General features: G+C 64.5%; 428 protein-coding genes, 6 tRNA genes, 1 other RNA gene and 6 pseudogenes (2 of these 441 running past the window's edge). 220 read left to right on the top strand and 221 right to left on the bottom strand.

All coding sequences use genetic code 11. The features are described from left to right. A protein-coding gene (gene tsaD / locus RX329_RS01330) for a tRNA (adenosine(37)-N6)-threonylcarbamoyltransferase complex transferase subunit TsaD (protein WP_085359615.1) crosses the window boundary here: on the bottom strand, positions 1-194 show its beginning. It extends 880 nt beyond the left edge of the window; only the first 194 of its 1,074 coding nucleotides appear in the window; it begins with the start codon at positions 192-194; its stop codon lies off the left edge, out of view. Positions 195-356: 162 nt separating this feature from the next. On the opposite strand from tsaD, the gene RX329_RS01335 reads away from it, so the two are divergent. The 6 genes from RX329_RS01335 to RX329_RS01360 all read left to right on the top strand — a co-directional run bounded on the left by RX329_RS01335 (position 357) and on the right by RX329_RS01360 (position 7,555). Beyond that, the gene (locus tag RX329_RS01335; RefSeq protein ID WP_085359617.1) at positions 357-1,103 is read left to right on the top strand and encodes a uroporphyrinogen-III synthase; all 747 of its coding nucleotides are present in this window, start codon (positions 357-359) and stop codon (positions 1,101-1,103) included. A 69-nt stretch (positions 1,104-1,172) separates the two neighbouring features. Beyond that, on the top strand, positions 1,173-2,435 hold the full coding sequence (locus RX329_RS01340) for a COG4223 family protein (protein WP_085359619.1): 1,263 nt from the start codon (positions 1,173-1,175) through the stop codon (positions 2,433-2,435). Positions 2,436-2,471: 36 nt separating this feature from the next. Continuing rightward, a complete protein-coding gene (locus RX329_RS01345; RefSeq protein WP_085359621.1) occupies positions 2,472-4,271 on the top strand; it encodes a heme biosynthesis HemY N-terminal domain-containing protein in 1,800 nt (599 codons plus the stop codon). A 100-nt stretch (positions 4,272-4,371) separates the two neighbouring features. Beyond that, positions 4,372-4,447 (top strand) — tRNA-Thr (locus RX329_RS01350). Between the two features lie 511 nt (positions 4,448-4,958). Then, entirely contained in the window at positions 4,959-7,067 is a 2,109-nt protein-coding gene (locus tag RX329_RS01355) for a hypothetical protein (protein WP_317245492.1), read from the top strand. 104 nt (positions 7,068-7,171) lie between these two features. Further along, the gene (locus RX329_RS01360) at positions 7,172-7,555 is read left to right on the top strand and encodes a hypothetical protein (protein ID WP_085348532.1); all 384 of its coding nucleotides are present in this window, start codon (positions 7,172-7,174) and stop codon (positions 7,553-7,555) included. Positions 7,556-7,630: 75 nt separating this feature from the next. Here RX329_RS01360 and RX329_RS01365 read toward each other — a convergent pair whose 3' ends face one another. After that, entirely contained in the window at positions 7,631-8,677 is a 1,047-nt protein-coding gene (locus RX329_RS01365; RefSeq protein ID WP_085359671.1) for a polysaccharide deacetylase family protein, read from the bottom strand. Between the two features lie 255 nt (positions 8,678-8,932). Here RX329_RS01365 and RX329_RS01370 point away from each other — a divergent pair, with 255 nt between their 5' ends. After that, positions 8,933-9,244 (top strand): hypothetical protein, encoded by a 312-nt coding sequence (locus tag RX329_RS01370; RefSeq protein WP_085359625.1) that lies wholly within the window; start codon positions 8,933-8,935, stop codon positions 9,242-9,244. Between the two features lie 180 nt (positions 9,245-9,424). Continuing rightward, complete coding sequence (locus RX329_RS01375; RefSeq protein ID WP_085348531.1) at positions 9,425-9,637, top strand: hypothetical protein; 213 nt, start codon at positions 9,425-9,427, stop codon at positions 9,635-9,637. A 24-nt stretch (positions 9,638-9,661) separates the two neighbouring features. On the opposite strand, the gene RX329_RS01380 is transcribed toward RX329_RS01375, so the two are convergent. Next, positions 9,662-11,350 (bottom strand): MFS transporter, encoded by a 1,689-nt coding sequence (locus tag RX329_RS01380; protein WP_018459736.1) that lies wholly within the window; start codon positions 11,348-11,350, stop codon positions 9,662-9,664. A gap of 150 nt (positions 11,351-11,500) precedes the next feature. Here RX329_RS01380 and RX329_RS01385 point away from each other — a divergent pair, with 150 nt between their 5' ends. From RX329_RS01385 to RX329_RS01415, 7 genes are all read left to right on the top strand, one after another. Further along, entirely contained in the window at positions 11,501-12,868 is a 1,368-nt protein-coding gene (locus tag RX329_RS01385) for a twin-arginine translocation pathway signal (protein WP_018459737.1), read from the top strand. A 34-nt stretch (positions 12,869-12,902) separates the two neighbouring features. Beyond that, entirely contained in the window at positions 12,903-14,270 is a 1,368-nt protein-coding gene (locus RX329_RS01390) for a cytochrome P450 (protein WP_317245493.1), read from the top strand. 50 nt (positions 14,271-14,320) lie between these two features. Then, complete coding sequence (locus tag RX329_RS01395; protein ID WP_085359629.1) at positions 14,321-15,730, top strand: adenylate/guanylate cyclase domain-containing protein; 1,410 nt, start codon at positions 14,321-14,323, stop codon at positions 15,728-15,730. 287 nt (positions 15,731-16,017) lie between these two features. Further along, a complete protein-coding gene (locus RX329_RS01400; protein WP_085359631.1) occupies positions 16,018-16,506 on the top strand; it encodes a TerB family tellurite resistance protein in 489 nt (162 codons plus the stop codon). Positions 16,507-16,736: 230 nt separating this feature from the next. Further along, the gene (locus RX329_RS01405; RefSeq protein WP_026233870.1) at positions 16,737-17,516 is read left to right on the top strand and encodes an SDR family NAD(P)-dependent oxidoreductase; all 780 of its coding nucleotides are present in this window, start codon (positions 16,737-16,739) and stop codon (positions 17,514-17,516) included. 127 nt (positions 17,517-17,643) lie between these two features. Beyond that, positions 17,644-18,438, top strand: a complete 795-nt coding sequence (locus RX329_RS01410) for a glutamine amidotransferase (protein ID WP_026233871.1) — start codon at positions 17,644-17,646, stop codon at positions 18,436-18,438. Between the two features lie 108 nt (positions 18,439-18,546). Beyond that, positions 18,547-19,359: an enoyl-CoA hydratase gene (locus RX329_RS01415; RefSeq protein ID WP_085359633.1), complete on the top strand. Its 813-nt coding sequence runs from the start codon at positions 18,547-18,549 to the stop codon at positions 19,357-19,359. A 108-nt stretch (positions 19,360-19,467) separates the two neighbouring features. Here the strand turns inward: RX329_RS01415 and RX329_RS01420 are convergent. Next, positions 19,468-19,543 (bottom strand) — tRNA-Ala (locus RX329_RS01420). 204 nt (positions 19,544-19,747) lie between these two features. Here RX329_RS01420 and RX329_RS01425 point away from each other — a divergent pair. From RX329_RS01425 to folD, 3 genes are read left to right on the top strand one after another with little or no spacing between them, the layout of a single operon-like run. Continuing rightward, on the top strand, positions 19,748-20,038 hold the full coding sequence (locus RX329_RS01425; protein ID WP_007598721.1) for a YggT family protein: 291 nt from the start codon (positions 19,748-19,750) through the stop codon (positions 20,036-20,038). Positions 20,039-20,058: 20 nt separating this feature from the next. Next, entirely contained in the window at positions 20,059-20,403 is a 345-nt protein-coding gene (locus tag RX329_RS01430) for a DUF167 domain-containing protein (RefSeq protein WP_085384730.1), read from the top strand. A gap of 10 nt (positions 20,404-20,413) precedes the next feature. Further along, positions 20,414-21,298, top strand: coding sequence for a bifunctional methylenetetrahydrofolate dehydrogenase/methenyltetrahydrofolate cyclohydrolase FolD (gene folD, locus RX329_RS01435; protein ID WP_018459745.1), 885 nt, complete (start codon positions 20,414-20,416; stop codon positions 21,296-21,298). Positions 21,299-21,335: 37 nt separating this feature from the next. Here folD and ppa read toward each other — a convergent pair whose 3' ends face one another. Further along, a complete protein-coding gene (ppa, locus tag RX329_RS01440) occupies positions 21,336-21,872 on the bottom strand; it encodes an inorganic diphosphatase (RefSeq protein ID WP_007604168.1) in 537 nt (178 codons plus the stop codon). Positions 21,873-22,047: 175 nt separating this feature from the next. After that, the gene (locus tag RX329_RS01445) at positions 22,048-22,557 is read right to left on the bottom strand and encodes a GNAT family N-acetyltransferase (RefSeq protein ID WP_007598725.1); all 510 of its coding nucleotides are present in this window, start codon (positions 22,555-22,557) and stop codon (positions 22,048-22,050) included. Between the two features lie 262 nt (positions 22,558-22,819). Here RX329_RS01445 and RX329_RS01450 point away from each other — a divergent pair, with 262 nt between their 5' ends. From RX329_RS01450 to RX329_RS01465, 4 genes are read left to right on the top strand one after another with little or no spacing between them, the layout of a single operon-like run. Beyond that, positions 22,820-23,719, top strand: a complete 900-nt coding sequence (locus RX329_RS01450; protein WP_085359635.1) for a dienelactone hydrolase family protein — start codon at positions 22,820-22,822, stop codon at positions 23,717-23,719. Then, a complete protein-coding gene (locus RX329_RS01455; RefSeq protein WP_085359637.1) occupies positions 23,716-24,183 on the top strand; it encodes a DUF2269 family protein in 468 nt (155 codons plus the stop codon). Before RX329_RS01450 ends, RX329_RS01455 begins: the two co-directional genes overlap by 4 nt. Before the next feature lie 8 nt (positions 24,184-24,191). Further along, positions 24,192-25,511 carry an SDR family oxidoreductase gene (locus RX329_RS01460; protein WP_085359639.1) on the top strand — a complete coding sequence of 440 codons (1,320 nt, stop codon included), beginning with the start codon at positions 24,192-24,194 and terminating at the stop codon, positions 25,509-25,511. Then, positions 25,511-25,918, top strand: coding sequence for a thiol-disulfide oxidoreductase DCC family protein (locus tag RX329_RS01465; protein WP_085348521.1), 408 nt, complete (start codon positions 25,511-25,513; stop codon positions 25,916-25,918). The genes RX329_RS01460 and RX329_RS01465 overlap by 1 nt, the downstream gene beginning before the upstream one ends. An 88-nt stretch (positions 25,919-26,006) precedes the next feature. Here the strand turns inward: RX329_RS01465 and RX329_RS01470 are convergent, their stop codons facing one another. From RX329_RS01470 to RX329_RS01495, 6 genes are all read right to left on the bottom strand, one after another. After that, a complete protein-coding gene (locus RX329_RS01470; RefSeq protein ID WP_085384729.1) occupies positions 26,007-27,251 on the bottom strand; it encodes a flavin monoamine oxidase family protein in 1,245 nt (414 codons plus the stop codon). 125 nt (positions 27,252-27,376) lie between these two features. After that, on the bottom strand, positions 27,377-29,203 hold the full coding sequence (gene typA / locus RX329_RS01475; RefSeq protein ID WP_085348520.1) for a translational GTPase TypA: 1,827 nt from the start codon (positions 29,201-29,203) through the stop codon (positions 27,377-27,379). 256 nt (positions 29,204-29,459) lie between these two features. Continuing rightward, positions 29,460-29,729: a hypothetical protein gene (locus RX329_RS01480; RefSeq protein WP_018459752.1), complete on the bottom strand. Its 270-nt coding sequence runs from the start codon at positions 29,727-29,729 to the stop codon at positions 29,460-29,462. After that, on the bottom strand, positions 29,726-31,156 hold the full coding sequence (locus RX329_RS01485; RefSeq protein ID WP_085359641.1) for a radical SAM protein: 1,431 nt from the start codon (positions 31,154-31,156) through the stop codon (positions 29,726-29,728). Before RX329_RS01485 ends, RX329_RS01480 begins: the two co-directional genes overlap by 4 nt. Continuing rightward, positions 31,137-31,853 carry a prolipoprotein diacylglyceryl transferase gene (locus tag RX329_RS01490; RefSeq protein ID WP_085348518.1) on the bottom strand — a complete coding sequence of 239 codons (717 nt, stop codon included), beginning with the start codon at positions 31,851-31,853 and terminating at the stop codon, positions 31,137-31,139. Before RX329_RS01490 ends, RX329_RS01485 begins: the two co-directional genes overlap by 20 nt. Before the next feature lie 79 nt (positions 31,854-31,932). Further along, positions 31,933-32,697: a Crp/Fnr family transcriptional regulator gene (locus tag RX329_RS01495; RefSeq protein WP_085348517.1), complete on the bottom strand. Its 765-nt coding sequence runs from the start codon at positions 32,695-32,697 to the stop codon at positions 31,933-31,935. Positions 32,698-32,852: 155 nt separating this feature from the next. Between RX329_RS01495 and RX329_RS01500 the strand changes: the two genes are divergently transcribed. Beyond that, complete coding sequence (locus RX329_RS01500) at positions 32,853-33,254, top strand: response regulator (protein WP_085359643.1); 402 nt, start codon at positions 32,853-32,855, stop codon at positions 33,252-33,254. Between the two features lie 10 nt (positions 33,255-33,264). On the opposite strand, the gene RX329_RS01505 is transcribed toward RX329_RS01500, so the two are convergent. Continuing rightward, positions 33,265-34,806, bottom strand: a complete 1,542-nt coding sequence (locus RX329_RS01505; RefSeq protein WP_085359677.1) for an alkaline phosphatase D family protein — start codon at positions 34,804-34,806, stop codon at positions 33,265-33,267. Between the two features lie 102 nt (positions 34,807-34,908). Further along, positions 34,909-36,354, bottom strand: a complete 1,446-nt coding sequence (locus RX329_RS01510) for a TAXI family TRAP transporter solute-binding subunit (protein ID WP_085359645.1) — start codon at positions 36,352-36,354, stop codon at positions 34,909-34,911. 154 nt (positions 36,355-36,508) lie between these two features. On the opposite strand from RX329_RS01510, the gene RX329_RS01515 reads away from it, so the two are divergent. Both RX329_RS01515 and RX329_RS01520 read left to right on the top strand, forming a co-directional pair. Continuing rightward, on the top strand, positions 36,509-36,811 hold the full coding sequence (locus RX329_RS01515; RefSeq protein ID WP_018459759.1) for a 4a-hydroxytetrahydrobiopterin dehydratase: 303 nt from the start codon (positions 36,509-36,511) through the stop codon (positions 36,809-36,811). Positions 36,812-36,902: 91 nt separating this feature from the next. After that, a complete protein-coding gene (locus RX329_RS01520; protein WP_018459760.1) occupies positions 36,903-37,292 on the top strand; it encodes a YkvA family protein in 390 nt (129 codons plus the stop codon). A gap of 144 nt (positions 37,293-37,436) precedes the next feature. Here the strand turns inward: RX329_RS01520 and RX329_RS01525 are convergent, their stop codons facing one another. The 3 genes from RX329_RS01525 to RX329_RS01535 all read right to left on the bottom strand — a co-directional run bounded on the left by RX329_RS01525 (position 37,437) and on the right by RX329_RS01535 (position 40,864). Further along, positions 37,437-38,621 (bottom strand): TAXI family TRAP transporter solute-binding subunit, encoded by a 1,185-nt coding sequence (locus RX329_RS01525; RefSeq protein WP_317245495.1) that lies wholly within the window; start codon positions 38,619-38,621, stop codon positions 37,437-37,439. 18 nt (positions 38,622-38,639) lie between these two features. After that, positions 38,640-39,482: a hypothetical protein gene (locus tag RX329_RS01530; RefSeq protein ID WP_085359649.1), complete on the bottom strand. Its 843-nt coding sequence runs from the start codon at positions 39,480-39,482 to the stop codon at positions 38,640-38,642. A gap of 407 nt (positions 39,483-39,889) precedes the next feature. After that, positions 39,890-40,864, bottom strand: coding sequence for an NADPH:quinone oxidoreductase family protein (locus RX329_RS01535; protein WP_018459762.1), 975 nt, complete (start codon positions 40,862-40,864; stop codon positions 39,890-39,892). Between the two features lie 214 nt (positions 40,865-41,078). Between RX329_RS01535 and RX329_RS01540 the strand changes: the two genes are divergently transcribed. From RX329_RS01540 to argG, 6 genes are all read left to right on the top strand, one after another. Beyond that, positions 41,079-41,918 (top strand): SDR family oxidoreductase, encoded by an 840-nt coding sequence (locus tag RX329_RS01540; protein WP_085359651.1) that lies wholly within the window; start codon positions 41,079-41,081, stop codon positions 41,916-41,918. A 117-nt stretch (positions 41,919-42,035) separates the two neighbouring features. Beyond that, positions 42,036-42,698 (top strand): invasion associated locus B family protein, encoded by a 663-nt coding sequence (locus tag RX329_RS01545; protein WP_018459765.1) that lies wholly within the window; start codon positions 42,036-42,038, stop codon positions 42,696-42,698. A 169-nt stretch (positions 42,699-42,867) separates the two neighbouring features. Beyond that, a complete protein-coding gene (gene rlmN, locus RX329_RS01550) occupies positions 42,868-44,070 on the top strand; it encodes a 23S rRNA (adenine(2503)-C(2))-methyltransferase RlmN (RefSeq protein WP_018459766.1) in 1,203 nt (400 codons plus the stop codon). A gap of 157 nt (positions 44,071-44,227) precedes the next feature. Further along, complete coding sequence (locus tag RX329_RS01555; protein ID WP_018459767.1) at positions 44,228-44,722, top strand: hypothetical protein; 495 nt, start codon at positions 44,228-44,230, stop codon at positions 44,720-44,722. Positions 44,723-44,778: 56 nt separating this feature from the next. Next, positions 44,779-45,555, top strand: coding sequence for a phosphatase PAP2 family protein (locus RX329_RS01560; RefSeq protein ID WP_018459768.1), 777 nt, complete (start codon positions 44,779-44,781; stop codon positions 45,553-45,555). 93 nt (positions 45,556-45,648) lie between these two features. Beyond that, positions 45,649-46,986 (top strand): argininosuccinate synthase, encoded by a 1,338-nt coding sequence (gene argG, locus RX329_RS01565; RefSeq protein WP_085359652.1) that lies wholly within the window; start codon positions 45,649-45,651, stop codon positions 46,984-46,986. Between the two features lie 77 nt (positions 46,987-47,063). Here the strand turns inward: argG and RX329_RS01570 are convergent, their stop codons facing one another. The 11 genes from RX329_RS01570 to sdhC all read right to left on the bottom strand — a co-directional run bounded on the left by RX329_RS01570 (position 47,064) and on the right by sdhC (position 59,439). Beyond that, positions 47,064-49,247 (bottom strand): OmpA family protein, encoded by a 2,184-nt coding sequence (locus RX329_RS01570; RefSeq protein ID WP_317245496.1) that lies wholly within the window; start codon positions 49,245-49,247, stop codon positions 47,064-47,066. 185 nt (positions 49,248-49,432) lie between these two features. Next, positions 49,433-49,675, bottom strand: a complete 243-nt coding sequence (locus RX329_RS01575) for a hypothetical protein (protein ID WP_018459772.1) — start codon at positions 49,673-49,675, stop codon at positions 49,433-49,435. Further along, complete coding sequence (locus RX329_RS01580) at positions 49,675-50,160, bottom strand: pyridoxamine 5'-phosphate oxidase family protein (protein WP_085357606.1); 486 nt, start codon at positions 50,158-50,160, stop codon at positions 49,675-49,677. Before RX329_RS01580 ends, RX329_RS01575 begins: the two co-directional genes overlap by 1 nt. Before the next feature lie 72 nt (positions 50,161-50,232). After that, entirely contained in the window at positions 50,233-50,619 is a 387-nt protein-coding gene (locus RX329_RS01585) for a VOC family protein (RefSeq protein WP_007598770.1), read from the bottom strand. Positions 50,620-50,641: 22 nt separating this feature from the next. Beyond that, entirely contained in the window at positions 50,642-51,466 is an 825-nt protein-coding gene (locus tag RX329_RS01590; RefSeq protein ID WP_085357604.1) for an FkbM family methyltransferase, read from the bottom strand. A gap of 127 nt (positions 51,467-51,593) precedes the next feature. Then, positions 51,594-53,549 carry an ABC transporter ATP-binding protein/permease gene (locus RX329_RS01595; protein WP_026233875.1) on the bottom strand — a complete coding sequence of 652 codons (1,956 nt, stop codon included), beginning with the start codon at positions 53,547-53,549 and terminating at the stop codon, positions 51,594-51,596. 53 nt (positions 53,550-53,602) lie between these two features. Then, on the bottom strand, positions 53,603-55,774 hold the full coding sequence (locus RX329_RS01600) for a hybrid sensor histidine kinase/response regulator (protein WP_085357602.1): 2,172 nt from the start codon (positions 55,772-55,774) through the stop codon (positions 53,603-53,605). A gap of 188 nt (positions 55,775-55,962) precedes the next feature. Continuing rightward, positions 55,963-56,745 carry a succinate dehydrogenase iron-sulfur subunit gene (locus tag RX329_RS01605; RefSeq protein WP_018459776.1) on the bottom strand — a complete coding sequence of 261 codons (783 nt, stop codon included), beginning with the start codon at positions 56,743-56,745 and terminating at the stop codon, positions 55,963-55,965. A 42-nt stretch (positions 56,746-56,787) separates the two neighbouring features. Next, positions 56,788-58,623, bottom strand: a complete 1,836-nt coding sequence (gene sdhA, locus RX329_RS01610) for a succinate dehydrogenase flavoprotein subunit (protein ID WP_085348452.1) — start codon at positions 58,621-58,623, stop codon at positions 56,788-56,790. A gap of 4 nt (positions 58,624-58,627) precedes the next feature. Further along, entirely contained in the window at positions 58,628-59,044 is a 417-nt protein-coding gene (sdhD, locus tag RX329_RS01615) for a succinate dehydrogenase, hydrophobic membrane anchor protein (RefSeq protein ID WP_007598776.1), read from the bottom strand. Next, positions 59,041-59,439 (bottom strand): succinate dehydrogenase, cytochrome b556 subunit, encoded by a 399-nt coding sequence (gene sdhC / locus RX329_RS01620; protein ID WP_018459778.1) that lies wholly within the window; start codon positions 59,437-59,439, stop codon positions 59,041-59,043. Before sdhC ends, sdhD begins: the two co-directional genes overlap by 4 nt. A gap of 515 nt (positions 59,440-59,954) precedes the next feature. On the opposite strand from sdhC, the gene RX329_RS01625 reads away from it, so the two are divergent. After that, positions 59,955-60,815 carry a sulfite exporter TauE/SafE family protein gene (locus tag RX329_RS01625; RefSeq protein WP_085348459.1) on the top strand — a complete coding sequence of 287 codons (861 nt, stop codon included), beginning with the start codon at positions 59,955-59,957 and terminating at the stop codon, positions 60,813-60,815. A 126-nt stretch (positions 60,816-60,941) separates the two neighbouring features. Here the strand turns inward: RX329_RS01625 and RX329_RS01630 are convergent, their stop codons facing one another. Further along, positions 60,942-62,471 carry a malonate--CoA ligase gene (locus RX329_RS01630; protein WP_085357600.1) on the bottom strand — a complete coding sequence of 510 codons (1,530 nt, stop codon included), beginning with the start codon at positions 62,469-62,471 and terminating at the stop codon, positions 60,942-60,944. Between the two features lie 110 nt (positions 62,472-62,581). On the opposite strand from RX329_RS01630, the gene RX329_RS01635 reads away from it, so the two are divergent. From RX329_RS01635 to RX329_RS01650, 4 genes are all read left to right on the top strand, one after another. Further along, complete coding sequence (locus RX329_RS01635) at positions 62,582-63,343, top strand: SDR family oxidoreductase (protein WP_085357598.1); 762 nt, start codon at positions 62,582-62,584, stop codon at positions 63,341-63,343. Positions 63,344-63,642: 299 nt separating this feature from the next. Then, entirely contained in the window at positions 63,643-64,197 is a 555-nt protein-coding gene (locus tag RX329_RS01640; protein ID WP_085357596.1) for a fasciclin domain-containing protein, read from the top strand. Between the two features lie 183 nt (positions 64,198-64,380). Further along, entirely contained in the window at positions 64,381-65,010 is a 630-nt protein-coding gene (locus tag RX329_RS01645) for a cytochrome b/b6 domain-containing protein (RefSeq protein ID WP_018459784.1), read from the top strand. 14 nt (positions 65,011-65,024) lie between these two features. Then, positions 65,025-65,807: a molybdopterin-dependent oxidoreductase gene (locus RX329_RS01650; protein ID WP_085348447.1), complete on the top strand. Its 783-nt coding sequence runs from the start codon at positions 65,025-65,027 to the stop codon at positions 65,805-65,807. Positions 65,808-65,964: 157 nt separating this feature from the next. On the opposite strand, the gene RX329_RS01655 is transcribed toward RX329_RS01650, so the two are convergent. Then, a complete protein-coding gene (locus tag RX329_RS01655) occupies positions 65,965-67,149 on the bottom strand; it encodes a YbfB/YjiJ family MFS transporter (protein ID WP_085357594.1) in 1,185 nt (394 codons plus the stop codon). Between the two features lie 132 nt (positions 67,150-67,281). On the opposite strand from RX329_RS01655, the gene leuB reads away from it, so the two are divergent. Continuing rightward, complete coding sequence (gene leuB / locus RX329_RS01660) at positions 67,282-68,394, top strand: 3-isopropylmalate dehydrogenase (RefSeq protein WP_085348446.1); 1,113 nt, start codon at positions 67,282-67,284, stop codon at positions 68,392-68,394. 148 nt (positions 68,395-68,542) lie between these two features. Here leuB and RX329_RS01665 read toward each other — a convergent pair whose 3' ends face one another. Next, entirely contained in the window at positions 68,543-68,929 is a 387-nt protein-coding gene (locus tag RX329_RS01665; RefSeq protein WP_027566362.1) for a hypothetical protein, read from the bottom strand. A 156-nt stretch (positions 68,930-69,085) separates the two neighbouring features. Continuing rightward, complete coding sequence (locus tag RX329_RS01670) at positions 69,086-69,874, bottom strand: hypothetical protein (RefSeq protein ID WP_085357592.1); 789 nt, start codon at positions 69,872-69,874, stop codon at positions 69,086-69,088. Between the two features lie 116 nt (positions 69,875-69,990). Here RX329_RS01670 and RX329_RS01675 point away from each other — a divergent pair, with 116 nt between their 5' ends. Then, positions 69,991-71,025: an aspartate-semialdehyde dehydrogenase gene (locus RX329_RS01675; RefSeq protein ID WP_018459790.1), complete on the top strand. Its 1,035-nt coding sequence runs from the start codon at positions 69,991-69,993 to the stop codon at positions 71,023-71,025. Between the two features lie 113 nt (positions 71,026-71,138). On the opposite strand, the gene RX329_RS01680 is transcribed toward RX329_RS01675, so the two are convergent. Continuing rightward, positions 71,139-71,783, bottom strand: coding sequence for a carbonic anhydrase (locus tag RX329_RS01680; protein WP_018459791.1), 645 nt, complete (start codon positions 71,781-71,783; stop codon positions 71,139-71,141). Positions 71,784-71,893: 110 nt separating this feature from the next. Here RX329_RS01680 and RX329_RS01685 point away from each other — a divergent pair, with 110 nt between their 5' ends. Together RX329_RS01685 and RX329_RS01690 are read left to right on the top strand one after the other, a co-directional pair. After that, a complete protein-coding gene (locus RX329_RS01685; RefSeq protein WP_085357590.1) occupies positions 71,894-72,775 on the top strand; it encodes an HpcH/HpaI aldolase/citrate lyase family protein in 882 nt (293 codons plus the stop codon). A gap of 28 nt (positions 72,776-72,803) precedes the next feature. Continuing rightward, positions 72,804-73,182: pseudogene (locus RX329_RS01690) on the top strand (VOC family protein). Positions 73,183-73,196: 14 nt separating this feature from the next. Here the strand turns inward: RX329_RS01690 and RX329_RS01695 are convergent. The 4 genes from RX329_RS01695 to RX329_RS01710 all read right to left on the bottom strand — a co-directional run bounded on the left by RX329_RS01695 (position 73,197) and on the right by RX329_RS01710 (position 75,750). After that, positions 73,197-73,616, bottom strand: a complete 420-nt coding sequence (locus RX329_RS01695) for a hypothetical protein (protein WP_085357612.1) — start codon at positions 73,614-73,616, stop codon at positions 73,197-73,199. Positions 73,617-73,769: 153 nt separating this feature from the next. Further along, positions 73,770-74,555, bottom strand: a complete 786-nt coding sequence (locus tag RX329_RS01700) for a hypothetical protein (RefSeq protein ID WP_085357588.1) — start codon at positions 74,553-74,555, stop codon at positions 73,770-73,772. An 80-nt stretch (positions 74,556-74,635) separates the two neighbouring features. Next, positions 74,636-75,241 (bottom strand): 3-isopropylmalate dehydratase small subunit, encoded by a 606-nt coding sequence (leuD, locus tag RX329_RS01705; RefSeq protein WP_018459795.1) that lies wholly within the window; start codon positions 75,239-75,241, stop codon positions 74,636-74,638. Positions 75,242-75,348: 107 nt separating this feature from the next. After that, complete coding sequence (locus tag RX329_RS01710; protein ID WP_085357586.1) at positions 75,349-75,750, bottom strand: metallopeptidase family protein; 402 nt, start codon at positions 75,748-75,750, stop codon at positions 75,349-75,351. Positions 75,751-75,904: 154 nt separating this feature from the next. Here RX329_RS01710 and RX329_RS01715 point away from each other — a divergent pair, with 154 nt between their 5' ends. The 3 genes from RX329_RS01715 (at position 75,905) to RX329_RS01725 (ending at position 77,198) form a co-directional block, all read left to right on the top strand. Then, positions 75,905-76,186: a hypothetical protein gene (locus RX329_RS01715; protein ID WP_035973483.1), complete on the top strand. Its 282-nt coding sequence runs from the start codon at positions 75,905-75,907 to the stop codon at positions 76,184-76,186. A 41-nt stretch (positions 76,187-76,227) separates the two neighbouring features. Then, on the top strand, positions 76,228-76,485 hold the full coding sequence (locus tag RX329_RS01720; protein WP_085357584.1) for a hypothetical protein: 258 nt from the start codon (positions 76,228-76,230) through the stop codon (positions 76,483-76,485). Between the two features lie 152 nt (positions 76,486-76,637). After that, positions 76,638-77,198 (top strand): hypothetical protein, encoded by a 561-nt coding sequence (locus tag RX329_RS01725; protein WP_085357582.1) that lies wholly within the window; start codon positions 76,638-76,640, stop codon positions 77,196-77,198. A gap of 53 nt (positions 77,199-77,251) precedes the next feature. On the opposite strand, the gene RX329_RS01730 is transcribed toward RX329_RS01725, so the two are convergent. The 7 genes from RX329_RS01730 to ffh all read right to left on the bottom strand — a co-directional run bounded on the left by RX329_RS01730 (position 77,252) and on the right by ffh (position 83,176). Further along, positions 77,252-77,464: a hypothetical protein gene (locus RX329_RS01730; protein WP_085357580.1), complete on the bottom strand. Its 213-nt coding sequence runs from the start codon at positions 77,462-77,464 to the stop codon at positions 77,252-77,254. 95 nt (positions 77,465-77,559) lie between these two features. Next, positions 77,560-78,966, bottom strand: coding sequence for a 3-isopropylmalate dehydratase large subunit (leuC, locus tag RX329_RS01735; RefSeq protein ID WP_085357610.1), 1,407 nt, complete (start codon positions 78,964-78,966; stop codon positions 77,560-77,562). Between the two features lie 322 nt (positions 78,967-79,288). Beyond that, on the bottom strand, positions 79,289-79,672 hold the full coding sequence (gene rplS, locus RX329_RS01740) for a 50S ribosomal protein L19 (RefSeq protein WP_018459803.1): 384 nt from the start codon (positions 79,670-79,672) through the stop codon (positions 79,289-79,291). A 110-nt stretch (positions 79,673-79,782) separates the two neighbouring features. Next, complete coding sequence (gene trmD, locus RX329_RS01745) at positions 79,783-80,538, bottom strand: tRNA (guanosine(37)-N1)-methyltransferase TrmD (protein WP_018459804.1); 756 nt, start codon at positions 80,536-80,538, stop codon at positions 79,783-79,785. 116 nt (positions 80,539-80,654) lie between these two features. Then, a complete protein-coding gene (gene rimM / locus RX329_RS01750; protein ID WP_085357578.1) occupies positions 80,655-81,200 on the bottom strand; it encodes a ribosome maturation factor RimM in 546 nt (181 codons plus the stop codon). Positions 81,201-81,209: 9 nt separating this feature from the next. Further along, entirely contained in the window at positions 81,210-81,542 is a 333-nt protein-coding gene (rpsP, locus tag RX329_RS01755; RefSeq protein WP_007598827.1) for a 30S ribosomal protein S16, read from the bottom strand. Positions 81,543-81,628: 86 nt separating this feature from the next. Then, positions 81,629-83,176: a signal recognition particle protein gene (gene ffh / locus RX329_RS01760; protein ID WP_018459806.1), complete on the bottom strand. Its 1,548-nt coding sequence runs from the start codon at positions 83,174-83,176 to the stop codon at positions 81,629-81,631. A gap of 329 nt (positions 83,177-83,505) precedes the next feature. Here ffh and RX329_RS01765 point away from each other — a divergent pair, with 329 nt between their 5' ends. Next, the gene (locus RX329_RS01765) at positions 83,506-84,570 is read left to right on the top strand and encodes an MBL fold metallo-hydrolase (RefSeq protein WP_085383555.1); all 1,065 of its coding nucleotides are present in this window, start codon (positions 83,506-83,508) and stop codon (positions 84,568-84,570) included. An 88-nt stretch (positions 84,571-84,658) separates the two neighbouring features. Here RX329_RS01765 and RX329_RS01770 read toward each other — a convergent pair whose 3' ends face one another. Continuing rightward, complete coding sequence (locus tag RX329_RS01770) at positions 84,659-85,378, bottom strand: SIMPL domain-containing protein (RefSeq protein WP_085383554.1); 720 nt, start codon at positions 85,376-85,378, stop codon at positions 84,659-84,661. A 5-nt stretch (positions 85,379-85,383) separates the two neighbouring features. Next, entirely contained in the window at positions 85,384-86,157 is a 774-nt protein-coding gene (locus RX329_RS01775; protein WP_085394261.1) for a GyrI-like domain-containing protein, read from the bottom strand. A gap of 220 nt (positions 86,158-86,377) precedes the next feature. Between RX329_RS01775 and dapF the strand changes: the two genes are divergently transcribed. Both dapF and mtaB read left to right on the top strand, forming a co-directional pair. Continuing rightward, complete coding sequence (gene dapF / locus RX329_RS01780; protein ID WP_085348226.1) at positions 86,378-87,253, top strand: diaminopimelate epimerase; 876 nt, start codon at positions 86,378-86,380, stop codon at positions 87,251-87,253. Then, complete coding sequence (mtaB, locus tag RX329_RS01785) at positions 87,253-88,506, top strand: tRNA (N(6)-L-threonylcarbamoyladenosine(37)-C(2))-methylthiotransferase MtaB (RefSeq protein ID WP_085348227.1); 1,254 nt, start codon at positions 87,253-87,255, stop codon at positions 88,504-88,506. The genes dapF and mtaB overlap by 1 nt, the downstream gene beginning before the upstream one ends. A gap of 162 nt (positions 88,507-88,668) precedes the next feature. Here mtaB and RX329_RS01790 read toward each other — a convergent pair whose 3' ends face one another. After that, the gene (locus tag RX329_RS01790; protein ID WP_085357208.1) at positions 88,669-89,778 is read right to left on the bottom strand and encodes a DUF2336 domain-containing protein; all 1,110 of its coding nucleotides are present in this window, start codon (positions 89,776-89,778) and stop codon (positions 88,669-88,671) included. Positions 89,779-89,909: 131 nt separating this feature from the next. Further along, positions 89,910-90,611 carry an RluA family pseudouridine synthase gene (locus RX329_RS01795; protein WP_085383157.1) on the bottom strand — a complete coding sequence of 234 codons (702 nt, stop codon included), beginning with the start codon at positions 90,609-90,611 and terminating at the stop codon, positions 89,910-89,912. A 60-nt stretch (positions 90,612-90,671) separates the two neighbouring features. Between RX329_RS01795 and ftsY the strand changes: the two genes are divergently transcribed. Together ftsY and RX329_RS01805 are read left to right on the top strand one after the other, a co-directional pair. Continuing rightward, positions 90,672-91,619, top strand: coding sequence for a signal recognition particle-docking protein FtsY (gene ftsY / locus RX329_RS01800; RefSeq protein ID WP_085357209.1), 948 nt, complete (start codon positions 90,672-90,674; stop codon positions 91,617-91,619). A 3-nt stretch (positions 91,620-91,622) separates the two neighbouring features. Next, entirely contained in the window at positions 91,623-92,225 is a 603-nt protein-coding gene (locus tag RX329_RS01805) for a septation protein A (protein WP_007598838.1), read from the top strand. Between the two features lie 193 nt (positions 92,226-92,418). Here the strand turns inward: RX329_RS01805 and RX329_RS01810 are convergent, their stop codons facing one another. From RX329_RS01810 to ccmA, 5 genes are all read right to left on the bottom strand, one after another. Further along, positions 92,419-93,015: a DsbE family thiol:disulfide interchange protein gene (locus tag RX329_RS01810; protein WP_085348230.1), complete on the bottom strand. Its 597-nt coding sequence runs from the start codon at positions 93,013-93,015 to the stop codon at positions 92,419-92,421. Positions 93,016-93,039: 24 nt separating this feature from the next. Beyond that, positions 93,040-93,225 carry a heme exporter protein CcmD gene (gene ccmD / locus RX329_RS01815; RefSeq protein WP_085383156.1) on the bottom strand — a complete coding sequence of 62 codons (186 nt, stop codon included), beginning with the start codon at positions 93,223-93,225 and terminating at the stop codon, positions 93,040-93,042. Further along, positions 93,222-94,010, bottom strand: a complete 789-nt coding sequence (locus RX329_RS01820) for a heme ABC transporter permease (RefSeq protein ID WP_085348231.1) — start codon at positions 94,008-94,010, stop codon at positions 93,222-93,224. Before RX329_RS01820 ends, ccmD begins: the two co-directional genes overlap by 4 nt. Before the next feature lie 91 nt (positions 94,011-94,101). Then, positions 94,102-94,770 (bottom strand): heme exporter protein CcmB, encoded by a 669-nt coding sequence (gene ccmB / locus RX329_RS01825; RefSeq protein ID WP_085348232.1) that lies wholly within the window; start codon positions 94,768-94,770, stop codon positions 94,102-94,104. Between the two features lie 274 nt (positions 94,771-95,044). Next, positions 95,045-95,647 carry a heme ABC exporter ATP-binding protein CcmA gene (ccmA, locus tag RX329_RS01830; RefSeq protein WP_085348699.1) on the bottom strand — a complete coding sequence of 201 codons (603 nt, stop codon included), beginning with the start codon at positions 95,645-95,647 and terminating at the stop codon, positions 95,045-95,047. Positions 95,648-95,889: 242 nt separating this feature from the next. On the opposite strand from ccmA, the gene acnA reads away from it, so the two are divergent. The 3 genes from acnA (at position 95,890) to RX329_RS01845 (ending at position 100,582) form a co-directional block, all read left to right on the top strand. Next, positions 95,890-98,610 carry an aconitate hydratase AcnA gene (gene acnA, locus RX329_RS01835; protein WP_018459820.1) on the top strand — a complete coding sequence of 907 codons (2,721 nt, stop codon included), beginning with the start codon at positions 95,890-95,892 and terminating at the stop codon, positions 98,608-98,610. Positions 98,611-98,844: 234 nt separating this feature from the next. Further along, complete coding sequence (locus RX329_RS01840; RefSeq protein WP_085348698.1) at positions 98,845-99,621, top strand: DUF1223 domain-containing protein; 777 nt, start codon at positions 98,845-98,847, stop codon at positions 99,619-99,621. A 592-nt stretch (positions 99,622-100,213) separates the two neighbouring features. After that, entirely contained in the window at positions 100,214-100,582 is a 369-nt protein-coding gene (locus RX329_RS01845; RefSeq protein ID WP_018459822.1) for a DUF2794 domain-containing protein, read from the top strand. A gap of 92 nt (positions 100,583-100,674) precedes the next feature. On the opposite strand, the gene RX329_RS01850 is transcribed toward RX329_RS01845, so the two are convergent. The 4 genes from RX329_RS01850 to RX329_RS01865 form a co-directional block, all read right to left on the bottom strand. Next, positions 100,675-101,205 carry a GNAT family N-acetyltransferase gene (locus RX329_RS01850; protein WP_085348697.1) on the bottom strand — a complete coding sequence of 177 codons (531 nt, stop codon included), beginning with the start codon at positions 101,203-101,205 and terminating at the stop codon, positions 100,675-100,677. Between the two features lie 228 nt (positions 101,206-101,433). Then, positions 101,434-102,225 carry a Bax inhibitor-1/YccA family protein gene (locus tag RX329_RS01855; RefSeq protein ID WP_007598855.1) on the bottom strand — a complete coding sequence of 264 codons (792 nt, stop codon included), beginning with the start codon at positions 102,223-102,225 and terminating at the stop codon, positions 101,434-101,436. 270 nt (positions 102,226-102,495) lie between these two features. After that, a complete protein-coding gene (locus RX329_RS01860; protein WP_085348696.1) occupies positions 102,496-105,066 on the bottom strand; it encodes an ABC transporter permease in 2,571 nt (856 codons plus the stop codon). After that, positions 105,063-105,785, bottom strand: coding sequence for an ABC transporter ATP-binding protein (locus tag RX329_RS01865; protein ID WP_018459825.1), 723 nt, complete (start codon positions 105,783-105,785; stop codon positions 105,063-105,065). Before RX329_RS01865 ends, RX329_RS01860 begins: the two co-directional genes overlap by 4 nt. Positions 105,786-105,840: 55 nt before the next feature. On the opposite strand from RX329_RS01865, the gene RX329_RS01870 reads away from it, so the two are divergent. The 12 genes from RX329_RS01870 to RX329_RS01925 all read left to right on the top strand — a co-directional run bounded on the left by RX329_RS01870 (position 105,841) and on the right by RX329_RS01925 (position 119,918). Further along, entirely contained in the window at positions 105,841-106,476 is a 636-nt protein-coding gene (locus tag RX329_RS01870; RefSeq protein WP_026233885.1) for an arylesterase, read from the top strand. A gap of 174 nt (positions 106,477-106,650) precedes the next feature. After that, a complete protein-coding gene (gene thpR / locus RX329_RS01875) occupies positions 106,651-107,187 on the top strand; it encodes an RNA 2',3'-cyclic phosphodiesterase (RefSeq protein ID WP_007598862.1) in 537 nt (178 codons plus the stop codon). Positions 107,188-107,404: 217 nt separating this feature from the next. Then, the gene (gene zapE, locus RX329_RS01880) at positions 107,405-108,589 is read left to right on the top strand and encodes a cell division protein ZapE (protein ID WP_085358295.1); all 1,185 of its coding nucleotides are present in this window, start codon (positions 107,405-107,407) and stop codon (positions 108,587-108,589) included. A gap of 183 nt (positions 108,590-108,772) precedes the next feature. Further along, complete coding sequence (mdh, locus tag RX329_RS01885) at positions 108,773-109,741, top strand: malate dehydrogenase (RefSeq protein ID WP_007598869.1); 969 nt, start codon at positions 108,773-108,775, stop codon at positions 109,739-109,741. A gap of 220 nt (positions 109,742-109,961) precedes the next feature. Then, the gene (gene sucC, locus RX329_RS01890; protein ID WP_027566399.1) at positions 109,962-111,158 is read left to right on the top strand and encodes an ADP-forming succinate--CoA ligase subunit beta; all 1,197 of its coding nucleotides are present in this window, start codon (positions 109,962-109,964) and stop codon (positions 111,156-111,158) included. Positions 111,159-111,162: 4 nt separating this feature from the next. Beyond that, positions 111,163-111,642: a DUF1579 family protein gene (locus RX329_RS01895; protein WP_007604324.1), complete on the top strand. Its 480-nt coding sequence runs from the start codon at positions 111,163-111,165 to the stop codon at positions 111,640-111,642. 34 nt (positions 111,643-111,676) lie between these two features. After that, positions 111,677-112,561: a succinate--CoA ligase subunit alpha gene (gene sucD / locus RX329_RS01900; RefSeq protein ID WP_007604325.1), complete on the top strand. Its 885-nt coding sequence runs from the start codon at positions 111,677-111,679 to the stop codon at positions 112,559-112,561. 137 nt (positions 112,562-112,698) lie between these two features. Next, complete coding sequence (locus RX329_RS01905; protein ID WP_085348693.1) at positions 112,699-115,668, top strand: 2-oxoglutarate dehydrogenase E1 component; 2,970 nt, start codon at positions 112,699-112,701, stop codon at positions 115,666-115,668. 179 nt (positions 115,669-115,847) lie between these two features. Beyond that, a complete protein-coding gene (odhB, locus tag RX329_RS01910) occupies positions 115,848-117,083 on the top strand; it encodes a 2-oxoglutarate dehydrogenase complex dihydrolipoyllysine-residue succinyltransferase (protein WP_026233886.1) in 1,236 nt (411 codons plus the stop codon). Positions 117,084-117,135: 52 nt separating this feature from the next. After that, positions 117,136-117,897 (top strand): SDR family oxidoreductase, encoded by a 762-nt coding sequence (locus tag RX329_RS01915; RefSeq protein WP_018459834.1) that lies wholly within the window; start codon positions 117,136-117,138, stop codon positions 117,895-117,897. Between the two features lie 56 nt (positions 117,898-117,953). Next, entirely contained in the window at positions 117,954-119,354 is a 1,401-nt protein-coding gene (gene lpdA, locus RX329_RS01920; protein ID WP_085358293.1) for a dihydrolipoyl dehydrogenase, read from the top strand. A gap of 33 nt (positions 119,355-119,387) precedes the next feature. Then, positions 119,388-119,918 (top strand): hypothetical protein, encoded by a 531-nt coding sequence (locus RX329_RS01925; RefSeq protein ID WP_085348691.1) that lies wholly within the window; start codon positions 119,388-119,390, stop codon positions 119,916-119,918. Between the two features lie 144 nt (positions 119,919-120,062). On the opposite strand, the gene RX329_RS01930 is transcribed toward RX329_RS01925, so the two are convergent. Then, positions 120,063-120,653, bottom strand: coding sequence for a DUF4337 domain-containing protein (locus tag RX329_RS01930; protein WP_026233888.1), 591 nt, complete (start codon positions 120,651-120,653; stop codon positions 120,063-120,065). Between the two features lie 117 nt (positions 120,654-120,770). Between RX329_RS01930 and RX329_RS01935 the strand changes: the two genes are divergently transcribed. After that, entirely contained in the window at positions 120,771-121,343 is a 573-nt protein-coding gene (locus RX329_RS01935; RefSeq protein WP_085358291.1) for a hypothetical protein, read from the top strand. A 4-nt stretch (positions 121,344-121,347) separates the two neighbouring features. On the opposite strand, the gene RX329_RS01940 is transcribed toward RX329_RS01935, so the two are convergent. Continuing rightward, complete coding sequence (locus RX329_RS01940) at positions 121,348-122,313, bottom strand: tyrosine recombinase XerC (RefSeq protein WP_085383877.1); 966 nt, start codon at positions 122,311-122,313, stop codon at positions 121,348-121,350. Positions 122,314-122,424: 111 nt separating this feature from the next. Here RX329_RS01940 and RX329_RS01945 point away from each other — a divergent pair, with 111 nt between their 5' ends. Next, positions 122,425-124,635 (top strand): primosomal protein N', encoded by a 2,211-nt coding sequence (locus RX329_RS01945; RefSeq protein WP_085358289.1) that lies wholly within the window; start codon positions 122,425-122,427, stop codon positions 124,633-124,635. A 108-nt stretch (positions 124,636-124,743) separates the two neighbouring features. On the opposite strand, the gene RX329_RS01950 is transcribed toward RX329_RS01945, so the two are convergent. Next, entirely contained in the window at positions 124,744-125,253 is a 510-nt protein-coding gene (locus RX329_RS01950; RefSeq protein WP_085348687.1) for a septal ring lytic transglycosylase RlpA family protein, read from the bottom strand. Positions 125,254-125,897: 644 nt separating this feature from the next. Between RX329_RS01950 and RX329_RS01955 the strand changes: the two genes are divergently transcribed. The 6 genes from RX329_RS01955 to RX329_RS01980 all read left to right on the top strand — a co-directional run bounded on the left by RX329_RS01955 (position 125,898) and on the right by RX329_RS01980 (position 132,788). Continuing rightward, positions 125,898-126,458: a F0F1 ATP synthase subunit delta gene (locus RX329_RS01955; protein ID WP_027566412.1), complete on the top strand. Its 561-nt coding sequence runs from the start codon at positions 125,898-125,900 to the stop codon at positions 126,456-126,458. Continuing rightward, a complete protein-coding gene (gene atpA, locus RX329_RS01960) occupies positions 126,458-127,987 on the top strand; it encodes a F0F1 ATP synthase subunit alpha (protein WP_018459843.1) in 1,530 nt (509 codons plus the stop codon). Before RX329_RS01955 ends, atpA begins: the two co-directional genes overlap by 1 nt. Positions 127,988-128,140: 153 nt before the next feature. Beyond that, positions 128,141-129,016 (top strand): F0F1 ATP synthase subunit gamma, encoded by an 876-nt coding sequence (locus RX329_RS01965; RefSeq protein ID WP_026233891.1) that lies wholly within the window; start codon positions 128,141-128,143, stop codon positions 129,014-129,016. Between the two features lie 52 nt (positions 129,017-129,068). Then, positions 129,069-130,511 carry a F0F1 ATP synthase subunit beta gene (gene atpD / locus RX329_RS01970; RefSeq protein WP_007598896.1) on the top strand — a complete coding sequence of 481 codons (1,443 nt, stop codon included), beginning with the start codon at positions 129,069-129,071 and terminating at the stop codon, positions 130,509-130,511. Positions 130,512-130,597: 86 nt separating this feature from the next. Further along, the gene (locus RX329_RS01975; protein ID WP_018459845.1) at positions 130,598-131,005 is read left to right on the top strand and encodes a F0F1 ATP synthase subunit epsilon; all 408 of its coding nucleotides are present in this window, start codon (positions 130,598-130,600) and stop codon (positions 131,003-131,005) included. 151 nt (positions 131,006-131,156) lie between these two features. After that, positions 131,157-132,788: an adenylate/guanylate cyclase domain-containing protein gene (locus RX329_RS01980; protein ID WP_085358287.1), complete on the top strand. Its 1,632-nt coding sequence runs from the start codon at positions 131,157-131,159 to the stop codon at positions 132,786-132,788. Positions 132,789-132,865: 77 nt separating this feature from the next. Here the strand turns inward: RX329_RS01980 and RX329_RS01985 are convergent, their stop codons facing one another. From RX329_RS01985 to proB, 10 genes are all read right to left on the bottom strand, one after another. After that, entirely contained in the window at positions 132,866-133,366 is a 501-nt protein-coding gene (locus tag RX329_RS01985) for an RNA pyrophosphohydrolase (RefSeq protein ID WP_018459847.1), read from the bottom strand. Between the two features lie 167 nt (positions 133,367-133,533). Continuing rightward, positions 133,534-134,037, bottom strand: a complete 504-nt coding sequence (locus RX329_RS01990; protein ID WP_018459848.1) for an RNA pyrophosphohydrolase — start codon at positions 134,035-134,037, stop codon at positions 133,534-133,536. Positions 134,038-134,112: 75 nt separating this feature from the next. Then, complete coding sequence (locus RX329_RS01995; protein ID WP_085358285.1) at positions 134,113-135,345, bottom strand: divergent polysaccharide deacetylase family protein; 1,233 nt, start codon at positions 135,343-135,345, stop codon at positions 134,113-134,115. Between the two features lie 144 nt (positions 135,346-135,489). After that, complete coding sequence (locus tag RX329_RS02000; protein WP_018459850.1) at positions 135,490-136,845, bottom strand: S41 family peptidase; 1,356 nt, start codon at positions 136,843-136,845, stop codon at positions 135,490-135,492. Next, entirely contained in the window at positions 136,842-138,173 is a 1,332-nt protein-coding gene (locus tag RX329_RS02005) for a murein hydrolase activator EnvC family protein (protein ID WP_085358283.1), read from the bottom strand. Before RX329_RS02005 ends, RX329_RS02000 begins: the two co-directional genes overlap by 4 nt. A gap of 45 nt (positions 138,174-138,218) precedes the next feature. Beyond that, a complete protein-coding gene (rlmH, locus tag RX329_RS02010; RefSeq protein WP_085348681.1) occupies positions 138,219-138,701 on the bottom strand; it encodes a 23S rRNA (pseudouridine(1915)-N(3))-methyltransferase RlmH in 483 nt (160 codons plus the stop codon). Between the two features lie 96 nt (positions 138,702-138,797). Continuing rightward, on the bottom strand, positions 138,798-139,154 hold the full coding sequence (gene rsfS / locus RX329_RS02015; RefSeq protein ID WP_007598906.1) for a ribosome silencing factor: 357 nt from the start codon (positions 139,152-139,154) through the stop codon (positions 138,798-138,800). 238 nt (positions 139,155-139,392) lie between these two features. After that, positions 139,393-140,037, bottom strand: coding sequence for a nicotinate-nucleotide adenylyltransferase (locus RX329_RS02020; RefSeq protein WP_085348680.1), 645 nt, complete (start codon positions 140,035-140,037; stop codon positions 139,393-139,395). Between the two features lie 20 nt (positions 140,038-140,057). Further along, the gene (locus RX329_RS02025) at positions 140,058-141,353 is read right to left on the bottom strand and encodes a glutamate-5-semialdehyde dehydrogenase (RefSeq protein ID WP_085358281.1); all 1,296 of its coding nucleotides are present in this window, start codon (positions 141,351-141,353) and stop codon (positions 140,058-140,060) included. A 227-nt stretch (positions 141,354-141,580) separates the two neighbouring features. Beyond that, entirely contained in the window at positions 141,581-142,702 is a 1,122-nt protein-coding gene (gene proB, locus RX329_RS02030; protein WP_085358279.1) for a glutamate 5-kinase, read from the bottom strand. Between the two features lie 198 nt (positions 142,703-142,900). Between proB and RX329_RS02035 the strand changes: the two genes are divergently transcribed. Beyond that, positions 142,901-143,866 carry a Bug family tripartite tricarboxylate transporter substrate binding protein gene (locus RX329_RS02035; RefSeq protein WP_018459857.1) on the top strand — a complete coding sequence of 322 codons (966 nt, stop codon included), beginning with the start codon at positions 142,901-142,903 and terminating at the stop codon, positions 143,864-143,866. Between the two features lie 136 nt (positions 143,867-144,002). Here RX329_RS02035 and RX329_RS02040 read toward each other — a convergent pair whose 3' ends face one another. The 3 genes from RX329_RS02040 to RX329_RS02050 form a co-directional block, all read right to left on the bottom strand. Continuing rightward, positions 144,003-145,637, bottom strand: coding sequence for an alkaline phosphatase family protein (locus tag RX329_RS02040; protein ID WP_085348677.1), 1,635 nt, complete (start codon positions 145,635-145,637; stop codon positions 144,003-144,005). A gap of 131 nt (positions 145,638-145,768) precedes the next feature. After that, on the bottom strand, positions 145,769-146,809 hold the full coding sequence (obgE, locus tag RX329_RS02045; RefSeq protein WP_085348676.1) for a GTPase ObgE: 1,041 nt from the start codon (positions 146,807-146,809) through the stop codon (positions 145,769-145,771). 84 nt (positions 146,810-146,893) lie between these two features. Continuing rightward, complete coding sequence (locus tag RX329_RS02050) at positions 146,894-147,376, bottom strand: MaoC family dehydratase (RefSeq protein WP_085383878.1); 483 nt, start codon at positions 147,374-147,376, stop codon at positions 146,894-146,896. A gap of 127 nt (positions 147,377-147,503) precedes the next feature. Here RX329_RS02050 and RX329_RS02055 point away from each other — a divergent pair, with 127 nt between their 5' ends. Next, on the top strand, positions 147,504-148,418 hold the full coding sequence (locus tag RX329_RS02055; protein ID WP_085358277.1) for a DMT family transporter: 915 nt from the start codon (positions 147,504-147,506) through the stop codon (positions 148,416-148,418). Between the two features lie 61 nt (positions 148,419-148,479). On the opposite strand, the gene RX329_RS02060 is transcribed toward RX329_RS02055, so the two are convergent. From RX329_RS02060 to rplU, 3 genes are all read right to left on the bottom strand, one after another. After that, positions 148,480-149,073 carry a GNAT family N-acetyltransferase gene (locus RX329_RS02060; RefSeq protein ID WP_085383879.1) on the bottom strand — a complete coding sequence of 198 codons (594 nt, stop codon included), beginning with the start codon at positions 149,071-149,073 and terminating at the stop codon, positions 148,480-148,482. A gap of 155 nt (positions 149,074-149,228) precedes the next feature. Next, positions 149,229-149,498, bottom strand: a complete 270-nt coding sequence (rpmA, locus tag RX329_RS02065; protein ID WP_018459863.1) for a 50S ribosomal protein L27 — start codon at positions 149,496-149,498, stop codon at positions 149,229-149,231. Between the two features lie 97 nt (positions 149,499-149,595). After that, positions 149,596-149,988: a 50S ribosomal protein L21 gene (gene rplU, locus RX329_RS02070; protein ID WP_007604396.1), complete on the bottom strand. Its 393-nt coding sequence runs from the start codon at positions 149,986-149,988 to the stop codon at positions 149,596-149,598. A gap of 333 nt (positions 149,989-150,321) precedes the next feature. On the opposite strand from rplU, the gene RX329_RS02075 reads away from it, so the two are divergent. Together RX329_RS02075 and RX329_RS02080 are read left to right on the top strand one after the other, a co-directional pair. Next, positions 150,322-151,467 (top strand): ROK family protein, encoded by a 1,146-nt coding sequence (locus tag RX329_RS02075; protein ID WP_085348673.1) that lies wholly within the window; start codon positions 150,322-150,324, stop codon positions 151,465-151,467. Between the two features lie 419 nt (positions 151,468-151,886). After that, positions 151,887-151,976, top strand: a tRNA-Ser gene (locus tag RX329_RS02080). 45 nt (positions 151,977-152,021) lie between these two features. Here RX329_RS02080 and RX329_RS02085 read toward each other — a convergent pair. After that, positions 152,022-152,932 (bottom strand): annotated as a pseudogene (locus RX329_RS02085) (LysR family transcriptional regulator). Positions 152,933-153,045: 113 nt separating this feature from the next. On the opposite strand from RX329_RS02085, the gene RX329_RS02090 reads away from it, so the two are divergent. The 3 genes from RX329_RS02090 to RX329_RS02100 all read left to right on the top strand — a co-directional run bounded on the left by RX329_RS02090 (position 153,046) and on the right by RX329_RS02100 (position 156,877). After that, the gene (locus tag RX329_RS02090; protein ID WP_240543174.1) at positions 153,046-154,686 is read left to right on the top strand and encodes an FAD-dependent oxidoreductase; all 1,641 of its coding nucleotides are present in this window, start codon (positions 153,046-153,048) and stop codon (positions 154,684-154,686) included. A gap of 100 nt (positions 154,687-154,786) precedes the next feature. Then, positions 154,787-155,767 carry a Bug family tripartite tricarboxylate transporter substrate binding protein gene (locus RX329_RS02095; RefSeq protein ID WP_085383880.1) on the top strand — a complete coding sequence of 327 codons (981 nt, stop codon included), beginning with the start codon at positions 154,787-154,789 and terminating at the stop codon, positions 155,765-155,767. Positions 155,768-156,016: 249 nt separating this feature from the next. Continuing rightward, a complete protein-coding gene (locus tag RX329_RS02100) occupies positions 156,017-156,877 on the top strand; it encodes a DMT family transporter (protein ID WP_026233895.1) in 861 nt (286 codons plus the stop codon). Positions 156,878-156,895: 18 nt separating this feature from the next. Here RX329_RS02100 and RX329_RS02105 read toward each other — a convergent pair whose 3' ends face one another. Continuing rightward, on the bottom strand, positions 156,896-157,831 hold the full coding sequence (locus RX329_RS02105; RefSeq protein ID WP_085358271.1) for a LysR family transcriptional regulator: 936 nt from the start codon (positions 157,829-157,831) through the stop codon (positions 156,896-156,898). A 92-nt stretch (positions 157,832-157,923) separates the two neighbouring features. Between RX329_RS02105 and RX329_RS02110 the strand changes: the two genes are divergently transcribed. After that, positions 157,924-158,778 (top strand): NAD(P)H-dependent oxidoreductase, encoded by an 855-nt coding sequence (locus RX329_RS02110; RefSeq protein ID WP_085358297.1) that lies wholly within the window; start codon positions 157,924-157,926, stop codon positions 158,776-158,778. Positions 158,779-158,798: 20 nt separating this feature from the next. Here the strand turns inward: RX329_RS02110 and RX329_RS02115 are convergent, their stop codons facing one another. Together RX329_RS02115 and RX329_RS02120 are read right to left on the bottom strand one after the other, a co-directional pair. Beyond that, the gene (locus RX329_RS02115) at positions 158,799-160,007 is read right to left on the bottom strand and encodes an EAL domain-containing response regulator (RefSeq protein WP_085358269.1); all 1,209 of its coding nucleotides are present in this window, start codon (positions 160,005-160,007) and stop codon (positions 158,799-158,801) included. A 545-nt stretch (positions 160,008-160,552) separates the two neighbouring features. Further along, positions 160,553-161,716 (bottom strand): hypothetical protein, encoded by a 1,164-nt coding sequence (locus RX329_RS02120; RefSeq protein WP_085358267.1) that lies wholly within the window; start codon positions 161,714-161,716, stop codon positions 160,553-160,555. A 340-nt stretch (positions 161,717-162,056) separates the two neighbouring features. Here RX329_RS02120 and RX329_RS02125 point away from each other — a divergent pair, with 340 nt between their 5' ends. Continuing rightward, positions 162,057-162,680 carry a helix-turn-helix domain-containing protein gene (locus tag RX329_RS02125; protein ID WP_085358265.1) on the top strand — a complete coding sequence of 208 codons (624 nt, stop codon included), beginning with the start codon at positions 162,057-162,059 and terminating at the stop codon, positions 162,678-162,680. An 84-nt stretch (positions 162,681-162,764) separates the two neighbouring features. Here the strand turns inward: RX329_RS02125 and RX329_RS02130 are convergent, their stop codons facing one another. The 3 genes from RX329_RS02130 to RX329_RS02140 form a co-directional block, all read right to left on the bottom strand. Further along, positions 162,765-163,013, bottom strand: coding sequence for a hypothetical protein (locus tag RX329_RS02130; protein ID WP_018459875.1), 249 nt, complete (start codon positions 163,011-163,013; stop codon positions 162,765-162,767). Between the two features lie 122 nt (positions 163,014-163,135). Continuing rightward, entirely contained in the window at positions 163,136-163,513 is a 378-nt protein-coding gene (locus RX329_RS02135; protein ID WP_018459876.1) for an Hpt domain-containing protein, read from the bottom strand. A 153-nt stretch (positions 163,514-163,666) separates the two neighbouring features. After that, positions 163,667-164,365, bottom strand: coding sequence for a Crp/Fnr family transcriptional regulator (locus tag RX329_RS02140; protein ID WP_198957604.1), 699 nt, complete (start codon positions 164,363-164,365; stop codon positions 163,667-163,669). 451 nt (positions 164,366-164,816) lie between these two features. Between RX329_RS02140 and RX329_RS02145 the strand changes: the two are divergent. From RX329_RS02145 to RX329_RS02175, 7 genes and pseudogenes are all read left to right on the top strand, one after another. Further along, positions 164,817-165,238 (top strand): annotated as a pseudogene (locus RX329_RS02145) (response regulator). Positions 165,239-165,662: 424 nt separating this feature from the next. Further along, the gene (locus tag RX329_RS02150) at positions 165,663-168,455 is read left to right on the top strand and encodes a hybrid sensor histidine kinase/response regulator (protein ID WP_317245497.1); all 2,793 of its coding nucleotides are present in this window, start codon (positions 165,663-165,665) and stop codon (positions 168,453-168,455) included. Positions 168,456-168,486: 31 nt separating this feature from the next. After that, entirely contained in the window at positions 168,487-168,960 is a 474-nt protein-coding gene (locus tag RX329_RS02155) for a chemotaxis protein CheW (RefSeq protein WP_007598954.1), read from the top strand. Positions 168,961-168,991: 31 nt separating this feature from the next. Beyond that, positions 168,992-169,378, top strand: coding sequence for a PleD family two-component system response regulator (locus RX329_RS02160; RefSeq protein WP_018456638.1), 387 nt, complete (start codon positions 168,992-168,994; stop codon positions 169,376-169,378). Positions 169,379-169,437: 59 nt separating this feature from the next. Beyond that, positions 169,438-170,319, top strand: a complete 882-nt coding sequence (locus tag RX329_RS02165; RefSeq protein WP_085358468.1) for a CheR family methyltransferase — start codon at positions 169,438-169,440, stop codon at positions 170,317-170,319. Between the two features lie 2 nt (positions 170,320-170,321). Further along, positions 170,322-170,636 (top strand): hypothetical protein, encoded by a 315-nt coding sequence (locus tag RX329_RS02170; RefSeq protein WP_018456636.1) that lies wholly within the window; start codon positions 170,322-170,324, stop codon positions 170,634-170,636. Between the two features lie 141 nt (positions 170,637-170,777). Further along, on the top strand, positions 170,778-171,281 hold the full coding sequence (locus RX329_RS02175) for a response regulator (protein WP_085358470.1): 504 nt from the start codon (positions 170,778-170,780) through the stop codon (positions 171,279-171,281). 56 nt (positions 171,282-171,337) lie between these two features. On the opposite strand, the gene RX329_RS02180 is transcribed toward RX329_RS02175, so the two are convergent. Continuing rightward, on the bottom strand, positions 171,338-171,628 hold the full coding sequence (locus RX329_RS02180) for a hypothetical protein (protein ID WP_085358471.1): 291 nt from the start codon (positions 171,626-171,628) through the stop codon (positions 171,338-171,340). Positions 171,629-171,778: 150 nt separating this feature from the next. Between RX329_RS02180 and RX329_RS02185 the strand changes: the two genes are divergently transcribed. Next, positions 171,779-172,414: a response regulator transcription factor gene (locus RX329_RS02185; RefSeq protein WP_007604420.1), complete on the top strand. Its 636-nt coding sequence runs from the start codon at positions 171,779-171,781 to the stop codon at positions 172,412-172,414. A 117-nt stretch (positions 172,415-172,531) separates the two neighbouring features. Here RX329_RS02185 and RX329_RS02190 read toward each other — a convergent pair whose 3' ends face one another. From RX329_RS02190 to RX329_RS02200, 3 genes are all read right to left on the bottom strand, one after another. Beyond that, complete coding sequence (locus RX329_RS02190) at positions 172,532-176,128, bottom strand: PAS domain S-box protein (protein ID WP_085358473.1); 3,597 nt, start codon at positions 176,126-176,128, stop codon at positions 172,532-172,534. Next, on the bottom strand, positions 176,106-176,534 hold the full coding sequence (locus tag RX329_RS02195; protein WP_085358475.1) for a response regulator: 429 nt from the start codon (positions 176,532-176,534) through the stop codon (positions 176,106-176,108). The genes RX329_RS02190 and RX329_RS02195 overlap by 23 nt, the downstream gene beginning before the upstream one ends. 201 nt (positions 176,535-176,735) lie before the next feature. Next, positions 176,736-177,452: a GntR family transcriptional regulator gene (locus RX329_RS02200; protein ID WP_018456630.1), complete on the bottom strand. Its 717-nt coding sequence runs from the start codon at positions 177,450-177,452 to the stop codon at positions 176,736-176,738. Between the two features lie 94 nt (positions 177,453-177,546). On the opposite strand from RX329_RS02200, the gene RX329_RS02205 reads away from it, so the two are divergent. The 6 genes from RX329_RS02205 to RX329_RS02230 all read left to right on the top strand — a co-directional run bounded on the left by RX329_RS02205 (position 177,547) and on the right by RX329_RS02230 (position 183,836). After that, complete coding sequence (locus RX329_RS02205; RefSeq protein ID WP_018456629.1) at positions 177,547-178,566, top strand: ABC transporter substrate-binding protein; 1,020 nt, start codon at positions 177,547-177,549, stop codon at positions 178,564-178,566. Then, positions 178,566-179,327, top strand: a complete 762-nt coding sequence (locus RX329_RS02210) for an ABC transporter ATP-binding protein (protein WP_018456628.1) — start codon at positions 178,566-178,568, stop codon at positions 179,325-179,327. Before RX329_RS02205 ends, RX329_RS02210 begins: the two co-directional genes overlap by 1 nt. A gap of 11 nt (positions 179,328-179,338) precedes the next feature. Continuing rightward, a complete protein-coding gene (locus tag RX329_RS02215; protein ID WP_085358477.1) occupies positions 179,339-180,196 on the top strand; it encodes an ABC transporter permease in 858 nt (285 codons plus the stop codon). Further along, positions 180,193-181,932, top strand: coding sequence for an L-arabinonate dehydratase (gene araD / locus RX329_RS02220; protein WP_085358479.1), 1,740 nt, complete (start codon positions 180,193-180,195; stop codon positions 181,930-181,932). Before RX329_RS02215 ends, araD begins: the two co-directional genes overlap by 4 nt. Positions 181,933-181,942: 10 nt before the next feature. Beyond that, positions 181,943-182,662: a ribonuclease activity regulator RraA gene (locus tag RX329_RS02225; protein ID WP_085348862.1), complete on the top strand. Its 720-nt coding sequence runs from the start codon at positions 181,943-181,945 to the stop codon at positions 182,660-182,662. Positions 182,663-182,744: 82 nt separating this feature from the next. Then, positions 182,745-183,836, top strand: a complete 1,092-nt coding sequence (locus RX329_RS02230; RefSeq protein ID WP_085358481.1) for an SMP-30/gluconolactonase/LRE family protein — start codon at positions 182,745-182,747, stop codon at positions 183,834-183,836. A gap of 110 nt (positions 183,837-183,946) precedes the next feature. Here RX329_RS02230 and RX329_RS02235 read toward each other — a convergent pair whose 3' ends face one another. Beyond that, positions 183,947-186,046: a S9 family peptidase gene (locus RX329_RS02235; protein WP_085348864.1), complete on the bottom strand. Its 2,100-nt coding sequence runs from the start codon at positions 186,044-186,046 to the stop codon at positions 183,947-183,949. Positions 186,047-186,194: 148 nt separating this feature from the next. On the opposite strand from RX329_RS02235, the gene RX329_RS02240 reads away from it, so the two are divergent. Continuing rightward, entirely contained in the window at positions 186,195-187,631 is a 1,437-nt protein-coding gene (locus tag RX329_RS02240) for an MBOAT family O-acyltransferase (protein WP_085348865.1), read from the top strand. After that, entirely contained in the window at positions 187,631-188,743 is a 1,113-nt protein-coding gene (locus tag RX329_RS02245) for a hypothetical protein (protein ID WP_085348866.1), read from the top strand. Before RX329_RS02240 ends, RX329_RS02245 begins: the two co-directional genes overlap by 1 nt. A gap of 104 nt (positions 188,744-188,847) precedes the next feature. Here the strand turns inward: RX329_RS02245 and RX329_RS02250 are convergent, their stop codons facing one another. The 3 genes from RX329_RS02250 to RX329_RS02260 all read right to left on the bottom strand — a co-directional run bounded on the left by RX329_RS02250 (position 188,848) and on the right by RX329_RS02260 (position 192,824). Continuing rightward, entirely contained in the window at positions 188,848-190,035 is a 1,188-nt protein-coding gene (locus RX329_RS02250) for a pyridoxal-phosphate-dependent aminotransferase family protein (protein ID WP_085348867.1), read from the bottom strand. 107 nt (positions 190,036-190,142) lie between these two features. After that, the gene (locus tag RX329_RS02255) at positions 190,143-190,883 is read right to left on the bottom strand and encodes a thermonuclease family protein (protein ID WP_026233211.1); all 741 of its coding nucleotides are present in this window, start codon (positions 190,881-190,883) and stop codon (positions 190,143-190,145) included. 213 nt (positions 190,884-191,096) lie between these two features. Then, positions 191,097-192,824: a hypothetical protein gene (locus RX329_RS02260; protein WP_085358483.1), complete on the bottom strand. Its 1,728-nt coding sequence runs from the start codon at positions 192,822-192,824 to the stop codon at positions 191,097-191,099. 424 nt (positions 192,825-193,248) lie between these two features. Between RX329_RS02260 and RX329_RS02265 the strand changes: the two genes are divergently transcribed. Then, positions 193,249-194,097, top strand: a complete 849-nt coding sequence (locus RX329_RS02265; protein WP_018456617.1) for a caspase domain-containing protein — start codon at positions 193,249-193,251, stop codon at positions 194,095-194,097. Between the two features lie 165 nt (positions 194,098-194,262). Here RX329_RS02265 and RX329_RS02270 read toward each other — a convergent pair whose 3' ends face one another. From RX329_RS02270 to RX329_RS02280, 3 genes are all read right to left on the bottom strand, one after another. Then, entirely contained in the window at positions 194,263-195,150 is an 888-nt protein-coding gene (locus RX329_RS02270; RefSeq protein WP_026233210.1) for an efflux RND transporter periplasmic adaptor subunit, read from the bottom strand. A gap of 282 nt (positions 195,151-195,432) precedes the next feature. Beyond that, positions 195,433-196,557: a lactonase family protein gene (locus RX329_RS02275; RefSeq protein WP_026233209.1), complete on the bottom strand. Its 1,125-nt coding sequence runs from the start codon at positions 196,555-196,557 to the stop codon at positions 195,433-195,435. 120 nt (positions 196,558-196,677) lie between these two features. Continuing rightward, complete coding sequence (locus RX329_RS02280; RefSeq protein WP_256465316.1) at positions 196,678-196,809, bottom strand: hypothetical protein; 132 nt, start codon at positions 196,807-196,809, stop codon at positions 196,678-196,680. Positions 196,810-196,947: 138 nt separating this feature from the next. On the opposite strand from RX329_RS02280, the gene RX329_RS02285 reads away from it, so the two are divergent. Together RX329_RS02285 and RX329_RS02290 are read left to right on the top strand one after the other, a co-directional pair. Beyond that, complete coding sequence (locus RX329_RS02285) at positions 196,948-197,124, top strand: hypothetical protein (RefSeq protein WP_157642977.1); 177 nt, start codon at positions 196,948-196,950, stop codon at positions 197,122-197,124. A gap of 95 nt (positions 197,125-197,219) precedes the next feature. Continuing rightward, the gene (locus tag RX329_RS02290) at positions 197,220-197,342 is read left to right on the top strand and encodes a hypothetical protein (protein ID WP_018456612.1); all 123 of its coding nucleotides are present in this window, start codon (positions 197,220-197,222) and stop codon (positions 197,340-197,342) included. A gap of 67 nt (positions 197,343-197,409) precedes the next feature. On the opposite strand, the gene RX329_RS02295 is transcribed toward RX329_RS02290, so the two are convergent. From RX329_RS02295 to RX329_RS02340, 10 genes are all read right to left on the bottom strand, one after another. Continuing rightward, entirely contained in the window at positions 197,410-197,769 is a 360-nt protein-coding gene (locus RX329_RS02295; protein ID WP_018456611.1) for a hypothetical protein, read from the bottom strand. Positions 197,770-197,971: 202 nt separating this feature from the next. Continuing rightward, positions 197,972-198,889, bottom strand: a complete 918-nt coding sequence (locus RX329_RS02300) for an MBL fold metallo-hydrolase (RefSeq protein ID WP_018456610.1) — start codon at positions 198,887-198,889, stop codon at positions 197,972-197,974. Between the two features lie 128 nt (positions 198,890-199,017). After that, a complete protein-coding gene (locus tag RX329_RS02305) occupies positions 199,018-199,800 on the bottom strand; it encodes a 3-hydroxybutyrate dehydrogenase (RefSeq protein ID WP_085358485.1) in 783 nt (260 codons plus the stop codon). Positions 199,801-199,834: 34 nt separating this feature from the next. Next, complete coding sequence (locus RX329_RS02310; protein ID WP_085358487.1) at positions 199,835-201,007, bottom strand: patatin-like phospholipase family protein; 1,173 nt, start codon at positions 201,005-201,007, stop codon at positions 199,835-199,837. Positions 201,008-201,039: 32 nt separating this feature from the next. Next, the gene (locus tag RX329_RS02315; protein ID WP_018456607.1) at positions 201,040-201,837 is read right to left on the bottom strand and encodes an acetoacetate decarboxylase; all 798 of its coding nucleotides are present in this window, start codon (positions 201,835-201,837) and stop codon (positions 201,040-201,042) included. 77 nt (positions 201,838-201,914) lie between these two features. Continuing rightward, entirely contained in the window at positions 201,915-203,120 is a 1,206-nt protein-coding gene (locus RX329_RS02320; protein ID WP_018456606.1) for an NAD(P)/FAD-dependent oxidoreductase, read from the bottom strand. Positions 203,121-203,223: 103 nt separating this feature from the next. Beyond that, the gene (locus RX329_RS02325; protein WP_085358489.1) at positions 203,224-203,511 is read right to left on the bottom strand and encodes a hypothetical protein; all 288 of its coding nucleotides are present in this window, start codon (positions 203,509-203,511) and stop codon (positions 203,224-203,226) included. Between the two features lie 98 nt (positions 203,512-203,609). Further along, entirely contained in the window at positions 203,610-204,569 is a 960-nt protein-coding gene (locus RX329_RS02330; protein ID WP_162496292.1) for a helix-turn-helix domain-containing protein, read from the bottom strand. Positions 204,570-204,781: 212 nt separating this feature from the next. Next, complete coding sequence (locus RX329_RS02335; RefSeq protein WP_085384019.1) at positions 204,782-207,445, bottom strand: EAL domain-containing protein; 2,664 nt, start codon at positions 207,443-207,445, stop codon at positions 204,782-204,784. Between the two features lie 137 nt (positions 207,446-207,582). Continuing rightward, positions 207,583-208,269 (bottom strand): hypothetical protein, encoded by a 687-nt coding sequence (locus RX329_RS02340; RefSeq protein WP_026233205.1) that lies wholly within the window; start codon positions 208,267-208,269, stop codon positions 207,583-207,585. Positions 208,270-208,455: 186 nt separating this feature from the next. Here RX329_RS02340 and RX329_RS02345 point away from each other — a divergent pair, with 186 nt between their 5' ends. Together RX329_RS02345 and RX329_RS02350 are read left to right on the top strand one after the other, a co-directional pair. After that, positions 208,456-209,472 carry a LysM peptidoglycan-binding domain-containing protein gene (locus RX329_RS02345; RefSeq protein ID WP_085358495.1) on the top strand — a complete coding sequence of 339 codons (1,017 nt, stop codon included), beginning with the start codon at positions 208,456-208,458 and terminating at the stop codon, positions 209,470-209,472. Between the two features lie 138 nt (positions 209,473-209,610). After that, a complete protein-coding gene (locus RX329_RS02350) occupies positions 209,611-210,906 on the top strand; it encodes a Spy/CpxP family protein refolding chaperone (RefSeq protein ID WP_085384020.1) in 1,296 nt (431 codons plus the stop codon). A 102-nt stretch (positions 210,907-211,008) separates the two neighbouring features. Here the strand turns inward: RX329_RS02350 and RX329_RS02355 are convergent, their stop codons facing one another. Together RX329_RS02355 and RX329_RS02360 are read right to left on the bottom strand one after the other, a co-directional pair. Beyond that, complete coding sequence (locus RX329_RS02355) at positions 211,009-213,456, bottom strand: adenylate/guanylate cyclase domain-containing protein (RefSeq protein ID WP_085358499.1); 2,448 nt, start codon at positions 213,454-213,456, stop codon at positions 211,009-211,011. Positions 213,457-213,740: 284 nt separating this feature from the next. Then, entirely contained in the window at positions 213,741-215,810 is a 2,070-nt protein-coding gene (locus tag RX329_RS02360; protein WP_085358531.1) for an AsmA family protein, read from the bottom strand. A gap of 235 nt (positions 215,811-216,045) precedes the next feature. Here RX329_RS02360 and RX329_RS02365 point away from each other — a divergent pair, with 235 nt between their 5' ends. Further along, the gene (locus tag RX329_RS02365; RefSeq protein WP_018456597.1) at positions 216,046-216,720 is read left to right on the top strand and encodes a Crp/Fnr family transcriptional regulator; all 675 of its coding nucleotides are present in this window, start codon (positions 216,046-216,048) and stop codon (positions 216,718-216,720) included. 205 nt (positions 216,721-216,925) lie between these two features. Here the strand turns inward: RX329_RS02365 and RX329_RS02370 are convergent, their stop codons facing one another. The 4 genes from RX329_RS02370 to RX329_RS02385 all read right to left on the bottom strand — a co-directional run bounded on the left by RX329_RS02370 (position 216,926) and on the right by RX329_RS02385 (position 223,490). Beyond that, positions 216,926-220,075 carry an efflux RND transporter permease subunit gene (locus RX329_RS02370; RefSeq protein WP_085348880.1) on the bottom strand — a complete coding sequence of 1,050 codons (3,150 nt, stop codon included), beginning with the start codon at positions 220,073-220,075 and terminating at the stop codon, positions 216,926-216,928. Beyond that, entirely contained in the window at positions 220,075-221,004 is a 930-nt protein-coding gene (locus RX329_RS02375) for an efflux RND transporter periplasmic adaptor subunit (protein ID WP_018456595.1), read from the bottom strand. Before RX329_RS02375 ends, RX329_RS02370 begins: the two co-directional genes overlap by 1 nt. 158 nt (positions 221,005-221,162) lie before the next feature. Next, complete coding sequence (locus RX329_RS02380; protein ID WP_026233202.1) at positions 221,163-221,834, bottom strand: OmpA family protein; 672 nt, start codon at positions 221,832-221,834, stop codon at positions 221,163-221,165. Between the two features lie 144 nt (positions 221,835-221,978). Next, positions 221,979-223,490, bottom strand: coding sequence for a caspase family protein (locus RX329_RS02385; protein WP_018456593.1), 1,512 nt, complete (start codon positions 223,488-223,490; stop codon positions 221,979-221,981). A 383-nt stretch (positions 223,491-223,873) separates the two neighbouring features. On the opposite strand from RX329_RS02385, the gene RX329_RS02390 reads away from it, so the two are divergent. Continuing rightward, a complete protein-coding gene (locus tag RX329_RS02390; RefSeq protein ID WP_085358505.1) occupies positions 223,874-224,680 on the top strand; it encodes an N-acyl homoserine lactonase family protein in 807 nt (268 codons plus the stop codon). Here RX329_RS02390 and RX329_RS02395 read toward each other — a convergent pair whose 3' ends face one another. Next, entirely contained in the window at positions 224,681-225,223 is a 543-nt protein-coding gene (locus tag RX329_RS02395) for a MarR family winged helix-turn-helix transcriptional regulator (RefSeq protein ID WP_018456591.1), read from the bottom strand. It abuts the gene before it with no gap. Positions 225,224-225,332: 109 nt separating this feature from the next. Here RX329_RS02395 and RX329_RS02400 point away from each other — a divergent pair, with 109 nt between their 5' ends. The 5 genes from RX329_RS02400 (at position 225,333) to fahA (ending at position 230,990) form a co-directional block, all read left to right on the top strand. Further along, a complete protein-coding gene (locus tag RX329_RS02400; protein ID WP_085358507.1) occupies positions 225,333-226,973 on the top strand; it encodes an FAD-dependent oxidoreductase in 1,641 nt (546 codons plus the stop codon). A gap of 13 nt (positions 226,974-226,986) precedes the next feature. Next, entirely contained in the window at positions 226,987-227,211 is a 225-nt protein-coding gene (locus RX329_RS02405) for a DUF2783 domain-containing protein (protein ID WP_085358509.1), read from the top strand. 27 nt (positions 227,212-227,238) lie between these two features. Beyond that, complete coding sequence (locus tag RX329_RS02410) at positions 227,239-228,201, top strand: MBL fold metallo-hydrolase (protein ID WP_085358535.1); 963 nt, start codon at positions 227,239-227,241, stop codon at positions 228,199-228,201. Further along, a complete protein-coding gene (gene hmgA / locus RX329_RS02415; protein WP_018456587.1) occupies positions 228,198-229,544 on the top strand; it encodes a homogentisate 1,2-dioxygenase in 1,347 nt (448 codons plus the stop codon). Before RX329_RS02410 ends, hmgA begins: the two co-directional genes overlap by 4 nt. A gap of 174 nt (positions 229,545-229,718) precedes the next feature. After that, positions 229,719-230,990 (top strand): fumarylacetoacetase, encoded by a 1,272-nt coding sequence (fahA, locus tag RX329_RS02420; protein ID WP_085358511.1) that lies wholly within the window; start codon positions 229,719-229,721, stop codon positions 230,988-230,990. 133 nt (positions 230,991-231,123) lie between these two features. On the opposite strand, the gene RX329_RS02425 is transcribed toward fahA, so the two are convergent. Continuing rightward, the gene (locus RX329_RS02425; protein ID WP_085358513.1) at positions 231,124-231,435 is read right to left on the bottom strand and encodes a DUF1272 domain-containing protein; all 312 of its coding nucleotides are present in this window, start codon (positions 231,433-231,435) and stop codon (positions 231,124-231,126) included. Positions 231,436-231,509: 74 nt separating this feature from the next. Next, positions 231,510-231,989 carry an Lrp/AsnC family transcriptional regulator gene (locus tag RX329_RS02430; RefSeq protein WP_018456584.1) on the bottom strand — a complete coding sequence of 160 codons (480 nt, stop codon included), beginning with the start codon at positions 231,987-231,989 and terminating at the stop codon, positions 231,510-231,512. A 121-nt stretch (positions 231,990-232,110) separates the two neighbouring features. Between RX329_RS02430 and hppD the strand changes: the two genes are divergently transcribed. After that, positions 232,111-233,226 (top strand): 4-hydroxyphenylpyruvate dioxygenase, encoded by a 1,116-nt coding sequence (gene hppD, locus RX329_RS02435; RefSeq protein WP_085358517.1) that lies wholly within the window; start codon positions 232,111-232,113, stop codon positions 233,224-233,226. A 205-nt stretch (positions 233,227-233,431) separates the two neighbouring features. Here hppD and RX329_RS02440 read toward each other — a convergent pair whose 3' ends face one another. The 4 genes from RX329_RS02440 to RX329_RS02455 form a co-directional block, all read right to left on the bottom strand. After that, positions 233,432-234,544, bottom strand: a complete 1,113-nt coding sequence (locus RX329_RS02440) for a CaiB/BaiF CoA transferase family protein (protein ID WP_085358537.1) — start codon at positions 234,542-234,544, stop codon at positions 233,432-233,434. Between the two features lie 209 nt (positions 234,545-234,753). After that, a complete protein-coding gene (locus tag RX329_RS02445; protein ID WP_085348890.1) occupies positions 234,754-235,554 on the bottom strand; it encodes an FAD binding domain-containing protein in 801 nt (266 codons plus the stop codon). A 13-nt stretch (positions 235,555-235,567) separates the two neighbouring features. Beyond that, a complete protein-coding gene (locus RX329_RS02450; protein WP_085358519.1) occupies positions 235,568-237,910 on the bottom strand; it encodes a xanthine dehydrogenase family protein molybdopterin-binding subunit in 2,343 nt (780 codons plus the stop codon). An 84-nt stretch (positions 237,911-237,994) separates the two neighbouring features. Further along, complete coding sequence (locus RX329_RS02455; RefSeq protein ID WP_026233199.1) at positions 237,995-238,480, bottom strand: (2Fe-2S)-binding protein; 486 nt, start codon at positions 238,478-238,480, stop codon at positions 237,995-237,997. Between the two features lie 343 nt (positions 238,481-238,823). On the opposite strand from RX329_RS02455, the gene RX329_RS02460 reads away from it, so the two are divergent. Then, the gene (locus RX329_RS02460) at positions 238,824-240,863 is read left to right on the top strand and encodes a methyl-accepting chemotaxis protein (RefSeq protein ID WP_317245499.1); all 2,040 of its coding nucleotides are present in this window, start codon (positions 238,824-238,826) and stop codon (positions 240,861-240,863) included. Between the two features lie 197 nt (positions 240,864-241,060). Continuing rightward, complete coding sequence (locus RX329_RS02465) at positions 241,061-243,094, top strand: methyl-accepting chemotaxis protein (protein WP_085354319.1); 2,034 nt, start codon at positions 241,061-241,063, stop codon at positions 243,092-243,094. 167 nt (positions 243,095-243,261) lie between these two features. On the opposite strand, the gene RX329_RS02470 is transcribed toward RX329_RS02465, so the two are convergent. Beyond that, the gene (locus tag RX329_RS02470) at positions 243,262-243,600 is read right to left on the bottom strand and encodes a DUF3175 domain-containing protein (protein ID WP_085358523.1); all 339 of its coding nucleotides are present in this window, start codon (positions 243,598-243,600) and stop codon (positions 243,262-243,264) included. Positions 243,601-243,780: 180 nt separating this feature from the next. On the opposite strand from RX329_RS02470, the gene RX329_RS02475 reads away from it, so the two are divergent. From RX329_RS02475 to RX329_RS02485, 3 genes are all read left to right on the top strand, one after another. Continuing rightward, complete coding sequence (locus RX329_RS02475) at positions 243,781-245,268, top strand: MFS transporter (protein WP_085384023.1); 1,488 nt, start codon at positions 243,781-243,783, stop codon at positions 245,266-245,268. A 3-nt stretch (positions 245,269-245,271) separates the two neighbouring features. Then, positions 245,272-246,093 (top strand): trehalose-phosphatase, encoded by an 822-nt coding sequence (otsB, locus tag RX329_RS02480; RefSeq protein ID WP_085358525.1) that lies wholly within the window; start codon positions 245,272-245,274, stop codon positions 246,091-246,093. 238 nt (positions 246,094-246,331) lie between these two features. Next, positions 246,332-247,795: a trehalose-6-phosphate synthase gene (locus RX329_RS02485; protein ID WP_085358527.1), complete on the top strand. Its 1,464-nt coding sequence runs from the start codon at positions 246,332-246,334 to the stop codon at positions 247,793-247,795. A 51-nt stretch (positions 247,796-247,846) separates the two neighbouring features. Here the strand turns inward: RX329_RS02485 and RX329_RS02490 are convergent, their stop codons facing one another. Next, positions 247,847-248,188 (bottom strand): hypothetical protein, encoded by a 342-nt coding sequence (locus RX329_RS02490; RefSeq protein WP_085348222.1) that lies wholly within the window; start codon positions 248,186-248,188, stop codon positions 247,847-247,849. A 196-nt stretch (positions 248,189-248,384) separates the two neighbouring features. Here RX329_RS02490 and RX329_RS02495 point away from each other — a divergent pair. Next, positions 248,385-248,474: transfer RNA gene (locus tag RX329_RS02495), tRNA-Ser, on the top strand. A gap of 44 nt (positions 248,475-248,518) precedes the next feature. Here RX329_RS02495 and RX329_RS02500 read toward each other — a convergent pair. Continuing rightward, positions 248,519-249,702: pseudogene (locus RX329_RS02500) on the bottom strand (integrase core domain-containing protein). Between RX329_RS02500 and RX329_RS02505 the strand changes: the two are divergent. From RX329_RS02505 to recQ, 6 genes are all read left to right on the top strand, one after another. After that, positions 249,677-249,913 carry a hypothetical protein gene (locus RX329_RS02505; protein ID WP_143274127.1) on the top strand — a complete coding sequence of 79 codons (237 nt, stop codon included), beginning with the start codon at positions 249,677-249,679 and terminating at the stop codon, positions 249,911-249,913. The pseudogene RX329_RS02500 and the gene RX329_RS02505 overlap by 26 nt on opposite strands. Positions 249,914-250,033: 120 nt before the next feature. Continuing rightward, complete coding sequence (locus RX329_RS02510) at positions 250,034-251,608, top strand: amidase family protein (protein ID WP_085357849.1); 1,575 nt, start codon at positions 250,034-250,036, stop codon at positions 251,606-251,608. A gap of 379 nt (positions 251,609-251,987) precedes the next feature. Then, positions 251,988-253,289, top strand: coding sequence for an O-acetylhomoserine aminocarboxypropyltransferase/cysteine synthase family protein (locus RX329_RS02515; RefSeq protein ID WP_085348411.1), 1,302 nt, complete (start codon positions 251,988-251,990; stop codon positions 253,287-253,289). Positions 253,290-253,301: 12 nt separating this feature from the next. Next, on the top strand, positions 253,302-254,303 hold the full coding sequence (locus RX329_RS02520; protein WP_018452864.1) for a homoserine O-succinyltransferase MetA: 1,002 nt from the start codon (positions 253,302-253,304) through the stop codon (positions 254,301-254,303). 103 nt (positions 254,304-254,406) lie between these two features. Then, positions 254,407-255,150, top strand: coding sequence for a polysaccharide deacetylase family protein (locus tag RX329_RS02525; protein WP_026232410.1), 744 nt, complete (start codon positions 254,407-254,409; stop codon positions 255,148-255,150). Between the two features lie 121 nt (positions 255,151-255,271). Then, positions 255,272-257,137 (top strand): DNA helicase RecQ, encoded by a 1,866-nt coding sequence (gene recQ / locus RX329_RS02530; RefSeq protein WP_018452866.1) that lies wholly within the window; start codon positions 255,272-255,274, stop codon positions 257,135-257,137. 202 nt (positions 257,138-257,339) lie between these two features. Here recQ and RX329_RS02535 read toward each other — a convergent pair whose 3' ends face one another. Next, positions 257,340-258,353 (bottom strand): 1-aminocyclopropane-1-carboxylate deaminase, encoded by a 1,014-nt coding sequence (locus RX329_RS02535; protein WP_085348408.1) that lies wholly within the window; start codon positions 258,351-258,353, stop codon positions 257,340-257,342. A gap of 163 nt (positions 258,354-258,516) precedes the next feature. On the opposite strand from RX329_RS02535, the gene RX329_RS02540 reads away from it, so the two are divergent. The 4 genes from RX329_RS02540 to RX329_RS02555 all read left to right on the top strand — a co-directional run bounded on the left by RX329_RS02540 (position 258,517) and on the right by RX329_RS02555 (position 261,215). Further along, positions 258,517-258,981, top strand: a complete 465-nt coding sequence (locus tag RX329_RS02540) for an Lrp/AsnC family transcriptional regulator (protein ID WP_026232411.1) — start codon at positions 258,517-258,519, stop codon at positions 258,979-258,981. A gap of 45 nt (positions 258,982-259,026) precedes the next feature. Further along, on the top strand, positions 259,027-260,187 hold the full coding sequence (locus tag RX329_RS02545) for a PLP-dependent cysteine synthase family protein (RefSeq protein ID WP_085348413.1): 1,161 nt from the start codon (positions 259,027-259,029) through the stop codon (positions 260,185-260,187). 110 nt (positions 260,188-260,297) lie between these two features. Further along, the gene (locus RX329_RS02550) at positions 260,298-260,858 is read left to right on the top strand and encodes a carboxymuconolactone decarboxylase family protein (protein ID WP_317245500.1); all 561 of its coding nucleotides are present in this window, start codon (positions 260,298-260,300) and stop codon (positions 260,856-260,858) included. Positions 260,859-260,969: 111 nt separating this feature from the next. After that, the gene (locus RX329_RS02555; protein ID WP_018452876.1) at positions 260,970-261,215 is read left to right on the top strand and encodes a hypothetical protein; all 246 of its coding nucleotides are present in this window, start codon (positions 260,970-260,972) and stop codon (positions 261,213-261,215) included. A 48-nt stretch (positions 261,216-261,263) separates the two neighbouring features. Here RX329_RS02555 and RX329_RS02560 read toward each other — a convergent pair whose 3' ends face one another. Next, on the bottom strand, positions 261,264-262,199 hold the full coding sequence (locus RX329_RS02560) for an alpha/beta hydrolase (RefSeq protein ID WP_085357847.1): 936 nt from the start codon (positions 262,197-262,199) through the stop codon (positions 261,264-261,266). Between the two features lie 117 nt (positions 262,200-262,316). Between RX329_RS02560 and RX329_RS02565 the strand changes: the two genes are divergently transcribed. Continuing rightward, positions 262,317-263,204, top strand: coding sequence for a branched-chain amino acid aminotransferase (locus RX329_RS02565; RefSeq protein ID WP_085357845.1), 888 nt, complete (start codon positions 262,317-262,319; stop codon positions 263,202-263,204). Between the two features lie 161 nt (positions 263,205-263,365). Here RX329_RS02565 and phaR read toward each other — a convergent pair whose 3' ends face one another. Then, the gene (gene phaR / locus RX329_RS02570) at positions 263,366-263,962 is read right to left on the bottom strand and encodes a polyhydroxyalkanoate synthesis repressor PhaR (RefSeq protein ID WP_085357843.1); all 597 of its coding nucleotides are present in this window, start codon (positions 263,960-263,962) and stop codon (positions 263,366-263,368) included. Between the two features lie 303 nt (positions 263,963-264,265). On the opposite strand from phaR, the gene RX329_RS02575 reads away from it, so the two are divergent. From RX329_RS02575 to RX329_RS02585, 3 genes are all read left to right on the top strand, one after another. Continuing rightward, positions 264,266-265,444: an acetyl-CoA C-acetyltransferase gene (locus tag RX329_RS02575; protein WP_018452880.1), complete on the top strand. Its 1,179-nt coding sequence runs from the start codon at positions 264,266-264,268 to the stop codon at positions 265,442-265,444. 240 nt (positions 265,445-265,684) lie between these two features. Next, complete coding sequence (gene phbB, locus RX329_RS02580; RefSeq protein WP_085357841.1) at positions 265,685-266,410, top strand: acetoacetyl-CoA reductase; 726 nt, start codon at positions 265,685-265,687, stop codon at positions 266,408-266,410. A 127-nt stretch (positions 266,411-266,537) separates the two neighbouring features. Next, the gene (locus tag RX329_RS02585; protein ID WP_018452882.1) at positions 266,538-267,407 is read left to right on the top strand and encodes a DMT family transporter; all 870 of its coding nucleotides are present in this window, start codon (positions 266,538-266,540) and stop codon (positions 267,405-267,407) included. 34 nt (positions 267,408-267,441) lie between these two features. Here the strand turns inward: RX329_RS02585 and RX329_RS02590 are convergent, their stop codons facing one another. After that, positions 267,442-267,864 carry a cupin domain-containing protein gene (locus RX329_RS02590; RefSeq protein ID WP_018452883.1) on the bottom strand — a complete coding sequence of 141 codons (423 nt, stop codon included), beginning with the start codon at positions 267,862-267,864 and terminating at the stop codon, positions 267,442-267,444. A gap of 23 nt (positions 267,865-267,887) precedes the next feature. Further along, positions 267,888-268,655, bottom strand: a complete 768-nt coding sequence (gene gloB / locus RX329_RS02595; RefSeq protein WP_085348403.1) for a hydroxyacylglutathione hydrolase — start codon at positions 268,653-268,655, stop codon at positions 267,888-267,890. 109 nt (positions 268,656-268,764) lie between these two features. Between gloB and RX329_RS02600 the strand changes: the two genes are divergently transcribed. Continuing rightward, the gene (locus RX329_RS02600; protein ID WP_007599158.1) at positions 268,765-269,511 is read left to right on the top strand and encodes a class I SAM-dependent methyltransferase; all 747 of its coding nucleotides are present in this window, start codon (positions 268,765-268,767) and stop codon (positions 269,509-269,511) included. 69 nt (positions 269,512-269,580) lie between these two features. Here RX329_RS02600 and RX329_RS02605 read toward each other — a convergent pair whose 3' ends face one another. Together RX329_RS02605 and prmC are read right to left on the bottom strand one after the other, a co-directional pair. Then, positions 269,581-270,375, bottom strand: coding sequence for a DUF4167 domain-containing protein (locus tag RX329_RS02605; RefSeq protein WP_018452885.1), 795 nt, complete (start codon positions 270,373-270,375; stop codon positions 269,581-269,583). A 462-nt stretch (positions 270,376-270,837) separates the two neighbouring features. Next, positions 270,838-271,734, bottom strand: coding sequence for a peptide chain release factor N(5)-glutamine methyltransferase (prmC, locus tag RX329_RS02610; protein ID WP_085348402.1), 897 nt, complete (start codon positions 271,732-271,734; stop codon positions 270,838-270,840). Between the two features lie 89 nt (positions 271,735-271,823). On the opposite strand from prmC, the gene RX329_RS02615 reads away from it, so the two are divergent. Further along, positions 271,824-272,243 carry an HIT family protein gene (locus RX329_RS02615; RefSeq protein ID WP_018452887.1) on the top strand — a complete coding sequence of 140 codons (420 nt, stop codon included), beginning with the start codon at positions 271,824-271,826 and terminating at the stop codon, positions 272,241-272,243. Here RX329_RS02615 and RX329_RS02620 read toward each other — a convergent pair. The 4 genes from RX329_RS02620 to RX329_RS02635 all read right to left on the bottom strand — a co-directional run bounded on the left by RX329_RS02620 (position 272,240) and on the right by RX329_RS02635 (position 277,103). Further along, complete coding sequence (locus RX329_RS02620; protein ID WP_018452888.1) at positions 272,240-272,938, bottom strand: ABC transporter ATP-binding protein; 699 nt, start codon at positions 272,936-272,938, stop codon at positions 272,240-272,242. The two genes, RX329_RS02615 and RX329_RS02620, sit on opposite strands and share 4 nt — an antisense overlap. Beyond that, positions 272,935-274,782: an ABC transporter permease subunit gene (locus RX329_RS02625; protein ID WP_085357839.1), complete on the bottom strand. Its 1,848-nt coding sequence runs from the start codon at positions 274,780-274,782 to the stop codon at positions 272,935-272,937. Before RX329_RS02625 ends, RX329_RS02620 begins: the two co-directional genes overlap by 4 nt. Before the next feature lie 11 nt (positions 274,783-274,793). Then, entirely contained in the window at positions 274,794-275,669 is an 876-nt protein-coding gene (locus tag RX329_RS02630; protein ID WP_085348400.1) for a branched-chain amino acid ABC transporter permease, read from the bottom strand. 99 nt (positions 275,670-275,768) lie between these two features. Continuing rightward, the gene (locus tag RX329_RS02635) at positions 275,769-277,103 is read right to left on the bottom strand and encodes a substrate-binding protein (RefSeq protein WP_018452891.1); all 1,335 of its coding nucleotides are present in this window, start codon (positions 277,101-277,103) and stop codon (positions 275,769-275,771) included. Positions 277,104-277,354: 251 nt separating this feature from the next. Between RX329_RS02635 and RX329_RS02640 the strand changes: the two genes are divergently transcribed. Both RX329_RS02640 and RX329_RS02645 read left to right on the top strand, forming a co-directional pair. Then, a complete protein-coding gene (locus RX329_RS02640; RefSeq protein WP_198957586.1) occupies positions 277,355-277,969 on the top strand; it encodes a hypothetical protein in 615 nt (204 codons plus the stop codon). Between the two features lie 112 nt (positions 277,970-278,081). Then, on the top strand, positions 278,082-278,552 hold the full coding sequence (locus RX329_RS02645) for a MarR family winged helix-turn-helix transcriptional regulator (RefSeq protein WP_085357835.1): 471 nt from the start codon (positions 278,082-278,084) through the stop codon (positions 278,550-278,552). Between the two features lie 33 nt (positions 278,553-278,585). Here RX329_RS02645 and prfA read toward each other — a convergent pair whose 3' ends face one another. The 3 genes from prfA to RX329_RS02660 form a co-directional block, all read right to left on the bottom strand. After that, complete coding sequence (gene prfA, locus RX329_RS02650) at positions 278,586-279,671, bottom strand: peptide chain release factor 1 (RefSeq protein ID WP_085357833.1); 1,086 nt, start codon at positions 279,669-279,671, stop codon at positions 278,586-278,588. 56 nt (positions 279,672-279,727) lie between these two features. Next, positions 279,728-281,995, bottom strand: a complete 2,268-nt coding sequence (gene ptsP, locus RX329_RS02655) for a phosphoenolpyruvate--protein phosphotransferase (RefSeq protein ID WP_085357831.1) — start codon at positions 281,993-281,995, stop codon at positions 279,728-279,730. 269 nt (positions 281,996-282,264) lie between these two features. Beyond that, positions 282,265-283,521, bottom strand: a complete 1,257-nt coding sequence (locus RX329_RS02660) for an aspartate kinase (RefSeq protein ID WP_085357829.1) — start codon at positions 283,519-283,521, stop codon at positions 282,265-282,267. A 150-nt stretch (positions 283,522-283,671) separates the two neighbouring features. Between RX329_RS02660 and RX329_RS02665 the strand changes: the two genes are divergently transcribed. The 3 genes from RX329_RS02665 (at position 283,672) to RX329_RS02675 (ending at position 286,081) form a co-directional block, all read left to right on the top strand. Then, complete coding sequence (locus tag RX329_RS02665; RefSeq protein WP_018452897.1) at positions 283,672-284,139, top strand: PH domain-containing protein; 468 nt, start codon at positions 283,672-283,674, stop codon at positions 284,137-284,139. A 14-nt stretch (positions 284,140-284,153) separates the two neighbouring features. Next, positions 284,154-284,927 (top strand): bifunctional 2-polyprenyl-6-hydroxyphenol methylase/3-demethylubiquinol 3-O-methyltransferase UbiG, encoded by a 774-nt coding sequence (gene ubiG / locus RX329_RS02670; RefSeq protein WP_162496295.1) that lies wholly within the window; start codon positions 284,154-284,156, stop codon positions 284,925-284,927. Between the two features lie 254 nt (positions 284,928-285,181). Then, positions 285,182-286,081, top strand: a complete 900-nt coding sequence (locus RX329_RS02675) for an EamA family transporter (protein ID WP_085357827.1) — start codon at positions 285,182-285,184, stop codon at positions 286,079-286,081. Here the strand turns inward: RX329_RS02675 and RX329_RS02680 are convergent. The 5 genes from RX329_RS02680 to RX329_RS02700 all read right to left on the bottom strand — a co-directional run bounded on the left by RX329_RS02680 (position 286,078) and on the right by RX329_RS02700 (position 288,935). Next, positions 286,078-286,563: a DUF1178 family protein gene (locus RX329_RS02680; protein ID WP_085357825.1), complete on the bottom strand. Its 486-nt coding sequence runs from the start codon at positions 286,561-286,563 to the stop codon at positions 286,078-286,080. The genes RX329_RS02675 and RX329_RS02680 overlap by 4 nt on opposite strands. Continuing rightward, positions 286,560-287,438 carry a carbon-nitrogen hydrolase family protein gene (locus RX329_RS02685; RefSeq protein WP_085357823.1) on the bottom strand — a complete coding sequence of 293 codons (879 nt, stop codon included), beginning with the start codon at positions 287,436-287,438 and terminating at the stop codon, positions 286,560-286,562. The genes RX329_RS02680 and RX329_RS02685 overlap by 4 nt, the downstream gene beginning before the upstream one ends. Further along, positions 287,435-287,710, bottom strand: a complete 276-nt coding sequence (grxC, locus tag RX329_RS02690) for a glutaredoxin 3 (protein WP_085357821.1) — start codon at positions 287,708-287,710, stop codon at positions 287,435-287,437. The genes RX329_RS02685 and grxC overlap by 4 nt, the downstream gene beginning before the upstream one ends. 47 nt (positions 287,711-287,757) lie before the next feature. Continuing rightward, positions 287,758-288,555, bottom strand: a complete 798-nt coding sequence (locus RX329_RS02695) for a ComF family protein (RefSeq protein WP_085357819.1) — start codon at positions 288,553-288,555, stop codon at positions 287,758-287,760. 65 nt (positions 288,556-288,620) lie between these two features. Beyond that, positions 288,621-288,935, bottom strand: coding sequence for an NIPSNAP family protein (locus RX329_RS02700; RefSeq protein WP_085348368.1), 315 nt, complete (start codon positions 288,933-288,935; stop codon positions 288,621-288,623). Positions 288,936-289,051: 116 nt separating this feature from the next. Here RX329_RS02700 and RX329_RS02705 point away from each other — a divergent pair, with 116 nt between their 5' ends. After that, positions 289,052-289,921 (top strand): methyltransferase domain-containing protein, encoded by an 870-nt coding sequence (locus RX329_RS02705; RefSeq protein WP_085357817.1) that lies wholly within the window; start codon positions 289,052-289,054, stop codon positions 289,919-289,921. Positions 289,922-290,079: 158 nt separating this feature from the next. Here the strand turns inward: RX329_RS02705 and RX329_RS02710 are convergent, their stop codons facing one another. Next, positions 290,080-290,490 (bottom strand): (deoxy)nucleoside triphosphate pyrophosphohydrolase, encoded by a 411-nt coding sequence (locus RX329_RS02710; protein ID WP_085348366.1) that lies wholly within the window; start codon positions 290,488-290,490, stop codon positions 290,080-290,082. A gap of 140 nt (positions 290,491-290,630) precedes the next feature. On the opposite strand from RX329_RS02710, the gene RX329_RS02715 reads away from it, so the two are divergent. After that, the gene (locus RX329_RS02715; RefSeq protein WP_085357815.1) at positions 290,631-291,986 is read left to right on the top strand and encodes a TadE/TadG family type IV pilus assembly protein; all 1,356 of its coding nucleotides are present in this window, start codon (positions 290,631-290,633) and stop codon (positions 291,984-291,986) included. Positions 291,987-292,037: 51 nt separating this feature from the next. Here the strand turns inward: RX329_RS02715 and argJ are convergent, their stop codons facing one another. Both argJ and RX329_RS02725 read right to left on the bottom strand, forming a co-directional pair. Then, a complete protein-coding gene (gene argJ, locus RX329_RS02720) occupies positions 292,038-293,279 on the bottom strand; it encodes a bifunctional glutamate N-acetyltransferase/amino-acid acetyltransferase ArgJ (RefSeq protein WP_085357813.1) in 1,242 nt (413 codons plus the stop codon). 102 nt (positions 293,280-293,381) lie between these two features. Next, the gene (locus tag RX329_RS02725) at positions 293,382-294,314 is read right to left on the bottom strand and encodes a peptidylprolyl isomerase (RefSeq protein ID WP_018452911.1); all 933 of its coding nucleotides are present in this window, start codon (positions 294,312-294,314) and stop codon (positions 293,382-293,384) included. 361 nt (positions 294,315-294,675) lie between these two features. Between RX329_RS02725 and secA the strand changes: the two genes are divergently transcribed. Further along, positions 294,676-297,516, top strand: coding sequence for a preprotein translocase subunit SecA (secA, locus tag RX329_RS02730; protein ID WP_317245501.1), 2,841 nt, complete (start codon positions 294,676-294,678; stop codon positions 297,514-297,516). Positions 297,517-297,736: 220 nt separating this feature from the next. On the opposite strand, the gene RX329_RS02735 is transcribed toward secA, so the two are convergent. Beyond that, a complete protein-coding gene (locus tag RX329_RS02735; RefSeq protein ID WP_007599198.1) occupies positions 297,737-298,171 on the bottom strand; it encodes a MarR family winged helix-turn-helix transcriptional regulator in 435 nt (144 codons plus the stop codon). Between the two features lie 178 nt (positions 298,172-298,349). On the opposite strand from RX329_RS02735, the gene RX329_RS02740 reads away from it, so the two are divergent. The 7 genes from RX329_RS02740 to RX329_RS02770 all read left to right on the top strand — a co-directional run bounded on the left by RX329_RS02740 (position 298,350) and on the right by RX329_RS02770 (position 305,936). Beyond that, positions 298,350-299,537 carry a substrate-binding domain-containing protein gene (locus tag RX329_RS02740; protein WP_085384113.1) on the top strand — a complete coding sequence of 396 codons (1,188 nt, stop codon included), beginning with the start codon at positions 298,350-298,352 and terminating at the stop codon, positions 299,535-299,537. A 174-nt stretch (positions 299,538-299,711) separates the two neighbouring features. Next, on the top strand, positions 299,712-301,226 hold the full coding sequence (locus RX329_RS02745) for an amidase (RefSeq protein ID WP_085351652.1): 1,515 nt from the start codon (positions 299,712-299,714) through the stop codon (positions 301,224-301,226). A gap of 108 nt (positions 301,227-301,334) precedes the next feature. Beyond that, positions 301,335-302,192: a branched-chain amino acid ABC transporter permease gene (locus RX329_RS02750; RefSeq protein WP_085351651.1), complete on the top strand. Its 858-nt coding sequence runs from the start codon at positions 301,335-301,337 to the stop codon at positions 302,190-302,192. A 4-nt stretch (positions 302,193-302,196) separates the two neighbouring features. Next, positions 302,197-303,414 carry a substrate-binding protein gene (locus tag RX329_RS02755; protein ID WP_085358862.1) on the top strand — a complete coding sequence of 406 codons (1,218 nt, stop codon included), beginning with the start codon at positions 302,197-302,199 and terminating at the stop codon, positions 303,412-303,414. Positions 303,415-303,420: 6 nt separating this feature from the next. After that, positions 303,421-304,527: a branched-chain amino acid ABC transporter permease gene (locus RX329_RS02760; protein ID WP_085358860.1), complete on the top strand. Its 1,107-nt coding sequence runs from the start codon at positions 303,421-303,423 to the stop codon at positions 304,525-304,527. Beyond that, positions 304,514-305,248, top strand: a complete 735-nt coding sequence (locus RX329_RS02765) for an ABC transporter ATP-binding protein (protein WP_085358858.1) — start codon at positions 304,514-304,516, stop codon at positions 305,246-305,248. The genes RX329_RS02760 and RX329_RS02765 overlap by 14 nt, the downstream gene beginning before the upstream one ends. Then, positions 305,241-305,936, top strand: a complete 696-nt coding sequence (locus RX329_RS02770) for an ABC transporter ATP-binding protein (RefSeq protein ID WP_085358856.1) — start codon at positions 305,241-305,243, stop codon at positions 305,934-305,936. The genes RX329_RS02765 and RX329_RS02770 overlap by 8 nt, the downstream gene beginning before the upstream one ends. Before the next feature lie 186 nt (positions 305,937-306,122). Here the strand turns inward: RX329_RS02770 and RX329_RS02775 are convergent, their stop codons facing one another. From RX329_RS02775 to RX329_RS02790, 4 genes are all read right to left on the bottom strand, one after another. Continuing rightward, positions 306,123-307,667, bottom strand: a complete 1,545-nt coding sequence (locus RX329_RS02775; RefSeq protein ID WP_240543212.1) for a murein L,D-transpeptidase family protein — start codon at positions 307,665-307,667, stop codon at positions 306,123-306,125. Between the two features lie 412 nt (positions 307,668-308,079). Further along, positions 308,080-309,042, bottom strand: a complete 963-nt coding sequence (locus RX329_RS02780) for an acetyl-CoA carboxylase carboxyltransferase subunit alpha (RefSeq protein ID WP_007599220.1) — start codon at positions 309,040-309,042, stop codon at positions 308,080-308,082. A 281-nt stretch (positions 309,043-309,323) separates the two neighbouring features. Next, entirely contained in the window at positions 309,324-310,307 is a 984-nt protein-coding gene (gene xerD, locus RX329_RS02785; protein WP_085351648.1) for a site-specific tyrosine recombinase XerD, read from the bottom strand. 16 nt (positions 310,308-310,323) lie between these two features. Beyond that, positions 310,324-310,470, bottom strand: a complete 147-nt coding sequence (locus tag RX329_RS02790) for a hypothetical protein (RefSeq protein WP_035669499.1) — start codon at positions 310,468-310,470, stop codon at positions 310,324-310,326. A 184-nt stretch (positions 310,471-310,654) separates the two neighbouring features. On the opposite strand from RX329_RS02790, the gene RX329_RS02795 reads away from it, so the two are divergent. The 3 genes from RX329_RS02795 (at position 310,655) to RX329_RS02805 (ending at position 313,818) form a co-directional block, all read left to right on the top strand. Beyond that, the gene (locus tag RX329_RS02795; protein WP_085384097.1) at positions 310,655-311,278 is read left to right on the top strand and encodes a shikimate kinase; all 624 of its coding nucleotides are present in this window, start codon (positions 310,655-310,657) and stop codon (positions 311,276-311,278) included. Continuing rightward, entirely contained in the window at positions 311,275-312,423 is a 1,149-nt protein-coding gene (aroB, locus tag RX329_RS02800) for a 3-dehydroquinate synthase (protein ID WP_085358854.1), read from the top strand. Before RX329_RS02795 ends, aroB begins: the two co-directional genes overlap by 4 nt. A gap of 90 nt (positions 312,424-312,513) precedes the next feature. Then, entirely contained in the window at positions 312,514-313,818 is a 1,305-nt protein-coding gene (locus RX329_RS02805) for an HlyC/CorC family transporter (RefSeq protein WP_018452925.1), read from the top strand. A gap of 142 nt (positions 313,819-313,960) precedes the next feature. Here RX329_RS02805 and RX329_RS02810 read toward each other — a convergent pair whose 3' ends face one another. Beyond that, positions 313,961-314,236: a BolA family protein gene (locus RX329_RS02810; RefSeq protein ID WP_317246496.1), complete on the bottom strand. Its 276-nt coding sequence runs from the start codon at positions 314,234-314,236 to the stop codon at positions 313,961-313,963. A 152-nt stretch (positions 314,237-314,388) separates the two neighbouring features. Between RX329_RS02810 and RX329_RS02815 the strand changes: the two genes are divergently transcribed. Then, positions 314,389-315,024, top strand: a complete 636-nt coding sequence (locus tag RX329_RS02815; protein WP_027515160.1) for a J domain-containing protein — start codon at positions 314,389-314,391, stop codon at positions 315,022-315,024. 196 nt (positions 315,025-315,220) lie between these two features. Here RX329_RS02815 and RX329_RS02820 read toward each other — a convergent pair whose 3' ends face one another. Next, positions 315,221-316,315: a citrate synthase/methylcitrate synthase gene (locus tag RX329_RS02820; protein ID WP_085358853.1), complete on the bottom strand. Its 1,095-nt coding sequence runs from the start codon at positions 316,313-316,315 to the stop codon at positions 315,221-315,223. Positions 316,316-316,390: 75 nt separating this feature from the next. Here RX329_RS02820 and RX329_RS02825 point away from each other — a divergent pair, with 75 nt between their 5' ends. Then, the gene (locus RX329_RS02825) at positions 316,391-317,611 is read left to right on the top strand and encodes a citrate/2-methylcitrate synthase (RefSeq protein WP_085358851.1); all 1,221 of its coding nucleotides are present in this window, start codon (positions 316,391-316,393) and stop codon (positions 317,609-317,611) included. A 48-nt stretch (positions 317,612-317,659) separates the two neighbouring features. On the opposite strand, the gene RX329_RS02830 is transcribed toward RX329_RS02825, so the two are convergent. The 3 genes from RX329_RS02830 to RX329_RS02840 all read right to left on the bottom strand — a co-directional run bounded on the left by RX329_RS02830 (position 317,660) and on the right by RX329_RS02840 (position 318,953). Next, positions 317,660-317,989: a type II toxin-antitoxin system PemK/MazF family toxin gene (locus RX329_RS02830; protein WP_026232424.1), complete on the bottom strand. Its 330-nt coding sequence runs from the start codon at positions 317,987-317,989 to the stop codon at positions 317,660-317,662. Further along, positions 317,976-318,188 (bottom strand): antitoxin MazE-like protein, encoded by a 213-nt coding sequence (locus RX329_RS02835; RefSeq protein ID WP_143273843.1) that lies wholly within the window; start codon positions 318,186-318,188, stop codon positions 317,976-317,978. The genes RX329_RS02830 and RX329_RS02835 overlap by 14 nt, the downstream gene beginning before the upstream one ends. 105 nt (positions 318,189-318,293) lie before the next feature. Further along, positions 318,294-318,953, bottom strand: coding sequence for a DedA family protein (locus RX329_RS02840; protein WP_085358849.1), 660 nt, complete (start codon positions 318,951-318,953; stop codon positions 318,294-318,296). 310 nt (positions 318,954-319,263) lie between these two features. On the opposite strand from RX329_RS02840, the gene cobS reads away from it, so the two are divergent. The 5 genes from cobS (at position 319,264) to RX329_RS02865 (ending at position 325,284) form a co-directional block, all read left to right on the top strand. After that, entirely contained in the window at positions 319,264-320,262 is a 999-nt protein-coding gene (cobS, locus tag RX329_RS02845) for a cobaltochelatase subunit CobS (protein ID WP_018452933.1), read from the top strand. A 147-nt stretch (positions 320,263-320,409) separates the two neighbouring features. Next, positions 320,410-322,314, top strand: coding sequence for a cobaltochelatase subunit CobT (cobT, locus tag RX329_RS02850; protein ID WP_018452934.1), 1,905 nt, complete (start codon positions 320,410-320,412; stop codon positions 322,312-322,314). Beyond that, complete coding sequence (locus tag RX329_RS02855) at positions 322,311-323,372, top strand: esterase-like activity of phytase family protein (RefSeq protein WP_085358847.1); 1,062 nt, start codon at positions 322,311-322,313, stop codon at positions 323,370-323,372. Before cobT ends, RX329_RS02855 begins: the two co-directional genes overlap by 4 nt. A gap of 123 nt (positions 323,373-323,495) precedes the next feature. Next, positions 323,496-324,608: an NADH:flavin oxidoreductase/NADH oxidase gene (locus tag RX329_RS02860; RefSeq protein ID WP_085351643.1), complete on the top strand. Its 1,113-nt coding sequence runs from the start codon at positions 323,496-323,498 to the stop codon at positions 324,606-324,608. A 265-nt stretch (positions 324,609-324,873) separates the two neighbouring features. After that, on the top strand, positions 324,874-325,284 hold the full coding sequence (locus RX329_RS02865) for a hypothetical protein (protein WP_026232425.1): 411 nt from the start codon (positions 324,874-324,876) through the stop codon (positions 325,282-325,284). Positions 325,285-325,527: 243 nt separating this feature from the next. Here the strand turns inward: RX329_RS02865 and RX329_RS02870 are convergent, their stop codons facing one another. The 3 genes from RX329_RS02870 to RX329_RS02880 all read right to left on the bottom strand — a co-directional run bounded on the left by RX329_RS02870 (position 325,528) and on the right by RX329_RS02880 (position 327,890). Continuing rightward, a complete protein-coding gene (locus tag RX329_RS02870; RefSeq protein WP_027515169.1) occupies positions 325,528-325,773 on the bottom strand; it encodes a PilZ domain-containing protein in 246 nt (81 codons plus the stop codon). Positions 325,774-326,125: 352 nt separating this feature from the next. Further along, positions 326,126-327,463, bottom strand: coding sequence for a DUF2235 domain-containing protein (locus tag RX329_RS02875; protein ID WP_085351641.1), 1,338 nt, complete (start codon positions 327,461-327,463; stop codon positions 326,126-326,128). Positions 327,464-327,758: 295 nt separating this feature from the next. After that, on the bottom strand, positions 327,759-327,890 hold the full coding sequence (locus tag RX329_RS02880) for a hypothetical protein (RefSeq protein WP_007599247.1): 132 nt from the start codon (positions 327,888-327,890) through the stop codon (positions 327,759-327,761). A 360-nt stretch (positions 327,891-328,250) separates the two neighbouring features. Here RX329_RS02880 and RX329_RS02885 point away from each other — a divergent pair, with 360 nt between their 5' ends. The 5 genes from RX329_RS02885 (at position 328,251) to RX329_RS02905 (ending at position 332,126) form a co-directional block, all read left to right on the top strand. Beyond that, entirely contained in the window at positions 328,251-328,517 is a 267-nt protein-coding gene (locus tag RX329_RS02885; RefSeq protein ID WP_085351640.1) for a hypothetical protein, read from the top strand. Then, entirely contained in the window at positions 328,510-328,806 is a 297-nt protein-coding gene (locus tag RX329_RS02890) for a hypothetical protein (RefSeq protein ID WP_085351639.1), read from the top strand. The genes RX329_RS02885 and RX329_RS02890 overlap by 8 nt, the downstream gene beginning before the upstream one ends. Positions 328,807-329,024: 218 nt before the next feature. Beyond that, entirely contained in the window at positions 329,025-329,303 is a 279-nt protein-coding gene (locus tag RX329_RS02895; RefSeq protein WP_085351675.1) for a DUF1488 family protein, read from the top strand. A gap of 248 nt (positions 329,304-329,551) precedes the next feature. Beyond that, on the top strand, positions 329,552-331,702 hold the full coding sequence (locus tag RX329_RS02900) for a GNAT family N-acetyltransferase (RefSeq protein WP_085351638.1): 2,151 nt from the start codon (positions 329,552-329,554) through the stop codon (positions 331,700-331,702). Continuing rightward, the gene (locus RX329_RS02905; protein ID WP_158091563.1) at positions 331,695-332,126 is read left to right on the top strand and encodes an ASCH domain-containing protein; all 432 of its coding nucleotides are present in this window, start codon (positions 331,695-331,697) and stop codon (positions 332,124-332,126) included. The genes RX329_RS02900 and RX329_RS02905 overlap by 8 nt, the downstream gene beginning before the upstream one ends. A 92-nt stretch (positions 332,127-332,218) precedes the next feature. Here the strand turns inward: RX329_RS02905 and RX329_RS02910 are convergent, their stop codons facing one another. Both RX329_RS02910 and rpmB read right to left on the bottom strand, forming a co-directional pair. After that, positions 332,219-333,001 (bottom strand): HNH endonuclease, encoded by a 783-nt coding sequence (locus RX329_RS02910; protein ID WP_085358845.1) that lies wholly within the window; start codon positions 332,999-333,001, stop codon positions 332,219-332,221. Between the two features lie 213 nt (positions 333,002-333,214). Next, the gene (gene rpmB, locus RX329_RS02915; protein WP_026232426.1) at positions 333,215-333,526 is read right to left on the bottom strand and encodes a 50S ribosomal protein L28; all 312 of its coding nucleotides are present in this window, start codon (positions 333,524-333,526) and stop codon (positions 333,215-333,217) included. A gap of 612 nt (positions 333,527-334,138) precedes the next feature. Here rpmB and RX329_RS02920 point away from each other — a divergent pair. From RX329_RS02920 to RX329_RS02940, 5 genes are all read left to right on the top strand, one after another. Next, a complete protein-coding gene (locus tag RX329_RS02920) occupies positions 334,139-334,948 on the top strand; it encodes a DUF3108 domain-containing protein (protein ID WP_085384094.1) in 810 nt (269 codons plus the stop codon). 589 nt (positions 334,949-335,537) lie between these two features. Next, a complete protein-coding gene (locus tag RX329_RS02925) occupies positions 335,538-338,954 on the top strand; it encodes a helicase-related protein (RefSeq protein WP_085358843.1) in 3,417 nt (1,138 codons plus the stop codon). A gap of 49 nt (positions 338,955-339,003) precedes the next feature. Continuing rightward, positions 339,004-339,246, top strand: a complete 243-nt coding sequence (locus RX329_RS02930) for a S4 domain-containing protein (RefSeq protein ID WP_018452947.1) — start codon at positions 339,004-339,006, stop codon at positions 339,244-339,246. 132 nt (positions 339,247-339,378) lie between these two features. Next, entirely contained in the window at positions 339,379-339,717 is a 339-nt protein-coding gene (gene fdxA, locus RX329_RS02935) for a ferredoxin FdxA (RefSeq protein ID WP_018452948.1), read from the top strand. A gap of 344 nt (positions 339,718-340,061) precedes the next feature. After that, positions 340,062-340,886 (top strand): CarD family transcriptional regulator, encoded by an 825-nt coding sequence (locus RX329_RS02940; RefSeq protein ID WP_085384092.1) that lies wholly within the window; start codon positions 340,062-340,064, stop codon positions 340,884-340,886. Between the two features lie 135 nt (positions 340,887-341,021). Here the strand turns inward: RX329_RS02940 and RX329_RS02945 are convergent, their stop codons facing one another. Next, complete coding sequence (locus RX329_RS02945; protein WP_018452950.1) at positions 341,022-341,393, bottom strand: winged helix-turn-helix transcriptional regulator; 372 nt, start codon at positions 341,391-341,393, stop codon at positions 341,022-341,024. A gap of 109 nt (positions 341,394-341,502) precedes the next feature. Between RX329_RS02945 and RX329_RS02950 the strand changes: the two genes are divergently transcribed. Next, positions 341,503-342,213, top strand: a complete 711-nt coding sequence (locus tag RX329_RS02950) for a glutathione S-transferase family protein (protein WP_026232428.1) — start codon at positions 341,503-341,505, stop codon at positions 342,211-342,213. Between the two features lie 37 nt (positions 342,214-342,250). On the opposite strand, the gene RX329_RS02955 is transcribed toward RX329_RS02950, so the two are convergent. Genes RX329_RS02955 through cyoA form a run of 7 tightly spaced genes read right to left on the bottom strand, consistent with a single transcriptional unit; the run spans position 342,251 to position 349,164 of the window. Then, a complete protein-coding gene (locus RX329_RS02955; RefSeq protein ID WP_018452952.1) occupies positions 342,251-342,784 on the bottom strand; it encodes a response regulator transcription factor in 534 nt (177 codons plus the stop codon). Further along, a complete protein-coding gene (locus tag RX329_RS02960) occupies positions 342,774-344,153 on the bottom strand; it encodes an ATP-binding protein (protein WP_018452953.1) in 1,380 nt (459 codons plus the stop codon). Before RX329_RS02960 ends, RX329_RS02955 begins: the two co-directional genes overlap by 11 nt. Then, entirely contained in the window at positions 344,125-344,985 is an 861-nt protein-coding gene (locus RX329_RS02965) for an SURF1 family protein (protein WP_018452954.1), read from the bottom strand. The genes RX329_RS02960 and RX329_RS02965 overlap by 29 nt, the downstream gene beginning before the upstream one ends. Next, positions 344,982-345,368, bottom strand: a complete 387-nt coding sequence (gene cyoD / locus RX329_RS02970; RefSeq protein ID WP_018452955.1) for a cytochrome o ubiquinol oxidase subunit IV — start codon at positions 345,366-345,368, stop codon at positions 344,982-344,984. The genes RX329_RS02965 and cyoD overlap by 4 nt, the downstream gene beginning before the upstream one ends. Further along, positions 345,365-345,994 (bottom strand): cytochrome o ubiquinol oxidase subunit III, encoded by a 630-nt coding sequence (cyoC, locus tag RX329_RS02975; protein ID WP_085358837.1) that lies wholly within the window; start codon positions 345,992-345,994, stop codon positions 345,365-345,367. Before cyoC ends, cyoD begins: the two co-directional genes overlap by 4 nt. Next, positions 345,995-347,992, bottom strand: a complete 1,998-nt coding sequence (cyoB, locus tag RX329_RS02980; protein WP_018452957.1) for a cytochrome o ubiquinol oxidase subunit I — start codon at positions 347,990-347,992, stop codon at positions 345,995-345,997. Between the two features lie 11 nt (positions 347,993-348,003). Then, positions 348,004-349,164 carry a ubiquinol oxidase subunit II gene (gene cyoA, locus RX329_RS02985; RefSeq protein ID WP_026232429.1) on the bottom strand — a complete coding sequence of 387 codons (1,161 nt, stop codon included), beginning with the start codon at positions 349,162-349,164 and terminating at the stop codon, positions 348,004-348,006. 181 nt (positions 349,165-349,345) lie between these two features. On the opposite strand from cyoA, the gene RX329_RS02990 reads away from it, so the two are divergent. Next, complete coding sequence (locus RX329_RS02990; RefSeq protein WP_007604615.1) at positions 349,346-350,671, top strand: MFS transporter; 1,326 nt, start codon at positions 349,346-349,348, stop codon at positions 350,669-350,671. Positions 350,672-350,869: 198 nt separating this feature from the next. On the opposite strand, the gene RX329_RS02995 is transcribed toward RX329_RS02990, so the two are convergent. Both RX329_RS02995 and RX329_RS03000 read right to left on the bottom strand, forming a co-directional pair. After that, positions 350,870-352,261 carry a M48 family metalloprotease gene (locus RX329_RS02995; RefSeq protein ID WP_018452960.1) on the bottom strand — a complete coding sequence of 464 codons (1,392 nt, stop codon included), beginning with the start codon at positions 352,259-352,261 and terminating at the stop codon, positions 350,870-350,872. A 134-nt stretch (positions 352,262-352,395) separates the two neighbouring features. Next, the gene (locus RX329_RS03000; protein WP_018452961.1) at positions 352,396-353,235 is read right to left on the bottom strand and encodes a thermonuclease family protein; all 840 of its coding nucleotides are present in this window, start codon (positions 353,233-353,235) and stop codon (positions 352,396-352,398) included. Between the two features lie 254 nt (positions 353,236-353,489). Here RX329_RS03000 and RX329_RS03005 point away from each other — a divergent pair, with 254 nt between their 5' ends. The 4 genes from RX329_RS03005 to RX329_RS03020 all read left to right on the top strand — a co-directional run bounded on the left by RX329_RS03005 (position 353,490) and on the right by RX329_RS03020 (position 358,624). Next, positions 353,490-354,695 (top strand): ABC transporter substrate-binding protein, encoded by a 1,206-nt coding sequence (locus RX329_RS03005; RefSeq protein WP_018452962.1) that lies wholly within the window; start codon positions 353,490-353,492, stop codon positions 354,693-354,695. A 134-nt stretch (positions 354,696-354,829) separates the two neighbouring features. Beyond that, positions 354,830-355,621 (top strand): enoyl-CoA hydratase, encoded by a 792-nt coding sequence (locus tag RX329_RS03010; protein WP_085351625.1) that lies wholly within the window; start codon positions 354,830-354,832, stop codon positions 355,619-355,621. A 2-nt stretch (positions 355,622-355,623) separates the two neighbouring features. After that, positions 355,624-356,376, top strand: coding sequence for a hypothetical protein (locus RX329_RS03015; RefSeq protein WP_026232430.1), 753 nt, complete (start codon positions 355,624-355,626; stop codon positions 356,374-356,376). A gap of 79 nt (positions 356,377-356,455) precedes the next feature. Beyond that, positions 356,456-358,624 carry an acetate--CoA ligase family protein gene (locus tag RX329_RS03020; RefSeq protein ID WP_085358833.1) on the top strand — a complete coding sequence of 723 codons (2,169 nt, stop codon included), beginning with the start codon at positions 356,456-356,458 and terminating at the stop codon, positions 358,622-358,624. 101 nt (positions 358,625-358,725) lie between these two features. Here the strand turns inward: RX329_RS03020 and RX329_RS03025 are convergent, their stop codons facing one another. Genes RX329_RS03025 through RX329_RS03035 form a run of 3 tightly spaced genes read right to left on the bottom strand, consistent with a single transcriptional unit; the run spans position 358,726 to position 361,808 of the window. Beyond that, positions 358,726-359,544 carry an enoyl-CoA hydratase/isomerase family protein gene (locus RX329_RS03025; protein WP_018452966.1) on the bottom strand — a complete coding sequence of 273 codons (819 nt, stop codon included), beginning with the start codon at positions 359,542-359,544 and terminating at the stop codon, positions 358,726-358,728. A 15-nt stretch (positions 359,545-359,559) separates the two neighbouring features. Beyond that, positions 359,560-360,720: an acyl-CoA dehydrogenase family protein gene (locus RX329_RS03030; protein WP_085351673.1), complete on the bottom strand. Its 1,161-nt coding sequence runs from the start codon at positions 360,718-360,720 to the stop codon at positions 359,560-359,562. A 17-nt stretch (positions 360,721-360,737) separates the two neighbouring features. After that, the gene (locus RX329_RS03035; protein WP_085358868.1) at positions 360,738-361,808 is read right to left on the bottom strand and encodes an acyl-CoA dehydrogenase family protein; all 1,071 of its coding nucleotides are present in this window, start codon (positions 361,806-361,808) and stop codon (positions 360,738-360,740) included. A 238-nt stretch (positions 361,809-362,046) separates the two neighbouring features. On the opposite strand from RX329_RS03035, the gene RX329_RS03040 reads away from it, so the two are divergent. Then, on the top strand, positions 362,047-362,832 hold the full coding sequence (locus tag RX329_RS03040) for an SDR family NAD(P)-dependent oxidoreductase (RefSeq protein ID WP_085358831.1): 786 nt from the start codon (positions 362,047-362,049) through the stop codon (positions 362,830-362,832). A gap of 183 nt (positions 362,833-363,015) precedes the next feature. Here the strand turns inward: RX329_RS03040 and RX329_RS03045 are convergent, their stop codons facing one another. Both RX329_RS03045 and RX329_RS03050 read right to left on the bottom strand, forming a co-directional pair. Then, positions 363,016-363,288, bottom strand: coding sequence for a GlsB/YeaQ/YmgE family stress response membrane protein (locus RX329_RS03045; protein ID WP_085384090.1), 273 nt, complete (start codon positions 363,286-363,288; stop codon positions 363,016-363,018). A 30-nt stretch (positions 363,289-363,318) separates the two neighbouring features. After that, positions 363,319-363,900, bottom strand: coding sequence for a YidB family protein (locus RX329_RS03050; protein ID WP_085384089.1), 582 nt, complete (start codon positions 363,898-363,900; stop codon positions 363,319-363,321). A 158-nt stretch (positions 363,901-364,058) separates the two neighbouring features. Between RX329_RS03050 and RX329_RS03055 the strand changes: the two genes are divergently transcribed. Together RX329_RS03055 and RX329_RS03060 are read left to right on the top strand one after the other, a co-directional pair. Beyond that, the gene (locus RX329_RS03055; RefSeq protein ID WP_085351619.1) at positions 364,059-365,066 is read left to right on the top strand and encodes a 2-dehydropantoate 2-reductase; all 1,008 of its coding nucleotides are present in this window, start codon (positions 364,059-364,061) and stop codon (positions 365,064-365,066) included. Positions 365,067-365,094: 28 nt separating this feature from the next. Next, positions 365,095-365,310, top strand: coding sequence for a hypothetical protein (locus RX329_RS03060; protein WP_085358825.1), 216 nt, complete (start codon positions 365,095-365,097; stop codon positions 365,308-365,310). 117 nt (positions 365,311-365,427) lie between these two features. Here RX329_RS03060 and RX329_RS03065 read toward each other — a convergent pair whose 3' ends face one another. Next, positions 365,428-366,060 (bottom strand): hypothetical protein, encoded by a 633-nt coding sequence (locus RX329_RS03065; RefSeq protein ID WP_085384088.1) that lies wholly within the window; start codon positions 366,058-366,060, stop codon positions 365,428-365,430. A 208-nt stretch (positions 366,061-366,268) separates the two neighbouring features. On the opposite strand from RX329_RS03065, the gene RX329_RS03070 reads away from it, so the two are divergent. The 6 genes from RX329_RS03070 to RX329_RS03095 all read left to right on the top strand — a co-directional run bounded on the left by RX329_RS03070 (position 366,269) and on the right by RX329_RS03095 (position 371,292). Further along, positions 366,269-367,786 (top strand): AMP-binding protein, encoded by a 1,518-nt coding sequence (locus RX329_RS03070; RefSeq protein WP_085358823.1) that lies wholly within the window; start codon positions 366,269-366,271, stop codon positions 367,784-367,786. Positions 367,787-367,812: 26 nt separating this feature from the next. Beyond that, positions 367,813-368,451, top strand: a complete 639-nt coding sequence (locus RX329_RS03075; protein WP_085384087.1) for an RraA family protein — start codon at positions 367,813-367,815, stop codon at positions 368,449-368,451. Positions 368,452-368,477: 26 nt separating this feature from the next. Then, the gene (locus RX329_RS03080) at positions 368,478-368,849 is read left to right on the top strand and encodes a cupin domain-containing protein (protein ID WP_018452976.1); all 372 of its coding nucleotides are present in this window, start codon (positions 368,478-368,480) and stop codon (positions 368,847-368,849) included. Between the two features lie 48 nt (positions 368,850-368,897). Beyond that, positions 368,898-369,854 carry a tripartite tricarboxylate transporter substrate-binding protein gene (locus RX329_RS03085; protein WP_085358819.1) on the top strand — a complete coding sequence of 319 codons (957 nt, stop codon included), beginning with the start codon at positions 368,898-368,900 and terminating at the stop codon, positions 369,852-369,854. A 97-nt stretch (positions 369,855-369,951) separates the two neighbouring features. Then, positions 369,952-370,028 (top strand) — tRNA-Arg (locus RX329_RS03090). Between the two features lie 124 nt (positions 370,029-370,152). Continuing rightward, positions 370,153-371,292 carry an amidohydrolase/deacetylase family metallohydrolase gene (locus tag RX329_RS03095; RefSeq protein WP_085358817.1) on the top strand — a complete coding sequence of 380 codons (1,140 nt, stop codon included), beginning with the start codon at positions 370,153-370,155 and terminating at the stop codon, positions 371,290-371,292. Positions 371,293-371,318: 26 nt separating this feature from the next. Here RX329_RS03095 and RX329_RS03100 read toward each other — a convergent pair whose 3' ends face one another. After that, the gene (locus RX329_RS03100; RefSeq protein ID WP_085394763.1) at positions 371,319-372,464 is read right to left on the bottom strand and encodes an acyl-CoA dehydrogenase family protein; all 1,146 of its coding nucleotides are present in this window, start codon (positions 372,462-372,464) and stop codon (positions 371,319-371,321) included. Positions 372,465-372,585: 121 nt separating this feature from the next. Between RX329_RS03100 and RX329_RS03105 the strand changes: the two genes are divergently transcribed. Beyond that, positions 372,586-373,284: an alpha/beta family hydrolase gene (locus RX329_RS03105; RefSeq protein WP_240543211.1), complete on the top strand. Its 699-nt coding sequence runs from the start codon at positions 372,586-372,588 to the stop codon at positions 373,282-373,284. A 4-nt stretch (positions 373,285-373,288) separates the two neighbouring features. Here RX329_RS03105 and RX329_RS03110 read toward each other — a convergent pair whose 3' ends face one another. Further along, positions 373,289-374,263, bottom strand: a complete 975-nt coding sequence (locus RX329_RS03110; RefSeq protein ID WP_085358815.1) for a ketopantoate reductase family protein — start codon at positions 374,261-374,263, stop codon at positions 373,289-373,291. Between the two features lie 154 nt (positions 374,264-374,417). Between RX329_RS03110 and RX329_RS03115 the strand changes: the two genes are divergently transcribed. After that, complete coding sequence (locus RX329_RS03115; protein ID WP_085358813.1) at positions 374,418-375,221, top strand: enoyl-CoA hydratase-related protein; 804 nt, start codon at positions 374,418-374,420, stop codon at positions 375,219-375,221. A 47-nt stretch (positions 375,222-375,268) separates the two neighbouring features. Here RX329_RS03115 and RX329_RS03120 read toward each other — a convergent pair whose 3' ends face one another. After that, positions 375,269-376,153 (bottom strand): LysR family transcriptional regulator, encoded by an 885-nt coding sequence (locus tag RX329_RS03120; RefSeq protein WP_018452983.1) that lies wholly within the window; start codon positions 376,151-376,153, stop codon positions 375,269-375,271. Positions 376,154-376,266: 113 nt separating this feature from the next. On the opposite strand from RX329_RS03120, the gene RX329_RS03125 reads away from it, so the two are divergent. Genes RX329_RS03125 through RX329_RS03140 form a run of 4 tightly spaced genes read left to right on the top strand, consistent with a single transcriptional unit; the run spans position 376,267 to position 380,277 of the window. After that, positions 376,267-377,631 carry an FAD-dependent oxidoreductase gene (locus RX329_RS03125; protein ID WP_085358809.1) on the top strand — a complete coding sequence of 455 codons (1,365 nt, stop codon included), beginning with the start codon at positions 376,267-376,269 and terminating at the stop codon, positions 377,629-377,631. A 34-nt stretch (positions 377,632-377,665) separates the two neighbouring features. Further along, a complete protein-coding gene (locus RX329_RS03130; RefSeq protein WP_085358807.1) occupies positions 377,666-378,670 on the top strand; it encodes an ABC transporter substrate-binding protein in 1,005 nt (334 codons plus the stop codon). Positions 378,671-378,686: 16 nt separating this feature from the next. Next, positions 378,687-379,460 carry an ABC transporter ATP-binding protein gene (locus tag RX329_RS03135; RefSeq protein WP_085351608.1) on the top strand — a complete coding sequence of 258 codons (774 nt, stop codon included), beginning with the start codon at positions 378,687-378,689 and terminating at the stop codon, positions 379,458-379,460. Continuing rightward, complete coding sequence (locus RX329_RS03140; protein ID WP_085384086.1) at positions 379,453-380,277, top strand: ABC transporter permease; 825 nt, start codon at positions 379,453-379,455, stop codon at positions 380,275-380,277. The genes RX329_RS03135 and RX329_RS03140 overlap by 8 nt, the downstream gene beginning before the upstream one ends. A gap of 118 nt (positions 380,278-380,395) precedes the next feature. Here the strand turns inward: RX329_RS03140 and gtdA are convergent, their stop codons facing one another. Continuing rightward, a complete protein-coding gene (gene gtdA / locus RX329_RS03145; protein WP_085358803.1) occupies positions 380,396-381,436 on the bottom strand; it encodes a gentisate 1,2-dioxygenase in 1,041 nt (346 codons plus the stop codon). A 90-nt stretch (positions 381,437-381,526) separates the two neighbouring features. Between gtdA and maiA the strand changes: the two genes are divergently transcribed. Together maiA and RX329_RS03155 are read left to right on the top strand one after the other, a co-directional pair. Then, the gene (gene maiA / locus RX329_RS03150) at positions 381,527-382,159 is read left to right on the top strand and encodes a maleylacetoacetate isomerase (protein ID WP_085351605.1); all 633 of its coding nucleotides are present in this window, start codon (positions 381,527-381,529) and stop codon (positions 382,157-382,159) included. Next, positions 382,149-382,661 carry a MarR family winged helix-turn-helix transcriptional regulator gene (locus RX329_RS03155; RefSeq protein ID WP_085351604.1) on the top strand — a complete coding sequence of 171 codons (513 nt, stop codon included), beginning with the start codon at positions 382,149-382,151 and terminating at the stop codon, positions 382,659-382,661. The genes maiA and RX329_RS03155 overlap by 11 nt, the downstream gene beginning before the upstream one ends. Before the next feature lie 20 nt (positions 382,662-382,681). Here the strand turns inward: RX329_RS03155 and RX329_RS03160 are convergent, their stop codons facing one another. The 3 genes from RX329_RS03160 to RX329_RS03170 form a co-directional block, all read right to left on the bottom strand. Then, positions 382,682-384,295: a benzoate-CoA ligase family protein gene (locus tag RX329_RS03160; protein WP_085351603.1), complete on the bottom strand. Its 1,614-nt coding sequence runs from the start codon at positions 384,293-384,295 to the stop codon at positions 382,682-382,684. Continuing rightward, entirely contained in the window at positions 384,292-385,431 is a 1,140-nt protein-coding gene (locus RX329_RS03165) for an FAD-dependent monooxygenase (RefSeq protein WP_085383582.1), read from the bottom strand. Before RX329_RS03165 ends, RX329_RS03160 begins: the two co-directional genes overlap by 4 nt. 267 nt (positions 385,432-385,698) lie before the next feature. Continuing rightward, entirely contained in the window at positions 385,699-386,403 is a 705-nt protein-coding gene (locus tag RX329_RS03170) for a cysteine rich repeat-containing protein (RefSeq protein ID WP_240543210.1), read from the bottom strand. Here RX329_RS03170 and RX329_RS03175 point away from each other — a divergent pair. Next, on the top strand, positions 386,402-386,662 hold the full coding sequence (locus tag RX329_RS03175; protein WP_231189770.1) for a hypothetical protein: 261 nt from the start codon (positions 386,402-386,404) through the stop codon (positions 386,660-386,662). The two genes, RX329_RS03170 and RX329_RS03175, sit on opposite strands and share 2 nt — an antisense overlap. Positions 386,663-386,696: 34 nt before the next feature. Here the strand turns inward: RX329_RS03175 and RX329_RS03180 are convergent, their stop codons facing one another. Continuing rightward, the gene (locus RX329_RS03180) at positions 386,697-387,698 is read right to left on the bottom strand and encodes an NADP-dependent oxidoreductase (RefSeq protein ID WP_085351601.1); all 1,002 of its coding nucleotides are present in this window, start codon (positions 387,696-387,698) and stop codon (positions 386,697-386,699) included. 207 nt (positions 387,699-387,905) lie between these two features. Here RX329_RS03180 and RX329_RS03185 point away from each other — a divergent pair, with 207 nt between their 5' ends. Together RX329_RS03185 and RX329_RS03190 are read left to right on the top strand one after the other, a co-directional pair. Then, a complete protein-coding gene (locus RX329_RS03185) occupies positions 387,906-389,201 on the top strand; it encodes a dicarboxylate/amino acid:cation symporter (protein ID WP_027569994.1) in 1,296 nt (431 codons plus the stop codon). Positions 389,202-389,213: 12 nt separating this feature from the next. Then, positions 389,214-390,134, top strand: coding sequence for an amino acid ABC transporter substrate-binding protein (locus RX329_RS03190; protein WP_317245502.1), 921 nt, complete (start codon positions 389,214-389,216; stop codon positions 390,132-390,134). Positions 390,135-390,206: 72 nt separating this feature from the next. Here the strand turns inward: RX329_RS03190 and RX329_RS03195 are convergent, their stop codons facing one another. The 4 genes from RX329_RS03195 to RX329_RS03210 form a co-directional block, all read right to left on the bottom strand. Beyond that, a complete protein-coding gene (locus tag RX329_RS03195; protein WP_018452997.1) occupies positions 390,207-390,572 on the bottom strand; it encodes a nuclear transport factor 2 family protein in 366 nt (121 codons plus the stop codon). A 166-nt stretch (positions 390,573-390,738) separates the two neighbouring features. Then, a complete protein-coding gene (locus RX329_RS03200; protein ID WP_007599359.1) occupies positions 390,739-391,089 on the bottom strand; it encodes a RidA family protein in 351 nt (116 codons plus the stop codon). A 133-nt stretch (positions 391,090-391,222) separates the two neighbouring features. Further along, a complete protein-coding gene (locus tag RX329_RS03205; RefSeq protein ID WP_085383583.1) occupies positions 391,223-392,143 on the bottom strand; it encodes an alpha/beta hydrolase family esterase in 921 nt (306 codons plus the stop codon). Next, a complete protein-coding gene (locus tag RX329_RS03210; protein WP_026232436.1) occupies positions 392,144-393,802 on the bottom strand; it encodes an FAD-binding dehydrogenase in 1,659 nt (552 codons plus the stop codon). Between the two features lie 293 nt (positions 393,803-394,095). On the opposite strand from RX329_RS03210, the gene RX329_RS03215 reads away from it, so the two are divergent. From RX329_RS03215 to RX329_RS03240, 6 genes are all read left to right on the top strand, one after another. After that, the gene (locus RX329_RS03215) at positions 394,096-394,566 is read left to right on the top strand and encodes a hypothetical protein (protein WP_018453000.1); all 471 of its coding nucleotides are present in this window, start codon (positions 394,096-394,098) and stop codon (positions 394,564-394,566) included. Positions 394,567-394,840: 274 nt separating this feature from the next. After that, positions 394,841-395,035 (top strand): hypothetical protein, encoded by a 195-nt coding sequence (locus tag RX329_RS03220; protein WP_085351669.1) that lies wholly within the window; start codon positions 394,841-394,843, stop codon positions 395,033-395,035. Between the two features lie 24 nt (positions 395,036-395,059). Continuing rightward, positions 395,060-395,650 (top strand): SCO family protein, encoded by a 591-nt coding sequence (locus RX329_RS03225; RefSeq protein ID WP_085351598.1) that lies wholly within the window; start codon positions 395,060-395,062, stop codon positions 395,648-395,650. A 91-nt stretch (positions 395,651-395,741) separates the two neighbouring features. Further along, on the top strand, positions 395,742-396,677 hold the full coding sequence (locus tag RX329_RS03230) for a transporter substrate-binding domain-containing protein (protein ID WP_085351597.1): 936 nt from the start codon (positions 395,742-395,744) through the stop codon (positions 396,675-396,677). 260 nt (positions 396,678-396,937) lie between these two features. After that, entirely contained in the window at positions 396,938-397,447 is a 510-nt protein-coding gene (locus RX329_RS03235) for a TIGR02281 family clan AA aspartic protease (protein WP_026232438.1), read from the top strand. A 190-nt stretch (positions 397,448-397,637) separates the two neighbouring features. Further along, positions 397,638-399,137, top strand: coding sequence for a phosphomannomutase/phosphoglucomutase (locus RX329_RS03240; protein ID WP_317245503.1), 1,500 nt, complete (start codon positions 397,638-397,640; stop codon positions 399,135-399,137). A 145-nt stretch (positions 399,138-399,282) separates the two neighbouring features. On the opposite strand, the gene RX329_RS03245 is transcribed toward RX329_RS03240, so the two are convergent. The 9 genes from RX329_RS03245 to RX329_RS03285 all read right to left on the bottom strand — a co-directional run bounded on the left by RX329_RS03245 (position 399,283) and on the right by RX329_RS03285 (position 406,771). Beyond that, entirely contained in the window at positions 399,283-399,792 is a 510-nt protein-coding gene (locus RX329_RS03245; protein WP_018453007.1) for an Lrp/AsnC family transcriptional regulator, read from the bottom strand. 67 nt (positions 399,793-399,859) lie between these two features. Beyond that, positions 399,860-400,813 carry a sugar kinase gene (locus RX329_RS03250; protein WP_085358797.1) on the bottom strand — a complete coding sequence of 318 codons (954 nt, stop codon included), beginning with the start codon at positions 400,811-400,813 and terminating at the stop codon, positions 399,860-399,862. Between the two features lie 7 nt (positions 400,814-400,820). Next, positions 400,821-401,759, bottom strand: coding sequence for an NAD(+) diphosphatase (gene nudC, locus RX329_RS03255; protein ID WP_018453009.1), 939 nt, complete (start codon positions 401,757-401,759; stop codon positions 400,821-400,823). A gap of 11 nt (positions 401,760-401,770) precedes the next feature. Next, positions 401,771-402,190: an HIT domain-containing protein gene (locus tag RX329_RS03260; protein WP_018453010.1), complete on the bottom strand. Its 420-nt coding sequence runs from the start codon at positions 402,188-402,190 to the stop codon at positions 401,771-401,773. A gap of 275 nt (positions 402,191-402,465) precedes the next feature. Beyond that, positions 402,466-403,593: a muconate cycloisomerase family protein gene (locus tag RX329_RS03265; RefSeq protein WP_085358795.1), complete on the bottom strand. Its 1,128-nt coding sequence runs from the start codon at positions 403,591-403,593 to the stop codon at positions 402,466-402,468. Continuing rightward, positions 403,590-404,345, bottom strand: a complete 756-nt coding sequence (locus RX329_RS03270; protein WP_085358793.1) for an SDR family NAD(P)-dependent oxidoreductase — start codon at positions 404,343-404,345, stop codon at positions 403,590-403,592. The genes RX329_RS03265 and RX329_RS03270 overlap by 4 nt, the downstream gene beginning before the upstream one ends. Next, positions 404,345-405,142: an amino acid ABC transporter ATP-binding protein gene (locus RX329_RS03275; protein WP_317245504.1), complete on the bottom strand. Its 798-nt coding sequence runs from the start codon at positions 405,140-405,142 to the stop codon at positions 404,345-404,347. The genes RX329_RS03270 and RX329_RS03275 overlap by 1 nt, the downstream gene beginning before the upstream one ends. Continuing rightward, positions 405,139-405,801, bottom strand: coding sequence for an amino acid ABC transporter permease (locus RX329_RS03280; protein WP_018453014.1), 663 nt, complete (start codon positions 405,799-405,801; stop codon positions 405,139-405,141). Before RX329_RS03280 ends, RX329_RS03275 begins: the two co-directional genes overlap by 4 nt. Before the next feature lie 124 nt (positions 405,802-405,925). Then, positions 405,926-406,771 carry a transporter substrate-binding domain-containing protein gene (locus RX329_RS03285; protein WP_085351589.1) on the bottom strand — a complete coding sequence of 282 codons (846 nt, stop codon included), beginning with the start codon at positions 406,769-406,771 and terminating at the stop codon, positions 405,926-405,928. A gap of 193 nt (positions 406,772-406,964) precedes the next feature. Here RX329_RS03285 and ffs point away from each other — a divergent pair. The 5 genes from ffs (at position 406,965) to RX329_RS03310 (ending at position 410,400) form a co-directional block, all read left to right on the top strand. Beyond that, an RNA gene (gene ffs / locus RX329_RS03290) (signal recognition particle sRNA small type) lies at positions 406,965-407,061 on the top strand. Between the two features lie 95 nt (positions 407,062-407,156). Continuing rightward, positions 407,157-408,977, top strand: a complete 1,821-nt coding sequence (locus RX329_RS03295) for a DNA polymerase III subunit gamma/tau (RefSeq protein WP_085358790.1) — start codon at positions 407,157-407,159, stop codon at positions 408,975-408,977. A gap of 25 nt (positions 408,978-409,002) precedes the next feature. Further along, positions 409,003-409,332: a YbaB/EbfC family nucleoid-associated protein gene (locus RX329_RS03300; RefSeq protein WP_007597704.1), complete on the top strand. Its 330-nt coding sequence runs from the start codon at positions 409,003-409,005 to the stop codon at positions 409,330-409,332. A 1-nt stretch (position 409,333) separates the two neighbouring features. Next, positions 409,334-409,936, top strand: a complete 603-nt coding sequence (gene recR / locus RX329_RS03305; RefSeq protein WP_018453017.1) for a recombination mediator RecR — start codon at positions 409,334-409,336, stop codon at positions 409,934-409,936. Positions 409,937-409,962: 26 nt separating this feature from the next. Further along, positions 409,963-410,400, top strand: coding sequence for a hypothetical protein (locus RX329_RS03310; RefSeq protein WP_007597700.1), 438 nt, complete (start codon positions 409,963-409,965; stop codon positions 410,398-410,400). Between the two features lie 139 nt (positions 410,401-410,539). Here the strand turns inward: RX329_RS03310 and RX329_RS03315 are convergent, their stop codons facing one another. The 3 genes and pseudogenes from RX329_RS03315 to RX329_RS03325 form a co-directional block, all read right to left on the bottom strand. Then, positions 410,540-411,904, bottom strand: a complete 1,365-nt coding sequence (locus RX329_RS03315) for an AmpG family muropeptide MFS transporter (protein WP_018453019.1) — start codon at positions 411,902-411,904, stop codon at positions 410,540-410,542. Positions 411,905-412,026: 122 nt separating this feature from the next. Beyond that, positions 412,027-412,293 (bottom strand): annotated as a pseudogene (locus RX329_RS03320) (GIY-YIG nuclease family protein). A 61-nt stretch (positions 412,294-412,354) separates the two neighbouring features. Continuing rightward, entirely contained in the window at positions 412,355-413,554 is a 1,200-nt protein-coding gene (locus RX329_RS03325; protein ID WP_085383584.1) for a DNA recombination protein RmuC, read from the bottom strand. Between the two features lie 171 nt (positions 413,555-413,725). Between RX329_RS03325 and def the strand changes: the two genes are divergently transcribed. The 3 genes from def (at position 413,726) to truA (ending at position 416,044) form a co-directional block, all read left to right on the top strand. Further along, complete coding sequence (gene def / locus RX329_RS03330) at positions 413,726-414,250, top strand: peptide deformylase (RefSeq protein WP_007597693.1); 525 nt, start codon at positions 413,726-413,728, stop codon at positions 414,248-414,250. A gap of 12 nt (positions 414,251-414,262) precedes the next feature. Beyond that, the gene (gene fmt, locus RX329_RS03335) at positions 414,263-415,186 is read left to right on the top strand and encodes a methionyl-tRNA formyltransferase (protein WP_018453023.1); all 924 of its coding nucleotides are present in this window, start codon (positions 414,263-414,265) and stop codon (positions 415,184-415,186) included. A gap of 120 nt (positions 415,187-415,306) precedes the next feature. Continuing rightward, complete coding sequence (truA, locus tag RX329_RS03340; RefSeq protein ID WP_026232440.1) at positions 415,307-416,044, top strand: tRNA pseudouridine(38-40) synthase TruA; 738 nt, start codon at positions 415,307-415,309, stop codon at positions 416,042-416,044. A 164-nt stretch (positions 416,045-416,208) separates the two neighbouring features. Here the strand turns inward: truA and dapE are convergent, their stop codons facing one another. From dapE to rpmH, 16 genes and pseudogenes are all read right to left on the bottom strand, one after another. Next, positions 416,209-417,375 (bottom strand): succinyl-diaminopimelate desuccinylase, encoded by a 1,167-nt coding sequence (gene dapE, locus RX329_RS03345; protein ID WP_085351586.1) that lies wholly within the window; start codon positions 417,373-417,375, stop codon positions 416,209-416,211. Next, positions 417,372-418,022 carry a DUF805 domain-containing protein gene (locus RX329_RS03350; protein WP_018453026.1) on the bottom strand — a complete coding sequence of 217 codons (651 nt, stop codon included), beginning with the start codon at positions 418,020-418,022 and terminating at the stop codon, positions 417,372-417,374. Before RX329_RS03350 ends, dapE begins: the two co-directional genes overlap by 4 nt. A 103-nt stretch (positions 418,023-418,125) precedes the next feature. After that, a complete protein-coding gene (gene dapD, locus RX329_RS03355; protein WP_085351667.1) occupies positions 418,126-418,971 on the bottom strand; it encodes a 2,3,4,5-tetrahydropyridine-2,6-dicarboxylate N-succinyltransferase in 846 nt (281 codons plus the stop codon). Positions 418,972-419,097: 126 nt separating this feature from the next. Next, the gene (locus RX329_RS03360) at positions 419,098-419,532 is read right to left on the bottom strand and encodes a DUF302 domain-containing protein (protein ID WP_317245505.1); all 435 of its coding nucleotides are present in this window, start codon (positions 419,530-419,532) and stop codon (positions 419,098-419,100) included. Between the two features lie 25 nt (positions 419,533-419,557). Further along, positions 419,558-419,917, bottom strand: coding sequence for a carboxymuconolactone decarboxylase family protein (locus RX329_RS03365; RefSeq protein ID WP_094183287.1), 360 nt, complete (start codon positions 419,915-419,917; stop codon positions 419,558-419,560). A 109-nt stretch (positions 419,918-420,026) separates the two neighbouring features. Next, positions 420,027-420,332: a LysR substrate-binding domain-containing protein gene (locus RX329_RS03370; RefSeq protein WP_317245506.1), complete on the bottom strand. Its 306-nt coding sequence runs from the start codon at positions 420,330-420,332 to the stop codon at positions 420,027-420,029. Then, positions 420,244-420,912 (bottom strand): LysR family transcriptional regulator, encoded by a 669-nt coding sequence (locus RX329_RS03375; RefSeq protein ID WP_317245507.1) that lies wholly within the window; start codon positions 420,910-420,912, stop codon positions 420,244-420,246. Before RX329_RS03375 ends, RX329_RS03370 begins: the two co-directional genes overlap by 89 nt. 46 nt (positions 420,913-420,958) lie before the next feature. After that, on the bottom strand, positions 420,959-421,651 hold the full coding sequence (locus RX329_RS03380; protein WP_085351583.1) for a pyrimidine 5'-nucleotidase: 693 nt from the start codon (positions 421,649-421,651) through the stop codon (positions 420,959-420,961). 196 nt (positions 421,652-421,847) lie between these two features. Beyond that, positions 421,848-422,708 (bottom strand): annotated as a pseudogene (locus RX329_RS03385) (IS30 family transposase); the annotation flags it as partial. Between the two features lie 185 nt (positions 422,709-422,893). After that, positions 422,894-423,880, bottom strand: coding sequence for a DUF1036 domain-containing protein (locus RX329_RS03390; protein WP_018453032.1), 987 nt, complete (start codon positions 423,878-423,880; stop codon positions 422,894-422,896). A 68-nt stretch (positions 423,881-423,948) separates the two neighbouring features. After that, positions 423,949-424,836: an acetylglutamate kinase gene (argB, locus tag RX329_RS03395; protein ID WP_007597683.1), complete on the bottom strand. Its 888-nt coding sequence runs from the start codon at positions 424,834-424,836 to the stop codon at positions 423,949-423,951. Between the two features lie 231 nt (positions 424,837-425,067). Continuing rightward, a complete protein-coding gene (locus tag RX329_RS03400) occupies positions 425,068-425,433 on the bottom strand; it encodes a DUF423 domain-containing protein (protein ID WP_085361179.1) in 366 nt (121 codons plus the stop codon). Next, positions 425,433-426,086: a ribosome biogenesis GTP-binding protein YihA/YsxC gene (gene yihA / locus RX329_RS03405; protein ID WP_085351580.1), complete on the bottom strand. Its 654-nt coding sequence runs from the start codon at positions 426,084-426,086 to the stop codon at positions 425,433-425,435. The genes RX329_RS03400 and yihA overlap by 1 nt, the downstream gene beginning before the upstream one ends. 110 nt (positions 426,087-426,196) lie before the next feature. Then, entirely contained in the window at positions 426,197-428,056 is a 1,860-nt protein-coding gene (yidC, locus tag RX329_RS03410) for a membrane protein insertase YidC (protein WP_085384274.1), read from the bottom strand. A 13-nt stretch (positions 428,057-428,069) separates the two neighbouring features. Continuing rightward, the gene (rnpA, locus tag RX329_RS03415; RefSeq protein WP_018453036.1) at positions 428,070-428,483 is read right to left on the bottom strand and encodes a ribonuclease P protein component; all 414 of its coding nucleotides are present in this window, start codon (positions 428,481-428,483) and stop codon (positions 428,070-428,072) included. Between the two features lie 27 nt (positions 428,484-428,510). Beyond that, entirely contained in the window at positions 428,511-428,645 is a 135-nt protein-coding gene (gene rpmH / locus RX329_RS03420) for a 50S ribosomal protein L34 (protein ID WP_008542748.1), read from the bottom strand. Positions 428,646-429,027: 382 nt separating this feature from the next. Here rpmH and RX329_RS03425 point away from each other — a divergent pair, with 382 nt between their 5' ends. Continuing rightward, positions 429,028-430,527: an ATP-binding protein gene (locus RX329_RS03425; protein ID WP_026232446.1), complete on the top strand. Its 1,500-nt coding sequence runs from the start codon at positions 429,028-429,030 to the stop codon at positions 430,525-430,527. 163 nt (positions 430,528-430,690) lie between these two features. Beyond that, positions 430,691-430,767: transfer RNA gene (locus tag RX329_RS03430), tRNA-Arg, on the top strand. A gap of 129 nt (positions 430,768-430,896) precedes the next feature. Here RX329_RS03430 and RX329_RS03435 read toward each other — a convergent pair. Beyond that, positions 430,897-431,121: a hypothetical protein gene (locus RX329_RS03435; protein ID WP_240543316.1), complete on the bottom strand. Its 225-nt coding sequence runs from the start codon at positions 431,119-431,121 to the stop codon at positions 430,897-430,899. Between the two features lie 237 nt (positions 431,122-431,358). On the opposite strand from RX329_RS03435, the gene RX329_RS03440 reads away from it, so the two are divergent. The 5 genes from RX329_RS03440 to RX329_RS03460 all read left to right on the top strand — a co-directional run bounded on the left by RX329_RS03440 (position 431,359) and on the right by RX329_RS03460 (position 437,820). Next, the gene (locus RX329_RS03440; RefSeq protein WP_244561233.1) at positions 431,359-431,835 is read left to right on the top strand and encodes a hypothetical protein; all 477 of its coding nucleotides are present in this window, start codon (positions 431,359-431,361) and stop codon (positions 431,833-431,835) included. Between the two features lie 696 nt (positions 431,836-432,531). Continuing rightward, positions 432,532-432,690: a hypothetical protein gene (locus tag RX329_RS03445; RefSeq protein WP_018453041.1), complete on the top strand. Its 159-nt coding sequence runs from the start codon at positions 432,532-432,534 to the stop codon at positions 432,688-432,690. Positions 432,691-432,841: 151 nt separating this feature from the next. Beyond that, on the top strand, positions 432,842-434,995 hold the full coding sequence (locus RX329_RS03450) for a GumC family protein (protein WP_085361154.1): 2,154 nt from the start codon (positions 432,842-432,844) through the stop codon (positions 434,993-434,995). 2 nt (positions 434,996-434,997) lie between these two features. Continuing rightward, positions 434,998-436,161, top strand: a complete 1,164-nt coding sequence (locus tag RX329_RS03455) for a glycoside hydrolase family 5 protein (protein ID WP_085361153.1) — start codon at positions 434,998-435,000, stop codon at positions 436,159-436,161. A gap of 78 nt (positions 436,162-436,239) precedes the next feature. Then, positions 436,240-437,820 (top strand): hypothetical protein, encoded by a 1,581-nt coding sequence (locus RX329_RS03460; RefSeq protein WP_018453044.1) that lies wholly within the window; start codon positions 436,240-436,242, stop codon positions 437,818-437,820. 45 nt (positions 437,821-437,865) lie between these two features. Here the strand turns inward: RX329_RS03460 and RX329_RS03465 are convergent, their stop codons facing one another. From RX329_RS03465 to RX329_RS03485, 5 genes are all read right to left on the bottom strand, one after another. Next, positions 437,866-438,888 (bottom strand): LLM class flavin-dependent oxidoreductase, encoded by a 1,023-nt coding sequence (locus tag RX329_RS03465; protein ID WP_085351575.1) that lies wholly within the window; start codon positions 438,886-438,888, stop codon positions 437,866-437,868. Positions 438,889-439,047: 159 nt separating this feature from the next. After that, positions 439,048-439,506: a hypothetical protein gene (locus RX329_RS03470; protein ID WP_085351574.1), complete on the bottom strand. Its 459-nt coding sequence runs from the start codon at positions 439,504-439,506 to the stop codon at positions 439,048-439,050. Between the two features lie 48 nt (positions 439,507-439,554). Then, positions 439,555-439,872 (bottom strand): hypothetical protein, encoded by a 318-nt coding sequence (locus tag RX329_RS03475; protein WP_085351573.1) that lies wholly within the window; start codon positions 439,870-439,872, stop codon positions 439,555-439,557. A gap of 61 nt (positions 439,873-439,933) precedes the next feature. After that, positions 439,934-440,872 carry a tetratricopeptide repeat protein gene (locus RX329_RS03480; RefSeq protein WP_085355343.1) on the bottom strand — a complete coding sequence of 313 codons (939 nt, stop codon included), beginning with the start codon at positions 440,870-440,872 and terminating at the stop codon, positions 439,934-439,936. Between the two features lie 373 nt (positions 440,873-441,245). Then, positions 441,246-443,267 carry a YgiQ family radical SAM protein gene (locus tag RX329_RS03485; protein ID WP_085361149.1) on the bottom strand — a complete coding sequence of 674 codons (2,022 nt, stop codon included), beginning with the start codon at positions 443,265-443,267 and terminating at the stop codon, positions 441,246-441,248. A gap of 266 nt (positions 443,268-443,533) precedes the next feature. Here RX329_RS03485 and RX329_RS03490 point away from each other — a divergent pair, with 266 nt between their 5' ends. Then, positions 443,534-443,698 carry a hypothetical protein gene (locus RX329_RS03490; protein WP_162847272.1) on the top strand — a complete coding sequence of 55 codons (165 nt, stop codon included), beginning with the start codon at positions 443,534-443,536 and terminating at the stop codon, positions 443,696-443,698. A 6-nt stretch (positions 443,699-443,704) separates the two neighbouring features. Here the strand turns inward: RX329_RS03490 and RX329_RS03495 are convergent, their stop codons facing one another. Further along, positions 443,705-444,370 (bottom strand): GntR family transcriptional regulator, encoded by a 666-nt coding sequence (locus RX329_RS03495; protein ID WP_085361148.1) that lies wholly within the window; start codon positions 444,368-444,370, stop codon positions 443,705-443,707. Positions 444,371-444,378: 8 nt separating this feature from the next. Beyond that, complete coding sequence (locus RX329_RS03500; RefSeq protein WP_085361147.1) at positions 444,379-445,791, bottom strand: FAD-binding oxidoreductase; 1,413 nt, start codon at positions 445,789-445,791, stop codon at positions 444,379-444,381. Between the two features lie 178 nt (positions 445,792-445,969). Between RX329_RS03500 and RX329_RS03505 the strand changes: the two genes are divergently transcribed. The 6 genes from RX329_RS03505 to RX329_RS03530 all read left to right on the top strand — a co-directional run. Then, positions 445,970-446,854: a dihydrodipicolinate synthase family protein gene (locus RX329_RS03505; protein WP_085361146.1), complete on the top strand. Its 885-nt coding sequence runs from the start codon at positions 445,970-445,972 to the stop codon at positions 446,852-446,854. Positions 446,855-447,060: 206 nt separating this feature from the next. Further along, positions 447,061-449,385, top strand: a complete 2,325-nt coding sequence (locus RX329_RS03510) for a TonB-dependent siderophore receptor (protein ID WP_085361145.1) — start codon at positions 447,061-447,063, stop codon at positions 449,383-449,385. Between the two features lie 62 nt (positions 449,386-449,447). Beyond that, positions 449,448-450,641 carry a PepSY-associated TM helix domain-containing protein gene (locus tag RX329_RS03515; protein ID WP_018453059.1) on the top strand — a complete coding sequence of 398 codons (1,194 nt, stop codon included), beginning with the start codon at positions 449,448-449,450 and terminating at the stop codon, positions 450,639-450,641. A gap of 78 nt (positions 450,642-450,719) precedes the next feature. Further along, positions 450,720-451,952 (top strand): rhodanese-like domain-containing protein, encoded by a 1,233-nt coding sequence (locus RX329_RS03520; RefSeq protein ID WP_085361144.1) that lies wholly within the window; start codon positions 450,720-450,722, stop codon positions 451,950-451,952. A 99-nt stretch (positions 451,953-452,051) separates the two neighbouring features. Next, a complete protein-coding gene (serA, locus tag RX329_RS03525; protein ID WP_085351563.1) occupies positions 452,052-453,296 on the top strand; it encodes a phosphoglycerate dehydrogenase in 1,245 nt (414 codons plus the stop codon). Positions 453,297-453,373: 77 nt separating this feature from the next. Then, on the top strand, positions 453,374-453,935 hold the beginning of the coding sequence (locus RX329_RS03530; protein ID WP_085361143.1) for a tannase/feruloyl esterase family alpha/beta hydrolase. The gene runs 1,097 nt beyond the window's last position; the window shows 562 of its 1,659 coding nt (coding positions 1-562); the start codon lies at positions 453,374-453,376; the stop codon falls past the right edge of the window.

Below are 453,935 nucleotides of genomic sequence, written 5' to 3' on the forward strand. Positions count from 1 at the left end.
CGGTCGATGATGCCGTCGAGCAGGTCGACATGGGCGCGGGCCGCGATCTCCGGGACCACGCCGCCGAAACGGGCATGCTCCTCGACCTGCGACCACACGATATTGGACAGGATCTTGCCGCTGCCGTCAGGCGCACGCGCGATCACCGCCGCGGCGGTTTCGTCGCAGGTGGTTTCGATGCCCAGTACCAGCATTGGCGAATTGTTATCCAATTTGCGCCCTTCCCGCCCCTTGCGCTCATCCGCAAAGCAGAGTTCTGGTACGTCCGGTAGCATTCCGGGGTCGGCCAACGCAATCGTCACGCGCTGCCGTTCCTCGTGAAAGCGCCACCGCCACGTGGTTCGGGAACACAAGCGATGTCCATTCTTGTCACACGGCCGCATCCCGACAATGAGGCGACGTCGGAAAATCTGCGGGCACGGGGTCATGTGGTGCTGCTCGCGCCGGTGCTCAAGTTCGAGCCGGTCGCCTTCCATGGCGAGAGTGAAACGAGCTACAGCGCCGTCATTGTCACATCGGCCAATGCGATTCGTGGCGTCGCATCGCAATTACCGGACCTTGGTCTCCTGGAGCTGCCGCTGTTTGCCGTCGGCGAGCACACCGCCGCCGCCGGGCGCGATGCCGGTTTTGCCGAGGTGATCGTCGCCGGTGGCGATGCCGCTGCCCTGCGCGACAAGGTGATGCAGAGCGCGCGCGACAAGCGGCTGAAGAAAAAGAGCACGTTGCTCTATCTCGCGGGCGCGGATCTGTCGCGCGACCTCGGCGGGGAGCTGGGCGCCGAAGGCTTCAACGTCATCACGCAGACGACCTATCGAATGGCGCCGGTCAAGCTGTTGCCGCGCGATGTCTGTGAGGGCTTTGCCGCCCATGGGATCGAGGCGGTGCTGCACTACTCCCGGCGCAGCGCGCGGGCTTTCCTGGAGGCCGCGCGGGCGGAAGGTGTCGAAATCTCGGCTCTGGCGATCCCGCAATGCTGCCTTTCCGAGACGGTCGCAGGCGTACTGCGCGAGGCCGGTGCCTCGCAGGTTCTGGTGGCGGCGACGCCGGACGAAAATGCCTTATTTGACACCTTGGAGCGTGCTTTGCGTACCCGTTTGGCGTAAGAGGTCGGGCCGAATCCGACGCAATCGGGTCCGTTCGTTCAGGGCAGGTAAGTGTGAGGAACCGTCACGATGGCCGACGACAAGCCTGAAGACGCAGGATTGGCTCCCGAGTCCGGCCGCGCCAAGCGCATCCCGCCCACCATCGACCTCGAGGCGACGGAAGTCTCGACTCAGCCGCAGCAGGTGACGGGCGAGCCTGAGGCTGGGGCAGCGACCGAACAGGCCGCGCATGAGCAAGCCAAATCTGAAGAGGGCAAGTCTCAAGAGGAAAAGTCTCAAGAGGTAAGGTCCGAAGAAGCTATTGCCGCGCCGCAGCCCGAACCTGCCGAAGAAGAGTCTTCCGTTGCGTCCGCGTCGGTATCGCCGTCGATTTCACCCTGGGTTATCGCTCCGTTCTCCGGCGCCGTCGCAGCCGCAATCGTGATCGCGGTCGGCTGGATGCTGGGCTGGCCTGCCGTGCAGGCGCCGCCGGCTGCTCCGCAAGTGACGGGCGCAACCGTCGAGGCGCTGAGCGGGCGCGTGGCCGCGGTCGAAGCCAAGACGGGCAAGCCGGCCGCCGATCCGGCCATGGTGGCGCGGATCGATGCGCTGGAGAAATCCGCAACGAGCCTGCGCAGCGAGATCGCCAATCTGCGCGCACAATCCGACAAGACTGCCAGCGCCCTAAACGACGCGACATCGGCGCCGCGCGCTGCCGCGCCCGATCTTGCCGCTCTCAACGACCGCCTCGCTCAGCTCGAACGTGCCAGCAAGACCGAACGTGCGGAACTCGCACAGCAAAGCGAGAAGATCGCCGACGCGAAAACGATGGACGACAAGCCGCTGCGCCATGTGGTGGCGGCGGCCCTGCTCGACGTCGCCGTTCGCCATGGCGATGCCTACGAGTCGCAGCTCGCCGCCGCGCGGTCGCTGGCAGCAAAGCCGGAGATGCTGAAGCCGCTCGACACCTTTGCGTCGTCAGGCATTCCGACGCCGGTCGCCTTGAGTCGCGAGCTCCTCAACATCGTGCCAAAATTGTCGCCGCCGGCGGAAGCTCCGGCCAGCGGCACCGGAATCGTCGAGCGCCTTCAGGCGGGGGCGTCGAAACTCGTCCGCATCGAGCGTACCGACGGGGTCGGCAACGATCGCGGCGCGATCGTCGCGCGGGTGACGGCGGCTGCGTTGCGCAACGATTTCGTCGAGGCGCGGCGCGAGTTGAAAACGCTGCCCGAGGCCGATCGTGCACCGGCGCAAGCTTGGCTCGACAAGACCGATGCCCGTGACGCCGCGCTCGCCGCGTCACGCAAATTCGCCGACGCCGCCATGGCGGATCTCGTCAAGCCTGGTCAATAAAGGTTCGCGCAACAATCAGCGCGTATAGGGATCGTCATGCTTCGCATCGTCCTCTTCCTCGTTCTGATCGCACTGGCGGCGGCCGGCGCGGCCTGGGTTGCCGATCAGCCCGGCGACCTCGTCCTGACTGCGGGCGCTTTCCGCGCCACAACGACGCTTCCCCGCTTCGTGTTCTTGCTTGGTCTCTTTGCCGCGGCAGTCGTGCTGGTCTGGAGCCTGCTGACGATGGCCTGGCGCGCTCCGGGGCGTCTGCGCCGCCGTCGTCACGAAAAGCGCCATGCTCGCGGCCGCCACGCCATCACCCACGGCCTGCTTGCGATCGGCCATGGCGACACCGCGCTTGCCCGTCGCCACGCCGATACCGCGCGGCGGCTGGCTGCAAACGATCCGCTCGCGCTTCTCTTGCATGCGCAATCGGCGCAGCTCGAGGGCAATCGCGACGAGGCCCAGCGCGTCTTCCGTGCCATGGCCGAGCGCGAGGACACGCGCCTGCTCGGCCTGCGCGGCCTGTTCATCGAGGCGCAGCGCGCCGACGATGCGGTCGGCGCCGTGATGATCGCCGAGGAAGCGATCAAGCTGTCGCCGTCCTCGACCTGGGCCTCGCATGCGGTGCTCGGCTTCCGCTGCGCGCGCGGCGACTGGAGCGGCGCGCTCGCGATCCTCGATTCGAATCTGTCCGCGGGCCTGATCGACAAGCAGGCCTATCGCCGCCAGCGCGGCGTGCTGCTCGCCGCCCGCGCGCTGGAATTGGAAACAATGGACCGCGACGTCGCGCGCGAGAGCGTGATGCAGGCGGTCAAGCTCGCGCCGACCCTGGTTCCGGCCGCAGTGCTCGCTGCAAAATTCGAGAGCGAGGCGCATCAGGTGCGCCGCGCCATGAAGCTGGTGGAAACCGCCTGGCTCGCCAATCCGCATCCTGATCTTGCGGATGCCTATGCGCATGTGAAGCTCGGCGATTCCGCGCGGCAGCGCCTGCAGCGGGTCGAGACGCTTGCGGCCAAGATTTCTGCCGACAAGGCTGGCTATATCGAGGGCCAGCTGGCGATCGCGCGCGCCGCGATCGATGCGTCCGAGTTTGCCCGTGCGCGCGCGGTGCTGGCGCCTTACGTCAACGATCCCACCCAGCGCGTGGCGTTGCTGATGGCCGAGATCGAGCGGACCGAGCATGGTGACGGCGGCCGGGCCCGCGCCTGGACCTTGCGCGCGGTGCGCGCCCGCCATGATCCGGCCTGGACTGCGGACGGTTATGTCAGCGACCGCTGGCGTCCGGTTTCCCCGGTCACCGGCCGTCTTGACGCCTTCCAGTGGCAAACGCCAGTCGCGAGTCTTCCTTCCGACAAAGGCGCCATGATCGAATCCTCGGCCTTCGAGGAAGCGATGCTGGCGGCTCCGCCGCCGAAGCGGGTGACGGCGGCCCCGAGCGAGAGCCCGGTGGAACCGGCTGTCATGGCGCCGGATCCGGTGCCCGCTCCGCAGGACAATTCGCCGCCCCTTGAAGCCCAGGAAATCTTAAAGGAAGCCGTCGAGGAGACCGCCAAAGAAACCGTCAAGGAAGAGCCGGTCGTCACGCCCGCCGAGCCGCTCAAACCGGCCCCTGAGATCGCCGAATCATCGTCCGCGGCGGCAACGCCGGTGTTCCGGACCCGCGCCGACCTCGGCAAACCTGCACAAGCACCTATTCCCGCCGTCATCCCGATCGTCCGCGCCCCGGATGATCCCGGTATCGACGACGAGGGCCCGAGCGATGAATTTACGGAACAAATCGGCACGCCCAAGGACCACGCAAAGGCCCAGGCCGGCGGCTGGCGCGGATTCTGGTCTCGCTGGGGCGGGTGAGCGGCATATGGGAGCCGGCTCCACCTTGCCAATTCGGGCCATGCCCGATATCAGGAGCGCGCGTAACGGGACCGGCCTCGCGCGGGCCCCGGCACGGTTCGCCGCAATAGCTCAGTTGGTAGAGCACGTCATTCGTAATGACGGGGTCGGGGGTTCGAATCCCTCTTGCGGCACCAGCGCCTTGATTGTCCGGCCCGAAGACATGGGTAACGGAACGTACCTAAGACATGGGTGACAGCCTCGTTGTCGAGACGTTGCAGGGTTTTCTGCTCCAGGTCGAAATATCCCAGATCATAGTGCATGAAGCTGACGAGCCAAATGCTTCGCGGCCCGCGTGTCGCGCGCTTTGGTCATTTGCCTTGGATTGACAGCGCGTCCGGACGGCCGAAACTACAGGCAACGGGGCGGCGCGAGGCAGCATGCACGATATCCTGGTGGTTGGGCTCGTCGCGCTGACGTCCGGCGCCATTGGTCTTCCGTTCTCCCTGCTTCTGCCGTCGGACCAGTTTGCTGGGCGCTCGCGCCGCCGCTTGGTTTCGGCCTTCTCGCCGCAGGTACCGCGGTCCTGTATCTCTCCGGCGTCGCTCCGTGGGTGACGTTGCCTGCGATGGCAATCGCCGGTCTTGTCATTGCCGCTGCAATACGCTTCCCGGCGCTGCGTCGGCGGCCTGAGCCATCGCCCGGACGATGGCTCGCGATGGCGATAGCGATCGCGGCTATCGCGATGGTGTGTCTTGCTCCCGGCTGGACGGAGGCGCGCGCTTCCGCGTTTTCCAGGCCAACGTCTACGATCATATGTTGTACGTGGGATCGTCGGTCTCGTATCGCGTGCTCGACTACGCAACCCTGGCCATCCAGGGCGCGGACGAGCCGAACTCCAATCCAATTTCAGTGATGGCACTGAAGTTCGTCGACTATCGCGGCGCCGTGTCGATGATCCATGCGGCAATCGCCGCTATCAGTCGCGGCGATGTCGTCGATTGCGCCTATCGGTATATGGTCGGCATGCAGCTCAACATGCTGTTTGCCGCGCTGTTCGTCTTTGTCAACGCGCTCTCGATGCGGCGCTGGCTGGCGTTTGCGTGCGCCGTCGCGCTCACGATCGGCTTCTTCGAACAGTACGTCTTCGATATCAACGCCTGGTCTCAACTTGCGACGCAGCCGATCTTCCTGCTTCTGCTCGCATTCGTGGCGTTCGCCTTCGATCGCAATCGCTTTGGGCAAATGCCCAGCTCGATCATGCGGTTGGGAGCGGTCTTTGCGGCGTTGATGACAGGCGCGTTCTTTCTCTATCCGGAATCGCTGACGATCTACGGTCTCGCCGCAGCGGTTGCGGCCGCGATGGGCTGCTGGCATCGCGCCTCGCGCAAGGCCTTGCCCGTGGCTGCGTCAGGCCTGGGGGCAGGTGTGGGAATATCGCTGCTCGCGTGCATCCCGCTCTGGTCCGGCACGGTTGCCTATGTCGTCCGCCAGCTGAGTCATGCAGCGATCAACCCGCCCGACTGGTGGAAATACTATCAGCGCTACCTGTTCGGCAGTGACGCGAACTTTCTCGATGTCATCGGCAGCCCCGACAGTCGTATCGGAGAACTGGCGAACGCCTGGTTCTCATTGCCCGTCGAATCCGCGCTTGCGGGTCTCGGCCTCTATGCGGTGCTGCCGTCGGCGGGTTGGCCCGCCGCGGTGGCGGTTGCGTGGAAATTGCTGCTCTATGGCTTTCTGTTCGTGCTGTTGAGGGGCATCGCAAGAACCGCGTGGACGATCTGGCGCGCCGAGCCGGACGGAAGCGTCGCGCGGCTCCTGGCAGGCAGCCTTGCCGGACGCCTCATGCCGATTGCCATTCTCGCGGCCGGTCATGGTTGGGCCGCGGGCAAGGGCCTGGCCATGGCGACGCCGATGCTCTTCACGCTTGTCATTGCTCCCTTGGCGCGCTTGGTTCCCTTGGCTGCGAATCGGTGGAATCCGGGCGCCGTCGCCGCCGTTGTCGTCGTCGTGGCTGTTCACCTCGGCCTTGGCATGTTGCGGCCGCTGCTGGTGATGCAAGCGGTGGGCGCAAGTCTTCCGGGGCTTCCGACCGCCGCCGCGCAGGTCAACGCGCAAAAGGCGACGTCTCTCGACTGGGACTACAATCGCTTGTCGGCGGACATCAAGAGCTGCAACGCACTCGTCATCGATGTTGCGAATCCGATGATGCACAATTTGTTGCGCCGGCTCGCAGCGGAGCTTCGGGTGCCCTGGGCGGCGCCGCGAATCATGTCCTGGCCCGACACGGCGGGGCGGCCGTATTTTCCCGAAGGTTTTGAAAAGTTCGACTGTCTGGTGGCGTCCGGGCGGCTCACTGCCAATCCGGGGCAGCGGCTGATATCCGTGGCCACAGACCGGTCTTCGCGCGAATTCATGGATGGGCAGCGCAATGAGCTTGAGGTCGGCACGGAAGCCCCGCCGGGGATCGCAACGCGCGGTCTTTTCGGCAAGGAAATCACCCCAGGGGGTGCGCTGCAATGGGCATCACCGAGCGGGCGTCTCGAGATTCCGAACAAGCCTGTGATGCCGGCGCGCACGTTGAAGCTCGAATTGTGGCCCATGCCGATCTGCGGAAACGAGTTCCTGGTCAAGATCAATGGGCGTGAGATCTACAAAGGCGTCGTGCCCGCAGGCCCGTTGTCATTTCCCCTCGATCAGTTTGCAGGCGACGAAACGCTCGTGGTCGAGCTGGACACCAATGCCGTCACGCATTTTCCGGGCGATCCCCGCGACCTCGGTTTTGCGATCCGGGAGCTGAGCGTTCGCCGCTAGCCAATGAACAGATGCGAGGGATGCCGCCGGCGTGATTCGCATCACATTACCTCGATCGCGGCTCCCCTAGTGTCCAGCTCACGCCAAACACGGGGAGATTTCATATGCGCAAGATCATTCTGGTGACCGCCATGGTGCTGGTCTCTGCCTCTGCCCAGGCCGGAGGCCCGCGCAGCCTGTCGCTGTCCGCGGTGAGCGAGCCGGCTTCGGTTCAGCAAACGGCGCCGGCGCTTGCCGCCGCGCCGACGCAGGTGAGCGAAGCAGCGCCTGCCGCCGAAGCTCCGAAATATCTCGATCGCCCGCCGGCGGTGTCGCTCAATGCGCCCGCGGCGGTTGCCACACCCACGACCACGACGGCCTCAGCGCCCGCGACGACGACGCAACCCGCCGCGAAGACAACGGCCAAGGCAGACAAGCCGAAGCACAAGCGCAGCTGGACCGAAGGCCGCATCATCAGCGAGCTGCATCGCCATGGCATCTACTGGTAAGATGCCCGCTCTCAAAAGGATATGGCCGGGACAAGCCCGGCCATCACGCGAGAGTTTTGAATCTGATCGGGCGCGTTACTGCGAAACCGTCTGCACCACGCTCCCGATCGGACGCGCGCTCGAGGTCGGCACCTTTAGGTCCTTCAGCAGCGCCTCGTCATATTCCGGCAGCGACTGGAGGGTCGTCTTGGCCTTCATCTGCACGATCTTGTAGCCGCCGGCCTTCAGCCGCGCGAGCAGCGCGGGCATGGCTTCGCCGGTGTGCTTCTGGAAGTCGTGCATCAGGATGATGCCCTTGCCGAGCTTGTCGAGCCTGGTCATCACGGTCTCGATGATCTTCTCCGGCGTGGCGCCCTTCCTGAAATCGAAGGAGTCGATATCCGTCGAGAACATCGCGACGTTTCGGGTGCCGAAATAGCTCACGATCGCCGGATTGTGCTGGAGCTGCGGGAAGCGGAAGAACGGCGCCGGGTTGGTGCCGAGCGCGTATTTCACCGCGCTAATGCCCTTTTCGACCTCGTCCTTGGCCATCTGCTCGGTCATCTTCTTGCCGTTCAGATTGACGTGCGACCAGGTGTGCGTGCCGACCGTATGGCCCTGGGCCAGCACCTGGCGCAGGATCTCCGGGTGGTAGGTCGCATGCTTGCCGACCGAGAAGAACAGGCCCTTGGCGCATTCGTCCGCGAGCGCCTTCAGTACGGCGGGCGTGTTGACCGGCCAGGGGCCGTCGTCGAACGTCAGCACGACCTCCTTGTCGGTGAGGAAGTCGAACTGCTTGAAATGATCGAAGCCGAAGCCCGGACCGCCGGTGGTGTCGATCTCGACCACGCGGGAGACGCCGAGCGCGTTGGGATTGGCGCAGGTCGATTTCTGCTGAACCGGCATCGGCGCGGGTGCGGGCGCCGGGGCTGCTGCCGCCGGCTTGGCCGCGATCGCGGCCGTGGTCGCGACGTCGTCCTTGGCGGCGAGCTTCGCCTGTGCCGGCAATGGATCGGCGGCACGGGCGGCAATCGTCTTGGGAGCGGCCTGGTCGGCGCGCGAGGAATAATAAAACCAACCGCCGGCGGCAATCACGACCGCCGCAACTACACTGGCCAGCATCAGGCCCAACGCATTACGCATCGCCATTCTTTCCAATTACGCAACCAAACCGGCGGAATTTCCCGCTCGACGAGCCATTAATGCGAAGGAACAGTTAACGTGACACCAACACGACAGCGGATACGAAGGAATTTCAGCGAGGTGCGCCAGCGTGACCGAGGTCACAGAGGGTGAGCCTCCCGTGACCGTCATCACAGTCGGAACTGTTTTGCTGGAGCATGGTCAATCCCATCAACAACGGCGGGCCCGCTTCCGCGGTGCCAATGGGAGCTTCAAATGACCAACTCGCTGAACATCAAGTCCTTAAGTAGCAAGATCCGCGACGTCAGCCTGGCTCTGGGCTTTGCCGCCATCCTCTCGATCGCCTCGACCGGCTCGAGCTTCGCCTTCTCGTCCGAAGCGCAGCAGCAGTGCACCGGCGACGCTTTCCGCCTGTGCTCGTCGGAAATCCCGAACATCCCGAAGATCACGGCGTGCATGATGAAGCATCGTTCGGATCTGAGCGCCGGTTGCCGTGCGGTGATGGACAAGGATCTCGCCAAGGGCGGCGCGTCACGCAAGGTCGCTGACGCCCGGGACAGTCAATAAGAGTCGGTCAGTAACAGCAACGATAGCGTCGTTGCGTCGGTTAGCTCCCCTCGCGATGTGCCCCGGCGTGATGCCGGAGCGCCGCGGCGGCGCAAGCCCGTCTGCCAATAAAGCCGTTGCGGCTTCGGGATCGTCGCTCTAGCTTCGCCCGCACATCTTCCGGGTAAGAGGCATTACGCGATGACCAGATTTCTTTGCATCATTCCATTGATCCTGTTTGCATCGGCTGCGTCAGCGCAGCAGCCCGGTCACGACGCCTGCGCGCGCGACGTCACGCGCTTCTGCCGTCCGGTGATGAACAATGGCGATGGCGCCGTGCTCGCCTGCCTCAAGCAGAACCGTACGCGGCTCACCAAGGGCTGCGACAAGGTGCTGACGGATCACGGGCAGTAAGACGTCGCTACGGACTCGCAAAACCTAAGTGCTGCTTCCCGCCGCAGTGGCGACCACGGGCAGCACCTCACTTGCTGCCTGGTCCGGCGTCTCCTCTTTCCAGCGCACTGAGCCGAACGGACGCTCGAGCATGCGGCGGATCCGCACCGGATCCGGGCCGATGTGGAAATCGATCGCCTCCTGATGCAGCGCGCGTTCGGACTGGGTCGAGCGGTTGCGCTGGCGCAGATAGTCGAGCCAAGTCGGGCAATGATAGCGCTCGGTCCACAATTCGGGATCGGCGATGTCGCGCGCGATCGACCAGCCATAGGCGCCGTTGCGCTGGCGAGAGAGCTGCACGTCCTGCATCACGTTGTGAAAGGCGCGGGCGTTCTCTTGGGCGACGCGGTATTCGATCTCGACCACCAGCGGCCCGCTGCGCGCCGTGAGCGACAGTTTGACTTCCGGATCGGCCAGCAGATCGGCGTCTTCGTTGCGGGCGCCGACGCGCGGCATCGTGAGCCAGATCCCGAGCACCGGCGAGATCAGCATCAGGCCGGCGGCCGTCAGCAGCGCTACCTCGACGCCGGCATAGTCGGTGAGATGGCCCCAACCCCAGGCGCCGATCGCGATGCCGCCGGAAATCGAAGCCTGAAACGCCGCGAGCGAGCGGCCGGCGACCCAGCGCGGCGCCGAGAGCTGCACGCCGATATTGAACAGCGCGATGGCGGCCATCCAGACCGCGCCGGCGAGCACCAGCGCAGCCGCGGTCAGCACCGGCTCGGTGCTCACGGCGAGAGCGGCCATCGCAAACGCCATCGAGATGGTGCAGGCGCGGATCGCGGCTTCGCCGCTCATGCGCTTGCGCAATTCGTGGATGTTGAGCGCGCCGATCACAGCGCCCATTCCGAAGGCGCCGAGCATGATGCCGTAGGTTTGCGCGCCGCCATGCAGCAGATCACGTGCGACCAGCGGCATCAACGCCATGATGGCACCGCCAATCAGGCCCATCACCAGCGTGCGCAACAGCACGATCTTGATCGGCGGCGAATTGGTGATGTAGCGGAAGCCCGATACCATGGCGCGGTTGAGCTTCTCCCGCGGCAGGCGCGAGGGTTCGGTGTTGCGCCGCCAGAGCAGCAGCACCACCAACAGCGGCAAATAGAGGATCGCGTTACACGCGAACGCCGCGACAGCACCGAGTGCGGCGACGATGACACCGCCGACCGCAGGGCCGAAGCTGCGGGCGATGTTGTAGCTGATGCCGTTCAGCGCGACGGCTGACGGCAGTGCATCGGGCGGCACCTGCTCGCTGACCGAGGACTGCCAGGCCGGACCGAACAGTGCGTTGCCGCTGCCGACGACGAAGCAGAAGGCGAGCAGCGTTTCCGGGGAAATGAAGTTGAGCCAGGCCAGGACCGTGAGTGCGGTCGCGCCAGTCAGCGCGATCATGAGCGCGATCAGGGTGACGATACGGCGGTCATACATGTCGGCGATGGCGCCCGCCGGCATCGAGATCAGCATGATCGGCAGCATCAGGGCGGTCTGTACCAGCGCCACCTTGTCCGCCGAGGCCGCCATCTGCGTCATCGCCCAGGCGGCGCCCACGCCCTGGATCAGCAGGCCGAGATTGGAGAGCAGGCTGGCGAGCCAGATGCGCCGGAACACGGTGTACCGTAGCGGCGCCATGATGCCGTCGGCGTCAATTTTCTGACGGTTCGTCTGCTCGGTCATATCCCCTTCCAAATGGGCTGGCAGAAGTGGCGTCGGCGTGGTCTTTGGGCGATTTCGGCAAGTTCAGTGATGCCCGCGAAAGTCCTTCGCTGTCCAGTGGTTAGGCCGGTATAAGCGGTGCACAGAGATGCTTTTGCCGGGGAGGAACAGATGAAGCTGTCACGACGGATGATCTTGCAAGGTGCCGGCAGCTTGCCCTTCGCAATTGCGAGCTTGCGCACGGGCGCATTGGCTCAATCCGCACCCACTGCGCCGAGCGAGGTGCCGCCAATCCTGTTCGTCCACGGCAATGGCGACTACGACGCGCTCTGGATGACGACCTTGTGGCGGATGGAATCCAACGGCATTGCGCGCGATCGCATGCATGCGATCAATTTCAACGATCCCAATGCGCGAAGTGACGACAAGGTCGAGCAGGCGGGCCGCTCCTCGACCGAGGACCAGCGCCGCGAGCTCGCCGCCGCCATAGCCGAATTGAAGCGCAGCACCGGCGCCGCCCGCGTGGCGCTGGTCGGCAGCTCGCGCGGCGGCTATGCCATCCGCAACGTCATCAAGAACGGCGGCGCCGGCGATGTCAGCCACGCCGTGCTGTGCGGCACGCCCAATCACGGCGTGTTCGCGACTGACGACCAGCCCAACAGCGAGTTCAACGGCCGCGGCGCGTTCCTGCTCGGCCTGAACGAGGGCGAGAGTGAGGTGACGCCGGGTGTTGCCTTCCTGACCTTGCGCAGCGACGGCATGGACAAATACGCGCAGGCCGATGGCCGCTTCATCGGCAAGCCCGGCACGCCGACCGGCGTCAGCGTCGAAGGTCCGGAGTTGAAGGGGGCCACCAACCTCGTGCTGGGCGCACTCGATCATCGCGAGGTGGCGTTTCACCCCCGAGCCTTCCGCGAGATCTATAAGTTCATTGCCGGCCGCGAGCCCGCGCGAATCTCGATTGTGCCGGAGCAGAGCGTCAGGCTGAGCGGCCTCGTGACGGGCACACCGGGCGGTGCGCCGACCAATCGGCCGGTGGCCGGTGCAACCGTCGATATCTTTCGGGTTGATCCTGAAACCGGTGAGCGCAAGGGCAGCGCCGTGCACAGCGCGAAGACCGGCGCCGACGGCCGCTGGGGACCGGCGCAGGTCGAACCTTCCTGGTCGCTCGAATTCGCCCTCGCAGCGCCGGATGCGCCGACGACGCACATCTACCGCTCGCCCTTCCCGCGCTCGTCCGACGTCGTTCACCTGCGCGCCGCGCGCCCGCTCGGTCCCGCGGACAAGGACGCCGGGGCCGTCGTGATCATGTCGCGTCCGCGCGGCTATTTCGGCCTGCCGCGGGACGTGGTGCTGCTCGACGGCAAGGAGCCGGCGGACGTCAAATCGGGTGTGCCCACGGATTCGACAGCAACACTGCGCCTTCCGGCCGGCGAGGTCGGGCGTAACATCGTGGCCGAATTCAACGAAGAACGAATTGTGGCACGCGCCTGGCCTGCCTCCGAGAACAGGATTGCGATTGCCGAGCTGACTTACTAGCTAACTGCCTGCGCCACCCCTCCGGGAGAGAGCCATGAACATCGCCAGCGTGCGTCGGCCCATCGTCCCTCCGACGCCGCCGCGAGCGCCCGACGACATGTCGTTCCTCGGCCGGCTTGCCGTGATCAAGCGGAATATGATCGCGACCTGGGGGCAGCGCGCCTATGAGGAAGACGTCATTGAGGGCCGCTTCTTCTTCCGCAACAGCTTCATCCTGAACCGGCCGGATGCGATCCGGCATGTCCTGCTCAGCAATTACGAGAATTATTCGCGTACTCCGGCGGGCATCCGCATGCTTCGTCCCGTGCTCGGCGACGGTCTTCTGATTGCGGAGGGCCATTCGTGGACGTTTCAGCGCCGCACCCTCGCGCCGGCGTTCACGCCGCGTGCGACAGCAAATCTCGTTCCGCACATGACGGCGGTGCTCGACGAGACCATCGCAAAGCTCGACGGGCGAACGAGCGAGCCGGTCGATCTGCGCGAGATCATGCAGCGCATGACGCTGGAGATCGCCGGCCGCACCATGTTCTCGTTCGGCATGGACCGGCATGGTCCGACCTTGCGCAACTTCGTCATGGAGTATGGAGCCCGACTCGGACGGCCGTACTTGCTCGACATGGTGCTGCCGCTGTCCTGGCCGAGTCCGATGGATTTTGCCCGCGCCCGTTTCCGCAAGCGCTGGACCGAATTCGTCGCGATGCTGATCGCCGAGCGGCGTGAGAGGGGCAAGAAAGACGGCGCGCCGCCGCGCGATCTTTTCGATCTCATGGACGAGGCGCGTGACCCTGAAACCGGCAAGGGCTTTTCGGACGAACAACTGGTCGACGAAGTCGCGACTATGATCCTCGCGGGTCACGAGACCACGGCGACCGCGCTGTTCTGGGCGCTCTATCTGCTCGCGCTCGATCCCGATACGCAGGAGGAGATCGCCTCCGAGACCCGCGGCGAGCACCTCGACAGCATGGCCGACATCGATCGGCAGAAGTTCACCCGCGCCGTGATCGAGGAGACCATGCGGCTTTATCCGCCGGCCTTCCTGATCGCCCGGGCCGCGCGCGAGAAGGACAACGCGGCCGGCGTCGCCATCGGCAAGGGCGACATCATCATGATCGCACCGTGGCTGCTGCACCGGCACGAGAAGCTGTGGGATCAGCCGAACGCGTTCATTCCAAGACGCTTCATGTCCACGGAAGCGCCCGATCGATTCGCGTATCTGCCCTTTGGCGCTGGTCCGCGCGTCTGCGTCGGCGCCCCCTTCGCGCAAGCCGAATCCGTGCTGGCGCTGGCCCGGCTGATCGGTGCGTTCCGTGTCGAGCTTGCCGATACCGGCCCTGTCATTCCGCTCGGTGTCGTCACGACCCAGCCGGACCGTTCGCCGCTGTTCCGCATCACGCGTCGGTGACAGGCGTTCGCCTGGCCGACGGCGTGATCCACTCCAGATAGAGTTGCGCCATGAGCGATATCCAGGCCCAGTTTTCCGTTCTGAAGCAGACCGCCGATTCGAAAGTGGTCGATGCGATCGCGCGCCTCATCGAGGACGGCGAAGATCACGAGCTCAACCGCGTCAATGTCCTCGATTTCGCGAAGCAGCACGGTCTCGATGAAGAGCACGCGATCTCGGCATTCCTGCATTCGGCGCGGCTCGGCCTGTTCGATCTGGGCTGGAATGTGCTGTGCCCGGGCTGCGGCGGCGTGTTGGGTGCGCACTCGACCCTGAAGGCGCTCAAGCCAGACGATTATCATTGTGCGCTGTGCGCCTGCGGCTACAAGGCCTCCGTCGATGATCAGGTCGAAGTCTCCTTCACCGTCAATTCACGTGTCCGGCGCATTGCGGCGCATGATCCCGATACGCTTCCGGTGTGGGAGTACTTCAAGCAGGTGTTCTGGAGTTCCGGCGTCGACTTCAACAAGGAATCGTTTGCGACGCTCGCCAACGAGGTGACGCTGGACACGATGGAGCTCCCGGCCGGCGAGAAGGCGACCATGTCGCTGCAACTGCCGGACGATTTCATCATCATCTTCGAACCGGTGACGCACGCGGCGCATTTCATCGACGTGCAGGGCGAGCCCACCAAGGACCGTCAGCAGCTCGCCATCATGTACAACAGGGTGCAGGCGCCGACGGGAACCACGACCATGCGGCCGGGCCCGCTGCGGCTGTCGCTGGAGAACCAGGCCGGCGTACGCGTGCTGCCGTCGGTGTTCATCGCGGCCGAGGCGCTCCATCACCTCATCGGCAAGCGCAAGCCGTTCCTGACCGCCAAGCGGATGCTGTCGAACCAGACGTTTCGTGATGTGTTCAAGGCGGACAATCTCAGTCTCGACCAGCGGCTCCAGATCACCTCGCTGACCTTCCTGTTCACCGATCTGAAGGGATCGACCGCGCTCTATGAGCGCGTCGGCGATCTTGCCGCCTTCGACCTCGTGCGCGCGCATTTCCATGCGCTGCTCGAGATCATCTCCTCCGAGAAAGGCGCGGTGGTGAAGACCATCGGCGACGCCGTGATGGCGACCTTCGTCCGTCCCGAGCATGCGATCGCAGCGGGTTTGCGGATGCGCGCGGCGATGGACGAGCTCAACAAAAAGCGCGGTACTGCCGATCTCATCGTCAAGATCGGCATCCACGAAGGTCCGTGCCTCGCGGTGATGCTGAACGAGCGGCAGGATTATTTCGGCCAGACCGTCAACATCGCCGCCCGCGTGCAGAGCCTCTCGACCGCGCAGGAGATTCACATCACCGGCCCGGTGCTGGATGCGCCGGCGGTTGCCGAAGTCCTCAAGCAGCGCGAAATCAGGCCGATCCAGAAGCAGGCCGCACTGCGCGGCATCGCCGACAAGATGGTGGTGTACGAGATACCGTGACTGGTGTCGTCCCGGCGAAGGCCGGGACCATACCGCGTGATTTCCGAAACAGGCTGGATGGTCGTTACCAAAGCCTTCGCCAAACCGCAGCCTGTGGTTATGGGTCCCGGCCTTCGCCGGGACCACATGTGCGCACTTGCCTTGCCCTACTCCAAAATCACAGACTCAGATTGCCGAAACGTAATGCGACGCGCGGAACTGACGCACGTTGCGCCGGTTGAATTTCCTACTCATATAATGCTGGTAGCGGTCGCGCTCCGCGGCTTCATCGATTTCGGTAGGACCTTATGCTCGACGGCCTGCGCCAATTCATCGCCGACATTGTTGCTCCCCATGCCCAGGACCGCGCTTTCGGTGACGGTGATTACCGGCTGGCGGCGACCGCGCTGCTGGTTCATGTGATCTCGCTGGACGGCCAGCCGACGGCTGCCGAGCAGCGCAAATTGCACAGCCTGATCGAAAGCCACTTTGGGCTCGATCGCGGCACCGCGGATCGTCTGATCGCGGATGCGACGGAGGTCGAGGGCGAGGCGGTCGACCTCTATCACTTCACCAGCATCATGATGCGCTCGCTCGACGAAGAGGGCCGCAAGCGGGTCGTCCAGATGATGTGGGAGCTGGTCTATGCCGATGGCCAGGTTACCGAGTTCGAGGATAATGTGGTCTGGCGTGCCTCCGACCTGCTCGGGATTTCGCAACGCGACCGGATCGACCTGAAGCACGCGGTCGCAGATCGTGCCGGTGGTCAGGTCAAGGACAGCGCGGTCGGCGGGTGATCACTGCCAATACCGCCAATTGGCGGTTGTGCGGACCACATGACGAAACTTTAATGTAGCCTCGGGGCTGCCCTGGTTCCGGTTTTCCCCTGTAAAAACGGGGTTTTCCTGCTTCCCCGTTTCCCGCTCAGGTGGCTATGCGGTGGACGCCGCTTGCCTGTCGCGCACGGCCTATGCTCTCGTTCCAGCATTGCGGCGCCAAAAAAACTTCAATTCAAGAGATCTCGATCGTGACTGAGCGGGTAACGTTGATCACCGGTGCCTCGGCGGGCATCGGCACGGAGCTAGCGCGTGTGTTCGCCGCGAACGGACACCGTCTTGCGCTGACGGCGCGACGCGCGGACCGGCTCGAGGCGCTCGCAAACGAGCTCGCTGCCAAGGGTGGCAAAAAGCCGATCGTGATCGCCTGCGATCTTGAGGATGCGGATGCCGGCGAGAAGATCGCCGCCGCACTCGCTGCCGAAGGCGTCGAGCTCGATCATCTCGTCAACAATGCCGGCTTCGGCGTGTTCGGCGACGCAATTGAGCGCGACCGCGTCGAGCAGGTCGGCATAGTGGATGTCAATGTCCGGGCTCTGACGGATCTGTCGCTGCGCTTTGCCGATCAGCTGATCAGGAACAAGGGTGGCCTTCTCAACGTCGGATCGGTCGCCGGCTATCTGCCCGGCCCCGGCATGGCGGTCTATTACGCGTCCAAGGCCTATGTCATTTCCTTCACCGAGGCCTTGCGGGCGGAGCTTGCACCGCACGGCGTTCGCGTCACCGTACTTTGCCCGGGCCCGGTGCCCACCGAATTCCAGGCGCGCGCCGGCGTTGGGTCCGGACATGATACGGCCCTTCTCAATGTTCCTGCCGCTGAGGTCGCACGACAGGCCTATCGCGGCCTGATGGCCAACAAGCGGGCCGTGCTCCCCGGTCTGGGCATCAAGATTGTGCCATTCGCGCTGCGCTTCTTCCCGCGCGGCTTCATCCTGTCCGCCACCAGCCGGTTTCAGAGACAAAGACGCTAGAGGGAGCTCTCGGTCGGTCGTGGCCCGGAGCTTGCTTTCTATCGGGAGTGTGTGTGCGCAAACTCACACGAAATTAACGATCGCTTAGTTATGCTGGCGGTCAGAACCGATAGCAGTCGCAAAGACCATGTCGTTCCGGACGGACAGATTTGGTGGCGCAGATGTGGTGCCCTTCCCCAGAAGGACGCCTGATGTCGCCGCCTTCGAAACCCGGTTGCCGGTTCTGATCATCCTGCATCAGGAATCCTCGACGCCCGGCCGCGTCGGCAATGCGCTGCGCGCCCTTGGCCACCGCCTCGACATCCGCCGTCCCCGCCTCGGCGATCCGCTGCCTGAGACCCTCGACCAGCATGCCGGCGCTGTGGTCTTCGGCGGTCCCATGAGCGCCAATGATCCCGACGACTACATCCGCCGCGAGATCGACTGGATCGAAATTCCGCTCCGCGAACAGCGGCCGTTCCTCGGCATCTGCCTCGGCGCGCAGATGCTCGCGAAGCAGTTAGGAGCCCGCGTCGCGCCGCATGCCGATGCGCTGACCCAGATCGGCTACTACCCGATCCGCCCGACACCCGCGGGACACGGGCTCTGCCCGAATTGGCCGGCACGGGTCTATCACTGGCATCGCGAAGGCTTCGAGCTACCGGTTGGCGCTGAACTGCTTGCCGAAGGCGATGATTTTCCGGTGCAGGCGTTCCGCACCGGCAACGCTTTCGGCGTGCAGTTTCATCCTGACGTGACCTACGCCATGATGCATTGCTGGACCACGCGCGGCTATGACGGTCTCAGCGCGCCCGGCGCGCGGCAGCGGCATCATCACTTCGCGGACCGTGCCGTCTACGATGCCGCGGAACGGGCCTGGCTTGATCAATTCATCGACGGCTGGCTGGCGCGTCGGCCGTTGCTGGCGCAAGCCGCCGAGTGATCGCGCCTCCCAGGCCGTTGGCACAAGCCCTTGTCTCATCCCTTGATATGCTAGGCTCATGTCAACGAGCGCGCGCGAAACTGCGCCGGCAAACAAAGGGAGAGCACCATGGCTTACGAACACATTCTCTATGAGGTCAGCGACAAGGTCGCGACCATCACGCTCAACCGTCCCGATCGCATGAATGCGTGGACGCCGATCATGGAGCGCGACGTGCGCCATGCGATGGAAGCATCGAGCGCCGATGACAATGTCCGCGTCATCGTGATCACCGGCGCAGGCCGCGCCTTCTGCGCCGGTGCCGACATGGACGCATTGAAGGGGCTCGACCCCGATGATGTCAGGCGTGCGTCGAACCTGCCGCCCTTCGACATGAACCGGCGGCCGGACTGGCAGACGCGCTATGGCTTCTACCCGTCGATCGGAAAGCCTGTCATCGCCATGCTCAATGGAGCGACCGCCGGCATCGGCCTCGTCCACGCGCTCTATTGCGACCTGCGCTTTGCCGCCGACAACACCGTGTTCACCACCGCCTTCGCCCGGCGTGGTCTGATCGCCGAGCACGGCATCAGCTGGATGCTGCCGCGAATCGTCGGCCACGCCAACGCGATGGATCTGTTGCTCTCGGCGCGCCGCGTTTCGAGTGACGAGGCGCTGCGGATGGGGCTGGTGAATCGGCTCTGCTCGCCCGAGAAGCTGCGCGAGGAGACCTATGCCTATGCGCGCGACCTCGCCGATTTCGTCTCGCCGAGCGCGATGGCCGTGATCAAGCGGCAGCTCTACGAGGTGCCGTTCCAGACGCTGGCGGAGGCGACGATCGAAGCCAATCGGGACATGATGGTGGCGCTGAACGGCAGCGATTTCCGGGAGGGAGTCGCGAGCTTCATGGAGAAGCGGCCGCCAAGGTTTACGGGGAAGTAGGGAAGCTTAAGGGGCAGTCCGTCTTCGCCCTGCGGGCTACGCCGGACACCACGCTTCGCCCCTCGAGCTCCGCGCGGCTGCGCCACGCGTAGCCCGAAGGGCGAAGCGTGGTGGAGCCAGGCGGGATCGAACCGCCGACCTCGTCATTGCGAACGACGCGCTCTCCCAGCTGAGCTATGGCCCCTTTTGTAGGCCGCTCTGGTCAATGCGGCCGACAACCGGGCGCCATTTAAGTCCCCGCCAAGGTCAAGTCAAGGACGGGTGTAACCCGGTTTTAGCCATCCCGGCACCGACTTCCCTTGTTTGGACCGGGGGGAACCGATATCTAGCAGCAGGCGTCAATCCCGACCGCAGCCAGAATTTTCAAAAGTCAGAGTCTTTAAAAGCCATGCGTGCCGTTCTCGACATCGTCATCATCGTGCTCGACCTCTACGTCTGGCTGCTGATCGCGTCCGCGATCCTGTCCTGGCTGATCGCCTTCAACGTCGTGAACACCCGCAACCAGTTCGTTTCGGCGGTGGCGGAGTTCCTGTACCGAATCACCGAGCCGGTCCTGGCTCCGATTCGCAATTTCCTGCCCAGCCTCGGCGGCCTCGACATCTCGCCGATCATCCTGATCCTGCTCATCATGTTCATCGAGCGGGTGATCCTGTATTACATCTACCCGAACGTGATCTAAGCAAGCTGGAGCGCCCTGGGTTGCCAAAGAACCTTGTCATCAAGGAACCTTGGCGTTACGGGGCCGCAGGTATCAGCATCGCGCTGCGGGTGACGCCGCGCGGCGTCCGCGACGACATCGACGGGATCGAGCAGCTCTCCGATGGCCGCAGCGTGCTCAAGGTGCGGGTGCGCGCTATCGCAGATGGCGGCGAGGCCAACAAGGCCGTTCTGGTGCTGCTGGCGAAATCGTTGGGCGTGCCCAAGGCCAGCGTCAAACTCCTGTCGGGAGCGACCTCGCGGCTGAAGCAGATCGCGGTCGACGGCGATCCGGCGCGGCTCGGCGAAGCCCAGCGCCAGCTCGCATCAGCCAAATCGACAGACTGAGGGAACTGACATGACCGCCAAGATCATCGACGGAAAAGTCATCGCCGCAGAACTTCGCGCCCGCGTCGCCGACGAGGTCGCACGCGTCAAGCGCGAGCACAATCTGGTTCCGGGCCTTGCGGTGGTCCTGGTCGGAAGCGACCCGGCGAGCGAGGTCTATGTCCGGTCGAAACACACCCAGACCCAGGCCGCTGGCATGGCCTCGTTCGAGCACAAGCTGCCGGCCGACGTCTCGCAAGCAGATCTCCTGGCGCTGGTCGCAAAACTCAACCGCGATCCCGCCGTGCACGGTATTCTGGTGCAACTACCGCTGCCCAAGGGCCTCAATACCGAGGCGGTCGTCAATGCCATCGACCCCGCCAAGGATGTCGACGGGCTGCATCCGAACAATGCCGGCCGCCTCGCCGGCGGTTTCGAGGCGCTGTCGCCCTGCACGCCGCTCGGCTGCATCATTTTGACCAAGAGCGTGCATGCTTCGCTTGAAGGCATGAACGCCATCGTCATCGGCCGCTCCAACCTCGTCGGCCGACCGCTGGTGCAGCTGTTGCTGAACGAGAACGCCACGGTGACCATCGCGCATTCGCGCTCGCGTGACCTGCCCGGGCTCGTGAGGCGCGCAGACCTCGTTTATGCCGCCGTCGGAAAGTGCGAGATGGTGCGCGGCGACTGGCTGAAGCCGGGGGCGACCGTGATCGACGTCGGCATCAACCGGATTCCGAGGGACGACGGCAAGACGCGTCTCGTCGGCGATGTTGCCTATCAGGAAGCGCTCGCCGTGGCTGGCGCCATCACGCCGGTACCGGGCGGCGTCGGTCAGATGACAGTCGCCTGCCTGCTCGTGAACACGTTGCGCGCGGCCTGCGCGATTGCAGGGCTGCCGAAGCCGGCGGTGTAGTTCACCTCGCCCCGCAAGCGGGGCGAGGGAGCAGAGCTCAGGCCTTCTTCTTTTTCTCGCGATCGATGCCTTCGAGGATCAGCTTGTGCGCATCTTCGGGGCCGCCCCAGCGCAGGATCTTCACCCACTTGCCGGGTTCGAGATCCTTGTAGTGCTCGAAGAAGTGCTGGATCTGCTGGAGCGTGATGTCCGGCAGGTCGGAATACGACTTCACCTTGTCATAGCGCTGCGTCAGCTTCGACGACGGCACCGCAAGAATCTTCTCGTCGCCGCCGGCTTCGTCTTCCATGAACAGCACGCCGACCGGGCGCACGCTCATGACCGCGCCGGGAATGATGGCGCGGGTGTTGATGATGAGGACGTCGCAGGGATCGCCGTCGTCGGACAGCGTGTGCGGAATGAAGCCGTAGTTCCCGGGGTAACGCATCGGCGTGTAGAGGAAGCGGTCAACCACCAGCGTGCCGGCTTCCTTGTCCATCTCGTACTTGATCGGTTCGCCGCCCACGGGGACTTCGATGATGACGTTGACGTCGTGAGGGACGTTTTTCCCGATCGAGACCGCATCGATACGCATTCAAGGCTCCGTTGTTGCCGAGGTTAAATCGCACCCGGCAGCGATTTTGGCGCTGTCATACGCGGGCTTGGCCCGCTGATCCATCGCGTTTTTGTGAAATAATGAATCCGGCGATCACCGGCTCAAGGCAGCGGTATCGACGGAAGGAAAACGCTGCCGGCGGGACTTCAGCAGCTCAATTGGTCCAAGCGAAGGCAACCTTGTCGAGCGACTTCGGCCCGAAACGCTCCGAGGATCGCGCCACCATGCGGCCGCCCAAGGCGCGGTAGAACTCGGTGGCCGGATCGTTGTCCGAGAGCGCCCACACCACCATGCTCTTCAGGCCGCTCTGCATCAGGTCGCGGCGGGCCGCGGTGAACAGGCGGCGACCAAAGCCCAGGCCCTGGAATTCAGGACGCAGATAAAGCTCGTAGACCTCGCCGTCGAAATGCAGGCTGCGGGCGCGGTTGCGGCCGTAATTGGCGTAGCCTGCGATCTTGTCGCCGAACACCAGCACGCTGACGCGGCTGCCCTTGCGGATCGCGCTGTCCCACCATTGCGGACCGCGGCGGTTGATCAGCTTCTCCAGTTCGGCGCCGGGAATGATGCCCTGATAGGCGGAGCGCCAGGCTTCGTCATGGGTGGACGCCACCGCAGTTGCATCTGCGGCTTTGGCCGGCCGGACCTCGATCAGGGTTGTGCTCATGGACGTGATCAAACCAAGTCGCCGCGCCGGCGGCAAGACCTATCGTTAATTATCGGTTAACGTGTGGACTTTCTGCATCAGTATTTGAACCATGTTGTACCGAAAAAAGACAAGACGCCGATTCGAATGGCACCGGGGTGCTCTGCGACGGTGCAAAACTGCTTTGCGGCAACGAATGAACGGCAATGGCAACGCAGAAAGCCTGCCGATATTGATTCGTTCCTACTAGTCTAACTGTCGCTGTTCTCGCCTCCGGCAATTCATGCGGATCCCCAACATTCTCGTGCTCCTGGCTCTGTTGGCCTTGCTGACCGCGCCGCCCGTGTGCGCTCAGGTCACGTTTGGTTCGTCCGGAGCGGAGGGCGATCCGTTTCGCCGTCAGCAATGGCGCGTGCCGTCGCCGGATACCGACATCTCCGCTCATGCCCAGCTGTTTCGCCCGCCGGGTGCCGGCCCGTTCCGGCTTGCGGTGATCGCGCATGCTTCGACGCAAAATGGCTTGCGGCGCGCGCAAACGCCACAGCCGGAATATCGCGCACTCACGGCATTCCTCATCGCGCGCGGCTTCGCCGTGCTGGTGCCCGAACGGCTCGGCCATGGTGCGACCGGTGGCCGCTATGTCGAGGACCAGGGTGGCTGCGACGAGGCGGACTACGTGCGCTCGGGCCGCGCAACGGCCGACGAAATCGCGCTCGCGCTGGACTATGTGCGAAAGCAGGATTTTATCCGCAAGGACGCCGCGATCGTGATCGGCCATTCCGCCGGCGGTTGGGGCGCGCTGGCGCTCGCGAATGCCGATCCGAAGGCGATCTCCGCCATCATCGCCATTGCGCCGGGCCGCGGCGGCCATGCCAATGACGAGCCGAACCGGATCTGCGCGCCGCATACGCTTCTCGCCGCGGCGGCTGAATTCGGCAAGGCCGCGCGCATCCCCATCACATGGCTCGTTGCCGCCAATGACAGCTACTTTGCACCGGCATTTTCGCTTGCGTTGGTCGATGCGTTTCGCGGCGGCGGTGGCAAGGTCGACTTCCGCACGACGCCGGCCGTCGGTAGCGAGGGCCACTGGATGATCGAAACCGAGGCAGGCGTCAAAGCCGCGAGTGCCGAGCTTGCGCGTGGGTTGAGCCTGCCCAAGCCCGTGGTGACCAAGAAGCCATGACGCTGTATTTCCTCATCAAATATCTGCACGTGCTCGGAGCTATCGTCATCCTCGGCACCGGAACCGGCATTGCCTTCTTCATGCTGATGGCACATCGCACGAACGACGTGGCGTTCATCGCGCGCACCGCTTCGGCAGTCGTGATCGCCGACGCGATCTTCACGTTGTCCGCCGTGATCCTCCAGCCGGTCACGGGCGGCCTGCTGATGATGCTCTCGGCAACGTCGGTCGCCGAGCGCTGGCTGCTCGCCTCCCTTGCGCTCTATGCAATTGCTGGCTTGTTCTGGATCCCCGTGATCTTCATGCAGATCGAGATGCGCGATCTCGCGCGGAAGGCCGCCGAGCAGCGTGGCGCGCTTCCGGAGCGCTATTTCGTCCTGTTTCGCCGCTGGTTCGCGTTCGGTTTCCCCGGCTTCGGGGCCACGATGCTGATCCTCTGGCTGATGATCGCAAAACCGTTTTGAGGAAGGTCATGAGCCAGCGAACCATTCTCGTGCTCGGCGCCTCCGGCCTGATCGGCCGCTACGTCACCGACGATCTTCGCGCGCATGGATTTCGCGTGATCGGGGTGGCGCGCAGCCTGTCGGTGGCGCAGAAGATGAGCGCGCTGGACATCGAGCTGCCGATCCTCTCCCTCGATGCGGCGGCTCTGACGCGCCTCCTTGGTGAGCACGCGGTCGATGTCGTCGTGAACTGCCTCGGCGTGCTCCAGGACGGCCCCGGCAGCGATACCAACGCGGTGCATCGCGATCTCGTCATACGATTGCTTCAGGCGATTGGCGGCAGCGGCCGTGCGATCCGGTTTGTGCACATCTCGATTCCCGGGACCGCCGGCGAGGATCGAACCGCGTTCGCAACGACGAAGCGTGAGGCCGAACGTTTGATCGTGGCTTCCGGCACTCCCCACGCCATCCTGCGGCCCGGTTTCGTGGTCGCGCCGTCGGCCTATGGCGGCAGCGCGATGCTCCGCACGCTTGCGGCCTCCCCGCTCGACCTGCCGGAGAAGGAGATGGCGACGCCGTTCCAGCCCGTTGCTGTCGAGGATATTTCCGCCACCATTGCCTGGCTTGCCGCGCGCGATATCGACGACGCATCGGTGAAGGCCGTGAACTGGGACCTGATGCAGGTCGAACCGATTACAATGGCTGGCGTCATCAAGCAGTTCCGTATCGCGTTCGGTACGGCCGGCTGGTCGCGCGTCGCGATGCCGTCCTTCGTGCTCGATCTCGACGCGAAAGGCGGCGATGTCGCCAACTATCTCGGCTGGATACCGCCGATGCGCTCCACGGCCATCGCCGAGCTGCGCCGCGGCGTCACCGGCGATCCCTCGGCGTGGATCGCCGCCACGGGCATCGTGCCGAAATCACTGGCTCAGACGGTCGGGCGCCACCCCGCCACGATCCAGGACAAATGGTTCGCGCGGCTGTTTTTGGTGAAGACGCTGATCTTCGCGAGCCTTGTCGCGTTCTGGTGCGTCTCCGGTTTCATCGCGCTGTTCGTGTCCTATCGCGCCGCTGCTGGCATCCTGAGTGCGCACAACTTTCCCTCGGCGCTCGTCGATCCCATCACCATCGCCACCAGCCTGATGGATATGAGCATCGGCGTGTTGATCGCGTTCCGTCGCACCGCTGCGCTCGGGCTCGTTGCAGGCATCCTGGCTTCGCTGGGCTATATGTTGGGTGCCGCGATCCTGACGCCGGACCTTTGGATCGAGCCGCTCGGCGCACTGGTGAAGACGGGGCCGGCGATCGTGCTGATGCTTGTTGCGCTTTTGATGTTGGACAATCGCTGATGCCAAAATGGCCTGACGACGACGTGATCCTCTTCGACGGCGTCTGCATTTTTTGCTCGCGCTGGGTCCGCTTCGTCGCCGCGCGCGACACGGGGAAGAGGTTTCGCTTCACGCCGATCCAGTCCGACTATGGCGCCCGGCTCGCGCGCACGTTCGGCATCGATCCCGCTGATCCCGACACCAATGCCGTCATTCACGGCGGCGAGGTGTTCATGAAGTCGGACGCTGCGCTGACGGTGCTGTCGCAGCTTCCCGGCTGGGGCTGGGTGCGTGCGTTGTTTGCCGTCCCGAAAGCGTTGCGCGACCCGGTGTATAGCCTCATTGCGCGCAACCGTTACCGCATATTTGGCAAGTACGATGCGTGCTTCGTGCCTGACGCCGATTTGCGAGCACGGGTGATCGAGTAATTCGTCATTGCGAGCGCAGCGAAGCGATCCGTGTCGCTGCGGAAAGATTCTGGATTGCTTCGCTGCGCTCGCAATGACGAGCGTGCGGTTACGGTTTGCCCAGAACGCCCAGCACTTCCCTCGCCGCCCGCTCCCCTGAGTCCCGCGCCCCATGCGCCGTCGAGAAAAAGTTCGGCGACGTCGCTTCTCCCGCAAAGAACAGCCGCCCATCGGTCGGTGCCGCCAGCACGGCGCGGTCACCGGCGTGGCCGGGCAGGGCGTGCGAGTAGGAGCCTCTCGCGAAGGGGTCGTGGGCCCAGCGCGACTCGTAGAGCGGCTTCAGCTTTCGCCTGATGTCGTTGCCGAGGAAGCCTGCGATCTCCTCGATGCTTTGGGCGGCAATGGCGCCGTCGCCCGCGTCTTCCAGTTCGCGTGCAAAGCTGCCGCCGAAAAAGCCTTCGATGCAGGGCTGGCCGAACGGGCGGATATGATAGGTGCCCATGTCAGTGCGCATCGTGGCGCCGCGCAAATTACCTTCCTTCGGGAAGGCTTCGGCATCGTCGAGCGCCAGCGTCACCTTGTCATCGACACCGAGCGGCAGGCCGGCCGCGGCGTCGACCTTGGCGGGGAGAGGTGGCGAAAAGCGGATCGCCTCATTGGCGATCAGATTGGTCGGCACGGTGACGATCACCTTGTCCGCGGTCAGCGTGCCCTGCGATGTCTCGATGCGGATGCGCTGGCCGGAATGATCGATCAGCGTGACGTTGCAGTTCAGCGCCACCAGGCAGGGCGCGCCATAGGCCGCGATCAGCGCGCCGTAGCCGCGGCGGACGCGCCAGTTGAGGTCGCTGTCCTCGTAGGCGTCCCAGTCCAGCGTCGACATGTCCTTCAGTTCGCAGCCGTTAATGTAGGTCGAGATCGCGTCGATCATGGGATTCCAGCGATTGCCGGGCTCCAGGCTGAAGCTCGCGGGGACATCCTGGCCCTTCTGGGCGGTCTCCCACAGCCGCTGATAGAAGGCGTCCATGGCGTGCATGAAATCATCGCGCTCGGCTTTCGGAAACGCGTCGCCATAGGCGCGCTCGCGCCAGGGCGGGAGGTCCTTGTTGACCTCGAAATCGAGCTGCTTTGCAATCGCGACGAAGGAGTTGTTGTCCGCCGAATGCAGCCAACCGCAGCCGACGTCGAAGGTGACTTCGGGCGAGGCCTGCACCGTCCAGGCCCGGCCACCGAGCCGGTTACGCGCCTCGAGCACGATCACGGAGAGGCCGGGGCCTGCCAGCGCATGCGCCGCGCCGAGGCCGGCGGCGCCCGCACCGATGATCGCGACGTCGACGGAGGAGGGGAGGGACATAGCGGTCAATTTCATCGTCATGCCCGGGCTTGTCCCGGGCATCCACGTCATTGACACCAGTATCGAAGACGTGGATGGCCGGGACAAGCCCGGCCATGACGCATTCGTCGTGTGTCCGAGTGGCCTTAAGCCACCGCTTCCTTGGATTTTTCCGCGCGCTTGCGCTCGTTCGGGTCGAGGTGCCGCTTGCGCAGGCGGATCGACTTCGGCGTGATCTCCACCAGCTCGTCGTCCTCGATATAGGCCAGCGCCTTTTCCAGCGTCATGCGGATCGGCGGGGTCAGGCGCACCGCTTCGTCCTTCGACGTGGTTCGGATGTTGGTGAGCTGCTTGCCCTTGAGCACGTTGATCTCGAGGTCGTTGTCGCGGGTATGCTCGCCGACGATCATGCCCTTGTAGACCTTCCAGCCCGGCTCGATCATCATCGGGCCGCGATCTTCCAGCTTGAACATGGCGTAAGCCACCGCTTCGCCCTGGTCGTTGGAGATCAGCACGCCGTTGCGGCGGCCCTGGATCTCGCCCTTGTACGGCGCGTAGCCGTGGAACAGACGGTTCATGATCGCGGTGCCGCGGGTATCGGTGAGCAGCTCGCCCTGGTAGCCGATCAGGCCGCGGGTCGGCGCGTAGAACACCAGCCGCAGACGGTTGCCGCCGGACGGCTTCATCTCGATCAGCTCGGACTTGCGCTCGCTCATCTTCTGCACGACGACACCGGAATGCTCCTCGTCGACGTCGATGACGACTTCCTCGATCGGCTCGAGGGTGGCGCCGGTGGCCTCGTCCTTCTGAAATACGACACGCGGACGCGACACCGAAAGCTCGAAGCCCTCGCGGCGCATGGTCTCGATCAGGATCGCGAGCTGCAATTCGCCACGGCCTGAAACTTCCATTGCGTCCTTGTCGGAGGCTTCGACGACCCGCAGCGCAACGTTGCCCTCGGACTCGCGCAGCAGGCGGTCGCGGATCATGCGGCTGGTGACCTTGTCGCCTTCGGTGCCGGCGAGCGGCGAGTTGTTGACGATGAAGGACATCGACACGGTCGGGGGGTCGATCGGCTGCGCCACCAGCGGGGTGTCGACCGACGGATCGCAGAAGGTGTCGGCGACGGTGCCCTTGGTCAGGCCGGCGATGGCGACGATGTCGCCTGCCTCGGCTTCGTCGAGAGGAGTGCGCTCGATGCCGCGGAAGGCGAGGATCTTGGTGATGCGGCCCTGCTCGATCATCTTGCCGTCGGCGCCCAGCACCTTCACGGCCTGGTTCGGCTTGATCGAGCCTGAGGAAATACGGCCGGTGATGATGCGGCCGAGATAGGGGTTGGCTTCCAGAATGGTGCCGATCATGCGGAACGGGCCTTCCTCGACGGTCGGCGGCGCGACATGGCGCACGATCAGGTCGAACAGCGGCTGCATGCCGGCTTCCTGCGACCCGTCCGGGCTCTCGGCCATCCAGCCTTGCTTGGCCGACCCGTAGAGGATCGGGAAGTCGAGCTGCTCCTCGCTGGCGTCGAGCGCCGCGAACAGGTCGAACACCTCGTTGATGACTTCGGTTGCCCGCGCGTCGGGACGGTCAACCTTGTTGATCACGACGATCGGCTTCAAACCGACCTTGAGCGCCTTGGAGACCACGAATTTGGTCTGCGGCAGCGGCCCCTCGGCGGCGTCGACCAGCACCAGCGCGCCGTCCACCATGTTGAGGATGCGCTCGACCTCGCCGCCGAAATCGGCGTGGCCTGGGGTATCGACGATGTTGATGCGGGTGTCCTTCCACTGCACCGAGGCCGCCTTGGCCAGAATGGTGATGCCGCGCTCGCGCTCCAGATCGTTGGAGTCCATGGCGCGCTCAGTCACCTTCTGGTTCTCGCGATAGGTGCCGGATTGCTGGAGGAGGCGGTCGACCAGGGTCGTCTTGCCGTGGTCGACGTGGGCGATGATGGCGATGTTGCGAAGATTCATGAGTGGGCTTCTTTGCGGTCGGACAATGGGTTAAGCGCGATCTCGCCGGTCAGACCGGGACCTCTTCTCGAAACAACGCTTGAAGACTGGAAACGGGGCGCTTTCCGCCCAAAAGGGAAAGCCCGGCATATCGACCGGGCACCCTACGCGTTGCGGCGCAATATAGGCAAAAACCGCCAAAAAACAATGTGTTCTTTGGCCGTTGGTTGATTGAATTTTGTCCGGGAATTCCCGGGGGTTAGGCGAAAAGCCGGGCTCAGCCGCGCCGGCCCTTGATCGCGGCCCAGATCAGGGCGACCCCGCCCAGCCCCACGACCAGGCCTACGAACACCAGCGGTGCCACGTCGGAACCCATCCGGCCGCCCTCGATCACCGACATTCCGCCGAACAGCAATGCGCAGGCACCGGGTAGCAGCATGAGGATCCCGAAGATCGCCATGATCGCGGTCAGGCAGCCGCCGCGCTTGTTCGGCGGGGCAGGAGGCGGTCCCGGAGGGGCTGGCGGCGGCGTGTCGCTGATGCTCATGCCTGCAGGACTCCTGCGGTTGACTGCGCCGCCAGTTCGGCGCGGATGCCGTCGATCTTTCCGTTTCGGTAGAACAGATTGTAGGTGTCGAACGGGATGATCGCGCCGTTCTCGGTGACGAAATGGATGCAGCTGCGCTTGACGTTGCCGACGCAGAAATTGAAGCGATCGAGAAACTGCACGATGGTGACGCGGAATACGTTCTCGTACGTGATTCCCTGCGGCACCTCGAAGCTCGGCAGGCAGCACAGCAATTCGCAGACGCGCTCGCTCGTGTTCAGCGGTCCCGAGGACAGCGAGAACAGATCGATGAATTTCTCCCTCAGCGCCGGATGCTTCTCCGGGCTTATCGTATTGGGCAACAATGCGACGAGTTGCTCCTGCGGGATCAGCGAGGTCAGCGGCAGCACTTTCTTGCCGTTGCGCAGGCCGTAACCGATCGAGATGCTTTCGGGATTGCAGGGCAGCGGGATCATGTCCTTGTCGCCGAACACGCCGGTTTCGACCACGCGCTTGCGGATCTCCGACAGCATGATGCGATCGGTGTTCTTGTCGAAATTTTCGTTGCGGCCGGCGTCCTGCACCGGCTGCAGCGTGACGCCGCGAACGCACTTCCAGGTCAGCGCGTGGCGGACGATGTCGCCGATCTCGGCATCGTTGACACCGCGCTTGATGGTCGCCACCAGCGTGGTCGATACGCCGTAATGCTCGAGATTCTCCAGCGCCTGCTGACGGATCTTGCGCAAATCCGCGCCGCGCAGATTGATCAAAGCGTCGCGTTCGAGCGAGTCGAACTGGAGATAGACCTCGAGCCCGCGCTTGTTCTCGGCGAGCCGCGCCACGAAATCCTTTTCGCGGGCGATACGCAGGCCGTTGGTGTTGATCATGACATGGCGGATCGGGCGGGCGCGCACCGCATCGAGGATCGCGAAGAAGTCGGGATGCAGCGTCGGCTCGCCGCCGGAGATCTGCACCAAATCAGGCTCGCCCTCGCTCGCGACCAGCGCGTCCAGCATTCGCTCGACCTTGGCCAGCGGCGTGAAGCTGGTCCGCGCCGGCGAGGAATCGGCAAAGCACACCGGGCAGGTCAGATTGCAATGCTCGGTGATCTCGATCAGCGCGAGGCAGGAATGCTGCTCGTGGTCGGGGCACAGGCCGCAATCATAGGGGCAGCCGAATTCGGTATGCCGTTGAAAGGCCAGCGGCCGGTCGCCCGGCTTGATGAAATCCTTGCACAGGCGCCAATAGGCGGCGTCCGTCGACACAAGCGTGGACTGGACGCCATGCTCCTTGCAGCGCTTCTGGTACCAAACCTCGTTGTCGAGGATCTGGATCTTGGCCGGCACCAGCTTCAGGCAGGTCTCGCAGAGAGATTGGGTCTGGCCCCAGAAGATATAGGGGCGCGACTTACGCAACGGCGCGTTCATGCATGGGTCTCGCTTTGGGCGCCCTCGCCAGCATGACGACGGCGTAGAGCAGAATGGACAGGGACAGCAGGTGAAACAGCGTGAAGGGGCCGAGCAGCGTGCCGTAGGGCTTGAGGAATTCCCACAGGAAGCGCTGTGCGCCATAATAGACGAGGACGAGGTAGAAACCATTGGTGATCACAAACGCGCTCCGGTTCAAGACGGCCACCACGTAGAGCAGCGCGAACGCCCCCATCGCGGCGCTTTCGTAGAGCTGCACGGGATGGCGCGGGATGCCGTCGCCGAAATCATGACCCCAGGGCCATGCCGTCGGCGTGCCGTAGGTGAAATCGTCGAGGCCTGCGAAATAGCAGCCGAGCCGGCCGATCGCGATGCCGAGCGCCAGCGGCAGCGCAAAACGGGCGCCGGTTCGGACCGTGATCCCTGCGGACCTTTTGTAGAGCTCGATCGCCGCGATGCCGCCGACCAGCGCTCCTTCCACGGAGCGCGCGATGCCGCTCTGGCCGGACAGCCACAGATTCGCGGAGCCGAACAGATAGGCGCCAAGGCCCGCACCGAACACCAAAGCGGCGAGGTAGGACCGCTCGAAGGATTGCGCCGGAAACCGCAAGCCCTGTCGCGACAGCCAGTAGAGCGCCACGGCCGCAGCCAGCCACGCCGCGATGTCGAAGAGAGTGTGAAGGAAAGCCCCGCTCATGCGGGGACATTAGCCCAGGTTCCCCCGCGGCGGGATAGTGCGGCCGCTTCTTATCCCCCAAGAGGAGCGAGTCAGGCGGCTAGCCGGCCTGCCTCTCCTCGGTCGGATAGACGCCGCGCAGCACCTCCTCGAAGTGCATCTTCACGGCCTCGTTGCACAGGCAGGAGCGCAGGCGCAGGCCCTCGCGGTTGCGGACCAGGATCGATCCGCGTCGCGTGTCGAGCACGCCCTCCGCCTTGAACGACTGGAGCACGCGGCTGGCATAGCTGCGGCCGACGCCGAGCAGTGTCGCGAGCTGCTCGTGCGTCAGAGGCACGCTGCTCTCGTCGCCGGTCCGCTCCATCGCCGCCAGCATCCATTTGGCGGTGCGCTGCTCGATCGAGTGAATGGCGTTGCAGGCGGTGGACTGGAAGATCTGAGCCAGCATGCAGTCGGCGTAGCGAGCGAAGACATGGCGCAACGAGGGCGAGCGCTGCTTGGCAGCCTCCAGCTTGCTGACATGAATTCGCGCAAACGGCCCGCCGAATTTCACGCAGATCCGGGTATAGGCCGGCAGATAACCCTCGCTGACGATGCCGCCCACCGCGCCTTCGCGGCCGACCAGGATGGTCTCGACGTCACGGCCGTCCTCATTGGGAACGAGGAAAGTCGCGAGCGACGGTCCGCAGGGGAAATGGACGACCTGGACGTCGTCGCCGGGATTGTAGAGCAGCTCGCTCGCCCCGGCCGTGTCGACGGTAATGTGCGGTGCGAGCAGCGCGAAGTCGGCCGGGCTCAAGCGCCGCAGCAGATTGTTGGTCGGCCGGCTATCGATCTCGGTGGCGTTGCTGGTCCGCGCGTCCATCCTAAACTCCCATCCGCCTCCACATTAGCGAGTTCCGACGAGGTCCTGTGTGCACAAGTAGACAGACCTAACAACTGTGATGTGGTGGTTTCGTTCCGGGAACCTCCGCGCCGGGTACAGGCGTCGTGACGCGGTATCCCAGTCAGAGAAACCTCATGCTCCAAGTTACGATGATGGCACCCGCCGTTTCCGATGATTCGAACTGTCCCGCCGATGTCCTCATCGTCGAGGACGATCCGATCATCGCGATCGACTTCGAGGATCGCCTGCTCGGATTTGGCGTGAAGAGCGTGCGCACGGTAGGTTCAGTCGCGCAGGCGCTGGCCGCAATCGCGGCGCACGCCCCCGAATTCGCCTTGCTCGACGTCGGTTTGAGTCGCGAGAACAGCTTTGCCGTCGCCGAACGGCTCGCGGCGCTGAAAATTCCCTTTGTGTTCGTCACCGGCTACGGCGCTGACGCGCGCATCCCGCCCGAATTCGCCGGCCAGCCGCGATTGCAGAAGCCGTGTTCGAGCGACGCGCTGGAGGCGGCGCTCCAGGTCCGCGCGGCGAACTAGCGATACGGCGTCAGGCCGGCTTCGGATCGAGCGTGGTCAACCACAGCGCGACGTCGGCGCGGTCGCGCAAGGTCACCGTCATCTGGCCGGAGGCGCCGTCGATCTTGACGTGACCGAAGAACTGCATGCCGGCGGACGGCGGCAGGTTCTGGTTGTCTTTCCCGGGCGCCTTGACGAAACGCACCTCCGGCCCAAACGTATTGTCGAGCGCGTTCGGACCGAATGTGCCCGCGTGAAGCGGCCCCGACACGAACTCCCAGAACGGCTCGAAATCCTGGAATTGCGCCTTGTTCGGATCGTAATAATGCGCGGCGGCGTAATGCACGTCCGCGGTCAGCCATACGGTGTTGCTGATCGGCGCCATCTTGATGAAACGCAGAATGTCGGCGATCTCGAACTCGCGGCCGCGCACCGGGCCGTCGCCCTGCGCAATGGCTTCCGATCCGCCCTTTGCCGTATCTGACACGACGAGGCTGAGCGGCATGTCGGAGGCGATCACCTTCCAGGTCGCGCGAGAATTCAACAGGCCGCGCTTGAGCCAGGCGATCTGGTCCGGGCCGAGGAAATAGCTGGCCGGGCCGTAAACGGTTTCGAGGTTGGGGCCGTTCGGGCCGCGATAGCTGCGCTCGTCGAGCACGAACACGTCGAGATGGGGACCATAGGAGATCTGGCGATAGACGCGGCCGGGCTCGACGATGCTCTCGCGCATCGGATACATCTCGTGGAAGGCACGGCTTGCGCGGGCCGCAAGCAGTGCGATGTCGCGCTCCTTGTAGGTCGCCGGCAGCTCCTTCGACAGCGACCAGTTGTTGGTCACCTCATGGTCGTCCCACTGCACGAAGATCGGCACTTCGGCATTGAAGGCGCGAAGATTGTCGTCGGTGAAATTGTATTTGTGCGCGGCGCGGTACTCGTCCAGCGTCTCGGCGACCTTGGCCTTCTCGGGAATCGTGACGTTCTTCCAGATCTTGCCGTCCACGAGCTTCACCTCGGACTGGATAGGGCCGTCGGCATAGATGGTGTCACCGGAGTGCAGGAAGAAATCCGGACGGTGCTTGCGCATCGCCGAGAAGGTGAACATGCCGCCGTCATCAGGGTTGATGCCCCAGCCTTGTCCTGCGACGTCGCCGCCCCAGACGAAGCTGACGTCGCGACGGTCGGCGGGTGCGGTGCGAAAGCGGCCGGTCACCGGCTCGCCCTCCACCGCGGTGTGCGAAAGATCGCGGAAGCGGACGCGATAAAAAATGTCCTGTCCGCCCGGCAGGTTTTCGATCAGCATCTTCGCGGTGAAGTCGCTCTCGGGCAGCGCCGCGATCGGCGGCAGCGCGCGGGCATCCCTGAACGACTCCGTCGTCGCCACCTCGACCAGCATCTGTGCGGGCCGGTCGGTGCGCGCCCAGACCACGCCGCTGTCGACGGTGACGTCGCCCGACTGCACGCCATGGGTCACCGCCGGCCGGTCGGCCGCGCGGGAGAGATGGGGCATTGCGACCGCGCCGAGCGCGCCGGCACTGGTCGTCAGGAAACGGCGGCGGGAGAATTTGATGTTCATGAAGACGGTCTCGATGTCGCGTGAGGCGATCGCCAGGGCGGTCGCCATGGTGAAGCAGACGCTATATTGAGACAATGTGACGCGGCGATAACGCGCGAGCGCTTACGCGTTGCCAGCGGCCCGGAATTGGGCACCGGCGCGCTGCAGGTTCTGCGGCAGGCTGAACAGCACCGCCTTGCGGTCGGCAACCGCCGCATGGAACTGGTCGAGCGCGATGTTGAAGGCGGTGAGCGCACCTTCCTCGATCGCGCCGTGGTCGTAGCAGCGCAGCGTGTCGCGCAGGATCTCGTCGGCCTCGGTCTGCATCTGATCGAGATCTTCGGTCGTTTCGCTCTTTCGAGCGGCGGTGATCATGTCGAGCAGCCGCTCGCGCAGATGGCTGTTGTTGTCGCGCTCGTCCTTCTTCAAATAGCCCGCAAACCAGGCGCCGATCGAGCCCATGGCCGAGAGCGCCATCAGGGTCCACCAGATGTAATCGCTGTATCTGTCGAGGAAGGTCTTTTCTTCGCCGTCGACGAAAGCGGCGGCGCCGGGATGCACGGGAATCACCGCATCCTTGTCGGTGTCGGGCGTTTCGATCTTCGCCGCCAGCGGGAATTCCGTCACCAATTGCTGGCGTACGGAGAAAAGCTGGCGCGTGAACGCCGCGATGGTGGTTTCGGACACTGCTTTGCGCGCCACGATGTGGTGCGAGAAGCTGATGGTCTTGACCTCGTCATCGGGACGATCGGGCGAGCCGCCGTAAGTGCCCGCGGGAATCTCGGCCGCTTCATAGACCGGATGGTTCTGGGCGATCGCATCCGCGGAATCGATCGCGAGAAAGGTCGGCGTGCCGAAATCCTTGGTGGAAGCGGCGATCGCCTCCGCCGTGATCTTGCTGTTGACGGGACCGGCCGCGAGATAGGCATCAGCCCTCTGCGCCTTGATCGCTTCGACGGCTTCGGTTGCCGGGTATTGCACGATCTCGACCTTGGCGGGATCGACGCCGTATTGCTGCAGGATCACCTTGAGCAAATTGACGTTGGCCTGGGTGCGGCCGACCACGCCGACCCGATGTCCGGCGAGCTGCGCGATCTTGGTGATCTTCGCGCCCTTCTTCTTGCCCTTGCCGGACACGGACCATAGCGCCACGACGTTCTTGCGCAGGGTCGCAACCGCTTGCGCGTTCTTCGGTACGTCGACGTCGCCGCGCACAATGGCAAGATCGGCCTTGCCTTCCGCGAGCAGATTGGCGCTGGCGGTGGCGCCGTCGGTCTGGATCGGGCGCAACCGCACAGAACTCTTATGCTGCGCGAAGGCCTGGGTCAGTGCCTGCACGACCTTGACGTCGTCGCTGTTGGCGGGGCCGACCGCGATCTTTAGCGTCACCGGCCGCATGGCGAAATAGTAGCCGCCGGCGAGCGCGCCGACGATCGCGAGCACCAGCGCGAGAGTCACGAGCGCCGTCTTCCGCGCCGATGATCGCGGCGAGGACGGGGTGGGCGCTTCGGCCAGGTCCAATCCCCCGGTCATCGATCTCCCGAACATTCGCTTGAGGCTCAGTTTCATCTTGGCCGGCGGTTTACGCCTGCAAGTGTAGCAAATTTCTTGTCCGGCAGGGTTACATCTCCGTCATGGTTAGCGGATGGGGTCCAATCCCGTATGAACCCGGGGCGTCAGTGCGGTGTTAGGGTAAAGTTCCCCTGAAAGGACGGAGGCGAGGATGACAGAACGGCTCTCGGCGGAGGCACGCAGGCAGGCGCTGGGCGAACTACCTGGCTGGACCGAGGCTCAAGGACGCGAGGCGATCGGGAAAACCTTTGTCTTCAAGGATTTCAACGAGGCGTTCGGCTTCATGACCCGCGCGGCACTGGTCGCCGAGAAGATGGACCACCACCCCGAATGGCGCAATGTCTACAAGACGGTGGAGGTGGTGCTGTCGACCCATGACGCCGGCGGCGTCACCGCGCTCGACATCGAGCTCGCCAAGGCGATGAACGCCATCGCCAAGCTGACACCAGGCTGACGTCTTGCAGGGGAAGGCCGCGTCCCCATCTTGTGATCAGCACGGGATGCGGCGATCTGCCACCCAGGCTGGAACGGGGAGTTTGTCGAACATGGCTGCCGAACACAGCGTCGGTTTCGAGCCCGCCGACCGGCTCGCGGAAGATCGTGAGAGCGTGCGCCGCCGCTTCTGGCGCAAGCTGAAGCGTGTCGCCGCGCATCTGCCGTTCGCGGAGGATCTGCTCGCCGCCTATTACTGCGCCTTCGACCGACAGACGCCGCGCCATGTCCAGGCCTCGCTGCTCGGGGCGATCGCCTATTTCATCCTGCCGTTTGATTTCGTTCCCGACGTGATGCCGATCCTCGGCTTCACCGATGACGCCGCCGTACTCGCCACCGCGATCCGCATGGTTGCCAGCCACATCACGAACGAGCATCGCGAAGCCGCCCGCGCCGCGCTGAAGCGCGGGGTGGATGAGGTGGAGCCGGAAGCCGCGCAATAGCTGTCGCCGCATACTCCGCTGTCATTCCTCGCGAAGGTGCGGAATCCAGCACGCCGCGGCCTTCCGATTGAACCATAACCGTCTCGGAATGCTGGATCGCCGCCTTCGCGGGCGATGACAGCTGTATGTGTGGATGACTGCTCGCTACTTCTTCTCCGCCTGCGCCTGCGCCTGCGCCTGCGCCTTGGCCTGGGCCTTTTCGGCGTCCCACGCCTGGAATTGCTTGAACAGCGTTTCCTTGTCCGCGTCGGACACTTTTGCGGCCGAGGGGCTCTGTCGCAGGAACGCCTCGAAGCGTTGCCGCGTCACTGGTTCGACGCCGTGGCGGTCGAGCCATTGCTGCGCCACCGGCAATCTGTTCCAGCCCGCCAGGGGCGCCGCGAGCGAGACCTCCCTCCACTTGGGATGGAAGGGCGGGTTCTGCAGCGTCGGGAATTTCGTGAAGAACGCGTCCACGTACAGTGCAAGCTTGCGGTAGCGCTCGGTGTTGGGCGCCCAGTTGTAGGCCGCGAGCACGGCCGGCACCGCGATGGTGTCCACGCTCTCGCCCTCCTTGACCAGGTTCGGATAGTCCTTGGCGGTCAGCGTCGCCGGCAGATAGTCGCTCTGGAGGGGCTTTGCATAATCCACGGTCGCAAGGTGGAAGCGGCCGTCATTGCCGAAGGTCGAAACGGACTTGTACGGTTTGCCGCCGACCACGATGACGGCGTCGATCTCGCCGGCCTTCAGTTTCTCCATCGCGATGCGCTGCTCGACATAAACGAATTTCGCCTTGATCCCGAGCCGCTCGAACACGGTGAGCGCGGTGACGAAGGTGCCGCCGTTGGGCAGATCGACGCTTACAGTTTTGCCTTCCAGATCCTTGAGTGTCGCGACCGATTTTGGCGCGATCACCTGCATCTCTTCGTTGTAGAGCTTCGTCACATAGGTGAATTGCTTCTTGATGTCCTTGGCAAAACCTTTGCGCTCGAGATAGTCGAGCGTATCCGCGCGGACGATTCCGAGATCGACGCCTTGCAGGAACAGGATGTCGGCAACGCTCTGCACCGAACCTCGGCCGACGATTGGCAACACACGAATCCTGTTGCCGTCGTCGAGCACGGAGGCGAGGTCGGCGCCGAATTGCACATAGGTGCCGCCGATCGTGCCGGTGATCAACGTCACGGTGTTGGCGTTCAGCGACTGCTTGGTCGAGGTCGAACCGAACTGGAAGATGGCTTTCAGGCTGTCAGAGACCTTGGCCGGATCATATTCGGTCTGCTCCGCGCGTGCCGCGAAAGCATAGATCATCATGATGGCGGCAAGCGCCATTCTCAAAGCGTTACGCATGATATCCCCTAAAGAGTTCTAGTTCTGAAGCTGGGCGAGGCGTTGCCGCGCCTCCGCCGATCCAAGGCCTGCGGCCTTTTGGTACCAGTCGCGCGCGGCGGTCGCGTCGGCAGCAACGCGCCGCGCGTCGCTCGTGCCCAGCACCGCCGGGTCATAGGTTTGCGCGAGCAGAAATGCAGCCGTTGCATCCTGTGCATTGGCGGCCCGTTCGAGCAGCAGGCGCGCCGCGGCAATGTCGCCGACCGCCAACAGACCGTTCGCGCGCGCCATCAGCCCAGCCAGTGTGTCGGCATCGAGCGTCTTAGCGGGCGGTGGGGGCGCAGGCGGCGCCGCGACTGGCCCGGGCGCCTGGGCTTGCAGCGCGGTTTGATAGGCAGTCGCAATCGCTTCGCGGCTCGGAGCTGAGGCTGCGGGGAGATCCTGCGCGTCAGCGCTCGCCAGCCTTGTGTTGCTCAAGCGCGCCGGGTCCTTGTACGCGGTCTGAGGCCTGTCCGGCACGTTGGCCGACGCCATGGCCTGGTCCAGCTCGGCACCCGTCGGGCCGGCAGCGTCGGCGGCGAAGAGATTGCGGAGACTGGGCTGATACAGCGCGGCCGCAACGGCCAGCGTGGATGCGATGAGAACCGCCGCGAGAACACGCGGGACAATTCTGAGCCGGGGACCCAACGCCCGCGCCGTATATTCGCCTGACTCCGGCACACCGAGCGGATCGGACAGGAACAGTGGAATTGGATCTTCCGGTGACAGATCGAGCCGCGCGGCGCGCGCACGGATATAGGACGCGACGGCCGGATGTGATGCAGCTTGATCGGAATCGAACGATCTCGATTCCCTGGACCGGCGGTACGCCGTCGTCTCCATGGTGATGCTCCCCACTACTAACGCAACGCTGGGGCATCCCGGCTTCAGTCTTTTTGTTGTTGTCCAGAAATGCCCCGCAAACTGGAGCCGGTAAATCGCCGTCTGAATCAGCCCAAAAAACGTCGGCGGCTTGCGCGAATCGGGAGATATTTGGGTTTGATTGAGGCGAGGCGGAGGAATGCCCCGCAATTTTGTCGACAATGGTTGACGGGGATTGACCCGGCGGCGGCGCGGACACTGCCTGTCCCGCGCTCGCGGTCATTCCCCGCGAAGGCGGGAAACCAGTACGCCGCGGCTTCTCGATTCAATGACTGACGTCTCGGAGTACTGGTCGCCCGGTCAAGCCGGGCGATGACAGTTGAGCTCGTGGCGAGCGGCCGTACCGACACACGTCGCGCCGCATAGCCTCACGGATGCAGGATCACTTTGCCCATCGCCTGGCGTCCGGCGAGCACCTTGAGCGCATCCGCCGTCTGCGCCAGCGGGAAGACGCGATCGACATGCGAGGAGATCTTTCCTTCCGCTGTCCACTTCACGAGCTTCTCGAGATTGGCGCGGTTCTTTTCCGGGTTGAGTCGGGTCCATGCGCCCCAGAACACGCCGCGGATGTCGCAGCCTTTCAGCAGCGCGAGGTTCAGCGGCATCTTCGGAATGTCGCCGGCGGCGAAGCCGATCACGAGGAAGCGGCCTTCCCAGGCAATCGAGCGCAGGGCCTGCTCGGCATAGGTGCCACCAACCGGATCGAAGATGATGTCGACGCCCTTGCCGCCCGTAAGCTTTCGCAGGCCTTCCTTCAAATCTTCCTTGCCGTAATTGAGCGCGAGTTCTGCGCCGTGCGCCTTCGCGAATTCGAGCTTCTCGTCCGACGAGGCGCAGGCGATCACCTTCAGGCCCATCAGCTTGCCGAGCTCGCACGCGGCAAGTCCGGTGCCGCCGGCGGCGCCGAGCACCGCGAGCGTCTCGCCCGGCTTCGGGCTCGCGCGATCTTCCAGCGCATGCAGCGCGGTGCCGTAGATGATGATGATGCCGGCCGCGCGGTCATAATCGAGATTGTCGGGGATCTTCACGATCGATGCCGCCGGCAGCGCGATCTTTTCGCGCGCGCCGTTGTGGCCGCAGGAGGCGACGACGCGATCGCCGATCTTCAGATCAGTCACGCCGGGACCGATGCTCTCGATCACCCCAGCCACTTCGGCGGCCGGCGAGAACGGGAATGGCGGCTTGATCTGGTACTTGCCTTGAATCATCAGGATGTCGAAGAAGTTCAGCGCCGCAGCCTTGATCGCGATCACGGCTTCGCCGGGACCGGCCACCGGATCCGGCACGTCGGCCAGAACGAGATCGTCGGGCTGGCAATATTGCGAGCAGAGGATGGCTTTCATGGCGGCACCTTCTTGAGAAGTGAAGTACTGGGCGTTTCGAGTGGATTTATAGTTTGCCCGTTTCTGCCGGATTTAGGTGCGGGCGACAATCCGGTTTCTTTGTCAGTTGGAACGCAGGAGCCTATCCTCCCGTCATTGGGAGCGTAGCGAAGCCTATTTCCGCGGTACGGTTTCCCGCTGCGCGCGCAACGACGAAACAAGAAGGATTCAAACCATGTTTGAAACAGGCCTGCTCAAGGACAAGCGCATCCTCGTCACCGGCGGCGGTTCGGGCCTCGGTGCTGCAATGGCGCACCGTTTCCTCGCGCTCGGCGCCGAGCTCGTGATCTGCGGCCGCAAGCTCGATCGGCTCGAGGCGGCGGCGAGCAAGATGCGCGAAGAGACCGGCGGCAAGGTCACCACGATCGCCTGCGATATCCGAGACGGCACCGCCGTCGAGAGCATGATGGACGCGATCTGGCGCGGGGCGCCGCTCGATATTCTCGTCAACAATGCGGCTGCGACTTTCATCGCGCAGAGTGAGCATCTCTCATTCCGCGCCGCGGATGCGATTCTCGCGCCGACCCTGCATGGTGCGATGTATTGCACGCTTGCCGCCGGCAAGCGCTGGATCGACGGCAAGCATGGCGGCGTCGTGCTCTCGATCCTCTCGACCTCGACCATCACCGGTCGCGCCTTCACCGTGCCGTCGGCGATGGCGAAGTCGGCCGTGTTGGCGATGACCAAAAGTCTCGCCGTGGAATGGGGCCCGAAGGGAATCCGCACCGTCGCGATCGCGCCGGGACCGTTCCCGACCGCCGGCGCCTCGGGCCAGCTCCGCCCCGAGGGTCGCGACGAAGGGTGGGCCGCGCGCAACCCGATGGGACGAGCCGGCGAGCACCCCGAGCTTGCCGACCTCGCCAGCTTCCTGGTCTCCGACCGTGCCGGCTACATCAACGGCGATATGGTGGTGATCGACGGTGGCGCGCATTTGCGCAGCTCCGGCGTCGAGGATTTGTTGCGCTGGACCGATGCGCAATGGGCGGAGCAACGCGCGGCGCGATCCAGGGCCTAGTCGCCGCGACCTTCGCTAACTGCCTTCCCAAATTGGACTTTCCCGGCTATCCCTGCCCCGGGGACAATGCGCGACCGGGCCATCTTCCAGTCACAATATTGAGGGAACCACTCCAGCATGTGGCGGGTGCTGATTTTAGCTTTGATGACGGGCGTGGCGGCCTGTGGAATCATCGATTCCGCGCGGGCGCAGACGGCGCAGCCTGCGCCCAAGACTGCACCGAAAGAGGCCGCGCCGAAACCGGCCGCGCCGGCGGCCAATACGACCGGAAAGACGGCTGCAAAGCCCGAGAGCAAGCCGGCGGCCCCGCACGCGGCGGTTGCCGGCGGCGCGGAGCCAACCCTGATCGGTCAGTTCGGCACCTGGGGCGCCTATTCGGCCGCGCCCAACGGCAAAAAGGTCTGCTTCGCGCTGGCCAAGCCGTCGTCGTCGAAGACCAACCCGCCGAATCGGCCGCGCGATCCTGCCTATGCCTTCGTCTCCACCCGCCCGGCGGAGAAGGTCAACAACGAAGTCTCGGTCATGATCGGCTATGCGCTGAAGCCGGGCTCTGAATCCTCGGTCGAGGTGGGCGGCGCCGCTTTCGCCATGTACTCGCAGGGCGACGGTCTCTGGATCAAGAACGCGGCCGAGGAAGAGCGGATGGTCGAGGCCATGCGCAAATCCGCCGATCTCGTGGTCAAGGGCATGTCGTCCAAGGGGACCGAGACCACCGACACCTTTTCGCTGAAGGGCCTTGCCCAGGCGCTCGACAAGATCGCGCAGGATTGCAGGCGTTAAGCCTGCGGTCGATAAGGTCGCAATCGGCCGTTCCGGTTGCTATATAGGGCGCGTTCCAGATTTTCTCCCGTCATTCCGGGGCGATGCGTAGCATCGAACTCGGAATCTCGAGGTTCCGGGTTTAGTCCTTTGGACCATCCCAGAACGACCACCTAAATCAGGCCATTCCATGCAACCGACGACCGAGCCGCACAACGCAACACTGGTGGAGAAGACTCCGCTCGAGACCTATGTGCCGCCGGCGAGGCCCTCGCTGATCGGCCTGTCGCGCACCGAGCTTGCCGATCGCCTCGGCGAGATCGGCGTTGCACCGGCGCAGCGCAAGATGCGCGTGCAGCAGCTGTGGCACTGGATGTATTTCCGTGGCGCCCAGAATTTCGAAGAGATGACGTCGGTCTCGAAGGGCATTCGTGCCGAGCTCGCGCAACATTTCACCGTCGACCGGCCCGAAGTCGTGGCCGAGCAGATCTCCAACGACGGCACCCGCAAATGGCTGCTGCGGCTGCCGAGCGGCGACAATGTCGAGCGGGCGCATGAAGTCGAGTGCGTCTACATCCCCGAAACCGATCGCGGCACGTTGTGTGTGTCCTCCCAGGTCGGCTGCACGCTGAACTGCTCGTTCTGCCACACCGGCACGCAGCGCCTGGTGCGCAATCTCACCGCCGGGGAGATCGTCGGACAGGTGATGGTGGCGCGCGATCGTCTGAATGATTGGGCCGATCGCGAAGACGGTACGCGCCGCGTCACCAACATCGTGATGATGGGCATGGGCGAGCCGCTCTACAATTTCGACGCGGTGCGCGACGCGCTGCTGATCGTCGGCGACAACGAAGGCATCGGCATCTCCCGCCGCCGCATCACGCTGTCGACCTCGGGTGTGGTCCCGAATATCGTGCGCGCGGGCGAGGAGATTGGAGTGATGCTCGCGATCTCGCTGCATGCGGTGCGCGACGAGCTGCGTAACGAGCTGGTGCCGCTCAACCGCAAATATCCGATCAAGGAATTGCTGCAGGCCTGCCGCGACTATCCCGGCGCCTCGAACGCGCGCCGCATCACCTTCGAATATGTGATGCTCAAGGGCGTCAACGATTCGCTCGACGATGCCAAGCTGCTGGTGAAGATGCTCAAGGGCATTCACGCCAAGATCAATCTGATCCCGTTCAACCCCTGGCCCGGCACCGCCTATGAGTGCTCGGACTGGGACCAGATCGAAAAATTCTCCGAATACGTCTTCAACGCCGGCTATTCCTCGCCGGTGCGCACTCCGCGCGGCCGCGACATCCTCGCCGCCTGCGGCCAGCTCAAGTCGGAGACGGAAAAGCTCTCGGCCCGTGAACGCCAGACGCTGCGGGCCATGGCGATGACGGATTGATATTGATGATGGCGACGCTCTCAACGCCCGTCATGGCCGGGCTTGACCCGGCCATCCACGTCGAGCCACGAGAGAGCAAGTCGTGGATGCCCGGGTCAAGCCCGGGCATGACGATTGTGGATGTGGCGACGCCGTCAGTCACCAATTCGTTCCCATCATGTCCCTGATCGGCCGCCTCGTCGTCATCTTCATCGGCTTCCTCGCCGCCTGTTTCGTCGGCGGCATGATCGTTGTCGTCGCGCTGTTGTTTCCGGAGTTCGCCGATCTCGGCGCCGGTCCCGTCGATCAGGGCACGATCGATATCCTGCTCGGGTTCGGCTTCATCTTCGTCTCGGGCTTTGCGCTGGTGCCGGCGGCGGTGATCGTGGCGATCACCGAGGCGCTCTACATCCGCAGCGCGCTCGCCTATGCCGTGGGCGGAGGCGTCGTGGGGCTCGCCTGCTATCTCGGCCTGGTCCCGTTTCATTCCGACACGCTGCAATTCGAAGGCATTGTGCGGCGGCATCTGGAGATCATGACCGGCGCGGGCATCGTCGCCGGCGTCGTCTACTGGCTGATCGCCGGCCGCAATGCCGGCGCTTGGCGCAATCCGCCGCCTGCGCGCCAGCCGCCTCCGCCGCTGCCGTCGAATTCGCGGCCGGATGCGCGGTGACTTTCTGACTTGTCACGGGGTTTTCATCCCTTTCCCACTGGGCTAAACCGCGCGCCATGAACCGGACTGGACTCTTCATCGCCCTGGCGCTGTGGCTCGTGATCGGCGTCGTTTTCGGCCTCTATCCCGAGCTTGATCTCAAGCTCGCCGCGCTGTTCTTCGACCCTGAGACGAAAACGTTTCCGCTCAAGCTGAACGGTTGGGCCGGCTTCGCGCGCGACGCCGCGATGTGGGTCGCCTGGGCGTTCGTGCTGCCTGCGCTGATCGCGCTCGTGGTCAAGATGGTCCGGCCCGACCGCCCGCTGATGGTATCCGGTCGCGCGATCGTCTTCCTGCTGGTCACGATCATCATGTCGGCCGGCATCCTCACCAATCTCGCCTTCAAGTCCTATTGGGGCCGGCCGCGCCCGGTGGTGGTGACGCAGTTCGCCGGCGACCAGCAATTCGTGCCGTGGTGGGATCCGCGCGGGGGCTGCGCGCGCAACTGCTCGTTCTTCTCGGGCGAGGGCGCGACCGCGTTCTGGACGCTGGCGCCGGCCGCACTGGCACCGCCGGCGTGGCGACCGCTCGCTTATGCCGGAGCCGTGGTGTTCGGCCTCGTGACCAGCGGGCTGCGGATGGCCTTTGGCGGCCATTTCTTCACCGACGTGTCGATCGCCGGCCTCGTCACCTTCGTCGTGATCTGGTTTGCCTACGCGCTGATTTACCGCTGGCCGCGGACCCGGTTTTCCGACGAGGCGGTCGATGCCGCCCTGACTCGGCTGAACATGCCCGCTTACCGGCTCCGCCAGCGCCTGTTCGGACGCAAGACGGGTGCCGAGCCGTCAGTTTGAGCCATTAAAGGGGTGCCGAGCCCCGCGAAATTTGATATTCGCGCGGTCAACCCGTGAAACGACATCAGCCCTTCGAGACCGATTGGAAGCCCCATGACCACGATCCTGAAAAGCCTGCCCAAGGGGGAGAAAGTCGGCATCGCTTTTTCGGGCGGCCTCGATACCAGCGCGGCGCTGCTCTGGATGAAGCAGAAGGGCGCGCGCTGCTACGCCTATACCGCCAATCTCGGCCAGCCGGATGAGGCCGATTACAACGAGATCCCGCGCAAGGCGATGGAGTTCGGCGCGGAGAAAGCGCTGCTGGTCGATTGCCGCACGCAGCTCGTCCACGAAGGCATCGCCGCGATCCAGTCCGGCGCCTTTCATATCTCGACCGGCGGCATCACCTATTTCAACACCACGCCGCTCGGGCGCGCCGTCACCGGCACGATGCTGGTCGCGGCGATGAAGGAGGACGGCGTCAACATCTGGGGCGACGGCTCGACCTTCAAGGGCAACGACATCGAGCGCTTCTATCGCTACGGCCTCCTGACCAATCCGGGCCTGCGCATCTACAAGCCCTGGCTCGACCAGCAGTTCATTGACGAGCTCGGCGGCCGCGCCGAGATGTCGGCGTTCATGACGGCGCAGGGCTTTGCCTACAAGATGAGCGCCGAGAAGGCGTATTCGACCGACAGCAATCTGCTCGGCGCGACGCACGAGGCCAAGGATCTTGAAAGTCTCGACAGCGGCATCAAGATCGTCAACCCGATCATGGGCGTGCCGTTCTGGCGTGACGACTGCAACGTCAAGGCCGAGAAGGTTGTGGTGCGTTTCGAGGAAGGCCAGCCGGTCGCGCTGAACGGCCAGACCTTCAGCGATGCCGTCGCGCTGTTCCTCGAAGCCAACGCGATCGGCGGCCGCCACGGCCTCGGCATGAGCGACCAGATCGAGAACCGCATCATCGAGGCCAAGAGCCGCGGCATCTATGAAGCGCCCGGTATGGCGCTGCTGCACATCGCCTATGAGCGCCTCGTCACCGGCATCCACAACGAAGACACCATCGAGCAGTACCGCATCAGCGGCATGCGCCTCGGACGCCTGCTCTACCAGGGCCGCTGGTTCGATTCGCAGGCCCTGATGTTGCGCGAGACCGCGCAGCGCTGGGTCGCGCGCGCCGTCACCGGCGAGGTCTCGCTCGAGCTGCGCCGTGGCAACGACTACTCGATGCTCAACACCGAAAGCCCGAACCTCACCTATGCGCCGGAGCGGCTCAGCATGGAGAAGGTCGAGGACGCGGCGTTCACGCCGGCCGATCGCATCGGTCAGCTCACCATGCGCAACCTCGACATCAACGATACCCGCGCCAAGCTGAAGCTCTACAGCGACACGGGCCTGCTCTCGGGCAGCGAAGGCTCGCAGATCTTCCGGCTGGAGAGCGACAAGAGCTGACACGCTCCATCCGGGCTACGAAACAAAACAAAAAATGGCCGGGATTGCTCCCGGCCATTTTGCATTTGTGTGTCGCCTCAGCGCGGCGGCGCGGTGCCGGGCGGGGGCGGCGGCAGCGAGGCCTGGCCGCCGTTGAGCAACGGCGTGATGTTGCGGACGGTGACGCGCCGGTTGATCGCGCTCGGTCCTTGCGTCTGCTCCTTCAGGTACTGTTCGCCATAGCCTTGCGACGTCAGGTTTTCAGACGGCACACCGAATTGCTGGGTCAGCAATTCGGCCGCGGACTGCGCACGACGGTCCGACAATGACAAATTGTCGACGTCGTTGCCGACGGCGTCGGTGTGACCTTCGATCAGGAACACCACGCGCGGGTTGGCCTGGATCGCACGGTTGAGACCGTCGGCGATCGACTGCAGCTTCGCCGCCTGGTCCGGTGGGATGGTCCACGATCCGGTCTCGAAGTTGATCGTGTTGAGGTCGATGCTCGGCATTTGCATGCGAACATTCGGGCTGTAGCGGATCTCGTCGAGCGTGTAGCGACGGTTGATCCGCTGCACCGGCGGCGCCACCATCGTCTCGTAGATCACGTCCGGCGAGGCCTCCTGGGCGTCGACGATATAGCGATCGTAGGGCATGTTGACGACGGGCGGCGGCGCGTCGACATAGAAACCGCCGACCGACTGCGGATCGCGGTAGCTGTTGTCGATGATGACGAGCTCGCGCCCGGCCGGGTCCCTGCGGATTCGCCGCAGCAGCCGACCGTCCTGACCTACAACGGTAATGATCTCGCTGCCGTCGGGACGGATCACCACGGTGCGGGTATCGGCGCCGACAGTTTCGGTGCGGATGTCGCGGGCGCCATAGCGGAAGCGATAGAGATCGTTGCCGCGGACGTAGGTCTGCCCACCCGGATCGCGGATGATGATGCGGTCCGGCTCGGTGTAGACGGTGCGGCCGCCTTCGACCGACTCGCGGCGCTGGTTGCGGTAGTCGGCGATGGTCGCGCCGATCACGGCACCGGCGACGACACCTGCACCGATCGCGAGCGGCGTCAGGTCACGCTGCGGCGGACGCGGCGGTGGCGGCAGGGGCGTGGTCGTCGTGGGCGCGGCGCGGAACGCCGGCGCAACCGTGGGCGCCGCGTATTGCGCCCTGTTGGGCGGCGGGGTCGCAGCCGCCGAGCCCGGCACGGTGCTCGGTGCGGCGGCGCCGGCGGGGGGAGCCGGCGGCCGGGGCGGGGCGCCTGCCTGCGGCTGGGTCGGCGGAGCTCCGGCAGCGGGTGCACCAGCAGGAGGCGCACCACCCTGGCGTCCAGGGGGCGGTGTCACGGCGCCACCGGGGGCCGGCGTCGTTGTCGGAGCCGGAGTTGCACCAGGCGCAGGAGGCGAACCTGGACGGCCGGGCGGCGGCGTCGGAGTGCCACCGGGGGTCGGCGTGGCCGTCGGCGCGGGCGTGGCGCCTGGAGCAGGTGACCCTGCAGCCGGGGGCGCACCAGGACGTCCGCCGGGAGGCGGCGTACCGGGGCGGCCAGTCGGCGGCGTGCCCGGCGTGCTGCCTGGAGCCGGCGTCGCGGTCGGCGCAGGAGTCGCCGTCGGTGACGGTGTGGCTGCAGGTGCAGCCGGAGCACCCGGTCGCGCGGTCGGAGCGGCCGGCGCAGGCGACGGTGTTGCCGTGGGCGCCGGCGCTGGGCGTCCGTGCGGAGTTGCTGCCGCAGGCGGCGGCGGCGTCGGTGCGTGCTGCGGAGCCGCGGCGGACGGCGGTGCTGGCGGCGGGGGAGCCGGGCGCGCGGAAGGCGGTGCCGGAGGCGGCGGTGTCGGCGCGTGCTGTTGCGGAGCCGCAGCCGGGGGCGGCGCAGGTTGCTTCGGGGCGGAGGGCGGCGGTGGGGGCGGCGGCGGTGCCGGACGGGCCACAGGTGGCGGCGGCGGCGGCGGCGGCGGCGGTGCCGGACGGGCCGCAGGTGGTGGCGGGGGCGGTGGCGGCGCTGCTGGGCGCGGCGGTGCCGCAGCCGGCGGAGGCGCTGCCGGCGGATGGGGAGGTGCAGCTGCGGGCGGCGGTGCGGCCGGGCGCGCGGGCGCCGCAGGCGGCGCGGCCGCTGGTGGTCCCTTCGGCGGCTGCTTCGGTTTTCCGTCAGGGCCGGTCTCTTGTGGCTGCGCCTGCGCGACGACAAGCGGCGGCGCGCCTTGTGCATGCGATGCGGAGCTTGCGAATTGCATCGCGGTCAGAGCCGTGGTGGCAAGCAGCACGAAACGAAGGTTGGTCATGTGGTGAACTTCCCCGGAAGGTTCTTTGACGAAGTGTTCGGATGAACAGCTACGCGTTAGGCCGGATTGTGGCGGACGAAGCGGACGCGGCCCGATTTATTTCTGCACGCAAATCACCTCACTATGGTGACGTTCATTGCGCATTCAGACGCAGGTTGCAATTGCCTCGGATGTGATGCGTCGCCTCATGCGCGATCCCGCGGCGGACTTGCATCCGTCGCGGGATTCGGCGTGAGCGGTCCGTTCGGTCCGCGTGATGGAATCTCTTCAGGCATGCGGCCCGGCAATTCGTCGGGCGGCGCTGGCGAGCCGGGCTCGCGCACCGGCGGTGCGATTTCAGGCTGCGGATTGCTCGGCGGAATCCCCGGCGGCGGTTCGGTGGGCGTACCGGGCGTCGACGGCGGTATCTCGGGCGGCTCGATCGGCATTACATAGAGACCTTGCGGTTGTCGCCGAGATCGGGGCGCGTGTTCGTCACCGCCGCGGCCGCCATCTTCACATAGGAAATCACGGTGCCGGGCGAGTCCCAGAACTCGGCATCGTCAGGCGTGACCTTGAGCACGCGGATGTTCGGATCTTCCGCAGAGTCCCACCACGCCTTGGCCGGCGTCGAGAACAGCTCCTTGATCTTGGCACGGTCATTGGAGATCATTGCGGTGCCCGTCAGCGACACGTATTTCTGGCAGCCGGCATCTGCGAACGACAGGTTGATGGACGGATTGCGCGCGATCTCCTCGTCCTTGTGACGCCGCGCGTCGGTGAGGAAATAAATCGTGTTCGCGTTGCGGTCGAGATAGGCGCTCATCGGCCGCGCGCGGAGCTTGTCGCCATCGCGCGTCACCAGCATCGCGAATCCGATCGTCTTCATCAGATCCCATACGCGGTCGACGTCGCGGGCATTGTCGTTGGCCATGTCGTGCTCCTTCTTGCAAGGGACGACAACGGCGCGCGCGGAACGAGGTTCCGGCCGAAGGATGGAACTTATCTATTCCGGCGCGTGGCAAACCGCCTCGATGTTGTGTCCATCAGGGTCGAGCACGAAGGCGCCGTAATAGGTCGGATGGTAATGCGCCCGGATGCCCGGCGGCCCGTTGTCGCGCCCGCCCGCTGCAATCGCCGCCTTGTAGAACGCGTCTACCGTGGCGCGGTCCTTCGCCAGAATCGCGACATGCACCGGCTTGTTCAGCGCGCCCTCGCCGCCGATCCAGAAATCCGGCTTGCCGTCGGCGCCGAAGCCGGCGGCTGGATCGTGTCCGGTCTGCTCCTGCGTGACCTCCATGATCAGGCTGTAGCCGAGCGGCGCCAATGCCTTGGCGTAGAACGCCTTGGCGCGCTCATAGTCGGAGACCGGGAAGCCCATATGGTCGATCATTCGTAACCTCCGTTGTTCGTCGTCAGCGCGACAGGAACGTATTGCTCCGCGTCTTGCGCGCAACCACGAAACCGCGCGCGACCATGTCGGCGATACAATCGTCCCGCCATTCCTTTTGCGACAAATGCTCGATTACCACCGCGCGCGGCCATAGCAATTGCGGCGCGTCGCGGAAGAAGCCGATCAAAACGCGATCCTCGAAGCCCTCGACGTCGATCTTCAGCGCGTCCACCTTGGTGACGCCGGCGTCGCCGAGAATGCGCGTCAACCGCAGCGAGGGCACCTTGATGGCCTCCGCGCTGGCCGTGCCAGTGACGACATGCGTGGCACCGAGATTGCCGCCGCCGCTCTCGATCATCAGCTCGCCGTCGCTGTCGCCGGCGGCCGCCTGCACCAGGCGCACCTGCGTCGCTTTCGACGCGGCCTGGTTGAACGACAGCCGTCCAAACGTCATCGGATGCGGCTCGATGGCGATCACTTTGCCTGATGGCCCGACCTGTCGCGCCATCACCAGCGCGAAGGTGCCGACATTGGCGCCGACGTCGACGAACACGCCGCCCTCCGGGGTGTGCTGGCGCAGGAAGTCGAGCTCGTCGAGATTGTAATCGGGATTGAACAGCGCGCCGCGCTCGGTGGCGCTGCCCTGGTGATAGAAGCGGAACGATGCGCCCTGGTAATGCATGTCGATGGGGCCACCGCGCAGCAGGTTCACCAATCGCGACAGCCAGGGCCGGAACGCGCCGCGCTTCAGCCCCGATTGTGTCGCGAGGCGAATGATCGCGGCCTGCGCCGCGTTCGGCGCAAACGCGCCGAACGGCGCGGACGAAGGGGCATTATCGGTCGCCAAGTCAAAGTCCTCATTGCAAGCGGCGCATGCATAGCCGGTTTTGCCGGGGACTCCAACGCTCGATCCGGGCAACAATCTCTGGGTCGTCCCGGCCTTCGCCGGGACGACGAAGAAAAGAGACCGCCCCTCACGCCGCCTTTTTCGGCGCCTTGCGCTGGCGCAGGAAGCGGCCGAGCAGCTTGCGCTTGCCCTTGCGCGGGATCAGGTCGATATCGCTGACGAGTTTTGCGCCGCCCTTGCGGCGCTCCAGCACGATCTTGCGGCTGTGGAAGGCTTCCAGCTCGACACGATGCGCGACGCTGACGATGGTGGCCTTCGGCAGTTCGTCGGTGATCATCTTCATCATCTTGTCCTGGCTCTTCTCGTCGAGCGCCGAGGTCGCCTCGTCGAGCACGACGATATCCGGGTTGTGCAGCAACAACCGCGCGAAGGCGAGGCGCTGCTTCTCGCCGCCGGACAGCGTCTGGTCCCAGGGTGCTTCTTCCTCGATCTTCTCCTTGAGATGGTCGAGGCCGACCTTGTGCAGGGCCTCGCCGATCTCCTCGACCGTCCAGTCGTCTTCCGCGCCGGGATAGGCGACGGCACGACGCAAGGAGCCCGACGGCACGTAGGGTCGCTGTGGCAGCATGAACAGCCGCCGGTCGGGATGGAAATTGACGCTGCCGCCACCCCATGGCCAGAGCCCGGCGATGGCGCGCACCAGCGTGCTCTTGCCGGTGCCGGATTCGCCGGCCACCAGCAGCCGCTCGCCACGCTCGATCACCACCTCGGTCTCGCCGACCACGGCGGTGCCGTCATCGAGCGTGACGGAGAGATCCTTCAGCTCCAGCATGGCGTCATTGCTGGTCTCGCCGCGCTTGATGCGGCCGAAGCCGTCGCCCAGCTCGGCGCGCTCGAGGCCGTCGAGCGACATCATCAGCGAGGCGATGCGGCGAGCGCAGGCATTCCAGTCGGCGAGCCGCGGATAATTGTCGACCAACCAGCCGAACGCGCTCTGCACGATGGTGAAGGCGGAAGCCGCCTGCATCACCTGACCCAGCGTCATGCTGCCGTCGAGGAATTTCGGCGCGCACAGCAGAAGCGGCACGACCGGCGCAACGAGGCTCGATCCCTGCGACACCAGCGTGGTGCGCATGTGCTGACCCGCGAGCCGCGCCCATTGCCGCAGCACGTTGGTGAAATTGCGGTCGATGCCGTCGCGCTCCTCCTCCTCGCCGCCGAGCAGCGCGATGCTCTCGCCGTTCTCGCGCACGCGCGTCAGCGTGTAGCGGAAATCGGCCTCAGCCTGGTTCTTGTCCTCGGAGACCTGCACGAATTGGCGGCCGATCACCAGGATCGAGCCCGATGCAATTCCCGCATAGAGCATCGCGGCGATCACCAGGAAGCCGGGAATGGTCACCGACGATCCCGCAAGGGTGACGGTGAGCGCGCCGCCGATGGTCCAGAGCACGACGATGAAGGTCACGGCCGACAGCAGCGCGGACGTCACGCCGGCGAGAAAATCCACCGGCGAATCGGTCGCGACGCGCAGATCCTCCGCGATCCGGTATTCCGGATTCTTGTGGTCGCCGCTGACGAGATTGAGCTGGTAATAGCGGCCGTTGCCAAGCCAGCGCGTCAGCACGCTTGCCGTCAGCCACGCCCGCCAGCGCCGCTGGATGCCCATGCGCGCGAACACTTGTGCCACGCCGAGCACGATGCTGCCGATCGCGAGCGGGAAGAATACCGCGGTGAGATGGAAGACGGTGGACGCCTCGCGCTTCTCGATCGCGTCGAAGATCGCCCGATTCCAGACATTGATGCCGTATTGGAAGCCGACGGTGAGGACGATCAGCAGGCCGAGGCCGACGGAGTAGAGCCACGCAAGCCGGTCGCCGTTGCCGCCCCAGAAGCCGCGCGCGCTGATCCAGAAGCGGGTGAGGAGATAGTCCTTGCGGGCCTGCTCGGCCTCTTCAGGCGACAGCTCCGGGTCGGGCTCGACCAGCTCGGGCGGCGGCGGAGCCACTTCCCCGCCGGTCTCGCCGATGATTTCGACGATGGGCGGCTTCTTGCCCGATTCGCGTTTTCTGACCGGCTTTTGCATGGCCGGATAACGCAAGCTAAATCAAAAGGTTCCCGCAGGTTCCGGGCGTCAGCTCACTCGGCGGCGCCGTCGCGCACCCGGCGCCGCGCGACCCGGTGCAGCACGCGCGATAGCTGATCGATCGCGTAGGGCTTCTGCACGAGCTCCAAATCGACCTTGCCGTCCTGGGACAGCGCCTCGCTGTAGCCGGTGGTCAGCACGACCGGCACGCCGATGCCGCGGTCGCGGACCGCCTGCGCGAGATCGAGCCCGGTCATGCCGGGCATCACGATGTCCGAGAAAACGACATCGAAGCGATCGGCATCCATGACCAGCTCGGCGAGTGCATCGGTTGCGTTGTCGATCAGCGTGACGCTGTAGCCGAGCTCGGTGAGGCCGTCGGCCGCGAAATTGGCGAGTTCGATATTGTCCTCGACCAGCAGCACCGACATGCCGCTGCCGGCCACGGCCGGGGCCGTATTCGGTGCCTGCCGCTGCGGCAGCAAATCCGGCGCCACGCGCGGCAGGTAGAGCGAGAAGGTGCTGCCGTGGCCGACCTCGCTGGTGACTGTCACCTCGCCGCCGGACTGCCGGGCGAAGCCGAACACCTGCGATAGGCCGAGACCGGTGCCGTGGCCGATCTGCTTGGTGGTGAAGAACGGTTCGAAGATGCGCTCGAGCCGCGTAGCCGGAATGCCGATGCCGGTGTCGCTGACGGCAATGCCGACGAAACCGTGTTTGCCAGCAAGGTCACGGCCGCCTGAAAGATCAGGGTTGCCCGAGACGGGAGCCCGCGTGTCCGCAATGGTCGCCGCGGCCTCGACGTTGAAGACGATCCTGCCCTTGCCGTGCATGGCATCGCGCGCATTGGTCGCCATGTTGATCAACGCCGTCTCGAACTGGCTTGCATCGGCATTGACGAGGCAGGGCTCGGCCGGCAGCCGCATCGCGATTTCGATCGCGGGTCCGAGCAGCGTCGCGAGCATGTCGTGCAGCGACTGCAACCGCGCGCCGACGTCGAACACCTCCGGCTTCAAGGTCTGGCGGCGCGCGAAGGCGAGCAGCTGCGATGTCAGCTTGGCTGCGCGCCCGACCGCGTCTGCGATGGCGGTGATGTAGCGCTGGCGCCGCTCCTCGCTCAGCTGCGGCCGGTTCAGCAGGTCGACCGAGGCGCGAATCACGGTCAGGAGGTTGTTGAAGTCGTGAGCGACGCCGCCGGTGAGCTGGCCGAGCGCCTCAAGGCGCTGGCTGTGCTTGAGCGCCTCCTCGGCTTCGCGCCGCGCGGCGGCCTCGGCCTGGAGATGCTGGGTGCGCCGGAACGCGAACGCCAGCAGCAGAAACAGCAGCGCGGTGGCGGGAATGCCGAACACCAGATGCTGGCCCATGGTGGCGAACCAGCGCGCGCGGATCGCCGAGGTCTCCAACCCCGCGCTGACATAGATCGGGTATTCGGCGATGCGTCGGTAGCCGATGCGGCGCTCGACCTCGTCCGATGGCCAGGCAATGGTGATGAGGCCATGCTCGGGGTGAGCTGCGATGCTGCGGCCGACCGGCCCGTTAGGATCGAGCCTGAGGTCGCGATCCAGCCGCGGAAGATGCGCCAGCACCACGCCGTCGGTGCGTCCCATGGCGAGGAAGCTGCCGGGGTCGGAGCCGATCCGGGCATAAAAGCTCTCGAAATATTCCGGCAGGACGGAGGCCTGGATCACGCCGATGAAGCTGCCGTCGTCGGAGCCGCGGCGGCGGCTGACCCCGAAGAAGCGCGCGCCCTGATAGGGCTGGCGCGGCGTCAGGGGAACGCCGATGTAGCTGCCGATGGTCTGGTCGACATGGGCGGCAAAGTAATCACGGTCCGCAAAGCTCTGCGCCGGCGGCGGCGATGCCAGGCTGTTGACCAGCGACTTTCCGTCCGCATCGAAGATCCAGGCCGATTTGAGCTGCGGCAGCGAATCGGACAGTTGCTTCAGGCGGCGGTGCAGGCCCGGTTCGCGCGAGCGGATGATGTCGTCGGGCATGCCGCGCACCACCTCGTTGATCTCGGCGAGGCTGCGGTCGATGGTCTCGAACACCTTGAGCGCATGCTCATGCGCGACATCGAGGGTGCGCTCGATCTCGCGGTCGGCGATATCTTTCGTCGAGGTGTAGGAGATCGAGGCGGCGATCGCGAACAGCGCAATCGGCAGCGCCAGGGACGCAGCCATCATCCACTGCAGCAATCTCAGCGAATTGCGTTGTGCGCCCTGCACGGTCGCTCCGGTCCCACGCCGGTGAGCTTACTTGAATTTCGCGCCGGGAAGAAAGCGGCTTGTGGCGGGAATCAGAGGTTGCAACCCGCCGGCTTGCCCGCGTAGGGCTGAGGTAAAATCTACTGGAAGATGCGCCCGCCGTAGAATGCCCCGGCCGTGCCGGCCGGGGATCGCAGCATGAATGACGCCTAGATCTGGCGCTCGACCATCTTGAGCTTGAGCTCGGCGATGGCTTCCGCCGGGTTGAGGCCCTTCGGGCAGGCCTTGGCGCAGTTCATGATGGTGTGGCAGCGATAGAGGCGGAACGGGTCCTCGAGATTGTCGAGCCGCTCGCCGGTCGCCTCATCCCGCGAATCCGATACCCAGCGGTTGGCCTGGAGCAGCGCGGCGGGACCGAGGTAGCGCTCGCTGTTCCACCAATAGCTCGGGCAAGAGGTCGAGCAGCAGGCGCAGAGGATGCATTCATAGAGGCCGTCGAGCTTCTCGCGGTCTTCGTGGCTCTGCTTCCATTCCTTCTGCGGCGTCGGCGAGGTCGTCTTCAGCCACGGCTCGACCGAAGCGTATTGTGCATAGAAATTGGTGAGGTCGGGGATGAGGTCCTTCACGACAGGCTGGTGCGGCAGCGGATTGATCTTCACCGCGCCGTCCTTCACGTCGTGCATCGAGCGGGTGCAGGCCAGGGTGTTCTGGCCGTCGATGTTCATCGCGCAGGAGCCGCAGACGCCTTCGCGGCAGGAGCGGCGGAAGGTCAGCGACGGGTCGATGTTGTTCTTGATCCAGATCAGGCCGTCCAGCACCATCGGCCCGCAATCATGAGTGTCGACGTAATAGGTGTCGACGCTCGGAGTCTTGCCGTCGTCCGGATTCCAGCGATAGACGCGGAATTCACGGACCTCAGTCGCGCCCGCGGGCTTCGGCCAGGTCTTGCCGCCTGATATCTTGGAGTTCTTCGGAAGTGCGAATTCAACCATTTCGATAAAGCTTTCGCTGTTCGCTCAGTACACGCGCGCCGTTTAGTAAACGCGAGCTTTGGGCGGGATGTACTGGACGTCGTTGGTCATGGTGTAGTCGTGAACGGGGCGGTACTCGATCTTGACCTTGCCGGAATCTTCCAGCCAGGCCAGCGTGTGCTTCATCCAGTTCTTGTCGTCGCGCTCGGAGAAGTCCTCGCGGGCATGCGCGCCACGGCTCTCGGTGCGGTTGGCGGCCGAGTTCATCGTCACCACCGCCTGCGAGATCAGATTGTCGAATTCGAGCGTCTCGATCAGGTCGGAATTCCACACCAGCGAGCGGTCGGATACGGCGATGTCGATGATGCCGCTATGGACCTTCTCGATCAGGTTCTGGCCTTCGCTCAGGATGTCGCCGGTGCGGAACACCGCGCAATTGTTCTGCATGACGTGCTGCATGCCTTCGCGCAGCTTCGCGGTCGGCGTGCCGCCGGAGGCGTAGCGGTAGTGGTCGAGCCGGCCGAGCGCCAGGTCGGACGAATTCGTCGGCAATTCCGGCTGGCTGGCGTTCGGCGTGAGCTTCTCGGCGAGGCGCAGCGCCGCGGCGCGTCCGAACACGACGAGGTCGATCAGCGAGTTGGAGCCGAGGCGGTTGGCGCCGTGCACGGAGACGCAGGCGGCCTCGCCGATCGCCATCAGGCCGGGGATGATGGCGTTGTCGTCGCCGTCCTTCTTGGTCAGGACTTCGCCGTGATAGTTCGTCGGGATGCCGCCCATGTTGTAATGCACGGTCGGCACAATTGGGATCGGCTCGCGCGTCACGTCGACATTGGCGAAGATCTTTGCGGATTCCGAGATGCCCGGCAGGCGTTCGGCCAGCACCGCGGGATCGAGATGGTCGAGATGAAGGAAGATGTGGTCCTTCTTCTTGCCGACACCGCGACCTTCGCGAATCTCGATGGTCATCGCGCGCGAGACGACGTCACGCGAGGCCAGATCCTTGGCGGAGGGCGCATAGCGCTCCATGAAGCGCTCGCCCTCGGAGTTGACGAGATAGCCGCCTTCGCCGCGCGCGCCTTCGGTGACGAGACAGCCCGAACCGTAGATGCCGGTCGGGTGGAACTGCACGAACTCCATGTCCTGCATCGGCAGACCAGCGCGCAGCACCATGCCGCCGCCGTCGCCGGTGCAGGTGTGCGCCGAGGTGCAGGATGCATAGGCGCGGCCATAGCCGCCGGTGGCGAGGATCACGGTCTGGGCGCGGAAGCGGTGCAGCGTGCCGTCATCGAGCTTGAGCGCGATAACGCCGCGGCAGGTGCCCTGGTCGTCCATGATCAGGTCGATGGCAAAGAACTCGATGAAGAACTCGGCCGCGTGACGCAGCGACTGGCCGTACATCGTGTGCAGCATGGCGTGGCCGGTGCGGTCGGCGGCGGCGCAGGTGCGCTGCGCCTGGCCCTTGCCGTAGTCCATGGTCATGCCGCCGAACGGGCGCTGGTAGATCTTGCCGTCTTCGGTGCGCGAGAACGGCACGCCCCAATGCTCGAGCTCGTAGACCGCCTCGGGCGCGTTGCGCACCATGTATTCGATCGCGTCCTGGTCGCCCAGCCAGTCCGACCCCTTCACGGTGTCGTACATGTGCCAGCGCCAGTCGTCCTTGTGCATGTTGCCGAGCGACGCCGAGATGCCGCCCTGCGCCGCGACGGTGTGCGAGCGGGTCGGAAACACTTTGGTGATGCAGGCGGTACGAAGACCGGCTTCGCTGCAGCCGACCACGGCGCGCAGGCCCGCGCCGCCGGCGCCGACCACGACGACATCATAGGTGTGATCTTCGATCGGATAGGCTTTGCCGTTGGTGGCGGGAGCGCCGTTGCCCTTGCCATTGGTCTCTGTGGCCATGGGTTTAGACTCCGGAGGAAAGTTTCAGGATCGCGTAGGTCGAGGCGAGCGCCACGGCGAACGAGAAGAAGTTGTTGAGCATGATCGAGATGAGCTTCAGCTTCTCGTTATGGATGTAGTCCTCGATCACGACCTGCATGCCGATCTTCATGTGCCAGGCGCTGGCGAAGATGAAGAGCAGCAGGATCACCGCGATCGGCAGCGAGCCGAGAATCTGTGCGGCGCCGGCCTGGTTGCGGCCGAGCAGCATCATCACGATCACGATCACGGGGATCATCAGCAGCGTCATGGCGACGCCGGTGATGCGCTGGCGCCAGAAATCGGAGGTGCCCGAATGCGCCGCGCCGAGATTGCGCACGCGGCCGAGCGGGGTGCGCATGGAGGAGCCCTTCGGGGCGCCGTGGGATTCGTCGAAACTCATCGTCCGCCTCCGATCGCGTAGGCGATGATCCAAATGAGGACCGTGAGCACGATGCCGCCGATCAGGGCGCCCCAGGTCAAGGCCTCGCGCTCATTGGCCTTGAAGCCGTAGCCGAGGTCCCAGACGAAATGCCGGATGCCGCTGAGCATGTGGTGCATCAGCGCCCAAGTGTAGCCGAACACGATCAGGCGGCCGATGATGCTGCCGGTGAAGGCCTGGACGTGGCTATAGGCGGCGGGGCCGGAGGCCGCCGCAATCAGCCACCAGGCCAGCAGCAGCGTTCCGGCGTAGAGGGCAATTCCGGTGGCGCGATGGACGATGGAAAGCGCCATCGTCAGGGTCCAGCGGTAGGTCTGAATGTGCGGCGAAAGCGGTCGTTCGATCCGTGCGGTCATGGGCTTCAATTGCTTTGTTGCGGCCCAGCATGGGGCGCGCGGGGATCGCGAAAGGTCGGCTCTATTTACGGAGTCGATTTCACCTGCGCAATCACCAAATCGCCATAAACCGAACTTGAGTTCAGCTCTAGGCCCTTGATGTAACAAGGCCAATCGTCCGCTTGGTATACCAGGGCGATGGCGCACCGTCTAAAGACAGAACACAAATTCATCTCTTGCGGGAGAGCTGCGGCACATTGAAATTACTATTGGAACGGCTCCAAGCTGCCGCGGGCCGCCCAGGGTTCGAACCAGTCAATTCATGTCACGAACCGGCAGCGATGGTCGGCGAGCAATCGCCATTTTCCGCCAAGCGCACCGATTTTTCGCGAGACGGGCGGATATGCGCAACCTGCATCCCACCCCAGACCGGCGATGCGGCGGTCGACCCGACAAATCAGATCGCCTACAGCTTTCCGGGCAGCCAGTCCGGACGCTTGTCTCGGAGCCGCTGCGATCGCCGGGGCAGATCAGGGGTGATTGCAGGACTTGATATCAAGGAGATCGCCGAGCTCGCGCTGCTGCTGATCGCAACCGGCGCGCTCTCCGGATTCTTGGCCGGCGTGTTCGGCATCGGGGGCGGCGCGATTCTGGTGCCGGTGTTCTACGAGTGCTTCCGCATCGCCGGTGTGCCGCTCGATGTGCGCATGCCGCTCTGCATCGGCACTTCGCTCGCCGTCATCATTCCGACCTCGATCCGTTCGTTCCAGGCGCATTACAAGCGCGGCGCCGTCGATCTTGCGATCCTCCGGGTCTGGTGGCTGCCGATCCTGATCGGCGTCGTCGCCGGCAGCGTGGTCGCGCGTTACGCGCCGGAGCGACTGTTCAAGATCGTGTTCGTCGCCGTCGCTTGGTCGGCCGCGGTACGGCTGATCTTCGCGCGCGAGAGCTGGAAGCTCGGCGATGATCTGCCGAAGGGCCCCTTAATGCGAATCTACGGCTTCTGCGTCGGCATTTTGTCGACGTTGATGGGCATCGGCGGTGGCCTGTTCTCGAACCTGCTGATGACGTTCTACGGCCGCCCGATCCACCAGGCAGTGGCGACATCGTCGGCGCTCGCGGTCTTGATCTCGATCCCCGGCGCGCTCGGCTACATCTATGCCGGTTGGCCTGCGGCGGTGAGCTACCCGGCCGTTGCAGCCCTGCAGGTCCCGTTCGCGCTCGGTTACGTCTCGCTGATCGGCGCGGTCCTGGTGATGCCAATGAGCCTTGTGACGGCACCGCTCGGTGTGAAGGCTGCGCATGCAATGTCGAAGCGGACGCTGGAAGTCGCGTTCGGGTGCTATCTGTTCATCGTCGGCAGCCGTTTCGTGCTGAGCTTGCTGGGCGGACAGTAGGCGCCGCAAATTCCGTCATTGCGAGCGAAGCGAAGCAATCCAGGAGTTCTTCCGCGGCGGCAGTCTGGATTGCTTCGTCGCAAGAGCTCCTCGCAATGACGACGAGAGTTCTGCGAACAACAGCCCCTATTTCTTCGCGTAAAGATCCTTGTACGTATCCCGCAGCACGTTTTTCTGCACCTTGCCCATGGTGTTGCGCGGCAGCTCGTCGACCACGAATACCCGCTTGGGCATCTTGAACTTGGCCAGCCGGCCGTCGAGCGCTTTCAGCACCGCGGCCTCTGTCACATCCGCGTCCTTGTTGCAAACCAGCACCGCCGTGACGCCCTCGCCGAAATCGGCGTGGGGCACGCCGATCACGGCGGATTCGATCACGCCGGGCATGGCGTCGATCTCGCTCTCGATTTCCTTCGGGTAGACATTGAACCCGCCGGAGATGACGAGATCCTTGCCGCGGCCGAGAATGTGGACGTAACCCTTGGCGTCAATCTTGCCGAGGTCGCCGGTGATGAAGAAGCCGTCGTCGCGGAATTCCGCCTTGGTCTTCTCCGGCATGCGCCAATAGCCCTTGAATACGTTCGGGCCCTTGACCTCGATCATGCCGATCTCGTCGCGCGGCAGCTCCTTGCCGGTTTCAGGATCGGTGACGCGCACGGACACGCCGGGGAGCGGAAAGCCGACCGCGCCGGGCACGCGCTCGCCGTCATAGGGATTCGACGTGTTCATGTTGGTCTCGGTCATGCCGTAGCGCTCGAGCACCGCGTGCCCCGTGCGCGCCGACCATTCGCGATGGGTTTCGGCCAGCAGCGGCGCCGAGCCCGAGATGAACAGCCGCATGTGCTGTGTGGTTTCGCGCGACAGCGCAGCGTTCTGGAGCAGACGGGTATAGAACGTCGGCACCCCCATCAGCACCGTGGCACGCGCCATCAGCTTGATGATCAGATCCGGGTCGAGCTTCGGCAGGAAGATCATCGATGCCCGCGCGAACAGCGTCACGTTGGTCGCCACGAACAGGCCGTGGGTGTGGTAGATCGGCAGTGCGTGGATCAGCACGTCCTTGTCGGTGAAGCGCCAGAAGCCGACGAGCGAGAGCGAGTTGGACGTCAGATTGTCGTGGGTCAACATCGCGCCCTTGGAGCGGCCGGTGGTGCCGGACGTGTAGAGGATCGCGGCGAGATCGTCGTTTGCGCGCGGCACCGTGGTGAATTCGCTGCTCGCCTTGTCGGCGGCGTCCGTCAGCGAGCCCTTGCCGTCCGGCCCGAGCGTCTCGACTTTTGCTTTCACCTTGGCGGCGATGGGGGCGAGGCCCTCCGCCTTGGAGGGATCGCAGACCACCAGCGAGGGCTCGGCATCGCCGATGAAGTAGTCGAGCTCGTTGAGCGTATAGGCGGTGTTGAGCGGCAGATAGACTGCGCCGGCCCGCACCGTGGCCAAATACAGCACGACGTTGGCCACGGACTTCTCGACCTGCACCGCAACGCGGTCGCCGGGCTTCACGCCGCGCGCGACCAGTACATTGGCCATCTGTCCGGCACGGGCGATCAGATCACCATAGCTGATGCGGACCCCGTCATGCGTCTCGATCGCGAGGCGCTTCGGATCGTCGAGGCCGTCGAACAGGCGGGAAAACAAATTGGCGTTGGCAGCTTGGTTCATGCAAGATTTCCTCGACCGCAAGGCTTGACCGCAACGATCGTCAGAGGCCGGTCAAAACCGAGGGCTGGATTAGCAAAAACCGCCCCGATGAAGCAACGGAGACAGTTTGCATGACCAAAAACGGGAAACGCGTGGCCTGGGTGACAGGCGGGGGCAGCGGGATCGGGGAGGCCGGCGCCGAGGCGCTAGCGGCCGACGGCTGGACGGTGGTGGTCTCGGGCCGGCGCAAGGACGCCCTGGATACCGTAGTCGAGAAGATCACCGGGGCGGGCGGGGCCGCCGAGGCCGTCGCGCTGGACGTGTCGGTCGCCGCCGCGGCCCAGAAGGCGGCCGATCAAATCGTCGCGAAGCATGGCCGGATCGACCTGCTGGTGAACAATGCCGGCATCAATGTCCCCAAGCGGAGCTGGAAGGACATGGAACTGGAGGGCTGGGACCAGCTGGTCCAGGTCAATCTCAACGGCGTGCTCTATTGCATGCGCGCGGTGCTGCCGACGATGCGCAAGCAGCAGGACGGCTCCATCATCAACGTCTCGTCCTGGGCCGGCCGCCACGTCTCGAAAATGCCGGGCCCGGCCTACACCACGACCAAGCATGCGGTGCTGGCGCTGACGCATTCCTTCAACATGGACGAATGCGTCAACGGCTTGCGCGCCTGCTGCCTGATGCCGGGCGAGGTGGCGACCCCGATCCTGAAGCTGCGCCCGGTGGTACCGAGCGAGGAGGAGCAGGCCAGGATGCTGCAATCCGAAGATCTCGGCCGCACCATCGCGTTCATCGCGAGCATGCCGGCGCGGGTTTGCATCAATGAACTGCTGATCAGCCCGACGCATAATCGCGGGTTTATCCAGACGCCGCACAACAGGGATTGAGCGGCAGGTAGATCGTCGAGGCTCGTCATTGCGAGCGAAGCGAAGCAATCCAGCGGTGCATCCGCGGTGGCAGCCTGGATCGCTTCGTCGCTTCGCTCCTCGCAATGACGCCCCCCACGGAGAACCACGCACTTAGTTTCACCCATCACAAAGAAGTTTTGTTCGAAACCGCTTCGCAAACGCTCCCGTAGTTCGAGCCAACGACGGCGCTGCTGCTTCACGCTCACAGGTCGCAGCCACCGTTGTTGCCCACTCGAACGCCGGCAGTCGCCGGTCACCATCCAATCGGGAGACTCTCCATGTCGAAGCGTATTGCCTATCTCGCTGCTGCCGCGTTCAGTACCCTGGCCATCACCGCGACCGTCGTCGCGCCCGTCCGCGCCGAGGAAAAGACCGTCATGGTCGGCGGCGCCGCGATGTTCCCGTCCAAGAACATCGTCCAGAACGCGGTCAACTCGAAGGACCACACCACGCTGGTGGCGGCGGTGAAGGCGGCCGGCCTGGTGCCGACGCTGGAAGGCAAGGGTCCGTTCACGGTGTTCGCGCCGACCAACGCCGCCTTCGGCAAGCTGCCGGCCGGCACCGTCGACACTCTGGTGAAGCCCGAGAACAAGGCGACGCTGACCAAGATCCTCACCTACCATGTCGTGCCCGGCAAGCTCGAGGCGTCCGACCTCACCGACGGCAAGAAGATGAAGACCGCCGAAGGCGAGGAGCTGACGGTGAAGAAGCAGGACGGCAAGGTCTGGATCGTCGACGCCAAGGGCGGTACCTCGATGGTGACGATCTCCAATGTCAACCAGTCGAACGGTGTAATCCATGTGGTCGACACCGTGCTGATGCCGGCGACGTAAACACCGCGCCGTCCGGCTTCATCCCCGAACCGGATGCGACGAAATGGCGAGCCGGGGGTACCCGGCTCGCTTTATTGTGACCACGATAGCCAGCCGACATGGATTCGATGCCGAACAGGGCGTAACGAAAGCGGAAGCATCGGCGTATAATTGCTGTCAGACGATGTTCAGGACGGAACCGCCATGTCGAGCCTTACTGTGACCGACGAGCAGGTCAGCGCCACCCCGGCCAAAGTGATCCAGCCGGCCTGGGTCCGGGTCATGCACTGGATCAACGCTTTCGCCATGATCCTGATGATCCTGTCGGGTTGGCAGATCTACAACGCCTCGCCGCTGTTCGGTTTCAGCTTTCCGCGCGAGTACACGCTCGGCGGCTGGCTCGGTGGCGGCCTGCTCTGGCACTTTGCGGCGATGTGGCTGTTGATGATCAACGGCCTTGCCTATCTCGTCACCGGCCTTGCCACCGGCCGCTTCCGGAAAAAATTGCTGCCGATCACCCCATCCGGCGTGCTCCACGACGTCAGGGCTGCGCTGACCTTCAAGCTCGGCCATGCCGATCTCTCCGTCTACAATTACGTCCAGCGCGTGCTCTATGCCGGCATCATATTGATCGGCGTGATCATCGTGCTGTCGGGGCTGGGAATGTGGAAACCGGTGCAACTGCACTGGCTCGTGTCCCTGTTCGGCGACTATCCGACCGCGCGCTACATCCATTTCTTCTGCATGGCCGCGATCTGCGCCTTCCTGGTCATTCATGTTTTACTCGCGCTGCTGGTGCCGAAGAGCCTGCGCGCGATGATCATCGGCCGTTGAGTGGAGAGAGAGTCATGGCGAAGCGCTCATTCCTGATCCCGGGCGTCGACAAGCGGCTGCTGATCAAGGATTCCATCAAGACGATGCCAGAGGTCAGCCGCCGCCGCTTCATCGCGGGCGGCGCAAGCCTCGGGGCGCTGACGCTGCTCACCGGCTGCGACGTGATCGACTCGTCCTCCGCCGAGGAGATGCTGAAGTCGGTTTCGAAATTCAACGATGCCGTGCAGGATTTCATCTTCAATCCCGACGCGCTGGCGCCGACGTTTCCCGAGAGCGCGATCACAAAACCGTTTCCGTTCAACGCCTATTACGATCTCGACGACGCGCCCGATGTCGACGGTGCCGACTGGAAGCTCGAAGTCCGCGGTCTCGTCGAGAACAAGAAGTCGTGGACGCTTCCCGAGCTGTACAAGCTGCCGCAGGTCACGCAGATCACGCGTCACATCTGCGTCGAGGGCTGGAGCGCGATCGGCAGCTGGACCGGAACGCCCATGCGCGACTTCCTCAAGCTGATCGGCGCCGACACGCGCGCGAAGTACGTCTGGTTCCAGTGCGCCGACAAGGACGGCTACAATTCTCCGCTGGACATGCGCACCGCGCTGCATCCGCAGACCCAGATGACGTTCAAATACGCCGGCGAAATCCTGCCGCGCGCCTACGGCTTCCCGATGAAGATCCGCGTGCCGACCAAGCTCGGCTTCAAGAACCCGAAATACGTGGTGTCGATGGAAGTCACCAACGACTACAAGGGCGGCTATTGGGAAGACCAGGGGTACAATTCGTTCAGCGGGAGCTAACTCCGCGGACCTGCACTTGCCGTCGTCCTGGACAAGCGAAGCGCAGATCCAGGACCCATTACCCCAGGGTTCAGTTTGACGAAGACCAGCAACCACGAATCTTCGCCAAATTCCTCTGTGGGGTAATGGGTCCTGGCTTTCGCCAGGACGACACCGGTTAAGGCTCCACTTTCCGCTGGCACAGCGCGGCAACCGCGCCCAGCGCCAGCAGCGCCGCCGACACATTCAGCGCGTAACTCAAGCTCCCCAGCGCGTCCGTGATCGCGCCGACCACGATCGGGCCCAGCGTCTGGCCGACGCCGAACGAGATCGTCATCGCCGCGATCGCGGTCGGCCACACCTCGGGCGGATAGTTGAAGCGCACGAAGGCGGTGGTCGAGCCGACTACGGCGAAGAAGGCGACGCCGAACACGATCGCCGAGACCGCGAGCCATGCCGGCGAATGCCCGAGCATCGGCAGGGCGGCGCCGAGCGCGTTGGTGCCGAGGATGATGGCGGTGGCAAGACCACCGCGATCGAGCGCGAGCACGCGGCGCCAGGCCCACGGCGTGACGAAGGCGCTCAAGCCAATCAGGCTCCAGAACGCGGCCTGCGCTGCGGCCCCGCCGCCGCCGTCGCGCACATAGGCGATCATGAAGGTCATGTAGGCGATGTAGCCCGCGCCAAAGAGGAAGTAGCCGGCGAGATAGATCAGCACCGGAAAAATGGCGAAGGCGCCGTGGCCGCCTTGCGAGAAACGCACGCCGCTCTCGATGCGGACCAGGAACAGCGGCACGGTCATGACAACGGACAGCAGCGTCATCGCCCACCACACGATCCACCACGAGCCCGGCCCGAAATATTGCAGCGTGAACGGGGCGATCAGTCCTGATGAGAGAATGCCAATGCCGGGCCCGGCATAGAACAGGCTGAGCAGGAAATTGGCCCGCTCCGGGCGTGACTGCGCAATGGAAGCGGCCAGCGCGCCTCCGGCGACGAAACCGGCCGCGGCGCCAACGCCCAGCACGAGACGGGCCAGGCTCAGCGCAACGAAATTCCCGGTCAGCGCGCAAGTCGCGAGCGCCGCGACGCAGGCCAGGGTTCCGCCGCGGATCGCGGCCGACCAGCCGACCCGCTGGATCAGCCGGGACGCCACTAGCGCGCCCGCGAGGTAGCCGACGGCGTTGATGGTGTTCATGAAACCGGCCGCCGAGTAGGACCAGCCGAGGTCCTCCCGCATGTCGGGCAGCACCAGCGAATAGGCGAAGCGGCCGATACCCAGCCCGACCGTCGCAGCCAGCGACAGGGTCAGGATCAGCCGCGCGGGATGGGCGTCGGGCGGGGGACGTTCAGGGGCGTGCAAATGGGTACTCCGGCATGCGCAGTGTGGCAGGCCCTGCCCGCCTTGCACAGAACCGAAGCGGCAATGGTGTCTTGCCAAGTACGCAACGCCGCTCTAGCACTCCGGCCGAAATCGACCTCAGAGGAAACGACCATGGCGACCCACAAACTGCTGCTGCTTCCCGGCGACGGTATCGGCCCCGAGGTGATGGGCGAGGTGAAGCGGCTGATCGACTGGCTCAATTCGGCGGGCATCGCCAAGTTCGAGACCGACACCGGCCTCGTCGGCGGTTCGGCCTATGACGCGCACAAGGTGTCGATCTCGGAAGGCGACATGGCCAAGGCCAAGGACGCCGACGCCATCATCTTCGGTGCGGTCGGCGGTCCCAAATGGGACGCGGTGCCCTACGAGGTGCGCCCCGAAGCCGGCCTGCTGCGCCTGCGCAAGGATCTCGGTCTGTTCGCCAACCTCCGTCCCGCGGTCTGCTACCCGGCGCTGGCGGAGGCCTCCAGCCTGAAGCGCGAGGCGGTCGAGGGCCTCGACATCATGATCGTGCGCGAACTCACCGGCGGCGTCTATTTCGGCGAGCCCAAGACCATCACCGATCTCGGCAACGGCCAGAAGCGCGCCATCGATACGCAAGTCTACGACACCTATGAGATCGAGCGCATCGGCCGCGTCGCCTTCGAGCTTGCCAAGAAGCGCAAGAACAAGGTGACGTCGATGGAGAAGCGCAACGTCATGAAGTCGGGCGTGCTCTGGAATGAGGTCATGACCCAGGTCCACAAGCGCGAATATCCCGACGTCACGCTCGAGCATCAGCTCGCCGATTCCGGCGGCATGATGCTGGTGAAATGGCCGAAGCAGTTCGACGTCATCGTCACCGACAATCTGTTCGGCGACATGCTGTCCGACATTGCTGCGATGTTGACGGGATCGCTCGGCATGCTGCCCTCGGCCTCGCTCGGCGAGGTCGACGTCAAGAGCAAGAAGCGCAAGGCGCTGTACGAGCCCGTGCACGGCTCGGCGCCTGATATCGCAGGCCAGGGCCTCGCCAATCCGATCGCGATGATCTCGTCCTTCGGCATGGCGCTGCGCTACTCCTTCGACATGGGCGCGCTCGCCGACAAGGTCGACGCCGCGATCGCCGCGGTGCTGGCCAGCGGCCTGCGCACCGCCGACATCAAGTCGGAAGGCACCACTGCCGCCTCGACCACGCAGATGGGCGAAGCGATCTTGAAGGAATTGCAGAAGCTGCACGCTTAGAGCCGTAGCCCGGATGGAGCGAAGCGAAATCCGGCGTTCTTCCCGCGTGTCGAAAATCCCGGATTGCGCTTCGCTCCATCCGGGCTACACGACAAACAAAAATGGCCGGGCGCGAGCCCGGCCATTTGATTCGGTCGATATGTCCGCCTCAGTACAGCGGGAAATTCTGCGGATAGCCGCCAACATCCTGCGGCGTGCTCAGCGGCTGGCGATCGATCGGGCGGTTGAGATTTTCGCGCGCGAAGGTCGGATAGCCCACTGCCGGCGGGAAGGCGTAATCGGAGAACTTGCGGTCGCCCGGATTGACCTCGGTGCCGCCGTCGAGCCAGGAGCGCTTGCTCACATAGATGCGGGTGCGGCCCTGCTGATAGCTCGCATTGGGGCCGCTCGGGCCGTAATAGTGACGGCCGCTGTCATAGCGCTGCTTCTTGGTGTCGGCCGAGGCGGGTGTCGCGAAGGCTGAGGACATGGCAATCACGGCGCCGGCCGCAAGCCACATCGCCAGTTTGTTCGCGGCAGAGAAATTCGAGCTCATCACGTCCCCTTCAGGCGGCAAGCCGCCAATCAATTTCACGCTCATACTAACCCGGCCGGGGCGGCTGCAACTAGGTCTATTGGGTCACACCAGCGCTGAATAATCGTGCGCGCCGGCAAAAGTTGCATGGATACAGCCACTTGAGCTTGATGCCGATCAGAGCGCGCCGCGCAACTGCGCATTGGCGGCGCCGAGCAGCCAGTCCGACGCGCCCGGGGGCGCGCAGGGGCGGCGCTTCAGCTCCGCATGGGCGAACAATTCGGCCAGCTTCGGCTCGTTGCCCGAGGTCAGCAGCGTTAGCCGGTTCAGCGTGCAGGCGATCCCGGCGCGCCGCGCAGGCAGGCTGTCGCCCTGGCAGGAGAATCCGGAGATCTGGAGCGCCGGCTCCTCGCTGCGCTTGAGGTAGCCGAGGCAGGCCCGCGCGCCCTCCGCCGTACCGGTCGGCTGGAATAGGGCGACGGGGCCGAATTTCGTGTCGATCAGGCCGGCTTGCTCCAGCGGGGTCGCGGTGCCCAGTCCCATCCGGACGGCCAGATCCATTGTTGCCGGACGCGTCACGTCGAATTCGCCGCCTTCCCGGTAAATCTCGAGCTCGGCCACGGTCCTGTCTGCCTCGCTGGCCCAGCGCATCACGTCCCTGCGGCCGCCTTCGGGATGCCTGAAGATCGCGTAAGAAGCTGTTTTTTCTGACGAATCCAGCCGGCTGAGGGCGAAGGCCGGAGGCGACCGGTCGGCCACGCTCCAATCGGGCTTCAGCGCCGGATCATCGTCGCGCAACTTGGGCAGCTGGCCGAGTGCGGCAAGGCCGAGGATGGCAAACAGTACCAAAATCCCCACATAGGCGAACAGGCGCGCCAGCGTGCCGACGACCTCGTCGGCGAAGGCTGCAAGCGCCAGATGGATCTGGGTGGGGTTTGCGGCCGTGCTGGCCTCGGGCGACTGCATCCACGTCCCTAAGGCATGGTCCAACGTTGTCTTGAGGCCGGTTCTCGCATAGAAGCGCTGCTCTTCCTGTTTAAGCCTCAGCTTCAGGAAAGAGCTTTTTCGTCGGAGAGTGAACGATGGGTTACAAAGTCGCAGTCGTCGGCGCGACCGGCAATGTCGGACGGGAAATGCTCAACATCCTCGACGAGCGCAAATTCCCTGCGGACGAGGTGGTGGCCCTGGCGTCACGCCGCAGCATGGGCGTCGAGGTCTCCTACGGCGACCGCACGCTGAAGGTCAAAGCGCTGGAGCATTACGACTTCTCCGACGTCGACATCTGCCTGATGTCGGCCGGCGGCGAGGTGTCGAAGGAATGGTCGCCGAAGATCGGCGCCGCCGGCACGGTCGTGATCGACAATTCCTCGGCCTGGCGCATGGATCCGGACGTGCCGTTGATCGTGCCGGAAGTGAATGCGGACGCGACTGCGGGCTTCAAGAAGAAGAACATCATCGCCAACCCGAACTGCTCGACCGCGCAGCTCGTGGTCGCGCTCAAGCCCCTGCACGACAAGGCGACGATCAAGCGCGTCGTGGTCTCGACCTATCAATCGGTGTCGGGCGCCGGCAAGGACGCGATGGACGAACTGTTCTCGCAGACCAAGGCCGTCTACACCAACCAGGAGCTGATCAATAACAAGTTTCCGGCGCGCATCGCCTTCAACGTCATCCCCCAGATCGACGTCTTCATGGAGGACGGCTACACCAAGGAAGAGTGGAAGATGATGGCGGAGACCAAGAAGATTCTTGATCCCAAGATCAAGCTCTCCGCGACCTGCGTGCGCGTGCCAGTTTTCGTCGGCCATTCCGAGGCCGTCAACATCGAGTTCGAGAACCCGATCAGCGCGGACGAAGCACGCGACATCCTGCGCAAGGCGCCGGGTTGTCTCGTCATCGACAAGCATGAGCCCGGCGGCTACGCCACGCCGTATGAAGCCGCCGGCGAGGACGCCACCTATATCAGCCGTATCCGCGAGGACGCGACGGTGGAGAACGGTCTCGTGCTGTGGTGCGTCTCGGATAATCTACGCAAGGGCGCCGCGCTCAACGCGATCCAGATCGCGGAAGTCCTGATCAACCGCAAGCTGATCAGCGCGAAGAAGAAGGCGGCGTAAGCCGTGCTGCCGTAGGGTGGGCAAAGACGCGAAGCGCCGTGCCCACCATCTCTCCACAATTGCTAGAAAAGTGGTGGGCACGCTTCGCTTTGCCCACCACAAGAGCTGCGGACCTACGCCATCTCGCGCGCGTTCCTGAATTCCTTCGCCGCCTTGTCCAGCACGAACAGTGATCCCTCCGCGACGCCGAAATAGGCGCCGTGGGTCTGCATCTGGCCGCTCTCGACCGCCTTCTGCACGAACGGGAAGGTCATCAGGTTTTCCAGGCTGCGGAACACCGCGGCCTTCTCGATGCGCTCGACGAATTGCGCCATGGTCTCGTGGTCGCGCTGCTCCACCACTTCGCCCGGCTTGATGAACATCTGCATCCATTTGCCGATGAAGTCGCCCGGCGTGAGCGGCTCGATCTTGTCGACGAAGGCGCGGATGCCGCCGCACTGGGCGTGCCCGAGCACCACGATGTGCTTCACCTTCAGCACCGTCACGGCATATTCCAGCGCCGCCGAGACGCCATGCGCGTTGCCGTCGGGCTGATACACCGGCACCAGATTGGCGATGTTGCGGACGACGAAGAGTTCGCCCGGCCCGACGTCGAAGATCACTTCGGGCGAAACGCGGCTATCACAGCAGCCGATCACCATCACTTCAGGGAACTGCCCCTTCACCGACAGCTCGCGGTAGCGGGTCTGCTCGGTCGGCAGCCGCTGGGTGGCGAAGGCCTTGTAGCCTTCCAGCAAATGCTCTGGGAATGTGGTCATGGCCTATGCCTAATCATATACCGCTGGGACGAACAAGCCTTTCGAATAGGCAGGCCAGATGCTATCGGCTTCGGTCGGAATGAGATGAGGAAACCGGAAGGAACGCTTGCATGACCCGCCCGCGCCGCAGCCATCTGTTCATGCCCGGCTCCAACTCCCGCGCGCTGGAAAAGGCGCGCAATCTCGCCGCCGACGGCCTGATCCTCGACCTGGAAGACTCCGTCGCGCCCGATGCCAAGGCAGTGGCACGCGATGGCATCGCGGCCGCGATCGCGGCCAAAGGGTTCGGCAAGCGCGAGATCCTGATCCGGACCAACGGCCTCGACACGCCCTGGTGGGCCGACGACGTCGCGATGGCGGCGAATGCCTCGCCCGACGGCATCCTGGTTCCAAAGGTTTCACGCGTGGAGGAGCTCGACACGATCGGCCGCCGTCTCGCCGAACTCGGCGCGGCGCCGACCGTAAAGGTCTGGGCCATGATCGAGACCGCGCGCGCGGTACTGCATGCCGAAGAACTCGCTGCCGCCGGGCGCGATCCAGCGCGGCGCCTGTCAGGCTTCGTGTTCGGGCCCAACGACATCTCGCGCGAGACGCGCATCAAGATGCTGCCGGGCCGCGCGGCGATGATCCCGATGATCTCCCATTGCATCCTGGCGACGCGCGCCCATGGCCTCGAAATCCTCGACGGCCCCTATAGCGACATCGCCAACTCCGATGGTTTCGCCACCGAATGCGCGCAAGGCCGCGATCTCGGTTTCGACGGCAAGACGCTGATTCACCCCTCGCAGATCGAAGCCTGCAACGCGATCTTCACCCCGCCGGAGGAGGAAGTCGCGCGCGCGCGAAAGATCATCGCCGCGTTCGAGCTGCCGGAGAACGTCTCGCGCGGCGCGATCCGTCTCGACGGCGCCATGGTGGAGCGGCTGCACGCCGACATGGCGCGGCGCACGATCGAGATCGCGGACGCGATTGCGGCGATGGGGAAGGGCTAGTTGCAGTCGAAAAGCGGGTGGCCGCCTCATGGAAGTGAAGCGCATCGTCACGAACATTGCCGCGGCCGATGTATCGCTGGCGCGCCGTTTCTATCAGGACGTCCTCGGGCTGGAGGTCGTCATGGACCAGGGGTGGATCACGACATTCGCTGCTTCATCGCAAATGCTGCCTCAACTGAGCATCGCAAGCGAAGGCGGTTCAGGCACTCCCGTGCCGGATCTTTCGATCGAGGTCGATGACCTGGATGAAGCGCTACGCAGAATGGAGCGAGCCGGCATCGCATTGGAGTACGGACCAGCGACGGAGCCGTGGCGTGCGCAGGTTTTACGTGCGCGACCCCTTCGGACGGCAGGTCAACATTCTGGCTCGCGGGTCACTTCGTAGAGAGCGGTCGCCAGTCGCTTAGCAACGAATGCTAGCTCAACGCGACGCGTGATCCGCACGATCGAGCGATTCCAGCGTCGAGGCATTCGCACAGAAGCCGTGATAGTTCTCCGCGGCGGTGCCGTCGGCCAGCTCGCGATCGCACTGGCCCTTGTGGCTGCAAAGCGCGCACACCCGCTCCATGTCGCGCAGCAGCAGCGGATGCGCGCGGCCGAGCCCTTCGGCACTGATGCCGAGCTGCTCCAGCATCTTCGGCAGCTCGTCGGCGGCGTGCTTGCCGTGACGGACCAGATCTTCCAGATCGTCAGGCGCGATCCGCAGGTCTTGCGCGATCCGGTCGAAATCGGCGCGGTCGAGCTGCCGGATCTCGTTCAGCTCGCGGCGATGCTTCAGCCAGCTTGCAAAGGACTCGATGAGGTCCTGGACAATGGGATAAGGCCTGGTTGCGGTGCTCATGCGAAGCTCCATTCGAACGGCGGAATGGGAGCGAGATTAGGCACAATGGTGCAGATGCGCGTTGAGCTGGATCAAATAGCGCGATGACGGGACCGCGGCCGCCGGTGCACCTCTCCCGCTTGCGGGAGAGGGAGCGCACCTCTTTCGCGGCAGTTAGCCGAACCGCTCCGCCGCCCACGCATACAGGCTGCCCGGGATCGGCTTCTCACCGCCGCGGCCCTTGGGCGAGATATGCAGGCCGATGATGTCGCGGTCGGTGACGAGGCCGAGATAGCTCGAGGGATCGAAGAACAGTTTTGGCTCGGCATGCACGGCGTAGAACGATTGCTTCGGCAAGGCGCAGTGCAGCTCGCCGGTGCGGCGCGCGAGCGCGGTGAGTGCCGCCGGCCCGAAGATCGCGACGCGGATGTCGGAGAGGCGGTTCGAGCCGCCGCGCAGGCGGCGCATCGCAAACGTGACGCGATGGCGCAGCGACAGCCAGTTCGGCGTCAGCTCCTCCTGCTCCATCAGCTGTTCGAAAGCGGCAACGATGCCGTGTTCAGGTGGAAGGTAAATCACGGAGTTGCCGAGCTGGCGCGGCCGCTCCCACGCGAAATAGGGCTTTGCCGGATCGATCTCGACGGGCCTGAGCAGCAGCACGTCGGCGTCGAGCCAGAGGCCGAGGTCCTTCGCCATCAGCTTCATGCGGAAGAAGTCGCTGAACTGTAGCGTGGTCCAGTCGCGCCAGCTTCCATCTGGCTGCGGCGGCCGCAATCGTTCGGAGAACGCATGCGGCAGGATCGCCTCGGCATCCGCGTTGCCGACACCGGCGGGCAGGCCGGGAATGGTGTCGAAACTGTAGACCGTGACCTTGTGGCCGGCCGCCAGCTGCGAGCGCAGACAGGTCTGGCGCAGGGCGTCCATCGGGCCATGCCAGAAGGTGACGATGTCGGGCAGCATGGGCGAAGCTATAAGCGATAATCAGAACAAAGAAAAAGCCCCGGCGCTTGTAGCACCGGGGCTTGAACAAAAACTTGAGATCAGGCCCAGGCGCGTTCGCGCTTGAGCTTGTCCTCATAGGTGTCGATCGAGGCCTTCTTCTCCATCGTCAGGCCGATGTCGTCGAGGCCGTTGATCAGGCAGTGCTTGCGGAACGGGTCGATCTCGAACTTGACCTTGCCGCCGTCGGGACCGCGGATCTCCTGGTTCGGCAGGTCGATCGTCAGCGTCGCGTTGGCGCCGCGCTCGGCGTCGTCGAACAGCTTGTCGAGGTCTTCCTGGGCCACGCGGATCGGCAGAATGCCGTTCTTGAAGCAGTTGTTGTAGAAGATGTCGCCGAACGAGGTCGAGATCACGCAGCGGATGCCGAAGTCGAGCAGCGCCCAGGGCGCGTGCTCGCGGCTCGAGCCGCAGCCGAAATTGTCGCCGGCAACCAGCACCTTCGCATTGCGATAGGCGGGCTGGTTGAGGACGAAATCCGGATTCTCGCTGCCGTCGTCCTTGTAGCGCTGCTCGGAGAAGAGCCCCTTGCCAAGGCCGGTGCGCTTGATGGTCTTGAGGTACTGCTTCGGAATGATCATGTCGGTGTCGACATTGATGATCTTTAGCGGCGCCGCGACGCCTTCCAGCGTGGTGAACTTGTCCATGGTTGCGCTTTCCCGGGGTGGTCTAGGGAACCGGTATTTATCGCGATCGAGGCCGAAATCCTAGGCCGAATTCGGCAGATCTCGTCTGCCTAACCGGGCCTCTCTGCTCACCCTGGCTCTTGAGCCTCGATCGCGGCCATATCGTCGTCCGACAGGCCGAAATGATGGCCGATCTCGTGGATCAGGACGTGGCGGACGATATGGCCGAGGCTTTCGTCGTGCTCGGCCCAATAGTCCAGGATTGGCCGGCGGTAGAGCCAGACCATGTTGGGCAGCCGCGCCACGTCAGCAAAACTCTGCTGCGGCAGGCCGACGCCCTGGAACAGGCCGAGCAGGTCGAACTCGCTCTCGCATGCCATCTCGTCCAGGACTTCCTCGGTGGGGAAGTCGTCGACGCGGATGATCACGCCCTCGCACAGCCTACGAAACTCCGCCGGCAGGCGTTCGAACACTTCATGCGCCATCGCTTCCATCTCGGCCAGCGAGGGCGCTTTCAATTCCGTCCACATGGGCTTCTCATAGCGTGGGTTTCGCGGCGATGCATCCGGCTTTATAAGCGCGGCGAGGTTGACGAGCGCCGTCAAAACGGGGAGCGTAGGCCTCGAAGTGGACGTTCAGGTGGGCAGAAAAATGCGAGCGAAAACAGCGCTGACGCTACTGTGCATGGGGTTGTTTTCGCAGTTTTGCGTTGGCGCGGAGGCCCAGACCGCGGCTCCCGGGATCAGGCTCGCCCAAGCGGCCTCACGAGACGATCTGCCGCCGCCGCGCAAGCGGCCCCCGGCGCGCCTGCGCGTCACGCCCTATTACAGTCCGGATGGCGTCTATCCCCGTTACAATCCCGGTCCCGATGCGGTCCGCGAGTGCAACGCCACCTATGTGCAGGAATATCGCCCCAGCGGCACGGTGATCGTGCCGCATATGAGCTGCTACTGGCGCCGGGGTTGATACGAGCGCGATGCCGTCGCGCGCCTGAGGCGGAGGTCTTCATGACGAGGTGGTTCGCAGTGGCGGTTGCCGTCGGGCTTGCCGCAGGCCTGCCTCACGCGTCCGCTGCGCACAGGGTGACGAAGCTGCCCGACGCGTCGGCCGGGCGCGCGGTGTTCGACGGGCGCCGACATGTGCGGTCCGTCGTGCGATACGCCCCCCGTCCCGATCCGCATTACTACGCGCGGCCTGTCTACTACCGCCCTTTTCCCTACGGCGTGCCCGCACCCTTCGTGCTCGGCTTCGGCCCGTGGTGGTGACCTCGCGGCGCGATGCCGGGCCCGTCGTTCATTCATGAGGCATTCACGTCGCTGTCCCTAATTTAATCTTGGGAGCGACTGCCAATGAACAGGGATGACGCGCGCCGGGAGCGAGCGTCGCAACTCCGCTGTCCAGATTCAGGGAGAAGTCCATGCTGAGAATATTGGGTCTCAGGGCAAGCCCGATGCGCTTGTTCGGGATTGCGGCTGCCGCGACGCTGATGCTGTCGGCCGGGACCACGCGTCCTGCCGAGGCGATGTCTCCAATCAATCCGACGGCGGTGCCGGCGGCGAAGGCCGCAAGTGACGACATGATCCAGGTTCGCCACGGCGGCGGCGGTGGTGGTGGACATGGCGGCGGCTTTCATGGCGGCGGCGGTTTCCACGGTGGAGGCGGCTTCCACGGTGGCGGAGGACATATCGGTGGCTTCCGCGGCGGTGGTTTCCACGCGGGTGGCTTCCGCGCCGCGCCCGCCTTTCATGGCGGCGGCTATCGCTACGGCGGAGTTCGCCACTATGGCGGAGGCGGATTCCATCGCTACGGCATCTATCGCCCCGCCTATTACGGCCATCGCCATTTCCACCGGCGCTACTATGGCGGCTACTATCCCTATTACAGCCATCCGCGCCGCTGCCGGGTCATCTGGACCTATTACGGCCCGCGCCGCGTCTGCCGCTGGCATCGCTGGCACCATCCGTATCGCTATTGGTAAGCACGACCGAAATGAAAAGGGCGCCTCGACGGCGCCCTTGTTCATCCGGTGGCCTAAAGCCAATCCTTCAGTTTCCACGTCGCCGACGTCCAGCGCGTGAGGTTCTCCAGCTTCCATTGCTTGAACATCGCCGGCGGCCAGCGGCTGAGCTTGTTCGAGGCCTCCTCGACCTCGGGCTTGGCGACCATGCGCAGCGGTGCCGCGCGCCGCCGGTGCTGGGGCGTCGCCGCGCTGATCAGATCGACATATTCAGGCTTGCTGGCCATGAGCTGGTGTCCTCGCGAAACGCTCGCGAGGACACAGTGTCGGCGCTGCCGATTAACGGCGGTTTGCCGCAATCACTCAAATTGCAGGGAGCAGCTTACCGCCACTCCCTGATGTCGACGAAGTGACCCGCGATCGCAGCGGCTGCGGCCATCGCCGGCGACACCAGATGGGTGCGGCCCTTGAAGCCCTGGCGGCCCTCGAAGTTGCGGTTCGAGGTCGAGGCGCAGCGCTCTTCCGGAGCCAGCTTGTCGGGGTTCATCGCGAGGCACATCGAGCAACCGGGCTCGCGCCATTCGAAGCCGGCCTTGATGAAGATCTTGTCCAGACCTTCAGCCTCGGCCTGCTCCTTCACGAGGCCGGAGCCCGGCACGACCATGGCGTTGACGCCGCCTGCGACCTGCTTGCCTTCCGCGATCTTGGCGGCGGCGCGCAGATCCTCGATCCGGCCGTTGGTGCAGGAGCCGATGAAGATGCGGTCGAGCTTGATGTCGGTGATCTTCGTCCCCGCGGTCAGGCCCATGTATTTCAGCGCGCGGTGCTTCGACAGGCGCTTGGCCTCGTCCGCGATCTTGTCGGGATCGGGCACGCTGCCGGTGACCGAGATCACGTCTTCAGGGCTCGTGCCCCAGGTCACGATCGGCGGCAGCTTCGCGGCATCGAGCCGCAGCTCGTGGTCGAAATGCGCGCCCTCGTCCGAGCGCAGCTTCTCCCAGTAGCGCATCGCCGCGTCCCAGTCGGCGCCCTTCGGCGCCTTCGGACGACCGCGCAGGAAGTCGAACGCCTTCTGGTCCGGCGCGACCAGTCCGGCGCGCGCACCGCCTTCGATCGACATGTTGCAGACCGTCATGCGGCCTTCCATGCTGAGCGCACGGATCGCGTCGCCGGCGTATTCGAGCACGTAGCCGGTGCCGCCCGCGGTGCCGATCTCGCCGATGATGGCGAGGATGATGTCCTTGCCCGTCACGCCATCCGGCAATTTGCCGTCGACAGTGACGCGCATGTTCTTCGCCTTCTTCTGGATCAGCGTCTGCGTCGCCAGCACATGTTCGACTTCGGACGTGCCGATGCCGTGCGCGAGCGCGCCGAACGCACCATGCGTCGAGGTGTGGCTGTCACCGCAGACGATGGTGGTGCCGGGCAGCGTAAAGCCCTGCTCGGGGCCGATGACATGGACGACGCCCTGACGCTTGTCGAACTCGTCGTAATATTCGATGCCGAATTCCCGGGCGTTGTCGGCCAGTGCCTTGATCTGCTCGATGCTTTCAGGGTCGGGGTTCGGCTTGGTGCGGTCGGTGGTCGGCACGTTGTGGTCGACGACGGCCAGCGTCTTCTCCGGCGCGCGCACCTTGCGTCCGGTGGCGCGCAAGCCTTCGAACGCCTGCGGTGAAGTGACCTCGTGCACCAGATGGCGATCGATATAGAGCAGGCAGGTGCCGTCCTCGGCTTCGTGCACCAGATGGTCGTTCCAGATCTTGTCGTACAATGTGATCGGCTTGGACATGAGCGTCAGCTCCAGGAATGTTGTGTAGAGCGGGTTGCGCGGATAGCGCGCGGGCAACAAAATCGTCAGCGCAGCTTTTAGGCTGCGCGCGTAAGCTCTGACGTTGCCGAGGTCGCGAAGCGTCCGAAGAACCGGCCAGGCAGCCGCGAGCGATCGTCGATGACGACGCGCTTGACAGGCGAGAGGCTGGTCAAATCTGGAAACATTCCAAGAATATATAGCAGGCCGACCGGAATCGCGAGGGCTTTGACGCGCACGGCTGACGCAACAAAAAAGCGCGGGGTTGGCCCCGCGCTTTTGGAAACTCGCCTGTAAGCGGAGCTTACTCGTTGACGGCAGCCGGACGGTCCTGCTTCTTCTCGACGATGCGGGCCGACTTGCCGCGAAGGTTGCGGAGATAATAGAGCTTGGCGCGACGCACCTTGCCGCGGCGCACCACCTTGATCGAGTCGATCATCGGCGACATCACCGGGAACACGCGCTCCACGCCTTCGCCGTACGAAATCTTGCGCACCGTGAAGCTCTCGTTGAGACCGCCGCCGGAACGGCCGATGCAAACGCCTTCATAGGCCTGCACGCGGGTGCGGTCGCCTTCGACGACCTTCACGTTGACGATCACGGTATCGCCGGGGCCGAATTCCGGAATCTCCTTGTTGGCGGAGAGCTTGTCGAATTGCTCTTTTTCGAGCTGTTGGATCAGGTTCATGGGTAAATCTCCATCGGCGCGCCCAGCCTTGGAAAACGGGGGCTGCGCGAAATTCGTTTATCCAGCCATTGCGGATGTGGCCGCTGCTATAAGGCAAGCCGGAGCGTTTGTCACCCGTCTGTCTTGTTTTTTGGCGTTTTTTGGCGTCCGCCCCGATTCGGGACTTTGCTCGGGATCCGGGCCCACAAATCCGGTCGCCGGGCCGCGGTCAGGGCCTCGGATTCCTCCCGCCGCCAGCTGGCGACCTTGGCATGGTCACCGGAGGTCAGGATCTCCGGAATCGGGGTTCCCTCGAACCGCTGCGGCCGGGTGTATTGGGGGTATTCGAGCAGGCCGTCCGAGAAGCTTTCCTCGGTTCCCGAGGCCTCCTTGCCCATCACGCCCGGAAGCAACCGAACACAGGCGTCGATCAGGGCCAAGGCCGCGATTTCGCCGCCGGAGAGGACGTAATCCCCAATCGAGACCTCCTCCAGGCCCCGCCCGTCGATCACGCGCTGGTCCACCCCCTCGAACCGCCCGCAGACGATCAGAGGACCCGGGCCCTTGGCGAGTTCGAGAACCCGGGCCTGGGTCAATGGCCGACCCCTCGGGCTCATCAGCAGTTTCGGCCGGTCCGGCCCGATCCCGGCGGCATCGATCGCGGCCGCCAGAACATCGGCCCGAAGCACCATGCCCGGTCCGCCGCCGGCCGGGGTGTCATCGACACTGCGGTGGCGGTCGGTGGCCGAGGCCCGGATGTCCCGCGCCTCCAGCTCCCAGAGCCCGCCAGCCAGCGCCCGGCCGGCCAGGCTCACGCCCAGCGGCCCCGGAAACATCTCCGGAAACAGCGTCAGCACCGTCGCGCGCCAGGGTGAGGGGTTGGTCATCGGATCTCAGTTATTGTCGTCCCGGACAAGCGGAGCGCAGATCCGGGACCCAGAACCACCGCACTTCGTTTTGCGACGGCTGGAGCGATCAGCTTAGCTAAAAATTCTGGCGGCGGTTATGGGTCCCGGCCTTCGCCGGGACGACCCGGGGAGGGATCCTCGCCCGCGATCTCCTCCGGCAGCGCGATCACGACGCGGCCGCCGGCGATGTCGACCTCCGGCACCACCGCGTCCGTGAACGGCAGCAGCAGTGTGGCTCCTGTGGGCGGCGCAATCTCGATGATGTTACCGGCGCCGAAATTGTGGATCGCGAGCACGCGGCCGAGCGCATCGCCGGCCATGGTGACGGCGGCGAGCCCGATCAGATCGGTGTGGTAATATTCGCCCTCGTCCGTCGCGGGCAGCTTTTCGCGCGCGACGTAGAGCTCGATGCCGTTGAGGCGCTCGGCCTCATCGCGAGTCGTGACGCCCTTGAACGTTGCAACCAGATGATCCTTGGCCGCGCGCGCCGTTGCGACCTCGAACTGGCGCTTGCCGTCCTTGGACGAAAGCAGACCGTAGCTCCGCACGGCAAACGGATCTTCCGTGAAGGTCCACAGTTTGACCGCGCCGCGCACACCATGCGCGGCGCCGATCCGCGCGACGCAGACCAGCGCCGGCATGATCTGGCCTTAACCTTTCGCGGCGGCTTCGGCCTGCGCCTTGCGCTCCTTGCGCGGCACGGCCTTCTCGGGGTTGTTGCGCACTTCGCGCTTCTTGACGCCGGCGGCGTCGAGGAAGCGCGATACACGGTCCGACGGCTGCGCGCCCTTGGCGAGCCAGGCCTTCACCTTGTCCATGTCGAGCTTCAGCCGGGTCTCGTTGTCCTTCGGCAGCAGCGGGTTGAAATAGCCGAGACGCTCGATGAAGCGGCCATCGCGCGGAAAGCGCGAATCGGCGACGACGACGTGATAGACGGGACGCTTCTTGGTGCCAGCGCGGGCGAGACGGATAACGACGGACATCTAAGTTCTCCTTCAAAGTACGTTTTGTTCGGTTGATTGGTATTCCGCGTTGCGCGAGACCGCTGCGATCTCCCGCGACGAATTCCTCATTTCTTCTTGCCAGGGAAACCGCCGAGACCCGGCAGCATCGGCTTGCCGCTCAGCCCGGTCAGGCCCGGAACGTTCGGCAGACCCTGGCGCAGCCCGGCAGGTAGATCCTTCGGCAGGCTGGGCAGACCCTGTCCGCCGCCACCCTGCATCTTCTCCTGCAGCGCCTTCATCTCTTCCGGCGAAGGCGGCTTCATGCCGCCGCCAAAGCCCATCGCCTGCGCTATGCCCGCGAGCGGACCGCGCTTGCCGGAGCCCATGGCCTTCATCATATCGGCCATGTTCCGGTGCATCTTGAGCAGCTTGTTGACCTGCTCGACGCTCTGGCCGGAACCTGCGGCGATGCGCTTCTTGCGGCTGGCCTTGAGCAAATCGGGATGACGGCGCTCGTCGCGCGTCATCGAATCAATCACCGCGACCTGGCGCTTCAAAATCTTGTCGTCGATGCCGGCGGCCGCGATCTGGTTCTTCATCTTGGCGATGCCGGGCATCATGCCCATCAGGCCGCTGATGCCGCCCATATTGGCCATCTGCAACAGCTGCTCGCGCATGTCGTTGAGGTCGAACTGACCCTTGCGCATGCGCTCGGCGGTGCGCGCGGCCTTTTCGGCATCGATGTTGGCGGCAGCGCGTTCGACCAGCGAGACCACGTCGCCCATGCCGAGGATGCGGCCGGCGATACGATCAGGATGGAAATCCTCCAGCGCATCGGTCTTTTCGCCGGTGCCGAGCAGCTTGATCGGCTTGCCGGTGACCGCGCGCATCGACAGCGCGGCGCCGCCGCGGCCGTCGCCGTCCACGCGCGTCAGCACGATACCGGTGAGGCCGACGCGCTCGTCGAAGGCGCGAGCGAGATTGACGGCGTCCTGGCCGGTGAGGCTGTCCGCCACCAGCAGCACTTCATGCGGATTGGCGGCGGCTTTGATCGCTGCCGCTTCCGCCATCATCTCTTCGTCGAGCGTGGTACGGCCGGCAGTGTCGAGCAGCACGACGTCGTAGCCGCCGAGCTTGCCGGCCTCGAGCGCGCGCTTCGCGATCTGCGCCGGCTGCTGGCCGGCGACGATCGGCAGCGTCGGAATGTCGAGATCGCGGCCCAGGACGGCCAGCTGCTCCATCGCCGCGGGACGGTAGATGTCGAGCGAGGCCATCAGCACCTTGCGCTTGTCGCGCTGGACCATGCGACGGGCGAGCTTCGCGGTGGTGGTGGTCTTGCCGGAGCCTTGCAGGCCGACCATCATGATCGGCACCGGCGGCACGGAATTGATGTCGATGGTCTGGCTTTCGGCGCCGAGCGTATTGATCAGCTCGTCATGGACGATCTTGACCACCATCTGGCCTGGCGTCACCGACTTGACGACGGTGGCGCCGATCGCCTGCTCGCGGACCCGCTCGGTGAAGCTGCGCACCACCTCTAACGCGACGTCGGCTTCCAGCAGTGCGCGGCGCACTTCGCGCATCGCGGCGTCGACGTCCTTTTCGGTCAGCGCACCGCGCCCCGTCAGACGATCGAGAATGCCGCCAAGCCGTTCCGACAGATTGTCGAACAATGCCGTTGTCCTTTTTCACCTCTCCCCGCAAGCGCGGGGCGAGGGAGCAGAAATCCAAACACCTTCACGCCCGAGGGCGCATCGCGCTGTCGGGCGTTGGCCTCTGGCCTCTGGGACCAGTCGGCGGGTCGAAAAGAAAGCCTTTCCGAGAAGTGCCGGGGTTAAACGCCGCTGACGCCCGAAAGTCAAGGAAAGTTAGTATGGCCGGGGCTGCTTTGGAAGGCAAAGCCTTGAAAAGATGAACTTTCCGGCGGCGGGTTCCTTTTCCGCAGACCCCGCCCATATAGCGGTGATGTCCTCCCCCTCCGACCATCTTTGAAGCCAGTTCCGTGCCGATCACCCGCCGCCGCCTTTTCGGACTGCTCGCCGGTGCCGGCGCATTGGTCGGCGTGCCCTCCCTTTGGATGTCCCGCATGAAAACCTATGACGGCCCAGTCTCAGACCATTTCGACGGCCTGAACTTCTTCGATCCGGACGGCGTGCCGCCGAAATCGCTTCGTGAGGTCCTGCGCTGGCAATTCGGCGGCAAGCGGCAGCGCGCGACCTGGCCGGATTGGGCGCCGAGCCCCCATGCCGACGCCCCGCCGGACCGCGTCGACGGCGACAAGGTGCGGCTCTCTTTCGTCGGCCACGCCAGCTGGCTGATCCAGACCGGCGGCCTCAATATTCTCGTCGATCCCGTCTGGTCGACGCGGGTCTCGCCCGTCAGCTTCGCCGGGCCGAAACGGCACAACGATCCCGGCATTGCGTTCGACAAGCTGCCGAAGATCGATGTCGTGCTGGTCTCGCACGGCCATTACGATCATCTCGACATGGCGACGCTGTCGCGGCTCGCCAAGAATTTTGCGCCGCGTGTGGTGACCCCGCTCGGCAATGACGTCACGATGCGCAGCACCGATGCGACGATCAAGGTGGAAGCGTTCGACTGGCACGATCGCGTCGAGCTCGGCGGCGGTATCGCCGTGACCCTGGTGCCGACCCGGCACTGGTCGGCGCGCGGCATGTTCGATCGCAACAAGGCGCTGTGGGCGAGTTTCGTGCTGGAGACGCCTGCGGGGAAAATCTACGTCGTCTGCGATTCCGGCTACGGCGATGGCGGGCATTTCCGCCGCGTCGCCGAGAGGCACGGGCCGCTCCGCCTGGCGATCCTCCCGATCGGCGCCTATGAGCCGCGCTGGTTCATGCGCGACCAGCACATGAACCCGGAAGACGCGGTGAAGGCGCTGGCGGATTGCGGCGCGCAGCAAGCGCTCGGGCATCACCACGGTACGTTTCAGCTGACCGATGAAGCAATAGATGCACCAGCGAAGGCACTGGTCGAGGCGCTCGACGCGGCAAAGGTTTCGCAGGAAAGATTTGTGGCGATGAAGCCGGGGCAGGTGGTGGAGATCTAGCTTCGCCGTCGCTTCGAACCCGCTGTCGTCCCGGCCTAGTGCGCAATTGCGGCCGGGACGACAATGGAGTCTGTAGCGGCAGCTGCCTCTACTGCTCTTTCGCCTTGATCGCCCAGCTCACATTCACCGTCACCGCTAGCGTTTCCTCGCCCGGCGCGACCGCGGCCTGCGGTGCGGCCATGGGAGCTGCGGCCATGCGTCCCTTGAACAGCGGCATCGGGGCGCCGCCTTCGGAGACGCTGAGCGGCGCTCCGAGCGTGACGCCGGTGGCCCTGGCGTAGATCTCCGCTTTGCGGCGGGCGTCTGCGACGGCCTTCTCGCGGGCATCGTCGAGCAGTTTCGAGGCCTGCGTAACCTCGAAGGAGATGTTGCCGATATCGTTGGCGCCGGCGCCGACCAGCGTGTCGATGATGGCGGCGACCTTGGTCACGTCGCGGATCTTCACGGTGACGCGGTTTGAGGCGCGGAAGCCGACAACGGGCGAGGCGCCGGTGGATTTGTTCTGGCCGTATTGCGGCTGCAGCGACAGCCGCGAGGTCTGGTAGTCCTTCTCGTCAATGCCTGCGCCCTTCAGCGCCAGCAGCACCTTGCCCATCGCGGCGTTGTTGGCGTCGGAGGCTTCCTTCGCAGACTTGGCGTCGTTGGCGACGCCGGCGTCGATCTGCGCCAGATCAGGCGCGGCGGAGATCGTGGCTTCGCCGCTCACCGAAATCGCGGACGGAAAATCGTCGGCGAGCGCAGGCGTTGCCAGCATCGTGGCGGCAAAGGACGCAACAAGGGAGGTCAAAAGGATGGCAGGCTTTTTCATCGGTCTCACTTCAGCGGCACGAAAACATTGATCACGAGCTTGTCCTCCGCCGTCTTCAGGGGATCGGTGAGGTATTCCTCGATGAAGGTGTCCTTGGCTTCCAGCTTCTTGTCGTCGAGGTGATTGGTGATCGCCTCATAGGTGTTGTCCATGTTGTCGTAGGAGCCGCGATGAACGAATTTCAGCGCCTTGCCCTCCGGCGATTTGCCGACGCTCATGTCCTTGGGCAGGTTCTTCGGGTCCTGATCGACCGGGATCTCGGCAAGGAAGGTGAAGCCGGTATCGTCCGTCGAGGTGTAGACGATCATCGAATTGCCGGCGTGCTTGATGCCCTGCTTGTCCAACAGCGTGTTCAGCGCCTTGAAGGCGTCAATCAGCGTGTCGAAGGCCGAGTCCCAATTGGCAGTGCCCTTGACCATCACGACCTTCTTGGGCTCGAGCGTGGTCTCCTGGCCGAAGGGATCGGCCGTCTGCACGGGAGCCGGCGTCGCGGCCGCAGCGGGCGGCGGGGCGGCGGGGCTGGGTGAGGCACTTGCGGCGGGCGAGGGCGAGGTTGCAGGGGAAGTGGCAGGGTTTGGCGAGGCGCTGGCCGCCGGCGAGGGCGTGGCCACGGGGGCAGCGCTCGCGGCCGGGGCGGGCGAAGCCGACGGGGCCGGCGAGGGGCTCGCTGATGCGGCCGGTGCCGGGCTCGGCGTTTGGGCCAGCGTGGCGGACAGACTAAACGACAAGGCCGCTGCCGGGATCAGCGCGGCCAAAACGAGACGACGAAACCTGAACATTTTTATTCTCCCCAATAGCTTATCCGCCAAGGCCTTACGTCCCCGAAGCCTTAGCCCGGCCGCATGTCCCGGATCGCGCGAATTGCGCCGTTCTAACACGCGAGCGCCGAATTCGTCCCATGACAGATGCGTCATGGCAGCGTCCTGGCTCTTGTCGGCAAATCACTGGCCAAGAGGGCCAAGGATCGCCATATAAGGCAGGCGAAATTCGGGAATTTTCATGAGCGCGCTGGCCAACCACGCATTTGCCAAGATGAACGGCATCGGCAACGAGATCGTCGTTGTCGACATGCGCGATTCCACCTCAAAGGTCACCCCGGACGATGCCCGCGCGGTGGCATCGCCGCGAGGCGGCGTGCCCTACGACCAACTCATGGTGCTGCAGAAGCCGCGCTTCGACGGCACCGAAGCGTTCATCAGCATCTACAACAGTGACGGCTCCGAGGCCGGCGCCTGCGGCAACGGCATGCGCTGCGTCGTGCGGCGCATCTTCGAAAAGACTGGCCAGAGCACGGCAACGTTCGAGACGGCCGCGGGCCTGCTCAATGCCTGGCAGGGTCCGGCGCCGGATCTTTATACGGTGGACATGGGCGCGCCGAAGTTCGGCTGGCAGGACATTCCGCTCGACCAGGAATTTCGTGACACCCGCTACATCGAATTGCAGATCGGCCCGATCGACAATCCGATCCTGCATTCGCCCTCGGTGGTCAGCATGGGCAATCCGCATGCGATCTTCTGGGTCGATGACGTCAACGCCTACGACCTCGAGCGTTTCGGTCCGCTGCTGGAGAACCATCCGATCTTCCCGGAGCGCGCCAACATCACGCTAGCCCATATCGTCGATCCCCAGCACATCACGATCCGCACCTGGGAGCGCGGCGCCGGCCTGACCAGGGCCTGCGGCTCGGCCGCATGTGCCACGGCGGTCGCGGCGGCGCGGCTGAAGCGCGCCGAGCGCAATGTCGAGATCACGCTGCCCGGCGGCAAGCTCGGGATCGAATGGCGCGAGCGCGACGATCACGTGCTGATGACGGGCACGGCGACCTTCGAATATGAAGGCCGTTTCGATCCGGCGCTGTTCGCGCCGGTCGGGTGATGAGCGTCGACATCGTCACCTTCGGATGCCGCCTCAATGCTTTCGAGGCCGAGGTGATCCGCCGCGAGGCCGAGGGCGCGGGTCTTTCAGATGCCATCGTCATCAACAGCTGCGCCGTCACCAACGAAGCGGTGGCGCAGGCGAGGCAGTCGATCCGCAAATTGAAGCGCGAGCGGCCGGGAGCGCGCATCGTCGTCACCGGTTGCGCGGCGCAGACGCAAAGCGGCATGTTCGCCGAGATGGCCGAGGTCGATCGCGTCGTCGGCAATGACGACAAGATGCGGTCGTCTGCGTGGCGCGAGGCGCGTACGGCGTTCGATCTCGGTACGAGCGAAAAAATCGCCGTCAGCGACATCATGGCGGTGAAGGAGATGGCGCCGCATCTCATCGACGGCTTTGCGAGCGGGCTGCCCCGCGTGTTCGTGCAGGTGCAAAACGGCTGCGACCATCGCTGCACCTTTTGCATCATTCCGTTCGGGCGCGGCAATTCGCGCTCGGTGCCGATGGGCGCCGTGGTCGATCAGGTCCGGGCATTGGCCGAGCGCGGCCATGCCGAGATCGTGCTGACGGGCGTCGACCTCACCAGCTACGGCACTGACCTGCCGGGCACGCCAAAACTCGGCATGCTGACGAAGCAGATCTTGCGGCATGTGCCGGAGCTGAGGCGCCTGCGCATCTCCTCTATCGATTCGATCGAGGCGGACAGCGATCTGTTGGATGCAATTGCTGAGGATTCGCGGCTGATGCCGCATCTGCACCTGTCGCTGCAGTCCGGCGACGACATGATCTTGAAGCGCATGAAGCGGCGGCATACGCGCGGCGACGCCATCGCGTTCTGCGACCAGGTCCGCCGGCTGCGCCCGGATATCGCGCTGGGGGCCGACATCATCGCGGGCTTTCCGACCGAGACCGAGGAGATGTTCTCGCGCTCGCTCGATCTGGTCGAGCAATGCGGCCTGACGTTCCTCCACGTCTTCCCCTATTCGCCGCGTCCCGGCACGCCGGCCGCGCGGATGCCACAGGTGGCGGGCGGTGCAATCAAGGAGCGTGCGAAGCGGCTGCGCTCGGCCGGTGAGACCGCGCTCCTGCAGCGGCTGCAAGCCGAGATAGGCGCCACGCGTGAGGTGCTGATCGAGAGCGACGGTCAGGGACGGACGGAGCATTATCTGCCGGTGGCGATTGCGGGCGAGCGTGTGGGCCGCATCGCGCCGCTGCGGATCGCCGGTCGTGATGGCGCGCGGCTGACGGTGTGACGGTTCCTTCCCTTCTCCCCTTGTGGGAGAAGGTGGCGCGAAGCGCCGGATGAGGGGTTGCTCCCGCGTACTCAACTCAATGTGGACTCGCGGAGAGAGACCCCTCACCCGTCTCGCCGCTGCGCGGCGAGCCACCCTCTCCCACAAGGGGAGAGGGAAAAACTACAACGCCCGCACCTGCCAGAAGCGCAGCGTCCGCCGCGCATTCTCCGGGATCATGCGCGCGTAATGGCTTTGAGCCCTTGCGATATCGGCCGGCTTCATCGCGCCGCTCGCAAAGCGGCTTTCGAGCACGGCGGCGGTGGTTTCCCAGCTGAGCTGCGCCGCCTTGCACGGCACCAGCAGGCCGTCCTCGCGCAGGCTTTGCATCAGCGGGCGGATGACTTCGACGGTCGATCCCGACAATGCGGCCAATGCGGCCACCGCTTCTTCATAACGCCGCTGCGTTGCGAAGCCGAGCAGCGTCGCTTCGCTGAGCTGGCCGGTCGCCCTAAGACCTGCGACGGCGCGCTTGGCGCCTTCGAAATCGCGGACACCCGACATCTCGCGCTCGACACCAACGGTGACTGCGGCGATCGCGCTCTGGATCTCCTCGAACAGATGCGGCGGCGCGCGCGACAACAGGCGGGTCCGCACGGCCTCGCTCGCCGAGCGCAGCAATTGACGGCGCAGGTCTGACGGCAAATCGACGCGGATGCCGACGCTGACAGCGAGCTCGGGATCAGCCTCCGCCTGTCCGACGATGACGGCAAATCCGTTGCCGGACACGCGCGCGCCGGGATTGGCGGCGAGCCGCCGGCTGACGCTGGGATAGCGCCGCGCCAGCAATGCATCGGTGACGATCTCCTTCAGCCACCAGCGTCCGGCGACCGCGAGCAGATGCGGCTCGCCCTTGGATGATGCGATCTGCACCAGCGTGCCGTCGTCGAGGCGCGCGGATTCCTGCAGCACGGGACCAGCGATGCGGATTTCGTCATTGTTGGCGAGGCGGCGAATGACCGATGGCGGCGCCTGCGCGATCGGCGCGAGCTGCGCGCTGATCTCGGCGAGCGCTACGCGCGCGCCCATGTCGGCGATGGCGCGGAGCTCGATGGTGCCGATCAGGCGATCGAGCACGTCGTCAAACAGTGCGATCTGCTCGTCGTCGAAACTGCCGGCGGAGGACAGGAACAGGTCGGTGACGCGGCGGGCTGTTGCCAGGCCCTTTTCCGCCGAGCCAGTCCGAAGCGCGGACTCGACCTCGTCGATGATCGATAACTCGGCCGTGGACATGACGCGCAGCTCGTCCTGAGCAGATTGACGGAAGCTTGTTCTAAGCAACCGCTATCATTAGAGACGAGCACTGAACGTTTCGTAAACTATAGGGAGCGCTTCGCGCTCCTCACCATGGGGGGCTGACAGCACTACTCCCCGTTCCACCCGCAGGCGCGGAGGCGCTCGTGCATGTGGGGTGGGGCCGGCGCCACCACGCGGACCGGCTCCTTGTTGCGGGAGATCGGTACCACGATCTTGCGGGAATGCAGGTGCAGCTTCGGCTCGCCGAAGCGCGGACCGTTGCCGTAAATGTTATCGCCGAAGATCGGCCAGCCGGTCGCGGACGAATGCACCCGCAATTGATGGGTCCGCCCGGTCACCGGTTCCATGGCGAGCCAGGTCAGGCCGTCGCCCCGCCCCATCACCTTCCAGTTGGTGATGGCCTTCTGGCCCTCGGGATCGGGCTTCTGCCACCAGCCGCGTTCGGCGTTCAGCCGCCCGAGCGGCATGTCGATGGTGCCTTCGTCCTCAGCGGGGCCGCCCTCGACGATGGTCCAGTAGGTCTTGCCGATCTTGCCATGCTTGAACAGCAGGCCGAGCGAGGCCGTCGCCTTGCGATGGCGGCCGAGCACCAGGCAACCGGAGGTGTCCTTGTCCAGCCGGTGGGCCAGCACGGGCGGCCGCGGCAGGCCGAAACGAAGCGCCTCAAAGGAGGTTTCCAGATTGGCACCGCCCTTGGGTCCGCGATGCACCGGCAGGCCGGCCGGCTTGTCGATGACCAGCATCAATCCGTCGCGATGGAGCACGCGCGCCAGGATTTCGTCGGCCGTCAATTCGGGAACATCGAGCAATTGCAGGACTTTCGGTCAAGACTTTCGTTTGCGAGCCGGAACGGCTAACACACCGCCACCATGAACGATACCACCCCCGAGACCCCCAAGCTGAGCTGGTGGCGCCGCCTGTCCGACGGGCTGAAGCGCACCTCGTCCTCGCTCGGGACCGCGGTCGCCGACCTCGTCACCAAGCGCAAGCTCGACCGCGCCATGCTCGACGACATCGAGGACGTGCTGCTCCGCGCCGACCTCGGCACCTCCGTCGCGGTGCGGATCGCGGATGCGGTCGGCACCGGGCGCTACGACAAGGCGATCTCGGCGGACGAGGTCAAGGACGTCGTCGCGACCGAAGTCGAGAAGGTGCTGGCGGCGGTGGCAAAACCGCTCGAGATCGACGCCGGCAAGAAGCCGTTCGTCATCCTCGTGGTCGGCGTCAACGGCTCCGGCAAGACCACCACCATCGGGAAACTCTCGCAAAAATTCGCAACCGAAGGCCGCAAGGTGATGCTGGCGGCCGGCGACACCTTTCGCGCAGCGGCGATCGAACAGCTCAAGGTCTGGGGCGAGCGCACCAGGACGCCCGTCATATCAGGCGCGCAAGGCTCGGATTCGGCGAGCCTCGCCTTCAACGCGCTGACGGCGGCGAAGGAGCAGGCCGTCGACCTGCTCCTGATCGACACCGCCGGGCGGCTTCAGAACAAGGCCGAGCTGATGAACGAGCTCGAAAAGGTCGTGCGCGTCATCCGCAAGGTGGACGCGACTGCACCGCATGCGGTGCTGCTTGTGCTGGACGCCACTGTCGGCCAGAACGCGCTGTCGCAGGTCGAGGCCTTCCATCGCACCGCAGGGGTCACCGGTCTCGTGATGACGAAGCTCGACGGCACCGCCCGCGGCGGCATTCTGGTGGCGCTCGCGGAGAAATTCAAACTGCCGGTGCATTTCATCGGCGTCGGCGAAGGCGTCGACGATCTCGCGCCGTTCACCGCGCGTGATTTCGCCCGCGCCATTGCCGGAATCGAAAGCTGAAGAATGGACAAGACCCAGCCGCATCCGCTGTTCAAGCTTGCGACCGAGCTCGGCCCGCTGCTCGTGTTCTTCTTCGTCAATGCGAAGTTCAATCTGTTCGCAGCGACCGGCGCCTTCATGGTCGCGATCGTCGCGGCGATGATCGCCTCCTATGTGGTGACGCGCCACATTCCGATCATGGCGATCGTGACGGGCGTCATCGTGCTGGTGTTCGGCACGCTGACCTTGGTGCTCCACGACGAGACCTTCATCAAGCTCAAGCCGACCATCATCTACGCTTTGTTCGCCGCGATCCTCGGCGGCGGCCTGTTGTTCGGCCGCTCCTTCATCGCCGTCATGTTCGACCAGATGTTCAATTTGACGCCGCAGGGCTGGCGCATCCTGACGCTGCGCTGGGCGCTGTTCTTCGCCGGCATGGCGGTGTTGAACGAGATCGTCTGGCGCACCCAGAGCACCGACTTCTGGGTGAACTTCAAGGTGTTCGGCGTCACGCCGATCACCATGATCTTCGCCATCGCCCAGATGCCGCTGACCAAGCGCTATCACCTCGAGCCGGCGTCGCTGGAAGCGAGCGAGGCCGAGGCGGGCGATGTGAGGAAGGGGTGACGATCTCTCAAATCGTCATTGCGAGCGAAGCGCAGCTACATACTCGACTGTCATCGCCCGGCTTGACCGGGCGATCCAGTATTCCAGAGACAGTCGTGAGGTACGGAGGAGCTGCGGCGTACTGGATGCCCCGGTCAAGCCGGGGCATGACAGCGGTGTTTGGGGTCGGGTCCTTCTCACACTGACGACAGAGCTAGCTCCCCGCCGCCTTCAACGCCTTCTCCATCTGCGGCAACAGCACCGTCCGCAAATTCTCCGGCGTGATCGGTCCCACCAGCTTGTAGACGATGGTGCCTTCGCGACCGACGACAAAGGTCTCCGGCACGCCATAGACGCCCCATTCGATCGAGGCGCGGCCGTTGGCATCGACGCCGACGTGGCCGAACGGGTTGCCGTAGCGCCCCAGGAAGCGCCGCGCATTGTCGGCGGCATCCTTGTAGTTGATGCCGACGAGCTGGAAGCGTTTGTCTTTTGCCAATTCGGTCAGGAGCGGCGCCTCGTCGTGGCACGGCACGCACCAGGACGCCCAGACATTGACGAGGCTGACCTTGCCCTTGAACGCAGCGGGATCAAGGCCGGGGATCTGCACATTGTCAGCCTGCAATCCCTCGAGCGGCGGCAGCGTGGTCTGCGGCGCGGGGCGTCCGATCAGCGCAGACGGAATTCGCGAGGGATCGCCGCTGCCGAGCCGGAACCAGAACAGCAGCGCCAAGCCGATGAAGGCGATCAGCGGCAGCACCATCAGGAAGGTGCGGCGCTGCGGCGGAGCGGACGTCGATTGCTCGCTCATGATTGATCTCTCATGCTCGATCTCTCATGGCCGATCCGTCGCGCTACGGCCGGAGCGGCGGGTCACGCCGCTGCGCTCGAGCTCGCGCAGGCGCTGTGTCTGGCTACGATGATCGAGCACGATCCAGCAGATCAGGATCACGACCACAAGGGCGGCCGCGGCATAGGATGTCACGATGAAAGACGCATAGGGACCGAGCGACATGATCATGCAGCCCCAGCTTCTTTTGACGTGCTGGCTTCACGCGAGCCGGTGCCGACTTCTGCAAACGCCACACGGCTCGCCTGCATCATCTGCAGGGACCGCACGCGCCGACGCAAAATCTCGTTGCGCATCGCCGCGATATGCAGCGTGACGAACAGCAGGGTGAACGCGACCGCCATCACCAGCAGCGGAATCAAAAAGGATTTGTCGAGCGACGAGCCGCCCATCCGCATCACCGAGGCCGGCTGGTGCAGCGTGTTCCACCAATCGACCGAGAACTTGATGATCGGCAGGTTGAGCGCGCCGACCAGCGTCAGCACGGCGGCGGCGCGCGCCGCGCGGGAGGGCTCGTCGACCGCGCGCCACAGCGCCATCACGCCGAGATACATCAGGAACAGGATCAGCACCGAGGTCAGCCGCGCGTCCCATTCCCAATAGGTGCCCCACATCGGCCGGCCCCACAGCGAGCCCGTGAGCAGCGCAAGGAAGGTGAAGCTGGCGCCGATCGGGGCGGCCGCTTTGGCGGCGACGTCGGCAAGCGGATGCCGCCACACCAGCGTGCCGAGCGAGGCAATGCTCATCACGCCCCATACGAACATCGACAGCCAGGCATTAGGCACGTGGATGAACATGATCTTTACCGTCGCGCCCTGCTGATAGTCGTCGGGTGCGGTGGCAGACTGATAGAGCCCGATCGCGAGCAGGATGATGGTCGCGGCCGCAAGCCATGGCAGCAGCCGCGCCGTCAGCGCGAGGAACCGTGTGGGGTTGGCGAGGTCGATCAGCGTCATGGTATCCTGATAATCACCGGTAAGCGCTCACGCAATCAGCACGAAAGTCCGCAGCGAAAGTTGATCGGGGTCAAGGTCAGTTCAGCCCATCTCAATCCAGCCCATGCTTCAGGCTCGCCGCAGCCGCGAAGGGGCCGATCACGAGACTGACCAGCGACAGCGCGCACAGGATCGAGAACGGCGCGCCGAACGTCATGGGTCCGACGATCGCCGCCTGCGAGGCTGCGACGCCGAAGATCAGCACCGGTATCGACAGCGGCAGCACCAGGACAGCCATCAGCAAGCCGCCACGATGCAGCGTCACCGCCAGCGCCGCACCGACCATCCCGGTAAATGTCAGCGCCGGGGTGCCGGCGAGCAGTGTCAGCGCCACAGCACCGGTTGCGACCATGTCGAGGTTGAGCAGCAGGCCGAGCACGGGTGTTGCGACGATCAGCGGCAGGCCGGCGGCCAGCCAATGCGCCAGCGCTTTCGACGCGCAGGCGAGTTCCAGCGGGGTCCGGCTCATCGTGATCAGGTCGAGCGAGCCGTCCTCGTGGTCGGCCATGAACAGCCGGTCCAGGGTCAGCAGGCTCGCCAGCAGCGCCCCCAGCCACAGGATGGCGGGTCCGAGCCGCGACAGCAGTGCCAGGTCCGGCCCCACAGCAAACGGCATCAGCACCACCACGGTCAGAAAGAACAGCACGCCAATCAACGCCCCGCCCCCGACGCGGAGCGCGATCCGGATATCCCGGCGGATGAGGGCAGACAGGGCGGTCATGCCACTGCTCCCAGAGGTGAGGAGGCAGCGTCGGCCGGTTGCCCCGGGCGAGCTGCGCTCCCTCCCCCCTTGTGGGGGAGGGCGGGGGAGGGGGGTAGCCCCGAGGAAGATGGTTCTTGGGTGCGGGCTGCTAGCAACGGAGCGCCCGCCTGCCGAACGCGAGAACCGAGAGAGTGCGCCGTGTGGCACCCCCCTCCCTGACCCTCCCCCACAAGGGGGGAGGGAACGGAGAGGGCGGAGTTCGGCCGCTTGGAAACCTGAGGGTCGACCCGAATCACGCCGCACCCCCGATCCGCAGCTCCCGCGAATCGATCCCGAGCGGGGCATGGGTGGCGGCGACGATCAGGCCGCCGCGCGCCAAGTGCCCGCGCATCAATCCGGAAAACATGTCCTGTCCCGCGACATCGAGCGCCGTGGTCGGCTCGTCCAACAGCCAGACGGGGCGGCGGACGGTGAGCAGGCGGGCCAGCGACAGCCGGCGGCGCTGGCCGGCGGACAGGAAGGCGGCGGGCAGATCGGCGGCATGGTCGAGCCCGACGGTGGCGAGTCCCTTGCCGGTGTCGAAACGCTCGCCGCCGAGAAAATCGGCCCAGAACGTCAGATTCTCCGCCACGCTCAGGGCTGGCTTCAGGGCGTCGCGATGACCCAGATAGTGGCATTGCTCCGGCAACGTCAGCTCGGCGTCACCCCCGTCCAGCGCGATCGTGCCGCTCGCCGGAATGAGCAGGCCCGCGATCAGCCTCAGCAGCGAGGTCTTGCCCGATCCGTTGCGGCCGACGACCGCCACGGCTTCGCCGGAGCCGGCCTCGAAATCGAGCCCGGAAAACACCTCGCGCCCGCCCCGCACGCAACTGACGCCGCGTCCGGAAAGCTGCATCTTGCCTCGTATCGATCCGCTCAAAGCCAGGCCTCAGGAAAACTTGGGGTAGCGTATGGGAATTTTTGGCTCGCGGATTGCCGCGGCACGATTGTGGCTGTGGCGGCGCGGTTAGAAAGCTTCTATAAGCCCGGAACTACTTGATGCAGCAACTCAACCTGCCCCTGCAAGTGACTCAGCCTGCCTACGCTGACGGTGTTAAAATACCCTGCCGGGTATAACTGACAATTGGGATTTCCTACATGACCTCGCTCGACAGCTTCAAATGCAAAAAGACCCTCAAGGTCGGCGCCAAGACCTATGTCTATTACAGCCTGCCCACGGCCGAGAAGAATGGTCTGAAGGGAATTTCGAAACTCCCCTACTCGATGAAGGTTTTGCTCGAGAACCTGCTCCGCAACGAGGACGGCCGCTCGGTCAAGAAGGAAGACATCGTTGCGGTGTCGAAGTGGCTGCGCAAGAAGTCGCTGGAGCATGAGATCGCCTTCCGCCCGGCGCGCGTGCTGATGCAGGACTTCACCGGCGTGCCCGCCGTGGTCGATCTCGCCGCGATGCGCAACGCGATGCAGAAGCTCGGGGGGGACGCCGAGAAGATCAATCCGCTGGTGCCGGTCGATCTCGTCATCGACCACTCCGTGATCGTGAACTTCTTCGGGGACAACAAGGCCTTCGGCAAGAACGTCACCGAGGAATACAAGCAGAACCAGGAGCGATACGAGTTCCTGAAATGGGGCCAGAAGGCGTTCTCGAACTTCTCCGTCGTGCCGCCCGGCACCGGCATCTGCCACCAGGTCAATCTCGAATATCTCTCCCAGACGGTGTGGACCAAGAAGGAGAAGATGACGGTCGGCAAGAAGACCGGCACCTTCGAGGTCGCGTATCCCGACTCGCTGGTTGGCACCGATTCCCACACCACCATGGTCAACGGCCTTGCCGTGCTCGGCTGGGGTGTCGGCGGCATCGAGGCGGAAGCCTGCATGCTCGGCCAGCCGCTATCGATGCTGCTGCCCAACGTCGTCGGCTTCAAGCTGAAGGGCGCGATGAAGGAAGGCGTCACCGCGACCGACCTCGTGCTGACGGTGACGCAGATGCTGCGCAAGCTCGGCGTCGTCGGCAAGTTCGTGGAGTTCTTCGGCCCCGGCCTCGACCATCTCTCGGTCGCAGACAAGGCAACCATCGCCAACATGGCGCCCGAATATGGCGCGACCTGCGGCTTCTTCCCGGTCGATGCCGCCGCACTGGATTATCTCAAGACCTCCGGCCGCGCCTCGGCGCGCGTCGCGCTGGTGCAGGCCTATGCGAAGGCGCAAGGGCTGTTCCGTACCGCCAAGTCGCCCGATCCGGTGTTCACGGAAACGCTGACGCTCGACCTCGGTGATGTCGTGCCCTCGATGGCCGGCCCGAAGCGCCCCGAAGGCCGCATTGCGCTGCCGTCCGTGGCCGAGGGCTTTTCGCTCGCGCTCGCCAGCGAATACAAGAAGGCCGAGGAGCCGGGGAAGCGCTTCGCCGTCGACGGCAAGAACTTCGACATCGGCCATGGCGACGTCGTGATCGCCGCGATCACCTCCTGCACCAACACCTCGAACCCGAGCGTGCTGATCGGCGCCGGTCTTCTGGCGCGCAACGCCGCCGCGAAGGGCCTCAAGGCAAAGCCGTGGGTGAAGACCTCGCTCGCCCCGGGCAGCCAGGTGGTGGCGGCCTATCTCGCCGATTCCGGTCTCCAGGCCGATCTCGACAAGGTCGGCTTCAACCTGGTCGGTTTCGGCTGCACCACCTGCATCGGTAATTCCGGTCCGCTGCCCGAGGAGATCTCGAAGTCGATCAACGACAACGGCATCGTCGCGGCTGCGGTGCTCTCCGGCAATCGCAACTTCGAAGGCCGCGTCTCGCCGGACGTGCAGGCGAACTATCTGGCTTCGCCGCCGCTCGTGGTCGCCCACGCGCTCGCGGGCACCGTCACCAAGAACCTCGCCGTCGAGCCGCTCGGTGAAGGCAAGGACGGCAAGCCGGTCTACCTCAAGGACATCTGGCCGACGACCAAGGAGATCAACGCCTTCATGAAGAAGTTCGTGACCGCGTCGATCTTCAAGAAGAAGTATGCCGACGTGTTCAAGGGCGACACCAACTGGCGCAAGATCAAGACGGTCGAGAGCGAAACCTATCGCTGGAACATGAGTTCGACCTATGTGCAGAACCCGCCCTATTTCGAAGGCATGAAGAAGGAGCCGGAGCCGGTCACCGACATCGTCGAGGCCCGCATCCTCGCCATGTTCGGCGACAAGATCACCACCGACCACATCTCGCCGGCCGGTTCGATCAAGCTCACCTCGCCCGCCGGCAAATATCTCAGCGAGCACCAGGTGCGTCCGGCCGACTTCAACCAGTACGGCACGCGGCGCGGCAACCACGAAGTCATGATGCGCGGCACCTTCGCCAATATCCGCATCAAGAACTTCATGCTGAAGGGCGCCGACGGCAATATTCCGGAAGGCGGTCTCACCAAGCACTGGCCCGACGGCGAGCAGATGTCGATCTACGACGCCGCGATGAAATACCAGCAGGAGCAGGTGCCGCTGGTGGTGTTCGCCGGCGCCGAATACGGCAACGGCTCCTCGCGCGACTGGGCCGCGAAGGGCACCCGTCTGCTCGGCGTGCGCGCCGTGATCTGCCAGAGCTTCGAGCGCATCCACCGCTCCAATTTGGTCGGTATGGGCGTGCTGCCGCTGACCTTCGAGGACGGCACCTCCTGGTCGTCGCTCGGTCTGAAGGGCGACGAGAAGGTCACGCTGCGCGGCCTCGTTGGCGACCTCAAGCCGCGCCAGAAGCTGACCGCGGAGATTGTCTCCGGCGACGGTTCGCTGCAGCGCGTTTCGCTGCTCTGCCGCATCGATACGCTGGACGAACTCGAATACTACCGCAACGGGGGCATCCTGCACTACGTACTACGCAAGCTCGCGGCGTAAGCGCGGATTTGTGAACGGTGGCTCACTGCGAAGTGAGTAGTAGGTTACACGAAGGCGGCCTATCACAAGGCCGCCTTCACGCGTTTGCGGCAGGCTTCAGATGGGCCCGCCCGGCACAGAACCTCCCCTTGTACGGTTCTTGGACGGACAACAAATGTGTGAGGCCCGTAAGATTACGGTGACCATCCGGCGGTAAGATTTCCCTCTCACGAGCAATGGTGTGCGGCGTTCGACATGACAACAATGACGGCTTCTCATCTGGTTTCACGCTGGTCCGGTGCCCTCTGGTCGGGAGCTCTTGGTCTCTGTGCAATCGTCGCCGTCATCCGCCCTGCCGAGGCTGATCCCCGCGCCGTTGTCGAGTTGTTTACCTCGCAGGGCTGCTCCTCCTGCCCGCCGGCCGACAAGATCATCGGCGACCTCGCCCGCGATCCCTCGATCATCGCGCTGAGCATGCCGATCGACTATTGGGACTATCTCGGCTGGAAGGACACATTGGCCGATTCGCGCTTCTCTGCACGGCAGCGTGCGTATTCGCGCATGCGCGGCGACCGCGAAGTCTACACGCCGCAGGTCGTGGTCAACGGCTCCACGCATGTCGTCGGCAGCGACCGCACCGGCATCGAAAGCGCCATCGGCAAAACCGAGACGGGCACTGGTGTGATGAGCGTGCCGGTGACGATGTCGCTCGCGGGCAAGCAGATCAACGTCTCGGTGGCCGCGAGCAAGGAGCCGACGGCGTCCCACGGCGAGGTCTGGATCTGCTCGATTGCGAAGTCGGTGCCGATCGCGATCAGTCGCGGCGAAAATCGCGGACAGCAGGTCATCTATCACAACGTGGTGCGCAATCTGCTGAAGGTAGGCGACTGGACCGGCCGCCCGGAAAGCTGGACGGTGCCGATCGAGAACCTCACGCGTGACGGCGTCGACGGTGCCGTGGTCTATGTCCAGGACGGCAGCCGGGAGAGACCGGGCCCGATGCTGGGCGCGGCGTATACGTCGCTGCACTGACGCGCACTTCGAATCTTCCGACTCAAGCACACTCTCAATCCTCATGGTGAGGAGGCGCGTCAGCGCCGTCTCGAACCATGCAGGCCCTGCTGAGGCAGCTCGGCCTCGATCCTTCGAGACGCCGCTTCGCGGCTCCTCAGGATGAGGGGAAAGAGTTTTTGCTGAGATGGTGAGATATCCGTCGAGGCAGAAACATCCCGACCCAAACAAATCGACTCAAACAAAAAAGGACCAACTCGCGTTGGCCCTCCTTGTCGTGCGAACAGACCCGATCCTGACGGCCCCGGGGGGCTGGGGGCTGAGGAATCCGGAACCGAAAGGACCGGGTCAACGCACATAGGTCTTTTCGCAACGCAGGGCGGCAGTCGCTTGGCGGAAAAGCGGCGACACTATGATTCCTGCTAACGATCCCGTGACGGTTTGCCGCGACAGAGTTCCACCGCTGCGTGTGGGCGGATTGGCTCCGATTCCAAGGTCCTTCCAAGGGCCCTTGCGGTGGGGAACAGTTGGCGCGATCATGCAACCGTCATGATCCGCGGTCGAGGGACGGTCTTCCCGGACGCGGTCATGCTGATGCGACAGGAGGCGGCCTATGAGTCTGTCGGAGGATACCGATCCGAGCGAACAGCGTGCGGCGGCGCGCCCCGCCGCTTCGAATGCGCAACTGAGCCGCGTGACGTTCAACCGGCTCGAGCTGCACCGTATTCTCAATCTCTACGGCCGGATGGTTGCCGAAGGCGAGTGGCGCGACTATGCCATCGACTTCCTCAGGGATCGCGCTGTGTTCTCGGTCTTTCGCCGCGCCTCGGAAGTGCCGATCTATCGTATCGAGAAGGATCCGCGCCTCGCGCGCAAGCAGGGCATGTACAGCGTGATCTCGGCGACGGGCTTGATCCTGCGCCGCGGCCACGAACTGGAGCGCGTGCTCCTGGTGATCGATCGCAAATTGGCGGTGGTGTAGCAGGGATCCAGTAGCCCGGATGAGCGTAGCGACATCCGGGTCTTTGCTTGCAGCGTTCCCGGGTATCGCTTCGCTCACCCGGGCTACGGGCCTTACTTCCCCGGCACGCTCTTGGCGCCCTCGCCGAGGCTCCGCTGCATCATTACCGTGTCCAGCCAGCGGCCGAATTTCAGCCCGACGCTGGGATGCGTGCCGATCATTTTGAAGCCGGCCCTGGTGTGCACGCCGATCGAGCCGGCATTGGTGGAATCCCCGATTACCGCGATCATCTGACGGAAGCCGCGTGCCTCGCATTCGACGATCAGCCGCTCCAGCAGGAGCGCCCCGATGCCGCGGCGGTGGAAGGATGGATCGAGATAGATCGAGTTCTCGACCGTGAAGCGGTAGGCCGGGCGGGGCCGGTAGGCACCGGCATAGGCGTAGCCGGCGACGCGCCCGTCGAGGATGCCGACGAAATAGGGGTAGCCGCCATCGATCAGCGTGCGGTAGCGGCGCGTCATCTCGGCAAGGTCGGGCGGCTCCAGCTCGAACGTCGCGGTGCCCTCGCGGACAGCCTGCCGATAGATGGCCGTGATGGCGGGGAGGTCGGCCTCGGTGGTGGGCCTGATATCGGGTGCGGACATGCCGCAAGATTAGAGCCTTCCCGGGGCGGCTGGAAGAGGCAACCGTGCTTCCTCATACTCCGTCCTTGCGAGAAGCCCTTGCGACGAAGCAATCCAGAAATGCACCAGCGGAGGGACTCTGGATTGCTTCGCTGCGCTCGCAATGACGGTGGGTGTTGAGAGGCTCGCCCCAAACAAAAACCCCGGCCTCTCGGCCGGGGGTTGCTGTCGTCCACTCTGGGCTGGCGCTTAGTCGCGCTGGCCGAGGAGCTGCAGGAGCAGCGTGAACAAGTTGATGAAGTTCAGGTACAGCGACAGCGCGCCGGTGATGGCCGCACGCTCTGCGATGTCACCGCCGGCCGAAGCGTAACCGTAGATGTAGTCGTTCTTCAGCCGCTGGGTATCCCAGGCGGTGAGGCCCGCGAACACCAGCACGCCGACCACCGACACGACGAACTGCAGCACCGAGCTCGCCAGGAACAGGTTCACCAGGCTCGCGATGACGATGCCGATCAGGCCCATGAACAGGAACGAACCCATTCCGCTCATGTCACGCTTGGTGGTGTAACCGTAGAGGCTGAGCGCGCCGAAGGTCGCCGCGGTGATGAAGAACACCCGGACGATCGAGGTGTGCGTGAACACCAGGAAGATCGAGGACAGCGAGACGCCCATCAGTGCCGCGAACACCCAGAACAGGATCTGGGCGGTCGAAGGAGCGAGCCGGTTGATGCCTGCCGAGATCACGAACACCATGGCGAGCGGCGCGAGCATGAACAGCCACTTCAGGGGGCTGACGAACATCGCGTAGCCGAACGGCGTCAGGAACAGCTTGCCGACCCGCACGGCTTCCGGGGTCGGAACGTCCGTCACGGCGGCCATGTAGACGCCGAGGGCGGCAAGGCCGGTGATGGCCAGGCCGATGCTCATGTAGTTGTAGATGCGCAGCATGTAGGCGCGCAGGCCGGCATCGACCGTCGCGGCGTCAACACGCCCGGCGGCCCTGCCGAAAGGAGAAGCGTAATTGCGGTCTAGGTCCGACATGGTCGAATTCCCGTTGGTTGGTCCGGTCCGGCATGAGGGTCGCCATGCCGCCGGTTCGTCAAATTCTATCTCGGATACCGATGTCTGCCGACTAAATTTTGGCTAACAATCGGGGCTCCGAACCCATTCGATATGTGGGAAACTAACACATTCGCTGCAACCGTCCACGCGCGGCTGAATGTCGCCCTTACCTGCAATCCAGACGAGCGGACGTGGTTAATCGCTGGAATCGTGCGATTTCGCTCCCGTGCCGCCGCCCGCTACCATTTGTCACAAATTCCGCAACACCGTGGCGGGCTTTTTGTTCAACGCCAGCAGGGTGCCGGCGAGCCCGAGGCCGACCGTGACGACCAAGGCAGCCGCGACCACGCCGGCTGCGCTGCCGCCCTGCCAGACGAAAGTGAGGGTCATCAGCCGGGTCACGATCATCCAGGCCGCGACGCTGCCGGCGAAAACGCCGAAGACCGCGGTGGCAAGCCCGATCAGGAGGTATTCGAGCGCATAGGCGCCGAGCAGCCGCAGCCGGGTCGCGCCCAGGGTCTTGAGGATCACCGCATCGTAGACCCGGTGGCGATGGCCGGCGGCGAGCGCGCCGCCGAGCACCAGGATCGCCGAGATCAGGGTCACCGCGCTGGCGCCGCGGATCGCGAGCGCCAGGTTGGTCACGACCGAGCCGACCGTCTCCATCACCTCGCGCACGCGCACGCTCGTCACCATCGGATAGGCGTCAGCGACCTCCTTGATGATCTTGCCGTCGCCGGCCGCATCGCCGCCGGCTTCCGTCAGCGTCGCGATGTGGGTGTGCGGCGCGCCCTTGAATGCGTTCGGCGAGAACACGAGGACGAAATTGATGCCGAGGCCCTGCCAGTCGATGCTGCGCAGATTGCTGATCTTCGCGGGGATGTCGCGGCCGAGGATATTGACCACGACCTCGTCGCCGACCTTGAGGCCGAGTCCGTCCGCGATCTTCTTCTCCATCGAAACCAGCGGCGGGCCGGAATAATCGGCGCTCCACCACTCGCCCTCGACCACTTTGGAGCCCTTCGGCAGCTCGGCGGTATAGGTCAGGCCGCGGTCGCTCTGCAGCACCCACTCGGAATCGGTGCTGGGCTTGAGCTCCTCGGCGCGGACACCACGGGCTCCGACGATCCGTCCGCGCAGCATCGGCACGTCGTCGACTTTCGCGCCAGGGGCGATCTGGCGCAGGTATGTGTTGAACTGCTCGGCCTGCGTGCTCGGAATGTCGATGAAGAAGAACGATGGCGCGTGCTCGGGCAGCGCCGCCAGGAACTGCCGGCGCAGATTGCCGTCGATCTGGGTGATGGTGACGAGCACGGCGAGCCCGAGCCCGAGCGACAGCACGACCGAGGGCGTCAGCGCGCCCGGCCGGTGGATGTTGGCAATCGCAAGTCGCAGCATCGGCCATCGCGTGCGCGGCAGCCGCCGCGCGATAGTCATCAGCAGGGCGGCAATGCCGCGGAGCAGCGCGAACACGACCACGGAGGAGGCCACGAACACCGCGGCGATGCGCTTGTCGAAGGACAGCCCGATCACGACCGCGATGAGCAGCGCGATCACGACGGCCATGAAGACGAGATAGCTCCAGCGTGGCCGATGCCATTCGGAGCTGATGGTGTCGCGGAACAGCGCCGCCACCGGCACGTCGTGCACTCGCCCGAGCGGCCACAGGCCGAAGGCAAGCGCCGTGAGCAGCCCGTAGACGAACGACAGCGCGAGCTCGTCGGCATGCACCGCCGGCACCACCGGCAGGGGCAGCAGCTTGCCGAATAGGCCGACGATCGCGAACGGCATGGCGGCGCCTAGTGCGAGGCCGATCACTGAGCCGATCGCGGCGAGCAGGAGAACCTGGGCGAGATAGATGCCGAACACGTCGCGCCCGGTGGCGCCGACGGCCTTGAAGGCCGCGATCACCTCGAGCTTGTGGTCGATATGGGCCTTGACGGCATTGGCAACGCCGACGCCGCCGACCAGCAGCGCGGCGAGGCCGACCAGCGTCAGGAACTGCGTGAAGCGGTTGATGTTGCGCTCGAGCTGCGGCGAGGCATTGGAGCGGCTGCGGACCTCCCAGCCGGCCTGCGGCGCGGCGTTGCGGGCGTCCGCGATGAAGGCGTCGGTGGCGCGCTCGTCGTTGGCGATCTCCGGCAGCTTCACACGATAGACCCAGCGCACCAGGCTGCCGGGTTGGACGAGCCCTGTCGCGCGCAGGCCCGCTTCGCTGATCAGGAAGCGCGGGCCGAAGCCGATGCCGCCTGCGAGCTTGTCGGGCTCGGCTTCGACGGCGCTGCGGATCTGGAACGTCGCAGCCCCGACGGTGACGCGATCGCCGGTCTTGAGCGACAGCCGCGCCAGCAGTGTCGGATCGGCGGCCGCGCCGAACGCGCCGTCGCGCTCCGCGAGCAACTCGGACATCGGCAGCGGCGGCGCCAGCGTCAGCTGGCCCAGCATCGGATAGGAGTCGTCGACCGCCTTCATCTCGACCAGGGCCAGCTTGCCCTCGGCCGAGCGCGCCATGCCGCGCAGTGTGGCGGCGCTCGAGACGGTGCCGCGCGAACGCAGGAAGGCGACTTCCTCCGGCTTCGCCTCGCGCTGAAACAGGACGAACGACACGTCGCCGCCGAGCAGCGTACGGCCTTCGCGGGCGAGGCCGTCGCTCAGGCTCGCCGAGACCGAGCCGACGCCAGCGATGGCCATCACGCCGAGCGCGATGCAGGCAATGAAGACGTAGAAGCCGCGCAGGCCGCCGCGCAATTCGCGCAGCGCGTAACGCAGCGACAGCGCGACGCCGTTGGGCTTCGCAAACGGTGCGGCAGCAGCACTCATGCCGGCGCCGACTGCGTGTCGATGCGCCCCGAACGGAGGCGGATCACGCGATCGCAGCGCTGCGCGAGCGAAGAATCGTGCGTGACCAGCACCAGCGTCATGCCGCGCTCGGCATGCTTGCTGAACAGGAGGTCGACGATCTGTTGTCCCGTGGCTTCGTCGAGATTGCCGGTCGGCTCGTCGGCGACGAGGATCGCTGGATCGGGTGCCAGTGCGCGGGCCAGCGCCACGCGCTGCTGCTCGCCGCCGGAGAGTTGGGTCGGATAATGATGCAGACGGTCGCCGAGCCCGACCGATTGCAGCTCCTGCGCCGCGCGCTTTGCGGCGTCGGGATTGCCCGCAAGCTCGAGCGGCACCGCGACATTCTCCAGCGCGGTCATGGTCGGGATCAAATGGAAGGACTGGAAGACGATGCCGACCTGGCGGCCGCGGAAGCGGGCCAGTGCGTCCTCGTCGAGGGCATTGAAAGGCGTGCCGTTGACCACCACCTCTCCGCTATCAGGACGCTCCAGCCCCGCCATCACCATCAGCAGCGTGGATTTGCCCGAACCTGACGGGCCGATCAGGCCGATCGTCTCGCTCCGGCCCACGCGCAAGCTGATATCCTTGAGGATGTGAACGCGTGCCGCGCCCGTACCCAATGACAGATTGACGTTGGAGATGGCGATGGTGTCGGCCGAACTGTCGGCGAGCGAAGAGGAAGAGATGCGAGTGTCCATGGTCCGGTCATATGGCAACTCCGCCCGCGCGGTCGAGAGGCGTTACGGATTGTTCATGCACATAGCCGTGTTGATGTTCGCTTTGATGACCGTCGCAAATCCGGCATGGGCTGAGGCGGCGAAACCGATCAAGCTGGTGGTTCTCGGCGATTCCCTGAGCGCGGGTCTTGGCCTCCCGGCCCAGGAAGCGTTCCCCACAAAGCTTCAAAAAGCTTTACAAGACAAAGGCATAGAGGTCGGCATGACCAATGCCGGGGTATCCGGCGACACCTCCTCGGGGGGCCGTGACCGGCTCGACTGGTCGGTCCCTGACGGAACCGACGGTGTGATCATCGAGCTCGGCGCCAATGATGCGTTGCGCGGCATCGATCCCGATTTGACCCGCACCGCGCTGACCGAGATCGTCCAGCGCCTCAAGGCGCGCAAGATCGCGGTGATGCTGTGCGGCATGCTGGCGCCGCCGAATTACGGCGCGGATTATGCTGCGCGCTTCAATTCGATTTATCCGGATCTGGCGAAAAAATTCGGCGTGCCGCTCTATCCGTTTTTTCTCGATGGTGTCGCGGCCGATGCCAAGCTCAACCAGGCCGACGGCATTCATCCGACCGCGGCCGGCGTCGATATCATCGTCAAGAATATCTTGCCTACGGTTGAGGCATTCCTTGGCACCATCGCTGAGCAACGGCGTTGAAAACCAGGCAACGCTAACCGTAATTCCCAGGGTTTTACCGGAGTAAGGCGCGCGATGCTTCGCAGGGTCACACAACTGCGATAGGAATTAGGGTACCGGTGATTCGTCGCCGGCTCTAAAATTTGGATATGATCTTGCCCTGGGATCATGCCCAAGCATCGGGAGTGCGAAACGATGCCGCGTTTGTTCACTGGTCTGGAAATTCCGGCCGAGATTGGCCAATCGCTTTCCAATTTGCGGGGCGGCCTTCCCGGCGCCCGCTGGATCGATCCCGAAAATTACCATGTCACCCTGCGCTTCATCGGCAATATCGATGGCATGTCCGCCAACGAAATCGCCTCGATGCTGTTTCGCGTCGACCGTAAGCCGTTCGAGGTCAAGGTGCAGGGTTTGCAGAGTTTCGGCGGACGCAAGCCGCGCGCGGTGGTCGCCACCATCGTGCCGAGCAAGCCGCTGATGGAATTGCAGGCCGAGCTCGAGCGCCTGATGCAGCGGATCGGCCTCGACCCGGAAGGCCGCAAGTTCATACCGCATGTCACGCTGGCCCGGCTGCACGACGCCACCGACCGTGACGTCGCCGATTATCTCTCGCTGCGTGGCTATTTTCCCAGCAAGGCATTCACGGCCGAACGGTTTGTTTTGTTCTCGTCCCGCGCCTCAACCGGCGGCGGCCCGTATGTGGTCGAGGACGCCTACGAGCTGTGTGAGTAGCGAAGCTCTCGTGCCCCGGACGCTGCGCAGCGCGAAGCGGTGCGCTGCAGAGCCGGGGCCCATTACGCGGCGATAGACGAACGGTCCTGTACGAAACAGTCGGTCCCGGCTCTGCGCAGCGTCACTGCGTGCCGCAGCGCGTCCGGGACACGGAATGCATAGCGCCCCGCCCCAATTCACGGCTTGCAATTTCCGCTCATCTCTGGCGGTAAAGAGCATGCTCTCGACCCCCAGTTCCTCATTCCGCGAGGCCTATCAGGCCCAGATCGCGTCCGGCGCGATCGAGCCCGACGCTGCGCAGGCCGAAATCGCCGACGCCTATGCCGCGCTCGACCAGCGGCTCGCCGATTACAAGCCGCCGCGCAAGCAGGGCCTGCTCAGCCGCCTGTTCAGCAGCGACAAGGACGAGGCGCCGCACGGGCTCTACGTCCATGGCGAGGTCGGCCGCGGCAAGACCATGCTGATGGATCTGTTCTTCCAGCACTCGACAGTCGAGCACAAGAGGCGCGCGCATTTCCACGAATTCATGGCCGAGGTGCACGAGCGCATCTACGATTATCGCCAGGGCATCGCGCGCGGCGAGATTGGCGACGGCGACGTCATCGTGCTGACCGCGCATGCGATCTTCGAGGAGAGCTGGCTGCTCTGTTTCGACGAATTCCACGTCACCGACATCGCGGACGCGATGATCCTGGGCCGCCTGTTCGCAAAGCTGCTGGAGCTCGGCACCGTGGTGGTCGCGACCTCCAACGTCGCGCCTGACGACCTCTACAAGGGCGGCCTGAACCGTTCGCTGTTTCTGCCCTTCATCAGGCAGATCACCGACCACATGGACGTGCTGCGGCTCGACGCGCGCACCGACTTCCGGCTGGAAAAACTTCAGGGCGTCCCGATGTGGCTGACGCCGGCAGACACCGAGGCGGACGCCGCGCTCGACCGCGCCTGGTCGAAGATGTCAGGCGGCGCCAAATGCAAGTCGCGCGATATTTCGATCAAGGGCCGCATCCTGCACGTGCCGTGCTCGGCCCACGGCGTGGCGCGCTTCACGTTCGCCGATCTCTGCGACAAGCCGCTCGGGGCATCCGACTATCTGAGGCTGGCGCACGACTATCACACCATCCTGGTCGACCATATTCCAGTGATGGATTTCTCCCAGCGCAACGCCGCCAAGCGTTTCATCACGTTGATCGACACGCTGTATGACAATGCCGTGAAGCTGATGGCCTCCGCCGATGCCAACCCGATCTCGCTCTATCTTGCCAATGAGGGCAACGAGGCCAACGAGTTCAAGCGCACCGCGTCGCGCCTGATCGAAATGAGCTCGGAATCCTATCTGGCGCTGCCTCACGGCCGCAAGGATTCCACCGCCAGCGGCTCGACCAAGGGCTTGGTCGAGACTTAAGTCCTATTTGCCAGCGCTGTCATTCCGGGCTCGGCGCTTCCCCAAGCCCCGGAATGACAAGGTTGCGCTTGAATACGCGGCAAGCCCGACAATTGGGCAACCCGTGACTTGAACGGGGGAGGCGAAAGGGATAACCACCCGTCTCAGTTTTCCCCTCCTTACGTGTCTAAAGGACAGGCTCACATGGCGCGCGACAAGATTGCTTTGATTGGCTCCGGTCAGATCGGCGGAACGCTGGCTCATCTCATCGGCCTGAAAGAGCTGGGCGACGTGGTGATGTTCGACATCGCCGAGGGCGTGCCGCAGGGCAAGGCGCTCGACATCGCGCAGTCCTCGCCGGTCGACGGCTTTGACGCGCACTACACCGGCGCGAACTCCTACGAGGCGCTCGACAACGCCAAGGTCTGCATCGTCACCGCCGGCGTGCCGCGCAAGCCCGGCATGAGCCGCGACGACCTCCTCTCCATCAACCTCAAGGTCATGGAACAGGTCGGCGCCGGCATCAAGAAGTACGCTCCCGACGCCTTCGTCATCTGCATCACCAACCCGCTCGACGCGATGGTCTGGGCCCTGCAGAAGGCCAGCGGCCTGCCGCACAAGAAGGTCGTCGGCATGGCCGGCGTGCTGGATTCGTCGCGCTTCCGCTACTTCCTGGCCGACGAGTTCAACGTTTCGGTCGAAGACGTCACCGCCTTCGTGCTGGGCGGCCATGGCGACACCATGGTGCCGCTGGTAAAATACTCCACCGTCGCCGGCATCCCGTTGCCCGATCTCGTCAAGATGGGCTGGACCTCGCAGGCGCGCCTCGACGAGATCGTCGACCGCACCCGCAACGGCGGCGCCGAGATCGTCAATCTGCTCAAGACCGGCTCGGCCTTCTATGCTCCGGCGGCTTCCGCGATTGCGATGGCCGAGAGCTATCTGCGTGACAAGAAGCGCGTGCTGGCCTCGGCCGCCTACCTGAACGGCGAATACGGCGTGAAGGACATGTATGTCGGCGTGCCCGTCGTGATCGGCTCCAAGGGCGTCGAGCGCGTCGTCGAGATCGAGCTCGTCGGCAAGGACCGCGAAGCCTTCGACAAGTCGGTCGGCGCAGTGCAGGGTCTGGTTGACGCCTGCAAGAAGATCGCGCCCGATCTTCTGGGCCGCTAAACCCAACATTCCCCGCCGAAGATCGAAAAACCGGTCTTCGGCGGTTTCACTTCCGGGCCCGCGCTGCAACTCTTGTAGAGGACGGGGCGGGCTCCGGATTGGCAGTCCAGAGATCGATGTCAGAGAATCCGGGTTGCAGTTCCTGTGGTATATGGTATGCCAGCCACAAGACTGAGGTGGGCCTACGAGGTCACCGCCCGCGGGTTCAGGGAGCGACCATATGAATATCCATGAATATCAGGCCAAAGCGCTGCTGAACGAGTTCGGTGTCGCGATCTCCAAGGGCGTTCCGGTCCTGAAGGCCGCTGATGCGGACGCGGCGGCAAAGGCACTCCCGGGCCCGGTCTGGGTCGTGAAGAGCCAGATCCACGCCGGCGGCCGCGGCAAGGGCAAGTTCAAGGAAGCCTCGGCCGGCGACAAGGGCGGCGTCCGCATCGCCAAGTCGGCCGCGGAAGTTTCCGAATTCGCCAAGCAGATGCTCGGCGCCACGCTCGTCACCATCCAGACCGGCCCCGCCGGCAAGCAGGTCAACCGCCTCTACATCGAGGACGGCTCCGACATCGACAAGGAATTCTACCTCTCGATCCTGGTCGACCGCGAGACCTCTCGCGTCTCCTTCGTGGTGTCGACCGAGGGCGGCGTCAACATCGAGGACGTCGCGCACAACACGCCTGAGAAGATCGTGACCTTCTCGATCGATCCCGCGACCGGCATCATGGGCCATCACGGCCGCACCGTCGCGAACGCGCTGAAACTCTCCGGCGATCTCGCCAAGCAGGCCGAGAAGCTCACCGCGCAGCTCTACGCGGCCTTCGTCGCGAAGGACATGTCGATGCTGGAGATCAACCCGCTCGTCGTGACCAAGCAGGGCCAGCTCCGCGTGCTCGACGCCAAGGTGTCGTTCGACGACAACGCCCTGTTTCGTCACCCCGAGGTGCTCGCGCTGCGCGACGAGACCGAGGAAGACGCCAAGGAAATCGAGGCGTCCAAATACGACCTCAACTACGTCACCCTCGACGGCAATATCGGCTGCATGGTCAACGGCGCCGGTCTCGCGATGGCGACGATGGACATCATCAAGCTCTACGGCATGGCGCCGGCGAACTTCCTCGACGTCGGCGGCAGCGCCAGCAAGGAAAAGGTCGCGGCCGCCTTCAAGATCATCACCGCGGATCCCAACGTGAAGGGCATCCTGGTCAACATCTTCGGTGGCATCATGAAGTGCGACGTGATCGCCGAGGGCGTCACGGCCGCCGTTCGTGAAGTCGGCCTCAGCGTGCCGCTGGTGGTTCGCCTCGAAGGCACCAATGTCGAGCTGGGCAAGAAGATCATCCGTGAATCCGGCCTGAACGTGGTGCCGGCTGACAATCTCGACGACGCCGCGCAGAAGATCGTGAAGGCCGTCAAGGGAGGCTGAGGCCATGACCCAGGACCATCTCGCTGCATCATCCCCGCTGCCGGAGCACGCGCGTCTTGCCGCGTTCGCCGGTGAATGGAATGGCGAAGAGGTGGTCTTTCCGTCGCGGTGGACGGAGGGTGGAACGGCGACTTCTCGCGTCGTGGCCCACATGGATCTCAATGGCTTCTATCTGATCCAGGACTCGGTCCAGACCCGCGACGGCAAGCAGAGCTTCGCCACCCACGGCATCTTCACCTTCGACCGCGAAGACCGGACCTACAAATTGTTCTGGTACGATTCGCTCGGCTACACGCCGCCCTCGCCCGCCTCCGGCGGGTGGGTCGGCAAGACCCTGACGCTGGTGCGCGGCTCGCTCCGCGGCAATGCGCGCCACGTCTATGAAATCATCGACGACGATTCCTATTCGTTGAAGATCCAGTTCTCGCCGGACGCGGAAGGCTGGGCCGACGTGCTCACCGGCGTCTACCGCCGCATCCACTGACCTCTCACTCGTTAGTTTCGCGAAAGCAGACCTCATGTCCATCCTGATCGACAAGAACACCAAGGTCATCTGCCAGGGCTTTACCGGCAAGAACGGCACCTTCCATTCGGAGGCCGCGATTGCCTATGGCACCAAGATGGTCGGCGGCACCTCGCCCGGCAAAGGCGGCGCGACGCATCTGGGGCTGCCGGTGTTCGACACCGTGCGCGAGGCGCGTGAGAAGACCGGTGCCGATGCATCGGTGATCTATGTGCCGCCGCCGGGCGCGGCCGATGCGATCTGCGAAGCCATCGACGCCGAGATCCCGCTGATCGTCTGCATCACGGAAGGTATCCCGGTCATCGACATGGTCAGGGTGAAGCGTTCGCTGGCCGGCTCCAAGTCGCGCCTGATCGGGCCGAACTGCCCGGGCGTCATGACCGCCGGCGAGTGCAAGATCGGCATCATGCCAGCCAACATCTTCAAGACCGGCAGCGTCGGCATCGTCTCCCGCTCCGGCACGCTGACCTACGAAGCCGTGTTCCAGACCACCCAGGAAGGCCTCGGCCAGACCACCGCGGTCGGCATCGGCGGCGACCCGGTCAAGGGAACCGAGTTTATCGACGTGCTGGAAATGCTGCTCGGCGACCCCAAGACCGAGTCGATCATCATGATCGGCGAGATCGGCGGTTCCGCCGAGGAGGACGCCGCCCAGTTCCTCAAGGACGAGGCCAAGCGCGGCCGCAAGAAGCCGATGGTCGGTTTCATCGCCGGTGTCACGGCCCCTCCCGGCCGTCGCATGGGCCACGCCGGTGCGATCATTTCGGGCGGCAAGGGCGACGCCGGTTCCAAGACCGACGCGATGAAATCGGCTGGAATTACAGTGTCGCCATCTCCCGCGCGCCTCGGCCACACGCTTGCCGAAAAATTGAAAGCTTGATTCACACCTTCGCAATTTTCCGGGCGAAGTTTCGCAGCAAATAGGGTAAATGGTGCCTGTCGCGCTGGTCCTCTGCCGGGGAGCCCAGCGCCAGCGCCGTTTGTTATGCGCGAACCGAAATCGCCAGGAACTCAAGTATGTCTCGCCAAGACGCGAACGCAGCCTTTGCCCTCTCCTCCTTTTTGCAGGGCACCAACGCCACCTACATCGACGAAATCTACGCCCGCTACGAGAAGGACCCGTCCTCGGTGGATGCCGAGTGGCAGGACTTCTTCAAGAGCCTCAACGACCAGCCGGGTGACATCAGCAAGAACGCCCAAGGCCCGTCCTGGGAGCGCGCCAACTGGCCGCTGACCCCGCAGGATGATCTGACCTCCGCGCTCGACGGCAATTGGGCGGAAGTCGAGAAGACGGTCGGAGCCAAGATCGCGGCCAAGGCGCAGGCCAAGGCCGGCGATAAGAGCGGCGGCCTCTCCTCCGCCGACCTTCTCCAGGCCACCCGCGACTCGGTCCGGGCCCTGATGCTGATCCGGTCCTACCGCATGCGCGGTCACTTCCACGCCAAGCTCGATCCGCTCGGCATCGAAGCCCAGCGCAATCGCGAAGAGCTCGACCCGCGGACCTACGGCTTCAGCGAAGCCGATTTCGAACGCAAGATCTTCCTCGACCATGTGCTCGGTCTCGAATACGCCAGCTTGCGCGAAATCACCGCGATCTGCGAGCGCACCTACTGCCAGACGCTCGGCGTCGAGTTCATGCACATCACCAACGCGGCGCAGAAGGCGTGGATCCAGGAGCGGATCGAGGGGCCGGACAAGGAAATCTCGTTCACCCGCGAAGGTCGCCGTGCCATCCTGATGAAGTTGGTCGAAGCCGAAGGTTTCGAGAAATTCTGCGACACCAAGTTCACCGGCACCAAGCGCTTCGGCCTGGACGGTGCTGAATCGCTGATCCCCGCGCTCGAGCAGATCATCAAGCGCGGCGGCAATCTCGGCGTGAAGGAGGTCGTGCTGGGCATGCCGCATCGCGGCCGCCTCAACGTGCTGACCCAGGTGATGGGCAAGCCGCATCGCGCGCTGTTCCACGAGTTCAAGGGCGGTTCGGCCAATCCTGATGCGGTCGAAGGCTCGGGCGACGTCAAATATCACCTCGGCGCGTCCTCGGACCGCGAGTTCGACGGCAACCGCATCCATCTGTCGCTGACCGCCAACCCCTCGCATCTGGAGATCGTCGATCCCGTCGTGCTTGGAAAAGTCCGCGCCAAGCAGGACCAGCACGGCGATCCGCCGGATATGCGCATCTCGGTGATGCCGCTCCTGATGCACGGCGACGCCGCGTTCGCCGGCCAGGGCGTGGTCGCGGAATGTTTCGGCCTGTCGGACCTGAAGGGCTACCGCACCGGCGGCTCCGTGCACTTCATCGTCAACAACCAGATCGGCTTCACCACCTATCCGCGTTATTCCCGTTCGTCGCCTTACCCGTCCGACGTGGCGAAGATGATCGACGCGCCGATCTTCCACGTCAACGGCGACGATCCGGAAGCCGTCGTGTTCGCGGCCAAGGTCGCGACCGAGTTCCGCCAGAAATTCCACAAGCCCGTCGTCATCGACATGTTCTGCTACCGCAGGCATGGCCATAACGAGGGCGACGAGCCGGCTTTCACGCAGCCGGTGATGTACAAGAAGATCGCGGCCCATCCGTCGACGCTCGAGCTCTACGCCCGCCGCCTCATCAGCGAAGGCGTGCTGACCGAGGGCGAGGTCGAGAAGGCCAAGGCCGACTGGCGCGCGCGGCTCGATGCCGAGCTCGAAGCCGGCTCCGGCTACAAGCCCAACAAGGCCGACTGGCTCGACGGCAAATGGGCCGGCTTCAAGATCGCCGATCAGGAAGAAGATGCGCGGCGTGGCGTCACCGGCGTCGACATCGCCGCCCTGAAGGACATCGGTCGCAAGATCACCAAGGTGCCGGACGGTTTCCGCGTCCACCGCACGATCCAGCGCTTCCTAGAAAACCGCGCCAAGGCGATCGACGGCGGCACGGGCATCGACTGGGCGACCGGCGAAGCGCTGGCGTTCTGCACGCTGCTCAACGAGAACCACCATGTCCGCCTGTCCGGACAGGATTCGGAGCGCGGCACTTTCTCGCAGCGCCACTCGGTCCTGATCGATCAAGAAGACGAGAGCCGCTACACGCCGTTCAACCATCTCGGTCACGAGCAGGGCCATTACGAGGTCATCAACTCGCTGCTGTCGGAAGAAGCCGTGCTCGGCTTCGAATACGGCTATTCGCTCGCCGAGCCGAACACGCTCACCCTGTGGGAAGCGCAGTTCGGCGACTTCGCCAACGGCGCGCAGGTCGTGTTCGACCAGTTCATCTCCTCGGGTGAGCGCAAATGGCTGCGCATGTCCGGCCTCGTCTGCCTCCTGCCGCACGGCTATGAAGGCCAGGGACCGGAGCACTCCTCGGCGCGTCTGGAGCGCTATCTGCAGATGTGCGCGGAAGACAACATGCAGGTGGTCTATCCGACCACGCCGGCGAACTACTTCCACGTGCTGCGCCGGCAGCTTCATCGCGAGATCCGCAAGCCGCTGATCGTGATGACGCCGAAGTCCCTGCTGCGTCACAAGCGGGCGGTGTCGCGTCTCGAGGAGCTCGCGAAGGGAACGACCTTCCACCGCATCCTCTATGACGACGCCCAGATGCTGCCGAGCGAAGCGATCAAGCTCGTTCCCGACGAGAAGATCCGCCGCATCGTGCTCTGCTCGGGCAAGGTCTATTACGACCTCTACGAGGAGCGCGAGAAGCGCGGCATGGACGACATCTACCTGATGCGCGTCGAGCAACTGTATCCGGTGCCGCTCAAGGCGCTGGTGGCCGAACTGTCGCGCTTCAAGAAGGCCGAAGTGGTGTGGTGCCAGGAAGAGCCGCGCAACATGGGTGCCTGGCACTTCATCGAGCCCTATCTGGAATGGGTGCTGAACCAGGTGAACGGTGCGAGCCGGCGTCCGCGTTATGTCGGCCGCGCCGCCTCCGCCGCGACCGCCACGGGTCTGATGTCGAAGCATCAGGCGCAGCTGAAGGCGTTCCTGGACGAAGCATTGAGCTGAGAAGTTTTTACACCTCGTCATGCCCCGCCTTGTGCGCAATTGCGCACTGGGGCGGGGGATCCAGTATTCCGCGCCGCCCGTCTCTATCACGACTGTCACGGCGTACTGGATCGCCCGCATCCGCGGGCGCTGACATCTGCACCTATGTCCGCATTGGCGATCTCCTTAAGGAAAAGACCATGACTGAAATTCGTGTGCCGACCCTCGGCGAATCCGTCACCGAGGCCACCATCGGCCGCTGGTTCAAGAAGGCCGGCGATCCCGTTGCCGTCGACGAGCCCTTGGTGGAGCTCGAGACCGACAAGGTCACCATCGAAGTCCCGGCGCCCTCCGCCGGCACGCTGAGCGAGATCATCGCCGCCGATGGTGCCACCGTCGCCGTCGGCGCGCTGCTCGGCCAGATTACCGAAGGCGCCGCCGGCGCTGCCAAGCCGGCAGCTGCGCCCGCGAAGCCCGCGGCTGCCGCTCCTGCGGCCGCTGCTGCTCCCGCCGCGGCGAAGGCGCCACCGGCCGATGCGCCGCTCGCTCCCTCCGTGCGGAAGCTCTCGGCCGAGACCGGCGTCGACGCCTCGACCGTTCCCGGCTCCGGCAAGGACGGGCGCGTCACCAAGGGCGACATGCTCGCCGCGATCGAGCGTGCGGCCTCGGCGCCGACCCCCGTCAACCAGCCGGCCGCAGCGGTTCAGGTCCGCGCACCGTCGCCGGCCGATGACGCCGCCCGCGAAGAGCGCGTCAAGATGACCCGGCTGCGCCAGACCATCGCGCGCCGCCTCAAGGACGTGCAGAACACCGCCGCGATGCTCACGACCTTCAACGAGGTCGACATGACCAACGTCATGGCGCTGCGTGCTCACTACAAGGATGCGTTCGAGAAGAAGCATGGCTCGAAGCTCGGCTTCATGGGCTTCTTCACCAAGGCCGTCGTCCAGGGGTTGAAGGACATCCCGGCCGTCAACGCCGAGATCGACGGCACCGATCTGATCTACAAGAACTACTATCACATCGGCGTCGCCGTCGGCACCGACAAGGGCCTCGTCGTGCCCGTGGTGCGCGACTGCGACAACAAGTCGATCGCCGACATCGAGAAGGGCATCGCCGATTTCGGCCGCCGCGCCCGCGACGGCCAGCTCAAGATCGACGAGATGCAGGGCGGCACCTTCACCATCACCAATGGCGGCATCTACGGCTCGCTGATGTCGACCCCGATCCTGAATGCGCCGCAGTCCGGCATCCTCGGCATGCACAAGATCCAGGAGCGGCCGATGGTCGTCGGCGGCAAGATCGAGGTCCGCCCGATGATGTATCTGGCGCTGTCCTACGATCACCGCGTCATCGACGGCAAGGAAGCCGTGACCTTCCTGGTTCGCGTCAAGGAGAGCCTGGAAGATCCGGCGCGCCTGGTGCTCGATCTCTGATCGCTGATGCTCTGCGAGCGCCGTCGCCTTTCGCGACGGCGCCTGTCGAACTATGGAGGCGCGCGTGACGGATAAAGTCGTTGTCATCACCGGCGGCAGCCGCGGCATCGGCCGTGCGACCGCAATTGCCGCCGCGGCACGCGGCTTCCGGATCGTTGTCGGCTATGCCAGCAACAAGACGGCCGCCGATGAGGTGGTCGCCGAGATCGCGGCCAGCAACGGCAAGGCCATCGCGGTGAAATGCGACGTCGCCGAGGAAAGCGACATCCTGGCGCTGTTCAAGGCCGCGGACGCGTTCGGCACGCTCGGCGCGCTCGTCAACAATGGCGGTATTGTCGGGACCAGCGGCGTGCGCGTCGACGAGATGTCGGCCGAGCGCATCCAGCGTGTGATGGCGGTCAACGTCACCGGCTCCATCCTCTGCGCGCGCGAAGCCGTGAAGCGGATGTCGACCAGGCACGGCGGCCAGGGCGGCGTCATCGTCAATCTGTCGTCGGTTGCGGCCAAGCTCGGCGCGCCGAACACCTATGTCGACTATGCCGCGTCCAAGGGCGCGATCGATTCCTTCACCATCGGCCTCGGCTATGAGGTTGCCGGCGAGGGCATTCGCGTCGCGGGCATCCGCCCCGGCCTGATCGACACCGAAATCCACGCTGCCGGCGGTGAGCCCGACCGCGCCCATCGCCTGGCCCATATGGTGCCGATGAAGCGCGTCGGTACGGCCGATGAAGTCGCCAATGCCATCGTCTGGCTGATGTCGGACGATGCCTCCTACGTTACCTCAGCCATTCTCGATGTGTCCGGCGGACGCTGACGCGCCGCGCGGACGCTGACACATCCTTCAACGCTAAACTTACGGGACTTTCTCTCATGGCTACCTACGATCTCGTCGTCATCGGCACCGGACCGGGCGGTTATGTCTGCGCGGTGCGTGCAGCGCAGCTCGGCATGAAAGTCGCCGTGGTGGAAAAGAACGCGACGCTCGGCGGCACCTGCCTCAATGTCGGCTGCATGCCGTCGAAGGCGCTGCTGCATGCCTCCGAAATGTTCGAGGAGGCCGGGCATTCCTTCGCCAAGATGGGCGTCAGCGTCTCCGCGCCGAAGCTCGATTTACCTGCGATGATGAACTTCAAGCAGCAGGGCATCGACGGCAACGTCAAGGGCGTCGAGTTCCTGATGAAGAAGAACAAGATCGACGTGCTCAAGGGCGCCGGCAAGATTCTCGGCACGGGCAAGGTCGAAGTCTCCGCCGACGGCAAGTCGCAGGTCATCGAAACCAAGAGCATCGTGATCGCCACCGGCTCGGACATCGCGCGTCTCAAGGGCATCGAGATCGACGAGACGCGCATCGTGTCGTCGACCGGCGCGCTGTCGCTGGACAAGGTCCCCGGCAAGCTCTTGATCGTCGGCGCCGGCGTGATCGGGCTCGAGCTCGGCTCGGTCTGGCACCGTCTCGGCGCCGAAGTCGTCGTGGTCGAATTCCTTGACCGCATTCTGCCCGGAATGGACGGCGAGATCGCCAAGCAATTCCAGCGCATCCTGGAGAAGCAGGGCTTTGCCTTCAAGCTCAGTGCCAAGGTCACGGGCGTGGACACCTCCGGCAAGACGCTGAAGGCGACGATCGAGCCCGCCGCGGGGGGCGCTGCCGAGACGCTGGAGGCCGACGTCGTTCTCGTCTGTATCGGCCGTGTGCCGTACACGGAGGGGCTCGGCCTGAAGGAAGCCGGTGTTGCACTCGACAATCGCGGCCGCGTGCAGATCGACCCGCATTTCGCCACCAGCGTGAAGGGCGTCTATGCCATCGGCGACGTCGTCGCGGGCCCGATGCTCGCGCACAAGGCCGAGGATGAAGGCGTCGCGGTTGCCGAGATCATCGCCGGGCAGGCCGGCCACGTGAACTACGATGTTATCCCAGGCGTCGTGTATACCACGCCGGAAGTATCCTCCGTCGGCAAGACCGAGGAGGAGCTGAAGCAGGCGGGCGTGGCTTATACGGTCGGAAAGTTTCCCTTTACCGCCAACGGGCGCTCCAAGGTCAACCAGACCACCGACGGCTTTGTGAAGATTCTCGCAGATGCGAAGACCGATCGCGTGCTCGGCGTGCACATTATCGGCCGCGAAGCCGGCGAAATGATCCATGAGGCAGCCGTTCTCATGGAGTTTGGCGGCAGCGCGGAGGATCTCGCGCGCACGTGCCACGCGCACCCGACCCGCTCGGAGGCCATCAAGGAAGCCGCGCTTGCAGTCGGCAAGCGGGCCATCCATATGTAGGTCGCGCCCAGCGCCGAATCGGGCGGGAAACACATGCTACGCCGCCTGCTTCAACCGGTCTGGGTCCTGCTTGCGATCATCTTCCTGATCGAAGCCTGGCTGTGGGACCATCTCGAACCGATCGTCGCGCGGGTTGTCGCAATCGTCCCGCTTGCGCGGTTCAAGCAATGGCTGTCGGACCGCGTCGATGCGCTGTCGCCGGCGATGACGCTGATCGTGTTCGCTGTACCGATCGTCCCGCTGTTTCCGCTCAAGCTGGTTGGCCTGTGGCTGCTCACGCACGAATACTGGACCAGCGCGGTCTTCACCATCGTGTTCGCAAAGCTGCTCGGGGTCGGCGTCACCGCCTTCGTGTTCGACGTGACGCGCGACAAGCTGATGGAGATGGCGTGGTTCGAGCGGCTCTATGATCTGGTGCTGAAGCTGCGTGCCAAGGCCGCCGAGCTGGTCGATCCGATCAAGCGACGCATCAAGGAGCTGATCGCCGGCAACGGCGAAGGCTGGTCCTCCCGCACGCTCCGCCTGATCCAGCGCTTTCGCAAGAGCGTGCACGAAGCGCGTTGAGCGTCGCCACTTGTTCAGTGTCATTGCCCGCGAAGGCGGGCGATCCAGTATTCCAGAGACAGTGAGGCTAGAATCGAGAGGCCGCGGCGTACTGGATGCCCCGCCTTCGCGGAGCATGACAGCGGAGTATGTAGCGTCAACGCCTCAATGCAGATGCAGCAGATGCGGCGACCATGCGCCGAGCATGGTCATCCCAAGTCCGGCAAGCGACAGCAGGCCCGCGATCCAGGCGAGCGGCAGCATGCCGGTGATGATGGTGGCTGAGGCCAGCACGATGCCGATCTGGAAGGCGGCGGACGCCAGCTCGAAGTGATGATATTTCGCAGTCGCCTCGTCGCGCTCATGCTCGGCGTGCTTGGCCTTTTCGGCCAGCTGCTCGGTGCCTTCGCCGGTCTCCGGCTCGGAGCGGTAGCGCTGCGCGGTCTTCTGCCAGTCCTCGATCTGCTTCTGCACGGCCACCTTGTTGGCCTCGTCGCTCGCCGCGCCGAGGATGAGCTTGCCCTGGTCGGCCATGGTCTGCACCACGGTGCGGCGGATGCTCTTGGCCTGGAAGAACGCCCAGAGGTTGGAGGCCTCGACGTTCTTGCTGATCGATTCGGTCTGGGCGCCCTTGCCGAGCGTCTCGGAGATCGCCAGGAACAGCGCCAGAACCGCGATCAGGAGCGCGATCTTCTTGTTCGAGCCGGACGCGTGTTCGGCGTGCTCGGCATGCTCCATGCTTTCATGTGCGCTCATAAATCCCTCCTGCCTGTTTACCAACGATTGACCGAACTGCGCGACGGGCGCAAGTGGCAAGCCGCGATGGCCGTTGCAATTAAGGGTTTCGCGTCGGGGCTGATCTAGTCCTGTCCCATGACCACAGCGGAATTCATCGCAGCCTGCGTCTGGCCTTCCATCCTCGTCTCCGCGTTTGCGCTGCTGAAGGCCCGCAACACCGCGGCCTTTCCGTTCGTCGGCAAGATTGTCCTCGCGCTTGGCCTGACCTACATCGGCCTGTTGCGGTTTTATGACAAGAGCTCGATCATCGCAGTCAACGACGTCCATGTCGGCCTCGTTGTTCTGGGCCTGATTATCGTCGGCTCGCAGCTGCGACAACCTCCGCTGTACGGCTCATGGCGTGACCAGGCGAAGGCGTTCGCCTCGATGATCCTGATCGTGCTGCTCGGCAGCGGTCTTGCATGGTATGCCGGACGAATGCTGTTTCTCGATCACCTGACGTCCCGCCTTGTGATCGAAGGCCGTGTCGATCGTGCGTGGAGGTCAGGTAGCCGCCGCAAAGCGGACTATCTCGTTCGCATCGCGGGCCAACCGGTGAAGGTCACGGCGCCGCTGTACGAGCGGCTGGAGACGTTCAGGCCGATGGTCCGCGTCGAGGTCGGGCGCGGCTCGAACTACGTCTACGATATCGAGTATCTCGCCAACTGAGCCGCTATCGGCGCGGATGCGCGCTGGCATAGACTTCCAGCAGCCGCTCGGCATCGATGCCGGTATAGATCTGCGTGGTCGAGAGCGAGGCATGGCCGAGCAATTCCTGGATCGCGCGCAAATCGCCGCCGCGTGACAACAGGTGCGTGGCGAAGGAATGCCGGAGGGCGTGCGGCGTGGCGCTGTCGGGCAGGCCGAGCGCGCCGCGCAGCCGCTCCATCGCGAGCTGGATGATGCGCGGGCTCAAGGGCCCGCCGCGTGCGCCGACGAAGATCGGCCCCTCCGCCGGCAGCGGATACGGGCACATGGAAGCGTATTCTTGCACCAGTGCGAGCACGTTCTGGAGCACCGGCACCATGCGGGTCTTGTTGCCTTTGCCCGTCACGATCAGCACGTCGCCTTCACCGGGACGCGGGACCTCGCGGCGCGTCAGCCCCAGCGCTTCGGAGATGCGCAGGCCCGAGCCGTAGAGGAGAGCCATCACGGCGGCGTCGCGCGCAAGAATCCAGGTCTCGCGGTCCTCGCCGGCGCGCTCGTCGGCGTCCGCAAGACGTTTGGCCGACGCCATCGGCAGCGGCTTGGGCAGGCTCTTTGCGACTTTCGGCGCGCGGATCGCCGAGAGCGCCCCGACCTTGCCCTTGCCTTCGCGCTCGAGGAAGCGGCCGAACGAGCGCAGGCCCGCGAGCGCGCGCATCAGCGAGCGGCCGGCAATATCGTCGGCGCGGCGCATCGCCATGAAGGCTCTGATATCGGTGGCCTCCAGCGCGCCGAAACGCTTTAGCGTCACTCGCTCGCCCCAATGGCCGCAGAGGAAATTCAGGCATTGCCGCAAATCGCGGGCATAGGCTTCCAGCGTCTTCGGCGACAGCCGCCGCTCCGCGCCGAGATGCGACAGCCAGCGCGTCATCTCCTGCGCGATATCAGGATCGGCGCTGGCGAGGTCGATTTGTGGGGCGGCCGCTTTGCTCATGCGCTCTGGACGTGGTGATTCCACTCAGTATATCGCATCACACTCGTTTATCGTTCGCTAAGGCCGCCTCAGGGCGCTAGCCTTGAAGCCCTCGGGTTCCGATTCCCCTCCATGGATCACACGTCGCGCAGCAACGCCGTCTCCGCCAACGCGACCCGCATGGTCGACGTGCTGGTGCCGGTCGCGCTCGACCAGACCTATTCCTACAAGGTGCCGCGCGGGATGGAGCTGAAGGCGGGCGACATTATTGGCGTGCCGCTCGGCCCGCGCGAGGTGCTCGCGGTGGTCTGGGCCGAAAACGCCAATCCTGATCCGCGCCTGCACAACCGCCTTAAGGAGGTCAGCGAAAAGCTCGACATCCCGCCGCTGAAGCCCGAGCTGCGTGCGGTCGTGGACTGGATCGCCAATTACACGTTGAGCCCGCGCGGCATGGTGCTGCGCATGTGCCTGCGGATGGGCGACAACCTCGGCCCCGAGCGGGTGCGCGCCGGCGTGCGCCTGGTCGGCGATCCGCCAAAACGTCTGACGCCGGCGCGGCAGCGCCTGATCGAGGTGCTGTCGGACCGGCTGCTGCACGGCAAGTCCGAGGCGGCCAGAGAGGCCGGGGTTTCGGCCGGCGTGATCGACGGCCTCGTCGACGAAGGAACGCTCTCGGTCGAGCCGATGCCCCCGCCGCCGCCGCCGCCGGCCCCAGATCCGGATTTCAGCCGGCCGGATTTTTCGCCGCTTCAGCGCGCCGGGGTCGATGCCATGCGCGCACTCGCCGCCAACGGCAGCTTTCACGTCGCGCTGCTCGACGGTGTCACCGGCTCGGGCAAGACCGAGGTTTACTTCGAAGCCGTCGCCGAGGCGATCCGCCGCGGAAAACAGTCGCTCATCCTGATGCCGGAGATCGCGCTCACCGGCCAGTTCCTCGATCGCTTCGCGCAGCGCTTTGGCGTGCGCCCTCTGGAATGGCATTCCGAACTGACGCCGCGCACCCGCGCGCGCAATTGGGCGGCGATCTCCGAGGGCAGCGCGCCGGTTGTGGTCGGCGCGCGCTCAGCGCTCTTTCTGCCCTACGCCAATCTCGGCCTCATCGTGGTCGATGAAGAGCACGACCAAGCCTACAAGCAGGACGAGGGCGTGCATTATCACGCCCGTGACATGGCGGTGGTGCGCGCGCATATCGCAAAGGTTCCGATCGTGCTGGCGTCGGCGACGCCGTCGGTCGAATCCGAGGTCAATGCGCGCAAGAACCGCTATCAGCGCATCGCTCTGCCGTCGCGCTTCGGCGGCCAGCACATGCCACATATCGAGGCCATTGACATGCGCCGCGAGCCGCCGGCGCGCGGCCGCTTCATCTCGCCGCGGCTGGCGTCCGAGATCAGGACCGCGATCGAGCGGCGCGAGCAGGCGCTACTGTTCCTCAATCGCCGCGGTTATGCACCGTTGACGCTGTGCCGCGCCTGCGGCCATCGCTTCGCCTGCACCATCTGCGATGCCTGGCTGGTCGATCACCGCTTCCGCCAGCGCCTCGTCTGTCACCATTGCGGCTTCTCGATGCCGCGCCCGCAAACCTGTCCGCATTGCGCGGCGGAGGAATCGCTGGTCGCGGTCGGGCCCGGCGTCGAGCGCTTGCAGGAGGAGGCGGCGGCGCTCTTCCCGGAGGCGCGCACCATGGTGCTGTCGAGCGATCTCATCACCTCGATCGAGACGATGCGCTCCGAGCTGAATGACATCGCGGAGGGCCGCGTCGACGTCATCATCGGCACCCAGCTCGTCGCCAAGGGCCACAATTTCCCGCGGCTCAATCTGGTCGGCGTGGTCGATGCGGATCTCGGCCTGTCCAATGGCGATCCGCGCGCCTCGGAACGCACCTGGCAATTGCTCAACCAGGTGATCGGCCGCGCCGGCCGCGAGCAGGGCCGCGGCGTCGGCTATCTCCAGACCCATCAGCCCGATCATCCGGTGATGAAGGCGCTGATCGCCTGCGACCGCGAAGCATTCTACGACAGCGAGATCGATTTGCGCGAACGCACGCTCTATCCGCCGTTCGGGCGGCTCGCGAGCCTGATCATTTCCGCCGGCGACCGGCCGAGCGCCGAAGGCTTTGGCCGCCACCTCGTCGCGCTCGCGCCGCGCGACGAGCGCGTGGTGGTGCTGGGCCCGGCGGAAGCCCCGCTCGCGGTCATCAAGGGCCGTTACCGCTTCCGCATTCTGGTGAAATCCGCGCGCGGCTTCGACCTGTCGGATTATTTGCGCAACTGGCTTGCCGTATGCCCGAAGCCGAAGGGCAATCAAAAGCTCGAAGTCGACGTCGATCCGCAGAGCTTTTTGTAGGCCCCCCGCTCTCTCCCCGTCATTGCGCTCCTCGCAATGACGGCGGAGGAACAAACAAAAAGCCCGCCGTCCCCCAAGACGGCGGGCTTGTTTCACGCGTCGCGCGTCTTAGGAGACGACTTCCGCGGTGACGCGGCCGACGCCGGCGCCGGTGAGGCCGATGGCACGGGCAGCGCCCGTGGAGAGGTCGAGGACACGGCCGCGGATAAACGGGCCACGGTCGTTGATGGTGACGATGACGCTCGAGCCGCCATGGGTGACACGCAGCTTGGTGCCGAACGGCAGTGAACGGTGCGCCGCGGTCATGGCGTTCTGGTTGAAGCGCTGGCCCGAGGCGGTCCTGCTGCCGGACTCGTTCCCGTAAAAGGAAGCCATGCCGGAGAAGGAACGTCCGGTGCCCTGCGACGGCGTCATCGATGCATTGGCGTTACGCCAATCGGAGGTCGTGTTGGCATCGGTCTGGGCGTGGTGGCGGTGATGATGGTGGGAATAGCGATGGTGATGGCGGGATTTGGCGGAAGCTTCGGTGGCAGTTCCCCCGATGAGAAGAGTTGCGGCAACGAAGGCGATCGCCGTACGCGGCCGGGTCACTGAGCCCAGCGTCTTCAAACAAAGCATATATTGGTCCCTAACTAGTATTGCCACATATGTGGCAAGTGGAGCCCCCGTAAGTTTGCGAGCGGGATCGCGTTTCGATTCCTAATGAGGCATGAATTGGGCAGTAAATCCGTTCTGTGTCGCCCTGTAATATCTTGTTACCGGCAGGGATATTCGGCCGACATTCCGTAATATTGGAATTTAACGATTGTTAACCTCTATATTACTTACGAATACTGTAAAACGAAGTCATCGATTTCCGCATTTAGAATTCAGAAAGTATTCGGCGAGTGGAGCCGGGAGGGCCGGAATCACGCCTCAGCGATCCGTGTTCATGGCCGCTATGCGCTGAGGGCAGGAACCAATCGCCGGCCTCGGCTCAGGGGTGGGCTTAAGCGCTGTGGCAATTCCGCGGCATGCAAGGTCGTCGTCGCGTCGTCGTGGAGTGCGACGAACTGGCGACAGAACGTCATGCCTTTAATTTGGCGTCATGTTGCACGTGCGCGCCTGCTATGTTAGCAAAGCCGCGATTTTAACGAGCCCGGCACTTCCGTGCGGGGTCGAAAATCGAAGTCCCGCTTGAATTCCAAGGGCTTGGATCGCTAGGCGCCGCTTCGTGGCGACGGTTTTTCCCTTGCGAGTTTGACAGCAAAAAGAGCACGTCTGTGGCTGCAGAAGATACGTCCGTTTCCGGTGTGTCGGGCCGTTATGCAACGGCCTTGTTTGAACTGGCCCGCGACCAGAAAGTGGTCGACGAGGTCAAGGCCGATCTCGAGAAATTCGAGGGCATGCTGAACGAGAGCGCCGATTTGAAGCGCCTCGTCCGGAGCCCCGTGTTCGCGGCCGATGCCCAGTCCAGAGCCCTCTCGGCCGTGCTGGACAAGGCCGGCATCGCCGGCATCTCCGCCAATTTCCTGAAAGTGCTGACCGCCAACCGCCGCCTGTTCGCGGTGGCTGACGTCATCCGCGCCTATCGCGCCCTGGTCGCCAAGTTCAAGGGCGAGGCCACGGCCGACGTCACCGTGGCGGAGGCGCTCTCGGACAAGAATCTCGACGCCCTCAAGGTTGCCCTGAAGTCGGTGACCGGCAAGGACGTCGCGCTCAACGTGAAGGTCGATCCCTCGATCATCGGTGGCCTCGTGGTCAAGCTTGGCAGCCGAATGATCGATAGCTCGCTTCGCACCAAACTCAATTCGATCAAGCACGCGATGAAAGAGGCAGGCTGATGGACATCCGCGCCGCGGAAATTTCCGCGATCCTCAAGGACCAGATCAAGAATTTCGGCCAGGAAGCTGAAGTCTCCGAAGTCGGACAGGTGCTGTCCGTCGGCGACGGTATCGCCCGCGTTTTCGGTCTGGATAACGTCCAGGCCGGTGAAATGGTCGAATTCGAGAACGGCACCCGCGGCATGGCGCTGAACCTCGAAACCGACAACGTCGGTATCGTCATTTTCGGCGCTGACCGCGAGATCAAGGAAGGTCAGACCGTCAAGCGCACCCGCGCCATCGTGGACGCGCCGGTCGGCAAGGGCCTGCTCGGCCGCGTCGTCGACGCGCTCGGCAACCCCATCGACGGCAAGGGCCCGATCCAGGCCGACAAGCGCATGCGCGTCGACGTCAAGGCGCCCGGCATCATTCCGCGCAAGTCGGTGAACGAGCCGATGGCGACGGGCCTCAAGGCGATCGACGCCCTGATCCCGATCGGCCGCGGCCAGCGCGAGCTGATCATCGGCGACCGTCAGACCGGCAAGACCGCGATCGCGCTCGACACCATCCTCAACCAGAAGCCGCTCAACGCGCAGCCGGACGAGAACATCAAGCTGTATTGTGTCTACGTCGCGATCGGCCAGAAGCGCTCGACGGTTGCCCAGTTCGTGAAGGTGCTGGAAGAGCAGGGCGCGCTCGAATATTCGATCATCGTCGCCGCCACCGCGTCGGATCCGGCACCGATGCAGTACATCGCGCCGTTCACCGGCTGCACCATGGGCGAGTACTTCCGCGACAACGGCATGCACGCCGTCATCATCTATGACGATTTGTCCAAGCAGGCCGTCGCCTACCGCCAGATGTCGCTCCTGCTGCGCCGCCCGCCGGGCCGCGAAGCCTATCCGGGCGACGTGTTCTATCTGCATTCCCGCCTGCTCGAGCGCGCGGCGAAGCTGAACAAGGACCAGGGTTCGGGCTCGCTGACGGCGCTGCCGGTCATCGAAACCCAGGCCAACGACGTGTCGGCCTACATTCCGACCAACGTCATCTCGATCACCGACGGCCAGATCTTCCTGGAAACCGACCTGTTCTTCCAGGGCATTCGCCCCGCGGTGAACGTCGGTCTGTCGGTGTCGCGCGTCGGCTCCTCGGCACAGACGAAGGCCACCAAGAAGGTCGCCGGCAAGATCAAGGGCGAGCTCGCGCAGTACCGCGAAATGGCGGCGTTCGCGCAGTTCGGCTCCGACCTCGACGCCTCGACCCAGCGCCTGCTCAATCGCGGCTCGCGTCTGACCGAGCTCCTGAAGCAGCCGCAGTTCGCGCCGCTGAAGATGGAAGAGCAGGTCTGCGTGATCTGGGCCGGCACCAACGGCTATCTCGACCCGCTGCCGGTCAACAAGGTGCGCGCGTTCGAGGACGGTCTGTTGTCGCTGCTGCGCGGCAAGAACGTCGAGATCCTCAACGCGATCCGCGACAGCCGCGATCTCTCCGACGACACCGCCGCCAAGCTGAAGTCGGTGGTCGAAGGTTTCGCCAAGAGCTTCGCATAAGAGAACGGTCGCAAGGCCGGGCTTCTTGTCCCGGCCTTCCGTGCCTCACTGCATGGAAACGAAGACGTGGATGCCCGGGACACGCCCGGGCATGACGACTGGGATAGGCTAGCGGCTTGATCCAAGGGGTCGAACCGCCGGGGTGAACGAAGAATGGCGTCACTTAAAGACATGCGCGTCCGCATCGCCTCCACCAAGGCGACGCAGAAGATCACCAAGGCCATGCAAATGGTCGCGGCGTCCCGGTTGCGCCGCGCCCAGCAAGCGGCCGAGGCGGCGCGGCCCTATGCCGACAAGATGAGCGCGGTGATCTCCAACATCGCCAGCGCTGCCGCCGGTTCGCCCGGCGCCCCGGTGCTGCTGGCCGGCACCGGCAAGGATCAGGTTCACCTACTGCTGGTCTGCACCGGCGAGCGCGGCCTGTCCGGCGCGTTCAACTCCTCGATCGTGCGCCTCGCGCGCGAGCGCGCCCAGGCGCTGTTGGCGCAGGGCAAGGAAGTCAAATTCTTCTGCGTCGGCCGCAAGGGCTACGAGCAGCTCCGCCGCCTGTACGACAAGCAGATCGTCGAGCATCTCGACCTGCGCGGCGTTCGTCAGCTCGGCTTCGTCAACGCGGACGACATTGCCAAGAAGGTTCTGGCCCGCTTCGACAACGGCGAATTCGACGTCTGCACGCTGTTCTACGCGCAGTTCAAGTCGGTGATTGCCCAGGTCCCGACCGCGCAGCAGATCATTCCGCTGACCGTGGAAGAAAAAGCGGCGACCGCGCCGTCGACGTCCTATGACTATGAGCCGGAGGAAGACGAACTCCTCTCCGGCCTGTTGCCGCGGAATATCGCGGTGCAGATTTTCCGCGCGCTGCTGGAAAACAACGCCTCGTTCTATGGCGCGCAGATGAGCTCCATGGACAACGCCACCCGCAACGCCGGCGAAATGATCCGCAAGCAAACCCAGATCTACAACCGAACCCGTCAAGCCCAGATCACCAAGGAGCTGATCGAGATCATCTCCGGCGCCGAGGCGGTCTGACGCACGAACCAAACGACGGTCGTTCAAGTAAAGAATTTCGAAGGAGAGCTTCATGGCTACAGCAGCTACCCAGGTCGGTCGTGTCACCCAGGTCATGGGCGCCGTCGTCGACGTTCAGTTCGAAGGCCATCTGCCGGCCATTCTGAATTCGTTGGAAACCAGGAACGGCAACATCCGCCTCGTGCTGGAAGTTGCGCAGCATCTCGGTGAGTCCACCGTGCGCACGATCGCGATGGACGTGACCGAAGGTCTGGTCCGCGGCCAGGAAGTGACCGACACCGGTCAGCCGATCTCGGTTCCGGTGGGTGCGGGCACGCTCGGGCGCATCATGAACGTGATCGGCGAGCCGATCGACGAAGCCGGTCCGATCCAGTCCGAAGGCATGCGCGCCATCCACCAGGAAGCGCCGAGCTACACCGACCAGTCGACCGAAGCTGAAATTCTCGTCACCGGCATCAAGGTCGTCGACTTGCTCGCGCCCTACGCCAAGGGCGGCAAGATCGGCCTGTTCGGCGGCGCCGGCGTCGGCAAGACCGTGCTGATTCAGGAGCTGATCAACAACGTCGCGAAGGCGCACGGTGGTTACTCCGTCTTCGCCGGCGTCGGCGAGCGTACCCGCGAGGGCAACGACCTCTATCACGAGTTCATCGAGTCCAAGGTCAACGCCGATCCGCATAATCCGGATCCGAGCGTCAAGTCGAAGTGCGCGCTGGTGTTCGGCCAGATGAACGAGCCGCCCGGCGCTCGCGCCCGCGTCGGCCTCACCGGTCTGACCGTCGCCGAGCACTTCCGTGATCAGGGCCAGGACGTGCTGTTCTTCGTCGACAACATCTTCCGCTTCACCCAGGCCGGTTCTGAAGTGTCGGCGCTGCTCGGTCGTATCCCGAGCGCCGTGGGTTACCAGCCGACGCTCGCCACCGACATGGGTGCGCTGCAGGAGCGCATCACCACCACGCAGAAGGGTTCGATCACCTCGGTGCAGGCCATTTACGTTCCGGCCGACGACTTGACCGACCCGGCGCCCGCGACCTCGTTCGCGCATTTGGACGCCACCACCGTGTTGAACCGCGCGATCTCGGAAAAGGGCATCTATCCGGCGGTGGACCCGCTCGACTCGACCTCGCGCATGCTCTCGCCGCTCGTCGTCGGCCAGGAGCACTACGACACCGCGCGTCAGGTCCAGCAGGTGCTGCAGCGCTACAAGTCGCTGCAGGACATCATCGCCATTCTCGGCATGGACGAGCTTTCGGAAGAGGACAAGCTGACGGTGGCCCGCGCCCGCAAGATTGAGCGCTTCCTGTCGCAGCCGTTCCACGTCGCCGAAATCTTCACCGGCTCGCCCGGCAAGTTCGTCGACCTCGCGGACACCATCAAGGGCTTCCGCGGCCTCTGCGAAGGCAAGTACGACCACCTGCCGGAAGCTGCCTTCTACATGGTCGGCACCATCGAAGAGGCGATCGAGAAGGGCAAGAAGCTGGCGGCCGAGGCGGCCTAAGCTGCGAAGGGCGAGCAGGGAGTAGCGAATAGTCGCGCCGCTCCCGCTCCATTCGCAATTCGCTACTCACCATTCGCAGGTTTCCAATGGCCACCTTCCACTTCGATCTCGTCTCGCCGGAAAAGCTCGCCTTCTCGGGCGAGGTCGACCAGGTCGATATCCCCGGCGTCGAAGGTGACTTCGGCGTGCTGGCGGGACACGCGCCGGTCGTGGCCGCGATCCGGCCCGGCATTCTCACCGTGACCACCGGCGGCAAGCACGAGAAGATCATCGTGCTCGGCGGTATCGCCGAAGTCTCCGAGAAGGGCCTGACCGTACTCGCCGACGTCGCGACCTCGCTGGCCGAGCTCGACCGGGCCCAGTTCGCCGCGACCATCTCGGAGATGGAAGAGGGCTTGAAGGAGCACGAAGGCAACGAGCTCGATCAAGCCATCGCCCGGCTCGACCACTTCAAGAGCATCCAGCAGCAGCTCAGCAGCACGGCGATGCACTAAGCCCCGGTGCACTGCGCCGGGGCCCGAGCTGAAAATTCCTGAATAAGTTCAGCGCTCGTCACGGAAGTGGCGGGCGCTGAAACTTTGTTGCACGGCGCCGCCGATAGCGCCATTCTGCGCCCGCGAACTTTGTTCCGGGGGCCGGCCGCAGATGAAACGCAAGATCGCAGCGATTTTCGCGGCCGATATTGCCGGTTACTCGCGACTGGTTGCGGAAGACGAAGAGGAGACGCTGCGGCGTCTCGCCGCCTATCGCGAGGTCGTCGATGATTTCATTGCCAGGGCGGGCGGACGCATCTTCAACACCGCGGGCGATGCCGTGCTTGCGGAATTTCCAAGCGCGGTCGATGCGGTGCGCTGCGCGATCGACATTCAGGAATCCCTGCGAACCCGCAACATGGCCTATCCGCCGAGCCGGCAGATGTCGTTCCGCATCGGCATCACCATCGGCGACGTGGTCGAGCGCGACGGCGATCTGCTCGGTGACGGCGTCAATATCGCCGCCCGGCTCGAGGGCCTCGCCGAGGTCGGGGGCATCTGCGTCTCCCGCGCCGTGCACGAGCAGGTCGCCAACAAGCTGTCGGTGCAGTTCGCCGATATCGGCGCGCAGGAGGTCAAGAACATCCCGACGCCGGTGCACGCCTATATGGTGGCGATGCGGCGCGGGGACGGTAGCTACGCGACGCCGCAGATCAAGAAGGTGACTAAGGCTGAGGCCGCGCCGAACTGGATGTGGCCGCTGGTGGTCGGTGTCGTCTCCGTCGTCGCCATCGGCGTCGGCGGCTTCCTCTATTTCACCAAGCTCGAGACGACCAGGGCGCCGGCGGTTGCAGTGACCGCGCCAAGCCCAGCATCAAGTCCGATGCCCAACGCGGCTGCGGCAGCAGCGCCAAGCCCGTCATCCACCATGGCGGCGAAAGCGCCGATGCCCATGCCGGCACCATCGGCTTCACCGATGGCCGGCAAGTTTCCTGCCGACAGCGTCCCCTTCATCAACGAGCGCATCCGCAACTACCTGGCCGGCGACTATTCCGCTGCCGGCGACTACAAGGCGTTCGCACTCAATGTCGGCGGGTTCACCGGCGCGTCGTTGAATCAGCCGAACGAGGAAGCCGCGCGCAACGCCGCACTCGATCAGTGCCAGAAGCGCGCCGATGCCGCGCAGTCGCCGCGGCGTTGCGAGCTCTATGCAGTCGGCAACAATGTGGTCTACACGCACGGCAAACCGCCGATGCCGCCGCAACCGTTCGTCCGGCATGATGCCATGACCGAGCGCGCCTTCGCCTCGAAAGACTTCCCGATGGTGCGCGATCCCGCCAAGGTCCGGCTCGAGAACATGTTCGTGCCCTCGGCAAAATCCCGCGCGGTCGCGCTCGGCCCCGGCGGCCAATATTTCATGGTGATGGGCGCATCGTCCGCCGACGATGCCGCGCGGCGTTCACTGGAATCGTGCGGCGCGATCGCCGGCGTCGCCTGCCTGGTCGTTGCCGTCGACGAGAATTTCGTCGTGCCGATCCCAACCCTGCTGAGGATCACCGGATTCTTCCATGCGGCGTCGAACGCCTCGATCGTCGCAGATGCGCGCGACGAGGTCGTGCGCAAGCTCGCCGACGGCATGGGCTGGAACGCCGTCGCGGTCGGCACCGCGGGCCGGCCGGGCCTCGGCCTCAAGGCCGCGGACGAGCAGACCGCCGTCAATTCCGCGCTCGCCGACTGCGCCAAGCGCGACAGCGACTGCCACCTAATCGCAATCGGCCCGTTCACGGTGGGACCGATCAACTAGGCTCACGCAAATTTCCGGGCAAAGTTCTCTAATGATTTCAACCCCGTTCTACTGTGCATGGGGTTGTTTTCGCGATTTTAGTTGGCGAAGGGCGCAAACTGCTGCGCCACTGCGCTGTAGACGTGCCGGCGGAACGGCACCACGACATCGGGGACGCGGTCGAGCCGCTCCCAGCGCCAGGCGTCGAACTCGGCGGGCTGCCCGTTGCGCGGCGTCAGCGGATCGATCTCGTCATCCTTGCCGGTGAAGCGTAACGCGAACCATTTCTGGCGCTGGCCGCGGAATTTTGCCAGTCGATGTGTCTGCGGCCCGTCATAAGGCGGGAATTCGTAAGTCAACCAGTCGGTCTCGCCGAGATAGGATGCGCTCTTGACGCTGGTCTCTTCCCAGAGCTCGCGCAGCGCGGCATCGCGCAAATCCTCGCCCTCGTCGACGCCGCCCTGCGGCATCTGCCAGTCCAGACCCGGCAGGATGATCTCGGGTCCGTCGCCCTTGAAGCGGTGCCCGATCAGCACGCGGCCATCGGCGTTGAACAGCGCGATTCCGACATTGGGACGGTAGGGTTTTTCAGTGCTCACGCGTGGATCTCTCGTCGTCATTTCAGGCTGTGCATTAGAGCGTTTTCGAGCGAAGTGGATACCGCGGTTCGCGTCAAGAAAACGCGTCAAAATAAAAAACTAGAGCCCCGTCCCGATTCTATCGGAACGGAACTGGCTCTAGCATCAACCTGGAATGGCGACTTGAACTAATCCTGCGCCAGCGCGGAAAATTCCTTCACCACGCGCTCGTAGACCGGGCGCTTGAACGGGACGATCAGCCCGGTCAGGTTCTTCATCGGCTCCCAGCGCCAGCTCACGAACTCGGCCTTGTGACCGCCGCCGGGCTTTTCGACGTTGATCTCGCTGTCCTTGCCGGTGAAGCGGACCGCGAACCATTTCTGGCGCTGGCCGCGGTAGCGGCCCTTCCAGGTGCGCCCGGCGACCGTGCGCGGAATGTCGTAAGTGAGCCAGTCCGGAACTTCGCCGAGCCGCTCAACCGAACGCACGCTGGTCTCCTCATAGAGCTCGCGCTTGGCGGCCTCCCAATTGTCCTCGCCGGGATCGACGCCGCCCTGCGGCATCTGCCAGACATGGGTGTCGTCGACATGCTCGATGCCGCCGGCGCGGCGGCCGATGAACACCAGTCCGTCCTTGTTGAGCAACATCACGCCGACGCAGGTCCGGTAGGGCAGATCCTCGTAACGCGCCATTCCGCCAGACCTCTCGCATGCTGTCGGTAAGGCTTAAGCAGGCCCCGCGGGCCTGTACCATACCAATCCGTTGATTTAGCTGGATTTTGATTTCAGCATCGCGGTTGTCAATGGCACCAAAAGGATACCTCGGTCGCCCAATGTCTTGGTCCAGGCGCCGATGCGCTCGATCGAGACCGGGAGGGCGGAGGCGGTGCCCACGGCCACGCCGCGCTCGCGCGCCGCCGCTTCGAGCTTGGTCAGGGCGCGGTCGATCTCGGCCGGGGTCGGCACCGCGTCAATCGCGATATCGCCCTTGCCGAACGGCATCGCCTGGCTGCCGGCCGCTTGCGGCGCGATGCTGCGGGGCGAGGAGCCGTCGTCGAAGAAGCCGAGGCCGCGCTTGGCCGCCTCGCGGATGATCGGCTGCATCGCCGGCTCCGTTGCGATGAAGCGGGCGCCCATGAAATTGGTCAGGCCGGCATAGCCCTGCATCCGGCTCAGATGCCAGTACAGGCGGTCCATGTTCTGGTCGGCACTCAGCGAGGTCAGCAGCGTCTGCGGTCCCGGATCGTTGTCGGGGAAGTCATAGGGCTCCATCGGGATCTGGAGGAAGATCTCGTGGCGCTGGGCGCGGGCGCGCTCGGCGAGTTTTCCTGGATCGGACCCATAGGGCGTGAAGGCCAGCGTCACCGCCGCTGGCAACCGCATGATGGCATCGGTGGTCTTGGCGGCGCCGACGCCGAGGCCGCCGATCAGGATCGCGACCACCGGCATCTTGGCGGCCTTGGCGCGGTCGGCATCCGCCGCATAGACGTTGAACGGCTTCAGATCCCCGGAAACCGCGGGGATCATGCCATAGCGCGATTTCTCAAGAAGTTTTGGGTCGATCCCGGCCATGACGGGCGGCGGTGCGGAGGCCGCCGCCGTCTCGCTTTTGCCGGCGGCATCGCCGCCGATCACCACGTCGTGGCGCATGCCGGTGGAACCGTCGATCATGGTGACGGTCTTCTGCTCGCCCGCCTGCTTCGGTGCGTCCTTGGTCTCTTGCTTGCTTTCCTGCTTGCTGTCCTGGCCATGGCCGGCCGCGGCCGGCTTGTCGTCGCCAGCCTTGTCTGCGGCATTGGGTTCGCGGATCGCGAGCCGCGTCATTGGCTCGCCGCCGAGCGGATCCTTGTTGAAGATGGCGAAGCCGGCAAAGCTGACCAGGAACAGTCCGAGCAGGACCGCGAGCAGCTGCATGGCCGTGAACGGCAGCCGCAGCCGGCGTTTCCGGCGCGGCTTGTCCCGTCCGAGCGGGGCGCTCAGATCATCGGCCGTTTCAGTCATGCGCGATCCCGAATCACTCAGCAATGACGATACCACGCCGGGGTCAAGCGGCGGCAGGCTGGGATAGGCCGGGGATATCAGGAGTTTCAAGCAAAAAGGGCGGCTCCGGGAGCCGCCCTTTTCGTCAGATCGCGATGCGCCGACCTAGTTCGCCGCTTTGGGCTTGTCGGTCGTGGCCTTGTCGCCGCCCGGCGTGGGCGCCGCGGACGCGCTGTTCTTGATGCCGTGGAGCAGATCGTCGGCGAGCTTGAGCGCCTTGTCGTCCTTGGCGTCCGGCGGAACGTAGGACTGCGAGCCGGTCTTCTCGTCGCCGTCGTTCTTGAGATGGCCGCGCAGCGAAGCTTCGCCCTTGGTGTCGGTGCGCGACTTCAGCTCGTCCGGCACGTCCTGCAGCACTTCGATGTCGGGCACGATGCCCTTGGCCTGGATCGACTTACCCGACGGCGTGTAGTAGCGCGCAGTGGTCAGACGCAGCGCGCCGTTGCCGGAGCCGAGCGGAATGATGGTCTGCACCGAGCCCTTGCCGAACGAGCGCGTGCCGACGATGGTCGCGCGCTTGTGGTCCTGCAGCGCACCGGCGACGATCTCCGACGCCGAAGCCGAGCCGCCGTTGACCAGCACGATGACCGGCTTGCCCTTGGTGAGGTCGCCGGTATGCGCGGTCCGGCGCTGGGTCTCCTCGGCATTGCGGCCACGGGTCGAGACGATCTCGCCCTTCTCCAGGAAGGAGTCGGAGACGGTGACCGCTTCCTCGAGCAGGCCGCCCGGGTTGTTGCGGAGGTCGATGACGTAGCCCTTCAGCTTGTCGCCGATCTGATTCGAGAGGTTGGCGACCTCGCGCTTCAGGCCTTCGGTGGTCTGCTCGTTGAAGGTGGTGATGCGGATATAGGCGATGTCGTCGGCCTCGACGCGGGCGCGCACCGAGCGGACGCGGATGTTGTCGCGCACCAGCGTGACGTCGATCGGATTGTCCTGGCCCTTGCGGATGATCTTCAGCTTGATCTTGGTGTTGACCGGGCCGCGCATCTTCTCGACCGCCTGGTTCAGGGTCAGGCCCTGCACCGCCTCGTCGTCGAGATTGGTGATGATGTCGTTGGCCATGACACCGGCGCGCGAGGCCGGGGTGTCGTCGATCGGCGAGACCACCTTGATCAGGCCGTCTTCCATCGTGACTTCGATGCCGAGGCCGCCGAACTCACCGCGGGTCTGCACCTGCATGTCGCGGAAGCTCTTGGCGTCCATGTAGCTCGAATGCGGATCGAGACCGGTGAGCATGCCGCTGATCGCGGATTCGATCAGCTTGGTGTCGTCGGGCTTCTCGACATAGTCCGAGCGCACGCGCTCGAACACGTCGCCGAACAAATTGAGCTGGCGATAGGTGTCCGCAGTGGCGGCTCGCGCGCTGGAGCCCATGAAGACCGCGCGCGGTTGCGTCACGAACAGCGTCAGCGCCGCACCGGTGGCCGCGCTGAGGAGGATAACTGAAGTCTTGCGCATCATCCGCGAACCTTCTCGCCTTCATTTGCGGCCCACCATGGGCCTGGATCGATTGGAGTGCCGTCTTTGCGGAACTCGACATAGAGCACAGGTTGACTCGCGTTCGTGGCGAGAATGGAGGCGACTTGAGAGGTCGACCCCATGGTCGCGACAGGCTCCCCCGTGAGCACGAATTGTCCGATGTTGACCGAAATGCGCTCCATCCCGGCGATCAGCACATGATACCCGCCCCCGGCATTGAGGATCAAGAGTTGTCCATAGCTGCGGAACGGGCCGGCATAGACCACCCAGCCATCACACGGCGTCGTGACCTGGGAGCCGGGCCGCGTCGCCAGCGAAATGCCCTTCTGGACCCCGCCGAGCCCGTCCGAACCGCCGAAATCCCTGATCTTGTTACCGTTAACCGGAAGAGGCAGGAGGCCCTTGGCCGCGGCGAAGGCCATCGCAGGGGTGGTGCGGGAACGATCCTTGAATGCGCCGGGGCCGGTCTTGGCGCTGGCGGCCGCGTTTGCAGCCGCCTTGGCCTCGGCCTGCTTGGCGGCCTCAGCTGCCTTCTCGGCCGCCTTGGCGGCGCTTTGCAGATCCTGCTCCATCTTGGCGATCAGCCCCTGGAGATCGCCGACTTGCCTTGAGAGCGCGACGGCGCGCGCGTTCTCGGCGTCGAGGTCCTTTTCGCGCGACGCCTGCTGACGCTGCCGTTCGTCGACCAGAGCCGCGAGCCGGGTCTGGTCGTTGCGCACCTTGTCGCGGTCGGAGGCAAGCTGGTCGCGCTCGGTCGCGATGGTCTTGCGCAAGGCCACGAGCTCGCCGAGCTCGCCCGCGATCTTCTCGGCACGGCCGCGCAACTCCGGCACCACGGCACCGAGCAGCATCGCCGTGCGCAGCGATTGCAGGGCATCCTCGGGCCGTACCAGAAGTGCTGGCGGCGTCCGCCTTCCGGCGCGCTGCAAGGCCGCCAGCACCTCGACGATGTCGGCGCGGCGTGAATCGAGCGAGCTGCGCATCGCCTGTTCGCGGCCGTTCAGCGATCGCAGCCGCGCTTCGGCCTCGTCGATCTTGGTCTCGACGGTGCGCACATTGGCGGCGGTGTCGATCAACTGTTGATTGAGCTGGGTGCGGTCCTGGCCGAGCGAGGTGATCTCGGCCTTGAGCTTGGCCTGCGCTTCCTCAGCGCTCTTCTTGCTGGCGCGCGCGGCTTCGAGCTCCTGCTCGCGCTGCTTGATCGCATCGGGCGCTACGGCCGCAGTCTGCGGTGCAGGCGTCTGAGCTTGCGCGAGGCTTGCGCCGGCAACGCCGGCGATCAGCAGCAGGTTGAAAATCGGCGCTCGCATCGCTTCTCGCATCGCTTTAAGCAAAGGTGCTCGTTGTGGCGCGGATCACGCGCGGTGATAGGGGTGGCCCGCCAGAATGGTGGCGGCCCGATAAAGCTGTTCCAGAAGCATGACGCGGACCATTTGATGCGGCCAGGTCGCAGAGCCGAACGCGATCGCGAGCTTGGCCTTACGGCGCAATTCGGGCGAAAGTCCGTCCGCCCCTCCGATCATGAAGATAGTATGACCGGCACCCTCGTCGCGCCAGCGCCCGAGATGCCGTGCGAATACGGTCGAATCCAGATTCTGGCCGCGCTCGTCCAGCGCCACCAGGACCGACTTTTCGGGAATATGGGCGGAGATCGCCGCGGCCTCTTCGGCCATCCGCGTCGCCGTATCGCGCGCGCGGCTTTCGGGCAATTCGTGGATGGCGAGCTCGCGGAATCCGAGCTTGCGGCCGGCCTCGTCGAACCGCTCGAAATAGCGCTCGGCAAGCTCCCGTTCGGGGCCCTGCTTCAGCCGGCCCACCGCAATGACGGCTATGCGCATGATATGTTCAGGGTCGCGTTTTCTGGACCGCGCGCGATCTGCGCGCGCACGACGCTAGCATGCGCGTCAGCCGATTCGAAATCGGCCAGCAGCCTCTCAGATCGCCTTCGCCGCCCCTGGGCCCTGCGTGTACAATCTCTCGAGACTGTAGAACTCGCGGACCTCGGGTCTGAACACGTGCACGATCACATCGCCGGAATCGATTAGCACCCAGTCGCAATTGGGCAAGCCCTCGACGTGGATGTTCTTGATGCCGTTTTCCTTGAGGCCTTTGGCGACGTTCTCCGCGATCGCGCCGACATGCCGGTTCACCCGGCCGGTGGTGACGATCATGTAGTCGGAGTAGGCCGATTTGCCGCGAAGGTCGATGGTCACAGTCTCTTCCGCCTTCATGTCGTCGAGGCGGGAGAGGATCAGGCTCAGCGTCTTGTCGGCGTCGGGTTGCGCCTTCAAGGCCGCAGCTTTGGTCGATGTTTTACGCGTCGGCTTGGCAACCTTGGGTAAAACAGACTTCGGTGAAGCCGTCTTGGGTGAGGCTGTCTTGGACAATACAGATGTGGTCAGGGACCATTCCTTTCACTGTATCGCGAACGCCGAATCCGGCGCCCACTGGTTACACTACATCATGTGGGGTTAAGGGTTTCAATATGCCAGAGAGCCCGAAGACCGCATGGCGTTCGCACAATCTGACTCACTTCGTACCTTTCCAGCTTCCGTCCGGGTTCCGTAAGCCGGTCGACGAGAGATTCAGCTTCATTCCGGTCAGGAATACCCAGGCCGGGGCGGCCCGATCCGCAAGCAATGGCGCCTCATTCTCCGGCATCCGATAGCGCCTGAGCGCCTGGGCGGCGGGAGAGGCGAGGGCGCGAAAACTCTGCGGCGGACGGTCGATGACCGCGATCGGCACCTGGTCGGCGATGCGCCGCCAGTGCTGCCAACGATGGAATTGAGCGAGGTTGTCGGCGCCCATGATCCAGACAAAGCGCAAGCCCGAGAGGCGGCGGCGCAAGGTGTTGATCGTATCGATGGTATAGCGCGTGCGAATGACGGATTCGAGACAGCTCACCTCGATCCTGGGATCGTCGGCCATTTCGCGCGCCGCCTGCATGCGCGCGCCGAGCTCATGCAGCGCGCCGTTCTCCTTCAGCGGATTGCCTGGCGTCACCAGCCACCACACGCGATCGAGCTGGAGTCGTTTCAGCGCGAACTGGCTGATCGCGCGATGGGCCTGGTGCGGCGGGTTGAACGAGCCGCCGAGCAGGCCGATGCGCATGCCCGAGGTATGGGTCGGTATGGCCTGCGCGAAGAAACGTGGCGCGACGAAATTGTTGCTCAATGCCCCGCGCCCTGCGTCGTCTACGGCCGCGTCTGCCCGGTGCCGTGAACGCGATATTTGAAGCTCGTCAGCTGCTCGGCGCCAACCGGGCCGCGGGCATGGAATCTGCCGGTGGCGATGCCGATCTCGGCGCCGAAGCCGAACTCGCCGCCGTCGGCGAACTGCGTCGAGGCGTTGTGCAGCACGATCGCGGAATCGACCTCGCTCAGGAATTTTTTCGCAGCGGTCTCATCGGCGCTCACGATCGCATCGGTATGGTGCGAGCCGTGGTTCTGGATATGCGCGATCGCGCCGTCGACGCCGTCCACCACCTTCGCTGCGATGATCGCATCGAGATATTCGGTGTCCCAATCGTCCGCGCTCGCGGGTTTGACGCGCGCATCGATCTTTTGCACGGCGTCGTCGCCACGCACTTCGCAGCCGGCCTCGATTAGCATCTCAACCAGCGGCTTGAGGTTTTTACCGGCTGCCGCGCGATCGACCAGCAGCGTCTCGGCGGCGCCGCAGACGCCGGTGCGGCGCATCTTGGCGTTGAGCACGATCGATTTCGCCATGGCGAGGTCGGCGCTGCCGTCGACGTAAATGTGGTTGACGCCTTCGAGATGCGCGAACACCGGCACGCGCGCTTCCTGCTCGACGCGCGCGACGAGGCTCTTGCCTCCGCGCGGCACGATCACGTCGATGGCGCCATTCAATCCCGACAGCATCTGGCCTACCGCCGCGCGGTCGCGCGTCGGCACCAGCGTGATGGCAGCCTCGGGAAGGCCCGCTTCGCGCAGGCCCTGCACCAGGCAGTCATGGATCGCGCGGCAGGAGCGGAAACTGTCGGAGCCGCCGCGGAGGATCACGGCATTGCCCGACTTCAGGCACAGCACACCGGCGTCCGCCGCAACGTTCGGCCGGCTCTCGAAGATCACGCCGACGACGCCGAGCGGCACGCGCACGCGCTCGATGGTCATGCCGTTCGGCCGTTGCCAGCTCTCGGTGACGATGCCGACGGGATCGGCAATGCCGCGCACGATGCCGATGCCCTCGGCCATGTCCTCCACCCGCGCCGGCGTCAGCGTCAGGCGGTCGATGAAGGACGAGGTGGCGTTGCCGGAGGCGCGGGCCTCGGTGACGTCCTCGGCATTGGCGGCGAGGATCGCAGCTGAATTGTTGCGGATCGCCCGCGCCATGGCCTCGAGCGCCCGGTTCTTCTGCTCCGGCGGCGCCAGCGCCAGCACGCGCGCGGCAGCGCGGGCACGGGTACCGAGATCGGTCATCAGCGCCTGAAGATCGGCATTGCCGTCGACGGCTTTGAGGGGGGCGGCCATGGGAGTTTCAACCTTCTGCTAAGGCAGTGTCCTAGCACGGAAATCCCGCTTTTGCGAAGGGCGGGGCGAGTATGGCTGGTCTCCCGGTGTTGTGCCACCTCGGCCACTGGCCCAGCTCCGACGTCATGGCCGGGCTTGTCCCGGCCATCCACGCCTTGCCGCCAGCAAGAAAGAACGTGGATGCCCGCGATAAGCCCGGGCATGACGGTTTGGGCGTCTGTCGGCCCTTACCCGCCCACCACCAGATCATCCCGGTGGATCATCTCGGACCGCCCGCTGATGCCGAGGATGGCCATGACATCCGGGGAGGAGCGGCCCTTGATCCGCTCGGCATCGTCGGCGTCGTAGGCGATCAGGCCGCGGCCGACCTCGCTGGTGTCGGGGCCGCGCACGATCACGGCGTCGCCGCGGGCGAACTGGCCCTCGACCTTGATCACGCCGGCCGGCAGCAGGCTGGCGCCGGCGCGCAGGGCCGCGACCGCGCCGGCGTCGATCGTCAGCGTACCCTTCGGCTCAAGCGAGCCCGCGATCCAGCGTTTTCGCGAGGTGATGGGATTGGCCGGCGTCAGGAACCAGGTGCAGCGGCCGCCATCGGCGATCGCCTGCAACGGATGCTCGATCTTGCCCGAGGCGATCAGCATATGCGTGCCGCCGGTGGTCGCGATCTTGGCGGCTTCGACCTTGGTGCGCATGCCGCCGCGCGACAGCTCGGACTCGGCGTCGCCTGCCACAGCCTCGATCTCGGAGGAGATGCTGTCGACGACGGGAATGAGCCTGGCGTTCGGGTTGTTCTTCGGCGGGGCGTCGTAGAGCCCGTCGATGTCGGACAGCAGCACCAGCAGGTCGGCGCTGGCCATGGTGGCGACGCGCGCGGCGAGGCGGTCGTTGTCGCCGTAGCGGATCTCGTTGGTGGCGACCGTGTCGTTCTCGTTGATCACGGGGATCGCGCGCCACTCCAGCAGCTTGCCGATAGTGGAGCGCGCGTTGAGATAGCGGCGGCGCTCCTCGGTGTCCTGCAGCGTCACCAGGATCTGGCCGGCGCCGATGCCGTGGGCGCCAAGCACCTCCGACCAGATGCGGGCGAGCGCGATCTGACCGACGGCGGCGGCCGCCTGACTCTCCTCCAGCTTCAGCGGGCCGCGCGGCAATTTCAGGCGGCTGCGGCCGAGGGCGATCGAGCCGGAGGAAACGACGAGCACGTCACGTCCCCCGCGATGCAGCTTGGCCATGTCGTCGGCGAGAGCGGCAAGCCAGGACGCACGCACCTCGCCCTTGTCGGAATCGACCAGCAGCGCGGAGCCGACCTTGACGACGATGCGGCGGAATTGACTGAGTTCGGGGCTGGTCATGTGTTTTATGTGCTGGCGCGTGTGGCGAATTGCTCAAGCTATGGAACGGCGGAGCAAACAAGCGGCGCCGCTAAGGCCCTGCTTTTGCAGCAGGACGATGGCCCGCGCAAGGCGCCGGCATGCTAAAGGATGAACGCCGGGTTGCCCCGGGCGGCCGTCCGGCTCTCATGCTGCCAACCATAACGGTGGAGGAAACCCATGGATCGCCGCAAATTCATGGTCCGGTGTCTGAGCCTGCCGCTGCTGGCGCAGGTGGGAGCGACGCGCGCACAGGCTGGGCTCACCAAGATCATCTTCCCGTTCGCGGCCGGCGCGGGCGGCGACACGCTGTGCCGGCTGATCGCGCAGGAGATGGCGCCGGCACTGCAGCGGACCATCGTGGTCGAGAACCGCACCGGCGGTGACGGACTGATCGGCATCAAGGCGGTGAAGGGGGGAAGCCCCGACGGCAGCATGGTGCTGGTGACGACCGGACCCACGATGTACCTGCTGCCGATGGTCGAGACGATTCCGAGCTTCGATGCTGCAAAGGATTTCGTCCCGGTCTCGCTGCTGGCGCGCTTTGAATTTGCGCTGGTGATCAGCCCGGCGGTCGACGCTGTGGATTTCAAGTCGTTCGCGGCCTGGCTGAAGGCACATCCGGACAGGACCTCGTTCGGCGTACCCAGCAGCGGCACCATTCCGCATTTCATGGGCTCGAAGCTGGAGAAGGACCTCGGCATTCCCTTGAGCCGCGTGCCCTATCGCGGCAGCGCAGCTATCCTCAACGACCTCGTCGGCGGCCATGTTCCGTTCGGGATCACCACGCTGGCCGACGCGCTTGCGCAGCATCGCGCCAAGGGCGTGAAGATCATCGCGGTGAGCAGCGCGGAACGTTCGCCCTTTGCCTCAGAGGTGCCGACCTTGAAAGAGAGCGGCATCGATCTCGTCGCCGACGCCTGGTACGGCATGTGGCTTCCCGCCGGCAGCTCGCCGGAATTCGCAAGCAAGCTCGGCGCGGCCGCAAGCGCCGCGCTCGCCAAGCCCGAGGTGAAGGAGAAGCTCACCGCGATCGGTCTGATCCCGGTGGGCAGCAGCGCGGAAGGTCTGACCAAGGAGCTCGCCGCCAACACCGCGTTCTGGCAGCCGGTCGTGAAGGCGACGGGGTACAAGATCGAGAATTAGTTTCTGTTTGCGCTCCGCTCTCCGCCGTCATGGCCGGGCTTGTCCCGGCCATCCACGTGCACCGCCACCTACGCAAGACGTGGATGCCCGGGTCAAGCCCCGGCATGACGAGCTGAGAGAGGCTCTTTCCGCTCACTCACAGCTTCGCGCGCTGCGCGATCCCGTCCTTGATCGACGCCAGCTCCGCTTCGTCCCAAACACCGATCAAAATCCCGCCCTTCACCTGGAGCTGGTTGTCGGCATAGGCGGCGATCTTCTCGCGCGGCGTCGTGATGTGGTCGTTGGGATGCAGCGCCCAGTCGAACAGCTCGGCCTGCAGTCGAGCGATGACGCCGGCGCACTCGGGATCGTCGCCGCGATCCAGAAACTCTTCCGGATCGGTTTCGAGGTCGTACAGCATCGGGCGGAAGCCTGAGGCGTGGATGTATTTCCAGCGGCCGTCGAACACCATGAACAGGCGACAGCGTTCGATCGGCTGATTCAGCTTCAGCCGCACGTCCTGCATGACATAGTCGTATTCGGAGAACGCCACCTTGCGCCAATCCGGCGGACTCTCGCCGCGCAGCAGCGGCAGCAGCGAGCGTCCCTCGAGGATATGGCCCGGCACCTTGCCGCCGAAATAGTCGACGAAGGTCGGCGCGAGATCGATGGCTTCGACCAGCGCATCGTTGCGCGTGCCACGCGTCGCATCCGCCTCCTTCGAGGGATCGATGATGATGAGCGGGATCTTCGCCGACTGCTCGTGGAACAGATCCTTCTCGCCCATCCAGTGATCGCCGAGATAGTCGCCGTGATCGGAGGTGAACACGATCATGGTGGTGTCCAGCAGGTCGCGCTCCTCCAGGAACTTCATCAGCACGCCCATCTGGGCGTCGATCTGGGTGATCAGGCCCATATAGGTCGGGATCACCTTCTCGCGGGCATCGTCGCGCGCCATGTTGCGGGAGTAGCGCATGTCCATATAGGCGCCGAACACCGGATGCGGGTTCTGCCGCTCGCGCTCGGAGCGGATCACCGGGATCATGTCCGATGTCGAATACATGCTGGCGTAGGGTTCGGGCGCGATGTAGGGCCAGTGCGGCTTGATGTAGGACAGATGCAGGCACCACGGCCTGCCGTCGGTCTCGGCCTCGCCGATGAAATCCATGGCGCGTCGCGTCATGTAGGGCGTCTCGGAATGCTCGTCCGGCACGCGCGCGGCCTTGTCGGCATGCACGAGCAGCCAGCCGTTCTGGAGCGAGCCGTCCTCGGCCGCGCCTGAATTGGCCCAATGCTCCCAGGGATTGGGCGCATCAAAGCCCTGCTGGCGCAGATATTCGTCGTATTTCGGACGCGGCCGCCCCGTGGGATGCAGGCCGTCGTCACGCTCATAGGGCTCAAACCCGCATTCGGCGACGTGCACGCCGATCATCGATTCCGGCGGGATGCCGAGCGCCTTCATGCCTTCGAGATCGGGCGCCATGTGGGTCTTGCCGACCAGCACGTTGCGCACGCCGAGCTTCTTGAGGTGATCGCCGAGGGTGGGCTCGCCGACCCGCAACGGCCAGCCGTTCCAGTGCGAGCCGTGCGAGCGCATGTAGCGCCCGGTGTAGAACGACATCCGCGAGGGGCCGCAGATCGGGGACTGCACATAGGCCTTGCTGAAGAGCACGCCGCGCTTCGCCATGGCGTCGATGTTCGGTGTCTTCAGCGTGGGATGGCCGGTGCAGCCGAGATAGTCATAGCGAAGCTGGTCGCACATGATCCAGAGAACGTTCTTCGCGCGCGCCATGCGTGATCCCTGCCGTTTCTTGATTGTGGGATGCTGCGCTATCGAGGGCGCGAAGACAAGCTATCAGCGATGCACGCGTCTGCGGCCGTACATTCCAGCGTCGTCCTGGCCTTCGCCGGGACGACGAAAAATCAAACCGACCACGGCTCCGCTTCGGCCGCGCTCTTCGCTTTCGCAGACACCGGGCTCTCGCCGATCACATCCGCAAGAGCGCGCAGCGCTTCCTGCACGCCGTCACCGGTGACGGCGGAGAGCAGCAGCGGCGTCTTCTTGGCGGCGCGCTTCAGCCGCTCCTTCTGCTTCTTCAACTCGTCCGGCTCGACCGCGTCGATCTTGTTCAGCGCGACGATCTCGATCTTGTCGGTGAGCTGCCCGGCATAGGCGTCCAGCTCCGTTCGCACCGTCTTGTAGGCCTTGCCGGCGTGCTCGCAGGTCGCATCGATGAGATGCAGCAGCACGCGGCAGCGCTCGACATGGGCGAGGAAGCGGTCGCCGAGACCGACGCCTTCATGCGCGCCTTCGATCAGGCCCGGAATGTCCGCCAGCACGAATTCGCGGCCGTCGGCATTCACGACGCCGAGCTGCGGATGCAGCGTGGTGAAGGGATAGTCGGCGATCTTCGGCTTGGCCGCGCTGACCTTGGCGAGGAAGGTCGATTTGCCGGCATTGGGCAGGCCGACGAGGCCGGCATCCGCGATCAGCTTCAGCCGCAGCCAGATCCAGCGCTCCTCGCCGGGCTGGCCCGGATTGGCATTGCGCGGCGCGCGGTTGGTCGAGGTCTTGAAATGCGCGTTGCCGAAGCCCCCATTGCCGCCTTCGGCCAGCACGAACTTTTCGCCGACAGTGGTGAAATCGTGGATCATGGTCTCGCGATCTTCGTCGAAGATCTGCGTGCCGATGGGGACCTTCAGCACGATCGACTTGCCATTGGCGCCATGGCGGTCCGAGCCCGAGCCGTTCTCGCCCTTCTGGGCCTTGAAGTGCTGCTGGTAGCGATAGTCGATCAGCGTGTTCAGCCCGTCGGCGACCTCGATGATGACATTGCCGCCGCGGCCACCATTGCCGCCGGAGGGGCCGCCGAATTCAATGAATTTTTCGCGGCGGAACGCCACGCAGCCGTTTCCGCCGTCGCCGGAGCGGATATAGACCTTTGCTTCGTCTAGGAATTTCATGGGCCATAGGTAGACCAGCCGGTCCCGCGCGGCAACCCGGATGGACCCGCAAATCGGCCGAAACCCGGCGATTTGTGGCCTTGCTTAACCAGCTGGCCGGCGCCGGATCAGGAATTTCTGCGTGCCCTCCAGCACCAGCTCCTTGCGCTGGTTGAACACGGTGCTTTTGAGCGTCACCGCGCCGGTCGAGCGTCCCGGCACCAGCTCGGTGACCTCGAGCGCGGGATAGATTGTGTCGTCGGCGAAGACAGGTTTGAGGAACCGGCTGGATTGCTCGAGGAAGCCGACCAGGGAGTCCTCGACCATGAACGGAAACAGGCCGGCGCCGGGCGCGGTGTGGATCAGCGTCTGGAAACCGTGGGCGAGCAGATGCGGCATGCCGCGGCTGCGGCAATACTCCACGTCGTAATGCACCGGATGCGTGTCGCCGCTCGCGGTCTGGAACGCCGCGAACACCGCCGTCGTCTGCGTGCGGCTCGGCAGCACGAAGCGCTCGCCGACCACGAAATCCTCAAACCAGCGTTGCGCGGGGATCATGCGATGCCGGGCCGGGTCGAAGTCGGTCATGGCTAAGCTCTTTCCTGGCTCTCTTGTGAGACACCTGTCGCTACCGCGACGCGGAGAGTGCGACAATCCGTTCAATTCGTCCAACGCGGGCTTGTCGTGACGGCCTGCGTCATTACAACGGCGCTCGATGCCCCTGTTCAAGAATCTATCGGCCTATGACGAACGCTCGGCGCGCCTTGCCGGGATTGCGCTCATGGTGCTGTCGATCTTCATGTTCTCGTTTGGCGATGCCATGGGCAAGTTCCTGGTCGGGACTTATTCGGTGGGGCAGCTGCTGTTCCTGCGCGCCTGCGCGGCGCTGCTGCTGCTGTCGCCGCTGGTCTGGCGGCAGCGTCACCAGTTCCTGCAGCTGGAGCGGCCGGGCCTCCAGCTGTTTCGTGTGGTGCTGTCGACGCTGGAAGTGGCGGCCTTCTTCCTTGCGACGGTCTACCTGCCGCTCGCCGACGTCATCACCTATTATCTCGCCGGGCCCATTTTCGTCACGGCGATGTCGGCGATCTTTCTCGGCGAGAAGGTCGGCTGGCGGCGCTGGACGGCGATCCTGATCGGCTTCTGCGGCGTGCTGATCGCGCTGCGGCCGTCGGCACAGACGGTGAGCCTGCCGGCGCTGATCGCGCTTGGCGGCAGTCTTTCCTTTGCAACGCTGATGTTGATCACGCGCAGCCTGCGCAAGACGCCCGATATCGTGATGGCGTCGTCGCAATTCGTCGGCACGTTCCTGCTGGGTGCGGTGCTGTCGGCGTTCCACTGGGTGCCGCCGACACCGGCCAGCCTCGTGATCTTCGCGCTGGCGGGATGCGTCTCGGTCACCGCGCTGTTCTGCGTCAACCGCTCGCTCAAGCTCGCGCCGGCCAGCGTCGTGGTGCCCTATCAATATTCGATGATCGTCTGGGCGGTGATCTTCGGCTTCGTCGTGTTCGGCGACGTGCCCGAAATCGCCACCATCGTCGGCGCCGCCATCATCATCGGCGCCGGGTTCTATATTTATCTGCGTGAGCGCGATCTCGGGCGCAGGGACGCGGATGTGAATCCGCCAGCGTGAACACAACCACGGTGTCCCGGCCTTCGCCGGGACGACGGCGGAGAGCGTAGCCGCCTCAGCCCTACCTCACCCTTCGCGCGCTGCTCCAGCTCTTCAGCGACGCCCACACGCCGCGCGAGAGACGGAAGCAGTCGACGGGCGTGGACGAGCCCAGCGCCAGGAAGCGATGCAGCTGGACGCCGCTCCACTGGAAGCCGCACTTCTCCAGCACGTTGCGCGAGGCCGGGTTGGTGACGCGCGCGCCTGCATAGAGATGATCGTCCTCGAACTCCTCGAAGAAGAAGTCGATCGCGCCGCGCGCGGCCTCGGTGGCAAAGCCCCGGCCCCAATGCTCGACGCCGAGCCAATAGCCGAGCTCGGCATTGTCGGGCGTGGAGCAGTCGATGCCGACCATGCCGATGGGGCCGCTGTCATGCTCGATCAGGAACACCGTCTCGCCGCCGGGCGCGGCGGTGGCGCGGATGAAGGCGACGGCGTCGTCCTGCGAATAGGGATGCGGGAGGCGCCTGGTGTTTTCGGCAACGCGAGGATCGTTGGCGAGGAGGGCGATGGTCCTGACGTCGGCGAGGGTCGGCCGCCGCAACGTCAGCCGCTCGGTGGCGACGACGCTGGGTCTCGCCTCCCGCAAGGTCACGCTCGAAAAATCCTGCAACATGTCCGGCTCCGTCGAAGTCACTAAGTGAAAAGTGAGCACGCAAACGAAAGGGGAGGCCGGTTTCCCGCCTCCCCTGGAGCCTTCGATCTCTTTTGATCTCAAGGACTCCGCCGGTTCGGTCTGGGACCCGGCGGACTCCAAATTTGATCCACCGTCTATTCAGCCGCCTCTGCGAGCGGGAGCACCGAGATGAAGGTGCGGCCGTTGGCTTTGGCCTGGAACGTTACGCGGCCCTCGATCTTGGCGAACAAGGTGTGGTCCGTGCCCATGCCGACATTAAGGCCGGGATGCCAGGTGGTGCCGCGCTGACGCGCAATGATGTTGCCGGGAATCACAACTTCCCCGCCGAACGCCTTGATTCCGAGGCGCTTGCCCTTGGAATCGCGACCGTTGCGCGATGAACCGCCTGCTTTTTTGTGAGCCATGGCTCGTCTCCGAAATCCTGAGTATTTCTAGATCAATTCCTTGACGGAATCATTTCACAATTTCTCACGCATCAATTCGTGATGGCGCGTGATCAAATTATGCGGCGGCCTCTTCGGTCGTGGTCTCTGGCTTGGCGACCTTCTCCCGCTTCGGACGCGGCCCCTTGGTGGGCTTGGCGCCGTCCGTCAGGATCTCCGAGATGCGCAGCACGGTGATCTCGTCGCGATAGCCGCGCTTGCGGCGCGAATTCTTGCGGCGGCGCTTCTTGAAAGCGATGACCTTGGGACCGCGCTTGTGGTCGAGCACCTCGACCGCGACGGAGGCGCCGGCGACCGTGGGCAGACCCAGGATCGGCGTGTCGCCGCCGACCAGGAGAACTTCATTGAGCTGCACGATCGAGCCGACTTCGCCTTCGATCTTGCCTACTTCCAGGACATCATCCGGAACGACGCGGTACTGCCGGCCGCCGGTTTTGATGACTGCGAACATCGTTGTTTTCCTTCGTGTTCATTCCCGGCCTCGCGACATAGTGTCGGGGCCGGCTTTTTGTCAGTCGTTATGGGTTTATGCGAGTTTTGTGCGGGCGGGAGCTATCCCCTTGAAAACCCACGCAAAAACAAGCGGCGCGAGAAACGCCCCGCGCCGGTTGCGGGATTTATAGCCGCTGACAGCACGGAGTCAAGGAAAAGCCGGCGAAAACGGCCCGATTTGAAGCATTTGGGCGCGATCCGGCCCCGCAGGCGAATTTCGGACCGCGCCGCAACCAACAGGTTCCCCCGCCGTTGTCCCGGCGAATTCAGTCACACGGGCAAGGGGCTTACCATGGCAACAGACGAGCTGGTCAAGACGACGACGGGCATCGCCCATCACGGCGCGGAGCGGCTGCCGTCGGTGGATATCGACAGCTTCAACATCGAGATGAAGGACGAGGATGGCTTCATCGGCGACCGCGCCAGCAAGGGCGCGTTCCGCGAGATCCTCGAGCGCTGGCGCAAGCCGCTGCGCAAGTCCGGCGAGGACCCGTTCGGCAAGGAGCCGTCGGACGAGATCAGCAAGAAGACGCTGGACGCCATCCTGGTCGGCGACGACACCGAGGCCTGGGCGGTGGTGCATAGTGCCATCGAGGACTTCGCCCAGGAGCTCGCTTACGTTACCCGCCGCTTCCTCAAGTCCAAGGCCTGGGCCAAGACCGAGCGCATCGTGGTCGGCGGCGGTTTTCGCGATTCCCGGCTCGGCGAGCTCGCGATCGCGCGCACCGAGATCATCCTCATCGCCGAGGGTTTCAAGATCGACATGCTGCCGATCCGTCATCATCCCGACGAGGCCGGCCTGATCGGCGCGCTACATCTGGCGCCGTCGTGGATCTTCGAAGCCCATGACAGCATCCTCGCCGTCGATATCGGCGGCACCAATATCCGCTGCGGCCTGGTGGAGACCAGCTGGAAAAAGGCAAAAGACCTGTCGAAAGCCAAGGTCGTGAAGTCCGAGCTGTGGCGTCATGCCGACGACGAGCCGACGCGCGAAGGCGCGGTGAAGCGGCTGACGAAGATGCTGAAGGGGCTGATCACCGAGGCCGAGAAGGAAGGCTACAAGCTGGCGCCGTTCATCGGCATCGCCTGTCCCGGCGTGATCAACGCGGACGGCTCCATCGAGAAAGGCGCACAGAACCTGCCGGGCAATTGGGAGAGCAGCAAGTTCAACCTGCCGGCGAGCCTGCTCGAGGGCATTCCGCAGATCGGCGAGCACGACACCGCGATCCTGATGCACAATGACGGCGTGGTTCAGGGCCTCTCCGAGGTGCCGTTCATGCAGGACGTCGATCGCTGGGGTGTGCTCACCATCGGCACCGGGCTAGGCAATGCCCGCTTCACCAACCGCCGCAAGGACAACGGCAACGGAAAAGACAAAGACAAAGACCGCGATTCTACGGAGAACGGGAAGAAAAAGAGCAAGTCCGACAAGGAGTAACCTTGACTGGTTAGGTTAAGGACCGGATTGCGTTGCGGTGCACGGGCCGCACGCTACGGTCGGAACCGTCGCCTCACCTGGCCGGCGAAGCCGCCCTTCCCAGCCAGTATTTCAATGAGCGGCACGGGACCGCCAGTGTTTACCGCGTCTGGCGGTCCCACCCCGCCTTTTGCGGGTACCAGTGATTCGGGCACCGACGTGCCGCATCGGACTCGCGCCGGGTCAGTGGCGAACGGCTCAGGCCCATTCCCGCGCAAACCGCCGCCGAAATCCGTGATCGCCCCCGATCATCACCGTGACATCGTGGGTCCAGCCGGAAAACCGGCCGGATTTTCGCCCTCGCAAGCCTTGTCTGGCCCGCCATCCTCGCCTATTAACGCCCGAACCACAGGGGCCATGCTCCTTACTTGGCGCCTTCAGGAGAGGTGGCAGAGTGGTCGAATGCACCGCACTCGAAATGCGGCATAGGTGCAAGCCTATCGGGGGTTCGAATCCCTCCCTCTCCGCCAACATCATCCGCCACAATAAAACGGCTTTCCAGAAAGCTCGGCAGATCAGTCTGATCTTGCCGGCTCTCGCTCCGCCAGCACCGTCCGCGCCGTCGCCACGAACGCCTGCGCGGCCGGCGACAGCGTCCGACCCTGGCGCTGCAGCAGCGACACCGGGCGGGTGATGGCAGGGCGTATCAGCGGCTTTGCGATCAGAGTTGGAAATTGATCGGCCGGCAGCATCGTCGCAGGAAGGATAGCAAGGCCGAGGCCCTGCGCCGTCATGGCGAGCGCGGTGTTGATCAGCGCACTTCATAGGTCGGGTTGAGGTGCTTGCCCTGGCTCCCCAGCGCCTGATCGATCTGCATGCGTATCCGCGTCTCGCGCCGCATCGCGATCGTCGGCATCTGATCCAATTCGTCCCATGTCAGTGAGCGCCGTGCCGCGAAGTCGGGGGTGCGCCGGCCGATGGCGCTCAGGCGGCCGCGGGTCAGCGTCTCGATCGTCAGCTCCGCGAATTCTCCCTCGACGCTGCCGATCGCGAACTCCGCATCCGTCGCGATCAGACGTGGAACGAGATCGTCGGCGGCGACGTCGCGCATGTCGATTTCGATGTCGGGATAGCCTGCCCGGAATTTTGCCAGCACCGAGGGCAGCAGTGCCGATGCGGTACCGGCTGAGGCGAGAAACGCGACTCGGCCGGCGCGCGCCTGCGCGAGGTCACGCATGCGCCGCGACAGGCCCAGCGCATCGCCCAGCATCCGTTCGGCGGCATGAACTGCCTCGTCAGCGGCCCGCGTCGGCTGCACCGAACGAGTGGAGCGATCGAACAGTTTGACGCCGAGCTGCGCTTCGAGCTGTTGGATCAACAGGCTCGCCGCCGATTGCGTGATCCCCAGCTCGCGCGCAGCCCGCGTGATGCTGCGCGTACGGTACACGCCGGTGAAGGCCTGCAATTGCCGTAAGGTGACGTTCATAGGCAAAGCTCATGAATTGATGAGTTCTTTCCGGCTTATCACATAAGCGAGCATGCAATAAAATGCATGCCGTGGTCGGTGAAGCGGCGATCGCCAAGGGATTGGAAACGAACATGAGGACACAGGTGCTGGTGGTGGGCGCCGGGCCCGTCGGATTGACCGCGGCGATGGATCTGGCTTCCCGTGGGATCGACGTCGTGGTCGCGGAGATCCGCCATGCCGGCGATCCGCCCAGCGTCAAATGCAATCACGTCTCGGCGCGTTCGATGGAGATCTTCCGCCGGCTCGGCGTCGCCGCAAAGCTGCGCGACGCAGGCCTGCCCGCAGATTTCCCGAACGACTGCTCCTACCGGACCACGGCGACCGGCATCGAGCTGTGCCGCATCGACATTCCCTCGCGCGCACGCCGCCACAGCGCCACCGGCGGCCCCGACACCTGGTGGCCGACGCCGGAGCCGCCGCACCGGATCAACCAAGTCTATCTCGAGCCGATCCTGTTCAGCCATGCCGCCGCTCAGTCGCGCATCACCATTCTGGCGCGCACGGAAATCACGGACATCGAGCAGAATGACGACCATGTGGTCGCATTGGCGCGCGACCTCGACAGCGGAAGCTCGCTCCGCATCGAGGCTTCCTTTGTGATCGGTTGCGATGGCAGCCGTTCCCTGGTTCGCAGATCGATCGGCGCCAACCTGTCCGGCACGCCGGTGATCCAGCGCGTGCAATCGACCTTCATCGAAGCGCCGCAGCTCAAGGAGCTGATGGGCGCGCACAAGCCGGCCTGGATGGTGCTCTCGCTCAACCCGCGACGCTCAGGCACGACGGTGGCAATCGACGGTCAGGACCGCTGGCTGATCCATAATCACCTGAAGCCAGACGAGCCCGAATTTGATTCGGTCGATCGGGACTGGGCGATCCGCGCCATTCTCGGCGTCGACGAGCGCTTCGAATACCGCGTCCTCAGCAAGGAGGACTGGGTCGGCCGCCGGCTTGTCGCCGATCGCTTCCGCGACCGCAGAGTCTTCATCTGCGGCGACGCCGCGCATCTGTGGATGCCGTATGCGGGCTACGGCATGAATGCGGGGATTGCGGACGCCGTCGACCTGTGCTGGCAGGTGGCGGCGCATCTGAACGGGTGGGCGCCGGCTTCGATCCTGGATGCCTACGAGGCGGAGCGTCAGCCCATCACCGAACAGGTGTCGCGCTTTGCCATGGACCATGCGATGAAGATGATGGCGCAGCGTGGTGGAGTCTCCGCGGAGATCGAGGACGACACGCCGCGCGGCCACGCCGCGCGCGCAGCGCTGGCCAGGGCGGCCTACGATCTCAACGTGCAGCAATATTGCTGTGCCGGATTGAACTTCGGCTACTATTACGATGCCTCGCCGATCATCGCCTATGACGGCGAGACGCCGCCCGCTTACGCGATGGGCAGCTTCACCCCCTCCACCGTGCCGGGCGCTCGCGCGCCGCACCTGTTTCTGCGGGACGGGCGATCGCTCTACGATGCCTTCGGCGTCGGCTACACTTTGCTGCGGTTCGATCCGGCGATCGATGTAGCGCCATTGAAGTCTGCCGCAGAGCAGCGCGGCATTCCGCTCGCGCTGCTCGACATTGCGCCGGACGAAGCGAACGGCGCGTATGCCGAGAAGCTGGTGCTGGCGCGGCCCGATCAGCACATCGCCTGGCGCGGGCAGGCCGCGCCAGCGGACCCACAAGGCTTGCTGACGCGCATCACCGGCGCTTCGGCGTAAGGCGGTTTGAAGCGGACGGTCTCGCGGCGAAGTCCGCCGGCAGGTTATTTACAAAGTCGTGGTTCACAAAACAAAAAAAGACTCGCACCAGGAGGGAAACGTGTTTCACGTTGCAAGCCGCCGCATTTTGGCCGTGCTGACGGCCGCGAGTTTCGCCGTGCTGCCGCTGGAGGCGGTCCGAGCGGTCTATCCCGAGCAATTGATCAAGATCATCGTGACCTTTCCGCCCGGCGGCAGCGCCGATACCGTCATCCGCGCGCTCGAACCGCTGGTCACTGCCGAGCTCAAACAGGGTCTCGTGATCGAGAACCGCGCGGGTGCTGGAGGCAACATCGGCATGGCCGCGGTCGCGCAGGCCAAGCCTGACGGCTATACGCTCGGCATTGCGCCGGCAGGCAGCCTGACGGTCAATCCGCATCTCAATTCGTCGATGCCGTTCGATCCGAAGGATCTTGCGCCGATCACCCTGCTCGCGAAAATTCCCTTCGTGCTGGTTGCGTCAGCGAACGTGTCGGCGCATACGGTCGCGGAATCGATCGCGCTCGCCAAGGCCAAGCCGGGCGCGTTGTCGGTCGGGCATGGCGGCAATTCGACCGCCATGCACTTGACCGCGGCACTGTTCACGCAGAAGACCGGGATCGCCATGGAGCTGGTCCCCTATCGCGGGACCGCGCCGGCGACGGTCGATGTTCTCGCAGGCCACGTCCCCTTCGCGGTACTGGATATCCCCGCATCGAGGCAACTGATCCTCGAAGGTAAGCTCAACGCCATCGGTGTGTCGTCTGCGCAGCGTCTGTCGTCCTTGCCTGATGTGCCGACACTCGCCGAGAGCGGTATTGCGGGTTTCGAATCCGTTGGCTGGTTCGGGCTGGTTGCTCCGGCCGGCACGCCAGCCGATATCGTCGGCCGGTTGAACGAAGCCTTCGGAAAGGCCCTGAAGGATCCATCGGTGGTCGAGAAGATCCGGACGCTTGGCGCAGAGCCTGCACCGACCTCGCCGGAGGAGTTCAGCCGCTTCATCCAAAGCGAAAGCTCGAAATGGGGCAAGCTGATCAGTGAAGCGGGCATCAAGGCGAATTAAGTGTCCCACGCAGCCCTGCTGCTCGTCGGCAATCATCCCCGGCTCGCCTTCAGCGCCCGCCGCATCACGATCGCGGTCTAGAAACACGATTCCGCCCCGGCGTAAGTCATTGATCTTGCAGCTTCCGGCTACTGTGCATGGGGTTGTTTTCGCGCTTTTTGTTGTTGGGCCCCGGAAGGCTTACAGGTAATCGTCGCGACACCGGCTGGCCTCGCCAGTTCGGATCACCACCGACAAGGCGAGATGGGCATGCACTCTTCCGGCAGCGGCTTGGGCAACGGGCTTCTTGGCGTCATCATCTTCAGCGCATCGCTGCCGGCGACCCGCGTGGCGGTCGGCGGGTTTTCCGCGCTGTTCCTGACCTCGGCGCGCGCGGTCATCGCGGCGCTGATCGGTGTGGCCGTGCTCGGCCTGCTCCGTCAGGCGCGGCCGCAGCGCAAGGATCTCGTCTCGCTCGCGATCGTCGCCATCGGCGTCGTGGTCGGCTTTCCCTTGCTGACGGCGCTTGCGCTGCAGCACATCACCTCGGCGCATTCGATCGTCTTCATTGGCCTCTTGCCGCTGTCGACCGCGATCTTCGGCGTGCTGCGCGGCGGCGAGCGGCCGCAGCCGATGTTCTGGCTCTTTGCAATTCTGGGCAGCGCCACTGTCGCCGGCTTTGCGCTCTCCAACGACGGCACCGCATCGCTGACCGGCGATCTGCTGATGGTCGCGGCGATCGTGCTGTGCGGGCTCGGCTATGCCGAAGGCGCCGCGCTGTCGCGCCGGCTCGGCGGCTGGCAGGTGATCTCCTGGGCGCTGCTGCTGTCGCTGCCGCTGATGGTGCCGGTCGCGATTCTAACCTGGCCCTCGACATGGAGCGGCGTCGGTGTGCCCGCCTGGATCGGGCTCGCCTACGTCTCGGTCTTCAGCATGTTCGTCGGTTTCATCTTCTGGTACCGCGGGCTTGCGATCGGCGGCATCGCCCGCGTCGGCCAGTTGCAGCAGCTCCAGCCGTTCTTCGGCCTTGCGCTTGCAGGCCTGCTTCTGCACGAACCGGTTGCCTGGAGCATGATCGTGGCGACCGCGCTGGTGGTCGCATGTGTCTTCTTCGCGCGGCGGTTTGCCTGAGGCCGAATTGATCTGGCCTTACCTCTTGCCCGGTTGCGGCTTTTCAATGCCCGGCAGCCGCGCGATCCCCTCGGCGAGAAAATCGACCAGCAGCCGGACCCGCGCGATGCCGGACCGCTCCGGCACGATCAGCATGTTGAGCGGAACGGACGGCGGCGCGTAGTCTTCAAGCACGCGCTCAAGTTGGCCGGAGGCAAGCAGGTCGTCGACGAGCCAAAGATGCGCCGGCGCAATGCCTCGCCCGGCCACGAGCGCCTCGCGTGCGGCAAGCCCGTGATCCACCCGCAGCCGCCCTGCGAACGGGACCACATGGCGGCCGCCGCGGCGCCCGTGCAGCACGAGCACGTCGCTGCCGGCGATGTTCGACATCCTGACACCCTCGTGGCCGGCGAGATCTTGCGGGCGCGTGGGCCTGCCGCGCGAAGCCAGATAGTCCGGTGCGGCCACAAGCACCCGCCGCGATTGACCCAGCAGCCTGAGCTTCATCGAGCTGTCGGGGAGTGGCCCCAGGCGCAGGGCGATATCGACACCTTCCCGCACAAGGTCGATCCGCTCGTCGGTCAGGCTGAGATCCACCGCCACGTCCGGATAGCGGTCCTGGAACGCGAACACCAGACGACTGACGTGGAGCACGCCGAAAGCCGCGGTGCAGGAGACGCGTACCGTTCCGGCAGGCGCGCCGCGTGTGCTGCGCGCCTCGTCGCCGGCGAGTTCGACCAGGCGCAGGATCTGCACGCAGTCGGCGTAATAGCGGCGCCCCTCTTCCGTCATCGTCACGCTGCGCGTGGTCCGCGTGAGCAGCGGCACGCCGACGGCCTGCTCCAGTTCCCGAAGGTGCCGCGTCACTGTCGACTGGCCGAGACCAAGCTCGCGCGCGACCGCGGACAGGCTTCCGCGCTCGGCCACGCGCACGAAGCTGCGCATGCGTTCGAGCGTCACGTCCGATCTATCCATATTTCGGCATGATCCTATCCATCGGCGACAACTACCGGATTGCAGTCGGAGGCGCTACCTGCTGCTCGCAATCATCAACCGAGGTGCTGATCATGAAAGTGTTGATCGTCTTCGCTCATCCCGAGCCGCGCTCCCTCAATGGCTCGCTCCGCGACGTTGCCGTCAGAGAACTCGAGGCTGAGGGACACGAGGTGCGGGTGTCAGACCTTTACGCCCAGGGATGGACATCCGAGGTCGGCCGCGCCGACTTTCCACTGCTGCCGCCGGACGCGCGGCTGGCGCCGGCCGCCGCCTCCAAGCAGGCGTTCGAGTCGGGCACGCTCACGGCGGACGTCAAGGCCGAGATCGAGAAGCTGCTGTGGGCGGACGTCCTGATCCTGCAATTCCCGCTGTGGTGGTTCAGCATGCCGGCCATCCTCAAGGGCTGGGTCGACCGCGTGTTCGCCTACGGTTTCGCCTATGGCGTCGGCGAGCACAGCGACAAGCGGTGGGGCGACCGTTACGGCGAAGGCAGGCTGGCGGGCAAACGCGCGATGCTGATCGTGACGGCCGGCGGCTGGCAGGAGCATTATTCGGCGCGCGGGATCAACGGGCCGATCGACGACCTGCTGTTCCCGATCAATCACGGCATCCTCTATTATCCCGGCTATGACGTGCTTCCGCCGTTCGTCGTCTACAAGGCCGACAAACTGGACGAAGCGGGTTTCCAGGCGACTGCCGAACGTTTGCGCGAGAGGATGCGAACGCTTGCGACGACATCCCCGATTCCCTACCGGCGCCAGAATGGCGGCGATTACCTGATTCCGAGCATGCGGCTCCGCGCAGGACTCGAGCATTCCGGCGCGACCAGCTTCGCGCTTCACGTCGAACAGGTCGAGGCACGCAGCCCAATGGGTGAAACGAGCTCCGTGCACTCGACGGCTGAGGGGTGCGCGGCAACAGCGTAATCCGCCGCTCGCGCACGGAATCACCCCATCACCGTCCGCGTCAGCGTGCTCCGCGCAAACTTCTTCAGCGGCATCGGCTTGCCGAACAGAAAACCCTGCACGAGGTCGAAGCCGAGCTCGTTGGCGGCGACGAGGTCGGCGCGGCTCTCGACGCCCTCGGCGATGGCGCGCACGCCATAGCCATGCGAAAGCTCGACGATGTGGCGGCACACCGTGCGCTTGAGGCGATCAGTGCCGCTGCCGGTGACGAAGTGCCGGTCGGCCTTCAGCTTGATGAATGGAATTTTTCCAAGGTCCATCAGCGACGGCCAGTTGGCGCCGAGATTGTCGACCGACAGGCCGATATTGTGCAGACGCAGTTCGCGGGCGACCTCGGCCAGGAGATCGAGATCGCGGATCGCTTCCTCGCTGTCGATCTCGATCGTCAGCCCGCCGAACGCCGGATGCGTCGGCATGCGCCGGCAGAGATCGCGCACGGCTTGCGGCTCCTTCAGATAGGACGCCGGCAAATTGATCGCGAGATCGACCGGGCTCTGCTGCTCCAGCAGATAGTGCCAGTCCTGCATGGCGCGCTCGATCACGAATTCGGAGAGGTCGCGCAGATTAGGGTCGTTCTCTTCGGGGATGAAATAGGCCGGAGGCACCACGCCCCAGGTCGGATGCCGCATCCGCACCAGCGCCTCGGCGCTATTGCGGATCAGCGTGCGCGCGTCGATCTTGGGTTGGTACCAGAGCTCGAGCCAGCCGGCGTGCAGGGCCTCGCCGACATGCACGGCGGGGCTCGGCGCCGGCTCCTCGGGCAACAGCATCGCGACACGGTCGCGCAGCGTCTCCGCGGCAAACGGCGTTGTCAGCGGCGGCAGCATCTTGAGGCCGTATTCCTCGCCGACCTGCTGCACGGCCCTGACGATGATCGACTCGCGGGCGCCCACAGTCAGAACCCTGCCGTCGAAGGCCTCGCGCACCAGCGTCTCCAGAAATGTGCCGGGCTCGATGCCGTCGGCGGCGATGCCGAGCAGGATCAGGTCGGGCAATTCGCTCGTCAGCACGCTCTGCAGCTCCTCGGCACTGGCGCACTCGGTGGTGACGAAGCCGAGATCCTCGAGCACTTCTGCGAGAAACGCCCGCAAATGGCGCTTGCCGTCGGCGACGCATGCGCGCGGCTTCACCTTTCGCCGTCCGAAGGTCTTCGGCCTTCGGACGGCGAGTTCTACAATTTCGTCGTTCATCGCAAGCACTCCCGTTCCGTGGCGGTGTGTTAGCGACGTGAGCAGTTTCAAATATGGAAGGCTTCAGTCGATTGTCGAATTATCTGGGTAACGTTAAAGCGCCCATCACGTCTAAAATTGTCTGGATCTCGGTCGGGAAGTTTTTACGTCTACCCGCGCTTCGGGCGCAGGGTTGCGACAATCACTGGAGATCTCGCGACGTGCAGTGCGGCTGCATGTACGCGCACTGTCCTGCAATTGGACCAAGCCGCGCGCGCCTCGCCCAATTGAATAATGGAGCGCCTCAATTGCGCGCGACGCGCGCATTTTTTCCGGTTCGCTCGTGACGGTTCTGCGACAATGCGTCGGTGCGCGCTGGCGCCAATGTGAAGCACATCACAAACGGATTGCAGCACGTGCGCTATTGCTCTGGGCAGCCGGTGGTGGGCTGTCGAGGATCGCAGCAATGACGTCGCGGCGAATAATGTATTGGTGGTTCAGGTTCGTGCTGTCAGGGCGATTTCTCGATCGTTTCCTGTGCCTGCCGCGCGCGCATTAGCGCGGGATCAGGTTTGGCCGATCAGCTTGCGCAACGCGGCCGCGCCGTCCTCGATCGCATCGCGTCCCTTCCAGGCCAGATAGGACAGCTTGCCACCGAACGTGTCGTGGCTGCGCAGCCGGCGCGAACCGAGAATGTGGCCGACATTGGAGGGGAAGCGGCTCACCTCGGCGGACACCAGCGCCGCGATCGCGTCCATCAATTGCTGGAGCCGAATGCCCCATTCGCAATGCTCGATGCCGTCGATCCGCACCTTGAGCGCATATTCGGTCTCGTAGATCTCGGCGAGCAGGTCGCGCGCAATCAGCACCCGGTTGTGCCGGAGCGCGATGCGCAAGGCGAGGCGCCTGTCGTCGAGCTGGTCGAGCACCATGTGAACGACGCAGGCATAGGGCGCGGCGGCGACATCGGCGGCGCTCTTGCTCGCGGCGGCCTTGGTGGCAAGGCGCACCAATTGCCAGAACGTCTTCAGCCGCCTCGCCACCAGCGTCAGCGCGAACGGCAGCGCCTCGGGATGGGCCTTCTTGAAGGCGTCCAATCGGGCGGTGATCTGATCAACCGTGCCGTCGTCGAACTTCGCGATCTTCTCGGGCAGCCTGTCGTTGAACTTCGGCAGCGCGGCGCCGGCGCGCAGCACATGTTGGATCTTCTTCACGTCCTCGAAGGCGGTGCGCGATGCCGTGTATTGCGCGAGCTTGCCGCGCGCGAACTCGGTGCTCTCCGCTGATGCGAGGGTGCTTTCGAGAACCTTGACGACCTTGGTCTGGAAGGTCGATGCGATCTTCAGCACTTCCTTCTGGTTGTTGGCGGCGACCTGGTCGTTGATCGCCTTGATGTAGTCGCGTGCCATGGTCGGCAGCAGGTCGCGGCAGATCCACTCCCAGATCGGGGTGAGGGTGTTGCGCGAGATCCGCCCCATGTTGGCATGCTCGGGCGCGCCGTCGATCAGAAGCAGCTCGAGCGGCGCAAAGAAATGGCGCGAGGGACTGGTGGCGCGCGCCTGGTTCGATCCGTCCTTGCGAAATTCGGCGCGCAACCGGGACTGCAGGTCGGACGAGCCCGGCATGTCGATGCCGCACAGCTCAAGCCGTTCGAGCTCGCTGAGCAGGCAGCTGCGCGACAGCGGCGTCAGCTTCTGCAGGAAGTTCGATAGCTGGTCGATCTCGTTCATGGCACGCAATCTTCCGCAACGTTTCCAGCAGGCCTACCGACCCCATGCATGGAGGCATTTGCGCGCTCTCAATTGCGACATAGAGAAGCAAGCTGCCGTTAATATATCCGTAAAATCCAAGGCCGCAGGTAATCGGCGCGGATCTGATCGTTAAGAAGGCGTCGAGTGACCCGCCTATCATGTGGGCAGGTTCAGCAACCTAAGAATGTTGAGGGACGTTGCCACTCAAGCATAAAGTGTGCCTCTGCCGGGGTTTCAGCACAAAACTGCCAAATTCACCGTAGTCTTACGGAGCAAAAAGTTAACTACAGACCGCGTTGGGTTCCGCTAAACGAGTGACATGGGGTCACAGAATGATACGGCCACTGATTCGCGGCCATCGGAATGGTACGAAGGCAACGCCGCTCCAACTGAAGAGCTCGATGCCGTCCGTCTGAACGCCGCCCGTGCCAAGGCGGCCGACGAAATGGCAGCCGCCATCGCCCGCGAGCTCAACGGTCCCCTCACGGCGCTCCTGCTCTACATGGGCGAGATCAAGCATCACAGCGATCAGCTCGCGCCGGTGACGGGCGGCCGTGCCTATTTGCAGCGGGTCGTGGAGAATGCGCTGGTGCAGACCGAGCGGGTTTGTGGCCTCGTCAAACAGCTTGCCGGTTCTCACACGGGTGGCCTGCCGATCGCGTCCAGGGCCGAGGGCGCCGAATCGAAGTTCGCGCGCGCGCCACAGCTGCAGCGCGTGCCGAGCGCCGAAATCCTCGGCCTGTCAGGCCAGAAGCGGCTGACCAAGCGCGAGCGCGAGGTGCTGAGGCTGATCAGCGAGGGTTATTCGAACAAGCAGGGTGCGCTTCGGATGCAGATCAGCCCGCGCACCTTCGAGAGCCATCGCGCCGAGGCGATGCGGAAGCTCGGTGCGCGCAACACGGCGGACCTCGTCCGTGCGGCGCTGCTGCATTCGATCGACTGAAGGGCCTTGCGTCGGGCCGCCCGGCAGCGGGCGAGGGCCAAGCGTGAGGCATTTCTCGAAAAAGACCCGCGGCTCCGACCGTGCTCAGAAATAATCTTCGGCGAAGGGACGCGCGCGCGACGAGGGCCGCAGCGGCTTGAGCTCGTCCTTCGGCACGTTGGGAATGATCGTGATGGTCCAGCGGGGCGGCATGCTCGATTCCTGCTCCAGCACCGAACGTACGAAGCCGGTCACCGTCGCCTCGCCAGCGGCCACCGTCGCCATCCGGCCGTTGAACTGTGCGATGCGGAAGCGGCGAACTTCTTTCTGGTCCGCGGTCTCGTAGGTGAACATGGAAACCCTCCTGGTTTCCGGCGACTATCGCTGCCTATGATTAGCCATCTGTGAAAATCCCAAGCCGTAGAAGTACGGCGGGCATGCACGCGTGAGTGGTTGGAGCGTTTCGAGCGAGCGCGTCAGCCCTCCGGCTCCTGCGCGCGCGCGGCAGCGTAGGCGGCGTCCATCAGGTCCAGGAGGTCGCAAAATCCGGCGTCGCCGAGCCTCTCCGCGGTCTTCTCCAGCCGCAGCGCCAGCACCGCGAGCCTGACATAGCCGAACGTTCCGGCCGCGCCCTTCAGCGAATGCGCTTCGCGGGCGATCCTGCCGTGGTGCTGCGCGAGCGAGAGCGTGCGGAACGATTGCAGACGCGCGCAGGTTTCGCTCCAGAACACGTCGCGCACTTCGCAAGCACCATCCTCGCCGATCTCGCGCACCAGCGCCTGGTACGCGCCCGGCTCGCGCGCGGGTTCGGCATCAAGCACTGTTTGCGCAGGCGCGACGGTGACTTCGAACATGGTTTGGCCTGCCTTGATCACGGTTTGCCGCCGGCCCGTACAGGCGCGCGCGGCACATCCGTGTCTACGGCATCTGGATTTCAGTTCCGGTAGCAGGACATTCCGTGTTTGCGGGCCGGAATTAGCGGCCGGTTTACCACGCCGCAGCGCCAGTCAGCGCGGGCCGAGCAGCCGGTCATACTGCGCCTTCACGGTGGCGTAGCATTCGCACGCCGTCTGGCGCAGGCCGTCCAGGTTAAGGATCTGGATGTGTCCGCGGCTGTAGTTAATGAAATTCGCCTGCTGCAAGGTGTTGGCGACCAGCGACACGCTGTTGCGCCGAGCGCCGATCATCTGCGCCATCGCCTCCTGGGTCAGCAGCAGCCGGTAGTCGCCGGAGAGGTCATGGGTGTGGAGCAGGCAGCGCGACAGCCGCGACTCCACCGGATGAGCGGCGTTGCAGCTCGCGGTCTGCTGCACCTGCGCGTAGACCGCCAGTCCGTGACGCGTGAGCAGCGTCCGCAGGGTGCAGCTCTGGTCGGCCGCGACGCGCAGCCGGTCGAGGTCCATCATCGAGGCGGAGCCTGGAACCAGCACGATGGCCGTGTTCAGCGCGCAGGCATCGCCCATGATAGAGAGCGTTCCGAGCAGGCTGTCGCGGCCGATCATGGCGACTTGCACGTGCTCGCCCCTGGCGAGCTCCACCACCAGCGAGATGACGCCGCGATGGGGAAAGTAGGCGCGCTTGAGCGTTTCGCCGGTCGCGACCAGCACCGCGTCGTGCGGCAGATCGCCCGTCCGCAGGTGGGGGCGGATCAATTCATAATCGTCCGCCGACAGCGCGGACAGGAAACCGTTGGAGGAACGTACCATTGTTTCCAAAGTAGCCTCCCGTCTCCCGGACCAGCACGGGAAACTGCTTGTCGTTCGGCCACGTTCCATCATGTTCCCGTCGGGATATATTGGCAATTGGGACAAGACGTCCGATCGCAGTCAGTGCCGCTGCACGTCGGCCTCGCCAAGACAGATTCCCTGACCCAATTCCTACCGAGCTGGGAACCAGCAGATCCAGATGGTGCGGCTGGAGAATCGGTTTGGAGCTTGTTCGCGGTCATGGTTGATCCGGCGCGTTTCGAGGTCATCCGCGCCGCGTCGTCGTCATGGAGTTGCCTTGGCGCCGCGCGGCCGCAGATTCTGCGTCAATCGTCTTTCCGGCTCCGAAGGACGCTCTCAACAGTCCATTTCTCGAGCAAAGGAGCATGGCGTGCGCCACGGTTCAATTATTGAATCGCCAAATCGGGAAGCTCAAACGGGGACAGAAGATCTGCGCCATATTCTCGTCGTCGATGACGACCCGATGGTCTGCATGGCCATCGAGGTCTATCTCCAGCGCAACAATTTTCGGGTGACGATCGCCGAAGGAGGGGAAGCCGGACTTCGTGCGCTCGAACACGAACAGTTCGATCTGATGATCATCGATATCTTCATGCCGCACATGCGCGGGTTCGAATCGGTCAGAATCTTTCACGAGCGCGCGCCGGCCGTTCCGCTGATAGCGATGTCCGGCTACGCGTTCGCAATCTGAATTCGCCGGCCCCGGATTTCCTCCGGATGGCGCTGGAACTCGGTGCGGCGCGCTGTCTGCGCAAGCCGTTCACGCCGCACGCGCTGCTCGCCGCCATCAACGATTGCCTGGCGGAGCACCGTCCCCAGGGCGAGCTTGCCCCGGCCGCGCGCCTGGGTTAGCGCGGCACCGGCCGCAGCGGACGCGGGTAACGGTTCGTTTACCGCAAATGCGGGTCATGCATATCCCGGCAGAGCACCAGGCGACGTGGCGAGACCGCCCCGGATTGCAGGCGGCTCGATACAATTTGCGCGAAGACCGCGCATATCGTCCTTCACAAGCAGGGCTTTCCCGCGCGCCTGGTCCCGCCGTTATCGGCACGTTCACCTAACGCGTCTCGCCGCTGCGGCGTGGGGCCGGTTTTGCCGAAAAACGCTGTCCCATGCAGTCGAACGGCAAACTTGTCTTCAATATCCGTATTAGCACGGAGGATGAAATTAACGGGACCGTGAAAGGGGATGTCTAACGATCCAAGGTGGGGACTTCCGTTCATGCCAGCGCGGCTCGGGCGTCGAGGTCCAGATCCAGGTCTGTAAGGCGTAGCTCATGGATGATCTGTTGCGGGAGTTTTTGACGGAAACCAGCGAGAGCCTGGACACCGTGGACAATCAGCTGGTGAAGTTCGAGCAGGAGCCGAACAACGCCAAGATCCTGGATAACATTTTCCGGCTGGTCCACACCATCAAGGGCACGTGCGGCTTCCTCGGATTGCCGCGACTGGAAGCGCTGGCGCATGCCGGCGAGACGCTGATGGGCAAATTCCGTGACGGCATGCCGGTGACGGGGCAGGCGGTGACGGTGATCCTGTCCTCGATCGACCGCATCAAGGAAATTCTGGCCGGGCTGGAGGCGACCGAAGCCGAGCCCGAGGGCACCGACCGCGATCTCATCGACAAGCTGGAAGCGATGGTCGAGCAGGGCATGGCCGCCATGGCGGCCGGCGCTGCTGCTGCCGTTGCCGAAGCGCCGCCGCTGGTGCCGGACGCGCCTGTCGCCGTTGAAGCCGCGCCGACCTCCGGCGTGCTGGCCGACCAGAGCCTGGAGCGTCCGCTGCGTCCGGGCGAAGTCTCGCTCGACGAGCTCGAGCGTGCCTTCCGCGAGACCGCGATCGAAGTGCCGGTCCCGGTTGCCAAGGCCGAAGTCAAGGCGGAGCCTCCGCCGGCCGCTGAAGCCCCGGTGCCTGTTGCCAAGGAAGCAGCGAAGGAAGCCAAGGCGCCCAAGGACAAGGCCGTGCCGAAGAAGTCGATCGCCGACGAGGGCGCCGCCGAGGGAGCCAGCATCGCCAACCAGTCGATCCGCGTCAACGTGGATACGCTTGAGCATCTGATGACCATGGTCTCGGAGCTGGTGCTGACCCGCAACCAGCTGTTGGAGATCTCCCGCCGCAACGAGGACACCGAGTTCAAGGTGCCGTTGCAGCGGCTGTCCAACGTCACCGCCGAGCTGCAGGAAGGCGTCATGAAGACGCGCATGCAGCCGATCGGCAATGCCTGGCAGAAGCTGCCCCGCATCGTTCGCGACCTCTCGAGCGAACTCGGCAAGCAGATCGAGCTGGAGATGCACGGCGCCGACACCGAGCTCGACCGCCAGGTGCTCGACCTGATCAAGGACCCGCTCACCCACATGGTGCGCAACTCCGCCGACCATGGCCTGGAGACCCCGGCCGAGCGTCTCGCCCGCGGCAAGGGCGAGCAGGGCACCATTCGCCTGTCCGCCTATCACGAGGGCGGCCACATCATCATCTGCATCGCCGACAACGGCCGTGGCCTGAACACCGACAGGATCAAGGCCAAGGCGATCTCCTCAGGTCTGGTCACCGAGGCCGAGCTCGAGAAGATGAGCGAAGCCCAGATCCACAAGTTCATCTTCGCGCCGGGCTTCTCGACCGCGGCCGCCATCACCTCGGTGTCGGGACGCGGCGTCGGCATGGACGTGGTGCGCACCAATATCGACCAGATCGGCGGCACCATCGACATCAAGTCGGTCGCCGGTGAAGGCTCCTCCGTCACCATCAAGATCCCGCTGACGCTCGCCATCGTCTCCGCGCTGATCGTGGAAGCCGCCGGCGACCGCTTTGCGATCCCGCAGCTCTCCGTGGTCGAGCTGGTGCGGGCCCGCGCCAACTCGGAGCACCGCATCGAGCGCATCAAGGACACCGCGGTTCTCAGGTTGCGCAACAAGCTGCTGCCGCTGATCCATCTCAAGAAGCTGCTCAAGATCGACGACGGCGCCGTCTCCGATCCCGAGAACGGCTTCATCGTGGTGACGCAGGTCGGCAGCCAGACCTTCGGCATCGTCGTCGACGGCGTGTTCCACACCGAAGAAATCGTGGTCAAGCCGATGTCGACGAAGCTGCGCCACATCGACATGTTCTCGGGCAATACCATCCTGGGCGACGGCGCGGTCATCATGATCATCGACCCCAACGGCATTGCCAAGGCGCTCGGCGCCGCCGGCTCCTCGGCCCATGACATGAACAACGAGAACGGGACGCACAGCATCGGATCGGGCGAGCAGACCACCTCACTGCTGGTGTTCCGCGCCGGCTCGGCCCAGCCCAAGGCGGTCCCGCTCGGGCTCGTCACGCGCCTGGAAGAGCTCCCGGCCGACAAGATCGAGTTCTCGAACGGCCGCTACATGGTGCAGTACCGCGAGCAGCTGATGCCGCTCGTTGCCATGGAGAGCGTCACCATCGCGAGCCAGGGCGCCCAGCCGATCCTGGTGTTCTCCGACGACGGCCGCTCCATGGGCCTCGTCGTCGACGAGATCATCGACATCGTCGAGGAACGGCTCAACATCGAGGTCGGCGGATCCTCCTCCGGCATTCTCGGCTCGGCCGTGATCAAGGGCCAGGCCACCGAAGTGATCGACGTCGGCCACTTCCTGCCGATGGCGTTCTCCGACTGGTTCACCCGCAAGGAGATGAAGCCGTCGCTGCACTCGCAATCGGTGCTGCTGGTCGACGATTCGGCGTTCTTCCGCAACATGCTGGCCCCGGTGCTCAAGGCCGCCGGCTACCGCGTCCGCACCGCGCCGACCGCGCAGGAGGGCCTGGCGGCGCTGCGCGCGCAGAGCTTCGACGTGGTCCTGACCGACATCGAGATGCCCGACATGAACGGGTTCGAGTTTGCCGAGACCATTCGCTCCGACAGCAATCTGGGCGCGATGCCGATCATCGGGCTGTCCGCGCTGGTGTCGCCGGCGGCGATCGAGCGCGGCCGCCAGGCCGGCTTCCACGACTATGTCGCCAAGTTCGACCGTCCCGGTCTGATCGCGGCGCTGAAGGAACAGACCGCGGGCGCCGCCGGCGCCTCCGAGCTGAGCCGCGCAGCCGCCTAAACCCCAGCGGGATGGATCAGGAGATACGCACATGACCAAGAAGACCCAGTCCGGCGAAGGCGCCATGGTCGAATACGTCACCGCGATGATCGGCGGCCAGCTGTTCGGCCTGCCGATCTCCCGCGTCCAGGACGTGTTCATGCCCGAGCGCGTCACCCGCGTGCCGCTGTCCTCGCGCGAGATCGCGGGCGTGCTGAACCTGCGCGGCCGCATCGTCACCGTGGTCGACATGCGCGCCCGGCTCGGCCTGCCCAAGCCCGAGGACGGCAAGATCCCGATGGCGGTCGGCGTCGACCTGCGCGGTGAATCCTATGGTCTGCTGATCGACCAGATCGGCGAAGTGCTGCGGCTCGCCGAGGACGGCATGGAAGAAAACCCCGTCAACCTCGACCCCCGCATGGCCAAGCTCGCCGGAGGTGTCCACCGTCTCGACGGCCAGCTCATGGTCGTCCTCGACGTCGATCGCGTCCTCGAACTCAAAACCGAAGTGCAAATGGCTGCGTGAGCCCCAAAAACATCGAAGCCGGAGAACCCAAATGAAGACGTGCTTGGTGGTCGATGATTCCAGCGTCGTGCGCAAGATCGCACGCCGGATCCTGGAAGGCCTGCAATTCGAAGTCACGGAGGCCGAGGACGGCTCCAAGGCGCTCGAGGTCTGTCAGCGCAAGCTGCCCGACGCGGTGCTGCTGGACTGGAACATGCCGGTGATGGACGGCTTCGAGTTCATGGGCCACATGCGCCGCCTGCCGGGCGGCGACCAGCCCAAGGTTGTATTCTGCACCACCGAAAATAACGTGGCTCATATCGCTCAGGCGCTCAGCGGCGGCGCCAACGAGTACATCATGAAGCCCTTCGATAAAGACATCATCGCCGACAAATTCGCAGAAGTCGGCTTGATTCCGGTCGGACAAGCCATGGTCTGAGTGTCTGGCGGAGTGTTCCAGCCAGAGTGTTCCCAGTACAGCTTCCGAGAGGCCTATCCGTGACCCCGACCGAGTATGAGTATCTGCGTAAGTTCCTGAGGGATCATTCCGGGCTCGATCTGTCCGCAGACAAGCAATATCTGATTGAAAGCCGGCTGTTGCCGCTGGCGCGCAAGGCCGGGATCTCCGGCATCGGCGAGCTCGTGCAGAAGTTGCAAGGCGCTGGCTCGGGCGCGCTCGTCACCAGCGTGGTCGAGGCGATGACCACCAACGAGACCTTCTTCTTTCGCGACAAGGTCCCGTTCGATCATTTCCGCGACACCATCATGCCGGAGATCATCAAGGCCCGCGCCGGCCGCCGCAGCGTCCGCATCTGGTGCGCCGCCGGCTCCACGGGGCAGGAGCCCTATTCGCTCGCGATGAGCCTAAAGGAGATGGGTGCGGCCCTAACCGGCTGGCGCGTCGAGATCATCGCGACCGACCTGTCGCAGGAGGTGCTCGAGAAGGCCAAGGCCGGCATCTACAGCCAGTTCGAAGTGCAGCGCGGACTGCCGATCCAGATGCTGATGAAATATTTCAAGCAGATCGGCGAGACCTGGCAGATCAATCCCGAGCTGCGGGCGATGATCCAGCACCGGCAGCTCAATCTGCTGCACGATTTCGCTCAGCTCGGCACCTTCGACGTCATCTTCTGCCGCAACGTGCTGATCTATTTCGATCAGGACACCAAGATCAACATCTTCAACCGGCTGGCTCGCCAGATCGAGGGAGACGGCTTCCTGGTGCTGGGCGCGGCCGAAACGGTGGTCGGACTGACCGACACGTTCAGGCCGATTCCGGAGAAGCGCGGTCTCTACAAGCCGAACGACCCGCGCGCGGCGGCCGCCAAGCCGGTTCTTGCCGGCGCAGCGCCGCGCCTAGCGGTCATGGCGGGACGATAGGCATGGCCGAGGATGGCAAAGGCGCGGAACGCGTGACGTTCAGTCGCGGCTATGATGTCTGCATCATGGCCATCGACGGCACTTGGCGCCGCGACTGCAAGCTCAACGCGATCTCCGACACCGACGCCATCCTGACGGTGGAAGGCTCGATTCAGGGCCTGAACCTCAAAGAGTTCTTCCTGCTGCTGTCGTCCACCGGCCTTGCCTACCGCCGCTGTGAGCTGGTGCGCGTCAACGGCGTCGAAATGGACATTCAATTCCTGCGTGGCAAGAACCGGAAGAAGCGCGCCGTCGGTGGCCGTGACGAGGCGGCGTGATCTTCACGTGCGTCGCGTCGCCGTTTTCCGCGACGTTGGTTCGCATTTGCTGAAACATCCGACTGAATTTGCCGTCGCGGCTTTACGTCGCCTAAGCGCGAACGGTGTATCCATTGCCGGTCTCAATCTCAGGATACGGCAATGCCCAGAAGCTCTTTCTCCTCTCTCCCGTCAAACCTGCCCGACGGCGCCGAGCGGCGCGCGCTTCAGCTTCTGGTGGTCGATGATGACGGCACACAGCGCAGCCTGATCACGGTCGCGGCCAAGCAGGCCGGCCACGAGGTCACCGTGGCGCCGTCCGTGGCCGAAGCGATCGAGAAACTCCGCACCGCGCGCTTCGACTGCGTGACACTCGATCTCGTGCTCGAGGATGGCGACGGCATGGACGTGCTGGGCGAGATGGCCAAGGCGAAATTTGGCGGCGCCGTGATCGTCGTCAGCGGCATGGACGGCAAGCGCCGCAGCGCCGCCCGCAGCTTCGCCCGTTCCGTTGGGATCGAGCTCCAGAGCCTGCCCAAGCCGCTGGATCTGGCCGCGTTGCGCATCAGCCTCGCCAATCTCGGCAAGACCGCGATGGGCCTGCCGGCGATCCACACCTGGGGTGGTGTCGCCAGCGACGCGATCGTGGAGCGGCACCGCGCCTGAGCCGCGGCCGGCCATGCGATGAAAGAATGCGGTCGCCGCGTCGCAGCGATCGCGATCTACAGCGTACCGCTGGCCTCCGACAGGCATTCCAGGGCGTGGCCAAGGCCCGCCCGGCAGGCGTCGAGCGCGGCGATCGCCCTGGCATACCGGGGTGTGACATCGTCGAGCACGAAGACGTCGGCGGAACTTTCCGGATCACTCCTGTGTTCTTGATCCATGGCTGTGGCGGTCCGGCGCATGCTGCTCTCGATCTGCGAGATCAGCACGCGAAGGTCGGCCGCAATCAGCTCACGGCTCTCGACTTCGGGCATTGCCACGAGAGGCGGCGTAGCGGCCAAAATTAGCATGGATATTCTCCGTCCTCTGCAATTAGGCGCCTGGCCGCTACTTGTGCGTCAAGTCCATGTCCCGTACAAATACGGTGGGCCGAATCCGCGCCGAACGCCATAACGGTTGGGGCGGACGCGAGTCCTTCATGCCAACCGGATGTGTGGCACATGGCCGAACAAAGCTCTCGCGGTGAAATCTTCGTGGTCGACGACGACGCTGCCGTTCGCGACACCTTGTCGATGGTGTTGAAGGCGGCGGGCTATGAGGTGATCTGTTTTGCGGACGGCGCAGCATTGCTCTCCGTCGCGCGAAGCCGCACACCTGCAGCGGTCCTGCTCGACGTGCACATTCCCGGCAAGTCCGGGCTCGATATTCTCAATGAGCTGCACGGCGAGGACTATCCGGCACCGATCTTCATGATCTCCGGACAGGGCGATATCGCGATGGCGGTCGGGGCCATCAAGAGCGGCGCGCTCGACTTCATCGAGAAGCCGTTCCGCGGCAGCGAGATCGTCGGCCGGCTCGACGAGGCGATCGGCGCCTATGCCCGCAGGCAGTCGGAGAACGCAGCGCCGAAGTTCGGCTCGCTGCATTTCCCCGGGCGCGAGCCGTTGACGCGCAGGGAGCGCGAGGTGCTCGAGCAGTTCGCCGCCGGCGCTTCCAACAAGGAGGCCGGCCGCACGCTCGGCATCAGCCCGCGCACCATCGAGGACCATCGCGCCAACATCATGAAGAAGCTCGGTGCGCGCAATGCCGCCGATCTGATCCGGATCGTGATGACCGCGGCGCAGCGCGCGTCGTAAATTCCGTGGGCGACATTTCGTAGCCCGGATGAGCGAAGCGACTTCCGGGACGTGGCTCGTGGTGTTCCCGGGTATCGCTTCGCTCACCCCGGCTGCGGGCTCTCACCCGACGCGCCATCAACTGTTCAACGCCTTGCGGATGGCCCGCGCCAGATCCGATTTGCGATAGGGCTTCGCCAGCAGCAGAACGCCCGAATCCAGCCGGCCGTGATGGATGATCGCGTTCTCGGTATAGCCGGACGTGTAGAGCACCCGGAGATCGGGACGCGTTCTCTGCAGTTTGTCGGCGAGCTGCCTTCCGTTCATCTTGCCGGGCATGATGACGTCGGTGAACAGGAGGTCGAACGGTTTTCCGGCGGCGACGATTGCGAGCGCCTCCGCGGCGTTCGCAGCCTGCAAGGTGACGTAGCCGAGCGAATGCAGCTGTGCCAGCACGTAGTCGCGCACCAGCCGGTCGTCCTCGACCACAAGGATCGTCTCGTGTCCGCCCTCGATGGTCGCCGGCGTCACGCCCTCGCCGACCGCCGTCGGCGTCTTGCCGGGCGGCAGGTACATCTTGATCGTGGTGCCGTGGCCTTCCTCGCTGTAGATCTTGATATGGCCCGCCGACTGCTTGATGAAGCCGTAGACCATCGAAAGCCCGAGTCCGGTGCCCTTGCCCGGTCCCTTCGAGGTGAAGAAGGGGTCGAACACCCTGGCCAGCATGTTGGCGGGAATTCCGCTGCCGGTGTCGCTCACGGCGATCAGCACGTAGTGTCCCGGCGGGACGTCGTTGACGCTGGCATAGACCTCGTCGAGATAGGCCGCGCCCGTCTCCACGATCAGCTTGCCGCCGCCCGGCATGGCATCGCGGGCATTGAGCGCGAGGTTGAGGATCGCGGTGGTGAGCTGGCTGGGATCGACGATCGCGACGCAGTTCTCGTCCTCGAACACCGATTCGATATGGATCTGCTCGCCCAGCGTCGGCCGCAATAATTTCGCCGTGTCGATGATCAGCGCGTTGACGTCGATCTCGCGCGGCTGGAGCGGCTGCTTGCGCGCAAACGCCAGCAGGTGCTGCGTCAGCTCGGCGCCACGCCCGGCGGCCTCGTCGATCATCTTCGTGATCGCCGCGAGCTCCGGCTCGTTGGCCACCGCGTCGGCCAGGATCTCGATCGTTCCGGTGATGACGGTGAGAATGTTGTTGAAGTCGTGCGCCACGCCGCCGGTGAGCTGGCCGACCGCCTCCATTTTCTCGGCCTGGCGGATGCGCTCGTCGGCCGCGATCTTGTCGGTCAGGTCGCGGTAGAACGAATTGAAGAGAACGCCTTCGCGTCGCTGGAGCGCCGTGACGCTGAGCTCGGCCCTGAACTCCTTACCGTCGCGTCGCCGCACCAAAAGTTCGCGCCGTGGATTAGCCAGCGATTGTTGCTCGGATTCGAGAAAGAGCTTCAGTCTGGCCCTGACGCTTTCGCGCTCACTGGGGGCGACGAAAAGCTCAATCGCATTCTTGCCGATCGCCTCCTCACGGGTCCATCCGAAGAGCTTCTCGGCCTGCGAGTTCCAACTCAGGATGGCCCCGGTGTGGTCCGTCTGGGTGAAAGCATCGAGCGAGGTCTCGACGATGTTGCGCGCAAGCTGTTCGCTCTCCCGCAAGGACTCCTGTGCAAGCCTCGCTTCTGTCATGTCGCGCCCGACAAAGAAGTAGCGCTGGGCGTGGTCGGACCAGCTGCCGAGCCAGGACAGCCAGACCTCACGACCGTCCTTGTGGAAGCAGCGGGTGTCCGCGAGCTTCAGCCGCTCGCCGCGCCTGAGCGCGCGCATCTCGTCGCGCGACTGGTCGAGATGGCCGGAATGAATGAAATCGGCGCCGCTGCGGCCGATCATCTCCTCCGGCCGGTAGCCGAGAATGGCCTCGCTGCTCGGACTGATCTGCGCGATGTGGCCGCGCGCGTCCATCACCATGATCAGATCCTGGGAGGTCTCGAAGATCTGTCGCCGTTCCTCGAGCTGCTGCTGCAGCGCCCGCTCGGCCCGTCGCGCCTCGGTCAGGCTGCGCGCGGTGCCGGAGGCGCCCACGATCTCGCCCGATGGGCCCCTGATCGGCGACAGGCTGAGTGAGATTTCGACCGGCGTGCCATCCTTGCGCAGGCGCACCGTCTCGAACCGTTCCATCGGTTCACCTCCGGCGATCCGCCGCAAATAGTCCTTGCCTTGCTCGCGTCGGTCGGGTGGGACGATGATCGAGGTGGATTTCCCGATCGCCTCATTCGCCGAATAGCCGTAGAGGCGCTCGGCGGCGGCATTCCAGCCGGTGATGATGGCGTCGAGCGATTGCATCACGATCGCTTCGTCGGAGGATTCGACGGCGGCGCTGAACAAGCGCTCGCGCGCTTCATGATGGCTTCGCGCGGCCTCGGTGCGGCGATGCTCCTCGATCTCGCGTTCAAGCGCGGTCGTCTTCGCTCTCGTTTCTTCGACCATTTGCGCGAATGCCCGCGCCAGCACGCCTGTCTCTCCGCTCGCATCGACGGGAATCTCGGCGCGCCGTCCGCTGCCGATCGCTTCCACCGCCGCGGTCAGACGCCCGATCGGCCGCGTCAATGAGCGCGCCAGCAGTACCGCAAGCAAAGCTGCGGCAAGGACAGCAAGCAGGCCGACCAGTGAGGAGGCTTTTTGAATGGCCGCCGGAACGCTACTGAACACGGATGGTGGGGCCGTCTCGATGACTGCCAACCACTCCTTGCCGGCCAGCAGTGCCGGTGCGAGCGCCGCTCCACTCGGCCGGCCCGCTTGGTCGCTCGTAAGCTGCGTGGATCCTTGCGGCAGGCCGGCCCGGGCTGCAAAGAAAGGAAAGTCCCGGCGCCAATCGTTGGCGTTGCCAAGCAATGCACCGAATTCCCGCGCACGATCAGGGTGGACAAGATAGTCGCCACGCGAATTCACGACATAGATTTCTCCTCCTGCGCTCGTGGTCGAGCGGACGCGGTCGAGCGCAGGACGCATGTCGATATTGGCGATGACGATGCCGAACGGCTTGCTATCAGGCGTGAACAGCGGAGTCGCGACGCGCAACGTCGGAATGTGAGGGTCCGTGGTTCCTCCCTGCCGCGTGGCGAGATCGACGGGCGAAACATAGATGTCGCCCGGCGCCAATCGAATCGTCTCCTGGAAGTAGGTTCGGTCGCTCTTGCGTTCCAGTTCGCCGTCGGGGACGATCCGTGCTGTTCCGTTCGGGCCGGCGCGATCGACGCGGACCAACTCGCGCTGGTCGTCGTCAAGGCCGATGATTCGAAATTGCCCGTAGCTCGGTTTCGCGTCGATCTCGGCTGCGAGCCGGGCTGCGATGCGCTCGCGCCAGGTTTGCTCGGAAACGCCGTCGACTTCGTCGAGGCCTCCACCGATGTGGGCACGGATCAGGCCGTTGATGGCCGCGGCGGAGCGATAACCGAGCAGATCGCCGCGCGCGCCGGCAACGTAGGAGTCAAGATGGGTGGCCAGCAGGCTCGACTGGGCTTCAATCCGTTCCAGGACCCGCGGAATGACGGCCTGGGTGATATTGCGATAGCCGAGCCAGCCGACTGCGGCCACGGTGACCGCCACCAGCAGGATCATCGCGATGGCGAGCCGCGTAGCGAGTGTCATGGGGAAATCTGCACCGCTTCCTGAATGGCCGTGCCCGCGCTCGGTTGGAACAGAATGAAGGTTCTTGTCATCGGCGGCCGGTGCTGACATCCGGATTCCTCACCGATGCCGTCCGCGCCGCGTCCAGGCAGCCAGCGACCGCGCCGAGCAGCGCGTCGGCCCGGAACGGCTTCTGCAAGCTCGCCACCGCGCCGAGCTTGGTCGCCATCTTGAGGAAGTCCGGCTCCGCATGGGCGTCCGGCGTGAACGAACGGCCGGAAATGACGACGATCGGAATCGCCGGCTGCAGCGCCCGGATGTGGCGCATCGTCTCCAGGCCGTCCATGCCGGGCATGAAGATGTCGAGAAAGAGAAGGTCGAACTGGCCGGCCTCGAACAGCGCAAGTCCCTTGCGGCCGTCTCCGGCGACGGTGATTTGATGACCGGCCCTCTCCAGGAGCAGCCGAATCGTCATCTGCACGGCCGGATCGTCATCCACGATCAGGATGTTGGCCACGTCTGGTATCCTCCCGGGCCGGATGGGGTGTCCCAGCGACCGCAAATCAAACCATCAACTCTGAAATTGTTGCGCGGATTGCATCTGGCCTGCAAGCACTTCGCCATCGATCCCAAGATTGCTCGCAAAAGGCGAACTCGGTTGCGTCAATTTATGCACGGTGACGTGCACAAGCGCTCGCGACAACCGCGCGCCATATGCCTAGTCGGTCAAATATTCCGGATAGTGGCTTCGGATCGTGTCGAGCTCGCTCAACGTGCCCGACAGGTGCTTGCGCAGATGCTGTTGCGCAGCATCGGCGTCGCCGGCCTCGATCGCGCGCGTGATCAGCTTGTGGTGGCGGACGATGTTCTGGGCCTTGCCGGGTGAGGGCAGATGCATCCGGCGCAGCCGGTCGATATGTCCGCTACGGCTGCGCACCAGCGTCCAGAGTTCCTGCTTGCCGGCCGCGGCATAAAGCTGCGCGTGAAAATCATTGTCGCCAGCGATGAAGCTCTCGAAGTCTCCGGCCTTGGCGAATTGCTGCTGGAGCGCGATCGTGTGGTCGAGGCGTATGACCAGGGCTTCGCCGTGCTGCTGCGCGAGCAGCCGGACGATTTCGAGCTCCAGCGCCTGGCGCAGGAAATGGGCCTGCTCGGCCCGACCGACGTCGACGCGGCTGACTACGGTGGCGTGCTGCGGAAACACGTCGACCAGCCCTTCTTCCTCGAGCCGCATCAAGGCGTCGCGGATCGGCGTCGAGCTGACGCCGAATTGTGCGGCGAGATCCGTGCGCGACAGCGGCGAGCCCGGCGGCAATTCGAGCGCGAGAATGGCATTGCGCAGCCGCTCGAATACTTGCGGTGCGGCCTGCCGGGCCCGGTCGAGCCGCGCGCCGGGGCGGGGGGCTACGCGGGGCGCGGGTTCGGCTGGTTCCATGCGAAGCGCTCCGGCCAGCTTGCCTTTGATACACTAATGCATTAGTGCATTAGCAAGATCGCTCGTCAATGGCGGCCGGAGGAAACGAACAACAATGATCAAGCAATTTCAGTGTGGCCTCACGGCCGTCGCCCTGATCGCCGCAGCGGCGCTGACGGCTTCGCCAGCAAAGGCGCAGCAGAAGTCCGAGATCTCGCTGTCTCGCCAGCCCGGCATTTTCTACATGCCGAGCCACATCATGGAAAAGCAGAAGCTGATCGAGAAGCACGCCGCTCAGCTCGGGGTGGCCGGCGTCACCACCAAATGGGTCACCTTCTCCGGCGGCGGTGCGCAGACCGATGCGCTGCTCGCGGGCGGGGTCGACATCCTCAACACCGGCACCGGCAATCTGCTGCTGCTGTGGGACCGCACCCGCGGCGGCGTCAAGGGCATCGTCGCGACCTCGGCGCAGCCGATGACGCTGATCAGTCGCGACGCCAACATCAAGTCGATCAAGGATTTCGGCCCCAACGACAAGATCGCCGTGCCGACCGTAAAAGTCTCGACCCAGGCCATCGTGCTCCAGATCGCCGCCGCCGAAGCCTTTGGTCCCGACCAATGGTCGAAGCTGGACGTCAACACGGTGCAGCTCGGTCATCCCGACGCCTATGCGGCGCTGTCCAACGCCAAGCACGAGGTGCACACCCATTTCTCGATTCCGCCGTTCACCTTCCTCGAGCTGAAGAACGTGCCGGGCGCGCATGTCGTGCTGTCGTCGCCTGACGTGATGGGCGGCCCGCTCAGCCAGGCGCAGTTCTTCACCACCACGAAGTTCGCTGATGCCAACCCGAAAATCATCCAGGCCGTGCGCGATGCGACCAAGGAAGCTCAGGATCTGATCCGCAGCGACACCAGACAGGCGGTCGAGATCTACAAGGAGATCACCGGCGACAAGACCTCGGTGGAAGAGCTGCTCGATCTCCTCCAGGAGCCCGGCATGATGGAGTGGAATCTCGAACCGCAGGGCACGATGAAATTCGCCGCCCATCTGTTCAAGACCGGCACGCTGAAGACTCAGCCCAAGGCCTGGACTGATTATTATCTGCCCGTCGCCCACGATCTGAAGGGCAACTGATGGCGCTGCTCGACGTCAGCTCCGTGACGCTGCGCTACAAGACCTCCAGCGCCGTCGTCACGGCGACCGAACGGGTCAGCTTCACAGTCGACAGGTCCGACCGCTTCGTGCTGCTCGGGCCGTCCGGCTGCGGCAAGTCGACCCTGCTCAAGGCCGTCGGCGGCTACATGGCGCCGAGCGAAGGCCGCATGACCATCAACGACCGCGAGATTCGCGGTCCCGGCGCCGATCGCATGATGATCTTCCAAGAGTTCGACCAGCTGCTGCCTTGGAAAAGCGTGCTGGCCAACGTGATGTTTCCGCTGCTGACCGCGCGAAAATTGTCGCGCAAGGATGCCGATGCGCGGGCGCGGGCCTATATCGAGAAAGTGGGCCTCACCCGCGTGGTCGACGCTTATCCGCACACGCTCTCCGGCGGCATGAAGCAGCGCGTCGCGATCGCGCGCGGCATGGCAATGGAGCCCGACATCCTACTGATGGACGAGCCGTTCGCCGCGCTCGACGCGCTGACGCGGCGAACCTGCCAGGACGAGCTGCTCCAGCTCTGGAGCGAGACCAAATTCACCGTGCTGTTCGTGACCCACTCGATCGCGGAAGCGATCCGCATCGGCAACCGCATCCTGCTGTTGTCGCCGCATCCCGGCCGCGTCAAGGCCGAGGTGGTCGACGTCGACAAGGTCTCCAATGACGATGGCAGTGCCGGCCGGCTGGAGAAGGAGATTCACGATCTCCTGTTCGCCTCCGAAGCAACGGCGCATTGAGGGAGCCTCTCATGGGCGAAGCGAGAATAATGCTGCGTGACGCGCCGGTCGTCGGCAGCGCAGCCGAGGTCGAGCGCAAGCTGAGCGTGCCCGAGCTGTTGTGGAACGACGGCTTGGTCCGCAAGACCGTCATCATCCTGTTCCTCGCGGCGGTCTGGGAGGCCTACGGCCTCGCCCTCGACAATCCCCTGCTGTTTCCGACGCTGCACGACACGATCCTCACGCTCTACGATCGCGTCAAGGACGGCACGATTCCCATGCGGGCCTGGGCTTCGCTAAAAGTGCTGTTCATGGGCTATTCAGCCGGCATCGCGCTCGCCGCGATCTTCACCGTGCTCGCGATCTCCACCCGCATCGGCACCGATTTCCTTGAGACGGTCACGGCGATGTTCAATCCGCTGCCGGCGATCGCGCTGTTGCCGCTCGCTTTGATCTGGTTCGGTCTCGGCAACGGCAGTCTGGTGTTTGTGCTGATCCATTCGGTGCTGTGGCCGGTCGCGCTCAACACCCATTCGGGCTTCAAGAGCGTGTCCAACACGCTGCGCATGGTCGGCCGCAATTACGGCCTTCGGGGATTGCCGTACGTGGCGAAAATCCTCATCCCCGCCGCGTTCGGCTCGATCCTGACCGGCCTCAAGATCGGCTGGGCCTTTGCCTGGCGCACGCTGATCGCGGCCGAGCTGGTGTTCGGCGTGTCGTCGGGGCAGGGCGGGCTCGGCTGGTTCATCTTCGAAAACCGCAACCTGCTCGACATACCTGCGGTCTTCGCCGGCCTCTTGACGGTGATCATCATCGGGCTTTTTGTCGAAAACCTGATCTTCCGCGCCATCGAGCGGAACACCGTGCAGAAATGGGGCACCCAATCATGACCAAGAAGAAACTAACGCCCGACCAGCTCCGCAGCGCGCGCTGGTTCGCACCCGACGATCTCCGCTCGTTCGGCCATCGCTCCCGCACCATGCAGATGGGCTACGCGCCGGAGGAGTGGAAGGACCGCCCGATCATCGCGATCCTCAACACCTGGTCGGACGCGCAGCCCTGCCACATGCACTTCAAGTCGCGCGTTGACGACGTCAAGCGCGGCATCCTGATGGCCGGCGGCCTGCCGCTGGAGCTGCCGGCACTGTCGCTGTCGGAATCGCTGCTCAAGCCGACCACCATGCTCTATCGCAATCTGCTGGCGATGGACGCCGAGGAGCTGTTGCGCAGCCATCCCGTCGACGGCGTGGTGCTGATGGGCGGCTGCGACAAGACCACGCCGGCGCTGCTGCTGGGTGCGACCTCGATGAACATCCCGGCGATCTATCTGCCGGCAGGTCCGATGCTGCGCGGCAATTGGAAGGGCAAGACGCTCGGCTCGGGCTCGGACGGCTGGAAATACTGGGACGAGCGGCGCGCCGGAAAAATCTCCGACAAGGACTGGCTCGACATCGAGGCCGGCATTGCGCGCAGCTACGGCACCTGCATGACCATGGGCACGGCTTCCACCATGACCGCGATTGCAGAGGCGATCGGCATGACGCTGCCGGGCGCGTCCTCGATTCCCGCCGCTGATGCCAACCATATCCGCATGGCCTCGGAATGCGGGCGCCGTATCGTCGAGATGGTCTGGGAAGATCTGACGCCGAAGACGATCCAGACCCGCAAGGCGTTTGAGAACGCGATCGCGGTGGCGATGGCCATGGGCTGTTCGACCAATGCGATCATCCATCTGATCGCGCAGGCCCGCCGCGCCGGTCTCGACATCGGCCTCGACGATTTCGAGATTGCGAGCCGCAAGGTGCCCGTGATCGCCAATGTGCGGCCGAGCGGCGATGCCTATCTGATGGAGGACTTCTTCTATGCCGGCGGCCTGCCGGCGCTGATGGGGCAGATCAAGCCGCATCTGCATCTCGACTGCATCACCGTCACCGGCCTGACGCTGGGCGAGAATATCGCGCATGCCGAGGTCCACAATGACGATGTGATCCGCTCGATCGACAATCCCATCTACAAGGAAGGCGCCCTCGCGGTGCTCAAGGGCAATCTCGCGCCCGACGGCTGCGTCATCAAGCCGTCGGCCTGCGCGCCGCGCTTCCTCAAGCACACCGGGCCGGCGCTGGTGTTCGACGACTATCCTTCGATGAAGAAGGCGGTCGACGATCCCGATCTCGAGGTCACCGAAGACCACATTCTCATTTTGCGCAATGCGGGGCCGCAGGGCGGGCCGGGCATGCCGGAATGGGGCATGCTGCCGATCCCGACCAAGCTTGTGAAGCAGGGCGTCCGCGACATGGTGCGGATCTCCGATGCGCGCATGAGCGGCACCAGCTACGGCGCCTGCATTTTGCATGTCGCTCCCGAATCCTATGTCGGCGGACCGCTCGCGCTGGTGCGGAACGGCGACCGCATCACGCTCGACGTCGGCGCCCGCACCATCAATCTCGACGTGTCGGAAGCCGAGCTCGACAAGCGCCGCGCCGCCTGGAAGCAGCCCGAGCGCCGCTTCGAGCGCGGCTATGGCTGGATGTTCACCAAGCACATCAAGCAGGCCAATGACGGCTGCGACTTCGACTTCCTCGAGACCGATTTCGGCGCGCCGATCGGCGAGCCCTCGATTTACTAGAGAGCGTGACATGACCAAACTTGCCGAGGCCACCCGCAACAAGCTCAAATCCGTCTCCACCGCCACCGTCGCAACCGCGTTGTTCAAGCGGGGCCTGCGCATCCAGATGATCCAGGATGTGCACCCGCTCAGTGCCGACCAGCCGACCATGGTCGGTGAAGCCTTCACGCTGCGCTATATGCCGGCGCGCGAGGATCTCAACACCATCGAGGTCTTCAAGGACCGCTCCCATCCGCAGCGCAAGGCAGTCGAGGATTGCCCGGCGGGCAGCGTGCTGGTGATGGACAGCCGCAAGGACGCGCGCGCCGCGTCCGCCGGTGCGATCCTGGTCACGCGCTTGATGAAGCGCGGTGTCGCCGGGGTCGTCACCGATGGCGGTTTTCGCGACTCGGCCGAGATCGCCAAGCTCGGTATCCCCGCCTACCACCACCGCCCAAGCGCGCCGACCAATCTGACGCTGCATCACGCCATCGAGATCAACGTGCCGATCGGCTGCGGGGATGCGCCCGTGTTTCCCGGCGACGTCATTCTCGGCGACAGCGACGGCGTGATCGTGATCCCTGCGCATCTCGCTGAGGAGATCGCCAACGAGACCTTCGAGATGACCGCGTTCGAGGACTTCGTCACCGAAGAAGTCAACAAGGGCCGCGGCATTTTCGGTCTCTATCCCGCGACGGACCCGCAGACGCTGACCGACTTCGCCGCATGGCGGAAGGCGAACGGAAGGTAAAGGCCGCGCGCCGACACCAAGCATATCAAGAAACAGGCCGGCCGCAGCAAGCGCCGGCCTTAAATCACCCAGGGAGGACTCCATGAATTTCACGCGACGCAACCTCTTGGCCGGCGCTGGCGCTGCGGCCACTTCCGCGCTCCTCGCCCGCGCCGCCGGTGCCCAGTCGTTTCCGTTCGCGCCGAACCAGCGCTACCCCGATCCCGCCGTTCAAATCCTCGATCCCAGTTTTGGAAAGTACCGGCTTTATTCCTCGACGCTCGAGCAGGTCGCGACCGGCATGCGTTGGGCCGAAGGCCCCGCCTATTTTCCCGAAGGCGGCTATCTGCTGTTCTCGGACATTCCCAACAACCGGATCATGAAGTTCGACGAGAAGACCGGGCAGACCAGCGTGTTCCGCGCCAATGCCAACTACGCCAACGGCAATGCGCGCGACCGCCAGGGCCGCCTCGTCAGCTGCGAGCACTCGGTGACCCGCCGCATCACCCGCACCGAGAAGGACGGCAAGATCACCGTGCTGGCCGAGAAGTTCGAGGGCAAGCGGCTGAACGCGCCGAACGACATCGTGGTGAAGTCCGACGACAGCATCTGGTTCACCGACCCGCTGTTCGGCATCAACGGCGAGTGGGAGGGCAAGAAGGAAAAGGCCGAGCAAGCCACCACCAACGTCTACCGCATCGCTAAGGACGGCAAGCTCAGCGCTATGCTGACCGACCTCGTCAATCCGAACGGCCTCGCCTTTTCGCCTGACGAGAAGAAGCTCTACGTGGTCGAGTGGAAAGGTACGCCCAACCGCAGCATCTGGAGCTATAATGTCGGTGACGACGGTTCGCTCAGCGGCAAGACCAAGCTGATCGACGCGGCTGACCAGGCCTCGCTCGACGGTTTTCGCGTCGACCGCGACGGCAATCTCTGGTGCGGCTGGGGCTCCAACGGTGCGCTGCAATCCGAGCCGACCGACATCGCCGGCCGCAAGGTTTATCAGCTCAAGGCCAAGTCGGAGGATCTCGACGGCGTGATGGTGTTCAACGCAGAGGGCAAGCCGCTCGCCTTCATCAAGCTGCCCGAACGCTGCGCCAATCTCTGCTTCGGCGGGCCGAAGAACAATCGCCTGTATATGGCAAGCAGCCACTCGGTGTATGCGCTGTATGTGGAGGCGCATGGGGCCGTGTGAGGCTTCGCCTCTCTCGAGGCCGTAGCCCGGATGGAGCGCAGCGCAATCCGGGGCTGTGATGTCGTCTGCACTAATCCCGGATTTCGCTGCGCTCCATCCGGGCTACGAAGTCACGCCTCCGCCATCCCCGCCGCCCACAGCGCGAACGCATAGACGATCGCGACTTCATCGAGCCGGTTGAAGCGTCCCGATGCGCCGCCGTGGCCGGCGCCCATGTTGGTGCGGAGCAGGACCGGGCCGCCGCCGCTCATGGTCGCGCGCAGGCGCGCGATCCATTTGGCGGGCTCCCAATAGGTGACACGCGGATCGGTCAACCCGCCCATCGCCAGGATCGCCGGATAGTCTTTCGCCGCGACATTGTCGTAGGGCGAATAGGACAGGATGGTGCGGAAATCCTTCTCGCTCTCGATCGGGTTGCCCCATTCCGGCCATTCCGGCGGCGTCAGCGGCAGCGTGTCGTCGAGCATCGTGTTGAGCACGTCGACGAACGGCACTTCGGCGACGACGCCGGCGAACAATTCGCCGGCGCGGTTCGCCACCGCGCCCATCAGCATGCCGCCGGCCGAACCGCCGTGGCCGACAATGCGCTTTGCACTGGTGTACTTCGCATCGATCAGCGCGCGTGCGCTGGCGGCAAAATCGTCGAACGAATTGGTCTTCTTCTCGCGCTTGCCGTCGAGGTACCAGCCCCAGCCCTTGTCGGCGCCGCCGCGGATATGGGCGATGGCATAGACGAAGCCACGGTCGACCAGCGACAGGCGGTTGGCGCTGAACGAAGCCGGCATCGCCATGCCGTAGGAGCCGTAGCCGTAGAGCAGCAGCGGCGCCGCGCCGTCGAGCGTGAGTCCGCGGCGATGGAGGATCGAGACCGGCACCTCGGCGCCGTCATGCGCTTTCGCCATGATGCGGGTGGTGACGTAGTCGCTCGCATTGTGGCCGGACGGGATCTCCTGCCGCTTGCGAAGGGTGCGCGTGCGCTTGACCATGTCGTAATCGTAGACTTCCGACGGCGTCGTCATCGACGAATAGGCGAAGCGCAAATTGGTCGTCTCGAATTCGTAGGAGCCCATCGTATCCAGCGAATAGGCCGCTTCGTCGAACGCGATCGCGTGCTCCTCGTTCGAGGCGAGGTCGCGGATCACGATGGACGGCAGCGCGTTGGCGCGCTCCAGCCGCACCATGTGGCCGGCATAGAGATCGAGGTCGATGATGTAGATGCCCGGGCGATACGGGATCAGATCGCGCCAGTTCTTGCGCTCGGGTGAGGCGAGCGGCGCGGTGACGATCTTGAAGTCGATGGCATCGTCGGCGTTGGTCAGGATGAAGAGTTCGTCGCCACGGTCGGCCAGCGAATATTGCACGCCTTCCTTGCGTGCCGCGACCAGGCGCGGCGGTGCGTCGGGGTGGGCGAGGTCGATCAGCCGCTGCTCGGACGTCTCGTGGTCGCCGCCCGCGATCACGCAGAAGCGGCCACTGGTGCTCTCTTGCAGATGGGTGAACCAGCCGGAATCCTGCTCCTCGTAGACCAGCGTGTCGTCGGCTTGCCCAGTGCCGAGCTTATGCCGCCACACCTGCATCGGGCGGTGGTTGTCGTCGAGCTTCACGTAGAAGAACGACGTCGCATCCTTGCTCCAGACCACGCCGCCGTCGGTCTCCTCGACGACGTCGTCGAGGTCCTTGCCGGTCGCCCAGTCGCGCACGCGGATGGAGAAATACTCCGAGCCCTTGGTGTCGGCGCTCCAGGCCTGCAGCCTGTGGTCGTTCGAGTGCCGGCTGCCGCCGAACTTGAAGTATTCATGGTCCTTGGCGAGCGCATCGCCGTCGAGCACGATGTGGCCCTCGCCGCCGTCGCGCGGCATACGGCCGAACAGCTCGTGCTGACCGCCCTCGCGGAATTTGCGGAAATAGGCGAAAGGACCATCCGGCGACGGCACGCTGGAATCGTCCTCCTTGATCCGCCCCCGCATCTCGCGCACCAGCGTTTTCTGGAGCGCCGCGGTATGGCCGAGCAGGCTCTCGGTGTAGCCATTTTCTGCGTCGAGATATTTGCGGATGTCGGGATCGAGCACCGCGGGGTCGCGCAGCACCTCCTGCCATTTCTCGTCCTTCAACCAGGCATATTCATCCGTCACGGTGATCCCGTGTCGCGTGAAGGAATGCGGCCGGCGCGGCGCGAGGGGGGGCAGGGAAGGTGTTTTGGCTTGTGTCACTCGATCCTCATTCAGATGCGTGCTTCACCTTATATCGTCCCGCTTCCGTGAATTGCCAGCGTCGCTGCGGGCGTCGTCGCCGGGTTGTTGACGGGCCGCTTGTATGCTTTAGGGGCCGGGTCTTTAGTCCTGCCGCCGGTCCAGCCTGATGTTGTTCAATTCCTACCCGTTCATCCTGCTGTTCCTGCCGGCCGCGCTGGCTGGCTATTTCTGGCTCGGGCGGCGCAGCAATCTGGCCCCGGTGATCTGGCTGGCGGCGGCCTCGCTCACCTTCTATGCCATTGGCAACTGGCAGTTCGTGGCCCTGTTGCTGCTATCGATCGCCTTCAACTACGGCATAGGCCACCTCCTCATCGTGGCCAAGCTTACTTCGTCGCAACGAAAGGTGGCACTGGCCCTCGGCGTCGCCGGCGATCTTCTCGTACTTGGCATCTTCAAATATGCCGGTTTCGTCACCGAGAACGTCAACGCGCTGGCCGGCACGCACTTTGCGGTCCACATCCTGCTGCCGGTCGGCATCTCCTTCTACACGTTCACCCAGATCGCGTTCCTGGTTGACGCCTGGCGCGGGCAGGTCGCGGCCTACGCGCTGCCACACTATGCGCTGTTCGTGACCTACTTTCCGCATCTGATCGCGGGGCCAATCCTTCACCACAAGGACATGATCCCGCAATTCGAGCGGGAGGAAACCAAGCATCCGCATGCGCATCTGATCCTGTGCGGCCTCATCATCTTCGCAATCGGCCTGTTCAAGAAGACCTGCCTTGCCGACGGCATCCAGCCGCTGGTCGCGCTCGCCTTCGATGCGCGCGCGCCGAGTTTTGATCAGGCCTGGCTCGGTGCACTCGCCTACACGTTCCAGCTCTATTTCGACTTTTCCGGCTATTCCGACATGGCGATCGGGATATCGCTGATGTTCGGCATCTTCCTGCCGGTCAATTTCAACTCGCCCTACAAGGCCACCAGCATCGTCGAGTTCTGGCGCCGCTGGCACATGACGCTGTCGCACTTCCTGCGCGACTATCTCTACATCCCGCTAGGGGGCAACAGGCGCGGGCGCGTGCTGCGCTACATCAACTTGCTGCTCACGATGCTGCTCGGCGGGCTCTGGCATGGCGCGGCCTGGACTTTTGTCATTTGGGGCGCCCTGCATGGCGCCTATCTCTGTATCAATCACGCTTTCAACGCGCTGGTGCCGAATGTTCCGAAGTGGCTCGCGCACCCGACGCGTGTCGCCGGAGCCGTGCTGACATTCCTCGCCGTCGTTGTCGCCTGGGTCTTCTTCCGTGCCGAACGGGTCGATTGGGCAATGCGGATTGTGAATGCGATGGCCGATCCCTTCAACATCGTGTTCGGCCGCGAGGAGATTGCGGCGTCGGTGATGGTCACGATCTATGCCGCGCTGGTGTGGCTGGCGCCGAACACGCAAGGACTCATGGGGTACGACCACGCCAATCGCAGGGTCGGCGACGGCCTGATGTCCGGACGGATGCGACCGCTGGTCCTCTATGGTGCGTCGCTGGTGCTTGCGTTCGGGATTTTGGGTATCCAGAGCCACAGCGAATTCATCTATTTCCGGTTCTGATGCGCGGCGCGTTCACATATCCAGGGCGTCTTCTCCTTGCGAGCATCGCGTGCGTGCTGGGCGCGGCTGCGCTCACCTATGTCATCGATCCCCTGCAACTGTTTCGGCCCTCGCGTCTCGTCGCGCCGTTCTATTCCGATGACACGCGCGTGCAGAATGCCGGACTGATCCGCAGCCAGTCGTTCGATACCGCCTTCATGGGTACCTCGCTCGCGATCCATTTCCGCCAGAGCGACATCGACCATGCCCTCGGCGTGCACTCGCTCAAGTTGGCGATGACCGGCTCCAATTCGCGTCAGCAGGGCTTTGTGCTCGAGCAGGCCATCGACCGCGGCGCGAAGCGCGTGATCTGGGCGATGGACGATTTTATCTTTGTCGATGCTGCCGACATCGAGACCGATCCTTATCTCGCTGCCGATCTCTATCGCGGGACGGCAAAGGGGATCGCGTCCTATCTGTTCAGTGCGGCGATGGCGAAGGAATCCCTGTTCGCATTGCTGCGGTCGGTTCCGCCGCTGCGGGAGCCGCTGACCCGGGCGGCGCCTTTTCTGCCCGTCAAGTTTGCGCTTGAAGACGTCGACGACATTTATGCGTTGCCGCGCGATATCGACGTCGCGCGCGCCTATAATGCGAAAAGGACGCTCGCGGCTTTCGCCTATATCACCGATCCCGTGCGCAGCCGTTTTCTCGGCGAAGGCTATCGTTACGACGCGATGGTCCGGCATTTCGAGCGTGACGCCGTCGGCCTGATCGCGCGTCATCCGGACGTGACCTTCGACATCTACTTCCCGCCCTATTCGATCCTGCAATTCGTCGCGATGCGGGATGCTTCGCCTGCGACGCTGAAGATCGTCACCGACCTCACCGCCGTCATGGCGCAGCGCCTGACGCAGCTTCCCAATGTGCGCCTGTACGATTTCAGGGCGATCAAGAACGTGACGCACGATTTCGACAATTACGGGGACGTCATCCACCATTCGCCGGTCGTCGATGCGAAGGTGCTGTCGTGGTTGGCGCGTGGGGAATATCGGGTCGATCCGAAAGCGCCGCTTGCGTCATTGGAGGAGCTGAAGGCCCAGGTCGCGGCGTATCGGTTCCCGCCGCTGCCGTAGCCCGCATGAGCGAAGCGACATGCGGGGACTCGCGCAAGAATCCCGGGTGTCGCTTCGCTCACCCGGGCTACAAGATTGCTCCCACAAGAGAAGGAAAAAGGCGTCTACACCGCCACCTCTTCGCCGAGATACGCGACCGCCGCTTCGAGCCCGCCTTTGCCGTGCGGGATCTTCAGCGCGTTCAGCCCGACCTCGATCACCCCCAACGTGCCGAGCAGCATCGGGGCGTTGACGTGGCCCATATGGGCGATGCGGAAGGCTTGTCCCGAGAGATCGCCGATGCCGGTGCCGAGCACGACGCCGCACTTCTCCTTGCAATAGCGTTGCAGGATTGCCGGATCGTGGCCGTTGCTCATGGTCACCGTGGTCACGGTGTTGGAGCGTTCGCTGGCTTCGGCGACGTTGAAGCCGAGCACCTGGCCTTCCGACCACGCGCCGACCGCGCGGCGTGCGGCCTCGCCGAGCAGGCTGTGACGTCGGAAGGCGTTCTCCAGTCCTTCCTCGTGCAGCAGGTCAATGGCCTGGCGCAGCGCGAACAGCAGATGCACCGGCGCGGTGCCGGCATATTTGCGATAGTGCTCGCTGCCCTCGCGCTCGCTCCAGCTCCAATAGGGCGTGCTCATGTTGGCGGTCTTCTGCACCTCGCGCGCGCGCGCGTTGGCCGCGACGAAGCCGAGGCCAGGCGGCGTCATCAGGCCCTTTTGCGAGCCCGACATCGCGACGTCGATGCCCCATTTGTCCATCTCGAACGGCATGCAGCCGAGCGAGGCCACAGTGTCGACCATGTACAGCGCCGGATGGCCGCTGGCCTTGATCGCCTTGCCGATCGCCTCGATGTCGTTCTGCACGCCTGAGGCGGTGTCGACCTGGACGACGACGACGGCCTTGATGGTGTGCTCCTTGTCGCGGCGCAGGCGCTCCTCGACCTCGTGCGGCCGCACCGCGCGTCGCCAGTCGCCCTTGAGCACCTCGACCTCGGCACCCATCAGCGCCGCGGCATGGCCCCAGCCGATCGCGAACCGTCCGCTTTCGAGCACCAGCACCTTGTCGCCGCGCGACAGCACGTTGCTCAATGCTGCTTCCCAGGCGCCGTGACCGTTGGCGATGTAGATGTAGGACTTGCCCTTGGTGGCAAACAGTTTCGAGATGTCACTGAGCAGGCTCTCGGTCAGATCGGTCATCTGTTTGGAGTAGATGTCGATCGCCGGACGATGCATCGCCCGCAGCACCTCGTCGGGCATATTTGTGGGCCCGGGGATGGCCAGAAATTCCCGGCCCGCGCGAACGGTCATTGCTGTTGGTCCTTGTTGCCTGAGAATAGGATGGTGGGTCGCTGATTCACACTTTTACGCGGCGCCGCGGTGCAAGAAAAGGCCGGAAAACGCAGGTCTGACGTGGGTTATCTCTTAGTCTCGCGGCAGCCCGCATCCTCGGCTTCCTCCACCGAGCAGAACCAGCGCGTGCCCTTGCTGATCTTCATCTTGATCTGCGCATACCAGCGGCTGGTCGGCCGGTGATAGATGCACTCGCCGGCGCTGTTGACGTTGCCCTTGATGGTGCAGTCCGGCGAGGGCGCGACCGGGCCCGAAGCCGAAGCGAGCAGGATCGCATGTGCGCCATCGGGCGGCTTGGTGGCGCCGAGGATGGTGGTCTTCTTGTTGCGCTCGCGCCAGTCCCAGGGCGCGATGAAGGCGCCTTGCCACATGCCGGCTTTTGCCTCCCGCGCGGCGGCATCATCGGCTTCGTAGTCGCGCGAGACGCGGGTGTAGGCCAGCGCCCAGCCTGCGCGCACCAGCCATTTCTGGATATCCTCGCCGCCGACGTCGCAGCGCGCCACGGTGCGGCCGCGCCGGTCGATCGACCGCGCATGGCAGACCCAGGTCTTGCCGTCGGCGTATTTGGCGAGCTCGTCGCGGGCCGCTATGCCGCAGGTCCAGCGCTCGCCCTTGTTGTTGAGGCAGAGCTGGTCGACCGCGGGGGCGTCGATGCCGCCGAGCCTGATCCGAGTGTTGCCGATCACCACCGCGTCGCCGGCGCGGACCTTCGCTGTGCCGGTGATGTCGGCGGCCCGCGCCGGCGATGGCAAGCCGGACAAGGAGAAGCCAAGCAATGACAGCGCAATCAGGGGTTTTCGCAACATGCCGGCCCGCGTGTGATGAAAACTGCGATAGACCTCGCAATTGTGGTCGGCTTTTGTCCGCTCGGCCAGCATATGCCTGGCAATTGGGCTTTCAACTTCCTGTCATCGGGCGAAGTTTAGTAGGGTGGGTTAGCCGAAGGCGTAACCCACCTCTTTCGTCTCCACGGCGGCAGAAGTGGTGGGTTACGCTTCGCTAACCCACCCTGCGCGACCTCATCCCCGCGCCATCGCCCGCTTGGCCACCGCCAGCGCCATCAGCACGAACGCCGACGTGACCTCCGGACCGCCCACCAGGATCCGCGTCGGCGTCTTCATCTTGTTCCACTCATAGGCGCGGAACGGGCCGCGGCGGCCGCCTTCGCCGACGCTCGCGACGATCACGTTCAGCGCCGGCGCAAAGGCGCGCGGGTCGGCGCCGAGATGGCCGAGCGCGATCAGGGCGAGCGCTGCGTCGAACACGTTCATTTCGGCGGCCATCAACTCGCCCTTGACGTAGGAGAGCACGCGGTGGCGGATGAAATCGAAATCGCCGTCGGGATCGATGATCGCCTGCGCCGCCAGCGGCAGCGCCAGGAAGGCAGCATAGCAGCGACCGAAATAGGCGCTGTAAAGCTCAGGCAAATAGTAGATATGCGAGCGCGGATTGGCGAAGGCGCCGCTCGCCGCCAGCCGCTTCTGGAAGCCGAGGATGCGATGCACGGTGGCGAGCCGCGCCGGCGTCTCCAATACTTTCCAGCGCGCGAGGTTGCGAAAGCTGACCTCGAGAATGTCGAGATTGAGCGTCGGATCGAGATCATTGCCATAGGGCCGCTCGCCCTTGAGATTGTCGATCCAGGTCGCAACCCCGCCCTCGTAATCGATATTGTCGTTGATCGGCACGGTCACGCGCGGCTCGTTGACGCCGGCGCGCACCTGATAGCCGGCATAGAAATCCAGCAGCGGCTGGTCGAGGATCGGATCGGTGCAGCCGGCCTGCGTCGCCGCGGAGATCGAGCACGCCGTGGTGTCGCAATCCGGCACGTAGACGCCGAAGCCGAGGTCCTGCTTGATCTGGGCGAAGTAGCGTGAGAAGCGCGGATGCGGTGCCGGCGCGAGCGCGGTGATGACGTTGAACCGCGCCCCGTCGATGCCCTCGACCTCTTCGCGGCTGATGTTGACGCAGAAATCGACCATATCGGCAACCGCGCGCTCCGCCGCCATCTTGTCGGAGAGCGAGGCGAGACCGGTCTCAACGTAGCTCAACAGCGCCTCGATGAAGAACGCGTCGTAATAGGCCGAGCGGTGGCGGATCTGCACCGGCTCCCACATCGGTTCGGCAACCCCTCGCCAGGGCGGATTGACGACTGCGCGCGCCGGAGATCGCGCGATGAAGACACGGGCGAGGTTGAACAGCAGCGAGGAGTTCTTGTAGCCGCGCGCGTTGAGACCCGTGAGCGCCATGGTCAGCTCTCGGCCGCGGAAATCGGGATCGCCGATCAGGTTGAACGCGGCGTAGGTCGGCAGAAAGCCATTTTTGCGGTACGAGCCCAGCAGATGCTGCGCGCAGTCGCGGATCACGCCGTCGATCTGCGATTGTTGCGGCATGGCGCCGGTGAACATGGCCGGCGGCGGCTTGGGATGATCCAGCGCGATGCTGTCGACGAGATCGGCGACGGGCTGGCCGACCGCCGCCCAATTGGGCTCGGCCTCGTCGCGGGCGCGCACTAGGGCCTGGCGCAGCCGGGCCAGTTTGCCTTCGTCGCGCAGCTCGGGCAGCCCGGCCCGGCGGAGCAGCACCCGCAATGCGGGATTGCCGAGCGCGGTCTTGTAGAACTTAGGCAGATGCGGATCGCCGCTGGCCGCAACAGACAGTACGGGATCGCAGACGTCGTAAAGCGAGGGGCCGTCCTTCCGCGCCGTCAGCGCCCGGCAGGCGGCGCCGGCAAAATATTGAAAGCTCATGAAATAACCTGGTCGCGGGAATTGGCCGGGGGGCCGGCCGGCGCGCTCCCAGCCGCGCGCCACCCCCTGCAAGTCGTTGAAAAGCTACCCGGATTCGCAGGAAATACAAATGTGATGAGGGTCACAGAAAAAGCCGGCACGAAGCCTGCATAATCAGGCTCCGGAAGGCTACGGGGACGCAAAAAAATCACACATTGGGCAGTAAAAATTAGCTCATGTTTCCAGAGACTTAGCTCAAATTTTCGGCGATCTATTGCGGGGGAGGCGATATCCGGTTAAGGCTTTGTTTGGTGCGGCGCCGCAAATTGCGCGCAATTCGGGGGCACACCCCCGGCCAATCCCTCAAACCCAAAGACGCTATCGCGCTACTCAAACAGTGTGCGCGTGTTTGGCTGGTCTTTGGCACTGACAGGAATGACGCGAGATGAATGTAACGCAGCTCGACATTTCCCGACGCACGATCGCGGTGGCCGCAGCCCTCATCGGCACGGTCTCGCTCGTGATCGGCGCCCATGCTGCCCTCAATATGCGGGCGCTCGATGCCGCCAAGGCCGTCTCGACCGACCAGGTCACCGGCTCGATCGGCCAAGCCTCGCGTCTCGCCCTCGTCATCGGCAATGGACATTACCCCGACGCCAGCGCGCCGCTGACGCAGTCGATCAATGACGCCCGCGCGCTGTCCTCGTCGCTGCGCAAGAACGGTTTTGACGTCGACATGGTGGAAGACGCGACCAAGGACGACATGGTCCGCGCCGTCAATCGCCTGAAGTCCCGGATCAAGCCCGACACCGTCGTCATGCTGTTCTTCGGCGGCTACGGAGTGCAGGCCGGCCGCGAGAGCTACATGCTGCCGGTCGATGCCGTGATCTGGAAGGAAAGCGACGTCCGCCGTCACGGCGTCTCCATCGAGGGCGTGCTCGACATGATGAAGGAGCAGGGCGCCAAGGCCAAGCTCGTCGTGGTCGACGCCTCCCGCCGCAATCCCTATGAGCGCCGCTTCCGCTCCTACAGCCACGGCCTCGCGCCGATCAGCGCGACGGACAATGCGCTGATCCTCTCCTCGGCTTCGCCGGGCAAGGTCGTCGACGACGGCAAGGGCGAGCACAGCGTGCTGGTCAGCGAGTTCCTCAACAACCTCAATACGCAGGGCAGCGCCGAGAGCGTCTTCAACAAGACCCGCCTTGCCATCTCCCGCGCCAGCGAAGGCGACCAGGTCCCGACCGTCTCCTCCTCGCTGCTCGAGGACGTCCATTTCGGCGAAGCCGGCGGCTAGTTTTTCTTAGGTTCTGCGAAGTCTCGTGCCCCGGACGCGGCGCATCATGCAATGATGCGACGCAGAGCCGGGGCCTAGTTTTTAAGCTTATCGCTTGGACGAGAGATGGGTCCGGCTCTGCGCGGCAGCGTCACACGCTGCAGCGCGTCCGGGACACGAGCAATCCTACTTCGCCGCTTCCGTGGCCATCACCGTGCGCACCGGATCTCCTTCGCGCAGCAGCGCGCCGGCGCGGGCGACGACGATATCGCCCTCGTTGAGGCCGTCGCGAATCTCGATATTGCCGCCCGACATCAGTCCGACCTCGACGCGCTTGGTCTCGACGCGGTTGCGGCGGATCACCTGCACGACGGTGCCCGCGGAGGAATACTGCACCGAGGTCAGCGGCACCGCGACGTTGCAGCTCTGGCCCGACTTGATCAGTGCGCGCCCGCTCGCATTCAGCAACAGCCGCTTCTGCGAGGAGATGCCGATATAGACCATGCCCTGCTGGATGTTCGGCTCGACCGTCGGGCCGATGCGGCGCACCTTGCCGTCGATATCGCCGGCGCCGGCGATGCGCACGGTCGCCACCTGGTTGACCGCGAGCTTGCGCATATCGCTGGTCGCGACGAGGGCGACGAGATCGTACTCGCTGCGCGCCACGATCGTGAACAGCGCCTCGCCCTTGGCGGAGGCGAGGTTGCCGATCTGCGCGGTCGACGTCGCGATCACGCCTGCCACGGGGGCGGTGACCTGAAGCGTGCCGCCCTCGGGCAGTGCCAGCCGCGCCAGCACCTGGCCTGCGGTGGTGGTGTCGCCGGCTTCCGCCAGCACCTCTGTCACCTTCAGGCCGGGCCGCTCCGGCCGCACCGAGCTTGCCTCGCGCGCGATGATGGTGCCGGTGCCCTCGACGATGTCGGAGAAACAGGATTTTGCGACCTTCAGCACCGTGACCGCCGGCCCCTTGGGCGCGTCGTCATCGGCGGCGGCAGCGGGCTGGGCCGACAGCAACAGCAGTCCGGCGAGCGCAACGAGATGTCTGGAAACAGAACGCGCAGGCAATGATCGCATGGGTCATTCCGGTTGGGGCCTTGACGGCCTCATCGTTAGCAGAAGCGATCGCTGCGAGCCAAGGGCACGTCAGGGCCGGCCGGATCAGAATGCCGCAGCAGCACGGGCGGCGCGATGCCGCCCGTTGAATTAGTCGCCGCACAAGCAAAGAGGTTCGTCGGCCGCCCAACAAACGCGTCATGCCCGGGCTTGTCCGGGCATCCACGTTCTTTGTGCCGCGTAGCTAGGCGTGGATGGCCGGGACAAGCCCGGCCATGACGACGAGGAGGTACCAGCGCCCGCTCACGGCAGGCTCAAAAACTCCACCCAGTTCGGCTTCTTGCCGGTGGCGTAGGATTTCAGCTTGGTCAGCACCCCGCTGCTCTGGTCGATGGCATAGACCGTCATGCTGTCGGAGAGCTCGCCCACGGCGGCAAGGTAGCGCCCGCCGGGATCGATATGGAAGCCGCGTGGCTGCTTCTCGGTCGGCACGCTGCCGATGGTGGTCAGCTTGCCGGTGGTTGCATCGACCTTGTAGGCGGTGAGCGTGCTGGTGGTGCGCTCGGAGGCGTAGAGGAAACGGCCGTCGGGGGTGATTTGGATGTCGGCTGCCCAGGGCTTTCCGGTAAATCCTTCGGGCAGCGCGCTGGTGCGCTGGATCTCGTCCCATGCGCCGCCCTTGGCCTCATAGGCGAACGCCGCGACGTCGCCGTTTAGCTCGTGCAGGAGATAGACGAACTTGCCGTTGGGGTGGAACACGAAATGCCGGGGTCCCGATTTCTCCGGCACCTTGTGGGCCGGCGGATCGCTCGGCGTGAGCGTGCCGGTCGTGGCATCGAACGTGAAGGCCAGGATCTGGTCGGAGCCGAGATTGGTCGCGAACGCGAAGCGGTTGTCGGGCGAGGGCAGGAAGGCGTGCGCGTTCAGCCCGGTCGGGATCACCTGCTTCGGTTCGCCTGCGACGCCGTTGGCGAGCAGCGGATTCAGCGCGACCTTGTTGCCGCCATAGGAGGCGCTGAACAGGAATTTGCCGCCGCGGTCGATGGCGATGTAGGCCATGCTGTCGGCGAGCGGGCCGTTGCCGATATGGCTGAGCTGGCCGGTCTTCGGATCGATCGCAAAGCTCACCGCGAGAAACGGCTGCGAGCGGACACCGGCGATCAGCACGCGATGGTCGGGCGTGATCGCGAGCGGCGTCGAGGAGCCGGGCTTTTCGACGCCGGTGAAGCCGGCCGTCTGCACGGGCGTCATCTCGCCGCTCTCGGCCATCTTGAACACGCTGATGTCGTTACTGTCGGCATTGCCGACATAGGCGAACGTCTCGGCCATGCCGGCGCGGACTCCAGAAATGAGAGTGAGGAAAGCAAGCGTGGTGGCGATCGCGGCGCGGGGTACGCCGGATCTGATGCGTCGGGTCGATCTCAACATGGGGTCCTCCTGGATGCCGGTGCGGCATTTGTCGTTTTGCCGGCGAGGATAGCGGCAGCCGCCCCGCCGCGCCAAACTCCAATGGGGATCGATCGATGCCGAAATGGTATCGGTGGAGGTCTACCGTATGGCCGCTGTGCGCGAGGGCAGATGGAGCCCGGGCCGGGTGTGGGGCGGCCCGAGCACGGTCCACACGGTGACCGCGAGCAGCGCGCAGGTCAGGATCGTCCAGGCGACGAGTCGTTTCCGCATCAGGCCGAATCCGTCAGTCATATGAAGAGAATGCTCCCGGGGAGCGGGCCTGGCGATCGTGCACTGCAAATCGCGGCGATCCTATGAACTCGTTCACAGGCGAACCGAACCAATGCCGCGCGAGCGCATTGAACCGGCATGCCCCGTGAAAACGATCTCGAAGGTAAGCCCGACATGGGCGGCAAGCATGGCGGTCAGGCCGGCCAGCCCAAGTCGCCGCCGCGCCCGCGTCAGGGCGAGCGCGATGAGGACGTCGTGGCAAAGCGCCACACCGGCCAAACCGATCCCAACTCCGCGCCGACCAAACCAAAATAGCATCTCGCCCGCGCTGCACTCGCACCGGGAACGGCAGCCTCGTCTTGCCGTTACCCTGATCCCGCGGCGGAGCAGATCGAAACGGAGGCTGGCACGTGTTTTGGATTTATTGGGACACCGCCTGGTCGCTCATCATCAGCGGCATCATGTTCGCCACCATCGTCGCCCATCCCGACTCCGAGTTCGTCGAGATCCACGCGGCCAAGCAGGTCAAGTGAGCCCGCGCCGGCCGGTTTGACGGCGCATCATCGCATGCTGCGCCGAGACGGGACGAAGGTTGAGACCTCAAATCATGCTGCCGGGCATGAAGCAGCGGATCATGGCGCGGCCGTTGACGTAATACGGCCAGACCATGGTGCGGCCGACGCGGTTTGGCTCGGTGATCACGGCGTCGTCGGGCACCTCGATCCAGTCGCCCAGGAGTCTCACGCGATAATGTCCGTTGCTGGTGTCCCAGTCGACATCGTCCAGCGCCGTGCCATCGGCATCGGCACAGCAGGGACCGCCGCCCTTGCTGCGCAGGCTCTCGAACCAGCCCTTGAGGGGCGAGTTCGCGTAGCGACCGTCGTCGCGGGCCTGCACGGATGGGCCGATCATGGCGGCAACCGCCACGAGAGTGATCATCCTGAATGCCGCGATCGCCATGTCGCCTCGCTCGATCTCGCGCGCGCACGAACGCAGACGAGGAGCCGCCTGCGCTGCACGCGACGCAATGCTGGCTGGCGCCGCCGACCGGTTCCAGCCGTCTCAGCGGGGCGATAACCGCGAGGGTCGATGTTTGATCCTATTTTCAAGGGCGCGGACTTGTCGAGTCCGCGCCCTGCTTCAGCTCCAACCCGGCAAGCGGTCAGTAGTCCCAGAACACCGGCACCCAACGGAAGGCGTCGCCGTCGGCTGCCACCCGGCCCACGGACGGGAACGGCAGGTGCGTGGCCACCAGCATTTCCCCGGTCTCGGCAAGCTGTCGCAACAGACGGATGCGAACGCGCGCGGCCTCCTCGGGGTCGTGTTCGAACCCGTTAAACCAGTCGGGTTGCTCGAACCCGACGGCAAACACGGCGTCGCCGGCGAATGTCAGCGCATCATCGCCGGACGCCATGCGAACCACGCTATGTCCGGGGGTGTGACCGCCGGTGCGACGGGCGATGACGCCAGGTGCAATCTCGTGCTCGTCATCGAACAGCCTCAGCTGACTGCCGTACTCCTTCAGGAAATGCTTGGCGGTCGATCGAAGCGCGTCCGGAAAGCCTTCCGGCATGGCAGTGCGGGAGAAATCCGGCTTTTCCCAGAACTTGACCTCGGCGGCCGCGACGTGGATCCGCAGGTCCTTGCGCAGCTGCTGCTTCACCCCCTCGACCAGCAGGCCGCCAATGTGGTCCATGTGCAGATGAGTCAGCACCAGATCGGTCACCGCCGAAAGATCGATGCCGGCGGCCGCCAGTCGCCTGATCAACTGCCCGGCGCGCGGCAAGTTCAGGTTCGGATCCGAACCCAGTCCGGCGTCGATGAGGATGGTCTTGCCGCCGCTGCGAACCATGACGGCGTTCAGCGCCCAGTCGAAAGCGTCCTGCGGCAGGAACATGTCGTGCAGCCAGGTCGCCCGCACCGCCGGGTCGGCGTTGTGCGCGAGCATCTTGGTCGGCAGCGGCAGCACGCCGTCGCTGACCACCAGCACGTCGATCTCGCCGATCTTCAGTGCGTAGCGCGACGGAACGAGCTCTTCAGGTCCCGATGACACGGGATATGAGGTGTTGTGCAGATTCATGTTGGTCTCCTGTTTCAAGGTTGAGGCACTTGGTTGGTGTTGACTCTGGCCGGTCCTGGTTGAGCAGGCCGCGCCGCCAGCGAGAGCGCGGCCGTCATCGCTTGGTGAGTTAGAGGCTCGTCACGCGCTCATTGCGCGGTCCAGCCGCCATCGACGGAGATCGTCGTCCCCGTGATCTGGTCGGCCGCGGCCGAGCACAAGAAGGCGACGGTGCCACCGATCTGCTTAGGGGAGGCGAAGTCCAGCGATGGCTGTTTTTCGGAGAGAAGCTCTTCGGCCGCTTGCTTCTGGCTGATGCCTTTCTCCGCCGCGATGTCGCTAATCTGTTTCTCCACGAGCGGCGTGCGCACCCAGCCGGGACAGACCGCGTTGCAAGTGACGCCGCTGCCGGCGGTTTCGAGGCCTACCACCTTGGTGAGGCCGAGGAGGCCATGCTTGGCCGCGACATAGGCTGCCTTGTGGGTGGATGCGACGAGACCATGCGTGGAAGCGATGTTGACGATGCGACCCCATCGCTGCTTTTTCATCTGAGGCACGGCCGAAGCGATGCCGTGAAACGCGGCCGACAGATTGATGTCGAGAATGGCCTTCCACTTGGCGGGCGGAAACGCCTCGACCGGTGCGGTGAACTGGATGCCGGCATTGTTGACGAGGATGTCGAGCCGTCCGAAGTTCTCGATGGTTGCCGCGATCATTCCGCGCACGGCCTCACCATCAGACATGTCGGCGCCGTCATACGCGACGCGGACGCCGTCCTCGCGTTCGATGCCGCTGCGGATCTTCTCGATCTCCCCCGGATCTCCAAAACCGTTCAGGACGATATCGGCGCCGAGCCTGGCCAGTTCTCTTGCGATCCCGAGGCCAATGCCGCTGGTCGATCCGGTGACGATCGCTACTTTGCCTTTCAACATGAAAAACTCCTTTCGATGATGGTTGCCGGCGACGTCAATCGCGGCGGTGAATGTCGTGGGTGACGATGCCGAGTTCGGAAGGCGGCGGCTCGAGGCGCCGTCCGTCGGCCAACGTGCGGCGGATGTCGTCCCGTCCACTTTGCCAGTGCGCGCGCATCGCTTTCGGTCCGAACTCGTAATCCTTGGAGTGACCTTCGTGGAGCTTGGACTGGTAGATCAGGTGGATGATGTTGTGGGAGCGGTGACGGGCGAGCTCGGCGATGGCGCGCATTTCGGGATCGTTTCTTGCGGCGTCCGGCAATCTGTCGATCGTCCGCTGCAGCGCCTGCCGCATCTCCTGCATCCGTAGCGCCTGGTCGGTGACGGCGCGGGTACGACTGGAATACTGAATGTCCTTCTGCCGGCTCGACACCTCCATCATGTCGTGCGGCACGCGGCCCCGCGCCGACCAGAGATCGATCTGGAACGTCAGCGTGTCTTTCCCATCGCCCGACAGGACGCGAGAGAGAGGCGTGTTGGAGACCACGCCACCATCCCAGTAGTGCTCGGAGTCGATTTCGACGGCGGGAAATCCGGGCGGCAGCGCGCCCGAAGCCATGAAGTGTTTCGGACCGAGCCGCCGCTCGGCTGTGTCGAAATAGGTGAGATTGCCGGTGCGGACGTTGACCGCGCCGACGCTGACACGCACTTCGCCCGAGTTCAGCCGGTCGAAATCGACGAGCTGTTCCAGCGTCCGTTGCAACGGCGCCGTGTCATAGAAGCTGGTCGACGCGTCGCCCGAGAAGGGCGACCACAGGGGCGAGGGGAAGCGCGGCCTGAAGAAGCCGGGCTGGCCTTGGAACAGCGCGCGCATTGCGGCAAGCGTGTTGTGCAGGGAGTTGAAGTCGAACGCGAACGGTAGCGCACCGGCCAGTCCCTCGCCGGCAGGCCATTCCACCGGGGTTGCGCAGATCGTCTCCCAGAACTCGCGCAGCCGTGCCACGCGCTCGTCTTCCGGGGAGCCCGCGATGATCGCGGCGTTGAGCGCGCCGATCGAGATGCCGGCCAGCCAGTTCGGCCGGATCCCGGCCTCGTGCAAGCCTTCGTAGACGCCGGCCTGGTAGGCCCCGAGCGCGCCGCCGCCCTGCAGCACCAGCGCAACGACATCGTAGGGCAGCGGATTGATCGGTCGTGCGGAATCGATTTGTTCGCGTGTCACGTTGAACATGGTGACTACTCCTTGCAATGCGACCTGTTCGGTCAGCCCGCGTGTGTTTCGGTCAGGATTTCAGATCCGGCTCCACGCGATCGCGCCGCCGCGGACCGCTCCAGATAGTCGTGCACCACGGTGCCTAATCCGAGCGTCAGATCGGCAACGATATGCTTGGCCGAGAGCACCTGAAGAACCGGCAGCTCGGCGACCGGTGCGAGCGCGTGGGAGAAGAGATCGAGCGCGGCGGGCCCCGTCCATGCGCCCTTCACCGTCACGTCCTCGAGATGGAAGCGCACCAGTTCGCAAATGCGCGCGGTGCCGTCGACATGCGGAATGATCTTCAACAGAAAATTGGGAGCGATGAGCTTTCGTGCTTCGGTGGAAAGATCGAGGGCGCGATGCTTGTAGCCCATGGTGCCGGTGGCGATGCGCACCGAGCCGTAGTCGAGCGTGCCGACCAGGGTATCGGTCTCGACGGCCAGCTTCGGCTGGGCCAGCTTCTTGGGAAAGCCCCACAGCTCGCGGCCGCCGGCGATCGGCGGATGATCGTTGAGGAACATCTGGTGGACGAAGCTGCCGGTCTGGCCGCGGAACGACACCGGGATGATCTGGCCGCTTTCCGTGTAGTCTCCGAAGCCGGTGGAATCAGGCATGCGAATGAATTCGTAATTCACCACAGGCTCGGTCAGCTCCAGCGGCTCCGGCACGATCCGGCGCAACGCCTCCGGGTCGGTCCGGTACTGGATGATGAAATATTCGCGGTTGATGAAGCGATACGGGCCGGGCGGGAAAGCCGGATTCGTCAGCGGCATCGCGAAGGCGACGTTGCGGATCTGCTGGTTCATGCTGTGGGTTCCTGAATGGTCGGTGCTGTGGCGGGCCGCGCGCCCCGCGGGAGCGCGGCCATCATCACGTGAGGCGTCTAGACTTCGGTCACGCGTTCCGGATCGGCCGACGCGAGCGCCAGGGCGCGCTCCGCCTTCGGCGGATAGATCCAGACGGTGTTGATCTCACGCTTGGTCTTCTTGGCGACATCGCCGACCAGCTCGACCTTGCGCTCCCAGCCGCGTGTGAACAGCGCGCCGGCTTCGCCGAGGTCGAGGCAGGTGACGTAGGCCTTCTGGTGGTAGGGCCTGGTCGGAACGCCGAGCAATTCGGCCGCGGCATTGTTGCCGGCAAAGGCGCCCATCCGCGTGGCGTGCTGGCACGACATCAGTGCGTAATTGCCCTCGTCGTCGCAGGCGGCGCGTGCCGCGTCGCCGGCCGCGAAGACACCCTGCACGCTTGGCACCTGCAAGCAGCGATCGACCAGCAACCGTCCGAAATTGTCGCGCTCGGCGGGAATCTGCGCGGTCAGCGGCGCTGCACGAATGCCCGCCGCCCAAATCACCGTCTCGGTTTCAATGTGCTCACCGCTGGACAAGGTGACGCCGGTGTCGTCAAGCGCGGCGACGCCGGCGCCGAGCCGTGTCTCTACGCCAACCTTGCGCAAGGCTTCCTCGATGACGGGGCGGGCGCCTGCACCCATGTCGGGTGCGATCGCAGTGTTGCGATCGACGATGACGACGCGAGTCTTGGCATCGGGGCCCAGGATTTCGCGCAGCCGCGTCGGCATTTCGGTGGCCGCCTCGATCCCGGTGAAGCCGCCGCCAGCGACGACGACCGTGTCGCGTCCGTTCGCGGCGGGCCGCTCCGCGAGGCCATGCAGATGCTTGTCGAGCGCTACGGCATCGTCGAGCGAATCGACGCTGAAGCCGTGCTCGGCGAGGCCCGGAATGTTCGGACGGAATAGCCGGCTGCCGGTGGTCACGACGAGGCGGTCGTAGGACAGCGTCTTTCGCGGGCCCTTCGCGGGCGTGATCTGCACCGTTCTGGCCTCGGTGTTGATCGTCTCGGCGCTGCCCTGGATGTAGTCGACGTCGATCGCCTCGAGGACGTCGACCAGCGGGGCCGTCACGGTTTCCGGCTTCGACTCGTAGAGCCGCGGACGGACCACCAGCGTCGGCTCCGGTGAAACGAGCGCGATCTGCAGATCTTGCGGCGAGGCGCCCCGGATGTCGCGCAGCCGGGCTGCGGAAAGCGCGGCGTACATGCCGGCGAAGCCGGCCCCGATGATGACGAGTCGCATGGGTTTTCTCCTTGGTTGCTGTTCGAAAGACCGCGCGCGACCGCGCTGCTGCGTTGAGAACAGCGTCCGGCGTCGGCGCGTGGGGTGGGTTGGATCGCTGGCCTCAGGGCGCGATGCAGCGTGCCTGCAGATTCGGCGGCCGGCCGTAACCTAAGACGACGGGCTGAAGCTCACTTCGACTCCAGTCCTGATAGGGAAGGCCGGCGCCATTTCGGATTATGATGGAAACGGGCGGTTGTGCCGGGTGCATGGTGTAAGCCGGAATTTCCACTTCCTCGCCCGTCGCCGACGTGAAGCGAACGGCCAGCGAGAGTCCGTACAGGGTTGCGGTCGCGAGGCTTCGGCGGCGTGAGGCAATCAGCCGTCGGCTGACGAAGTTTTTCCAGGTCATCTTTGGTCTCCCTCGATTGGTCTGGACATGGAGATGATGTAGCTGACCCGATTTGCCGTTGCCCCAGCGCGATTGCCGTCGCTGTCGAGAGATTGCTGCTAACGCATACGCCTGCGCCAATCGCTCGGCGTCTCGCCCGTCAGCTTCTTGAATGCTGCGGCGAAGGCCGTTTGCGAGGAGTAACCAAGCGCCGCGGCGACCGAGACGATCGATTCGTCGCTCTCCCGCAAGATGTTCATGGCCTGCTCGAGCCGGTGCTGACGCAGCCAGGCATGCGGCGATAGCCCGGTGCTCTCCTTGAAGGACCGGCAGAAATGGAAGCGCGACAGTCCGGCATCGGACGCCAGCGCATCGAGCGAGACATCCGCTTCGCTATCGCAGCGCAATCGTTCGATCGCACGGAGCAGGACCTTCGGCGCCAGCCCGCCCATGGTCGGCTGGAACGTGGTTGGCGAGCCTGCATGCGCAGCCAAAAGGCGCGTGGCCAGAAGATCCGTGAGCTGATGCCGGAACAGCGCATCAAGGACGCCATGGCCCCCCAGCGAATCCGCGGCGCTCAGGAGCAGTCGGGACGTGATGGTGTCGGGATGCGCCGTTCGCTCAATCAATTCGGCGGTCCCGGCGGTCCCGGCCTCGCCAGCGACGCGCTGCAGCGTTGCGTCGGGAAGGTAAAGCTGCACGACGTCGACGGGCTTCGGAATGTCCCATCGGGAGCTCGACCCTTCCGGAACGATGTTCACGACCCCCGGACGAAACGTGCCGATCGCGATCGATTTTCCCGAGCGCCGCTCCATGCGCTGCATCACGCCTTTATGCGCCATGATCACGTGGTGGCGCATGGGCTCGACGACGTCGTGCAGCGCATCATGTTTCCAATGCGCGATCCCCGCGCCGGAGGAGTCCAAGGCCATGCGAAACGGCTCGGTTCTGAGCACGCGCGCCATCTCCGCGTCGGCGGCGCGCCGCTCGGACGTCGAGCGATCGTCAGGCTGTACGTCGGGTGCGGGCGGCAAGCCCTTGTGCGAGGGATTGCGCATGAGTGCAGTGTTCCCGGTCATGATGTGGCTCCTGCTGATCAGCTCGGGCTTTCGATCAGTCGTCCGTATTTGTACGGAACGGCGCGTGTTCTAGGCGCCGTGGCTGCCGGGCGTATTTCCTGAACCCGCCATGTTTTGTCCGATCCTGCTCCAAGCCGGCCGGCGCTTTCGCGAACGCACGGCGGGCGGGAGTGGACAGAGATGTTGATGACAAAGCGTGCGGCAGTGCGCCGCTAGGCCGCGGCCGCCTGCGCCGACAACAGCTGCTTCAGTTTCGCGGCCGGCACGGCCGGGCTGAACAGCCAGCCCTGCATCTGGCTGCATCCGAGCTGGAGCAGCACCGCGCGCTGCGCTTCGGTCTCGACGCCTTCCGCGGTCGTCGCCATGTGACGGGCGGCGGCCATGTGCACCACCGCCTGCACGATCGGCGAGGAATCTTCCGACTGACCGATGTCGCTGATGAAGCTGCGGTCGATCTTGATCTTGTCGAACGGGAAACGATGCAAATAGCTCAGCGACGAATAACCAGTGCCGAAATCGTCGAGCGCGATGCGCACGCCGAGCTCGCGCAGCTGCTGCAGGATCGTCAGCGCCTCCTGGTCGTCGCGGATCAGGACCGTCTCGGTGATCTCGAGCTCGAGCCGTCCGGGCGCGAGACCCGACTCGGCGAGTGCGGCTGCGACCTTCAGCGCCAGCGTCCGCGAGCGGAACTGCACCGGTGAGACGTTGACCGCGATGTGGATGTCGCCGGGCCAGGAGGCCGCCTCGAGGCAGGCCTGCCTCAGCACCCATTCGCCGATCTCGCCGATCAATCCGGTCTCTTCCGCAACCGGGATGAAGTCGGCGGGCGAGACCATGCCGCGTTCCGGATGGTGCCAGCGCAGCAGCGCTTCGCAGCCGGTGACGACATTGGCCGCGAGATCGACCAGCGGCTGGTAGTGCACCTCGAACTCGCCGCGGGCCAGCGCCTGCCGCAGATCGAACTCGAGCTGGCGGCGCAGCCGCGCCTTGGCGTCGTGTTCGGGCGCGAAGATACGGAACGTGCGGCGGCCCTCGGATTTCGCCGCATACATCGCGAGATCGGCGCGCTTGAGCAGATCGTCGAGATTGTCGCCGTGGTCGGGGGCGATCGCGATGCCGATGCTGGCATCGGTCGGGATTTCCTGGCCGTTGCAGTCCACGGGGGCGCGCAGCGCCTTCAGGATCTGCTCGGCGAGGGCGGTCAGTTCGGCCTCGTCGCGGCTGCCGGCCTTGACGATGGCGAATTCGTCGCCGCCCAGCCGTGCGACCATGTCGCTGCCGCTGACGCAGGCGCGCAGGCGGTTCGCGACCTGGCGCAGCAGCTCGTCGCCGACCTCGTGGCCCAGCGAATCGTTGACGCCCTTGAACTCGTCGACGTCGATATAGAGGATCGCGAACGGCTTGCCCTGGGCAAGCTCGGCGACGCGCCGCTCCAGATGGCCGCGCATCAGCACGCGGTTGGGCAGGTCGGTGAGGGCGTCGTAATGCGCCATATGCGCGATGCGCTCGTCGGCGCGGATGCGCTCGGTGACGTCGTCATGGGTCGCGAGCCAGCCGCCACCGGCGCCGGGCTGGTTCTTGATCTCGATCAGGCGGCCATCGGAGGTCTCGACTATCGCGCTGTGGGTCTGGCCGACGCTGCCCAGAATGCCGTCGCAATAGGAATCGACGTCGCCGTCGAACGAGCCGGTGTCATGGCGATGCTGAATCACGTCGCGGAAATACGCGCCGGGCTTCACCAATTCGGCCGACAGCCCGTACATCTCGATGTAGCGGCGGTTGCAGACGATCAGCCGCTGGTCCTGGTCGAACATCAGCAAGCCCTGCGTCATCGTGTTCATCGCGGTGTCGAGCTGCTGCTTCTCCACGGCGAGCCGGCGCGTCATCTGGCGGAAGATGGAATAAAGCGTCAGCACGAGCAGGCCGATCGACAGCACGGCGACGGTCACGAAGAATTTGGTCTGCGTGTGCCATGTTGCCAGCGTCGCATCCAGCGACTTGGTCGCAACCACCACCAGCGGCTCGCCGGTCAGGAGGCGTGCGGCGACGATGCGATCCTTGCCGTCGATCGGGCTTGCGAGCTGGGTCGTGACGAAGGTGCGCTCGAACACCGCCATCTGCTCGCGCGTGCCGTTGCGGAAATTCTGCCCGATCATCGCCTCCACATGCGGAATGCGCGCCAGCAGCTGGCCGTTCTGGTGGTGCATCGCGATCGAGGAATCCTCGCCGAGCCCGCTCGAGGCGAAGAAGGATTCGAGCTGGTCGGGCGTGATCGCGCGCGAGACCAGCCCAAGGAATTCGCCGTGGGGACCGGAGACGCGGCGCGCGAACACGATCGCCGGTCCGCTGCCCAACCGTCCCGGCACGACCTCGATCTCTTCCTGCGACGCCGGATCGTTCTTGAGGCGATTGAAATAGCCGCGGTCGGCAACTGAAACATCGGCGACCGGCCAGCGCCGCGACGAGTTGATCAGCACGCCCTTGGCGTCGAACACGTTGGCGCCGGCGACGTCCGACCAGCCGCTGGCTTTGGCGCGCAGCGCCTCGTGCACAGCGAGCGTGCCCATCTCGCTGCGGAAGACGTCGGCGGAGTCGATACCATGGCTTTCGAGCTCGGCGATGATGCTCTTCTGCAGCACCGCGAAGTCCTCGAACTCGCGGTCGAAATGGCGCGCGAGCAACCGGACCGCGCTCTCCACGCTGTCGCGGCCGCTTTCGATCGCATTCTGCCGGAAGCGGTCGACGGTGAGCGCGGTGCCGATCGCCATTGCGGCCATCAGCACGAAGCCCCCTGCGATCAGCCATGTCAGCGGCGCGCCGCGCCAACGGCGCAGCAACGCGCGCATGCGCGCGCTCCATCGGATCGATGTGCCCATGCAGCCCTCCCGTGGGATGCAAGATGCGGCAAAACCGACAAGACCACGTTACCAGTGAGGGTTAGGAAAACATGAATCGGAATGGAATCAGAGGGTTGGTTCCATCGCTTGTCTGAAGATGCGGGGCCATGGTTCCCTCAGCGTCGGATTTCCCATCGCAACGCTTCCGCATTGGTCTTGGCGAACATCGCCGGCACGTCGAAGGTCCCGGTCTTGAGATCATAGCGGCAGCGCCAGTCGGCCAATCCCTTCACGGCGACGTTCTTCGGGTGCTTGTCCATTTCGCCCGAGATCACAAGGTAACGGTTGTCCGGCCAGTGCACGCCAAGCCCGCGATAGGCCTCTTCGGTGCCTTTCACGAGATTGGCCGAGATGTGGTAGTCGAGCTTCATCTTCCCCGTGTCCGGCCGGCTGTGGAAATAGGCCCAGGCCAGATCGCTGAACGAGGTCTTCGTCACGCTGACGAAGGCGCCTTTGTCGACATGGTAGAGATAGAGGTCCTGCTCGCCGGAGCCGGTCTTCTGCATCCGCACGAGCCATTGCGAGTCGGGGGTGAAGCGGAAGCCGGCGCCGTAGCCCTGCTCGGGCTTCAGCTCCGTCATCTGGTCGCCACGCCTCGCCCAGGCCTGCCATTTGACGTCGAAATCTCCGCTGTCCTTCATGTACTGCTCGATCTTGGTGGCTTTGTCGGGCGAGGTGAAGGCTAGATCGGCATCGTCAGTGAGAGCGAAGCCAGACGGCGGGCCGGAAGCGGCGAGCGCCGGAGTTGCGGCCAGGATGAGGGCAACCACCAGCCATTGTGCGGGACGGCAAAATGCGGTCACGGAAAAAATTCCTCAAGAAAAATGCCGCGATGCGGCCTCGATCATTTGACGCCGGCGGGGGTGCGCCGGTTCATCCCGGCGTGCCGGCGCATCATCCCATCGACCGTCTTGCTGCCGTGGCCAAAACGGCGCACCTTGCCGGCTCGATTGATTTGCTAGGTTCTTCCTGATCAAGGTTCGTTTCCGATGGTGACCGCGACCAAGGCCTTCATTGCATTCTGTCTGCTCGCGGTGGGCGGCACCGTGCTGGTGATCGGCCCCACCGAGCTGCGTCGCCTGCTGCCGATCGGGGCCAAGACCGATTCCGTGGTCGCCGCCAAGCCGGAGGCCAAGGTCGAACAGAAGGTCGAACCCAAGCCGGAACTCAAGCCGGAAGAGCCCAAGCTAGCCGCAAGCGCGCCGCCGGTGCCGGCCGCGTCCCCCGCTGAAACGAAGGCGGGTGCGCTGGCCGAGACGCAAAAGCAGGTCACGGCCGCGCTTGCCGATCTTGCACCGGTCAAGCCGCCGCCGGCGATTGCGGATACCGGCCCCCGCTTCGACGTTGCACGCGTCGACGATCACGGCGAGGCGGCGGTGATCGCGGGTCGGGCGACGCCGGGTGCCAAGGTCGAGCTGCTGCGCGACGGCAAGCCGATCGACACAGTCGTGGCGGATGCGTCGGGCCAATTCGTGATGACGCCGCCGCAGCTTCCCGCCGGTTCCTACGAGCTGACCTTGCGGGCGAAATCGCCTGACGGCACCGTCACGCAATCCGGCCGCAGCATGCCGGTCGTGATCGCCGAAGCCGCACCGCCGCCCGCTCGCCCTGCACCGGTCGCGCGGCAAGAGGCGAAACAAGAGGCGAAGGCCGAGAAGCCCGACGACAAGTCGGATGTCGTGGCATCGGTGTCGGACAGGCCCGCGGCCCGGCCGAGATTGATGGGCGCACCGAAACCGAAGGGCGGATCGGGGGTCATGGCGCGGGCGCCCGCGGCCACGACCGTTGCATCGGCCTCGCCGGCGGACGCCGTCAGCGGAGCAGCGGCGGAAACAGGCGGCAGCCGGGTGATCTCCCGCGGCGACAGCCTGTGGGCGCTCAGCCGGCTCGCTTACGGCAACGGCGCCCGCTTTGCCGTGATCTACAACGCCAACCGCGCCAAGATCCACAATCCCAATCTGATCTATCCCGGCCAAACCTTCGTGCTGCCGCAAAAGGCGGAGTGACACCGCATCGCGCTGCCGCGCGTTGCGGCGCTTTGCCCTGTGCGCTTCCGGAACATTTGGTTCCCTCGCGCGTCATGGTGATGCGACGCGATGTGCGCTTGGCACCGGAGGAGGGCCAAGGTGGACAGGCCAGTGGTCATGTCGAGATCACGCTTGGGGCCAAAATTGCGAGCCAGGCTGGGGCTCGCGCTAACAGGCGCAACCCTCGTGATTCTGGCGGTGCTGTTGCCAAATCGCGCCGAGGCGCAGTTCGGCTTCCGCGGCGGCCCGCTCGGGGTTGCGCGCTTCGCCGTCGGCCACATGATCGGCATGTCTCGCTTGCGCCATGCCCGCATGGCGGTGCGGGGCAGCCGATACCGCTCCGCGGCGCTGCGGTCGCAAGATCCTCGCGGCACAGAGCGCGGCCAGCCTGCCAATCCATACGTGCTCCGTGCGGCGATGACCGCGCAAGCTGCGCTGTCGGGCTGGCGTGGCGGCCGTCGTCCGCAGGGCTGGTGGCGACATCCCGACGGCAGCTACGGCTGGGTCGGCCCGGTGTTCTGGCCATTCGCGTATGACGATCTCACCACCGCGATCATGCTCGGCGATACGACCAGCCTCTCGCTCTACGGCTATGGCGACATCTATGCCGCGATCTTCGCGCCCTATGCGGCCACCGAGCTTGCGGCCTACACCGCGCCGCATGGCCGGCGCGGACGGCGGCTCCCGACCGCAGAGACTGTCTGCGATGCCAGCGACACCGGCGGCCTGCCGGTCGATCGCATCGCCGCTGCCGTGCAGCCGAATGAATTGCAGCGCACAGCGCTCGACGAGCTCGCCACCGCGTGGGCATCCGCGCGCGACACCATCCGCGCCGCCTGTCCGACGCAGGTCCCCGCGACGGCCATCGAGCGCCTCGGCCTGATGCGCGAGCGCATCGAGGCCATGATCAAGGGAACGGACGCCGTCGCACCTGCGTTGGCAAAGTTCGTCGATATCCTCGACGACAATCAGAAGGCCAAGCTCGACGGCCTGGCCAAGGAGCGCCGCGCCGCGCTTGCAGCGATCCAGCAAAAGAATCCCCAGGCGGCATCGGCCTGCCAGGCGGACAGCGATCCCCGCTACGATGAGAAGCTGCAGCGCCAATACGAGCAGCTCGTGCAGCAGCAATGGCCCGCGGCCGAGATCGCCTCCACGCTCAAGCTCGACGACACCGCCCGCGCCCGCCTCGACGTGCTCCAGGACACCACACTGCGCACCATGGAAACGCTCAGCGCCTGTCCGTCACCGGCCGCACCGACACCACAGGCACGCCTCACCGCCGTGAAGGCGCGGCTGCAGACGATGCTGCAAGCGGTGAACGGCGTCAGTGACGCGCTCGACGATTTCGAAGCTGACTTAAGCGACGAGCAGAAGGCCGGCTTCGAGGCGATCGGGCCGAAGCGCGGGGTGTGATCAACCGCACCGCTTCTAGCCAATTCCGTGCCCGCGTAAGTCATTGATCTTGCAGGCCCCTGCTACTGTGCATGGGGTTGTTTTCGCAGTTTTTTGTCGTGGCTACCCTCTTCGCCTTGCCGCGGCGGCATCCACCACGCTCTCCACCTCCTCGCGCCACGACAGAATCTCCATCGCGAGCACGGGGTGGTTGAAGCCCTTGAGCACGAGATCGTCGAGCGCGCGGGCTTCGACCCAGGGCTCGACCATGCCGTAGACGCGGCGGCTGACGACGACCTGGCCGGCCTTGGCTTCGTCGCAGAGGCGGGAGGAGAGATTGGTGACGCTGCCGATCGCGGCATATTCCAGCCGCTGCTCGAAGCCGATCTGGCCGAGCGTGGCGTAGCCCATGGCGACGCCGACGCCGAAGCCGAGCGAGTGGCCGCGGTTCTTCCATTTCTCGGTCAGCTTGCCGATCGTGTCGCGCATCTCGACCGCCATCTTCACGGCGCGCTTGGTATGGTCGGCGAACTGAATCGGCGCATTGAACAGGATCATCACGCCGTCGCCGGCAAAGCGGTCGAGCGTGCCTTCATAGCGGTGGATCAGCTCGCCCAGCGCGGCGTGGTATTCGCGCAGCACGTTCATCGCCTCTTCCGGCTCGGTCGCCTCGGTGAACGAGGTGAAGCCGCGCAAATCGCAGAACACGACGGTGACCTCGCGGCGATGGCTGTCGAGCAGCGCATCGTGGCCGTCGGACGAGGCGATCAGTTGCGCGACTTGCGGCGCGAGGAAACGTTCGAGCCGCTTGATGCGGCCGATCTCCCCCAACTGCTTCTCGACCCGCTCTTCCAGGGAGCGATTCCAGTTGCGCAGCTGCTCGGTCTGCTCCTGGAGCTTTGCGGCCTGCTGCTGCACGGTTTCGTGCGCAGCCGCGAGTTCGCGGCCCTTGTGGTCGACCTCGGTGAACAGCCGCGCATTGCGCATCGCCAGCACGGCCTGGTTGGCGAACGTGCGCATCAGGCCGATGATGCTGGCGGCGAACTCGCCGCTGGCGCGGCGCAGCACCACCAGCGAGCCGAGCGTGCCCTGCTGGTCGACCAGCGGCACCACCAGCACCGAATGGAAGCCGGCTTCGATCGCGACGTCGCGCAGCGGCTGCTCGGAGGCCTGGTCGAGATCGGGTAGCGCGATCGGTTCGCCGCTCCCGGCCGCATCGCTCAGGATATCCTGGCCTTCGTCGATCGTGACATGGGCGCCGTCGGCGGATTTGTCGATGCCGTTGGCCTCGACCAGATTGAAGCGGCGCGCCTGCGCGTCATAGCCGTAGATCAGCACCGCGTCGGCATGGGTGATCTCGATCGCGCGCGCGGCGATCGTCGGCAGCACGGCGTTGAGATCGAGCGAGGCTGCGACCGCGCGGCCGACCTCTTCCAGCACCTTGAGCTCGTTGATCGACTGCGCGAGATCGCGGGTGCGCTCCTCGACCTTGGTCTCCAAGTCCGAATAGGTCTCCTGGATCTGGTCGGCCATGCGGTTGAACTGGCCGGCGAGATCTTCCAGCTCGTCCGCGGTGTGCACCTCGATGCGATGGCTGAAATCGCCCTCGCCGAGCTTGTGCGCGCCGTCGCGTAGCGCCGTGATCGGGATGATCATGCGGCGCGCCAGAAGCGTGCCGGCAAGGATTGCGACCAGCAGGCCCATGCCGATCAAAAGCGCAATGCGCACCAGCTGGTCGCGGATCGGCATCAAGGCCTGCGTGGCCGGCTGCTCGAACATCACGCTCCAGCCGAGCTTCGGCACGGTGCTCGCGGCGCTCATCACCGCATGGCCGTTGAAGTCGGTGCCCGAATTGTCGGGCTCGTGGCCCGGTGCGACCGCGGCCGCAACCTGCGGCAGCTTCGACAAATCCTTACCGATCTCGGGGCCTTTCGAGGACGTCGCCAGCACGCGGCCGCGCGGATCAACCACATAGGCGAAGGCGGCTTTGCCGACCTGGGCGTCGGTGAGGTACTCGGAGAGAAAGCTGAGGTCGAGCTCGGCCACGGTGACGCCGGCGTTGAAACCGGAATGCGCCACCGAGATCGACATGAACGGCGTCCGGTCGGAGAACCAGGCCGGCGCGTAGCTGACGCCGCGGGCGACGGTGTCGGTGAAGCGCATGTCGCGGGAGAGGTCGGCATTGCTGCCGGTCGTGGTCGACTGGCGCGAGACGCGCAGCACCTCGCGGCCGTCGCCGTTGAGCTGGAACAGCTGAGTGACGACCGAGACCTGGTGCAGCAGTTGGGCGTAGTCGGCGCGGCGCTTCTCGAGTGTGTCCTGGCTCGCCCGGGTTACCCAGCTGATCTGGCGCTCGAGCTCCGAGATCGACTGCTCGATCCGCCGCGCGGCAGCCTGCGCCTTGTCCTCGAGACCGTCGGTCAGCTGTGTCTTGGTGGCGCGGTAGGAGATCCAGCTCTCCATCGCGCCGTTGACGGCGAGCACGAACACGACGAGGCCGACGAGAGAGACGACGTATTTGGCGAACAGACCCTCGCGCAGAAACCGTGTCTTGTCGTTCGCTCCTGCCATCCCGATCCTCTCGCGCCGCCATCGGCGCCGGCGCTACGGGCCGCACGGACCCTGCGAGCCTTCTAGCACAATTTGGTCCCAGGGGACTGTGAAGGGACTGGTCAACGGACGGCCGAGCACCCGGCGTGGTTACCGGCCTCGGTTACTCCCTTGGATGCTGGCAGGCGGAAGCATGGTGAATTGTCGCAGTCTCATCCGTTTGGAGGAAGCCGCGGCCGGGGACGCCGATGTAAGGGGATCGCCTTGGCAAGGGAGGGCTGGAGTCCAGCGCTTTGGTCCTGCAATCACCGATTAAAGAGCTGCCGCAGCACGTCGTTCATCGGCTGGCTGTCCTGCTGCGCCGCCGGCGGGTCCTCCAGGGCGGGGGACGCCGGCGAGGCTTGCGGCATCAGTGCGGATGGCGCTGCAGGCAGGCTGCGGCTGCGGCCGGTGGCAGTCCCGGTCCCGGTGCCGTTTCCCGCGCCACCGGAAAGTCCCTGCTGGATCAGATTGCCGAGCGCCTCCCCCAGGGGGCCGCCGAGCAAATTGTTCTGTCCGGCGGGCTGCTGGCTTTGCGGATTGGCAGTGCCGGCGGCATTACCGCCACCCGGCGCGGTGGCTCCCCCGAGACCAAGGCTGCCCAAAATATTGCCGAGCCCGGCCCCATCAGCGCCGAACAGCCCCTTGCCCATCTCGCGCAGCTTGGCATAGGCGGCGTCCGGATTGTCCAGCATGCCGGCCATGTCGGGATAGATCCGCGGCTGCGACCAGGTGCCCTGGATCATCACGGGAATGCCGAAGCCGACCGGCTCGGCGGCGCGGCCCTGGCCTTCGGTCGTCATCACCAGTTTCGGCTCGACGCGAAAGCCCATCATCTTGGTGTCGAGTGCGATCGTGCCGGCACCGGTCACGCGGACGAGCGGTCCGGTCAAGTTGAGATCGGTGGTCACCGCCTGGCCCTTGTCGATCCGGAACGACGCCGAGAGCTGCGACAAATCCGTGCTCTGCTCCCGACCGTTGTCCTGATTTGCTTGCCAACCGGCCAACGTGCCCGAGGTCAGCGAGCGGATCATCTGCGCGACGTTGATGCCGCGAATGGCGCCGTCCTGGAAATTGACGAAGGCCGTGCCCTGCATGTTCGCCATCAGCGCGCGCTGGCTGGTGCCGGCGCTGCGCAGCGCGAGCTTGGCCTGCAGCTTGCCGTCGATCCGGTCGAATTCGGCGAGGCCCTGCAGCAGCGGCAGCGCGCGCACGCCGGCGAGGTCGGAATGCATGGCAAAGCTCGGCGCGCCGCTGGTCGCATCCAGGATCAATTCGCCCGTAACCTGGCCGCCATAGGCGCCGAGATTGGCGGTGCCGGCCTTCAGCACGCCGCCGGCGAGTTTTGCATCGACCGCCAGCGGCGCGAGGCGTGCCTCGCCGATCACCGCCTCATGCGCGGAGATCCTGATCTGCGCATCGACATAGTTGAGCCCGGAGACGTCGATCGGCGCATCGCTCCAGGGCTGCCCGGACGCGCCTTCTGGCGATTTCGCCAGCGGGATCGCGAGCCGCTGGAAGTCGAGATCGAGCTTGACCAGAGGCTTGCTCGCGATATCGACCGAGGCCCAGCCATTGAACGCGCCATCGCCGAGCGTGCCATTCAGGCCGTTGATCATCACGACATCGCCGCTCAGCCGCACCTCGGCATGGCCCGCGAGCCGGGACTTCAGCACGTCCGGCATGTCGATGGCGAAATCCACCGGAATGGTCGGTCGGTCGGCCGGCGGCGCTGGCGTGGTCGCCTTGATGTCGAATTTGGTCGGATGCTCGCCGACCCGTGCGGTGCCGGTGATGTTGATCTTGCGGTCGCGGCCGACGATCGCATCGGCATTGACGGCGCTGATTCGGCTCTCGACGCGATCGCGCACGCGCGCGAATGCGATCTCGCCATCGGTGACCTTGATGCGATCGATGGCGGCGCCGTCGAGATCGAGCGCGACCGGCTTCGACGTGCCGCCGGCATTCGGCAGGCGCTCACGCAGCAGCGGCTGGTAGAGCACGGGATGGGTGACGACGAGCTCGCTGATCTTCGGGCGGCCCGACCAGACGCTTGAGAGCGACATGTCGGCCTGCACGCTGTCGATGGACAGGCGCGTGATGCCGCTGCGGTCCTTGGGGTCGGCAAGCGTGAGGTCGTTCAGCGTCACGTTCAGCGTCGGCCACAAACTGATTCTGGTGGTGCCGTCGACCGACAGGCGATAGCCGGTCGCGCTCTCGACACGCGAGGCAATCGTCGAACTCAGGAAGCCCAAGGGGATCCCGACCACCAGCAGGAGTGCGATCACGATGACGATTGCGGCCACCGCCGCGCCGGCGAATTTCACGGCTCTCATATCGACTTTCCAGCGGCGGACGATCGGCGTCGAATCCGGCACATGACCGTCATTTGCACCCGTCCTTGGCTCCTGAGTTTATCCCGGGACGGGAAGCGGCTCCAAGCACGTAAAAATAGTCTGGGGGTGCTGCAAAGTTATGTGACTTATGGCACACTTCCCGGGCGCGGTTTTACGCGATCTTGATGTTGATGGTTCCAAGCGATTTGCCAACGAAATTCACAAGGATATTGAAATGAGCAAGCAGGCCGAATTTGCGGTCATCCTCAAGATGAATGCGATGTTCGCCGATCTCGGCGCAGACGAACTCCAGCGGCTGGCGAATCTCTGCCACACCCAGCATCTGGGGAATGGCGAGGTGCTGTTCCAGAAGGGCGACCCAGGCGATGCGCTGTTCGGCGTGCGCCGAGGCCAGGTCCGTATCGAGACCGGCGCCTCCGACGGCAGCCGCCTGACGCTGAACTTCATGGGGCCCGGCGACCTGTTCGGCGAGGTTGCGGTGCTGGATGGCCAGAGCCGCACTGCGGACGCCACCGCGGGCGAAGCCAGCGAGCTGTTCGTGCTGCGGCGCGAAGACTTTCTCGCCTTCCTCGAACGCGAGCCGAAAGTCGGGATCAAGATCATCGCGCTGCTCTGCCAGCGCATCCGCTGGCAGAGCGAGCGCATGGAAGAGTCCATGCTCCAGCCGCTGCCGGTTCGCCTCGCGCGGCGCCTCTGCGCGCTCGCCGCCGATTTCGGCTCGGAGGTGCACATCTCGCAGGAGCAACTCGGCGTCTTCGTCGGCGCCGCCCGCGAGAGCGTCAACCGCCAGCTTCAGGCCTGGCGCAAGGAAGCGATCCTCGATCTCCAGCGCGGCCGCATCCTGCTGCGGAACATGACCAAGCTGACGGCGATCGCGCGCAACGAGTAGGGGGGCCGTTAGGCTGGGTCGCTACAATCGGGGCGAAGGAGTTCGTCAGAAGAGTCCCAACTCGCGACCCACGCTTTAACGACCTTGATCGGCACAGCACGACCGGTACGTCTGAATGCCTGGTAGCGAAGACGATCCTCCGCTATGTCGGGTTCTCGGATGGCGCTCGCTGAACTGCCTCGTGTGCTTGACGCTGGTGCCACATCTACTCCGCCGCAGGGTGCACGATATTCTTCGGCCGCGGCATCGCTTCGGCCGGCGCAGCTCCGTGATGACTTGCGCCCTCCGCATCTTCGCTGTGCACGACCAGCCGCTTGGCGAAGCGCCAGATCAGGGCGCCGAGATCGTCCATCACCATGAACATCGCGGGCACGAACACCAGCGACAGGATGGTCGAGAAGATTAGGCCACCGATCACCGCGAGCGCCATCGGCGAGCGGAACTCGCCGCCCGCGCCGACCGCGAGCGCGCTGGGCATCATGCCCGCGGCCATCGCGATCGTGGTCATCACGATCGGGCGAGCGCGTTTCATGCCTGCGTCGATCATGGCTTCTTCGCGCGGTGTGCCGGCGTGAATGGATTCGATGGCGAATTCCACCAGCATGATCGCGTTCTTGGTGACGATGCCCATCAGCATCAGGATGCCGATCCACACTGGAGTCGTGAGCTGCTTGCCGGTGATCAGCAGGGCCGCGATCGCGCCGCCGATCGAGAGCGGAAGCGAGAACAGGATGGTGATCGGCTGCAGGAAAGTGCCGAACAGCAGCACCAGCACGGCGTAGACCATCATCAGGCCCGCCGTGATCGCGGTGGCAAAGCCTTCGGACAGTTCGTTCAGGCTTTCGGCGTCGCCGGAGGGGGAGACCTTCACGCCCTTCGGTCGGCTCTTCATGACCGGCAGATCGTAGATCTTCTTGGTGGCGTCGCCGAGCGCGGCGGAGCCGACGAGATCGGCCGCGACGGTCGCCTGTCGCTCGCGATCGTAACGGTTGATGCTGGTCGGACCCTGGTCGAGCTTGACGTCGGCGATGACGGACAGCGGCACGCCGCCCTTCTCGCCGTGCTCGCCGAGCGGCACGCGCAACTGTTCGAGCGTCTTCAGATTGCCGCGCGCGGCATCCTCGAGCTGCACTCGGATCGGCACCAGACGGTCGCCAACGTCGAACTTGGCAAGCGCGGGGCCGACGTCGCCGATGGTGGCGACGCGGATGGTCTGCGATAGGCTTTCGGTTGAGACGCCGAGCCGTGCGGCGAGATCGGCGCGCGGTTCGACGCGCAGCTCGGGCCGCTCCAGCGTGGTTTCCGAGATCACGTTGGAGATGGTGGGAATCCGCTTCATCTGCGTCGCGAGTTCGCTGGCGACGTTGTTGACGATGTTGGCGTCTGCGCCGGTCACGACCAGCGAGATGGCGCGCAGGCCGTTCTCGTCGAGGAACCAGAAGCGGATGTCTGGAATGTTCTCCAGCTCCTGGCTGATCGAGAATTCGAGCTCGCGCTGGGTGATGTCGCGGCTGTCCTTGGGCGTGTAATTGATGATCAAGGCGGCGCGCCGGACTTCCTGGGTCCCCGGTGGAACGCGGCCGCCGTCGACGAAGATGCTCTTCACCTCGGGCCGCTTGCGCAGGCGCGCCACGATGTCTTCGGTGACTTTTTCGGTGTAGGCGAGCTGCGTGCCCGGCGGCAGCTCGAGCGCAACCAACGAGCGCGAGCTGTCCTGCGCCGGCAGGAAACCCTGCGGCAGCAGCGTAATGCTCCAGATCGAGGCGGCGAAGACGCCGAAGCCGACCAGCACCGTAATGAAATAGTGCTTCACCGACCAGGCCACGAGCCTGTGATAGGACCGCAGCACGCGGCCGGGCGGCGGCTCTTGGTGATTGCTATGTTTGAGGAAGTAGGCGGCGAGCACCGGCGTGACGAAGCGCGCCGCGAGCAGCGAGAAGAACACCTGTACCGAGACGGTGATGCCGAACTGCTTGAAGAACTGTCCGGCGATGCCCGACATGAAGCTCGCGGGCGCGAAGATTGCGATGATCGTCAGCGAGATCGCGATCACCGCGAGGCCGATCTCGTCGGCGGCTTCCAGGGCGGCACGATAGGGCGACTTGCCCATGTTCATGTGCCTGACGATGTTCTCGATCTCGACGATGGCGTCGTCGACCAGAATACCCGTCGACAGCGTGATGGCGAGGAAGCTGACGAGGTTGAGCGAGAAGCCGAGCAGGTCCATCGCCCAGAATGCCGGGAAGATCGACAACGGCAGCGAGATCGCGGCGATGATGGTGGCGCGCAGGTCGCGCAGGAACAACAGCACGATGACGACGGCGAGGATGGCGCCTTCGAACAGGGTCGAGATCGCCGCGTGGTAATTGCCATTGGTATATTCGACCGAGGTGTCGATCACCTTCAGGTCGACGTCGGGATAAGTGGCCTTGAGCGTGTCGATGCGCTTCTGCACGGCCTCGGCGACCTTCACGTCGCTGGCACCCTTGGAGCGCTTGATGCCGAGCGCGACGATCGGCTCGCCGTTGAAGCGGGCGAAGGTACGGCGGTCTGCGATGGTGTCGGTGACGGTGCCGAGATCGTCGAGCCGGACCTCGCCGCCGCCGAACAGCGGAATCATGGTGCCGGCGAGATCGCTCAGCGTCTTGGCGCCGGCGAGGGTGCGGATCGCCTGGTCGTTCTTGCCGATCTCGGCGCGGCCGCCGGCGACGTCGACATTGGTGCCGCGCAGGCTCTGGCTGACGTTGACGGCCGTCAGCCCCATCGACTGCAGGCGGTCGGGATCGAGCGAGACCAGGATCTCGCGCTCGACACCGCCGATGCGCTCGACCTGGGCGACGCCGCGCACGCCTTGCAGCGCGCGCTTGACCACGTCGTCGACGAAATAGGAGAGCTGCTCCGGCGTCTTGCCGGGCGAGATCGCGGCATAGGTGACGATCGGCAGGCCGATGACATCGACGCGCTGGATCAGCGGCTCGGTGACGTTCTGCGGCAGGTTCGAGCGCACGCGCGTCACCGCGTCCTTGACGTCGTTGAGCGCGCGGTCGGTGTTGGTTTCCAGCGCGAACTGGATTGTCGTCACCGACAGGCCGTCGGTGATCTGCGAGGTGATGTGCCTGACCCCTTCGACACCGGAGACGGCGTCTTCAACCGTCTTGGTGACCTGGGATTCGAGCTCGGCGGGTGCCGCGCCGAACTGCGATACCGCGACCGAGATCACGGGAATGTCGGCCGAGGGTAGCCGCGTCACCGCGAGCTTGGTGAAGGACACCCAGCCGAGGATCAGGAGGATGATGGAAAATACGACCGACGGCAGCGGATTGCGGATCGACCATGCCGAGATATTGAGAGCCATCAGCGTACCCGCGTGCGATCGAGTTCATCAGCGAACATGGTCTTGATCTGGTCGCCGTCATGCAGCGAAGAGCCGGCGTCGGCGACGACGATCTCGCCGACATTGAGGCCTTCCAGGATTTCCGTCGCGCTGTCCGAAGACAGCCCGACCCGTACCTTGCGCGTCTCGACAATGTTGCTCTTGACGACCTGCACGGTGAGATGGTCGATCGCGGTCTTGGGAACCGCGACGCCGCAGCTTCGCTTGGCGTCGATCGAGGCGCGGGCGAACACGCCGACTTTCAGCGAGGGATTGTTGGTGACGCTGATGCGCACGCGGCCGAGCTGGGTGGCGCGATCGATTTCGGGCGCGACTAGCCTGACCCGCCCGATCAAATCGGGCGCGTCGTCGCGGCTGATGCGCACGGTCGCGCCGGAGCTGAGCTTGGCCATGTGCACCGCGGGCACCTGCGCGTCCAGCTCGATCTCGTTGTTGACGGCGATACGGAACATCGGGCCGGCCTGCGGCGAGGCCGGCGCGCCGACGATGGTGCGGACCTCGGTGACGAGGCCCGGCGCAGAGGCCTTCAGCGAGACCGGACCTTGCGGGCCGGGCCGCGGCGGCTGGCCCGGAATCTGGGGCGGTGCGGTCAGGCGCGCCAGCTCCTGATTGTCGGTGACGAGGGTGCCTTCGGTGACGAAGAGGTCGGTGACCCTGGATCCCTCCTGGTCGGCGACGACCACGGCTTCGCGGCGCGGCACGAAGAAGCCGGTCACCCGGACCAGGTCGGAGAAGCAGGCATTGGTCGACTTGGTCACGATGACCAGCGCCTCGCTCGGCGTTTCCTTGGGCTCGGCGCGGTGCCGGTGCTCGAACAGATAATAGCCGACGCCGAGCGCGACGACGAAGATCACCGTTCCGGCTGGCTTGAGATATTGGGAGAGGTTCATTGCCGGATCGTCCTGGCCTGGCTCACGGCCATCCGCGCGCGGCCCATGGAGAGCGTTTCCCTGAAATAAAGCAGCGTCCCGCAAGGCTGCGGGACGCGCACTGGAAGCGAGACTTTACACCACATCACGACTTGTCACTTCAAAGGATTACGTCGTGGTCACTTCGATGCGGTAGTCTTGTTTTCCATGTTGACGACCTGCACGCGACGATTGACTTCCGCCATCGGCTGGGCCGGGTCCTTCAGCTTGCTCTTGCCGTAGCCGACCGTGACGAGGTCGGTCGCGGAGATGCTGTATTTGTCGACCAAATAGCGCTTGATCGAATCCGCGCGGCGCTCCGACAGATCCTGATTATAGCTCTCGCTTCCGGCGGCGTCAGTATGGCCGGCGACCACGAAGGTCGAGCCTTTCAGGTCGGGGCTGGTCAGCGCGCGGCCGAGCGCCTGGACCGAGGCAAGCGATTTGGCGCTGATATTGGCCGAGTTGTAGTCGAACGTGATTTCCAGATCGATGTTCGGCTTGTCCTTGGCCGCCGACGCGATTTCTTCACGCTCGGTCGACGACAGCGACCGTGTCGAGCGGCCGCGCACGGACTGGATCAGCTTGGTCTCCGTGGCACTCGGTGCGGGATCGGCCTGCGGAGCGATCGAGAGGCCGCGGGTCAGCGGCTTCTTCGGCGGCGGCGCCAGCGCGCGGACGATCTCGTCCTCGGTGACGTTCTTGCTGTTGCCGTCGTCGGCTGCGAATGCCAGCGGGATCGTCAGCGACAGCGCGGCGCCGACGGTGATGATGGACAGGATTGCGGTAAGTCCCTTTGCAGCCAATCTCATAGCCAGTCCCTCCTGCGCAGCCAGCTGGTGCGGTTCGAAAATCCTGCAATAAGCCCCCGAAAGGACGGCCTGCGGCATCCGTTCGATTAGTCTTCGCCGGGCCGTCGCGGGTTCGAGGCACATCGGCCCCGATTCAAAAAAATATCAACGCACTCCGTAGCTTGCGAATTCCTGAACAATGTTCGGGTCCATCGCCTTGGCATTGGCGATGTCGAGCGCGCCCTCTTGGGCCGAGCCGTTGCGCTGCTTGGCGATCCCGCGTCCGAACAGCGAGGAGGTCAAGCGCGGATTGATCCTCAGGGCGGCCTCGAAATCGGCGATGGCGTTCTTGACCGCCCCCGATTTCAGATTGACGAGCCCCCGGCTGTCCAGCGCGTCGACGAAGTTCGGTCGCAGCCGCAGGGCCTCGTTGCAATCCTTCAGCGCGCCCTGGAGGTCGCCGACCACGGTGCGGGTCCAGCAGCGATTGTTCAGCGCCTCGACGTCCTTCGGGTTGATCCGGAGCGTCTCGTCAAAATCCTTGATGGCCAGGCTGTAGGCGCCCTTGCTGGCATAGACCTGACCGCGCCGGTAAAGCGCGTTCACGTCATCCGGATTGGCCGCGATCTTGGCGGTCAGCCCCTTGATGGTGGGGTCCTCGGCCAGGGCGGCCGCACTCGGCCCGCTCTCCATGGTCGGAGCGGTGGCGGGATCGGCCGGAATCACAGGCGGAGGCGGCGGCGGTGCCGGCGGCAAGGCAGCCTCGACCTGCGGCTTCGGTGACGGAGCGGGCGCAGCCACCGTCTCGGCCGGTTTCGGCGGCGGAGGCGGTGAAGGTGCGGGTGGAGTCGGCGGCGGGTTGTTGGCGACGACCGGCGGCGGGGGAGGCGCAGGTGGCGGCGTGGTGGTCGGGCGCGACCCGCCGGCCCCTGGAATGAAGGAGAAATCCTCGGCCAGCGACGAGGATATCCACGGCACCTGCTCGCCCCGGGAGGCGCGGGTGACGCCCATCTTGGTGCGGTTCAGCGTCTCCTCGGCCATCAGGTCGGGGACGCGGATTTCCTTGAGGAGTTCCTGGACGAACAGGCTGTGCTCGCCGCCGGCGTCCGAGACCACCGAGGCCAGTGCCGCCGAATACATCACCAGCGTGCCGTTCGGCGCGATGACGGGCGTGAGGCCGGCCGAGAAGCTGCGGAACCGGCGCTCGAACGGGTTGCGCCTGGAGGCATCGACCAGCGCGATCTTGACGCCGGCGCCGCGGGTGTTGAGCTCGCCGAGCACGGTTTCGAGGCTGATGCCGTCGCGCCGCACGTCGGATTCGGTCCAGATCTGCGCATCGATCGGCAGCAAATAGCTCTGCCGCGCGGACTGGATGCCGAAGCCGCTGAAGAACACCAGTGCCACCGACCCCGGCTTGATCTTGCCGTAGAGCTTGTCGAAGGCGCGGCGCATGCCGTCGCCGGTCAGGTTCTCACCGATCTCGACGGAAAAGCCGTCGCGCTTGAGCTCGTCGGCGACGTCGCGCGCGTCGTTGAGCGGTTCCTTCAGGGGAGCGTCGGCGTCCGGATATTTGGCATTGCCGATGACCAGCGCAAAGCGATCGCCGGCCGCAAGTGACGGAGCGGTCGGGATGAGCGACACGAGCAAGGATAGAACGAAAAGCAGGCGAATTTTCATAATTAGCGCGATCCAGCCAAAAAGGCGCCGTTTCCAGCTTGCGCCGCGGCGACCTTAACTTACGCAATGTGCATTATCAAACCGGGGGAGGGGGGCGTCAACCGCTTGCGGATTCGGCGCTATCGCGACAATTGACCGCGACGCATGGGCATGTTGCGGGGGAATAAACGGGCGGTCATGATCGCACGCGATGCATTCTGGTTGTCATGCTGGTTGTCATTGCGGCTGCAAATTAGGGCAGCCATGGCGACAACAATGTGATTGGTCTCACATTGCGGACGGGCCTCCTTCAACCTGCGGTGTTTGACCTTTGCGGTGGACGATGGCTTGGTGCGGTCGATCGCCGCTGAAGGTGCACCCACAAAAAGAGCAAGATCAAAACCATGGGAAACGCCTACGAAATCTACGCACTGCGCTATGCGACGATGTCGCCGCGCACGCCCCACATGAACTTCCTCGCGCCCGACCCGCATGACAGCGCGGCGCAGGATCTCGACTATTTCGTCTGGCTGATCCGCGGCAACGGCCGCGACATCCTGGTCGATACCGGCTTCAATGCCGAGGAAGCGTCCGCGCGGGCGCGCAAGCTGACGCTCAATCCGGTCGACGCGCTGGAGCGCTTTGGTGTCGCGGCAGCGAGCATTCGCGACATCATCGTGACGCATCTGCATTACGACCATGCCGGCAATCTCGACCGCTTCCCGAACGCCCGCTTCCATCTCCAGGAGCGCGAGATGGCCTACGCGACGGGGCGCTGCATGTGCAACGGACTGCTGCGACATCCGTTCTCGGTCGAGCACGTCACCCAGATGGTCCGCCATGTCTATGGCGAGCGCGTCAATTTCTATTCCGGCGACGGCGAGGTCGCGCCCGGCGTCACCTTGCACCGCGTCGGCGGCCATTCGGATGGCTTGCAGGTGGTCAGAGTCGAGACCGCGCGCGGACCGGTGGTGCTGGCGTCCGATGCCGCGCATTATTACGCCAATCTCCAGCGCAGAAGCCCATTCCCGATCGTCTACAATGTCGGCGACATGACGGTTGGCTGGGAGACCATCGAGCGCCTCGCCGGCCATCCTGACCGGTTCATTCCCGGCCATGATCCGATCGTGACGGAGATCTATCCGCGCGCCAGCGACAAGGTCGATGTCTGGGCGCTGCATTTGCCGCCGTCGCGATCATTTGCGAAGTGATCAATACGCCTGCTTGGCGTCGGCCTCTTCGCTGGTCTGGATCAAATCGAGGCTCTGTTCGATCTTGCCGAGCAGCGTCGATAGCTGTTTGCGCTCCTGCGCGGTGAGGCAGGCGAGGATCTCGTCTTCCCGCCGCAGCAATTGCGGAAACAGCTCCTCGTAGAGCGTGCGGCCTTTCCTGGTCAGTCGGAGGCGGAATTCGCGACGGTCGGCTTCGTTCTCGACGCGCTCGATCAAACCCTGGTGCAGCAACATGGTCACCGCGCGGCTGATCGTGGATTTGTGCGTGCGGGTGCATTGCGCGACGTACTGCGCGCTGCAGGCATCGTTGCGGAAGCCGAGCGTCGCGATCACGCGCCATGCGGGGATGTCGAGGCCGTGACGCTCCTGATATTCGACGGCGAGTGCGGAACTCACCTCCGCGGCGAGCCGGTTGAGGCGGAACGGCACGAACCTGAACAGGTCGAGCCGTGTTTTTGGCCGCGGTGAAGCCTCATCGGCCTCGCGTGTCTTCAGCGCGATGTCGCTGGATGTCCTCGCCAAGGAGAGCGCTCCGAATTCCAGTTGACGGCCGGCCGGCTCCGGTCCAAAATAGTTGCACGTGAGACTATTAGCAGATCAGGCCTCTCCTGACCAGAGCCGAGGTTAGCGCATGGCGACGGCCAATACGCATCAGGCCAAAACCCAGTTCGGCTATCGCCGCCACCCCGATCAGGATCGTCCCGGCCAGAGCGCGGCCGAGCATCCCGTGGTGATCGTGGGCGCTGGCCCGGTCGGGCTGTCGCTTGCGATCGACCTTGCCCAACGCGGCCAGCGCGTCGTTCTTCTGGATGACGCCGACCGCATCGGAGAGGGCTCCCGCGCGATCTGCTTCTCGAAACGCTCGCTGGAATATTGGGACCGGCTCGGCGTCGGCGACCGCATGGTCGACAAGGGCGTGGTCTGGAGCGTCGGCCGCATCTTCCACGGCGAGCAGCAGCTCTACCAGTTCAATCTACTGCCGGAGGACGGTCACAAGCGGCCGGCCTTCATCAATCTCCAGCAATATTACGCCGAAGCCTATCTGGTCGACCGCATCAGCGAGCTGCCCGAGATCAATTTGCGCTGGCGCAACAAGGTGACGGCGCTGGAGAGCCGCAACGATTCCGTCGCGCTGACGATCGAGACGCCGGAGGGCGCCTATCGCCTGCACGCGCAATATGTCGTCGCCTGCGACGGCGCGCGCTCGTCGCTGCGGCAGATGGTGGGCGCGGACTTCGCCGGACAGGTGTTCGAGGACCAGTTCCTGATCGCCGACGTCAAGATGACCGCGGAATTCCCGACCGAGCGCTGGTTCTGGTTCGATCCGCCGTTTCATGCGGGACGTTCGGCGCTGCTGCACCGACAGCCCGACGATGTCTGGCGCATCGACCTTCAGCTCAATCGCTATGCCGACCCCATCGTCGAGAAGAAGCCCGAGAACGTGCGGCCGCGGATTGCGCGCATGCTCGGCCACGACAAGTTCGAGTTCGAGTGGATCTCGCTTTACAAATTCCAGTGCCGGCGGATGGATCGCTTCGTCCATGGCCGCGTGATCTTTGCAGGCGATTCCGCGCACCAGGTCTCGCCCTTCGGCGCGCGCGGCGCCAATTCGGGACTCGAGGACGCCGAGAATCTCTCCTGGAAGCTCGACCGCGTGCTGCGCGGCGCCTCACCCGCGAGCCTGCTCGAGAGCTATCACGTCGAGCGCAGTCTGGCGGCCGACGAGAACATCCGCGAATCCACCCGCTCGACCGATTTCATGGCGCCGAACTCGCATCAGGAAGCGCGGCTGCGCAAGGCGGTGCTGTCGCTGGCCAAGGAAACGGAATTCGGCAAGCGCATGGTCAATGGCGGGCGGCTCTCGGTGCCGTGCAGCTATGACTCGCCGCTGTCATCGCCGGATGCGGATGCGTGGCGCGGTGGCCCGCTCCCGGGTTGTTCGATGCTCGATGCTCCCGTTACGACGCGCGCGGGCGAGCAAGCCTATTTGACGGATGCATTCCGCAAGGGTGGAACAGACTTCACCTTGCTGTCGTTCGGCAACGGCGCGGCGATCGATGCGCCTGTTGGTGTGAAGGACATCTGCATCGGCGGTGAGGACGGGCTCGCAGATCCGGCAGGGCTCACTGCAAAGCGCTATGATGCGGAACCAGGCTCAGCCTACCTATTAAGGCCGGACGGTTATGTTGCGGCGCGCTTCCGCCACCCCACGCGCGCTGGCGTCGCGGCAGCGCTGTCACGGGCGCAGGGCTTGAATCAAGAATTTGCTTGAATTGAGGACTCGCATGCCGCTCTCCACCAGCTCCAACTTCGCGCGACCCGACGACGCCTTTCGCGCCATTGTGGAGGCGCATCGTGGCTTCACCGACGAGCAGAGCGCGGACTTCGACGCGGCGTTGGTGCTGATCCTCGCCAACCATATCGGCGATATCATCGTGCTGCGGGAGGCGCTTCTCCTCGCCAAGCGGCGCATGATCGACGGCCAGCAGCAGCAACAGCAACAACAATAGCCCCCAAAGACTTGAAGGATGAAATTGATGGCGAAGAACTTCGCATCCACCGGCGACCTCTCCGAGAAGAAGATCACCTTCTCCGAGATTGGCACCGATCTCTACGCCTTCACCGCGGAGGGCGATCCGAACACCGCGATCATCGTCGGCGACGACGGCTGCCTGGTGTTCGACGCGCAATCGACGCCGGCGATGGCCAACAAGGTGATCGAGCGTGTCCGTACCGTCACCGACAAGCCGATCAAATATGTCGTGCTGTCGCATTATCACGCCGTGCGCGTGCTCGGCGCCTCCGCCTACAAGGCGCAGGGCATCGTCGCCTCGCAGGAGACCTATCGCCTGATCGAGGAGCGTGGCCAGCAGGATTGGGATTCCGAGTACGGCCGCTTCCCGCGCCTGTTTCAGGACGCATCGAGCATACCCGGCTTGACCTGGCCGACGCTGACCTTCGAAGGCGAGATGTCGATCTATCTCGGCAAGCGCGAGGTACGCCTGATGCAGCTTGGCGCCGGCCATACCTCGGGCGACATCGTCGCCTGGGTGCCGGATGCCGAGGTGATGTTCTCCGGTGACCTGATCGAATACCACTCGGCCTGCTATTGTGGCGACGCACACCTGCGCGAATGGCCGCTGACGCTGAACGAGATCCGCAACTTCAATCCCAAGGCGATCGCGCCGGGCCGCGGCGATGCGTTGAAGGGTGTCGCCACGGTGCGCGAAGCCATCGCGATGACGCGCGACTTCGTCACCTCGCTCTACGGCGCCGCCGAAATCTCGGTCGCCAAGGGCCGCACGCTGAAGGAATCGATGGCCGCGACGCGCGAGGTCATGGATCCGAAATTTTCGAGCTTCGCCATCTACGAGCACTGTCTGCCGTTCAACGTATCTCGCGCCTATGACGAGGCGTCGGGGATCGACGACCCCGTGATCTGGACCGACAAGCGCGACCAGGAGATGTGGGCCGCCCTGCAAGGAGGAGGATCATCATGAACATCAACACCTCGCCCGATCAGATCATTCGCAGCACGGCCCAGGTCACGCCGGGCTACATGTCCGGCTTCGGCAACAGTTTCGAGACCGAAGCGCTGCCGGGCGCGCTGCCGATCGGACGCAACTCGCCGCAGCGCTGTGCCTACGGCCTCTATGCCGAGCAGCTCTCCGGCTCGCCCTTCACGGCGCCGCGCGGCAGCAACGAGCGCTCATGGCTCTATCGCATTCGCCCGTCGGTGAAACACTCGGGTCGTTTCGAGAAGGTCGACGGCGGCCTGTGGCGTTCGGCACCGTGCCACGAAAACGACCTGCCGATCGCGCAATTGCGCTGGGATCCGGCGCCGATCCCGAAGGAGGACATGACCTTCCTTCAGGGCGTGCAGACCATGACCACCGCCGGTGACGTCAACACCCAGGCCGGCATGGCCGCCCACGTCTATCTCATCACCAAATCGATGGTGGACCAGCACTTCTACAATGCCGACGGCGAGCTGATGTTCGTGCTGCAGCAGGGCAATCTTCGCATCGTCACGGAGTTCGGCCGCATCGACGCCGAGCCCGGCGAGATCGTGGTGATCCCGCGCGGCGTCAAGTTCCGGGTGGAGATTCCGAGCGGACCGGCGCGTGGCTATCTCTGCGAAAACTACGGCGGCGCCTTCACGCTGCCGGAGCGCGGACCGATCGGCGCCAACTGCCTCGCCAATGCCCGCGACTTCCTGACGCCGGTCGCGCACTACGAGGACAAGGACACACCGACCGAGCTTTACGTGAAATGGGGCGGATCGTTGTTCAGGACGCAGTTGCCCCACTCGCCGATCGACGTCGTCGCCTGGCACGGCAATTATGCGCCGTATAAATATGATCTGCGCACCTTCTCGCCGGTCGGCGCGATCGGCTTCGATCATCCCGATCCCTCGATCTTCACCGTGCTGACCTCGCCGTCGGAGACCGCGGGCACGGCGAATATCGACTTCGTGATCTTCCCCGAGCGCTGGATGGTCGCCGACAACACCTTCCGCCCGCCGTGGTATCACATGAACATCATGAGCGAGTTCATGGGCCTGATCTACGGCGTGTACGACGCCAAGCCGCAAGGTTTTGTGCCGGGCGGCATGAGTTTGCACAATTGCATGCTGCCGCACGGCCCCGATCGCGATGCCTTCGAGCACGCCAGCAACGGCGAGCTGAAGCCGGTCAAGCTGACCGGCACCATGGCCTTCATGTTCGAGACCCGCTACGCGCAGCGCGTCACCGCGCACGCCGCGAATTCCGCGACGTTGCAGCATGACTACGCGGATTGCTGGAAGGGCCTCGCGAAGCGGTTCGATCCGAGCAAGCCGTAAGCTTCTTACCCTCTCCCCTTGTGGGAGAGGGTGGCTCGCCGCATAGCGGCGAGACGGGTGAGGGGTTCTATCCGCGCGTGAACCTCTCCTTCGGACTCGCGGACAGATACCCCTCATCCGGCGCTTCGCGCCACCTTCTCCCACAAGGGGAGAAGGGAAAGACCGAGCCAAGTGATGCCCCATCCCAACGACCCCAGCCTCCGCTCCTTCATCGGCGTCGATCCCGCCTCCGATTTTCCGATCCAGAACCTGCCTTATGGTGTGTTCTCGACCGCGGCCAATCCGACGCCGCGCGTCGGCGTGGCGATCGGCGACTATGTGCTCGATCTCTGGGAGCTTGAGCAGGACTCGCGGCTCGACGTGGGGCCGCTCGGCGTGTTCTCGACGCCGTCGCTCAATGCTTTCATGGCCTTGGGGCCAAAGGTCTGGACGAAGACGCGGGCGCGGATCAGCGAACTCCTGCGCGCCGATCATCCCGAGCTGCGCGACAACGAGGAGTTGCGCAAGCAGGCCTTGGTGCCGATACGCGACGCAAGATTGCATCTGCCGTTTGCGGTCTCCGGCTACACCGATTTCTATTCGTCGAAAGAACACGCCACCAATGTCGGCGTCATGTTCCGTGGCAAGGACAATGCACTGCAGCCGAATTGGCTGCATATGCCGATCGCTTACAACGGCCGTGCCTCGACTGTCGTGGTCTCCGGCACGAAGGTGAAGCGCCCGCGCGGGCAGCTCAAGCCGCCGAATGTGGAGGCGCCGAGCTTCGGACCGTGCAAGCGGCTCGATTTCGAGCTGGAGATGGGCGTGGTGGTCGGCCAGCCGTCGCCAATGGGCGGCATGCTCACGGAGCCGCAAGCCGAGGAGATGATCTTCGGCTTCGTGCTGCTCAACGACTGGAGCGCGCGCGATATCCAGCAATGGGAATATGTGCCGCTCGGGCCGTTCCTCGCCAAGGCGTTCGCGACCTCGATCAGTCCGTGGGTGGTGACGCGCGAGGCGCTGGAGCCATTCCGCCTCAACGGGCCGCAGCAGGAGCCGGTGCCGCTCGACTACCTCAAGCAGGGCAAGCCGCAGAACTACGATCTCGAACTCGACGTCTCCTTGCGCGCCGCCGGAGCCAACGCGCCCGCCGGCATCAGCCGCACCAATTTCAAATACATGTACTGGTCGTCGGTGCAGCAGCTGATGCACCACGCCTCCTCCGGCTGCGCCATGAATGTCGGCGATCTCCTCGGCAGCGGCACCATTTCCGGTCCGGAGAAGAACCAGCGCGGCAGCCTGCTGGAGATCAGCTGGAACGGCACCGAGCCGATCGAATTGCCCGGCGGCGCCAAGCGGTCGTTCCTGGAAGACGGCGACAGCCTCGTCATGCGCGGCTGGTGCCAGGGCGAGGGCTATCGTGTCGGTTTTGGTGAGGTCGAGGGGACGATTTTGGCGCCGGAGTGATTGCTGGGGAAGCGATGCGACGCTCTATCCACATTCTTCGTCTTGCGAGGTAGCGAAGCAAATCCAGAGTCTTTCCGGAGCGGCAGTCTGGATTGCTTCGTCGCAAGGGCTCCTCGCATGACGTGGTGAGAGTCTACCGCTTCTCCGGCGGCACCTCACGTATCCGCGCGCAATGCGCCGCGACGTCCTCCAGGCTGTACTTCAGATGCACCCGCTTGTCCGACGGCGCCTGGTTGGTCGTGCACACGCCCGGTCGCCATTCCTGCGTTGGCCTGATCGGGCGCGGCGCAAAACCGCCGCCGCAGTTCGGGCAGACGTTGGATAGTTTCGTCTCCACGCAGTCCGCACAGAACGTGCATTCATAGGAGCAGATCCGCGCATCGGTTGCGTTCGGGGGCAGATCGCGGTCGCAATATTCGCAGTTCGGTCGAAGCTGGAGGGCCATGGCTCAATCTCCGCAGATTGGCCGGGATCATCGCAGATCGCGTGCGCAGCGCGAATGCCGGATTTCCCTCGATTTCAGCCGGGCTTGATTTCCTTCAGCGGCAGACGCGTGCTTTCCTTCAGCCTGTCGAGCACGATCGAGGAGCGCACATGCGCGACGCTCTGGTGCGGCATCAGCACGTCGTTGACGAGGTTGGAGAGGCCCTTGAGGTCGTGCAGGACGGCCTTGAGCACGTAGTCGGCGTCGCCTGTCAGCGAGTAGGCCTCCTGGATCTCGTCGATGCGGTTGACCAGAGTCCGAAACCGCTTGGAATTGTCCGGCGAGTGGGTCGCCAGCGTCACCTGGATGAAGGCGACCACGCCGAAGCCGAGCGCCTCGCTGGAGAGATCGGCATGATAGCCCGCAATGACCTTCTCCTCTTCCAGCCGCATCCGTCGTCGCGAGCATTGCGAGGCCGAGAGCCCGGCGAGGTCGGCGAGCTCCTGGTTGGTGAGACGGCCGTCGTCCTGGAGCGCGCCCAGGATCTTGAGGTCGAAGGCATCCACCAAAGTCATGCGCGTTTCACCCACTTCATGCACAAACTGTGCATATGTTAATCAAAAGCCGTCTCATTTGCACGCCCCTTGCGCGTCCCATGAAGGATAGTTCATCTCAGCAGCAATTTGGGAGAACACCATGGGTCCGTTTCCGCACGATGCACCGCCGGCCACGATCAGCGCCGAGAATCCGATGGGCACCGACGGGTTCGAGTTCGTCGAATATGCGCATCCCAATCCGCAAGAGCTGCACGCCTTGTTCAAGCTGATGGGCTATGTGCCCGTCGCGCGGCACAGAACGAAGAAGATCATGGTTTATCGCCAGGGCGACATCAATTACCTCGTCAACGAGGAGCCCGGCACCCAGGGTCACGATTTCGTCGCCGCGCACGGCCCCTGTGCGCCGTCGATGGCGTTTCGCGTCGTCGATGCGAAGAAGGCCTATGACCGCGCGATTTCGCTCGGTGCCGAACCTGCCGATGCGTCCTCCGCGCAGAAGACGCTCGACGTCCCCGCGATCAAGGGCATCGGCGGCAGCCTGCTCTATTTCGCTGATCGCTATGGCGCCAAGGGATCGGCCTATGACAGCGAGTTCGAATGGCTGGGTGCGCGCGATCCGCGTCCTGCCGGCGCCGGCCTGTTCTATCTCGATCACCTCACCCACAACGTCCACCGCGGCCGCATGGACGTGTGGACGGGCTTCTACGAGAAGCTCTTCAATTTCCGCCAGATCCGCTTCTTCGACATCGAGGGCCGCGCCTCGGGCCTGTTCTCGCGCGCGCTGACCAGCCCCGACGGCAAGATCCGGATTCCGATCAACGAGGACGCCGGCGATTCCGGGCAGATCGAGGAATATCTCAATATCTATCGCGGCGAGGGCATCCAGCACATCGCCTGCGGCTGCCGCGACATCTACCGCACCATCGAGGACTTGCGCGAGGCCGGTCTGCCCTTCATGCCAGCGCCGCCCGCGACCTATTTCGAGCGGATCGACGGGCGGTTGCCGAAGCATGGCGAGGACATCGCGCGGCTGCAGAAGAACGGCATCCTGATCGACGGCGAAGGCGTGGTCGACGGCGGCCAGACCAAGGTGCTGCTGCAGATCTTCTCGGCCAACGCGATCGGCCCGATCTTCTTCGAGTTCATCCAGCGCAAGGGCGACGATGGCTTCGGCGAAGGCAATTTCAAGGCGCTGTTCGAATCGATCGAGGAGGACCAGATCCGGCGCGGGGTGCTGAAGGTGGATGCGGCGTAGGCGGCCGTTGTCTGGAACGCGGTGGCATTAAGTGCCGCCGTCGTCCTGGCGAAAGCCAGGACCAATTACCCCAGGGAGCGGTCATTGGGCGAACTGGTAACTCCGAGTCTTCGTCAAACCGCGTTGGTGGCTATGGGTCTTGGCCCCCGTGCGCAATTGCGCACTAGGCCAGGACGACCCGGAGTGTGATGCGACAGCGGAGGACTTAACGCTCCGCCTTCCAGGCTTTCGTCACCGCGCCGATCTCCGCCACTTCCGGCTCGCGCACCGCCGATGGCGTCCGCGAAAAGCGCGGCGCCGGCGCCGGCTGCTTCACGCCGTGGCGCTCGACGAAGACGTTGCGGGCGACCATGTGCGGATGCTCGGTCGCTTCCGACATGGTCAGCACCGGCGCGAAGCAGATGTCGGTGCCTTCCATGATCTTGCACCAGTCCTCGCGCGTCTTGCTCTTGAACACCGTCTTCAGTTTTTCCTTCAGCGCGGGCCAGGCCTTGCGGTCCATCTGCGCATCGAAATCGGCGTCGGTCAGGCCGGCGTGCTCGCGCAGCAGCGCGTAGAATTGCGGCTCGATCGAGCCGATCGAGACGAAATGGCCGCAGGCGCATTCGTAGACGCCGTAGAAATGTGCGCCGCCGTCGAGGAAGTTCTCGTTGCGGCCTTCGGTCCAGCGGCCGAGCGTGGTCATGTCGAAGAAGAACGACATAAGCGATGCCGCGCCGTCGCACATCGCGGCATCGACGACCTGGCCCTTGCCTGATCGCGAGGCCTCCAGCAGCGCCGCAAGCACGCCGACCACGAGATAGAGCGCGCCGCCACCGAAATCGCCGACGAGGTTGAGCGGCGGCACCGGCGCTTCCTTCGTGCCGATCGCGGCGAGCGCGCCGGTGATGGAGATGTAGTTGATGTCGTGGCCTGCGGCATTGGCGAGCGGGCCTTGCTGGCCCCAGCCGGTCATGCGGCCGTAGACCAGCTTTGGATTGCGCGCGAGCACCACGTCAGGGCCGAGGCCGAGCCGCTCCATCACGCCGGGACGAAAACCCTCGACCAGCGCGTCGGCATTCGCAAGCAGATCGAGCACCTCCGCGATCGCCGCCTTGTCCTTGAGATCGAGCTCGACCACCTTGCGGCCGCGGCCTGCGACCGACTTCATGTTCTTCCTGGCGCCGACCCGATCGAGCGTGACGATTTCGGCGCCCATGTCGGCCAGCATCATGCAGGCGAACGGGCCCGGTCCAATGCCGGCGAATTCAACGATGCGGAAGCCCGACAGTGGGCCGGAGGTGCGGACGGAGGAGTTTTGGGCTGATTGATCGAGCACGTGTTTGTTTCCTCGGATCCAAGGCGCATATTGCCGATGGTCGGCAAGCGCCAAGGCGTTCCTCTGCGGGGCGAGTTAATTGGCCGATTAACTTTTCTCGCCTTCACGCCAGTGAGGCAAGCGGTTTTCATGTCGCGTGGCTAAAATAAAACGGCGCGCACCGAAGTGCGCGCCGTGGAAAATTGCGTCGAGGCGCTAAGGCCCGATGGTCAGCGAGCGGCAGCCACCGCGCGCTGCGCCATCACCTTGATCAGGTTGGCGCGGTACTCCGCCGTGCCGTGGATGTCGGCCAGCAGATTGCTCGCCGAAATGCTCACGCCGTCGATCGCCGACGGTGACCAGTTCGCCTTCAGCGCCGTTTCGATGGCCGGGACCCGCATCACGCCGCTTTGCGAGGCGCCGGTGGCGGCCACCCGAACCTCGCCCGACTTCGTCTGCGCGACGAACACGCCGGTCAGCGCAAAGCGAGACGCAGGATGGCGCATCTTTTCGTAGCCAGCCTTCGCCGGAACCGGGAACGACACGGCGGTGATGAGCTCGCCGTCCTCCAGCGCGGTCGTGAACATGCCCTGGAAAAAGTCATCCGCCGTAATCGACCGCTTGTTGGTCTTCACGGTGGCGCCGAGCGCGAGCAGCGCGGCGGGAAAATCCGCGGCGGGATCGTTGTTGGCGATCGAGCCGCCGATCGTGCCGCGATAGCGCACGGCGGGGTCGCCGAGCACCGAAGTGAGATAGGCAATTGCGGGAATCGCCTTCTTCACGTCGGCATTCTGCATGATGTCGAAATAGGTCGTGCCGGCCTTGATGGTCAGCACGTCGCCCGAGAGCTCGACGCCCTGCAGCTCCTTGATCTTGCCGAGGTCGATGACGTCGGACGGACTGGCGAGGCGTTGCTTCATCACCGGCAGCAGCGTCTGGCCGCCGGCGAGGAACTTGGCTTCGCTGCTCTTGGAGAACAGGCTGACGGCTTCGTCAACCGAGGACGCGCGATGATAAACGGTCTGGTACATCTTCGTTCCTCCCTTACGCCGCGTGGATCGTGCGCCACACCCTGTCCGGGGTTGCGGGCATTTCCAGATTGTTCTTGCCGATCGCATCCGTGATCGCATTGATCACGGCCGCTGACGCCCCGATCGCACCGGCCTCACCGCAACCCTTGATGCCGAGCGGATTGCCCGGGCACAGCGTCGTGGTGTGGGAGAGGTTGAACGAGGGAACGTCGTCGGCGCGCGGCATGGCGTAGTCCATGAACGAGGCCGTGACGGGCTGCCCGTTGGCGTCGTAGATCGCGTGCTCGAGCAACGCTTGTCCGATGCCTTGCACAAGACCGCCATGGACCTGGCCCTCGACGATCATCGGGTTGATCAAACGGCCGAAATCGTCGGCCGCGACGAAGTTGACGAAGGAGGTCTTGCCCGTACCGGGATCGACCTCGAGCTCGCAGATGTATGTGCCGGCCGGAAAGGTGAAGTTGGTCGGGTCGTAGAAGGCGCTCTCCTTCAGGCCCGGCTCCATCCCGTCGGGCAGATTGTGCGCGGTATAGGCCGCGAGTGCGACCATCGGGAAGGCGATCGCCTTGTCGGTGCCGGCGACCTTGAACTCGCCGTTGTCGATGACGATGTCGCCTTCCGAGGCTTCCAGCGCATGCGCGGCGATCTTCTTGGCCTTGGATTCCATCTTCTCCATGGCCTTCAGGATCGCGGTGAGGCCGACGGCGGCCGAGCGCGAGCCATAGGTGCCCATGCCGAACTGCACCTTGTCGGTGTCGCCATGGACGATCGAGACCTGACTGATGGGAACGCCGAGGCGTTCGGCTACGAGCTGGCAGAACGTGGTCTCGTGACCCTGGCCGTGGCTGTGTGATCCCGTCAGGACCTCGATGGTGCCGACCGGGTTGACGCGGACTTCGGCGGACTCCCAAAGACCGACGCCGGCGCCCAGGCTGCCGACGGCCTTCGACGGCGCGATGCCGCAGGCCTCGATGTAGCAGGACACGCCGATGCCGCGCAGCTTGCCGTCGGCCTTCGCCTTGGCCTTGCGCCCGGCAAAGCCGGCATAGTCGATCGCTTTCATCGCGGCGTCGAGCGAGGCGTTAAAATCGCCGGTGTCATAGGCCATGATCACCGGCGTCTGGTGCGGGAACTGGGTGATGAAGTTGGTCCGGCGCAGCGCGGCCGGATCGACTTTCAACTGCCGCGCCGCCGTCTCCATCAGACGTTCGATCAGATAGCTCGCCTCGGGGCGGCCGGCACCGCGATAGGCGTCGACCGGCGTGGTGTTGGTGTAGACCCCGACCACCTCGGCATGGATCGCCGGGATGTTGTACTGGCCCGACAGCAGCGTCGCGTAGAGATAGGTCGGCACCGACGACGAGAACAGCGACATGTAGGCGCCGAAATTGGCGTAGGTCTTCACCTTCAATCCGGTGATCTTGTTGTTGGCGTCGAACGCCATCTCGGCGTGGGTGACGTGGTCGCGGCCATGCGCATCGGTGAGGAAGGCTTCGGTGCGGTCGCCGGTCCATTTCACGGGACGGCCGACCTTCTTCGAGGCCCACAGCGCCACCATCTCTTCGGGATAGATGAAGATCTTGGAGCCGAAGCCGCCGCCGACGTCGGGTGCGATCACGCGCAGCTTGTGCTCGGGTGCGATGTTGTAGAACGCCGACAGCACGAGGCGGGCGACGTGCGGATTCTGCGACGTCGTGTAAAGCGTGAAATGCTCTTCCGCCGAATCGTAATCGGCAATTGCCGCGCGCGGCTCCATCGCGTTCGGCGCGAGACGGTTGTTGGTGACGTCGAGCTTCACCACGTTGGCGGCCTTGGCGAAGGCGGCATCGGTGGCGCCCTCGTCGCCGATCACCCAGTCATAAACCTGGTTGCCGGGAGCTTCGGGATGCAGCTGCGGCGCGCCGGACTTGATCGCGGCGTGGACGTCGGCGACCGCGGGCAGCTCTTCATAGTTCACGACCACGGCTTCGGCCGCGTCGCGTGCGAGATTCTTGGTCTCGGCGATCACGACTGCGACGGCCTGACCGACGAAGCGCACGGTCTCCGGCGCCATTGCCGGCCATGCGCCCATCTTCATCGGGCTGCCGTCCTTGGAGGTGATGGCCCAGCCGCAGATCAGGTTACCGACCTTGTCGTCGACGATTTGCTGACCGGTCAGCACAGCGACCACGCCCGGCATCTTCAGCGCCTCGGCGGGATCGACCCCCTTCACCTTGGCATGCGCGTGCGGGCTGCGGATGAAATGGGCATGGGTCATGCCCTGCAATTTGATGTCGTCGACGTAGCGGCCCTTGCCGGTAATGAAACGCTTGTCTTCCTTGCGCACGACGCTCGCGCCAATGCCTTCAACGCCCATGTCTGGTCCTCCCGACCGGAATTTGTCTTGACCGCGCTTTCCCTCGAAAGCGGCGGCGATCGTTCTTATTTCGAGGCGGGCCGCTTACTCGGCCGCCTGCGAGACCTTCATGCGGCCTGCCGCATCCAGCACGGCTTTGACGATGTTGTGGTACCCAGTGCAGCGGCAGATATTGCCTTCGAGCTCGTGGCGGACGGTGGCCTCATCGAGCTGGCCACCATAGCGGTGCACGATGTCGATCGCCGACATGATCATGCCCGGCGTGCAATAGCCGCACTGCAGGCCGTGATTGTCGCGGAAGGCGGCCTGCATCGGGTGCAGCTCGTCGCCCTTGGCGATGCCTTCGATCGTGGTGATGCTGGCGCCGTCGGCCTGTCCTGCCAGCATGGTGCAGGATTTGATCGCCTTGCCGTCCATATGGACGACGCAGGCGCCGCACTGGCTGGTGTCGCAGCCGACATGGGTTCCGGTGAGGTTGAGGTGGTCGCGCAGCAGCTGAACCAGCAGCGTGCGGTCCTCGACGTCGACAGCAACGGCCTTGCCGTTCACCGTCAGTTTGACTGTAGACACGGTTGAAGTCCTCCCGGGATCGATTTTGATTGTTTCTAATTAGAGACAGCGACCCGGAACTTTGCAACTACGATTTTGGCCGCCCGCGTCATGGAAAAGTCATTGATCCAGAATGCCCAACATTGGTTTGGGGGGCGAGTCGGCCGGATCGGGTTGCGGCGCCGGGGCGCCAGCTGGGATGCCAGCCTCTATATCCCTATCCGGCTCGCCTTGGCAGATAGAGCCGGAAGCTCTGCGGGCGCACCGAATTTACCGCCCCTTATCGATTCTGCCTTAGTTTTGCGCAGCCAGGTCAGGGGGCGGGGCGCCACCGGATCTCGGCTGAATGAAAATGGGGGTGGGAATGTCCGGGCGTATCGCGTCGTCGTCGAAGCGCACAATAATGCCGACTCTCAGGTTCCGCGCCAAGATCATTCTGGGCTTTGCCGCGGTGCTGGTGATCTCCGCCGGCAGCATGGCCTTCTCCTATTTTGGCTTCGAGCGGGTCTCGTCCGGCGTCGGGTCCTACCGCACCAGTGTCACCGAGGCCGATCTCGCCCGTAACATCGACCGGGAGCTGCTCGCCTATCGCTCGGCCGTCAGATATTTCGTCGTCACCGGCAAGGAGGACGACGCCAAGACGGCGCTGGACGCGGAGACCGGCCTGAAGAGCGCCATCGACCAGGCGGTCAAGAGCGCCAAGAAGCCGGCGCGGCAGGAAAGTCTGGACAAGCTCGCCAAGGAGTTTTCCAACTTCTCCGCGACCTTCGCGAAAGTCCTCCAGGCCAAGCGTGACAGCGCGCTGCTGGTGCAGAACCAGCTCATGCGCAACGCCAACCTCCTGAAATACAAGCTCGACGACATCGGCAACAATGCCTCCGATTCCGAGGCGCAGGCGATCGAGTTCGGGACCAAGCAGGTCAATGCCCAATTCCAGACCGCGAGCGGGGCGGCGACCAATTTCGTGCTGACGTCCGACCAGGCGATCGCGACCAGCGCGCTGGCGCGGTTGAAATTCGTCGAGAACTCGCTCAACGCGGTCTATTCCATGGACGACAAGATCGTCGCCGGCCTGAAGGATGCCAGGGGATTGCTCGGCGCCTATCGGGAATCGCTGGAGAAGCTGATCGCCAACGCCAAGATGATCGACGATCTCGTCACCGAGATGAGCGGTTCGGCCGGCGCGATCCTTCAGGGCGCCACCGCCATGAAGGCGGACCTCGTTGCCGAACAGCAGCGGCTGGAGTCCGAGTCGGAAGCGACCATCGGGAAGACCGAGCAACTGGTGCTGATGCTGGCCGTCGGCGGCACGCTGCTCGGCGCGGTGCTCGCCTTCCTGCTCGGCACCGGCATTTCGCGTCCGATGATCGCGATGTGCAAGGCGATGCGCGAGCTGGCCTCGGGCAATTTCGACGTCGTGCTGCCGGGCCTGGGCCGCAGGGACGAGATCGGCGAGATGGCCGGCGCAGTCGAAGAATTCAAGGTGCAGGCCATGGCCAAGGCCGAGCGCGACGCCGCCGCCAACGAACTCCAGAACAGGGAGCAGGCCGCAAGCCGCCGCTCCGAGCTGATTCGTTTCGCTGACGATTTCGAGAGCGCGGTCGGTGCCATCGTCTCCAACGTCTCGGCTTCCGCCGTGCAACTGGAATCGGCGGCCTCGACGCTGACCCGCACCGCCGAGACCACGCAGAGCCTGTCGAGCCAGGTCGCCGACGTCTCCGAGCAGGCCTCCAGCAACATGCAGTCGGTCGCGACCGCGACCGAAGAGCTCTCGGCCTCGGTCGAGGAGATCGGCCGCCAGGTGCGCGATTCCAGCCGTATTGCCGAAGCTGCCGTGGTGCAGGCAAAGGAGACCGACAACCGCATCGGCAAGCTCTCGCATGCCGCCCAGCAGATCGGGGAAGTCGTCAAGCTCATCACGGCAATCGCCGAGCAGACCAATCTTCTGGCGCTCAATGCGACCATCGAGGCGGCACGCGCCGGCGAGGCCGGCCGCGGCTTTGCAGTTGTCGCCAGCGAAGTGAAGTCGCTGGCGAGCCAGACCGCGAAGGCCACCGACGAGATCTCCTCGCACATCACGGGCATGCAAGGCGCCACGGCCGAATCGGTTGCGGCGATCAAGGAGATCGGGGCGACCATCGGCCAGATCTCGTCGATCTCGACGTCGATTGCAAGCGCGGTGGAGCAGCAAGGCGCGGCGACGCAGGAAATCGCGCGCAGCGTCCAGACCGTCGCGCAGGGCACTCAGACCGCCGCCACCGACATCGGTCAGGTCAACCGCGGCGCCGCCGAAACCGGCTCGGCTTCGGAAGAGGTGCTGCACTCGGCCAAGACGCTGTCGTCCGAAAGCACCCGCCTGCGCGCCGAGCTCGACCGCTTCATGGGGAATATCCGGGCGGCGTAAAGCGCTTGGCCGTCCCGGCCCCGGTGCGCGATTGCGCACCAAGCCAGGACGACGGACAACCCTGCGTCACCTAACCGCCGGTTGCGGCGCCACAAATTTACTGCCGCTTATCCTTTGTTCTTTACCGTGCTCACGCGTCAGGAAGCGGGCTGCTTCCGGGCTGCGCCTGGTTTTCCGCGAATGGAATGGGGTGGGGAATGCCCGTCAAGTCGAAGCCGACCACATCGAAGCTGCTCACCTTGCGTTTTCGCGCAAAAATCATCCTCGGCTTCGTGGCGGTGCTCGCCATCCTCGCCGTCAGCATGGCTTTCGCGTATTTCGGCTTCGAGCGGATTCAGGCCGCCGTGGCCTCCTACCGCTCCAGCGTCGCCGAAGCGGACCTTGCGCGGACGGTCGATCGCGAGCTGATCGCTTACCAGGGCTTGGCGCGGGCCTACACGCTGACTGGCGCGGCGGATGATGAGACCGCGGCCAAAGCAGCCGAAGAGAATCTGAGGGCGGCGATCGCCAAGTCGGCGGCGGCCACCACGGGCGCAGCGCGCCGCGAGCAGGTCGGCAGGCTCGAGGCCGACTTCAAGAGCTTCACCAAGGTGTTCGGCGAGATCATCACGTTGACGCGCGAGAACGGCAAGATCGCGACCGAGGAGCTCAACAGCGTCGGCAACAAGATCCGGTTCAAGTTCGACGATCTTGCCGATACCGCGGCATTGGCGGGCCTGAACTCGGTTCAGGGTACGGCCAAGGATATCACATCGCAATATCTGGCGGTCTCCACCTCGGTCAGCGCCTTCGTCGCCAAGCCGGAGCCGAAGACCGCCGACGGCGTGACCGCCCGCATCAAATTCCTGGAGACCCTGCTGGTCTCGATCTATGCCAACGACCAGAAGATCACCGACCGCGTCACCGAGATCAGCAATCTCCTCAAACAGTACCGCGCCTCTTTTTCAAAGCTCACCGAGAACGTGAAGGTCATCGTCAAGCTGAACGGCGAGATGACCAAGACAGCCGCGTCCATTCTCAAGCTCTCGGGTGAGCTGCGATCGGAGCTGACGGCGGATCAGCAGCGCATCGAGGTCAACGCCAATGCCACCATCGGCGAGACCGAGCGGCTGATGCTGATGATGGCGCTGGGCGGCCTTGCCGTCGGCGCTGCGCTCGCCCTGATGCTGGGCAATGGCATTTCGCGTCCGATGATCGCGATGTGCAAGGCGATGCGCGAGCTTGCCGCGGGCAATTTCGACGTCGTGCTGCCGGGCCTCGGCCGCAGGGACGAGATCGGCGAGATGGCCGGCGCGGTCGAAGAATTCAAGGTGCAGGCCGTGGCCAAGGCCGAGCGCGACGCCGCCGCCAACGAACTTCAGAACAGGGAGCAGGCCGCAAGCCGTCGTTCCGAGCTGATTCGTTTCGCCGATGATTTCGAGAGCGCGGTTGGTGCCATCGTCTCCAACGTCTCGGCTTCCGCCGTGCAGCTGGAATCGGCGGCCTCGACGCTGACCCGCACCGCCGAGACCACGCAGAGCCTGTCGAGCCAGGTCGCCGACGTCTCCGAGCAGGCCTCCAGCAACATGCAGTCGGTCGCAACCGCGACGGAAGAGCTCTCGGCCTCGGTCGAGGAGATCGGCCGTCAGGTCCGCGATTCCAGCCGCATTGCCGAAGCTGCCGTGGTGCAGGCAAAGGAGACCGATAATCGCATTGGCAAGCTCTCGCATGCCGCCCAGCAGATCGGCGAAGTCGTCAAGCTCATCACGGCGATCGCCGAGCAGACCAATCTTCTGGCGCTGAACGCGACCATCGAGGCGGCACGCGCCGGCGAAGCCGGCCGCGGCTTTGCAGTGGTCGCCAGCGAAGTGAAGTCGCTGGCGAGCCAGACCGCGAAGGCCACCGACGAGATCTCCTCGCACATCACGGGCATGCAAGGCGCCACGGCCGAGTCGGTTGCGGCGATCAAGGAGATCGGCGCCACCATCGGCCAGATCTCGTCGATCTCGACCTCGATTGCGAGCGCGGTGGAGCAGCAGGGCGCCGCGACGCAGGAAATCGCGCGCAGCGTCCAGACCGTCGCGCAGGGCACCCAGACCGCCGCCACCGACATCGGCCAGGTCAACCGCGGCGCCGCCGAAACCGGCTCGGCCTCGGAAGAGGTGCTGCATTCGGCCAAGACGCTGTCGTCCGAAAGCACCCGCCTGCGCGCCGAGCTCGACCGCTTCATGGGGAATATCCGGGCGGCGTAGCGCTCGACCTTCGCGCCACGCCTCCGCCGTCGTCCTGGCGAAAGCCAGGACCCATTACCCCAAGGCGGAGTTGCCGGGCGAACTGCCAACTCCGAGTCATCGCCAAACCGCTCCCTGGGGTAATAGGTCCTGGATCGGCGCTGCGCTTGTCCAGGACGACCTGGCGCTCACTCCCTCCCGAACGCCCGCTTCAGCTCCACCTTTGCCCGCTCCAGCCGCGTGCGCTGCGTCTGCGGCAGCGTCTTGCCGGCGCGGTTGATGTAGAACGTCAGCATCGAAAGCGCCGAGCGGTAGGCGCCGGTCTTGCGACGCGCGCTGTGCTCGGCCGAGCGCTTCAACGAAGCCGCGATCTTCTTAGCACTGGTCAGCTTGAACACGCCTTGTTTGAGGTCGAGCGCGTCGCTCTCTTTCGTCACGCGCTGTGACCAGCGCTTCGGTGCGGCGCGTCTGGTGCTCTTGCGCGCCGCTGTTTTGCGAGAATGTGTCGTCTTTCTGGCATGAGCCATGCGTCAACTCCTTGCGGCTCCAGCGAAAAGCAGGAGCGCGAACGGTCGTTCCACGGGAACCTGCCCTCGCCGCAGACGTTGTCGCAGGTGGCAGGCGGAATGCCGCACCCCTTGATCGGACCGCCCCCGTCCACGCCATGTGAACCGGGGCCATGTCCATTGGTCAGATGCAACAACGCGATGGAATTGCAGCGAAGCCCAGCGCCGAACGATGGACCTGTGGTCTCCACGGCGGTTGCGGCCGATCGCATCATCGAAACCAGCATTCCCGCACGGCTTGACGCGCTGCCGTGGAGCGGATTTCACACCCGCGTCGTGCTTGCGCTCGGCATCACCTGGATTCTGGATGGCCTCGAGGTGACCTTGGCCGGCGCGCTCTCCGGCGCGCTGAAGCAAAGCCCCTCCCTGCATTTCTCCAATCTCGATCTCGGCATTGCCAATTCCGCCTATCTCGCGGGCGCGGTGCTCGGCGCGCTCGGCTTCGGCTGGCTGACCGATCGCATCGGTCGCAAGAAGCTGTTCTTCATCACGCTCGCGCTCTATCTCTCGGCGACGGCCGCGACCGCTCTGTCATGGAATGTCGCGAGCTACGCGCTGTTTCGCTTCCTCACCGGCGCCGGCATCGGCGGCGAATATACTGCGATCAATTCGACCATCCAGGAACTGGTGCCGGCGCGCTATCGCGGCTGGACCGATCTCGTCATCAACGGCAGCTTCTGGATCGGTGCCGCCATGGGCGCCGTGGCGGCCATCGTGCTGCTCGATCCCGCGGTGATCGGCCCCGATCTCGGCTGGCGCCTCGCTTATCTCATCGGCGCGGCCATCGGCCTCGTCGTGCTCTTGATGCGGATGTGGATTCCGGAGAGTCCGCGCTGGCTGATGATCCACGGCCGTCCCGACCAGGCCCACGCGATCGTCGACGAGGTCGAGCGCTCGGTGCTCGGACACGGCCAGGAGACGAGCCACGCGCGTTTCGCCAAGATCCGCCTGAAAATGCGGACTCACACGCCGATCCGCGAGGTGGTGCACACGCTGTTCTCGGTCTATCGCCAGCGCGCGATGGTCGGCCTCGTGCTGATGATCGCGCAGGCCTTCTTCTACAACGCCATCTTCTTCACCTTTGCGCTGGTGTTGACCGATTTTTACGGGATCAGCGCCGATCATGTCGGCTGGTATCTGCTTCCCTTCGCCGCCGGCAATTTCCTTGGTCCGCTGCTGCTCGGCCGCCTGTTCGATACGCTCGGCCGCCGGACCATGATCATGTTCACCTACGGCGCGTCGGGCGTGTTGCTGGCGCTGTCGGGTTATCTGTTCTCGATCGGCGCCTTGAGCGCGCAAGGGCAGACCATCGCCTGGATGGTGATCTTCTTCTTTGCCTCGCCCGCCGCGAGCGCCGCCTATCTCACCGTCAGCGAGACTTTTCCCTTGGAAGTCCGCGCGCTCGCGATCGCGGTGTTCTATGCGGTGGGCACCGGCATCGGCGGCGTGATCGGCCCCGCATTGTTCGGGGCGCTGATCGACACGGGATCACGCACGAGCGTGTTCGCAGGCTATTTGCTGGGGGCGTTCCTGATGATCGCGGCCGCGATCGTGGCGTGGCGCTATGCCATCTCGGCGGAACGCAGATCGCTCGAAGAAATCGCGCGGCCGCTTGCGTCCATGGAGTAGACTATGAAATCGGAACTGGCTGAATTGGATCTAAAGCGCACCATGGTCGACGATGAAGCGCCCGATGCGGTGCCGGTGCCCCACGCACTCGTGCCGCATCTCAATGAAACAGCGATCCTGCTCGACATCGACGGGACACTGCTCGACCTGATGCCGACGCCGCGTGAGGTGTGGGTGCCGCCAGGCCTGTCGGAAACGCTGAACCGGCTGACGGAGCGCACGTCGGGCGCGCTGGCGATGGTCAGCGGGCGTTCGCTCAACGACATCGACCTGATCTTCGCGCCCGATGTCTTTCGCGCCGTCGCCGGCCACGGCGCCGAGATGCGGCTTTCCATTGACAACGAAGCCGATGCCGTCAGCGCGCCGCCGCTGGATAAGGAGCTGAAGCGGCGGCTCGCGGCGGTGGCCAAGCTCAGTCCCGGCATTCTGCTCGAAGACAAGGGCTATTCGCTGGCGCTGCACTACCGCCTTGCGCCGCATGCGGAGAAAGCGATCTACGAAGCCGTTTCGCTGATCCGCGCCGACCTGCCCAATGCGCCGATCGAGGTGCTGCCCGGAAAGTTCGTTTGCGAGATCAAGCATTCCGGTTTTACCAAGGCGACCGGCGTGCGCGAGTTGATGAAGCACGAGCCTTTCAAGCGGCGCCGTCCGATCTTCATCGGTGATGACGTCACCGACGAAACCGTGTTCGCGATCATGCCCGACATGAATGGGCTCGCCTTTTCGGTTGGTCGCCGCGCCATGGGGGTCAACGGGCACTTCGACGCCCCGAACGATGTGCGCACGTTCCTTGCGCGGCTGCTCGACGACTCAAGGTTGGAATAAGGCACCGACATCTCGGAGCCACATATCGCGCGCGTAATTCCCCAGCGCGCCGGCTTCATGCTGCGCGTGCCACGGTTCCAAAGCCGACTTTGTGTAGCGAAATCGTCGGGTTGCCCGGAGGTAAACCGGTTCCAACGCGCGCGCCCGATTTTGGTTTCAATTGGTGCAAAGGATGATCAGGAACCATATTGATGAACGGCAGTTAAATGGGGTGGAATGAAACAGGAGGGGACGACCTGTGAACTTAATCGTCGTTTCGAATCGCGTCGCGCGCGGCAAGCCCAATGAGCCCATGACGGGTGGTCTCGCGGCGGCCTTGCTACCCGTTGTGGAACATTCGGGCGCGATCTGGGTGGGATCCTCGGGCCGTGTGCGTGACGGTCATCAGAAGGAGCCGTTCGCCGAGATCGAAGCACTGGGTTCGGGCGCGATTGCGACGCTGGATCTGCCGGCGGCGCACTATGGCGGCTATTACGAGGGCTTTGCCAATTCGGCGCTGTGGCCGGCGCTGCACTCGCGCAGCGATCTGATCCGCGTCTCGCGCGACGACTATGTCAGCTATCGCGAGGTCAACGCCTTCATGGCGCGCGCCTTGATGCGCTTCCGGAAAGCGCAAACCGCGTTCTGGGTGCAGGATTACCATTTCCTCGCGCTCGGCGCGGAGCTGCGGGATCTCGGCGTCGACGATCCGATCGGCTTCTTCCTCCATACGCCATGGCCTGTCGCCGCGGTCATGCAGGGCGTGCCCAATCATCGTGAGCTGATCACGGCGATGCTGGCCTACGATCTGATCGGCTTCCAGACCAATGACGATTGCCAGAATTTTCTCGGCTATGTCGCGGGCGAACTCGGCCTCGCCGTCGAAGACGGCGTTGCGATCTCGCAGCATGGCCGAACGCGCTGCGAGGTGTTTCCGATCGGCATCGACGCCGAGAAGTTCGCGCAATACGCGGCGAAATCGGCGTCGCATCCGGACGTGTCGCGGCTGCGCCGCAGTCTCAACGGTGAACGGCTCGCGATCGGCGTCGACCGGCTCGACTATTCCAAGGGCCTCGTCAACCGCATCAGCGCGTTCGATCGGCTCTGGACCGAGCATCCGCACTTTGCGCGCAGCATCTCGCTGTTGCAGATCGCAAATCCCTCGCGCGGTGCCATCGAAGCCTATGGCAATTTGCAGAACGAGGTCGCGCGGCTCGTGTCCGACGTCAACGGCCGCCACGGCGAGGCCGACTGGACACCGATCCGCTATCTCAACAAAGGGTTTAGCCAGGCCGTGCTCGCGGGCCTCTATCGCACCGCGCAGATCGGCGTGGTGACCCCGCTGCACGACGGCATGAACCTTGTCGCCAAGGAATACGTCGCTGCGCAAAATCCGGCTGATCCCGGCGTGCTGGTGCTGTCGAAATTCGCCGGCGCGGCCAACGAGCTCGACGCCGCGCTGCTGGTCAATCCGCATGACATCGACGGCATGGCGCGCGCGATCGCCGTCGCGGCGGCGATGCCGCTCACCGAGCGCAAGATGCGCTGGGATGCGATGATGAAGAAGCTGCGCGGCCACACCATCCAGCAATGGTCGGCGGATTTCGTCGCTGAACTGGAGAAGTGCCGGACGGAGAAGGCTGCAGTCGCGCCGCTCGCCAACCAGCCGCCGCAAGCGCTGCGCTGGCTCAAGTCGGCGATCTCAGGCGTGCGGTTGATCTAGTCTTCTTCTCCCCCGTTCTTTACAGCGAGGGCAGGGGCGAAGACGACAGCCTCAATAGCAGTACGACACGCCCTCCAGAATCGCACACTGCCGCTTGTTCGGCGCGTTCGGATCGTCGAGCGGCACCATGCCCTTGCCCTGGCCGACGAACACGCCGGGCCCGACATGCACTGAGCTCTTGTGGCCGATGATGATGCTTTGATGCGGCGTCGCGCTCGAGCGCGTGCCGTCCGGCCAGAGGATGGCATCGCCCGAAAGCATCCCGCGCCGTCCATCGTCACAGCTGACATCAACCCCGTGCCGGGTGCAGACCTGGGCGGCGGCCGGTCCGGCGAAGGCAGCGGCAAGGGCCCAAATCAGGCTCAGCGCGGCAATGGTGTTGCGGATGGTCATGGTGCCCCCGGACGTGGTTGACGCTCTTGAGTGAATCGTCGCGCCAAACCCGCCGCCGGTTCAGCGGGCGGCCGGTTCCAAGCGTCGCCGTGGCGCCTGATATTGTCTATAAAGTACAATATCTTACGGAAAAATCATCCGATTTCCCCGCGATCCCTTGCAAAATCACCGGCGCCCCTTCAAGAGAGTGCGCTCCGGAGAGATGGCCGAGTGGCTTAAGGCGCACGCTTGGAAAGCGTGTGTGCGGGAAACCGTACCGTGGGTTCGAATCCCACTCTCTCCGCCATCAGCCCCGTTGTCCGGCCCGAAGACATGGGTAACGGAACGTACCTAAGACATGGGTGACAGCCTCGTGCCGAACGGGTTGTCGAGAGGTTGCAGGGTTTTCTGCTCCAGGTCGAAGTATCCCAGATCATAGTGCATGAAGCTGACGAGCCAAATGCCCTCGTCGACCTCCTTGATGCCGAGCTTCTGGCCCGCCAGCACGGTTGAGATGTTGATCCGCTTGCGGTGCAGGCAAAGGCGGCCGCACGCGGTTACAAGGACCTCGCGATCGTGGAACGGATAGGTCAGCTCCGGCAGGCCGGCATAGGAACGTGCTGAGGCGACGTAGAGCTCGGCAGGACGTTTCATGTCGAGGGCCTCGTGCGGGCGTTCGGAGTTGAACTCGCGGACGAAGGCATCGAAGCGTTCCTGCTGCTGCAAGCTATTGCCGCCCGGCGGCCGGGTGGTTTCCTTTTTGAGGGTGAGGTGCATGCGCTCATGACGTCCGTTCTGTTGCGGGTGGCCCGGCTTGATGCGTTCGATTGCAATACCAAGTCGGAGCCACCACACCGAGAGCTTGGAGAGGTTGAACAAGGCGTTGGGACTGGCGAAGGGCACGCCGTTGTCGGAGCGAATGGCGAGCGGCAGGCCGCGCTCGAGGAACAAACGCTCGAAGGCAGTAATTACAGGGTCTTCACGCGTTGAATCGAGCGCTTCGCACAACAACAGGAAGCGCGAGGCATGATCGGTAACGGTGAGCGGATAGCAGTAGCGGCCATTGCCGAGCTCGAACTCGCCCTTGAAGTCGGTGCACCACAAATCATTGGGTCCGGTACCCGTGGACAGCGGCGTGCCGCGCGCGCGGTGGCGCGGCCCGCCGCCACGCTTGACCAGGCCATGGCGATCGAGCACCGCATGGATGGTGCTTTTGGCCGGAATCCTGACATCGCCATCGAGCCGCCGGACCAGCAGTTCGCGGATCTTGCGCGCGCCCCAGTGCGGTTTCTCGGCTTGAGGCGGACAATCAGACCCTCGATTTGCTCCGGGAGCTGATTGGCATAGCGTACCGGCCGTCTGGACCGATCGCTCAGGGCGGCCAGCCCCTGCTCTTTGTAGCGATCGAAAATCTTATAGCCGGTCTTGCGGGATACGCCGAACTCCCGGCACACATCCGTCATGGCTTCCCCATCCAGAAGCCTGGCCATAAAGCGAAGGCGTTCTTCCATGACCGAACTCGCTTTCCACGGCATCCACACCTCCCGCAGAACAAAAGCGGAAAGTGTAACCCATGTGTCCGGTACGTTTTGTCACCTATGTCTCGGGCCGCTCACCGTGTCCGCTCCAATTGCCGCTGTCCAAATGGCGGCGTCAAAACCCGGTCGCGATGCGGCAACCTGGCCGCAGTTTATTCCATCATTCAACCAGTACATGCGTCGTGGGAAAAGCCCCAAAGGTGCATGAGCGTCTCTCGCGCGCCTTCGGCCGCCACAACGCGTCGTGAAGTCGCGCCATGCAGAAACGCGCCTGTACACGGTGGCGTGACCTCCATAACTTCCGCGGCGCAATGTGAGGAGATGCGACGTGGCGAAGAAGACGGCGACCAGGAAGAAATCTGCTGCGAAGAAAGCAGCGAAGACCTCCAGCAAGACAAGCGCCGTTCGCAAGGGCAAGGTCGCGAAGGCTGCAACCAAGCCGGTCAAGAAGGCCGCCGCGCGAAAATTGTCCGCACCGCGCCGCCCCAAGGGCCCGGCCTGGCAATGGTCGGCGGTCGAGACCGCAGCCGCAATCCGCTCCGGCGCCATCTCGGCGGTCGAGACCGTCGAGGCGCATCTCGAGCGGATGCGGGCCGTCAATCCGCGACTGAACGCGGTTGTCGTCGATCTCTCTGAGGAGGCGCTGGCCGCGGCGCATGCGGCCGACAAGCGGCGCGCGAAGGGCGGCGAGCTCGGCCTTCTGCACGGCGTACCGATCACGATCAAGGAGAACGTCGACTACGAGGGCCGTCCGAACTTCAATGGCGTCCCCGCCAACAAGGACCTCATCGCGCCGTCGGATTCGCCGGTGGTGCGCAACCTGAAGAAGGCTGGCGCGATCATCATCGGCCTCACCAACACGCCGGAATTCTCCTTCCGCGGCTTCACCGACAATCCCCTGCACGGGCTGACGCTCAATCCCTGGGATCCCAATATCACCTGCGGCGGCTCCTCGGGCGGTGCGGGTTCGGCGGTCGCCGCCGGCATAGGCACCATCGCGCACGGCAACGACATCGGCGGCTCGCTGCGCTGGCCGGCGCATTGCAACGGCGTTACGACCATCAAGCCGACACAGGGGCGTATTCCGGCGTTCAACGCAAGCGCCACCGCCGAGCGGCCGATGCTGGCGCATCTGATGTCGGCGCAGGGTCCGCTCGCCCGCCACGTCGCCGACGTCCGTCTCGCGCTGGAGGTGATGAGCCAGCGCGATCCGCGCGATCCCTGGTGGGTACCGGCGCCGCTGGTCGGGCCGAAGCCGAAGGGGCCGATCAAGGTCGCGCTCGCCAGGATTCCTGAAGACATGGACGTCGATCCGCACGTCGCGGCGGCGTTGCGTCAGGCCGCCGATCACCTGGAGCGTTCCGGCTATCGCGTCAGCGAGGTCGACGTGCCCGACATCGACGGCGTCTGGCAGACCTGGTGCGACATCATCACCAACGAGACGATGGTGATGCAGGAGGCCGGCATGCTGAAGGTGACGTCGGAAGACTTCCACAAGGCGTGGGGCGGAATGAAAGCCAAGGCCAACGTGCTCGACCTCAAGGCCTGGATGCAGGCGACCGCCGCGCGCAACGGCCACATTCGCGCCTGGCAATTGTTCTTCGAGGAGTATCCGGTGGTGCTGGCACCGACCACGGTGAAGCCGACGCCTAGCCCGCGCGAGGACACTGTCAGCCCCGAGCGCGTGCGCGAGATTTTCTGGGGCGAGATCCGCTTCATCTCCGCGATCAACGTGCTGGGCCTGCCGGGCGCCGTGGTGCCGGTGACGCTGCACGATGGCCAGCCGATCGGCGTGCAGCTCATTGCCGGGCGCTATCGCGAGGATCTCGCGCTCGATGCAGCGGCCGCGATCGAGAAGCGCGCCGGCGTGCTCGCCCATCGGCTGTGGGAACAGATGGACTGATAGGGCAGCGAAGTTGTTTCCCTCTCCCCTTGTGGGAGAGGGTGGCTCGCCGCGCAGCGGCGAGACGGGTGAGGGGTCTCTCTCCGCTAACGCAAGCTTGGCCGTATGGATAGAGACCCCTCATCCGGCGCTTCGCGCCACCTTCTCCCACAAGGGGAGAAGGGAGTGCAGCGTGTTCGCTGCCGCCAACCGCAAAACTTCATTAATCCAATTTGACTTGAATTTTAGCCAATTCCCCAACAACCGTTAGGGTTACTTCCTCGATCTCTAGACGAATTATTGTCCGCTTTACCACCCGCCTCTAACAGAGGGACGGCGGACAACGCACATGCCTCATACAGGCCAATAAGTGCGGCCCGCTCCACGCGGAGGTGGCACGATGCGCAACGAGACGATCGCTATTCACGCCGGCTACGAGCCCGAAGCCACCACGCACGCGGTTGCCGTGCCGATCTACCAGACCGCGGCCTACGCCTTCGACAGCGCCGATCACGGCGCGGCGCTCTTCAATCTCGAGACCGAAGGCTATCGCTACAGCCGCATCGCCAATCCGACCAGCGCGGTGCTGGAAAAGCGTATCGCGGAGCTCGAGGGCGGCGTCGGCGCGCTTGCGGTCGCGACCGGGCAGGCCGCGCTGCATTTCGCCTTCGTCAACGTCGCCGATCACGGCGGCAACATCGTTTCCGTGCCACAGCTCTATGGCACCACGCATACGCTGCTCTCGCACATCCTGCCGCGGCAGGGCATCACCGGCCGCTTCGCCGAGAGCGACAAGCCCGAGGCAATCGAAAGGCTGATCGACGAGAACACCCGCGCCGTGTTCGCCGAAACCATCGGCAATCCCGCCGGCAATGTCTGCGACATCGAAGCCCTGGCGAAGGTCGCCCACGCCCACGGCGTGCCGCTGATCGTCGACAATACCGTTGCAACGCCCATCCTGCTCAAGCCGTTCGATTACGGCGCCGACATCGCCGTGCATTCGCTGACCAAGTTTCTGGGCGGTCACGGCACCACGCTCGGCGGCGCCATCGTCGACTCCGGAAATTTCCCCTGGGCGAAGCACGCCGACCGCTTCCCCGGTTACAACAAGCCGGATGCCTCCTATCACGGCCTCGTCTATGCCGAGCGCTTCGGCCGCACAGCCTATATCGAGCGCGCGCGCAGCATCTATCAGCGCACCATGGGTTCGGTGCTGTCGCCGTTCAACGCCTTCCTGCTGCTCCAGGGCATCGAAACCGTCGCGCTGCGCATGGAGCGCCACTGCGAAAACGCCCGCAAGGTCGCCGAATTCCTGCGCAAGGATCCGCGCGTGGCCTGGGTCAACTACACCGGCTTCCCGGACAGTCCCTATTATCCGCTGGTGCAGAAATATCTCGACGGCAACGCCTCGTCGCTGTTCACCTTCGGCATCAAGGGCGGCATGGAAGCCGGCAAGTCCTTCTACGATGCGCTGAAGCTGATCACGCGCCTCGTCAATATCGGCGATGCCAAGTCGCTGGCCTGCCATCCGGCCTCGACCACGCACCGGCAGATGTCGGCGGAGCAGCAGCGGGTCGCCGGCGTTTTGCCGGAAACGATCCGCTTGTCGATCGGCATCGAGCATTGCCAGGACATCATCGAGGACCTCGATCAGGCACTGGAAAAGGCCTGCCCGTCCGCGCGCCTCCAGGCCGCGGAGTAGGCGGCTGCGCCGATGACGATCCTGATCGACAGGGATCAAGCTATATCGAGCCCGGCGCTGGTGCCGGGAGCGGGCGATCTGGCGCGCGAGCCCGGCGGCACCGAGCTCACGATCGGGTTGATCAACAACATGCCGGATCCGGCGCTGAAGGCGACCGAGCGGCAATTCATGAAGCTGCTGCAAGCCGCAGCAGGTCCGCGCCGCATCCGCTTTCACTGCTTCTCGCTGCCTTCGGTGAAGCGCTCGCCGGAAGCGAGATGGCATGTCGAGAGCGAATACTCGGAACTCACCGAGCTCAGACGCCACAGGTTCGACGGCCTGATCGTGACCGGCGCCGAGCCGATCGCGCCTGAGCTCGACCAGGAACCGTATTGGCGCGATCTCACCGAGCTGATCGACTGGGCCAAGGTCAACACGCGCTCGACGATCTGGTCGTGCCTCGCTGCGCATGCCGCGGTGCTGCATCTCGACCGCATCGAACGGCGGCCGCTGCCGGCCAAATGTCACGGCATTTTCGACTGCGAAGCCGTGACCAGGGATCCGCTGACGCGGGCCGCGCCCGCTCCCCTCAAGGTCTCGCATTCGCGTCTCAACGAGATCGCCGAGAGCGACCTCGTTGAGGCCGGCTACCAGGTGCTGACGCGTTCGGCAAAGGCCGGCGTCGATACCTTCGTCCGCCAATATGCCAGCCGATTCGTGTTCTTCCAGGGCCATCCGGAATATGACGCGCTGTCGCTTCAGCGTGAATATCTGCGCGACATCGGCCGTTATCTCGCGCGTGAGCGCGACAATTATCCGCATCTGCCCGTGAGCTATTTTGACGCTTCGACCGAAGAGAAGCTGGTCCGCTTCGAGAAACAGGCAAGGCACCAGCGCCACCCCGCGCTCAGCAACGAGCTGCCCGCGCTGAATTTGCGTGCCGATATTGCCGCGGGCAGCGCCGCGGCGGCATTGTTCCGGAACTGGCTGCAATATCTCGGCGCGGGGACCGACGCGTCGGTGCTTGCACGTTAGGTCGGGACGACGGCATCGACGTTAGGACTAACGAAGTGTGTAGCTTGCCTCGAGCGGCGCACGAATGCTTCAGTGACGGCGGGGCAGACAGGAAATGCGAGTCGTGTGGTCGGCACTCCAGGGACGCGTGAGCAATCGGCTGGCCCGGCACTTTCGTGCCGCGCCGCACCGTCTGCCCGCGCATGCGCCCATGGTGAGCTTCACCTTCGACGATGCCCCCGATAGCGCCGCAGGCGAGGGCGCCGAGCTTCTGGAGCAGCATGGCGGCCGCGGTACCTTCTATCTCGCGGGCAGCCTGGTCGATCGTCCCTCGGACCATTGGCACGGCCTGTCGAACGACGCGATCGTGCGGCTTCACCGGGCGGGGCACGAGATTGCGTGCCACACCTTCTCGCACCAGAGTGCGGTCAATCTCGACGAGACCGCCATGGCCCGCGAGATCGAGCGAAACCGCAGCCATTTTCGCGGCATCGATTCCTCGATCACGCTCGAAAATTTTGCTTACCCCTATGGCATCGCGTCGGTGTGGCGCAAGCCGCAGCTCGCCAAGACCTTCCGCTCGGCGCGCGGCATCCTTCCCGGCGTCAATCGCGACGTCATCGATCTCCAGTTCCTGCGGGCCTCGCCCCTGGTCGATCGCGAGATCAATACGACGGGTGTCGATGGCTATTTCGACGAGGCGGTCGAGAGCGGCGGATGGCTGATCTTCTACGGTCATGACGTCGCCAACGCGCCGAGCCCGTATGGCTGCACGCCGGACCTGATGCGCCATGCGCTGCAGGCCGCCGCGAGGCGCGACATGCCGATCGTGACGGTCGCGGAAGCGCTGCGGAGGATCGGGGCGTAAGAAAGTTTTCTTCCCACGAAGGGTGGAAGGCGGCGTCCTGCGGAGCAAACAGCCTTGCCACGCCTGCGCGGTCATGCGACTGGCCTTGTGACGAATCTCACGGCCTCACCCCGACATGCCCATGTCCTCTCCTTCCACCGCTCCGCTGCCTGCGCCGGCCCAGGGCCGCGATGCGCTGTCGGTGCTGCGTTCGGTGTTCGGCCTGCCCGGGTTCCGCGGCGCGCAGGGCGAGATCATCCGGCACGTCACCGGCGGCGGCAATTGCCTGGTGTTGATGCCGACCGGCGGCGGCAAGTCGCTGTGCTATCAATTGCCGGCGCTGCTGCGCGAAGGCTGCGGTGTCGTGGTGTCGCCCTTGATTGCGCTGATGCGCGACCAGGTCGCCGCCATGCTCGAAGCCGGGGTCAACGCGGCCGCGCTGAACTCGTCGCTGACCCCGCAGGAAGCCTCCGACATCGAGCGGCGCCTGATCGTGGGTGATCTCGACCTGCTCTATGTCGCGCCGGAACGGCTGCTGACGCCGCGCTGCCTGGCGCTGCTGGCGCGGGCGAAGGTGGCGCTGTTCGCGATCGACGAGGCGCATTGCGTCTCGCAATGGGGCCATGATTTCCGCCCCGAATATGTCGGCCTGTCGATCATCGCCGAGCGCTTTCCCGACGTGCCGCGCATCGCGCTGACCGCGACTGCCGACGAATTGACCCGCAAGGAGATCGTCGAGCGGCTTCAGCTTGCAGACAGTCCGCACTTCGTCTCCAGCTTCGATCGTCCCAACATCCGTTATGAGATCGTCGACAAGCGCAACGCGGTGTCGCAGCTCAAGGATTTCATCCGGGGGCGTCACGCAGGTGATGCGGGCGTCGTTTATTGTCTCTCCCGCAAACGGGTCGAGGAGGTCGCCGCGGCGCTCGACGACGCCGGCATTGCCGCATTGCCCTATCACGCCGGGCTCGACAGCAGCGTGCGCTCGCGCAACCAGGACCGCTTCCTCAACGAGGACGGCATCGTCATCGTCGCGACCATTGCCTTCGGCATGGGCATCGACAAGCCGGACGTGCGCTTCGTCGCGCATCTCGATCTACCCAAGAGCATCGAGGCCTATTACCAGGAGACAGGACGCGCCGGCCGCGACGGCAAGCCGTCGGCGGCCTGGATGGCCTACGGTCTCTCGGACATCGTGCAGCAGCGCCGCATGATCGACGAGTCGAGCGGCTCCGACGAATTCAAGCGGGTCTCGATTGGCAAGCTCGATGCGCTCGTTGGCCTCGCCGAAACGCCGCACTGCCGGCGCCGGCGGCTGCTCGCCTATTTCGGCGAGATCGTGATGGGCGAGGGCTGCGGCAATTGCGACAATTGCCTGACGCCGCCGAAAATGCGCGACGGCAGGGTGCTGGCGCAAAAACTGCTATCCTGTGCCTATCGCACCGGGCAGCGTTTCGGCGCGATGCACCTCATCGACGTGCTGATCGGACGCCTGACCGAGAAGGTGACGCAGTTCGGTCACGACAAGCTCACCGTTTTCGGCATCGGACGCGAGCTCAACGAGAAGCAGTGGCGTACGGTGCTGCGGCAGCTCGTGGCGATGGGACATTTGCTGAGTGACAGCGAATCGTTCGGCGCGCTGAAGCTGACGGATTCGTCGCGCGGCGTGCTGCGGGGCGAAACGGAAGTGTGGCTGCGCGAAGAGGCGCCCGGCGTCCGGATCCGTTCGAGCCGCGCCAAGTCCCGCCGCGGTGATCTGGCCCCGGCAGCCGACGCGCCGCAGGGCGATGTCGATCCTGAATTGCGCGCGCGGCTACGAGCGTGGCGCTCGGACATTGCCCGCGCACGTGGCGTGCCGGCCTACGTCGTGCTGCATGACGCCACCATCGACGGCATCGTTCGCGCATGGCCGACCACGCTGGACGAACTGCGCAATGTGCCCGGCATCGGAGACAAGAAGCTCGAGCATTACGGCGACGAGCTGCTGCAGATCGTCAGGACGCGGTAGGGCGCGGGCACACCTCCGCCGTCATCCCGGACAAGCGCAGCGAAGCGGAGCGCCGATCCGGGATCCATAGCCACGGGCCGTAGGAAAAGGCACGCTGACTGCCTCAGCGTGTTTCAACAATTGGCAGTCGGGGTAATCGGTCCTGGCTTTCGCCAGGACGACACTCGTCGGGAGGTGCGCGCCGCCTCACATCACCGACGCGCTAGCCGTTCCGGAACGCATATCCATAGCCGTTCAGCGCCGGCGCGCCGCCGAGATGGGCGTAGAGGATCTTTGCGCCCTTCTCGAAATAGCCCTTCTGCGTGAGATCGATCAGGCCCTGCATCGACTTGCCCTCGTAGACGGGGTCGGTGATCATGGCTTCGAGACGCGCGGTGAGGCGGATTGCCTCCTTGGTTTCTTCCGACGGCACGCCGTAGGCGGGATAAGCATAATCCTCGATCAGCACGACGTCGTCGGCGACGAGATCCTTGCCGAGCTCGACGAGCTTGGCCGTGTTCTGTGCGATCGAGAGCACCTGCGCCTTGGTCTGCGCCGGGGTGAAGGAGGCGTCGATGCCGATCACCTTTCGCGCGCGGCCATCGGCGGCGAAGCCGACCAGCATGCCGGCATGGGTCGAGCCGGTGACGGTGCAGACCACGATGTAGTCGAACTTGAAGCCGAGTTCGGCTTCCTGCTTGCGCACTTCCTCGGCGAAGCCGACATAGCCGAGGCCGCCGAATTTGTGCACGGAGGCGCCGGCGGGAATCGCATAGGGCTTGCCGCCCGCCGCCTTCACCTCCTCGATCGCGTCCTCCCAGCTCTTGCGGATGCCGATGTCGAAGCCGTCGTCGACCAGGCGCACGTCGGCGCCCATGATGCGCGACAGCATGATGTTGCCGACGCGGTCATAGACGGCGTCCTCGTGCGGCACCCAGGCCTCCTGCACCAGGCGGCACTTCATGCCGATCTTGGCCGCGACGGCCGCGATCATGCGGGTGTGGTTGGACTGCACGCCACCGATCGAGACCAGCGTGTCGGCGTTCGAGGCGATCGCGTCGGGGATGATGTATTCGAGCTTGCGCAGCTTGTTGCCGCCATAAGCGAGGCCGGAATTGCAGTCCTCGCGCTTGGCATAGACCTCGACATTGCCGCCGAGATGCTTTGACAGCCGCTCCAGCTTCTCGATGGGCGTCGGACCAAAGGTCAGCGGATAGCGCGCGAATTTTTCGAGCATCGTCAGGTCATCCCGATTGGCGTTAATGTCTCCAAAAATGCTAGCATCGCTCTGCAAAAAGGTGCTTTCAAATATTGCGCCTCTATTGCGGATGATCTTGCGATAATGGACGAGATGTGTGGTATTCCTTTCGGACTAGGTACTAAGAACGGAAGCTTCTTCCATGTCCGCTCGTCTTGATCGTGTCGACCTTAAGATGTTGCGATTGCTGCAAAATAACGGCCGGCTCAGCAACGCCGAGCTGGCCGAAACCGTCGCCATCAGTCCCGCCACCTGCCATCGCCGCACCCAGCGCCTGTTCGAGCACGGCTTCATCGCCGCCGTCCGCGCCATCGTCGCGCCGAAGAAGGTGGCAAAGGGTACGCTGGTGATGGTCGGGGTCGTGCTCGACCGTTCGACGCCGGAGAGCTTTGCGATCTTCGAGCAGGCGATCACCAGGCTGAAATTCGTGCTCGACTGTCACCTCGTCGCCGGCGACTTCGACTATTTCCTCAAGATCCGCGTCGGCGACATGGAGGACTTCAACCGTATCCACGGCGAGCAACTGATCGCGCTGCCCGGCGTGCGCCAGACCCGCACCTTCTTCGTGATGAAGGAAGTCGTCGACAACGCGCCGCTGGAGTTTTGAGCGGAAGCTATTGATGCGCGTTCCGCATCATGGGAGATTCAGATGATGCAGACATTCCCCTTCCGCCACCTCAATCCGGCGGGGCCGGCCTATCGGCGCGGCTGGGTCGACGAAGCCGTGGCCGCGATCGAGGCCGACCAGTGCCGCACGGCCGACACGCATCTAATCCGGCTGATCGTGCCGGCGCTCGCTGGCATCGACATCTATCTGAAAGATGAGTCGACGCATCCGACCGGCAGCCTGAAGCACCGGCTCGCGCGCTCGCTCTTCCTTTACGCGCTCTGCAACGGCCACATCCGCGAAGGCACGCCTGTCGTCGAGGCCTCGTCGGGATCGACCGCAGTGTCGGAAGCCTATTTCGCGCAGATGATCGGCGTGCCCTTCTATGCCGTGATGCCGCGCACGACCTCGGCGGAGAAGATCGCCGCGATCGAGCATTACGGCGGTAACTGCCATCTGATCGACGACGGCCGCGCGCTGTATGCGGAGGCCGGCGCGCTGGCCGCACGGCTGGGCGGCCACTACATGGACCAGTTCACCTTCGCCGAGCGCGCCACCGACTGGCGCGGCAACAACAACATCGCCGAATCCATCTTCACGCAATTGCAGGGCGAGCCGCGCCCGCTGCCGGACTGGATCGTGATGGGTGCGGGCACCGGCGGCACCTCGGCCACCATCGGACGCTATTTGCGTTATCGCCAATACCCGACGCGGCTGTGCGTCGCCGATGTCGAGCATTCCGCTTTCTTCGACTGCTTCAGCTCGCAGGACCGCTCTCATGTTTGCGACCGCCCTTCGCTGATCGAAGGTGTCGGCCGGCCGCGCTGCGAGCCCTCCTTCGTGCCGGGCGTGGTCGACCGCATGATGAAGATCCCGGATGCGGCGACGATCGCGGCGATGAACGTACTGTCACGCCGGCTGCGTCGCGCGGTGGGGGGCTCTACGGGCACCAATTTCCTGGCGCTGTGCCGGCTCGCCTCGGAGATGCGAAAGGCGAATCAGACGGGATCGCTGGTGACGCTGATCTGCGATTCCGGCGAGCGCTACCGGCAGACCTATTATGAGCCCGCCTGGCTGAAAGCGCGCGGACTCGATCCAGCGCCGTTCGAGGCGGCCTTGTCGTCGTTCCTCGATACAGCGCAGCCACTGGGGCTTGAGTTCGAAGACGTAACGAATCCGCAGAACTTGCGAAATCCTGAGGCCTGATAGCTGGCGCCTCCCTGCCATTGCAAGATTGCACGGCCGTCACGGCAACTTCACTTGCCTTGCGAGCGCCTGCGGGCGAGTTTCGCGGCTTCTCAACGAGGAGACCTGCCGTGCGCCTTCTCATTCTCGACCCGAAAGACCTGAGTGCCGAACAGAAGCCGCTCTATGACGACATGCGAGCTGGCATCAAGGACCACTTCAAGGGCTTTGTGAACATGCGCGACGATGGCGCGCTGCTCGGGCCCTGGAATCCCTGGATCCGTGAGCCGCGCTTCGGCAAGCCGGTGTGGGAGCTGGTCAAGGCGATCGCGGCGAACCCGCTGCTGCCGGCGCCGGTGCGTGAGGTCGCGATCCTCGTCACCGGCTCGCATTTCCGCTCCGGCTACGAACTCTATGCGCATGTGCTGGTTGCCGAGCAGCGCGGCCTCTCCGACGAGAAGCTCGCGACCATCGTCGCCGGACAGCGGCCGGTCGATCTCACCAAGCAGGAAGCCGTCGCCTACGACGTGGCGTCCGCATTGGTCAGCGGCGGCGTGCTGCCGGAACTGACTTATCGGGCCGCGGTCAAGGAATTCGGCGAGCACGGTGCGGCCGAACTGTCCTATCTCGTCGGCGTTTACTGCATGGTGTCGGTCACGCTGAACACGTTCGACGTGCCGGTGCCGGACTGACCACACTGCCCCAGCTGCTGGACTGGACGGAAGCGTCACGGTACCCTGCCGCCGCCATGGCGATGCATTCGCCGGTCACGATCGAAGTGCAATGAAGAGGGAACGACAGCCATGGACACGTCACGCCGCATCCTGCTCGCCGGACTGGCGGGACTCGCCGTTGCGCCGACCGCCGCTGGAGCCGCGCCCTCGACCGCGGCCGATGATGTGACGGTCGCCGAAGAGCGCTTTGCGCGCATGATCGCAGCTGCGCATGCGCCCGAAATCACCTGCGCGCGACAGGCCGAGCGTTATGCGGATGCGCATTGGCCAAACTACGTCGCGGCGGCGCGTTCCGTCATCGGGGCAAGAGCGTGAGGCATTCTCTTTCCTCTCCCGTTGCGGGAGACGGCAAGACGAGGTGCTTCACGTCCCCACCGCCCGCCTGACCTGCTCACCGATCTGCGACAGCACGAGCTGCGCCTGCGGCAGAATTGCGCCCATGGCTTGGAAATTGTGGACCATGCCCTCGTGGCAGACGTGCTCGACCGTGACGCCCGCAGCGAGCAGCTTGCGCGCATAGGCATTGCCCTCGTCGCGCATCGGGTCGTACTCGGCGGTGTGGATGATGGCGGTCGGCAGGCCCGCAAGCCGTGTCGCGCGCAAGGGCGAGATGCGGGGATCGGCAGTATCCAGGGCCTCGGGCAGATAGTCGGCGAGATCGGCTTCGATCGTGACGCGGTCGATCAGGTGGCCTTCGGCGAACGCCTTGCGCGAAGGCGAGGCCTCCTCGAAATCCAGCACCGGGCAGATCAGGCATTGCGCGACGATGGAAAGACCAGCTGTCTGCGCCGCCTCCTGACACACGATCGCAGCGAGCGTTGCACCGGCGGAATCGCCGCCGAGCACCAGACGCCCGGCGTCGATGCCGAGCGATGCGGCCTCGCGCGCCACCCATTCGGTGGCAGCAATCGCATCGTCCACAGCGGCGGGGAATTTGTGCTCTGGCGCCAGCCGGTAATCGACCGAGACGAGGCGGCAACCGGTCGCATGTGCCAACGCCGCCGCGATGCGGTCATGCGTGGCGATGCTGCCGGCAACGAGCCCGCCGCCGTGAAAGAACACGAAGCCGGGCGCGCGATCATCGGCGCCTGCGGGTGAATAGAGACGATAGGGCAGCGCGCCGCCGGGACCAGGCAGCACGCCGTCGGACGTCGTCACGTCAGGCGCATCGGCGCGCGCAAACTGCATCAGCTTTGCCAATGATTGCCGCCGTGCTTCCACGCTCGGCCGGCTCCGTGCCTGCGGCGCAGCCGCAGCCATCATGGTCAACAAGCGCTTTGCGAGCGGATCGAGCGGCATGGTGCTTCCTTTCCCCTCACGGGAGGGTAACTCACCATTTTCCCGCAGGGAATCATTTAGAAATTGCGCCCAATAGTGGCGCTATAATGCGGCACCACGCCAAGGGAGAGGCCGGTCATGGCCGAGATCAAAAAGCCCATCGAATATTCGCCGAGCTGGACCTTCTTCGAGGGCAAATGGCACGACGGCAATGTGCCGATCATGGGTCCGCGCACGCATGCGGCCTGGCTCGGCTCGGTCGTGTTTGACGGCGCGCGGGCGTTCGAAGGCGTCGCGCCTGATCTCGACCGCCACGTCGCCCGCGCCAATCAATCCGCGATCAACTTTGGCCTGAAGCCGGTGGTCGATACCGGAACCTGGATGACACTCGCAAACGAGGGCATCGCACGCTTCGCGCCGAATGCCGAGCTTTACGTTCGTCCGATGTACTGGGCGCGGAACGGCTCGGGCGGCGGCGTGCTGTTCGATCCCGAGACCACCGATTGGTGCCTGTGCATCTACGAGGCGCCGATGCCAAAGCCGGTCGGCAACGCGATCACGCTGTCGCCGTTCCGCAGGCCCACCGCCGAATGCGCCCCGGTCGAGGCCAAGGCCGCCTGTCTCTATCCGAACAATTCGCGCGCGCTTGCCGAGGCCGCCTCGCGCGGCTTCCAGAACGCGCTGATGCTCGACATGCTCGGCAACGTCGCGGAGTTCGGCAATTCCAACGTGTTCATGGCCAAGGACGGCGTGGTCTACACGCCGGTGCCGAACGGCACCTTTCTCAATGGTATCACCCGGCAGCGCGTCGTCAGCCTGCTTCGCGCCGACGGCGTCACCGTGGTCGAGAAGACGCTGCGTTACGCCGACTTCCTCGCCGCCGACGAGATCTTTTCGACCGGCAATTTCGCAAAAGTCGCGCCGGTGATCCGCATCGACGATCGCGAGCTGCAGCCGGGCCCGCTCTACACGCGCGCGCGCAAGCTCTATTGGGACTTTGCCCACGCGGTGAAGCTGGCGGCGTAGCTTCCGCAGTTTCCCCGTCATTGCGAGCGCAGCGAAGCAAGCCAGGCTGCCTCCGCGGAGGGATTCTGGATTGCTTCGCTGCGCTCGCAATGACGAGGTGGGGGACTGCTGAGGAAATCAGCGGGCCGCGGCGCTCGCGACGCGAGCGCGAACGAGAGGACCTACTCGTCCTTCTTCGACATCCGCTCGAGGCGTTCCTGCATGTCCTTCATCTGCTGGCGCAGATCGTCGATATTGCTGTCCTTTGGGGCTTCGGCGGCCGCCTCGGGCGCCGGCTCCGCGGAGCCCGCGGGGCGGGCTGCGCCGGGCGCGAAAGGCTTGAACATCGAGAAGGTCTGCTGGAACAGCTCCATGTTGCGGCGGACCTGTTCCTCCAGCGGCGCAAACGGGGTTCCGGACAGCGAGGTGGCGATCTGCTTGCGGAACTTCTCCTGCTCCTGAGTGAGCGAGGCGATGGCCTGCTCCAGATATTTCGGCACCACCATCTGCATGCTGTCGCCGTAGAAGCGGATCAGCTGGCGCAGGAAGGTGGTCGGGAGCAGGTTCTGGCCGGCCTTGTTCTCCTGCTCGAAGATGATCTGGGCAAGCACGGAGCGGGTGATGTCGTCGCCAGTCTTGGCGTCGTAAACCAGGAAATCTTCGCCGTCCTTGACCATGGCGGCGAGGTCTTCCAGCGTCACGTAAGTGCTCGTCCCGGTGTTATAGAGCCGGCGGTTCGCGTATTTCTTGATGGTGGTGGGTTGGTCTGATTTCGCCATGGGCTCTCACTTGCAAGCGCGGAGAACGGGAACCTGACGGGCTATGCCGCAGGGCGGGAAGAGTACGCAACGCAACAAAATAAGCATTTTCAAAGGGGTCACGCTACCGTTTTGTGCGCCACGGTTAATCGGGCAGCAAAAACGTGCTTGCGAAAGCGCCAAGAACGCTATTTTGAATGCGCTGCGGGATGAATTCGGCCACCGGCCGATTGACATGCCTCAACGACGTTAACAGGATGCCGTCCGAGACTGGCGAGCCGTTTCCCCAGCCCCGTCTGCCCCCATTCAACCCAGGAGATGCCCATGTCAGACGATGTCGTCATCGTCAGCGCCGCCCGCACCCCGGTCGGAAGCTTCAACGGAGCGTTCGCAACCCTTCCCGCCCATGATCTCGGCGCCATTGCCATCAAGGCCGCGCTGGAGCGCGGCGGCATCGAGCCCGGCCGGGTCTCCGAAGTCATCATGGGCCAGATCCTGACCGCCGCCCAGGGCCAGAACCCGGCCCGTCAGGCTTCGATCAATGCCGGCATTCCGGTCGAGAGCCCGGCCTGGGGCGTCAACCAGCTCTGCGGCTCGGGCCTGCGCACCGTTGCGCTCGGCTATCAGGCGCTGCTCAACGGCGATTCCGAGATCGTGGTCGCCGGCGGCCAGGAATCCATGAGCATGGCTCCGCACGCCCAGTATCTGCGCGGCGGCGTCAAGATGGGGGCAGTCGAATTCATCGACACCATGATCAAGGACGGCCTGTGGGACGCCTTCAACGGTTATCACATGGGCAACACCGCCGAGAACGTCGCGCGGCAGTGGCAGATCACCCGCGCCCAGCAGGACGAGTTTGCGGTGGCCTCGCAGCAGAAGGCCGAGGCCGCGCAGAAGGCCGGTAAATTCAACGACGAAATCGTTCCCGTCACCATCAAGGGACGCAAGGGCGATGTCGTCGTCAGCGCCGACGAATATCCGCGCCATGGCGCAACGGTCGACGCGATGGCGAAGCTTCGTCCCGCCTTCGAGAAGGACGGCACGGTCACCGCGGGCTCGGCGTCCGGCATCAACGACGGCGCTGCTGCCGTGGTGCTGATGACCGCCAAGCAGGCCGCCAAGGAAGGCAAGAAGCCGCTCGCGCGCATCGTGTCCTGGGCGCAGGCGGGCGTCGATCCGAAGATCATGGGCTCGGGCCCGATCCCGGCCTCGCGTGCCGCGCTGAAGAAGGCCGGCTGGAACGTCGGCGATCTCGACCTGATCGAGGCCAACGAAGCCTTCGCTGCGCAAGCCTGTGCCGTCAACAAGGACCTCGGCTGGGATACCTCCAAGGTCAACGTCAACGGCGGCGCGATCGCGATCGGCCATCCGGTCGGTGCCTCCGGCGCCCGCGTGCTGGTGACGCTGCTCCACGAGATGCAGAAGCGCGATTCGAAGAAGGGCCTCGCCACGCTGTGCATCGGTGGCGGCATGGGTATCGCGATGTGTGTGGCGCGCGACTGAGATAGTTGACGCGTCATTTGCGCGTGCGCTGCACACGTGACTGAGTGCGTTGCACGCGATTAAAAAGGCAGCGGTTGCAAATCAAATATTCTTCGCAACCGTACAAGCCTCGACTAAAGAGAAACGCCCGGCTCGACGCCGGGCGTTTTGTTCTTGATGTCCGTCAAACGTCCCCCATAATCCGCACTTAAAAACGATCACTCAGAAACGTCCGAAGAGTCCAAGGGAAGGAAATACGATATGGCACGTGTTGCATTGGTGACGGGTGGTACGCGGGGCATCGGAGCTGCGATCAGCAAGGCGCTGAAGGCGGCCGGCTACAAGGTTGCGGCGAGCTATGCCGGCAACGACGCGGCGGCAGAGAAGTTCAAGGCCGAGACCGGCATCGCCGTCTACAAATGGGACGTCAGCAGTTTCGATGCCTGCGCCGAGGGTGTGAGGAAGGTCGAGGCCGAGGTCGGCCCGATCGACGTGCTCGTCAACAATGCCGGCATCACCCGCGACACCGCCTTCCACAAGATGACGCTCGATCAGTGGAACGCCGTCATCAATACCAATCTCGGTTCGCTGTTCAACATGACGCGTCCCATCATTGAAGGCATGCGTGCGCGCAAGTTCGGCCGCATCATTTCGATCTCGTCGATCAACGGTCAAAAGGGACAGTTTGGCCAGGTCAACTATTCCGCGGCGAAGGCCGGTGACATCGGCTTCACCAAGGCACTCGCGCTCGAGAACGCCAAGGGCGGCATCACCGTCAACGCGATCTGCCCCGGCTACATCAACACCGAAATGGTGCAGGCAGTGCCAAAGGACGTCCTGGAAAAGAACGTGATCCCGCAGATCCCGGTTAACCGGCTCGGCGAACCGGAAGAGATCGCACGTGCGGTCGTGTTCCTGGCGGCGGACGAGGCCGGCTTCATGACCGGCTCGACGCTGACCATCAATGGCGGCCAATATCAGGCCTGATGGCGCCCATTCTCTTGGCGCAACGTCGCTGAGGCAAAATATGTAGCTTCAGTCGCGACAAGGCGATAGTGAAGACGAAAATGCCCGGCCTTGTGCCGGGCATAAACGTCCTCAGAGCCTTTGATCGATGACTCCCCGCACCGCAACGCTGATCGGATTGACCGCGATCCTGATGTGGTCGCTGCTGTCAGTGATGACGGTGGCGACCGGAAAGATCCCGGCATTCCAGCTGGCCGCGATGACGTTCGCGATCGGCGGGCTCGTCGGCCTGCTCACCTGGATCGGCCGCGGCGCAGCGGCCAAAAGCCTGCGTCAGCCGCTGGTCGTGTGGATCGTCGGTGTCGGCGGACTGTTCGGCTATCACGCGCTGTATTTCCTCGCGCTGCGCTTTGCGCCACCGGCTGAAGCCGGCCTGCTGAATTATCTGTGGCCGCTCCTGATCGTGCTGTTCTCGTCGTTTCTGCCGGGCGAGCGGCTTGCCGTGCATCACGTCGTTGGCGCCCTGCTCGGCCTCGTCGGCACCGTGCTGCTGTTCGCCGGTAACACCTCGGGCTTCACGCAGGGACAATTGCCGGGTTTGGCCGCGGCCTTCATCGCAGCGTTCGTGTGGGCGATCTATTCGGTGTTGTCGCGGCGACTGAAGGCGGTGCCGACCGATGCGGTCGCGGGATTCTGCCTCGCCACCGCGGTGCTCGCCGCGCTGATGCATGGACTGCTTGAAACCACGGTGTGGCCGGACACGACGCTGCAATGGCTCTCCGTCATCGCGCTCGGCATCGGCCCCGTCGGTGCTGCGTTCTACGCCTGGGACATCGGCATGAAGCGTGGCGACATCCGCGTGCTCGGCGCCGCCTCCTATGCGACGCCGCTGCTCTCGACCGGCTTCCTCATCGCCGCTGGCTTTGCCAATGCCAGCGCCAACATCACCATCGCCGCGATCCTGATCGCCGGCGGCGGCCTGATTGCGGCGAAGGACATGTTGCTGCGGAAGCGGTAGCATCATTGCCGGCGCAAGCCGAAGCGACAGGGCCTTAGGGCTCCCAGCCCTTCGGCGCGAGCTCGAACTTCGCGAACTCGAAGGCGGGCGCCACGGTGCAGCCGACCAGGGTCCACTCGCCGGTGGTCTCTGCCGTCTGCCACGCATCGGCCGGCACGATCGCCTGTGGCCGCTCGCCGTTCAACAGGTCCGTACCGAGCCGTACCTCGTGCTGGGAGCAGCCTTCGTGCGCTATCCGCAGGGTCAGCGGGCTGCCGGCGTAATAGTGCCAGCTCTCGACAGCATCGATGCGATGCCAGTGCGAACGCTCGCCGCGCGCCAGCAGAAAATAGATCAGGGTCGAGCGCGCGCGGCCGTTGGCGTCGGTGGTCTGGTCGCGAAACGTCTCTCGGTAATGCCCGCCTTCGGGATGCGGGCGGAGTTCGAGGCGCGCGATGATCTCGGCTGCGGTCGGCATCGATTCCCGTCAGGATCTGTTCTTCAAGACTTGTTCTTGCGCTCGCGCAGCTCGCCGAACACCGCGGTGGCATCCGCGCCCTTCATGTGCAGCCTGGCTGCGATCGAGGGTTCGTCGGCGCGCAGGAACACGTTTGTCCGCTTCTCGTCACCAAGCAGCGCGGGAATGGTCGGCTTGTTCTCGGCCCGCAGCCTCGCCACCTCCGCCGCGCGCGCCTGCAGCGCCGCATTGTCGGGGTCGACGGTCAGCGCGAACTTGACGTTGGAGGCCGTGTATTCATGGCCGCAATAGAGCTTGAAGTCGTCGGGCAGGGCACGCAGCTTCAGAAGCGAATCCCACATCATCGGATAGGTGCCCTCGAACACGCGGCCGCAGCCGATCGAGAACAGCGTGTCGCCGGCGAACAGCGCTTTGTCGGTGTCGAACACATAGGAGATGTGGTCGAGCGTGTGGCCGGGCGTCTCCAGTACGCGCCCCAGCAAGCTGCCGACCCTGACGATTTCGGCATTGGCGACGCGCAGGTCGACGTCTGCGATCTCCGTCGTCTTGTCATGCGGCGCGACGACGCGGCAATTGTATCTCTGCTTGAGTTCGGCGACCCCGCCGACATGATCGCCATGATGATGGGTGATCAGAATGTCGGTGAGCTGCCACCCCTCGCGCTCGAGCGCCCTCACGATGGGGCCGGCCTCCGGCGCGTCGATCGACGCCGTCGCCTTGGTTTCCACATCGTGGATGAGGTAACCGAAATTGTCGTTTAAACAGGTGAAAGTACGAATTTCGGCGGCCATGTCATCTCCGATCGCGCTCAGCTCCGTCAGACAAATATGGCGTTAACGTTGCGCAGGCAATGCAATATTCCGCGCGCGGGGGCCGCCTCGTGCATGTTACATTGCGATCATGACCATTGATGTCGTCGACCTCCGCGAGTTCTACTCCCGTCGCCTCGGGATTGTGGCGCGGCAAATGATCAATCGCGGCATTCGGGAGCGCTGGCCGCGCGTCGATGGCCAGCGGGTGCTCGGCTTCGGCTATCCCACGCCCTATCTCGGGTTGTTCCGCGAGGACGCGGAGCGCTGCATCGCCTTCATGCCCTCGGCCCAGGGCGTCCTGAAATGGCCCACCGGACGGCCGGCGCTTGCCTCGCTGGTGGACGAGTTCTCGCTGCCGCTTCCCGACGCCGCGGTCGATCGCATCCTGCTGGTCCACGCACTGGAAATGTCGGACGATCCGGCCGCGCTGCTGCGCGAGGCATGGCGCGTGCTGTCGCCGTCCGGTCGCGTGATTGCGGTCATCCCGAACCGGCGCGGGGTGTGGACCCGCACCGACAGCACGCCGTTCGGTCACGGCCGGCCCTATTCGCGTTCGCAGATCACGGACCTGTTGCGCCAGACCTGGTTCACCCCGACCGCCTGGGGCGAGGCGCTGTTCATGCCGCCCTATGCCGGGGGCTGGGTGCTGAAATCCGCACAGATGTGGGAGCGGGCCGGCGCGGCGCTGTCGCTGCCCTTCGCCGGCGTGCACATCGTCGAGGCGACCAAGCAGGTCTACCGCGCGATCCCCGCCAAGCGCGAGCGGGCGCGGCTCATTCCATCACTGGCGAAGCCGGTGCTGGTACCATCCTCGACGACGGCGACGCGCGGCTAAAAACAAATCGTCCCGGACATGCCGGGACGATTCGGGTCAGGACATCTGGCAAGATGTCCGGCGAAAGGCTTACTCGCCGGGAGCCACTTCGTCGCTTGAGGCGGCCGGAGCGGCTTCGCGCTCGGGGCGCGGGCCATTCGGGCGGCGGCGCCGCCGCGGAAAGCGCTCGCCACCACCACCTTCGAAGCCGGCCTGGCCGGGCGCGCCACCGCTCACCTGCGGCTGCGGGCCGGTGATGAAGGAAGGCAAACGATCGACGCTGACGGCGTCGGCGACGACGGGCTGAGGCTGGTTCAGCGGTAGCGGTTGCGGCTGGGGCTGATATTGCGGCTGCGGACGATGGTCGCGTTCGCGATGCTCGCGCGGCTGCTGGTTGTCGCGCTGATAAGCATGGTTGTCGCGGGGCTGATGATCACGCGGCTGATGATCGCGCGGGCCGTCGCGGTCGCGGGTGAAGGGCGGCGGTGGCGGCTGTGGGACAAAACCCGGTTCCTGGCCGAAATTCGAGAAATTCTCGCCGTCGTCCTCGCCGTCGTCACCGCTGTTGTTGCTGATGGGCTCGTCGCCGCGCGGTTGCTGGTTCTGCCGGAACTGTTCCTGAGCCGTCGCGATCAGACGAAAATAATGCTCGGCATGCTGGTAGTAGTTCTCGGCCGCAACGGGGTCTCCGGATGAGCGCGCGTCGCGCGCGAGCTGGAGATACTTTTCAGCAATATGCGAAGCCGTGCCGCGGATCTTGATGTCAGGTCCGTTGGACTCGTAGACCCGGGTCATCGGGTTCTGGCCGCGCCGGTTATTATTGTTGTTATTGTTATTATTATTGTTGCGGTTGCGCATCCGCTGCTTGTTCTGACCGTTTCTCATGTCCTGCCTTTAATTCCAGCCCTAAAGGTTGCACGCATTACTGATTGCCGAGAGTGACCTGATGACAGCGGTTCACATCGCTTGCGCGCAACCGCACGCAAGAGCGGATTGATCCCTGCCGATGTTCGTCGACCGTCGCGTTCAACAAAAGACGCGTTCCCCACCGCCAGCATCCATCGCCAGCGAACCCATTCATATCGCCTGCCGAAACAAGCCCTGCTTTGTTGCGTAAGTCTTCAAGCGCAATATCAGGCTTTCGTTCACGTTGCGGTCGGTAAGCAGCGCAGCTCAAATGGCCATCGCGCTCAACAGGACCTGCGGCTTGGAACCATTATCAGTAAGCTCTCGCCCGAGAGCCCGGCTTTCGCCCGTAGGTCTACGGGGCCGGCACCGATGTGTTGATAGGAAGGTAGTCGTTCCCAAGGGATATTCCAAGAGGTTTTTTGCAGCCCAATCCGGCTTTTATGGGGGCATTTTCCGGGCCGAAACCGCCCGTGGGATTCCCGCCAGATCGGCCTTGGGCGGCCTGTCCACGACCAACGCGGCAGCCGTCATCAAGGTTTCAATATTTCGGGCCTGGCCCTGTCCGGCCTCGACGATCAGTGCTCCGCCGGGAGCGAGACGTTCAGTCGCCTGCGGGATCAGGGCGCGATAGGCGTCGTAACCGTCATTGCCGCCGTCGAGCGCCAGGTGCGGATCGTGCTCGCGCACCTCGATGCTCAATTTCGGAATTTCGGCCGACGGGATATAGGGCGGATTCGACACGACGAGGTCGAACGGGCCGCGGAGCGCCGCTGCGTAGGAGCAGCCGACGAAGCTGGCGCGGTCGGCGAGGCCAAGAGCCGCGGCGTTGTCTCTGGCGGTCTTGAGCGCGGTCAGACTGAGATCGGTGCCGACGCCGACGGCGCCGGGAATTTCGTGCAGCAGCGCGAGCAGGATGGCGCCGGATCCGGTGCCGATATCGGCGATGCACGGGCGCCGTCCCGAATTCGTAAGCCCATGAAAGATCTCGAGCGCCAGTTCGACCACGGTCTCGGTATCCGGCCGCGGGACCAGCGTCGCCTCGGATAGCTGGAACGGCAGGCCCCAGAATTCCCGAGCGCCGAGAATGCGGGCGACGGGCTCATGCGCGAGCCGGCGCTGCGCATACGCTTCCAGCCGCGCAGCCTCTTCAGGCGCGAGTTGTCGGCCCGCCTGCGTCACCATCCCGGTCAGATCAAGCCTCAGCGCAGCTCCGACGAGCAGGCGCGCATCGAGGGCGGGCTGCTCGATGCCGGCCGATTGCAGCCGTGCCGCAAGCACGCGCCGCGCACTCTCGATGCTGTGTCCGGGATCGAAATCTGTCGCCAATGGAACCATCCTGCCTAGCATCGTGGATAGATCGGCTGGCTTGCTTGCGTCAATGAAAAGGAGCGCGTCAGATCGCGCCTCGCAACCAAGGAGGGTCCATGACGCCCTACGACGATCAGAACGTCTTCGCAAAGATCCTGCGTGGCGAGATCCCCTGTTTCGAGGTTTTCAGGGACGACCGTAGCCTCGCCTTCCTCGACATCATGCCGCGTTCGCCCGGGCACACGCTGGTCGTTCCCCGGGCGCCGGCACGCGGCATCCTCGACATCGCGGATGACGACCTCGCCGCGGTCGCCCGAACCGCCAAGCGGATCGCGATTGCCGCGATGAAGGCGTTCGACGCCGAGGGCATCATCCTTCAGCAGTTCAGCGAGCCGGCCAGCGGCCAGGTGGTCTTTCACCTGCACATGCACGTCATGCCGGTCAGGGCCGGAATCGAGCTGCTGCCGGCGCAGACGCGCAAGGAGGACACGGCGGTGCTCGCCGCTCACGCCAGGCGAATGATCGCCGCTCTCTAGACGCCGAGATAGCGCTGGAGCAGCTCCGGCTGGGCCTTGAGCTCCCGCGCCGGCCCTTCGTGCACGATATGTCCGTTGTTGATGATGTAGATCCGTGTCGCCAGCGCCAGCGTCGCCGCCAGGTTCTGCTCGACCAGCACGATGGTCTGGCCGGCGGCGGCGAGCTCGCGGCAGGCCTTGACCAGATCGTGGACGATGACGGGCGCGAGTCCCTCGAACGGCTCGTCCAGCAGCACGATCTTGGGATCACGCACGAGCGCCCGTGCGATCGCGAGCATCTGCTGTTCGCCCCCGGATAGCTCGGTGCCGCGGTTGTTGCGCCGCTGCTTCAGCCGCGGAAACATCTCGTAGATGCGATCGAGCGGCCAGCGTTTCGGCGCGGTGATGCCGGCGAGGACGATGTTTTCCTCCACCGACAGGCTGCCGAAAATGCGGCGTTCCTCGTGCACGAGCTGCATGCCGGCCTGCGCGATTCTGTGGCTCTTGCGCCCGGCGATATCGATGCCGTCGAATTTCACGCTGCCGCTACGCGGCGTCACGACGCCCATAAGGCTCTTCAGCGTGGTGCTCTTGCCGGCGCCGTTGCGTCCGAGCAGCGCCACCACCTCGTGACGCTCGACATGCATGGCGACGTCGAACAGGATGTGGGAGTCCCCGTAATAGCTGTTCAGGCCGTTGACCTCGATCAGGCTCATGCCGCGATCTCTCCGTGCACGCCACCGAGATAGGCTTCCTGGACGGCGGCGTTGGCCTTGATTTCCTCCGGCGTGCCGGAGACCAGCACCCGGCCTTCCTGGAGCACGGTGACGCGCTCGACCAACTCAAACAGCGAATCCATGTCGTGGTCGATGATGATCATGGTACGGCCGCGCGCGATCGACTTGAGCAGCTTGACGGTCTCGAGACGCTCTCGCGGGCTCATGCCGGCGAGCGGCTCGTCAAGCAGCAACAGGCGCGGCGACGTGGCGAGCGCAAGCCCGATTTCCAGCCTGCGCTTCTCGCCATAGGCGAGCTCGGACACGGGCGTGTCGGCACGACGGGTCAGGTTCACCAAAGCGAGCGTGTGCGCCACCTGCTCCGTCAGGTCCTTGACGCCGCCGAGCGTGCGGAACAGGTCGAGCCGGAATTTTCCGCGCAGTTCGGCAAGGGCTGCGATCGTCAGGTTCTCCCGCACCGTCAACCCGGTGAAGAGCTGGTTGACCTGGTAGCTTTTGGTCAGTCCGAGCTGGCAAACCTCGGTGACCTTCAATCCCGTGATGTCGCGGCCCTCGAACACGATCTGGCCGGAGCTCGGCGCGATCTCGCAGGTCAGCATCTTGAAAAAGGTTGATTTGCCGGCGCCGTTGGGGCCGATGATCCCGCGCAGCTCGCCCCGATTGACGCTGAAATCGATGTCGCTGTTGGCAACGAGGCCGCCATAGCGCTTGGTCAGGCCGGTGGCTTTCAGGATCGGCCCGGAATAGGCGGGGTGCTCGACCTCCTTGGCCTGCATCGGCGCCGGTGGAGGTTGCAGCCTGGCCTCGGTGTCAGCGGCGTCCTGCTCCATCTCCGCATCCGCCTGCTTTCGCTTTCCCGAGACGAGGCGGTAGAGATCGGCAAGGCCGCCGATGATGCCGCCGCGCAGGAAGCAGACCAGCAGCACGAACACGACACCCAGCACCAACTTCCAGGCTGCGCCGAGGCCCAGTGCGGACTGCAGGAAGTCCTGAAGGAACAGCCAAACGGTTGCGCCGACCAGCGGTCCGAACAGCGTGCCCCTGCCGCCGATGGCCGTCTGCATCACGAGCTGGCCCGAGGTGTCGAAGGTGAAGGCGTCGGGCGGCATGAAGGCCTGGAGCACGCCGAGCAGTCCGCCGGCGAAGCCCGCGTAAGCGGCTGCGATCACGAAGGCGGTCAGCTTGTAGCCATGGATGTTGTGGCCGACCGCCGTGGCGCGCAGCGGATTGTCGCGGATCGCACTCAGAACCGCGCCGACCGGCGAGCGCACGATCCTGAGGGCGATGACGACGCCGACGAAATAGCACAGCGCGATGAACTGATAGAGCGACCAGCCATTGGTGAAGTGGATGGAGGTGAAGCCGAGATTGAAGCTCGGCGTCGGCACGCCGGGCAGGCCGTTTTCGCCGCCGGTGAAATCGGAAAGTGGATTGAATTCGACGAAGAAGAACACTTCCGCGATTGCCACGGTGATCATCGCGAAATAGATGCCGGTGCGGCGCAATGCGATCAGGCCGATCAGGTAGCCGGTCGCTGCGGCCGCGATCATGCCGATGATCAGCGCGCCCAGCACGTTGCCGAAGCCCGCGCGGGTCAGCAGGTAGGCGGCGACGAAGCCGCCGGTGCCGTAGAAGGCGGACTGGCCGAACGAGAGCAGGCCGGTGAAGCCGAACAGGATGTCGAAGCCGAGCCCGAACAGGCCCCAGACCAGGATCCTGTTCACGGTGTTCGGCGCGAAGCCGAGATGAGGCAGCACGAAGGGGGCTGCGATCAAGCCGATCGCAGTCAGGGCTTCGATCAGGAAGGGGCGTTGCTTGAGCATCAGGTGATCGCTTACTCGCGGCCCTGGACGCCGAGCAGGCCATGCGGTCGTACCACGAGTACGAGCGTCATCGCCGCAAACAGCATCACATAGGCATAGCCGGGGTTGAACATGGAGGTGACGCTGATGATCTCGCCGGCGATCAGGCCGCCGAGAATTGCGCCGGGGAACGAACCGACGCCACCGATCACCACCACCACGAAAGTCTGGACCAGGATGTCGTCACCGATGCCCGGTGTCAGCGACACCACCGGCGCGTTGACGATGCCGGCAAAGCCGGCGGCCATTGCGCCGATGCCGAAGACCACCATGAAGACGCGATAGACATTGATGCCAAGCGAATCCACCATCACCGAATCCTCGATCCCGGCGCGCACAATCATGCCCAGCCGGGTCCGGTAGAGCACGATGAACAATGCGCCGAGGGCGATCGCGACGATGCCGACGACGGCGAGGCGGTAGGTCGGATAGAACATGAAGCCGAGATTGGTGATGCCCTGGAATAGCGCCGGCGGCGGCACCAGCTGCGACTGGCTCGAGAAGATCAGGCGCACGAGCTCGACGAAACAGATGCCGAGCCCGAACGTCACGAGCAGCTGATCCTCGTGCGGACGATGATAGAAATGACGGATGATGACGCGTTCCATGAGAACGCCGAGCAGCATCACGAACAGGGAGCCCGCGATCACGGCAAGGATGAACGACTCCGTGTACTGGTAGGCGACGAAGCCGGCATAGCCGCCGATCATGAACATCGCGCCGTGTGCGAGGTTGAGCACGCCGAGCGTGCCGTAGATGATGGTCAGGCCGGAGCTGATCAGCGCGAGCAGGGCGCCGAGCGCGAGCCCGTTGAAAAGCTGTGAAACGAGGTTGGGCCAACTTATCATAGGACAATCGCTGTTGTGGCGCGCGCTGTTGCGCGTCAGAAAAAGGCGACGCCGCGGGACCGGAGTGCAGTCCGCGGCGTCACAGGGGTTGGCGAGGTCTCAGCTGTAGTCGCCGAGATGGCAGCCGAAGGCGTCGGGCTTCTGCATCAGGCCCTCACCCGGGACGATCTCGACGACGTCGTACCAGTCTTCCTTGTTCTTCATGTCCTTCTGCTGCTTGCCCTTGACGATGATCACCGGGCGGACGCATTGGTGATCCTCCGGGCGGTAATGGACGTCGCCGACCAGGGAGGGGATCGTCTCGCCCTTCTCGTAGGTCTTGATCACGTCAGGCGGACTGAAGCTGCCGGCCTGCTCGCACATGTGCGCCCAATGCGCGAAGCTGACATAGGCGTTCTCGGCGCCCCATTCGGGCTTGTAGCCGTACTTCTTCTCGAACGCTTCGTTGAACATTTTCGCCAGCGGGAACTTGTCCTCGATGGTCCACCAATAGTCGGTGGCGGCGTAGACGCCCTGCATCAGGCCCCCGGTCTCGCGCGCGATGAAAGGCACCTGGTACGGCACGACCAGCTTCATCTTGTCGAGCACGCCAAACTGCTTGGCCTGTTGTGTCGACAGTACCGCGTCGTGGCCCCAATTGACGTTGATCAGCACGTCGGCGCCGGAGTTGGCGACGTTCAGCAGGTATGAGGAATAGTCGGGGGCGCCGAGCGGGGCGACCTGGTTGGTCACGGTGGTCCAGCCGGCGGTCGCCAGGAAGTCCTGCATCGATTTGGTAACGGTGTGGCCGTAGGTGTAGTCGGGAGTCAGATACGCCGCCTTCTTGCCCTTGCCGAACTCACGTACCATCACCGGGCCGATCGCTGCGGCCGCAGTCTGGCCGTAGAAGTTCTGGCGAAAGCCGTAGCGGACGCAATCCTTGCCAGTGGTATCGTTCGAGCCGGAAATGCCGCACACGAAAATCACATGTTCGCGCTGGGCGAGCTTGTTCAGCGCCACCGCAACGGCGCTCGACGTGCCGCCGGTGATCATGATCGCCTTGTTCTCGCTGATGAAGCGCTGCTGCGCCTGCACTGCCTCGTTCGGCTTGGCCGCGGAATCGGCGACGCCGAACTTCAGCTCCTTGCCGAGCACGCCCTTGCTGGTCTTGGGCGAGATCTTCTTGATCAGCTCGTGGCCTTCATTGATGTGCTCGATCGCGAGCTGGTAGCCCTTGAGCTCGTCTTCACCCTGCACGGCATAGGTGCCGGTGCGCGGCACCGAGATGCCGATGAAGGCGGTGGAGCCCGAGACCCCTGCGGGGTAGGAGCCGATCGCCGGCTTGTCCTCGGCAAACGCCGGCATCCCCGGCAGAACCGCGCCACCGATGAGGCCCGCGGTGGTCTGAAGCAGGCCACGGCGCGAAAGGCCGCGGCGGATGAGATTGTCAGTCATGATCGTTTCCTCCGAACGTCGTTCTTGTTTGCAGGCAAAGCACGACCTGTCCGACGGCAGCCGGCCTCGAAGGCCTGTCCGCGCCGGGCACGTCACATCCGCGTGTAGCTCTTGGGCGCAAGCATTGCTTGTGAACGCCTTCTGTCAATTTCGTCTTTGGTCGAACGCCGAAAATTATCTCGTGAAAACATATCGTATCACGATATATATTAGCCTTTGTGAGTACGAGGCTGGCGGGTTCGGCGAGAGAAATGGCGCGGCAGACGACAGTGGCGGGTACCCGAAAGCGACGGTCGTGGCCGCAAGGTGCGGAGCGGCAGGAGGCGGCGTGGCCGGAAGAGGTGAGCGGGCAGCGGGCGACACCGCAGTCCGGCGATGCCTCGCGCATGCCCGATCCGCGCAACTGGCCGGCCGGCCGGCGCGGGCCCGTCGTCGGCCCCGTTCAGGCGAAGCGCGCACCAGGTCCGATGCAGAAGTTGAGCGTGCGCGCCCAGAACGTCCTCAAGGAGCTCGCGGTCGAGCTCACTGCCGAGCAGCCGCCGAAGGGGAACTGGTCGCCCTCGCGCGAATTGCTGCTTGCGCTGACGGCTGAACGCCTCGCGACCGCGCGCAATTGCGGTCCTCACACGATGAGGGAAATCATCGACTGGGCGCAGGGCTGTGGCGTGACGATCAAGCCGGTGATTCCGCCCGGGGGGTCGCTGTCGCAGATGTGGGCGGAATTGATTAGCAATGCATCCGCGGGCGCCTTGACCAGCGCCGAGATTGCCGGCGCGCTCCAGCGCTCGATCCGGCGGAAAAGCGTCCGCATCCCGATCGCGTTCCAGGTCATCCTGGTGAAGATCCTGCTGTCCAGCTTCGAATAGGTGGCGATACTTGTGTATCCGGGGCGCCGGTCGGTTGGTTCGGCTTGGCCTTCCTTGCTAGTCTCGGTGAGGCCGCCCGTTGCGCCGGCTGGCTCGACGTCGCAGGCAGGGAATGGCCCCATCGAAGCGGAAGACGACACGCCCGGCGCGTGCTGTGGCCACAAAAGGTGGCGCGATGCGCGAGGCCGACTACGGGGCGCTTGCGCAGTTTCGCTATCAGCTCCGAACCTTCCTGGCCTTCAGCGAAGCCGCGGCCCAGAGCGCCGGCTTGACGCCGCAGCAGCACCAGGCGCTGCTGGCGATCAAAGGATTGGCCGCCCCTGACGGCGCCAGCGTCGGCAACATCGCGCGCTTCCTGCTGATCCGGCACCACACCGCGGTGGAGCTGGTGGATCGCATGGCGAAACTGAAGCTGATTGGCCGGGAAGCCGACCCGGATGACGCGCGGCGCGTCCTGGTCAAGCTGACAGCGAAGGGCGAGCGGAAGCTGCGATCCCTCTCGCGCATCCATCTTGACGAGCTCAGCGCCGCCGCGCCCGGTTTGGGCAAGATCCTGCGAGCGTTTCGAGCCAAGAGACGCTGAGGACGCGCTGAAGAAAGCGCGAAGCCGCGAGCTCTACGCCGCCGCGCCCTGAGCGGCGAGCTGCGCGGCCTGGTGCTCGGTGGTCAGCGCGTCGGTGAGTTCGCCCAGCGCTTCGCCCGCCATCACCTGCGGCAGCTTATAGAGCGTCAAATTGATGCGGTGATCGGTGACGCGTCCTTGCGGGAAATTATAGGTGCGGATGCGCTCGCTGCGGTCGCCGGAGCCGACCTTCTCCTTGCGCTCGGCCGAGCGCGCCGCGTCGAGGCGTTGCTGCTCGGCATCGTAGATGCGCGAGCGCAGGATGTTCATGGCGGAAGCGCGATTCTTGTGCTGCGAGCGGCTATCCTGCATCATCACCACGATGCCGGTCGGGAGGTGGGTGATGCGGATCGCCGATTCGGTCTTGTTAACGTGCTGGCCGCCGGCGCCTCCGGCGCGCATGGTCTCGATACGCAAATCATCGTTCCGGATCTCGACGTCGACCTCCTCGACCTCGGGCATCACGGCGACAGTGGCGGCGGATGTGTGGATGCGCCCCTGCGTCTCGGTGTCCGGCACGCGCTGCACCCGGTGCACGCCGGACTCGAACTTCAGCTTCGAGAACGCGCCGCGGCCCTGCACCTCGGCGATGATTTCCTTGTAGCCGCCGACGCTGCCCTCGCTGGCCGAGATCACCTCGACCTTCCAGCCCTGCAGGGCCGCGAAGCGCTCGTACATCCGGAACAGGTCGCCGGCAAACAGCGAAGCCTCGTCGCCGCCGGTGCCGGCGCGGATTTCCAGCACCACGTTGCGATCGTCCATGGCGTCCTTCGGCAGCAGCGCGACGCGGATCTTCTGGACCAACTCCTCGATCTTCGGCGTCAGCTCGCCGCGCTCGGCTTCCGCCATGGCGCGCATCTCGGCATCGGTCGCGGGATCGGCGATCAGCGCCTCGGTGTCGGCGAGCTCCTTGAGGGCCGAACGATAGGTCTTGACCGCTTCGATCAATGGCGTGAGCTCGGCGAGCTCACGCGTGATCTGCACATAGCGTTCGGAGGCGAGCTGACCGAGCGATTCGGCCTCGAGTGAGGCGTGATGCGCGAGCAGGACGTCCAGTTTGGCTTCGGGGAGTGACGACATCGGTTCGGTCTCAAATGCGGAAAAGGGCGAGGCGGCAGGAGGGGGCGACAGGCCCGCTACAAGGCCAGGCCTTCGGCCTCGGCAAATTCCGTCAGCTTCTGCCGGATCGAGACGCTGCCGGCGGGCGCGTCCAGCAACGGCCCGAGCATCGCCTCGGCCTTCTTGGCGTCGAGATCGAGCACCATGGCCTTGACCGGGCCGAGCGCGGTGGCCGAGAGCGACAGCGAGCGATAGCCCATCCCGATCAGCGCCAGCGCGCCGATCGGTTTCGACGCCATCTCGCCGCAGAGCGACAGCGATTTGTTCGCGGCTTGCGTCTTGCGTGCGATCTCGCGAAGCGCGCGCAGGATCGGCGCCGACATGGTGTCGAAGCGCTCCGAGACTTTCGCGTTGCCGCGGTCGACCGCGAACAGGAACTGGAACAGATCGTTGGAGCCGACCGAGATGAAGTCGACCTTCTTCAGGAGCTCGTCGAGCTGATATAGCAGCGCCGGCACCTCGACCATGGTGCCGATGTCGATCCGCTCCGGCAGCGTGTGGCCGTGCTGGCGCAGATAGGTCAGTTCGCGTTCGACAAGCGCCTTCGCAGAATCGAATTCACCCACCTCCGAGATCATCGGGAACATGATGCGCAGCGCGCGGCCGCCGCCGGCGCGCAGCAGTGCGCGGATCTGCCCGCGCAACAGGCCGGGACGGTCGAGCCCGAGCCGGATCGCGCGCCATCCGAGCGCGGGGTTCTCCTCGATTACCGCCTCCATATAAGGCAGCGCCTTGTCGCCGCCGATGTCGAGGGTGCGGAAGGTGACGGGCTTGGTGCCGGCGGCATCCAGCACGGTGCGATAGAGCGCGAGCTGGTCGCTGGTGCGCGGCAGGCTCTGGCCGACCATGAATTGCAGCTCGGTGCGGAACAGGCCGATGCCGGCGCTGCCGGTGTCTTCGATGTGCGGCAAGTCGATCGCTAGACCCGCATTGATCATCAGCTCGACCTTCTGGCCGTCCTTGGTGACGCAGGGCCGGTCGCGCAGCGCCAGATACTGCGCCTGGCGGCGGGCCCGGAAGCGCACGCGCTCGGCGAAGGCCGCTTCGACCTCCTGCGATGGGCGCACATAGATCATGCCGGAGGTGCCGTCGACGATGACGGCGTCGCCGGGATCGGCGATACCAGGCGCGTTCGGGACTTCGCCGACCGCGGGAATGCCGAGCGCGCGCGCCACGATCGAGACGTGGGAATTGGCGGTGCCTTCCTCCAATATGATGCCGCGCAGGCGCTTGCGGTCATAGTCGAGCAGCGCCGCCGGGCCCATCGCGCGCGCGATGACGATGGCGTTGTCGGGCAATTGTTCGCGTGACGGCGCGTGATCCTGGCCGACCAGCTGTCGCATCAGGCGATAGCCGAGATCCTCGAGATCATGCAGCCGGTCGCGCAAATAGGGATCTGTCGAGCGCAGCATGCGCGCGCGGGTGTCGGATTGCACACGCTCGACGGCGGCTTCCGCCGTGAGGCCGGTGGCGACCGCCTCGTGCAGCTTGTGCGACCAGCCCTGGTCGTTGGCGAACATGCGGTAGGCTTCCAGCACCTCGCGATGCTCGCCGCCCTCGGCGACGTCGCCGCGCTCCAGCATGCGGTCGAGATCGGCGCGCAGCTTGGCGAGCGCGGTGTCGAGCCGCTTGATCTCCTTTGGCAGGTCCTCGGCGATGTAGTCCTTGATAACCACGCGCGGCTCGTGCAGCACGACATGGCCGAGTGCGATGCCTTCCGACAGGATGGCGCCGACCTTCTGCGCCGAATGGCGCGCCGCGGGCTCATGGCCTGGCTGGGCCAGCGCAGACAGCTCGCCGGAGGCGATCAGCTCCGCCAGCACCATCGCGGTGGTCTGAAGCGCCTCGAGCTCCTCCTCGACATAGTTGCGCTTGGCCCGATTCTGCACCACCAGCACGCCGAGCGTGTTGCCGGCGCGCAGGATCGGCACGCCGAGGAAGGAGTGGTAAATCTCTTCGCCGGTCTCCGGGCGGAACGAGAAGGCCGGATGGCTTTGCGCATCGCTTAGGTTGAGAGGCGTTGCCTCGCTCGCGACCAGGCCGACCAGGCCCTCATGGGCGCTGAGCACGGTGTGGTGCACCGCCTCGCGGTTGAGGCCTTCGGTGGCATAGAGCTCGAGCGTGTTGTCGACGCGCAGCACATAGACCGAGCACACCTCGGCCACCATGTTGGCGGCGATCAGCACCACGATCTTGTCCAGCCGCTCCTGGGCCGAGACCTGCTCCGCCATGGTTTCGCGGAGCCGTCTCAACAAGACGCGGGGACCTCCCGACGCGCTCCGCATGAACCGTCAATCTCCTCCGTCTGCCGGGGCCGAAAGGACCCGCGGCGGCTCGCCGAGAAATCCAGAAAAACAACAAATTTGCTCGTCCGGCGCCAGCCCCGGCGGTTGCCTGGGCCGAATCAGCACCGCCTCAACTGGGGCACAGTTTCTGGCAGCCCACCCAGTTCGCCGTATAGCGAATTGGGGCTTGTTTTGCCAAGCAAAACGCCTGCCAAACGCGAAAGTGTGGACACCTTCGCGTTTGCTGCGACCGCTAAGAGAAAATTAGCCTAAGCCTGATCGAGACCGTAGAGCGTGTGCAGGGTGCGCACCGCAAGCTCGGTATAGGCGGTGTCGATTAGAACCGAGAATTTGATCTCGGAGGTTGTAATGGCCCGGATGTTGATATTCCGTCCTGCGAGGGCCGAGAACGCCTGGGCGGCAACGCCGGCATGGCTGCGCATGCCGCTGCCGATCACCGAGATCTTGGCGACATCGGTAGCCGTGTCGAGCCGGGCATAATTGATCTGGCTCTTGGCCGCGGTAATCGTCTCCTTGGCCCTGGTGTAGTCGGCGGCCGGGACGGTGAAGGTGAGGTCGGTGGTCTTCCCGTCCTCAGAGACGTTCTGCACGATCATGTCGACGTTGATGTTGGCATTGGCGAGCGGGCCGAAGATCGACGCCGCCACGCCGGGCTTGTCCTCGATCTGGCGTACCGAGATCTGGGCCTCGTCCTTCGAAAAGGCGATGCCGGTGACGACGTGGCTTTCCATGATCTCCTCCTCGCTGCAGATCAGCGTGCCGGGCGGCTGGTTGGCATGCGGGTCGATATCCTCGGGCTTGTCGAAGCTCGAGCGGACGAAAATTGGCATGTTGTGGACCATGCCGAGTTCCACCGAGCGGACCTGGAGCACCTTGGCGCCCTGGGAGGCCAGCTCCAGCATGTCTTCAAATGCGATCTTGTCGAGCCGGCGCGCCTTCGGCACGATTCGCGGATCGGTGGTGTAGACACCGTCGACGTCGGTGTAGATGTCGCAGCGGTCCGCCTTCACGGCGGCGGCGATCGCCACGGCCGAGGTATCGGAGCCGCCGCGGCCGAGCGTGGTGATGCGGTTGGTCTCGGGGTTGATGCCCTGGAAGCCGGCGATCACGGCGACTTCCTTGCGCTCCCTGAAGCGCTTGATGATCTCGCTGCCGTTGATGCCCTCGATCCGGGCCGAAGCATGGGCGTCGCTGGTCGTGATCGGGATCTGCCAGCCCTGCCAGGAGCGGGCCTGGATACCCATGCCCTGAAGCACGATGGCAAGCAGGCCGGACGTCACCTGTTCGCCCGAGGCGACCACGGCGTCGTATTCGCGCGCGTCGTGCATCGGCGAGGCCTCGGTGCACCAGGCCACCAGCTCGTTGGTTTTACCGGACATCGCCGAGACGACCACGGCCACTTCATGGCCGGCGTCGACCTCACGCTTCACATGGCGTGCGACGTTGCGGATACGTTCGATGTTGGCGACGGACGTGCCGCCGAATTTCATCACGAGGCGGCTCATGACGACGCGTGCATTCCTTCATAAGGATCAGTATGGTGGCCCGCACTGGACGGGCCTCGCGGACACCGACCGCGCGTATACATAGCGGCGGGGCCGGGGGCAAGCGGGTTCCTGCGGGGCAGGGTGCGGGGTAGTGGGTTAACCGAGATCATGGCGCGCTATATCGACGAGATCCTGCAGCCTGGCGAGAAGGTGCTGTATTCGACCAATGCGCACTGGATCTTCTATTTTCCGGCGATCCTGGCCTGGATCGTGGCGCTGGTCCTGTTCGTCCTGTCCCGGCAAACCACCGTCGAGGGGCTCGTCATGCTCTGTCTGGTTGCGGCCGGCCTGGTCGCTCTGGCGGCGCTGTACTGGACTGTGAAGGGCTGGTTCCATCGCTTTACCACCGAGACCGACGTGACCAATTTGCGGGTCGTGCACAAGACCGGCTTCATCAAGCGCCGCACCTTCGAGATGGCGCTGGACAAGGTCGAGAGCGTCGATGTCGATCAGACCATTCTTGGACGAATTCTCAACTACGGCGACGTGACGATTCGCGGCGTCGGCGAGGGGATCGAGACGATCAAGACCATCGCCTCGCCGCTCGCCTTCCGTAGTTCGATCACCACGCGGTAGGACCGCGCGTAACCATGAGCATGCAGCAAGATACTTCCGTAACCGCAAGCACCTCGCCGGGCTCGACCGTCGATGCCGCCGAGATCGCGAAATTCTCAAAGCTCTCGGCGGAGTGGTGGGATCCCAACGGCAAGATGGCACCGCTGCACCGGATCAACCCGCTGCGGCTCGGCTATATCCGCGATGCCGCCTGCCGCAAGTTCGAGCGCAACGCGCGCAGCCTCAACTGCCTCGGCGGTCTGCGCGTGCTCGACATCGGCTGTGGCGCCGGCCTGCTCTGCGAGCCGTTGTCGCGCCTGGGTGCGCAGGTCATCGGCGTCGATCCGTCGGTCAGCAACATCGCGGCCGCCAAGCTGCATGCCGACAAGGCGCACCTCGCGATCGACTATCGCTGCACCACGGTTGAGGAGATCGACCCGCGCGAGCGCTTCGACATCGTTCTGGCGATGGAGGTGGTCGAGCACGTCGTCGACGTCGGCGTTTTCCTGAAGCGCTGCGCCGCGATGCTGAAGCCGAACGGCCTGATGGTGGTCTCGACGCTGAACAGGAACTGGAAGAGCTTTGCGCTTGCCATCGTCGGCGCTGAATATGTCCTGCGCTGGCTGCCGCGCGGCACCCACGAGTGGAACAAGTTCGTCACCCCCGACGAGTTGACGAAATACCTGCTCGACAACCGCCTGGTCATCACCGAGCAGACCGGCGTCGTCTACAGCCCCTTCGCCGACAAATGGACCCTCTCGTCAGACATGGACGTGAACTACATGGTGGTGGCGGAAGGCATGGTGTGAGGCGTTGCCGCTTCCAAACATTCGGCGTCGTCCTGGCGAAAGCCAGGGTTTAGTTAGGCGAAAATTGATAATTACGAGTCTTCGCCAAACCACTCCCTGGGGTAATGGGTCATGGATCTGCGCTTCGCTTGTCCAGGACGACACCGAATTCGTCAGGCAAGCATCGCACCCATGACATCCGCGTGATTGACCTGCTTGAGCGCGAGCGGCACGTTGACTCAACGTCCTCTCGCTCCCAGCGCAGTCCCATCCCCATGTTCACCATCGCCAGCCTCTGGATTCCCTTTACCGTCATTGCCGCGCTCGGCCAGGTCGCGCGCAATGCGATGCAGCGGTCGCTGACGAAGCCGCTGGGGACCTGGGGCGCAACCAATATCCGCTTCCTGTTCGGCTTTCCGTTCTCGCTGCTTTTCCTGGCGGTGGTGCTGGTCGCCACCGGCGATCATCTCGACATGCCGCCCGGTGTGTTCTGGCCGTGGCTCCTGCTCGGCGCGCTCAGCCAGATCGTCGCGACCGGCCTGATGCTGCTCGCCATGAACGACCGCTCCTTCGTGGTGACGACGGCCTATTTGAAAACCGAGGCGATCCAGACCGCCATCTTCGGCTTCGTCTTCCTCGGCGATCATCTGACATGGCTGAAGGTGCTTGCGATCGTGATCGCGACAATCGGCGTCGTCATCACCGCGCTGCGGCCCGGCGGCGAGAAGAGCTTTGCCGAATTGAAGCCGACCATCACCGGCCTCGTCGCGGCCGCGGCCTTCGCGCTCTCTGCGGTCGGCTTCCGCGGCGCCATCATCAACGTGCCTGATGTCTCGTTCGTGACTGCGGCATCGTTCACGCTGGTGCTCGGCCTGTTCGTGCAGACGCTGATCCTGACGGTCTATCTGCTCTGGCGGGCGCCAAAAGTGCTTCAGTCGATCCTGAGGCTTTGGAAGCCATCGCTGCTCGCCGGCTTCATGGGCGCCTTCGCCTCGCAGTTCTGGTTCCTAGCGTTCGCGCTGACGGCCGCCGCCAATGTCCGCACCCTCGCTTTGATCGAGGTGCTGTTCGCGCAAGGCGTGGCGTACTATTCGTTCAAGCAGCCGATCGCGCCGCGCGAGATTATTGGCATCGCGCTGATCGTGGTCGGCGTGGCGGTGTTGGTGGGAGTCTAATTCCGGTCTTCCGGCAGCGTCGGCAGCGGCGACACCTCGATGCCTTCGTCGATCAGCGACTTGGCCTCGTCGGGCGAGGCCTCGCCATAGATCGGACGGTGCTCCTTGTCGCCGTAATGCATCGCGCGGGCTTCGGTGGCGAATCGCTCGCCGACATTGTCGGCGTTCTTCACGATGTGATCGCGCAGCTCTTTGAGCTTGGCGCGCAGCTCGCGCTCCTGCGCCATCAACAGCGAGGTCGGTGCGGATTGCGCAGCTTCGGGCGCGGTCATCGTGGCGGTGGGCTCAGGCGGCGGCGTGGCGCGTCCGCGGCCCTTCTTGCCGACGATGCGCGGCGCCATGATCGCCTTGTCGACCTTGGCCGAGCCGCAAATCGGACAGGTCACGAGCTTGCGCTTCACCTGCTGGTCGTACGCGGCCGAGCTCTGGAACCAACTCTCGAAGTCGTGGCTCCGGTGGCAGCGGAGCGCGTAGCGGATCATGCCGATCCCCGCACCAGGTGCAGATGGTCCGGCCCCGCCTTGGGGTCGGCGACGCCGAAGCGGCGGCCGTGCTGGAGTGAGGGGATCGCGCGGCGCGCGGTCTCGACCTTGGCCGGATCGATTTTTGCCATGATGATGCCGGGCTCGACATCGCCTTCGGCGAGAATCTCGCCCCAGGGATCGATGATGAGCGAATGGCCATAAGTCTCGCGCTTGTTCTCGTGCAGGCCTGCCTGCGCCGCGGCGAAGATGAAGCAACCGGTCTCGATCGCGCGCGCACGCAACAATACGTGCCAATGCGCCTCGCCGGTCTTGCGGGTAAAGGCCGAGGGCACCGTGATGAAGTACGCGCCGCTTTCGGCCAGCGCGCGGTAGAGCGCGGGGAAGCGCACGTCATAACAGATCGTCAGGCCGACGCGGCCCCAGGGCAGGTCAGAGATCACGGCCGTCTCGCCCGGCTGGTAATTGGCGGATTCGCGATAGCTCTCGCCGTCAGGCAGCTCGATATCGAACATGTGGATCTTGTCGTAGCTCGCGAGCACATTGCCCTCGGGCCCGATCAGGAACGAGCGGTTGACCGCTTTCTCGTTCGAAAAGCGCAGCGCCAGCGAGCCGACATGGATGTGGATCTTCAGTTCCGCCGCGAGCGCCCGGTACGCCCTCAGCGAGCTGTCGTCGTCTTGGCTCTGGAGGTGCTCGAACAGGGCCTTGCGGTTGAGCTGCATCATGTTGCTGACTTCGGGCGTCTGCACGTAGTCGGCGCCATTGGCTGCAGCTTGGCGGATCAGCCTGGTGGCCTGCGCGAGGCTCGGCTCGGGCATCAGGCCGGTGCGCATCTGCACCATCGCCGCCGTGAAAGTCCTGTTGTCGCTCATGACTCCGCCTTGACGCTCTCGAACATGGCGTCGAGCTTGCCTTCGCGATCGAGCGCGTAGAGCTCGTCGCAGCCGCCGACATGGTTCCCGCCGATCCAGATCTGCGGGAAGGTCGAGCCCTCGCCGGCGCGATCGTACATCTCCTGGCGCCAGGACGGGTTCTTGGCGATATCGAACTCCGTGAACGTCGCCTTCTTGCGGGTCAGCAGCGACTTGGCGGCGGAACAATAGCCGCAGCCCGGCCTCGTGTAGATCTCGACAGCAGCGGTCATCTTGTCTAGCGCTCTCATGTCATGAATTCATTGAATTATATGGGACTTCACCGGCTCTCGACAACCCGGGCAAACACCAGCACGTCCACTTGCGCCGCTTTGGCCCGGAGCAGGGCCCGCGCACAGGCATCCAGCGTCGCGCCCGACGTCAGGACGTCGTCGATGAGGACAATGCGCCGACCTTGAACGTCCGCCTGGCGGTCGGGGGATACCTGGAATGCGCCCTGCACATTGGTAGCGCGCTGGGCCCGCGACAGGCCGATCTGCTGCTCGGTCGCGCGTACCCGGCGCAGCACCTCAGCCTTCGCCTTCACTCCGCTCTGCCGCTCGATGATCCGCGCCAGCGCCCCGGACTGGTTGTAGCGGCGGCGCCACGCCCTTCGCCAATGCAGGGGAACGGGCACCAGCATGTCGGCTTCGGCGAGCAGTTCGCCGCCCGCGCGCGCCATCCAGCGGCCCATGGCGGGCGCCAAATCCGTCCGGTCCTGGTATTTCAGCGCATGCACCAGGGTGCGCGCGACGTCGTCATAACGCACCGCGGCGCGCGCCCGCTGGTAGGCCGGCGGGCTCGCGATCGCCTCCATCGACAGCATGTCGGGCCCGGGATCGTACACAAAGGGAATGCCGAGCCGCGGGCAGTAGGGCCGTTCGATGAACGACAGCCGCGCCCAGCACGCCGCGCACACGCCCTCGCCGTCGACCGGCTCGCGGCAGGACACGCACAGTGTCGGCAGCGCAACGTCGAGCGCAAGCCTTGGCAGATGCGCCATCACACTGCGGCAGGCCTGAAGTGCGCCGCGCAAATGGCTGGAAATGGAGCGTGGTGGTGATGCCTCGGCGTCCATTGGGCAAGGCTAGCGCCGTCCTGCGCCACGCTCAAGTCAATGGGCTGTTCTCGTCCGCGCCCGGCCTACGGCTCTTTCGGCAGCACGGGCCGGAAAAACGATCGCTCATAACGGCGAAAGCAGCGCGTTTGCCTTGCGAACTCGATCGCTTTCTGGACGTCCGGATCTTCGGCGCTGGCCTTCCGATATTGTTCGTACGCCGCGAAGCTCGGGAAGCTGAACATCGCGAGGGCGACGTCGCTGGCGCCTTCCGATGGCAGGAAGTACCCGTGGTGGATGCCGCCGAATCTTGGCACTAGTTCCAGCCACATCCTGCCATAGGCTTCGAATTCGGCGAGCTTGTCCGGGGGGATCTCGTATCGCAGATAACAGGTGATCATCGTTTGACGCTCCGGCGCCGCGGGCCTGGTGCGGATTGCTAGTTTGGAACACGGGGGCCGGTGTCGGCTCCATGAGGCAAGGCTAGCGCCGCGCGCAGTGGATTGCCAGAACCAGCATGATCGGCGTAACCAGCGGCATGGCTCAAGACCCACAAACCCCGCCCGCTTTGTTCGATCGTGCCTTGCTGCGCGCGCGACAGCGCCGCGCGCAGGCGCAAGGTGCCGCGAGCTTCCTGCTGGATCGGGTCGCCGAGGACATCTCCGACCGGCTGGCCGCGGTGATGCGAGAGTTTCACACAGCGGCCGATCTCTGGACGCCCGGCGAGGGTCTCGCGGTGCTGCGCGCGCGACTGCCCTCGATCGAGCGCATTGAGCTCGATGCGTCGGGTGCGGAGAAGCTGCCCTTTGTACCGGAGAGCCTCGATCTCGTGGTCTCGGCGCTGGCGCTGCAATTCGCCAACGATCTGCCGGGTGTGCTCGCGCAGATCCGTCGCGCGCTGAGGCCGGACGGGCTGCTGCTGGCGGCGATGATCGGCGGCGACAGCCTGACCGAGCTGCGCCAGGCCTTTGCCGCCGCGGAGGCCGAATGCGAGGGCGGCGTATCGCCGCGAGTCGCACCGTTCGCCGATCTGCGCGACGTTGGCGCGCTGTTGCAGCGGGCGGGGTTTGCGCTGCCGGTCACCGATGTCGACCGCGTCGTGGTGCGCTACGCCAACGCGTTCGCGCTGATGCAGGATATCAGGCGCATGGGCGCCGCCAATGTGCTGATCGAGCGGCGACGCACGCCGAGCCGGCGATCGACGCTGCTGCGGATGGCTGAAATCTACGCGGAACGCTTTGCCGACGCCGACGGCCGCATCCGTGCGACATTCGACATCATCTGGCTTTCCGGCTGGGCGCCGCATGCGAGCCAGCAGCAGCCGCTCAAGCCTGGATCAGCGAAGGCGAGCCTGGCGGAAGCGGTGAAGAAGGCCGGAGGGACGTAAGCTCTCTCCGCCGTCATGGCCGGCATGCCGTCCGAAGGACGGCGTCGCTTCCGCTCGCCTATGTCCCGGCCATCCACGCCTCTCGGTTCAGCACGAAGATCGTGGATGCCCGGGACAAGCCCGGGCATGACGCCGAGAGTGTGGTGCCCGCTTCGAATTCACATCAACAAATCAATCAAATGCGGGATCAGCGGAATGTCCGCGGGCGGCATGGGATAGTCGCGCAGCTTGTTGGCGCGAACCCAGGCCAGGGCCTGGCCTTCGCGCGGCGTGACCTGTCCCTCCCAGCGCCGGCAAATGAAGAGCGGCATCAGGAGGTGGAAGGTCTCGTAGCCGTAGCTCGCGAACGTCAGCGGCGCCAGACAGGGTTCGGCGACGGTGATGCCGAGCTCCTCGTGGAGTTCGCGGATCAGGCTCTGTTCCGGCCGCTCGCCGGGCTCGCACTTGCCGCCGGGAAATTCCCAAAGGCCGGCCAGCGTCTTGCCCTCGGGGCGCTGCGCGATCAGGACGCGCTTGTCGGCGTCGACCAGGGCGCAAGCCACCACGAGCGTCAGTTTGAGATCAGCCATGCCTGGAATTCCGCTCGCTGAAGGATCATCCGCAACGGTTCGTTAACCCTGTTACGGCCCATGTTTCCGAGGTCTCCATAAGTCATATTTAATCCACGGTTCCTAGAGTGGACACGCTGAAACCATTTCGGGCCAGATCCATGCGCGCTGAGTGTCGTACCATCTTCCGTCGGTTCCTTCGCGACCGGCGCGGCAATGTCGCGGTGATCTTCGCAATCTGCTGCGTCCCCCTGATCACGTTCATCGGCACCGCGATCGACTACTCCCGCGCGACGCAGGTCCGGGCCAAGCTTCAGGGCGCGGCTGACGCGGCCAGCGTCGGTGCGCTCGCCAAGGCATCGCCGGGGTTTGCCGCCGCGGGCTCGATGACCACGGACGGCACGATCACGGCCGGCGTCGACGACGCCCAGAAAATCTTCGATGCCAATCGCGCCAACCTGACCGGCTATACGCTCGACAGCGTCACCCCGACCGTCGTCAAGACCGGCTCGACCATAAACTCGACCGTCTCGTTCACCGCCACCATCAACACCATGTTTCTCGGCCTGATCGGCAAGACCACACTGACCATGAGCGGCACGTCGTCGTCGACGGCCAATATGCCGCTCTATGTCGACTTCTATCTCCTGCTGGACAATTCTCCGTCGATGGGCGTCGCAGCGACACCGACCGACATAACGAAATTGCAGGGAAAGACGGGTGGATGTGCATTCGCGTGTCACGACACCACCAAGGCCGCCGGCACAAGCAACTACGACATCGCCAAAGCAAACGGCATCACGACCCGAATTGACGTGGTGCGCCAGGCGAGCGCGAACCTGATGGACACAGCCCAGAACACGCAGACCTATTCGAACCAGTTCAGAATGGCGATCTACGATTTCGGCGCTTCGTCAGCGACGATCGGATTGAGAAATCTGTTCGCGCTGTCGTCGAGCCTGAGCTCCGCCAAGACTGCGGCGGGAAACATCGACCTGATGGCGGTCGCCGGTCAGAATGACTCGTATACTAAAGACAAAGATACTCCCTTCACCACGATTTTTCCCGCGATCAATAGCGCAATCGCCTCGCCGGGAGCCGGCACATCCGCGTCACCGCTGAAATATCTGTTTTTTGTATCCGATGGGGTCGCTGACGAAACCAACTCAGGCACGACGATGTGTAGTGTCTCGTCTTCTTCGTATCCTCTCGCGTCATCGAATCGCTGTCAGTCGCCGATCAATCCGGCGCTCTGCACGGCCATCAAGGACCGCGGTATCAAGATCGCGGTGCTGTACACGACGTATCAACCACCTACCGACACCTGGTACACCACCTGGATCTCGCCCTTTAACCCCGGGCCGTGGGGGCCGTCTCCGAACAGCAAGATCGCGCAGAACATGCAGAGCTGCGCTTCGCCGGGATTCTATTTCGAGGTCAGCCCCACCCAGGGCATTTCGGAAGCGATGAACGCGCTGTTCAAGAAGGCACTCGCGGATGCGCGGATCTCGGGGTGATTTTGATCACCCCGCCCGCTTGCGGGTCAAGCGGACTCACCGCGAGTCCGGCTACGACCTGTAATCCCCGTTGATCGCGACATACTCCTTGGTGAGGTCGCAGGTCAGCACGCGGTCGCGGCCCTTGCCGAGGCCGAGCGAGACCTTGATCGCGATCTCCGGCGCCTTCATCGCTTCCGACACCTGCGCCTCGTCATAGGACGGATCTCGCGCGCCGCTCTTGGCGACGCGGATACCGTTGAACGAGATCGAGAGCTTGTCGCGGTCAGCCGGCTCGCCGGCCTTGCCGACCGCCATCACCACGCGGCCCCAATTGGCGTCCTCGCCGGCGATTGCGGTCTTCACCAGCGGCGAGTTCGCGATCGACATCGCGATCTTGCGCGCCGAGGCCTTGGTCTTGGCACCCTCGACGGTGATCTCGACCAGCTTGCGGGCGCCTTCGCCGTCGCGGGCCACCTGCTCGGAAAGATTGGCGAGCACCTGGTTGAAGGCCTTGACGAAGGCTTTCAGGCGCGGGTCGGTGGCGCGACTGATCTTCGGCGCGCCGTGTTCCGCAGCAGCACCGGTGGCAAAGGCCAGCAGCGTGTCCGAGGTCGAGGTGTCGCCGTCAATCGTGACCGCGTTGAAGGTGTCCTCGACGCCGCTTTTGAGCAGCGCCTGCAGCGCGGCAGGCGCGATCGGTGCGTCGGTGAAGATGAAGGACAGCATCGTCGCCATATCGGGCGCGATCATGCCGGCACCCTTGGCCATGCCATTGATGGTGACCTTGGCTTTGCCGAGCTTCACGGTCGCGGTCCCGACCTTCGGGAAGGTGTCGGTGGTCATGATCGCCTTGGCGGCCGCCAGATAATCGCCGGCCTCGGCGGTTTCCGCGAGCCGACCGAGCACGCCATCGAACTTGCTCGCATCCAGCGGCTCGCCGATCACGCCGGTCGAGGCCAGGAAGATCTCACCCTCGGTGCATCCGACGGCCTTGGCCGCGATCTTCGCGGTCAGTGCCGTGGAGCTGCGGCCGGTCTTGCCGGTGAAGGCATTGGCGTTGCCGGAATTGACCACCAACGCGCGGGCCTTGCCGCCTTTCAGCTTGGCGCGGCACCATTCCACCGGCGCGGAGGGACATTTCGACTTGGTGAAGACGCCTGCGACCGCGGTGCCCTTGTCCATCACCGCCAGCAGCACGTCGGTGCGGTTCTTGTAGCGAATGCCGGCTTCGGCCGTCGCGAGACGGACCCCCGCGATCACGGGCATGTCGGGAACGTGTTTCGGGGCGAGGGGGGAAACGGAGGAGGACATCGGGGCGCCTTTGTGGGATCTGGACATGCAGATGCCCGGCGCGGGGGCCGGGCATCACAAAGGCTTAGATACTCTTCACGTCACCGAAGTGACAGCGAATTCTTACTTCTTCGCCGGGGGCGCCATCTTGCTGTCGGACGGCTTGGCGTCAGCCGGCTTGGCCGCATCGGCCGGCTTGGCGTCCTTTGCCGCATCCGCCGGCTGGTCCAGCCGCTCGACCTTGGCTTCCGCGCGCAGCTTGGCGACGTAATCGGCCTGGGCCTTGCGGGTGACATACTGCTCGATCTGCGCCTTGACCTGCTCGAAGTCCGGCGCCTTGCGGCTGCGCTTTTCCTCGACCTTGATGACGTGCCAGCCGAACTGCGACTTCACGGGGTCGGAGATCTTGCCCGGCTCGAGCGCGAAGGCGACCGCCGAGAATTCCGGCACCATCTGCTCCTTGGTGAAGAAGCCGAGGTCGCCGCCGTCGGCCGAGCCCGGATCCTTGGACTTCTTCTTGGCGAGTTCGGCGAAATCGGCGCCCTTGTCGAGTTCGGCCTTCACCGCCTTGGCCTCGTCCTCGGTCTCGACCAGGATGTGGCGGGCGTGCACTTCCTGCTCGCCGGTGATCTGCTTGGAGGCCTCCTCATAGACCTTCTTCATGGCATCCGGGGTGGTGGCGGCCTTGCCCTCGCCGGCGAGCAGGCTGTCCATCAGCAGGCGGTTGCGGGCGAACGCGAGCCGCTTTTTGAACTCCTCGCCCTCGGCGAGCTTCTTGTCCTCGGCGGCCTTGCCGACGATCTTCATGTCGATCAGGAAGGACAGGACGTTCTCGTCCTTGGTCGCCGGGTCCATCTGGGCGAGGCTCGGCCCGAGTTCCTCTTCGGCCATGGCGACGTCGCTCTTCTTGATTTCCGCGCCATTGACCTTCGCCAGCACCGGATCGTCGGCAGCCCGGCCGGGACCCGCGATCAGCGCCAGCGCAAGGCAGCCCACGAGGGCGGTGGCGAGGCCGAAGCGCAGGCCGGTTCTGGTTACCGGGAACGAGGTGGTCATGGAAAATCCTTTTGTTGAAGCAGGGGGCTGCTCGAGCGGGGCGGACACTCGCCCAATTCAGGGGGCCTTGGCAACGCGAAAAGTCTGTCAAAATGATGAATTAGCCGCAATGCACCCGCCGTTGACAAGGCCCTGACCGGGCCATATCTCTGCCCGGTCGCGTCCATGCGATGGCGTTTATTTTGCTGCGTTTTTGGCCGTTGAACCCAGACTTGCCCAACTCCCACCCATATGGCGGATGGACCCCCCGCAGACGGGGCTCTGGCGCCCAGCAGGCGTCACGGTGAGTTGATAGGCAGGCGGGTGACAACCTCTTGGCTGCAACGCGAACGCGGTTGAATCGCGAACACAGGAACTAAGCATGATCGGCGCGCTCGCCCGCAAGTTTTTCGGCTCCGCCAACGACCGGCGGGTGAAGGGATATCAGTCCCGCGTCAACGCGATCAACGCGCTGGAGCCCGAGGTCTCGAAACTCTCCGACGAGGCACTCAAGGCCCGCACCGTCGAGTTCAGAAAGCAGCTCGCCGAGGGCAAGACCCTGGACGACCTGCTGGTCCCCGCTTTCGCCACGGTCCGTGAAGCCGCCAAGCGCACGCTCGGCCAGCGCCATTTCGATGTCCAGCTGATCGGCGGCATGGTGCTGCACGAGGGCGACATCGCCGAGATGAAGACCGGCGAAGGCAAGACCCTGGTCGCAACGCTCGCGGTCTACCTCAACGCGCTCGCCGGCAAGGGCGTCCACGTCGTCACCGTCAACGATTACCTCGCCCGCCGTGACTCCGCCTGGATGGGCCAGATCTACGGCTTCCTCGGCCTGACCACCGGCGTGATCGTGCACGGCCTCGACGATTCCGAGCGCAAGATGGCCTATGCCTGTGACATCACCTACGGCACCAACAACGAATACGGCTTCGACTATCTGCGCGACAACATGAAGTACCGGCTCGAGGACATGGTCCAGCGGCCGCACTTCTACGCCATCGTCGACGAAGTCGACTCCATCCTGATCGACGAAGCGCGCACGCCGCTGATCATCTCCGGCCCGCTCGACGACCGCTCCGACTTCTACAACACCATCGACGGCTTCCTGCCCAAGCTCGACAAGTCCGACTACGACGTCGACGAGAAGCAGCGTACGGTGACGCTGACCGAAGCCGGCATGGAGAAGATCGAGACGCTGCTGCGCGATGCCGGCCAGCTCAAGGGTGAATCGCTCTACGACGTCGAGAACGTTTCCGTCGTGCACCACATCAACCAGGCGCTGCGCGCCCACACGCTGTTCACGCGCGACAAGGACTACATCGTCCGCGACGACGAGGTCGTCATCATCGACGAGTTCACCGGTCGCATGATGCAGGGCCGCCGCTATTCGGAAGGCCTTCATCAGGCGCTGGAAGCCAAGGAGCACGTGCAGGTCCAGCCGGAAAACCAGACGCTGGCCTCGATCACCTTCCAGAACTATTTCCGGATGTACGAAAAGCTCGCCGGCATGACCGGCACGGCGCTGACCGAAGCCGACGAATTGTTCGACATCTACAAGCTCGAGGTCGTGGAGATCCCGACCAATTTGCCGGTCGCCCGTCTCGACGAGGACGACGAGGTCTATCGCACCCAGAACGAGAAATACGCCGCGATCCTGGCCGAGATCGAGCGCGCCAATGCGCGGCTGCAGCCGGTGCTGGTCGGCACCGCCTCGATCGAAAAGTCGGAAGTGATCGCCGAATATCTCAAGAAGCACGGCTATCGGCAGATCGATTTCGGCAACGAAAATTCGATGCAGAAGCTGTACGCGGCGGCCCGCGCCGGCAAACCGGCAAAGCTGTTCGCGGTGCTGAATGCGCGCTTCCACGAGCAGGAAGCCTACATCGTCGCGGAAGCCGGCGTCCCCGGCGCGATCACGATCGCGACCAACATGGCCGGCCGCGGCACCGACATCAAGCTCGGCGGCTCGCTGGAAATGCGCATCCAGCAGGAGGCCGCTTCGATCGAGGACGAGGCCGAGAAGGCCTTGAAGATCGAGCAGATCAAGGCCGACATCGAGCACTTCCGCGACATCGTGCTGAAGGCCGAGGAAGAGGTCGAGATCGAGCCCGCGAAGGGTTCGAAGCCCGCCAAGACCGTGAAGAAGCCCGGCGGCCTCTACATCATGGGCTCCGAGCGCCACGAATCCCGCCGCATCGACAACCAGCTCCGCGGCCGCTCCGGCCGTCAGGGCGATCCCGGCCGCTCGAAATTCTTCCTGTCGCTGGAAGACGATCTGATGCGCATCTTCGGCTCGGATCGCCTCGACAGCATGTTGCAGCGTCTCGGCCTGCAGGAGGGCGAGGCCATCATCCATCCCTGGATCAACAAGGCGCTCGAAAAGGCGCAGCAGAAGGTCGAGGCGCGCAACTTCGATATCCGCAAGAATTTGCTCAAGTTCGACAACGTCCAGAACGACCAGCGCAAGGTGATCTTCGACCAGCGCGTCGACCTGATGAAGGACGACAGCGTCGCCGAGACCGTCGCCGACATGCGCCACGCCTTCATCGACGACCTCGTCGCCAAGCACGTGCCCGAGCATGCCTATGCCGAGCAGTGGGACGTCGCGGGCCTGAAGGAAGAGCTCAAGCGCGTGCTCGATCTCGACCTGCCGGTCGAGGACTGGGCCAAGGAAGAGGGCATCGCCGACGAGGAGCTGCTCACGCGCATCGAGACCCGCGCCGACGAGCACATGGCCGCAAAGGTCGCGCAATGGGGTCCCGACGTGATGCGTTACGTCGAGAAGACCATCCTGCTGCAGACGCTCGACCATCTCTGGCGCGAGCATCTGATCATGCTCGACCATCTGCGCCAGGTCATCGGCCTGCGCGGCTACGGCCAGCGCGATCCGCTGCAGGAGTACAAGACCGAGGCGTTCAACCTCTTCCAGGAGATGAGCGCGCATCTGCGCGAGGCCGTCACGGCGCAGCTGATGCGGGTCGAGATCGTGCCGCCGGAGCAGGAAGCCCCGGGGCTGCCGCCGATGGAAGCGCACAAGTTCGACCCGAACACCGGCGAGGACGAAATGGCGCTCGCGAGCGTCACGCTCGGAGCGCAGGCCACCGACGCGGCGTTGCGCGATCCCAAGAACCCGGCAAGCTGGGGCAAGATCGGCCGCAACGAGGATTGCCCCTGCGGCTCAGGCAAGAAGTACAAGCACTGCCACGGGCGGTACGCTTAGCGATCAGGTGTGAGGTGCGACGTCGGCGCCTCACATTCCACTGTCGTCGCCCGGTTTAGCCAGGCGACCCAGTACGCCACGGCTTCTCGGTTCAATCACGTCAGTCTCTGGAATACTGGATCGCCCGATTAAATCGGGCGATGACATCGAGTATGGGGCGCGCGGCTCCATCTCCTTCGCCGGGACGACCGTGTGGAGAGAGCTTGCTAAACACGCCAGCTCAATTCGAGCTGTCGATCAAGCTCTCCAGCAGCCGCTTCAATTCGCTCGTCGATTTGTCGCCGTAGCTCTCGAGGATGTGCTCTTCCTGGTCGACCGCGAGCGAGTTGAGCTTCTTGCTCAGCACCTTGCCGCGATCGGAGATGAACATCAGGACCTTGCGGCGGTCGTTCGGGTCCTGCACGCGGTAGACCAGCGTGTCCGAGACCATGCGATCGATCATCTTGGTCAGCGTCGGATGGTTGAGCAGCACGGCATCCGCGAGCTCTCCCATCGAATGGCCGTTGCCATCCGACAGGACTTTCAGAATGCGCCACTGCTCGACGGGCACGCCTTCCTTGCTCAACCGCAGTTCGAGCTGCCGGTTGATCTCCCGGTTGGCTTGCGCGAGCAGATACGCGAGGTGTTCGGTGATCGGGGTGTTCGGTTTTGCCACGGCTAAGACTTTGTCTTGACCCAAATGAGTGAATGTCTTGCAATCGATGCTGCATCTATATGCACTTCAATTCTTGAATATTCAATATTTTCAAAATAGGATATTGCCCAACAATAGGGCGGGTGCCGCGGCCGCCTGCTGAATGAGCTTTCAAGTCTGGTATCAGACAGGAGTTGGCGTGCGCGCGACGGTAAACTTCCCGGCTCACGGCGGTCCGGCGTTACCGCCGTCCTTGCTGTTCAGGAATCTGTCGCCCGCGGCAGCGGATTTCGACCTGTCGCCGGCTGATGCGCATTTCATGAAGCGCCGCGGCGCACACAACAAGCTCCGCATCGGGGGCTTCATTTGCTGCACCGGCTCGCCCGGTGTCTGGGGCCCGTGCGCGACAAGCAGCGCGCAGCTCGCGGTCGCCGAGATCAACAAGCGCGGCGGCATTCTCGGGCGCGAGATCGAGCTTTCGATCTACGATGCCGGCGGGCCGCTCGACGGGATTCTGAGCCGCGCCGAGCAGGCGATCGCTTCCGATGAGATCGACCTCATCGTGGGACTGCATACCAGCGCGGTGCGTGTGGCGCTGCGCAAGGTTACGACCCGCCACCGTATCCCCTACATCTATACGCCCGTCTACGAGGGCGGCGAGCAGACGCCGGGTGTCATGGCGATCGGCGAGACGCCGCGCTGGCAGAGCCGCCCCTCCATCCACTGGCTTGCCGACGTCAAGAAGGCGGCGCGCTGGTACCTGATCGGCAGCGATTATGTCTGGCCCTGGCAGTCGCACCGCGCGGTGAAGCGCTACATCAAGGAGGCCGGCGGCCATGTCGTCGGCGAAGAGTTCGTTCCCCTCGGCGAAGACAACCACGAGCCGCATCTGGAGCGCATCCGTGCCGCGAGGCCTGACGTCGTCCTGATCTCGTTGATCGGCACCGACAGCATCACGTTCAATCGCGCGTTCGGCGAATGCGGCCTCGGCGCCACGACGCTGCGGCTGGCCGGGGCGATGGACGAGACCGTGCTGCTCGGAATCGGCGCCGACAACAGCGAAAATCTGTTCTGTGCCTCCGGCTATTTCCCGGGCATCGGATCGCGGGCCAACGACGACTTCCAGAGCCGCTATCGCGCGATGTTCGGACCGAACGGCCCCCCGATCGGCTCGCTCGGTCAATCCAGCTATGAGGGACTGCGCTTCCTTGAGGCCGTGGCAAACAAGGCGGGCACGTTGGCGATGGGGCCCATGCTCGCGGCCGGCCGCAACATCGTCTATGGCGGCGCGCGCGGTCCCGTCACCGTCAGGAACGGTCATACCCGGATGCAAATGTATCTCGCCGGCGCGGATGGCCTCGATTTCAAGCTGATCAAACCGATCTGACGCCGGCGCCCCATCTGCAAACGCCCGAATCCAAAATAATACTTGAAAAGGAAAATATTTCCGTCTGTAATATCGAGGTAGAGCCGAGGGGCGCGCGCCGCACACGCGCGCCAATGAGGCTCCAATGCCAGGGATTCCAATTCCAGGGATCAAGAAGCCTTTGAGGAGAGCGCCGTGACAGTTGTCCTTCCCACGCCAGCCCAATTGCGCAGTGTCGCCGACCAGTGCGGCCTTTCGCTGACCGACGACGATGTCGCCTCGTTCCGCGGTCTGATGCAGGGCTCGATCGAGGCCTACAATCTCGTCGGAGCCATGCCGGACGAGGTGCCGGAGGTCAAATATCCGCGCACGCCGGGCTATCGGCCCTCGCCGGAAGAGAACCCGCGCAACGCCTGGTATCGCAAGTCGACCGTGAAGGGTGCGGCGAGCGGCAAGCTCAAGGGCAAGACGGTCGCCCTGAAAGACAACATCATGCTCGCCGGCGTTCCCATGATGAACGGCTCGGCGACGCTCGAAGGCTACGTCCCCGATTTCGACGCCACCATCGTCACCCGCATGCTCGATGCCGGCGCCGAGATCGCCGGAAAAGTTCATTGCGAATCCTTCTGCATGTCCGGCGGCAGCCACACCAATGCGGTCGGCGCCGTCCACAATCCGCACAAGATGGGCTATTCGGCCGGCGGCTCGTCGTCAGGCAGCGGCGTCGTCGTCGCGCTCGGCGAGGTCGACATGGCGATCGGCGGCGACCAGGGCGGTTCGATCCGCATGCCGTCCTCGTTCTGCGGCACTTATGGCATGAAGCCGACCTGGGGCCTCGTGCCCTACACCGGCATCATGCCGATCGAGGTGTTCGTCGACCACACCGGCCCGATGACGGCGACCGTCGCCGACAACGCGCTGCTGCTGGAGGTGCTGGCCGGTGACGACGGCTACGATCCCCGCATCAAGGCGCCCAAGGTCGAGGAGTACACCAAGGCGCTCGGCCAGGGCGTCAAGGGCATGAGGATCGGCATCCTCAAGGAAGGCTTTGAGCAGGCGACGGCCGAAGCCGCCGTCAACGAGAGCGTGCGGGAGGCCGCAAAGCGTTTCAAGGATCTGGGCGCCACGGTCGAGAACGTTTCGATCCCGATGCATCTCATGGGCCCCGCGATCTGGACGCCGATCGGCACCGAGGGCATGACCCAGACCATGATGTATGGCGACGGTTATGGGCTGAGCCGATCCGACCTCTATTCGACCACTCTGATGGATTTCCATCGGGGCTGGCGCCGGCAGGCGGATTCTCTGTCCGAGACCACAAAGCTGTTCCTGCTGCTCGGCACCTACATCAACAACACGTTTGGTCCGCGCTATTACGGCAAGGCTCTCAACATTTCCCGACGCCTGACCGCGGCTTACGACAAGGCCTTCAAAGACTACGATTTGCTGCTGCTGCCGACGACGCCGATGAAGGCGACGAAGCTGCCGGAGCCCACGGCCAGCCGCGAAGACTATGTCGCGCGTGCGCTGGAGATGATCTCCAACACCGCGCCGTTCGACATCACCCATCATCCGGCGATGTCGCTGCCCTGCGGCATGGTCGACGGCCTGCCCGTCGGCCTGATGCTGGTCGGCCGCATGTTCGAGGAATCCACCATCTACCGGGCTGCCCACGCCTTCGAGCAGATCGGCGACTGGAAGAAGATGTGAGCGAGGCATTGATGCGGGCCAACGGAACAGGGAAGCGTTTTCGGACGCGTCAAGACAACGAGCCGGAGCCCCGTTCCGATTCCTTCGGAACGGGAAAGGCTCCGGCGCATGGCTAACGCGTTCGTCGCGGCGTTCGAGATCCTGAGCTTCGGCGCGATCATCGTCCTGATCGTGCTGGGGCTCGGGATCATCGCCAGCATGATGGGCATCTTCAACTTCGCGCAGGGCGAGTTCGTCCTGCTCGGGGCCTACATCACCTATCTCGCCTACGCCAAGGGGCTGCCGATCTGGGCCGGCATGGTCGCCGCACCATTCATTGTCGGCGCGCTCGGCTTCGTGCTGGAGGCGCTGATCATCCGACGCTTCTACGCAGCCCCCATCGTCGCCATGCTCGGCACCTATGCGCTCGGCCTGATCATCCGCGAATCCGTGCGCGGCTTGATCGGCGGCTTCTATCTCACCGTGCCGGAGCCGATCGGCGGCTCGATCGATATCGGTGCCATGCACATCTCCGCCTGGCGCTTCACCATCATCATCATCACGGCGCTGGTGATGGGCGGCTGCTATCTGCTGCTGGCGCGCACCAGCTTCGGCCTGCGCGTGCGCGCTACCCTGGAAAATCCTTCGCTGGCCCGCGCCTCCGGAATCTCCACGCCGCTGATCTACGGCGCCACCTTTGCGTTCGGCGCGGCGCTTGCCGGCCTTGCCGGCGCACTGATCGTGCCGGTGTTCAGCCTGTTCGCCGATCTCGGCCTGCGCTTCCTGATCCAGGGCTTTGTCGCGGTCATGGTCGGCGGCGTCGGCTCCTTCATCGGGCCGGTCGCGGGCGCCGGCGTCATCGGCACGCTCAGCGCCGCGCTGCCCTGGGTGATGGCGCCCGTCGTGGCCGATGTCCTCGTCTTCGTTCTCGCCATCGTCTTCATCAAATTCCGGCCGCAGGGCCTCATTGCTGGAAAAGGGGTTTAGTCACATGTCCGATCGTTCTCAGCTCTCCCGTCGCCGGTTCCTTTCGAATCTCGCCTTTGCCTCCGGTGCAGTCGCAACCGGCGTCGGCGGTTGGGTGATCCCGGCGCCCTGGGCCAATGCGGCCGAAGCCCCGATCAAGGTCGGCATCGCCACCGACCTCACCGGGCCGATTGCCTACGCCGGCAATGCCGACGCCAACGTCGCCAAGATGGTGATCAAGGAGATCAACGCCGGCGGCGGTCTGCTCGGCCGCCCGCTCGAGCTCTTTATCGAGGACACCGCCTCGAACGAATCCGTCGCGGTCGGCAACGTCCGCAAGCTGATCCAGCGCGACAAGGTCGACATGGTATTGGGCGGCATCACCTCGTCGATGCGCAACGCCATCAAGGACCCGATCGTCGCGCGCGGCAAGACGCTCTACATCTATCCGCAGCTCTACGAAGGCAAGGAGTGCACGCCTTATCTGTTCTGTACCGGGCCGACGCCGGCGCAGCAGTGTGACGAGTTCATTCCCTGGCTGATCAAGAACGGCGGCAAGAAGTTCGCGCTGCCGAGCGCCAACTATGTCTGGCCGCACACACTCAACGTCTACGCCCGCAAGGTGATCGAGGCCAACGGCGGCGAGGTCGTGTTCGAGGAATACTATCCGCTTGACCAGGTCGACTTCTCCTCGACCGTCAACCGCATCATCTCCAACAAGGTCGACGTCGTCTTCAACACCGTCATCCCGCCCGGCGTCGGTCCGTTCTTCAAGCAGCTCTACGAGGCCGGCTTTCTCAAGAATGGCGGACGGCTGGCCTGCGTCTACTATGACGAGAACACGCTCAACATCAATCAGGCGGCCGAGATCGAGGGTCTCGCCAGCTGTCTCGATTATTTCAAGGTGCTCACCAAGGAGAACCCGTTCGACGCAAAAATCCAGGCGGCCTACGAGAAGGATTTCCCGGGCAACTTCCTGTTCGCTGCCGGCAGCGCCGCCACCGGCACCTATCGCGGCCTGAAACTGTGGGAAGCCGCCGTCAAGGAAGCCGGCAAGGTCGATCGCGACTCGGTCGCCGCTGCGCTCGATCATGCCAAGATCGCCGAAGGTCCCGGCGGACCTGCCGAGATGGTGCCGGGCAAGCGCCACTGCAAGATGAAGATGTACACCGCTGTCGCCAAAGGCGGGAACTACGAGATCGTCGGACGCAGCGACGGACTCGTCGATCCCAAGGAATGCTAGAGTCGAATGCCGAAAGCGATGGGCGCAGTAAAGCAGGCAGTCCCCGCTGAGATCAGCGGGGAGCAGAACGTTGCCATGGTTGAACACGGATCAGCAGGGCAAGCCGGTTCGGCGCGGAAAATCCTGCCGATCGTGGAGGGCGTCGTGCTCGTCGCGGCGCTGCTCGCGCCGCTGGTGCTGCAGGACTACCTCACGGTGTTCGCGACGCGCGTGATCATCCTCGCGCTGTTCGCGCTGTCATTCGACCTGGTGTGGGGCTATGCCGGCATCATGAGCTTCGGCCAGGCGCTGTTTTTCGGCTCGGCCGGCTATGGCGTGGCGCTGCTCGCGCGCGATCTCGACATTACCAACATCTTCCTGGTGCTGCCCGCGGGCACCATGATCGGGCTCACCTTTGCGCTACTGCTGGGCGGCTTCCTGCTGCTTGGACGGCATCCCTCCAGCGTGATCTTCGTCTCGCTGGGCACGCTGACCGGATCCTACGCCGCCGATCGGCTTGCGCGCGGCTGGTACTATCTCGGTGGCCAGAACGGCATCCCCTCGATCTCCTCGATGACGCTCGGCAGTTACGAGTTCTCGGAAGGGCCGCCGTTCTATTATCTCGTGCTTGGCCTGCTCGTCGTGGTCTATCTCCTCTGCCGCTTTCTGGTGCGCTCGCAGTTCGGGTTGGCGCTCGCGGGATTGCGCGAGAACGAGCAGCGCATCGCCTTTTTCGGCTACAAGGCGCAGCATCTGAAGGCGATCATTTTTGCGATCGGAGGCGCAGTGGCCGGCCTCGCCGGCAGCCTCTATGCCTTCCACGAAGGTTTCGTCTGGCCCAACATGGTCGGCGTCGTGGTCTCGACGCAAGTGGTGCTCTATGTGCTGTTCGGCGGCTCCGGCACGCTGATCGGCGCCGTCATCGGTGCCGTCATCGTCGAGGGCGTCAGCTTCTGGCTCTCGGACAATTACCGCGAGGTCTGGCCGATCATCCTTGGCGTGCTGCTCCTGCTGGTGATTCTGTTCCGGCCGCTCGGCCTGATCAGCTTCGTGCTCGGCGAGCGCGAGCGGGTCGGCAGCTTTGGTGGCAAATCCAGGAAGACCGCGAAGGAGAAGCGCGATGCCGCTCCTTGAAGCCACCGGCGTCAAGAAGATCTTCGGGAAGCTCACCGCGCTCGACGGCGCCGCGCTGACCGTCGGCGAGAACGAGTTTCACGGCCTGATCGGCCCGAACGGCTCCGGCAAGAGCACGCTGATGAAGTGCATCGCCGGCGCCGAGGTGCCGACACAGGGCAAGGTCTCCTTCGTCAACGCCGATATCACCGCGTTCACGCCGACCGAGCGTGCCCGCGCCGGTATGAGCTTGAAATTTCAGATCACATCCGTGCTGCCGACGCTGACGCTCTACGACAACATTCTGCTCGCGCTGCAGGCGCAATCCTCGCTGTTCGATCTCGTGTTCTCGCGCACGCGCGGGCTCTTGCACGATCAGGTCATGACCATGCTGACGCAATTTCGCCTCGCCAACCGCGCTTTCGACGCGGCGGCGGCGCTGTCGCACGGCCAGCAGCAATGGCTGGAGATCGCGATGGCGCTGGCCTGCAAGCCGAAGCTTCTGCTGCTGGACGAGCCGACCGGCGGCATGAGCCTGGAGGAGCGCCGCGTCACCGGTGAATTGCTGCAGCCGATCAAAAAACATTGCTCGCTGGTCATCGTCGAGCACGATCTCGATTTCATCCGCGACATCTGCGATCGTCTCACCGTGCTCGACCAGGGCAAGGTGCTGGCGTCCGGCACGGTGTCGGAGATCCAGGCCAACAAGGCCGTCCAGGAGATCTATTTGCGCCGTGCCTGAATTTTTGGACATCAAGCATCTCGACGCCGGCTATGGTCGCAGCCAGGTCCTGTTCGACGTCAACCTCGGCATTCCCTGGCGCGGCGGTGTCGCCGTGCTGGGCCGCAACGGCGCCGGCAAGACCACGCTGATGAAGACCATCGTCGGCGAACTGCCGCCGTGGAAGGGCGAGGTCGCCTTCGATGGCCGCGACGTCAGCCGCCGCGCGACCCAGGAGCGCGTGCGCGCCGGCATCGGCTACGTGCCGCAGGAGCATTCGGTGTTCGCGCGCCTGTCGGTGCGCGACAATCTCGCGGTCGGGTCGCTCGCGAGCAGGAAAGCCGACGCGGTCGAGCACGTGCTGACCATCTTCCCAAAGCTCGGCCAGCGCCTCGACCAGCCCGCCGGCACGCTTTCCGGCGGCGAGCGCAAGATGCTCGCCATCGGCCGCGCCATGCTGGGCGATCCAAAACTTCTTCTGCTCGACGAGCCGACCGAAGGCGTCTGGATCGGCGTAATCGAGGAGATCACCGAGCGCCTGATCGAGCTTGCGAAAACCATCGCCGTCATCATCGTCGAGCAGCACCTCGACCTCGCGCTCCGCGTCGCCGATTACGCCTACGTGCTGGACCGCGGCCGCGTCGCGCTGCAAGGCGAAGCGGGCGAGGTGAGGGGCAATCCGGAGCTGCTGCGGTATCTGGCGCCCTAGGGCGCGCGTGAAGCGCATCGCTCTCACACCGAGCTCGGCTGTCATGCCCCGCGAAGGCGGGGCATCCAGTACGCCGCAGCTTCTCGATCGATAAGGGGTGCCTCTGGAATACTGGATTCCCCGCCTTCGCGGGGAATGACGGCGTCAGGCTGGGATGGATCGAAGAGATTAAGCGGAGCGCCCGCTTTACTTCACCGCCCCAAACCGGCTGTCGAACGAGTTCGATTGCACCACCGGCGCGGCGCCCATGATCTGGGTCGCTTCACCCGCGCCATCCGACACCGACGGCTTCAGCGTCGGGCGGGTTGCGGCGAGGCGGGTGTCGGGCTTCGCAGGTTCGGCGGGTTTGGCAGTGGCAACAGCCGGCTTCGGTGCATCCTTCGCTGCGTCCTTGGACGTGTCGCGGCCCGGTACGAACCGGGTCACCGCGGCCTTCAGCCTCGAGGCTGCGGTGGGCGGCGTCGTCGACGTCGCAGCCGGGGCGACGGATGCCGTGGCCTGCGGCGGCGGCGTGGTCGCGGTGGCGTCGGCATTGCCCACACCTATCTTGCGGCCGAGATTGGAGAAGAAGCCGGATTTCTCGGGCGGAGCTGCGGTGGCGACGCGGGCGCTGGCGGCGGGCGCGCTGACGGCGACGACCGGCTCTTCCTGCGGCGAGGGCGCGGCTGCATCGAGATTCGGCTTCGGCGGATTGACGTGTCCAGGGATGGTGCCCGGCGCCTTCGCCATCGCCAACATCTGGAGCGTGGTGCCTTCGGCGCCCTCGGACAGACCGGTCGAGCCTTCCGGAATCTTCGCGGCAAAGATCTTGTTCATGCCGCCGTCGATGCCGGTGTTCATGCGCGCAACGGGCGTGCCGCGCGAAACCAGCTTGTTGTACTCCGCCTGGTCGCGCGCATCCTTCTCGCGCACGGCGCTGGCGATCTCCTCGGGGATCACATAGGCCGGGCACTTAGCGGACGCGTCGAACACCGGATCGCGCTTGGCGTCGGGCGGCTTCGCCGCGTCGAACACGTACTTCTTCTCGCAGAAATCGACCTTCGGCTCCTGCCGCGTCACCTCGAAATGATCATAGCCTTCCTTGATCATCTTCCAGAACGGCATGTTCGGATTGTTCCGGTGCTTGGCCATGTTCACCGGCGTCATCTTGAACGGATAGGCCTGCAGCTGGAACGCCTTCTGGCCGCCGAAGAAGGATTCGCGCCCGAGCGAATAGATCTCGGCGATCTGCTCGTCCGTCATCGCGTAGCAGCCGCGCGACGAACAATCGCCATGCACCATCAGCTGCGAGCCGCTGCGGCCCAAAGCCTTGTCGAACGCGTTCGGATAGCCCGTGTTGAACGACAAATAGTACGCCGATTGCGGATTCATCTGGCCCGGATTGATCGAGTAGAATCCTTCCGGCGCCTGACGATCGCCTTCGCGCACCTTCGGGCCGAGATCGCCCGACCAGCGACAGATCGGATAGGTCTTGAGCAGCGCGAACTGGCCGTTGCGGGTCTGCTTCCAGACCTCGAGCTCGGCCTCCTGCTTGAACAGGCGCACCAGGATCGGTGATTGCAGATCCATGTTCTTCTCGACCATCGCGGCGAGAAGCTTTGGCGGCACCGGCTGGTTGGCCTTGGCATTGGTCGCAAGCGAAGCCTGGTCGGTGTCGCAGCCGGCCAGCACGAAGCTGGCGGCAAGCGCCACCGAAACCAGAAACGCGCGAGCAAGCGAACGAGAAATCAAGATGGACCCCACACCGTCCAAGGCATCGCGCGCAAACCCCAATCTTGAAGCATGATCCGACCGGAGACCGGGACCCGTCGCGACGGGCTTTTTCGCAATCACGCTCCAGCGCTTATGCCCTGAAGCCATTGATTAAAATTCTAACCTCTGGGTCATGTGGTCGCAACCCGCACGGGGATCACGAGCCCGTTGGCCCAAAGGCGTGGTCAACGAAGACTTAAACTGGGCTGAAACTTGGGCCTTTCGGCCAAACCAGCACTGAGATCGCTGATTTGGGCAAAAAAAGGGTTAACGCGGGGTTACCGGGGGCCTCCGGGACGGTTTGGCCGGCCTCAAATTCAGCGTCGTCTCGGCGAAAGCCAGGACGACGGCGGAGGGGGACGCGTCCAATGGGCCCCAAAGCCCGCCCGAATCAGCCCAGTTTCCGGCCAATATCGAGGAATTTCTGCCGCCGATGCTTGCGGATGGCGTCCCCGTCCAGACCCCGGAGTTCGTCAAAGGCCTTGGCAATGGCGTCGCCCGTGGTGGCGATCATGGCGGCGGGGTCGCGATGGGCGCCGCCGACCGGCTCCTTCAGGATGCTGTCGATCACGCCGAAGCGGAGCATGTCCTGGGCCGTGATCTTCATGTTGTTGGCGGCTTCCTGCGCCTTGGAGCCGTCGCGCCAGAGGATCGAGGACGCCGCCTCGGGCGAGATCACGCTGTAGATCGCGTGCTCCAGCATCAGGACCTTGTTGGCGGTGGTGATGGCGATGGCGCCGCCCGACATGCCCTCGCCGGTGATGATGGCGACGTTCGGCACGGTCAGCGCCATGCAGGCATCAGTCGAACGCGCGATCGCCTCGGCCTGGCCGCGCTCTTCCGCGCCGATGCCGGGATAGGCGCCGGCGGAATCGGCGAGCGACAGCACCGGCAGGCCGAACCGCTCCGCCATCTCCATCAGCCGCACGCATTTGCGATAGCCCTCGGGCCGCGCCATGCCGAAATTATGCTTGATGCGGCTCTCGGTGGAATCGCCCTTTTCCTGGCCCATCACGCAGATGGCCTCGCCGCGGAAGCGGCCGAAGCCGGCCACCAGCGCCTCGTCCTCGCCGAACTTGCGATCGCCGGCGAGCGGGGTGAACTCGGTGATCAGGCCCTTGATGAAGTCGTTGAAATGCGGCCGCTGCGGATGCCGCGCGACCAGCGTTTTCTGCCACGGCGTCAGGTTCAGATAGAGGTCGGCCATCGCCTGCGCCGCCTTGTCCTCGATCCGCCCGATCTCCTCGGCGATGTCGCTGCCGGAGGCCGCAAGCGTCCGCAATTCATCGAGCTTGGAATCGAGCTCGGCGACGGGCTTTTCGAAATCGAGATAGCTGCGCATCTGGTCTGGCATCAACTCAATATAGGGAGGACGGGGCGAGGCGGCGAAGCGGATTCGATGTCGCGGAAAGAAGTGTAGGTTCGTCAATGAGTTGGCTTGTGTGCTCGCAACGAGCGCAGGCCAAATCATCGTGAGGCCCCGGCTCTTTCTGCGGAGATGTGGCCGAAGTCAAGGCGGTTTCATCGTTCCAGTACCGTAGCCCGGATGAGCGAAGCGATATCCGGGGCAGGTCGCCCGATCGTCAATCCCGGATGTCGCTTCGCTCATGCGGGCTACTGCAGCTACGGCAGCAACTATTTCTCCGCCAGCGGGTGCAGGTCGCGGACCAGGCTCTTCAGCCGCTCCTCGACCACGTGGGTGTAGATCTGGGTCGTCGAGATGTCGGTGTGGCCGAGCAGCGTCTGCACGATGCGCAAATCGGCCCCGTTGTGCAGCAGGTGGCTGGCGAAGGCGTGGCGCAGCACGTGGGGGGAGACCAGCCGGGCCTGGAGGCCCGAAGCGACCGCGAGCTCCTTCAAGTCGCGGGCAAAATGCTGCCGCGTCAGATGTCCGCTCTCGCCGAACGAGGGGAACAACCATTTCGAGGCCGCCACGCTGTTCTTCTTGTCGGTCTTGTTGTTGTCCTTGGCCGCCTCGGTCGCCGCGAGATAATCGGCCATCGCCTGGCGCGAGGCCTCGTTGAGCGGCACCAGCCGTTCCTTGTTGCCCTTGCCGCGCACCACGATCATGCGGGCGTCGCGCTTCGCGGCCGTACGTGGCAGCGCCACCAGTTCGGAGACGCGCAGGCCGGTGGCGTAGAGCACCTCGAGCAGGCAATAGAGTCTCAGGGCGCGCAGCCGTTTCGAGAGCGAGGCATCCTCCGCCTCGCTCAATTCCTTGGCGCGGCGGAGCATGCGGTCGACATCCGCGATCGACAGCACCTTCGGCAGGCCACGGCCGCGCTTGGGGCCGGACAGGATCGCCGCGGGATCGTCGGTTCTGATGCGTTCGTTCAGGAGGAAGCGATAGAGATGCCGCATCGCCGACAGCCGCCGCGCGACGCTGGTGGACTTGAAGCCGCGCGTGTCGAGATCGGCGAGATAGTCGCGCAGCGTCTGTGTTTCCGCGTCCGCAAATGCACGGCCGGCGCGACCGAGAAACTCGGAGAAGTCGGTGAGGTCGCGGCGGTAGGCGTCGAGCGTATTGGGGCCGGCGCCCTGTTCCGCCGCGAGCATGTCGAGGAACAGGCCGGTGAGCTTGGCGTCTGAGGACTTGTTATCGGAAGATCTGGCACGCATGCCCGCAGCCTAGCTGCTATTTCTTGAGAAACTTATCCGGCGGGATCGTCACCGTCATCTCCCGCGGCTTGGGATTGACGAAGTTCGCCAGCGCGAAGACCACGCCATAGACGATGCCGGCGATCACGGCGACGACCGTCAGGAAGCGGAACAGGCTGGGCATCGGCAGGATCTCGGAGAGGGTCTCGGTCAGGGGCTTGGCGGGCAAATTAACCAATGAAATCATCCAACACGTTCGCCGTTTCGTGGCAAGAGTCCTCTGGCGAGGGCCCCTGCGGGGTCGTATAGGTGGCCAAAGGATGCCGCCTTTGGCGGCAGATCGAGCGAGACCCATTCGAGCGAGACAAATGCCCGACGCCGCGTTGCCGATCCAAGCCTCGCCCGAGGCCGACATCCTGTCGGCGCTGGGGACGCGCTCGATCGTGCTCGTCGGCATGATGGGGGTGGGCAAATCCACCATCGGCCGCCGCATGGCTCTCCGGCTCAAGCTGCCCTTCGTCGATGCCGACACCGAGATCGAGGCGGCGGCCGGCATGACCATACCGGAAATCTTCGAGCGCCATGGCGAGCCGCATTTCCGCGACGGCGAGGCCCGCGTGATCGCGCGTCTGCTCGACGGCGGTCCCATCGTGCTGGCGACCGGCGGCGGCGCCTTCATGCGCGAGGAGACGCGGACCCGGATCGCGGCGAAGGCGATATCGATCTGGCTCAAGGCCGATCATGATGTCATCATGCGCCGCGTGCGCCGGCGCGCCGACCGTCCGCTGCTCCAGACCGCCGATCCCGAAGGAACCGTGACGCGCCTGCTCACCGAGCGCGAGCCGGTCTACGGCCATGCCGACCTCACCATCGCCTCGCGCGACGTGCCGCACGACAAGATCGTCGATGAGACGATAGAGACGCTGCGCGCGCATCTTTGCGGCGAACGGGCGTCCCCGCCACCAGCCGACGTCGCGAGTGCCGCACGATGACCGCGCCTTTGAAACATTCAGATCCCGTCAATGTCGACGTCGCGCTGGGGAATCGCGCCTATGACATCGTCATCGGCCGCGGCGTGCTGGCCTCGCTCGGCGAACGCGTCGCGCGCCTGCGCCCCGGCGTGCGCACCGCGATCGTGACGGATCGCACCGTCGCGAAATACTGGCTCGAACCCGCCGAGGCGTCCCTCGCAGCCAGCGGCGTTCCGACATCGCGCATCGTCGTCGAGGAAGGCGAGATCTCCAAGACCTATGCCGGGCTCGAAAAGGTCAGCGAAGCCCTGATCGCCGCCAAGATCGAGCGCAACGATCTCGTCATCGCGCTCGGCGGCGGCGTGGTCGGCGATCTCGCCGGCTTTGCGGCGGCGATCCTGCGTCGCGGCGTCGACTTCGTGCAGGTGCCGACCTCGCTGCTGGCGCAGGTCGATTCCTCCGTCGGCGGCAAGACCGGCATCAACTCGCCGCAGGGCAAGAATCTGCTCGGCGCCTTCCACCAGCCGGTGCTTGTGATCGCCGACACCGCCGTGCTCGACACGTTGTCGCCGCGGCAGTTTCGCGCCGGCTATGCCGAGGTCGCCAAATACGGCGTGCTCGGCGACGAGGCCTTCTTCGCCTGGCTCGAGAACAACCATTCCGACATCTCCAAAGGCGGTTCGGCGCGCGAGCATGCGATCGCGACCTCCTGCCGCGCCAAGGCCGGCGTCGTCTCGCGCGACGAGCGCGAGACCGGCGAGCGTGCGCTGCTCAATCTCGGCCACACGTTCGGCCATGCACTAGAAGCCGCGACCGGCTTCTCCGACCGCCTGTTTCACGGCGAGGGCGTTTCGATCGGCATGACGCTGGCGGCGCAGTTTTCGGCGAAGCTCGGCATGATCGGCGAAGCCGATGCGATGCGAGTCGAGCGTCACCTCATTGACGCCGGCTTGCCGACGCGCTTGCAGGACATCGCGGGCTTCGAGCAGGAGGGGCTTGCCGATGCCGACGCGCTGATGACGCTGATGGCGCAGGACAAGAAGGTCGAGCGCGGCAGGCTCACCTTCATCCTGCTGGAGGCGGTGGGGCGGGCCGTCGCCGTGAAGAACGTCGAGCCGGCTCCGGTGCGCGACTTCCTGAAGGACAAGCTCGCGCAAAAGGCATGACGCGAGGCTGAACGGCGCTACAGCGTTTTCGCGCGAAGTGGGTACCGGTTCGCGTAAGAAACGCGTCAAAACAAGAAACCAGAGTGGTTCATGGATTGGCTCGGATTCACCATCGTCATTCTCTGCCTGCTGGTCTCCGGCTTCTTCGCCGCGAGCGAGACCGCACTGACGGGCGCCTCGCGCGCCAGCATGCTGCGGCTCTCCAAGCAGGGTAATCGCGACGCCGACGTGGTTTCGCAGCTGCTCGACATGCGCGAGCGCCTGATCGGCGCCCTGCTGCTCGGCAACAACATCGCCAATATCAGTGCATCCGCCCTGGCCACCAGCATTTTCACGGCCTGGTTCGGCGACGTCGGCGTGCTCTATGCCACCGGCTTGATGACCGCACTGGTCGTGATCTTCGCCGAGGTGCTGCCCAAGACCATCGCGATCAACGCGCCCGACCGTATGGCGCTCGCGGTCGCGCGCCCGATGCGGCTGACGATGTACGTGCTGGGGCCGCTGCTGCGGATCGTGGAAGTCATCGTGCGGCTGTTGATGCGCCTGTTTGGCCTTGCCGGCGAGCACCAGGCGATCCTGTCGCCGACCGAGCGCCTCCGCGGCGCGGTCGACCTGCTGCATCATGAAGGCAAGTTTGAGAAGCACGACCGCGACATGCTCGGCGGGCTGCTCGATCTGCGCGAGCTCCAGGTCTCCGACGTCATGATCCATCGCACCGAGATGACGATGATCAACGCCGACCTGCCGCCGGAGGATCTGGTGCGCGAGGTGCTGGCGGCCGAATACACCCGCATCCCGCTGTGGCGGGAGAAACCGGAAAACATCATCGGCGTGCTCCACGCCAAGGATCTGCTGCGCGCGATCCGCGCGTCCGACGGCGATACCTCGCGCATCGACGTCTCGACCATCGCGCTGCCGCCCTGGTTCGTGCCGGAAATGCGGCCCGTCTCCGAGCAGCTCAAGGCGTTCCGCCGCCGCAAGACTCATTTCGCCCTGGTCGTCGACGAGTACGGCGAAGTTGAAGGTCTCGTGACGCTGGAAGACATTCTGGAAGAGATCGTCGGCGACATCTCCGACGAGCATGACGTCGTGGTCGCGGGCGTGCGCGCCCAGCCGGACGGCTCGGTCGTCGTCGACGGCTCGGTCCCGATCCGCGATCTCAACCGCGCAATGGACTGGCACCTGCCCGACGAAGAGGCAACGACGGTCGCCGGCCTCGTCATTCACGAGGCGCGCTCGATCCCCGACCGCGGCCAGAGTTTCACCTTTCACGGCTTCCGCTTCCGCGTCCTCCGCCGCGAACGCAACCGCATCACCGCGCTCCGTATTTCACCGGTGCCGCGCGAGACGGAAATGGAGGAAGCCAAGCGGCGGCGGGCGGGGACGTCGTTTTGAAGCGGTAGCTGTCATCGTCCGCCTTGTGCGCGCTTGCGCACTGGGGCGGACGACCCAGTAAGCCGCAGCGGCTCGATTCTAGCCGCGCCGCCTCGGAGTACTGGATGCCCGCCTTCGCGGGCATGACAGCCGCATCGGCGAGCTAGCTGCCGCCTTCTCCCGGCGCTTGCGGGTGGATCGCCAGCGCGTGCACGCTGCCGGAGAGTTCCGCGGCCAGCGCCGAATTTATCATGCGGTGGCGATCGACCCGGCTCTTCCCTTTGAAGGCGGAAGACACAATATAAACCCGAAAGTGCGTCTCGCCGCTCGGCCGATGGCCGGCGTGGCCCTCATGTAAATGTGACTCGTCGACGACTTGCAGGCTTTCCGGCGTGAAAGCTTCCTGCAACTTGTTGCTGATAGTGTCTCTGATGGCCATCTGGGTCATTACGGTGCGAGATCGCTCTCCGTATTGCATAGGCCGCCTCTAGCGGCCGTTCAAGGACGCCTCAGCATAGTTTCGGCTATGCTTTTCAGCTAATTGCAATGTCAAGACTTGAAGGTTTTTGCATTGCGTAGTCAAAGTCAGCCATGCCGATCGATTCATCAAAGTTCTTCGACTCCATCCGGATCAAGCCGAAAGGCAAGCAGCCGGAGGTGAAGCCGCGCGACGCCGTGGTCAATTGCGAATGGACCGGGTGTCAGAACAAGGGCGCGCATCGTGCGCCCAAGGGTCGCGACAATCAGCGTGAGTACTGGCACTTCTGCCTGAACCACGTGCGCGAGTACAACCAGAACTACAATTTTTTCTCCGGCATGAATGCCGACGCTGTCGCGCGCTATCAGAAAGATGCGCTGACCGGTCATCGTCCGACCTGGAAGATGGGCGCCAATGGCGGCGTCAAGAAGGGCGCCGAGGCCGAGATCGACGGCGCCTTCGATCCGTTCAGCATGTTCCAGGAGCTGAACGGCCGTACCGGCTGGCGTGCCGGGCCGCAGGCCGCGCCCAAGGCCGAGACGCGCAAGATCATGAACGCCGAGCGCAAGGCGCTCCAGGTGATGGGCCTCGGCCCCGAGTCCACGCTCGCCGACGTCAAGTCCAAGTACAAGGCGCTGGTGAAGCAGCACCACCCCGATGCCAACGGTGGCGACCGCTCCACCGAGGATCGCCTGATCGAAATCATCAAGGCGTATAATTATCTGAAGACCGTGGTGCGCGAGGCCTGAGGCCGCGCCACTGTCTTCCCTTCTCCCCTTGTGGGAGAAGGTGGCGCGAAGCGCCGGATGAGGGGTTTCTCTCGGCGAATTCAACTGCAAGATATGAGGGTGTCGAGACAACCCCTCACCCGTCTCGCCGCTTTGCGGCGAGCCACCCTCTCCCGCAAGGGGAGAGGGGAAGCACGCGCTCCGGGCTACGCATTCCCTACGCCTTCGGCATCGCGCCCACATATGATGAGCTCGGCCGGATCAGCCGCCCGGTCCGCTGCTGCTCGCGCGCATGCGCCGTCCAGCCGGCTGCGCGCGCCACCGCGAAGATCGGCGTGAAGGCCTGCCTCGGAATCGCCAGCGCATCGAGCAGGATCGCGGTGAAGAACTCCACATTGGTCTCCAGCGGCCGGTCCGGATTCTTCTTGCGCAGCGCGCTGCGGATGTAGGCCTCGACCTCGCCGGCAAAGGGCAGGGCGGCGCCGTCCGAAGCCAGCGCCTCGATCGCGGTCTTGAGCACGTCGGCGCGCGGATCGCGCACGCGATAGACGCGGTGACCAAAACCCATCATCCGCTCGCCGCGCGCGAGTGCCGCGTCCACCCAGGGCTGGATGCGCTCGCGCGAGCCGATCGCGTCGAGCATTTCCAGCACCGGTTCCGGCGCGCCGCCATGCAGCGGACCCGTCAGCGCGCAATAGCCGGCGGTGACGGCGGCAAACAGATCTGCGTGCGTTGAGGCCACCACGCGCGCGGTGAAGGTCGAGGCGTTCATGCCGTGGTCGCTGGCGGTGACGAGATAGGCGTCCAGCGCCCTGACCTCGCGTGGTTCGGGCGCGCGCCCGTGCAGCATGCGAAGCGTATCGGCAGCCTGGCTAACGTTCGGATCGGGCGCCACGGGATCGAGACCCCTAGCCCGGCGGACGAGCGCGCCCGCAATCACCGGGAATGCGCCGACGATCGTCGCCTCATGGGCGAGCCCGTGCTCGGCGCGAACTCCCGCGACCGCCGCGCGAAATCCGTCGATGATGCCCATGCCGCGCGTTGCCGGCAGCAGCTCATCCAGCCGCGCGAAGGCGCGCTCGCGTGCGGCGCCCAGGCTCGCGCGCACATCGGCTTCGCTCAGCGTGGTCGTGCTGGCGCCGTTCCAGAGCCGGGCGGTGACGCCCTCAAAGCTCGACTGGCTCGCCAGTCGGCCAACATGCTCGCCGGCGATGATCAACTCGCCGCGCTCGCCGTCGACATGGCTCAGCACGGTTTCGGCCGCGGGAACGCCGTCCAGCCCGATCTGGCTCTTGGTGAGGTGGATGTTCATGGCCCAAATCTCCTTTGCACCAGCCAAAGATCAGGCCTCTCGACAGATTGATCAATCTTGATTACATCAATCAATATGAAAAATTCGGAAGGTCTCTACCTCTCCGCCCGGGAAGCCGCCGCCGAGCTCGCGATCTCGCCGGCCACGCTCTACGCCTATGTCAGCCGCGGCCTGGTCCGCTCCGAGCCGACGCCCGACTCGCGCAAGAACCGCTATCGCGCCGAGGACGTCCGGGCGCTGAAGGAGCGTCGGGTGCCGTCGCCGGAGCCGCGCGGCCTGCGCAGCTTCGATGCCGATCTGCCGGTCATGGACACGGAGATCTCCACCATCACCGAGGAGGGCGCGATCTATCGCGGCGTCAATTGCGTCGATCTCGCGGAGAACGACACGCTGGAGCACACGGCGACGCTTCTGTGGGACGTCTCCGGCGTCGATCCCTTTGCGCCGGACAATTTTCCCGCGGTGTCCGATGAGATGCGCCTGATCGCGCAGGCCGCGCGGCGCGCCGCGCCGATCGATCGCGCCATTGCCGTGCTGGCGCTCGCATCGAGCGCCGATCCCCGCGCCTTCACCCGCGCGCATGATGGACGTGCGATGGTCGGTGCGCGCATCGTCCGGCTCCTGGTCGCGACCATGCTCAATACGGAGCCGTCCGCCGAGCCGCTGCACCAGCAGATCGCCAGTGCCTGGGCTCCCGACAACAAGCACGCGGCCGATCTCATACGCCGCGCGCTGGTTCTGCTCGCCGAGCATGAGTTGAACGCGTCCACCTTCACCGCGCGTTGCGCAGCCTCGACCGGTCTTAATCTTTATGATTCCGTCATCGCCGGCCTCGCCGCGCTGAAGGGACCGAAGCACGGCGGTGCCGGCGTGCTCGCCTCGCAGCTCGTCAAGGCGCTGGTCGATCGTGACGTCGAGCCAATGGTCCGCGAGCGTGTCGCGCTCGGCGAACGCTTTGCCGGCTTCGGTCACGGCGTCTACAAGCGGGGCGATCGGCGCGCGCAATCGCTGCTCAACGCGCTCTCTCGCGCAGGCGCACCGCGTAAATTCACCAAGGAGGTGCCCGAGCGGATCGCGGAGGCGACCGGCGAACTCGTCAATATCGACTACGCGCTTGCGGTGCTCGTGCACGCGCTGCGCCTGCCTGGCGGCAGCGAGCTCGCCCTGTTCGCGATGGCCCGCAGCGTCGGCTGGATCGCGCATGCGAGCGAGCAGTTGCAGTTCGGCAAGCTGATCAGGCCACGGGCGAGGTATGTGGGACCGGCGCCGGGGCGGAGGGGAGGCGCTGCTAGCTAGGATCGCTGCTGCGGTCGTCTTGGCGGAAGCCCGTGCTCGGGTACCTGATCAATCCGCAAGCCCTAACACGAACGCCAAAGCAATCCCGATCCGCGCCATATCCTGGCTGCCGAGGCGCCCGATCTTCTGTCCGATCCGTTCGCGTCTCACGGTGATCGGCTTGTCGGCCATCGCCTGCGATCTCAGTCGTAATCCATTTTCGCGGGTTGGCTCGATAGTCACCCGAAAATCCGGGGCGTGCGCCAGTTCGGAAGTCAACTGGCAGATCACGACGGAGGCATGAGTTTCAGGGAAAGCGTCGCTCTGCACGATGACCGCCGGGCGGGGTTTGCCATAGTCGCCCGTTGCAGCGACGGTCACGACGTCACCGCGTTGCATCTGCATCAAACTCGGAGACCGACTCGATCCACTGCAGCGCGTTGCGCTCGCGATCGGGGTCGAGGCTGGCAACTTGCTTCGCCACCCGTCGTCGAACTGACCGCGAGCGAGCATCAGCTACGACCAGGCGCAGTTCGCGCAAGCCCCGCAGCCGCCTCCGCTGGCGCATCATTTTCATTCTTTCAGCGGGTGCAGTCATTGGAAACGATCCCACGTAACGCGTTACAATGTAACGCGTTACGGCTTAGAGGCAAGGGCCGCCACGTTGCGAAGTCCCCAAACCGCAGTGCGCCGCTCGACGCTATCACCCTCGCGGCTTCGCCACCGCCACGCCGCCGCCGTTCCGGCGGCGATAGATCCAAACCGCCAAGCCTACGACGATTGCCACGCCGACCACGGTCAAAATCCACATATGCTTATACGGATGCCCATGGTGCGGCAGCCCGGCATATTCGTGCAGGGCCGACACCGCCAAAACGCCCGGCAGCACATGCGCCGGCGCCCAGACCAGGATCGCCGGGATGTTGATGGCGTAGAAGCGGGCCGGGGGCATGCCGAGCGCGCCCGCCGTGACCGGGACGAAGGCACGGATCGGCGGCACGAAGCGGGCGAAGAACACCGCCCAGATGCCGAAGCGGTGGAAGAAATTCTCGCTCTGTTCGACCACACGCGGATACTTGGTCAGCGGCCAGGTGTTGAGGATCTCCCGTTGTTGCCGGTGTCCGATCCAGTAGGCCGAACCATCGCCGAGCACTGCGCCGAGCGCCGCCGCCAGCAACACCCATTGCAGCTTGAGCTCGCCGCCTGGGACTAGGGCGCTCAGCGCCAGGATGATCGTCGAGCCGGGGATGACCGACCCCACCACCGGAACCGCCTCGAGCAGGGCCGCCAGGAACAGGGTCAGATAGGCCAGCCACGCATGGGCCGAGACGAATGAAATGAGGGGATCGAGAAAGGACGTCACATCGTCTCTGTGGTGGGATTGGGCCTTGGGGTTCGAACCCTATATCCAGACCCTACATAAGTAACGAGCGGCGGTAAAAGTGCCACCCGCGGGAGCAAGGACGGTGCCTTCGGCACGAAATTCAGGCGTGATTCGCAGGGCAGCCTTCCAAAAATCGCGTTCCTTGCCTATCTAGATGAAAAGACAACGGAACTTTGATCGGGGGGCGGGCTTCTGCCCGCCCGTTGTCTCTGATAGGTTCGCGATCGCACCCAGCCGCAGCCAACGTGCAATAACTGGTCTCGGGATCGCCCGGGACCTCGGAGGATTGATGACGACCGCCGCGATGTCCAAAGTTGAGGAAGTTTCCGGTTTGCCCGACATGAAGGTGTCGGTGCGCCAGGTGTTCGGGATCGACAGCGATCTCGAAGTCCCCGCTTATTCCGAAGTCGATCCTCACGTCCCCGAAGTCGATTCCGATTACCGCTTCGATCGTGCCACCACGCTCGCCATTCTCGCCGGCTTCGCCCACAACCGCCGCGTCATGGTCACGGGCTATCACGGCACCGGCAAATCCACCCATATTGAGCAGGTCGCCGCGCGACTGAACTGGCCCTGCGTGCGCGTCAACCTCGACAGCCACATCAGCCGTATCGACCTCGTCGGCAAGGACTCGATCGTGGTCCGCGACGGCAAGCAGGTCACCGAATTCCGCGACGGCATCCTGCCCTGGGCGCTCCAGCATAACGTCGCGCTGGTGTTCGACGAATACGACGCCGGCCGCCCGGACGTGATGTTCGTGATCCAGCGCGTGCTGGAAGTCTCCGGCCGCCTGACGCTGCTCGACCAGAACAAGGTGATCAAGCCGCATCCGGCATTCCGCATGTTCTCGACCGCCAACACCGTCGGCCTCGGCGACACCTCGGGCCTCTATCACGGCACCCAGCAGATCAACCAGGGTCAGATGGACCGCTGGTCGATCGTCACCACGTTGAACTATCTCAGCCATGACGAGGAAGTGGAGATCGTGCTGGCCAAGGCCAAGCACTATCGCACCACGGAAGGCCGCGACATCGTCAACAAGATGGTTCGCCTTGCCGACCTCACCCGCAACGCTTTCGCCAATGGCGATCTGTCGACGGTGATGAGCCCGCGCACGGTGATCACCTGGGCGGAGAACGCCGACATCTTCAGCGACATCGGCTTTGCGTTCCGGGTCACCTTCCTCAACAAGTGCGACGAGCTCGAACGTCCTCTCGTTGCCGAGTTCTACCAGCGCTGCTTCAACGCGGAGCTGCCGGAATCGTCGGTGAACGTGGCGCTCAGCTGATCTCTCTTGCGATATGTCGTCCCGACGAAAGCCGGGACCCATACCGCGAGGTCTCACGGTGAAGCGACGCTGCTAATTTCTCCTGACGCAATGATTGCCGGTGGTTATGGGTCCCGGCCTTCGCCGGGGACGACGGGTAAGGGCGAGATGAGCACCACCTCCAACTCCAAATTCCGCAACACCAAGGAAGCCCCGACCGAGCCGTTCAAGCGCTCGGTGGCCTCCTGCCTGAAGGCGATCGCCAAGGCGCCCGAGCTCGACGTCAGCTTCGCCGCCGAGCGTCCCGGGCTCGCGCCGGGCAAGGCGCGGCTGCCCGAGCCCGCGCGAAAGATGACCAGGCGTGATGCCGCCATCGTGCGCGGCCACGCCGATTCCATCGCGCTCAAGCTCGCCTGTCACGATCCGAAGGTGCATCGCAAGCTGATGCCGGGCAATCCGCAGGCGCGCGGCGTGTTCGAGGCGGTGGAGCAGGCCCGTGTCGAGGCGATCGGCGCGCGGCGCATGGCGGGCGTTGCGAAAAACCTCACCGCGATGCTCGACGACCATTTCCATCGCGGCAAGTTCGACGAGATCACCGATCGCGCCGACGCGCCGCTCGCCGACGCGCTGGCGATGCTGGTGCGCGAGCGCCTGACCGGCATGGCGCCGCCGACGGCCGCCAAGAAGATGGTCGATCTCTGGCGCCCTATTCTCGAAGACAAGATCGGCAGGCGGCTCGACCGGCTCGATACCGTGGTCGAGGACCAGACCAGGTTCGGCGATGCCGTGCATGATCTGCTGACGGCGCTCGAGATCGGCGACGAGCGCAGCGCCGACAGCGAAGACAATGACGAGAACGACGAGAACCAGGACGGCGACAACGATCAGTCCGGCGCCGAGGGCTCGCCCGATTCCGACGCCGCGCAGGAGATGAGCGCCGATCAGGCCCAGGCGTCGAGCGAGGAGATGAGCGAGAGCGCGATGGAAAGCGCGCAGGCCTCGACCTCCGACACCTTCGACGACGGCGAGCTCGGCGACGACGAGACGCCGGGCGAGGCGACGCGGCCGAATTCGCACGGCAAGAACGAGCCGCGCGGGCCGGAATATCACGCCTTCGCGCCGAAGTTCGACGAGGTCATCGCCGCCGAAGACCTCTGCGACCATGACGAGCTGGAGCGGCTGCGCGCCTATCTCGACAAGCAGCTCGCGCATCTGCAGGGCATCGTCGCCCGTCTCGCCAACCGGCTGCAGAGGCGCTTGATGGCGCAGCAGAACCGCGCCTGGGAGTTCGATCTCGAAGAGGGCATTCTCGACCCCGCGCGGCTGTCGCGCGTGGTGACGGATCCCTATCACCCGCTGTCCTTCATGCACGAGAAGGAGGCGACGTTCCGCGATACCGTGGTGACGCTGCTGCTCGACAATTCCGGCTCGATGCGCGGGCGGCCGATCACGGTCGCGGCGACCTGCGCCGACATCCTCGCCCGCACGCTGGAGCGTTGCGGCGTCAAGGTCGAGATTCTCGGCTTCACCACGCGCGCCTGGAAGGGCGGGCAATCGCGCGAGGCGTGGCTTGCCGCTGGCAAGCCGGCCAGCCCCGGCCGCCTCAACGATCTCCGCCACATCATCTACAAGTCGGCGGACGCCCCCTGGCGTCGTGCGCGGAAAAACCTCGGCCTGATGATGCGCGAAGGGCTGTTGAAGGAGAACATCGACGGCGAGGCGCTGGATTGGGCGCACAAGCGCCTGCTCGGCCGGCCCGAACAGCGCAAGATCCTGATGATGATCTCGGACGGCGCGCCGGTCGACGATTCCACGCTGTCGGTCAACCCCGGCAACTATCTCGAGCGGCACCTGCGCCACATCATCGAGGAGATCGAGACCCGCTCGCCGGTCGAGCTGATCGCGATCGGCATCGGCCATGACGTGACGCGCTATTATCGCCGCGCGGTGACGATCGTGGACGCCGAAGAGCTCGGCGGCGCCATCACCGAGAAGCTCGCCGAACTCTTCAGCGAGACCAACACCGCGCCCACGCAGCCGGCCAACCGCCCGCGCCGCAAACTGCATTCGTGAGCAACCATCGATCCCGCCGCAGCTTCATCGGCCACGCGGCGGCGGGATTTTCCACTCTCGTACTGTCTCGCCTGGCGCAGGCACAGCCCGGGCCGAAGCCGGCGCTGATCGAGCACGCCGTCGCCGCGCCCGTTGGCATCGAGGTCAACGCGCGGCCGATCCCCAATTTCGAGCCGCGCGACCGCGCGCGCACGCGGTTCGGTTCGCTGGACTATCGCGGCGGCCTGGTGCTGACCTCGCCGCATCGCGGCTTCGGCGGCCTGTCCGGCTTCCGCTTCCTCGACAGCAAAGGCGAGCGCTTCCTCGCGATCTCCGACCAGGGCACCTGGTTCACCGGTCGCATCCGTTATTCCGGGCGGAGCATGACGGGTCTCGACGACGTCGAGGCCGCGCCGGTGCTCAATGCGGAGGGGCGGCCGATCACGGAGAAGCGGCTGTGGTACGACACCGAGTCGCTCGCGCGTGACGGCGACCTCGTCTATGTAGGGCTCGAGCGCGTCAACCAGATCATGCGGTTCGATTTTGCGAAGGGCGGCACACGCGCGCGCGGCGAGGTGCTGCCGACCCCGCCGGCGGTGCGCAAGCTGCCCTACAACAAGGGGCTCGAGGCGCTGGTGTTCGTTCCAAAGGGGCAGCCGCTCGCGGGCACCTTGATCGCGCTGTCGGAGGGCGGCTTCGATGCCGACGGCAATCTGATCGGATTTTTGCTCGGCGGCCCCACACCGGGCCAATTCAGCATTCGCCGCACCGACCAGCAGCTCATCAGCGACGCCGTGCTGCTGCCCTCGGGCGATCTCCTGATCCTCGAACGCAAATTCTCCTGGTTCACCGGCATCGATATCCGCATCCGCGCGATCCCCCTGAAATCGATCGCGCCGGGCGCATTGGTCGACGGCCCCGTGCTGTTCAAGGCCGATCTCGGCCACGAGATCGACAACATGGAAGGCATCGACGCCCACGTCACGGCCGACGGCGAGACCGTGCTGACGCTGGTGTCCGACGACAATTTCTCGATGCTCCAGCGCACGCTGCTGCTGCAGTTCGCGCTGGTGGAGTAGGGCGGCGCGGCCGCAATGCATCCCCCGCGAGCCGCCATGCCCCCCGCGCGGCTGGCAATCGGCGCATCGCCCACTACACTCTCTCCATCTCCCTGCCCTCCATCCTTTTCGGAACTCCCCCGCATGAGCGCCCTGTTTTCCCCGATCAAGCTGCGCGGCCTGACTTTGAAGAACCGCGTCGTGGTGTCGCCGATGTGCCAATATTCGGCGGAGGACGGCGTTCCCACCGACTGGCACTTCACCCACATCAACAATCTCAGCCTGTCGGGCGCGGCGATGTTCTGCATCGAGGCGACCCATGTCGAGGCGATCGGCCGCATCACGCCGGGCTGCCTCGGGCTCTACAGCGATGCCGCCGAGGCCGCGCTGAAGCAGATCCTCACCTCGGTGCGGAAACATTCCTCGACCGCCGTCGCAATGCAGCTCGCGCATGCGGGCCGCAAAGCCAGCAGCGCGCGGCCGTGGGACGGCGGCCAGCTGATTCCGCAGGATGCGGGCGGCTGGCAGACCGTGGCGCCGTCGGCGCTGCCGCACAAGGAAGGCGAGGCCGCGCCGCTGGCGCTCGATGCCGCGGGCCTCAAGCGCATCCGCGAGGCCTTCGTCGATGCCGCCAAGCGCGCCGATCGCATCGGCATTGACGCGATCGAGCTGCACGGCGCGCACGGCTATCTCCTGCATCAATTCCTGTCGCCGATCTCGAACAGGCGCACCGACGAATATGGCGGCTCGCTCGAGAACCGCATGCGCTTCCCGCTGGAGGTCTACGACGCGGTCCGCGCCGTATTCCCGCACGACAAGCCGGTCGGCATGCGGGTGTCGTCGACCGACTGGGTCGAGGGCGGCTGGGATCTGGCGCAAACGCTTGAATTCGCCAACGCGCTGAAGGCGCGCGGCGTCGACTGGATCGATGCCTCCTCCGGCGGCGTCTCGCCGCTGCAGAAGATCGCGCTCGGCCCCGGCTATCAGGTGCAGTTTGCCGAGGCCATCAAGCGCGAGACGGGTTTGCCTACCATCGCCGTCGGCCTGATCACCGAGCCGAAGCAGGCCGAAGAGATCGTCGCATCCGGCAAGGCCGACATGGTCGCGCTCGCCCGCGGCTTGCTCTACGACCCGCGCTGGGCCTGGCACGCCGCAGCCGAGCTCGGCGGCGAGGTCGAAGCCCCGCCGCAATACTGGCGCTCGCAGCCCTCGACCCAGAAGGCGCTGTTCGGCAAGACGACGTTCGGGGCGCGGTGAGGGGGCGAGTGTGGCGCGAGGACCGCGCCGCAAACTCGTCATTGCGAGGAGCCCTTGCGACGAAGCAATCCAGGCTGTGTCCGCGGAAAGAGCCTGGATTGCTTCGCTGCGCTCGGCAGCCATGCGACACACGCCAAGGTCGTTGCTCCGCGTACCTTTTGGTCCCGTGCCGTTCCGCCTCACGCATCCGTAAACCCTCTCAGCTTCCACCCCACCCAAATCTGGCCTAACCTCGCGTGCGTCCAACGCCTCGCGGAGGCCCGCCATGCGATTTCGTGTTCGAAAAGCTGCCCACGTCATCGAGCGCGTGGGCCTTGCGATGGCGGGCGCGGCGTGCGGGCTGTTTGTCGGCGCTTATGTGGGATCGGCGATCCCCGCGCTCACCACCGAGGGGTTCCTGCTGCTGATGATGGTGCTGGGCTTCGTCGGCTTCTATCTCGGCATCGACACGCCGCAATTGCCGTTCGACGAGGCCCACGGCGACATCGACGCCGCGGAACTGTTGAGCGCCGCCGGCACGCTCTGCGCCACGCTCACCGCACTCGCCTCCGTCGCCATCATCGTGCTCCGCCTCGATCCGCACATCGCCTGGAGCTGGTTCGCCTTGTTCGGCTGGATCGCCGGCGTCGCGATGCAGATCGTCGCGGGCGCAAAGGCGCGGATGCGGAAGCCGTGAATTTGTTGTGTTGGGAGAGATCGCGCCGCAAGTACACTGCGTTCCCTCCCCCTTGTGGGGGAGGGCTAGGGAGAGGGGTAGCCACACGGCGTGCTCTGTCGAATGAAGCGACACTCTGTTGCCATCGCTTCGCACGTAACTAACACCTTTTGCTGGGCCACCCCTCTCCCCAACCCTCCCCCACAAGGCGGGAGGGAGCCGAGCGGAGTGTGGAGCGCGGCCTTGTTCAGCAGCTGGAAGGAGTCAAAACACCACGCCCACCTTCGAGCCGCGCTTCCACGCCACGCGGCAGCGTTTTTTCGTGTTCACATGCAGCAGCTCGAAGCGATCGGGAATCTTCACCTGGCCGCCGAGATCGACGCAGGCGCCGCCCGGCGAATAGTCGATCAGCGTGCAGGGGATCACCGGCGCGCGCGGGTCGGTGATGATCTTGGCCTGGCGGGACACGAGGCCCGCAGGCTTGACACGGGCATGTCGTCGCGGATGCATTGGCACTCTCCTCCAATTTCCGCGGATGGCGCGGGTGGTCTGGGAGATGATGCCAAGGAGTTGATTCGATCCGGCTAAGGCGGGCTGGAGAATTTTAATGAAAAGTGTCGGCGAGTGGAGAAAGCGGCGGTAGCGGGGTGGTCTGCTTTCCCCTCTCCCCTTGTGGGAGAGGGTGGATCGCCACGAAGTGGCGAGACGGGTGAGGGGTCTCGCACGGCATACGAAGCTTTCGCGTTCGCGGCGACAACGCCTCATCCGGCGCCATAGCCGATGCGAAGCATCGGCGTTTTCAAGAACGGCGGCCGAAGACCGCCTATGCCACCTTCTCCCACAGGGGGAGAAGGGAAGGCCCTCACCCCACCACGATCTCCCCCGACTCCGCCGCCATCCCCACACCCGGCGGCACCGGCATCGGCACCGTCACATACTCCTTCGGCAGATTCACCGGCCGATATCCCGGCTCCACCGCCATCCGCTTCAACACGCTCTCATGCACATGCGCGCCCTCGGGGATCAGGCGCGGCTCGCAATTGGGGATGTAGAGCCCGAGAAACACCTTCCGCGCCGGCCATTCCTTGTAGGTCGCGCTCTTCGGCAGATACTCCAGCACGCGCCAGGGCGCCGTCATCGAATCATGCAGCTCGCCGGTCTTGCCGGTGTAAGCCGGCGGCACGTATTGGAACGGCGAGTTCTTGCGCTGGATGCCCCAGGCGAGCTGGTTCACCGTGCGCGGGTTGAAGTTCAGCCCCGCCTTGGTCGCCTCCTCGATCATCCAGAGCAGCGGATACTTGGACTCGCCGCTCTCGACTTCCGGATAGCCGCCACCGACGTCGCAATGCACGCCGGCGAACCACACCTGCAAAATGTCCTGCGGCTCCTTCTTGTCGTCGGGCACGAAGCGGTTGCGCCAGTACTCCTGCGGCTCCTCATACTGCTTGAGGCGGAACATGCAGCGCCGCTCGTCGATCGCGATCGCCTGGCGGAAGATGTTGACGCTGGGATTGCGCAGCGTGAAGGCGAGCTCCTCGAAGCTCGGCAAATAGCCCCGGTCGGCGCGCGGCACGATCACGCTCGCCACCGTGTCCCAGACGCCGATGAAGTGGATGGTCGGCCAGCGCGACGAGGTGATGCGTGCGAACTGCGCGGCGAGATCGAACTTGTTTTTCGGCAGCGGCCCGCTGTCGTCAAAACCCTCATCGACGAGGTCGCTGACATCGTTGCCGCGCCCGGTGCCGGAATATTGCTTGTAGGCGACGAGGCCAGAGCCTGCGAGGTTGGCCTGCTCCGGCGAGATCAGGCCGATCTTGTGGATCAGCCCCGCCAGCACGCGAACCGTGTAGGCCCCGCGCGAGAAGCCGAACAGGTAGATCCTGTCGCCGGGCGCGTAGTGCTGGACCAGGAAGCAATAGGCCGACAGCGTGTTGTCATCGAGCCCGTAGCCGGTGGCGAGCCCCAGCACCAGATTGACGTTGGCTTTCCAGCGGTGCCACGTCGACGGCTCCGTCACCGTGCCGACCCCGGGATCGTAGAACACCAGCTGCCGCGGCCGCGTCTTGTCGGTCTTGCGCAGGCAGCGATAGAGCTTCAGGACGTTGGAGATGTTCTCCGAGATCTCGTTGCCGGTGCCGTCACAGCAGATGACGAGGTTCTTCGGCTCGGATGTATGCTCGGCGTTCCGCTCGTGATCCACAGGATGCCCCTCCCGCTGATGCTACCCGGGCGAGTATAGCGGAAAAGCGTGGGGAGAGGGAGATGACGCTTCTTCCCCTCCCCCCTTGTGGGAGAGGGTGGATCGCCGCGAAGGGGCGAGACGGGTGAGGGGTCACTCTCCGCGTGCGAATCTCTCGCGTCAGAACTCCCGGAGACAGACCCCTCATCCGGCGCCATAGCCGATGCGAAGCATCGGCGTTTTCAAGAACGGCGGCCGAAGGCCGCCTATGCCACCTTCTCCCACAAGGGGAGAAGGGAAAACAGCGCCCGCACCTCTACTTCTTTTTCTGGCCGATCTCCGGCTGCCACGCCGCGTCCTTGCGGCTCGGCGCTGCGGCGCTGGTCTTGATCTTGTCTTTCTTCGGCTTCTTGGTCTCGCGGTTGCTGCGTTGCTGTCCCTTGGCCATGACGTCGTCTCCTCCTGGGTTTCGAGTTCGTCCGCGTGCGAGATCGGCGCTGCAATGGTCGCTGGGCGGGGCTGTGAGATGCACCCGCCCGAACCAATGAAGATCGCCGCCGCGCACACGAGGCGCGAAAGATGCAGCGCAACATCGACGCGCGGCAATTGCGTGAGCTGCGCTGACGTGGTCGAGCGTACGCCCGCGCCCTGCCGATTGCGAGGACTAAAACGCCGCGTGCGAGCACCGCGCTTGCGCCTTAAGTCCCGGCCCACGCTGACATAATGCTGGCTATTGCCGGGCAACAAGCGCATGGTCCGTCATAGCTGGTGTCGGTTGGGGCCCCTTCTTTGCGAAAGGCAGGCGCGCATGACCATCCGCTCGCGGCGAGAAACCATCACCTTCAAGCATCCATTCCACATCCGCGGCCTCGAGCGCGAATTGCCGGCCGGCGCCTATGAGGTCGTCACCGACGAGGAGATGATCGAGGGCCTGTCCTTCGCATCCTATCGCCGTGTCGCCACCATGATCACGGTGCCCTCCGAAGGCGTGCGCGGTGCGACGGAGATGCTGTCGATCGGCTCGGTCGACCTGGCGGATGCCCAACGTATCGACGCGAGTGCCGCCAATGACTGAAATTCCGGTCGATCTCGACAGCCACCGCGGCATGGCCGCCCAGAAGGCAACCGATCTGCGCCGCGCGCTGGCCGATGTCGAGGCCCAAGTCAGGGAGCTGCGCGAGCGCGAGGCCGAGCTCGAAAACCGCATGATGTCGGTGCCCGCCACGTCCTGGCCCGAGGCCGCCGTGAAGGCCCGCCATCTGCTCAACCTCTATGCCGCCAGCCTGCCCTCCGAGGACACCCGCCACCGCGCGCTGGTGGCCGCGCTGTTCGACGATTTCGCAAGGCTCAACGGCGACGGCTGAAGGCGAACCAACGCGTGTCGCCATCGCGCAATGCTCGCAAACACAGGCGTCGTCCTGGCCGAGTGCGCAATTGCGCACGGAGCCAGGACCCATAACCACCGAAGCGACTTGTTGTGCACCCTCGTGCCACAGCGTGCTTCGATAACGCCGACCGGCGTCCCCCCGTGCGCCATCGCGCACAAGGCCGGCACGACGCGCGGACGCAAAAGGAGTACCCCATGACACTCACCACCAGCCGCTTCATCGCCCACGACCAGGACCGCGGCATCGTCCAGTTCTCGATGCAGGACGGCGCGAAGGAGATCGCCTGCGCGATCTCGACCTCCGCCATGGACGACCTCGAGCGCGGCCCGCGCGCCAGGCCGAGCGAACGGGAAGAGCAGTTCACGCGCCTGCGCGAACGCATCGAAGCCTGCACCGGACGCAAATATCAGGCGACGGAGTTCGAAGGCACCCCGCCGGGGATCGTGCTGCGGAGCATTGATTTTCGGGGGTAGGGCTGCTGCCCAGGCAGCTGCTAAAGCGCCGAAACGCCGGAAAGCTGTAGCGGACTCCCATTTCGGACGTAAGTCTTCGTTTGACTTATGGCCCAAGTGGTTGTGATAATTCATGAGACACGTTTTAGACGAATGTGCAATATTGAGCCGGGTCGCTATTCGATAGGCTTTGCCAGCTTTGATCTAAGCCAACCATTTGATTGCCGTCCAAGATTGTATCTTTCAAAACAGCGCGATCTCGTTCTTTCATGGAAACCTTTGTATATCGCTTGGAAACTGATCCAGTAATCTTGCTGGAGCATGTGTCAAACATTCGCTCCTTGGCTGATCGAGAGAAAGAGGCCCTCGGATTTTTACCTGAAGCGGCCTACCGTGACGCGATTATGCAACGGCGGCTATTTTGCATGTTTGCGAGGGGGGCTGATGCGGTCGAGATCGCAGGCTTCATCCTGTTTAGCGGCGTATTTCCCAACGCGCGAGTTCAGCAGGTCGCAGTTTCTGCGTCTCATCGACGGAGCGGACTTGGATCGGCCCTGATCAATGCGCTCGTGTCACACCTCGAAAGTCGAGGGTATTTGAATGTGACGGCTGCGGTTGCGTCGGACTTGAGCGCGGCGCAATCGTTCTATGAGAAGCGAGGATTTATAGCGCGTCGCGTTCGCGACGGTGGAGCTGCGCGACAGCGCACCATAGTGTTGCGTTCCAAGGAACTGGATACAGCAAGTCTGTTCACGTTGATGGCTCCGCCTTCCGCCAGGGACGAACTAGCGCCAGACCTGAGGCTTCGGTCGCCCAGCGCTTTTGAAGCGCCGCTGTATGCAATCGATCTCAACGTGCTATTCGATCTCCTTAAGCAGCGCACCCGTTCGGGCATTGCCAATCGACTCTTTGGCGCTGCTTTAGCGCATCGCGTGCGGCTCGCGGTAGCACCAGAATTCATTGTAGAATTGGAACGTACCTCGCATGGTGATGCGCTCGATAGCACCCTTCAACTTGCGCGCCAATTACCTCGCATTCCATCAGCACCGAAGGCTGACGTGGATCGAATAGCCGCAAGCATCCATAAAAAGGTGTTCGAAGAAAAGGGCACTTCGCAAGCGAACACCAAGCAGGCAATAAGTGACTCACGTCATTTGGCAGAGGCCGCGCTGGCCCGGGCGTCGGGTTACATTACGAGCGACCGCCGTTTGCTCGATGCGCGAGAGTCGCTCCTTGAGCTCGTTGGTATTGATATCGCTAGCTTAGACGAGTTTGTCGAGTTGCTCCACGCGGAAGATGTGAGCTTTGAACGAGGGCAATTGCAGGGAACGCAATGCGAAAGTAGAACCGCTGCGGTCGACGAAGTTCGAGCGTATCTGGCCGCTCAAGCGGTAAGTGGACGGCTCGTCGATTTACTTCTGCCAACCAGATCGACAGTCGGACAGATAAGAGCGCGGGCGGCTCTTGAAAATGCGGAGATCGTTGGGATTGGTCTGTATTTGGCTCCTCATACCCTAGATGCCGCCGCCAAAATGCTCGTGCACGTGCGGTCAGATCACGTCTTGTGTGAGACCTTTGCTGAACATCTGTTGGACGAACTGATACGAGAGGCAAGTCATGCCGGGCCAGTGACTATCGAATTGCGGAGAATTGCGGGCCAGACTGCAGTTAATCAAGCCGCAAAACTGAGAGGATTCTTGCCTGCCTCAGATCCCGACATCCTGATCAAAGTCGCGCTCGGTCGTCCGCTTACGCCAACCTCATGGTCGTCTCTAGCGCGGCAGATGAGACGTAGAACAGGTTTGTCGCTTCCAGACGTCCCTCCGCACGGCGCAGATTCCGTAAAGATTCAGGCCCCAGATGGAACGTTTCTAGTAGTGAAAATGCCTGCGCTGGAAGCTGCTCTCGGTCCCACGATAATTGCGTGGTCCGACCGTAGCGCAGTAATTGTGCCAATTGCAAAGGCGTTCGCTGACGATCTGCTAGGTACAGCGGATCAGTTTGCTCTGTTCGGAAGGCCATCGGCTGCGTTCCTCGGGCTTCGCACATACTTCAATAGTCCAAGAACGTCGTACCTGATGCGCCCTGGATCGCCGATCCTATTCTATGAGTCTAAGCGAACCGGAGGACGAGCAGCAGTTGTGGCTGCGGCTCGGATTGTGGATACGACAGTTGTGCCCAAAGAACAGGTACCAAGCGAGTTCTTGAAGCGGGCTGTAGTTGAGGATCTGGATCCGCTGACGACGTCGAACGACATCCTAGTGACGTCCTTCGATAATTTGCTTCGATTCCCGAATCTTGTAAAACTTGAGGCTCTTCGAGAAATCGGAGCGATAGGCTCGGCTAATCTACAAACAACGACAGCTTTACCGAGCACTCTGCTAGCGAAGATATTGGATCTCGGATGGTCAAGTGACTGATGCTGTCGATGCAATCATTTCGATTCATCCGGGATATGCAACGGCGATCCTCGACGGGACTAAAACAATTGAATTAAGGCGCCGAATTCCGTCGCTTGGCAAAGGCGCTCGCTTGTGGATCTACGCAACCCGTCCAACGGCTGCAGTTGTCGGGGTCGCGACCATAGCAGATGTAAGCCGTGCTCATCCTCGAACAATCTGGCAGAAGCATAGGGCCGCGGCAGGCGTAGACTACGATTCTTTCACAGAATATTTCGCCGGCACTACCCAAGGCATCGCCATTCTCCTGGCTGCGGCAAGACGAGTTCGTCCGGTGTCCCTTGAGCAATTGAGAAAAGTTCGAGCCAGCTTCCACCCGCCTCAAGTTCTCGTTCGTCTGACCTCAGCCGAGGCGGAGGCTCTGGAGAATCTCGCCAAACCATAGACGAATTGGAAGCTGACCATTTGGAACTGTGGGGATCGGGATCGATTGAATTCAATGCTTCCAGCGAGGAAGCCGTCGAGTAGCTGGCGCTTCTAACAAAGCTCGATTCGTTGCATTCTGTGTACGGCGAATGTTCGCTTTGCCTTTCGAAGGTGGCAATAGCCAAACAGACACAACTTACCTTCCTTTTCGATCTTGATCTTTCTGCCAAGCAAACTTTGAAGCCCAGGAACCGTTAGTTTGCGCATTTCACTTGGTGTGACCTTGCGAGTCGTCGTTGATCCGTCGGGCTTCTTGTAGCGAAAACGCACGTCTTTATTTTGAGAAAGGGCTTTATTCAGCAATTCGATCTTCTTTTCGATGGTGCTGGGTTCGTTGATGCGGCGATCTTCGTATTTGAATTTGCGCCCTCCGTGTTGCGCGCTGTGGCATTTTTCGCAAAGCAGCGCGAGGTTCTCGAGCCGGTTGGTGCCGCCCTCACTTAAGGCCCGCATGTGGTGCAGATGGAGCCGACCAGTGATGCCGCACCCGTTGCAGCTATAGTGATCGCGAGCGTTGGTTAGGCGCTGTCGTTCATCCCAATCAGGTGGATAAGTAGGCCACAAATCGTAGATGAGGCGAATCTTTGCGAGCGTTGCTTCGTGCTCGTCCCGAGCAACTCGTATCCGCTCAGCAAGATGCTGCTTTGCCGCAAGTAGCTCGATCTGTCGCGACCGAAAAAATATCATTGAGATGTTGTCGATGAATCCTAACGGCTTTCGAAGCTCGCTAAGAAGTCGTTGTTCTCGAAACTTGAAATCCTCAGCGTCTCGCTTGAGCCGTTCAAGGCAACGCTTATGAAATACCGAGCCATCGACGAGGACGCCATCGGTCATAACTCCGGTGGAGCAAATGCGACAAGTATCCACGCAATTGCCTTTCGCCGAAATGTTCGCGTTTACGCAACTTAGATAATGCAGACGTGGGACGCAACTTCAGGTCGAACGCTCCAAAACAAACGGCCGGATCTTCCGATCCGGCCGTAATGCAAACTCTATCCAGCTAAGCCTACGCCTCGCGACGCAAGCCCTCGCCCAATCCGAAAATTCTTAGCTCGCCTTCTTCTCCGGCGCCGGCGTCGGGCCGACCTTCTTCTGGATGGCGCGCTTCAGCTCGAGGGCGCGCGGTGACAGCACGGCGGCCTTGGCCTTGAGCAGGAAGGGATCGAGGCCGCCATTGTGATCGACGCTCTTGATCGCGTTGGTGGAGACGCGCAGGCGCACGTTGCGGCCCAGCGCTTCGCTGATGAAGGTCACGTTGACCAGGTTCGGCAGGAAGCGGCGCTTGGTCTTGATGTTGGAGTGGCTGACCGTGTGGCCGACCTGGGGGCCCTTGGCCGTCAATTCGCAGCGGCGAGACATGGCAAAATCCTCAATCTTTCCCAACGATGTGCGGCCGCCATTCGGGGCGCCACGGGCAAATCTCTGTCCTTGCAGGGAGCGGGCGGACGTATAGGGGGGAAGCGGCGGGACGTCAAGGTTTTGGGGCGGGTTTCGTGCCTCACGCGAGCTGTCATCGCCCGGCTCGCCGCCTTCGCTGAAGCTTCGGCGGGCCGAGCACCCGTGTGGGCCTCGGCGTAGCCTTGGCGGAGCCGGGACCGGGCGATCCAGTACGCCGAGACGGTGCGGCTGACCAGAGGGGCCGCGGCGTACTGGATGCCCCGGTCAAGCCGGGGCATGACGGCGGTGGAGGTGGCGCGGTGAGGTGCGCTTTTCAGTCCCACCCCGATCACCAAAACGGCAATGATTATCGCGCCTTACCATCACATAAAGGGCGTATTCGCGCCCGAAAAGTCCGGTGGAGTTCCGGACGCGGATAGGCCCGGACGCATTGCTTGGCGCGGTATTTGGCTTAAGTAACAACCGTTCGCGCCCCGATTGGATTGTTTCGTGCTCACAACGCCTCATCTTGCGCCCGGCCTGCGCTCAGCGGAGCGGCGCGCGAGGAATCCGCGCGCTGCCGGCCGCTGGGTCATGGCGGCCCTTGGCGGGCTGGTCTTGGCGTGGGCGGCGGAGCCCGCGGCGGCGCAGGGCAAGCTCGAGGCGCAATATGAGGCGACGCTGGCGGGCATTCCCGTCGGCAAGGGCGCCTGGAATATCGACATCCAGGACGACGTGTTCGCGGCCGCGGCCTCCGGCGGCACCTCGGGGCTTCTAAAATCCTTCGCGGGCGGGTCGGGCACCGGCGCCTCGCAAGGGCGCGTGGTCAACGGCGCGCTGGTCGCGACCGGCTACCAGGCCTCCACCACCACCTCGAAGAAGACCGAAGAGATCCGCATCACGCTCGACAAGGGCAATGTGAAGGATTTTGCCATCCTGCCGGAGCCGCCGGTCGATCCCGACCGCATCGTCGTCACCGATGCGCATCGCCGCGGCGTCTGGGACCCGATGACGGCCTCGCTGGTGCGCGTATCCGGCACCGGCGACGTGCTGTCGGCGGACGCCTGCCACGGCAGCGCCGCCGTGTTCGACGGCCGCATGCGCTATGAGCTCAAGCTCGATTTCAAGCGCATGGAGAACGTCAAGGCGGAGAAGGGCTATCACGGCCAGGTCGTGGTCTGCTCGCTGTATTTCGTGCCCATCGCCGGCTACATCCCCGACCGTCCCGTGATCAAATATCTCGCCGCCCAGCGCAACATCGAGGTCGCGTTCGCGCCGATCGCCGGCACGCGCATCCTGGTCCCGTTCTGGCTGAAAGTGCCGACGCCGCTCGGGCCGGCCATGCTGGAAGCGACCAGCTTCATCACCAGCGCCCAGCCGCCCAAGGTCGCGAAGACGCAGTAGGCCTGCCGTCCCTGCGCTGATCTCCCTTTTGGCGAAAATAAATGCGAGCGATGTCAATGACATGCCTACTGTGCATGGGGTTGTTTTCGCGCTTTTTGTTTGGAGCGGGTCGAGAACCGGGAATCCATTTGACTCCTCCCCGATTCTGATTCGACTCCGCGCCGTCCCCAGCTTTAACGAATCCGCCACCGAAACGTCGCTTGTGCGGCGGGCCAAAACTCCATCTAGTGCGACCCAACAAGCCTCCCGCGACATCTTGCGTGAACGGAACAGGACTCAAGGGGGAGTCAGCGATTCGGCCGCGATTCGTTCTCAACTCGTTCCGAAGCTTAAAGCCAACGCGAAAAGCGTCAAAGTGAGACAGTTGCGCTGGGTTCAGGGAGAGGCGCCGCATTCTCCGCCGTCATGCCCCGGCTTGACCGGCGCATCCAGTACGCCGCGCCCTCTCGGTTTGATCTGCGCCGCCTCTGGAATACTGGATCGCCCGGTCGAGCCGGGCGATGACACCAGCGCGTGAGGCGGGCCCTTCGCGCCACCGCCCCAAAACAGCACTGACATTCGCCCCAATCGCCATTACCTAATCCCCCAGATGCCTTTTTCCTCCTCTCCCTTCGCTTCCGAGCGGCTTCCCGGCGCCGGCGTCACTGCGGTGCTTGGTCCCACCAACACCGGCAAGACCCATCTCGCCATCGAGCGGATGCTCGCGCATCCCTCCGGCATGATCGGGCTGCCGCTGCGCCTGCTGGCGCGCGAGGTCTACAACAAGATCGCAGCAAGGCTCGGCCCCGATGCCGTCGCGCTCGTGACCGGCGAGGAGAAGATCAAGCCGAAAGCGCCGCGCTATTGGGTCTCGACCGTCGAGGCGATGCCGCGGGATCTCGACGTCTCGTTCCTCGCCGTCGACGAGGTGCAGATCGCATCTGATCTGGAACGCGGCCACGTCTTCACCGATCGCATCCTCAACCGCCGCGGCCGCGACGAGACGCTGCTGCTCGGCGCTGCGACCATGCGCCCGATCATCGAGCGGCTGCTGCCGGGCGTCTCCATGATCACGCGGCCGCGCCTGTCGCAGCTGGAATTCGCGGGTGATCGCAAGATCACGCGGCAGCCGCGCCGCACCGCCATCGTCGCCTTCTCGGCCGACGAGGTCTACGCCATCGCCGAGCTGATCCGCCGCCAGCATGGCGGCGCCGCCGTGGTGCTGGGTTCGCTGTCGCCGCGCACCCGCAACGCGCAGGTCGCGATGTTCCAGAACGGCGAGGTCGATTACCTCGTCGCCACCGACGCCGTCGGCATGGGCCTCAATCTCGACGTCGACCACGTCGCCTTTGCCTCCGACCGCAAGTACGACGGCTACCAGTTCCGCCGCCTGACGCCGTCCGAATTCGCCCAGATCGCCGGCCGCGCCGGCCGCGCCACCCGCAACGGCACCTTCGGCACCACCGGCCGCTGCGGCCCGTTCGAGCCCGAGCTCGTCAATGCGCTGCAGAACCACACCTTCGATCCCGTGAAGGTTTTGCAATGGCGCAATTCGAAGCTGGATTTTGCTTCCCTCGGCGCGCTCCAGGTCTCGCTGAACCTGGCCCCCGGCCACGAGGCGCTGACGCGCGCGCCGATTGCCGAGGACATGCGCGTGCTCGACCACGCCGCCCGCGACGCCGAGGTGCGCGATGTCGCGCATGGCAAGGACGCCGTGGAACGGCTGTGGGAGGCCTGCCAGGTCCCGGATTATCGAAAGCTGTCGCCGGCCGCCCATGCTGAGCTGGTGACGACGCTGTACGGCTTCCTGATGCGGAAGGGATGCATCCCCGACGCCTGGTTCAGGACCCAGATCGACCAGGCCGACCGCGTCGACGGCGATATCGACACGCTGTCGGCCCGGATCGCGCAGATTCGCACCTGGACCTTCGTCGCCAACCGCCCCGACTGGCTGAAAGACCCCGAACGCTGGCAGGGGATCGCCCGCGAGGTCGAAAATAAATTATCGGATGCGCTCCATGAACGCTTGACTGAGCGTTTCGTTGATCGCCGGACCAGTGTATTGATGCGCCGCCTGCGGGAGAACACGAGCTTGAATACGGAAATCGGCAAGACCGGCGAAGTCATCGTCGAAGGCCATGTCATCGGCCGCCTCGATGGCTTCACCTTTGCACCGGATGCGGCGGAAGCCGGCTCCGATGCGAAAGCGTTGCAGGCTGCAGCGCAGGCCGTGCTCGCCGGCGAGATCAACGCGCGCGCCGAAAAACTGAGCAATGCGCCGGACGAGCAGTTCGTGCTGACCTCGGAAGGCATCATCCGCTGGACCGGCGACGCCGTGGCGCGGCTGTCTGCCGCAGAGGAGGCGCTGCATCCGCGCATCCGCATCATCTCCGACGAACGCCTCACGGGCGCCCCCCGCGACAAGGTGCAGGCCCGGCTCGAGCTCTGGCTCAAGACGCATATCGAAAAGCTGCTCGGGCCGCTGTTCGAGCTCAGCAAGGCCGAGGACGTCACCGGCATCGCCCGCGGCATCGCCTATCAACTCGTCGAGGCGCTCGGCGTGCTGGAGCGCCCGAAGATCGCCAACGAGCTGAAGGATCTCGACCAGCCCTCGCGGGCGACCTTGCGCAAATACGGCGTCCGCTTCGGCGCCTATCACCTCTATTTCCCCGGCCTGCTCAAGCCGGCCGGGCGTGCGCTGGCCGCGCTGCTCTGGGCGCTGAAGCAGGACAATGTCGATCCCTCCGCGCTGTCGGGCGCGCAGCATCTGGCAAGCTCCGGCCGCACCTCGTTCCCGGTCGACAAGCAGCTGCCGCGCGATGCCTATCGCGTGCTCGGCTACAAGCAGGCCGGCGAGCGCGCCGTGCGCGTCGATATCCTCGAGCGCCTGGCCGATCTGATCCGTCCGGCGCTGGCCTGGCGCGAGAACGCGTCTGGCGAAAAGCCCGCCGGGGCATTCGACGGCCGCAGCTTTGTGGTGACGCAGGCGATGACCTCGCTCACCGGCTCCGCCGGCGAAGACTTTGCCTCCGTGCTGCGTGCGCTCGGCTATCGCATGGACAAGCGCCCGCCGCTGCCGGCGAAGCCGGCTGCGGCTGTTGCCGAGACGCCTATTGCTGACGCGCCTGTTGCTGAAGCCTCCAGCGAAGAGACGCCCGCAACCGAAACGCCGGTCGAGGACGCCGCAACCCCTGCGGATGCCGCGATCGAAGCCGCTGCCGAGCCTGTGACCGTCGAAGACGCGCCCGGGATGGAGCAGCACGACGAGCCCGCGCATGACGAGCCGGCGCTCGAAGCTTCCGTCACGCCGGAAGACGCTCCCGGCATCGCGCCACCTGCGGAAGAGCCTGTTGCCCCCGCTGAAGCTGTCGAAACCGCACCTGCCGAAACCGCGCCTGCAGAGACCGCTGCAACTGAAGCCGCTGCGTCGGCCGATGCGGCAGCGCCCGTGGAAGCCGCGGCGACGCCCGCCGAGCCCGAGCTCATTGAGGTCTGGCGTCCCGCGGGCCGTCACGATGATCGCAAGCCGCGCCACGAGCGCCATCGCAACCAGCGTCATCACCAGCCGCGTCCACAGGCGGCCGCTGAAGCCGGCGCTGCGCCTGCCGAAGGCGAAGCCCAGCCTGCCGCCGACGGCGAGAAGCGCGGTGAGCGCCATCGCCATGGCGGCGGTCATCGTCGAGATGGTGGCAGGGACTTCCGCAAGCCGCGAGAAGGTAGCGCCGAAGCTGCGCCGCGTCCCGAGGGCCGCGACGACAAGAACCGCCGCTTCGAGGGCAAAAATGGCGGCAACAAGGACCGCGACAACAAGGACCGCAACAAGGGCAAGTTCGGCGGCGATCGCGACAAGGGCCGCGATAACCGTGGCCGCGACCGCGACAAGGGCCGCGACCGCCAGGGCGGCCCGTCGCTGCGGCCCTACGCATCGAGCGCCACCCCGCGCGAGCGCGATCGTCCGGTCGATCCGAACTCGCCGTTCGCGAAGCTCGCTGCGCTGAAGGAGCAGCTGTCCGGGCGTAAGGAGTGAGCCCACGACCGAGCGGCAGCGCATCGACAAATGGCTGTGGCACGCGCGGGTGGTGAAGGCGCGCACCTCCGCGGCCGCGCTTGTCGAGTCCGGCCATGTTCGCGTCAACGGCGCACGCGAGAAATCGCCGGGGCATGCGATCAAGATCGGCGACGTGCTCACCATCGCGCTCGATCGCACCGTGCGCGTCTTGAAAGTCATCGCCTTCAACGAGCGCCGTGGCGATGCCGCCTCGGCCCGTGTGCTCTACGAAGAGCTCGGTGAAGGCCCGCCAAGTTCTCAGCGCAATTAATTGCGCTTTGAATTCATTTCTTGGTCGATCAAGCGCATAAAGCCGTCATGATCGGCCGTTCCTGAGCTTGCGGCGCCGGGCCATCCGCGCTACGCAAGCCGCGACTTTTAAAAGAGCTTTTCGGAGCGTTGGATGACTTACGTCGTCACTGAAGCGTGCATCAAGTGCAAGTACACCGACTGCGTCGAGGTCTGCCCGGTCGACTGTTTCTATGAGGGCGAGAACATGCTCGTCATCCATCCTGACGAGTGCATCGACTGCGGCGTGTGCGAGCCGGAATGCCCCGCCGATGCCATCAAGCCGGACACGGAACCGGGCCTGGAAAAGTGGCTCACGGTCAACGCCGACTACGCCAAGAGCTGGCCGAACATCACCCAGAAGAAAGAATCACCCGACGACGCCAAGGATTTCGACGGCATGGAGGGCAAGTTCGACAAGTATTTCTCGCCGAACCCCGGCTCCGGCGACTAATTCGGGTCAAACTTAACCCTATTAGCGGCCTTACCGCCGAAAACTAGGCCTTAACACCCCTAAATCATTGATTTTTGCGGGAAATGTGCTATATTGGGCACATTGAGCCGAACCCTGGTTAGCCCCGTCGGCCCCGTTGGGTTCCCGTGAAACCAAATGTCGAACAGGGGCGTGGCAGTTTCCGCGCGCAGGCTGTGTCACAGAAAACGCGTAAAAAGAGTACTTCAGCGAAGGCTTCCCATAAGGACGCCAAGAAAGTCGCCGCGGCCAGCCGTAGCGCATCCAAGGGTCGGACCGCGACGAAGGCGCCGGCTGCAAAGTCCTCGAAGAACAAAAGAAGCGCAATGCCTAACAAGACTGCCAAGCCGGCCGCGAAAGCGACCGTTGCCAAGCCTGTTGCCGCCAAGCCCGCCGCCAAGCCCGCTGTTGCCAAGGCTCCCGCTGCCAAGCCCGCCGCAAAGGCTCCTGTTGCTGCTGCTCCTGCCAAGGCCCCTGTTGCTGCCGCCAAGCCGGCCATGAAGCCCGCGGCTGTTGCGCCGAAGGTCGAGGAAAAGAAGGTTGTGACCCAGCGTCAGGGCTTCAAGGCCAACGAATTCGTCGTCTATCCCGCTCACGGCGTCGGCCAGATTCTGGCCATCGAGGAGCAGGAGATCGCCGGCGCGAAGCTCGAGCTGTTCGTCATCAACTTCATCAAGGACAAGATGACGCTGCGCGTGCCGACCGCCAAGGTCGCCAATGTCGGCATGCGCAAGCTCTCCGACCCCGCGCTGGTGAAGCGTGCGCTCGAGACCCTCAAGGGCCGTGCCCGCGTCAAGCGCACCATGTGGTCGCGCCGCGCCCAGGAATACGAAGCGAAGATCAATTCGGGCGACATCGTCGCTATCGCGGAAGTCGTGCGCGACCTCTATCGCTCCGAGTCGCAGCCCGAGCAGTCCTACAGCGAACGCCAGCTCTATGAAGCAGCGCTCGACCGTCTCTCCCGCGAGATCGCGGTGGTGCAGCACTCGACCGAGACCGAAGCGGTCAAGGAGATCGAGGCCCAGCTCGCCAAGAGCCCGCGCCGCACTGGCGCCAAGTCCGAAGCCGCCGAAGGCGAGGCCGATGCGGACGCCGAGGGCGATAGCGACGAGACCGAGGGCGGCGCCACGGTCGCCGACGAGGCCGCGTAAGCGTCTCGCGCGTCGAACGCAACAGATCAAAGCCCGGTCTTACGGCCGGGCTTTTTGTTTTGGAGACGCTGACCGCCCCGGTTCGGGGACGTCAGCGGGCGGAATTGCTTTGAGCCTATGCGGTCCTGAGCAGGATCAAACCCGCGATGCGCTTCCCGAAGCGCCGCGCCCGGTCTCGCGGTCGTCTCCGCGCGCGTCAGTCGCAACCGTCGACCACCAGGCGCCCAACGCATCGATCAACGGCACCAAGGTGTGGCCGGCGGCGGTCAGATCGTACTCGACCCTCAACGGGTATCCGTCGAATTCCGTGCGAGTCACGATACCGGCGTCCTCCAGCTTGCGAAGCTCGAGGGCGAGCATCCTGTGCGAGATGGTCGGATTGTCCCGACGCAAGTCGCTGAACCGTTTGGTGCCCTGTTTCAAATAGTAGATCAGAAGCGTAGGCCACCGGCCGCTCAGGATCTGCATCACTTCCTCGATGGGACATCTCGAAACGAGATCTTTCATCGGCGGGCTCCAGGTTACAAAAATGTTCGCAATTTACTTGATGGAGCGAGCGACTAGGGTTCGGGACCGCTGCGCAGCGTGATCATCAGAAATCACGGAGAATAGATCGATGGATCCAATCCTACTTTACGGCTTCCCGATGGGAAGCTCCATGGGACTCGTTGCAGCTCTTGAATGGTTTGGCAGGCCATATCGCCTGTGTCGCGTCGACATGCTGGGCGAGATGCTGAGCCCGTCATACGCCAGGATCAATCCGCGACACGAGACGCCTGCACTTATAACGGACCAGGGCGATGTGCTGACGGAAACCATGGCGATCGCGGCTTGGCTCGAAGCCAGGGATACCGAACGGCGCATCAGCTTTGATCCGTTGTCGCCGCAAGCCGATCGCATGCACCAGCTGATGGCGTTCGTGAATACCGGCTTTACCGGCGCCTTCGCGCCGCTTTGGGTCGCAATGGAAGGCGTGGCGATGGACGACGCCATGCGTTCGGCCTTGCGGGAGTTCGGAAGGAGAAAGGTGATCGAACGTCACGACAAGCTCGAAGGCATGATCGAGCCGGCAAGGTTCCTGCTCGCCGACCGGCCGACCCTCGCGGACGCCTTGCTGGCAGGTGTGGCGCGCTGGCTCGACTTCCACGCTGTCGCGGACAGGAGCCGCTGGCCAAAGCTGGCCGCGCTGCGCCAACAACTCGAGGCCGATCCCGGGGTCATCTACGCCACCGCCGTGGAGAGCGGCAGCAATGATCCGGGAACAGGATCCTGCGCAGGCCACACCGCCCTGGCCGACGTCATCGCGCGATATGGCAAGCAAGCCTAACCAGTGGAGAGGAGGAGCGGCTTCGATCCGCTCCTCCTCACTTCACCGGCCGCTTCTCGAGCTTCCGCGCCAGCGTCCGCCGATGCATCCCGAGCCGCCTTGCGGCTTCCGAGATGTTGAAATCGGTTTCGATCAGGGTCTGGTGGATGCGTTCCCACTCCAGCGTCTTAATCGATGTCGGCCGGGCGTCGAGCGCGACCTCGGCATTGCCTGCGGCCTTGTTGAAGGCGGCCTCGATGTCGTCGGTGTTCGACGGCTTTGCCAGATAGTGGCATGCGCCGAGCTTGATGGCCTCGACGGCGGTGGAGATGCTGGCAAAGCCCGTCAGCACCACGATCAGCATCTCCGGATCGTGCGTGTGCAAGAGCTCCACGCAGGCCAGTCCCGAGGCGCCGCCGAGCTTGAGGTCGACGACGGCATAGCCAAACGATCGCTCCTCCAGGACTTTCCGCACATCCTCGATCGAGGCGGCGAGCACGACCTCGTAGTCGCGGCGCTCGAACGAACGCTTCAGGGTGCGGGCGAAGCCGGCATCGTCCTCGACGACGACGAGCGAACGATCAGGCGTCAAAGCTGCCTCCGATCGCGAGCGTTGCGAGCGGCAGCGTGAGGCGGACCGTAGCGCCGCGCTTCCTGTGGTTCTCGGCGGTCACGCTGCCCCCTAACTTGCGCACCACGTTCACCACCAGGAACAGGCCGAGCCCGCCGCCGGCGCGGCCCTTGCTCGATTGATAGGGCTTTCCGAGCTGTGCCAGCATCTCCGGCGCAAAGCCGGGGCCGCGATCGCTGATCGACAGCACGAGATGATCGCCCTCGCGCCCGGCAACGAGCTCGACCCAGTCGCGCGAGACCTCGTAGGCGTTGTCGAGCACGTTGAAGATCACCTGCTTCAGCGCGACGTCCGAGACGATTGCGACGTCTTCGCCGAAAGTGTTGACGAAATACAACGTGCGCGCCGAGCGCGCGTCGCGCCACTCTTCCACGAGCGCGGTGACGAAAGCCGCCACCGTCGTCGGCGACGATCCCTCGCCGCGGGCTTCGCCCGCCGACACCAGAATGCCTGTCACGATCGACTTGCAGCGTTGCAGCGAGGTCTCCATCTCCTCGAGGTCCTCGGCCAGCTCCTGATCGGCGGCGAGGTCGGGCATGCGGCGCCAGTCGCCGAGGATGACCGAGAGCGAGGCGAGCGGCGTGCCGAGCTCGTGAGCCGCGCCGGAGGCGAGCAGGCCCATGCGCACGATATGATCCTGCTCGGCGGCATGCTGGCGCAGCGCCGCCAGATGCGCGTCGCGCTCGCGCAAATTCCTGTTGATGCGGGTGACGAACACCACCAGCAGCACGGCGTTGAGCACGAAGCCCAGCAGCATGCCGGCAACCGTGAGGGTGTAGGTCTCGCTCAGCGGGTTCGGCGGCAGATCGAGCGGTCGGTAGGCGACGGTCAGCCAGACGAAGCTCGCGCAGGTCAAGGCGACCAGCGACCAGGTCGAGCGGCCATCGAGCAGCACCGCGCCCAGCGTCACCTGGAGCAGGAACAGCGAGGTGAAGGGATTGGTGGCGCCGCCGCTGAGGTAAAGCTGCGCGGTCAGCGCGGCGACGTCCAGCATCAGGGCGACCAGCAACTCATTGTTGGTGATCGCGGCGCGATGGCGCACCCAGACCAGGCTGGAGATGTTGAGAAATATCAGGGCGCCGATTACCGCGCCCATGCGGGTGAGGGGCAGGGGAATGCCGAGCCACACATGCACGCCGCCGATGGTCACGATCTGGCCGACCACTGCGGTCCAGCGCAGCTGGATCAGCAGCGCCATGTTCTTGCGGTTGGTCTCGTCGTCGGTTGGCGCTGTGCCGATCAGCTCGCTGCGCGCGTCCGCCTGCGATTGCAGCGTGACGGCGCTGTGCGTTCTTCCGTTGTCAGGTGGGCTCGCCGATCGTTCCAGCATCTGATCCCGTCCTGCGGGCGACAGCATCGAGGCCGCCGGCCGCTTCGTGGGCGAAGCCGCTCCAGGGCTCCTTGCGGCGGAACAGCCCGCCGCCGAATGTGACGAAAAGTCTGCCGGCCAGCATGAACGCCAGAGCAAACCACGTCAGCGCGTAGATCAGGTGGTTATTGGGAAAGCTGATCACGGTCAATCCGCCGATTGGGCCGCTGCCGGATTGTGATCGAGCGTCGGCATCGATGAAAAAGGGCGCGACGTGGTCGAGGCCGCGTGCCGTCGCAATCGCTGCGACATCCCGCGAGTACCAGCGATTGTGCTCCGGCACGTTGTTTCTGAGGAATCCGCCTTTTGGCTCCGTCACGCGCAACAGGCCGGTGATCTCGACCTGGCCTTGCGGGTTGCCGTCCCAGCGCGTCGACGCATCGCGCCGGTCGGACGGCACGAAGCCGCGGTTGACCAGGACCAGCGTGCCGTCGTCGCGCCTGAGCGGTGTCAGCACCCAATAGCCCGGGCCTTCTTCGGTGACGGCCTGAGCCAGGGTCTCGCGGTCATGCAGGAACCGGCCGGAGACGCTGACGTGTCTGTATTCGTCGTTTGCGGCGGAGACGGTCGGCCATGCCGCCGGGGAGGGGATCGGCTGGGCCGGGGCATGAACGCGCTGCTCGACGCGATCGATCAGCGCCAGCTTCCAGGCGCGGCGCTCGATCTGCCAGACGCCGAGCGCGATCAGAAGTGCAATGGCCGTGAGCGAGAGGATCGTGAGCCACAAGGGCGGGCGCGCTGCGTTGCTGCGCGTCCCGTTTGCCTCGCTCGTCACGGTCCGGGTCTCGTTCATTTCATCCCGGTCATCTGGTGGATCGGCATCATGTTGCTGTTGAGGTGGTTCATCACCCACAGCGAACCCGACAGGGCGATCACCACCATGACGATGGTGAAGATCAGCGCCATCATGCTCCAGCCGTTCTCTGACGTCGTGTTCATGTGCAGGAAGTAGATCATGTGCACGACGATCTGCACGACCGCGAAGGCCATGATCACCAGCGCGGTGATCTGCTTGCTCGGAAGCGCGCCGCTCATCACCAGCCAGAACGGGATCGCGGTGAGCACGACCGAGAGCACGAAGCCGAGCATATAGGTCGAGAACGAGCCGTGGGCATTGGCGTGGCTGTCGCCGTGATGATGATCGTCCGCGTGGGCGGCGTGAGTATCGGTGTTCATCGCAGAACTCCCAGGAGATAGACGAAGGTGAAGACGCCGATCCAGACCACGTCCAGGAAGTGCCAGAACATCGACAGGCACATCAGGCGGCGGCGATTGGCGTCGATCAGGCCGAACTTCCAGACCTGCACCATCAGGGTCACCAGCCAGATCAGGCCACAGCTGACGTGCAGGCCATGGGTGCCGACCAGGGTGAAGAAGGCGGACAGGAAAGCACTACGCTGCGGCGTCGCGCCCTCATGGATCATGTGGGCGAACTCGGACAGCTCGATGCCGATGAATGCGGCTCCGAACAGGCCGGTGATCGCCAGCCAGATCTGGGTCTGCGCGATCTTGTTCTGCTGCATCGTCAGCATGGCAAAACCATACGTGATCGACGACAGCAGTAGCATCGAGGTGTTGACCGCGACCAGCGGCAGCTCGAACAGATCCTTCGGCGCCGGGCCGGCGGCGTAATTGCCGCCGAGCACGCCGAAAGTGGCGAACAGGATCGCGAAGATGAGACAGTCGCTCATCAGATAGATCCAGAAGCCGAGCGAGGTGCTGTAGCCTTCCGGATGCGGGTGTTCGTCGGCGAGGTAGAAGACCGGCTCGCCGGTTTGCGTGGGATTGACAGCGACAGTCATTTACTTGGCTCCGGCGAGCAGCTTGGTGCGCGCGTCTTCGGCCCGGATGACGTCCTCGGCCGGAATATCGAAATCGCGGTGATAGTTGAAGGTGTGACCGATGCCGACGGCGAGCATCGCGATGAAGCTCGCGGCCGCCAGCCACCAGATGTACCAGATCAGGCCGAATCCCATCGCGGTGGCGAAGCCGGCGAGGATGATGCCGGTGCCGGTGCTGCTCGGCATGTGGATCGGCTTGAACCCGGTGAGCGGGCGCTGATAACCGCGCTTCTTCATGTCCCACCACGCGTCGTTGTCGTGAGCGACGGGGGTGAAGGCGAAGTTGTAGGCCGGCGGCGGCGAGGAGGTCGCCCATTCCAGCGTGCGCGCGTCCCAGGGATCGCCGGTGACGTCCTTGAGCTGCTCGCGCCTGAGGAAGCTGACGGCGAACTGCATCAGCATCGAGAGGATGCCAAGGAAGACCAGGAAGGCGCCAATGCCGGCGACGATGAACCAGATCTGCAGGCTCGGGTCGTCGAACACACGGAGCCGGCGGGTCACGCCCATCAGTCCGAGCACATAGAGCGGCATGAAAGCGAGGTAGAAGCCCGTGACCCAGAACCAGAACGACAGCTTGCCCCAGAACGGGTCGAGCTTGAAGCCGAACGCCTTCGGGAACCAGTAGCCGATACCGGCGAACGCGCCGAACACGACGCCGCCGATGATTACGTTGTGGAAGTGCGCGATCAGGAACAGGCTGTTGTGCAGGACGAAGTCGGCCGGCGGCACCGCGAGCAGCACGCCGGTCATGCCGCCGAGCACGAAGGTCAGCATGAACGCGATCGTCCACATCATCGGCAGCTCGAAGCGGATGCGGCCGCGATACATCGTGAATAGCCAGTTGAACATCTTCGCGCCCGTCGGGATCGAGATGATCATCGTGGTGATGCCGAAGAAGGAGTTGACGCTGGCGCCCGACCCCATCGTGAAGAAGTGGTGCAGCCAGACCAGGTACGACAGGATGGTGATGACCACCGTGGCGTAGACCATCGAGGTGTAGCCGAACAGCCGCTTGCCCGAGAAGGTCGAGGTCACTTCCGAGAAGATGCCGAAGGCGGGGAGAACCAGGATGTAGACCTCGGGATGACCCCAGATCCAGATCAGGTTCACGTACATCATCGGGCTGCCGCCGAAATCGTTCGTGAAGAAGTTGGTGCCGACGTAGCGATCGAGCGAGAGCAGCGCGAGCACGACGGTCAGAACCGGGAAGGAAGCGACGATCAGCACGTTGGTGCAGAGCGCGGTCCAGGTGAACACCGGCATCCGCATCATGGTCATGCCGGGGCACCGCAGCTTGACGATGGTGCAGATCAGGTTGATGCCGGACAGTGTCGTTCCGACGCCCGCGACCTGTAGCCCCCATATGTAATAGTCGACGCCGACATCCGGACTGTAGCCGATGTTCGACAGCGGCGGATAAGCGAGCCAGCCGGTGCGGGCGAATTCGCCGATGAACAGCGAGGCCATCACCAGCACCGCGCCGCCGACCGTCATCCAGAAGCTGAAATTGTTCAGGAACGGGAACGACACGTCGCGCGCGCCGATCTGGAGCGGCACGACGAAGTTCATCAGGCCGGTGACCAGCGGCATCGCCACGAAGAAGATCATGATCACGCCGTGGGCGGTGAAGACCTGGTCGTAGTGATGGGCGTTGAGATAGCCCTCCGAGCCGCCGAAGGCGAGCGCCTGCTGCAACCGCATCATCAGCGCGTCGGCGAAGCCGCGCAGCAGCATCACGATGCCGAGGATCATGTACATGATGCCGATGCGCTTGTGGTCGACGCTGGTGAACCACTCGCTCCAGAGATAACCCCAGACGCGGAAATAGGTCAGGCCGGCGAGCATGATGAGGCCGCCGGTCGCCACCACGGCAAACGTGCCGACGACGATCGGCTCGTGCAGCGGCAGCGATTCGAAGGTGAGCCGGCCGAAGATGAGCTTGAGAAGATCAGGAGACATGCGGGATCTCTTTACGAATCTGACTTCGGACGTTGTCCGAGGAAGAAGGACGAGGACTTCAGCGGCGTGAAACTCGGCCGCTTCAGGCCGGCGCCGAGCAGCGGCGCGGTGTCGACAGGTGCCGTGATGGAAGCGGTGGTCCTGCCCTGCGGCGCATCGGGCGTGCAGGTGCCGGCGACGAAAGTCGGCTCCGGCCCAAGCGCGGTGCCGCGGCGGGCGTACTTGTCGTAGGCCAGCGGCAGGGTGTTGTTCAGGCCCTCATGGCCGAGGCCGCCCTTGGCGTCGATCGCCATCATCTCGCTCTGGCACATCTTGCCGGTCTCGACGCACATGTTGAGGATCAGGCGGTAGAGATCGGAATCCACGGTACCGTAGCGCCGCACCGGCTCGTTCTGGCTGGGCTTTTCGAGCTGGAGATATTCGGCGCGGCCGAGCGAGCCGCCGCCGGACTTGGCGCTGGCGATCCAGGCGTCAAAGCCCTTGTCGTCGAGACCCTGGAAGTTGAAGTGCATGCCGGAGAAGCCGGCCCCGCTGTAGTTCGCCGAAAAGCCCCGATAGCTGCCGGCGTGGTTCACGACGGCGTGGAGCTTGGTCTCCATGCCCGGCATTGCGTAGATCTGGCCGGCCAGCGCGGGGATGTAGAACGAGTTCATCACCGAGGACGCGGTGATGCGGAAGTTGATCGGACGATCGACGGGAGCTGCCAGATCGTTGACGGTGGCGATGCCGTAATCCGGATAGATAAAGAGCCACTTCCAGTCGAGCGCGACGACGTCGACCTCGAGCGGGGCCTTGGACTGGTCGACTGCGCGGTCGGCATGGATGCGGCCGAGCGTGCGATAGGGGTCGAGCAGGTGCGTGCCCATCCAGGTCAGCGCGCCAAGGCAAACAATGATCAGAAGCGGCGCCGACCAGATCACCAGCTCGAGGCTGGTCGAGTGGTCCCATTCCGGCTCGTAGCGGGCGTCGGTGTTGGACTGCCGGTAGCGCCAGGCGAACAGCACCGTCAGGGCCATCACGGGGACGACAATCAGGAGCATCAGGACGGTGGAGATGATGACAAGGTCGCGCTGCTGCGCCGCGATATCGCCGGCCGGCGCCAGCACGACGTAGTTGCAGCCACTTAGCATAACCGCCAAGGGTAGCATCGCCAGGATCTTGAAACGGGACACGGGCCGAGCCTTATGAGAATGAGTTTCTTTTGCGGGGCCAAGGGGTAGCTGCGGCGCAGCAATCCCAACATTGGACAATTTGTCCAATGTTGCAGTGCGGGATGTTGCGCCAGACAGGATTCGATTGCCTGGCGCCTCGCCGGGCAGTCGGCTTTGGTTTCAGAACGTTAAGGGCGCGCGAATGGCGATGGCACAGACCCCCGCAATGGCAGACCACTCGGGCGAGCACGGCCACGACCAGGCCAGTCCCGGCGAGATCGCCATCGGCGTGATCATCGGCCGCACCTCGGAATTCTTCGACTTCTTCGTTTTCGCGATCGCCTCGGTGATCGTGTTCCCGCGCCTGGTCTTCCCGTTCACGAGCGAACTGACCGGCACCCTCTATTCCTTCATGATCTTCGCGCTGGCCTTCATGGCGCGGCCGATCGGCACCGTCATTTTCATGACGGTCGACCGCGAGTACGGCAAGACGGCCAAGCTGATCTCGGCGCTGTTCCTGCTCGGCACCGCCACCGTCGCGATCGCGTTCCTGCCCGGCTATCACGAGATCGGCGCTGCCGCGATCTGGCTGCTGGCGCTGGCGCGCATCGCACAGGGTCTGGCCTGGGGCGGCGCCTGGGACGGCATGGCCTCGCTGCTGGCGCTGAACGCGCCGCCTTCAAAGCGCGGCTGGTACGCGATGGTGCCGCAGCTTGGTGCGCCGCTTGGTCTGATCGTGGCGAGCGGGCTGTTCGCCTATTTCGCCGGGAATCTGTCGGCCGACGATTTCTTCGATTGGGGCTGGCGCTATCCGTTCTTCGTCGCCTTCGCCATCAACGTCGTAGCGCTGTTCGCGCGCCTGCGCATGGTGACGACGGAAGAATATGCCTCGCTGTTCGAGACCCGCGAATTGCAACCCTCGCGCATCTCCGAGACCGTGGCGCGCGAAGGCCAGAACATCATGCTCGGTGCGTTTGCGCCGCTGGCGAGCTTCGCGCTGTTCCACATGGTCACGGTGTTTCCGCTGTCCTGGGTGTTCCTGTTCACCCGCGAAAGCCCGGTGCGCTTCCTGATCATCGAGATCGTCGCCGCCGTGTTCGGCGTCGGCGCGATCGTGCTCTCCGGCGTCATCGCCGATCGCGTCGGCCGCAAGTCGCTGCTGATGGGATCGGCGATCGCGATCGCGATCTACAGCGGCTTTGCCCCGCAGCTGCTCGATGCCGGCGCGTTCGGCGAGACCATCTACATGGTGATCGGCTTCATCCTGCTCGGCCTCTCGTTCGGCCAGTCCTCGGGTGCGATCGCCTCGAACTTCAAGCAGGCGTATCGCTACACGGCCTCGGCGCTGACCTCCGACATGGCCTGGCTGTTCGGCGCAGGCTTTGCACCGCTGGTCGCTCTGTTGCTGGCGACCAATCTCGGCGTCATCGCCTCGGGTGCGTACCTGCTGTCAGGCGCGTTCTGGACCTTGCTCGCGCTCTGGCTCAGCGGCCAGCGCGAGGCCGGCGATATGGACGCGGGCGGTTAGGGCGTGAGCTGCAGCTACAAGCGAATGTCGTCCCGGCCTAGTGCGCAATTGCGCACGGGGGCCGGGACCCATACCGCGTGATCTATCGAACGCGGGTGTTCTTAATCCCGAACGACCAGCGCCCGCCAAATTGCTCCCTGGGGTTATGGGTCCCGGCCGACGCCGGGACGACAGCGGAGTTTGCGGAACCACCGCGCGTCAATCCGCCACGACCTTCACACGATCGCGCACCTTCACCTGCGCGTTGCGATCGAGCCCGTTGAGCACGCGAAAACGCTCGGCCGGGTGGTCGACGCCGGCCATGCGGTGGGAGAGCGATTCCACGGTGTCGCCAGGCTGTACGGTGATGACCTTGATGCGCAGCGGGCGCGCGGCCTGGATCTCGTCGAGCGTCAGGCGGCGGAATGAACCGACGGTCTCGCGCGCATTGCGCTCGCTCTCGGTCGACTTCTGCCGTGCCGCGAAGATGAAGCGGTAGACGTCGCTGCCGAAGCGCAGCGCATAGACCTTGAACTGCCACTGGTCGCCCTTGGCGGTGGCGGACGCAGCCGGAAAACCGTTGATGGTGATGTCCTCGGTGGAGGCCTTCTCGACGCCCTCCATCCAGCCGGAATTCAGGTAATCGCCCAGCGACTGTTCGGCCGGCACCCGCACGACGTCGAAGCGCATCGCCTGCGAGCCGCCGTCGCGCACGCCGATCACGGCCTGCGCGGTGTTGTCGAGCGTAAAATTGTCCGGCGCCTGGAAGGTGAAACCGAGCTTCGGATGCAGGAAGCGCCGGCCACGGACAAAACCTTCGCTGGGGTCTTCGCCGTAGACGAGATTGTCGATCGCGGCGAGATAGGTCTCGCGGTCGCGTTCGCCGCCCTCTGGCGCTGCGTATTGCCGCGCGATGGTCTGCGCGTTCTGCACGCGCTCGGGCGTTGCCGGATGCGACGAGGTGAAATCCTGCGCCCGCGGATCGAGCGAGGTCTTGCCGACCTTCAGCTCGGCATTGCGCTCCATCGCCGAGAGAAAGCGTGCAGCACCATAAGGATCGAAATGGGCCTTGGCGGAGATGCCGACGCCGACGCCGTCGGCCTCGAACTCCTGATTGCGCGAAAAGCTCGCCATGGTCAGCTTGGTCTTGGCGAGCGCCAGCGCGGTGAGATCGGGATCGTTGCTCATGTCGGTGACGACGCGGGTGACGATCGCGGCCTGGCGGGCCTGGTCCTCGCGCATCGCGGCGTGCTTGGACAGCACATGCGCCATCTCGTGGCTGAGCACGGAAGACAATTCCGACGTATCGCTCGCCAGCGCAAGAAGACCGCGCGTGACATAGAGCTGGCCGTTCGGCAGCGCGAAGGCGTTCACCGCGCCGGAATTGAGGATCGTGACCCTGTAACCCTGATCGGGGCGGTCGGACGCTGCGACCAGGCGGTCGACGGTCTTGGTGACGAGCGATTCGAGCCTGGGGTCGTCATATGTGCCGCCGTAGCTCGCCAGGATGCGCTCGTGCTCCTTTTCGGTGGCGGGGGTCTGCGCGACGGCCGGCTTCGGCTTGGGCATTGCGACGGTCGGGGGCGCCGCCGCGGTCTGGAACCGGCCCATATCGCCGCAACCGGCGAGGGCTGAACCCAGCACGAGGCATAGCGCAGCCGGCGCTGCCCGCAGGCGGCGGCGTTCACCTCGTCCGTGCCGTCCTAGCACCCCATTCACGTCGCTTAACCCGTGCCTGGCCCTTTTTAGGGCCTTACCCCTGTCGGCTCGTTTGCGCCCAGCAACTCGATTTGTCCCACGAGGCGTACATCGATACGCGGCCCCGTATTCCCCTCAGCCCAGCCCCTGACACGAATACGCTTATTTTCCAGAGACTTAAGGGCGATCCCGGCGCTTTCGAACGCGGGTATCATGCGCTTTGAAATAGTCACGGCGAAGCCGCGTGTCCAGTTTCGTCCGAAGTTGAGGTAGGTCATTGCCCCAGCTTGCCGGACCGACAGGACTTTGCCCTCGACCACCACAAAACGCCCGATCCCCGCCAAAATATCGTCCGGACTTTCCGCGTTTTTTATGGCCGACAGGTCAGCCCAGCTGCCCTTTTTTTGGCGCCTTGCCTCGGCCTCCGCCGCCATCAGGGCGGCCGCGCAGTCCTTATCGGCGATCTCGGCGGAGACGATGGCGTCGCCCTCGGCGAGGAGCGTCGCCTGCACGGAGATGTCGCTCTCGCCGACAAAGACCAGCGCGCCCTGGCGGCCATAGCGGTCGGGCGTGTCGTCGGCGCTGCGCAAAATAACGTCGCGACCGACGAGCAGCGTCGTCAGCGCCTGCTTCGTGGTTGCGGTCGGCTCGATGCCGGTCAAGCGGATTTCCCGGCCGTCATCGAGACGCAGACTGCGCGCATCGATCGCGGTGACGCGGCCTTCGCCCTGGGACTCGAACTGGCACGGCGTGGCGGACGCACCGCGAGCCGCGACCAGAAGACATGCGACGATGAGATGAAGCAGTCGCGTCACGTTGCCCGGAAAGGTTGCGTTGCGCTCCAACCATAACTCAAGCGCGGTGGGGCGCGAAGACTGTTTGTTCATACTCCGTCATTGCGAGCGCAGGGAAGCAATCCAGAGTCCCTCCGAGGAAAGATCCTGGATTGCTTCGCTGCGCTCGCAATGACGGCGGAGGCACTCTTCCGCATCTCGTCATTCCGCTTTGCGGAAAGCGCGTGTTGATCGTTCATCTGCATCGTCCCGTGCGCTTGCTGCGCTGTCGCGCATGCGGCATGATTGCGGTAACAGCAATAACCAAGCCGCCATCAGAGTACGGCGCGATAAGGGAGGTCTTTTCGATGAAGCATGTTTTGTCGGGCATTTTTGCCGCTGCGTTGGCGCTGAGCGCGAGCGCCGTGCAGGCCCAGGACAAGCCGCCACTGAAGATCGGCGGCATCCTCGACATGTCGAGCCTTTATGCCGACATCACCGGCCCCGGCAGCGAGACCGCGGCCAAGATGGCCGTGGAGGACTTTGGCGGTGAGGTGCTCGGCCGCAAGATCCAGGTGCTGGCTGCCGACCATCAGAACAAGGCCGATCTCTCCGCCAATATCGCCCGCGACATGCTCGACAATCAGGGCGTCGAAATGATCTATGACGTCGCGGCCTCCGCGACCGCGCTCGCCGCCGGCGAGATCGCGAAAGCGCGCAACAAGATCATCATGTTCAACGGCCCGGGCTCGATCCGCCTCACCAACGAGGCCTGCGGTCCCTATACCATTCACTACGTGTTCGACACCTACGGTCAGGCCAATGTGACCGGCCTTGCGGCCGTGAAGTCGGGCCTCGACACTTGGTACTTCCTCACCGCCGACTACGCCTTCGGCCAGGATCTGGAAAAGGACACCAGCGCCGTCGTGACCAAGACCGGCGGCAAGGTGCTCGGCAGCGTGCGCCATCCGCTCAACACGTCGGATTTCTCGTCGTTCCTGCTCCAGGCCCAAGCCTCGAAAGCCAAGGTGATCGGGCTTGCGAATGCCGGCGGCGACACCGTCAACGCCATCAAGCAGGCGGCCGAGTTCGGCATCACCAAGGGCGGCCAGAAGGTCTCGCCGCTGCTCGCCTTCGTGACCGATATCGACTCCATCGGACTCGAGACCGCGCAGGGCCTGTTGCTGGCGGAAGCCTTCTACTGGGATCTCAACGATGACACCCGCGCGTTCTCGAAGCGCTTCCAGGAGCGTATGAAGCGGCCGCCGACCTCGGCGCAAGCTGGTGTCTATTCGTCCGTGACTCACTATCTGAAAGCGGTGAAGGCAGCCGGCACGACCGACGCTGCGACGGTGATGAAAGTGATGAAGGAGACGCCGATCAACGACTTCTTCGCCAAGAACGGCAAGATCCGCGAGGACGGCCGCATGCTGCACGACATGTACCTGTTCGAGGTCAAGAAGCCGTCGGAATCCAAGGGCCGCTGGGACGACTACAAGCTGCTCGCCACCGTGCCCGGCAGCGAGGCGTTCCAGTCGCTGGAGCAGTCGCGCTGCCCGTTGGTGAAGAAATAAACACCGTCATTGCGAGGAACGAAGCGACGAAGCAATCCAGACTGTCTCCGCGGAAACATCTCTGGATTGCTTCGCTTCGCTCGCAATGACGAGCGTCGATAGACCGAAGCAAACAACAACAAGGGAGACGTCCCATGAGCAACGACATGGTCCTGCAGAAGCTCGAAGGCGGGCTGCTCACCATCACCATGAACCGGCCCGAGCGCAAGAACGCGCTCAACCCGGACATGGTGGCCGGGCTGGTCGTGGCGGCACGGCGCGCGGCGGATGATCCGGAGGTGCGCGCGGTCTTGTTCAAGGGCGCGGGCGGCTCCTTCTGCGTCGGCGGCGACGTCAAGTCGATGGCGGAGGGCCGGGCGCCGCTGCCGTTCGAAGTGAAAATGGCGAACCTGCGCCGCGGCATGGAAGTGTCGCGTATCCTGCACCAGATGCCAAAGCCCGTGGTGGCACAGCTCGATGGAGCTGCCGCCGGCGCGGGTCTGTCGATGGCGCTGTCGTGTGACCTCCGCGTCGCTTCCGAATCCTGCAAGATCACCACCGCCTTCGCAAAAGTCGGCTTCTCCGGCGATTACGGCGGCACCTATTTCCTCACCCAGCTGCTCGGCAGTGCGCGGGCGCGCGAGCTCTATCTGACCTCGCCGGTGCTGACCGCGAAGGAAGCACATGCGATCGGCATGGTGACCAAGGTTGTTCCCGACGCCGAGATCGATACGGCCGCGCACGAGCTCGCACTGTCGCTGGCGCAGGGCCCGTCGATCGCGCTTGGCTTCATCAAGCGCAACATCAACAATGCCGAGCATCTCGCGCTGGAGGATTGCTTCGACGGCGAGGCGATCCATCACACCCGCTGCAGCGATACCGAGGATCACAAGGAGGCCGCAAAGGCGTTCGTCGAGAAGCGCAAGCCGACCTTCAAGGGCGCATGACGATGGCGCCCTATATGCGGTTGCGGCAGATCTGCCTGGTCGCGCCGCAGCTCGCGCCCGTGATCGCGGATATCGCTGACATCATGGGCCTCGCTGTCTGCTACCGCGACGGCAACGTCGCGAAATACGGCCTGGAGAACGCGCTGCTGCCGGTCGACACGATCCTGCTGGAGGTGGTCGCGCCGTTCAAGGAGGGCACCACGGCCGGCCGCTTCATCGAGAAGAGCGGCGGCCGCGGCGGCTACATGGCGATCTTCTGCTGCAACGATCCCGACGAGCGCGGCCGTAACGCCAACGCTCTGGGCGTGCGCACCGCCAACGTGATCGACCACGCGCCCTATCACGGCGTGCAGCTCCATCCCCGCGACTGTCGCGCCGCCTTCATCGAGTTCAACCACACCGAAGGCAGCGACGACATTTTGGGGCCTTATCCGCCAGCGGGGCCAGACTGGCATAAATTCATCCGCAAGGACGTGACGCAGGCGTTGACGAGCGTGGAAATACAGAGCCCGGACCCGCAAGGGCTGGCCGAGCATTGGGGCAAGCTCATCGGCGTGGCGCCGAGTGGCGATGTCGAACTGAAGCTGACCAACGCGACCTTCCGGTTCGTGAAGGGCGCCAGCGAAATCATGAGCGCGCTGGAGTTTCAGGTGACAGATGTGGCCCAGGTGCTGCATGCCGCCAAGGCCAAGGGGCTCGCGGTGGCGGGCAATGAGTTTCTGCTGAGCGGCGTGACATTTCGGCTCGCTGCTTGACCACTTGCGCTAGTTCTCGTTGTGTCGTCAGGCCCGGCCATGACGGGGGTAGCGCCAGACCGACAATTGGAATCTGCACATGCCGCATCCGCTCGACAGCTTCTTTGCACCCGCCAGCATCGCGCTGATCGGTGCTTCGCGCGATCACGAGAAGATTCCGGGGCGCCTGCTGTCGATGTTGCGCAAGAACGAGTATCCCGGAAAAATCTATCCGGTGAACCCGAACTACGCCGAGATCGACGGCCTCATTTGCTACAAATCGATCACCGACATCGGCGCGCCGGTCGATCTCGCAATCATCCTCATCCCCGCCCGCGCGGTGCTCGCCGCGCTCGAACAATGCGCCGCCGCCGGCGTGAAGAACGCTGTTATCATCTCCTCCGGCTTCGCCGAGGAGGGCGGGGAGAGCGCGGCGATGCAGGACGCGATCGCGGCGCTGGCGAGGCGCACCGGCATGCGGATTTCCGGTCCGAATGCCGAAGGCTTTTTCAGCCAGAAGCAGCGCGTGGCGGCGACGTTCAGTCCCGCCGTGGACGTCAAGCCGAGCGTGGTGCCGCTGGTCGCCACGACGAAGCGGATCGGCATCGTGGCGCAGAGCGGCGGCATCGGCTTTGCGTATTATCACCGCGCCAGTGCGCTCGGCATTGCCGTGAGCTATGTCGTCAGTGCCGGCAACGAATCCGATCTCGGGGCCGGCGAGTTTCTGGATTACATGGTGCAGGACGCTTCAACGGACGTGATCCTGCTGTTCATCGAAGGCATTCGCGACGTCGACAAGTTTCTCGCGGCAGCGCGGCGCGCCGCCGAACTGAAAAAGCCTGTCATCGTCACGAAGGTCGGCCGCTCCGGCGCCGGGATGCGCGCGGCCGCCTCGCACACCGCGAGCATGGCCGGATGGTCGGCGGCCTACGACGCGGTGTTCGCCAAATATGGCTTCATCGTCTCCAACGATCTCGACGAGGCGCTGACGATCGCAGCTGTGCTTGCGACCAATCCGTTGCCGAAAGGCGATCGCGTCGCCGTGGTCACCGTCTCCGGCGGCGCCGGCATCTGGGGCGCCGATGCCGTGGCGCTGCAAGGCTTGCAGGTGCCGGAGCTCTCCGAAAAAGTCCAGGCGGAGATCAGCGCGCTGATGCCGTCCTACGGCACCGCGCGCAACCCGATCGACGTCACGGCGCAGGGCGTGACCTCGGGCGGCTTGCAAAAGAGCGTCGATGTGCTCACCGCGTCGGACGAGATCGACGCAATCCTGATCGTGCTGTCGCTGTCGAGCGACGTCCGGAAGCCCTTCAAGGAAGCCGAGCTGACGCCGGTGCTGGCCGCGCAGCACAAGCCGGTGGTGTTCTATTCCTACACGGTACCGTCCGATTTCGCGCGGCGCGAGCTTGCCAAATCCGGCGTCGTGGTGCTCTCCGGCCTCACTTATGTCGGCGTCGCGATGCGGCAGCTCGTCGATTATGCCACCTTCGAGCTGCGGAAGCCCGCGGACGGGGCGCAAGTCCCCGCGCGAGACATCTCAGCACAGCTGAAATCGCCTGCGCTCTCGGAAGCCGACAGCAAGACATTGCTCCGCGCCGCCGGCATCGCGCTGCCGGATGAAGTGCTGGTGAAGGACAAGGGCGAGCTCGATGATGCCGTCGCCCGCGTCGGCTTTCCGCTGGTGCTGAAGATCCAGTCGCCGGACATCGCGCACAAGAGCGAGGTCGGCGGCGTGCGCGTCAATATCACCACAAAGGGCGAAGCGTTTCTGGCGTTCGAGGCGCTGCTCAACAATGTGCGCCAGCACAGGCCTGAGGCGGCCATTCAGGGCGTGCTGGTCTGCCCGATGGCGAAGCAGGGTGTCGAGATCATCATCGGCACCATGACAGACGCGACGTTCGGGCCGATGGTGATGGTGGGCCTTGGCGGCATCACGACCGAATTGTTCCGCGACGTCGTCTACCGCCCGGCGCCGGTCAGCGCAGAAGAAGCCGGCACGATGCTGGCGCGCTTGAAAGCCGCGCCGCTGCTGACGGGATTTCGCGGGGCGGCGATGGCGGATGTTGCGGCGGTGTCGCAGTTGATCGCGGACATTTCCGTGCTTGCCGCGCAACATGCAGAGGAGATCGCGGAGATCGAGCTCAACCCGGTGCTGGTGCACGCGGAAGGGCAGGGCGTGACGATCGTGGACGCGCTGGTGGTGGGGCGGAGATCATCCCTCTCCCCTTGTGGGAGAGGGTGGCTCGCCGCGAAGCGGCGAGACGGGTGAGGGGTCTCTCTCCACAAGCGCAAGAGAATGGCTTGCGGAGACAACCCCTCATCCGGCGCTTCGCGCCACCTTCTCCCACAAGGGGAGAAGGAAGAAAGGAGCTACCGCCCCCTGAAATTCGCCACCCGCCGCTCTTCCGTGGCCTTCACGCCTTCCTTGAAGTCTTCCGTCGCGCGCAGCCGGGTCTGCTCCTCGAGCTCGTGATTGGTCGCGGCCATCACGCGGTCGGCGAGGCCAGCGCGCATCGTGGCGCGGGTGGAGACGAGGCCGAGCGGGGAGCATTCGGCGATTTCGCCGGCGAGCTTCAGTGCGGCCGCCTTGACCTGGTCCTGCGGCACCAGCTCGTTGGCGAGGCCCCATTTGAAGGCCTCTTCACCGGTGACGCGGCGGCTGGTGTAGAACATCAGCTCGGCGTTGTTCTTTCCGATCAGCTCGGGCAGCGTCACAGTCAGGCCGAAGCCGGGATGAAAGCCGAGCTTTGTAAAGTTCGCGGAGAAGCGCGCTTCGGGGCAGGTGACCCGGAAGTCCGCCGAGACCGCGAGGCCCAATCCGCCGCCGATGGCGGCGCCCTGCACGGCGGCGACGATCGGCTTCTTGGCGCGGAAGATGCGCACGGCCTGGATGTAGAGATGATTGATCGCCCCGAGGCTATCGGCCGGATCGCCCTTGGCCGTCTTATCGGCTTCGCGCGCCTCTTGCGCCTGTCGTGCCGGGTCCTGGAAATTGGCGCCGGCGCAAAACGCCTTGCCCTGGGCCGATAGCACCGAGGCGCGAATCTCGATGTCGCGATCGAACTCGTCGAGTGCGTCCGCGATCTGGTTGATCAGCGAAATGTCGAAGAAGTTGAGCGGCGGGCGGCGGATCTCGATGGTGCCGACGTGACCAACTTTTTCGACGCCGATATCTTTATAGGTGCTCATGATGTCCTCGAATGATTAGCGCAAGCCAAGCCCGCGGGCGATGATGCCGCGCAGCACCTCGGTGGTGCCGCCCTGGATGGTGAGTTTCGGTGCGGTCTTGATGGCGAAGTCGAGCTGCCGCTCCAGCGTCTCGCGGTTGGTCGCGGTCTCCTCGACGAAGGCGGCGAGATCGCGCACGCGGTGCGGCAGCTGCTGCTCCCACACCGTGCCGATGTCCTTGACGATGGAGGCTTCGACGACGGGCTCCTTGCCGGCTTGCAGCATGCCCGCGACCGAGACCGACATGCGCCGCATGGTGTGGAGCTGCGCCACCAGCCGGCCGATCCCTTCGGCACTGCGCGTATCCGGATTGGGACCAACGGCGCGAACCAGCTCGGTCAGCACGTAATAGGTCTCCAGAAAGCGCTCGGGGCCCGAACGCTCGTAGGCAAGCTCGCTCGTCGCCTGCTTCCAGGCGCCGTCGACTTCGCCGAGCACGTGATCGTCGGGCACGAAGAAGTCGGTGAACACGACCTCGTTGAACTCGTACTGGCCGGTGATCTGGCCGATCGGGTTCACCTGGATGCCCGGCTGCTTCATCTTGACCAGAAACTGGGTCAGGCCGTGACGTCGGTTTTCCTTGGTCGGCTGCGACGTCCGGAAGATCGCGATCATGTAGTCGGCGATATGCGCCGACGAGGTCCAGATCTTGGTGCCATTGATGAGATAGCCGCCGTCGGTCTTGGTCGCGCGGGTCTTCGCGGCAAACAGGTCCGAGCCGGAGTTCGGTTCGCTCATGCCGATCGCGAAGCAGATCTCGCCGCGGCAGATGCGCGGCAGGATGTCCATCTTGATGTGCTCTGGGGCGTATTTCAGCAGCACCGGCCCGCTCTGGCGATCGGCGACGAAGAAGCGCCGCGTCGGCGCGTTGGCGACGCGCATCTCCTCCGTCACCACGTAACGTTCGAGGAACGAGCGCTCCTGGCCGCCATATTTTTTCGGCCATGTCATGCCGAGCCAACCCTTGGCGCCGACCCGGCGGGAGAATTCCGGCGCGTCGGTGTCTTCGCGGTTGGGCTTGTGCGGATCGAAGGTACCGGCGGCGATTTCCTCCGCGAGGAAGGCGCGTACTTCCTTGCGCAATTGCTCGCATTTCTCGGGCAGGCGGATCGGATCGAAACGGAGGGCAGCGGTCATTGTTGTCTCGTCCCTGATCAGCGCGAAGCCACGAGCGGCCACAATTCGTCGGCGCCGCGGTTGGCAATGAGCTTGCCGAGCTCGACGGCCCAGTGGCTTTCCGAACCGAAATCGTCGCGCCAGGCAAGCGCCCGCAGCGAATAGCGGTGCAGGATGTGCTCCAGGGTGAAGCCGATCGCGCCATGGACCTGGTGCGCAATGGCGCCGCCCTTTTCCGCAGCTTCCGCGCAGCGGATCTTTGCGGAGGCGGCTTCGAGATAGACCGCGTCATCGAACGACTTTGCGTTGGCGTTGGCGATGGCGTCGGCCGCGGAAGTCGCAGCCGCAAGCGCAGCAGCCGACTCGCCGGCGAGGCGGGCGAGATTGTGCTGCACCGCCTGGAATTTGGAGATTTTCTTCTCGAAGGCGACGCGCTCGTTGGAATAGCGCACGGAGATGTCGAGCATCGATTCCAGCGCGCCCGCGATCTGAAGGCTACGCGCGACGCCGCCCATCAGCATCATTGTGGTCTGGTCAAAGCCGCTCGGGGCGGGCTTGATGGTGACGGGCTGGACCTTGTCGAGCGTGACGGTGTCGCTGTGGTCGTAGCCGACATTGAGTCCGGTCTCGATCCGACCCTTGCTCGCATCGACCAGCGCGACCGCGACGCCGTCCTTGCCGTGGGCCAGCAGTGCGAAGTGCTTTGCCGCCTTTGCGAAGGGCACGCCGCGGGCGCGGCCGGAGAGCGCACCATCGGCATCGCGGGTGATGCGATCCTTGGGCGACGCCGGCAGCACCGTCATCTCCCCCTCCGGGGAAGCGATCTTCGCCTGCGCCAGCAGCCAGCCGGCCAGCATGGTCTCGGCCAGGGGAACCGCGACTGCGAAACGGCCGGCCGCGTTCAGCAGCGCAAAGCCGTCGGCCAGACTCGCGCCGGAGCCGCCGAGATCGTCGGGCACCCAGGCCAGCGGCAGGCCGGCCTCGCTCAGCGCCTGCCACAGCGGCGCCTGCCACGAATCCTTCTTGTCGTTGTTGACGGTCTGCGGATCGGCGAGATCGGCGAAGATTTTCTCCGCGGTCTCGACGACGATATTGTCACTTTCCGCCACAGCGTTCCCCGTGTTTTGCCATTGGCGCATCCGGCCCCAGTGGGGCGGGCGCGCAGGTTCTTCTTGCGCCCGATGATCCAAAAAAGCCATGGCCCTGACAAGCGCTGATCGCAGGTCAACCTGCGGCGCGGGCATGGGCGATGAGCTAATTCCGCTTAGCGGAGTTTGCTCGATTTGCAGGGCGCGGCAAACTCGCTAAACAGAACGTCGATACTCAATCAAGGGGAAGGAAATCCGGATGGCAAAGGACAGTTTGTGCGCAATCGTGACGGGGTCCGCCTCCGGCCTGGGTGCTGCGACCGCGGAAATTCTCGCACGGAGCGGGGCGCGGCTCGTCATCAACTATTCCTCGAGCCAGAAGGAAGCGGAGGCGACCGCGGAGCATTGCCGCAAGGCGGGCTCACCGGAAGTTCTGGTCGCGCAGGGCGACGTCTCGAAGGATGACGATTGCCGCAAGATCGTCGCGGCAGCTGGCGGCTGGGGCCGGCTCGACGTGCTCGTCAACAATGCCGGCACCACCAAGCATGTCGTCCATGCCGATCTCGACGGATTGTCGGCGGAAGATTTCCAGCGCCTGTACGGCGTCAACACCATCGGCCCGTTCCAGATGGTGCGCGCGGCGCGCAGCCTGCTCGAGGCCGGCGCCAAAGCTTCTGGGCGGCCGTCCGCCGTGGTCAACATCTCCTCGGTCGCCGGCATCAGCGGCGTCGGATCGTCGATCGCATACGCCGCGAGCAAGGGCGCGCTCAACACCATGACGCTGTCGCTGTCGCGCGCGCTGGCGCCGCTGATCCGCGTCAACACGGTATGCCCGGGCTATATCGATACACCCTGGTTCACCAAGGGCCGCGGCGAGGCGGGCGCCAAGCAGGTGCGCGACAGCGTCGTGGCGAAGGTGCCGCTGAAGGTCGCGTCATCGGCGGAAGACATCGCGCAGCTCGTCTGTTTCCTGGCGATGCCGGCCTCCAGCAACATGACCGGCGAAGTCGTGCGCATGGATGCGGGGATGCATTTGGTGACGTGATCGCGCGGCACATTCTCTCCACGTCGTCGCCGGGCTTGACCCGGCCTCCGCTCTCTCCACGTCATGGCCGGGCTTGACCCGGCCATCCACGTGTCGCCGCGCGGATCAAAAAACGTGGATGCCCGGGTCAAGCCCGGGCATGACGATGAGGTGGCGGTGTGCCGCTTTCCGCGTTTTGAAGCGTCACCCCTTGATCACGCCGCTCGCCACCAGCCGGTGCCAGATGAACAGCACCACCACGGCGCCGATGGTGGCCATGATGAATCCTGCACCCTGGTCGGGGCCGTAATGACCGATGGCCTGGCCGATGAAGGTCGCGAGAAACGCGCCGGCGATGCCGAGGATGGTGGTGAGGATGAAGCCGCTCGGATTGTTCGGTCCCGGCGCCAGCCAACGCGCGATGAGGCCGGCGACGAAGCCGACGACGATGATCCACAACAAGCCACCCATGCTCATGTCCGTGCTCCCCTCGTTTGACTAAACCAATCAGACTCTGCCCGCGATCTCTTGCTCGGTCGGCAGCCGTCCGTCCGGCGTCAGATGGTCGACCACCTGCGGCAGATATTGGCTGAGGCCCGAGAGCAACTCGTCACGCGACAGGCCGCTTTGGGCGGACAGGCTCTCGATCTGGTCGGCGCCGAGCGCATTGGCGAGATCGCCTGGAGCGATCGCCTTGTTCTCGCCCTTGCCGACCCAAGTATTGGCAGTATCGCCATGACCGCCCTGCTGAAGCTGGTTGAGGAGATCGCCGAGCCCGCCGCTGAGCACGCTGCCGGCCGCGCCGCCCGCGAGCAGGCCGCCAAGGCCGCCCTTCAACAGGTCGCCGAGGCCACCGCCAGCGCCCGCATTCACCGGCGGGGGGAGATGCGTCGGCGTCGGTGCGGGGGACGGCTGCGGCGCGCTGCCGCTCTGGTTGCCGCTCATATGCTTGAATGCCTTCCAGGCGAGCAGGCCAAGCAGCGCCATGGTCATGGGCGACATGCCGCCGCTGGATGAGGATTGTGAACTCGGCGTGCTTGGCCCGCGCGGGCCGTTCTGCATGCCGTTGAGGACGTCGAGCAAACCCATGGCGTTCTCCCTTGGCGCTTTGTTGCCGGTAACAAGCCCCGTTCGAAAACATATGAGGCCGTCATGACGGTTACAAGGCGATTGCGCCGCAACTCCGGGAATGGGCAGCAGACACAGCCTCTGCTATCGAGGGCGGATCGTTGAGGGGGCAAGCCAAGATGATGACGGATCGACCGATCGTGGTGGCCGGCGCGGGCGCCATCGGATGTTTCGTCGGCGGCACCCTGGCGGCTGCCGGTCGCCGCGTCGCGTTCCTGGTGCGACCGCGGGTGAAGGCCGAGATCGAGCGGTTCGGTCTGCTTCTGACCGATTTCGACGGCTCCGAGAAGAAGCTCGATCCGGGCCAACTCGCGCTATCGGAAGATCCCGCGATCTTGCACAGCGCCGGCATCGTGCTGGTCACGGTGAAGAGCGCCGACACGGCCGCTGTCGCCGAGCACATCGCGCAGCATGCGCCGCAGGACGCTGTCATCGTCTCGCTGCAAAACGGTGTCGGCAATGTCGCGGTGTTGCGCGAGCGCCTCGGCGATCGCCGCGTGCTCGCCGGCATGGTGCCTTTCAACGTGGTCGGGATGGGCGAGGGCCGCTTCCACCGCTCGACCTCCGGCGACATTCATGTTGGCCAAGATGATACGAACACGGCCGCAGCGCTGTCGGTGCCGGGGCTCACGATGCGCGCGAGCCGCGACATCACCGGCGTGCAATGGGGCAAGCTGATCATCAATTTGAACAACGCGCTCAGCGCCTTGTCCGATATGCCGCTCGCTGCGCAATTGGCGAACCGCGAATGGCGAAGGCTGTTCGCCGATCAGATGGTGGAGGGGCTGGCTGCGATGAGGGCCGCCGGCATCACACCGGTGTCGGCGACGCCGATCCCGTCGTCCTGGACGCCCGCCTTGCTGAGACTGCCTGATCCGATTTTCGACCTGATCCTGGGAAGGACCATGAAGATCGATCCCGAGGCGCGTTCCTCGATGTGGCAGGATTTGAAGCAGGGCCGCAAGACCGAGATCGACTATCTCCAGGGCGCGATCATCGCCCTCGCCGAACAGAACAGTGTCGACGTGCCGCTGTCGCGCCGCATTGTTGCGCTGATCAACGAGGCTGAGGCCGCGGGCAAGGGTCCGCCGCGGCTGACGCCGCAGCAGGTTCGCGGCGCTGCATGAGTTCACGCCGGCTGACGGGAGACGTGCGATGAAACGTTGTTTGACGGTCGGGGTCGTGCTCGCCGCCTTATGTGCAGCTTCCACGTTTGCTCAGGCAAGGCCGCCGACCGTCACGAATTCGCCCGGCTATGACGCGCGCCTGAAGGAGAGTCGTTCGCAGTTGGGTAGTTCACCGACAACAACGGCGCCGGTGAATGCGCCGGTTGCTCAACCGAAGCGCAGCAAGAAGAAGCACACGAACTGAGGCTAGGAGACGGATCCCCGCCCAGTTCGTCATTGCGAGCGTAGCGAAGCAATCCAGACTGCCTCCGCGGAGAGATGCTGGATTGCTTCGCTGCGCTCGCAATGACGGCGGCGCAGCTCAGCCCTTCTTCGCGGGCTTGCTCGGCGTCGGGCTGAACAGCTTCTTGATGTCGTTCAATCCATCCGACAGCCGCGGCCATTCGCAGGAGAACGAGCCCTTGGTGCAGGGTGTGCCCTTCGGCCGCGGCCGCGCGTCGCCGATGGCGGCCTGCTGGACTTTCGGCCGCTCGACCGGCACGGGCACGCGCTCGACCTCGGTTCGCAACGCGACCCGCTGGAGCTGCTGCACCTGTTGTTCCTGCTGCTCGCGCTGCTGGCGCGCGGTGGCCTGCGCGGCTTCATTGCTGCGGCGCTGATTGGCGAGATAGGCGGTGTAGGATTCGTCGATCTTCTTCTGCTCCTCCGGCGTCGGATTGGGCCCGGCGATGTCGAAGCTGCGGTCCTGGAGGAAATCGTAATAGGAATAGCCGCCGCCCGCCTTGCGCCGGCCGGCGAATTTGGCGTTGCAGTCGGCAAGCGCAGCCGTCTTCTCGGATTTGGTCGTAGCTTTCTCGGCGGCGTCGGCGCAGGCCTCGAAGTCAACAGGCGCGCGCTTCCACCATTGTGCCTGGGCATGCGACGGCGCCAGCAGGAAAAATCCTGCTGCGGCAACGACCAGCGCCGCACGATGCGATGCAACTACGTCCGACATTCTACGAGAGCATTCCTTGCAAAACTCAACCCGAACTGAGTCGGGCTGATTTTTGCCCCTTTATGGCCTGCTTGTCACCCATGGAACCCGGGAATTTCATGGCTGTGATGCTGACATTTTTTGCTTGACGTGGCGCAGGAGTCACAGCGTCACTTCATCCTGCGCTCGCCTCATCGGCGACGCCAAGAATACGAAGTGGAAACGCCTGATGCTGCTGCCCCTGTCCGATGTGCCGCGCTGGTACGCCGAACGCAAACCGCAAGGCACGATCGCCGTCCGTCACGGGCAGGATACGCTGACATGGGACGCGCTCGAACGCGGCGCCAACCGGCGCGCGCGGGCGTTCATGGCCAAGGGTGTCAAGCCCGGCGACTTTGTCGCGATCGGTTTGCCCAACTGCAATGCGTTTTTCGAGACCTCGTTTGCAGTGTGGAAATGCGGAGCGACGCCGACCTCGTTGTCATGGCGGCTGCCGCGCGGCGAAGCCGCCGCGGTGCTCGACATCCTGAAGCCGGCGCTGGTGGTCGGCGGCGAAGCCGACTGGAACGCGCCGAACCGTCTGCCCGCGGATTTCGTGCCGGAAGGGTTTTCGGACGAGCCGCTCACCGCACCGGTGGCGCGCTATTGGAAAGCCATGACCAGCGGCGGATCGACCGGCCGCCCGAAGGTGATCCTCGATCACCAGCCGGCGGTGACCGACACGGTCGCCACGCCGCCGCTCAACATCCCCTTCGGGGTCTCGCTGCTCAATCCCGGTCCGCTCTACCACAATGCGCCGTTCATCGTGTCGCACCAGGCGCTGTTCACCGGCGGCCAGCTCACCGGCCTCGTCAAGTTCGACGCCGAGGAGGCGCTGCGGCAAATCGCGCGCGAGCGCGTGCAATGGGTCAATTTCGTGCCGACCATGATGCACCGGATCTGGGCGCTGCCGGAGCACGTGCGCAACGCCTACGATGTGTCGAGCCTGCAAACCGTCTTTCACATGGCCGCTCCGATGCCACCCTGGCTGAAGGAGAACTGGATCGCCTGGCTCGGGCCTGAGCGGATCTGGGAGCTCTATGGCGGCACCGAGCGACAGGGCTCCTGCATCATCTCCGGCAAGGAATGGCTGACGCACCAGGGCTCGGTCGGCAAGATCGGCGAGACGGCGCGCTTGCGCATCATCGGCGAGGACGGCAACGACGTTGCGCCGGGTGAGACCGGCGAGATCTACTTCCTCAACAATGACGGCAATGACGCCACCTATCACTATCTCGGCGCCGAGCCGAAGCGCCGCGCCGACGGCTGGGAATCGCTGGGCGATATCGGCAGGCTGGATGCGGAAGGCTACCTTTATCTCGGTGACCGCCTCGCCGACATGGTGCTGCGCGGCGGCGCCAACATCTATCCCGCCGAGGTCGAAGCTGCCGTCTCCGCCTGTCCGGGCGTGCGCTCCTGCGTGGTGGTGGGATTGCCCGATCCGGAATTGGGCCAGCGCGTGCACGCCATCATCGAGCCGGAGAGCGATGCGGACGGCCAAGCCATCGCCGACGGAATGGCGGATTTCCTCAAAGACAGGCTCAGCCGCTACAAGCACCCGGAGAGCTTCGAGATCGTCACCGTCCCACCACGCGACGATTCCGGTAAAGTTCGCCGCACGCTGTTGCGCGACGAGCGCGCAGCGTGGATGAAGGAGGGGCGCGCGTTCCGGATTTGGCCGGCGAAGGCGCGGGCGGACGCCGATTAAGAGAATTCATGGGAAGGACCGAGATTATGACCATCACCATCGCCGCGAACGCTGTGCCGAAGCCGCCGGCCGCGATCATCGAGGGCTTTCGCGGTGCGCCGACCCCGGTCATTTCGGACAATCTCGGCCGGCTGCCGGGCGCCGTGGGGCTCAAACCCTATCATCGCGGTGCCAAGCTGGTGGGCACGGCCTTCACGGTCCGCACCCGTCCCGGTGACAATCTCGCCATCCACCGCGCGCTCGAGCTGGTGGGCCCCGGCGACGTCATCGTGGTCGATGGCGGCGGCGACGAGACCCGCGCGCTGGTCGGTGAGATCATGAAGAACATCGCGCAATGGCGCAAAGCCGAAGGCTACGTCATCGACGGCGCGATCCGCGACGTCGCGGCGTTCGCTGCCGATGACTTTCCCTGCTATGCCCGCGCGGTGATCCACCGCGGCCCTTACAAGAACGGCCCCGGCGAGATCAACGTGCCTGTTTCGATCGGCGGCAACGTGATCTCGCCCGGCGACATCGTCGTCGGAGATGAGGACGGCGTGGTGTCGTTTGCCGCCGCCGGTGCCGCGGCGCTGCTCGACGCCGTGCGAGCCCAGGTCGCGCGCGAGGAGGAGACGCTGAAGGCGATCCGCGAGGGCCGTTATCAAGGCTCGTATGGCAAATCCTGATCAGCGAGAATGAAGAGGAGGGCGGCGTGAGCCAGCAGGACGAATTCCACAATCTCGACGATAACGGCGACGGGTTGTTTCGCGAGCTCGCGGCAGGGGTGACCACGCGCATCTTCTCCGGCGAGCAGGCGATGCTGTCGGTGGTGACGCTGGCGCCGCATGCGCAAGGCACGCTGCACCATCATCCCGAGGAGCAGTGGGGCGTGCTGCTCGACGGCTCCGCCATCCGCGTCCAGGGTGATGAGGAGATTGCCGTGAAGAAAGGCGACTTCTGGCGCACGCCGGGTAATGTGCCGCACACCATGCGCGCCGGCCCCGACGGCGCCCGCGTGCTGGACATCTTCAGTCCGCCGCGGCCAGAATACAGAAAAGCGGGATCCGGTTTCGGGACCACTTAAAGCGCCAAAGAGCAAAAGCCGGGCGCGAGAAAACAGGGGAGGGATACCATGACGATCACACGACGGACGCTGCTGGCAGCGCCGGCTATTCTCGCGATGACGCCGGCGTTGGCGCAGGCTTCAAAAATCACACTGGTGGTGCCGTTTCCGCCGGGCGGATCCACCGATGCGATGGCGCGGCTGCTCCAGAGCCATCTGCAAACCAAGCTCAACCGCATCGTCATTGTCGAGAACAAGTCGGGCGCGGCAGGCGCGCTCGGCGCGGCGCAGGTCGCCAAGAGCCCGCCTGACGGCTCGACGTTCCTGGTCACCTTCGATTCCCATGCGGTGATCCCCTCCATCCTCGACAAGCCGCCCGTCGATGTCGAGCGCGAGCTAATGCCGGTGTTGCTGGTCGGCACCGCGCCTTACGTGATCGCTGCCGGTGCAGGCCGCCCCTACAAGAGCTTTGCCGACGTGGTGGCGGCCTGCAAGGCGACGCCCGGCGCGGTGAAATATGCCTCCGTCGGCATCGGCACGCTCGGCCATCTCGCCATGACCGTGCTCGGCAACAAGGCCGGCGTCGAGATCATGCACGTGCCCTATCGCGGCGGTGGTCCCGCGATGAACGACGTGCTCGGCGGCCATGTCGACCTGATCGCGGGATCTGCGGCGCTGGTCGCAGCCCAGCTCGGCACCAACATGCTGCGTCCGATCCTGCAGCTCGGCCGCGAGCGGCTGCCGGGCCTGCCGGATACGCCGACCGCGATCGAGGCGGGCTTTCCGGATTTCGAGACGCTGGCCTGGTGGGGCATCTTCGCGCCGACGGGGACGCCGCCGGACATCGTCGCAGGCCTCGCGGCGGCGTCCAAGGAGATCCTGAGCGAGCCCGCGACCGCCGCCCAGCTCAAGGAAACGCAGCAGATGACGCTGCTGCTCGAGGACGCTCCCGCCTTCAAGACCTTCTTCGACAAGCAGGTCGCCATTTGGGGCAAGGTGGTGAAGGACAACAATATCCGGGCATGAGATGACCGGCAGCCCTCCGCATTGAGCAACGCGGAGGGCTTCCGATCCCCCTTCCGCTTTGATATGAAGCCCCGGTAACCCGCTCTGCGGGTTCCGCGGTCCCGTAGCTCAGCCGGATAGAGCGACGGTTTCCTAAACCGTAGGTCGGAAGTTCGAGTCTTCCCGGGATCGCCAGTTTTTCAGTGAGCAATCGTCGCGTTTGATACGCTCGTCGGCGCAAAAATTGCTAGAAGCGCGAAGCTTCCTCCTGGCCCGGGCTGACTGCCGCCCCGCCTCGCTGCCATATCCGGAGACGACAATGCCTTTCGATTTGATCCTGCGCGGCGGCCGTGTGGTCGACCCGTCCCAGAAGCTCGACGCCGTGACCGATGTCGCCTTTTCCGGCGGCAAGGTCGCGGCGATCGGCAGTGGGCTCAAGGCGGATCCGGGCACCGAGGTGCGCGACGTCTCTCGCTACATCGTGACGCCGGGACTGATCGATCTCCACACCCATGTCTATTGGGGCGGCACGTCGCTCGGCATCGACGCCGAGGAGTTCTGCCGTCTTTCCGGCGTCACCACCGCGGTCGATACCGGCAGTGCGGGGCCGGGCAATTTCGCGGGCTTCCGCAAGCATGTGATCGAGCCGAGCCAGGTTCGTATCCTCGCTTATCTGCATGTCTCGCATGCCGGCATTTTCGGCTTCTCGCACCGGATCATGGTCGGCGAGAGCGAGGAGCTGCGGCTGATGAATCCGATCGAGGCGGCCAAGGTGGCCGACGCCAACCGCGATCTCATCGTCGGCATCAAGGTGCGCGTGGGGCTGCATTCCTCGGGCACGTCGGGCGTCGTGCCGCTCGACATCGCGCTCGAGGTCGCGAACGAGGTCGGCATGCCCCTGATGGCGCATATCGATCATCCGCCGCCGAGCTACGAGGAGGTGCTGGCGCGCCTGCGCCCCGGCGACGTGCTCACCCATGCGTTCCGTCCCTTCCCCAACACGCCTGCGACCGCGCAGGGCACGGTGAAGCGGGCGGTGCTCGACGCCCGCGAGCGCGGCGTGCTGTTCGACATCGGCCACGGCAAGGGCTCGTTCGCATTCAAGACCGCGCGTGCGATGCTCGCCAACGGCTTCTATCCCGACACCATCTCGTCCGACATTCATCAGCTCTGCATCGACGGCCCGGCCTTCGATCAGGTGACGACCCTGTCGAAATTCCTGTGCATGGGCATGCCGCTGTCCGACGTCATCGCAACCTCGACCGTCAACGCCGCGATGGCGCTGCGGCGCCCCGAGCTCGGCAGCCTCAAGCCGGGCAGCGTCGGCGACGCCACGCTGATCTCGGTGAGGGAAGGCCAGTTCGACTATGAGGACGTCGTCGGCGAGCACCTGATCGGCGACCGCAAGATCGTCTCCGAAGGCGTCGTGATCGGCGGCCGGTGGTGGCATCCGAAATGAGCGGCAGGCCGTTCACGCCGGCTTGATTACAACGACCTCGCGATCAACAGCTTCATGATCTCGTTCGTCCCGCCATAGATCTTCTGGATGCGGGAATCGATGAAGATGCGCGAGATCGGATATTCCTGCATGTAACCGTAGCCGCCGAACAGCTGCAGGCATTCGTCGGCGGTCTCGACCTGCTTCTCCGAGCACCAGTATTTCGCCATCGACGCCGTGACGGTATCGAGGTCCTTGGCGACCAGCCGCTCGATGCACCAGTCGACGAAGACGCGCGCGATCATCGCTTCGGTCTTGCGCTCGGCGAGCTTGAAGGCGGTGTTCTGGAAATCCATCAGCGGCTTGCCGAAGGCCTTGCGCTCCTTGGTGTAGTCGACGGTGAGTTTTATCGCGCGCTCCATAGCGGCGACCGCGCCGACCGCGAGCGCGAGGCGCTCCTGCGGCAATTGCTGCATCAGCTGCACGAAGCCCTGGCCTTCCTCGCCGCCGAGCAAATTGTCCGGCGGCACCGCGACGTTGTCGAAAAACAGCTCGGACGTGTCGGAGGCATGCAGGCCGATCTTGTCGAGGTTGCGCCCGCGCTTGTATCCATCCGCGCCTGAGGTTTCGACCACGATCAGCGAAATGCCCTTGGCGCCGACATCGCCGGTGCGCGCAACCACGATGACGAGATCGGCAGCCTGGCCGTTGGTGATGAAGGTCTTCTGTCCGTTGATGACGTAGGAATTGCCCTGCTTCCTGGCCGTGGTTTTGACGGCCTGCAAATCCGAGCCGGCGCCGGGCTCGGTCATGGCGATGGCGCCGACCATCTCGCCTGAAGCCATCTTCGGCAGCCAGCGCTTCTTCTGCTCCTCCGAGCCGTAATTGAGGATGTAGTGCGCGACGATGGCGCTGTGCACGGAGACGCCGGTCGTCAGCTCCGGCACCGTGCTTTCGAGGTCGTCGAGCACGGCGGCATCATAGGCGAAGGTGGCGCCCAGGCCGCCATATTCCTCCGGCACGCTTGCCAGCAGCGCGCCCATCTCGCCGAGCCCGCGCCAGGCAAAGCGGTCGACCATCTTCTGCTCGCGCCATTTTTCGGCATGCGGGGCCAGATCCTTGGCAAGATACTTCCGGAACTGGTCGCGGAAGATTTCGAGCTCTTCGGTCATCCAGGAGGAGCGGTAGGACATGGTCACCTCGGTCAATGCGGCTTGCCGGCCTGGTTAGGCCAGCCTTTGGCGGCAATTATTGTGTTTTCAGGCTGTGCCGGTGACGCTACCAAGGCGGCCGGAGCAGCGTCTATCGGGATGGTTGATTGTGGCTGTCAAAATTCAAACCGTCAAAACCAAAGAGCTCAAGCTCGACATCGCGCGCATCGGCACGGTCTCCGCGATCCTGACGCAGCCGGACAAGGCGCGCGCCTGTTACGTCCTGGCGCATGGTGCCGGTGCAGGGATGCGGCATGCATCGATGGACAAGATTGCGGAGGGGCTCGCTGCTCGCGACATCGCGACCTTCCGCTTCAATTTTCCTTACATGGAAAACAAGCAGGGCCGTCCCGACCAGCCTGCGGTCGCCCACGCCACGATCCGCGTGGCAGTCGAGGAAGCCGCGCGGCTCTGCCCTGGTGTGATGCTCGTTGCGGGTGGAAAATCCTTCGGCGGGCGCATGACCTCGCAGGCGCAGTCCAAGGCTCCGCTGCCTGATGTCAAAGGGCTCGCCTTCCTCGGTTTTCCCCTGCACGCCGACAAGAAGCCGTCGACGGAGCGCGCCGAGCATCTCGCCCATGTCGAGATCCCGATGCTGTTCCTGCGAGGCACCCGCGACGGGCTCGCCGATCTCGGCCTCCTCAAGCCGGTCATCGCCGCTCTTGCCCCGAAGGCGACGCTGCATGAGATCGAAGGCGGCGATCACTCCTTCGCGGTGCTGAAAAAGTCCGGCCGCACCAATGAAGAGGCGCTGACAGAGGTGCTTGATACGCTCGCGGCCTGGATCGACAGCCTCGCCTGAAATCTCACGCCGAATATAGCCCCTTGTCGCGCGCCTTCTGGATCGCGAGCGCGGCGATCAAGTCGAGCGTCGGCGTCGACAGGCCGGCGGTGCGCGCGAAGGCTTGGGGCGCCTTTACCAGGACGTCGATCTCCATGGCGCGGCCGAGCTCGTAATCCTGCAGCAGCGACGGCTTGTGGTTGGGGGCGGGGCCGCTGCGTGATACGCGCTTGACCTCGGGGATAAAATGCTGAGCGATCTCGTTGGCCTCGTTCAGCATCCGCGGGATGACCTCGGCGAACGCAGGGTCATCGCGCACGCCGCGCGCGGTCTGGCCGGTGAGCAGGCACAGCACCGACAGCGACATGTTGGTCAGCAGCTTTGACCAGATCGCCTCGCGGATCTCGGCGACCGGCGGCGATTCCAGTCGTGCGTCGCTGAAGACACCGCGGAGCATCGTGATGCGTTCGCAATTGCGATCGTCGCATTCGCCGATCAGCAGGCGGTTGCGGTCCGGCGTCAGGTTCTGCACCACGCCGGGCGCGATCACCTCGTTGGAGGAGAAGACCACGCCGCCGACGATCCGCTCTTTCGGAATGCAGGCGCGCAAGCGCCCGCCCGGGTCGAGGAAGGAGATGTCCGGCGGGGTCGGGTGCCGCGGCGGCAGGCCGATCCCGTACCACCAGGGAATGCCGTTCTGCGCGAACACGATGGCGGTGTCGTCCTGCAGTAGTGGCTTGAGACTGGAGACCAGCCCGGTCAACGCGGTTGCCTTCAAGGTGCTGATCACGACATCCTGGGGGCCGAGCTGGGCCGGATCGCCGGAGGCGTTCACCTTGGCGGAGACCTCGGAATCGCCGACGCGCAGCTTGAGGCCGTTGGCCCGGACCGCCTCCAGGTGCGCGCCCCGCATCACGCACGAGACCTCGTGGCCGGCGCGGGCCAGCCGAACTGCAAGATGGCTGCCGACGGCGCCCGCGCCGAAAATGCAGATGCGCATGTGATGTCCGTCCCTGATCCCTTGATGCCGCCCCGCGGCAGCATGACACAAGCCGCCATGCGATGGACGCGGCTGCCCTACGCTCGAAAGATATGGATCAGGGCGCGGAGCCTCGGTCATAGTGCGCGCCAAACAAACGAGCGGAGGAACACCGATGACCGACAGCCCCGTCCTGTGGACCCTGGATGCGCGTGGGGTTGCGACCGTCACGTTGAACCGGCCGGAGGTTAACAATGCCTATGACGGCGCGTTGATCGCAGGCGTGCTCGCGGCCATGGACGATCTCGGCAGCAAGCCCAACCTTCGCGTCGTCGTGCTCAAGGGCAATGGCAAGCATTTCCAGGCTGGCGCCGACCTCAAATGGATCAACGGCGTGCGGCCGCAATCGAGCGAGGCGAACGAGGCGGCGTCGCGGGCGACGTTCGAGGCCGTGCAGCGGCTCAATACGCTGGCTATCCCGACGGTCGCGCTGGTGCAGGGCGGCTGCTTTGGCGGCGGCACCGGCGTGATCGCGGCCTGCGACGTTGTGATCGCGGCCGACAACGCGCTGTTCTCGATCACCGAAGTGCGCTGGGGCCTGACCGCGGCCATCATCATCCCGCAGCTCTGCGATGCCATTGGTGTACGGCAAGTCCGCCGCTACGCGCTGACAGGTGAACGTTTCGGCGCCGAGGACGCCCGTCGTATCGGCCTCGTCCACGAGGTGGTGCCGCTCGCCGATCTCGACGCCGCCGGCGCCAAGGTGGTCGAGCAGTTGCTTGCCAACGGATCGGAGGCGATGGCCGAGACCAAGCGGCTCGCGCTGGAAAGTTCGTTCGGCGGCATGGCGGTGGACGATGCGGCTTACAAGCGGCTCGTGCAGCTGCATTCGCTGAAGCGACAGAGCGCGGAAGCCGCGGAGGGGCTGGCGTCGTTCGCGGAAAAGCGCGCCGCGAATTGGGCAGGTGCTAAAAGCTGAACGCGAGTAGCCCGGATTACGCTTCGCTCCATCCGGGCTACGGGCTTTTACAGCGACGTCGCGAGTGACCTTTTCAGCAAAGTGAGCAGCGCCTGTACCGCGGCGGCATTGCGCCGCCGTTCAGGGATCGCAGCCTTCACCCACAATTCCGGAATCGGAAACTCGCGCAGCACCGGCTTGAGCGCGCCGTCGCGCAAGGCGCCCGCGACGAGATAGTCCGATATCAACACAATGCCGTTGCCGGCGATGGCGCTGCGCGCCAGCACTTGGCCCTCGTTGCAGGACAGCAGCGGGCTGACCTGGACGCTGATGCGGCCGCGCGGCCCGTCAAAGATCCATTCGGGGCCGGTCGGTAGAAAGCTGAGGCAGCGATGATCGACCAGATCACGCGGATGTTTTGGCGTGCCGTGTTTCTTCAAATAGGCAGGCGAGGCGCAGAGCAGCCGCTTCAGCGGGCACAAGGGTTCGTCGACGACACCGCCAAAGGAATGCGGGAAGGCGCCGATGGCGATGTCAAAGCCTTCGGTGACGGGATCGACCGGACGGTCGAACAGCACGATCTCGAGCTTGAGCCGCGGGTTCTGGGTCTGGAAGGCGGTGAAGACGTCCGCAAGCCGCGCGACCGTCAGCGAGGTCGGGGCCTTGATGCGCAGATGATCGACGAGATCGTGGCCCTTCTCGCCCATGCGCGACAGCAGATCGGCGGCGTCGGTGACGACGCCGCGGGCGCGATGCACGTAGCGCTGGCCGGCCTCGGTCAGCCGCAATTGCCGGGTCGAGCGATGAAACAGTGGCGTGCCGATCCGCGCCTCCAGCTGCGTGACGCGCTTGGCGACCACCGACGTCGAGACGCCGAGTTTTCGCGCGGCCGCGGAGAAGCCGGTGGCGTCGGCGGTCGCGAGGAACGCCTGAAGGTTTACCAGGATGTCCATCTTCGGCCTTTCGCGATTCGAGAAAGGTGATCGCCTATTTTGGCGGATTGTAGCTCGATCCGGGTTAATTCATAGTCCGGCCCAAGCAAAGGATTTCAGGGACAGGACGCGCCATGCAGGCCATGACGATCGAAGAACCGGCGCGCCAGGTGCCGCTTTACGGCGAATATGAAGTCGTCGTCCTCGGCGGCGGTCCGGCCGGCATCGTGGCGGCGGCCTCAAGCGCACGCGCGGGACGGAAGACGCTGCTGATCGAGCGGTACGGCTTCCTTGGCGGCATGGGCACCGCCGCAGGCGTCACCAATTTCTGCGGCCTGCACGGCAATGTCCACGGCGAGGCCCACCGGCTGGTGCAGGGCATGGCGTCGGAGTTGCTGGCGCGGATCGATCGCTTGAACGGCCTCAACGCGCCGCATCTGATTCTCGGCAAGGTCTTCGCCCAGGCCTACGACACCGCCGCCTACAAGATCGCGGCCGACCAACTGCTCGCCAGTCACAAGGTGCACATCCTTTTCCACGCGCTTGGTGCCGGTGTGGTGATGGGCGATAACCGCTGCATCGATGCGCTGATGGTCGAGACCAAGGCCGGCCGGCAGGCGGTGCGATCGGAGATCTTCATCGATTGCTCCGGCGACGGCGATCTCGCGGTTTGGGCCGGCGCGCCGTTCGAATTCGGCGACGAGCACGGTCATCCGATGTATCCCTCGATGATGCTCCGTCTCAACAACATCGACCCGGAGAGGGCAGGCGAAGCCTGGCGGACCATTCCGCAATTGATGGAGCAGGCCACCGCCGCCGGCACCCACACATTCCCGCGCAAGAGCGCGATCGTGCGGCCGCAGAAGTCCGGCATCGAATGGCGGGTGAATTTTACGCAAGTGGCGCGCGAGGACGGCCATGCCATCAACGGCATCGAGCCTGATGATCTCACCCGCGGCGAGATCGAGGGCCGCAAGCAGGCGCTGGCTGCGTTCGAATTCCTGCGCACCGTGCCGGGCTTTGAAAAATCCTACATCGTCGACCTGCCGCCGCAGCTCGGCATCCGCGAAACCCGCCGCATCACGGGCGGCTATCAGCTCAGCGGCGAGGACGTGCTCGGCTGCGCTTCGTTCGAGGATTCCATCGGGGTCAATGGCTGGCCGATCGAGGCCCATGTCCCCGGCGACGTCGTCTTCACCTTCCCGCCGATCCCGGAATCGCGCGGCTATAACGAGCTGCCTTACCGCATGCTGGTGCCCGAAGGCGTCGATAATCTGCTGGTCGCCGGCCGCTGCGCCTCGATGACCCATGAGGGCCAATCGGCGGCCCGGGTCTCCGGTGCCTGTTTCGTGATGGGGGAGGCGGCCGGTTCCGCGGCAGCGCTGGCGCTCTCCGGAAACCGGATCCCGCGTGACATCCCCGTTGAAAAGCTGCAGGAAACGTTGAAACAACAGGGCGCCTTTATCGGACGGGACCAGCCCGTGCCTGAAGGCCTGTAACCGACTGCAAGATATCGACGGCGGAGGAAACGAAATGATCGGGATTGTGCGGCTCGCGCTAGCTGGCCTGATGGCGATCACAGCGATGGGCACGGCCCGAGCCGAGGGCGCGCTGAAGGCCAGGATCGGCGTGCTCAGGCTATCCTCCTCCGCGCCGGTGTTCATCGCGCAGGACAAGGGCTATTTCCGCGAGGCCGGCCTCGAGGTCGAGCTGAAATTCTTCGACGCGGCGCAGCCGATCGCGGTGGCGACGACCTCGGGCGACATCGATTTCGGCGTCACCGCCTTCACCGCAGGTCTTTACAATCTCGCCGGCAAGGGCGTGCTCAAGGTGATCGGCGGCATGAGCCGCGAGAAGGCTGGTTATCCTCTGATCGGCTATTTCGCCAGCAACAACGCCTATGCGAGCGGCCTGAAGACGCCGAAGGACCTCGCGGGCAAGCGCGTGGCGATGACGCAGGTTGGCTCCTCCTTTCACTATTCGCTCGGCCTGCTTGCCGACAAATACGGTTTCAAGCTCGCCGACGTGAAGATTGTGCCGCTGCAATCGCTGTCGAATGCGGCGGCCGCGCTGAAGGGCGAGACCGTGGATGCAGCGCTGCTGCCGATCTCCACCGCGCGAAAGCTGATGGACGACGGCGGTGCGAAGTTTCTCGGCTGGGTCGGCGACGAGACACCCTGGCAATTGGGCGCGGTGTTCGCCTCGCCGAAGACGCTGACCAACAAGGTGCTGGTGACGAAGCTGCTCGGCGCTTTGGCAAAGGCCGACCGCGAATATCACGACGTCATCCTCGCCGCGATGAAGGACGGTGTCGCGCCGATCAATGACAAGACAAAGCCGCTGCTGGAGATCATCGCCAAATATACGAACCTCCCGGTCGAGCAGGTGGTCGGCAACTGCGCCTATATCGATCCCGACGGCAAGCTGGATGTGAAGAACGTCGACAACCAGATCAAATGGCTCCAGGAGCAGGGTTTTGCCGACAAGGGCTTCGACGCGAATGCGATCATCGCCAAGGAATTCGTGAAGGCGGATTGAGAGTAGAACGCAGTCCATGGACCTGATCGCCAACCACATCACCCATCGCTTCGGCGATCTCGCCGTGCTCGACGACGTCTCGTTCACCGTCAGCGCGGGCGAGGTGGTGGCGATCGTGGGGCCGTCGGGCTGCGGCAAGAGCACGTTGCTGTCGATCCTCGGCGGGCTGTTGCTGCCGACCTCCGGCGCGCCCGAGCTGCGTGGATCGCCGCCGGCGGACAGCCTCAATCCGCTCACCTTCGTGTTCCAAGACTTTGCGCTGCTGCCCTGGGCGAATGTGGAGGAGAACGTCGAATTCCCGCTGCTGCACACCCAGCTCTCGGCCGTGCAGCGCCGCGCGCTGGTCGAGGACGCCTTGCGCCGCACCGGCCTGACCGATTTTCGCAAAACCTATCCAAAGCAGCTTTCCGGCGGCATGCGCCAGCGCGTCGGCATTTCGCGCGCGCTCGCGGTCAGGCCGGCCATTCTCCTGATGGACGAGCCATTGTCGGCGTTGGATTCGCAGACCCGCGAACTGCTGATGGAGGATTTCGTCCGGCTGCTCGCCGATGGCGGCATGGGTGCCGTGTATGTCACGCATAATCTCGAAGAGGCGGCGCGGCTTGCCGACCGCATCGTGGTGCTGTCGCGGCGCCCTGGCCGCATTCGCGAGGTCGTGAGCGTGCCGATGACGCGCACCGAGCGCGGTGACATTGCAGCCCGTGAAAAGCTGCTCGCGCTGCAGAACCAGATCTGGTCGCTGATCCGCAACGAGGCGATCGATGCCGAGCGCGAGGTTCAGCATGCTTGATCGCGCTCCGGCGGGAACATCTGCGAAGGATGAAGCGGTCCGGCGTGTCCGCTTTCGCGGCGCCGGCTTCGTGCCGGCGAGCAGCCGTTTCGGCGGCTGGATCGCGCTCGCGCTGGTCATTGCGATCTGGCAGGCGGCCGGCAGCACCGGCCTGGTCAATCCGCTATTCCTGCCACCGCCATCGGCGATCGCGCGGGCGATCTACCAGCTCGCGATCTCGGGTGCGCTGTGGCAGCACCTTTCCGCCTCACTCCTGCGCATCGGCGTCGGCTGGCTGCTCGGAACGGCAGCCGGTGTCGCCGTTGGCTTTGCCATCGGCCTGTCGCGTCTGGCGCGCAGCGTCGGCATCACCTTCATCTCGGCGCTGTTCCCGATCCCGAAGATCGCGCTGCTGCCGCTGTTGATCCTCTGGCTCGGCATCGGTGAAGAGCCGAAGATCGCGACCATTGCGCTCGGGGTGTTCTTCTCGACCGCGATCTCGGTCTATAGCGGCGTCGACGCGGTGCCGCGCAACCTCATCCGCATGGCGCAGAGCTTCAACGTGCCGTTCGCCACCATCGTGCGCAAGGTGGTCTGGCCGGGCGCGCTGCCCGCGATCCTCGCCGGCTTCCGTATCACCTCGTCGGTGGCGCTGCTGCTCGTCGTCAGCGCCGAGATGATCGGCGCGCAATACGGCATCGGCGCGTTCGTGCTGCAGGCTGGCAATTTGATGCAGACGGATCAGCTGCTCGCGGGCGTGGTGATTTTGTCGGTGTTTGGGTTGATGGTGGGGAGGGTGATCAACTGGCTGGAGACGCGGCTGTTGCACTGGCGGTAGCCGCAGTCACCGCAGCGTAGGGTGGGTTAGCGAAGCGTAACCCACGACCTAATGTCGACGCGGAGAAACCGATGGTGGATTACGCCTTCGGCTAATCCACCCTACAAGACCGGCGTCCTCACGCATTCCCGCGATCTTCCCGGAACAGATCCAGCTTCTGCTGCACGGGCCGATCCGAGAAGCTGAACAGCACCGCATCAATGTCGGCCTCGTGCGTGACCCATTGCCAGCTCGGCACCACGAACAAATCGCGCGGGCCCCATTCGAACGTCGCATCCCCGATGCGGGTGCGGCCGTGGCCTTCGATCGGACAGAACACCGTTGCGTCCGTCGCGCGATAGCGCGCGGTCTTGAAGCCTTTCGGCAGCAACTGGATGAACGTGCCGATGGTCGGCATCGCGAAGTCGCCGGTCTCGGGGTTGCTGAACTTCAGCTTCAGCCCGTGACAGGCGTCCCACTCCTGGCTCGTGCGGGCTTTCTCCAGTGCCTCGCGCGTGTAGGCATAGGGATAGCTGAAGATCGGCGAAGTCTTCGAGCTCCGTTTCACGTCGACCGGCAGCAAATTGTGGCCGTAGCGCGCAAAGCTGTCGCCGGCCGGCCTTGTAATCTTCTGCTGATCCTCGTTGGAGCCTTCCGCGAAAGAGCAGTCGAAGAATTGCACCAGCGGAATGTCGAGACCGTCGAGCCAGAACATCGGCTGGTCGGTCTCGTTGGAATGATCGTGCCAGGTCATCGACGGCGTGATGATGAAGTCGCCGGGCTCCATCGCGGTGCGCTCGCCGTCCACGGCGGTGTGGGCGCCCTTGCCTTCGAGCACGAAGCGCAGTGCCGATTGGCTGTGCCGGTGCGCGGGCGCGACGTCGCCGGGCACCACCATCTGCACGCCGGCATAGAGCGACGTGGTGATTTTCGACTGTCCGCGCAGGCCGGGGTTTTCCAGAACTAGCACGCGCCGCTCGGCCTCTTTCGCCGTGATCAGCTTGCCGGCTTCGGTCATGTAGTCGCGGATGATGTCGAACTTCCACAGATGCGGCCGGCAGGCACTCTTCGGCTCCGGCGTGATCAAATCGCTCATGACCGTCCAGAGCGCGGTGAGATTCTCGCCGTCGATCTTCTTGTAGAACGCCTCGCGTTCCGGCGTCTTGGTCACGGCTTCCATGGTGCGGCTCCCGTCGCTTTGTTGATTGACAGTATACTTACGATCTGGGTAGCGTCAACGTGCGAACAAGAACGAAACGGGAGGGTTCCGATGAAGCTGCACGGCTATTTCCGCTCCAGCGCCGCCTACCGGGTGCGGATCGCGCTGAACCTCAAGGGCCTCGGTGCCGAGCACCTGCCGCATCACCTTCGCAAGGGCGAACAATGTGCGCCAGCCTATCTCGCCATCAATCCGCAGGGCCTGGTGCCCGCGCTGGAGAACGATGCGGGCGCAGTGCTGACCCAATCGGTCGCCATCATCGAATGGCTCGACGAAACCCATCCCAACCCGCCCCTGTTGCCGAGGGATGCGTTGCAGCGCGCCAAGGTGAGGGCGTTCGCGTTGGCGATCGCCTGCGACACTCACCCCGTGCAGAATCTGAAGGTGCTGGCGCGGCTGCGCGAGCTCGGCCTTGCCGAGGAGAAGGTTCAGGACTGGGCGGCCTGGGTCAACCGCGAGGGGCTCGCGGCCTGCGAGACGCTGATCAGAAGCGAGCCGGGCCCGTTCTGCTTCGGGGATGTGCCGACGCTCGCCGATCTCTGTCTTGTGCCGCAGCTCGCCAATGCGCGCCGCTTCGGCGTCGACGTCTCCGCCTATCCGCGCCTGCTTGAAGCGGAAGCTGCGGCCAAGGCCCTGCCGGCGTTCGTCAACGCCGCGCCGGAGAAGCAGCCCGATGCCGAGTAAGCCTGTCCCTCCGATCACGATAGACGCGGTCTATGCCGCGCCGGGCTATCTGTTCCGGCGCATGCAGCAGATCGCGGTCTCGATCTTCATGGAGGAGTGCAAGGCGTTCGACCTCACGCCGGTGCAATACGCGGCGCTGATCGCGATCCACACCCACCCCGGCATCGACGCGACGCGATTGTCCGCAGTGATCGCCTTCGACCGCTCCACGCTGGGCAGTGTGATCGAGCGGCTTCAGGCCAAGGATTTCGTCGAGCGCAGGCCGGCGCCGGAAGACAAGCGGATCAAGCTGCTCTATTTGACCAAATCAGGCGCGGCGATCCTGCGCGACATCATTCCCGCCGTCGAACGCGCCCAGGCGCGGATGCTCGAGCCGCTCAAGCCAGCGGACCGCAAGGCGCTTATGGGGCTCCTGGCGCAGCTCGTCGATCTCAACAACGAGGCGTCACGAGTGCCGCTGCGGGCGGAGGACGCGCTGGAGCATATGGGGAAGGCGCCTTAATCCTGGATGACAGCGGAGGTTCACATCCGCAACAACGCCTGCCGGTCGATCTTCCCCGTGCCGGTCTTCGGCAGCTCGTCGATGAAGATCACCTCGCGCGGATATTTGTAAGGAAGCAGTTTGCCCTTCACGTAATCCTGCAGCCGCCGGGTCGTTTCGCTTTGATCCGCCGCGCGGGTGTTCATCACCACCACTGCCTTAAGCGTCATGCGCCGGTCCGGCAGCTCGGCGGCGAACACCGCGCATTCGCGGATGTCCGGGTGGTCGGCGAGGCAAAGCTCAACCTCGAGCGGGTAGACCCATTGGCCGGAGATCTTGATGAGATCGTCGGCGCGGCCGCGGAAGAAGTGAAAGCCATCGCCATCGCGGACGAAGCGGTCGCCGGTGTAGATCCAGCCGCCTTCGCGGATGGTCTCGGCGGATTTGTCCGGCCGGTTCCAGTACAGCGGCGTGTTGGAATCGCCGCGCACCCACAAGATGCCTTCCTCGTCGTCGGCGACATCGCGGCCGTCCTTGTCGCGCAGCGCGACCTCATAGCCGGGCACGCGCAGGCCGGCGGCGCCGAGCTTCTTCCGCTCGGGGCGGTTGGAGAGATAGATGTGCAGCACCTCGGTCGAGCCGAGGCCTTCCACGATCTCGAGACCGGTGAGCGTCTTCCAGCCGTTGAAGACTTCGGCCGAGAGCACCTCGGCGGCCGAGAGTGCCATGCGCAGCGACGAGAAGTCGGTCTTGTTCGCACCCTCGGCCTTGGTCAGCGATGTATAGAGCGTCGGCAGGCCGAAGAAGACCGTCGGCCTGTACTGCTCGATCGCCGAAAAGATTGCCGCGGGCTTCGGCTGGCCGGGCAACAGCAGTGTCGTCGCGCCCGCCGAGAACGGGAAGGTGATCGCGTTGCCGAAGCCATAGGCGAAGAAGATTTTTGGCACCGAGAAGCAGATGTCATCCGGCGTCAGCTTCAAGACGTTCTGCGCAAAGGCGGCTTCGCTATAGGCCATGTCGTGCTGGAGATGCACGATGCCCTTGGGCCGGCCGGTCGATCCGGACGAATACATCCAGAACGCCATCTCGTTGCGATGCGTGTCGGCTTCCGCGAGCTCAGTCGGAAACTGCGGGAGCCAGCCGGCGGCGGAAACGGCGTTCGGCGCGGCGTGATCGCTCGCCGGGCCATTGACGACGACCAGGGTATGCAGGGCCGTGTCCTTGCAGGCCTCGGCGTTGAAACGTGCACAGAACTCGGCGTCCGCCACCGCAACAGTCGCGCCGGAATCGGCGAGATAGAATTGCAGCAGATCCGGCGGTGTCAGCGTGTTGATCAGCAATGGCACGAAGCCGGCGCGCACCGCGCCGAAGAACGCGGCCGGGTAGGCCGGAGTGTCATCGAGGAACAACAGCACGCGATCGCCGCGCTTGAGGCCGAGCGAGGCAAAGCCGTTGCCCCAGCGCCCGGCTTCCGCGCAGAGCTCCGCGTAGGTGCGCGTGCCCGCGGGGCCAATGAGCGCGAGCTTGTCACCGTGGCCTTTGCCGACATTGTCGAACAGCACGCGGCTGGCATTGTAGACCTGCGGAACGGAAAAGCCGATCTCGCGCGCGCCCGCGCAGTCGGCGGGCACCTGGTCGTGAATCTGCTGGCTCATGCCTCGTCCCCACCGTTCTTGGCGGCTTCGTAGCGCGCCATGAAGGCCGGCGACATCGCGCGCAGGCGGGAGTCGTCGATGCGGCCGGAGCGGGTGATGTAGCTATAGGCAAAGTCCATCAGGCCCTGCTGCATGTGCTGAGCAAAGTGCTCGTACCAGAAAGCGCTGGTCCGCGCGGCATTGACGAGCTTCTGCACCACCGGCTTTCGCGCGGCCTGGTAGCGATGCAGGGCGGTCGAGAGATGGGCGTCCGATTCCAGCGCCTTGACCAGTGCAATGGCGTCCTCGATCGCAAGCCGCGTGCCGGAGCCGATCGAAAAATGCGCCGAGTGCAGGGCGTCACCGAGCAGCACCATGTTCTTGAACGACCAGTGCTCGTTCCAGACCCAGGGGAAGTTGCGCCAGACCGATTTGTTGGAGACCAGCGAGCGGCCGCCGAGCGTGTCGGCGAACACCTCCTCGCAGACACCTTTGGACTGCTCCACGTCCTTGTAGGCGAAACCGTAGGCCTGCCACGTCGCATGGTCGCATTCGACCAGGAAGGTGCTCATGGTCGGCGAGTAGCGGTAGTGATGGGCGTTGAAGGCACCGCGGTCCGTCTTGACGAAGGTCTGCGACAGCGTCTCGAAGCGCTTCGAGGTGCCGTACCAGACGAACTTGTTCGAGGAGTAGGACAGCGAGGTGCCGAAATCGCCCTCGAAGGCGCGGCGTACCAGCGAGTTCAGCCCGTCGGCAGCGACGATCAGATCGTGCCCGTTGAGCTGATCGATCGCATGAATCGGCGTGTCGAAGCGCGGGGTGACGCCGGCATTGATCGCGCGCTGCTGCAGGAATCGCAAGAGCTCGAGCCGGCCGATCGAGGAGAAGCCGACGCCGTCGATGGCCACGCTGTCGCCGCTCAGGTTCAGCGTGATGTTCTCCCAGCTCTCCATGTGCGGCGAGATCGCGTCGACCGTCTCGGGGTCGTCGGCGCGCAGGAATTCCAGGGCCTGATCAGAAAACACCACGCCAAAGCCCCAGGTCGCGTCGGCCGGGTTCTGTTCGAACAGGTCGACTTGATCCTCGGGGTGACGCTTCTTCCAGAGATAGGCGAAGTAGAGCCCACCGGGCCCCCCGCCAATCACGGCGATCCGCAACGTCTGCCTCCCTAATTGACAGTATACTTACTATCTAGGGGTAGACTAATGTGCTCCGGCCACCCGCGCCAGCGGAATTATCGGCAAGCCGCGCGGCACACCACAGCTCACGTCCGGACGCGCGTTTGGCGCGTGTCCGAAGCAGTGACCTTGCGAAGCATAGCCAAACCGTGGCGGCTTGGCCATCCGCCCCGTCAGACGCAGCGCTTCACCCGTACGCCGCCCACGAGCACGGTGGTGCAGCGGACCGCCGGATGGCACGCTTCTCTAGCGTGCCGCGAACGGCGCCAGCACGTCCTTGCAGGCAGGTGACAGCGACGCGGCGTTGCTGGCGATGCACTGCACGATGCGGCCGCCGCCAGGCGCTACGCCGGCGCACAGCGTGCGGATGTCGGCACCGCAGGCGGAGCGGACGATGAACAGCTCTTCGCGCGGCCGCAGCGGGCGCAACGCGATCACGGCGGGCGCGGCTGCCGGTGCTGCCGCCGCCGCGGGAGCCGCGCCCGGAGGTGCCGCCGTTGCTGCCGTGCCACCGCCGCCGGCCGCGGCGCTCACGGCCTTCTCGCAGGCCGGCGAAACCTTTGCCTTGTTCTTCTCGAGGCATTCGAGCGCAGGCGCGCCGCCTGGCGGCACGCTGGCGCACACCTTGGGATAATCGGCGCGGCACGCGCTCTTGACGGCAGCGACCTGCGCGCTGCTCGGCTGTTTGGCTGCCGCGGCCTTCGGCGCTGCTCCAGATGCCGGCTTTGCGGCGGGGGCGGTTTCAGCCTTCGGCGCGGCAGGCGCGGCCTCCGCCTTGGGTGGAGCCTCTTTGGGTGCAGCCTCTTTGGGTGCAGCCTCGGTCTTCGGCGCCGCAGCAGGCTCGACAGCGCGAACCGCGGTTTGGCATCCCGAGGACAGGCTGGACATGTTCTTCTGCAGGCATTGATAGGCTTCCACGCCGCCGGGCGTGACGCTCGCGCAGTGCGCCATGAAATCCGAGCGGCATGCGGAGCGGATCGCGCTCTTCTGCGCCTCGGTCGGCGCTTGTGCGAATGCGCCTGCTGCAGTTGCGAAGAGAGCCGCCGCCAGCAACGCCCCGCGTGCCGACGCATGTTTCAACGTGTTGAACATCCGAGTAATTCCTGCCCTGTCGGCAACGCCGACAATTTTTTCAAACGTGATGCAAACAATCGTCGCGGGTGATGCCGCGCGCGACATCATTGGCCGCCGCGACCTCTACCGCAAGTAGATATTGGCTTTGCAATTGCGACGTAACTACGTCGTCAGAGCTTGATCATGCGCTTGCCGCGGTTCTCGCCCGCCAGCAATCCGATCAGCGCCTTCGGCGTGTTCTCGAGGCCGTCGATGATGTCCTCCTGCACCTTCAGCTTGCCGGATGTGACCCAGGCCTGGAGGTCGGCGAGCGCTCGCTGACTCTCTTTCATGTAGTCCATCACGATGAAGCCTTGCATGACGAGCCGCTTCACCACGATCAGGCCGGGCACGCCGCGCGGGCCGTGTGCCGAGGGCGCGCCGTCATATTGCGAGATCGCACCGCAGCAGGCGATGCGGCCGTAATTGTTCATCTGCGGCAGGCAGGCTTCGAGAATGTCGCCGCCGACATTGTCGAAATAGACATCGATGCCCTTCGGAGCCGCCGCGCGCAACGCCTTGAACACCGCGCCGTCCTTGTAGTCGACGGCGGCATCGAAGCCGAGTTCGGAGGTCAGCCAGCTGCACTTGTCGGCGCCGCCGGCGATGCCGATGACCCGGCATCCCTTGATCTTCGCGATTTGCCCGACGATCGAGCCGACCGAGCCCGCGGCCGCGGAGACCACGACCGTCTCGCCCTCTCTGGGCTTGCCGATCTCCAGCAGGCCGAAATAGGCGGTGAGGCCGGCAATGCCGAACACGCTGAGCAGATGCGTCATCGGCTCGAGCTTCGGCATCTTGGTGAGATGCTTGGCGGGCACTGTCGCCAACTCCTGCCAGCCGGTGTCGCCGAACACGATGTCGCCCGGCGCAAGCTCCGGCGCCTTCGAGCTGATGACCTCGGCGATGGCGCCGCCGGCCATCACGCTGTTGGCCTCCACCGCTGAACGATAGGTCGCGCCGTGCATCCAGGCGCGGTTGGCGGCGTCGAGCGAGATGTAACGCACGCGCAGCAAGGCCTCGCCGTCCTTCGGCTCGGGCACCGCACCTTCGACCAGCTTGAAGTGCTCGGGACCGAGCTTGCCGCTGGGCTTTTCCACCAAAAGAATCTGACGATTGATGCTGCCGCTCATGATGTTTCCCCTCGGTCGTTTGACGATTATTGATGCAGCGGCCGCAAGAAAAACGTGCAAGCCGCTTTCGTTGTGCGCTGCATGAAGGCTAGATCGCGGGCGCCAGTTTCGCAACGGGAACATCCGCCCGACGATCGCACGCCAAGCGTGTTGCGCAGTCGTCATATCTGCGACATCATGAAGCGGTCGGTGTAGCGGGGGTGTTCAATGTCGAACAGGTTTACGCAATTCATTCTGGTGGCGATGGTGCTCGGCATCATCATGGGCGCGGCGATCTACAATTTCCTGCCCGACACGCGGGGCGACTGGGCCTCGTCCATCAACCTGATCGCCGTGATTTTCCTGCGCCTGATCAAGATGATCATCGCGCCGCTGGTATTTGCGACCCTGGTCGGCGGCATTGCTCATATGGGCTCGGGCTCCAAGCTCGGCCGCATCTTCGCCAAGACCATGGGCTGGTTCGTCAGCGCCTCTTTCGTCTCGCTGATGCTCGGCCTCGTGATGGTCAATCTGCTTCAGCCCGGCGCGAATTTCCCGGGTACGCTGCCTGACAAGGCGCAGTCGACCGGCCTGCCGGTTTCCGCCTTCTCGATCGAAAAATTCCTGACCCATCTGATCCCGACCTCGATCGCGGATGCGATGGCGCAGAACGAGATCCTGCAGATCGTGATCTTCGCCGTGTTCTTCTCGGTGGCGATGGGCTCGATGCCCGAGCGCTCCAAGCCGATCCTGGCGCTGATCGACGACATCGGCCACATCATGCTCAAGGTGACGGGCTATGTGATGCTGTTCGCGCCGTTCGCGGTCTGGGCCGCCATCACCGCGACGGTGGCCAAGAACGGCCTGCTGGTGCTCTGGAAGCTCATCGTCTTCATGGGTGGCTTCTATCTCTCGCTCGCGCTCCTGTGGGGCATCCTCGTGGTCGTGGGCTTCATCGTGATCGGGCCGCGCTACGCCCATCTGCTGAAGCTGATCCGCGAGCCGCTGATGATCGCGTTCTCCACCGCGAGCTCGGAAGCGGCGTATCCGAAAACTCTGGAGGGGTTGAACAAGTTCGGCGCCTCGTCGCGGATATCGAGCTTCGTGCTGCCGCTCGGCTATTCCTTCAATCTCGACGGCACGATGATGTACTGCACCTTCGCGAGCGTCTTCATCGCGCAGAGCTATCACATCGACATGCCGCTCGGCACCCAGCTCGCGATGCTGGCAACGCTGATGATCACCTCGAAGGGCGTGGCCGGCGTGCCGCGCGCCTCCCTCGTGGTGATCGCCTCGACGCTCTCGCAGTTCGGCATCCCCGAGGCGGGGCTGTTGATGATCATGGGCATCGACACGTTCCTCGACATGGGCCGCAGCGCCACCAACGTGATCGGCAACACGCTCGCGACCTCGGTCGTGGCCAAGTGGGAAGGCGAGCTCGGGCCCGAGCACGAGCTTGAACCTGGCGATGCCGTGCCGGGGGACATGATCCCCGGCGAAGTGCCTGCGATGGCCGGCCATTGATCGGAGTGCATCATGCGCCTTTCAATAGCGATATCGGGCGGCCTGTTGCTGGCAGCGTGCCTGCTGGCCACGGGTGCCTCCGCCCAGACCGGTGGCAGCGAAGGGCTTAGCCCGACGCTGTCGGCGATCAAGACCGCGCACACCGTGCGCCTCGGCTATCGCGAGAGCTCGCCGCCGTTCTCCTTCCTCGACCAGGCCAACCGGCCGATCGGCTACAGCCTCGAGCTTTGCGAGGCTATTGTCGAGGAGATCGGCGTCGAGGTCGACGATCCCAATCTGAAGATCGCCTACGTCAAGGTCACCTCCGATGACCGCATCGACGCCGTGCTCCAGAACAAGATCGACCTGGAATGCGGCTCGACCACGGCCAATGCCGAGCGCGGCAAGCGCGTCGCCTTCTCGCCGCTGATGTTCGTCGCCGGCACCAAGCTGATGGTGTCGAAGGCGTCCAGCGTCCAGTCACTGACTGATCTGAAGGGCAAGACCGTCGTGGTGACGAAGGGCACCACCAACGAGCAGGCGATCCAGGCGGCCGACAAGAAGTCATCGTTGGGACTGAACATCGTTGTCGGTGCCGATCACGAACAGTCATACCAGATGCTCGTCGACGGCAGGGCCGATGCGTTCGCGACCGACGACATCCTGCTGTCCAGCCTGATCGTGCGTCACAAGGCACAGGACAAGTTCCGCGTCACCGGCGATTACCTGTCCTACGACCCCTACGGCATCATGTTCCGCAAGGGCGAACCGCAACTGGCGGCGGTGGTCGATCGCACTTTCCGCAAGCTCGGCTCCAACCACGACCTCGTTCCGCTCTACAACAAATGGTTCACCGCACGGCTTCCGACCGGCGAACGGCTGAACGTGCCGATCTCGCTGCAGCTGGAGGAAGCCTTCAAGGCGATGGACGATTCCGCGAGCGCGAATAACTAGCGCCTGTGCGACGAACGAAAGTGTGCCCTCTCCCTTACCGGGGGAGAGGGCGCAGCAACGAGCAGCGCGCGCTCACGTGCCGGCGGGCACCTGGTCCAGAAATCCCGTGATGCTCCTGATACGGCCGTCCTTCAGCACGGCGAAATCCGTCCCCTTGATCGGGCTGTCGATGCCGTCAGGACCAAGGCCCCAACTGAAGCGGACATGGTCGCCGTAGCCGTTGGGCTCGCCGATCAGCTTGAATTTGAAATCAGGGAAGCGCTGCTGCACGCCTGCGATCAGCGCATCGACGCCGTCATGGCCGTCGCCCTTCATCAGGGGATCGACATAGCTCGCATCCGCCGTCCAGTTCTGGCTCAGCAGTTCGCGCCGGCGGTCAGCTGCACGTTCGTTCCAGAGATCGATGTAGCGGCGAGCGATGGTGATGGGATCGGTCATTGTCGTCTCCTTCGATGGCGCCGTGTCGTTCGGCTGACATGATTATCGAAGGTTTGCGCGCGCTGATCGATTACCTCGGAGGTCATGCGCATGATGCGGGAAAGTGTGAAGCGGTTTCCGGATCGGATCATGCGCCGACAAGCGCGCGCAAATGTTTGTCGCGAACTTACTTGGCCGCCGTGACCATGATTTCGACGGTGTATTGTGCCGCCGCGAGCTTGGCTTCGACGGTGGCGCGTGCCGGCGTGTTGCCGGGCGAGACCCAGGCGTCCCACACCGCGTTCATCTCGCCAAACGTCTTCATGTCGGTGATGTAGATCGTGGCCGAAAGAAGTTTGGACTTGTCGGTGCCGGCCTTGGCGAGATGGCTGTCGATAGTCGCCAGAATGTCCTGGGTCTGCTTCGTCACGCTTTCGCCGGCGGCGTTGTTGGCGACGACACCGGCGAGATAGACTGTGTTACCGTGCACGACGACCTGGCTCATGCGCGGGCCGGTTTCAAGACGCTGAATGCTCATTGGGGGTCTCCTTTGAATGGCGGCCCTGTCTAGCGCAGCGGCTTGCCCTGTGCCACCCCAGGCACGCATGCGTTGCCGGGCACGCATGCGTTGCCAGGCACGCATGCGTCGTCGGCGATGCCTGAGTTGCACTTCAGGGAAACTGGCCGAAGAACGTCCAGATCGTTTCGGCTGCGTCGATGTCGCCGTTCTGCGACCCGAGCAAGCTGGCGGCGACCTTCGGGAAGCGGGCATCCGGAAAAAATCCGGGCATGCGATGACCGCCTTGATTGATGCGATAAAGCACGACGTCGTGCCCTTCAGGACAGCGCGAGGATATCCGCGTCACCGTGGACTGGTCTGCTGGCGCCCTGTCGGGCAAATCGGTCATGTCGGCATTATCGGTCTCGCAGCCGTTGAGCTTGCGCCAGAACGCAAGCGTCTCGTCGGTGGACCAAAAACTGTCTGCGGCATAATAGCTCGATCCGCGGCCGCCTTCGTAGGGGACCAGCGGATCGGCGGTGCCGTTCATCAGCAGCATCGGCAACGGCCGCGACGGATGGCACGTGACAGCGGTCTCATCAGTGAGGTTCATGCTCACGCTCGCGCCGGCAGCAAACAGATCGGCGCGGGCGCAGACCAGCGTCATTGCCATGGCGCCGCCATTGGAGATGCCGGTGACATAGACGCGGCGAGGATCGGCGGTGCCGTTCGCCACCAGCTTCTCGACGAGCTTTGCGATGAAGGCGACGTCGTCGGTGCCTGCGGGCGGGCCACGGAGCGCCGGTCCCGCCTTGGTCCTCGCATCGGCCCATGCGTGGTTGAGGCCATCAGGAAAGACCACCGCAAACCCTTCGCGCTTTGCGACCTGCGGCCACGCCGTCCGCGTCATCATGTCGGCTCCGCGCTGCGTCTTGCCGTGCAGCACGACGACGAGCGGCACGAGCCGCTTCGACGGCAGTTGCACAGTGTAGGACCGCTTCACACCGTCAATATCGATCGTATCCGCGGACGCAGCCGAGGCAGCGGCTAATGCCGCAACAAACGCCCCGATGCGCAGCCGCGGCCGCATCATCTAGCCCACGGCCTTCGCCGCGGCCCGGCCCGCATTGCGGCCCGAGAACAGGCAGCCGCCGAGGAACGTGCCTTCCAGCGAACGATAGCCGTGCACGCCGCCGCCGCCGAAGCCGGCGGCTTCGCCGGCTGCATAGAGGCCGGGGATGACGCTGCCCTCCTCGCCGAACACGCGCGAAGAGAGGTCGGTCTCGAAACCGCCGAGCGTCTTGCGGGTGAGGATGTTGAGCTTGACCGCGATCAGCGGCCCTTGCGCGGGATCGAGGATGCGGTGAGGGGAGGCGGTGCGGATCAGTCTGTCGCCGATATAGCGCCGCGCATTGTGAATGTTCATCACCTGCGCATCCTTGACGTAAGGGTTGGCGATCTCTCGGTCGCGCGCCTCGATCTGCATCCTGATGTGCTCGAGCTTGAGGAGGTCGCTGCCGGCCAGCTTGTTCATGGCCGCAACGAGATCCTCGATCTTGTCGCGCACGATGAAGTCGACACCATGGCTTTTGAACGCTTCCACCGGCGCCGGCGCGCCCTTGTTGGTGGCGCGCTTGATGGTCATACGCCAGCTCTTGCCGGTGAGGTCGGGATTCTGCTCCGAGCCCGACAGCGCAAACTCCTTCTTGATGATGCTCTGGGTCAGGATGAACCAGGAATAATCGTAGCCGGTGGACATGATGTATTGGAGCTGGCCGAGCGTGTCGGAGCCGGGAAACAACGGCGCCGGCAGGCGCGTGCCGGTGGCGTCGAACCACATCGAGGAGGGGCCGGGCAGGATGCGGATGCCGTGGCGCGGCCAGATCGGTGACCAGTTCTGGATACCTTCGACATAATGCCACATGCGGTCGCGGTTGATCAGCCGCGCGCCTGCTTTCTCGGTGATGCCGATCATGCGGCCGTCGACATGCTCGGGCACGCCGGAGATCATGAATTTCGGCGGCGCGCCGAGTCGCTTCGGCCAGTTCTGCCGCACCAGCTCGTGATTGCCGCCGATGCCGCCGGACGCCACGATCACGGCTTGGGCCTTCAACGCAAACTCGCCGACAACATTGCGCGACGAACTCTTGCCGCGCTCGACATTGTCGGGGGCGAGAATGGCGCCGCCGACGCCATCCACCGTACCGTTGGTGATCGAGAGCGCATCGACGCGATGGCGGAACCGAAAGCTCAGCCGGCCGCTTCTGACCGCCTCGCGCGCCCGGCGCTCGAACGGCTCGACGATGCCGGGCCCGGTGCCCCAGGTGACATGAAAGCGCGGCACCGAATTGCCGTGGCCCATCGCGTCATAACCACCGCGCTCGGCCCATCCGACCACGGGGAAAATGCGATGGCCCATCGCTCGCAGCCATGCACGCTTCTCGCCGGCCGCGAACGCCACATAGGCGTCGGCCCATTGCCGCGGCCAGAAATCCTCGTCGCGGTCGAAGCCGGCGGTGCCGAGCCAGTCCTGCATCGCGAGGTCGAAGGAGTCCTTGATGCCGAGCCGGCGCTGCTCCGGCGAATCGACCAGGAACAATCCGCCGAACGACCAGAACGCCTGGCCGCCGAGCGACTGCTCGCCCTCCTGGTCGACCACGATTACGCGCTTGCCGGCGTCCGCGATCTCGGTTGCGGCCACCAGGCCCGACAGTCCTGCGCCGACAACGATGACGTCAGTCTCTTCAGCCATCTGTTCGGCCATATGTTTCCCCCTCCATGTGTTTCGCCCTCCACAGGTTCCTCCCTGTAGTTGCCCGGATTGAAGCCGGCGGTTGCAACTGAGATCAAGAGGACGGCGCGTAAGACATCGTTAACTTGTTCCACTTCGGGAAAAAGACCGGCTGAGTGCAGCGCCGGCGCAACACTGGATTTGAATTTGTTTTGAGCGAGCCGGCATGCCTAGACAAAACCGCGGTTACGACGGACCCTAGCAGGGCATCACCACCTGACACACAGATTCGAATTCGACTGGGGCGGGGGCCAATGAAGTTTCTGACGGGGTTGCTTGCGGCGGTTCTCCTGATCGCGAGCATGGGCGCTTCTCACGCGGTGGTTCGGATCGCGGATGACCGCGGCGGCCGGATCGGAACCTACGTCGACAAATACCAGGACCTGCGACAGTCGGGCGATACCGTCATCATCGACGGTCTCTGCGCCTCTGCCTGCACCATCGTCCTCGGCGCCATCCCGCCTGACCGCATCTGCGTGACGTCGCACGCCACACTGGGCTTCCACGCCGCGTGGGATTTCGGCAGCAACGGCCGCGCCGTCACCAATACCGAAGCGACCCAGATGCTCTATGCGATGTATCCCTCGCAGGTGAAGCGCTGGATCAATCAGCGCGGCGGCCTCACCCCGCATATGCTCTTCCTGAAGGGCCGGCAGCTCCAGGCTATGTACAAGCCTTGCTACCTCGACGCGCAGGCCTCGGCCAACAAGCCATCGTCGCGGTAGGCCGCGCCGTCGTTGCTTCCGTTCAACCCTGAATTCTCGTCATAGCCGGGCGTCGCTTTCGCTCGCCTATGTCCCGGCCATCCACGTTTTTGGCCCGGGCGAGAATCACGTGGATGCCCGGGCCTTCGCCTCGCGGAAGCGGCTTCGGCCGCGCAAGCCCGGGCATGACGGAGAACCTCCGTATCACAAGTTCTCCAGCCCGCCCGCCGCGCTTGCCCGGCCCCGTCCCAGCGCCTATTTGAAAGGCAGGGAACCCTTCACCCCGATCGTTGTCATGGCTCAACCACTGCACCCCGCCCATCCTGTATCGGACAATTCGCCCACTGCCGGCCGGACGCCGGTCGTGCTGCTGTTGGCAGGTGCTGGCGTCGGCGGCCTGGTCGTGCTCGGCGCGCTCGCGCTCTGGTTCCACTACGGCAGCCAGGTGTTCTTCGAAATGATCAGGACCGGTCTTGCCGCCTGCTTCTGACACGCGACAGGAAGTTTTCCGCTCATGAGCCCTACCGCCCGTCCGCTGGTGATCGCGACCGCCTTCGCCGCAAGCCTCGTCCTCGGGCTGCTGATCGTATTCTGGGCCATGGGCGGGGTCGGCAAGGTGGCGCAGCCGGCCGCGATCGGCGGCCCGTTCCAGCTCACCGACCAGAACGGCAAGACCGTCACCGACAAGAACCTCAAGGGCAAGCCGACCCTGATCTTCTTCGGCTACACCCATTGTCCCGACGTTTGCCCAACCTCGCTGTTCGAGATCTCGGAAGTGCTGCGCGCGATGGGCAAGGACGCCGACAAGGTCAATGCCGTCTTCATCTCGGTCGATCCCGAGCGCGATACGCCGGCCGCGATAAAGGATTATCTGTCGAGCTTCGACCCGCACCTCGAAGGGCTGAGCGGCGATCCTGCCGAGACCGCCAAGGTGATCACCTCCTACCGGGTCTATGCCAAGAAGGTCCCGACCAAGGACGGCGACTACACCATGGACCACACGGCGCTGATCTATCTGATGGATCGCGACGGCCGCTTCGTCTCGCCGTTCAACCTGAAGCGCACGCCGGAAGAAGCCGCAGGGGAGTTGAAGCGGTATCTGTAGGCTCCCCTATTGACCGCAATCCGCGCTCGCGTTCCCGGCCGGATGGGCTATAAGGCCCTCCGATCCCAACGAAAATCGTTCATTTCAGCCGATGGCTCCATCGCAACAGGCGAAATCGTCCAAATCCGCCCGTGGCTTGCTGACCGGGCTGGTCGTCGGCGTCTGCGCGCTCGCTGCTGCGCCGTCCGCGCAGGCGCAGGCCCCGGCCAAGCAGCCCCCAACGGCGCCGCAAGCCTCACCTCAGGTCGCGCCGCAAGCCGCCCCGCAGGCGGTGCCGGGTTTCTGGGACCCGCGGCGGCGGCCGGAGCGGCCGGACCTGTCGCGCCTGACCGTGATCCGTTTCCTGACCGAGACCGACTATCCGCCGTTCAATTACACCGGCGCCGACGGCAATCCGGCCGGCTTCAACGTCGACTTCGCGCGTGCGCTGTGCGAGGAGATCAAGGTCACTTGCACGGTGCAGATGCGGCGCTTCGAGACGCTGGTCGATGCGCTCTCCTCCAACCGGGGCGATGCCATCATCGCCTCGATGGCGGTGAGTCCGCAGCTCCGCGCCCGGGTCGACTTCACCGATCCCTATTACCGCGTGCCTGCGCGCTTTGCTTCGCGCAAGGACGCGGTGATGCCGGAGATCCGGCCCGAATATCTCGAAGGCAAGAAGGTCGGCGTCATCTCCGGCTCCGCGCATGAGGCCTATCTCAAGGCCCTGTTCACCGACGCCGAGCTGCACCCCTATCCCAACGACGACGCTATGCGCGGCGCCTTGCGCAAGGGCGAGGTCGATTTCATCTTCGGCGACGCCATCGCGCTCGCGTTCTGGATCAACGGCACGGATTCCGGCGATTGCTGCGCCTTCTCCGGCGGCCCCTTCGTCGAGAGCCGTTTCTTCGGCGAGGGCATTGGCATCGCCGTGCGCAAGGGCAACGACGTGCTGCGCCAGGCCCTGAACTGGGCGATGTTCCGCGTCTGGGAGAAGGGCCGCTACACCGATCTGTGGCTGCGGTATTTCTCGGTGAGCCCGTTCTAGTCCCAGGCGCCGTTGCCAATTCCTCATCCTGACGAGCTTGCGTAGCAAGCGTCTCGAAGGATGACGGCCCCGCTGGTGGCCGGGCCCTTCGAGACCCGCGCTTCGCGGGCACCTCAGGATGAGCATATGTCGTATCCGCGACACCGGCGCATTAACCGTCCGCTCATCCTTTTCGTCAAAATAGCACCGCTCTGGCCGCAGCGTCGCTCGCGGAGCGGCCTTCCGCGTGGTGAAATCGAGCTTCGGCTTCGAGTGGTGTGATGCGTAACATAATGATCTTCGCGGCGATCATGATCGGCCTCGGCACCTTCATGGCGCAGATGGCGGACAGGATGAGCTCCGCCTCGGCGACGTCGGTGCCGCGTACGGTCGCAGTCGCGTCCACCGCGGCGGCCGGCGGCCGCAGCCTCAACATCCCCCGCGACGGCCGCGGCCACTTCCAAACCGAGGGCCGGATCGAAGGCCAGCGCATCGGCTTCATGGTCGACACCGGCGCCTCCGTGGTCGCGCTGAACGAGACCTCGGCCGCCCGCTTCGGCCTGCGTCCCTCGCGCAGCGATTACAACGCCACCGTCTCCACCGCCAACGGCACCATCAAGGCCGCGCGCACTCGCATCGCCATGCTCGATGTCGGCGGCCTAATCGTGCGCGACGTCGATGCCATGGTGCTGCCCGACGAAGCACTGTCCGAGAACCTGCTCGGTCTCTCCTTCCTCTCCCGCCTCAGGCGCTTCGAATACGCCAACGGTCAGATGGTGCTGGAGCAGTAAAGGTCCTCCCAAAGGCGACGGCGACACATATTTCAAGAAAATCTCTATTTCGATCGCTCTCGCGGACAGATTTCCCCGTTACCAAACTGCCGCAATTATCATCCATAAGCTGCCATTCCCGCCTTCCGCTGCAGCCCGGCATTCGCTAAGGCTGCATCAAATCCTGGCTCTTTTTCACGAGACCGTCTCAATGCTCCCCAAGCCGAAATCCGTGTTGCTGCCCAACACCTATGCCTTCGAATCCGAGCCGATGGTGAAGGCCACGGGCTTTCGCGAATACGACGCGCGCTGGCTGTTCCAGAAGGAAATCAACCTGATGGGAATCCAGGCGCTCGGCATGGGGCTGGGCGCGCTGATCGCAGAACTCGGCGTCAGCCAGGAGATCGTCACCGGTCATGATTTCCGCGGCTATTCGGCCTCGATCAAATATGCGCTGATCTCCGGCCTGATGGCAGCAGGCTGCAAGGTGCACGACATTGGGCTCGCGGTGACGCCGATGGCCTATTTCGCGCAGTTCGACCTCGACGTGCCCTGCTGCGCCATGGTCACGGCCTCACACAACGACAATGGCTGGACCGGCGTGAAGATGGGCGCCAACCGCCCGCTGACCTTCGGTCCCGACGAGATGACGCGGCTGAAGGAGATCGTGCTGGGCGCCGAGTTCAAGAACAAGGCCGGCGGCTCCTATCAATTCCACGAGAATTATCCGGCGCGCTACATCGCCGATCTCACCAGCCGCCCGAAGCTCAAGCGCAAGCTCAAGGTCGTCGCGGCCTGCGGCAACGGTACCGCCGGCGCATTCGCGCCGCAGGTGCTGGAGGCGATCGGCTGCGAGGTGATCCCGCTCGACACCGAGCTCGACCACACCTTCCCGAAATACAATCCGAACCCCGAAGACATGGAGATGCTGCACGCGATCCGCGACGCGGTGCTGCAGCACAAGGCCGATGTGGGTCTCGGCTTCGATGGCGACGGCGATCGCTGCGGCGTCGTCGACAACACCGGCGAGGAGATCTTTGCCGACAAGGTCGGCGTGATGCTGGCGCGCGACATGTCCGCGATCCACAAGGACGCGCAGTTCATCGTCGACGTGAAGTCGACCGGCCTGTTCATCACCGATCCGGTGCTGCAGAAGCAGGGTGCAAAAACCACCTACTGGAAGACCGGCCATTCCTACATGAAGCGCCGCACCCATGAGACGGGTGCGCTCGCCGGCTTCGAGAAGTCCGGCCACTTCTTCTTCAACAAGCCGTATGGACGCGGCTATGACGACGGTCTCGTCTCGGCGCTGGCGATCTGCGATATGCTTGACCGCGCCCCCGGCAAGTCGATGGCCGATCTCAAGAACGCGCTGCCGAAGACCTGGTCGTCGCCGACGATGTCGCCGCATTGCGCCGACGAGACCAAATACGGCGTCATCGACAAGGTGGTAAAGCACTTCGAGGCCTTGCAGGCCAAGGGCGCCAAGATCGGCGGCCAGTCGATCCGCGATCTCGTCACCGTCAACGGCGTCCGCGTCACGGTCGAGGACGGCAGCTGGGGCCTGGTGCGTGCCTCCTCCAACAAGCCCGAGCTCGTTGTCGTGGTCGAGAGCCCGGTCTCCGAGCAGCGCATGCACGACATGTTCGAGATGGTGAACAGCGTGCTGCGCATCCATCCCGAAGTCGGCGAGTACAATCAGAAGATTTGAGGCGCGAGGCTAGTCTCACCTGCTGTCGTGCCCCGGCTAGACCGGGGCATCCAGTACGCCGCGGCTTATCCGTACCCCATCATCGTCTCTGGAATACTGGATCGCCCGGTCAAGCGGGGCGACGACAGTTTGCGTGTGGTGAGCCTTAAGCCGCAACCACAGCCGGGATCGGCAGCGCGGTGACCGACTTGATCTTCTCCATCGCGAAGCGCGAGGTGACGTTCTTCAGCGGCACGGCGCTGATCAGTTTCTTGTAGAACACGTCATAGGCCTGCATGTCTGCGACGACGACGCGCAGCATGTAATCGACGTCGCCGGCCATGCGATAGAACTCCATCACCTCAGGCATGGCGCTGACGGCGTCGGCGAACCTCTTGAGCCAGGCGTCGGAATGGTCGGAGCTCTCGACCGACACGAACACGGAGATGCCGAGCCCGATCTTGTTCTGGTCGACCAGCGCCACCCGCTTGGTAATCACGCCGTCGGCCTCCAAGCGCTGGATGCGCTTCCAGCAGGGGGTCGAGGACAGGCCGACGCGGTCGCCAATCTCGGCGACGGAGAGGGAGGCATCGTCCTGCAGCACCATCAGAATCTTGCGGTCGATGGCGTCGAGGCGGCGGCTGGTCTCGGGGAGTGGGACGGCGAGATCGGTCATTTGAAGAACTTTGTTCCATTTCAAGGGACGTTTTCCCTGATATAGAGAAAATCTTTCTATAGCAAGTCTATAATCTTGGCGCCCGCTCCAACGTCGCCGCCGGCGACATGCTCAAAAGCTCTTCAACTTCAACGCGTTGCGGGGCGGCCAGGCCGCCACCATGACGGGTGCATTTCAGCGCCGCGGCGGCCGCGGCGAATCGCAGCGCCTGCCGCACGCCGCCACCTTCGGCGAAGCGAAGCGTGAAGGCGCCATGGAAGACGTCGCCGGCGCCGAGCGTATCGACGGCCTGAACCGGGAAGGCCGGCGTCTGCTCCAATGCGCCGGTCTCGTTCAGCCAGATCGTGCCATACGGACCGCGGGTGGCGGCGAGGAAGGCGGGCGTGAGCGCGGCCAGGCGCTTCAATGCCGCGCCGTCATCGGGGATGCCGGCTGTCTCCTGCAACTGGTCACTGGCGAACAGCAGATGCGAGGCGGTCGCGAGCAGGCCGTCCTGCAACGACATCGCGCGATCGACGCCGACGACGACGGCAATGCCGCGCCGGCGTGCCTCGGTGCAGAGGTCCGTGCAGAACGCGGCGCAGCGGCTTTCGACGAGAACCGCCCGGCAATCGGCGAGCAGCCTGTCGGCGTCGGGCAGCTCGACTGTCCACAGGGCCGGATCGCGATAGATCGTGAGCGTTCGCTCGCCCGCCGCGTCAATGATGATGGCAGAGACGGGCGTGCTCGCATCAGGTATGCGCACGATATGGCTCGTGTCGATATTTTCGGATGTCATGCGGTCGAGAATGAAGCCGCTCGACGTCTCCTGCGCATCGCCCATCGGACCTGCGAACGCGACGCGGCCACCAAGCCGCGCGATAGCGATCGCGGCATTGAGCGCATTGCCGCCGCAAATCTCCGCGAGATGGCTGGCATTCGCCTTGCTGCCGCGCGCGGGCACGGTTTCGACTCGAAAGGTCAGATCGCGCACGGGAATGCCGATGCAGAGAATGCGCGGCGCGATCCCTGGTGCAGCCATCTCCGTCTCAGCTCTTGTCGTGCACCCAGCGGCCGAGCAGGTGATGCGCAATCGCAAACGGATGCGGGCCGGCGAGCCCGTCAGGATGCGTCCGCGTCAGCATCAAGGCCGCCTCCTCGCGCGTGAACCAGCGCGCATCCTCCAACTCGGAGTGATCGACGACGATGTCCTCGCTCACCGCCCGCGCGCTGCACCCGATCATCAGCGACGACGGATAGGGCCAGGGCTGGGTCATGTAATATTGCACCTCGGTGCAGCGAATCCCGGATTCTTCGAAAATCTCGCGGCGCACCGCGTCCTCGATGGTTTCGGCGGCCTCGACGAAGCCGGCGAGGCAGGAATACATGCCCGGCGGAAACTGCTTCTGGCGGCCGAGCAGGCATTTGTCGCCGGCGGCGACGTGCATGATCACGACAGGGTCGGTGCGCGGGAAATGCTCGGCCTTGCAACTCGGGCACTCCCGCTTCCAGCCGCCTTCCTTCATCGCGGTACGCGTGCCGCAATTGGCGCAATAGCCGTGGCGCTGATGCCAGCTCACCATCGACTTCGCCATCGCGATCGCCGACAGCTCCTGTGGCGGCACCGCGCCCTGCATCGCCATGCCGCGCAGCTCGCTGAGGGCGTAGTCCTCGCGCCCGATCAGCTTCTCGGACGCGGCCTGCGACAGGCCCATCCCGAACATCGCGGCGCCGCCGCGCAAGCCTAAGAAGATCGTGCCGGGATTGGCGCCGCATTTCAACGCCTCGTCGATTCCGAGCAGCGCGCGCACTTTGTCGCCCTCGCGCTTCACCAGCAGTGAGTCGCGATAGACCACATAGGCGCGCGACGACGGCTTCTGCTCCATCGCGAACAGCTTTTCGTCGTCGCGGCGCAGATGCGCGGCGCGGTCGAGAATGTTGGTGACGAAGGCGGGTTGTCCCAGTGGAAACGAGTCGAATGCTGACATTTCTTGTTCTTTCAACCCAACCAGATCTTGCGGCGAAGCGCGCTGATGAAACTCTGCACCTCGGTGGCGTCGTGCGCCAAGGGCTGCATCACGCCCCAGACCGGCCGCGGCCAGGCGGCGTCACTGGTGCGGCGCGCGATGATGTGGACGTGAAGCTGCGGCACGAGGTTGCCGAGTGCCGCGATGTTGAGCTTGTCGCATTGGGTGATCTCCTTCAGCGCGCGCGAGACGCGGGAGATCTCCGTCATCAATTGCGCCTGCTGCACCTCGTCGAGGTCGATGATCTCCACCGCGTCGGCGCGTCGCGGCACCAGCAGCAGCCAGGGATAATGCGCGTCCTTGATGACCAAGACCTTGCACAGCGGCAAATCGCCGATGTCGATAGTGTCCTCTTTCAGGCGGGAGTGCAGCGACCAGGCGGGTTCGGACATAAAGGTTTCCGGATGGCCCGATGGGATCGGGCATGGCGGGGCGGAACCCCTGAATATTTGCTGCGACCATACGATACGGAATCTGATTGGGGAAGGATGGCGCTCCGCAGAGGCGGCATACGCGATCGTCGTCCTGGACAAGCGCAGCGCCGATCCAGGACCCATTACCATCGGATTGGGTTTGGCGAAGATTCGGGGTTACCGACCTCGTGCCGCAACTTCTCTTTGGGGCAATGGGTCCTGGCTTTCGCCAGGACGACGGTGGGGGCGTGCCTTTACCCCTCCGCCAACACCCGCGCATTGGCGCGGACCGAGGCTTCGCTGACGCGGATGCCGAGGCCGGCACCGTCCGGCACCACGACGTGGCCGCCGCGATTGGCGACGCGCTCTTCCAGCACGTCCTCGGTCAGCACATGATGCGGCATGTAGAATTCGCAGCCGAGCGAGATGCCCGGCGTCGCGGCGATCAGCTGCGTGCCGGCGGCAAGCCCGATGCCGCCCTCCCACAGCGTGCCGCCATAGCCGGGCAGGCCCGCGATGTCAGCGATCGCCATGATCGCCTGCGCCTCGAACAGGCCGCCGGCCTTCATCAGCTTGATCGAGACGGCATCTGCCGCCTCGCGGCGCACCACCTCCATCATGTCGCGGCGGTCGAAACAGCTTTCGTCGGCGAGCACCGGCGTTTCCAGCGCCGCGGTGAGCTGCGCCATCACGTCGAGAAATTTGCGCGGCACCGGCTGCTCGATGAAGGTCGGCGCAAACTGCTCGATATCGCGCAGGATTTTGATGGCGCCGAACGGCGCCAGCGCCTGGTTGTAATCGACGCGTAGATCGACCTTGTCGCCGAATTCTTTCCGGATCGCCGCGAGATGATCGAGATCCTCGCGATGCGGCTTCACGCCGGTCTTGACCTTGTAGATCAAATTGCCGTCCGGAACCATCTTCCGCATGCGTTCGAGATCGGCGGCGAAATCCGGATCGGCGATCGAGAACGACAGCGGGATCGTGTCGCGTACGCGGCCGCCGAGCAGGTCGGCGACCGAAAGTCCCGACGACTTGCCGACGATGTCGAGCAGCGCCATTTCGATCGCGACCTTGGCTTCGGCATGTCCGACCAGCGCGCGATCGAGCTCGGCCATCAGTGCGCGAATGCGGCGCACCGGCTTGCCGAGTACGATTGGTCGCAAATAGATGTCGAGCGCGGCGAACGCCGCTTCCGGCGTTCCCGTGAACACTTCCCATGGTGCCGCCTCGCCCCAGCCGATCACGCCGTCGCTCGACGTGAGCTCGAGCAGCACGCGCTTCACCGTACCCTTGACGTTGCCGACACCCTGGAGGCGCGCCATCTTGATCGGGCTCTCGATCAGGAACAGCCTGAGACGTTCGATGGTGGCTTCGGTCATGTCAGGCCTCCATTGACGTGCCAGACCTGGCCGGTGACGTAGGATGCTTTTGGGGATGCCAGGAAGGCGATGATCTCGGCGACTTCCTCCGGTCGCCCGCGGCGGCCCATCGGAATCAGCGCCTCGGTCGCGGCGATCTGCTCGGGTGTAAGCCGGCTTTCGCTGGGCTTGTCCTTGACGATCAGGCCCGGCGCGACGGCGTTGACGGTGATGCCCTCCCTGGCGAGTTCGACTGCGGTGAGCCGCACCAGCGCTTCGAGCGCGGAGCGGCTCGCGGCCGTCGCTGCAAAGGGCGCGAACTCCGGCCGGATCGTGTGAGCGACGAACGACGACACCGCCACGATCCGCGAATCTCGCCCTGCACGCAGCAGCGGCAGCGCGGCGTCCACCAACCGTGTGAACGCCAGCGCCGATTCGTCCATTGCCTTGCGGAACTGATCCGCCGGCGTACCGATGGCGCTGCCGCGCCGGGCATGGCCGCCGACCAGGATCAATCCGTCGAGCCGGCCGAAGGCACGTTGCGTAGCGGCGACGGCGTCGGTGGCCGCGGTCTCCTCGGCGAGATCGCCGAGGCATTTTGCGACGATCGCGCCTTGCGCTTCGGCTTCCGCCGCCGTGGCGTCGAGGCCGGCTGCGTTGGAGCGCGTGTGCAGCAGCAGCGCAGTGCCGGGCCCCGCGAGCAGTTTTGCGGTGGCGCGGCCGATGCCGCTGGCGGCGCCGGTGACGAGATAGACGCGATCGATTTCGGACATCACGATGCCGTTGTAACCGGCGGCAGCGCGCCGGTGCGGTGGAAATGGCTGAGGAACGCGCGCGTCGCTCCTTCCTGCGGATTGTCGATCACCTGTCGCGCCGGGCCTTCCTCGACCACGACGCCGTCGCGCATGAAGATCAGACGGTCGGCGACTTCGCGGGCAAAGGCGATCTCGTGGGTGACGATCACCATGGTCATGCCCTCCGACGCCAGCTGCTGCATGACGTTCAAGACCTCGCCGACAAGCTCGGGATCGAGCGCGGAGGTGACCTCGTCGAACAGCATCACGTCCGGCTCCATGGCGAGCGCCCGCGCAATCGCGACGCGCTGCTTCTGTCCGCCGGAGAGCGTTGCCGGATATTGGTCGGCCTTCTCTGCAAGGCCCACCTTCGCGAGTTGGGCCCGCGCCAGCTTCTCGGCGTCCGCCTTGGCCATGCGCCGCACCGTGACCGGTCCCTCCATCACGTTCTGCAGCATCGTCATGTGCGGGAACAGATTAAAATGCTGGAACACCATGCCGGTGGTGGTACGGAATTTGGCCAGCGTCTTCACATCGGGGAGCTTCGTACCCTCGCCGAACGAAAAGCGGGTGTCGCCGACGCGAACGCTGCCGCCGTCGGGCGTCACCAGGAGGTTGATGCAGCGGAGCAGCATCGACTTGCCGGAGCCGGACGGGCCGATCAGCGCCACGACGCCGCCCTTCGCGACATCCAGGCTGATGCTCTTCAAAACCTCGTTGCTGCCAAAGCTTTTGCGCAGCGCCCGGATCTCGATCTTGGAAGAGGTGTCGCTCATTCGCCGACCGCCAGTCGCTTCTCGCCGCGCCGGACCATGATGGTCAGGGGGATCAGGATCGCCGCATAGGCGACCGCGACGGCGGTGTAGGTTTCCAGCGGACGGTAGCTGTCATGGGCGGCGACCTGGCTCTGATAGACCAGATCAGGCACCGCCAGCACCGAGACCAGCGAGGTGTTCTTGAACTGGATGATCGACTGGTTCATCAGCGCCGGGATCATGCGCTTGATCGCCTGCGGCAGCACGATGCGCCGCATGCTCTGTCCCGGGGTCATACCGAGCGCGGCACCGGCTTCGGACTGGCCGCGGTCGATCGAGATGATGCCGCCGCGGATGATCTCCGAATAGAACGAGCCGCCGTAGAGCGAGAGCGCCAGTGCGGAAGCCGTGATCGGCGTCATCTCGACACCGGCCAGGATCGGCAGCGCGTAATAGAACCAGATCAGCTGCACCAGGATCGGCGTGCAGCGGAACGCCTCGATGAAAGTCAGCGCGAGCAGGCGCACCGCGCGAAAGCGCGACAGGGTACCGAACGCGCCGAACAGGCCGAAGACGAGGCCGAGCACGACGATAACCACGGTGAAGCCTACGGTGACGCCGAGCCCGTTGAGAAAGAGCCAGCGATAGCTCCAGAGGATGCCGAAGTCCCACTGATACATGCGTGTGTTACTCGTCGAACGCCTTGACCGCCGGCATTGTCGTCCGGGGCGATGCGAAGCATCGAGCCCGGAATCTCGAGATTCCGGGTTCGCCCTTTGGGCGCCCCGGAATGACAGTGGAAGACTACAGCGAAACGCCCGGCGGAATGTCCGCCTCGGTCACGCCCACCAGCTCCATGTTGGTGATGATGGCGTTGCGAATGAAGCCGAGGCCCTTGTTGAAGTCGATCCAGGTGTTGACGTAGTCGCGCCAGGTCTTGTCGGTCTCGCGGCGGAAGCCGGCGTTCGACGTGGTAGCAAAGATCGGCGTCGGCAGCACGAACTGGCCCAGCGAGGGATTTTTCTTCAGCACCGTGAGCGACAGCATGGTGATCAGGCACTGCGCGTCGACGCGGCCGGTCTGGAGCGCGGCGGTGGCGTCGTCGGCGGTCTTCAGCCGCGAGATCTGCGCCTTCGGCGTCAGGCGGCTCACGACCTGGTCGTGCGAGGAGCCCTGGTCGACCGCGATCTTGACGTCGGGCGAGTTCAGCTCGGCCCAGCTCTTCGGCTTGAAGTCCTTCTTGCAGAGGATGCCGAAGGCGTTGTTGAAGACCGGCACCGAGAAGTCGACCACCAGCGCGCGCTTCGGGGTCGGGTTGAGGCCGAAGAAGATGTCGATCTTGTTGGACTGGAGGTCGAGCACCGAATTGCCCCAGGTGGTCTCGGTGATCTCGAGCTCGGCCTCCATGTCCTCGGCGAGCGCCTTGGCGATGTCGACGTAAAAGCCTTTCCACTGGCCGGTCGAAAGATCCTTCATGTAATAGGGCGCGCCGCCGCCGACCGCGCCGATCCGCATCTTCTTGGTGCGGCGGATGCGGGCGAAGGTCGATTCGTTGGTATCGACGGTCTGCGCCACGGCAGGGGAGGCCAGCGTCGCCGCGCCAATCGCGCCAAGTCCGACAATCGATGCAACATCACGACGTGTAACCATTGGGATCAATCGCTTTTCTGTTGGAAGAAGTTCCGGCAGCGTTCTTACCAAGGCGCCTCCGGCAGTGAAAGCACAGCCTATCGGCTGGGCAGACCAGGAATTGCCCGGATGCTGGGCAAGCCACCATGAAGCCGCGCCTGTTCAAGCCGATACCCGCTTGCTTTCCGGTCCTTTTGGCCCCAAATAGGGGCCGGGAGATTGGCGGTGGACGAGCCACTCGCCAACCGGGTCAGGTCCGGAAGGAAGCAGCCCTAACGAGGTCCGGATCGGGTCGCTCGTCAGTCTCCTACCTGTTTTTTCCGAGCGAATTGCGCCGGCGGCTCGGGCCGCCAGCGCGCTCCTTTCCGCAAAGCCGGCCGAAAGACACTTCATTGCGGATCGACCGATGACCGACGCTGGCGCCCCTCCCAACCCTGAAAGCGCCGGCCGGGCCAGCACGCCCTACCGGGTGCTGGCGCGGAAATACCGTCCTTCCTCATTCGACGATCTGATCGGCCAGGAAGCCGTGGTCCGCACCGTCTCAAATGCATTCGAGACCGGTCGCATTCCGCAGGCCTGGATCCTCACCGGCGTCCGCGGGGTCGGCAAGACCACCACTGCGCGCATCCTTGCCCGCGCGCTCAACTACGAGATGCCGGATGGCTCGGTGAAGGGCCCGACGGTCCAGATGCCGACGCTCGGCGTGCATTGCCAGGCCATCATGGAAAGCCGGCACATGGACGTGCTGGAGATGGACGCGGCCTCGCACACCGGCGTCGACGACGTCCGTCAGATCAATGACAGCGTCCGCTACGCGCCGGCCAGCGCCCGCTACAAGGTCTACATCATCGACGAAGTCCACATGCTGTCGACGGCGGCGTTCAACGCCTTCCTGAAGACGCTGGAGGAACCGCCGGAGCACGCCAAGTTCGTGTTCGCAACGACCGAGATCCGCAAGGTTCCGGTCACGGTGCTGTCGCGCTGCCAGCGTTTTGACCTGCGCCGCGTCGAGGCCGACGTGCTGATGAAGCATCTGGCCAACATCGCGGCCAAGGAAAACGTCGAGATCGCGCCCGAAGCACTAGGTATCATCGCGCGCGCCGCGGAAGGCTCGGTGCGCGATTCGCTCTCGCTGCTCGATCAGGCGATCGCGCATGCGGCAGGCACCGTGAAGGCCGATGCCGTCAGGCAGATGCTGGGGCTCGCCGACCGCACCCGTGTCATCGATCTTTTCGATTCCCTTGCGCGCGGCGACATCGCGTCCGCGTTTAGGGAGTTCCGCGACCAGTACGACGTCGGCGCCGATCCGATCGTCGTGCTCTCGGATCTCGCCGAATTCGTCAATTTCGTCACCCGCGTGAAGATCGTGCCGGCGACCGCCGACAACGTCGCCTATGGCGAGACCGAGCGCGTGCGCGCGCGCGATTTCGCCTCGAAGATCTCGATGCGCGTGCTGTCGCGGATGTGGCAGATGCTGCTCAAGGGCATCACCGAGGTGCAGGCCGCGACGCGGCCCGCCGCAGCCGCCGAGATGGTGCTGGTGCGCATCGCCTATGTCGCCGACCTGCCGACGCCGGACGAAGCGATCAAGATGCTGGAGCAGAACGGCGGCGTCGGCTCGTCGGTCCTGAGCGGCGGCAGTGCCGCGCACAACGCGCCGGCCGGGCCGGTGGCGTCCGCGGCTCCCGTTCGCATGCCGAATTCGTCACCGTCCTCGTTCGGCGGCGGTGGTGCCCGTCCGCAGATGGCAACGCCCGCGCCGGATCCGCAAGCTGCCGCGCCCGTGTTGCGCGTCACGAGCTTCACCCAGCTCGTTGCCCTGGCCGGGCAGAAGCGCGACCTCCTGACCAAGGGCGCGCTCGAAGGCGACATGCGCCTCGTTCGTTTCGAGGAGGGCCGGCTGGAAGTCGCGCTCGAGCCAAACGCCTCCAAGACCATGATTTCCGATCTCGCGCGAAAATTCGAGCTCTGGACCGGGCGCCGCTGGACCGTGATCGTCTCCAACGAGCCGGGCCAGCCGACGCTGCGCTCGGTGAGCCAGGCGGCCAAGCAGGAACGTGCGCGCACCGCCGAGGCCGATCCGCGCGTGCGCGAGGTGCTGTCGCGGTTTCCGGGTGCGAAGGTCGTCGAGGTCCGCAGGCTTGCCCCCGAGGCGCCGGAATCCGATATTAACGCCGACTATGGCAGTGACGATCCGCCCGACGGTTCCGACGGCGACGATCTCTAGAGCCAATTTTCCAAGGACAACACCGATGGTCGATATTTTCGGCATGATGAAGCAGGCGCAGCAGCTGCAATCCAAGATGCAGGAGATGCAGGACCAACTCGCCAACGTCGAGGTCGAGGGCATCTCCGGCGGCGGTCTCGTCGCCGTGCGCATGACCGCGAAGATGGACGTCAAGGGCGTCAAGATCGATCCTTCGCTGATGAAGGCGGAAGAGCGCGAGGTGCTCGAGGATCTGCTCGTCACCGCGTTCGGCGAGGCCCGCCGCAAGGCGGAAGCCGCCATGCAGGAGAAGATGCAGTCGCTCACCGGCGGGCTCGGCCTGCCGCCGGGGCTGTCGGGGCTGTTCGGCCAGTAGGATGGGCGCTGTTGCGGGTCCTGAAATCGAGCGGCTGGTCCAGCTTCTCGCGCGGCTGCCGGGCCTCGGTCCGCGCTCGGCGCGGCGCGCCGCGTTGCATCTGATCAAGAAGCGCGAAGCGCTGATGATACCGCTGTCCTCGGCCATGCAGGTCGCACTCGAGAAGGTCCAGGTCTGTAAGACCTGCGGCAACATCGACACGCAAAGTCCCTGCACGGTCTGCACCGATCCGAGGCGCGACCCCTCGATCATCGTCGTCGTCGCCGACGTTGCCGATCTCTGGGCGCTGGAGCGGGCCAATGCCACTCAAGGGCGCTATCACGTGCTGGGCGCGACATTGTCGCCGCTCGACGGCGTGGGCCCGCAGGACCTCACCATCGAGGCGCTGGTCGCGCGCGCGCATGAGGCGCAGGTGCATGAGGTCATCCTGGCGCTGAATGCCACCGTCGACGGCCAGACCACGGCACACTACATCACCGACCTGCTTCAGGACGCCAACGTAAAAGTAACCCGGCTCGCCCATGGTGTGCCGGTCGGCGGCGAGCTTGATTATCTCGATGAAGGTACGCTATCGGCCGCGATGCGGCAGCGCACCCTGTTCTAGCCATCCAGACTTACGGAACGGACGACATGACGAAACTTTTCGCCACACGATGGGCTTTGGTCGCGACGCTGACGATGCTGGCGACGCCGGCCATCTCCGCGCAACAGGACGACGGGGCTCCGCCGCCGTCGAAGCCCGGCAAGCCGATCAATGCCGGGGAGGTGCTGTCGGGCGAGCTGAACACGATGAAAGTGCGCGACGTCAAGAACGTCGGCAAGCGGGTTGCGACCTACCAGATCACCTCCGAGCCGCGCCGGCTGCCGCCGCCGAGCGGGCTGTGCAATCTCGAGACCGGACCCGAAACCTTCCAGCTCGTTCCCAGCGGCGATGCGCAGGCCGCACAGCTGAAGACGTTCGCCGGCAAGGAGATCTCGGTCAAGGTCGACGAGATCGCCTGCGCCAGCGATCCCGGCCAGATGAGCGAGGCCGTGATCACGAAATGGAGCCTGATCAAGAAGCAGTAGGGGGCGCCCCGTTTGCCCGCCACACATATAAGCGCATCTGTTTTTCGTCATGCCCGGGCTCGTCCCGGGCATCCACGTTCTTGGCGCCGCGTAGCAAGGCGTGGATGGCCGGGACAAGCCCGGCCATGACGACGTTGCGTTAAACCCGCACCGGCCCCAGCGCATCAAAATGCCCGCGCTTCTGCAACCAGGCCAGCAGCACCAGGCTCGGGATCGCCACCAGCATGCAGATCACGAAGAACAGCGGCCAGCCGGTGGTATCAGCCACGAAGCCGGCGCCTGACGAGAGATAGGTCCGCCCCACCGCGGCAAGCGCGGTGAGCAGCGCATATTGCGTCGCCGTGTGCAGCGGGTTCTGGCAGAGCGCCGAAAGATAGGCGACGAAGATCACCGTGCCGATGGCGCTGGTGAAGTTCTCACAGGTGATGGCGAAGGCGAGCGCCCATTGGCTGGTGCCGACGAAGGCCAGCCAGGAGAAGGAGAGGTTCGCGAGCGCCTGCACCACGCCGCCGATCCAGAGGCTGGTCGCAAGCGAATAGCGCCGCGCGACGAAGCCGCCGGCAAAGCCGCCGATCAGAGTCGCAGCAAGGCCCACGCCCTTCACGATCGCCGCATAGTCGTTGCGGGAGAAGCCGAGGTCGATCACGAACGGCGCGGTCATCGTGCCGGAAAAGGCGTCGGTGAACTTGAACAGCACGACGAAGGCGAGTGCCGCAAGCGCGTCCTTGCGCGTCAGGAATTCCGAGAAGGCGCCGATTGCCGCGTGCAGCACGCGCGCGAGCGCGGTCTGCGTCTGCGTCGCGGCTTCCGCCCGCAATGACTGCTCGGGCTCGGTCGCGACCAGCGCCGTGATCGTCCCGATCAGGACCATCGCCGCCATCACCACATAGCCCCACATCCAGGCGGACGTGCGGGTGATGCCGGTGCTCTCGAAGCCGGAGACGATGAACAGCGCGCCGGCGGTCGAGACCAGCATGCCGATGCGATAGGCCGCGACATAGGACGCCATGCCGGCGGCCTGCTCGCTCTCCGGCAGGCTCTCGACGCGGAAGGCGTCGACCACGATGTCCTGCGTCGACGAGGCCGTCGCCACCAGCAATGCGCCGAGCGCGACGTAGAACGGCGAGCGCGCGGGATCGGTCAGCGCCAGCAGCAGGATCGCTGCGATCAGCAGCAATTGCGAGAACAGCAGCCAGCCGCGGCGCCGCCCGAAGGCGCGCGTGAACAGCGGCACATGCATCGCATCGACCAGCGGCGCCCAAAGGAATTTCAGCGTGTAGGGCGTGCCGACCAGCGCAAACAGCCCGATGGTCTTGAGATCGACGCCGGATTCCCGCATCCACACCAGCAGCGTCGAGCCCGACAGCGCCAGCGGCAGCCCGGACGAGAAACCGAGGAACAGCACGATCAGCACCCGCGGCTGCAGGTAAACGGCAAGGCTGTCACGCCAAGAGGTGGGGGCCGTGCCGGGGCCGGCAGGGGAGGTCGCGTCGGGTGCGGTCATGGGGTGGTGTTAGCAGATTCTGAGAGCCACAAGTGAGGTGTCGTCGCCCGGCTTGACCGGGCGACCCAGTATTCCAGAGGCCGGAGTTATGGAGGGCCCGCGATCTCCGCATAGAGATCGTTTCAATCGGGATTATCCTTCTCGATCAGCGCAATCTTCCAGGCGCGCGTCCATTTTTTCAGGCGCTTCTCGCGTTTTATCGCATTCTCGGGATCATCGAATTGCTCGAAATAGACTAGCTTCACAACGCCCTATTCCTTCGTGAAGCTCTCGACTAACTGCAATTTGTGTTCGGCCACACGGCGGATGAGATCGTTCGTTACGCCAATGTAGAGCGTGTCGCCCATCTTGCTGGCGAGAATGTACACGTAGTAGCAGCGCCCGCCCATCTGCCGTCTCTGGGATACTGGGTCGCCCGGTCAAGCCGGCGACGACAGTGTGTTCTATATTCTACTCCCCCGCCTGGAGCTTCCTCGGGAACAACTCGGCAGCGCCGGTCGCCACGAGATGCGGGGCTTCGGGGGCATCGCTCTTGCTGAAATCGAGCTCTTCGATGCGCCCCGCGCGCTTCTCGATCTTGTCGGCGGAGATCAGGATCTGGCGGACGTCCTCGTTCGCGTCGGCAAAGTGCTTCTGCAATTTCAGCACGCGATCGCGCAGGCGGCCGAGGTCGTCGCCGAGCTTGATCACTTCGGTCTGGATCTGGTCGGCGGCATCGCGCATGCGCGCGTCCTTCATGATCTGCTGCATCACCTGGATCGCCAGCATCAGCAGCGACGGCGACACCAGCACGACACGGGCGCGATACGCCTTCTGGATCACGTCGTCGAAACCGTCGTGGATCTCGGCGTAGACCGATTCCGACGGCACGAACATCAACGCCATTTCCTGGGTCTCGCCGGCGACGAGATATTTTTCGGCGATGTCGCTGACATGCTTCATCACGTCACCGCGCAGCCGCTGCGTGGCGATGCGCTTTTCCTCATCGGTGCGTGCATCATGCAGCGCGGTCATCGCCTCCAGCGGAAATTTCGCGTCGATGCAGAGCGGACGCTGGTCGGGCAGGAACACGACGCAGTCCGGACGCTTGCCGGTCGAGAGCGTGAACTGGAACTCGTAGGCGCCCTTCGGCAGACCGTCCTGGACGATCGCTTCCATCCGCGCCTGACCGAAGGCGCCGCGCGACTGCTTGTTGGCGAGCACGTCGCGCAGGGTCGTCACCTGCGTGGTGAGGTCGGTGAGGTTCTTGTGTGCGCTGTCGATGATGCCGAGCCGCTCGTGCAGCGCGTGCAGGCTCTCCATGGTGTTGCGGGTCGAGTGCTCCATGGACTGGCCGACGCGGTGGGTCACCGAATCCAGCCGCTCGTTGACCGCGCGCGCCATGTCGGCCTGGCGGCCGGCCAGCGTCTGGGTCATGGCGTCGACTCGCCCCGCAGCCTCGCTCTGGGCGTGCAGCATCTGGCTGATGCGCTCCTCGAGCTCGTCGGCGCGGATGGCGTTGGCCATCGCGAGTTCCGCGCCGCGCCGCCCTGACCGCGCGATCACGACGGCAATCACGAGCAGCAGGATAAGGACCAGGGCGCCGAAGCCGATCAGCGCGTCCACGGTGCGCACCGGCCAGTCGCCAAGCATGAAAATGACCTCGTTCATGCCCCTGCTTCTAGCCGATTCGCTTCGAGACACGAACGAATAGCGAACATTTATGGTAAATGCTCTGTTAATTTTTATGGTTAACGAAACCTGAAGTTTTATGGTTAGCGGAGGGTTAACGGGGTTCCCGGCCGCATTGACCGCATCGAACGCGCGGCTTAAATCGCGGCCATGGCCCTCAGAGAAATCATCATCCTGCCCGACAAGCAGCTGCGTCTGGTCTCCAAGCCGATCGAGAAGGTCACGCCGGAGATCCGCAAGCTTGCCGACGACATGTTCGAGACCATGTACGACGCGCCCGGCATCGGGCTCGCGGCGATCCAGATCGCGCAGCCGTTGCGGCTGATCACCATGGACCTCGCCAAGCCCGACCAGGACGGCGAGACCAAGCCCGAGCCGCGCGTCTTCATCAATCCGGAAATCATCGCCTCTTCGGAGGACCTGTCGGTCTACGAGGAAGGCTGCCTGTCGATCCCCGAATATTACGAGGAGGTCGAGCGCCCTGCGAAGGTGCGGGTGCGCTACACCGATCTCGACGGCAAGGTGCACGAGGAGGACGCCGAAGGCCTCTACGCCACCTGCATCCAACACGAGATCGACCATCTCAACGGCGTGCTGTTCGTCGACTATCTGTCAAAGCTCAAGCGCGACCGCGTGCTGAAGAAGTTCGAGAAAGCCGCCAAGCGCGCGGAGTGAGGTTCTCTGTCGATGCCCCTCCGCCTGATCTTCATGGGCACGCCCGATTTCTCCGTGCCGACGCTGCTCGAGCTCGTCGCGCATGGCCACGAGATCGCGGCCGTGTACACGCGCGCGCCGAAGCCCGGCGGACGGCGCGGGCTGCAATTGCAGCCGACCCCGGTGGAAGAGGCTGCGCGAAAGCTCGGTGTGCCCGTGCTGACGCCGAAGACTTTGAAAACGCCGGAGGCGCTGGAAGAATTTCGCGCCTTTGACGCCGATGCGGCCGTCGTCGTCGCCTATGGCATGATCCTGCCGCAGGCGATCCTCGATGCGCCGAAGCTCGGCTGCTACAACCTGCACGCCTCGCTGCTGCCACGCTGGCGCGGTGCCGCTCCCATCAACCGCGCGATCATGGCCGGCGATGCCGAGAGCGGCGTGATGGTGATGAAGATGGATGTTGGCCTCGACACCGGCGACGTCGCCATGGCGGAACGGCTCGCGATCACGGACAACATGACCGCGCTCGATCTGCACGATCGTCTGTCGCGGCTCGGTGCCGATCTGATGGTGCGCGCCATGGCCGCGCTGGCCCGCGGTGGGCTTCAGCTGAAGCAGCAGAGCGAGGACGGCGTCACCTATGCCGCCAAGATCGACAAGGCCGAGGCGCGGATCGACTGGACCAGGCCCGCGCGCGAGGTGCTGCGCCATATCCACGGCCTGTCGCCGTTTCCCGGCGCCTGGGCCGAACTTGAGAATGCGCGGGTCAAGATCCTGCGCTGCGAGCTGGCGAAAGGCACGGGCGCACCCGGCGAGGTGCTCGACGATCACCTCACCATCGCCTGCGGCGAGGGTGCAATCCGTCTGATCGAGCTCCAGCGCGAAGGCAAGGCACGCATGCAGGCCGCGGACTTCCTGCGCGGCGTGCCGTTGAAGACCGGCGCCAAATTCACCTGACGCTGTCATACCCCGCGAGGGCGGGGTATCCAGTACGCCGAGGCTTCTCGGTCGAACGGATAGGCTGCGGAGTACTGGATTGCCCGGTCGAGCCGGGCGATGACAGCGAAACTGGACAAGATGCCCCGCTACAAGCTCACCATCGAATATGACGGCGCGCCGTTCTTCGGCTGGCAGGTGCAGGAGACGCTGCCCTCGGTGCAGGGCGCGTTGGAGGCCGCTGTGAAGGCGATGACCGGCGCGGATGCGCGCGTCCATGGTGCCGGCCGCACCGATGCCGGCGTGCATGCGCGCGGCCAGGTCGCGCATGTCGATGTCGGCAAGCAGTTTCCGCCGGGCCGTTTTCGCGACGGCTTGAATGCGCATCTGCGCCCGCATCCTGTCGCGGTGCTCGAAGCGGATATCGTGCCTGATAGTTTCGAGGCGCGCTTTTCGGCCATCAAGCGCCACTACCGCTACCGTATCGTCAACACTCGCGCCAATCTCGCACTCGATGCCGGCCACGCCTGGCGCGTGCCGCGCCGGCTCGACGCCGATGCGATGCATGCGGCGGCACAACGCCTGCTCGGCAAGCACGATTTCACCACCTTCCGCGACACCGAGTGCCAGGCCAGGTCGCCGGAGAAGACGCTCGATCAGCTCGACGTGCTGCGCGACGGGCGCGAGATCACCATAGTCACCTCGGCGCGCTCATTCCTGCACAGCCAGGTGCGTTCGATGGTGGGGTCGCTGATGTGGGTCGGCGAAGGCCGCTGGACCGCCGATGATCTCTCCGCAGCGCTCGCCGCACGCAACCGCGCCGCCTGCGGCATCGTCGCCCCGCCGGACGGGCTGTATCTGATGCAGGTGGATTACTGATGGGATGAGGGCGCGTACTCTCGCTACATCCCCCCACTGTCATGCCCCGGCTTGACCGGGGCATCCAGTAGCCGTGGCCTCTCGGCTCAGTCACTGTCGTCTCTGGAATACTGGATCGCCCGATCAAGTCGGGCGATGACAGCGGAGTGGGCAGGCGGAAGAGCCTACCCAAAATACCTCGCCAAAATCCCGCGATACACCTTGGTCAACCGCTCCAGGTCCCTGACCGGCACGCGTTCGTCGATTTGGTGCATGGTCTGGCCGACCAGGCCGAATTCGATCACCGGGCAATAGCTTGAGATGAAGCGCGCATCCGAGGTGCCGCCTGAGGTCGACAGCTCTGGCTTGCGGCCCGTCACTTCCTCGATCGCGGACACCGCGAGTTCGGTGAACGGGCCGGGCTTGGTCACGAACACGTTCGAGTTCGAGGGCTCCCAGACGATGCGGGCGCGAATGCGGTTGCCGCAGGCTTTTGTCAGCCGCGTCTCGACCAGCTCGCGCAGGCTCGCCTGGGTGTGGTTGTCGTTGTAGCGGATGTTGAATTTTGCGCGGGCCTGGCCCGGGATGACGTTGTTGGCGGTGTTGCCGACGTCGACCGAGGTGAATTCGAGGTTGGAGGCCTGGAACTGCGCGCTACCATGGTCGAGCGGCTCGTCCGAGATGGCCACGATCAGCCGCGCGATATCAGGCACCGGATTGGCGGCGCGGTGCGGATAGGCGACATGGCCCTGCACGCCGTCGACATACAGCGTGCCGGATTGCGAGCCGCGGCGGCCGACCTTGATGGTGTCGCCGAGGGTCTCGACATTGGAGGGCTCGCCGAGCACGCAATGGTCGAATTTTTCGCCGCGCTCGGCCGCCCACTTCAACAGCTTGATGGTGCCATTGATGGAGACGTCTTCCTCGTCGCCGGTGATCAGGAAGGAGATCGAACCTTTGCCGTCGCTGCGCGGCTTGCCGTCGTTCGCGGCCAGATGCTCCAGCACCGCGGCGACCGAGCAGGCGATGCCGCCCTTCATGTCGACCGCGCCGCGGCCGTGCAGAAAGCCGTCCTTCACCTCGCCGGAGAACGCGCCGACGCTCCAGGCGCTCTCGTCGCCAGGCGGCACCACGTCGGTGTGGCCGGCAAAGGTGATGTGCGGCCCGTCAGTGCCGATCCGCGCATAGAGATTGTCGACGTCGGCGGTGCCGGGCTCGCTGAAGGTCACGCGGTGGCATGTGAAGCCTGCCGCATTGAGGGCCTGTTCGAGCACGCCCAGCGCACCGGCATCGGCCGGGGTTACCGAGGGGCAGCGGATGAGATCGCGGGCAATCGAGAGAGCATCGGTCATGCGCCCCGCTTAACATGCATGCCGCCGGGTGGGCTAGCACTGGGCGGGACAAATTCGATCTCGCTCTGCTGGTCCCAGCTTTTCGTCGAAGGTGCGGGCGCGGAGCCATCTTCAAGGACGGCCAGTGGGTCGGGGCCGAACCGGTTGTCGCCCGAGGTGCCGGGCACAATGAACATTTCCACGAGGCCCCAAAACCACGGAATGTGCACGGCCCAGGCGACGGCAAGAACCCAGTTTGAATTGGTGGGCAGCAGGTCCGAGAACTGGTCGAACAACGCAGGCACGACGAAGAACGGAACCAGCCACCAGCCGCTCCGGTCGCGATCGTGCAGCCGCTTGGTCGCGGTTGCGAGATAGATCCACAGGAATAGCAAAGTTCCGAACACTTTGAGGATGAGGGTCGCGCGATCGGCCGTAGCCAGCTGACGATAGGCCCTGGGATCGACCACATTGAAGATGTCGTCGACACCGAAATCGAAGTCGACCTTGAAGTTGAAGGCGAAAGTTGCCGCCCCGTTCAGCACCTTGATGGCCTGGTCGATCATCCCGAGCATGCAGGCCAGCATCATGACGAGCAGCAGCGCCTGCCACAGCAGCGCGCGGTTGATGCGGCCGTCGAAGCGGAAGAGATACCAGATCCAGTCCATGCCAAAGGCTCCGGGCGGGAAAGGTCGCCCGGATGTTGGTCGCGATTGGGGGGAGGGCGGGTTCGATGGACCCTCGGTGTCGTACGGCAGCTGGTGCCGCGAATCAATCCCGCAGCAGCTCGTTGATGCTGGTTTTGGAGCGCGTGCGCTCGTCGACGCGCTTGACGATGACGGCGCAGGCGGTGCTCGGGCCGATCTGGCCGTTCTTCATGGGCTTGCCGGGCAGCGCGCCGGGAACGACGACCGAATATTCCGGCACCTCGCCGATGAAGATCTCGCCGGTCTCGCGATCGACGATCTTGGTCGACGCCCCCAGGAACACGCCCATCGACAGCACCGCGCCCTTGCGCACGATCACGCCCTCGGCGACCTCGGAGCGCGCGCCGATAAAGCAATCGTCCTCGATGATCACGGGCTCGGCCTGCAGCGGCTCGAGCACGCCGCCGATGCCGACGCCGCCGGAGATGTGCACGCGCTTGCCGATCTGCGCGCAGGAGCCGACGGTCGACCAGGTGTCGATCATGGTGGATTCATCGACGTAGGCGCCGAGATTGACGAAGGACGGCATCAGCACGACGTTGCGGGCGATGAAGGCGGAGCGGCGCACGATGGAGCCGGGGACGGCGCGGAAACCGGCATCGCGAAAGCGGTTCTCGCCCCAGCCGTCGAACTTCGAGGGCACCTTGTCCCACCAGGCCGCCTTGCCGGGGCCACCGGGAATGGCGCCCATGTCGTTGAGGCGGAACGAGAGCAGCACCGCCTTCTTCAGCCATTGATTGACCTTCCACTTGCCGTCGGCCCCGCGCTCGGCAACGCGGGCCTCACCCTTGTCCAGAATCTCCAGCGCGTGATCCACGGCCTCGCGGACCTCGCCCCTGGTCGAGGTCGAGACGCCGTCGCGCGCCTCGAAGGCGCCGTTGATGGTGGATTCGAGGACGGACAGGGACATTTGGCGATCCTTGAGCAGCATTTGCGGGGAATTTGGATCGCTTTTTCGGGACTTGGAGCGAGAGAGTCAAGAACGCAGTCGGCCATGTCCCGGCGCGTTCGGACGCGCCCGGGACATGGCCGGCGGCTATTTTGATGTGCCCGCGAGATCGGTGCCGTTCACGATACCCTCGCAGAGGCCGGCGAGCTCATTTCCGAGTTCGGTCAATGCCGGTGAACGGTAGCGCGCGAAGGCCATAGCCGGATCAAGCCATCGCAGTTCGGCTTGACCGTCTGGAAAGCCGATCACGGCGAACTTCAGGGGGGCCTCGAGCAGCGCCGCGCTATCGGCGGTCAGCAGCCGCGACATCAGGCGTGGGTGGAAAAACAGGACCTGACGCGCGGGGCCGATGGCGAAGCCGCCACGACTGAGCAGCATTTGCGGGTCGATCTCGTGCAGGATCCAGAGGTCTGCCGCAATGATTCCCTGCTTCAAGCGGGTGACCACCTCTTCGACGGTCAGCGAAGAGGAGACCGACCGTTGAAACGAGCTTGCGGCCGAACCGCATCCGGAGAAGGCCACAGGTTGCGGTGTTTGCGTCATCGGATCAGCCTTCGCCCGGCTTCGGTGCCCGGCTCGAATCGAACGCTTCGAGCGTCCGTGCCGAGTAGACCAACGACGCCCCCGCACCGATCGCAATCGCCACGCCGAGGGCCTCGGCGAGCTCCTCACGGCTCGCGCCGAAACGTGCGGCGGCGGCGGCGTGAACCGCAATACACCCGTCGCAGCGGGCAGTCACGGCCGCCGCCAGCGCGATCAACTCGCGCGTCTTTCCGTCCAGCTTTCCTGTCTGGGGGCCAGCCGCGCCAAGTTCGCGATAGCCCTTCAGCGTCGCCGGGCTTAGGGCACCAATGTCGCCGATCCGCGCCAGCAAGTCGCTCCGATAGGCGCTCCAATCCATCATCATTGTCTCTCTCCTCGAACGGCGGGTTGTTGCCGAGCTCGAGAGATAGACGTGCAGTCTCGCGGGAGCCATCAGCTATGGGCGTATGGCCGCTATACAGCTTGCCGAAGCGTCAGGCGAATTGACGGAATTCTCCCGCGATGAAGTCCACCACGGCGCGAACCCGCCGGACCTTGCCGGTGTCGCGATGAAATCCCAGCCACAGCTCGCGGCTCGGGACGGGCGCCGGCGTCTTGATCGAACGAAGCGCGGGATAGGCCGAGGCCAGCCGAGTCGGCAAGCAAACCAGCCCCGCGCCGGCGGCGGCCGCAGCGGCCTGACCATCGCGGCTATTGCTGCAGAATCCAACATGTGCCTGCGGCAAATAGCGACGCAGCCACTTCGTCTCCGCAACACTTTCGGCGAGCGCCGCGTTCATCGTAATGAGCGCAGCGTCGGCGCCACCGTCCGAAAAAATCGGGCGGTCCCTTTGCCTTGAGATAGGCAGCAGCAGCATAAAGCTCGAACGGAATGCTGGCGATCTTCCGCTGCATCAGTCCGTCCTGCTGGAAGCGCCCGAAGCGCAGGGCGACATCTATCTCCCGCCGCGTGAGGCTCAGGGCCTCGGCGTCAGTAACCAGCTCGACGGTGACGGTCGGATGCGCCGCGCAGAACTTCGCCAGCAAAGGCGAGAGGATCCGTGCCCCGAGCCATTCGGGCGAGGTCACGCGCACCGTTCCGGTCAGTCCAGCGCTGCTGCCAACTGCGATCCGCTGCGCCGCCAGTGCTGCGTCCTCCATCCTCTCGGCATAATCGAGAATCTGCCGTCCGGTGTCGGAGAGCCGAAGGCCGGACGGAAAGCGGTCGAACAGGATCGCACCGAGCTTGCTTTCGAACAGTTCGAGGCGCCGGCTCATTGTCGGTTGCGTGGTGCCCAGCTTTCGTGCGGCACCCGAGAGGCTTTTTTCGCGAGCCAGGTGCAGGAAGTAGCGCAGGTCTTCCCATTCGATCGCAGCCAAGTCTGTCGGCTTCTGAGGCACGGTCGCTCCTGCGTTGCTGCGGGGGTCAGCCGATCGCGAGCGACTGCAGAAACCCAGTCAGATCGTCGGTGACGTGGTCGACATGGGCCGCATCACGGCCCGCCAGTTCCCAATCTTCACGCACCACTTGCTTGGTGCCGTCCGGCACCACGAGTATCGTGGTCATGCCGAGCTCGTGCGGAACGGTGAGGTTGCGGGCGAGGTCCTCGAACATCGCTGCGCGGGTCGGATCGACCGAATGGTCGGCGAGAAACTTCCGGTAGGTCTGTGGCGCCGGCTTCGGCTCGAATTCGGCGGCGATGATGTCGAACACGCCGTCGAAATGCGTGGCAAAGCCGAGTCGCGCCAGCACCGCATCGACATGATCGACCGAGCCGTTGGTCAGGATCAGCTTTCGTCCCGGCAGTTTTGCAATGGCCTCGCCCAGGGCCGGGTTCGGCTCCAGCGGGGAATGGTCGATCTTGTGGACATAGGCGAGATAGTCGTCGGCGCGTACACCATGCAGGGTCATCATGCCACGCATGGTGGTGCCGAAGCGCTGGTAATAATCCTTCTGGATCTTGCGCGCTTCCACCGGTGTCAGATTGAGCCAGTTGCAAACGAACTCGGTGATCCGCGCATCGACCTGCTGCCACAGATTGACGTGGTGCGGATAGAGCGTGTTGTCGAGGTCGAACACCCATGTGTCGATATGGGCAAAGGCGCGGGAGGAGGTCATTTTCACTCTCTATCCGTTGACCGCGGCGGCGCCCCACCCTCAATCGTCGTCCTGGCGAAAGCCAGGAGGTGGATTCACACTCGAAGTGCAACAGTTGAGAGGAGAAGGCCTCTGCCGGGGTTCTGAAGTCAAGGCATTTGCGCGGGGTGTTGTTGTAGGCGGCAATGGACTGACGGAAGCGCCTGGTTGGGAGCTTTTCGAGGTCGGTCTTTCGGGGGATGAAGCGGCGCAAGCGGCCGATGGCGTTCTCGATGCCGCCCTTTTGCCACGGCGCGTGCGGGTCGCAGAAGAAGGTCTTCATCAAGAGGCTCTGCAAGGAAAGGTGGGCGGCGAACTCGGTGCCGTTGTCGAAGGTGACGGTACGGCGCAGTGCCTCCGGTACGGCTTTGAACAGGCGTACGAGATGGCTAGCGATACCGGCGGCGAACTTGCGTTCGATGGGAACGGCGAGCAGCAGGCGCGAGGTTCGCTCGTGGACGGCCAGGATGGCCTGCCGGTATTTGGAGAACATCATCAGATCGGCTTCCCAGTGGCCCGGGACTTTGCGATCGGCGACCTCGGCAGGCCGTTCTGCCAGCGAAACACGGCCTTCGATGAAGCTTGCGGGGCTCCCGCCTCGTTTGCCGCGGTGGCCTCGCTTGCTCTTGCCTCGAGGCAGATAGCGCCGCCAGGTGAAGTCCGTCGTGCGTGTGATCTGGGCGTAGATGAAGCGGTAGATGCTCTCGCAGGAGATCACCCTACGGCCACGTTCCCGGGCCAGCCTGCCTGCGACCTGTTCGGGTGACCAACCGCGGCTCAAGCCTGCCAAGACCTCGCGGCGCAAGCTGGCGTCCCGCTCGAGGCGAGAGCCCTTCCAGCGCCGCGCCCGGGTCTGCTGCTGAGCATAGCTTGGCTTGTAGCCGACTTGCCTGCCACGGTTCCGCCTCAGCTCCCGAGAGATCGTTGATGGCGGCCGATCCAAAGCTGCCGCGATTTGCCCGACCGAGCCGCCATTGGCCGAAAGGCGGGCAATCTCGCATCGATCGTCAAGGGAGAGCTGTTTGTAAGTCCGCCCCATGGCAACACCTCCAGATGGAAGTGTTGCACTTCGTTTGTGAACTCAGGGGACCCATACGCCGTGACCGATCATTGGGGCACTGCGGTCGTCGTTCTTCGCCAAACCCAATCCTGGGGTAATGGGTCCTGGCTTTCGCCAGGACGACAGCGGCGTGCGTGGCACCGGTACCATCACAACAGCACCCGTCACGGCATTGCAAACCGCAGCGTCTTGCCGCCGCTCGACATGTCCACCGCGCTAAAGCCCGTGGCCGCGAAACCGCGCGCGCCGCAGTCGGTCTGCTCGTTGGTCTCGAACTTGGTCTCGCGCGTGCAAAGCTGCTTGTCGCCGCCCCAGTTCAGCGGCTTGTCCTTCAGCTTGACGATTCGGTTATCGGCGTCGATGGCTTCCGCGAAGCTGAATATCTGCTTCGGCTGGCCGCTCACATCAGGGTGCAGGCAGGTCTTGGGGTCGATGCGATACCAGCCGCGGCTCGTCACCGATTTGCCGTCGTCGGTGGCGACCGCCGCCATCACCTTGTGCGCGGTGTCGTTGCACCAGGTGAGGCCTGTCGCAGACGGCGTCTGCACGGCATCGACCATGGTCTTGAAGAAGTTCGGCGACGACAGGATGTCGGACGACAATCCGCGGCTCTTCAGGAAAGCGGCCAGCGCGCCTTGCGTCTTCGGCCCGTCGACGCCGTCGATCGGCGCGGCGTCGTAACCTGCGATCACCAAAAGCCGCTGGATGCCGGCGAGGCGGGCCTGCTCGTCGTCATACTCGGAGTCCTCGGCGAGATAGGCGACGAAATTGCCGTCCGCGCCTTGGGTCGGGGTGATCTGGGTGAAGGCGGCTTGGGTCTGGCCGCTGCGGCACTGCCGCGCTGCCGCGATGACGAAATTGTCCTGCGCGACGCACAGCGTGTCGCTGCCGTTCTGCGGGATCGGGGATGCGCCGTAGACGCCGAGTGCGCGGGCGTTGAGCAGGATGCGGTCGGCGGAGAGCGTGCCCTGCACCACCACGCGGCAGGTGGCGGGGTCGATCCTGAACCAGCCGCGCGTCGCGGTCGCCGCCTTGTCGTCGATGCCGATCGCGGCCTCGACGACATAGGACATGCGGTTGCAGATTTTCAGGTCGGCGAAGGCCGGTGCGGAGGAGAACACGAACGAGATGGCCGCGGCAGGGAGCGTCATCAGGAAGCGCGTCAGGACGGAGCGGCGAGGCCGCCGCTCTCCCAGCACTGTTCCTGTCCGCTCTTCTCTCACTTGTGGATCAGCGTGCCCGTGCCGGTGTTGGTGAAGAGCTCGAGCAGCACCGCGTGCTGCATCTTGCCGTCGATGATGACGACGCCCTCCACGCCCTGTTCGAGCGCGTAGATGCAGGTCTCGACCTTCGGGATCATGCCGCCCGATATGGTGCCGTCCGCGATCAGCTTTCGCGCGTCCTTGACCGAGAGCTGCGGGATCAGCTTCTTGGACTTGTCGAGCACGCCCGGCACGTCGGTGAGCAGCAGCAGCCGCTTTGCCTTAAGCGCGCCGGCCACGGCACCTGCGAAAGTGTCGGCGTTGACGTTCAGCGTCTGCCCCTCTTTCGAGGTCGCGAGCGGCGCGAGCACGGGGATCAGCTCGTAGCCGATCAGCTGGTTGAGCAGCGTGAGATCGACTTTCTCGGGATCGCCGACGAAGCCGAGATCGACCGCCTTCTCGATGTGCGAGTCCGGATCCATGATGGTGCGCGTCGTCTTGGACGCCTTCACCATATTGGCGTCCTTGCCGGACAGGCCCACGGCCTTGCCGCCGGCCTCGTTGATGTAGCCGACGATCTGCTTGTTGACGGAGCCGGCGAGCACCATCTCGACGATCTCGATGGTGGCGGCATCGGTGATGCGCAGGCCGGCTGCGAATTCCGAGACGATGCCGAGGCGCTTGAGCATGGTCGCGATCTGCGGGCCGCCGCCATGCACCACCACCGGATTGATCGCGGTCTGCTCGAGCAGCACGATGTCGCGGGCAAAATTCTTCGCGGTCTCCTCGTCGCCCATGGCATGGCCGCCATACTTGATGACGATGGTTTCCTCGTCATACTGCTGCATGTGCGGCAGCGCTTCGGACAGGATGCGGGCCTGGTCGAGCGGGGAGATTTCGGTCATGAGGCGGATCTCGCTGGCGGGATACTCGGGCCGCGTTCTATCCGATTGGCGGGCGGGGCGCAAAGTGATGTTCTTCCCCTCTCCCCTTGCGGGAGAGGGTGGATCGCCGCGATAGCGGCGAGACGGGTGAGGGGTTCTCTCCGCGCGCGCAATAGTGAGTTCGTGGAGAGAACCCCTCATCCGGCGCTTCGCGCCACCTTCTCCCGCAAGGGGAGAAGGAACAAAGAGCCACTATTTCTTCACCATCACCGCCGCGAGCGTCACCGCCAGCCAGCTCAAGATCATCACCGATCCACCGGTCGGCGCCGCATATGGAAACAGCGAATGGCCGGCATATTGCCGCAAGGTGAGGTCGCCCGCGAACAGCGCGGCGCCGGCTGCGAAGCCGGACGCGGCGATGATGCCAATTCCGCCGTGCAGAAGGCCGCGCCCGAGCAGGGCGACGGTCGCGAGTATGGCGGTTGCATGAAACAGCAGCATGGCGCTTGCGGCGGCGAGCCGGCTCGCATCGCCGCCATGCGAGGAAGCGGCGGCCAGCGCGACGCCGGCGGCGCCCATCATACCGGCAAGCCCGATCAACAGGCGGAACGCCACCATTACGAGGTGCGCTCTTCCAGCAGCTTGGCGATCGCGGCGCGCAGCTCGGCCATGCCGGTTGCGCTCCGCGACGAGGTCGCGAGCACGTTCGGGAACGCGGCCGGACGCTTGGCGAGCGCGGCCTCGGTCTCGACGATGCGCGATTGAAGCTCGGCGGCCTTGATCTGGTCGGCCTTGGTCAGAACCAGCTGGTAGCTGACCGCGGAGCGATCGAGTGTCTTCAGGACTTCGAGATCGACGTCCTTGAGGCCGTGCCGCGCGTCGACCAGCACGTAGACGCGCGCGAGGCTCGCGCGTCCGAGCAGGAATTTGTGGATCAGCTCGGTCCAGGACGCGACCTGGCTCTTCGGTGCCTTGGCATAACCATAGCCGGGCATGTCGACCAGGCGCAGGTCACTTTTCCCGGGGACCTCGAAGAAGATCAGCTCCTGGGTGCGGCCCGGCGTATGCGAGGTGCGCGCGAGCGCGTTGCGGCCGGTCAGCGCGTTGATCAGGCTGGACTTGCCGACATTGGAGCGGCCGGCAAAAGCGATCTCCAGCCCCGCCATCGGCGGCAGCGTTTCAGTCGAGGGCGAGGCCCAGATGAACTGCCAGTCGCGCGTGAACAGCTTTCGCCCGACCTCGATCAGCTTCGCATCTTTGTCGTCATTCATGCGAAGGCTTTCTGTTTGTCCGCGTCATTGCGAGCGAAGCGAAGCAATCCAGAAATGCATCCGCGAAGGGACTCTGGATTGCTTCGTCGCTTCGCTCCTCGCAATGACGGCTACGTCGCCTCAGTCGTCAGTTTTTTTTTGAAGGAGTTTCGAATGTTGTCGAACAGCTCCACCTTCACGCCGTTGCGGCGCATGATGTAGCTCTGCTGGAGCACCGAGAGCGTGTTGTTCCAGGCCCAGTAGATCACGAGCCCCGCCGGGAAGCCCGCCAGCATGAAGGTGAAGATCAGCGGCATCCAGTTGAAGATCATCTGCTGCGTCGGATCCGGCGGCGTCGGATTCAGCTTCATCTGGAACCACATCGTGATGCCCATGATGATCGGCCAGATGCCGAGCGCCAGGTAGTGGCCGAACACCGGGATAGTGGTCGGATCGAACGGGATCAACCCGAACAGAGTGAACAGGTTGGTCGGGTCCGGCGCGGAAAGATCCTTGATCCAGCCGAAGAACGGCGCGTGCCGCATCTCGATGGTGACGAACAGCACCTTGTACAGCGAGAAGAACACCGGGATCTGGATCACCACGGGAAGACAGCCGGCGACCGGATTGATCTTCTCCTTGCGGTAGATCTCCATCATCTCCTGCTGCTGCTTCACCTTGTCGTCGGGGAAGCGCTCCTTCAGCGCCTGAAGCTGCGGTTGGACCGACTTCATCTTCGCCATCGAGGCGTAGGACTTGTTCGCCAGCGGGAAGAACAGGAGCTTCACGATCACGGTCACGAGCAGGATCGAGATGCCGAAATTGCCGAAGAAGCGGTAGAAGAAGTCGAGACCGAGGAACATCGGCTTGGTGATGAAGTAGAACCAGCCCCAGTCGATCAACAGATCGAAATGGTTGAGGCCGAGTTCCTTGTTGTAGCCGCCATGGCCGGCGAGCGGGAAGTTGATGCCGACAACGCTGGCTTCCTTGGCGCCGGCGAACAGCCGCGCGTTCGCGGTCGCGGAGCCGCCGATCGCGACGGTGACCGGATCGAGCAGATAATCGGTCTGGTAGGTGTGGACGTTGCCACTCGGATTCGACGAGAAGCGCGCCTGAATCTGCGCACTGGTGTCCGGCAGCAGCGCCGAGGCCCAGTATTTGTCGGTCATGCCGAGCCAGCCATTGGTGGCCTTGAAGTTCACCGTCCTGGCTTCGTCGATTTTCTTGTAGGCGTATTCCTGCAAGCCATCGAGATAGCCGATCAGGCCTTCATGCAGGATGTAGTAGCCGGAGACCTGCGGCGTGCCGTGGCGCGAGATCAGTGCGAACGGATAGAGCGTGACCGGCGCGTTGCCGACATTGCTCACCTCGTCCTTGACGGTGAAGAGGTAGTGGTCGTCGACCGAGATGGTGCGACGGAAGCTGAGGCCCTCGCCATTGTCCCATTTCAGCAGCACCGGGGTCGTCGGCGTCAGGCTGCCGCTGCCGTCCTGCTGCCAGACGGTCTGCGCGTCCGGCAGTTTCGCCGTCACGCCCGTCGCCGGTACCCAGCCGAACTCGGCGTAATACGGCTCCGCGGTCCCCGAGGGCGAATACAGAATAATCGGCGGTGACTTCGGATCGACCGTTTCGCGGAATTGCACCAGCGCGACGTCGTCGATACGGCCGCCCTTCAGCGAGATGCTGCCGGCGATCCGCGGCGTCTCGATCTTCACGCGCGGGCTGGCAGCAATGGCGGTGTCACGGCTTTGAATCGGCTGGGCTTGCTGGTTCGCGCTCGGCGTCGACGGCTGGGCCGTGCTGCCGGCCTGCGGCGTGGCGCCCGGCGTCGCGGAAGCCGTCGGCTGCGGCGTGGTCTTCTGCAGCTCGGCTTGCGCCTGTTGCTGGGCGCGCTGCTTCTCCATCGCCGGCATGTTGTAGAAATATTGCCAGGCGATCAGCACGAAGCCCGACAGAATGACGGCGAGGATGGTATTGCGGTTGTCGGTCATCATTCTCTCGTCATCAATCCGGTTTGCGGCTGGTCGCAGGAGCGGGGCCGGGCTTTAAGCCGTCGGTTGTTGGGCTGCTTTTTGAGCCGCGTCCCTTGTGCGTATGCCGCGCGGGCTTCGCGAACGCTATGCGCAGATCGTCGAGCATGGTGGCGAAGCCGCGCGAGAGCGCGTCCCTTCGGCCGACCAGCACATAATCATGATGGGGCTGCATCGACACCGGATCGAGCCGCTTCACCAGTTCGCGAAGCCGGCGCCGGATGCGATTGCGCTCGGGGGCGTTGCCGTTCTTTTTGGTGACGGTGAAGCCGATCCGGATCGGGCCGCTATCGTCGCGACCGCGGCTTTGCAGGACGAACGCGGGGCTATTCACCCGCGCGCCATTGGCAACGGCGAGGAAATCCGCTCGCTGCCTCAGCCGATCCATGATGAAATCCCAAAAAGGGGGTCCGGCTCAGGCGCTCAGACGCTTGCGGCCGCGAGCGCGGCGGGCGGCGAGCACCTTTCGGCCGCCGGCCGTGGCGAGACGGGCACGGAAGCCGTGACGGCGCTTGCGCACCAGTTTGCTGGGTTGATAAGTCCGCTTCACGGGTTTTTCTCCGCTGACCGGGCAATTTGCCTGTAGAATTGATGATAAAGTCCGGAAGATGCTGCCCAAAACGGGCCTTTTTCGGCCCCAAGAGAGCCGCTCCCGGCGGTCACACCGGGTCATCGCGGACAATTGCGCGGCTTATAAGCGAGCGCCTTCTTTTCGTCAACGCCGCACAAGAGCTCAATTCCGGCGAATATCGCTGTTTGTGCGGGGTTTTTAACCCTTGAGGTAGCGACTCGCCAAATCTGCGCTTACATCCGACCTTGGCAGATTGACGATCTGTAATTTGACCGCGCTGGGGGCGGGCCGCATCTTCGTACGCGCCAAACCCTTCACCAGCCAAATCTTCAACCCGGTAAAGGCAGCGAGGGCGAATTTCGTGGCAGCGACAGACCTCCAGCCGATCCAGGATGGGGATCAGCGGGACCCGCCGGCGGCGCTGCCGCGTGGGACGCGCGGACTTGGGCTGTCCGGCAAGCTGCTGCTGCTCACCGTCCCCCTGGTGATGATCGCGGCCATCCTGCTCTACGTGCCGGCCATCGCCAACTTCTGGGTCAACCGGCTCAACGACCGCGTCGCCGCGGCCAACACGGCGGCGCTGGTGCTCGATGCGGCGCCGCTCGGCATGGTCCCCGATTCGCTCTCGCGCGAGATCCTGAAAAGCATCAATGCGCGCGCCGTCGCCATCAAGATGGGCCAGCAGCGCCGTCTGCTCGCCAGCGACAATCTGCCCGCCGCGATCGAGCACGACATCGACCTGCGCGACATGACGGCGTGGGAGGCGATCACCGGCTCGTTCCGGATGATGCTGGAGACCGGCAACCAGGCCATCCGGATCGTCGGGCCCGGCGTCGGCAACGCCCAGTTCATGGAGATCGTCACCGACGAGCTGCCGCTGCGGCAGTCGATGTACCGCTTCTCCCGCAACGTCGTGGTGGTCGCGCTGATCATCGCTGTGTTGACCGCGGGCCTCGTCTATCTCGCCATGCATTATCTCTTCGTGCGCCCGATGCGGCGGCTGACCGCGAGCCTGGTCGGCTTCCACGAAAATCCCGAGAGTTCGGCGGGGATCATCGTGCCGAGCCAGCGCAGCGACGAGATCGGCGTTGCCGAGCGTGAATTGTCGGACATGCAGCGCGACCTGATGTCGATGCTGCATCAGAAGAGCCGGCTCGCCGCCCTCGGCCTCGCCGTCTCCAAGATCAATCACGACCTGCGCAATCTGCTGGCCTCGGCACAACTCCTGTCGGACCAGCTCGCCAGCGTGCCGGATCCGCGGGTGCAGCGCTTTGCGCCAAAACTCGTCCGCTCGCTCGAGCGCGCCATCGCCTTCTGTCAGTCGACCTTGTCTTACGGCCGCGCCCAGGAAGCCGCGCCCGACCGGCGCATGATCATGATCGAGCCGGTGGTGCTTGAGGTGCGCGAGACCGCTGGCCTTGCCTCCGACGCCTCGATCTCCTGGGTCGCCGCAATCGAGCGCGGGCTCGCGGTCGATGCCGATCCCGACCAGCTCTTCCGCGTGCTGCTCAACCTCGTCCGCAACGCCGCCCAAGCGCTGGAAAGCCATGCGTCCGCCGAGGGCGGCGCGCAGCAGATCCGGATCACGGGAAAACGCGAGGGCGCGGTCGCCATCCTCGAGGTCTCCGATACCGGCCCTGGCGTGCCGCAGAAGACTCGCGAACACCTGTTCGAGGCGTTCCAGACCTCCGGCCGCCCCGGCGGCAGCGGCCTCGGCCTTGCCATCGCCGCCGAGCTGGTCCGCGCCCATGGCGGCGACATCCATCTGGTCGAAGGCACCATCGGTGCCACCTTCCGGATCGTCATCCCCGACCGCCCCGTGGAACTGCTCTCCGTCCGCAACGAGCGGGCGCGGGCGTAGGTCGGCCGGCGGCTGAGTGCGGAAACCGTCATTTCCCAGCAAAATCACCTCAATCCGGACCTTGCCAATTGGGGCAAGAGCGGTTAGTCAGGGCGCTCTTTCGCACCCCTCCGGCGTCGCCGGGGGCTGCCTGCGGGCCACGCCCGCAATGTCAGCGAAAAACGCGCCCGTAGCTCAGCTGGATAGAGCATCAGACTACGAATCTGAGGGTCGGACGTTCGAATCGTTCCGGGCGCGCCATTTTCGAATACGCGATCGACGCCGATTTCCCGCATCCATTCGTTTCGTCCGCAGGCGGCGCACCCGTTTCGGCGCGATGACAATCAATTGCACTGTTCGGGATTCTGCGTACCGCCGACAAAGCCCGCTTTAGCGCCGCCCTACATCTTGCGCCGCCAGATCCGAACCAAGCCCCTTGCTCGTCAGCAAACGGTTGAACTGATCGGCGGAAAAAAGCTGCCCGTCCGGAGCCGTGATCGACACTACAAAACCATTCACCGAATGCTTGCGGGCCAGGATCACCGCAACGATCGCGCTGTCACGGAAATCCACGGTGCGGCAGTCGTCTTTTACAGCTTCGATGATGAATGTCATTTGGCCCACGACCACCGTTGGCACGCGCCAATTGCGCGCCCGGCCACTCAATCCCGTATCGGTGAAAATGATATTGCCGACAAGCCGGCTATTGACCCGATTGAACCGCAACCATACCCATATTGGGGGAAACAGCAGACCGGTCCTGCCTCACGCGCGGTGCGCCACGGATACATAGAACCGGCTTGTGGGCGTCGGACCGGACATCCGTAGAATCGGGGACTGGTGATGGTTGGTATGACTGAAGGCGAGGACATCGCGTCGGATTTGATCCGAACCGTCTCCCGCCACTCGTTGGCCTACATGCTGTGCGCAGCCAGCGAAATGTTCCGCCACTACGATTTCGATCCGCTGGACTTGATGATCATTCATGCGGTCCTGAACGCCAACGTTCTCAAGATCATGAAGACCCCCGAACTCGACCGGCAATTTGGCAGTATCCAGGCGGTGGAGCCGGACAAGATCAAGCAGGGCGTTTCCCGTGCCGCCCTGTCCCGCTTTTTCGGTCTGCCGATCGAAACCGTTCGGCGGCGCGCCGATCGCTTGAAGAAGCAAGGCATTTTCCGCGAGACCGACCAGGGTCTGATCGTAACCGAAGCCAACCAGTTCAAGTTCGGCAATAATCACGAGTTGCAGAGAACTAACATGCTCCTGGTGCGGAAATTCCTCCGTGACCTGACGGAAGCGGGCGTTGAGCTTCCCGGCGGGATTTGATGGACCATTGGCGCTTCCGAATCGGGACCGCACCAGACGGTGCGCCATTCATCATCCGGCTTTCACGCGCTCTTCGGCCGAAAAGCGACGATGGATCCGCTTGGCTCGTCTTCGCGCATTGCCGCCTCGATAGCCTTCGCCAACGCAGCCTGGTCGAATGGCTTTGATAAGCGCGGCAGGCTGGATCGTTCGTTGCTGGGAATCTCTGCGTATCCCGGGCTCAGGAGGATGACCGTCCCGGGGCGCTCCGCGGCGACAGCGCCGGCCAGCTGCAGTCCAGTCATCCCAGGCATGGCAAATTGTACTCCCCTGACGACGCCGAATCATCCTCGGCACCAAGATCGTTTCCGCCTGACAGGGACCGCGCCGATGATCGGCCGCGGCATCCGTACCTCGTCAGACGAGAATCAGTTGAGAATAATGCCGGCCGCGAGCCTGCACCGCAAAGTGCCAGCAAGTCGGCGGGTTCCCGCAAAAGATGTATATCGCGCGACCGCCCGTGATACGCGAGGGCACGTCACAGCTGCTGCGCAGGCAAGGGCGCGGTGTGCTATGAATGGTAAGATCCAGGCACGCTCGGCCGGCGGTGCGAGGTGCAGCACGCAACATCACTTGTAATCTGCTTCACACGCAAATGCGCCCAATGACGCTAGACAAAACAGGTCGCGCCTCCGCGCGGCCTGTTCGGAGCTGGCGATGATGGCTGCACTGGCAAAGGCGATATCCCGCGCGACGAGAACCAACGTTGATGTCGAAACTCTGAAAGTCCTCGTGATCTTTTCGGGCGCGGGCTTGCTGCTCTCTCTCGTGGCCGCAATGATCTACGGGCAGGCTGGCAACGCCGCTTTGTTTTGAGATCCGGCGCGCCGGGTCGTCGAAGTGCGTCGTCTCCTTAACGAACCGTTTACCGAGCTTCGCGGCAGCCGTAACCGCGGGTTAACCATGGATATTTACGGTGCAGCAAGTCTCTAGGCTGTGCCTGTTAGTTGATTTCGAGTCCAACCCCATGGCGTTCGGTAGAAGCGCATCTCCGCGAAGCATCGCCCCGACGGAGCCCGCGGCTTCGTGGGAAGCGCCGCGGGCTGCGGCGGCGACGCCCGACAACACCGCCCCCGCGCTGATCAAGGGATCGCTGACCCTCACCGGCGCGTTCTCTTTCCTGCGTGAGAACGGCCGGCGCATCCTGATGCTGGCGCTGGCACTCTTCGCGCTCGGCGTCGCCGTGCTGATGGTGCTGCCGGTCCGCTATGCCGCGACGGCGCTCGTCGTGGTCGATCCCCGCGAGCTGCGCGTGACCACGGATCAGGACGTGCTGCCTGGCATCGGCCAGGACGCCGCTGCGCTTCAGAGCCAGATCGAGATCGCCAAATCGGACGGCTTTCTCCGGCCCCTGATCGAGAAGCTCAAGATCGCCGACGACGAGGATATCGCAGGCGGTCATACCGACATGACGCGCCTGCTCGAAAAACTCCGCAGCCGCCTCGATATCTCGCGTCGCGGCCTGACTTACGTCATCGCCATCTCGTTCACCTCGAACAGTGCGGAGCGGGCAGCGTATTATGCCAATGCCATCGCAGAGGCGTTCGTCGCGACCCAGAGCCGCGTCCGCAGCGATGCGACGGACGAGGCGGCCGACTGGCTCAAGGACCGGCTGAAGACGCTCAGCGAGCGCCTGCGCGTCTCGGAAGACGCCGTCGCAGCCTTCCGGCTCGAGCACAAGATCCTCAATGCCGGCAAGGATTCCACCACCCAGCAATTGCGGGTGACCGACCTGAACCAGCAGGTCTCCGCGGCTCGTGCGCGCACCGAGGAAGCCAAGGCGCGTTACGAGCAGGTGCAGCGCGATCTCAAGGCCAATGTCGAAGGTCCGGTGAAGCAGGATCTCCTGAGCATGCTTCGCGCGCAGCGCTCGACCCTGAACGACCAGATCGCACAGAAGAAGGCGGTCTACGGCGACCGCCATCCTGATCTTGCGATCTCCTACAGCCAGTTGGCTGACATCAACAGGCAGATCGAGGTCGAGCGGAAGAAGAACATCGACACCGCGAAGTCCGAATACGAGGCCCAGCTCGAGCAGCAGGCCGCGCTGGAAAAGCAGCTCAAGGCGGTCGAGACGCAGATGCTGGTGGACGGCCAGGCGCTCGTGAAGCTGCAGGAGCTGCAGCGCGATGCCGATGCCAACAAGAACATCTACGAGCAGTTTTTGTCGCGGTTCAAGACGACCAACGAGCAGCGTCAGCTTCAGAGCTCGCAGACCAAGATCGCTTCGCCCGCGATCCCGCCGCTGCGCTCGACGCGTCCGCCGCTCGCCTTGCTGCTCGCCGCGCTCGCGATCGGCTCGCTGCTGACGTCAACCGCTACGGTTGCGGCGATGATGAGCATGTCCGACAAGTCCGATCCTGCCGAGGCTCCGGCTCGAACGCCCGCGCGGGCGGAGGCGAGGGAGACGCCCAAGCGGCAAGCCCAACGTCCGGCTCCGGCCGTGCAGCAACCCGAGGCGATGCCGAACCTTCCGGTCTGGTCCCGCATTCCCGAACTGATGTCGGGAGCGGCGCCCAACACTGTCTGGCAACGACCGATTGCCGCCCCAGCCGAGGTCGATCTCGGCGCTTACTTGCGTCCGCTGCTCGAGCGTATCGATCGTGCCCCAGTGCGTGGCTGCAAGGTCGCCCTCGTGCTGTCGGTCGGCAAGAGCGCCGGCGGCAACACCGTTGCGCGCTCGCTCAACCGCGCGGCCGTCAATCGCGGCATGATGAGCGTGCTGATCCGGCTGCAGCCGGAATTCGCGGGCGCCCAACCGCCGGTGACCGAATGGCAGGACGGCTCGACCACGGCAGGACTCCAGTCGATCGACGAGCTGCTGAGCGCCGGCAGGAAGGCCGATGCGCGGCCGGAGGACGACATTCGCTCGGAGTTCGACTTGATCATCGTCCATGCGAACAATCTTGCCTTGCAGCCAGATGCGATCGCGCTCGCCGCGCACGCGGACCTGATCATCCCGGTGGTGCGCGCCGGCGAGCTCGGTTCGGCGGCGATGCGACGGGTGACCGCCGCGCTGTCGAAGTACGCCACCGTGCCGACCGGTCTCGTCGTCAATCATGCGCCCGCCGGCTCTGCCGCGCCTCACCCGGACGGCGGTGCGCTTAGCAGGGCGGTTTGACGATGGCGACGCCGTGCCGTCGTCTGCTCCTTGCCACGATCTTGCTATCCACGATCTTGATGCCAACGTCGCTCGCCTCCGCGACATCGGCCGAAACTTGCGTACCTGCCTCGCAGACCGTCGCGCCGGACAGGCTCGCCGCACTGTCGCGCGGGTTCAATGCCGACGGCTGGATCAATGGCGAAAAATCCGCGCCTCCAACTCGCGAATTGCTGCAGCAGCTTCGCAAGGCCGGGATGGGCCATGTCCGCTTGCCGGTGCCGGCCGAGCGCGTGATGCTGCGCTTCGCTTCGAAAGCGGAACGCGATGAGACGCTGCGTGCGCTCGACAAGGCATTGAAGCAGCTCATCTCGCTCGGCTATTCAATCTCCGTCGATCTTCATCCCGGCGATCGTTTCAATCGCCTGCACAAGGACGACGCCGACGCCTCGCTGCGCGAGCTGGAGGATGCGTGGGGCACGCTCGCCCGGGTCATTCAATCGTTCCCGGCCGACCGCGTGTTCGCCGAGCTGCTCAATGAGCCCGACATCGAAGCCGACAGATGGCAAAAGCAGGTCGAAACGCTCGCCGCCTTCGTTCGCCAATTGCTTCCCGCGACCACGCTGATCGTCGGCCCGGTCGACTGGCAACGCGCGGACTCGCTGCCGCGGTTTCGCCCGTTGCCGGATCCAAACGTCGTCTACGCCATCCATTTCTACGATCCCATGGTGTTCACACACCAGGGCCACTGGGACGTGCAGGATCCGCTGCACGACATCACGGATCTGCGTTATCCGATCAGCGCCGGCGATCCCGGGGTTCAGGCGCTCCGCCGGGATTTGCAGGACAGAGGCGCGACGAAGGCGCTCCTCATGCTCGACACGGCGATTGCCGCCGCCAGGGACAAGCCGGATATCAGCCGCTGGCTCGCGCCCGCGGTCGCGTGGCAGCAGCAATTTTCGCGGCCGATCATCATCAACGAATTTGGCGTGTTGAAAGCCGCGGCGCCCCGGGACAGCCGCGTACGCTGGCTCGCGGCCGTGACCGCATATGCGCGGGCGCATTGCTGGGGCTGGGCGCATTGGGAGCTGGCGCAGGGATTCGGCCTGCTCGAAAACGGGACCGGCAAGCCCGATCCCGACGTCATGCGCGCGCTGTTCGGCGCCGCGAAGCCGGGCCGCCGCTGAAGCCGGTCCGTCATCGTTAACGAATCCTTACGCATCCTGCCGCTATCGTGGCCGCCGCGCTGCGCCAAAGGACGAGTCATGAGTGGCGGGACCTCACCGCATCTTCAAGCCGTGCAGGCGGGCTGTCCCGAGCCTTCGCGTTCGCCTTCACGTTCGCCTTGGCGCGAGCTGATCCCGACGCTCTGCATCGCCATCGCAACCATCGGCTTTGTGCCGGTCCTGCACGGGGCGAGCCCGGTCCTGTCCCTGACCGTCGAAGTTCTCGTCGCCATCGCCATCGTGGTTGCGGCTCCAACCTACGCGCCGGCGATCGCGATCTTCGTCCTGTTCTTCCAGAACCTGTTCGTCTCGATCCTGTCGCCGCTGATTTCGGCGCCGTCCGACCTGGACTTCATCAAAGGCTATAATTTTCTCGTCTGCTCCGTGATGTGGCTGACGACATTTGGGCTCTACGTCGCCGGCCAAAGGAACCGGTCGACTGAGGTCAATCAGATCATGCGCTGGGGCGTCGTGACCCTCGCCGTGGTGTCGTTGTATTTCGCGATCGGCTTCGTCCAGGACGGCCAGGCGGCAACGGTCTATCTGCGCAACATCGTGCTGCCGCTGTTCCTGTTTCAGCTCTCGCTGCTGACGGCCGCGACCTATGAGGTTCGCGCCACGCCGTTCCTGGTGACGCTTGGAGTCATTCTGATCCTGTGCGGATACGTCGAGTTTGCGTTTCGGGATTTCTGGCTGGCCGTCACCAACGGCTACACGTTCTGGGGTTTCGACGAGCTCAAGGCGGCCCGCTCCGGCGCTTGGGAAGCCGAGATGCGCGCCACCGGCAACGTGCCGGTCGATCTGAAGGATCGCTTCAGCTTCGACTTTCTCAATACGCCCCTGCTCGAAGGGTTCGGCGTGTCGAAGATCCTCCGCATCCACGGGCCGAATATGCACCCGATCAGCTTCGCGTACGGGATCGCGTTTTTCGGGCTTTTCCTGTTTTCGGTAGGGCGTCCGGTTCTGGCCCTCGTGGCGTTGCCGCTGCTGATCGTTTGCAGCGTGAAGGGAGCGCTCATCGTGGTGGTGTTCGTCGCCACGGCCTGGATATCGACCCGTCTGCTCGGCGCCGTGGTGACGCTATGGCTCGGCTTCGTGGCCTTGATCGTGTTTGCAATTGTCGCGATCCGCGTCGGCTTGCAGATCGGCGACTATCACGTCCTCGGCCTCATGGGCGGCTTGAACGGATTTCTCGAAAAGCCGTTTGGCCGCGGCCTGGGCGTCGGCGGAAATCTGTCGGACGATTATTTCTCGATCGACTGGAGCGCCGCGCAGGCCGCCGGAACGACCAACGGCGCCGTCGAGAGTGCGATCGGGGTCCTGCTGTACCAGATGGGCATCGCCGCCCTCGTTCCGCTGGCGTTTCATTTCGCGGTGGCGCTGAAGGCCTGGCGTCTTTATGCGTTCTCCGGATATCTGACGCAGGGGCTCGCGGGCTTCGGCGTCATGGTCGTGCTGCTGAATGGATTGTTTCAGGAAGAGGCCTTGTTCGCGCCGCTGGCGCTGGGGCTCATGCTCTCGCTCACCGGACTGGTCATCGGCAGCCAGATCAGGGCGCAGACGGTCTCCGTTCCGGATGCCGATCCGGAGCGGCTGGCACACTACCAGCCCGCGACGTAGCCTTTAAAAGCCGTAACCTTTAAAAATTGTGCGGCAGTCCAGGCGTCACCGCCACCCCAGCGCAGGCGCCACATGCGTGAGGATCGCCTCGATGGCGTGCGCGCAATAGTCGACGCCGAGCTGGTTCGGAATCGTCAACAGCAACGTGTCCGCCTCGGCGATCGCCTCGTCCGCTCGGAGCTGCTCGATCAGCACATCAGGCTCCGCCGCATAGGAGCGGCCGAAGATCGCGCGGGTGCGCGGGTCGATGAAGCCGACCTGGTCCTCGCTGCCGCGCTCGCCGCCGAAATAGGCGCGGTCGCGATCGTCGATCAGCGCGAAGATGCTGCGGCTGACGGAGACGCGCGGCTCGCGGGGGTGGCCGGCCTCTTTCCAGGCTGCGCGATAGGTACGGATTTGCGCGGCCTGCTGCACGTGGAAGGCTTCGCCGGTCTCGTCGTTCTTGAGCGTCGAGCTCTGCAGATTCATGCCGTGCCTGGCGGCCCAGACCGCCGTGGCGTTCGAGCCGGCACCCCACCAGATCCTCTCGCGCAGGCCTTCCGCATGCGGTTCGAGCCGCAACAGCCCCGGTGGATTTGGGAACATCGGCTGCGGGTTGGGTTTTGCAAAACCTTCGCCGCGCAAGATGTCGAGAAAGACCTCGGCATGACGCCGGCCCATGTCGGCGTCGCTCTCGCCGTCGGCCGGCCCGTAGCCGAAATAGCGCCAGCCATCGATCACCTGCTCGGGCGAGCCGCGGCTGATGCCGAGCTGGAGGCGCCCGCCGGCGATGAGATCGGCAGAGCCTGCGTCCTCCGCCATATACAGCGGGTTCTCGTAGCGCATGTCGATCACGGCCGTGCCGATCTCGATCTTGCTGGTCCTGGCGCCGACCGCGGCCAGCAGCGGAAAGGGCGAGGCGAGCTGGCGCGCGAAATGGTGCACGCGGAAATAGGCGCCATCGGCGCCGAGCTCTTCCGCCGCAACCGCAAGCTCGATGGATTGCAGCAGCGTGTCCGCAGCCGAGCGGGTCTGCGATTGCGGCGAGGGCGTCCAGTGCCCGAAGGAGAGGAATCCGATTTTTTTCATGGAGGCAACATATGGATGACCGGAGGAATTTGCGACATCTCGGCCGGAGGAAAGATGGCAGCATGGAAAGGCGCGTGTGCCTAGGTGACGCTCCTCCGTGGGAAAGCAGACCTAAGCAGACAATGTTGCAAGCGCGCCTTTTGACCCGAAGCGGACATTTTAGAAGATGCTATCGAGATTGTTGTAGTCGTACTCGATGATCGTCGTCTTATCGAGGCGATCTTCTCGCCTGCGGACCAGACCCGTCTCAGGCGAAATCCAAAATTCCGAGAGCTGCTTTCCAGCCGCATCTCCTTCCAGAGTGGCGTAAAAATGCTCGGTAGTGATCCCCTTTGTTGTTGTTGCACCCAACATGCGACAGGCCGAGACCTTGGGGAAAGCCTCAATTTCCTTATAGGGAGCGTAAGCGGGTTCATTCGCGTTGTGTCGGGATATGCCTGCGTACGACCTGCATAGACCATTCTTGTCCCACTCGGTCCCATGGTAGAGAACGCGAAACGACGTGTTCGCCTGCTTCGCCAAAGCCTCCACAATTGGCTTGCAGTCGTCGGCCCAAGTTCCGCCTGAAGAAACGGCTGTCAAAATTGCTAGATATCTCAGAATAGCTGGGAGCTTCATTGAACGCCTCTCTTAGCAGTCCAAAGCCGATTTGCCCTTGAGCTGGTTTCAGAGGGTCGTTCTCGCCTTCATTAAAACGAACAGGTGAGAACCGGCAGCGATCAGCGAGAAAATGACTATCCCTAATTCAGTACCGTGCACATGCCGCGGGGAATATGTCGAAGCGAACCAGATGAAGAACCGGACCACGGCCATGAAGGCAATCATCCCCCACATAGCAAGCCATTTTGGGGCGTACCAAATTGGCTCGCCGTTGGGGCCCCATTGCATAGCAACGCGCTCGGTTTCGATACGTGGGCCAAGATAAAGGTTTAACCCGACGACCAACGCGATAGCGAAGCCAAAGACGTAGTCTGCTGGTACCATGCTTGGCGCCTTCCAATGCTATATCCGAGGTAACAGCTGTAGATCAGGCGACCGTTGATCCCTACTTCGAGCGGAGTCTCTGCAGCCGCTTCACGGCGAATTCGTCGCCAGGATTCAGTATTAAGACAGCCTCGTAGTCGCGATACGCACGATCAAGCTCGCCTGCCCGTTCATGGGCCAGTCCTCGATACCTCAGGGCCGTAGTGGAGTTGGGGCTGAGTTCGACAGCCTTATTCAAGCTTTCGACCGCGGCCCTCTCATTCTTCAGTTTGAGATGTGCGTCTCCAACGCCCACGCGAAGTCGATAGGTATCGTCTTGCGTAAGATATCCGAGTGCCAGCGCCTTGTCGTAATCGTCCAGCGCGGTTTGCGGTCGGTCCGAACGATTGTAGGCCTCGGCCCGTCCGAACATGAAGGCGCCCGACGTCGGATCAAGTCTTATTGCCTCGTCAAATCGATTGATTGCTTCCTTGAACTTGCCTTGTTCCACAAGCGCCAGCCCCTGGCCATTGGGGAAAGCCCCGTTATCCGGGAACAGCTTCGCCCCGGCGGTGTAGTCGGCCAGCGCAAGCTCAAAGCGACCTTGGTGGTGATAGAAAAAGCCGCGGCCTATATAAGCGCGCGGGTCGGTAGAGCCGACCATTTCGACGGCCGCCGTGAAATCGGCCTCGGCTTGATCCCATCTTTTTGCCAGCTGAGCCGTTACACCCCTCATCCGCAGCAGTTCCGCCCGGTCCTCAAGACTGAATTGCTGTTCGAGCCCTTTGGAGTAGATTTGAATGGCTCGCTCAAAGTCCAGCTTGCTTACGGCAACGGCAGCAGCCGTCTGGTAAGTCTGGGCGTCAGACGCAATTGCCGCAGAACAGAACCACCAGAGCACGGACAGGAAGGCAGTCCCGCGCATCACCCGCCTCTGTGCCAGGCCTATTTTCATTTGCTTCTCCGGGCCGAGAAATCGCTCTTGCCCGAAGTTAGCGCAATCGAGAATAGAGAGTTTCAAACAATGCAACTGCAATGCTGATTGCGGTTAAACAATCGTCAAGCGAGAAGGGCTATTCGCCATTGCGAAGCAAGTGCAGCGTGGCCTCCGCATGAAGCTCGAGGATATCGATACGGAGTAGCGGTTGGCGCTCGCCCTATCACGCGTGCCGCGACAATGGCATCTTGCGCCTGTTTTGCCCGACGAGTCAATATTTCGTTAAAACCTAATTTTCGTTTTTCCGTTATCTCGCCCGGCGGATTCAACGGATTCGGTAATCGCCTAAGTCATTGATCCCGTTCATGCCGGCTACTGTGCATGGGGTTGTTTTCGAGGTTTTTGTTTTGAGGGCACGACAGTGCGAGGATGAACCGGACCTGATCCGGCTCGCCCGCTACTTCATCACCCGCAAATTCTTGGTCGTGAACCGCTGCGTCTTGCCGTCTGGACGAACCGGCCGCCGCGTGCCGGCGGCCTTGCCGGTGCCGGGCGGCTGGTGCGCGGGGACCAGCTGGTCGGGGCGCGAACCGATCAGATCGGCGCGGCCCATCTCTTTCAGGGCTTCACGCAGCACCGGCCAATTGTCGGGGTCATGGTAGCGCAGGAACGCCTTGTGCAAGCGGCGCTGGCGCAGGCCCTTGATGGCCTCGACCTTGTCGCTGCCACCGCGCCGCACGCCGCGCAGTGGGTTGACGCCGGTGTGGTACATCGCCGTCGCGGTCGCCATCGGCGAGGGCAGGAAGGTCTGCACTTGATCGGCGCGGTAGCGGTTCTTCTTCAGCCACAGCGCGAGGTTCATCATGTCCTCGTCGGTCGTGCCCGGATGCGCGGCGATGAAATACGGGATCAGGTAGTATTTCTTGCCGGCCTGTTCGGCCGCGGCATCGAACATCCGCTTGAACTGGTTGTAGGCGCCGATGCCGGGCTTCATCATCTTGTCGAGCGGCCCGCGCTCGGTATGTTCGGGCGCGATCTTGAGATAACCGCCGACGTGATGGGTGACGAGCTCCTTGATGTATTCGGGGCTTTCGACCGCGAGGTCGTAGCGCACGCCGGAGGCGACCATCACCTTCTTGATGCCCTTGGTCTCGCGCACCTTGCGATAGAGCCGGATCAGATCGTCATGCGAGGTGTTGAGATTCGGGCAGATCTCGGGGAAGACGCAGGACGGCCGCCGGCACGCCGCCTCGACCTTCGGATCCTTGCACGCCATCCGGTACATGTTGGCGGTGGGACCGCCGATGTCCGAGATCACGCCGGTGAAGCCCGGCGTCTTGTCGCGGATCTTCTCGATCTCGCGCAGGATCGAGCCCTCGGACCGGTTCTGGATGATGCGGCCCTCGTGCTCGGTGATCGAGCAGAAGGTGCAGCCGCCAAAACAGCCGCGCATGATCGTCACCGAAAACTTGATCATGTCCCACGCCGGGATCTTCGCGTCACCGTAGGACGGATGCGGGGCGCGCGCGTAAGGAAGATCGTAGACGGCGTCCATCTCCTCGCTGGTCAGCGGAATCGGCGGCGGGTTGAGCCAGAGATCGCGATCGCCGTGGCGCTGCACCAGCGGCCGCGCATTGCCGGGATTGCTCTCCCGGTGCAGCACGCGGGACGCGCGCGCATAGGCTTCCTTGTCCTGCTCGACCTGCTCCAAAGCGGGCAGCCGGATCACGGTCAAGCCTTTCGTGCGCGAAGCGCCCTCATCGGCGGAGTCGATATCGTCGGCGTGCAGCTCGGTGTAATCGTCGGGCACGCGGCGGAACAGCGCGACGCCCCTGATGTCGTCGAGCTCGCGCGGCGCCTCGCCGGCGGCGAGACGATTGGCCACTTCGACGACGGCGCGCTCGGCATTGCCGTAGAGCAGCAGGTCCGCCTTGGCGTCGGCCAGCACCGAGCGGCGCACCTTGTCGGACCAGTAATCGTAATGCGCGATCCGGCGCAGCGAGGCCTCGATGCCGCCGAGTACGACCGGGACGCCCTTGAACGCCTCGCGGCAACGCTGCGCGTAGACGACGGTGCAGCGGTCCGGCCGCTTGCCACCTTCGCCGCCCGCGGTATAGGCATCGTCATGGCGCAGGCGACGATCCGCGGTGTAGCGGTTCACCATGGAGTCCATGTTGCCGCCGGTGACGCCGAAGAAGACTTTTGGCTTGCCCAGTGCCTTGAACGGCTCGGCCGAATGCCAGTCCGGCTGCGAGATGATGCCGACGCGAAAGCCCTGCGCCTCCAGCAGGCGGCCGATGATGGCCATGCCGAAGCTGGGATGGTCGACATAGGCATCGCCCGTCACCAGCACGATGTCGCAAGCGTCCCAGCCGAGCGCATCCATCTCGGCGCGACTCATCGGCAGGAACGGCGCCGGCTTGTGCGGGCGTGCCTGCGCCATCAGGGGTTTTTCGGCGGCGATGATCTGGATGTCCATGGCGCATACGCATAGGACTCCGGGCCTCCGAATACAACCGACGGGCAGGTGAAAGATCCGGTTCCGCGACCGGCAGCCCGGGCGTGCGACCGCGTTAACCGTTCGCGAGCGCCGCCATCAGCTGTCTGCACCTTCTCGGGTCACGCGCAGGAACCAACTGCCCTCGCGAACATTCTGATGCAGGGTTGCGCTGGGCCCGGCTGGCGCGCGCTCGCCTCCGGGGTGTAATATTGCCTCGATGTTCGCCCCTGGCGGATGGGGGAGCCGTGAGTACAGTCATAGAGAACTTGCTGCTCCGAAAGCAGAAGCTGGTTGAGCAGCTCGAGAAGGCGCCCACGGCCGAGGACCGCGACAAAATCGAACACCAGCTCGAACAGATCAACACCGCGCTGGATTTTCTGGACAGGCCCGGCACGAAAAATGCGCGGTAGCAGCGCTCAATCGACCTGCAGCGCTTTGGCGTAGACCACGCCAGAATTGGTGACGTGCGTGGTCATCAGCGTCGCGAAGGCGGCGAACTCGCCGCGGGCGAACAGATCGAGCAGCTTGCGATGCTCGTCGAAGGACGTGCGCGTGCGCACGTCGATCGGCGAAGTCAAATTGGTGCGGAGTGCCGCGACGCGGCTGGATGCGAGCTGATAGGATTCGGCGAGATAGCGGTTGCCGCAATGGGCGAACAGCGCCTCATGGAAAGCGGCATCGGCGCGGCCATAGGCGATATTGTCCCTGGCTGCAATCGCCGGCTCCATCGCCGCGATCGCCTCGCTCATCGTCGCGATCGCACCGGCGCGATCATGGTGGAAGGCGAGCTCAGCGGCCTTGGGCTCCAGCGCGATCCTGAACGTGCAGAGCGCGGTGACGTCTTCCGCGCTTGGCGTAAAGACAAAACTGCCGACCTGCGGCCGGATCACGACGAGGCCCTGCGCCTGCAGCTGACCCATCGCCTCGCGCACCGGGGTGCGGCTGACGCCGAAGGAGTTGGCCACCATCTCCTCGGAGATGGCGGCGCCGAGCGCGAACTCGCCGTCGATGATGGCCTGGCGCAGCCGCTGCACGACCCGTTGCGACAGCGATTTCGGTGCATCGAGCTTCAGCGATCGCATCGGCTCTCTCAGATCACCTTGCCGGGGTTGAGCAGATGATCGGGATCGAGTGCGGCCTTCAGCGTTCGCATCAGCGCGATCTCGGCCTCGCTGCGGGCATGACCCAGCCACTTCTTCTTCAACGTGCCGATGCCGTGCTCGGCCGAGACGCTGCCGCCCATCTCGCGCACGAGACCGTAAATGATCGCGTCCATCTCTTCCTTCGGCTGCTGCTCGACGGCAAGGCCGGTGACCCAGGAGACGAGATGCAGATTGCCGTCGCCGATATGGCCGTAATAGACGCTCTCGCATCCGTCGATGCCATCAGCCAGCGCCGCCTTGCAGCGCGTGACGAACTCGTCCATCCGCGCCACGGCGAGGCCGATGTCGTAGGAGATGTGCGGCCCCAGCACCTGGCCGAACTCGGCACAGATGTCGCGCACGCGCCAGAAGCTTTGCGTCTGCGCCAGCGATTGCGCCACGGCGGCGTCGGCGAGAAGCCCGCGCTCCATCAGCTCTTCGAGCCAGCTTTGGAAGCGCGGTGCGTCGAGGCTCTCGTCGGTGCCCTGCGCTTCCACCAGCACGTAGAGGCCATGGCCTGCGGCGGCCGGCGGCTTGACGCCTGCGCGCGACGTGATCACGTCCCAGTAATCCGGCCACATCACCTCGAACGCCGACAGCAGCGGGCCGAGCCCGCTTCGCGCGGCGCCGAGCAGCGCGATCACCGCGGCATAGTCCTCGAGCGCGCAGAGCGCGGCCATGGTCGAACGCGGTTTTGGAAACAGCCGCAGCACCACGCGGGTGATGATGCCGAGCGTGCCTTCCGAGCCGATGAACAGATGCTTCAGATCGTAGCCGGCATTGTTCTTCATCAGCTTGTTGAGGCTAGTGATGATGGTGCCGTCGGGCAGCACGACTTCGAGCCCGAGCACCAGTTCGCGCGTCATGCCATAGCGGATCACGCGATTGCCGCCGGCATTGGTCGAGAGGTTGCCGCCGATGGCGCAGGAGCCGCGCGAGCCGAGATCGAGCGGAAAGAAGAAGCCGGCTTCGTCGGCTGCCATCTGGATCGTCTGAAGCGGCGTGCCTGCTTTCACCGTCATCGTCATCGAGGCGTGATCGATCTCCTCGATCCCGCTCATGCGCTCGAGCGAGATCGCGACCCAGCCTGCTTCAGGCGATGCGCCGCGGCACAGCCCGGTCAATCCGCCCTGCGGCACGAACGGCAGATGCGCCTGCCGGCAGGTCAGAATCGCGTCGGCCACGCCTTGCGCATCGACCGGGCGGATCACCGCGAGCGGCGTTTGCGGCAGGCTCGCGCTCCAGTCGTTGCAATTGCGCGCGGGCACGTCCGGGCCAACGAGCACGGCGGCCGCGCCGAGCCTGTCGCGCAAGGCGCCGAGCAACTGGGTGGGCCGCTCGACCGGGGTCACCATGTCCATGCGAGACCTCCTCGGAATCTGGCTGCGTGTTATGCGCGCCATGACGGCGGAAAGGATTTGCGCCCTTGTTGTATGTAAGGTACAAGCCGTAAAGTAAAGCAAAAATAAGGCTTGCCAAGCTCTGGGTTTGATCGTCCGAGATCAGACGTGGTGCGAAGCCACAGCAACGGATGGTGCGATGACGGAGGCAATTCGCGGGTTCTGGGTGGCTTCGGCGACGCCGTTGGCGACGGACGGCAGCGTGAACTCCGCCAAGCTCGCCGCCCGCGCCAAGCAACTCTTCGGTAAGGGCATCGACGGTGTCGTGCTGTTCGGCACCACCGGCGAGGGCACCTCGTTCAATGTCGCCGAACGCGTCGCGACCATCGAAGCCGTGCTCAAGGCCGGCGTTGCGCCGGACCGAATTGGAATCGGCGGCGGCTTCCCCGCGATCGGCGACAGCATCGCATTGACGCGTGCCGTGCTCGGTCTCGGCCTGCGCCACGTGCTGTATCTGCCGCCTTACTTCGACCGAAGCGTCAGCCCTGAAGGCATCGAGGATGCCTTTGCGGCGATCCTCGACGGCGTCGCCGACGATCGCCTGCGTGCCTACCTCTATCATATCCCGCAGATCTCGGGTGTCGCGATCCCGACCGGCGTCGCCGCGAATTTGCGCAAGCGCTACGGCAAGGTCGTTGCAGGCCTGAAAGACTCCAGCGGCGACTTCAAGCAGTTCCAGGCGTTCCGTGCCGCCGCTCCCGAGCTCGCCATCACCGTCGGCAACGAAGTTGACATCGCCCGCGCGATCGCCGCCGGCGGTGCCGGCACCATCTGCGGCATGGCCAACATCGCGCCGGAGCTGGTCAAGGCAATGATCGACGGCAAGGATGTCGAAGCACGGATGCAGGCTGCCGTGGACATCATGGTGAAATCACCATCCTTCCTCACGACGCTGAAAGCCATCCTCGCGGCACAGACGGGCGACGCGAGCTGGCTACGCGTGCGGCCGCCGCTCCGGGCCTTGTCCGACGGCACCGCGCTCAAGCGCAAGCTCGACGAGCTGATGGCTCCCGCGATCGCGTGAGATCGCGCGAAGCCGCGACACGTTGCCGCGAATTCGCGCGCTGCGTGTCGCGGTCGCTGCGCAATCCATCGAGGATTGCCGAATAGCGCGATCAAAGCCTAGAACCATTCAACACTAGAGCGATTCAAGGCCGCTTGCGGTTCTCTTCACGAACAACGGCTGTTAGACGCGCCAGCTTCTGCGTCTGACTTGGAAGTGAATCGAAAGTGCGTGCTCATCTGGATGGCCAGCGCGTCAGCGGCCGTCGAACTCCTGCCGGCACGAGCTGCGCAGTCCTCCTCATTGGAGCAGCCGTTCTGCTCGGCGCACCTTCCTTCAGCGCGACGGCCGCCCAAGCGCAATCGGCTCTGCCGCCGGTGACGGTCGAGGCGCCGGCACCGCGGCCGAAAGCGGCGCGTGCATCGGACCAGTCCCCACGCCGCGCTCAGACCGCCGCGCGCCAGCGCAATCGCAATCCCGCACCCGCAGCGCCGACGCTCTCGGAGCGCGCGGCCGCGGAAGCCGCCGCGCAACAGGCCGCCAAGCTCGGCTACCGCGCGATGCCGAGCGCGACCACGCTGCGCAGCGGCGCTTCGCCGCTCGATACGTCGCAGGCTGTCAACGTGGTGCCCGAGCAGGTGCTGAAGGACCAGCTCCCGCGAAACATCGACGACGCGCTGATCAACGTCAGCGGCATCACCCAGACCAACACGCTCGCCGGCAGCCAGGACGCGGTCATCCGCCGCGGCTTCGGCGACAACCGCGACGGCTCGATCATGCGCAACGGCATGCCGCTGGTGCAGGGGCGCAGCTTCAATCCCGCAGTCGAAAGCGTCGAGGTGCTGAAGGGGCCGGCCTCGCTGCTCTACGGCATCATGGATCCCGGCGGCATCGTCAACACGATCAGCAAGCGGCCGGAGCTGTACCAGCACGGCTCGGTTACGCTGCTTGGTTCGGCCTTCAGTGCTTCCAAGACCGGCGCCGACGGCTTGCTCGACATCACCGGTCCGATCGGTGATCAAGGCCTGGCCTATCGCTTCATCGGCTACGGCGTCAGCGAGGATTACTGGCGGAATTTCGGCCGCCATCGCGAGATGCTGGTTGCGCCGTCACTGGCCTGGTACGGCCAGGACACCACGGTGCAGCTCAACTACGAGCATCGCGAGTTCATCTATCCGTTCGATCGCGGCACGGCGTTCAATCCGGTGACGAAGGCGCCGCTGGCGGTGCCCAAGACGCGCCGGCTCGACGAGCCCTTCAATAACACGTGGGGCACGTCGGACCTGATCCAGGCGTCTGTCGAGCACCGTTTCAATCAGGATTGGAAGCTCTACGCCGGCTACAGCTACAACACCGAGACCTTCAGCGCCAACCAGCTTCGTATCACCGGCATCAACTTCACGACAGGCGCCGAGACCCGCAGCAACGACGGCACGCAGGGTTCGCTCAGCAACGCAAGCTACGGAACGTCCTACGTTTCTGGCGGCTTCTGGCTTGGCGAGATGCGCAATGACGTGGTGTTCGGTGGCGACGGCCAGTATCGCACCATCTACCGGGACAATCTGATCCGGCAGACAACGCCCGCCTTCAATGTCTACAATCCCGTTTACGGCCTGATCGGGCCGGGAACGACGGGGTCCAATCCAGACAGTGCGCAGACCGACAAGCTCGGCCAGTGGTCGATATTCGTCCAGGACACGTTGCATCTGACAGAGCGGTTCGCCTTGGTCGGCGGCGTGCGCTACATGGACTACGACCAGATCGCCGGGCGCGGGAAGCCGTTTGTCACCAACACCAATGTGTCCCAGGACAAGATGCTTCCGCTCGGCGGCGCCATTTTCAAGCTCACCGACCAGATATCGCTCTATGCGAGCTATACTGAATCGTTGAAGCCGAATTCGACCATTGCGCCGATCGGCGTCACGATCGGCTCCAACGTCGCGCCGGAAGAAGGCGTGTCATACGAGACCGGCGTCAAGTTCGATTTGAACAAGCGCATCTCCGGAACGCTGGCGCTCTACGATCTCGACAAGAAGAACGTGCAGACGACCAAGACGAACAGCGCAGGCGTCGTGGAACTCCACACCGTGGGCCGTGCTCATTCGCGCGGCGTCGAGCTGGATGTCACCGGCAGGCTCACCGACAGCTGGGCCTTGATCGGCAGTTACGGCTACACCGATGCCCGCGTGACGGCATCCGAGGATGTCACGCTGCTCGGCAGGAAGCTGCAGAACGTCGCGCTGAACACGGCCTCGCTCTATCTGGTCTATGACTTCGGCACAGCCCTGCCGGGTCAGCTCCGCCTCGGCGGCGGCGCGCGTTATGTCGGTGATCGTCCCGGCGATTCGATCAACTCCTTCTTCCTGCCCCCTTATGTGGTCGCCGATATTTTCGCGACCTATGAGATGAAATACCAGAACACGCCGGTGATCTACCAGCTCAACGTCAAGAACCTGTTCGACACTGTCTACTATCCCTCCGCCGTCAATAATCTGAACGTCGCCCTCGGCGACGCGCGGCGGGTCTCGCTGTCGGCGACGGTGAAGTTTTAGCGATGGGCATGTGCGCAGGGACGCCCTTCGGATGATCGCGCCGAGCAGGAGGGCTCGCGCCGATGCGTGAGTCCTGGCGCGCGATCAAGGCCGCTCTGCTTCATGTCCATTCCATCGCGGGCCTCGTGCTGGCGCTGCTGCTCGCCGTGATCGCACTGACCGGTGCGATCATGAGTTTTGAGGACGAGATCGTCGATCATCTCAACGCCGGCATCATGCAGGTCGCGCCGCGCCAGGCACCGGCGCTGATGCCGGACGAACTGGTTGCGCGCCTGACTGCGGCGCAGGACGTCGGCAAAATCTCCGCCGTGACGCTGGCGAGTGATCCGTCCGCCGCGGTGCATGTGCGCTTCGCCCGCGACGAACGAGGCGCGCGGCCGTCCTCGCTCTATGTCGATCCCTATGACGCGCGCGTGTTGGGCACACCGGACGGCGAAGAGTTTTTCGCGACCGTGCGCAAGCTGCATCGCTGGCTGTTGATTCCCGGCGACGCCAAGGGCTGGGGGCGCCAGATCACGGGCGTGGCCGCGCTCGGCCTGATCGTGATGCTGATCTCGGGCCTCGTGCTGCGCTGGCCGCGTCGTGCAGGCAGCGTGAAGATGTGGCTGAAGCCGAATCTCGGGCTCAGTGGCCGCGGTCTGCATCGGTCGCTGCATGCGGTGATCGGCACCTGGGTCCTGCCGGTCTATCTGGTGATGACGTTCACCGGGCTCTGGTACTCGTTCGACTGGTACAAGGATGGCGTCGTCTGGTTGCTGTCGCGCCCGCAGATCGCCGCGGCGAAGATGCAGCCCAAGATGCCCACAAAGGCGTCGCGTGCTGCCGGTGTCAGCGAGACGGCACAGCCGATCGGCTTTGATCGCGCGTGGGCCGCCTTCCTGCACGAAGAGGGCGGCCGTTTCTCCAAGGCGTTGCTGACGCTGCCCGCCGGTCCGGGCACGGTGATACGGATCCGCTCCTGGGGGAAAGACTCGACCCTCGACACCACCCGTGACGAATTCCGCGTCGATGCCATCACAGGCCAATTCGTGTCTGCGGAGCGTTATTCCGATAAGACCCTCGGCGAGAAGACCATCGCGAACGTGCTCGATATCCACCGCGGCGCATTTCTGGGCTGGCCCGGCAAGCTCGCGTTCATGCTCGCGGCTGTGCTGATGCCGCTGTTCGCGGTCACCGGCGTTTTGCTTTATTTGTCGCGTCGAAAGCTGAGGCGGCTGGCGCAGCCACGGCTCGGGCGGCTTGTTCCCGGCGAATGAACGGGCTGCCGCAAAGGCTAGCCAACACTTCTGCAATCGTTCAAAAGCCCATGGCCAATCCTCGTCAGGGTTTACGCCATGAAGATCACCACCGTCACTCCCGCCGACATCCGCCGTGCACTGCTGCTCCGCGAGGAGATCGCGTTGCTTGATCTCAGGCACGAGGCTGGTTTCGCGACGGGACATCCGCTGTTCGCCGCCAACATGGCTGCCGATCGGATTGCGATCGAAGCGGACGTCAGGCTGCCGCGCAAGAATGTGCCGATCGTGCTCTATGATGACGGCGAAGGGCTCGTCACCGCGGGTGCCGAGCGGCTGGCCGCGCTCGGCTATACCAACGTCCGCGCGCTCGATGGCGGACTGAAGGCCTGGCGCGACGCGGGCCATCAAATGTTCGAGGACGTCAACTCCTACTCCAAAGCCTTTGGCGAGCTGGTCGAGTCGCGTAGGCACACGCCCTCGTTCAGTGCCGACGAGGTGGCAAAACTCATCGCGGACAAGGCCAACATTGCCATCCTCGACGTCCGCCGCTTCGACGAATATGCTACCATGAACATTCCGGGCTCGGTCAGCGTGCCCGGCGCGGAGCTGGTGCTGCGGGCAGGACAGGCGGCACCCGATGCCGACACCACCATCATCGTCAATTGCGCCGGCCGCACCCGCTCGATCATCGGCACCCAATCGCTGATCAATGCCGGCGTGCCGAACAAGGTCCGGGCGCTGCGCAACGGCACTATCGGCTGGACGCTGGCGCGGCATACGCTCGACCACGGTGCTAACAGGCGTGGCGCGATCGGGCCGTTCGAGGGCGGTCCGGCCAATGCGCGCGATGTCGCCTATCGCGCCGGCGTGCGCCACATCGGTGCGAGCGAGATGGCTGCGCTTGTCGCGCAGACCGATCGCACGCTCTATCGCTTCGACGTGCGTGACGCCGAGGAATATGCAGCCGGCCATCTCCCGGGCTTTCGCCATTATCCCGGCGGCCAGCTCGTCCAGGAAACCGACATGGCCGCACCGGTACGCGGCGCGCGCATCGCGCTGACCGACGACAAGGGCGTCCGCGCCGACATGACGGCGTCCTGGCTCGCGCAGATGGGCTGGGAGGTCTATGTACAGGAAGGCGGCTACGACGGCGCGCTCGAAATCGGGCCGCTGCACGTCTTCCCCAAGCCGGACCCCGCTCACCGCTACCGCCGCCCCTATGAAGGCACCGGCGTCGACGAACGCGCGATGCAGGCCTATCTCGACTGGGAATATGGCCTGGTCGAACAATTGCGTCTGGACGGGACGCACGGGTTTTACGTGATCTGACGACCGCTCCGCCATCTTCTCCCCGTATCCGAACCCTATTGTGCTGCGCATCCCCCGCGGTCTATGAGCTGCGGCGAAGCTGTGACCCACGGAGATTTCATGTCAGTCCCAGGCCGAAGCCCTGAGCGGAGCGCGAAGGCGCTGCTGCTCGAAGGCGTCAATGACAGCGCCGTGGACCTGTTCAGAACGGCGGGTTTCACCAATGTCGAGCGCCTGACCAAGGCGCTGGACGGCGAGGATTTGCGGCGGGCGCTCAAGGGCGTGTCATTGCTGGGCATCCGCTCGCGCACCCAGATCACCGATGAGGTGCTGGAGGCCGCCGACCAGCTTCTCGCCGTCGGCTGCTTCAGCGTCGGCACCAACCAGGTCGATCTGCTGGCGGCGCGCAAGCGCGGCATTCCGGTGTTCAACGCGCCGTTCTCCAACACGCGCAGCGTCGCCGAGCTCGTGATCGGCGAGATCGTGATGCTGCTGCGGCGCATTTTCCCGCGCTCGGTGTCGGCCCATGAGGGCGGCTGGGACAAGTCGGCGACCGGCAGCCGCGAGGTGCGCGGCCGCACCCTCGGCATCATCGGCTACGGCAATATCGGCTCGCAGCTCTCGACCCTGGCCGAGGCGATCGGCATGCGCGTGATCTATTTCGACCGCACCGACAAGCTCCGCCACGGCAACACCGAGCCAGTCGAGAAGCTGGAGGAGCTGCTCGCGCAGAGCGACGTCGTCAGCCTGCACGTGCCGGAGACGCCGGAGACATCAGGGATGATCGGCGAGAAGGAGCTGCGGGCGATGAAGCCCGGCTCGCTCCTGATCAACAACAGCCGCGGCACCGTCGTCGATCTCGATGCGTTGGCGGGGGCTCTGCGCGACGGCCATCTCGCGGGTGCCGCCATCGACGTGTTTCCGGTCGAGCCGTCCTCGAATTCGGACCGCTTCAACAGCCCGGTGCAGGGCCTCGGCAATGTCATCCTCACGCCGCATATCGGCGGCTCGACCGAGGAGGCGCAGGAGCGCATCGGCGGCGAGGTGGCGCGCAAGCTGGTCGACTTTTTCATCACCGGATCGACCACGGGCGCGGTGAATTTTCCGGAAGTGCAGCTGCATCTGCGTCCCTCCGGCGCGCGCTTCAGCCACGTCCATCGCAACGTGCCCGGCATGCTGCGCCGGCTCAACGAGGTCTTCCTCCAGCGCGACATCAATATCGCCGCGCAATATCTGGAGACCTCCGGCGACCTCGGTTACGTCGTGCTCGATGCCGACCTCGGCGGCCAGGATTCAGGCGCGCTGCTGCAGCAGATCCGCAGCCTCGAGGGCACCGTCGGCGCGCGGCTGGTGTTTGAGCACTAGCACTGCATTGACGAGCGGCCGCAGGGCGCCTTGAATGCGGCCTGCTGGCAGAACGAACAGAAACTCAGGGGGAAACGATGGCGCAAATCCATGTGAAGCTGTGCGCATTGCTGGTGGGCGCAGCGGGCGCGCTGGGCGCGAATTCCGCTTCAGCGGTGACGCTGACTGAGGATGCGGACACTGTCTGCAACGGCCTCGTCGGCGGCGCCGACGCCGTGATCGATTCGGCGACGTTGCTGGCGCCCTCGCAACTGGCCGTCGCCGAACGCGGCCCGACGCCGTCGGGGCGCGTCACGCCCGCCAATCCCGGCTTCTGCAAGGTGCTCGGCCACATCGATCCCACCGATCCCAAGGCGCCGCCGATCAAGTTTCAGGTCAATTTGCCCGTCGAATGGAACGGCCGTTCGCTGCAATATGGCGGCGGCGGATTCAATGGCGTGCTGATCACGGGCCTGGCGCTGCCGCCGGCCTATCCCTTCGACAAGCCGTCGCCGCTCGCGCGCGGCTTCGTCACCTACGGCACCGATTCCGGTCACGAGTCCAAGCCGGGCGAGCCGCCGCAGCTGTTCGCGCTCAACGACGAAGCCTTCGAGAATTTCGCCCATCGCGCCTACAAGAAGGTGCGCGATGCCGCCGTCG

The organism is Bradyrhizobium sp. BWC-3-1 (assembly GCF_032917965.1).
Taxonomy (GTDB): Bacteria; Pseudomonadota; Alphaproteobacteria; order Rhizobiales; family Xanthobacteraceae; genus Bradyrhizobium; species Bradyrhizobium canariense_D.

Coding starts and splice junctions, on each gene's coding strand:
- RX329_RS02325 (WP_085358489.1), bottom strand. CDS start 203,511: ATGACCTGGAAAAACTTCGTCAGCCGACGGCTGATTGCCTCACGCCGC.
- RX329_RS02170 (WP_018456636.1), top strand. CDS start 170,322: ATGGCCGAGGATGGCAAAGGCGCGGAACGCGTGACGTTCAGTCGCGGC.
- RX329_RS01470 (WP_085384729.1), bottom strand. CDS start 27,251: ATGTCCCTCCCCTCCTCCGTCGACGTCGCGATCATCGGTGCGGGCGCC.
- RX329_RS02330 (WP_162496292.1), bottom strand. CDS start 204,569: ATGACCGGGAACACTGCACTCATGCGCAATCCCTCGCACAAGGGCTTG.
- RX329_RS02075 (WP_085348673.1), top strand. CDS start 150,322: ATGGCAACAGACGAGCTGGTCAAGACGACGACGGGCATCGCCCATCAC.
- RX329_RS02860 (WP_085351643.1), top strand. CDS start 323,496: ATGAGCGCCCTGTTTTCCCCGATCAAGCTGCGCGGCCTGACTTTGAAG.
- RX329_RS02960 (WP_018452953.1), bottom strand. CDS start 344,153: ATGCTGGAACGATCGGCGAGCCCACCTGACAACGGAAGAACGCACAGC.
- RX329_RS01935 (WP_085358291.1), top strand. CDS start 120,771: ATGACCACAGCGGAATTCATCGCAGCCTGCGTCTGGCCTTCCATCCTC.
- RX329_RS01895 (WP_007604324.1), top strand. CDS start 111,163: ATGACCCAGGACCATCTCGCTGCATCATCCCCGCTGCCGGAGCACGCG.
- RX329_RS02565 (WP_085357845.1), top strand. CDS start 262,317: ATGGCCGAGATCAAAAAGCCCATCGAATATTCGCCGAGCTGGACCTTC.
- RX329_RS01845 (WP_018459822.1), top strand. CDS start 100,214: ATGAGTCTGTCGGAGGATACCGATCCGAGCGAACAGCGTGCGGCGGCG.
- fdxA (WP_018452948.1), top strand. CDS start 339,379: ATGACTTACGTCGTCACTGAAGCGTGCATCAAGTGCAAGTACACCGAC.
- RX329_RS03015 (WP_026232430.1), top strand. CDS start 355,624: ATGGCGCCCTATATGCGGTTGCGGCAGATCTGCCTGGTCGCGCCGCAG.
- odhB (WP_026233886.1), top strand. CDS start 115,848: ATGACTGAAATTCGTGTGCCGACCCTCGGCGAATCCGTCACCGAGGCC.
- RX329_RS01860 (WP_085348696.1), bottom strand. CDS start 105,066: ATGAGTGCTGCTGCCGCACCGTTTGCGAAGCCCAACGGCGTCGCGCTG.
- RX329_RS01560 (WP_018459768.1), top strand. CDS start 44,779: ATGAACCGGACTGGACTCTTCATCGCCCTGGCGCTGTGGCTCGTGATC.
- RX329_RS01650 (WP_085348447.1), top strand. CDS start 65,025: ATGGCGAAGCGCTCATTCCTGATCCCGGGCGTCGACAAGCGGCTGCTG.
- zapE (WP_085358295.1), top strand. CDS start 107,405: ATGCTCTCGACCCCCAGTTCCTCATTCCGCGAGGCCTATCAGGCCCAG.
- RX329_RS01840 (WP_085348698.1), top strand. CDS start 98,845: ATGACAACAATGACGGCTTCTCATCTGGTTTCACGCTGGTCCGGTGCC.
- RX329_RS02140 (WP_198957604.1), bottom strand. CDS start 164,365: ATGGTACGTTCCTCCAACGGTTTCCTGTCCGCGCTGTCGGCGGACGAT.
- leuC (WP_085357610.1), bottom strand. CDS start 78,966: ATGTCCAAGCCGATCACATTGTACGACAAGATCTGGAACGACCATCTG.
- rpsP (WP_007598827.1), bottom strand. CDS start 81,542: ATGTCCGTCGTTATCCGTCTCGCCCGCGCTGGCACCAAGAAGCGTCCC.
- RX329_RS03250 (WP_085358797.1), bottom strand. CDS start 400,813: ATGGCTGCACCAGGGATCGCGCCGCGCATTCTCTGCATCGGCATTCCC.
- RX329_RS03215 (WP_018453000.1), top strand. CDS start 394,096: ATGAAGTTTCTGACGGGGTTGCTTGCGGCGGTTCTCCTGATCGCGAGC.
- RX329_RS02715 (WP_085357815.1), top strand. CDS start 290,631: ATGCGCGCTGAGTGTCGTACCATCTTCCGTCGGTTCCTTCGCGACCGG.
- RX329_RS03515 (WP_018453059.1), top strand. CDS start 449,448: ATGCGTGAGTCCTGGCGCGCGATCAAGGCCGCTCTGCTTCATGTCCAT.
- RX329_RS02335 (WP_085384019.1), bottom strand. CDS start 207,445: ATGGGCACATCGATCCGATGGAGCGCGCGCATGCGCGCGTTGCTGCGC.
- RX329_RS02270 (WP_026233210.1), bottom strand. CDS start 195,150: ATGCGATCATTGCCTGCGCGTTCTGTTTCCAGACATCTCGTTGCGCTC.
- RX329_RS03370 (WP_317245506.1), bottom strand. CDS start 420,332: ATGAACGCGGCGCTCGCCGAAAGTGTTGCGGAGACGAAGTGGCTGCGT.
- RX329_RS02360 (WP_085358531.1), bottom strand. CDS start 215,810: ATGAGAGCCGTGAAATTCGCCGGCGCGGCGGTGGCCGCAATCGTCATC.
- RX329_RS02090 (WP_240543174.1), top strand. CDS start 153,046: ATGAGGACACAGGTGCTGGTGGTGGGCGCCGGGCCCGTCGGATTGACC.
- ccmB (WP_085348232.1), bottom strand. CDS start 94,770: ATGACCGCCCTGTCTGCCCTCATCCGCCGGGATATCCGGATCGCGCTC.
- gtdA (WP_085358803.1), bottom strand. CDS start 381,436: ATGGAAGCCGTGACCAAGACGCCGGAACGCGAGGCGTTCTACAAGAAG.
- RX329_RS03500 (WP_085361147.1), bottom strand. CDS start 445,791: ATGGACATGGTGACCCCGGTCGAGCGGCCCACCCAGTTGCTCGGCGCC.
- RX329_RS01720 (WP_085357584.1), top strand. CDS start 76,228: ATGACGAGGTGGTTCGCAGTGGCGGTTGCCGTCGGGCTTGCCGCAGGC.
- cyoC (WP_085358837.1), bottom strand. CDS start 345,994: ATGACTGTCGCTGTCAATCCCACGCAAACCGGCGAGCCGGTCTTCTAC.
- RX329_RS02890 (WP_085351639.1), top strand. CDS start 328,510: ATGACTGAAATTCCGGTCGATCTCGACAGCCACCGCGGCATGGCCGCC.
- RX329_RS02260 (WP_085358483.1), bottom strand. CDS start 192,824: ATGAGCTTTCAATATTTTGCCGGCGCCGCCTGCCGGGCGCTGACGGCG.
- RX329_RS03185 (WP_027569994.1), top strand. CDS start 387,906: ATGTCGAACAGGTTTACGCAATTCATTCTGGTGGCGATGGTGCTCGGC.
- rnpA (WP_018453036.1), bottom strand. CDS start 428,483: ATGGATCGGCTGAGGCAGCGAGCGGATTTCCTCGCCGTTGCCAATGGC.
- RX329_RS01385 (WP_018459737.1), top strand. CDS start 11,501: ATGAAGCTGTCACGACGGATGATCTTGCAAGGTGCCGGCAGCTTGCCC.
- RX329_RS01555 (WP_018459767.1), top strand. CDS start 44,228: ATGTCCCTGATCGGCCGCCTCGTCGTCATCTTCATCGGCTTCCTCGCC.
- serA (WP_085351563.1), top strand. CDS start 452,052: ATGTCAGTCCCAGGCCGAAGCCCTGAGCGGAGCGCGAAGGCGCTGCTG.
- RX329_RS01995 (WP_085358285.1), bottom strand. CDS start 135,345: ATGACTGAAACGGCCGATGATCTGAGCGCCCCGCTCGGACGGGACAAG.
- RX329_RS03440 (WP_244561233.1), top strand. CDS start 431,359: ATGACTGAAGGCGAGGACATCGCGTCGGATTTGATCCGAACCGTCTCC.
- RX329_RS01485 (WP_085359641.1), bottom strand. CDS start 31,156: ATGAACGCGCCGTTGCGTAAGTCGCGCCCCTATATCTTCTGGGGCCAG.
- RX329_RS02230 (WP_085358481.1), top strand. CDS start 182,745: ATGAATTTCACGCGACGCAACCTCTTGGCCGGCGCTGGCGCTGCGGCC.
- RX329_RS03390 (WP_018453032.1), bottom strand. CDS start 423,880: ATGACGCTCCCTGCCGCGGCCATCTCGTTCGTGTTCTCCTCCGCACCG.
- RX329_RS02825 (WP_085358851.1), top strand. CDS start 316,391: ATGAAAAATTCGGAAGGTCTCTACCTCTCCGCCCGGGAAGCCGCCGCC.
- rlmN (WP_018459766.1), top strand. CDS start 42,868: ATGCAACCGACGACCGAGCCGCACAACGCAACACTGGTGGAGAAGACT.
- RX329_RS02615 (WP_018452887.1), top strand. CDS start 271,824: ATGACGCCCTACGACGATCAGAACGTCTTCGCAAAGATCCTGCGTGGC.
- RX329_RS03130 (WP_085358807.1), top strand. CDS start 377,666: ATGATCGGGATTGTGCGGCTCGCGCTAGCTGGCCTGATGGCGATCACA.
- RX329_RS03260 (WP_018453010.1), bottom strand. CDS start 402,190: ATGTCCGAACCCGCCTGGTCGCTGCACTCCCGCCTGAAAGAGGACACT.
- RX329_RS01915 (WP_018459834.1), top strand. CDS start 117,136: ATGGAGGCGCGCGTGACGGATAAAGTCGTTGTCATCACCGGCGGCAGC.
- RX329_RS01630 (WP_085357600.1), bottom strand. CDS start 62,471: ATGAACCAAGCTGCCAACGCCAATTTGTTTTCCCGCCTGTTCGACGGC.
- RX329_RS02040 (WP_085348677.1), bottom strand. CDS start 145,637: ATGGCGCGCGCGAAGAACGTTCTCTGGATCATGTGCGACCAGCTTCGC.
- RX329_RS01465 (WP_085348521.1), top strand. CDS start 25,511: ATGCCAAAATGGCCTGACGACGACGTGATCCTCTTCGACGGCGTCTGC.
- RX329_RS01445 (WP_007598725.1), bottom strand. CDS start 22,557: ATGAGCACAACCCTGATCGAGGTCCGGCCGGCCAAAGCCGCAGATGCA.
- RX329_RS02310 (WP_085358487.1), bottom strand. CDS start 201,007: ATGTTCAACGTGACACGCGAACAAATCGATTCCGCACGACCGATCAAT.
- RX329_RS01715 (WP_035973483.1), top strand. CDS start 75,905: ATGGGGTTGTTTTCGCAGTTTTGCGTTGGCGCGGAGGCCCAGACCGCG.
- RX329_RS03115 (WP_085358813.1), top strand. CDS start 374,418: ATGACCGACAGCCCCGTCCTGTGGACCCTGGATGCGCGTGGGGTTGCG.
- RX329_RS02110 (WP_085358297.1), top strand. CDS start 157,924: ATGAAAGTGTTGATCGTCTTCGCTCATCCCGAGCCGCGCTCCCTCAAT.
- RX329_RS03190 (WP_317245502.1), top strand. CDS start 389,214: ATGCGCCTTTCAATAGCGATATCGGGCGGCCTGTTGCTGGCAGCGTGC.
- RX329_RS02820 (WP_085358853.1), bottom strand. CDS start 316,315: ATGAACATCCACCTCACCAAGAGCCAGATCGGGCTGGACGGCGTTCCC.
- truA (WP_026232440.1), top strand. CDS start 415,307: ATGCCCCGCTACAAGCTCACCATCGAATATGACGGCGCGCCGTTCTTC.
- RX329_RS02625 (WP_085357839.1), bottom strand. CDS start 274,782: ATGCTCAAGCAACGCCCCTTCCTGATCGAAGCCCTGACTGCGATCGGC.
- phbB (WP_085357841.1), top strand. CDS start 265,685: ATGGCACGTGTTGCATTGGTGACGGGTGGTACGCGGGGCATCGGAGCT.
- proB (WP_085358279.1), bottom strand. CDS start 142,702: ATGACCAGCCCCGAACTCAGTCAATTCCGCCGCATCGTCGTCAAGGTC.
- RX329_RS02240 (WP_085348865.1), top strand. CDS start 186,195: ATGTTGTTCAATTCCTACCCGTTCATCCTGCTGTTCCTGCCGGCCGCG.
- RX329_RS03450 (WP_085361154.1), top strand. CDS start 432,842: ATGGCGTTCGGTAGAAGCGCATCTCCGCGAAGCATCGCCCCGACGGAG.
- RX329_RS01510 (WP_085359645.1), bottom strand. CDS start 36,354: ATGAAACTGAGCCTCAAGCGAATGTTCGGGAGATCGATGACCGGGGGA.
- RX329_RS02700 (WP_085348368.1), bottom strand. CDS start 288,935: ATGATCACCTGTTATCTGCGATACGAGATCCCCCCGGACAAGCTCGCC.
- RX329_RS01410 (WP_026233871.1), top strand. CDS start 17,644: ATGTCGTTCCGGACGGACAGATTTGGTGGCGCAGATGTGGTGCCCTTC.
- RX329_RS03445 (WP_018453041.1), top strand. CDS start 432,532: ATGATGGCTGCACTGGCAAAGGCGATATCCCGCGCGACGAGAACCAAC.
- RX329_RS03050 (WP_085384089.1), bottom strand. CDS start 363,900: ATGGGTTTGCTCGACGTCCTCAACGGCATGCAGAACGGCCCGCGCGGG.
- RX329_RS02880 (WP_007599247.1), bottom strand. CDS start 327,890: ATGGCCAAGGGACAGCAACGCAGCAACCGCGAGACCAAGAAGCCGAAG.
- RX329_RS01605 (WP_018459776.1), bottom strand. CDS start 56,745: ATGGTTGAATTCGCACTTCCGAAGAACTCCAAGATATCAGGCGGCAAG.
- RX329_RS02400 (WP_085358507.1), top strand. CDS start 225,333: ATGGCGACGGCCAATACGCATCAGGCCAAAACCCAGTTCGGCTATCGC.
- RX329_RS02120 (WP_085358267.1), bottom strand. CDS start 161,716: ATGAACGAGATCGACCAGCTATCGAACTTCCTGCAGAAGCTGACGCCG.
- RX329_RS02430 (WP_018456584.1), bottom strand. CDS start 231,989: ATGACTTTGGTGGATGCCTTCGACCTCAAGATCCTGGGCGCGCTCCAG.
- RX329_RS03300 (WP_007597704.1), top strand. CDS start 409,003: ATGGTCGATATTTTCGGCATGATGAAGCAGGCGCAGCAGCTGCAATCC.
- RX329_RS03040 (WP_085358831.1), top strand. CDS start 362,047: ATGGCAAAGGACAGTTTGTGCGCAATCGTGACGGGGTCCGCCTCCGGC.
- rpmA (WP_018459863.1), bottom strand. CDS start 149,498: ATGGCTCACAAAAAAGCAGGCGGTTCATCGCGCAACGGTCGCGATTCC.
- RX329_RS02370 (WP_085348880.1), bottom strand. CDS start 220,075: ATGGCTCTCAATATCTCGGCATGGTCGATCCGCAATCCGCTGCCGTCG.
- RX329_RS02450 (WP_085358519.1), bottom strand. CDS start 237,910: ATGGGCGTTGAAGGCATTGGCGCGAGCGTCGTGCGCAAGGAAGACAAG.
- RX329_RS01540 (WP_085359651.1), top strand. CDS start 41,079: ATGTTTGAAACAGGCCTGCTCAAGGACAAGCGCATCCTCGTCACCGGC.
- RX329_RS01455 (WP_085359637.1), top strand. CDS start 23,716: ATGACGCTGTATTTCCTCATCAAATATCTGCACGTGCTCGGAGCTATC.
- phaR (WP_085357843.1), bottom strand. CDS start 263,962: ATGGCGAAATCAGACCAACCCACCACCATCAAGAAATACGCGAACCGC.
- RX329_RS03495 (WP_085361148.1), bottom strand. CDS start 444,370: ATGCGATCGCTGAAGCTCGATGCACCGAAATCGCTGTCGCAACGGGTC.
- RX329_RS01855 (WP_007598855.1), bottom strand. CDS start 102,225: ATGTCGGACCTAGACCGCAATTACGCTTCTCCTTTCGGCAGGGCCGCC.
- RX329_RS02695 (WP_085357819.1), bottom strand. CDS start 288,555: ATGGACGCCGAGGCATCACCACCACGCTCCATTTCCAGCCATTTGCGC.
- RX329_RS02060 (WP_085383879.1), bottom strand. CDS start 149,073: ATGTTGCAGGATTTTTCGAGCGTGACCTTGCGGGAGGCGAGACCCAGC.
- cobS (WP_018452933.1), top strand. CDS start 319,264: ATGACGACCGCCGCGATGTCCAAAGTTGAGGAAGTTTCCGGTTTGCCC.
- RX329_RS03220 (WP_085351669.1), top strand. CDS start 394,841: ATGGCTCAACCACTGCACCCCGCCCATCCTGTATCGGACAATTCGCCC.
- RX329_RS03155 (WP_085351604.1), top strand. CDS start 382,149: ATGCCGAGTAAGCCTGTCCCTCCGATCACGATAGACGCGGTCTATGCC.
- RX329_RS01905 (WP_085348693.1), top strand. CDS start 112,699: ATGTCTCGCCAAGACGCGAACGCAGCCTTTGCCCTCTCCTCCTTTTTG.
- RX329_RS01460 (WP_085359639.1), top strand. CDS start 24,192: ATGAGCCAGCGAACCATTCTCGTGCTCGGCGCCTCCGGCCTGATCGGC.
- rlmH (WP_085348681.1), bottom strand. CDS start 138,701: ATGCGCATAGCCGTCATTGCGGTGGGCCGGCTGAAGCAGGGCCCCGAA.
- RX329_RS01390 (WP_317245493.1), top strand. CDS start 12,903: ATGAACATCGCCAGCGTGCGTCGGCCCATCGTCCCTCCGACGCCGCCG.
- RX329_RS02305 (WP_085358485.1), bottom strand. CDS start 199,800: ATGTTGAAAGGCAAAGTAGCGATCGTCACCGGATCGACCAGCGGCATT.
- RX329_RS03110 (WP_085358815.1), bottom strand. CDS start 374,263: ATGCGCATCTGCATTTTCGGCGCGGGCGCCGTCGGCAGCCATCTTGCA.
- RX329_RS02810 (WP_317246496.1), bottom strand. CDS start 314,236: ATGGCCATCAGAGACACTATCAGCAACAAGTTGCAGGAAGCTTTCACG.
- RX329_RS01525 (WP_317245495.1), bottom strand. CDS start 38,621: ATGCGTAACGCTTTGAGAATGGCGCTTGCCGCCATCATGATGATCTAT.
- RX329_RS02585 (WP_018452882.1), top strand. CDS start 266,538: ATGACTCCCCGCACCGCAACGCTGATCGGATTGACCGCGATCCTGATG.
- recR (WP_018453017.1), top strand. CDS start 409,334: ATGGGCGCTGTTGCGGGTCCTGAAATCGAGCGGCTGGTCCAGCTTCTC.
- RX329_RS03270 (WP_085358793.1), bottom strand. CDS start 404,345: ATGTCCGAAATCGATCGCGTCTATCTCGTCACCGGCGCCGCCAGCGGC.
- obgE (WP_085348676.1), bottom strand. CDS start 146,809: ATGAAATTCCTAGACGAAGCAAAGGTCTATATCCGCTCCGGCGACGGC.
- RX329_RS01980 (WP_085358287.1), top strand. CDS start 131,157: ATGAAACGCAAGATCGCAGCGATTTTCGCGGCCGATATTGCCGGTTAC.
- xerD (WP_085351648.1), bottom strand. CDS start 310,307: ATGCGTGCCAGATCTTCCGATAACAAGTCCTCAGACGCCAAGCTCACC.
- RX329_RS01395 (WP_085359629.1), top strand. CDS start 14,321: ATGAGCGATATCCAGGCCCAGTTTTCCGTTCTGAAGCAGACCGCCGAT.
- RX329_RS02365 (WP_018456597.1), top strand. CDS start 216,046: ATGAGCAAGCAGGCCGAATTTGCGGTCATCCTCAAGATGAATGCGATG.
- RX329_RS03325 (WP_085383584.1), bottom strand. CDS start 413,554: ATGAACGAGGTCATTTTCATGCTTGGCGACTGGCCGGTGCGCACCGTG.
- RX329_RS02885 (WP_085351640.1), top strand. CDS start 328,251: ATGACCATCCGCTCGCGGCGAGAAACCATCACCTTCAAGCATCCATTC.
- RX329_RS01670 (WP_085357592.1), bottom strand. CDS start 69,874: ATGCAGTCGCCCGAGGCCAGCACGGCCGCAAACCCCACCCAGATCCAT.
- RX329_RS03435 (WP_240543316.1), bottom strand. CDS start 431,121: ATGACATTCATCATCGAAGCTGTAAAAGACGACTGCCGCACCGTGGAT.
- RX329_RS01940 (WP_085383877.1), bottom strand. CDS start 122,313: ATGAGCAAAGCGGCCGCCCCACAAATCGACCTCGCCAGCGCCGATCCT.
- RX329_RS02790 (WP_035669499.1), bottom strand. CDS start 310,470: ATGCCCAGCCTGTTCCGCTTCCTGACGGTCGTCGCCGTGATCGCCGGC.
- RX329_RS02590 (WP_018452883.1), bottom strand. CDS start 267,864: ATGCCGACCGCAGCCGAGATCATCGCGCGCCTCGAACTCCGCCCGCAT.
- RX329_RS02380 (WP_026233202.1), bottom strand. CDS start 221,834: ATGAGATTGGCTGCAAAGGGACTTACCGCAATCCTGTCCATCATCACC.
- leuD (WP_018459795.1), bottom strand. CDS start 75,241: ATGGACAAGTTCACCACGCTGGAAGGCGTCGCGGCGCCGCTAAAGATC.
- RX329_RS02705 (WP_085357817.1), top strand. CDS start 289,052: ATGATCGGCGTAACCAGCGGCATGGCTCAAGACCCACAAACCCCGCCC.
- RX329_RS02680 (WP_085357825.1), bottom strand. CDS start 286,563: ATGATCCGCTACGCGCTCCGCTGCCACCGGAGCCACGACTTCGAGAGT.
- RX329_RS01355 (WP_317245492.1), top strand. CDS start 4,959: ATGGCTCGCGATGGCGATAGCGATCGCGGCTATCGCGATGGTGTGTCT.
- RX329_RS02965 (WP_018452954.1), bottom strand. CDS start 344,985: ATGAACGAGACCCGGACCGTGACGAGCGAGGCAAACGGGACGCGCAGC.
- RX329_RS01790 (WP_085357208.1), bottom strand. CDS start 89,778: ATGTCCACGGCCGAGTTATCGATCATCGACGAGGTCGAGTCCGCGCTT.
- trmD (WP_018459804.1), bottom strand. CDS start 80,538: ATGACCAACCCCTCACCCTGGCGCGCGACGGTGCTGACGCTGTTTCCG.
- RX329_RS03210 (WP_026232436.1), bottom strand. CDS start 393,802: ATGGCTGAAGAGACTGACGTCATCGTTGTCGGCGCAGGACTGTCGGGC.
- RX329_RS02035 (WP_018459857.1), top strand. CDS start 142,901: ATGGATCGCCGCAAATTCATGGTCCGGTGTCTGAGCCTGCCGCTGCTG.
- RX329_RS02410 (WP_085358535.1), top strand. CDS start 227,239: ATGGCGAAGAACTTCGCATCCACCGGCGACCTCTCCGAGAAGAAGATC.
- RX329_RS01805 (WP_007598838.1), top strand. CDS start 91,623: ATGGACAAGACCCAGCCGCATCCGCTGTTCAAGCTTGCGACCGAGCTC.
- RX329_RS02390 (WP_085358505.1), top strand. CDS start 223,874: ATGGGAAACGCCTACGAAATCTACGCACTGCGCTATGCGACGATGTCG.
- ftsY (WP_085357209.1), top strand. CDS start 90,672: ATGAACGATACCACCCCCGAGACCCCCAAGCTGAGCTGGTGGCGCCGC.
- RX329_RS02185 (WP_007604420.1), top strand. CDS start 171,779: ATGGCCGAACAAAGCTCTCGCGGTGAAATCTTCGTGGTCGACGACGAC.
- RX329_RS01870 (WP_026233885.1), top strand. CDS start 105,841: ATGCACATAGCCGTGTTGATGTTCGCTTTGATGACCGTCGCAAATCCG.
- RX329_RS02130 (WP_018459875.1), bottom strand. CDS start 163,013: ATGTTCACCTACGAGACCGCGGACCAGAAAGAAGTTCGCCGCTTCCGC.
- sdhA (WP_085348452.1), bottom strand. CDS start 58,623: ATGGCCACAGAGACCAATGGCAAGGGCAACGGCGCTCCCGCCACCAAC.
- RX329_RS01400 (WP_085359631.1), top strand. CDS start 16,018: ATGCTCGACGGCCTGCGCCAATTCATCGCCGACATTGTTGCTCCCCAT.
- argB (WP_007597683.1), bottom strand. CDS start 424,836: ATGACCGAAATCTCCCCGCTCGACCAGGCCCGCATCCTGTCCGAAGCG.
- RX329_RS02600 (WP_007599158.1), top strand. CDS start 268,765: ATGACCATTGATGTCGTCGACCTCCGCGAGTTCTACTCCCGTCGCCTC.
- yihA (WP_085351580.1), bottom strand. CDS start 426,086: ATGAATGACGACAAAGATGCGAAGCTGATCGAGGTCGGGCGAAAGCTG.
- sdhC (WP_018459778.1), bottom strand. CDS start 59,439: ATGACCGCACGGATCGAACGACCGCTTTCGCCGCACATTCAGACCTAC.
- RX329_RS02575 (WP_018452880.1), top strand. CDS start 264,266: ATGTCAGACGATGTCGTCATCGTCAGCGCCGCCCGCACCCCGGTCGGA.
- RX329_RS03460 (WP_018453044.1), top strand. CDS start 436,240: ATGAGTGGCGGGACCTCACCGCATCTTCAAGCCGTGCAGGCGGGCTGT.
- RX329_RS01370 (WP_085359625.1), top strand. CDS start 8,933: ATGACCAACTCGCTGAACATCAAGTCCTTAAGTAGCAAGATCCGCGAC.
- RX329_RS03280 (WP_018453014.1), bottom strand. CDS start 405,801: ATGTATCAGTGGGACTTCGGCATCCTCTGGAGCTATCGCTGGCTCTTT.
- hppD (WP_085358517.1), top strand. CDS start 232,111: ATGGGTCCGTTTCCGCACGATGCACCGCCGGCCACGATCAGCGCCGAG.
- RX329_RS02815 (WP_027515160.1), top strand. CDS start 314,389: ATGCCGATCGATTCATCAAAGTTCTTCGACTCCATCCGGATCAAGCCG.
- grxC (WP_085357821.1), bottom strand. CDS start 287,710: ATGACCGCTGCTGTCGAGATCTACACGAGGCCGGGCTGCGGCTATTGT.
- RX329_RS03295 (WP_085358790.1), top strand. CDS start 407,157: ATGACCGACGCTGGCGCCCCTCCCAACCCTGAAAGCGCCGGCCGGGCC.
- RX329_RS01365 (WP_085359671.1), bottom strand. CDS start 8,677: ATGCGTAATGCGTTGGGCCTGATGCTGGCCAGTGTAGTTGCGGCGGTC.
- RX329_RS02055 (WP_085358277.1), top strand. CDS start 147,504: ATGCCCCTGTTCAAGAATCTATCGGCCTATGACGAACGCTCGGCGCGC.
- RX329_RS02940 (WP_085384092.1), top strand. CDS start 340,062: ATGCCTAACAAGACTGCCAAGCCGGCCGCGAAAGCGACCGTTGCCAAG.
- RX329_RS02780 (WP_007599220.1), bottom strand. CDS start 309,042: ATGCCAGACCAGATGCGCAGCTATCTCGATTTCGAAAAGCCCGTCGCC.
- RX329_RS01930 (WP_026233888.1), bottom strand. CDS start 120,653: ATGAGCGCACATGAAAGCATGGAGCATGCCGAGCACGCCGAACACGCG.
- RX329_RS01415 (WP_085359633.1), top strand. CDS start 18,547: ATGGCTTACGAACACATTCTCTATGAGGTCAGCGACAAGGTCGCGACC.
- RX329_RS02250 (WP_085348867.1), bottom strand. CDS start 190,035: ATGACCGTTCGCGCGGGCCGGGAATTTCTGGCCATCCCCGGGCCCACA.
- RX329_RS02475 (WP_085384023.1), top strand. CDS start 243,781: ATGGAATTGCAGCGAAGCCCAGCGCCGAACGATGGACCTGTGGTCTCC.
- fmt (WP_018453023.1), top strand. CDS start 414,263: ATGCCCCTCCGCCTGATCTTCATGGGCACGCCCGATTTCTCCGTGCCG.
- RX329_RS03240 (WP_317245503.1), top strand. CDS start 397,638: ATGCTCCCCAAGCCGAAATCCGTGTTGCTGCCCAACACCTATGCCTTC.
- RX329_RS01770 (WP_085383554.1), bottom strand. CDS start 85,378: ATGAAAAAGCCTGCCATCCTTTTGACCTCCCTTGTTGCGTCCTTTGCC.
- RX329_RS01990 (WP_018459848.1), bottom strand. CDS start 134,037: ATGGCGCGTTACGAGGATCTGCCCTACCGGACCTGCGTCGGCGTGATG.
- RX329_RS02505 (WP_143274127.1), top strand. CDS start 249,677: ATGACCGAACTCGCTTTCCACGGCATCCACACCTCCCGCAGAACAAAA.
- RX329_RS01925 (WP_085348691.1), top strand. CDS start 119,388: ATGCTACGCCGCCTGCTTCAACCGGTCTGGGTCCTGCTTGCGATCATC.
- RX329_RS02540 (WP_026232411.1), top strand. CDS start 258,517: ATGTCCGCTCGTCTTGATCGTGTCGACCTTAAGATGTTGCGATTGCTG.
- RX329_RS02685 (WP_085357823.1), bottom strand. CDS start 287,438: ATGAGCGACAACAGGACTTTCACGGCGGCGATGGTGCAGATGCGCACC.
- RX329_RS02460 (WP_317245499.1), top strand. CDS start 238,824: ATGTCCGGGCGTATCGCGTCGTCGTCGAAGCGCACAATAATGCCGACT.
- RX329_RS02350 (WP_085384020.1), top strand. CDS start 209,611: ATGTCGAGATCACGCTTGGGGCCAAAATTGCGAGCCAGGCTGGGGCTC.
- RX329_RS02255 (WP_026233211.1), bottom strand. CDS start 190,883: ATGTTGCGAAAACCCCTGATTGCGCTGTCATTGCTTGGCTTCTCCTTG.
- RX329_RS02100 (WP_026233895.1), top strand. CDS start 156,017: ATGCACTCTTCCGGCAGCGGCTTGGGCAACGGGCTTCTTGGCGTCATC.
- RX329_RS01480 (WP_018459752.1), bottom strand. CDS start 29,729: ATGAGCATCAGCGACACGCCGCCGCCAGCCCCTCCGGGACCGCCTCCT.
- RX329_RS02990 (WP_007604615.1), top strand. CDS start 349,346: ATGGCGATGGCACAGACCCCCGCAATGGCAGACCACTCGGGCGAGCAC.
- RX329_RS02795 (WP_085384097.1), top strand. CDS start 310,655: ATGCCCGACGCCGCGTTGCCGATCCAAGCCTCGCCCGAGGCCGACATC.
- RX329_RS02765 (WP_085358858.1), top strand. CDS start 304,514: ATGCCGCTCCTTGAAGCCACCGGCGTCAAGAAGATCTTCGGGAAGCTC.
- RX329_RS02105 (WP_085358271.1), bottom strand. CDS start 157,831: ATGGATAGATCGGACGTGACGCTCGAACGCATGCGCAGCTTCGTGCGC.
- acnA (WP_018459820.1), top strand. CDS start 95,890: ATGACCTCGCTCGACAGCTTCAAATGCAAAAAGACCCTCAAGGTCGGC.
- RX329_RS03365 (WP_094183287.1), bottom strand. CDS start 419,917: ATGATGATGGATTGGAGCGCCTATCGGAGCGACTTGCTGGCGCGGATC.
- RX329_RS01810 (WP_085348230.1), bottom strand. CDS start 93,015: ATGAGCGAGCAATCGACGTCCGCTCCGCCGCAGCGCCGCACCTTCCTG.
- RX329_RS01535 (WP_018459762.1), bottom strand. CDS start 40,864: ATGAAAGCCATCCTCTGCTCGCAATATTGCCAGCCCGACGATCTCGTT.
- RX329_RS03070 (WP_085358823.1), top strand. CDS start 366,269: ATGCTGCTGCCCCTGTCCGATGTGCCGCGCTGGTACGCCGAACGCAAA.
- RX329_RS02375 (WP_018456595.1), bottom strand. CDS start 221,004: ATGAACCTCTCCCAATATCTCAAGCCAGCCGGAACGGTGATCTTCGTC.
- RX329_RS02115 (WP_085358269.1), bottom strand. CDS start 160,007: ATGAACGACGAAATTGTAGAACTCGCCGTCCGAAGGCCGAAGACCTTC.
- atpA (WP_018459843.1), top strand. CDS start 126,458: ATGGACATCCGCGCCGCGGAAATTTCCGCGATCCTCAAGGACCAGATC.
- RX329_RS02215 (WP_085358477.1), top strand. CDS start 179,339: ATGGGCGAAGCGAGAATAATGCTGCGTGACGCGCCGGTCGTCGGCAGC.
- prfA (WP_085357833.1), bottom strand. CDS start 279,671: ATGTCGTCACTCCCCGAAGCCAAACTGGACGTCCTGCTCGCGCATCAC.
- RX329_RS02405 (WP_085358509.1), top strand. CDS start 226,987: ATGCCGCTCTCCACCAGCTCCAACTTCGCGCGACCCGACGACGCCTTT.
- ccmA (WP_085348699.1), bottom strand. CDS start 95,647: ATGCAGCTTTCCGGACGCGGCGTCAGTTGCGTGCGGGGCGGGCGCGAG.
- RX329_RS01775 (WP_085394261.1), bottom strand. CDS start 86,157: ATGTTCAGGTTTCGTCGTCTCGTTTTGGCCGCGCTGATCCCGGCAGCG.
- RX329_RS01335 (WP_085359617.1), top strand. CDS start 357: ATGTCCATTCTTGTCACACGGCCGCATCCCGACAATGAGGCGACGTCG.
- RX329_RS03285 (WP_085351589.1), bottom strand. CDS start 406,771: ATGGTTACACGTCGTGATGTTGCATCGATTGTCGGACTTGGCGCGATT.
- RX329_RS02175 (WP_085358470.1), top strand. CDS start 170,778: ATGCCCAGAAGCTCTTTCTCCTCTCTCCCGTCAAACCTGCCCGACGGC.
- RX329_RS02125 (WP_085358265.1), top strand. CDS start 162,057: ATGGGGTCACAGAATGATACGGCCACTGATTCGCGGCCATCGGAATGG.
- RX329_RS02535 (WP_085348408.1), bottom strand. CDS start 258,353: ATGCTCGAAAAATTCGCGCGCTATCCGCTGACCTTTGGTCCGACGCCC.
- mdh (WP_007598869.1), top strand. CDS start 108,773: ATGGCGCGCGACAAGATTGCTTTGATTGGCTCCGGTCAGATCGGCGGA.
- RX329_RS02760 (WP_085358860.1), top strand. CDS start 303,421: ATGCCGAAAGCGATGGGCGCAGTAAAGCAGGCAGTCCCCGCTGAGATC.
- RX329_RS01500 (WP_085359643.1), top strand. CDS start 32,853: ATGCTCCAAGTTACGATGATGGCACCCGCCGTTTCCGATGATTCGAAC.
- RX329_RS03045 (WP_085384090.1), bottom strand. CDS start 363,288: ATGAGCATGGGTGGCTTGTTGTGGATCATCGTCGTCGGCTTCGTCGCC.
- RX329_RS01695 (WP_085357612.1), bottom strand. CDS start 73,616: ATGAGCACCGCAACCAGGCCTTATCCCATTGTCCAGGACCTCATCGAG.
- RX329_RS02830 (WP_026232424.1), bottom strand. CDS start 317,989: ATGCAACGCGGTGACGTCGTGACCGTCGCTGCAACGGGCGACTATGGC.
- RX329_RS01515 (WP_018459759.1), top strand. CDS start 36,509: ATGACAGAACGGCTCTCGGCGGAGGCACGCAGGCAGGCGCTGGGCGAA.
- sucD (WP_007604325.1), top strand. CDS start 111,677: ATGTCCATCCTGATCGACAAGAACACCAAGGTCATCTGCCAGGGCTTT.
- RX329_RS01380 (WP_018459736.1), bottom strand. CDS start 11,350: ATGACCGAGCAGACGAACCGTCAGAAAATTGACGCCGACGGCATCATG.
- RX329_RS02470 (WP_085358523.1), bottom strand. CDS start 243,600: ATGGCTCATGCCAGAAAGACGACACATTCTCGCAAAACAGCGGCGCGC.
- ubiG (WP_162496295.1), top strand. CDS start 284,154: ATGAGCATGCAGCAAGATACTTCCGTAACCGCAAGCACCTCGCCGGGC.
- RX329_RS02225 (WP_085348862.1), top strand. CDS start 181,943: ATGACCAAACTTGCCGAGGCCACCCGCAACAAGCTCAAATCCGTCTCC.
- RX329_RS03060 (WP_085358825.1), top strand. CDS start 365,095: ATGAAACGTTGTTTGACGGTCGGGGTCGTGCTCGCCGCCTTATGTGCA.
- RX329_RS02620 (WP_018452888.1), bottom strand. CDS start 272,938: ATGAGCCTGATCGAGGTCAACGGCCTGAACAGCTATTACGGGGACTCC.
- RX329_RS02245 (WP_085348866.1), top strand. CDS start 187,631: ATGCGCGGCGCGTTCACATATCCAGGGCGTCTTCTCCTTGCGAGCATC.
- RX329_RS02710 (WP_085348366.1), bottom strand. CDS start 290,490: ATGGCTGATCTCAAACTGACGCTCGTGGTGGCTTGCGCCCTGGTCGAC.
- RX329_RS02300 (WP_018456610.1), bottom strand. CDS start 198,889: ATGAATCTGCACAACACCTCATATCCCGTGTCATCGGGACCTGAAGAG.
- RX329_RS01340 (WP_085359619.1), top strand. CDS start 1,173: ATGGCCGACGACAAGCCTGAAGACGCAGGATTGGCTCCCGAGTCCGGC.
- hmgA (WP_018456587.1), top strand. CDS start 228,198: ATGAACATCAACACCTCGCCCGATCAGATCATTCGCAGCACGGCCCAG.
- RX329_RS03140 (WP_085384086.1), top strand. CDS start 379,453: ATGCTTGATCGCGCTCCGGCGGGAACATCTGCGAAGGATGAAGCGGTC.
- def (WP_007597693.1), top strand. CDS start 413,726: ATGGCCCTCAGAGAAATCATCATCCTGCCCGACAAGCAGCTGCGTCTG.
- RX329_RS02385 (WP_018456593.1), bottom strand. CDS start 223,490: ATGAAAATTCGCCTGCTTTTCGTTCTATCCTTGCTCGTGTCGCTCATC.
- RX329_RS01425 (WP_007598721.1), top strand. CDS start 19,748: ATGCGTGCCGTTCTCGACATCGTCATCATCGTGCTCGACCTCTACGTC.
- RX329_RS02490 (WP_085348222.1), bottom strand. CDS start 248,188: ATGACCATCCGCAACACCATTGCCGCGCTGAGCCTGATTTGGGCCCTT.
- RX329_RS03350 (WP_018453026.1), bottom strand. CDS start 418,022: ATGGACTGGATCTGGTATCTCTTCCGCTTCGACGGCCGCATCAACCGC.
- RX329_RS01645 (WP_018459784.1), top strand. CDS start 64,381: ATGTCGAGCCTTACTGTGACCGACGAGCAGGTCAGCGCCACCCCGGCC.
- RX329_RS02560 (WP_085357847.1), bottom strand. CDS start 262,199: ATGCCGCTCGATCCGCTCGCAAAGCGCTTGTTGACCATGATGGCTGCG.
- RX329_RS01850 (WP_085348697.1), bottom strand. CDS start 101,205: ATGTCCGCACCCGATATCAGGCCCACCACCGAGGCCGACCTCCCCGCC.
- RX329_RS01865 (WP_018459825.1), bottom strand. CDS start 105,785: ATGGACACTCGCATCTCTTCCTCTTCGCTCGCCGACAGTTCGGCCGAC.
- RX329_RS02555 (WP_018452876.1), top strand. CDS start 260,970: ATGGACACGTCACGCCGCATCCTGCTCGCCGGACTGGCGGGACTCGCC.
- RX329_RS03200 (WP_007599359.1), bottom strand. CDS start 391,089: ATGAGCATTCAGCGTCTTGAAACCGGCCCGCGCATGAGCCAGGTCGTC.
- argJ (WP_085357813.1), bottom strand. CDS start 293,279: ATGTCCTCCTCCGTTTCCCCCCTCGCCCCGAAACACGTTCCCGACATG.
- rimM (WP_085357578.1), bottom strand. CDS start 81,200: ATGCCGGCGCTGGTCTGCGTCGCGCGGATCGGCGCCGCGCATGGTGTG.
- RX329_RS03205 (WP_085383583.1), bottom strand. CDS start 392,143: ATGATGCGGCCGCGGCTGCGCATCGGGGCGTTTGTTGCGGCATTAGCC.
- RX329_RS02805 (WP_018452925.1), top strand. CDS start 312,514: ATGGATTGGCTCGGATTCACCATCGTCATTCTCTGCCTGCTGGTCTCC.
- rplU (WP_007604396.1), bottom strand. CDS start 149,988: ATGTTCGCAGTCATCAAAACCGGCGGCCGGCAGTACCGCGTCGTTCCG.
- RX329_RS03085 (WP_085358819.1), top strand. CDS start 368,898: ATGACGATCACACGACGGACGCTGCTGGCAGCGCCGGCTATTCTCGCG.
- RX329_RS02900 (WP_085351638.1), top strand. CDS start 329,552: ATGGAAACCTTTGTATATCGCTTGGAAACTGATCCAGTAATCTTGCTG.
- RX329_RS01545 (WP_018459765.1), top strand. CDS start 42,036: ATGTGGCGGGTGCTGATTTTAGCTTTGATGACGGGCGTGGCGGCCTGT.
- RX329_RS01965 (WP_026233891.1), top strand. CDS start 128,141: ATGGCGTCACTTAAAGACATGCGCGTCCGCATCGCCTCCACCAAGGCG.
- RX329_RS02750 (WP_085351651.1), top strand. CDS start 301,335: ATGGCTAACGCGTTCGTCGCGGCGTTCGAGATCCTGAGCTTCGGCGCG.
- leuB (WP_085348446.1), top strand. CDS start 67,282: ATGGCGACCCACAAACTGCTGCTGCTTCCCGGCGACGGTATCGGCCCC.
- sdhD (WP_007598776.1), bottom strand. CDS start 59,044: ATGAGTTTCGACGAATCCCACGGCGCCCCGAAGGGCTCCTCCATGCGC.
- RX329_RS03505 (WP_085361146.1), top strand. CDS start 445,970: ATGACGGAGGCAATTCGCGGGTTCTGGGTGGCTTCGGCGACGCCGTTG.
- typA (WP_085348520.1), bottom strand. CDS start 29,203: ATGAATCTTCGCAACATCGCCATCATCGCCCACGTCGACCACGGCAAG.
- cobT (WP_018452934.1), top strand. CDS start 320,410: ATGAGCACCACCTCCAACTCCAAATTCCGCAACACCAAGGAAGCCCCG.
- RX329_RS01580 (WP_085357606.1), bottom strand. CDS start 50,160: ATGGCCAACGACAATGCCCGCGACGTCGACCGCGTATGGGATCTGATG.
- cyoD (WP_018452955.1), bottom strand. CDS start 345,368: ATGAACACCGATACTCACGCCGCCCACGCGGACGATCATCATCACGGC.
- RX329_RS03170 (WP_240543210.1), bottom strand. CDS start 386,403: ATGGCGCACTGCGCGAGCGTCACGCCCGGCGGCGTGGAAGCCTATCAA.
- rpmB (WP_026232426.1), bottom strand. CDS start 333,526: ATGTCTCGCCGCTGCGAATTGACGGCCAAGGGCCCCCAGGTCGGCCAC.
- RX329_RS03485 (WP_085361149.1), bottom strand. CDS start 443,267: ATGGACATCCAGATCATCGCCGCCGAAAAACCCCTGATGGCGCAGGCA.
- nudC (WP_018453009.1), bottom strand. CDS start 401,759: ATGTCAGCATTCGACTCGTTTCCACTGGGACAACCCGCCTTCGTCACC.
- RX329_RS02180 (WP_085358471.1), bottom strand. CDS start 171,628: ATGCTAATTTTGGCCGCTACGCCGCCTCTCGTGGCAATGCCCGAAGTC.
- fahA (WP_085358511.1), top strand. CDS start 229,719: ATGCCCCATCCCAACGACCCCAGCCTCCGCTCCTTCATCGGCGTCGAT.
- RX329_RS03055 (WP_085351619.1), top strand. CDS start 364,059: ATGATGACGGATCGACCGATCGTGGTGGCCGGCGCGGGCGCCATCGGA.
- RX329_RS02545 (WP_085348413.1), top strand. CDS start 259,027: ATGCAGACATTCCCCTTCCGCCACCTCAATCCGGCGGGGCCGGCCTAT.
- RX329_RS02275 (WP_026233209.1), bottom strand. CDS start 196,557: ATGTTGAGATCGACCCGACGCATCAGATCCGGCGTACCCCGCGCCGCG.
- RX329_RS03010 (WP_085351625.1), top strand. CDS start 354,830: ATGAGCAACGACATGGTCCTGCAGAAGCTCGAAGGCGGGCTGCTCACC.
- RX329_RS01585 (WP_007598770.1), bottom strand. CDS start 50,619: ATGATCGACCATATGGGCTTCCCGGTCTCCGACTATGAGCGCGCCAAG.
- RX329_RS03315 (WP_018453019.1), bottom strand. CDS start 411,904: ATGACCGCACCCGACGCGACCTCCCCTGCCGGCCCCGGCACGGCCCCC.
- RX329_RS03310 (WP_007597700.1), top strand. CDS start 409,963: ATGACGAAACTTTTCGCCACACGATGGGCTTTGGTCGCGACGCTGACG.
- RX329_RS02995 (WP_018452960.1), bottom strand. CDS start 352,261: ATGGGCCGGTTCCAGACCGCGGCGGCGCCCCCGACCGTCGCAATGCCC.
- RX329_RS01495 (WP_085348517.1), bottom strand. CDS start 32,697: ATGGACGCGCGGACCAGCAACGCCACCGAGATCGATAGCCGGCCGACC.
- RX329_RS01595 (WP_026233875.1), bottom strand. CDS start 53,549: ATGCAAAAGCCGGTCAGAAAACGCGAATCGGGCAAGAAGCCGCCCATC.
- RX329_RS02725 (WP_018452911.1), bottom strand. CDS start 294,314: ATGACCACCTCGTTCCCGGTAACCAGAACCGGCCTGCGCTTCGGCCTC.
- RX329_RS02755 (WP_085358862.1), top strand. CDS start 302,197: ATGTCCGATCGTTCTCAGCTCTCCCGTCGCCGGTTCCTTTCGAATCTC.
- RX329_RS01640 (WP_085357596.1), top strand. CDS start 63,643: ATGTCGAAGCGTATTGCCTATCTCGCTGCTGCCGCGTTCAGTACCCTG.
- yidC (WP_085384274.1), bottom strand. CDS start 428,056: ATGACCGACAACCGCAATACCATCCTCGCCGTCATTCTGTCGGGCTTC.
- RX329_RS01700 (WP_085357588.1), bottom strand. CDS start 74,555: ATGCTGCCCGACATCGTCACCTTCTGGCATGGCCCGATGGACGCCCTG.
- RX329_RS02945 (WP_018452950.1), bottom strand. CDS start 341,393: ATGAAAGATCTCGTTTCGAGATGTCCCATCGAGGAAGTGATGCAGATC.
- RX329_RS02425 (WP_085358513.1), bottom strand. CDS start 231,435: ATGGCCCTCCAGCTTCGACCGAACTGCGAATATTGCGACCGCGATCTG.
- RX329_RS03075 (WP_085384087.1), top strand. CDS start 367,813: ATGACCATCACCATCGCCGCGAACGCTGTGCCGAAGCCGCCGGCCGCG.
- RX329_RS03095 (WP_085358817.1), top strand. CDS start 370,153: ATGCCTTTCGATTTGATCCTGCGCGGCGGCCGTGTGGTCGACCCGTCC.
- secA (WP_317245501.1), top strand. CDS start 294,676: ATGATCGGCGCGCTCGCCCGCAAGTTTTTCGGCTCCGCCAACGACCGG.
- RX329_RS03025 (WP_018452966.1), bottom strand. CDS start 359,544: ATGAGCACCTATAAAGATATCGGCGTCGAAAAAGTTGGTCACGTCGGC.
- dapE (WP_085351586.1), bottom strand. CDS start 417,375: ATGACCGATGCTCTCTCGATTGCCCGCGATCTCATCCGCTGCCCCTCG.
- RX329_RS01685 (WP_085357590.1), top strand. CDS start 71,894: ATGACCCGCCCGCGCCGCAGCCATCTGTTCATGCCCGGCTCCAACTCC.
- RX329_RS03265 (WP_085358795.1), bottom strand. CDS start 403,593: ATGACCGAAGCCACCATCGAACGTCTCAGGCTGTTCCTGATCGAGAGC.
- RX329_RS01710 (WP_085357586.1), bottom strand. CDS start 75,750: ATGTGGACGGAATTGAAAGCGCCCTCGCTGGCCGAGATGGAAGCGATG.
- RX329_RS02315 (WP_018456607.1), bottom strand. CDS start 201,837: ATGAACCAGCAGATCCGCAACGTCGCCTTCGCGATGCCGCTGACGAAT.
- RX329_RS02345 (WP_085358495.1), top strand. CDS start 208,456: ATGGTGACCGCGACCAAGGCCTTCATTGCATTCTGTCTGCTCGCGGTG.
- RX329_RS02280 (WP_256465316.1), bottom strand. CDS start 196,809: ATGCGGAAACGACTCGTCGCCTGGACGATCCTGACCTGCGCGCTGCTC.
- RX329_RS03175 (WP_231189770.1), top strand. CDS start 386,402: ATGAAATCCGAGCGGCATGCGGAGCGGATCGCGCTCTTCTGCGCCTCG.
- recQ (WP_018452866.1), top strand. CDS start 255,272: ATGTCCTCTCCTTCCACCGCTCCGCTGCCTGCGCCGGCCCAGGGCCGC.
- RX329_RS03400 (WP_085361179.1), bottom strand. CDS start 425,433: ATGGTGGCGTTCCGCCTGTTGATCGGGCTTGCCGGTATGATGGGCGCC.
- RX329_RS02660 (WP_085357829.1), bottom strand. CDS start 283,521: ATGAGCCGCCTCGTGATGAAATTCGGCGGCACGTCCGTCGCCAACATC.
- RX329_RS01945 (WP_085358289.1), top strand. CDS start 122,425: ATGGATCACACGTCGCGCAGCAACGCCGTCTCCGCCAACGCGACCCGC.
- RX329_RS02910 (WP_085358845.1), bottom strand. CDS start 333,001: ATGACCGATGGCGTCCTCGTCGATGGCTCGGTATTTCATAAGCGTTGC.
- RX329_RS03465 (WP_085351575.1), bottom strand. CDS start 438,888: ATGAAAAAAATCGGATTCCTCTCCTTCGGGCACTGGACGCCCTCGCCG.
- RX329_RS02445 (WP_085348890.1), bottom strand. CDS start 235,554: ATGTACCAGACCGTTTATCATCGCGCGTCCTCGGTTGACGAAGCCGTC.
- RX329_RS03275 (WP_317245504.1), bottom strand. CDS start 405,142: ATGAGCGACACCTCTTCCAAGATCGAGATCCGGGCGCTGCGCAAAAGC.
- RX329_RS02155 (WP_007598954.1), top strand. CDS start 168,487: ATGACCAAGAAGACCCAGTCCGGCGAAGGCGCCATGGTCGAATACGTC.
- RX329_RS02675 (WP_085357827.1), top strand. CDS start 285,182: ATGTTCACCATCGCCAGCCTCTGGATTCCCTTTACCGTCATTGCCGCG.
- RX329_RS02285 (WP_157642977.1), top strand. CDS start 196,948: ATGCCCCGTGAAAACGATCTCGAAGGTAAGCCCGACATGGGCGGCAAG.
- RX329_RS02635 (WP_018452891.1), bottom strand. CDS start 277,103: ATGACTGACAATCTCATCCGCCGCGGCCTTTCGCGCCGTGGCCTGCTT.
- RX329_RS01950 (WP_085348687.1), bottom strand. CDS start 125,253: ATGCTTTGTTTGAAGACGCTGGGCTCAGTGACCCGGCCGCGTACGGCG.
- RX329_RS03065 (WP_085384088.1), bottom strand. CDS start 366,060: ATGTCGGACGTAGTTGCATCGCATCGTGCGGCGCTGGTCGTTGCCGCA.
- RX329_RS02355 (WP_085358499.1), bottom strand. CDS start 213,456: ATGGCAGGAGCGAACGACAAGACACGGTTTCTGCGCGAGGGTCTGTTC.
- RX329_RS01375 (WP_085348531.1), top strand. CDS start 9,425: ATGACCAGATTTCTTTGCATCATTCCATTGATCCTGTTTGCATCGGCT.
- RX329_RS03475 (WP_085351573.1), bottom strand. CDS start 439,872: ATGGTACCAGCAGACTACGTCTTTGGCTTCGCTATCGCGTTGGTCGTC.
- RX329_RS02870 (WP_027515169.1), bottom strand. CDS start 325,773: ATGCATCCGCGACGACATGCCCGTGTCAAGCCTGCGGGCCTCGTGTCC.
- RX329_RS03100 (WP_085394763.1), bottom strand. CDS start 372,464: ATGTCCTACCGCTCCTCCTGGATGACCGAAGAGCTCGAAATCTTCCGC.
- RX329_RS02210 (WP_018456628.1), top strand. CDS start 178,566: ATGGCGCTGCTCGACGTCAGCTCCGTGACGCTGCGCTACAAGACCTCC.
- RX329_RS03195 (WP_018452997.1), bottom strand. CDS start 390,572: ATGACCGATCCCATCACCATCGCTCGCCGCTACATCGATCTCTGGAAC.
- RX329_RS03470 (WP_085351574.1), bottom strand. CDS start 439,506: ATGAAGCTCCCAGCTATTCTGAGATATCTAGCAATTTTGACAGCCGTT.
- RX329_RS01730 (WP_085357580.1), bottom strand. CDS start 77,464: ATGGCCAGCAAGCCTGAATATGTCGATCTGATCAGCGCGGCGACGCCC.
- RX329_RS02205 (WP_018456629.1), top strand. CDS start 177,547: ATGATCAAGCAATTTCAGTGTGGCCTCACGGCCGTCGCCCTGATCGCC.
- RX329_RS01345 (WP_085359621.1), top strand. CDS start 2,472: ATGCTTCGCATCGTCCTCTTCCTCGTTCTGATCGCACTGGCGGCGGCC.
- folD (WP_018459745.1), top strand. CDS start 20,414: ATGACCGCCAAGATCATCGACGGAAAAGTCATCGCCGCAGAACTTCGC.
- aroB (WP_085358854.1), top strand. CDS start 311,275: ATGACCGCGCCTTTGAAACATTCAGATCCCGTCAATGTCGACGTCGCG.
- RX329_RS02835 (WP_143273843.1), bottom strand. CDS start 318,188: ATGACTGCACCCGCTGAAAGAATGAAAATGATGCGCCAGCGGAGGCGG.
- araD (WP_085358479.1), top strand. CDS start 180,193: ATGACCAAGAAGAAACTAACGCCCGACCAGCTCCGCAGCGCGCGCTGG.
- RX329_RS01360 (WP_085348532.1), top strand. CDS start 7,172: ATGCGCAAGATCATTCTGGTGACCGCCATGGTGCTGGTCTCTGCCTCT.
- RX329_RS02190 (WP_085358473.1), bottom strand. CDS start 176,128: ATGTCAGCACCGGCCGCCGATGACAAGAACCTTCATTCTGTTCCAACC.
- RX329_RS01490 (WP_085348518.1), bottom strand. CDS start 31,853: ATGAGCGGGGCTTTCCTTCACACTCTCTTCGACATCGCGGCGTGGCTG.
- RX329_RS01570 (WP_317245496.1), bottom strand. CDS start 49,247: ATGACCAACCTTCGTTTCGTGCTGCTTGCCACCACGGCTCTGACCGCG.
- mtaB (WP_085348227.1), top strand. CDS start 87,253: ATGAGCGTCGACATCGTCACCTTCGGATGCCGCCTCAATGCTTTCGAG.
- RX329_RS01450 (WP_085359635.1), top strand. CDS start 22,820: ATGCGGATCCCCAACATTCTCGTGCTCCTGGCTCTGTTGGCCTTGCTG.
- atpD (WP_007598896.1), top strand. CDS start 129,069: ATGGCTACAGCAGCTACCCAGGTCGGTCGTGTCACCCAGGTCATGGGC.
- RX329_RS03135 (WP_085351608.1), top strand. CDS start 378,687: ATGGACCTGATCGCCAACCACATCACCCATCGCTTCGGCGATCTCGCC.
- RX329_RS02265 (WP_018456617.1), top strand. CDS start 193,249: ATGAATGTAACGCAGCTCGACATTTCCCGACGCACGATCGCGGTGGCC.
- prmC (WP_085348402.1), bottom strand. CDS start 271,734: ATGGTTCCATTGGCGACAGATTTCGATCCCGGACACAGCATCGAGAGT.
- RX329_RS02160 (WP_018456638.1), top strand. CDS start 168,992: ATGAAGACGTGCTTGGTGGTCGATGATTCCAGCGTCGTGCGCAAGATC.
- RX329_RS02050 (WP_085383878.1), bottom strand. CDS start 147,376: ATGACCGACTTCGACCCGGCCCGGCATCGCATGATCCCCGCGCAACGC.
- RX329_RS03030 (WP_085351673.1), bottom strand. CDS start 360,720: ATGACCGCTGCCCTCCGTTTCGATCCGATCCGCCTGCCCGAGAAATGC.
- RX329_RS02295 (WP_018456611.1), bottom strand. CDS start 197,769: ATGGCGATCGCGGCATTCAGGATGATCACTCTCGTGGCGGTTGCCGCC.
- RX329_RS02150 (WP_317245497.1), top strand. CDS start 165,663: ATGGATGATCTGTTGCGGGAGTTTTTGACGGAAACCAGCGAGAGCCTG.
- RX329_RS03000 (WP_018452961.1), bottom strand. CDS start 353,235: ATGAACAAACAGTCTTCGCGCCCCACCGCGCTTGAGTTATGGTTGGAG.
- RX329_RS02630 (WP_085348400.1), bottom strand. CDS start 275,669: ATGATAAGTTGGCCCAACCTCGTTTCACAGCTTTTCAACGGGCTCGCG.
- RX329_RS02920 (WP_085384094.1), top strand. CDS start 334,139: ATGGCGGCCCTTGGCGGGCTGGTCTTGGCGTGGGCGGCGGAGCCCGCG.
- RX329_RS03225 (WP_085351598.1), top strand. CDS start 395,060: ATGAGCCCTACCGCCCGTCCGCTGGTGATCGCGACCGCCTTCGCCGCA.
- RX329_RS01665 (WP_027566362.1), bottom strand. CDS start 68,929: ATGAGCTCGAATTTCTCTGCCGCGAACAAACTGGCGATGTGGCTTGCG.
- RX329_RS02025 (WP_085358281.1), bottom strand. CDS start 141,353: ATGGCCGCCCCCCTCAAAGCCGTCGACGGCAATGCCGATCTTCAGGCG.
- cyoB (WP_018452957.1), bottom strand. CDS start 347,992: ATGTCTCCTGATCTTCTCAAGCTCATCTTCGGCCGGCTCACCTTCGAA.
- RX329_RS01820 (WP_085348231.1), bottom strand. CDS start 94,010: ATGACGCTGATCGACCTCGCCAACCCCACACGGTTCCTCGCGCTGACG.
- RX329_RS03125 (WP_085358809.1), top strand. CDS start 376,267: ATGCAGGCCATGACGATCGAAGAACCGGCGCGCCAGGTGCCGCTTTAC.
- RX329_RS02465 (WP_085354319.1), top strand. CDS start 241,061: ATGCCCGTCAAGTCGAAGCCGACCACATCGAAGCTGCTCACCTTGCGT.
- RX329_RS02645 (WP_085357835.1), top strand. CDS start 278,082: ATGGCCCCATCGAAGCGGAAGACGACACGCCCGGCGCGTGCTGTGGCC.
- RX329_RS02005 (WP_085358283.1), bottom strand. CDS start 138,173: ATGCGAGCGCCGATTTTCAACCTGCTGCTGATCGCCGGCGTTGCCGGC.
- RX329_RS01575 (WP_018459772.1), bottom strand. CDS start 49,675: ATGCCGATCGAGCCGCCCGAGATACCGCCGTCGACGCCCGGTACGCCC.
- RX329_RS01505 (WP_085359677.1), bottom strand. CDS start 34,806: ATGAACATCAAATTCTCCCGCCGCCGTTTCCTGACGACCAGTGCCGGC.
- RX329_RS03455 (WP_085361153.1), top strand. CDS start 434,998: ATGGCGACGCCGTGCCGTCGTCTGCTCCTTGCCACGATCTTGCTATCC.
- otsB (WP_085358525.1), top strand. CDS start 245,272: ATGAAATCGGAACTGGCTGAATTGGATCTAAAGCGCACCATGGTCGAC.
- RX329_RS01675 (WP_018459790.1), top strand. CDS start 69,991: ATGGGTTACAAAGTCGCAGTCGTCGGCGCGACCGGCAATGTCGGACGG.
- RX329_RS02200 (WP_018456630.1), bottom strand. CDS start 177,452: ATGGAACCAGCCGAACCCGCGCCCCGCGTAGCCCCCCGCCCCGGCGCG.
- RX329_RS02865 (WP_026232425.1), top strand. CDS start 324,874: ATGCGATTTCGTGTTCGAAAAGCTGCCCACGTCATCGAGCGCGTGGGC.
- RX329_RS02000 (WP_018459850.1), bottom strand. CDS start 136,845: ATGATGCGCAAGACTTCAGTTATCCTCCTCAGCGCGGCCACCGGTGCG.
- RX329_RS02665 (WP_018452897.1), top strand. CDS start 283,672: ATGGCGCGCTATATCGACGAGATCCTGCAGCCTGGCGAGAAGGTGCTG.
- sucC (WP_027566399.1), top strand. CDS start 109,962: ATGAATATCCATGAATATCAGGCCAAAGCGCTGCTGAACGAGTTCGGT.
- RX329_RS02895 (WP_085351675.1), top strand. CDS start 329,025: ATGACACTCACCACCAGCCGCTTCATCGCCCACGACCAGGACCGCGGC.
- RX329_RS02925 (WP_085358843.1), top strand. CDS start 335,538: ATGCCTTTTTCCTCCTCTCCCTTCGCTTCCGAGCGGCTTCCCGGCGCC.
- RX329_RS02515 (WP_085348411.1), top strand. CDS start 251,988: ATGCGCAACGAGACGATCGCTATTCACGCCGGCTACGAGCCCGAAGCC.
- RX329_RS01975 (WP_018459845.1), top strand. CDS start 130,598: ATGGCCACCTTCCACTTCGATCTCGTCTCGCCGGAAAAGCTCGCCTTC.
- RX329_RS01725 (WP_085357582.1), top strand. CDS start 76,638: ATGCTGAGAATATTGGGTCTCAGGGCAAGCCCGATGCGCTTGTTCGGG.
- RX329_RS03160 (WP_085351603.1), bottom strand. CDS start 384,295: ATGAGCCAGCAGATTCACGACCAGGTGCCCGCCGACTGCGCGGGCGCG.
- thpR (WP_007598862.1), top strand. CDS start 106,651: ATGCCGCGTTTGTTCACTGGTCTGGAAATTCCGGCCGAGATTGGCCAA.
- RX329_RS03180 (WP_085351601.1), bottom strand. CDS start 387,698: ATGAGCGGCAGCATCAATCGTCAGATTCTTTTGGTGGAAAAGCCCAGC.
- lpdA (WP_085358293.1), top strand. CDS start 117,954: ATGGCTACCTACGATCTCGTCGTCATCGGCACCGGACCGGGCGGTTAT.
- dapD (WP_085351667.1), bottom strand. CDS start 418,971: ATGTCCCTGTCCGTCCTCGAATCCACCATCAACGGCGCCTTCGAGGCG.
- RX329_RS01635 (WP_085357598.1), top strand. CDS start 62,582: ATGACCAAAAACGGGAAACGCGTGGCCTGGGTGACAGGCGGGGGCAGC.
- ptsP (WP_085357831.1), bottom strand. CDS start 281,995: ATGCGGAGCGCGTCGGGAGGTCCCCGCGTCTTGTTGAGACGGCTCCGC.
- ccmD (WP_085383156.1), bottom strand. CDS start 93,225: ATGATCATGTCGCTCGGTCCCTATGCGTCTTTCATCGTGACATCCTAT.
- RX329_RS02605 (WP_018452885.1), bottom strand. CDS start 270,375: ATGAGAAACGGTCAGAACAAGCAGCGGATGCGCAACCGCAACAATAAT.
- RX329_RS03020 (WP_085358833.1), top strand. CDS start 356,456: ATGCCGCATCCGCTCGACAGCTTCTTTGCACCCGCCAGCATCGCGCTG.
- RX329_RS03230 (WP_085351597.1), top strand. CDS start 395,742: ATGGCTCCATCGCAACAGGCGAAATCGTCCAAATCCGCCCGTGGCTTG.
- maiA (WP_085351605.1), top strand. CDS start 381,527: ATGAAGCTGCACGGCTATTTCCGCTCCAGCGCCGCCTACCGGGTGCGG.
- RX329_RS01680 (WP_018459791.1), bottom strand. CDS start 71,783: ATGACCACATTCCCAGAGCATTTGCTGGAAGGCTACAAGGCCTTCGCC.
- RX329_RS02320 (WP_018456606.1), bottom strand. CDS start 203,120: ATGCGACTCGTCATCATCGGGGCCGGCTTCGCCGGCATGTACGCCGCG.
- RX329_RS02520 (WP_018452864.1), top strand. CDS start 253,302: ATGACGATCCTGATCGACAGGGATCAAGCTATATCGAGCCCGGCGCTG.
- RX329_RS02640 (WP_198957586.1), top strand. CDS start 277,355: ATGGCGCGGCAGACGACAGTGGCGGGTACCCGAAAGCGACGGTCGTGG.
- RX329_RS01530 (WP_085359649.1), bottom strand. CDS start 39,482: ATGGAGACGACGGCGTACCGCCGGTCCAGGGAATCGAGATCGTTCGAT.
- RX329_RS03520 (WP_085361144.1), top strand. CDS start 450,720: ATGAAGATCACCACCGTCACTCCCGCCGACATCCGCCGTGCACTGCTG.
- rplS (WP_018459803.1), bottom strand. CDS start 79,672: ATGAACCTGATCCAACAGCTCGAAAAAGAGCAATTCGACAAGCTCTCC.
- dapF (WP_085348226.1), top strand. CDS start 86,378: ATGAGCGCGCTGGCCAACCACGCATTTGCCAAGATGAACGGCATCGGC.
- RX329_RS02950 (WP_026232428.1), top strand. CDS start 341,503: ATGGATCCAATCCTACTTTACGGCTTCCCGATGGGAAGCTCCATGGGA.
- RX329_RS03380 (WP_085351583.1), bottom strand. CDS start 421,651: ATGACCTCCTCCCGCGCCTTTGCCCATATCGACACATGGGTGTTCGAC.
- argG (WP_085359652.1), top strand. CDS start 45,649: ATGACCACGATCCTGAAAAGCCTGCCCAAGGGGGAGAAAGTCGGCATC.
- gloB (WP_085348403.1), bottom strand. CDS start 268,655: ATGGCCGCCGAAATTCGTACTTTCACCTGTTTAAACGACAATTTCGGT.
- RX329_RS03235 (WP_026232438.1), top strand. CDS start 396,938: ATGCGTAACATAATGATCTTCGCGGCGATCATGATCGGCCTCGGCACC.
- RX329_RS02135 (WP_018459876.1), bottom strand. CDS start 163,513: ATGTTCGAAGTCACCGTCGCGCCTGCGCAAACAGTGCTTGATGCCGAA.
- RX329_RS03005 (WP_018452962.1), top strand. CDS start 353,490: ATGAAGCATGTTTTGTCGGGCATTTTTGCCGCTGCGTTGGCGCTGAGC.
- ppa (WP_007604168.1), bottom strand. CDS start 21,872: ATGCGTATCGATGCGGTCTCGATCGGGAAAAACGTCCCTCACGACGTC.
- RX329_RS03120 (WP_018452983.1), bottom strand. CDS start 376,153: ATGGACATCCTGGTAAACCTTCAGGCGTTCCTCGCGACCGCCGACGCC.
- RX329_RS03245 (WP_018453007.1), bottom strand. CDS start 399,792: ATGACCGATCTCGCCGTCCCACTCCCCGAGACCAGCCGCCGCCTCGAC.
- RX329_RS01520 (WP_018459760.1), top strand. CDS start 36,903: ATGGCTGCCGAACACAGCGTCGGTTTCGAGCCCGCCGACCGGCTCGCG.